Origin of the sequence: Microbacterium arborescens (genome assembly GCF_030369635.1) — a bacterium.
Taxonomy (GTDB): Bacteria; Actinomycetota; Actinomycetes; order Actinomycetales; family Microbacteriaceae; genus Microbacterium.
In genome coordinates this window covers 1,654,189-2,111,966 of record NZ_CP128474.1, presented here as the reverse complement: position 1 = coordinate 2,111,966, position 457,778 = coordinate 1,654,189, and the positions used below count along the sequence as shown (strand labels likewise).

General features: G+C 69.5%; 409 protein-coding genes, 8 tRNA genes, 3 rRNA genes, 1 pseudogene and 2 riboswitches (2 of these 423 only partly in view). Of the genes and pseudogenes, 230 read left to right on the top strand and 191 right to left on the bottom strand.

The features are described 5' to 3' along the window. Both QUC20_RS09990 and QUC20_RS09985 read left to right on the top strand, forming a co-directional pair. A protein-coding gene (locus tag QUC20_RS09990) for a DUF1349 domain-containing protein (protein ID WP_289329764.1) crosses the window boundary here: on the top strand, window positions 1–321 show its 3' portion. Its footprint begins 306 nt before the window's first position; only the last 321 of its 627 coding nucleotides appear in the window; the start codon falls outside the window, past its left edge; the stop codon is at window positions 319–321. Between the two features lie 81 nt (window positions 322–402). After that, window positions 403–1,317 (top strand): SDR family NAD(P)-dependent oxidoreductase, encoded by a 915-nt coding sequence (locus tag QUC20_RS09985; RefSeq protein WP_289329763.1) that lies wholly within the window; start codon window positions 403–405, stop codon window positions 1,315–1,317. Here QUC20_RS09985 and QUC20_RS09980 read toward each other — a convergent pair. From QUC20_RS09980 to QUC20_RS09970, 3 genes are all read right to left on the bottom strand, one after another. Continuing rightward, window positions 1,314–1,904 (bottom strand): hypothetical protein, encoded by a 591-nt coding sequence (locus QUC20_RS09980; protein WP_289329762.1) that lies wholly within the window; start codon window positions 1,902–1,904, stop codon window positions 1,314–1,316. The two genes, QUC20_RS09985 and QUC20_RS09980, sit on opposite strands and share 4 nt — an antisense overlap. Before the next feature lie 3 nt (window positions 1,905–1,907). After that, window positions 1,908–3,056, bottom strand: a complete 1,149-nt coding sequence (locus QUC20_RS09975; RefSeq protein WP_289329761.1) for a zinc-dependent alcohol dehydrogenase — start codon at window positions 3,054–3,056, stop codon at window positions 1,908–1,910. Window positions 3,057–3,217: 161 nt separating this feature from the next. Further along, window positions 3,218–4,090 carry a manganese catalase gene (locus QUC20_RS09970; RefSeq protein WP_289329760.1) on the bottom strand — a complete coding sequence of 291 codons (873 nt, stop codon included), beginning with the start codon at window positions 4,088–4,090 and terminating at the stop codon, window positions 3,218–3,220. Window positions 4,091–4,296: 206 nt separating this feature from the next. On the opposite strand from QUC20_RS09970, the gene QUC20_RS09965 reads away from it, so the two are divergent. From QUC20_RS09965 to QUC20_RS09955, 3 genes are all read left to right on the top strand, one after another. Further along, window positions 4,297–5,058, top strand: coding sequence for an MBL fold metallo-hydrolase (locus QUC20_RS09965; RefSeq protein WP_289329759.1), 762 nt, complete (start codon window positions 4,297–4,299; stop codon window positions 5,056–5,058). An 89-nt stretch (window positions 5,059–5,147) separates the two neighbouring features. Beyond that, a complete protein-coding gene (locus QUC20_RS09960) occupies window positions 5,148–5,987 on the top strand; it encodes an SDR family oxidoreductase (protein ID WP_289329758.1) in 840 nt (279 codons plus the stop codon). A gap of 125 nt (window positions 5,988–6,112) precedes the next feature. Then, entirely contained in the window at window positions 6,113–7,297 is a 1,185-nt protein-coding gene (locus QUC20_RS09955; protein WP_289329757.1) for a glycosyltransferase, read from the top strand. Window positions 7,298–7,355: 58 nt separating this feature from the next. On the opposite strand, the gene QUC20_RS09950 is transcribed toward QUC20_RS09955, so the two are convergent. Further along, on the bottom strand, window positions 7,356–8,213 hold the full coding sequence (locus QUC20_RS09950) for a LuxR C-terminal-related transcriptional regulator (protein WP_120265106.1): 858 nt from the start codon (window positions 8,211–8,213) through the stop codon (window positions 7,356–7,358). 122 nt (window positions 8,214–8,335) lie between these two features. Here QUC20_RS09950 and QUC20_RS09945 point away from each other — a divergent pair, with 122 nt between their 5' ends. After that, the gene (locus QUC20_RS09945) at window positions 8,336–8,686 is read left to right on the top strand and encodes a DUF485 domain-containing protein (RefSeq protein WP_289329756.1); all 351 of its coding nucleotides are present in this window, start codon (window positions 8,336–8,338) and stop codon (window positions 8,684–8,686) included. 17 nt (window positions 8,687–8,703) lie between these two features. Continuing rightward, window positions 8,704–10,320 (top strand): monocarboxylic acid transporter, encoded by a 1,617-nt coding sequence (locus QUC20_RS09940; RefSeq protein ID WP_120265193.1) that lies wholly within the window; start codon window positions 8,704–8,706, stop codon window positions 10,318–10,320. Between the two features lie 74 nt (window positions 10,321–10,394). On the opposite strand, the gene QUC20_RS09935 is transcribed toward QUC20_RS09940, so the two are convergent. Further along, on the bottom strand, window positions 10,395–10,916 hold the full coding sequence (locus QUC20_RS09935; RefSeq protein ID WP_120265108.1) for a methylated-DNA--[protein]-cysteine S-methyltransferase: 522 nt from the start codon (window positions 10,914–10,916) through the stop codon (window positions 10,395–10,397). A 166-nt stretch (window positions 10,917–11,082) separates the two neighbouring features. Between QUC20_RS09935 and QUC20_RS09930 the strand changes: the two genes are divergently transcribed. Together QUC20_RS09930 and QUC20_RS09925 are read left to right on the top strand one after the other, a co-directional pair. Then, window positions 11,083–14,811: an AAA family ATPase gene (locus QUC20_RS09930; RefSeq protein ID WP_289329755.1), complete on the top strand. Its 3,729-nt coding sequence runs from the start codon at window positions 11,083–11,085 to the stop codon at window positions 14,809–14,811. Beyond that, a complete protein-coding gene (locus QUC20_RS09925; RefSeq protein ID WP_120265110.1) occupies window positions 14,798–14,992 on the top strand; it encodes a hypothetical protein in 195 nt (64 codons plus the stop codon). Before QUC20_RS09930 ends, QUC20_RS09925 begins: the two co-directional genes overlap by 14 nt. A gap of 5 nt (window positions 14,993–14,997) precedes the next feature. Here the strand turns inward: QUC20_RS09925 and mscL are convergent, their stop codons facing one another. From mscL to QUC20_RS09910, 3 genes are read right to left on the bottom strand one after another with little or no spacing between them, the layout of a single operon-like run. Then, entirely contained in the window at window positions 14,998–15,498 is a 501-nt protein-coding gene (mscL, locus tag QUC20_RS09920; RefSeq protein WP_289329754.1) for a large conductance mechanosensitive channel protein MscL, read from the bottom strand. A gap of 31 nt (window positions 15,499–15,529) precedes the next feature. Then, window positions 15,530–15,820 (bottom strand): FmdB family zinc ribbon protein, encoded by a 291-nt coding sequence (locus tag QUC20_RS09915; protein ID WP_289329753.1) that lies wholly within the window; start codon window positions 15,818–15,820, stop codon window positions 15,530–15,532. A 13-nt stretch (window positions 15,821–15,833) separates the two neighbouring features. Next, entirely contained in the window at window positions 15,834–16,430 is a 597-nt protein-coding gene (locus QUC20_RS09910) for a 5-formyltetrahydrofolate cyclo-ligase (RefSeq protein ID WP_289329752.1), read from the bottom strand. 65 nt (window positions 16,431–16,495) lie between these two features. On the opposite strand from QUC20_RS09910, the gene galU reads away from it, so the two are divergent. The 3 genes from galU (at window position 16,496) to QUC20_RS09895 (ending at window position 19,010) form a co-directional block, all read left to right on the top strand. After that, window positions 16,496–17,374, top strand: a complete 879-nt coding sequence (gene galU, locus QUC20_RS09905) for a UTP--glucose-1-phosphate uridylyltransferase GalU (protein ID WP_289329751.1) — start codon at window positions 16,496–16,498, stop codon at window positions 17,372–17,374. 19 nt (window positions 17,375–17,393) lie between these two features. Further along, window positions 17,394–18,035 (top strand): GNAT family N-acetyltransferase, encoded by a 642-nt coding sequence (locus tag QUC20_RS09900; RefSeq protein WP_120265115.1) that lies wholly within the window; start codon window positions 17,394–17,396, stop codon window positions 18,033–18,035. A 72-nt stretch (window positions 18,036–18,107) separates the two neighbouring features. Beyond that, window positions 18,108–19,010 (top strand): large exoprotein, encoded by a 903-nt coding sequence (locus QUC20_RS09895; RefSeq protein WP_289329750.1) that lies wholly within the window; start codon window positions 18,108–18,110, stop codon window positions 19,008–19,010. Between the two features lie 8 nt (window positions 19,011–19,018). On the opposite strand, the gene QUC20_RS09890 is transcribed toward QUC20_RS09895, so the two are convergent. Next, a complete protein-coding gene (locus QUC20_RS09890) occupies window positions 19,019–20,218 on the bottom strand; it encodes an amidohydrolase family protein (RefSeq protein ID WP_289329749.1) in 1,200 nt (399 codons plus the stop codon). 57 nt (window positions 20,219–20,275) lie between these two features. On the opposite strand from QUC20_RS09890, the gene QUC20_RS09885 reads away from it, so the two are divergent. Further along, window positions 20,276–20,348, top strand: a tRNA-Ala gene (locus tag QUC20_RS09885). 53 nt (window positions 20,349–20,401) lie between these two features. Here the strand turns inward: QUC20_RS09885 and QUC20_RS09880 are convergent. After that, entirely contained in the window at window positions 20,402–21,313 is a 912-nt protein-coding gene (locus QUC20_RS09880) for a LysR family transcriptional regulator (RefSeq protein ID WP_289329748.1), read from the bottom strand. Window positions 21,314–21,551: 238 nt separating this feature from the next. Here QUC20_RS09880 and QUC20_RS09875 point away from each other — a divergent pair, with 238 nt between their 5' ends. Beyond that, window positions 21,552–22,667, top strand: a complete 1,116-nt coding sequence (locus tag QUC20_RS09875; protein WP_289329747.1) for a PrpF domain-containing protein — start codon at window positions 21,552–21,554, stop codon at window positions 22,665–22,667. Window positions 22,668–22,732: 65 nt separating this feature from the next. Then, a complete protein-coding gene (locus QUC20_RS09870; protein WP_289329746.1) occupies window positions 22,733–24,091 on the top strand; it encodes an SLC13 family permease in 1,359 nt (452 codons plus the stop codon). Window positions 24,092–24,145: 54 nt separating this feature from the next. Here QUC20_RS09870 and secA2 read toward each other — a convergent pair whose 3' ends face one another. After that, on the bottom strand, window positions 24,146–26,515 hold the full coding sequence (secA2, locus tag QUC20_RS09865) for an accessory Sec system translocase SecA2 (RefSeq protein ID WP_289329745.1): 2,370 nt from the start codon (window positions 26,513–26,515) through the stop codon (window positions 24,146–24,148). A 158-nt stretch (window positions 26,516–26,673) separates the two neighbouring features. Between secA2 and QUC20_RS09860 the strand changes: the two genes are divergently transcribed. Continuing rightward, window positions 26,674–27,240: an NADPH-dependent FMN reductase gene (locus QUC20_RS09860; RefSeq protein WP_289329744.1), complete on the top strand. Its 567-nt coding sequence runs from the start codon at window positions 26,674–26,676 to the stop codon at window positions 27,238–27,240. Between the two features lie 411 nt (window positions 27,241–27,651). After that, complete coding sequence (gene mgtE / locus QUC20_RS09855; RefSeq protein ID WP_120265123.1) at window positions 27,652–29,010, top strand: magnesium transporter; 1,359 nt, start codon at window positions 27,652–27,654, stop codon at window positions 29,008–29,010. A gap of 536 nt (window positions 29,011–29,546) precedes the next feature. On the opposite strand, the gene QUC20_RS09850 is transcribed toward mgtE, so the two are convergent. Beyond that, complete coding sequence (locus QUC20_RS09850) at window positions 29,547–30,617, bottom strand: Glu/Leu/Phe/Val dehydrogenase family protein (protein WP_289329743.1); 1,071 nt, start codon at window positions 30,615–30,617, stop codon at window positions 29,547–29,549. A 94-nt stretch (window positions 30,618–30,711) separates the two neighbouring features. On the opposite strand from QUC20_RS09850, the gene QUC20_RS09845 reads away from it, so the two are divergent. Beyond that, the gene (locus QUC20_RS09845) at window positions 30,712–31,188 is read left to right on the top strand and encodes a YbaK/EbsC family protein (protein WP_289329742.1); all 477 of its coding nucleotides are present in this window, start codon (window positions 30,712–30,714) and stop codon (window positions 31,186–31,188) included. Window positions 31,189–31,223: 35 nt separating this feature from the next. Here the strand turns inward: QUC20_RS09845 and QUC20_RS09840 are convergent, their stop codons facing one another. Further along, window positions 31,224–31,697: a SixA phosphatase family protein gene (locus QUC20_RS09840; protein ID WP_289329741.1), complete on the bottom strand. Its 474-nt coding sequence runs from the start codon at window positions 31,695–31,697 to the stop codon at window positions 31,224–31,226. Window positions 31,698–31,701: 4 nt separating this feature from the next. Next, a complete protein-coding gene (locus QUC20_RS09835; RefSeq protein WP_289329740.1) occupies window positions 31,702–32,982 on the bottom strand; it encodes a DUF445 domain-containing protein in 1,281 nt (426 codons plus the stop codon). A 59-nt stretch (window positions 32,983–33,041) separates the two neighbouring features. On the opposite strand from QUC20_RS09835, the gene QUC20_RS09830 reads away from it, so the two are divergent. After that, a complete protein-coding gene (locus tag QUC20_RS09830) occupies window positions 33,042–33,314 on the top strand; it encodes a metal-sensitive transcriptional regulator (RefSeq protein WP_120265194.1) in 273 nt (90 codons plus the stop codon). Window positions 33,315–33,437: 123 nt separating this feature from the next. Here QUC20_RS09830 and QUC20_RS09825 read toward each other — a convergent pair whose 3' ends face one another. Then, window positions 33,438–34,607 (bottom strand): acyl-CoA dehydrogenase family protein, encoded by a 1,170-nt coding sequence (locus QUC20_RS09825; RefSeq protein ID WP_289329739.1) that lies wholly within the window; start codon window positions 34,605–34,607, stop codon window positions 33,438–33,440. Window positions 34,608–34,654: 47 nt separating this feature from the next. Here QUC20_RS09825 and QUC20_RS09820 point away from each other — a divergent pair, with 47 nt between their 5' ends. Then, window positions 34,655–35,062 (top strand): pilus assembly protein CpaE, encoded by a 408-nt coding sequence (locus QUC20_RS09820; protein WP_289329738.1) that lies wholly within the window; start codon window positions 34,655–34,657, stop codon window positions 35,060–35,062. Window positions 35,063–35,086: 24 nt separating this feature from the next. On the opposite strand, the gene QUC20_RS09815 is transcribed toward QUC20_RS09820, so the two are convergent. Then, entirely contained in the window at window positions 35,087–36,292 is a 1,206-nt protein-coding gene (locus QUC20_RS09815) for an MFS transporter (protein ID WP_289329737.1), read from the bottom strand. A 383-nt stretch (window positions 36,293–36,675) separates the two neighbouring features. Here QUC20_RS09815 and nrdH point away from each other — a divergent pair, with 383 nt between their 5' ends. From nrdH to QUC20_RS09785, 6 genes are all read left to right on the top strand, one after another. Then, window positions 36,676–36,909, top strand: a complete 234-nt coding sequence (gene nrdH / locus QUC20_RS09810; protein ID WP_023954603.1) for a glutaredoxin-like protein NrdH — start codon at window positions 36,676–36,678, stop codon at window positions 36,907–36,909. Between the two features lie 3 nt (window positions 36,910–36,912). After that, entirely contained in the window at window positions 36,913–37,362 is a 450-nt protein-coding gene (gene nrdI / locus QUC20_RS09805) for a class Ib ribonucleoside-diphosphate reductase assembly flavoprotein NrdI (RefSeq protein ID WP_023954602.1), read from the top strand. Beyond that, window positions 37,332–39,500, top strand: coding sequence for a class 1b ribonucleoside-diphosphate reductase subunit alpha (nrdE, locus tag QUC20_RS09800; RefSeq protein ID WP_289329736.1), 2,169 nt, complete (start codon window positions 37,332–37,334; stop codon window positions 39,498–39,500). The genes nrdI and nrdE overlap by 31 nt, the downstream gene beginning before the upstream one ends. 35 nt (window positions 39,501–39,535) lie before the next feature. Further along, entirely contained in the window at window positions 39,536–40,513 is a 978-nt protein-coding gene (nrdF, locus tag QUC20_RS09795; protein WP_120265132.1) for a class 1b ribonucleoside-diphosphate reductase subunit beta, read from the top strand. A gap of 369 nt (window positions 40,514–40,882) precedes the next feature. Beyond that, complete coding sequence (locus tag QUC20_RS09790; protein WP_289329735.1) at window positions 40,883–42,052, top strand: RtcB family protein; 1,170 nt, start codon at window positions 40,883–40,885, stop codon at window positions 42,050–42,052. Window positions 42,053–42,173: 121 nt separating this feature from the next. Next, window positions 42,174–42,551: a hypothetical protein gene (locus tag QUC20_RS09785; RefSeq protein ID WP_120265134.1), complete on the top strand. Its 378-nt coding sequence runs from the start codon at window positions 42,174–42,176 to the stop codon at window positions 42,549–42,551. Between the two features lie 317 nt (window positions 42,552–42,868). On the opposite strand, the gene QUC20_RS09780 is transcribed toward QUC20_RS09785, so the two are convergent. Continuing rightward, entirely contained in the window at window positions 42,869–44,176 is a 1,308-nt protein-coding gene (locus QUC20_RS09780) for an MFS transporter (RefSeq protein ID WP_434543667.1), read from the bottom strand. Between the two features lie 44 nt (window positions 44,177–44,220). Continuing rightward, window positions 44,221–44,649 carry a MarR family winged helix-turn-helix transcriptional regulator gene (locus QUC20_RS09775; RefSeq protein ID WP_289329733.1) on the bottom strand — a complete coding sequence of 143 codons (429 nt, stop codon included), beginning with the start codon at window positions 44,647–44,649 and terminating at the stop codon, window positions 44,221–44,223. Between the two features lie 384 nt (window positions 44,650–45,033). Between QUC20_RS09775 and QUC20_RS09770 the strand changes: the two genes are divergently transcribed. The 14 genes from QUC20_RS09770 (at window position 45,034) to QUC20_RS09705 (ending at window position 59,744) form a co-directional block, all read left to right on the top strand. After that, window positions 45,034–45,459, top strand: coding sequence for a MarR family winged helix-turn-helix transcriptional regulator (locus tag QUC20_RS09770; RefSeq protein ID WP_112617533.1), 426 nt, complete (start codon window positions 45,034–45,036; stop codon window positions 45,457–45,459). A 22-nt stretch (window positions 45,460–45,481) separates the two neighbouring features. After that, a complete protein-coding gene (locus QUC20_RS09765) occupies window positions 45,482–45,943 on the top strand; it encodes a DUF3817 domain-containing protein (RefSeq protein WP_289329732.1) in 462 nt (153 codons plus the stop codon). Between the two features lie 9 nt (window positions 45,944–45,952). Next, window positions 45,953–46,363, top strand: a complete 411-nt coding sequence (locus QUC20_RS09760) for a DoxX family protein (protein WP_120265137.1) — start codon at window positions 45,953–45,955, stop codon at window positions 46,361–46,363. Window positions 46,364–46,420: 57 nt separating this feature from the next. Continuing rightward, window positions 46,421–47,185: a DUF1684 domain-containing protein gene (locus tag QUC20_RS09755; protein WP_289329731.1), complete on the top strand. Its 765-nt coding sequence runs from the start codon at window positions 46,421–46,423 to the stop codon at window positions 47,183–47,185. Window positions 47,186–47,263: 78 nt separating this feature from the next. Beyond that, window positions 47,264–48,778, top strand: a complete 1,515-nt coding sequence (locus QUC20_RS09750) for an ABC transporter substrate-binding protein (protein WP_289329730.1) — start codon at window positions 47,264–47,266, stop codon at window positions 48,776–48,778. Between the two features lie 35 nt (window positions 48,779–48,813). Further along, on the top strand, window positions 48,814–49,761 hold the full coding sequence (locus QUC20_RS09745) for an ABC transporter permease (protein ID WP_353105704.1): 948 nt from the start codon (window positions 48,814–48,816) through the stop codon (window positions 49,759–49,761). Continuing rightward, a complete protein-coding gene (locus QUC20_RS09740; protein WP_120265140.1) occupies window positions 49,758–50,633 on the top strand; it encodes an ABC transporter permease in 876 nt (291 codons plus the stop codon). Before QUC20_RS09745 ends, QUC20_RS09740 begins: the two co-directional genes overlap by 4 nt. Further along, complete coding sequence (locus QUC20_RS09735; RefSeq protein WP_120265141.1) at window positions 50,630–51,445, top strand: ATP-binding cassette domain-containing protein; 816 nt, start codon at window positions 50,630–50,632, stop codon at window positions 51,443–51,445. Before QUC20_RS09740 ends, QUC20_RS09735 begins: the two co-directional genes overlap by 4 nt. Next, the gene (locus QUC20_RS09730; protein WP_289329729.1) at window positions 51,442–52,221 is read left to right on the top strand and encodes an ABC transporter ATP-binding protein; all 780 of its coding nucleotides are present in this window, start codon (window positions 51,442–51,444) and stop codon (window positions 52,219–52,221) included. Before QUC20_RS09735 ends, QUC20_RS09730 begins: the two co-directional genes overlap by 4 nt. Window positions 52,222–52,722: 501 nt before the next feature. Then, a 16S ribosomal RNA gene (locus QUC20_RS09725) occupies window positions 52,723–54,242 on the top strand. Between the two features lie 374 nt (window positions 54,243–54,616). Beyond that, window positions 54,617–57,723: ribosomal RNA gene (locus tag QUC20_RS09720) — 23S ribosomal RNA — on the top strand. Window positions 57,724–57,822: 99 nt separating this feature from the next. Then, window positions 57,823–57,939, top strand: a 5S ribosomal RNA gene (gene rrf, locus QUC20_RS09715). Together the 16S, 23S and 5S rRNA genes form the textbook arrangement of a ribosomal RNA operon. A gap of 100 nt (window positions 57,940–58,039) precedes the next feature. Further along, window positions 58,040–58,696, top strand: coding sequence for a GntR family transcriptional regulator (locus tag QUC20_RS09710; protein WP_289329728.1), 657 nt, complete (start codon window positions 58,040–58,042; stop codon window positions 58,694–58,696). 25 nt (window positions 58,697–58,721) lie between these two features. Next, entirely contained in the window at window positions 58,722–59,744 is a 1,023-nt protein-coding gene (locus QUC20_RS09705) for a 1-aminocyclopropane-1-carboxylate deaminase (RefSeq protein ID WP_289329727.1), read from the top strand. A gap of 6 nt (window positions 59,745–59,750) precedes the next feature. Here the strand turns inward: QUC20_RS09705 and QUC20_RS09700 are convergent, their stop codons facing one another. Continuing rightward, on the bottom strand, window positions 59,751–60,875 hold the full coding sequence (locus tag QUC20_RS09700; protein WP_289329726.1) for a class I SAM-dependent methyltransferase: 1,125 nt from the start codon (window positions 60,873–60,875) through the stop codon (window positions 59,751–59,753). Window positions 60,876–60,943: 68 nt separating this feature from the next. Between QUC20_RS09700 and QUC20_RS09695 the strand changes: the two genes are divergently transcribed. Continuing rightward, complete coding sequence (locus QUC20_RS09695) at window positions 60,944–61,339, top strand: DoxX family protein (RefSeq protein ID WP_120265334.1); 396 nt, start codon at window positions 60,944–60,946, stop codon at window positions 61,337–61,339. Here QUC20_RS09695 and QUC20_RS09690 read toward each other — a convergent pair. Then, a complete protein-coding gene (locus QUC20_RS09690) occupies window positions 61,318–61,971 on the bottom strand; it encodes a response regulator (RefSeq protein ID WP_120265333.1) in 654 nt (217 codons plus the stop codon). The two genes, QUC20_RS09695 and QUC20_RS09690, sit on opposite strands and share 22 nt — an antisense overlap. Next, window positions 61,968–63,653: a sensor histidine kinase gene (locus tag QUC20_RS09685; protein WP_289329725.1), complete on the bottom strand. Its 1,686-nt coding sequence runs from the start codon at window positions 63,651–63,653 to the stop codon at window positions 61,968–61,970. Before QUC20_RS09685 ends, QUC20_RS09690 begins: the two co-directional genes overlap by 4 nt. Window positions 63,654–63,807: 154 nt before the next feature. Here QUC20_RS09685 and citH point away from each other — a divergent pair, with 154 nt between their 5' ends. Next, window positions 63,808–65,334, top strand: coding sequence for a citrate transporter CitH (citH, locus tag QUC20_RS09680; RefSeq protein ID WP_289329724.1), 1,527 nt, complete (start codon window positions 63,808–63,810; stop codon window positions 65,332–65,334). A 6-nt stretch (window positions 65,335–65,340) separates the two neighbouring features. Here citH and QUC20_RS09675 read toward each other — a convergent pair whose 3' ends face one another. Then, window positions 65,341–66,354 carry a Gfo/Idh/MocA family protein gene (locus QUC20_RS09675; RefSeq protein WP_289329723.1) on the bottom strand — a complete coding sequence of 338 codons (1,014 nt, stop codon included), beginning with the start codon at window positions 66,352–66,354 and terminating at the stop codon, window positions 65,341–65,343. 51 nt (window positions 66,355–66,405) lie between these two features. On the opposite strand from QUC20_RS09675, the gene QUC20_RS09670 reads away from it, so the two are divergent. Beyond that, entirely contained in the window at window positions 66,406–67,737 is a 1,332-nt protein-coding gene (locus QUC20_RS09670; RefSeq protein ID WP_289329722.1) for a M20/M25/M40 family metallo-hydrolase, read from the top strand. Here the strand turns inward: QUC20_RS09670 and QUC20_RS09665 are convergent. Continuing rightward, a complete protein-coding gene (locus QUC20_RS09665) occupies window positions 67,730–68,245 on the bottom strand; it encodes a hypothetical protein (protein ID WP_289329721.1) in 516 nt (171 codons plus the stop codon). The two genes, QUC20_RS09670 and QUC20_RS09665, sit on opposite strands and share 8 nt — an antisense overlap. Before the next feature lie 186 nt (window positions 68,246–68,431). On the opposite strand from QUC20_RS09665, the gene QUC20_RS09660 reads away from it, so the two are divergent. The 5 genes from QUC20_RS09660 (at window position 68,432) to mmsB (ending at window position 74,384) form a co-directional block, all read left to right on the top strand. Continuing rightward, entirely contained in the window at window positions 68,432–69,439 is a 1,008-nt protein-coding gene (locus QUC20_RS09660) for a LacI family DNA-binding transcriptional regulator (RefSeq protein WP_289329720.1), read from the top strand. Between the two features lie 112 nt (window positions 69,440–69,551). Then, window positions 69,552–70,313 carry an L-ribulose-5-phosphate 4-epimerase gene (locus QUC20_RS09655; protein ID WP_289329719.1) on the top strand — a complete coding sequence of 254 codons (762 nt, stop codon included), beginning with the start codon at window positions 69,552–69,554 and terminating at the stop codon, window positions 70,311–70,313. A gap of 63 nt (window positions 70,314–70,376) precedes the next feature. Further along, on the top strand, window positions 70,377–71,504 hold the full coding sequence (chvE, locus tag QUC20_RS09650) for a multiple monosaccharide ABC transporter substrate-binding protein (protein ID WP_289329718.1): 1,128 nt from the start codon (window positions 70,377–70,379) through the stop codon (window positions 71,502–71,504). A gap of 97 nt (window positions 71,505–71,601) precedes the next feature. Continuing rightward, window positions 71,602–73,131, top strand: a complete 1,530-nt coding sequence (gene mmsA / locus QUC20_RS09645) for a multiple monosaccharide ABC transporter ATP-binding protein (RefSeq protein ID WP_112617952.1) — start codon at window positions 71,602–71,604, stop codon at window positions 73,129–73,131. Window positions 73,132–73,154: 23 nt separating this feature from the next. Further along, the gene (gene mmsB / locus QUC20_RS09640; RefSeq protein ID WP_120262371.1) at window positions 73,155–74,384 is read left to right on the top strand and encodes a multiple monosaccharide ABC transporter permease; all 1,230 of its coding nucleotides are present in this window, start codon (window positions 73,155–73,157) and stop codon (window positions 74,382–74,384) included. A gap of 98 nt (window positions 74,385–74,482) precedes the next feature. On the opposite strand, the gene QUC20_RS09635 is transcribed toward mmsB, so the two are convergent. The 13 genes from QUC20_RS09635 to QUC20_RS09575 all read right to left on the bottom strand — a co-directional run bounded on the left by QUC20_RS09635 (window position 74,483) and on the right by QUC20_RS09575 (window position 98,623). Continuing rightward, window positions 74,483–75,424 carry a quinone oxidoreductase family protein gene (locus QUC20_RS09635; RefSeq protein ID WP_289329717.1) on the bottom strand — a complete coding sequence of 314 codons (942 nt, stop codon included), beginning with the start codon at window positions 75,422–75,424 and terminating at the stop codon, window positions 74,483–74,485. A 20-nt stretch (window positions 75,425–75,444) separates the two neighbouring features. Further along, a complete protein-coding gene (hrpA, locus tag QUC20_RS09630) occupies window positions 75,445–79,398 on the bottom strand; it encodes an ATP-dependent RNA helicase HrpA (protein ID WP_289329716.1) in 3,954 nt (1,317 codons plus the stop codon). Between the two features lie 32 nt (window positions 79,399–79,430). Further along, window positions 79,431–80,147: a hypothetical protein gene (locus tag QUC20_RS09625; protein ID WP_120264265.1), complete on the bottom strand. Its 717-nt coding sequence runs from the start codon at window positions 80,145–80,147 to the stop codon at window positions 79,431–79,433. A 62-nt stretch (window positions 80,148–80,209) separates the two neighbouring features. Further along, window positions 80,210–81,673, bottom strand: a complete 1,464-nt coding sequence (locus QUC20_RS09620; RefSeq protein WP_289329715.1) for a protein kinase — start codon at window positions 81,671–81,673, stop codon at window positions 80,210–80,212. Continuing rightward, entirely contained in the window at window positions 81,666–82,520 is an 855-nt protein-coding gene (locus QUC20_RS09615; protein ID WP_289329714.1) for a PP2C family protein-serine/threonine phosphatase, read from the bottom strand. The genes QUC20_RS09620 and QUC20_RS09615 overlap by 8 nt, the downstream gene beginning before the upstream one ends. Further along, window positions 82,520–83,830 (bottom strand): FHA domain-containing protein, encoded by a 1,311-nt coding sequence (locus QUC20_RS09610; protein WP_289329713.1) that lies wholly within the window; start codon window positions 83,828–83,830, stop codon window positions 82,520–82,522. The genes QUC20_RS09615 and QUC20_RS09610 overlap by 1 nt, the downstream gene beginning before the upstream one ends. 51 nt (window positions 83,831–83,881) lie before the next feature. After that, window positions 83,882–86,386 (bottom strand): transglutaminase domain-containing protein, encoded by a 2,505-nt coding sequence (locus QUC20_RS09605; protein WP_289329712.1) that lies wholly within the window; start codon window positions 86,384–86,386, stop codon window positions 83,882–83,884. After that, the gene (locus QUC20_RS09600; protein WP_289329711.1) at window positions 86,383–87,738 is read right to left on the bottom strand and encodes a DUF58 domain-containing protein; all 1,356 of its coding nucleotides are present in this window, start codon (window positions 87,736–87,738) and stop codon (window positions 86,383–86,385) included. The genes QUC20_RS09605 and QUC20_RS09600 overlap by 4 nt, the downstream gene beginning before the upstream one ends. Next, window positions 87,735–88,700: an AAA family ATPase gene (locus tag QUC20_RS09595; protein WP_289329710.1), complete on the bottom strand. Its 966-nt coding sequence runs from the start codon at window positions 88,698–88,700 to the stop codon at window positions 87,735–87,737. The genes QUC20_RS09600 and QUC20_RS09595 overlap by 4 nt, the downstream gene beginning before the upstream one ends. 32 nt (window positions 88,701–88,732) lie before the next feature. Continuing rightward, on the bottom strand, window positions 88,733–94,669 hold the full coding sequence (locus QUC20_RS09590) for an Ig-like domain-containing protein (RefSeq protein ID WP_289329709.1): 5,937 nt from the start codon (window positions 94,667–94,669) through the stop codon (window positions 88,733–88,735). 1 nt (window position 94,670) lies between these two features. Then, entirely contained in the window at window positions 94,671–95,816 is a 1,146-nt protein-coding gene (locus tag QUC20_RS09585; protein WP_289329708.1) for a serine/threonine-protein kinase, read from the bottom strand. A gap of 113 nt (window positions 95,817–95,929) precedes the next feature. Beyond that, window positions 95,930–96,994 carry an FHA domain-containing protein gene (locus QUC20_RS09580; RefSeq protein WP_289329707.1) on the bottom strand — a complete coding sequence of 355 codons (1,065 nt, stop codon included), beginning with the start codon at window positions 96,992–96,994 and terminating at the stop codon, window positions 95,930–95,932. A gap of 33 nt (window positions 96,995–97,027) precedes the next feature. Further along, complete coding sequence (locus QUC20_RS09575; RefSeq protein ID WP_289329706.1) at window positions 97,028–98,623, bottom strand: dolichyl-phosphate-mannose--protein mannosyltransferase; 1,596 nt, start codon at window positions 98,621–98,623, stop codon at window positions 97,028–97,030. 22 nt (window positions 98,624–98,645) lie between these two features. Between QUC20_RS09575 and rsmI the strand changes: the two genes are divergently transcribed. Continuing rightward, window positions 98,646–99,470 carry a 16S rRNA (cytidine(1402)-2'-O)-methyltransferase gene (gene rsmI / locus QUC20_RS09570; protein WP_289329705.1) on the top strand — a complete coding sequence of 275 codons (825 nt, stop codon included), beginning with the start codon at window positions 98,646–98,648 and terminating at the stop codon, window positions 99,468–99,470. 91 nt (window positions 99,471–99,561) lie between these two features. Here the strand turns inward: rsmI and QUC20_RS09565 are convergent, their stop codons facing one another. The 5 genes from QUC20_RS09565 to QUC20_RS09545 form a co-directional block, all read right to left on the bottom strand. Then, the gene (locus QUC20_RS09565) at window positions 99,562–101,895 is read right to left on the bottom strand and encodes a glycosyl hydrolase 53 family protein (protein ID WP_289329704.1); all 2,334 of its coding nucleotides are present in this window, start codon (window positions 101,893–101,895) and stop codon (window positions 99,562–99,564) included. A 105-nt stretch (window positions 101,896–102,000) separates the two neighbouring features. Then, window positions 102,001–102,894 carry a sugar ABC transporter permease gene (locus tag QUC20_RS09560; protein WP_120262386.1) on the bottom strand — a complete coding sequence of 298 codons (894 nt, stop codon included), beginning with the start codon at window positions 102,892–102,894 and terminating at the stop codon, window positions 102,001–102,003. After that, complete coding sequence (locus QUC20_RS09555) at window positions 102,894–104,522, bottom strand: ABC transporter permease subunit (RefSeq protein WP_289329703.1); 1,629 nt, start codon at window positions 104,520–104,522, stop codon at window positions 102,894–102,896. The genes QUC20_RS09560 and QUC20_RS09555 overlap by 1 nt, the downstream gene beginning before the upstream one ends. Window positions 104,523–104,583: 61 nt before the next feature. Next, entirely contained in the window at window positions 104,584–105,816 is a 1,233-nt protein-coding gene (locus tag QUC20_RS09550) for a sugar ABC transporter substrate-binding protein (protein WP_120262388.1), read from the bottom strand. Window positions 105,817–105,963: 147 nt separating this feature from the next. Beyond that, entirely contained in the window at window positions 105,964–107,985 is a 2,022-nt protein-coding gene (locus tag QUC20_RS09545) for a beta-galactosidase (protein WP_289329702.1), read from the bottom strand. Window positions 107,986–108,183: 198 nt separating this feature from the next. Here QUC20_RS09545 and QUC20_RS09540 point away from each other — a divergent pair, with 198 nt between their 5' ends. The 3 genes from QUC20_RS09540 to QUC20_RS09530 are packed head-to-tail and all read left to right on the top strand — an operon-like array spanning window position 108,184 to window position 111,769. After that, window positions 108,184–109,200 carry a LacI family DNA-binding transcriptional regulator gene (locus QUC20_RS09540; protein WP_120262390.1) on the top strand — a complete coding sequence of 339 codons (1,017 nt, stop codon included), beginning with the start codon at window positions 108,184–108,186 and terminating at the stop codon, window positions 109,198–109,200. 59 nt (window positions 109,201–109,259) lie between these two features. Further along, window positions 109,260–110,828, top strand: a complete 1,569-nt coding sequence (metG, locus tag QUC20_RS09535; RefSeq protein WP_289329701.1) for a methionine--tRNA ligase — start codon at window positions 109,260–109,262, stop codon at window positions 110,826–110,828. A gap of 2 nt (window positions 110,829–110,830) precedes the next feature. Beyond that, window positions 110,831–111,769 (top strand): TatD family hydrolase, encoded by a 939-nt coding sequence (locus QUC20_RS09530; RefSeq protein ID WP_289329700.1) that lies wholly within the window; start codon window positions 110,831–110,833, stop codon window positions 111,767–111,769. A 4-nt stretch (window positions 111,770–111,773) separates the two neighbouring features. Here the strand turns inward: QUC20_RS09530 and QUC20_RS09525 are convergent, their stop codons facing one another. Together QUC20_RS09525 and QUC20_RS09520 are read right to left on the bottom strand one after the other, a co-directional pair. Then, on the bottom strand, window positions 111,774–112,751 hold the full coding sequence (locus QUC20_RS09525; RefSeq protein ID WP_289329699.1) for a LacI family DNA-binding transcriptional regulator: 978 nt from the start codon (window positions 112,749–112,751) through the stop codon (window positions 111,774–111,776). Further along, on the bottom strand, window positions 112,748–114,064 hold the full coding sequence (locus QUC20_RS09520; RefSeq protein WP_289329698.1) for a glutamyl-tRNA reductase: 1,317 nt from the start codon (window positions 114,062–114,064) through the stop codon (window positions 112,748–112,750). Before QUC20_RS09520 ends, QUC20_RS09525 begins: the two co-directional genes overlap by 4 nt. Before the next feature lie 164 nt (window positions 114,065–114,228). Here QUC20_RS09520 and hemE point away from each other — a divergent pair, with 164 nt between their 5' ends. The 10 genes from hemE (at window position 114,229) to QUC20_RS09470 (ending at window position 124,530) form a co-directional block, all read left to right on the top strand. Then, window positions 114,229–115,251, top strand: coding sequence for a uroporphyrinogen decarboxylase (hemE, locus tag QUC20_RS09515; protein WP_289331511.1), 1,023 nt, complete (start codon window positions 114,229–114,231; stop codon window positions 115,249–115,251). Further along, the gene (locus tag QUC20_RS09510; RefSeq protein WP_289329697.1) at window positions 115,236–116,654 is read left to right on the top strand and encodes a protoporphyrinogen/coproporphyrinogen oxidase; all 1,419 of its coding nucleotides are present in this window, start codon (window positions 115,236–115,238) and stop codon (window positions 116,652–116,654) included. Before hemE ends, QUC20_RS09510 begins: the two co-directional genes overlap by 16 nt. Beyond that, window positions 116,651–117,340, top strand: a complete 690-nt coding sequence (hemQ, locus tag QUC20_RS09505; protein ID WP_120262395.1) for a hydrogen peroxide-dependent heme synthase — start codon at window positions 116,651–116,653, stop codon at window positions 117,338–117,340. Before QUC20_RS09510 ends, hemQ begins: the two co-directional genes overlap by 4 nt. Then, entirely contained in the window at window positions 117,340–118,554 is a 1,215-nt protein-coding gene (locus QUC20_RS09500; protein WP_289329696.1) for a ferrochelatase, read from the top strand. The genes hemQ and QUC20_RS09500 overlap by 1 nt, the downstream gene beginning before the upstream one ends. Next, window positions 118,551–119,531 (top strand): hydroxymethylbilane synthase, encoded by a 981-nt coding sequence (gene hemC, locus QUC20_RS09495; RefSeq protein WP_289329695.1) that lies wholly within the window; start codon window positions 118,551–118,553, stop codon window positions 119,529–119,531. Before QUC20_RS09500 ends, hemC begins: the two co-directional genes overlap by 4 nt. Continuing rightward, the gene (locus tag QUC20_RS09490; RefSeq protein WP_120262397.1) at window positions 119,528–120,298 is read left to right on the top strand and encodes a uroporphyrinogen-III synthase; all 771 of its coding nucleotides are present in this window, start codon (window positions 119,528–119,530) and stop codon (window positions 120,296–120,298) included. Before hemC ends, QUC20_RS09490 begins: the two co-directional genes overlap by 4 nt. After that, window positions 120,295–121,290, top strand: coding sequence for a porphobilinogen synthase (gene hemB / locus QUC20_RS09485; RefSeq protein WP_289329694.1), 996 nt, complete (start codon window positions 120,295–120,297; stop codon window positions 121,288–121,290). Before QUC20_RS09490 ends, hemB begins: the two co-directional genes overlap by 4 nt. After that, window positions 121,287–122,606 carry a glutamate-1-semialdehyde 2,1-aminomutase gene (gene hemL, locus QUC20_RS09480; RefSeq protein ID WP_120262399.1) on the top strand — a complete coding sequence of 440 codons (1,320 nt, stop codon included), beginning with the start codon at window positions 121,287–121,289 and terminating at the stop codon, window positions 122,604–122,606. The genes hemB and hemL overlap by 4 nt, the downstream gene beginning before the upstream one ends. A gap of 57 nt (window positions 122,607–122,663) precedes the next feature. Continuing rightward, window positions 122,664–123,509, top strand: a complete 846-nt coding sequence (gene rsmA, locus QUC20_RS09475; RefSeq protein ID WP_120262400.1) for a 16S rRNA (adenine(1518)-N(6)/adenine(1519)-N(6))-dimethyltransferase RsmA — start codon at window positions 122,664–122,666, stop codon at window positions 123,507–123,509. Window positions 123,510–123,609: 100 nt separating this feature from the next. After that, window positions 123,610–124,530 (top strand): phosphodiesterase, encoded by a 921-nt coding sequence (locus QUC20_RS09470; RefSeq protein ID WP_289329693.1) that lies wholly within the window; start codon window positions 123,610–123,612, stop codon window positions 124,528–124,530. Here QUC20_RS09470 and QUC20_RS09465 read toward each other — a convergent pair. Further along, window positions 124,475–126,064: a stealth conserved region 3 domain-containing protein gene (locus QUC20_RS09465; protein WP_289331510.1), complete on the bottom strand. Its 1,590-nt coding sequence runs from the start codon at window positions 126,062–126,064 to the stop codon at window positions 124,475–124,477. The two genes, QUC20_RS09470 and QUC20_RS09465, sit on opposite strands and share 56 nt — an antisense overlap. A gap of 132 nt (window positions 126,065–126,196) precedes the next feature. Here QUC20_RS09465 and QUC20_RS09460 point away from each other — a divergent pair, with 132 nt between their 5' ends. The 8 genes from QUC20_RS09460 (at window position 126,197) to QUC20_RS09425 (ending at window position 133,137) form a co-directional block, all read left to right on the top strand. Next, a complete protein-coding gene (locus QUC20_RS09460) occupies window positions 126,197–127,267 on the top strand; it encodes an aldo/keto reductase (RefSeq protein ID WP_434543635.1) in 1,071 nt (356 codons plus the stop codon). Next, on the top strand, window positions 127,264–128,205 hold the full coding sequence (locus tag QUC20_RS09455; protein WP_289329692.1) for a 4-(cytidine 5'-diphospho)-2-C-methyl-D-erythritol kinase: 942 nt from the start codon (window positions 127,264–127,266) through the stop codon (window positions 128,203–128,205). The genes QUC20_RS09460 and QUC20_RS09455 overlap by 4 nt, the downstream gene beginning before the upstream one ends. Then, on the top strand, window positions 128,202–129,527 hold the full coding sequence (locus QUC20_RS09450; RefSeq protein ID WP_289329691.1) for a GNAT family N-acetyltransferase: 1,326 nt from the start codon (window positions 128,202–128,204) through the stop codon (window positions 129,525–129,527). Before QUC20_RS09455 ends, QUC20_RS09450 begins: the two co-directional genes overlap by 4 nt. Window positions 129,528–129,653: 126 nt before the next feature. Beyond that, window positions 129,654–129,944, top strand: coding sequence for a DUF427 domain-containing protein (locus QUC20_RS09445; protein WP_120262405.1), 291 nt, complete (start codon window positions 129,654–129,656; stop codon window positions 129,942–129,944). Between the two features lie 4 nt (window positions 129,945–129,948). Continuing rightward, complete coding sequence (locus QUC20_RS09440; protein WP_120262406.1) at window positions 129,949–130,770, top strand: ABC transporter ATP-binding protein; 822 nt, start codon at window positions 129,949–129,951, stop codon at window positions 130,768–130,770. A gap of 1 nt (window position 130,771) precedes the next feature. Further along, window positions 130,772–131,455, top strand: a complete 684-nt coding sequence (locus QUC20_RS09435; protein WP_289329690.1) for an ABC transporter permease — start codon at window positions 130,772–130,774, stop codon at window positions 131,453–131,455. Continuing rightward, on the top strand, window positions 131,452–132,165 hold the full coding sequence (locus tag QUC20_RS09430; protein ID WP_289329689.1) for an ABC transporter permease: 714 nt from the start codon (window positions 131,452–131,454) through the stop codon (window positions 132,163–132,165). The genes QUC20_RS09435 and QUC20_RS09430 overlap by 4 nt, the downstream gene beginning before the upstream one ends. A gap of 54 nt (window positions 132,166–132,219) precedes the next feature. Continuing rightward, window positions 132,220–133,137: an ABC transporter substrate-binding protein gene (locus QUC20_RS09425; RefSeq protein ID WP_289329688.1), complete on the top strand. Its 918-nt coding sequence runs from the start codon at window positions 132,220–132,222 to the stop codon at window positions 133,135–133,137. Between the two features lie 60 nt (window positions 133,138–133,197). On the opposite strand, the gene QUC20_RS09420 is transcribed toward QUC20_RS09425, so the two are convergent. Then, entirely contained in the window at window positions 133,198–135,015 is a 1,818-nt protein-coding gene (locus QUC20_RS09420; RefSeq protein ID WP_289329687.1) for an ABC-F family ATP-binding cassette domain-containing protein, read from the bottom strand. A gap of 59 nt (window positions 135,016–135,074) precedes the next feature. Beyond that, a complete protein-coding gene (locus QUC20_RS09415; protein WP_289329686.1) occupies window positions 135,075–135,593 on the bottom strand; it encodes a MarR family winged helix-turn-helix transcriptional regulator in 519 nt (172 codons plus the stop codon). Between the two features lie 100 nt (window positions 135,594–135,693). On the opposite strand from QUC20_RS09415, the gene QUC20_RS09410 reads away from it, so the two are divergent. From QUC20_RS09410 to QUC20_RS09380, 7 genes are all read left to right on the top strand, one after another. Beyond that, window positions 135,694–135,765, top strand: a tRNA-Gln gene (locus QUC20_RS09410). Window position 135,766: 1 nt separating this feature from the next. After that, window positions 135,767–137,239, top strand: a complete 1,473-nt coding sequence (glmU, locus tag QUC20_RS09405) for a bifunctional UDP-N-acetylglucosamine diphosphorylase/glucosamine-1-phosphate N-acetyltransferase GlmU (protein ID WP_289329685.1) — start codon at window positions 135,767–135,769, stop codon at window positions 137,237–137,239. Further along, on the top strand, window positions 137,214–138,248 hold the full coding sequence (locus QUC20_RS09400) for a ribose-phosphate diphosphokinase (protein WP_289329684.1): 1,035 nt from the start codon (window positions 137,214–137,216) through the stop codon (window positions 138,246–138,248). The genes glmU and QUC20_RS09400 overlap by 26 nt, the downstream gene beginning before the upstream one ends. Before the next feature lie 246 nt (window positions 138,249–138,494). Then, on the top strand, window positions 138,495–141,203 hold the full coding sequence (locus QUC20_RS09395; protein WP_289329683.1) for an HAD-IC family P-type ATPase: 2,709 nt from the start codon (window positions 138,495–138,497) through the stop codon (window positions 141,201–141,203). A gap of 87 nt (window positions 141,204–141,290) precedes the next feature. Continuing rightward, window positions 141,291–141,776 (top strand): FMN-binding protein, encoded by a 486-nt coding sequence (locus QUC20_RS09390; RefSeq protein ID WP_289329682.1) that lies wholly within the window; start codon window positions 141,291–141,293, stop codon window positions 141,774–141,776. Then, entirely contained in the window at window positions 141,773–142,645 is an 873-nt protein-coding gene (locus QUC20_RS09385; RefSeq protein ID WP_289329681.1) for an FAD:protein FMN transferase, read from the top strand. Before QUC20_RS09390 ends, QUC20_RS09385 begins: the two co-directional genes overlap by 4 nt. Further along, a complete protein-coding gene (locus QUC20_RS09380; protein WP_289329680.1) occupies window positions 142,642–144,189 on the top strand; it encodes an FAD-dependent oxidoreductase in 1,548 nt (515 codons plus the stop codon). Before QUC20_RS09385 ends, QUC20_RS09380 begins: the two co-directional genes overlap by 4 nt. A gap of 284 nt (window positions 144,190–144,473) precedes the next feature. On the opposite strand, the gene QUC20_RS09375 is transcribed toward QUC20_RS09380, so the two are convergent. From QUC20_RS09375 to QUC20_RS09360, 4 genes are all read right to left on the bottom strand, one after another. Next, complete coding sequence (locus QUC20_RS09375; RefSeq protein WP_289329679.1) at window positions 144,474–145,817, bottom strand: HNH endonuclease signature motif containing protein; 1,344 nt, start codon at window positions 145,815–145,817, stop codon at window positions 144,474–144,476. 164 nt (window positions 145,818–145,981) lie between these two features. Further along, on the bottom strand, window positions 145,982–146,419 hold the full coding sequence (locus tag QUC20_RS09370) for a hypothetical protein (RefSeq protein ID WP_289329678.1): 438 nt from the start codon (window positions 146,417–146,419) through the stop codon (window positions 145,982–145,984). Further along, entirely contained in the window at window positions 146,416–148,008 is a 1,593-nt protein-coding gene (locus QUC20_RS09365; RefSeq protein WP_353105703.1) for a sensor histidine kinase, read from the bottom strand. The genes QUC20_RS09370 and QUC20_RS09365 overlap by 4 nt, the downstream gene beginning before the upstream one ends. Beyond that, the gene (locus tag QUC20_RS09360) at window positions 148,005–148,736 is read right to left on the bottom strand and encodes a response regulator transcription factor (RefSeq protein ID WP_289329677.1); all 732 of its coding nucleotides are present in this window, start codon (window positions 148,734–148,736) and stop codon (window positions 148,005–148,007) included. Before QUC20_RS09360 ends, QUC20_RS09365 begins: the two co-directional genes overlap by 4 nt. An 88-nt stretch (window positions 148,737–148,824) precedes the next feature. Between QUC20_RS09360 and QUC20_RS09355 the strand changes: the two genes are divergently transcribed. Further along, window positions 148,825–149,838 carry a magnesium and cobalt transport protein CorA gene (locus QUC20_RS09355; RefSeq protein WP_289329676.1) on the top strand — a complete coding sequence of 338 codons (1,014 nt, stop codon included), beginning with the start codon at window positions 148,825–148,827 and terminating at the stop codon, window positions 149,836–149,838. Window positions 149,839–149,916: 78 nt separating this feature from the next. Here QUC20_RS09355 and gnd read toward each other — a convergent pair whose 3' ends face one another. Both gnd and eda read right to left on the bottom strand, forming a co-directional pair. Beyond that, entirely contained in the window at window positions 149,917–151,509 is a 1,593-nt protein-coding gene (gene gnd / locus QUC20_RS09350; protein ID WP_289329675.1) for an NADP-dependent phosphogluconate dehydrogenase, read from the bottom strand. 67 nt (window positions 151,510–151,576) lie between these two features. After that, on the bottom strand, window positions 151,577–152,239 hold the full coding sequence (gene eda / locus QUC20_RS09345) for a bifunctional 4-hydroxy-2-oxoglutarate aldolase/2-dehydro-3-deoxy-phosphogluconate aldolase (protein ID WP_289329674.1): 663 nt from the start codon (window positions 152,237–152,239) through the stop codon (window positions 151,577–151,579). Window positions 152,240–152,335: 96 nt separating this feature from the next. Between eda and QUC20_RS09340 the strand changes: the two genes are divergently transcribed. Beyond that, the gene (locus QUC20_RS09340; protein WP_289329673.1) at window positions 152,336–153,778 is read left to right on the top strand and encodes a gluconokinase; all 1,443 of its coding nucleotides are present in this window, start codon (window positions 152,336–152,338) and stop codon (window positions 153,776–153,778) included. After that, entirely contained in the window at window positions 153,775–154,743 is a 969-nt protein-coding gene (locus tag QUC20_RS09335; RefSeq protein ID WP_289329672.1) for a phosphoglycerate dehydrogenase, read from the top strand. Before QUC20_RS09340 ends, QUC20_RS09335 begins: the two co-directional genes overlap by 4 nt. Here the strand turns inward: QUC20_RS09335 and QUC20_RS09330 are convergent. Further along, window positions 154,718–155,413, bottom strand: coding sequence for a FadR/GntR family transcriptional regulator (locus tag QUC20_RS09330; protein ID WP_120262424.1), 696 nt, complete (start codon window positions 155,411–155,413; stop codon window positions 154,718–154,720). The genes QUC20_RS09335 and QUC20_RS09330 overlap by 26 nt on opposite strands. A 163-nt stretch (window positions 155,414–155,576) precedes the next feature. Here QUC20_RS09330 and QUC20_RS09325 point away from each other — a divergent pair, with 163 nt between their 5' ends. Genes QUC20_RS09325 through QUC20_RS09315 form a run of 3 tightly spaced genes read left to right on the top strand, consistent with a single transcriptional unit; the run spans window position 155,577 to window position 158,828 of the window. Further along, the gene (locus QUC20_RS09325) at window positions 155,577–156,965 is read left to right on the top strand and encodes a GntP family permease (RefSeq protein WP_120262425.1); all 1,389 of its coding nucleotides are present in this window, start codon (window positions 155,577–155,579) and stop codon (window positions 156,963–156,965) included. 43 nt (window positions 156,966–157,008) lie between these two features. Further along, window positions 157,009–157,776, top strand: coding sequence for an SDR family oxidoreductase (locus QUC20_RS09320; protein WP_289329671.1), 768 nt, complete (start codon window positions 157,009–157,011; stop codon window positions 157,774–157,776). A 14-nt stretch (window positions 157,777–157,790) separates the two neighbouring features. Next, complete coding sequence (locus tag QUC20_RS09315) at window positions 157,791–158,828, top strand: zinc-binding dehydrogenase (RefSeq protein WP_289329670.1); 1,038 nt, start codon at window positions 157,791–157,793, stop codon at window positions 158,826–158,828. Here the strand turns inward: QUC20_RS09315 and QUC20_RS09310 are convergent. Beyond that, window positions 158,813–158,935 carry a hypothetical protein gene (locus tag QUC20_RS09310; RefSeq protein WP_259455154.1) on the bottom strand — a complete coding sequence of 41 codons (123 nt, stop codon included), beginning with the start codon at window positions 158,933–158,935 and terminating at the stop codon, window positions 158,813–158,815. The genes QUC20_RS09315 and QUC20_RS09310 overlap by 16 nt on opposite strands. Before the next feature lie 213 nt (window positions 158,936–159,148). On the opposite strand from QUC20_RS09310, the gene QUC20_RS09305 reads away from it, so the two are divergent. From QUC20_RS09305 to mfd, 3 genes are all read left to right on the top strand, one after another. Continuing rightward, complete coding sequence (locus QUC20_RS09305) at window positions 159,149–159,787, top strand: 50S ribosomal protein L25/general stress protein Ctc (RefSeq protein WP_289329669.1); 639 nt, start codon at window positions 159,149–159,151, stop codon at window positions 159,785–159,787. Between the two features lie 65 nt (window positions 159,788–159,852). Beyond that, entirely contained in the window at window positions 159,853–160,434 is a 582-nt protein-coding gene (pth, locus tag QUC20_RS09300) for an aminoacyl-tRNA hydrolase (protein ID WP_120262429.1), read from the top strand. A 58-nt stretch (window positions 160,435–160,492) separates the two neighbouring features. Then, complete coding sequence (gene mfd, locus QUC20_RS09295; RefSeq protein ID WP_289329668.1) at window positions 160,493–164,089, top strand: transcription-repair coupling factor; 3,597 nt, start codon at window positions 160,493–160,495, stop codon at window positions 164,087–164,089. A 13-nt stretch (window positions 164,090–164,102) separates the two neighbouring features. Here mfd and QUC20_RS09290 read toward each other — a convergent pair whose 3' ends face one another. The 3 genes from QUC20_RS09290 to QUC20_RS09280 all read right to left on the bottom strand — a co-directional run bounded on the left by QUC20_RS09290 (window position 164,103) and on the right by QUC20_RS09280 (window position 169,775). Then, window positions 164,103–165,494, bottom strand: coding sequence for a basic amino acid/polyamine antiporter (locus QUC20_RS09290; RefSeq protein WP_289331507.1), 1,392 nt, complete (start codon window positions 165,492–165,494; stop codon window positions 164,103–164,105). Window positions 165,495–165,615: 121 nt separating this feature from the next. Continuing rightward, window positions 165,616–166,974, bottom strand: coding sequence for an NADP-specific glutamate dehydrogenase (gene gdhA, locus QUC20_RS09285; RefSeq protein WP_289329667.1), 1,359 nt, complete (start codon window positions 166,972–166,974; stop codon window positions 165,616–165,618). A gap of 128 nt (window positions 166,975–167,102) precedes the next feature. Beyond that, on the bottom strand, window positions 167,103–169,775 hold the full coding sequence (locus QUC20_RS09280) for a phosphoenolpyruvate carboxylase (RefSeq protein ID WP_289329666.1): 2,673 nt from the start codon (window positions 169,773–169,775) through the stop codon (window positions 167,103–167,105). A 114-nt stretch (window positions 169,776–169,889) separates the two neighbouring features. Between QUC20_RS09280 and QUC20_RS09275 the strand changes: the two genes are divergently transcribed. From QUC20_RS09275 to QUC20_RS09220, 12 genes and pseudogenes are all read left to right on the top strand, one after another. Next, window positions 169,890–170,549 (top strand): nucleoside triphosphate pyrophosphohydrolase, encoded by a 660-nt coding sequence (locus tag QUC20_RS09275; protein WP_289329665.1) that lies wholly within the window; start codon window positions 169,890–169,892, stop codon window positions 170,547–170,549. A 31-nt stretch (window positions 170,550–170,580) separates the two neighbouring features. Continuing rightward, window positions 170,581–171,837, top strand: coding sequence for a histidine--tRNA ligase (hisS, locus tag QUC20_RS09270; RefSeq protein ID WP_289331506.1), 1,257 nt, complete (start codon window positions 170,581–170,583; stop codon window positions 171,835–171,837). Window positions 171,838–171,898: 61 nt separating this feature from the next. After that, window positions 171,899–172,150 (top strand): hypothetical protein, encoded by a 252-nt coding sequence (locus tag QUC20_RS09265; protein ID WP_147374344.1) that lies wholly within the window; start codon window positions 171,899–171,901, stop codon window positions 172,148–172,150. Next, complete coding sequence (locus tag QUC20_RS09260) at window positions 172,147–172,737, top strand: hypothetical protein (protein WP_289329664.1); 591 nt, start codon at window positions 172,147–172,149, stop codon at window positions 172,735–172,737. Before QUC20_RS09265 ends, QUC20_RS09260 begins: the two co-directional genes overlap by 4 nt. 76 nt (window positions 172,738–172,813) lie before the next feature. Next, window positions 172,814–173,509, top strand: a pseudogene (locus QUC20_RS09255) (SGNH/GDSL hydrolase family protein); the annotation flags it as partial. A gap of 144 nt (window positions 173,510–173,653) precedes the next feature. Next, the gene (locus tag QUC20_RS09250; RefSeq protein WP_289331505.1) at window positions 173,654–174,331 is read left to right on the top strand and encodes an O-methyltransferase; all 678 of its coding nucleotides are present in this window, start codon (window positions 173,654–173,656) and stop codon (window positions 174,329–174,331) included. Window positions 174,332–174,430: 99 nt separating this feature from the next. Then, window positions 174,431–175,711, top strand: a complete 1,281-nt coding sequence (gene eno / locus QUC20_RS09245) for a phosphopyruvate hydratase (RefSeq protein WP_120262435.1) — start codon at window positions 174,431–174,433, stop codon at window positions 175,709–175,711. A 31-nt stretch (window positions 175,712–175,742) separates the two neighbouring features. Continuing rightward, window positions 175,743–176,213, top strand: a complete 471-nt coding sequence (locus QUC20_RS09240) for an FtsB family cell division protein (RefSeq protein ID WP_259455157.1) — start codon at window positions 175,743–175,745, stop codon at window positions 176,211–176,213. 106 nt (window positions 176,214–176,319) lie between these two features. Further along, window positions 176,320–176,790 carry a DUF501 domain-containing protein gene (locus QUC20_RS09235; protein ID WP_120264278.1) on the top strand — a complete coding sequence of 157 codons (471 nt, stop codon included), beginning with the start codon at window positions 176,320–176,322 and terminating at the stop codon, window positions 176,788–176,790. Continuing rightward, window positions 176,763–178,052, top strand: a complete 1,290-nt coding sequence (locus tag QUC20_RS09230; protein ID WP_289329663.1) for a S8 family serine peptidase — start codon at window positions 176,763–176,765, stop codon at window positions 178,050–178,052. The genes QUC20_RS09235 and QUC20_RS09230 overlap by 28 nt, the downstream gene beginning before the upstream one ends. A 43-nt stretch (window positions 178,053–178,095) precedes the next feature. Continuing rightward, window positions 178,096–179,532 (top strand): NAD(P)/FAD-dependent oxidoreductase, encoded by a 1,437-nt coding sequence (locus QUC20_RS09225; protein ID WP_289331504.1) that lies wholly within the window; start codon window positions 178,096–178,098, stop codon window positions 179,530–179,532. Between the two features lie 342 nt (window positions 179,533–179,874). Beyond that, window positions 179,875–179,947: transfer RNA gene (locus QUC20_RS09220), tRNA-Leu, on the top strand. Here the strand turns inward: QUC20_RS09220 and QUC20_RS09215 are convergent. Continuing rightward, window positions 179,907–180,785 (bottom strand): EamA family transporter, encoded by an 879-nt coding sequence (locus QUC20_RS09215; protein ID WP_289331503.1) that lies wholly within the window; start codon window positions 180,783–180,785, stop codon window positions 179,907–179,909. The genes QUC20_RS09220 and QUC20_RS09215 overlap by 41 nt on opposite strands. On the opposite strand from QUC20_RS09215, the gene QUC20_RS09210 reads away from it, so the two are divergent. The 4 genes from QUC20_RS09210 to ilvA all read left to right on the top strand — a co-directional run bounded on the left by QUC20_RS09210 (window position 180,714) and on the right by ilvA (window position 184,451). Continuing rightward, entirely contained in the window at window positions 180,714–181,337 is a 624-nt protein-coding gene (locus QUC20_RS09210) for a MarR family winged helix-turn-helix transcriptional regulator (protein WP_353105730.1), read from the top strand. The two genes, QUC20_RS09215 and QUC20_RS09210, sit on opposite strands and share 72 nt — an antisense overlap. 78 nt (window positions 181,338–181,415) lie before the next feature. Then, a complete protein-coding gene (locus QUC20_RS09205) occupies window positions 181,416–181,982 on the top strand; it encodes a LemA family protein (protein ID WP_120262439.1) in 567 nt (188 codons plus the stop codon). A 64-nt stretch (window positions 181,983–182,046) separates the two neighbouring features. Beyond that, window positions 182,047–183,228, top strand: a complete 1,182-nt coding sequence (locus QUC20_RS09200; protein WP_289329662.1) for an AI-2E family transporter — start codon at window positions 182,047–182,049, stop codon at window positions 183,226–183,228. Continuing rightward, window positions 183,225–184,451 carry a threonine ammonia-lyase gene (ilvA, locus tag QUC20_RS09195; RefSeq protein ID WP_289329661.1) on the top strand — a complete coding sequence of 409 codons (1,227 nt, stop codon included), beginning with the start codon at window positions 183,225–183,227 and terminating at the stop codon, window positions 184,449–184,451. Before QUC20_RS09200 ends, ilvA begins: the two co-directional genes overlap by 4 nt. 25 nt (window positions 184,452–184,476) lie before the next feature. Here the strand turns inward: ilvA and greA are convergent, their stop codons facing one another. Both greA and QUC20_RS09185 read right to left on the bottom strand, forming a co-directional pair. Then, window positions 184,477–184,968 carry a transcription elongation factor GreA gene (gene greA, locus QUC20_RS09190; protein WP_120262442.1) on the bottom strand — a complete coding sequence of 164 codons (492 nt, stop codon included), beginning with the start codon at window positions 184,966–184,968 and terminating at the stop codon, window positions 184,477–184,479. 84 nt (window positions 184,969–185,052) lie between these two features. Then, window positions 185,053–185,448, bottom strand: a complete 396-nt coding sequence (locus tag QUC20_RS09185) for a DUF4307 domain-containing protein (RefSeq protein WP_120262443.1) — start codon at window positions 185,446–185,448, stop codon at window positions 185,053–185,055. 80 nt (window positions 185,449–185,528) lie between these two features. Here QUC20_RS09185 and QUC20_RS09180 point away from each other — a divergent pair, with 80 nt between their 5' ends. After that, entirely contained in the window at window positions 185,529–185,774 is a 246-nt protein-coding gene (locus tag QUC20_RS09180; RefSeq protein ID WP_120262444.1) for a hypothetical protein, read from the top strand. 32 nt (window positions 185,775–185,806) lie between these two features. On the opposite strand, the gene trhA is transcribed toward QUC20_RS09180, so the two are convergent. Next, window positions 185,807–186,499, bottom strand: a complete 693-nt coding sequence (gene trhA, locus QUC20_RS09175) for a PAQR family membrane homeostasis protein TrhA (RefSeq protein ID WP_120264280.1) — start codon at window positions 186,497–186,499, stop codon at window positions 185,807–185,809. A 97-nt stretch (window positions 186,500–186,596) separates the two neighbouring features. Here trhA and QUC20_RS09170 point away from each other — a divergent pair, with 97 nt between their 5' ends. Then, window positions 186,597–187,373, top strand: coding sequence for an isoprenyl transferase (locus QUC20_RS09170; RefSeq protein ID WP_120262445.1), 777 nt, complete (start codon window positions 186,597–186,599; stop codon window positions 187,371–187,373). A 191-nt stretch (window positions 187,374–187,564) separates the two neighbouring features. After that, entirely contained in the window at window positions 187,565–188,920 is a 1,356-nt protein-coding gene (phoH2, locus tag QUC20_RS09165) for an RNA 5'-3' helicase PhoH2 (RefSeq protein WP_434543634.1), read from the top strand. A 45-nt stretch (window positions 188,921–188,965) separates the two neighbouring features. Here phoH2 and QUC20_RS09160 read toward each other — a convergent pair whose 3' ends face one another. From QUC20_RS09160 to xseA, 7 genes are read right to left on the bottom strand one after another with little or no spacing between them, the layout of a single operon-like run. Next, window positions 188,966–189,619 carry a response regulator transcription factor gene (locus tag QUC20_RS09160; RefSeq protein WP_120262446.1) on the bottom strand — a complete coding sequence of 218 codons (654 nt, stop codon included), beginning with the start codon at window positions 189,617–189,619 and terminating at the stop codon, window positions 188,966–188,968. After that, window positions 189,616–190,590, bottom strand: coding sequence for a sensor histidine kinase (locus tag QUC20_RS09155; RefSeq protein WP_289329660.1), 975 nt, complete (start codon window positions 190,588–190,590; stop codon window positions 189,616–189,618). The genes QUC20_RS09160 and QUC20_RS09155 overlap by 4 nt, the downstream gene beginning before the upstream one ends. 10 nt (window positions 190,591–190,600) lie before the next feature. Next, on the bottom strand, window positions 190,601–191,995 hold the full coding sequence (locus QUC20_RS09150) for a class II fumarate hydratase (RefSeq protein WP_289329659.1): 1,395 nt from the start codon (window positions 191,993–191,995) through the stop codon (window positions 190,601–190,603). A gap of 30 nt (window positions 191,996–192,025) precedes the next feature. Continuing rightward, entirely contained in the window at window positions 192,026–192,703 is a 678-nt protein-coding gene (locus QUC20_RS09145; protein WP_120262448.1) for a carbonic anhydrase, read from the bottom strand. After that, window positions 192,700–193,341 (bottom strand): DUF4245 family protein, encoded by a 642-nt coding sequence (locus tag QUC20_RS09140; protein WP_289329658.1) that lies wholly within the window; start codon window positions 193,339–193,341, stop codon window positions 192,700–192,702. The genes QUC20_RS09145 and QUC20_RS09140 overlap by 4 nt, the downstream gene beginning before the upstream one ends. Beyond that, the gene (locus tag QUC20_RS09135) at window positions 193,341–193,574 is read right to left on the bottom strand and encodes an exodeoxyribonuclease VII small subunit (RefSeq protein ID WP_289329657.1); all 234 of its coding nucleotides are present in this window, start codon (window positions 193,572–193,574) and stop codon (window positions 193,341–193,343) included. The genes QUC20_RS09140 and QUC20_RS09135 overlap by 1 nt, the downstream gene beginning before the upstream one ends. Window positions 193,575–193,584: 10 nt before the next feature. Continuing rightward, window positions 193,585–194,895, bottom strand: a complete 1,311-nt coding sequence (xseA, locus tag QUC20_RS09130) for an exodeoxyribonuclease VII large subunit (protein WP_120262450.1) — start codon at window positions 194,893–194,895, stop codon at window positions 193,585–193,587. Window positions 194,896–194,953: 58 nt separating this feature from the next. Here xseA and QUC20_RS09125 point away from each other — a divergent pair, with 58 nt between their 5' ends. Together QUC20_RS09125 and QUC20_RS09120 are read left to right on the top strand one after the other, a co-directional pair. Then, window positions 194,954–196,012: a 4-hydroxy-3-methylbut-2-enyl diphosphate reductase gene (locus QUC20_RS09125; protein WP_289329656.1), complete on the top strand. Its 1,059-nt coding sequence runs from the start codon at window positions 194,954–194,956 to the stop codon at window positions 196,010–196,012. Beyond that, window positions 196,009–196,593: a DUF6264 family protein gene (locus QUC20_RS09120; protein ID WP_289329655.1), complete on the top strand. Its 585-nt coding sequence runs from the start codon at window positions 196,009–196,011 to the stop codon at window positions 196,591–196,593. The genes QUC20_RS09125 and QUC20_RS09120 overlap by 4 nt, the downstream gene beginning before the upstream one ends. A gap of 69 nt (window positions 196,594–196,662) precedes the next feature. Here QUC20_RS09120 and fbaA read toward each other — a convergent pair whose 3' ends face one another. Next, window positions 196,663–197,691 carry a class II fructose-bisphosphate aldolase gene (gene fbaA, locus QUC20_RS09115; protein ID WP_289329654.1) on the bottom strand — a complete coding sequence of 343 codons (1,029 nt, stop codon included), beginning with the start codon at window positions 197,689–197,691 and terminating at the stop codon, window positions 196,663–196,665. Between the two features lie 210 nt (window positions 197,692–197,901). Between fbaA and glpX the strand changes: the two genes are divergently transcribed. After that, complete coding sequence (gene glpX, locus QUC20_RS09110) at window positions 197,902–198,891, top strand: class II fructose-bisphosphatase (protein ID WP_036304839.1); 990 nt, start codon at window positions 197,902–197,904, stop codon at window positions 198,889–198,891. Between the two features lie 131 nt (window positions 198,892–199,022). Then, window positions 199,023–199,205, top strand: coding sequence for a hypothetical protein (locus tag QUC20_RS09105; protein ID WP_023950432.1), 183 nt, complete (start codon window positions 199,023–199,025; stop codon window positions 199,203–199,205). Window positions 199,206–199,228: 23 nt separating this feature from the next. On the opposite strand, the gene QUC20_RS09100 is transcribed toward QUC20_RS09105, so the two are convergent. Then, on the bottom strand, window positions 199,229–200,476 hold the full coding sequence (locus tag QUC20_RS09100) for a DNA recombination protein RmuC (RefSeq protein WP_120262455.1): 1,248 nt from the start codon (window positions 200,474–200,476) through the stop codon (window positions 199,229–199,231). Between the two features lie 96 nt (window positions 200,477–200,572). Here QUC20_RS09100 and QUC20_RS09095 point away from each other — a divergent pair, with 96 nt between their 5' ends. Beyond that, a complete protein-coding gene (locus QUC20_RS09095; RefSeq protein WP_289329653.1) occupies window positions 200,573–201,235 on the top strand; it encodes a DUF6226 family protein in 663 nt (220 codons plus the stop codon). Window positions 201,236–201,535: 300 nt separating this feature from the next. On the opposite strand, the gene QUC20_RS09090 is transcribed toward QUC20_RS09095, so the two are convergent. Next, window positions 201,536–202,963, bottom strand: a complete 1,428-nt coding sequence (locus tag QUC20_RS09090; RefSeq protein ID WP_289329652.1) for an HNH endonuclease signature motif containing protein — start codon at window positions 202,961–202,963, stop codon at window positions 201,536–201,538. 73 nt (window positions 202,964–203,036) lie between these two features. Further along, window positions 203,037–203,633: an exonuclease domain-containing protein gene (locus QUC20_RS09085; protein WP_120262458.1), complete on the bottom strand. Its 597-nt coding sequence runs from the start codon at window positions 203,631–203,633 to the stop codon at window positions 203,037–203,039. 109 nt (window positions 203,634–203,742) lie between these two features. Between QUC20_RS09085 and ychF the strand changes: the two genes are divergently transcribed. The 3 genes from ychF (at window position 203,743) to QUC20_RS09070 (ending at window position 206,513) form a co-directional block, all read left to right on the top strand. Next, complete coding sequence (gene ychF / locus QUC20_RS09080) at window positions 203,743–204,822, top strand: redox-regulated ATPase YchF (protein ID WP_289329651.1); 1,080 nt, start codon at window positions 203,743–203,745, stop codon at window positions 204,820–204,822. A 444-nt stretch (window positions 204,823–205,266) separates the two neighbouring features. After that, window positions 205,267–205,866 (top strand): hypothetical protein, encoded by a 600-nt coding sequence (locus QUC20_RS09075; RefSeq protein ID WP_289329650.1) that lies wholly within the window; start codon window positions 205,267–205,269, stop codon window positions 205,864–205,866. 107 nt (window positions 205,867–205,973) lie between these two features. After that, entirely contained in the window at window positions 205,974–206,513 is a 540-nt protein-coding gene (locus QUC20_RS09070) for a Dps family protein (protein WP_112614998.1), read from the top strand. An 84-nt stretch (window positions 206,514–206,597) separates the two neighbouring features. Here the strand turns inward: QUC20_RS09070 and QUC20_RS09065 are convergent, their stop codons facing one another. Continuing rightward, a complete protein-coding gene (locus QUC20_RS09065) occupies window positions 206,598–207,638 on the bottom strand; it encodes a zinc-binding dehydrogenase (RefSeq protein WP_289329649.1) in 1,041 nt (346 codons plus the stop codon). Window positions 207,639–207,703: 65 nt separating this feature from the next. Continuing rightward, a complete protein-coding gene (locus tag QUC20_RS09060) occupies window positions 207,704–208,066 on the bottom strand; it encodes a hypothetical protein (RefSeq protein ID WP_289329648.1) in 363 nt (120 codons plus the stop codon). Window positions 208,067–208,257: 191 nt separating this feature from the next. Here QUC20_RS09060 and QUC20_RS09055 point away from each other — a divergent pair, with 191 nt between their 5' ends. Then, window positions 208,258–208,518, top strand: a complete 261-nt coding sequence (locus tag QUC20_RS09055) for a hypothetical protein (protein ID WP_289329647.1) — start codon at window positions 208,258–208,260, stop codon at window positions 208,516–208,518. A gap of 28 nt (window positions 208,519–208,546) precedes the next feature. Here QUC20_RS09055 and QUC20_RS09050 read toward each other — a convergent pair whose 3' ends face one another. Continuing rightward, on the bottom strand, window positions 208,547–208,906 hold the full coding sequence (locus tag QUC20_RS09050) for a hypothetical protein (protein ID WP_289329646.1): 360 nt from the start codon (window positions 208,904–208,906) through the stop codon (window positions 208,547–208,549). Window positions 208,907–208,910: 4 nt separating this feature from the next. Beyond that, a complete protein-coding gene (locus tag QUC20_RS09045) occupies window positions 208,911–209,309 on the bottom strand; it encodes a glucose-6-phosphate dehydrogenase (protein WP_120262471.1) in 399 nt (132 codons plus the stop codon). A 167-nt stretch (window positions 209,310–209,476) separates the two neighbouring features. Here QUC20_RS09045 and QUC20_RS09040 point away from each other — a divergent pair, with 167 nt between their 5' ends. Then, the gene (locus tag QUC20_RS09040) at window positions 209,477–210,391 is read left to right on the top strand and encodes an alcohol dehydrogenase catalytic domain-containing protein (protein ID WP_289329645.1); all 915 of its coding nucleotides are present in this window, start codon (window positions 209,477–209,479) and stop codon (window positions 210,389–210,391) included. 48 nt (window positions 210,392–210,439) lie between these two features. Here QUC20_RS09040 and QUC20_RS09035 read toward each other — a convergent pair whose 3' ends face one another. Next, the gene (locus QUC20_RS09035) at window positions 210,440–210,988 is read right to left on the bottom strand and encodes a type 1 glutamine amidotransferase domain-containing protein (protein ID WP_120262473.1); all 549 of its coding nucleotides are present in this window, start codon (window positions 210,986–210,988) and stop codon (window positions 210,440–210,442) included. 89 nt (window positions 210,989–211,077) lie between these two features. Here QUC20_RS09035 and QUC20_RS09030 point away from each other — a divergent pair, with 89 nt between their 5' ends. Next, window positions 211,078–211,203, top strand: coding sequence for a hypothetical protein (locus QUC20_RS09030; RefSeq protein ID WP_258524557.1), 126 nt, complete (start codon window positions 211,078–211,080; stop codon window positions 211,201–211,203). Between the two features lie 86 nt (window positions 211,204–211,289). On the opposite strand, the gene QUC20_RS09025 is transcribed toward QUC20_RS09030, so the two are convergent. The 7 genes from QUC20_RS09025 to QUC20_RS08995 form a co-directional block, all read right to left on the bottom strand. Beyond that, the gene (locus QUC20_RS09025) at window positions 211,290–212,798 is read right to left on the bottom strand and encodes a DHA2 family efflux MFS transporter permease subunit (protein ID WP_289329644.1); all 1,509 of its coding nucleotides are present in this window, start codon (window positions 212,796–212,798) and stop codon (window positions 211,290–211,292) included. Between the two features lie 144 nt (window positions 212,799–212,942). Next, complete coding sequence (locus QUC20_RS09020) at window positions 212,943–213,899, bottom strand: glycosyltransferase family 2 protein (RefSeq protein WP_289329643.1); 957 nt, start codon at window positions 213,897–213,899, stop codon at window positions 212,943–212,945. Continuing rightward, the gene (locus tag QUC20_RS09015) at window positions 213,896–215,026 is read right to left on the bottom strand and encodes a cysteine desulfurase family protein (RefSeq protein WP_289329642.1); all 1,131 of its coding nucleotides are present in this window, start codon (window positions 215,024–215,026) and stop codon (window positions 213,896–213,898) included. Before QUC20_RS09015 ends, QUC20_RS09020 begins: the two co-directional genes overlap by 4 nt. Then, complete coding sequence (nadC, locus tag QUC20_RS09010; protein ID WP_289331500.1) at window positions 215,026–215,883, bottom strand: carboxylating nicotinate-nucleotide diphosphorylase; 858 nt, start codon at window positions 215,881–215,883, stop codon at window positions 215,026–215,028. Before nadC ends, QUC20_RS09015 begins: the two co-directional genes overlap by 1 nt. After that, window positions 215,883–217,439: an L-aspartate oxidase gene (gene nadB / locus QUC20_RS09005; protein WP_289329641.1), complete on the bottom strand. Its 1,557-nt coding sequence runs from the start codon at window positions 217,437–217,439 to the stop codon at window positions 215,883–215,885. Before nadB ends, nadC begins: the two co-directional genes overlap by 1 nt. Next, the gene (gene nadA, locus QUC20_RS09000) at window positions 217,436–218,749 is read right to left on the bottom strand and encodes a quinolinate synthase NadA (RefSeq protein WP_289329640.1); all 1,314 of its coding nucleotides are present in this window, start codon (window positions 218,747–218,749) and stop codon (window positions 217,436–217,438) included. Before nadA ends, nadB begins: the two co-directional genes overlap by 4 nt. 10 nt (window positions 218,750–218,759) lie before the next feature. Further along, complete coding sequence (locus tag QUC20_RS08995; protein WP_120262479.1) at window positions 218,760–219,455, bottom strand: NUDIX hydrolase; 696 nt, start codon at window positions 219,453–219,455, stop codon at window positions 218,760–218,762. Between the two features lie 108 nt (window positions 219,456–219,563). Between QUC20_RS08995 and QUC20_RS08990 the strand changes: the two genes are divergently transcribed. The 4 genes from QUC20_RS08990 to gcvP all read left to right on the top strand — a co-directional run bounded on the left by QUC20_RS08990 (window position 219,564) and on the right by gcvP (window position 225,412). Beyond that, on the top strand, window positions 219,564–220,736 hold the full coding sequence (locus tag QUC20_RS08990; RefSeq protein ID WP_120262480.1) for a MarP family serine protease: 1,173 nt from the start codon (window positions 219,564–219,566) through the stop codon (window positions 220,734–220,736). 75 nt (window positions 220,737–220,811) lie between these two features. Continuing rightward, a riboswitch (glycine riboswitch) is annotated at window positions 220,812–220,903 on the top strand. A 1-nt stretch (window position 220,904) separates the two neighbouring features. Then, a riboswitch (glycine riboswitch) is annotated at window positions 220,905–220,993 on the top strand. 50 nt (window positions 220,994–221,043) lie between these two features. Then, window positions 221,044–222,156: a glycine cleavage system aminomethyltransferase GcvT gene (gene gcvT, locus QUC20_RS08985; RefSeq protein ID WP_289329639.1), complete on the top strand. Its 1,113-nt coding sequence runs from the start codon at window positions 221,044–221,046 to the stop codon at window positions 222,154–222,156. Continuing rightward, entirely contained in the window at window positions 222,153–222,536 is a 384-nt protein-coding gene (gene gcvH, locus QUC20_RS08980) for a glycine cleavage system protein GcvH (protein WP_289329638.1), read from the top strand. Before gcvT ends, gcvH begins: the two co-directional genes overlap by 4 nt. Beyond that, window positions 222,533–225,412, top strand: a complete 2,880-nt coding sequence (gene gcvP, locus QUC20_RS08975) for an aminomethyl-transferring glycine dehydrogenase (RefSeq protein ID WP_289329637.1) — start codon at window positions 222,533–222,535, stop codon at window positions 225,410–225,412. The genes gcvH and gcvP overlap by 4 nt, the downstream gene beginning before the upstream one ends. A gap of 109 nt (window positions 225,413–225,521) precedes the next feature. On the opposite strand, the gene QUC20_RS08970 is transcribed toward gcvP, so the two are convergent. Genes QUC20_RS08970 through QUC20_RS08955 form a run of 4 tightly spaced genes read right to left on the bottom strand, consistent with a single transcriptional unit; the run spans window position 225,522 to window position 229,389 of the window. Next, complete coding sequence (locus tag QUC20_RS08970; RefSeq protein WP_120262484.1) at window positions 225,522–226,277, bottom strand: CPBP family intramembrane glutamic endopeptidase; 756 nt, start codon at window positions 226,275–226,277, stop codon at window positions 225,522–225,524. Between the two features lie 39 nt (window positions 226,278–226,316). After that, window positions 226,317–226,865 carry an Lrp/AsnC family transcriptional regulator gene (locus tag QUC20_RS08965; protein ID WP_120262485.1) on the bottom strand — a complete coding sequence of 183 codons (549 nt, stop codon included), beginning with the start codon at window positions 226,863–226,865 and terminating at the stop codon, window positions 226,317–226,319. Continuing rightward, on the bottom strand, window positions 226,862–228,226 hold the full coding sequence (locus QUC20_RS08960; protein ID WP_120262486.1) for a M20/M25/M40 family metallo-hydrolase: 1,365 nt from the start codon (window positions 228,224–228,226) through the stop codon (window positions 226,862–226,864). The genes QUC20_RS08965 and QUC20_RS08960 overlap by 4 nt, the downstream gene beginning before the upstream one ends. 2 nt (window positions 228,227–228,228) lie before the next feature. Continuing rightward, window positions 228,229–229,389 carry a M24 family metallopeptidase gene (locus QUC20_RS08955; protein ID WP_147374347.1) on the bottom strand — a complete coding sequence of 387 codons (1,161 nt, stop codon included), beginning with the start codon at window positions 229,387–229,389 and terminating at the stop codon, window positions 228,229–228,231. Window positions 229,390–229,767: 378 nt separating this feature from the next. On the opposite strand from QUC20_RS08955, the gene QUC20_RS08950 reads away from it, so the two are divergent. From QUC20_RS08950 to typA, 10 genes are all read left to right on the top strand, one after another. Then, on the top strand, window positions 229,768–231,378 hold the full coding sequence (locus QUC20_RS08950; RefSeq protein ID WP_120262489.1) for a peptide ABC transporter substrate-binding protein: 1,611 nt from the start codon (window positions 229,768–229,770) through the stop codon (window positions 231,376–231,378). A gap of 117 nt (window positions 231,379–231,495) precedes the next feature. Next, a complete protein-coding gene (locus tag QUC20_RS08945) occupies window positions 231,496–232,425 on the top strand; it encodes an ABC transporter permease (protein WP_120262490.1) in 930 nt (309 codons plus the stop codon). Beyond that, window positions 232,415–233,365: an ABC transporter permease gene (locus QUC20_RS08940; RefSeq protein ID WP_289329636.1), complete on the top strand. Its 951-nt coding sequence runs from the start codon at window positions 232,415–232,417 to the stop codon at window positions 233,363–233,365. The genes QUC20_RS08945 and QUC20_RS08940 overlap by 11 nt, the downstream gene beginning before the upstream one ends. Continuing rightward, a complete protein-coding gene (locus QUC20_RS08935; protein ID WP_120262492.1) occupies window positions 233,362–235,086 on the top strand; it encodes a dipeptide ABC transporter ATP-binding protein in 1,725 nt (574 codons plus the stop codon). Before QUC20_RS08940 ends, QUC20_RS08935 begins: the two co-directional genes overlap by 4 nt. A 10-nt stretch (window positions 235,087–235,096) precedes the next feature. Then, entirely contained in the window at window positions 235,097–235,651 is a 555-nt protein-coding gene (locus tag QUC20_RS08930; protein ID WP_289329635.1) for a PH domain-containing protein, read from the top strand. A gap of 269 nt (window positions 235,652–235,920) precedes the next feature. After that, window positions 235,921–237,645, top strand: a complete 1,725-nt coding sequence (locus tag QUC20_RS08925) for an ABC transporter substrate-binding protein (RefSeq protein WP_120262494.1) — start codon at window positions 235,921–235,923, stop codon at window positions 237,643–237,645. A 112-nt stretch (window positions 237,646–237,757) separates the two neighbouring features. Next, window positions 237,758–239,278, top strand: coding sequence for an ABC transporter permease (locus QUC20_RS08920; protein WP_120262495.1), 1,521 nt, complete (start codon window positions 237,758–237,760; stop codon window positions 239,276–239,278). After that, on the top strand, window positions 239,275–240,318 hold the full coding sequence (locus tag QUC20_RS08915; protein WP_120262496.1) for an ABC transporter permease: 1,044 nt from the start codon (window positions 239,275–239,277) through the stop codon (window positions 240,316–240,318). The genes QUC20_RS08920 and QUC20_RS08915 overlap by 4 nt, the downstream gene beginning before the upstream one ends. Further along, window positions 240,315–241,970, top strand: coding sequence for an ABC transporter ATP-binding protein (locus tag QUC20_RS08910; protein ID WP_289329634.1), 1,656 nt, complete (start codon window positions 240,315–240,317; stop codon window positions 241,968–241,970). Before QUC20_RS08915 ends, QUC20_RS08910 begins: the two co-directional genes overlap by 4 nt. A gap of 108 nt (window positions 241,971–242,078) precedes the next feature. Then, on the top strand, window positions 242,079–243,992 hold the full coding sequence (typA, locus tag QUC20_RS08905) for a translational GTPase TypA (RefSeq protein WP_120262498.1): 1,914 nt from the start codon (window positions 242,079–242,081) through the stop codon (window positions 243,990–243,992). Window positions 243,993–244,073: 81 nt separating this feature from the next. On the opposite strand, the gene QUC20_RS08900 is transcribed toward typA, so the two are convergent. Then, the gene (locus QUC20_RS08900) at window positions 244,074–244,415 is read right to left on the bottom strand and encodes a DUF2200 domain-containing protein (RefSeq protein ID WP_289329633.1); all 342 of its coding nucleotides are present in this window, start codon (window positions 244,413–244,415) and stop codon (window positions 244,074–244,076) included. A gap of 49 nt (window positions 244,416–244,464) precedes the next feature. Here QUC20_RS08900 and QUC20_RS08895 point away from each other — a divergent pair, with 49 nt between their 5' ends. The 6 genes from QUC20_RS08895 (at window position 244,465) to QUC20_RS08870 (ending at window position 248,745) form a co-directional block, all read left to right on the top strand. Beyond that, window positions 244,465–245,190, top strand: a complete 726-nt coding sequence (locus tag QUC20_RS08895; RefSeq protein WP_289329632.1) for an AzlC family ABC transporter permease — start codon at window positions 244,465–244,467, stop codon at window positions 245,188–245,190. Then, window positions 245,187–245,501 carry an AzlD domain-containing protein gene (locus QUC20_RS08890; RefSeq protein WP_120262501.1) on the top strand — a complete coding sequence of 105 codons (315 nt, stop codon included), beginning with the start codon at window positions 245,187–245,189 and terminating at the stop codon, window positions 245,499–245,501. Before QUC20_RS08895 ends, QUC20_RS08890 begins: the two co-directional genes overlap by 4 nt. Window positions 245,502–245,510: 9 nt before the next feature. Continuing rightward, window positions 245,511–245,912 carry a histidinol dehydrogenase gene (locus QUC20_RS08885; RefSeq protein WP_120262502.1) on the top strand — a complete coding sequence of 134 codons (402 nt, stop codon included), beginning with the start codon at window positions 245,511–245,513 and terminating at the stop codon, window positions 245,910–245,912. Window positions 245,913–245,921: 9 nt separating this feature from the next. Continuing rightward, entirely contained in the window at window positions 245,922–246,248 is a 327-nt protein-coding gene (gene fdxA / locus QUC20_RS08880; RefSeq protein WP_094261453.1) for a ferredoxin, read from the top strand. Beyond that, window positions 246,245–247,351 (top strand): succinyldiaminopimelate transaminase, encoded by a 1,107-nt coding sequence (dapC, locus tag QUC20_RS08875; RefSeq protein WP_289329631.1) that lies wholly within the window; start codon window positions 246,245–246,247, stop codon window positions 247,349–247,351. Before fdxA ends, dapC begins: the two co-directional genes overlap by 4 nt. Before the next feature lie 101 nt (window positions 247,352–247,452). Next, a complete protein-coding gene (locus QUC20_RS08870; protein ID WP_289329630.1) occupies window positions 247,453–248,745 on the top strand; it encodes a citrate synthase in 1,293 nt (430 codons plus the stop codon). 813 nt (window positions 248,746–249,558) lie between these two features. On the opposite strand, the gene ppk2 is transcribed toward QUC20_RS08870, so the two are convergent. Beyond that, window positions 249,559–250,359: a polyphosphate kinase 2 gene (gene ppk2 / locus QUC20_RS08865; protein WP_259455161.1), complete on the bottom strand. Its 801-nt coding sequence runs from the start codon at window positions 250,357–250,359 to the stop codon at window positions 249,559–249,561. Between the two features lie 93 nt (window positions 250,360–250,452). Between ppk2 and QUC20_RS08860 the strand changes: the two genes are divergently transcribed. Next, window positions 250,453–252,060: an L-lactate permease gene (locus QUC20_RS08860; RefSeq protein WP_289329629.1), complete on the top strand. Its 1,608-nt coding sequence runs from the start codon at window positions 250,453–250,455 to the stop codon at window positions 252,058–252,060. Window positions 252,061–252,089: 29 nt separating this feature from the next. Here the strand turns inward: QUC20_RS08860 and dapD are convergent, their stop codons facing one another. Further along, the gene (dapD, locus tag QUC20_RS08855; protein ID WP_289329628.1) at window positions 252,090–253,040 is read right to left on the bottom strand and encodes a 2,3,4,5-tetrahydropyridine-2,6-dicarboxylate N-succinyltransferase; all 951 of its coding nucleotides are present in this window, start codon (window positions 253,038–253,040) and stop codon (window positions 252,090–252,092) included. Window positions 253,041–253,084: 44 nt separating this feature from the next. Between dapD and dapE the strand changes: the two genes are divergently transcribed. From dapE to QUC20_RS08840, 3 genes are all read left to right on the top strand, one after another. Next, a complete protein-coding gene (gene dapE, locus QUC20_RS08850) occupies window positions 253,085–254,161 on the top strand; it encodes a succinyl-diaminopimelate desuccinylase (protein WP_289329627.1) in 1,077 nt (358 codons plus the stop codon). Window positions 254,162–254,171: 10 nt separating this feature from the next. Continuing rightward, entirely contained in the window at window positions 254,172–255,377 is a 1,206-nt protein-coding gene (locus QUC20_RS08845; RefSeq protein ID WP_289329626.1) for a hypothetical protein, read from the top strand. 73 nt (window positions 255,378–255,450) lie between these two features. Next, window positions 255,451–255,624 carry a DUF3117 domain-containing protein gene (locus QUC20_RS08840; protein WP_023950528.1) on the top strand — a complete coding sequence of 58 codons (174 nt, stop codon included), beginning with the start codon at window positions 255,451–255,453 and terminating at the stop codon, window positions 255,622–255,624. Between the two features lie 68 nt (window positions 255,625–255,692). On the opposite strand, the gene QUC20_RS08835 is transcribed toward QUC20_RS08840, so the two are convergent. Continuing rightward, the gene (locus tag QUC20_RS08835; protein ID WP_120262508.1) at window positions 255,693–256,328 is read right to left on the bottom strand and encodes an O-methyltransferase; all 636 of its coding nucleotides are present in this window, start codon (window positions 256,326–256,328) and stop codon (window positions 255,693–255,695) included. A 71-nt stretch (window positions 256,329–256,399) separates the two neighbouring features. Here QUC20_RS08835 and QUC20_RS08830 point away from each other — a divergent pair, with 71 nt between their 5' ends. Further along, window positions 256,400–256,795, top strand: coding sequence for a twin-arginine translocase TatA/TatE family subunit (locus QUC20_RS08830; RefSeq protein WP_120262509.1), 396 nt, complete (start codon window positions 256,400–256,402; stop codon window positions 256,793–256,795). Here QUC20_RS08830 and QUC20_RS08825 read toward each other — a convergent pair whose 3' ends face one another. The 3 genes from QUC20_RS08825 to QUC20_RS08815 are packed head-to-tail and all read right to left on the bottom strand — an operon-like array spanning window position 256,796 to window position 259,733. Continuing rightward, a complete protein-coding gene (locus QUC20_RS08825; RefSeq protein WP_289329625.1) occupies window positions 256,796–257,932 on the bottom strand; it encodes an Mrp/NBP35 family ATP-binding protein in 1,137 nt (378 codons plus the stop codon). Continuing rightward, window positions 257,929–258,462, bottom strand: a complete 534-nt coding sequence (locus QUC20_RS08820; RefSeq protein WP_120262511.1) for a DUF1003 domain-containing protein — start codon at window positions 258,460–258,462, stop codon at window positions 257,929–257,931. The genes QUC20_RS08825 and QUC20_RS08820 overlap by 4 nt, the downstream gene beginning before the upstream one ends. Beyond that, window positions 258,462–259,733, bottom strand: coding sequence for a magnesium transporter MgtE N-terminal domain-containing protein (locus QUC20_RS08815; RefSeq protein WP_120262512.1), 1,272 nt, complete (start codon window positions 259,731–259,733; stop codon window positions 258,462–258,464). Before QUC20_RS08815 ends, QUC20_RS08820 begins: the two co-directional genes overlap by 1 nt. Before the next feature lie 51 nt (window positions 259,734–259,784). Between QUC20_RS08815 and QUC20_RS08810 the strand changes: the two genes are divergently transcribed. Continuing rightward, entirely contained in the window at window positions 259,785–260,516 is a 732-nt protein-coding gene (locus tag QUC20_RS08810) for a YflT domain-containing protein (RefSeq protein ID WP_289329624.1), read from the top strand. Next, window positions 260,513–261,199, top strand: coding sequence for an alpha/beta hydrolase family protein (locus QUC20_RS08805; protein ID WP_289329623.1), 687 nt, complete (start codon window positions 260,513–260,515; stop codon window positions 261,197–261,199). The genes QUC20_RS08810 and QUC20_RS08805 overlap by 4 nt, the downstream gene beginning before the upstream one ends. A gap of 16 nt (window positions 261,200–261,215) precedes the next feature. Here QUC20_RS08805 and QUC20_RS08800 read toward each other — a convergent pair whose 3' ends face one another. The 3 genes from QUC20_RS08800 to QUC20_RS08790 form a co-directional block, all read right to left on the bottom strand. Then, on the bottom strand, window positions 261,216–262,937 hold the full coding sequence (locus tag QUC20_RS08800) for a gamma-glutamyltransferase family protein (RefSeq protein ID WP_289331499.1): 1,722 nt from the start codon (window positions 262,935–262,937) through the stop codon (window positions 261,216–261,218). A 62-nt stretch (window positions 262,938–262,999) separates the two neighbouring features. Next, entirely contained in the window at window positions 263,000–264,430 is a 1,431-nt protein-coding gene (locus QUC20_RS08795; RefSeq protein WP_289329622.1) for an aminopeptidase P family protein, read from the bottom strand. Between the two features lie 39 nt (window positions 264,431–264,469). Beyond that, window positions 264,470–265,489, bottom strand: a complete 1,020-nt coding sequence (locus tag QUC20_RS08790; protein ID WP_289329621.1) for an endonuclease/exonuclease/phosphatase family protein — start codon at window positions 265,487–265,489, stop codon at window positions 264,470–264,472. A 58-nt stretch (window positions 265,490–265,547) separates the two neighbouring features. Between QUC20_RS08790 and QUC20_RS08785 the strand changes: the two genes are divergently transcribed. Further along, the gene (locus QUC20_RS08785) at window positions 265,548–266,426 is read left to right on the top strand and encodes a PHP domain-containing protein (protein WP_289329620.1); all 879 of its coding nucleotides are present in this window, start codon (window positions 265,548–265,550) and stop codon (window positions 266,424–266,426) included. A gap of 33 nt (window positions 266,427–266,459) precedes the next feature. Here the strand turns inward: QUC20_RS08785 and QUC20_RS08780 are convergent, their stop codons facing one another. Further along, window positions 266,460–267,908 (bottom strand): DEAD/DEAH box helicase, encoded by a 1,449-nt coding sequence (locus QUC20_RS08780; protein ID WP_120262517.1) that lies wholly within the window; start codon window positions 267,906–267,908, stop codon window positions 266,460–266,462. A 130-nt stretch (window positions 267,909–268,038) separates the two neighbouring features. Between QUC20_RS08780 and QUC20_RS08775 the strand changes: the two genes are divergently transcribed. Next, complete coding sequence (locus QUC20_RS08775; protein ID WP_120262518.1) at window positions 268,039–268,755, top strand: ferritin-like fold-containing protein; 717 nt, start codon at window positions 268,039–268,041, stop codon at window positions 268,753–268,755. Window positions 268,756–268,769: 14 nt separating this feature from the next. On the opposite strand, the gene QUC20_RS08770 is transcribed toward QUC20_RS08775, so the two are convergent. Then, complete coding sequence (locus QUC20_RS08770; RefSeq protein ID WP_289329619.1) at window positions 268,770–269,060, bottom strand: hypothetical protein; 291 nt, start codon at window positions 269,058–269,060, stop codon at window positions 268,770–268,772. A 2-nt stretch (window positions 269,061–269,062) separates the two neighbouring features. Continuing rightward, window positions 269,063–269,287: a DUF3107 domain-containing protein gene (locus QUC20_RS08765; protein ID WP_120262520.1), complete on the bottom strand. Its 225-nt coding sequence runs from the start codon at window positions 269,285–269,287 to the stop codon at window positions 269,063–269,065. 140 nt (window positions 269,288–269,427) lie between these two features. On the opposite strand from QUC20_RS08765, the gene QUC20_RS08760 reads away from it, so the two are divergent. Then, a complete protein-coding gene (locus tag QUC20_RS08760; protein ID WP_289329618.1) occupies window positions 269,428–272,499 on the top strand; it encodes an ATP-dependent helicase in 3,072 nt (1,023 codons plus the stop codon). Then, window positions 272,496–275,780 (top strand): ATP-dependent helicase, encoded by a 3,285-nt coding sequence (locus QUC20_RS08755; protein WP_289329617.1) that lies wholly within the window; start codon window positions 272,496–272,498, stop codon window positions 275,778–275,780. Before QUC20_RS08760 ends, QUC20_RS08755 begins: the two co-directional genes overlap by 4 nt. Before the next feature lie 25 nt (window positions 275,781–275,805). On the opposite strand, the gene QUC20_RS08750 is transcribed toward QUC20_RS08755, so the two are convergent. Beyond that, window positions 275,806–277,017 carry a protein kinase family protein gene (locus QUC20_RS08750; RefSeq protein WP_289329616.1) on the bottom strand — a complete coding sequence of 404 codons (1,212 nt, stop codon included), beginning with the start codon at window positions 277,015–277,017 and terminating at the stop codon, window positions 275,806–275,808. A 143-nt stretch (window positions 277,018–277,160) separates the two neighbouring features. Here QUC20_RS08750 and nudC point away from each other — a divergent pair, with 143 nt between their 5' ends. The 3 genes from nudC (at window position 277,161) to QUC20_RS08735 (ending at window position 280,271) form a co-directional block, all read left to right on the top strand. After that, window positions 277,161–278,063, top strand: a complete 903-nt coding sequence (gene nudC / locus QUC20_RS08745; protein ID WP_289329615.1) for an NAD(+) diphosphatase — start codon at window positions 277,161–277,163, stop codon at window positions 278,061–278,063. Next, window positions 278,060–279,814: an ATP-dependent helicase gene (locus tag QUC20_RS08740; RefSeq protein ID WP_289329614.1), complete on the top strand. Its 1,755-nt coding sequence runs from the start codon at window positions 278,060–278,062 to the stop codon at window positions 279,812–279,814. Before nudC ends, QUC20_RS08740 begins: the two co-directional genes overlap by 4 nt. A 121-nt stretch (window positions 279,815–279,935) precedes the next feature. Further along, the gene (locus QUC20_RS08735) at window positions 279,936–280,271 is read left to right on the top strand and encodes a hypothetical protein (RefSeq protein ID WP_289329613.1); all 336 of its coding nucleotides are present in this window, start codon (window positions 279,936–279,938) and stop codon (window positions 280,269–280,271) included. A 325-nt stretch (window positions 280,272–280,596) separates the two neighbouring features. On the opposite strand, the gene QUC20_RS08730 is transcribed toward QUC20_RS08735, so the two are convergent. Beyond that, window positions 280,597–282,012 carry a zinc-dependent metalloprotease gene (locus tag QUC20_RS08730; protein WP_289329612.1) on the bottom strand — a complete coding sequence of 472 codons (1,416 nt, stop codon included), beginning with the start codon at window positions 282,010–282,012 and terminating at the stop codon, window positions 280,597–280,599. A gap of 125 nt (window positions 282,013–282,137) precedes the next feature. Between QUC20_RS08730 and QUC20_RS08725 the strand changes: the two genes are divergently transcribed. Both QUC20_RS08725 and QUC20_RS08720 read left to right on the top strand, forming a co-directional pair. Beyond that, on the top strand, window positions 282,138–283,259 hold the full coding sequence (locus QUC20_RS08725) for a YlbL family protein (RefSeq protein ID WP_289329611.1): 1,122 nt from the start codon (window positions 282,138–282,140) through the stop codon (window positions 283,257–283,259). Between the two features lie 41 nt (window positions 283,260–283,300). Further along, window positions 283,301–286,207 carry a UPF0182 family membrane protein gene (locus tag QUC20_RS08720; protein WP_289329610.1) on the top strand — a complete coding sequence of 969 codons (2,907 nt, stop codon included), beginning with the start codon at window positions 283,301–283,303 and terminating at the stop codon, window positions 286,205–286,207. Window positions 286,208–286,377: 170 nt separating this feature from the next. Here QUC20_RS08720 and QUC20_RS08715 read toward each other — a convergent pair whose 3' ends face one another. From QUC20_RS08715 to mvk, 6 genes are read right to left on the bottom strand one after another with little or no spacing between them, the layout of a single operon-like run. Beyond that, complete coding sequence (locus tag QUC20_RS08715) at window positions 286,378–287,532, bottom strand: hydroxymethylglutaryl-CoA synthase (RefSeq protein ID WP_120262530.1); 1,155 nt, start codon at window positions 287,530–287,532, stop codon at window positions 286,378–286,380. Continuing rightward, window positions 287,529–288,575: a hydroxymethylglutaryl-CoA reductase gene (locus QUC20_RS08710; protein ID WP_289329609.1), complete on the bottom strand. Its 1,047-nt coding sequence runs from the start codon at window positions 288,573–288,575 to the stop codon at window positions 287,529–287,531. Before QUC20_RS08710 ends, QUC20_RS08715 begins: the two co-directional genes overlap by 4 nt. Next, window positions 288,572–289,651, bottom strand: coding sequence for a type 2 isopentenyl-diphosphate Delta-isomerase (fni, locus tag QUC20_RS08705; RefSeq protein ID WP_289329608.1), 1,080 nt, complete (start codon window positions 289,649–289,651; stop codon window positions 288,572–288,574). The genes QUC20_RS08710 and fni overlap by 4 nt, the downstream gene beginning before the upstream one ends. After that, window positions 289,641–290,783 (bottom strand): phosphomevalonate kinase, encoded by a 1,143-nt coding sequence (locus tag QUC20_RS08700; RefSeq protein ID WP_289329607.1) that lies wholly within the window; start codon window positions 290,781–290,783, stop codon window positions 289,641–289,643. Before QUC20_RS08700 ends, fni begins: the two co-directional genes overlap by 11 nt. Then, a complete protein-coding gene (gene mvaD, locus QUC20_RS08695) occupies window positions 290,780–291,748 on the bottom strand; it encodes a diphosphomevalonate decarboxylase (protein ID WP_289329606.1) in 969 nt (322 codons plus the stop codon). Before mvaD ends, QUC20_RS08700 begins: the two co-directional genes overlap by 4 nt. After that, a complete protein-coding gene (mvk, locus tag QUC20_RS08690) occupies window positions 291,745–292,749 on the bottom strand; it encodes a mevalonate kinase (protein ID WP_289329605.1) in 1,005 nt (334 codons plus the stop codon). The genes mvaD and mvk overlap by 4 nt, the downstream gene beginning before the upstream one ends. A gap of 144 nt (window positions 292,750–292,893) precedes the next feature. Here mvk and pyrR point away from each other — a divergent pair, with 144 nt between their 5' ends. The 27 genes from pyrR (at window position 292,894) to pyk (ending at window position 323,594) form a co-directional block, all read left to right on the top strand. Then, on the top strand, window positions 292,894–293,424 hold the full coding sequence (gene pyrR, locus QUC20_RS08685) for a bifunctional pyr operon transcriptional regulator/uracil phosphoribosyltransferase PyrR (RefSeq protein WP_120264288.1): 531 nt from the start codon (window positions 292,894–292,896) through the stop codon (window positions 293,422–293,424). Then, a complete protein-coding gene (locus tag QUC20_RS08680; protein ID WP_120262536.1) occupies window positions 293,421–294,386 on the top strand; it encodes an aspartate carbamoyltransferase catalytic subunit in 966 nt (321 codons plus the stop codon). The genes pyrR and QUC20_RS08680 overlap by 4 nt, the downstream gene beginning before the upstream one ends. Further along, window positions 294,383–295,693: a dihydroorotase gene (locus QUC20_RS08675; protein WP_120262537.1), complete on the top strand. Its 1,311-nt coding sequence runs from the start codon at window positions 294,383–294,385 to the stop codon at window positions 295,691–295,693. The genes QUC20_RS08680 and QUC20_RS08675 overlap by 4 nt, the downstream gene beginning before the upstream one ends. Continuing rightward, on the top strand, window positions 295,690–296,214 hold the full coding sequence (locus QUC20_RS08670; RefSeq protein WP_289329604.1) for a PH-like domain-containing protein: 525 nt from the start codon (window positions 295,690–295,692) through the stop codon (window positions 296,212–296,214). The genes QUC20_RS08675 and QUC20_RS08670 overlap by 4 nt, the downstream gene beginning before the upstream one ends. Then, window positions 296,211–297,359 (top strand): glutamine-hydrolyzing carbamoyl-phosphate synthase small subunit, encoded by a 1,149-nt coding sequence (gene carA, locus QUC20_RS08665; RefSeq protein WP_434543633.1) that lies wholly within the window; start codon window positions 296,211–296,213, stop codon window positions 297,357–297,359. The genes QUC20_RS08670 and carA overlap by 4 nt, the downstream gene beginning before the upstream one ends. Next, window positions 297,359–300,646, top strand: a complete 3,288-nt coding sequence (gene carB / locus QUC20_RS08660) for a carbamoyl-phosphate synthase large subunit (protein ID WP_289329603.1) — start codon at window positions 297,359–297,361, stop codon at window positions 300,644–300,646. The genes carA and carB overlap by 1 nt, the downstream gene beginning before the upstream one ends. Beyond that, complete coding sequence (gene pyrF, locus QUC20_RS08655) at window positions 300,643–301,512, top strand: orotidine-5'-phosphate decarboxylase (RefSeq protein WP_289329602.1); 870 nt, start codon at window positions 300,643–300,645, stop codon at window positions 301,510–301,512. Before carB ends, pyrF begins: the two co-directional genes overlap by 4 nt. Then, a complete protein-coding gene (gene gmk, locus QUC20_RS08650; RefSeq protein WP_259455162.1) occupies window positions 301,505–302,401 on the top strand; it encodes a guanylate kinase in 897 nt (298 codons plus the stop codon). The genes pyrF and gmk overlap by 8 nt, the downstream gene beginning before the upstream one ends. A gap of 79 nt (window positions 302,402–302,480) precedes the next feature. After that, complete coding sequence (gene rpoZ, locus QUC20_RS08645) at window positions 302,481–302,735, top strand: DNA-directed RNA polymerase subunit omega (RefSeq protein ID WP_023950606.1); 255 nt, start codon at window positions 302,481–302,483, stop codon at window positions 302,733–302,735. Between the two features lie 110 nt (window positions 302,736–302,845). After that, window positions 302,846–304,039: a methionine adenosyltransferase gene (gene metK / locus QUC20_RS08640; protein WP_289329601.1), complete on the top strand. Its 1,194-nt coding sequence runs from the start codon at window positions 302,846–302,848 to the stop codon at window positions 304,037–304,039. Beyond that, window positions 304,036–306,000: a primosomal protein N' family DNA-binding protein gene (locus QUC20_RS08635; protein WP_289329600.1), complete on the top strand. Its 1,965-nt coding sequence runs from the start codon at window positions 304,036–304,038 to the stop codon at window positions 305,998–306,000. The genes metK and QUC20_RS08635 overlap by 4 nt, the downstream gene beginning before the upstream one ends. A gap of 8 nt (window positions 306,001–306,008) precedes the next feature. After that, on the top strand, window positions 306,009–306,926 hold the full coding sequence (gene fmt / locus QUC20_RS08630) for a methionyl-tRNA formyltransferase (protein ID WP_120262544.1): 918 nt from the start codon (window positions 306,009–306,011) through the stop codon (window positions 306,924–306,926). Continuing rightward, window positions 306,923–308,275, top strand: coding sequence for an RsmB/NOP family class I SAM-dependent RNA methyltransferase (locus tag QUC20_RS08625; protein WP_289329599.1), 1,353 nt, complete (start codon window positions 306,923–306,925; stop codon window positions 308,273–308,275). Before fmt ends, QUC20_RS08625 begins: the two co-directional genes overlap by 4 nt. 77 nt (window positions 308,276–308,352) lie before the next feature. Further along, a complete protein-coding gene (rpe, locus tag QUC20_RS08620; protein WP_289331497.1) occupies window positions 308,353–308,970 on the top strand; it encodes a ribulose-phosphate 3-epimerase in 618 nt (205 codons plus the stop codon). Window positions 308,971–309,022: 52 nt separating this feature from the next. Beyond that, a complete protein-coding gene (locus QUC20_RS08615; RefSeq protein WP_289329598.1) occupies window positions 309,023–309,286 on the top strand; it encodes a phosphoribosyl-ATP diphosphatase in 264 nt (87 codons plus the stop codon). 40 nt (window positions 309,287–309,326) lie between these two features. Next, window positions 309,327–310,169 carry an ATP phosphoribosyltransferase gene (gene hisG, locus QUC20_RS08610; RefSeq protein WP_289329597.1) on the top strand — a complete coding sequence of 281 codons (843 nt, stop codon included), beginning with the start codon at window positions 309,327–309,329 and terminating at the stop codon, window positions 310,167–310,169. Window position 310,170: 1 nt separating this feature from the next. After that, complete coding sequence (gene hisF / locus QUC20_RS08605; protein ID WP_289329596.1) at window positions 310,171–310,935, top strand: imidazole glycerol phosphate synthase subunit HisF; 765 nt, start codon at window positions 310,171–310,173, stop codon at window positions 310,933–310,935. Beyond that, entirely contained in the window at window positions 310,932–311,288 is a 357-nt protein-coding gene (gene hisI, locus QUC20_RS08600) for a phosphoribosyl-AMP cyclohydrolase (protein ID WP_120262550.1), read from the top strand. Before hisF ends, hisI begins: the two co-directional genes overlap by 4 nt. After that, complete coding sequence (locus QUC20_RS08595; RefSeq protein WP_289329595.1) at window positions 311,285–311,890, top strand: Trp biosynthesis-associated membrane protein; 606 nt, start codon at window positions 311,285–311,287, stop codon at window positions 311,888–311,890. Before hisI ends, QUC20_RS08595 begins: the two co-directional genes overlap by 4 nt. Window positions 311,891–311,937: 47 nt before the next feature. Then, a complete protein-coding gene (locus QUC20_RS08590) occupies window positions 311,938–312,165 on the top strand; it encodes a DUF6704 family protein (RefSeq protein WP_023950623.1) in 228 nt (75 codons plus the stop codon). Window position 312,166: 1 nt separating this feature from the next. After that, window positions 312,167–312,943, top strand: coding sequence for an indole-3-glycerol phosphate synthase TrpC (gene trpC, locus QUC20_RS08585; RefSeq protein ID WP_120262552.1), 777 nt, complete (start codon window positions 312,167–312,169; stop codon window positions 312,941–312,943). Further along, window positions 312,940–314,199, top strand: coding sequence for a tryptophan synthase subunit beta (trpB, locus tag QUC20_RS08580; RefSeq protein WP_120262553.1), 1,260 nt, complete (start codon window positions 312,940–312,942; stop codon window positions 314,197–314,199). The genes trpC and trpB overlap by 4 nt, the downstream gene beginning before the upstream one ends. Continuing rightward, on the top strand, window positions 314,196–314,990 hold the full coding sequence (gene trpA, locus QUC20_RS08575; protein WP_289329594.1) for a tryptophan synthase subunit alpha: 795 nt from the start codon (window positions 314,196–314,198) through the stop codon (window positions 314,988–314,990). The genes trpB and trpA overlap by 4 nt, the downstream gene beginning before the upstream one ends. Window positions 314,991–315,033: 43 nt before the next feature. After that, window positions 315,034–316,008 carry a prolipoprotein diacylglyceryl transferase gene (gene lgt, locus QUC20_RS08570; RefSeq protein WP_289329593.1) on the top strand — a complete coding sequence of 325 codons (975 nt, stop codon included), beginning with the start codon at window positions 315,034–315,036 and terminating at the stop codon, window positions 316,006–316,008. Between the two features lie 53 nt (window positions 316,009–316,061). Next, complete coding sequence (gltB, locus tag QUC20_RS08565) at window positions 316,062–320,642, top strand: glutamate synthase large subunit (RefSeq protein ID WP_289329592.1); 4,581 nt, start codon at window positions 316,062–316,064, stop codon at window positions 320,640–320,642. Next, window positions 320,635–322,101: a glutamate synthase subunit beta gene (locus tag QUC20_RS08560; protein ID WP_120262557.1), complete on the top strand. Its 1,467-nt coding sequence runs from the start codon at window positions 320,635–320,637 to the stop codon at window positions 322,099–322,101. The genes gltB and QUC20_RS08560 overlap by 8 nt, the downstream gene beginning before the upstream one ends. Before the next feature lie 44 nt (window positions 322,102–322,145). Beyond that, on the top strand, window positions 322,146–323,594 hold the full coding sequence (pyk, locus tag QUC20_RS08555; RefSeq protein WP_289329591.1) for a pyruvate kinase: 1,449 nt from the start codon (window positions 322,146–322,148) through the stop codon (window positions 323,592–323,594). A gap of 58 nt (window positions 323,595–323,652) precedes the next feature. On the opposite strand, the gene QUC20_RS08550 is transcribed toward pyk, so the two are convergent. Then, window positions 323,653–323,733, bottom strand: a tRNA-Leu gene (locus QUC20_RS08550). Between the two features lie 80 nt (window positions 323,734–323,813). On the opposite strand from QUC20_RS08550, the gene QUC20_RS08545 reads away from it, so the two are divergent. Then, window positions 323,814–324,431: an ANTAR domain-containing response regulator gene (locus QUC20_RS08545; RefSeq protein ID WP_023950638.1), complete on the top strand. Its 618-nt coding sequence runs from the start codon at window positions 323,814–323,816 to the stop codon at window positions 324,429–324,431. Window positions 324,432–324,501: 70 nt separating this feature from the next. Here the strand turns inward: QUC20_RS08545 and QUC20_RS08540 are convergent, their stop codons facing one another. Continuing rightward, window positions 324,502–324,933, bottom strand: coding sequence for a hotdog fold thioesterase (locus QUC20_RS08540; protein WP_120262559.1), 432 nt, complete (start codon window positions 324,931–324,933; stop codon window positions 324,502–324,504). 57 nt (window positions 324,934–324,990) lie between these two features. On the opposite strand from QUC20_RS08540, the gene polA reads away from it, so the two are divergent. The 6 genes from polA (at window position 324,991) to QUC20_RS08510 (ending at window position 332,986) form a co-directional block, all read left to right on the top strand. Further along, entirely contained in the window at window positions 324,991–327,630 is a 2,640-nt protein-coding gene (polA, locus tag QUC20_RS08535; RefSeq protein WP_289329590.1) for a DNA polymerase I, read from the top strand. A 36-nt stretch (window positions 327,631–327,666) separates the two neighbouring features. After that, window positions 327,667–329,343 carry a DUF885 domain-containing protein gene (locus tag QUC20_RS08530; RefSeq protein WP_289329589.1) on the top strand — a complete coding sequence of 559 codons (1,677 nt, stop codon included), beginning with the start codon at window positions 327,667–327,669 and terminating at the stop codon, window positions 329,341–329,343. 94 nt (window positions 329,344–329,437) lie between these two features. After that, the gene (locus QUC20_RS08525) at window positions 329,438–330,478 is read left to right on the top strand and encodes an LLM class flavin-dependent oxidoreductase (protein ID WP_289329588.1); all 1,041 of its coding nucleotides are present in this window, start codon (window positions 329,438–329,440) and stop codon (window positions 330,476–330,478) included. A 43-nt stretch (window positions 330,479–330,521) separates the two neighbouring features. Next, on the top strand, window positions 330,522–331,877 hold the full coding sequence (locus tag QUC20_RS08520; protein WP_289329587.1) for an MFS transporter: 1,356 nt from the start codon (window positions 330,522–330,524) through the stop codon (window positions 331,875–331,877). Then, on the top strand, window positions 331,867–332,637 hold the full coding sequence (locus tag QUC20_RS08515) for an SGNH/GDSL hydrolase family protein (RefSeq protein WP_183045261.1): 771 nt from the start codon (window positions 331,867–331,869) through the stop codon (window positions 332,635–332,637). Before QUC20_RS08520 ends, QUC20_RS08515 begins: the two co-directional genes overlap by 11 nt. An 88-nt stretch (window positions 332,638–332,725) precedes the next feature. Next, window positions 332,726–332,986 carry a DUF6458 family protein gene (locus QUC20_RS08510; protein ID WP_289329586.1) on the top strand — a complete coding sequence of 87 codons (261 nt, stop codon included), beginning with the start codon at window positions 332,726–332,728 and terminating at the stop codon, window positions 332,984–332,986. Window positions 332,987–333,014: 28 nt separating this feature from the next. Here QUC20_RS08510 and QUC20_RS08505 read toward each other — a convergent pair whose 3' ends face one another. Continuing rightward, window positions 333,015–334,343 (bottom strand): MFS transporter, encoded by a 1,329-nt coding sequence (locus QUC20_RS08505; RefSeq protein ID WP_289329585.1) that lies wholly within the window; start codon window positions 334,341–334,343, stop codon window positions 333,015–333,017. Window positions 334,344–334,488: 145 nt separating this feature from the next. On the opposite strand from QUC20_RS08505, the gene QUC20_RS08500 reads away from it, so the two are divergent. Continuing rightward, entirely contained in the window at window positions 334,489–336,390 is a 1,902-nt protein-coding gene (locus tag QUC20_RS08500; RefSeq protein ID WP_289329584.1) for an alpha-amylase family protein, read from the top strand. Window positions 336,391–336,402: 12 nt separating this feature from the next. Here the strand turns inward: QUC20_RS08500 and QUC20_RS08495 are convergent, their stop codons facing one another. The 3 genes from QUC20_RS08495 to QUC20_RS08485 form a co-directional block, all read right to left on the bottom strand. Continuing rightward, a complete protein-coding gene (locus tag QUC20_RS08495) occupies window positions 336,403–336,867 on the bottom strand; it encodes a hypothetical protein (protein WP_120262568.1) in 465 nt (154 codons plus the stop codon). A gap of 91 nt (window positions 336,868–336,958) precedes the next feature. Next, the gene (locus tag QUC20_RS08490; RefSeq protein WP_289329583.1) at window positions 336,959–337,264 is read right to left on the bottom strand and encodes a hypothetical protein; all 306 of its coding nucleotides are present in this window, start codon (window positions 337,262–337,264) and stop codon (window positions 336,959–336,961) included. 149 nt (window positions 337,265–337,413) lie between these two features. Next, a complete protein-coding gene (locus tag QUC20_RS08485; RefSeq protein ID WP_289329582.1) occupies window positions 337,414–338,259 on the bottom strand; it encodes a phosphatase PAP2 family protein in 846 nt (281 codons plus the stop codon). Window positions 338,260–338,366: 107 nt separating this feature from the next. On the opposite strand from QUC20_RS08485, the gene QUC20_RS08480 reads away from it, so the two are divergent. Beyond that, window positions 338,367–339,284 (top strand): AEC family transporter, encoded by a 918-nt coding sequence (locus QUC20_RS08480; RefSeq protein WP_289329581.1) that lies wholly within the window; start codon window positions 338,367–338,369, stop codon window positions 339,282–339,284. A 113-nt stretch (window positions 339,285–339,397) separates the two neighbouring features. Continuing rightward, entirely contained in the window at window positions 339,398–339,949 is a 552-nt protein-coding gene (locus QUC20_RS08475) for an HdeD family acid-resistance protein (RefSeq protein WP_120262572.1), read from the top strand. Window positions 339,950–339,966: 17 nt separating this feature from the next. On the opposite strand, the gene QUC20_RS08470 is transcribed toward QUC20_RS08475, so the two are convergent. Together QUC20_RS08470 and QUC20_RS08465 are read right to left on the bottom strand one after the other, a co-directional pair. Next, window positions 339,967–341,949: a S9 family peptidase gene (locus QUC20_RS08470; RefSeq protein ID WP_289329580.1), complete on the bottom strand. Its 1,983-nt coding sequence runs from the start codon at window positions 341,947–341,949 to the stop codon at window positions 339,967–339,969. Window positions 341,950–341,951: 2 nt separating this feature from the next. Further along, on the bottom strand, window positions 341,952–342,716 hold the full coding sequence (locus tag QUC20_RS08465) for an SDR family oxidoreductase (RefSeq protein ID WP_120262573.1): 765 nt from the start codon (window positions 342,714–342,716) through the stop codon (window positions 341,952–341,954). Between the two features lie 123 nt (window positions 342,717–342,839). Between QUC20_RS08465 and QUC20_RS08460 the strand changes: the two genes are divergently transcribed. From QUC20_RS08460 to QUC20_RS08445, 4 genes are all read left to right on the top strand, one after another. Then, window positions 342,840–343,325: an NfeD family protein gene (locus QUC20_RS08460; protein ID WP_289329579.1), complete on the top strand. Its 486-nt coding sequence runs from the start codon at window positions 342,840–342,842 to the stop codon at window positions 343,323–343,325. Next, window positions 343,318–344,265 carry an SPFH domain-containing protein gene (locus tag QUC20_RS08455; RefSeq protein WP_120262575.1) on the top strand — a complete coding sequence of 316 codons (948 nt, stop codon included), beginning with the start codon at window positions 343,318–343,320 and terminating at the stop codon, window positions 344,263–344,265. Before QUC20_RS08460 ends, QUC20_RS08455 begins: the two co-directional genes overlap by 8 nt. Then, complete coding sequence (locus tag QUC20_RS08450) at window positions 344,262–345,032, top strand: glycerophosphodiester phosphodiesterase family protein (protein WP_289329578.1); 771 nt, start codon at window positions 344,262–344,264, stop codon at window positions 345,030–345,032. Before QUC20_RS08455 ends, QUC20_RS08450 begins: the two co-directional genes overlap by 4 nt. A gap of 110 nt (window positions 345,033–345,142) precedes the next feature. Then, on the top strand, window positions 345,143–345,505 hold the full coding sequence (locus tag QUC20_RS08445; protein ID WP_120262577.1) for an RNA polymerase-binding protein RbpA: 363 nt from the start codon (window positions 345,143–345,145) through the stop codon (window positions 345,503–345,505). Between the two features lie 51 nt (window positions 345,506–345,556). On the opposite strand, the gene lnt is transcribed toward QUC20_RS08445, so the two are convergent. The 9 genes from lnt to QUC20_RS08400 all read right to left on the bottom strand — a co-directional run bounded on the left by lnt (window position 345,557) and on the right by QUC20_RS08400 (window position 355,405). After that, window positions 345,557–347,116: an apolipoprotein N-acyltransferase gene (gene lnt, locus QUC20_RS08440; protein ID WP_289329577.1), complete on the bottom strand. Its 1,560-nt coding sequence runs from the start codon at window positions 347,114–347,116 to the stop codon at window positions 345,557–345,559. A gap of 10 nt (window positions 347,117–347,126) precedes the next feature. Further along, the gene (locus QUC20_RS08435) at window positions 347,127–349,601 is read right to left on the bottom strand and encodes a DEAD/DEAH box helicase (protein ID WP_289329576.1); all 2,475 of its coding nucleotides are present in this window, start codon (window positions 349,599–349,601) and stop codon (window positions 347,127–347,129) included. Further along, the gene (gene tatC / locus QUC20_RS08430) at window positions 349,598–350,377 is read right to left on the bottom strand and encodes a twin-arginine translocase subunit TatC (RefSeq protein ID WP_120264292.1); all 780 of its coding nucleotides are present in this window, start codon (window positions 350,375–350,377) and stop codon (window positions 349,598–349,600) included. The genes QUC20_RS08435 and tatC overlap by 4 nt, the downstream gene beginning before the upstream one ends. A 66-nt stretch (window positions 350,378–350,443) precedes the next feature. Beyond that, a complete protein-coding gene (locus QUC20_RS08425) occupies window positions 350,444–350,692 on the bottom strand; it encodes a twin-arginine translocase TatA/TatE family subunit (RefSeq protein ID WP_120262579.1) in 249 nt (82 codons plus the stop codon). A 60-nt stretch (window positions 350,693–350,752) separates the two neighbouring features. Beyond that, a complete protein-coding gene (locus tag QUC20_RS08420) occupies window positions 350,753–351,712 on the bottom strand; it encodes a helix-turn-helix transcriptional regulator (protein WP_289329575.1) in 960 nt (319 codons plus the stop codon). Then, window positions 351,709–352,710 (bottom strand): helix-turn-helix transcriptional regulator, encoded by a 1,002-nt coding sequence (locus QUC20_RS08415; protein WP_120262581.1) that lies wholly within the window; start codon window positions 352,708–352,710, stop codon window positions 351,709–351,711. The genes QUC20_RS08420 and QUC20_RS08415 overlap by 4 nt, the downstream gene beginning before the upstream one ends. Window positions 352,711–352,745: 35 nt before the next feature. Continuing rightward, a complete protein-coding gene (locus tag QUC20_RS08410; protein ID WP_289329574.1) occupies window positions 352,746–353,708 on the bottom strand; it encodes an FKBP-type peptidyl-prolyl cis-trans isomerase in 963 nt (320 codons plus the stop codon). A 9-nt stretch (window positions 353,709–353,717) separates the two neighbouring features. Beyond that, window positions 353,718–354,728: a tRNA (adenine-N1)-methyltransferase gene (locus tag QUC20_RS08405; protein WP_289329573.1), complete on the bottom strand. Its 1,011-nt coding sequence runs from the start codon at window positions 354,726–354,728 to the stop codon at window positions 353,718–353,720. After that, entirely contained in the window at window positions 354,725–355,405 is a 681-nt protein-coding gene (locus tag QUC20_RS08400) for an HAD family hydrolase (RefSeq protein WP_289329572.1), read from the bottom strand. The genes QUC20_RS08405 and QUC20_RS08400 overlap by 4 nt, the downstream gene beginning before the upstream one ends. Window positions 355,406–355,527: 122 nt before the next feature. Here QUC20_RS08400 and QUC20_RS08395 point away from each other — a divergent pair, with 122 nt between their 5' ends. Beyond that, the gene (locus QUC20_RS08395; protein ID WP_120262584.1) at window positions 355,528–356,394 is read left to right on the top strand and encodes a PAC2 family protein; all 867 of its coding nucleotides are present in this window, start codon (window positions 355,528–355,530) and stop codon (window positions 356,392–356,394) included. 30 nt (window positions 356,395–356,424) lie between these two features. Here QUC20_RS08395 and QUC20_RS08390 read toward each other — a convergent pair whose 3' ends face one another. The 4 genes from QUC20_RS08390 to QUC20_RS08375 form a co-directional block, all read right to left on the bottom strand. Next, entirely contained in the window at window positions 356,425–357,258 is an 834-nt protein-coding gene (locus QUC20_RS08390; RefSeq protein ID WP_120262585.1) for an undecaprenyl-diphosphate phosphatase, read from the bottom strand. Window positions 357,259–357,268: 10 nt separating this feature from the next. Continuing rightward, complete coding sequence (locus QUC20_RS08385) at window positions 357,269–358,567, bottom strand: M20/M25/M40 family metallo-hydrolase (protein ID WP_120264294.1); 1,299 nt, start codon at window positions 358,565–358,567, stop codon at window positions 357,269–357,271. A 72-nt stretch (window positions 358,568–358,639) separates the two neighbouring features. After that, a tRNA-Leu gene (locus QUC20_RS08380) sits at window positions 358,640–358,724 on the bottom strand. A 97-nt stretch (window positions 358,725–358,821) separates the two neighbouring features. Further along, entirely contained in the window at window positions 358,822–360,666 is a 1,845-nt protein-coding gene (locus QUC20_RS08375; protein ID WP_120262586.1) for a DEAD/DEAH box helicase, read from the bottom strand. A 78-nt stretch (window positions 360,667–360,744) separates the two neighbouring features. On the opposite strand from QUC20_RS08375, the gene QUC20_RS08370 reads away from it, so the two are divergent. After that, window positions 360,745–361,590, top strand: coding sequence for an SGNH/GDSL hydrolase family protein (locus tag QUC20_RS08370; protein WP_120262587.1), 846 nt, complete (start codon window positions 360,745–360,747; stop codon window positions 361,588–361,590). On the opposite strand, the gene QUC20_RS08365 is transcribed toward QUC20_RS08370, so the two are convergent. Beyond that, window positions 361,591–362,382: a TrmH family RNA methyltransferase gene (locus QUC20_RS08365; protein WP_289329571.1), complete on the bottom strand. Its 792-nt coding sequence runs from the start codon at window positions 362,380–362,382 to the stop codon at window positions 361,591–361,593. It lies immediately after the preceding gene. 55 nt (window positions 362,383–362,437) lie between these two features. Between QUC20_RS08365 and QUC20_RS08360 the strand changes: the two genes are divergently transcribed. The 3 genes from QUC20_RS08360 to QUC20_RS08350 all read left to right on the top strand — a co-directional run bounded on the left by QUC20_RS08360 (window position 362,438) and on the right by QUC20_RS08350 (window position 364,477). Next, window positions 362,438–363,286 carry a Sir2 family NAD-dependent protein deacetylase gene (locus QUC20_RS08360; protein WP_120262589.1) on the top strand — a complete coding sequence of 283 codons (849 nt, stop codon included), beginning with the start codon at window positions 362,438–362,440 and terminating at the stop codon, window positions 363,284–363,286. Between the two features lie 37 nt (window positions 363,287–363,323). After that, window positions 363,324–363,926: a histidine phosphatase family protein gene (locus tag QUC20_RS08355; protein ID WP_120264295.1), complete on the top strand. Its 603-nt coding sequence runs from the start codon at window positions 363,324–363,326 to the stop codon at window positions 363,924–363,926. A gap of 80 nt (window positions 363,927–364,006) precedes the next feature. Continuing rightward, window positions 364,007–364,477, top strand: a complete 471-nt coding sequence (locus tag QUC20_RS08350; protein ID WP_289329570.1) for an Lrp/AsnC family transcriptional regulator — start codon at window positions 364,007–364,009, stop codon at window positions 364,475–364,477. Here QUC20_RS08350 and QUC20_RS08345 read toward each other — a convergent pair. Beyond that, window positions 364,443–365,450, bottom strand: coding sequence for a DMT family transporter (locus tag QUC20_RS08345; protein ID WP_289329569.1), 1,008 nt, complete (start codon window positions 365,448–365,450; stop codon window positions 364,443–364,445). The genes QUC20_RS08350 and QUC20_RS08345 overlap by 35 nt on opposite strands. 74 nt (window positions 365,451–365,524) lie before the next feature. Here QUC20_RS08345 and QUC20_RS08340 point away from each other — a divergent pair, with 74 nt between their 5' ends. Then, the gene (locus QUC20_RS08340) at window positions 365,525–366,085 is read left to right on the top strand and encodes a CGNR zinc finger domain-containing protein (protein ID WP_289329568.1); all 561 of its coding nucleotides are present in this window, start codon (window positions 365,525–365,527) and stop codon (window positions 366,083–366,085) included. On the opposite strand, the gene QUC20_RS08335 is transcribed toward QUC20_RS08340, so the two are convergent. Continuing rightward, the gene (locus tag QUC20_RS08335; protein WP_289329567.1) at window positions 366,045–366,944 is read right to left on the bottom strand and encodes an alpha/beta fold hydrolase; all 900 of its coding nucleotides are present in this window, start codon (window positions 366,942–366,944) and stop codon (window positions 366,045–366,047) included. The genes QUC20_RS08340 and QUC20_RS08335 overlap by 41 nt on opposite strands. A gap of 90 nt (window positions 366,945–367,034) precedes the next feature. Here QUC20_RS08335 and QUC20_RS08330 point away from each other — a divergent pair, with 90 nt between their 5' ends. Beyond that, the gene (locus tag QUC20_RS08330) at window positions 367,035–367,757 is read left to right on the top strand and encodes a 3'-5' exonuclease (protein WP_434543666.1); all 723 of its coding nucleotides are present in this window, start codon (window positions 367,035–367,037) and stop codon (window positions 367,755–367,757) included. Between the two features lie 60 nt (window positions 367,758–367,817). On the opposite strand, the gene leuA is transcribed toward QUC20_RS08330, so the two are convergent. Continuing rightward, window positions 367,818–369,578 carry a 2-isopropylmalate synthase gene (leuA, locus tag QUC20_RS08325; RefSeq protein WP_289331495.1) on the bottom strand — a complete coding sequence of 587 codons (1,761 nt, stop codon included), beginning with the start codon at window positions 369,576–369,578 and terminating at the stop codon, window positions 367,818–367,820. A 206-nt stretch (window positions 369,579–369,784) separates the two neighbouring features. Between leuA and QUC20_RS08320 the strand changes: the two genes are divergently transcribed. Next, window positions 369,785–370,387, top strand: coding sequence for a hypothetical protein (locus QUC20_RS08320; RefSeq protein WP_289329566.1), 603 nt, complete (start codon window positions 369,785–369,787; stop codon window positions 370,385–370,387). On the opposite strand, the gene era is transcribed toward QUC20_RS08320, so the two are convergent. The 11 genes from era to lepA form a co-directional block, all read right to left on the bottom strand. Next, a complete protein-coding gene (gene era / locus QUC20_RS08315; RefSeq protein ID WP_120262597.1) occupies window positions 370,384–371,283 on the bottom strand; it encodes a GTPase Era in 900 nt (299 codons plus the stop codon). The two genes, QUC20_RS08320 and era, sit on opposite strands and share 4 nt — an antisense overlap. Then, complete coding sequence (locus QUC20_RS08310) at window positions 371,280–372,608, bottom strand: hemolysin family protein (RefSeq protein WP_120262598.1); 1,329 nt, start codon at window positions 372,606–372,608, stop codon at window positions 371,280–371,282. The genes era and QUC20_RS08310 overlap by 4 nt, the downstream gene beginning before the upstream one ends. Beyond that, entirely contained in the window at window positions 372,605–373,069 is a 465-nt protein-coding gene (gene ybeY, locus QUC20_RS08305) for an rRNA maturation RNase YbeY (protein WP_120262599.1), read from the bottom strand. Before ybeY ends, QUC20_RS08310 begins: the two co-directional genes overlap by 4 nt. Beyond that, on the bottom strand, window positions 373,066–374,103 hold the full coding sequence (locus tag QUC20_RS08300; protein ID WP_120264296.1) for a PhoH family protein: 1,038 nt from the start codon (window positions 374,101–374,103) through the stop codon (window positions 373,066–373,068). The genes ybeY and QUC20_RS08300 overlap by 4 nt, the downstream gene beginning before the upstream one ends. 46 nt (window positions 374,104–374,149) lie before the next feature. Then, window positions 374,150–374,497 (bottom strand): HIT domain-containing protein, encoded by a 348-nt coding sequence (locus QUC20_RS08295; RefSeq protein WP_120262600.1) that lies wholly within the window; start codon window positions 374,495–374,497, stop codon window positions 374,150–374,152. Window positions 374,498–374,541: 44 nt separating this feature from the next. Continuing rightward, window positions 374,542–375,270 (bottom strand): 16S rRNA (uracil(1498)-N(3))-methyltransferase, encoded by a 729-nt coding sequence (locus tag QUC20_RS08290; protein ID WP_289329565.1) that lies wholly within the window; start codon window positions 375,268–375,270, stop codon window positions 374,542–374,544. 4 nt (window positions 375,271–375,274) lie between these two features. Next, the gene (dnaJ, locus tag QUC20_RS08285; protein WP_289329564.1) at window positions 375,275–376,393 is read right to left on the bottom strand and encodes a molecular chaperone DnaJ; all 1,119 of its coding nucleotides are present in this window, start codon (window positions 376,391–376,393) and stop codon (window positions 375,275–375,277) included. Between the two features lie 39 nt (window positions 376,394–376,432). Further along, window positions 376,433–377,470 (bottom strand): heat-inducible transcriptional repressor HrcA, encoded by a 1,038-nt coding sequence (gene hrcA / locus QUC20_RS08280; protein WP_289329563.1) that lies wholly within the window; start codon window positions 377,468–377,470, stop codon window positions 376,433–376,435. Window positions 377,471–377,550: 80 nt separating this feature from the next. Continuing rightward, the gene (gene hemW, locus QUC20_RS08275; RefSeq protein WP_120262604.1) at window positions 377,551–378,768 is read right to left on the bottom strand and encodes a radical SAM family heme chaperone HemW; all 1,218 of its coding nucleotides are present in this window, start codon (window positions 378,766–378,768) and stop codon (window positions 377,551–377,553) included. Then, window positions 378,768–379,427 carry a DUF1990 domain-containing protein gene (locus QUC20_RS08270; RefSeq protein WP_120262605.1) on the bottom strand — a complete coding sequence of 220 codons (660 nt, stop codon included), beginning with the start codon at window positions 379,425–379,427 and terminating at the stop codon, window positions 378,768–378,770. Before QUC20_RS08270 ends, hemW begins: the two co-directional genes overlap by 1 nt. A 26-nt stretch (window positions 379,428–379,453) precedes the next feature. Continuing rightward, a complete protein-coding gene (gene lepA / locus QUC20_RS08265) occupies window positions 379,454–381,304 on the bottom strand; it encodes a translation elongation factor 4 (RefSeq protein ID WP_120262606.1) in 1,851 nt (616 codons plus the stop codon). Between the two features lie 270 nt (window positions 381,305–381,574). Between lepA and QUC20_RS08260 the strand changes: the two genes are divergently transcribed. The 3 genes from QUC20_RS08260 (at window position 381,575) to rpsT (ending at window position 387,698) form a co-directional block, all read left to right on the top strand. Then, window positions 381,575–386,467 carry an ExeM/NucH family extracellular endonuclease gene (locus tag QUC20_RS08260; RefSeq protein WP_289329562.1) on the top strand — a complete coding sequence of 1,631 codons (4,893 nt, stop codon included), beginning with the start codon at window positions 381,575–381,577 and terminating at the stop codon, window positions 386,465–386,467. A 116-nt stretch (window positions 386,468–386,583) separates the two neighbouring features. Then, entirely contained in the window at window positions 386,584–387,321 is a 738-nt protein-coding gene (locus tag QUC20_RS08255; RefSeq protein WP_289329561.1) for an alpha/beta fold hydrolase, read from the top strand. Between the two features lie 116 nt (window positions 387,322–387,437). Next, entirely contained in the window at window positions 387,438–387,698 is a 261-nt protein-coding gene (rpsT, locus tag QUC20_RS08250; RefSeq protein WP_112614742.1) for a 30S ribosomal protein S20, read from the top strand. Window positions 387,699–387,759: 61 nt separating this feature from the next. Here the strand turns inward: rpsT and holA are convergent, their stop codons facing one another. Both holA and QUC20_RS08240 read right to left on the bottom strand, forming a co-directional pair. Then, a complete protein-coding gene (gene holA / locus QUC20_RS08245; protein ID WP_120262608.1) occupies window positions 387,760–388,800 on the bottom strand; it encodes a DNA polymerase III subunit delta in 1,041 nt (346 codons plus the stop codon). A gap of 42 nt (window positions 388,801–388,842) precedes the next feature. Then, a complete protein-coding gene (locus QUC20_RS08240; protein ID WP_289329560.1) occupies window positions 388,843–389,958 on the bottom strand; it encodes a zinc-binding alcohol dehydrogenase family protein in 1,116 nt (371 codons plus the stop codon). 88 nt (window positions 389,959–390,046) lie between these two features. Between QUC20_RS08240 and QUC20_RS08235 the strand changes: the two genes are divergently transcribed. Then, window positions 390,047–390,646: a TetR/AcrR family transcriptional regulator gene (locus tag QUC20_RS08235; protein ID WP_289329559.1), complete on the top strand. Its 600-nt coding sequence runs from the start codon at window positions 390,047–390,049 to the stop codon at window positions 390,644–390,646. Between the two features lie 11 nt (window positions 390,647–390,657). Here the strand turns inward: QUC20_RS08235 and QUC20_RS08230 are convergent, their stop codons facing one another. The 8 genes from QUC20_RS08230 to QUC20_RS08195 all read right to left on the bottom strand — a co-directional run bounded on the left by QUC20_RS08230 (window position 390,658) and on the right by QUC20_RS08195 (window position 401,819). Further along, entirely contained in the window at window positions 390,658–392,988 is a 2,331-nt protein-coding gene (locus tag QUC20_RS08230) for a ComEC/Rec2 family competence protein (protein ID WP_259455166.1), read from the bottom strand. Next, on the bottom strand, window positions 392,985–393,599 hold the full coding sequence (locus QUC20_RS08225) for a ComEA family DNA-binding protein (RefSeq protein ID WP_289329558.1): 615 nt from the start codon (window positions 393,597–393,599) through the stop codon (window positions 392,985–392,987). The genes QUC20_RS08230 and QUC20_RS08225 overlap by 4 nt, the downstream gene beginning before the upstream one ends. A gap of 68 nt (window positions 393,600–393,667) precedes the next feature. Continuing rightward, window positions 393,668–395,227: a glutamate/gamma-aminobutyrate antiporter GadC gene (gadC, locus tag QUC20_RS08220; RefSeq protein WP_289329557.1), complete on the bottom strand. Its 1,560-nt coding sequence runs from the start codon at window positions 395,225–395,227 to the stop codon at window positions 393,668–393,670. 11 nt (window positions 395,228–395,238) lie between these two features. After that, window positions 395,239–396,612, bottom strand: a complete 1,374-nt coding sequence (gene gad / locus QUC20_RS08215; RefSeq protein ID WP_289329556.1) for a glutamate decarboxylase — start codon at window positions 396,610–396,612, stop codon at window positions 395,239–395,241. 205 nt (window positions 396,613–396,817) lie between these two features. Beyond that, window positions 396,818–397,333 (bottom strand): DUF4395 domain-containing protein, encoded by a 516-nt coding sequence (locus QUC20_RS08210; RefSeq protein WP_289329555.1) that lies wholly within the window; start codon window positions 397,331–397,333, stop codon window positions 396,818–396,820. A gap of 1 nt (window position 397,334) precedes the next feature. Further along, window positions 397,335–397,763 carry a TlpA family protein disulfide reductase gene (locus QUC20_RS08205; RefSeq protein WP_289329554.1) on the bottom strand — a complete coding sequence of 143 codons (429 nt, stop codon included), beginning with the start codon at window positions 397,761–397,763 and terminating at the stop codon, window positions 397,335–397,337. A gap of 71 nt (window positions 397,764–397,834) precedes the next feature. Then, window positions 397,835–400,417 (bottom strand): leucine--tRNA ligase, encoded by a 2,583-nt coding sequence (leuS, locus tag QUC20_RS08200; RefSeq protein ID WP_289329553.1) that lies wholly within the window; start codon window positions 400,415–400,417, stop codon window positions 397,835–397,837. Between the two features lie 52 nt (window positions 400,418–400,469). Beyond that, complete coding sequence (locus QUC20_RS08195) at window positions 400,470–401,819, bottom strand: anthranilate synthase component I family protein (RefSeq protein WP_353105729.1); 1,350 nt, start codon at window positions 401,817–401,819, stop codon at window positions 400,470–400,472. A gap of 51 nt (window positions 401,820–401,870) precedes the next feature. Here QUC20_RS08195 and QUC20_RS08190 point away from each other — a divergent pair, with 51 nt between their 5' ends. Genes QUC20_RS08190 through QUC20_RS08175 form a run of 4 tightly spaced genes read left to right on the top strand, consistent with a single transcriptional unit; the run spans window position 401,871 to window position 405,272 of the window. After that, a complete protein-coding gene (locus QUC20_RS08190; RefSeq protein ID WP_289329551.1) occupies window positions 401,871–402,551 on the top strand; it encodes a DedA family protein in 681 nt (226 codons plus the stop codon). Window positions 402,552–402,555: 4 nt separating this feature from the next. Then, window positions 402,556–403,590, top strand: a complete 1,035-nt coding sequence (locus QUC20_RS08185; RefSeq protein ID WP_120262614.1) for an App1 family protein phosphatidate phosphatase — start codon at window positions 402,556–402,558, stop codon at window positions 403,588–403,590. 55 nt (window positions 403,591–403,645) lie between these two features. Beyond that, a complete protein-coding gene (locus QUC20_RS08180) occupies window positions 403,646–404,353 on the top strand; it encodes an SOS response-associated peptidase (protein ID WP_289329550.1) in 708 nt (235 codons plus the stop codon). Between the two features lie 37 nt (window positions 404,354–404,390). Then, window positions 404,391–405,272, top strand: coding sequence for a 3-methyladenine DNA glycosylase (locus QUC20_RS08175; RefSeq protein ID WP_434543632.1), 882 nt, complete (start codon window positions 404,391–404,393; stop codon window positions 405,270–405,272). 397 nt (window positions 405,273–405,669) lie between these two features. Here the strand turns inward: QUC20_RS08175 and QUC20_RS08170 are convergent. The 10 genes from QUC20_RS08170 to rplU all read right to left on the bottom strand — a co-directional run bounded on the left by QUC20_RS08170 (window position 405,670) and on the right by rplU (window position 412,585). Next, a tRNA-Ala gene (locus tag QUC20_RS08170) sits at window positions 405,670–405,742 on the bottom strand. A gap of 27 nt (window positions 405,743–405,769) precedes the next feature. After that, window positions 405,770–406,159: a ribosome silencing factor gene (rsfS, locus tag QUC20_RS08165; protein WP_120262616.1), complete on the bottom strand. Its 390-nt coding sequence runs from the start codon at window positions 406,157–406,159 to the stop codon at window positions 405,770–405,772. Further along, window positions 406,156–407,424: a hypothetical protein gene (locus QUC20_RS08160; protein ID WP_289329549.1), complete on the bottom strand. Its 1,269-nt coding sequence runs from the start codon at window positions 407,422–407,424 to the stop codon at window positions 406,156–406,158. Before QUC20_RS08160 ends, rsfS begins: the two co-directional genes overlap by 4 nt. Continuing rightward, window positions 407,421–408,017 (bottom strand): nicotinate-nucleotide adenylyltransferase, encoded by a 597-nt coding sequence (gene nadD / locus QUC20_RS08155; RefSeq protein ID WP_120262618.1) that lies wholly within the window; start codon window positions 408,015–408,017, stop codon window positions 407,421–407,423. Before nadD ends, QUC20_RS08160 begins: the two co-directional genes overlap by 4 nt. A 10-nt stretch (window positions 408,018–408,027) precedes the next feature. Then, window positions 408,028–408,255 carry a hypothetical protein gene (locus QUC20_RS08150; protein ID WP_120262619.1) on the bottom strand — a complete coding sequence of 76 codons (228 nt, stop codon included), beginning with the start codon at window positions 408,253–408,255 and terminating at the stop codon, window positions 408,028–408,030. Window positions 408,256–408,302: 47 nt separating this feature from the next. Next, window positions 408,303–409,565, bottom strand: a complete 1,263-nt coding sequence (locus QUC20_RS08145) for a glutamate-5-semialdehyde dehydrogenase (RefSeq protein ID WP_289329548.1) — start codon at window positions 409,563–409,565, stop codon at window positions 408,303–408,305. 30 nt (window positions 409,566–409,595) lie between these two features. Then, window positions 409,596–410,420 carry a glutamate 5-kinase gene (proB, locus tag QUC20_RS08140; RefSeq protein WP_120262621.1) on the bottom strand — a complete coding sequence of 275 codons (825 nt, stop codon included), beginning with the start codon at window positions 410,418–410,420 and terminating at the stop codon, window positions 409,596–409,598. Continuing rightward, entirely contained in the window at window positions 410,417–411,928 is a 1,512-nt protein-coding gene (obgE, locus tag QUC20_RS08135) for a GTPase ObgE (RefSeq protein WP_120262622.1), read from the bottom strand. The genes proB and obgE overlap by 4 nt, the downstream gene beginning before the upstream one ends. 73 nt (window positions 411,929–412,001) lie before the next feature. Next, a complete protein-coding gene (gene rpmA / locus QUC20_RS08130; protein WP_005053492.1) occupies window positions 412,002–412,259 on the bottom strand; it encodes a 50S ribosomal protein L27 in 258 nt (85 codons plus the stop codon). 17 nt (window positions 412,260–412,276) lie between these two features. Continuing rightward, window positions 412,277–412,585: a 50S ribosomal protein L21 gene (gene rplU, locus QUC20_RS08125; protein WP_023950787.1), complete on the bottom strand. Its 309-nt coding sequence runs from the start codon at window positions 412,583–412,585 to the stop codon at window positions 412,277–412,279. 232 nt (window positions 412,586–412,817) lie between these two features. On the opposite strand from rplU, the gene QUC20_RS08120 reads away from it, so the two are divergent. Next, window positions 412,818–413,090 (top strand): DUF4031 domain-containing protein, encoded by a 273-nt coding sequence (locus QUC20_RS08120; RefSeq protein WP_120262623.1) that lies wholly within the window; start codon window positions 412,818–412,820, stop codon window positions 413,088–413,090. A gap of 33 nt (window positions 413,091–413,123) precedes the next feature. Here the strand turns inward: QUC20_RS08120 and QUC20_RS08115 are convergent, their stop codons facing one another. After that, window positions 413,124–415,517 (bottom strand): Rne/Rng family ribonuclease, encoded by a 2,394-nt coding sequence (locus QUC20_RS08115; RefSeq protein WP_289331493.1) that lies wholly within the window; start codon window positions 415,515–415,517, stop codon window positions 413,124–413,126. Window positions 415,518–415,795: 278 nt separating this feature from the next. Here QUC20_RS08115 and QUC20_RS08110 point away from each other — a divergent pair, with 278 nt between their 5' ends. Further along, complete coding sequence (locus QUC20_RS08110) at window positions 415,796–416,395, top strand: vitamin K epoxide reductase family protein (protein ID WP_289329547.1); 600 nt, start codon at window positions 415,796–415,798, stop codon at window positions 416,393–416,395. Window positions 416,396–416,458: 63 nt separating this feature from the next. Here QUC20_RS08110 and ndk read toward each other — a convergent pair whose 3' ends face one another. Genes ndk through ileS form a run of 4 tightly spaced genes read right to left on the bottom strand, consistent with a single transcriptional unit; the run spans window position 416,459 to window position 421,992 of the window. Then, window positions 416,459–416,875, bottom strand: a complete 417-nt coding sequence (gene ndk, locus QUC20_RS08105; RefSeq protein ID WP_289329546.1) for a nucleoside-diphosphate kinase — start codon at window positions 416,873–416,875, stop codon at window positions 416,459–416,461. 1 nt (window position 416,876) lies between these two features. Further along, window positions 416,877–417,278 (bottom strand): DUF4233 domain-containing protein, encoded by a 402-nt coding sequence (locus QUC20_RS08100; RefSeq protein ID WP_120262627.1) that lies wholly within the window; start codon window positions 417,276–417,278, stop codon window positions 416,877–416,879. Then, on the bottom strand, window positions 417,266–418,618 hold the full coding sequence (locus QUC20_RS08095; RefSeq protein ID WP_120262628.1) for a bifunctional folylpolyglutamate synthase/dihydrofolate synthase: 1,353 nt from the start codon (window positions 418,616–418,618) through the stop codon (window positions 417,266–417,268). Before QUC20_RS08095 ends, QUC20_RS08100 begins: the two co-directional genes overlap by 13 nt. Then, on the bottom strand, window positions 418,615–421,992 hold the full coding sequence (gene ileS / locus QUC20_RS08090; protein WP_289329545.1) for an isoleucine--tRNA ligase: 3,378 nt from the start codon (window positions 421,990–421,992) through the stop codon (window positions 418,615–418,617). The genes QUC20_RS08095 and ileS overlap by 4 nt, the downstream gene beginning before the upstream one ends. A 212-nt stretch (window positions 421,993–422,204) precedes the next feature. Between ileS and QUC20_RS08085 the strand changes: the two genes are divergently transcribed. Further along, window positions 422,205–422,888 (top strand): hypothetical protein, encoded by a 684-nt coding sequence (locus tag QUC20_RS08085; RefSeq protein ID WP_120264303.1) that lies wholly within the window; start codon window positions 422,205–422,207, stop codon window positions 422,886–422,888. Window positions 422,889–422,920: 32 nt separating this feature from the next. Then, window positions 422,921–423,391: a GNAT family N-acetyltransferase gene (locus QUC20_RS08080; protein ID WP_289329544.1), complete on the top strand. Its 471-nt coding sequence runs from the start codon at window positions 422,921–422,923 to the stop codon at window positions 423,389–423,391. Between the two features lie 10 nt (window positions 423,392–423,401). Here the strand turns inward: QUC20_RS08080 and QUC20_RS08075 are convergent, their stop codons facing one another. Next, window positions 423,402–423,818, bottom strand: coding sequence for an OsmC family protein (locus QUC20_RS08075; protein ID WP_289329543.1), 417 nt, complete (start codon window positions 423,816–423,818; stop codon window positions 423,402–423,404). Between the two features lie 45 nt (window positions 423,819–423,863). Here QUC20_RS08075 and QUC20_RS08070 point away from each other — a divergent pair, with 45 nt between their 5' ends. The 5 genes from QUC20_RS08070 (at window position 423,864) to QUC20_RS08050 (ending at window position 429,066) form a co-directional block, all read left to right on the top strand. Continuing rightward, window positions 423,864–424,625, top strand: a complete 762-nt coding sequence (locus QUC20_RS08070; RefSeq protein ID WP_289329542.1) for an ATP-binding cassette domain-containing protein — start codon at window positions 423,864–423,866, stop codon at window positions 424,623–424,625. Next, complete coding sequence (locus QUC20_RS08065; protein WP_259455169.1) at window positions 424,622–425,293, top strand: methionine ABC transporter permease; 672 nt, start codon at window positions 424,622–424,624, stop codon at window positions 425,291–425,293. The genes QUC20_RS08070 and QUC20_RS08065 overlap by 4 nt, the downstream gene beginning before the upstream one ends. A gap of 32 nt (window positions 425,294–425,325) precedes the next feature. After that, window positions 425,326–426,147, top strand: a complete 822-nt coding sequence (locus tag QUC20_RS08060; RefSeq protein ID WP_289329541.1) for a MetQ/NlpA family ABC transporter substrate-binding protein — start codon at window positions 425,326–425,328, stop codon at window positions 426,145–426,147. A gap of 104 nt (window positions 426,148–426,251) precedes the next feature. Further along, the gene (valS, locus tag QUC20_RS08055; RefSeq protein WP_289331456.1) at window positions 426,252–428,831 is read left to right on the top strand and encodes a valine--tRNA ligase; all 2,580 of its coding nucleotides are present in this window, start codon (window positions 426,252–426,254) and stop codon (window positions 428,829–428,831) included. A gap of 1 nt (window position 428,832) precedes the next feature. Beyond that, on the top strand, window positions 428,833–429,066 hold the full coding sequence (locus QUC20_RS08050) for a hypothetical protein (RefSeq protein ID WP_120262635.1): 234 nt from the start codon (window positions 428,833–428,835) through the stop codon (window positions 429,064–429,066). Between the two features lie 22 nt (window positions 429,067–429,088). Here QUC20_RS08050 and QUC20_RS08045 read toward each other — a convergent pair whose 3' ends face one another. Both QUC20_RS08045 and QUC20_RS08040 read right to left on the bottom strand, forming a co-directional pair. Further along, the gene (locus QUC20_RS08045; protein WP_289331455.1) at window positions 429,089–430,402 is read right to left on the bottom strand and encodes an MFS transporter; all 1,314 of its coding nucleotides are present in this window, start codon (window positions 430,400–430,402) and stop codon (window positions 429,089–429,091) included. 2 nt (window positions 430,403–430,404) lie between these two features. Continuing rightward, the gene (locus QUC20_RS08040) at window positions 430,405–431,028 is read right to left on the bottom strand and encodes a winged helix-turn-helix domain-containing protein (RefSeq protein WP_289331454.1); all 624 of its coding nucleotides are present in this window, start codon (window positions 431,026–431,028) and stop codon (window positions 430,405–430,407) included. A gap of 69 nt (window positions 431,029–431,097) precedes the next feature. On the opposite strand from QUC20_RS08040, the gene QUC20_RS08035 reads away from it, so the two are divergent. Beyond that, window positions 431,098–433,140 carry a M3 family metallopeptidase gene (locus QUC20_RS08035; protein ID WP_289331453.1) on the top strand — a complete coding sequence of 681 codons (2,043 nt, stop codon included), beginning with the start codon at window positions 431,098–431,100 and terminating at the stop codon, window positions 433,138–433,140. A gap of 10 nt (window positions 433,141–433,150) precedes the next feature. On the opposite strand, the gene QUC20_RS08030 is transcribed toward QUC20_RS08035, so the two are convergent. From QUC20_RS08030 to QUC20_RS08005, 6 genes are all read right to left on the bottom strand, one after another. Beyond that, window positions 433,151–433,747 carry a dihydrofolate reductase family protein gene (locus QUC20_RS08030; RefSeq protein ID WP_289331452.1) on the bottom strand — a complete coding sequence of 199 codons (597 nt, stop codon included), beginning with the start codon at window positions 433,745–433,747 and terminating at the stop codon, window positions 433,151–433,153. A 59-nt stretch (window positions 433,748–433,806) separates the two neighbouring features. Next, window positions 433,807–435,075 (bottom strand): ATP-dependent Clp protease ATP-binding subunit ClpX, encoded by a 1,269-nt coding sequence (gene clpX, locus QUC20_RS08025; RefSeq protein ID WP_120262640.1) that lies wholly within the window; start codon window positions 435,073–435,075, stop codon window positions 433,807–433,809. Window positions 435,076–435,244: 169 nt separating this feature from the next. After that, window positions 435,245–435,910, bottom strand: coding sequence for an ATP-dependent Clp protease proteolytic subunit (locus QUC20_RS08020; protein WP_023950830.1), 666 nt, complete (start codon window positions 435,908–435,910; stop codon window positions 435,245–435,247). A gap of 23 nt (window positions 435,911–435,933) precedes the next feature. Next, window positions 435,934–436,518 carry an ATP-dependent Clp protease proteolytic subunit gene (locus tag QUC20_RS08015; protein WP_023950833.1) on the bottom strand — a complete coding sequence of 195 codons (585 nt, stop codon included), beginning with the start codon at window positions 436,516–436,518 and terminating at the stop codon, window positions 435,934–435,936. A gap of 160 nt (window positions 436,519–436,678) precedes the next feature. Continuing rightward, window positions 436,679–438,223, bottom strand: a complete 1,545-nt coding sequence (tig, locus tag QUC20_RS08010; protein WP_289331451.1) for a trigger factor — start codon at window positions 438,221–438,223, stop codon at window positions 436,679–436,681. A gap of 71 nt (window positions 438,224–438,294) precedes the next feature. Then, window positions 438,295–438,368, bottom strand: a tRNA-Pro gene (locus tag QUC20_RS08005). Window positions 438,369–438,503: 135 nt separating this feature from the next. Here QUC20_RS08005 and QUC20_RS08000 point away from each other — a divergent pair. After that, window positions 438,504–438,577, top strand: a tRNA-Gly gene (locus tag QUC20_RS08000). A gap of 35 nt (window positions 438,578–438,612) precedes the next feature. On the opposite strand, the gene QUC20_RS07995 is transcribed toward QUC20_RS08000, so the two are convergent. After that, the gene (locus QUC20_RS07995) at window positions 438,613–439,149 is read right to left on the bottom strand and encodes a gamma carbonic anhydrase family protein (protein ID WP_289331450.1); all 537 of its coding nucleotides are present in this window, start codon (window positions 439,147–439,149) and stop codon (window positions 438,613–438,615) included. 109 nt (window positions 439,150–439,258) lie between these two features. Between QUC20_RS07995 and QUC20_RS07990 the strand changes: the two genes are divergently transcribed. Beyond that, window positions 439,259–439,744: a Dps family protein gene (locus tag QUC20_RS07990; RefSeq protein WP_120262643.1), complete on the top strand. Its 486-nt coding sequence runs from the start codon at window positions 439,259–439,261 to the stop codon at window positions 439,742–439,744. Window positions 439,745–439,863: 119 nt separating this feature from the next. Here the strand turns inward: QUC20_RS07990 and QUC20_RS07985 are convergent, their stop codons facing one another. The 4 genes from QUC20_RS07985 to QUC20_RS07970 are packed head-to-tail and all read right to left on the bottom strand — an operon-like array spanning window position 439,864 to window position 443,573. After that, window positions 439,864–441,366, bottom strand: a complete 1,503-nt coding sequence (locus QUC20_RS07985; RefSeq protein WP_289331449.1) for an amidohydrolase — start codon at window positions 441,364–441,366, stop codon at window positions 439,864–439,866. Beyond that, entirely contained in the window at window positions 441,363–442,016 is a 654-nt protein-coding gene (locus QUC20_RS07980) for an FMN-binding negative transcriptional regulator (protein ID WP_120262645.1), read from the bottom strand. The genes QUC20_RS07985 and QUC20_RS07980 overlap by 4 nt, the downstream gene beginning before the upstream one ends. Window positions 442,017–442,020: 4 nt before the next feature. Beyond that, entirely contained in the window at window positions 442,021–443,028 is a 1,008-nt protein-coding gene (locus QUC20_RS07975; RefSeq protein WP_120262646.1) for an Fpg/Nei family DNA glycosylase, read from the bottom strand. After that, on the bottom strand, window positions 443,028–443,573 hold the full coding sequence (locus tag QUC20_RS07970; RefSeq protein ID WP_289331448.1) for a ribose-5-phosphate isomerase: 546 nt from the start codon (window positions 443,571–443,573) through the stop codon (window positions 443,028–443,030). The genes QUC20_RS07975 and QUC20_RS07970 overlap by 1 nt, the downstream gene beginning before the upstream one ends. Before the next feature lie 112 nt (window positions 443,574–443,685). Here QUC20_RS07970 and pepN point away from each other — a divergent pair, with 112 nt between their 5' ends. The 7 genes from pepN to QUC20_RS07935 all read left to right on the top strand — a co-directional run bounded on the left by pepN (window position 443,686) and on the right by QUC20_RS07935 (window position 451,634). Then, the gene (pepN, locus tag QUC20_RS07965; protein WP_289331447.1) at window positions 443,686–446,232 is read left to right on the top strand and encodes an aminopeptidase N; all 2,547 of its coding nucleotides are present in this window, start codon (window positions 443,686–443,688) and stop codon (window positions 446,230–446,232) included. A 109-nt stretch (window positions 446,233–446,341) separates the two neighbouring features. Next, complete coding sequence (locus tag QUC20_RS07960; protein ID WP_289331446.1) at window positions 446,342–447,256, top strand: ABC transporter ATP-binding protein; 915 nt, start codon at window positions 446,342–446,344, stop codon at window positions 447,254–447,256. Next, window positions 447,253–448,062 (top strand): ABC transporter permease, encoded by an 810-nt coding sequence (locus tag QUC20_RS07955; RefSeq protein WP_120262650.1) that lies wholly within the window; start codon window positions 447,253–447,255, stop codon window positions 448,060–448,062. The genes QUC20_RS07960 and QUC20_RS07955 overlap by 4 nt, the downstream gene beginning before the upstream one ends. A gap of 10 nt (window positions 448,063–448,072) precedes the next feature. Further along, the gene (locus tag QUC20_RS07950) at window positions 448,073–449,332 is read left to right on the top strand and encodes a sensor histidine kinase (protein ID WP_259455170.1); all 1,260 of its coding nucleotides are present in this window, start codon (window positions 448,073–448,075) and stop codon (window positions 449,330–449,332) included. Next, on the top strand, window positions 449,322–449,996 hold the full coding sequence (locus QUC20_RS07945) for a response regulator transcription factor (RefSeq protein ID WP_183045262.1): 675 nt from the start codon (window positions 449,322–449,324) through the stop codon (window positions 449,994–449,996). Before QUC20_RS07950 ends, QUC20_RS07945 begins: the two co-directional genes overlap by 11 nt. A gap of 46 nt (window positions 449,997–450,042) precedes the next feature. Next, window positions 450,043–451,167, top strand: coding sequence for a mechanosensitive ion channel family protein (locus QUC20_RS07940; RefSeq protein WP_434543661.1), 1,125 nt, complete (start codon window positions 450,043–450,045; stop codon window positions 451,165–451,167). Then, window positions 451,164–451,634 (top strand): globin, encoded by a 471-nt coding sequence (locus QUC20_RS07935; RefSeq protein WP_289331445.1) that lies wholly within the window; start codon window positions 451,164–451,166, stop codon window positions 451,632–451,634. Before QUC20_RS07940 ends, QUC20_RS07935 begins: the two co-directional genes overlap by 4 nt. A gap of 1 nt (window position 451,635) precedes the next feature. On the opposite strand, the gene QUC20_RS07930 is transcribed toward QUC20_RS07935, so the two are convergent. Next, window positions 451,636–452,310, bottom strand: a complete 675-nt coding sequence (locus QUC20_RS07930; RefSeq protein WP_289331444.1) for a DUF8185 domain-containing protein — start codon at window positions 452,308–452,310, stop codon at window positions 451,636–451,638. A 20-nt stretch (window positions 452,311–452,330) separates the two neighbouring features. On the opposite strand from QUC20_RS07930, the gene QUC20_RS07925 reads away from it, so the two are divergent. Then, window positions 452,331–453,278 carry an acyl-CoA thioesterase gene (locus QUC20_RS07925; protein WP_183045263.1) on the top strand — a complete coding sequence of 316 codons (948 nt, stop codon included), beginning with the start codon at window positions 452,331–452,333 and terminating at the stop codon, window positions 453,276–453,278. On the opposite strand, the gene QUC20_RS07920 is transcribed toward QUC20_RS07925, so the two are convergent. The 5 genes from QUC20_RS07920 to msrA form a co-directional block, all read right to left on the bottom strand. Beyond that, entirely contained in the window at window positions 453,256–453,783 is a 528-nt protein-coding gene (locus QUC20_RS07920) for an acyl-CoA thioesterase (protein WP_289331443.1), read from the bottom strand. The two genes, QUC20_RS07925 and QUC20_RS07920, sit on opposite strands and share 23 nt — an antisense overlap. Further along, window positions 453,776–455,455 (bottom strand): energy-dependent translational throttle protein EttA, encoded by a 1,680-nt coding sequence (gene ettA, locus QUC20_RS07915; RefSeq protein WP_120262655.1) that lies wholly within the window; start codon window positions 455,453–455,455, stop codon window positions 453,776–453,778. The genes QUC20_RS07920 and ettA overlap by 8 nt, the downstream gene beginning before the upstream one ends. Before the next feature lie 56 nt (window positions 455,456–455,511). Continuing rightward, on the bottom strand, window positions 455,512–456,006 hold the full coding sequence (locus QUC20_RS07910; RefSeq protein WP_289331442.1) for a DUF6993 domain-containing protein: 495 nt from the start codon (window positions 456,004–456,006) through the stop codon (window positions 455,512–455,514). 37 nt (window positions 456,007–456,043) lie between these two features. Continuing rightward, a complete protein-coding gene (locus tag QUC20_RS07905; protein WP_289331441.1) occupies window positions 456,044–456,538 on the bottom strand; it encodes a single-stranded DNA-binding protein in 495 nt (164 codons plus the stop codon). Between the two features lie 154 nt (window positions 456,539–456,692). Further along, on the bottom strand, window positions 456,693–457,220 hold the full coding sequence (msrA, locus tag QUC20_RS07900) for a peptide-methionine (S)-S-oxide reductase MsrA (RefSeq protein WP_120262657.1): 528 nt from the start codon (window positions 457,218–457,220) through the stop codon (window positions 456,693–456,695). Between the two features lie 114 nt (window positions 457,221–457,334). Here msrA and QUC20_RS07895 point away from each other — a divergent pair, with 114 nt between their 5' ends. Continuing rightward, window positions 457,335–457,595, top strand: coding sequence for a hypothetical protein (locus tag QUC20_RS07895; RefSeq protein WP_120262658.1), 261 nt, complete (start codon window positions 457,335–457,337; stop codon window positions 457,593–457,595). A gap of 27 nt (window positions 457,596–457,622) precedes the next feature. Here QUC20_RS07895 and yczR read toward each other — a convergent pair whose 3' ends face one another. After that, a protein-coding gene (gene yczR / locus QUC20_RS07890) for a MocR-like transcription factor YczR (RefSeq protein ID WP_120262659.1) crosses the window boundary here: on the bottom strand, window positions 457,623–457,778 show its 3' portion. 1,254 nt of this gene lie beyond the right edge of the window; the window shows 156 of its 1,410 coding nt (coding positions 1,255–1,410); its start codon lies beyond the right edge, outside the window; the stop codon is at window positions 457,623–457,625.

Here is a 457,778-nt window from a genome sequence, read left to right as displayed (position 1 = left end):
TTCGAGGCCGCGCCCGCGGGCACGCCCATGGTGGTCTCCGTCGTCACCCGCGACGTCTCCGACGACGCCAACGCGTTCGACGTCGACGGCGACGCGGTGTGGCTGCGCCTCGCGCGCGTCGGACGCGTGTTCGCCTTCCACGCGTCGACCGACGGGGAGACGTGGTCGATGGTGCGAGCCTTCGCGCTGCCCCACGCAGGCGGCGACGAGGTCCGTGTCGGCTTCGAAGCGCAGAGCCCCACGGGCGATGGCTGCGACGTGCGGTTCTCCGACATCCTGTTCACCGAGCGCACGCTGGCCGATCTGCGCGACGGGTCCTGAGAGCCGCCGCGCGAATAGCGGGTGCGGCGGTCGAGCGCAACGGGGTACGGCATCCGTGCCGCGCGGATCGATCCTGCATCGATGAGCGCGACCACTTCGCACCCCCACCTCGCCGGCCGGACGATCGTCGTGGTCGGCGCGTCCAGCGGGATCGGTCGCGCCGTCGCGCTGCGGGCGGCCGCGGCCGGGGCGAGCATCGTCGTCTTCTCGCGCCGCGCGGACGCGCTGGATGACCTCGCCCGACGCATCCGGGAGCGCGGCGGTCGGGCGCACGCCGTGCCCGGCGATGTCGGCAGCACCGATGATCTCGAGCGCCTCGCCGGCGAGGCGGAGCAGATGTTCGGGCCGATCGATGTCTGGGTCGGCAATGCCGGGGTCGCCACGATCGGGCCGTTCTGGGAGGCACCCCTCGACGAGCACCTCCGCATCGTCGACACCAACCTCGCCGGGGTGATGCGCGGGATGCATGTCGCACTCCGCCGGTTCGTCGCGCGAGGAAGCGGCGTCATCGTCAATACCGCGTCGGTCGAGAGCGTCGTCCCGCTGGCGTCCCAGGCGTCGTATGCCGCGACGAAGGCCGGCGTTCTCTCGCTCACCCGCGCAGTGCGCCAGGAGTTGCGGCTCGCGGGGGTCGACGGCGTCGCGGTGACGGCGGTGCTGCCCTGGGCCGTCCGCACACCGTTCTGGCGCCATGCGGGCAACCACGCCGGCCGAGCGCTGCGACTGCCGCTGATGGATGAGCCCGAGGTCGTCGCAGACGCGATCCTGCGGGCCGCGGTCGTTCCGCGCGAGCGGGTCGCGGTCGGCTGGAAGGCGCGGGCGGCCCTCGCGGGGTACCGCATCGCACCGGGCCTGACGACGCGATCGGCCGCCGACCTCGTCCAGGCCTGCCTGCGACATGGTGCCGAGGCGGCACCGAGCTCGGGCGCGGTCCACCGGAGCCTCGACGATCCCGCGACCGCTGCCGAGACGCCGCGGTCGCCTCGATCGCCCTAGCCGCGCCCGAATGCGCGGCGTGCGCCACGGATGACGATCCATCCCGCGAGCACCCACGGACCCGCGACGAGGATGGGGTCGAGCCATGTGTGACGCTGGTCGATGCGTCCGCGCCCGAACCGCGACCGGAGCGGATGCCGTCGCGTTTCGCTCAGGACCCCGGTCTCGGTGATCGGGTTGTCGGGCCGCGTCGTCGCGAACGATCGCACGTGAGCGCCGACGGCCTCGACCCGGTCGCCCGCCACGAGCAGCAGCCAGTGCGCGGCGCGGCCCTCGCTGAAGCGGGCATACGCCAGCCGGCGGATGCGTCCCGACAGGCCGTGGAGCGGCTGCGCCGTGCCGTACACGGGCGTGAGGAAGGCGTGCTCGATCGAGCGCTCCCGGCCGGGGTCCGCCGCCTGCCGTGGCGGCATCCCGCGGTCGGCGGCAGCCGGGTCGATCCTCTCGACGGTGCCCGACGGGCGATCCGCGGGGTCGAGGTCGACGCCCCAGCCCGGAATGCGCGCGCGCAGCGCCGCGCGGTCGGGTGCCGGTCGGGGCACGCTCGCGGTGTACGGGGTCGGGATCTCAGCGGAGTTCGTGCTCATGGGTCAGCCTTCCGAGGGGACGACGACGGTCTTCACGCAGTCATCGAGCTTGGACGAGAACATGTGGTATCCCTCGGCGATGTGCTCGAGAGGGATGCGGTGCGTGATCATGTCGCTCGGTGAGATGTAGCCCGCGCGGTTGTGCTCGAACAGCCGCGGCCACTGCCGTTTGACCGGTGCCTGGTTCATGCGCAGCGTCAGTCCCTTGTTGAGGGCGTCGCCGAACTTCACCGCGCTGAACAGCGGACCGTACGCGCCGATCACCGACACCGATCCGCCTTTGCGTGTTCCGTCGATCGCCCAGTTCAGAGCGACAGGCGAGCCGCCCTGGAGCTTGAGCTTGGCCGAGGTGACGTGCTGGGTGACGTTGCCGTCCGCCTCCGCGCCGACGGCATCGATGACGACATCGGCACCGAGGTAGTCGGTCATGCGCTTCATCTCCACGACGACGTCGCGGTGCTCCGAGATGTTCACCGTCTCGGCATGGGCGAAATCGCGAGCTTTCGCCAGACGGTAGTCGAGGTGATCGAACGAGATCACCCGTCCCGCCCCCATGAGCCAGGCCGATTGCGCCGCGGCGAGGCCCACGGGCCCGGCTCCGAGCACCATGACGGTGTCGCCTTCGACGATGCTGCCCAGCTGGGCTCCGAAGTAGCCCGTCGCGTAGGCGTCGGTGAGCATGAGAGCATCCTCGTCCGACATCCAGTCGGGGATGACGGTCGGACCCACGTCGGCGAAGGGGACGCGCACGAGCTCGGCTTGACCGCCGTCGTAGCCGCCCGCCGTGTGCGAGTATCCGTAGATGCCGCCGACGGCGGTCGCGTTCGCGTTGACGTTGTGGCAATTCGAGAACAGCCCGCGTGCGCAGAAGTAGCACGAGCCGCAGAAGATGTTGAAGGGCACCATCACGCGGTCGCCGACGGCGAGGTTCGTCACAGCACCACCGAGCTGCTCGACGACGCCGATGAACTCGTGGCCGAACGTGTGGCCGATCCGGGTGTCGGGCATCATGCCGTGGTAAAGGTGCAGATCCGAGCCGCAGATGGCGGCGAGCGTCACCCGCACGATCGCGTCGTGGGGGTGTTCGATCCGCGGATCGGGTTTGTCTTCGACGCGCACCTTGTATGGTCCGCGATAGGTCATCGCCTTCATCGATCGCCTTTCTGCCGGGGGTTCGTGCTGTCTTCGTGCCGTGTCGTCGTGCCGCGCGCCGATGCAAGGGATCGTCGCCGACACCCCGGCCGGAACGGCATCCGGTCGGGGTGTCGGGCGAGATCCCTTGCATCCGGGCACGGCCGGGTCGCCCGGGGTCGTCAGAGCTTGTCGCGGATGACGCCCTCGGCCTTGTCGATGATGTTCGGCTTCGCGTCGGTGCCGTAGAAGCGGGGATCCGGCTGCGTGGGCGGCGGCATCGGAACCGAGGTGTCGGGCCCGTCGAGGTAGGTGAACTCACCCTTGCCGTCGGGGGTCGGGCCCGACGCCCACGAACCCTCGGCGGCCGCGGCGCCGTCCGAGAAGTTGATGTACTGGTACGCGTGCTCGCGCGCCTCGTTCGAGAGCGGGAAGTTCGACGGCACGGGGATGTCCTCCACTCCCTCTTCGCGCAGCTCCTGGGCCGCCCGGATCCACTGGTTCTGGTGCATCGTGTCGCGCGCAAGGAGGAACGAGAGCATGTCCCGGACACCCTTGTCATCGGTCATGTGGTAGATCCGCGCGACCTGCAGCCGCCCCTGCATCTCGGCGTTCGCGTTGGCCGTGAAGTCGGCGAGCAGGTTGCCGCTCGCCGTCACGTAGGAGCCCTGCCACGGGTTGCCGTTCGAGTCGACGGGGCGCACACCCGCACCGGCGACGATCGCGGCCTGCACGTCCATGCCGCCGATCACGGCCCCGAGCACGGGGTCGGATTTCGCTGCGGCCTCGGACTGCTCGGCCGGAGCCTTCTCGAGCAGCTGCGCGATCATGATCGCGAGCATCTCGACGTGACCGAACTCCTCGGCGCCGATGCCGTAGAGCAGATCGCGGTACTTGCCGGGAACGTGTGCGTTCCACGCCTGGAACCCGTACTGCATCGCGACGGTGATCTCGCCGTACTGGCCGCCGAGCACTTCCTGCATGCGCCGCGCGAAGATCGCGTCGGGCTTCTCCGGGCGCGCCTCGAACTGCAGTTCCTGTCGATGAAAGAACATCTCGCCTCCTGGGGATCGGCCGAGCGCGGACTGCGCCGGCGCGGCGAACGTAGGTCCGCGCCAGACGGGATGCCACGGGCCTTGACTCGTCTCGAGTCGGGTGCGACCATCGCGCCCGCGTGGCGGGTGGCTGCCGACCGGCCTGTCAACCCCCGAGCGCTCGCCGGTGGGGATCCGCATCATCGATCGCGACCGAAGGAGGAGCGATGTCCGTACTCCGACCGCGTGTGTCCGAGGTCGCGGAGGGCGTGTTCCAGCTCGCGCGCGGCGGGGTCAACGCCTACCTCATCGCCTCGCACGATGGCCTCGTCCTCGTCGACGCCGGACTCCCGCGCACTTGGCCGCTGCTCGAACAGGCGCTCGCTGCCGTCGGCGCGCGTATCGCCGACATCGACACCGTGCTGTTGACCCATGGACACTTCGACCACGTCGGGATGTGCGAGCGGCTGCGCGAGGAGCACCATCTCGTGGCGAACGTGCATCCGGGCGACGAGGAGCTGACGCGGCATCCGTATCGCTACGCGCACGAGTCCGCGCGGTGGCCCTACCCCGTGCGCTACCCCGGAGCTCTGCCGGTGCTCGCCCGCATGATCGCGGGAGGCGCGCTGGAAGTCTCGGGTGTTCCCGCCAACCCGACCATCGTCGCGGGCCATTCGATTCCCCTGGCGGGCGGCATCCTCCCGATCGCGACGCCCGGTCACACCGACGGACATTGCGCGTTCCTCCTCGAGGCCCACGGCATCCTGCTGACCGGCGACGCCCTCGTCACCCTCGATCCGTACACGGGGCGGACCGGCCCGCGCGTCGTCGCCCGCGCCGCGACCGCCCACAGCAGCGAGGCCCTTCGCTCGCTGGATCTGCTCGCCGACACGGCGGCCCGACTCGTGCTGCCCGGCCACGGCCCGGTCTGGGATGACGGCGGGGTCGCCGCCGCCGTGGCGACCGCCCGCTCCCGCGGCGTCGACTGAGATGACGGATGAGGCCACCGCGTGTCAAGCCCCGTGAATCCGAGGCGCAGTCGGGGTCGGGTAGACGCAACGTTCGACGACAGAGAGGGATGACCATGGAACCCCAGCAGCAGAGCGTCCCGGGGACCGACCAGCAGATGGTGCCGAAGCCCGACTACGGCGAAGAGACCTACCGCGGGTCGGGAAAGCTCACCGGCAAGCGCGCTCTGATCACCGGCGGCGACAGCGGCATCGGCAAGGCGGTGGCGCTCGCCTACGCCCGTGAGGGGGCGGATGTCGCCATCAGCTACCTCGACGAGCACGAGGATGCCGAAGAGGCCAAGCGCTTCGTCGAGCAGGCGGGCCGACGCGCCGTGCTCATCCCGGGTGACATCTCCGACCCCGCGCACTGCCGCGAGGTCGTCCGCCGCACCGTCGAGGAGCTCGGCGGGATCGACATCCTCGTCAGCAACGCCGCTTTCCAGATGAACCGCGAGACCGTCGAGGAGATCCCCGACGACGAGTGGGACTTCACGTGGGCGACGAACGTCGATGCATACTTCCACCTCGTCAAGGCGGCGCTGCCGCACATGGGGCCGGGGTCGGCGATCATCGGCTCGAGCTCGGTGCAGTCCGACCAGCCTTCGCCCAACCTCCTGCCGTACGCGGCGACGAAGGCGGCCATCGCGAGCATCACGGCCTCGCTCGCGCAGATGCTGGGCGAGCGAGGCATCCGGGCCAACAGCGTCGCACCCGGTCCGATCTGGACCCCGCTGATCCCGGCGACCCTGCCCGCCGATGCGGTCGAGACCTTCGGCGAGCAGACGCCGCTCGGGCGGGCCGGTCAGCCCGCGGAGTTGGCATCGGCATACGTGTTGCTCGCATCGGATGAAGCGTCGTACATCTCCGGTGCCCGCCTTGCGGTCACGGGAGGCAAGCCCATCCTCTGACCCGGGCTCTCGGGACCGACGGCGACGCCGTTCGTTCACGCAACGCTCGTCCGTGGTTCATTCATCACGGGCGGGCGTTGCCGCACGATGGATCGCACCCGCCGCGTCGATCCCGAAGGTCATCCATGAGCGTTCCGCTTCGCGTCCTCACCCTCACCGAGGGATTCTTCGCGGGCGGGGCGCGCATCCTGCACAGCGAGGTCGTCGGCGGTCTCCACGCTCGGGGTGAGCAGCACCACAGCATCCTGGCGATCGCGTCGCGGGCACGGCGCGACTCCACCGTGCAGCACATGGCCGCCGATCCCCGTTATCGCGCGTTACGCGCCGCCGGCATCGCCATCACGTCGCTGGGCAAGACCGCGGGCGCGGCCCCGCACGCACCGCACGCGTTCTCGTCACGGCAGCTTCGCGCGGCCTCACGCGCGATCGCCGCGGCCGACGTGGTCCTCACGCTCAAGGAGCAGCCGCTCGGACTGCTGCTCGCGCTCGACGATGCGATGATGCTGCCCGCCCGCCCCGTCGTGACGTGCCTGCACCGCTCCGATCCCGAGCACTCCGGCGACGCGGTGGCGTGGCTCGCCGATGGCGTCCGTCGCCGCATCGTCACCGCCGCGGTGTCGTGCGCCCGGTCGACGGATGCCGCTTACGCGCCCGTCCTCGGCGATTCCCGGCGCCACGTCGTCGACAACGGCATCGACCTGTCGCGGTTCCGGCCGTCGATCACCCGCGGAGACGACCCGCTGCGCCGCGAGCTCGGCATTCCCGATGACGCGGTCGTGATCGCCTACGCGGCTCGGTTCGACGCGATGAAGGACCCCGAGCTGTTCCTGCGGTCGGTGGCCGCACACCGCCGGGCGGTGCCGGATGCGCACTATGTCATGTGCGGCGCGGGCATGACGCGCGACAACCCTCGGCTGCTCGAGATGCTCGCCACGGTGGGCGACGACCACGTGCACGCCCTCGGCATCCGCGACGACATGCCCGCGATCTACCGCGCCGCCGACGTCGTCGCGCTCACGAGCGCTTTCGGTGAGGCGGCTCCGTTGTGCCTGCTCGAGGGCGCCGCAAGCGGTGCCGTTCCCGTGACGACGGATGTCGGTGACGCGGCCCGCCTCGTCGCGGGGATCGGCATCGTCACCCCGCGTGACCCCGACGCGGTCGCCGCGGCGTGGCGTCGCGCCGTCGACGAGCGCCGCGTGTTCACCGGGGCCGCGCTCGCGGCCCGCGGCCGGTTGGGTCGCGATCGGATGATCGCCGAGTACGCCGCGGTCATCGCCGAGCACCGCGGACGCCTGCGCATCGCGGCCTGATCCTGCGCATCGCGGCCCGGTCCCGACGAAGTCAGCGGGTCTCGGAGGGCCGCCCGGGTCAGGGGAGCAGGCCGAGGCGCCGAGCGCGCGCGACGGCGGCGTGACGCGTCGATGAATCGAGCTTGGCCATCGCGGCTTGGAGGTACGACTTCACGGTGCCCTCCTTCAGACTCAGTGCGGCTCCGATCTCGGCGTTCGTCGAGCCGAGGGCGCAGCATGCCAGGACGTCCAGCTCGCGCGGTGACAGCTGCACGTCGGCATCCTTCGCCGCGTTCGCCCCATCACCGGCGACCGTCGTCAGGCGGCGTTCGACCGCGGCCAGACGCGCCCGCAGATCGGCGTCGTCGACGGTCGCGGCGATGCTGCGCAGTTCGGCGAAGCTCTCGCGCAGGTCTTCGCGGGCGGCGGCCGACAGGCCCGCCGCGGCCTCGGGCGCCGGCGCGAGGGCGAGCCGCCGCTGCACCTCGTCGCGGATGCGCAGCTCGGTGCTGATCGCATCGGCTGCCCGGAAGGCGGGCCGCGCGACGAGGTCGCCGACGGGCGCCTGCGACCACGAGCCGCAGTACAGCACTCCGCGCGCTCGCCCGTCGGTCACGATCGGCACGGCGAAGAGCGTCGAGATGCCTTCGCCGAGGATCGCCCGGTCGTAGTCGTGGGTGATGGTGCGTGCCGTGCGGTAGTCGAGGGCGAGGCGCGGGCGCTTCTCGACCATCGCGGCGCCGCCGAGTCCGCGGCCGATTCTCACCACGAGGTCGTCGATCGAATGCGATCGGGCCCCGGCGATGGCGGTGACGTGCACCGAGCCCTGACTCTCGAGGCCGCCGAAGACGACGGGGAAACGTGTGCTGCGCGCGAGGTCGTCCACCGCTCGGGAGACCAGGTGAGCGTCGTTCTCGGGTGCCGCCAGTGCTGTCACGCACTACCTACTTCCGGGGGTGACGGCCTCGTTGCCGCCTTTCGTAGCGTCGACCCTACCACCGCGGTCGCTCGACGACGACGGCCGCCGGAGAGCTGCTCACCATGAGGCAAGGAGGCCACATGAACGCATCGCCCACCCACTCGCCGCCGCCCGGCGCAGTGGATTACGTCGCCGTCGAACACTCGGCGCCGTTCCAGGAACTCAAGCGCAAACACCGCAGCTTCGTGTGGCCGCTGACCATCGTCTTCCTCGTCTGGTACTTCGTGTACGTGCTGCTGTCGTCGTTCGCGACCGACTTCATGGCGCAGCGCGTCTGGGGTGACATCACGGTGGGTCTGCTGTTCGGGCTCGGTCAGTTCGTGACGACCTTCGCGATCACCATGGGCTACGTCTGGTACGCCAACCACAAGCTCGACCCGATCTCGGCCTCGATCCGCCGCGACCTCGAGCGACAGGAGGCGGGTTCGTGAACGGATTCTGGGAAGCGGTGAACGGCCTCGGAGCGGCCGTCGTCGCGGCGGGGGAGACCGTCGACAACAACCCGGTGCTGAACATCTCGATCTTCGGCGCCTTCGTCGCCGTGACGCTGTTCATCGTCATCCGGGCCAGCCGGAACAACAAGACGGCGGCTGACTACTACGCCGCCGGCCGCTCGTTCACCGGGCCGCAGAACGGCTTCGCGATCGCGGGTGACTACCTGTCGGCGGCATCCTTCCTGGGCATCTGCGGCGCCATCGCGATCAACGGCTACGACGGCTTCCTCTACTCGATCGGATTCCTCGTGGCCTGGCTGGTCGCGCTGCTGCTCGTCGCCGAGCTCATGCGCAACACCGGCAAGTTCACGATGGCCGACGTGCTGTCGTTCCGGCTGAAGCAGACGCCGGTGCGCATGGCCGCCGCCATCACGACGCTCGCGGTGTGCTTCTTCTATCTGCTCGCGCAGATGGCCGGAGCCGGCGGCCTCGTCTCGCTGCTGCTGGGCATCACCGAGCAGGTCGGGCAGTCGATCGTGGTCGCCGTCGTCGGCGTGCTGATGATCGTCTACGTGCTGATCGGCGGCATGAAGGGCACGACCTGGGTACAGATCGTCAAGGCGTTCCTCCTCATCGGCGGGGCGCTCGTCATGACGATCTGGGTGCTGGCGATCAACGGATTCAACCTCAACACCCTTCTCGAGAGCGCCGTCGCCGCGTCGCCGAAGGGCGAGGCCATCCTCGGACCCGGTCTGCAGTACGGCGCGAACCCGTGGGACTTCATCTCGCTCGCGGTGGCGCTCGTGCTGGGAACGGCCGGGCTGCCGCACGTGCTGATGCGCTTCTACACGGTGCCCACCGCGAAGGAAGCCCGTCGCTCGGTGGTGTGGGCGATCTGGCTCATCGGCCTGTTCTACATCCTGACCCTCGTGCTGGGGTACGGTGCAGGCGCACTCGTCGGCCCCGAGCGCATCGCCGCGGCACCCGGCGGTGTCAACTCCGCGGCCCCGTTGCTGGCCCTCGAGCTGGGCGGGCCGCTGCTGCTGGGCTTCATCTCGGCGGTGGCGTTCGCGACGATCCTCGCGGTCGTCGCGGGACTCACCATCACGGCTGCGGCCTCGTTCGCGCACGACATCTACGCGAACGTGGTGAAGAAGGGGAACGTGCCGCCCGACGGTGAAGTGAAGGTCGCCCGTCGCACGGTGATCGTGATCGGCATCCTCGCGATCGTCGGCGGCATCGGGGTGCAGGGGCAGAACGTCGCCTTCCTGGTCGCGCTGGCATTCGCCGTCGCGGCCTCGGCGAACCTGCCGACGATCATCTACTCGCTCTTCTGGCGCAAGTTCACCACACGCGGCGCGGTGTGGAGCATGTACGGCGGCCTGGCGGCAGCCATCATCCTCATCGTCCTGTCGCCGGTGTTCTGGGGTACCGAGACCAGCGTGTTCAAGAACGTCGGCACGGCGATCTGGCCGCTGAACAACCCCGGCATCGTGTCGATCCCGCTCGGCTTCTTCCTCGGCTGGCTCGGCTCGGTCACCGAGCGTCGGCAGGAGGACCCGGTCAAGGCCGCAGAGATGGACGTGCGCTCGCTCACCGGCCACGGCGCCGAGAAGGCGGTCGATCACTAGACCGCCGGCGAGCACCGATCGAAACGACGGCCCCGGGTGCGCTTCGCCCGGGGCCGTCGCCGTTCCGGCGCGGCCTACACGCGGCCGGAGCCTGCACCGCTCTCGAGGTCGAGCAGAAACCGCTTGCGTTCGGGGTGACCGCCGTACTCGCCGATCGACCCGTCGCTCCGGACGATGCGGTGGGCCGGCACGATCACCGAGATCGGGGTTCGCGCGCACGCCGACCCGACCGCGCGGTGCGCGCGCGGCGAACCGGCGGCGATCGCGATCTCGCCGTATGTCGCGACCTCGCCGTACCGAACCTCGCAGACGGCACGCAGCGCCTCGCCGGCGAAGCCGGAGGGGGCGAGGAGCCAGTCGATGGGGGTCTCGAATCGGCGCAGTCGCCCCGCGAAGTAGGCGTCGAGCTCGACGGTGGCATCGGCGGCCGCGCCGGGATCGTGCTCCGGCGGCGCGCCGAGAGCGAGAGTCAGATCGGCGAGGACGACGTCGGCGGGGCGGTCGAGGATGTCGAGGCTGGCCAGTCCGCTCTCGGTCATCACAAGAAGGGCGTCGCCGATCGGCGTGGGGTGCACCGCGAAGGCTGCGTCGGTCATGGCTCCATCATCTCGGGAGGTCACGTACCCGGCGTGCGCGGCGACCGGGCGGGGGACAGAGCCGCCGTTGCAGGCGCGGGGGAGGAACCCGCCGATCGTCCGGCGTGTCGGCAATAGCGCGAAACTCGGTGGCGCCTGAGTGTCGGATGCCACGGCGCCGCTTAGGGTGTGTGCTGTGTGGCGAGGAGATCGAGGAGCCGTCCGTCCGGACGCAGCCGACGAGGTTCGGGTCGAATCGGTGACCCCGGCGCAGCTCGACGTCGCCGAGGAGAACGTCGCGGTCGCCCACGTGGCCGACCCGGAGCGCGAGCGAATCCGCGTGCAGGCCGCCCGGCTCGGCGGCCGGTCGACGCTGCTGCACTACATCGCTTCCGACGATGTCGGCATCGACATCACCAAGGCCCACCCCGGCAGCCTGCCGCAGTTCATCACGGGACGATCGACGCTGCTGTCGAACCTCTTCCGCGACGAGGTCGCGCTGCGAACCGCGCGGCTCGCCGCCGGGCGCATCACCGCGAAGGACGTCGAGCTCCGCACCACCCGCGGCCTCGACACCGTCCACCTCGGCGTCGGCTTCGCCTCCTGGCGTGCGGGGGGCCTCACCTACAACGCGCCCGTCCTCCTGCGGCCCCTCGCGATCCGCCGCCATCACGGCGACTTCGACCTCAAGCTCCACGGCTCCTTCGCGGTCAATCCCGAGCTCGTCGAGATCGCTCGCTCGCATTTCGGCATCGACCTCGACCGGCGAGGGCTCGCCGCGCTGGCTTACGACGGCGGCGTCTTCAAGCCGCAGCCGGTCATCGACCACCTGCGTGCTCTGACCGCCCACGTCGACACGTTCACGGTGCAGCCGCGCCTGATCGTGTCGACCTTCGCCGACGTCGCCGCCCGCGCGGAGCGCGACGCCGCAGACCTCGACGTGCCGGTGCTCAACGCGCTCGCGGGGCACGAGGACGACCGGGCGCTCGTCGCGACGCGGTATCCGGTGCCCGACGCGGTCGCCTCCGACGACCGGCCGCCGGCATCCGACCGGCTCCTGCTCGACGCCGACGCAGAGCAGGAGGGCGTCCTCGACCGGATCGTCGCCGGCCAGTCGCTCGTGGTCCACACGCTGCCAGGTACCGGTGGAACGCAGACGATCATCAACGCCGTCGGTGAGCTGGTCCGCCGAGGCAAGCGCGTCCTCGTCGTCAGCGCCCGCCGCTCGACCCTCGAAGGGGTGCGCCATCGCCTCGCCGGCATCGGGTTGCCGGGCCTCGCGGTCTCGCCGCGCGGCGTCCACCGCGACCTCATCCGCGCCATCGCGCGGAACGAGAAGGCACAGCACCCGAAGATGGGCGAGATCGACGACGCGCTGGTGCGCCTGCGGACGGTGCTTCGCGACTATCGCGTCTCGCTGACGCAACGGCATCCGATGCTCGGCGTCTCGCCGCTCGAGGTGCTGCAGAAACTGACGACGATCGCGGCCGAGACGCCGCAGCCGTCGGCCGCCACGCGCTTCGACGCCGCGACCCTGCAGCGCCTCTCGACGCGTCGCGCCGAGGCGGCGGCATCGCTCGCGACCGCGGCGCGGCTGGGGGAGTTCCGGTTCGGTCCCGACGACTCGCCGTGGTACGGCGTCGCGTTCGAGACGACCGAGCAGGCGCGCGCGGCCCACGCTCTGGCGGGTCGCCTGCACCGCAGCGAGATCCCCGAGATCCTCGAGCGCGGCTACGAGCTCATCGGGCAGACGCGGATGCGGCCGTTCACGACGCTCGCCGAGCTCGGCGCCTACATCCGTCTGCTCCAGGGCATCCGCGCCTCGCTCGACCGCTTCAGCCTGACCGTCTTCGAGCGTCCGCTGGGCGACCTCATCGAGGCGCATTCGACCCGCCGCGACACCCCCGAGATGAACGGCGCCACGCGGCGCCGACTGCGTCGCCTGTCGAAGGAGTACGTGCGTCCCGGCATGCACGTGACCGACATGCACGACGCCCTCGTGCGGGTGCAGAAGCAGCGCGAGCAGTGGCAGCGTCTGGCCGAGGTGGGCGTCGTGCCCGAGATCCCCGCGGGCCTCGATGCCGTCGCGACCTCGTGGCAGCGCGTCGACGCCGACCTCGGCGAGCTCTCGCGGGTGCTCGGCTCCGGGCACGACCTGCTCGCGACGCCGATCCCCGATCTCGTGCGGATTCTCGCCGGCTTGGCTGCCGACTCCGACGTGTTCGACAACCTCGTCGAGCGCGCGACTCTCCGCGGCGAGCTGGCGGCCCTCGGCCTCGAGGGGCTGCTGACCGAGCTCTCGGTGCGTCACGTGCCCGAAGACCGAGTCGCGTCGGAGTTCGAGTTCGCCTGGTGGCAGTCCGCCCTCGAGGCGATGCTCCGCAGCGACCGTGCGCTGCTCGGCGCGAACACCAGCGTCGTCGACCGGCTCGAACGCGACTTCCGCCTCGTCGACGAGGCCCACGCCGCCTCGGCCGGCCAGCAGCTGGCCGCCGAGCTCGCGACCCGATGGAAGATCGCGATCGTCGACGAGGCCGATGAGACCGCCGCGCTCAAGGCAGCGCTGCGCGAGGGCACCGCCTCGGCGGCCGAGTTGCTCGCCGTCGCGCCGAAACTGCTCCGAACGCTCGCGCCGGTGTGGATCGCCTCGCCGTACGAGGTGGCGGCGTTGCCCGCCCGGCCCGCGTTCGATGTCGTGATCCTCGCGGATGCCGGCGCCTTGAGCGTCGCCGAGTCTGCTGCTGCTCTCCGCCGCGGGCGCCAGGTCGTCGCGTTCGGCGACCCCGTGACGCAGCGACCGACACCGTTCGAGATCGCCGCCGACCGCGACCCGTCCGACGAGCCGATCGTCGACCCCGAGGAGCCGAGCGTCTTCGAACGCCTCGCCGAGATCGTCCCGGTCGAGACTCTGACCCGCAGCTACCGCGCGGGCGGCGAAGATCTGGCGGAGCTCGTCAACGAGGCCTTCTACGGCGGCGAGATCGTCTCGTTCCCGTGGGCCGGCTCGTATCTCGGTCGCGGCAGTCTGAGCGTCGATTACGTCGAAGGCGGCGTCGGTGCACCCGACCCGGATTCCGGTGCCGTCGAGAGCCCCGACGCCGAGGTGGCCCGTGTCGTGACGCTCGTCGTCGAGCATGCCGTCAACCGGCCCAACGAATCGCTCATGGTCGTCACCGCGTCGACGAAGCATGCGCTGCGCATCCGCGCCGCCGTCGAGGCGGCTTTCGCCGGTCGATCGGATGTCGCGGAGTTCGTCGGTCGCGAGACGGCCGAGCCGTTCGCCGTCCTCGGGCTCGAGGAGTCGGTGGCCGAGAGTCGCGACCGCGTGGTGTTCTCACTCGGGTACGGCCTCACTCGCCACGGCCGCGTCCTGAGCGACTTCGGTGTGCTCTCGGAGCCGGACGGCGAACGCCTGCTGACCGTCGGCATGACGCGTGCCCGCCGCTCGATGGTGATCGTGTCGTCGATCCGGCCCTCGGCCTTCGACGACGGCCGCCTCGAGAACGGCGCTGCCACACTCATGTCGATCCTCGGCGGTATCGCGGCCCGCGCGAGGGAAGCACGCCTCGAAGACCTCGCCGATCCGCTGACCCTGGCTCTCGCGCAGAACCTCCGGCGTCTCGGCGTGGCGGTCGACGTCGCGTACCGAGGGCTGCTGCCGCTGGTGGCCCAGCGTGACGGCAAGGCGGTCGTGGTCGAGGGTGATCCCGAGACCATCGGCCAGTCGCTCCGCGAGTCGCTGCGGTTGCGGCCGCAGATCCTGCGCCGCCTGGGATGGCATTACATCCGCGTGCACTCGTTCGACCTCTACAGCGACCCCGCCGGCGTGGCCGCGCGCGTTGCGGCGATCCTGGGCGTCGAGCCCGAGGCGCCCACCGCAGATGCGAGCACCGAGCCGCTCGATGTCATCGAGTGACCGGCAGCGGGTCGAGCGGGTCGGTCGCCGGCGAGCGCGACTGACCGCGGCCCCGGGGACGACCGCCGAGCCGACGTCGGCCGATGAGACGACGGATGCCCCGGCCGGCTCCGAGGGCGCGGCCGGGGCATCCGGTCCGAACGATGTGCGGATGCGGAACGAGGTTCCGCCGCACTATTGAATCCGTCAGGCGGGCGGGGCCGCCGGGGGAGTGCTCTGCGAGCGGCGCAGGGGCGCATCGGCAGCCGGTGCAGATGCGGCGGCGGGCGCGGGCGCGGGCGAGGCGGCGTTGCTCTGCTCGAGCAGGTCGCGGATCTGGATGAGCAGCTCCTGCTCGGTCGGGAGCTTCGCGGTCTCTTCGACGACGCCGGCTTTCGCTGCCTGCCGTTCCTTCCACTTGTTCATCGGTACGACGAACACGAAGTACACGACGATCGCCACCGCGAAGAAGCTGATGATCGCAGTGAGGAGCGTGCCGACGGGGAAGATGACGGTGCCGTGCAGACCCTCGACGGGGAAGCCGGCATTGCCGTTCTCATCGGCCTGCCACACGAGGGCGATGATGGGGTTGATGATACTCGCGACGATCGCATTGACGACGGCGGTGAACGCACCGCCGATGACCACGGCGACAGCCAGGTCGATGACGTTGCCGCGCATGATGAAATCGCGGAAGCCCTTGATCATGGCTCTCCTCTTTCTCCGGACGCGCCGGGTGTCAGGAACCCGCCGCGGCGGGAGAGGACTTCGCCTCGGACTTCGATGATGCCGAAGTCGACGAGTCGCCGCTACCGGTTGACGTGCTCGACTCCGAGCCCGATCCTGACCCGCTCGCGCGGGAGTCGGTGCGGTAGAAGCCGCCTCCGTTGAAGGTCACGCCGATCGTTCCGTACTGCTTGCGGAGCTCGCCCGAGCACTCGGGGCAGACCGTGAGCGCGGGGTCGGCGAAGGACTGGACCGCGTCGAAGCGGTGCCCGCATGACTTGCAGGCATAGGCGTAGGTGGGCATGGTTCCTCGGTGTTCAGCGTGCCTCGGGTGCGAGGACGACGGTTCGGGTGGGAGTGACGACGCCGGTGACCGGCTGATCGTGTAGATCGCGCGGCACCTCATCGACGAGTTCGGAGTCGAAGAGCACGGCGTATACCGGCGGGCGGTTCTCCATCGAACCGAGAGTCTTGTCGAAGTAGCCGCGGCCCCAGCCGAGCCGCATGCCCGCGGCGTCGACGGCCGCGGCGGGGATGACGAGCAGGTCGACGTCTCCGACGGCGATGGGGCTGAGGACCTCGCCGATGGGCTCCGGGACGCCGAAGAGCCCGTCTGCGACGGCCGCGCCCGGCTCGGCGACGACCCAGTCGAGCAGGCCGTCGTTGCGACTGACCGGCAGGAGCACCTTCACGCCGGCAGCGACGGCTTCGTCGATGAAGGCCCGCGTGCCCGGTTCGGTCGGCGACGAGAGGTAGCACGAGATCGAGCGGGCACCGGTCGTGGCGACCAGTTCGCGCAGCTGTTCGCGGATGCCGTCGGCGGCACTCTCGCGTGCGGCATCCGACATCCCGTACCGGCGTTCACGGAGGTCCGCCCGCAGCGCGCGCTTGGCGTTGTCGATCGCGTCGGACATGCCCCGATTGTAAAGGGTGTGCGCGTTACGGCTCGTCGGCCGTACGCGATAGATATGGTTGATCCATGTCTCAGCAGCGCATCAAGGCGGTCATCCCCGCCGCAGGCCTCGGCACCCGTTTCCTTCCCGCCACGAAGGCGATGCCCAAGGAGATGCTGCCTGTCGTCGACAAGCCGGCCATCCAGTACGTCGTCGAAGAGGCGACGCAGGCCGGCATCGATGACGTCCTGATCATCATCGGACGCAACAAGAACAACCTCTCGAACCACTTCGACTCCGTTCCCGAGCTCGAGCACAACCTCACCCGCAAGGGCGACGAGGTGAAGCTGCGCAAGGTGCAGGAGTCGTCCGACCTCGCCGACATCCACTTCGTCCGCCAGGGCGAGCCGAAGGGCCTCGGACACGCGGTGCTGCGTTCGCGCGCGCACGTCGGCGACTCGACATTCGCCGTGATGCTCGGCGACGACCTCATCGACGAGCGCGACCCCCTGCTGCCCAAGATGCTCGCCGAACAGGAGCGCTCGGGACTGACGGTCATCGCGCTCATGGAGGTCGACCCCGACCAGATCCACCTCTACGGCGCCGCAGCCGTCGAGCCGACTGACGATCCGGATGTCGTGAAGGTCACCGGACTCGTCGAGAAGCCGAAGAAGGAGGACGCACCCTCCAACTACGCGATCATCGGCCGCTACGTCCTCAAGCCCAATGTGTACGAGATCCTCGAGCGCACGGAGCCGGGCAAGGGCGGCGAGATCCAGTTGACCGACGCGCTGCAGGAGCTCGCGACGACCGAGGGCGTGCTGGGCGTCGTCTTCCGCGGACGCCGCTACGACACGGGCGACCGTCTCGACTACATCAAGGCGATCGTCCAGCTCGCCTCCGACCGCGACGACCTCGGCCCCGAGCTGCGGCCGTGGCTGAAGGACTTCGTCGGGACCCTCTGACACGAGAACGGGAACGCGCGTGGATGCCAGCGCACCCCGCCACCACGGACCGGTGGCTATTCGGCTGATCAGGCCGCGCGATGCCCGCACGTTGCAATCGGAGCTTCTGGCGAACCGGTCGTGGCTGCAACGGTGGGAGGCGACGAGTCCGGACGGGCCGGTGTCGTTCGACATGCGGCTCGGCATCCGGCGTCTGCTCCAGCAGTACCGCGACGGGGCCGGCGTGCCCTTCGTCATGGAGCACGAGGGGCAGATCGCGGGCCAGCTGAACGTCTGGGGCATCGCGCGCGGCTCGTTGTCGTCGGCGACGATCGGCTACTGGGTGAGCGAGCGGTTCGCGGGTAAGGGCATCACTCCGACCGCCGTCGCCCTGGCGACGGACCTGTGCTTCGAGGAGCTGCGGCTGCACCGGATGGAGATCTGCATCCGACCCGAGAATCGAGCGAGCCTGCGGGTGGTCGAGAAGCTCGGATTCCGCTACGAGGGACTGCGACGTCGCTACATCCACATCGACGGCGACTGGCGCGATCACTTCTCGTTCGCGCTCGTCGCGGACGAGGTGCCGCGAGGCGTTCTCGGGCGCTGGCTCGAGGGTGCCGTTCCCCCCGATGCGGCGGCCATCCCGCTCTCCGACCGCCGCGCAGCGGGGCTCGAACCTTAAAGTTGAACAAGAACTTCAGACACGCCTGTGTCTGGAGTGTCAGCGGGCGGGATGCCACGTACGGTTGTCCCCATGGGTGGGCAGGTTCTCGGCGGTGGCGTGATCGTCCTCGTCGCGGTCGCGTTGTGGATGGTCTATCTGCTGCCGTCCTGGCACAGTCGCTACCGTTATGACGCTGCCGAACGCAACGCCGTGCGCCTCAATCAGGCCCTGCGTGTGCTCGCCGAAACCGCGGAGACGCCCGAAGAAGTGCGGGTCGAGCTCTCGACGCGCACGGCACTGGCTCAGCAGAAGCTCGCGCGTCAGGTGCAGCACGAAAAGGAACAGCTGCGGCTCGAGAGTGAGCGCCGTCAGCTCATCGAGGCGCGTCGCGAGGTTCGCGCCGCGCGCACCGCGCGCATCGCTTCGGCCGAACACCGTGCACGCATCCGTCGTCGTGTCCGCCTGGCAATGACGATCGTCGCCCTCGTCGCTGTCGGGGCGACCGGCGCCGGCGGGTGGCTTCTGGCGACGTCCGGTTCCGCGGTCGTGCTGATCGCGGGTCTCACAACACTGCTGGCCGCATCCGTCGTGCTCAGCCGCATGGCCGCGGTGGCCCGTCGTGCCGCCCGCTCGGCGGTCTCCGCTCCTGCCGCGGTCGCACGTGTCGAGACCGCAGCCGCGGTCGTTCCCGAGTTCGAGTTCGCCGATGCGCGCGCCACCTGGACCCCGCGTGAGCTGCCGCGCCCGCTCACCGCTTCTGCCGGTTCGCGAGCCGCCGCCGTGCTCGATGAGGTCGATGCGCGCGAAGCGCTGCGTCAGGCGGCCGTGGGCGAGGCGATCCAGCGCGAGGCCGCGCGTCGCGCGCCGGCATCCCTTGCCGCCAGCCGAGCCGCGAAGGCACCCACACCTGCCTTCGTGCCTACTGGACAGGTCGACGACGCGCAGATCGAGGATCACGTCCGCCGGCTCCTCGCTCAGCGCGCAGCCGGCTGACACCGGCCTCAGCGCCGGAACAGTACGCGGCCGTTGCCGATGACGAGTTCGCGGTCGGGCGTGCGAACGAGGGCGTCCATCGGGTTCTCGGCATCGACGAGCACGATGTCAGCGCGTGAGCCCGCCTCCAGTCGGCCCGCCGGCAGCCCGGCGAACGGCGCGGAGCCGCCCGTCGCGATGTCGACCACACGGCGCAGGTCGTCGTCGCGGACGAGGCTCGAGGCGCGGGCGTACTGCCAGGCGATGCCGAGCAGATCACCGGTGCCGTAGGGGCTCCACAGGTCGCGGATGCCGTCGGTGCCGAAGCCGAAGCGCACTCCCGCAGCATCCAGTTCATGAAGCGGCAGCTGGGGAAGGCGAAGGGGTGCCACCGTCGTCATCGTGATGTCGAGCGCGGACATCGCTTGGAGAAGGTCGCGGCGTTGCGTCGCGCCGACCTGCGCGAGCGCGAACCCGTGCGCGAGATTGACCCGGCCCGCGAGGCCGAACCGCTCGGTGCGCTCGATGATCAGCTCGATCTGGAAGGCGCCGAGCTCGGCGGGGTCGTGCAGATGCAGGTCGATCCCGACGCCGCGTTCGGCGGCGATGCGGAAGAGCGCGTCGAGCTGGCCGACGGGGTCGCGATCGATCGTCGCGGGGTCGAGTCCGCCGATGAACTCCGCACCCGCTGCGGCCGCTTCATCGAGCAGATCGATGACGCCCGGGCGACGCAGGACGCCATCCTGCGGGAAGGCCACGATCTGAACCTGGAGGGCTCCGTCGTACGCGGCGACCGCTTCGCGCACCGCATCGATTCCGCGTTGGGCGACGCCCAGGTCGACATCGACGTGCGTGCGGATGGCGGTGGTGCCGTGGCGGACGAACTGTTCCAGCACATGCGCCGTTGTCGACACGCTCGGGATGCCGAGTTCGTCACGACGCGCGCGCTCGTGCCGGATGCGGCCGTCGGTGCCGCCCTCGCCGCCGTACGACTGCCAGGGCAAGCCCCACCACGACTTGTCGACGTGGGCGTGCGCGTTGACGAGGCCGGGCAGCGCGAGCATGCCGCGCCCGTCGATCTCGAGGCCGGTGTGGCCCGCGCCTGCCGACGGCGCCTGCGGCGCTGCCGGCTCGACGGCGGTGATCACGCCATCGGCGATGCGGATGTCGACGGCGGAGGCGTCGAAGACACGGACGTTGCGAATGACGGATGCCGCGGGGTGGTGCATCCCTCCATTGTGCGCGCACGGGTGCACCCTGACAGCGTGATAGTGTGGGGGAGTTCCGGGCCTGTGGCGCAGTTGGTAGCGCGCTTCGTTCGCAATGAAGAGGTCAGGGGTTCGAATCCCCTCAGGTCCACCGAAACGAGAACCGGCATCCATCAGGATGCCGGTTTCTGCATATACCGGTGGTCAGCCTGCAACCAGCTGCTCGCGAGCGACATCGACGAGGATCTGGTGCATCGCGCGCTCACCGGGAGGGCGCACACGGTCGCTGCGGTGTGCGATGACGATACGGCGCGACGGAGCCTCCTGGCCGAGGCTGACGATGCGGACGTCGGGTCGCGCTGACGTGACGGCCGTGCGCGGCGCGAGCGCGACGCCGAGCCCGACGCTCACCATCGCGAGGGCCTCCTGGTAGTCGTTGGCCTCGAACGCGATCGTCGGGCTGAAGCCTGCGGCCCGGCAGCTGCGCTCCAGCACCTCGGCGACGGGGTGATCGCGCTTGCGCACGATCCATTCCTCGTGCCGGAGCATCGACATCGTCACGTGGCGGGTGCGCCCGAGGCGGTGATCCTGCGACACCACCAGCACCGTCGGATCTTCGAACAGGGGAGTGATCGACAGATCGGGCTCGTCGATGCGATTCCACTCGTAGTCCCACAGCAGTGACAGTCCGATCGTGTTCTCCTGCAGGGCGGCAACGAGCTCGTCGAAGCGGGCGCTGTGCACGTCGAGACGCACACCGGGATAGTCGCGGCGGAACCGACTGATGGCGACGGGCATGAGGGTGGTTCCGATCGTCGGGAATGTGCCGACCGCGATCCGACCGCGGCGCAGGCCGGCCAGCTCGCCCAGCTCGGACTCCGCTGCCCGGAGCCGACGCAGGATGTAGCGGGCATGCCCGGCGAGGAGGGCACCGGCCTCGGTGGCCACGACGCCGCGCGGCTGGCGCCGGACGAGCGGCTGTCCGACCTCTTGCTCGAGGCGCTGAAGCTGTTGCGACAGCGCCGAGGGGGAGTAACCGAGTGTCTTCGCTGCGGCGGTGAGCGAGCCGTGATCGAGGATCGTCACCAGCACGGCCAGTCTTCGCACATCGAGCATCGGTGCCTCGCTTTCAGCCCCTACCGTACAGTCGACAAGCTGGATACTGAAAGCGCATGAAGCGGAACTTCACGCGACTGGCTCATCTGAGTGACATATCTGGCCTCCGGATGCGGCTGAGTGCGCGCAATCAGGCCCAAGCGAGACTGAAGCGCACCTTCACAGGGGTTAAGCATCCGGCGGTTTTCCTGAACGATGGCCGCAGCAAGCATGGATGCCGACACCTCAGGAGGCGGCCATGTTGGAGATCCCGGCGACACTCATGCGGGGCGGGACCAGCAAGTGCTGGGTCTTCAGCCGCAACGAGCTGGAGCGTGTCGGCGCACCCGTCGACGACATTCTGCTGCGCCTGTACGGCAGTCCCGACGAGCGGCAGATCGATGGCCTCGGCGGCGGCACCTCGACGACCAGCAAGGCCGTCATCCTGTCGCCGAGCCAGCGCGACGACGCCGACATCGACTACTCGTTCGCACAGGTCGGCCTCGCCGACGGGCGGGTCGACTGGTCGAGCAACTGCGGCAACTGCTCTGCTGCGATCGCGCCGTACGTGCTCCACGCGGGGTGGCTCGCCCCGCAGGGCGAGCGGACGGCGGTCCGCATCTTCAACACGAACACCGGTCAGCTGATCGTGGCCGAGGTTCCCACGCCCGGCGGCGTGTTCGACGAGTCGGGCGACGCGCACATCGTCGGCGTTCCCTACGCGGGCCTCGAGGTCGTGCTCTGGTTCGTCGATCCCGCCGGCCGCACGACGGGTCGCCTGCTGCCGACCGGCCTCGCCATCGAGCACATCGACGGCGTTCCGGTGACACTGATCGACGGGGGAGCGCCCGTCGTCATCGCCGAGGCGTCGGCGCTGGGCCTGACCGGCCTCGAAACACCCGCCGAGATCGATGCGCGACCCGAGCTGCTGGCCCGTGTCGACGGCATCCGTCGTGAAGGCGCCGTCCGCATGGGACTCGCGGCCGCCGCGGCTGCGGCGCTCAAGGCAGTGCCGAAGGTCGCCCTGGTGTCGTCCCGCAGCGCGGGCGATCACGACTTCGGGGTCACGATGATGTCGATGGGCAAGGCGCACCCGGCGATCGCGATCACCGGCAGCGTCGCGCTGACGCTGGCGGCGGCTACCCCGGGCACGGTCGTATCGCGGATGGCCGAACGACCCGGCACCCGCGACGTCACCTCAATGCGCACGCCGTCGGGTGTGGTGAGCACCCGCATCGGCCGTCACGGCGCACTGCCCGCAGTCGGAATCACCCGCTCGGCGCGGCGGCTGGCGGATGCCTCCGTCCCTCTGCCGCTGGAGCAACTGCCCGATCATGCGTCGGGACTGGTCGAGGAAGCCCTCCTCGTCCGATGATCAGATAGGCGGCCGATCTCGCTGAGGCGGATCCGGTCGCCGCCAACCCCCGTTGGGAGACAACGATGTCACCAGAACTCATCTCGATACTCGCGTTGTTCGCGATGGTCATCATCGCCACCGTGCGGCCGATCAACATCGGCATCCTCGGATTCATCGGCACCTTCCTCGTCGGAACGCTCGTGCTCGGCCTCGACGAGAAGCAGATGCTCGCCGGCTTCCCCGCCGACCTCTTCCTCACGATCGTGGGCGTCACATACCTGTTCGCCGTCGCGAAGCTCAACGGAACCGTCGACCTGATCGTCGACCGCGGCGTGCGCCTCGTGCGGGGGCGGACGGCGCTGGTGCCGTGGGTGCTCTTCGGGGTCGCTGCGATCCTCACGGCCATGGGCACGTTCCCGCCGGCTGCCGTCGCCCTCGTCGCGCCCGTCGCCCTCAGTTTCGCCGCCAAGCACGGCTTGGACCCGCTGCCGGTGGGAATGACCGTCGTCTACGGAGCACTGGCGGGTTCGCTCTCGCCGATCTCGGTGCTCGGCCTGCTCGTCAGCGGCATGGTCGGCGACACCCCGGGCTTCTCGCCGATGGTGCTGTTCGTGACGGCGTTCGTCTACTCGACCCTCATCGCGATCCTGACCCAGCTGTTCTTCTCCTGGAAGAACCGCCTTCGCGGCGGAGCGTACTCCGGGGGCGGCGACGCGAGCGGCGCGGGCGATGGTGGCGCGGTGCCCGGGCCGCGCGTGCCCGCAACGGGGAACATCTCCGTCGGCGGCGCCGAGCAGGGTTCGGTCCTCACGCTCACGCAGACGCTCCAAACGCCACGGCTCCGCACGACTCCGGCTCAGGTGCTGACCCTGCTCGCCCTGCTGGGGCTGGCCGTCGGGGCGATGGTGTTCCACCTCGACATCGGCATCCTCGCGCTCGTCGCCGGCACCGTGATCGCATTCATCGAGAAGAAGCACCTCACGGCCGCTGTCGAGGGCATCAGCTGGTCGACCATCCTGCTCGTCGCGGGCATGATCACCTACATCAGCATCGTCGAGGAAGCGGGGGCGATCGAATGGGTCGCGAACGGGATCGGCAGCCTCGGTTCGCCCCTCATCGGCGTGCTCGTGCTCTGCGTCATGGCCGGTGTCGTCTCGGCGTTCGCCTCGTCGACGGCGGTCATCGCGATCTCGATCCCGATGCTCCTGCCGCTCATTCAGGACAGCCCCGTCGCCGGCGGGATGGCGATCTCTGCGGTCGCGATCGCCGCGAAGGTCGTCGACGTCTCACCGTTCTCGACCAATGGCGCGCTCGTCCTCGCGAACGCCCAGAACGTCGACCCTCCTGCGTTCTACCAGCGGATTCTGCGCTACTCCGGGGTCATCGTGCTGATCGGGCCCTTCCTCGCCTGGGCTACCCTCGTCGTGCCGTTCTCGCTTTGACAGGGGCTGCCTCGCGCCCGAATCGACGTACGCGGCGCGGCGCGCCTCGCGCGGTCAGACGTACTCGACCCCGCGAGGGCGCCTCCCGTGCACGACGCTGTTCAGGTACGAAACGATGCGGTCAGCCTCTGAGCCGAACGGGTTGTCGGAGACCATGTACGTCCACGTGGATGCGGGCCTGGAGAGCCTCAGGTCTGAGAGAGTCTGGGCATTCGAGGGGGCCGCGTGGAGGATCGAGCGGACCGAGTCCCGAAACTCATCGATGACCCGTGGCAGGTTGCGGGCCGCGATCAACGCGAACTCGTCCAAGGGGTTCTGCCTGGCGAGAACGCGGAGGTGGATGCCCTCTCGTGTCTCGGCGAGACTGGCCAGGTGCTCTGACCATGCGTCGTCCACGAGGAGCAGCGCCACCTCGCGTGCGAGGACGCGACGATCACGCGCAGCCCATTGCTCGGCAAGCTTCGCTGAGCCCTCGGTCACGCGTGCGAGAAATTGCTCCAGCCCTGCATCGGATAGGAGACTCTCGCGCAAACCAAGCACCGTCTCCCGTTGCTGGTCGACGATGGAGTCATAGCGGCGCGTGTTTCGATGTAACTGGAGCACCTTCCCGTCCGCGACGCGCTGGGCGTGCTCGTAGAGGCGGTGAAAGCGAACATCATCGATCTGGCCGTCGGGACCGATGCTCCGTGGAACCGGGTTGATGCGGATGTTGTTCTTGACGATTGCGTCGTCGAGGCTCGCGTAGAGAACCGTGCGTCCTGGCTCGCCTTGCCTGCCTGACCGGCCGCGGAGCTGCCGATCGAGCCGAGGCGAGTCATGGCGAGCAAGGCCAATGACGAGAAGCCCACCGGCCTGGGCCGAGGTTGGTGGCACCTCGATGTCCACGCCGCGACCCGCCATTTGCGTGGAGACGGTCACCGCCCCGGGCTGGCCTGCCTGGGCGATGATGGTCGCCTCCGCCGCATCGTTCTTCGCGTTCAGCACGTGGACACCCACCCCATGGGTGCGAAGCAGGTCCGCAAAACCCTCCGAAGCCTCGACGCTCTGCGTACCGATGAGCACCGGCTGGCCTCGGTGGTGAGCGTGCAGCACCCGCTCGGCAGCCGCCGAGTCCCGCTCGGGCTCTGAGCGGTACAAGCGATCGGGCTCGTCGATTCGGGCGGGAATGCGGTGCGGAGGGATCACGACCGTAGAGAATCCGAAGTCCTCGCCCAGTCGTTCTGCAGCCTCGAGCGCAGAACCGCTCATGCCGGTGACCGTCGCGTACCCCTTCACGACGGTCTCGATGAGGATTTGGTCACGAATCTGCGCCTGCCCTGTAACAGGCAGACCTTCTTTGCGTTCGAGGGCCGCCTGCAGCCCGTCGGGCCATCGCCGACGCTCCGCGACCCGGCCGCGTGGCTCGCTGATCAGCTTGAGGCGGCCGCCCGAAACGATGTAATGAACGTCCCGATGGAGGAGCGTTTGCGCGTGCAAGGCGACATGGGCGGCAGTGAGCAGCTCGGTCTGGTCGCCGGCGTAGAGATCCTCTACGCCGTAAGCCTCCTCCACGATCGCCAAACCCGCATCGGTGAACGCGGCGCTGCGCCCGTCGCCGGTGACCTCGTAGTGCACATCGTTTTGCATCTGGCGCAGAACGTCGGCGAGCTTGGTGTCAGGCTCATCCATCGCGCTGTCTGCCGCCAGCACGAGCGGGACGGTGGCGTCGTCGATGAGGACGGCGTCGATCTCGTCGATCAACGCCACGTCAGCGACGGACAGGAGCCGATCGGAGTCCGATGTGCGCTGGCGGTCGCGCAACACATCGAAACCGACCTGATGTGCCGTCGTGTAGACGACGTCTGAGAGGTACCCGCGCTGGCGTTCGTCCGCACTCATCGTGTCGTCCACCGAAGCGACGTCGAAACCGAGACGTGCGAAGAACGCGCGCCCCGTCGACGCGTCGCGCGACGCGAGGTAGCTGTTCGCCGACAGCACGTGGACACGCCTCCCGTCGGCCGCCCAGGCGGCGGAGGCGAGGAAGCCGACCAGCGTCTTCCCCTCGCCAGTCGCCATGTCCACGACTCGCCCGCTCAAGAGGCTGGACACCGCGGCGATCTGCTCGCGATGGGCCACCAGCCCCAGCTCTCGGCGGGCAGACTCCGCGATCAGCGCGAGCAGTTCCTCTCCCGCGTCGACATCCCGTCGCTCCCGAGCCGGCTGCGTTTCAGCGAGTGCCGAGCCGAAATCGGCATCCGACAACTTCTCGAGGGCTTGGCGGCGCAACTCGACACGGTCTGCGATTTTCAGCGCCGGGGAGATGTCGAGCGATCCAGGGGACCCGATCAGGCGTCGGGCGGGACCGACGAGCCGTGTCCATAACGATCCGAGACGAGGTGCGGTGTCAGGGGAGGGTGCGAGAGGCGGGCTCGATGTGTTCTTCATCGGTCAACCCCCGGACTCCGTGAGTGCGAACACGCGTCATCCCGACCCTACGACTTCGTGGGGCATCTTCGAAAGCACTCAGCCGATCCTGGCCGCATCGCGCCGTTGCGACGCGTAGACTGCATGCAACTGAATCGATCCCCCGGGAGGTTTCGTCCATGACCACCTACAACGTCGGCGTCATCGTCGGCAGCATCTCGTCGACCTCGATCAACCGTCGTCTGGCGAAGGCGCTCACCAAGCTCGCCCCGCAGGCCGACCTCGAGCTCACCGAGATCCCGATCGCACCGCTGCCGTTCTACTCGGCCGACAACGACGCGTCGATCCCGGCCGAAGCGGCTGAGTTCAAGGCTGCGGTCGAGAAGGCCGACGGCGTCATCATCGTCACCCCCGAGTACAACCGGTCGGTGCCTGGCGTCCTGAAGAACGCTCTCGACACCGCGAGCCGTCCGTGGGGCGACAACAGCTTCGCCGGTAAGCCGTCCGCCGTCATCGGCATCTCGATCGGTGCGGTGGGCACGGCCGTCGCGCAGCAGCACCTGCGGTCGATCCTGTCGTTCCTCGCGTCGCCCGAGCTCTCGCAGCCCGAGGGCTACCTGCAGCTCACCGAGGGGCTCATCGACGACGACGGCACCGTGACCAACGAGTCGACGTCCGAGTTCCTGCTCTCGTGGCTGAAGGCCGTGCACGCGCACGTCGCGAAGAACCTCGCCGCCGTCAGCTGATCAGCAGACCCCTCTCGACCGGGCGCCCGACCACACGGTCGGGCGCCCGGTCGTCGTGATGCCGGCGGCGTGCGGCGGTTCCTCCCAGGTCGAAGGGCATACGATGGTCGGCGGGGCATCGGCCCGCGGCACCCGATCGCCGCGGTCCGCCCCTGATCGCCGGCAGATCCTCTTCTGCCGATTGTCGACCTGCGAGAAAAAGGAAGCGAGGTGAGGTGCTCAATGAGCGGTGATAGTTGCCATCGCGAGATCGACAGCGCCATGCCCGCTGCCCGCCCGCACGTCGACCCGATCGACTCCTGAGCGGACGAGCCGCGGTGCGTCGCACCAGCAGGCTTCGCGATGTGGTCCGTGCCGTCGTCGTCGTGACGATGCCGCGGATGCGCGCGCGTCCACATGAGGAGGGCTCCCATGACTCCGGAGCAGATCAACGAACTGACCATCGTCGTCGACGGCATCGCCGCACCCCTGTCGCGGGGTGACCTGCCGTCTGCTGCGGCTGCTCTCGCCGCTGTCGAGCCCGAGCGTCTCGCCGAGGTGCTCGAGCGACTCGACGGTCGTCGCCGCGCCGTCGCCTACCGGCTGCTGCCGAAAGACCACGCTCTGCAGGTGTTCGAAGCGCTCTCGCCGAACATGCAGGGGGAGCTGATCGGCGACCTGCGCGACGCTGAGGTGGCGCACATCTTCGGCGACCTCGACCCCGACGACCGCGCCTGGCTCGTCGACGAGCTGCCGGCCTCGCTCGCGTCTCGGCTGATGCGCGGGCTTCCCGCTCACGAGCGCGAGATGACCGCGGCGGTCCTCGGCTACCGCCGCGGATCCATCGGGCGCCGGATGAGCCCGGAGTTCGTGTCGGTTCCGATCGGCAGCACGGTCGCGGGCGCGCTCGAGCGGGTGCGGGCCCGCCTGCACGACGCCGAGACGGTGTACACGCTTCCCGTGGTCGATGCGGGACGTCGCGTCGCGGGCGTCGTCAGCCTGCGCGATCTGCTCGCCGCCGAACCGTCCGACGCCGTGCGCGACATCATGCAGGCCGCGCAGACCGCCGGGGTGGACGATGACGCTGAGACCGCCGCCCGCCGCTGCACCGAGCGCGGCCTGCTCGCGCTGCCGATCGTCGACAGCGAGGAGCGACTCGTCGGCATCCTGACCGTCGACGACGCCGCCCGCATCCTCGAACATGAGGAGAGCGAGGATGCCGCGCGCCAGGGCGGTGCCGAGCCGCTTCGCCGGCCCTACCTGTCGACCCCCATCGCTCAGATCGTGCGCTCGCGCGTCGTCTGGCTGCTCGTGCTCGCCGTCGGCGCGACGCTTACCGTGCAGGTGCTGTCGGCGTTCGAGGCGACGCTCGCCCAGATCACGGTGCTCGCGCTGTTCGTGCCCCTGCTCATCGGAACCGGTGGGAACACCGGCAACCAGGCGGCGACCACGGTCACGCGCGCGCTCGCGCTCGGCGACGTGCGACCCCGCGACGTCGTCCGCGTGCTGAGTCGTGAGGTGCGGGTGGGGTTCTTCCTCGGCAGCATCCTGGGGCTCGTCGGATTCGGGGTGACCTCGCTCGTGTACGAGCCGCGCATCGGTCTCGTCATCGGGGCGACTCTGATCGCGGTGTGCACGATGGCGGCGACGGTCGGCGGAGTCATGCCGCTGCTCGCGAGGGCGATCCGTGTCGATCCCGCGGTGTTCTCGAACCCGTTCATCACGACGTTCGTCGACGCCAGCGGCCTGATCCTGTACTTCCTCATCGCCCGAGCCATCCTGCAGATCTGAGCCTGGTGCCGGGGTGTTGTGGTGCCGGGATGCAAGGTATTGGGCGCGGCGCGCCGGGGCGGATGCTGTTCCGGCGGGGTGTCGGCGACAATCCCTTGCATCCCGGTCTGGGTGTCGGGAGCGCCAGGCTTTCGTTTAGACCGGGCCTCGGGTGTGCGGCATCCGCCCTGTCCCACCCCGGTGCTACCCCGGCCTCTCCCGCTTCGGTTCCGGGATACAAGGGATTGGGCGCGGCGCGGCGGCGTGGATGTCGTTGGTGCGGGGTGTCGGCGACGATCCCTTGCATCCCCGTCCTGGGGTGTCGGGGAATGCCCGACTCCCTCTCGACGGGGCCTCGGGTGTGCGGCATCCGGCCCCCCGTTCCACCCCTGTCCTACCCGGCACCCACCGCCCCGGCCGGCTTCGGTTCGGGGATGCAAGGGATCGGGCGCGGCGCGCCGGGGTGGATGCCGTTCCGGCGGGGTGTCGTCGACGATCCCTTGCATCCCGGACCCAGACCCAGACGCACCCCGGCACCCCGCCGACCCCGGCCGGGGTCAGACCAGGGCGTCGCGGGCGGCCCCGGCGGCGAGGCGCTCGGCGGCGAGGGACTCCGCGGCGGCGAGCGGCGTGACGTCGCGCGCGGCGGCTTCGTCGAAGATGCGCCGCAGCACGTCGCCGATGCCCTCGACACGCGTGGCGATCTCGCTGCGATCGCGCTGCTTCGCGGCGAGGTCGAGGTAGATGACCCCGCCCGCGTTCACGACGAAGTCGGGGGCGTACAGGATGCCGCGCGCGGCCAGACGGTCGGCGCCGGAGCGATGTGCCAGCGGGTTGTTCGCGGGTCCGCATACTGCTCGTGCGTCGAGCGCGTCGATCACCTCGTCGGTGAGGACGCCTCCGATGCCCGCGGGCACGAAGACGTCGGCCGAGGCGAGGTGGGCCTCCGCCGGTTCGATCCACGTGGCACCGAGGCTCGTCGCGAGCTCGCGCTTCGCGGGGTTCACATCGGTCACGGTGAGCTCTGCGCCTTCGGCGGCGAGCTGCACGGCGAGGCGGCTGCCCACCTGCCCGAGCCCCGCGATCGTGATGCGGCGGCCGGCGACATCGCGAGCTCCGGTCACGCGCTCGAGGGTCGCGAGCAGCGACGCGTGCACGCCGATGCTCGTCGGACCCGCGGGTTCGCCCGAGCCACCCACGCGGTCGGGGAGGCCGACGACGTGCGCGGTGCGTTCGCTGACGGTGAGCATGTCGTCGGTGGTCGACCCCACGTCTTCGGCCGTGCGGTACAGGCCGCACAGCGACTCGACGGCGTCACCGAGATCGAGGAACGCCGCACGCCGCCGCTCGGCATCCAGCACCGTTCCCGGGGGCAAGCCGATGACGGCCTTCCCGCCGCCGGCATCCAGCCCCGCCGCCGCGTTCTTCAACGTCATCGCCGCAGACAGGCGGAGGGCGTCGCCGAGTGCGTCGCTCCAGTGCGGGTACGTCCACACCCGGGCGCCGCCGAGAGCGGGGCCGAGGACGGAGGAGTGCAACGCGGCGGCGATGAAGAGGCCGCTCCGCCGTCCGGTCATCACCTCCACGCGCTCGTGCGTGAAATCGGGCAGGGGCAGGGCGTGGGTCATCGCGATCCTCTTTCGGCGGAGCCTTGTGGGCTCATGCTCTCCGTGCCGCGGCGTTGCGGCATCCAGCCCATTGTGCCTCTTCTAGAGTGTCAGCGTGACCACCGATCTGCCTTCGCGAAGCCGTATCGTTCACGAGTCCCTGCGTGCCGCCGGCATCGCCGGCGACATCGTCGTGCTGCCGGATGCCGCTTCCACGGCCGCCCTGGCCGCGGCGGCGCTCGGCGTGGAGGTGGGGGCGATCGCCAACAGCCTGGTCTTCTGGTCGGACGGTGAGCCGCTGCTGGTCATGACCAGCGGCGCGCACCGCGTCGACACGGCGGCTCTGGCCGAGCGCACCGGACGCACCGAGATCAAACGAGCCAGCGTCGATCAGGTCCGCAGTGCGACGGGGCAGGCGATCGGCGGCGTCGCACCGACGGGACATCCCGCGCCCCTCACGACGTTCATCGACGAAGATCTCGAGCAGTACGACGAGATCTGGGCGGCCGGCGGCACACCGCACACGGTCTTCCCGCTGACGTTCGACGAGCTCGTCCGACTGACGGGCGGAACGGTCGTGGCCGTCGCCTGACCCGGATCAGCCCGCGGGTCTGCGCACCCCGGCGCTCAGCTCTTCGGGCTGTCGAAGCTCCACGCGTCCGGATCGGTCGCGGTCGCGACGTCCCAGTCATCGGTCCGCCACGTGAAGGTGGCGACCGCGCACGTCGGCATCCCGCCGATGCCCCCGTTCGACAGTCGCTCGGCGAGCACCGTCATCCCCGGGTCGTGCGCGACGACGAGCACGGACTGCACCCCGCTGCCGCTCGCCGCGTCGAGGAGCACGCGCGCCGAAGCGCCATAGAGCTCGTCGCGCAGGTCCGGTTCGAGTCCGAGCGCGGCGCCGAATGCCGCGGCCGTCGTCCGAGCGCGGAGCGCTGTGGAGGCGAGGATGCGCTCGACGGCGACGTCCGTGGACGCCAGGCGCTCAGCCATCACGGGAGCGTCGCGCATGCCGCGGTCGTTCAGCGGACGGGCGTGATCGTCGAGTGCGGCCGTGCCCCAATCGCTTTTGGCATGTCGCACGAGGATGAGCGTCGTCATGGATTCATCCTCCCGCGCCGAAGACCGCGTGGGCGATCGTGTAGATGACGAGTCCGGCGAGCGATCCGACGATCGTGCCGTTGAGCCGGATGTACTGCAGGTCGCGGCCGACCATGAGCTCGATCTTCTCGGTCGTCTCCTGCGCGTCCCAGCGTTCGACCGTCTCGGTGATGACCGACGCGATGTCGGCGCGGTGGCGGGCCACGAGCGTCGCGGCGGCGTCGATGACGCGTGCATCGATGCGTTGCTGCAAAGCGGGCTCGGTCGCGAGGCGTTCGCCGACCTCGGTGAGCGCCGCCGCGATACGCCGGCGGAGGGGACTCCCGGCATCGCCGAGCGATCGGACGAGCCCGGCCTTCGCGGTGCCCCAGGCCTCGGCGGCGAGAGCGCGAACGCGGGGACTGTCGAACACCGCCGCCTTGGCCGACTCCAGCCGCGCCGCCGTCTCGGTCTCGCCCTGCAGATCCCCGGCGAGACGACCGAGGTAGCCGTCGATGGCCTTGCGTGCCGGGTGGTCGGGATCGCTCCGCACGGCCGCGACGAACGTCAGCGCTTCGCGATAGACGGTGTCGTCGACGAGACGGGTCGCCACCGATGGCACCCACGACGGCAGTCGGCGGGAGACCAGTCCGGTGAACACCGAGCGGTTGGCGATGAGCCAGGTCTCGATGTTGTCGATCGCCAGGTCGACCGCTCCGTGGTGCGCGCCCGCGCCGACGACGCGTTCGAGCCACCCGCCGATCGACGGACCCCATGACGGGGCGAGCAGATGCTCGCGCGCCAGGTCTTCGAGCAGATCCTGCACCTCGTCGTCGCTCAGCGCGGTGAGGATGCCCGATGCCGCCGCCGACGCCTCGGCCGAGACGCGCTCGGCGTTCTCGGGCCGGCGCAGCCACGCGCCGAGCCGCGTCGCGATGCCCATCGACTCGAGCTTGCCGCGGATCACGCCGGCCTCGAGGAAGTTCGTCTCGACGAACTCGCCGAGGGTGCGGCCGATCTCGTCCTTGCGCTTCGGGATGATCGCGGTGTGCGGGATGGGCAGACCGAGCGGATGCCGGAACAGCGCGGTGACGGCGAACCAGTCGGCCAGCGCACCCACCATGCCGCCTTCCGCGGCCGCTCGGACGTACCCGAATGCGGGCACCGTCTGCTGCAACGGGAACGAGACCGCGAAGACGATCGCCATGAACACCAGCGCGCCGAGAGCGACGGCCTTCATCCGCCGCAACCCCTGGCGACGAGCCTGGTCGGCGGGGGAGAGCAGGGAGGTCGGCGTGCGTGCCATCCGGTCATCCTCCCACGGTGGTTCGCCGGCCGGGGCCGGTCACGGCGTATCCTGACCGCGTGATCGACGACATCCAGAAGCGCGCCCTGCGCCGCACGAGCATCCTCGAAGGCCAGGTCCGCGGGCTCGCCCGGATGATCGAGAACGAGGACTACTGCATGGACATCATCGCCCAGTCGCGGGCCATCCAGAAGGCTCTCGCATCGCTCGACAAGCTCCTCATCGAGAATCACCTCCGCACGCACGTGACGCACATGTTCGAGAGCGGCGGCGCCGAGCGCGAGCAGGCCGTCGCCGAGTTGCTCAAGGCGTACGACCTCGAGACGCGCTGACGGCATCCCGCCCGTCTTCTTCAGCTCCGCTGTCCTTGTCGAGTCGCCAGGGAATGCGGCTGCAGCGACCCCAGGACCCGCGGTTTGTGGCGAGTCGACTGGCCGACGGCGAGCCGGGGCGGGTCAGGGGGAGACGGGGCCGAGCCAGGCCGCGGCGACCGTGCTGTGAGCCGACTCGGGGTCGGAGGGGTGGAACATCCCCGCGATGACGTCGCGGTAGAGGCGGCCGAGCTCGGACCGCGAGAAGTACGACGATCCGCCCGCCACGAGCATCGCCTCGTCGACGACCGTCTTCGCCGCGCCGACGGCGCGGTGCTTCAGGCCGCTCAGCTTCGCGAACCACAGTCCGCCGTGGTCGGCCTGCGCATCGATGTCGCGCGCGATCGCCTCGAGCTGCGGCAGCATCCCGTCGTACGTCAGCGCCATCTCGGCGATGCGCCAGCGGATGTCGGGATCCTGGCTGTACGCCAGTCCCGTCTTCTTCGACGTGCGCGACTGAGCGGCGATGACGGCGAGGTCGAGGGCACGTCGGGCGATGCCGGTGTACACCGATGCCAGCAGCAGCTCGAAGACCGAGAAGATGCCGAAGACGAGCGGGTCGGGGCTGGGGCCGGGGGAGAGGCGACGCACGATGCGTTCGGCCGGGGCGACGGCCCCGTGCAGCTCGGTGGTGCGCGACTGCGTTCCGCGCATGCCCACGGTGTCCCAGTCGTCGCGTGTGCGCACGGCATCGCTGCGGTCGACGAAGGCGAACACCAGCTGCGGGGCGTCGGGGCTCGTCGTGTCGAGTCCGTGCAGCCCGAGGTGATCCCACACCGGCGCGAGCGAGGTGAAGATCTTGGTGCCGGTGAAGGCGTACCCGCCGTCGGGCTGCGGTTCGGCGGCGGTGTCGCTGCCGAACAGGACGAGGTCGTTGCCCGCCTCGCTGATCCCGAACGCGAAGACCTCGCCCGCCGCTGCCCCCTCCTGCACGAAACGCAACGCGTCGTCGCCCCGGTCGAAGAGCACCTTCGCGACGCCGGTCCACACGAGGTGCATGTTGATCGCGAGGGCCGTCGCGGGCGCCGCTCCCGCGAGCCGCTGCTGCAGGACGGATGCCTGGGCGAGCGAGAGCCCCGCACCGCCGAGCTTCTCGGGCACCAGGATGCCGAGGTAGCCGGCCTCCCGCAGTTCCGCGAGGTCATCGTCGGGGAAGACGTTCTCGACATCGACGACGGCGGCACGCCCGCGGATGCGCTCGAGGAGATCGTCGGAGAGGTAGCGGGCCGGGTCGAAGTCGCTCACGGCATCCATTCTGCTCCCGCCGCTCCTCGCCCGGTCGCCTGGTGCAGGATGGGGACATGATCTCGACCGACGCCGCACTCGCCCTGCGCGAGGCCGGGCTCGTCTGGCATCCGGCATCCGGCGACCGATTCCAGTTGAACGAGCCGGAGTTCGAGGCCGACATCTTCACCGTCAGCGAGATGACGATCGAACCGCGCCGCTATCCGAGCGGCACGATCCTCGCGTTCAACGGCACGACGGAATGGGCGCTCGACTCCGTCGCGCTCGACGAGGCGCTGTGGCTTCCGCGTGAGGATCAGCTGCGCGAGATGCTCCGCGGCGGATTCCGCAGCCTGCGCCGACTGGCCGACACGCACCGCGTCGAGATCGAGTTCGCCGGCGAGGAGCTGGCGTTCGAGCACCCGCAGCCCGAAGACGCCTACGCGGCGGCCGTGCTCGCGATGCTGCGGCGCGTCAACGACTGAGCGACCGGCGCGGCGCGTGCCGCCTCAGGTGATGGTGTGGACCGGCGCGGTGTCGGGAATGGGCGATGCGTCGCGTCCCCGCAGATCGGGGAACCACCGCACGCAGCTCGCCGCGACGATGAGACCGGCTGCCGCAAATAGCGTGGCGGCGACGTAGGCGCCCTGGGGACCGACGCCGTCGATGAGGAAGCCCGCGATGGCCGACCCTGCGGCAGCTCCGATGAGCTGTCCGGTGCCGATCCAGCCGTATGCCTCGGCCGTCTCGCTGAACTTCACGCTCGCCGAGGTGATGGCGAACATGACCGCGAGTGCCGGAGCGATGCCGATGCCGGCGACCAGCAGCGACCCGCCGAGCCACCATGCGTTGAGCGAGAAGATCGTCGCCGCTAGCCCCACGGTGACGATGAGGAAGCGGCGGGCCATGGCCCAGCGGCCGATCGGGATGTGGCCGAACGACAGGCCGCCGGCCAGGCTCCCGACGGCGAAGACCGCGAGCACGAGACCGGACTCGAGTCCGCCGTGACCGAATGAGGCGACGACGCCCGCTTCGACGGCCGAGCACGCGCCGATGAGGAGGAAGCCGGTCGCCGTCGCGAGCAGGACGGGGGGCTTGAGGAGCACGCGGCCGAGGCTGCGGCGGCTGCGCGGGATGCGCACGCGGCCGAGCTCGGGCGAGGAGATGAACCACGCGCCGCCGCCGATGAGGATGACGACCACGAGCAGGAGGCCCGGAACGGTGCCGGCCTGCAGCGCCACGAAGGTGATGAGCACCGGCGCGATGATCCAGATGATCTCCTGCAGCGAGGCGTCGAGCGAGAACAACGGCGTCAGCTGACGCGAGGTCACCATCTTGGGATAGATAGTGCGCACGGCCGATTGCACGGGCGGGGTCGACAACCCCGCGATGAGACCGAGCGCCATGTAGATCCACAGGGGCACGTCGAGCACCGCGAGCAGCCCGATCGCGGCCACGCACACGACGAGCGTCAGTGTGAGCACGCGCCGCATGCCCCAGACGCCCATCCATCGGCTCGTCACCGGGCCGGCGATCGCCTGTCCGACTGAGGTGGCCGCCAGGACCAGACCGGCGGACCCGTAGGAGCCGGTCACGTGCTCGATGTGGAGAAGGATGGCGAGGCTCGTCATCCCGCTCGGAAAGCGCGCGGTCAACTGTGCGGCGATGATGCGCGCGACACCTGGTGTGCGCAGCAGTTCTCCGTATCCCGCCACCCCTCAACGGTAGCGATTCCCGGGGCGTCTCGGCGACGCCCGGGCGGGTGCCGTCGCGACACGCCCGCGACACGCCGACGCGACGAGATCCGTCGGAATCGGATGTCGATGGGCCCGTCTACCGTCCGACCTGTGGACAGACTCGGTCGCCACGCGTCGGAAGCGCGTAATCACGCGTCGAACCGGGCCTCGATCGAGTCGCGGATCTGTGGATGAAACGGTGGACAAGATGTGTTGTACCTGGGGAGAGCGGTGCAAAACTACAGACTTGTAACTACTACCCCTTGTGGTGCCCCCCGATGTCGGCACCCATATGTAGTATTGAGGCTCCGGCAGGTTCTCAGCCGGAGATGCGTAAGAAGCGAAGGGAAACCACACTCGACATGGCGATCACGGTCTACACCAAGCCCTCCTGCGTGCAGTGCAACGCGACGTACCGTGCGCTGGACTCGAAGGGCATCGAATACGACGTCCTCGACCTCTCCGAGGACCCGGCGGCACTCGAGCGCGTCAAGTCGCTCGGCTACCTGCAGGCCCCCGTCGTCATCACCGACGAGGACCACTGGTCGGGCTTCCGTCCCGACAAGATCGACGAGCTGGCCGCTCGCTTCGCCTGAGCCATGAGCACGGCGGTCGCGACGCGGGCGCCTCTGCTCGTGTACTTCTCGAGCGTCTCCGGCAACACCGCGCGATTCATCGACAAACTCGGACTGCCGGCGCTCCGCATCCCCCTTCACTCCTCACCGACGCCCCTCGTCATGACCGAGCCTTTCGTGCTCGTCACTCCCACCTACGGCGGGGGACAGGGGCGCGGTGAGGAGAAGGGTGCGGTGCCCAAGCAGGTCGTCCGATTCTTGAACGACGTGCGGAACCGCACCCTGCTGCGTGGAGTCATCTCCACCGGCAACACGAATTTCGGCGAGTCGTACTGCCTCGCCGGCGACATCATCAGCCGCAAGTGCTCCGTGCCGCACTTGGACAAGGTGGAACTGTTCGGCACGCCCGAAGACGTCGAGCGCGTGAGCGCAGGATTGGAACGATGGTGGAATCAGCACTGGAAACAGCCTTGACCGATAACGGCTTCAAGGTCGACACACGCTTCGACGGGCTCGACTACCACGCCCTCAACGCGATGCTCAACCTCTACGGCGCGGACGGCAAGATCCAGTTCGACGCCGACAAGCGCGCGGCGCGGGAGTACTTCCTCCAGCACGTCAACCAGAACACGGTCTTCTTCCACTCCCTCAAGGAGCGCCTCGACTACCTCGTCGAGAAGGAGTACTACGAGCCCAAGGTCATCGAGAAGTACTCGCTCGAGTTCATCCAGAAGCTCAACGACTTCGCGTACGGCAAGAAGTTCCGCTTCGAGACCTTCCTCGGCGCGTTCAAGTACTACACGAGCTACACGCTGAAGACCTTCGACGGCAAGCGTTACCTTGAGCGCTTCGAGGACCGCGTCGTCATGACCGCCCTCGGCCTCGCCGACGGCGACGAGAACCTCGCGATGCAGCTCGTCGACGAGATCATCTCGGGTCGATTCCAGCCCGCCACCCCGACGTTCCTGAACACGGGCAAGGCCCAGCGCGGCGAGCTCGTGTCGTGCTTCCTGCTCCGCATCGAAGACAACATGGAGTCGATCGCCCGCGGCATCAACTCCGCCCTGCAGCTCTCGAAGCGCGGCGGCGGTGTGGCGCTGCTGCTGTCGAACATCCGCGAGGCCGGTGCTCCGATCAAGCAGATCGAGAACCAGTCGTCGGGCATCATCCCCGTCATGAAGCTGCTCGAAGACAGCTTCAGCTACGCCAACCAGCTCGGCGCGCGCCAGGGTGCCGGCGCCGTGTACCTGTCGGCCCACCACCCCGACATCCTCAAGTTCCTCGACACCAAGCGTGAGAACGCCGACGAGAAGATCCGCATCAAGACGCTGTCGCTGGGTGTCGTCATCCCCGACATCACCTTCGAGCTCGCCAAGAACGGCGAGGACATGTACCTGTTCTCGCCCTACGACGTCGAGAAGGTCTACGGCGTGCCGTTCGGCGACATCTCGGTCACCGAGAAGTACCGCGAGATGGTCGACGACGCGCGCATCAAGAAGACGAAGATCAATGCGCGCGAGTTCTTCCAGACCCTCGCCGAGATCCAGTTCGAGTCGGGCTACCCGTACATCATGTTCGAGGACACGGTGAACAAGGCCAACCCGATCAAGGGCCGGATCAACATGTCGAACCTGTGCTCGGAGATCCTCCAGGTCAACACCCCGACGACGTACAACGAAGACCTCTCGTACGCCCAGATCGGTAAGGACATCTCCTGCAACCTCGGGTCGATGAACATCGCCCTCGCGATGGACGGCAAGGACCTCGCCCAGACGGTCGAGACCAGCATCCGCGCCCTCACGGCGGTCAGCGACCAGAGCCACATCGCCTCGGTCCGCTCGATCGAGGACGGCAACGACCGTTCGCACGCGATCGGCCTCGGGCAGATGAACCTGCACGGCTACCTGGCGCGTGAGCACGTGTTCTACGGGTCGGAAGAAGGCCTCGACTTCACGAACATCTACTTCTACACCGTGCTGTTCCACGCCCTGCGGGCATCGAACAAGATCGCGATCGAGCGCGGCACGTACTTCGAGGGCTTCCCCGACTCGACCTACGCGTCGGGCGAGTTCTTCGACAAGTACGTCGAGCAGGAGTGGGCGCCGCAGACCGACAAGGTGAAGGGTCTGTTCGAGGGCATCCACATCCCGACGCAGGATGACTGGCGCGAGCTGAAGGCATCGATCCAGCAGCACGGCATCTACAACCAGAACCTGCAGGCGGTGCCCCCGACCGGCTCGATCTCGTACATCAACAACTCGACGTCGTCGATCCACCCGATCGCGTCGAAGATCGAGATCCGCAAGGAAGGCAAGCTCGGCCGCGTCTACTACCCGGCGCCGTTCATGACGAACGACAACCTCGAGTACTACGAAGACGCGTACGAGATCGGCTACGAGAAGGTCATCGACACGTACGCCGCCGCTACCCAGCACGTCGACCAGGGCCTGTCGCTGACGCTGTTCTTCAAGGACACCGCGACCACGCGCGACATCAACCGGGCCCAGATCTACGCCTGGCGCAAGGGCATCAAGACGATCTACTACATCCGCCTGCGGCAGATGGCGCTCGAGGGCACCGACATGTCCGAGTGCGTCAGCTGCATGCTGTGACGGATGCCGGAACCCGAACCAGGAACTGAAGCGATATGACTCCCGAACCGCTCAAGCTCGTCGACCACGTGCAGGCGATCAACTGGAACCGCATCCAGGACGACAAGGACCTCGAGGTCTGGAACCGTCTGGTGAACAACTTCTGGCTGCCCGAGAAGGTGCCGCTGTCGAACGACATCCAGTCGTGGAACACGCTGACGCCCGACGAGCAGACCCTCACGATGCGCGTGTTCACGGGGCTGACGCTCCTCGACACGATCCAGGGCACCGTCGGCGCCGTCTCGCTCATCCCCGATGCGATCACCCCGCACGAGGAGGCCGTCTACACGAACATCGCGTTCATGGAGTCGGTGCACGCGAAGAGCTACTCGTCGATCTTCTCGACGCTCGCCTCGACGCCCGAGATCGACGACGCGTTCCGTTGGTCGGTCGAGAACCCGAACCTTCAGAAGAAGGCCTCGATCGTCATGGACTACTACCGTGGCGACGAGCCGCTCAAGCGCAAGGTCGCCTCGACCCTGCTCGAGTCGTTCCTCTTCTACTCGGGGTTCTACCTGCCGCTGCACTGGTCGGCGAAGGCCAAGCTGACCAACACCGCCGACATCATCCGCCTCATCATCCGTGACGAGGCCGTGCATGGCTACTACATCGGCTACAAGTTCCAGAAGGGCTACGAGCAGCTCTCGCAGCCCGAGCGCGACGAGATCAAGGACTACACGTTCTCGCTGCTCTACGAGCTCTACGACAACGAGGTGCAGTACACGCAAGACCTCTACGACGCCGTCGGTCTGACCGAGGACGTCAAGAAGTTCCTGCACTACAACGCCAACAAGGCGCTGATGAACCTCGGCTTCGAGGCGATGTTCCCTGCGACGGTCACCAATGTGAACCCGGCGATCCTGTCGGCCCTGTCGCCGAACGCCGACGAGAACCACGACTTCTTCTCGGGGTCGGGCTCGTCGTACGTCATCGGCAAGGCCGAGGCCACCGAAGACGAGGACTGGGACTTCTGAGTCACCGCATGAACCTGCGGATCTAGCGCGACGACAAGGCCCCTGGCCGGCCGCCCCTCAAGGCGGTCAGCCGGGGGCCTTTTCTGGCGGGGTTTCGGCGTCGCCGTTGACGCCCCACCGCCGTGCCGCGTATTGTTATGAGGCTGCGCCACGAGGCACGGCATCACCGGAGGAACGACATGACCACGCGCAACGAGCGCCTGATCGCAGCGGACCTGGACCAGTTCCAGCTCCGCAATGAGTCGTACCCTCCGGTGCGAGACGTCTGACACCGCCACTGTCAGAACGCCCCGCACCGCACAGGTCCGGGGCGTTCGTGTGTTCCTCTCCATGCGCCCGTTCCGGACCGTCGTCACAAGGAAAGGAACCATGGAGAAGCTCTCGAACAGGCTCTTGTCGTGGGCAAGCATCATCGACGAGAAGACTCTCGATCAGGCTCGCACCGCGTCGGGCATGCCGTTCATCCACCCGCATCTGGCGCTCATGCCCGATGCGCACCTCGGCAAGGGGGCGACCGTCGGGTCGGTCATCCCGACGGTCGGCGCGATCATGCCGGCTGCCGTCGGCGTCGACATCGGATGCGGCATGATCGCCGTCCGCACGCAGTTCACGAAGTCGCAGCTGCTCGGCCGCGACCTCGGCGCGCTCCGCGAGCAGATCGAGCGGGCGATCCCGCTGTCGGCCGGTCGCGACAACCGCAAGATCGTCGCGACAGCCGAGCCGCGCATCGCCGAGCTGGAGGAGCTCGCCGAGAAGAACGAGTTCGACCCGGCTCGCTATGCCGGACATTGGCGTAACCAGCTCGGGTCGCTCGGGTCGGGCAACCACTTCATCGAGGTCTCGGTCGACGAGACCGACGCGGTCTGGATGTTCCTGCACTCCGGTTCGCGGGGAGTGGGCAACAAGATTGCGACGCACCACATCGGAGTCGCGCAGCGGCTCGCCAAGCAATGGTGGATCGACCTGCCCGACCCCGACCTGGCGTACCTCGTCGAGGGCACGGAGGAGTTCCGCCGCTACATCCGCGAGCTCCGGTGGGCGCAGCACTTCGCGCTCCTCAACCGCGAGGAGATGATGGACCGCGTCGCTCGTCAGCTGTCCGAGACAATGGGCGGCGAGGTCGAGGAGCTCGAGCGCATCAACTGCCACCACAACTTCACCGAGAGCGAGAAGCACTTCGGCAAGCAGGTGTGGGTGTCGCGCAAGGGCGCGATCCAGGCGGATGCCGGCCGGCCCGGCCTCATCCCGGGATCGATGGGCACGGCGTCGTACGTCGTCTCCGGGCTCGGGAACCCGCTGTCGCTCAACTCGTCGCCGCACGGCGCGGGTCGGGAGTACTCACGGTCGGCCGCGCGCCGGACCTTCACGCACGACCAGCTGCGTGCGGCGATGGCGGGCATCGAGTTCCGCGACACGGATGCCTTCATCGACGAGATCCCGCAGGCGTACAAGCCGATCGACCGGGTGATGGACGACGCCGCCGACCTCGTCGAGGTGCGGCACACGCTGCGTCAGCTGGTCAACGTGAAGGGCGATTGAACCGTACTGTCGGCGGTGGAGATCCGCACGTCGGAGGGTGGCGGCTCTCAGGAGCCCGCCCTCCGACGTGCTGACGCCGCGGGAGCACTCCGGCGCGCGGACCGTGGCCTACGCTGACGACATGGATTCCGAGACTCGAGACCGTCCCGGGTACCCCGTGCGCTCGAAGGCTCTCCTCGAGCAGTGGCTGGCCGACTACCTCGCGACGGGGCCACGGACGTCGTCGTCGTTCAAAGTCGCGGTGCAGGACGAGAGCCTCGGCAAGGACACCGGTCTGGTGATCATGGTTCCGTTCGGGACGCCGGCAGAGGTCTACATGCAACCTGCGGGACCCGACCGAGCTGAGTGGGTCATCACGCTCACCGGGCGGGACGAAGACCTGACGGTCAGCGCACAGCAGCTGGCCGGCTTCGCAGCCGAATTGCGCGTCGCGAGCGACCTGTGCGCGTACCTGCAGTTCCGGTCGATCGAGTGGGACCGGATGTCCGGCATGGGGTGAGCCCTTCGTCGCCGCCTCGATGACCGCGCGTCTTCTACGAGATGACCGCACGAACCGCTGCGACAGCCTCGGCCGGTGACCCGTCGAACTCCGGTCCGTGTCCGGGCAGCACCCACTCCGCGGCGAGATCGGCTATGCGGTCCAGCGAGGCGACTGCTTCGGCAGGATGTCGCCGTCGGAGATCTCCTCGAGGGCGGTCAGCCACTGCGGCCGCATCCCTTTTCGCATTCCGTATGCGGCGAATTCCGCGGAGCAAACCTGCACGTCGGAGGGCGGCTCCCCGGAAAACCGCCCTCCGACGTTCAGACGCCCTCCGGTCAGGCGTCGCCCTGGCCGATGTCGGCAGCCTCGGCGACAGCTGTCTCGTGCGGGCGGCCGAGGTGGCCGAGCGTCCGGCCGGCAGCGGCGAGGATCGCGATCGCGACGACGAGCGCGGCGACGCCGAGCCAGTACGGCGCGCTCGGGGTCAGCGCGGCGGCGAGCGGCCCGGCGACGGCGGGTGCGATCGCGCCGCCGATGAACCGGACGCCGGAGTAGGTGCCGCTCGCGACGTTCCGGGGCAGGTCGGTCGCCTCCATGACGGCCTCGGTGAGTGCGGTGTTGAGCACGCCGAGGAAGAGCCCCGCGACGATGACGGTGACGATCAGCACGGTGGCGCTGTCGATGCCGATCGCGAGCACGGCCTCGGCGACGGCCAGCAGTCCCAGCATCGTGAACAGCACGGGCCGAAGGCCCAGCCGGCGGGTCAGCACCGGAGCTGCAAGCACCGACGTCAGTGCGACGGCGAGTCCCCAGCCGAAGAAGACGAGCCCGAGCTCGTGGGCGCCGAACGTCATTCCGACATTCGCCGCCGCCTCTTCGATCGGGTACGGGCTGTACGCCAGCAGCACGAAGAACGCGACGTTGTAGAAGAACGCCGTCAGCGACAGTGTCAGCAGCGCCGGGTTGCGCAACGCGCGGAACGACGCGAGGAACGACACTTTCGCGGGCGCGGCGGCACCGGCCGCAGGCGCGGGGGAGCGGAACACGACGAGGATCGCCAGCAGCGCGACGGCCATGAGCGCCGCGGTGCCGAAGAACGGGCCACGCCACGACAGCTCGCCGAGCGCGCCGCCCAGGAGCGGTCCGACGGCGAGGCCGATGCCGAGGGATGCCTCGTAGAGCACGATCGCCTGACGGCTCCCGCCGCTCGCCGCCCCGACGATCGCGGCCAGCGCCGTCGCGATGAAGAGCGCGTTGCCGATTCCCCAGCCAGCGCGGAAGCCGATGATCTCGACCACTCCGCCCGACAACCCTGCCGCGGCGGCGAACACGACGATGAGGGCGAGACCGAGCAGCAGCGTCTTCTTGACCCCGAGCCTCGACGACACCCAGCTGGCGAACAGCATGACGATTCCGGTGATGAAGAGGTAGCTGGTGAACAGCAGCATCGTCTCGGAAGGGGTGGCGTCGAGCTCCCGGCTGATCGCCGGGAGGATCGGGTCGACCAGGCCGATGCCCATGAACGACACGGTGCAGGCGAAGGCGATCGCCCAAACGGCGACGGGCTGTCGCCAGATCGACGCCTTCGCGGTCTCGGCCGTCGCCTTCGTCTGCTCGCCGGTCGTCGACCGTTCTGTGTTCATCGCGCTCGTCACGCGCACCTTCCTCTCGTCGGGGTCTGTCGGGGTCATCGCAGTTCCGGTTCCTCGAGCAGTGCCGCGAGAAGCTCGGCGGCGCGCGCGAGGGTCGACCGGTCGGCGGCGCTCAGTCGCGCCCAGGCGGGACCCGTGACATCGAGCGCCTGCGAGCGGAACGCCTCGAACTGTCGCCGCCCTTCCGCCGTGATCGACACGAGCGAGGCCCGGCCGTCCTCGGGATCGGGCGCGCGCTGCACGAGCCCGTCCTGCTCCATGCGGCGAACGAGCGTCGTCATGGTGGGCTGGCTGACGCGCTGCCACTCGGCCAGGTCGCTCACCCGCGTGGGGCCGAGCTCGTCGAGGGCTGCGAGCGCACGCCATGTTCCCGCGGCGGCGGCCGTCTCGACGCGACGGGCCACGGCGCGGTTGAACCTGCTCGAGGCCGACATCAGCCGGACGGGGGAGTCGGAGAACTGCATAGCGTTACTATACAACCTGCATAGGTGAGCTATGTAAATGTCGCCACCTCGACCGGACAAGACGACCGGACATGACGAAGCCCCCGGCATCCTCCTCGCGAGAGAGGATGCCGGGGGCTTCGCGTGGCGTCAGCGGCCGCCGTTGATCAGTCCGAGCCATTGACCGAACGGCTTCTCGCCGCGGATGTCGGTGTGCTGCTCGTTCTGCTCTTCGTCCGTGATCATGGTGACCTCCCCGCTTCTTCCGTGGAACTCATCATGAACATCCGATCGCACAGATGCGCGGTCCTTGACGAACCGCGTTCGGGGCGTTAGGCGCACGACACAGCTTTTCTCGGTCGCCATCACCGCACGACACAGCCCGCGCCTCCTACAATCGTGACCGTGTCGGAAACTCCTGCCCTCACGCGCGAGCCGCGCTTCAGCCCGGTCATCGCGCTCATCGCCGTCTCGGCGTCGTGGGAAGGCCGGCTCTCCGCAGCCCTGCGCGACCTCGGCCTCTCCACCCGCAAGTTCGGCCTGCTCGGACACATCGGCTCCGAGCCCGGGATCTCATTCTCCGAGCTCGCCCGCCGCTCTCACATCACGGTGCAGTCCGCGCACACCGCCGTGCGCACGCTCGTCGACGAAGGGCTGGTCGCCGACGCGACGGCGCACGCCGGCTCGGCATCCGATCTGCGCATCACGGCGAAGGGCATCGCCGTCATGGAGCAGGCCCACCAGCGGCTGCTCGAGCTCGACGCCACGCTGAGCGACAACATGCCGGGCCTGGCCTCGTCGATGGACGGCATCCGCGCAGGAATCGTCTAAGTCCGCTGGATAGGGTTCGAGGGTGTTCCGAACCCCGCTGACCGCATTCCGCTCGCTCGCGATCGCCGAGGCCTTCTCCTGGACGCTGCTGATCCTGGGTCTCGTCCTGCGTTCGGCCTTCGACCTCCCGATCGCCGTGACGATCGGCGGTGGCATCCACGGATTCGTGTTCCTCTGCTACGGCGCGACCGCGGTCCTGGTCGCCTGGAACAACCGCTGGTCCATCGTGCCGACGGTCTGCGCCGTCGCTGCGGCGGTGGTTCCCTATGCGACGGTTCCGACGGAGATCGTGCTGCGCCGCCGCGGGCTCCTCGACGGCGAATGGCGCACAGAGGCGTCCGATGACCCGCGCGACCAGCGCGTGCTGGACCGGTTCTTGCGGTGGTTCGTGCGGCGCCCGGCGGTGCTCGCCGTCATCCTCGCCGTCGGCATCATCGCCGCGTACATCGTGCTGCTGGTGATCGGACCTCCCGGACGGGCGTAGCGTGATCGGATGCCGCGCATCGTTGCCCGCTTCGCCCTCGCCGCCCTGTTGATCGTTGCCGGGTCCGCTCATCTGACCGTGCTCCGGCGGGGATACCGCATCGCGGTGCCCGACTGGGCGACGCGGCTGCTGCGAACCGATAAGGACATGATCGTCGTCGCCAGCGGCGCGGTGGAGATCATGCTCGGCGCGGGGCTCGTCGCTCTGCCGCGCGAGCGACGACGGGTCGCCGCCGCGATCGCCGCCTTCTTCGTCGCCGTGCTCCCGGGCAACATCCACCAGTGGCGTATCGGAGCGTCGGCTCCCGGCCTCGACACCGATGCCCGCCGCTTCGGTCGCCTGTTCCTCCAGCCCGTGCTCGTCGCGTGGGCTCTGTGGGTGGGCGGCCCCGGAGCAGACGCGCCCGGGTCGCCGCGCTGAGACCGCAACAGACCGACACGGAATTTCTCGTGGAGGGCGCGCGTTTGGTTGCCTGTCATGGTGAGCACATCCGCATCCGCAGCAGCATCCGTCTCGTCGGCCGAGTCCGACTACCGAGCCTGGGCGGCTTTCCGTCGTGAGTCCGTCGCGGCTCCGCAGGGATCGCTCGCTCTCGTGCTCACGCACTGGTCGGCTCCGGGCGAGCCCGCCGTCGACGACGAGGCCGCCCGCGCGGGCCATCCGGTCGATGCGCTGCTCACGCGCCTCCAGCGCACCGACATCGAGACCGGCCTTCCGCAGGAGGGCTACCGCATCTGGCGTCAGGACTCGCCCGCCAACGAGGCGTTCGAAGACATCGAGCGCTGGGACTACGACCCGGCCTGGGTCATCGAGGGCCGCTTCGAGCTGGTCGACGAAGACCGCGTCGTGCCGTTCGAGCACATCAAGGACGGTGGCGCGACGCGCGGCCTCCCGGTCTCGGGCGATCTCGTCTTCGAGATCGGCGGCGCCGAGTACCGACTCGCCGCGTTCGACACCAACTATGGCGGCCCGAAGCTGCACCTCGTCTTCGGTGACCAGACCAACGGCGCTGAGTCCTATGGAGCCGGCCGGTTCCTCTTCCTCGACCACCCCGGCGCGACGGGCGACCTCGCTCCCGGGGACAGCATTCCGGTGACGGTCGACTTCAACCGGGCTGTCGTGCCGCCGTGCGGGTTCTCGAACCAGATGAACTGCCCCCTCCCGCCGCTTCAGAACCGCCTGCCCTTCCCGGTTCGCGCCGGCGAGAAGAAGGTCCGGTTCGCCGGCGACTTCTCCCTCTGAGTTCCCCCTGCACCATCCCGATACGGCGGAGCGCCCGCACCTCGCTCCGCCGCCCCTCCACACAGCAAAGGAACACCCGTGACTTCACGCGGCTTCTCCCGGATCGTCGCCGCCACCGCGGCAGCGACGGCCGGTCTTCTCGTCCTGGCCGGATGCTCCGGATCAGCTGACCCCGCCGGTTCCGCCGGCGCCGCCGACCCGAGCGCTGAGATCGTCGTCGGATCGCAGAACGAGCCGACCAACCTCGACCAGATCTTCGGTGGATCGTCGGGGGTGACCGAGGTCTTCACGGGCAACGTCTACGAGGGTCTGTTCCGCATCACCGACGACGCGCAGGTCGAGCCGCTGCTGGCGGCCGAGACCACGGTGTCGCCCGACGGCCTCGTCTACACCTTCACCCTCGAGGACGCCACGTTCCACTCGGGCAAGGAACTGACCGCCGATGACGTGAAGTACAGCCTCGAGCGCTTCGTGGGCGACGAGTCGATCGCGGCGCGCAAGCGCCAGCTGAGCGTGATCGACACCGTCACCGCGGTCGACGACAAGACCGTCGAAGTGACCCTCTCGCAGCCGTCGATCAGCTTCACCTACAACCTCGGGTACGTCTGGATCGTCAACGAGGATGCCGGTGACCTCACGGCCACCGCCGACGGAACCGGACCCTACGAACTCGGCGATTACCGCAAGGGCGACTCGATCACCCTCGACGTCAACGACGCCTACTGGGGCGACGCGCCGGCCAACGGCGGCGTGGTGTACCAGTACTACGCCGATCCGACGGCGCTGAACAACGCGCTGACGACCGGGGCGGTCGACCTGGTGACGAGCCAGTCGAACCCCGACAGCATCGCGGAGTTCGAGGCTGCCGGCTTCCAGATCATCGAGGGCACCTCGACGACGAAGGAGCTGCTGGCGTTCAACGACCGCATCGCTCCGTTCGATGACGCGCGCGTGCGCAAGGCGATCTACTCGGCGATCGACCGCGAGAAGCTGCTCGACGCCATCTGGGACGGCCGCGGCGAACTCATCGGCTCGATGGTTCCGCCCTCCGAGCCCTGGTTCATCGACCTCGCTGACAACAACCCGTACGACCCGGCATTGTCGGAGAAACTCCTCGCGGAGGCCGGCCAGGCGGGCGGCTTCACCTTCACGGTCGACACCCCCGACTCGGGCGTCCACTCGACGGTCGCGGAGTTCCTGAAGTCGGAGCTGGCGAAGGTCGGCATCACGCTGAACATCAACATCATCACCGATGACGAGTGGTACCAGAAGGTCTACACCGAGAAGAACTTCGAGGCGACGCTGCAGGGCCACGTCAATGACCGTGACATCAACTTCTACGGGAACCCCGACTTCTACTGGGGCTACGACAACGCCGACGTGCAGACCTGGCTCGCCGATTCTGAGGCCGCGGCCTCGGTCGATGAGCAGACCGAGCTGATCAAGAAGGCGAACCAGCAGATCTCGGACGACGCCGCGAGCGTCTGGCTCTACCTCAACCCGCAGCTGCGCATCGCGGCCGAGGGAGCGGCGGGTGTGCCCAAGAATGGACTGAACTCGCTGTTCTACGTCTCCGACATCACGAAGGCCTGATCTCCATCACCCGGTATCTGATCCGACGGACAGGATTGCTGCTGCTGGCGTTCGCGCTGGCGGTGGTGATCCTGTTCGTCGTGCTGCGTGTGCTGGGAAACCCGGTGTTCGCCCTGATCTCGGTCGGGGCGACGGATGCCGAGATCGCGGCCGCTGCGGCGCGACTCGGCGTCGACCGGCCGATTCCGGAGCAGTTCCTGGCATATCTCGGTCAGCTCGCGAGCTTCGACCTGGGGCGGTCGTTCACCAACAACCTGCCGGTCGGCGACGAGATCCTGCGGCGGCTGAACGTCACCCTGCCCCTGACGCTCATCGCCTTCACGCTGTCGGTGGTCATCGCGGTTCCCGTCGGCTTCATCGCGGCCTGGAAGGCGCGCACCTGGTACGGAACCGCCTTCTCGGCCGTGTCGCAATTGGGCGGAGCAGTCCCGGTCTTCTGGGTCGGCATCCTGCTCGTCGCGGTCTTCGCGCTGAACTGGCGGCTGTTGCCGGCCGGTGGCTTCCCGCGCCGCGACTGGGAAGACCCCGGTGCCGCGCTCGTATCGCTGACACTCCCGGTGCTGACCATCGCGCTCGTGGCGGGCAGCGACCTGGCACGCTACGTCCGAAGCGCGACGCTCGACGTGCTCGGCCAGCAGTACCTGCGCGCGGCGCGCGCGACGGGACAGAGTTTCGCCACCGCGATCTGGCGCCACGGCGTGCGCAACGGGGTCGTTCCGCTGATCTCGATCCTGGCGATCCAGTTGTCGACGACGTTCGTCGGCGCCGTCATCATCGAGCGGGTCTTCGCCCTCCCCGGTCTCGGCGACATGCTGCTCGTCGGCATCAAGGAGCAGGACTTCCCGAGCGTGCAGGGGGTGCTGCTGTTCTCGACCGCCCTGGTGCTGCTGCTCGGGTTCGCGGCCGACATTGCGCAGCGCCTCATCGACCCGCGGCTGCGCGACACGATCTCGGGCAATCGCAGAGCGAGGGCTGCGGCGTGACGGCGACGACCCTTCCCGATACGGGTACCGTCGCGGTTCCCGAGCGCAGACGCCCTCGACGCCGGCGCTCGGTGAACCTGGCCGTCGGCGGCATCCTGTTCGGTGCCATCGCCGTGATCGGCCTGATCTCGTTGTTCTGGACCCCGTTCACCTTCGACGACACCAGCGGCGGCCGGCTGCAGCCGCCGTCCGCCGAGCACTGGGCCGGAACCGACCGGCTGGGGCGCGATCTTTTCACGCAGCTCATGATCGGGGCGCGGCTCGCCCTGACCGTCGGCTTCGGGTCGGTGCTGATCGCGGCGATCATCGGCATCGCTTTGGGGCTCACCGCGGCAGTCGCCCGCCGATGGGTGGACGACGCCCTGACGAGCCTGCTCGACATCGCGATCGCGTTCCCGACCCTGTTGCTGGCGATGCTGATCGTCGCCTGGCGCGGCGCGTCGGTCGAGTCGGCGATCCTCGCGATCGGCCTGGCGGGCTCCGCGGTGATCGCACGGCTCACCCGCATCGCGGCGACGCGCGTTCTCGCGATGGACTACGTCACGGCGGCGCGGACATCGGGAACGGGAAGGGCCGGAATCGTGTTCCGGCACGTGCTGCGCAACGTCTGGCCCACCCTCATCGTGCCGCTCGCCCTGCAGTTCGGCGGAGCGGTCGGCGCCGAGGCGTCGTTGTCGTACCTCGGGCTCGGCTCGCCGCCGCCCAACGCCTCGTGGGGTCGGATGCTCGAGGAGGCCCAGAGCACGGTGCTCGTCTCGCCCACGGCGGCGATCCTTCCGGGGGTTCTGCTGGTCGCCTTCATCATCGGCGCGAACCTGCTGGCCGACGGCCTCCGCGACATCGCCGACCCGACGACGAGGAGCATCGGATGACCGCCGCGCTGACCGCATCGGGCCTCGGCATCCGGATCGGCGATGATCGCACGCTCGTGCACGGCGTCGACGTGGCGCTCGAGCCCGGTGAGCGCCTCGGCATCATCGGCGAGTCCGGCTCGGGCAAGTCGCTGACCGCGCTCGCGATGCTCGGCTTGCTCGCCTATCCGCTCACCTCGTTCGGTTCGGCGACGATCGCGAGCGCCGACGGCACCGTCGAGGTCGTCGGAACCCCGTCGCGCCGGCTCGACCGCGTCCGCGGTCGCACCATCTCTGCCGTCTTCCAAGAGCCGCTCGCCTCGCTCGATCCGCTCATGCGGGTGGGCAAGCAGCTGGCGTGGCCTCTGGCGAAGCACCGCGGCCTGTCGGGCGACGAGCTCCGGCGCGGAGTGCTCGACGCCCTCGCGGATGTACAGCTGCCCGATCCGGAGCGCATCGCGCGGTCGTTCATCCACGAGATCTCGGGTGGTCAGCGGCAGCGGGTCGCGATCGCGCTGGCGCTGGCGGCGGGACCGAACATCCTCATCGCGGACGAGCCGACGACTGCGCTCGACGTGACGGTCCAGGCCGGCATCCTCGACCTGCTCCAGCGCGAGGTCACCGAGCGGGGGATGACCCTGATCTTCATCAGTCACGACCTGCCGGTCGTCTCACGGATCGCCGATCGCGTGCTCGTGATGCGCCACGGGCGTCAGGTCGAGCTCGGTGAGACTGCGCAGTTGCTGCGGTCTCCCCAGCACGAGTACACCGCGCAGCTGGTCGCCGCCTCGCGCGCACTCGACGATTTCCTGCCGGCGAAGGAGGACCGATGACCGCCGAGGGCAACGCGATGCTCGCGCTCGAGAACGTCGACTTCGCCTACGGGCGTCGAGACGCGGTCCTCCATGACGTTTCGCTGTCACTCGCTCCCGGCCAGACGGTCGGTCTCGTGGGGGAGTCGGGTGCAGGCAAGACCTCCGTGCTGCGGGTGCTGTTGGGTCTGGCCTCGCCGACGGCGGGGCGCGCGCTGTTCGAGGGAGCTCCGATCCGGCCGGGCGACCGGGCCCAGATGCGCTCGCTGCGCCGGGCGGTGCAGCCGGTGTACCAGGACCCGTTCTCGTCTCTCGATCCTCGGATGACGGTGGGGCAGTCGATCGCCGAGCCGCTGCGCTCGCTGGGCATCACGCGAGATCGGCGTCGGATCGACGCGCGGGTCGCCGAGCTGCTCGCGGCCGTGGACCTCGACGATGACGCCGCCGGCCGCTACCCCGACGCGTTCTCCGGTGGACAGCGCCAGCGGATCGCGATCGCCCGCGCGCTCGCGCCGCGACCACGGTTGCTCCTCGCCGATGAGCCGGTGAGTGCTCTCGACACGTCGGTGCGCATGCACGTCATCGAACTGTTCCAGCGCCTCGCGGCAGAGCAGGGCATCGGCATGCTGCTGGTCTCGCACGACCTCACGATCGTGTCGGCGCTGTGCGAGCGGATGACGGTTCTCCGGGCCGGTCGCGTCGTCGAAGAGGGCCCGACATCGCGACTGCTCACCGCACCGGCCGACCGCTACACCGCGCAGCTCGTCGACGCCGTGCCGCGTCTACCCCCGGAATGACGCGGATCCGCGGCCGCGACACGCCCGGGATGTCGCGCCGCTTTGCCACGATGCCGGGAGCCGCGTAACTTATTACTTGTTCGCCCCACAGGGAAGAGCGAGAGGGCCGGAAGGTCCCGCCTCCCTCAAGCGGAGAACAACCCGAGACAGACGCTTCCGAGCGTCGCAGGTCGATGACCTGCCACAGGGTCCCCATCACACCTCCACACCACACTCGGTCTCCGGGTCTGGTTCTGGAACAGGCCGTGGTGGGGTATGGTTGTGAAGTTGCCCTCTGGGCTGGCTGTGAGGTCAGTTGGGGGAGCGTCCGATCCTTGAGAACTCAACAGCGTGCACTTGTCAAATGCCAAATAACCTCGACTCCACTTCGGTGGGGTGAGATTCCTTTGGATCAAAGACCTTCCTTCGGGGAGGCAACGGATAGTCAGCAATGATTTATCTCTTTGGTCAGCATCAAACTCGCTGCTCTGGTCTTTTTCCGACTGGTCGCAGCAAATTTTCTTTACGGAGAGTTTGATCCTGGCTCAGGATGAACGCTGGCGGCGTGCTTAACACATGCAAGTCGAACGGTGAAGCAGAGCTTGCTCTGTGGATCAGTGGCGAACGGGTGAGTAACACGTGAGCAATCTGCCCCTGACTCTGGGATAAGCGCTGGAAACGGCGTCTAATACCGGATACGAGCTGCGACCGCATGGTCAGTAGCTGGAAAGAATTTCGGTCAGGGATGAGCTCGCGGCCTATCAGCTTGTTGGTGAGGTAATGGCTCACCAAGGCGTCGACGGGTAGCCGGCCTGAGAGGGTGACCGGCCACACTGGGACTGAGACACGGCCCAGACTCCTACGGGAGGCAGCAGTGGGGAATATTGCACAATGGGCGAAAGCCTGATGCAGCAACGCCGCGTGAGGGATGACGGCCTTCGGGTTGTAAACCTCTTTTAGCAGGGAAGAAGCGAAAGTGACGGTACCTGCAGAAAAAGCGCCGGCTAACTACGTGCCAGCAGCCGCGGTAATACGTAGGGCGCAAGCGTTATCCGGAATTATTGGGCGTAAAGAGCTCGTAGGCGGTCTGTCGCGTCTGCTGTGAAAACCCGAGGCTCAACCTCGGGCCTGCAGTGGGTACGGGCAGACTAGAGTGCGGTAGGGGAGATTGGAATTCCTGGTGTAGCGGTGGAATGCGCAGATATCAGGAGGAACACCGATGGCGAAGGCAGATCTCTGGGCCGTAACTGACGCTGAGGAGCGAAAGGGTGGGGAGCAAACAGGCTTAGATACCCTGGTAGTCCACCCCGTAAACGTTGGGAACTAGTTGTGGGGTCCATTCCACGGATTCCGTGACGCAGCTAACGCATTAAGTTCCCCGCCTGGGGAGTACGGCCGCAAGGCTAAAACTCAAAGGAATTGACGGGGACCCGCACAAGCGGCGGAGCATGCGGATTAATTCGATGCAACGCGAAGAACCTTACCAAGGCTTGACATATAGAGGAAACGTCTGGAAACAGTCGCCCCGCAAGGTCTCTATACAGGTGGTGCATGGTTGTCGTCAGCTCGTGTCGTGAGATGTTGGGTTAAGTCCCGCAACGAGCGCAACCCTCGTTCTATGTTGCCAGCACGTAATGGTGGGAACTCATGGGATACTGCCGGGGTCAACTCGGAGGAAGGTGGGGATGACGTCAAATCATCATGCCCCTTATGTCTTGGGCTTCACGCATGCTACAATGGCCGGTACAAAGGGCTGCAATACCGTGAGGTGGAGCGAATCCCAAAAAGCCGGTCCCAGTTCGGATTGAGGTCTGCAACTCGACCTCATGAAGTCGGAGTCGCTAGTAATCGCAGATCAGCAACGCTGCGGTGAATACGTTCCCGGGTCTTGTACACACCGCCCGTCAAGTCATGAAAGTCGGTAACACCTGAAGCCGGTGGCCCAACCCTTGTGGAGGGAGCCGTCGAAGGTGGGATCGGTAATTAGGACTAAGTCGTAACAAGGTAGCCGTACCGGAAGGTGCGGCTGGATCACCTCCTTTCTAAGGAGCATCTGACTCTTCGGAGTCCAGAACCCAGTTCGAAGGCACATGTTCTTCGCTGGGAGCTCATGGGTGGAACATTTGACATGGTGCGAAGGATGAGGTTCTTCTCTAGTACGCCGCTTGCGGTGGGAACGGGGAGGGTTTCGGGTGTCGCACCTGCACGCTGTTGGGTCCTGAGGGACCGGATGAGAGTCCGCAACCTCTGGGCCTTTTCTTCATGCTGCTTGGGTGGCATGTGGGGAGGGTACCGCCCGTACTTTGAGAACTACACAGTGGACGCGAGCATCTTCGATGCGACACCTTCGGGTGTTGTGTCGTGAAGATGATCTTAAAGATCATTAGTCAATTTTTTGACGATTCAACTCATGTGATTTCAAGTCTTTAAGAGCAAACGGTGGATGCCTTGGCATCTGGAGCCGAAGAAGGACGTAGCAATCTGCGATAAGCCTCGGGGAGTGGATAAGCACACTGTGATCCGAGGGTGTCCGAATGGGGAAACCCCGCTGGGCGGCGTGCCGACCTAGTGACTCCCGCCTGAATATATAGGGCGGGTAGAGGGAACGTGGGGAAGTGAAACATCTCAGTACCCACAGGAAGAGAAAGCAACAGCGATTCCGTTAGTAGTGGCGAGCGAAACCGGATCAGGCTAAACCTTGCGTGTGTGATAGCCGGCAGGCGTTGCACGTTGGGGGTTGTGGGACTTTTCTGATCATTCTGCCGAGTGGTCGACGTTACAAGAAGGTATAGACGAACAGGTTTGAATGCCTGGTCATAGAGGGTGCGAACCCCGTAGTCGAAATGCTTCTCTTGGCGTGAAGAGTATCCCAAGTAGCACGGGGCCCGAGAAATCCCGTGTGAATCTGTCAGGACCACCTGATAAGCCTAAATACTCCCAGATGACCGATAGCGGACAAGTACCGTGAGGGAAAGGTGAAAAGTACCCCGGGAGGGGAGTGAAATAGTACCTGAAACCGTTTGCTTACAAACCGTTGGAGCCTCCTTAGTAGGGGTGACAGCGTGCCTTTTGAAGAATGAGCCTGCGAGTTAGCGATACGTGGCGAGGTTAACCCGTGTGGGGTAGCCGTAGCGAAAGCGAGTCTGAATAGGGCGATTCAGTCGCGTGTCCTAGACCCGAAGCGAAGTGATCTATCCATGGCCAGGTTGAAGCGACGGTAAGACGTCGTGGAGGACCGAACCCACTTAGGTTGAAAACTGAGGGGATGAGCTGTGGATAGGGGTGAAAGGCCAATCAAACTTCGTGATAGCTGGTTCTCTCCGAAATGCATTTAGGTGCAGCGTTGCGTGTTTCTTGCCGGAGGTAGAGCTACTGGATGGCCGATGGGCCCTACAAGGTTACTGACGTCAGCCAAACTCCGAATGCCGGTAAGTGAGAGCGCAGCAGTGAGACTGTGGGGGATAAGCTTCATAGTCGAGAGGGAAACAACCCAGACCACCAACTAAGGTCCCAAAGCGCGTGCTAAGTGGGAAAGGATGTGGAGTTGCTGTGACAACCAGGAGGTTGGCTTAGAAGCAGCCACCCTTGAAAGAGTGCGTAATAGCTCACTGGTCAAGTGATTCCGCGCCGACAATGTAACGGGGCTCAAGCACGCCACCGAAGTTGTGGCATTGACATTATTGGTAGGCCTTCGTGGTCCAGCCGTGTTGATGGGTAGGAGAGCGTCGTGTGGCCAGCGAAGCGGCGGTGTGAACCAGCCGTGGAGGCTACACGAGTGAGAATGCAGGCATGAGTAGCGAAAGACGTGTGAGAAACACGTCCTCCGAAAGACCAAGGGTTCCAGGGTCAAGCTAATCTTCCCTGGGTAAGTCGGGACCTAAGGCGAGGCCGACAGGCGTAGTCGATGGACAACGGGTTGATATTCCCGTACCGGCGAAGAACCGCCCAAGCTAATCCAGTGGTGCTAAGAGTCCTAACCCGGGCTTAGTTGATCCCTTCGGGGTGAGACGGTCCGGTCTAACGCTCGACCCCATGCTGGTGCGGCTAGCGTATTAACAGGTGTGACGCAGGAAGGTAGCCCAACCCGGGCGATGGTTGTCCCGGGGCAAGTGCGTAGGCCGAGTCATAGGCAAATCCGTGACTCATACAGGCTGAGACACGATGCGGATAAAAAGTGGGTGATCCTATGCTGCCGAGAAAAGCATCGACGCGAGGTTCTAGCTGCCCGTACCCCAAACCGACTCAGGTGGTCAGGTAGAGAATACCAAGGAGATCGAGAGAATCGTGGTTAAGGAACTCGGCAAAATGCCCCCGTAACTTCGGGAGAAGGGGGGCCTTCCACTTATTAGGATTTACTCCGAAAGGGTGTGGAGGCCGCAGAGACTAGTGGGTAGCGACTGTTTACTAAAAACACAGGTCCGTGCCAAGTCGCAAGACGATGTATACGGACTGACGCCTGCCCGGTGCTGGAAGGTTAAGAGGACCGGTTAGCCGCAAGGCGAAGCTGAGAATTTAAGCCCCAGTAAACGGCGGTGGTAACTATAACCATCCTAAGGTAGCGAAATTCCTTGTCGGGTAAGTTCCGACCTGCACGAATGGCGTAACGACTTCCCAACTGTCTCAACCGCGAACTCGGCGAAATTGCACTACGAGTAAAGATGCTCGTTACGCGCAGCAGGACGGAAAGACCCCGTGACCTTTACTACAGCTTGGTATTGGTGTTCGGTGTGGCTTGTGTAGGATAGGTGGGAGACTTTGAAGCGGTGACGCCAGTTACCGTGGAGTCATTGTTGAAATACCACTCTGGTCACTCTGGATATCTAACTTCGAACCGTAATCCGGTTCAGGGACAGTGCCTGGTGGGTAGTTTAACTGGGGCGGTTGCCTCCCAAAAAGTAACGGAGGCGCCCAAAGGTTCCCTCAACCTGGTTGGCAATCAGGTGGCGAGTGTAAGTGCACAAGGGAGCTTGACTGTGAGACTGACAGGTCGAGCAGGGACGAAAGTCGGGACTAGTGATCCGGCAGTGGCTTGTGGAAGCGCTGTCGCTCAACGGATAAAAGGTACCTCGGGGATAACAGGCTGATCTTGCCCAAGAGTCCATATCGACGGCATGGTTTGGCACCTCGATGTCGGCTCGTCGCATCCTGGGGCTGGAGTAGGTCCCAAGGGTTGGGCTGTTCGCCCATTAAAGCGGTACGCGAGCTGGGTTTAGAACGTCGTGAGACAGTTCGGTCCCTATCCGCTGCGCGCGTAGGAAATTTGAGAGGATCTGACCCTAGTACGAGAGGACCGGGTTGGACGAACCTCTGGTGTGCCAGTTGTTCCGCCAGGAGCACCGCTGGTTAGCTACGTTCGGGATGGATAACCGCTGAAAGCATCTAAGCGGGAAGCCGGCCTCAAGATGAGATTTCCATGCCTTCGGGCGAGAGGCTCCCAGCTAGACTACTGGGTTGATAGGCCGGATGTGGAAGCGTGGTAACACGTGAAGCTGACCGGTACTAATAAGCCGATGACTTGATAACACACCGTTTTTGGTGCTTGCGTCCACTGAGTGGTTCTCGATGTACGGTCGAGAACCGCATAACGATCAATCGTTGTGCAGACTGAAACATCAATAGTGTTTCGGCGGCCATAGCGTGAGGGAAACGCCCGGTTACATTCCGAACCCGGAAGCTAAGCCTCACAGCGCCGATGGTACTGCAGGGGGGACCCTGTGGGAGAGTAGGACACCGCCGGACTTCTTTCGTAAGAGGGCCACCCAATGCTGGGTGGCCCTTTTTCGTGCGCTCAGTGCGGCTGGACTTGACTGTTCGTCGCCCGTGGTGTGCAATATATTGCATGTCGCTAGCTCCCGTCGCCCGTCCCGCTTCGCTGCGCGACCACGCGTACACGGCGCTGCGTGACGCGATCGTCAGTGGCCGGCTCGAACCCGGCGCCCGGCTTCGCGACAGTGAGCTCGAAGAGTGGCTCGGTGTGAGCCGCACCCCCATCCGGGAGGCGATCGCCCGGCTCGAAGTCGCGGGGCTGGTCCGGACGCGACGTGCGAAGGCGACCGAGGTCGCGCCGCTGGACGAGCGCGAGGCCCTGTCGGCGCAGCGGATCGCCGCAGCGTTGCATGAGCTCGCTGTCCGCGAGGCCGTGCCCCAGCTGACGGCATCGAATATCGATGCGATGCGTGCCGCGAACGCCCGGTTCGCCGAGGCACTGCGGGCGAGCGACGTGGAGGGCGCCGTCACTGCGGACGACGAGTTCCATCGGGTGGCTGTCGATGCGAGCGCCAACCCGCTGCTCGGCACTCTGCTCGAACAGGTAACGCCCTTGCTGCGGCGGCTCGAACGCGCACGCTTCTCTAGTCTTGCGGGGCGCGACTCCGTCTCTGCGCATGCGCGCATCGTCGAGCTGTGCACTGCGGGCGATGTCGATGCCGCCGCGTCCGCGACACGTGAGAACTGGCTGACCCTCGAGCGCCTGTTGACCCATCCCGATCCCGCCTGAGCTCCACCCGACTGCAGGAGTACCGATGTCTCTCGCCGATTTTCCCCGCCACTCGCTGACCTTCGGTCCGAGCCCGATCCATCCGCTGGATCGTCTGTCCGCCCATCTCGGGGGTGCGCGCATCTGGGCCAAGCGTGAGGACGTGTCGAGCGGTCTCGCCTATGGCGGCAACAAGACCCGCAAGCTCGAGTACATCGTGCCCGACGCCCTCGCGCAGGGCGCCGACACGCTCGTGTCCATCGGCGGCATCCAGTCGAACCACACGCGTCAGGTTGCGGCGGTCGCCGCCCGCCTCGGCTTGCGAGCCGTCGTCGTCCAGGAGAACTGGGTCGACTGGCCGGATGCGGTCAACGACCGCGTCGGCAACATCCTGCTCTCGCGGCTGATGGGCGCGGATGTCCGGCTCTCACCCGCGGGCTTCGACATCGGGTTCCGCGATTCGTGGAAGGAAGCGATCGCCGACGTCGAGGCGGCGGGGGGCAAGCCCTACGCGATTCCCGCAGGGGCCAGCGACCACCGCCTCGGCGGGCTCGGGTTCGCGAACTGGGCTCACGAGGTGCGTCAGCAGGAGGAGCAGCTCGGGGTGTTCTTCGACACCATCGTCGTCTGCACCGTGACCGGCTCGACCCACGCCGGCATGGTGGCGGGCTTCGCCGACCTCGCGGCGAACTTCGGCGACCGTCCGCGTCGCGTCCTGGGCATCGACGCGTCGGCGACGATCGAGAAGACCCGCGACCAGGTGGAGCGCATCGCACGCCGCACGGCGGAACTCATCGGCGTCGGCCGCGAGCTGCGTGATGACGAGATCCAGGTGCTCGAGGGATGGGCAGGCGAGAAGTACGGCATCCCTGTCGCGTCCACGGACGAGGCCATCTTCCTCACGGGACGTCTCGAGGGCGTCATCCTCGACCCGGTCTACGAGGGGAAGTCGATGGCGGGTCTGATCGACCTCGTCTCATCGCGCGAGATCCCGGCAGCGTCGAACGTGCTCTACGCACACCTGGGCGGGCAGCAGGCGATCAACGCATACAGCGGCCGCTACCACTGAGTGCCGTCAGCGGCGCGTCGAGACCGTCACCGTGAACTTCGGGTCACGGGCGATCTGGCGCGTGGGGCCCACGATGCGTTCGAGCTCGGAGCGGTAGCGGAGGACCGAATTCCACACGCACCAGAGCTCGCCGCCGGGGCGGAGTACACGGGCGGCGTCGTGGAAGAGGCGCGGCGCGACTCGGTCGCTGACGGATGCGCCGGAGTGGAAGGGCGGGTTCAGCGCGATGAGGGATGCGCTCGCGTCGGCGCGGCGAGACAGCAAGTCATCGCGAGCGACCTCGACACGGTCGGACACCCCGTTGGCGCGCATGGTGGCATCTGCGGAGGCGACGGAGGCGGCCGACTGATCCGACGCGTAGACGCGGGCGGCGGGATGGCGCGTCGCCCAGGTCGCCGCGACGATGCCCGTGCCGCACGCGAAGTCGATCCACGGGTCTTCGGCGGTGCCACCCGCAGTGGGCGCCGGGAGGTTCTCGAGCAGCAGCCGGGTACCGATGTCGACGCGGGCACCGGCGAAGACGCCTCCGAAGGCCCGAATCTCCAGGCCGTCGATGCGCGCCGCGCGAGCCTCGGGCAGTGAGTCAGCGAGGGGTCCCCGCGCGATCAGCACCCGTGACTTCCCCCGCGCGTGCGTGACGTCCACCCGCTCGAAAGCTCCACGAAGCACGTCGTTCATGGCGAGTGACATGTGCTTGATACGGCCACCGGCGTAGACGACGACATCGGGTGAGGCGGCGGCGGCGATCGTGGCGGCGATGTCTGCCAGGGCATCGAGCGATCGCGGCAGGCGCAGCAGCACGGTCCGCGCGCCGGCGACGAGCGCGGTGTCGAGGGGGAGTGAGGCGAATCGGGCGTCGGGCATGAGACGCTCCGCGTTCGCGGCGAGGGCGGCCTCGCCGCTCAACGGGTCCTGGTGGACGCGGATGCCGGTAGCGCCCTCATCGGCCGCTCCGAGCGTGAGCGCGCCGTAACCGTCACCGATGACGGTGAGCTCGCCGGGACCCGTCGTGGCGCGAGCCGACGCGGACTCGTCGAGGATCAGCCGGTCGGCGGAATCGGCGGCGACGAGACCGGGCGCCTCGACGTCGGGCCAGCGGCGGAGAAGTGAGAGATCGAGCGCGCCGGACACCCGGGTAAGCCTAGTGGGGCGGATCGCAAGGGTTCGACGGTCGGGCGGGAGGAGCGCACACTGGAGGCATGAGAACCCTGCTTCGCCGGCTGCTCGCCGGTGCCATGATCTTCGCCGGACTGAGCCATCTGTTCTGGGCGAGGCGAGACTTCCAAGCGCAGGTGCCCGATGTCGTCGTCGAGAAGCTGCCGATCGATCGGGACGGCGTCGTCGTCGCGTCCGGAGCCGTCGAGGCGCTGTTCGGTCTCGCGCTCCTCGCGCTCCCGCGCGAGCGTTCGCGCATCGGAGCACTGCTCGCGGGGTTCTTCATCGCGGTCTTCCCCGGCAATGTCGATCAGTGGCGCAAGGGACGGAGTGCCTTCGGACTCGACACGGATCGTCGTCGCTTCGTGCGGCTGTTCTTCCAGCCGGTGCTCGTGGCGTGGGCGTGGTGGTCGACCCGTCAGCCGCGCGACGCGGCGTAGCGATGCTCCGGCCGCCCCGTCGAGCCGTAACGCAATCTGACGTCGACGACGCCGCGGCCCGCCATCGTCGCGAGATGGCGCTGCGCCGTCGCTCGTGAGATGCCGCACTCGGCCGCGATCTCGCCGGCCGAGGCCTCTCGGTCGCCGAGGGTGGCGAGGATCATCTGCTCGGTCGCCGAGCGGGTCGTCGTCGCGGGGCCGCCGTGAACGATGGAGAGTGCGCGATCGATGTCGTCCTGCTCCAGCTCGACGGCGTCGAGGACGTTGCGAAAGCGTGCGTACCGCTCCAGACGCTCGCGGAGAGCGCGGGCATCGAAGGGTTTGATCAGGTAGCCGATGGCGCCCGCACGCAGGGCGCGCCGCACCGTCTCGGCGTCGGATGCGGCCGACAAGACGATGGCATCGGCGTCGATGGAGCGCACGAGCTCGACTCCTTCGCCGTCGGGCAGGTAGTTGTCGACGAGGACGAGATCGGGACGGTGCTCCGCGATCGCCGAGCGCGCCGCCGCGACCGACCGCAGCGGCTCGAGGGCGCGGAACCCGGGCACCGAGTCGACGGCGTCGCGGTGCAGGTCCGCCACGCGGAAGTCGTCGTCGACGACGAGGACACGCAGCGGGGCAGTCGTGGTCATGAGCCGTCCTCCTCGGGGCGGGGTGCGGTGGTATCGGTCGTGTCGGCAGTGGTGTCTCTGGCGTCGGGGGCGGAGGCGCGGAGCACGCCCGGCAGTCGCGCCGCGAAAACGGCTCCGGATGCCGCAGGCGCCTGGCCGCCGGGGTCGATCAGCCACACGTCGCCACCGAGACGGCGCGCCAGCTCGCGCGAGAGCGGCAAGCCGATCCCGCGTCCCCGGACCCGGTCGTCCTCGGGCTCCGCGGCCGGCGCGAAGACATCTCGGCCCGTCGGCACGCCGGGCCCCGAATCGGCCACGGTCGTGACGAGCGCGTCGCCGTCGCCGAAGAAAGTGACCTCGACCCAGCGGGGCTCGGCGCCACGGGCGGCGGCGGTGACGGCATTGTCGATGAGGTTGCCGATGACCGCGGCGGCGTCCTCGACGCGAGCGAGCTCGCCCAGGATGAGCGTGTCTTCGCCGACGGCGACGCTGACACCGCGCGCGGCTGCCTCGCTCGCCTTCGCCGCGAGGAGGGCCTGCAGGAAGAGATCGTCGATCCGCGCGATGTGTGCGACGGCGGTGGCCACGCTGCCCCGCTCGAGGAGCTCGTCGAGGAATGCCCGTGCGTCAGCGACCCGCTCGGCGTCGATCAGGCCCGCGGCGACGTGCAGGCGATTCGAGAACTCGTGCCGCTGCACCCGCAGAGCCCCCGTCACGGTCCGCACCGAAGAGAGCTGCTCATCGAGCTCGGCGACATCCGTGTGATCCCGGACGATCACCACGTCACCGAGCTCGCGGCCACCGTGTCGCACCGGATGCACGTCGACGGTCAGCACGCGGTGCCCGACCGCCACGCGGTGCAGTGGCACTCCTTCTCTGATCGCGGATACGACGGTGTCCGGCAGCGCAAGCGCGGAGAGCGGCCGTCCCACAGAGCCGTCGAGACCGAGCAGTCGCTCAGCAGCCTCCGAGGCGACCCGCACGACGCCGGTCTCATCGAGGGCGAGTACCCCGTCACCGATGCCGTCGAGCACCGCGCTCTGCTGCTGCACAAGGGCCGTCAGCTCTTCGGGCTGCAACCCGAGGGTCGTCTTCTCCCAGCGGCGCCGCAGCACCGAGCCCGCGGCTACGCCGACGCCGAGCGCGAGCATCGCGGCGACGCCGATGGCGAGCAGCACCGAGGGCAAGTCGTCGAGCACGCTTCCCTCTTCGAAGCCGACGCTGACCTCGCCGACCGGCCCGCCGCCGCCGGGCGGCAGGACGGGCACCTTCGCCCGTGCCGAGCGTCCGAGGGTCCCGACCTCCCAGTCGACGACCTCCGCACCGCCGAGAACCCGATCGAAGGGGGTGGACACGGTCTCACCGAGTCGCTGTGCGTTCGGATGGGCGAGGCGGATGCCGTGGTCGTCGGTGATCACGACGAAGAGCGCGTCGGTCCGCTCTGCGACGGCGAGGGCTGTGCTCTGCAGCGCTCCGTCGACGAGGTCGGCGGCAGCCGGGGTGCCGGGGTCGTCGGACCACCGGGCGACGGCGGCCCGCACCTCCGGGGCCGCGGCCACGGAGCGGGCGATGTTGAGGGCGTTCTCCTCGGCGGCGCTTCGCACCTGTGTCACCGCGATCACGGCGAACGCCCCGGTGCACAGGAGCAGCACCGTCGCGACGACGGCCAGCTGCACGAGGAAGAGTCGCGTCGTGAACCGCATCCGACCTCCTGTGCTCTCGCGCGCAGAATGCGCAGAACACACGCTACGCGCTCAAGTCACCCGAATGCTCTCAAGCGCGCGGTTCGCCTGCAGCGCGGCCTAGATTCGACCGATCGCACCGCTGGTCCGTGCAGCCGCCGACGAAGGAGTCGACATGACCATCCCCGCCATCCTCGCCGCCGCCGCGGACGAAAAGGCCTACGACCTCGCGTTCCTGCCGCCCGAGGGCGTGCTCGTCGCGCTCGGGTTCACGATGGTGCTCACCTTCATGGCACTCATCATGACCCGCAGGCTCACGCCGATGGTGGCCCTCATCCTCGTGCCGACCGCCTTCGGCCTCTTCGCGGGCGCGGGGCTGGGGCTCGGCGACATGATCATCGACGCCATCACGAGCATGGCGCCGACGGCCGCCCTGCTCATGTTCGCGATCATGTACTTCGGCATCATGATCGACGTGGGGCTCTTCGACCCGCTCATCCGGGTGATCACCCGCGTGCTGAAAGACGACCCCGCGAAGGTCGTGCTCGGCACCGCCGTGCTCGCGGCCGTCGTGTCGCTCGACGGCGACGGCTCGACAACCTTCATCATCACGACCTCGGCGATGCTGCCGATCTACCTGCGGCTGGGCATGAGCCCCGTCGTGCTCACCTGCGTCGCGGGTCTGATGAACGGGACGATGAACATCGTGCCGTGGGGTGGGCCGACCGTGCGGGCGGCGTCGGCGCTCGGGCTGCAGCCGACCGACGTCTTCGTGCCGATGCTGCCCTCCCTGGCGGCCGGCATCGTCGTCTCGCTGACCTTCGCCTGGTTCCTCGGTCTCTCGGAGCGACACCGGCTCGCCGGCAGCATCGACACCTCGCGCCTCGGCGGGGGAGACGGCGTGCTCGGCGGGCCGAAGCTCTTCCGCGGCGCCGACCCTCGTCCGGGCGCCCTCGCCACACTGCGCACCGGCAACGTCGTGACCGTGCGTGGGCGCAAGCCCGTTCCGGCGGCGCGGTGGGTCGAGGAGCGCGACACCGCCATGGCCGACACGATGCTCGATCCGAATCGTGCGACGCTGCGTCCGCGCCTGGTGTGGGTCAACCTCGCGCTCACGCTCGTGGTGATGGTTCTGCTGGTGCTCGACCTGTTCCCGCTCGCGTACGTCTTCATGGTGGGCGCCGCTCTCGCCCTCGTGATCAACTTCCCCAAGCTCAAGCAGCAGGCCGATGAGATCGTCGCCCACGCACCCTCGATCGTCGGTGTGGTCTCGATGGTGCTGGCCGCCGGCGTGCTCGTGGGTGTGCTCAACGGCACCGGGATGGTGGCGGCGATGGCCTCGTGGGTCACCGAGGTCATCCCGACGCAGCTCGGACCTCACCTGGCCGTGATCACGGGAGTCCTGTCGATCCCGTTCACGTTCTTCATGTCGAACGACGCGTTCTACTTCGGCATCCTCCCGATCCTCGCCGAGAGCGCCGCGACCTACGGGATCGAGCCGGTCGAGATGGCGCGTGCATCGATCACCGGGCAGCCGGTGCACCTGCAGAGCCCGCTCGTGCCCGCCATCCTGCTGCTCGTGTCGCTGGCCAATGTCAACCTCGGCGACCACCACAAGAAGGTGCTGTGGCGCGCCGCGATCGTGTCGCTCGTGATGCTCGCCGTCGCGGTGCTCGTGGGCGTCGTGCCCTTCGCCGCCTGAGGACGCTCAGCCTTCCTGCGGGTAGCGCACACCGATCTGATCGCGGATGTCGTCGAGCACGCCCATGATCGCGACGGTCTCGGCGATCGGCAGGATATCGCCGTCGATGCGTCCTGCGGCGATGAGCGCTTCGGCCTCGAGCGCCTGGAACTGCATGCCGCGCCCCTCGATCTCGGACCGGTACTCCTCGAGCACCGTGCCGTCGTGGGACACGACGCGGAAGTCGGTGGCGGCGTACCAGACGCCCGAGACCTCGATGCGTGCCTCCGAGCCGACGATGTGAGCGGTGTTGGGGCCGGCGCCGCGCGACGACGACACGGTCGTCGAGATCGCGCCCGAGGGGTGGGTCATGACGGTGGCGACCTCGGCGTCGGCGCCCGTATCCATCAGCCGGGCGAGTGCGCGGACCTGAGTCGGAAGCCCGAGCAGGTCGCAGACGAACGACACGGGGTAGATGCCGAGATCGAGCAGCGCGCCGCCGCCGAGCGAGAGGTCGTTGAGGCGATGAGAGGGGTCGTCCGAGATCCGCTGCGTGTGATCGGCGAACACCGTGCGGATCTCGCCGAGCGTGCCGGCAGCCACGATCTCGCGCAGACGGACCATGTGCGGAAGGTAGCGGGTCCACATCGCCTCCATGACGAGGACGCCCGCGTCGGCGGCCAGATCACGCAGCGCGACGGCCTCGTCGCGGTTGAGCGTGAAGGGCTTCTCGACCAGCACGTGCTTGCCGTGCTGGATCGCGAGCGCGGCAGCATCGCGGTGGCCGGGATGGGGGGTGGCGATGTAGATGATGTCGACGTCGGGATCCGCCGCGAGCTGCTCGTACGAGCCGTGCGCATGGGGGATGCCGTATTCGTCGGCGAAGCGGCTCGCGGACTCCGGTGTGCGCGAGCCGACGGCGGTGACCTCGCGGCCGGCCGTGCGGAGGTCGCGGGTGAATGCGTGGGCGATGCCGCCGGTGGCCAGGATGCCCCATCGCAGGCCGGCGTGCGATGTGCCGGACGTCGTCTCGTTCGTCATGAGGCGAGCCTAGCCAGCGGGGCGGCGACCCGCGCGGCGTAGGCTCGCACCGTGGACACCGCCGCCGTCGAACGCTTCCGCGAGCTCCTGCGGATCCCGACCGTCTCGCACGCCGTGCCGGCAGCATCGGACGCCGATCAGCTGAGCCGCTTCCGCGAGACTCTCCGTCGCCTCTATCCCCGCGTGCACGCCGAGCTCGAGCTCGAGCTGGTGGGGGAGCACGCGATGCTCTACCGGTGGCCCGGGCGAGCGCCCGACGCCTCGCTCGTGCTCATGGCGCACTACGACGTGGTTCCCGTCGTGCCCGACGAATGGACCCACCCGCCGTTCGACGCCGTGCTGACCGGCGACGGCGCGGAGGCGACGATCCACGCGCGCGGCGCGATCGACGACAAGGGCTCGCTCGTGGCGATCTTCGAGGCCGTCGAGGCCCTCGTCGACGAGGGGTGGCGGCCGGCGCGCGATGTCTACCTCGCCTTCGGCCACGACGAAGAGGTGGCCGGCCTCGGCGCGCCCGCGATCGTCGAGGTGCTGCGCGACCGCGGCATCCGGCCCGCGCTCGTCGTCGATGAGGGCGGCGCGGTCGTGTCGGGCGCCGTCCCCGGTGTCGAGGTCGAGACCGCGATGATCGGCGTCGCCGAGCGAGGCGTCATGACCCTCGATCTGACGGCCCGCGAGGCGGGAGGTCACGCGTCGACGCCGCCGCGGCTCCCCGCCACCGCGAGACTCGCGCGGGCGATCGACCGGCTGCACCGTCATCCGGCTCCGATGCGACTCGTGCCACCGGTACGCGCGATGTTCCGCACCCTCGCACCGTTCGCCCGCGAGCCTTTCCGCTTCGTCTTCGCGAACCTCGCCGTCACCGGGGCCCTGCTCGCCCGAGCCCTGCCCCGGTTCGGCGCCGAGACCAACGCCCTCGTTCGGACGACCGCGGTGGTGACCGAACTCAGCGGCGCGGACGGCGAGAACGTGCTCGCGACGACCGCCCGCGCAGCCGTCAACATCCGCCTGCTCACGGGCGACACCGTCGCCGCGGCGACCGAGCGTGCACGACGAGCCATCGCCGACCCCCACATCGAGATCGAGGTGCGCCACGGCTCGGACCCGTCGCCCGTGTCTCCTTGGCGGGGTGAGGGGTGGCGGCGCGTCGCGACAGCGGTCGGGTCCGCCCTCGGCACGGATGTCGTCGCGACTCCGTATCTGCAGCTCGGGGCGAGTGACAGCCGGTGGTTCACCGCGATCTGCGAGAACGTCTACCGCTTCGCGCCCTTCCGCCTCACGGCATCCGAGCGTGAGGCCCTCCACGCTCACGACGAGCGCATCCGGGTCGACGTCTGGTTGCGGGGGATCGGCTTCTACCGCGACCTGCTGCGCCTCAGCTGACCTGGCTGCGCCGCGGTGGCACGTCGGAGACGCCCGTGAGGAACGCGACGATGTCGTCGGCGCTCGCCGAGATCTCCGGGCCGCGCCCGAACGTCCACCCGGCGTCGGTCGCACGGACGGTGTGCCCGGCGATCGCTGCCCGTCGCGCGAACGGAGCGTTCGTCGAGGCCGCGAGCGCGACCGTCCCGGCGACGTCGAACGGCAGCGGCGGCCGCTCGCCCGGCAGCCGGAGGTACGCGCGCGCGACGGCCGTGAGATCGCGGCCGGAGCGCCGTCGCCCGCGGCCGACGGCGTCGGCGAGATCGATGAGGGAAGCGCGGCCGTCGTCGTCGCCCGTCAGCCCGGCCTCATCGATGAACTGCCGGCGACGGTCGTCGGGTTGCGCGTCGAGCACGGCGGCCGCGAGCGTGAGGATGGCTGCGATCTGGACCCGGCGGTCGGCGGGCGCCGCGGCAGCGGCATCCGGTGACCGGTGGCTCAGAGGCAGGAATCGCGCCAGGTCGGACATGCGGTCAGCATACGGCGGCGAGGGAGCGCCGGGGCGGTGCGTCGGTCGTGTGACGCGGAAGCCTGCTGTCACACGACCTTTGCATGCCGGTGTGACTGTCACATTCCCTCGACCGCGTGTTTTCGAAACTCGCGGTGCATAATGGGCTCGAGCCGATGTGACCGTGCGCATCGGGCCGGAGGAAGCATGAGCGAGGACGCTGCAGGCCGTCGCCCGAGCATTCGCGATGTCGCGCGCCTGGCCGGTGTGTCGCACCAGACGGTGTCGCGCGTCCTCAACAATCACCCGAGCATCCGCGCCGAGACCAAGGAACGCGTGCTCGCCGTGATGGCGGAGCTCGACTACAGCCCCAACCGCGCCGCTCGTGCCCTGGTGACGAGCCGGTCGCACACCATCGGCGTGCTGACGTCATCGGCGACGCAGTACGGGCCGGCGTCCTCCATCGCGGCGATCGAAGCCGCCGCCCGCGAGCGCGGCTACTGGGTCTCGACCGCCAACGTCGATGCGCGCGAACCGAGCTCGATCCAGGCCGGGCTCGCCCACCTGGTGGCTCAGGCGGTCGAGGGGCTCGTTGTCATCGCGCCGCAGGTGCGCGTGTTCCGCGCCCTCGCCGCGCAGCCGATCGGCATCCCCTACGTCACGCTGCAATCGACGGAGGTGGATCCGGGGCACGCGCTGTCGGTCGACCAGATCGCCGGCGCTCGTCTGGCCACGCGGCATCTGATCGAGCTCGGCCACCGGTCGATCTACCACATCGCCGGTCCGCAGGACTGGATCGAGGCCGAAGCCCGCATGCGCGGATTCCTCGAGGAGATGAGCGACTCCGACATCCCCACGACCGCTCCGGTGCTGGGGGACTGGACCGCGGAGTTCGGCTACTACGCCGGCCGCGAGCTGCTGCGAGTGCGCGACTTCACGGCCATCTTCTCGTCGAACGACCAGATGGCGCTCGGGCTTCTGCACGCGATCCGCGACGAGGGGCTGGACTGCCCCCGCGACATCAGCATCATCGGGTTCGACGACATCCCCGAGGCGGCGCACTTCTGGCCGCCCCTGTCGACGGTGCGTCAGGATTTCGCAGAGCTCGGCCGCCGCTGCGTGGACCTGCTGCTCGGCCACGGCTCGGGCGAGGTGGACCCGGCCGTGCTCGTTCCCGCGCTGGTCGTGCGTTCCTCGACCGGTCCGCGGCGCTGAGTCGTCGTTATCGATCCGAGACACGCCGGGAGTTGACACCCCGGTTCCGACCCTGGCTATAGTGTCGCAATGTGAACGGTCACATCGACTGTCACACGATCGAGGCCCGCCGATGGTGGCCGGGCGAAGGAGCACTCGAGTGGCACGCAACGCAGCGATCAGCAGCGAGTACGTCGACGGCGTGAAGGTCGAAGTCGCGGTAGCGCGGGTTCGGGCCGAGGTGGCGTCGTTGCACGCGGAGCTGGTGCGTTACGGGCTGGTCGTGTGGACCGGCGGGAACGTGTCGGGGCGGGTTCCGGGGGCTGATCTGTTCGTGATCAAGCCGTCGGGGGTGTCGTATGACGAGTTGGCTCCGGAGAACATGATCGTGTGTGATCTGGATGGCCGTGTGGTGCCGGGTACGCCGGGTGCTGATCGGTCGCCGTCGAGCGATACGGCGGCGCATGCGTATGTGTATCGGAACATGCCCGAGGTGGGTGGTGTGGTGCACACGCATTCGACGTATGCGGTGGCGTGGGCGGCGCGGGGTGAGGAGATCCCGTGTGTGATCACGGCGATGGCTGATGAGTTCGGGGGGCCGATCCCGGTGGGGCCGTTCGCGATCATCGGTGATGACTCGATCGGTCGGGGGATCGTGGACACGTTGCGGGGGCATCGTTCTCGGGCGGTGTTGATGCAGAACCATGGGCCGTTCACGATCGGGTCGAGTGCGAAGGATGCGGTCAAGGCTGCGGTGATGGTGGAGGACGTGGCTCGCACGGTCCATATCGCCCGGCAGGCGGGTGAGGTGATCCCGATCCCGCAGGACGCGATCGATGCGTTGTACGACCGGTATCAGAACGTTTACGGACAGACCACCGACGACCGCCGGTAGCCCCGCACCGGGGCGCGGTCACCATTTCCCGCAAGACAGTGAAGTCACTGGAAAGGACACACAGTGAACAAGAAGTTCCTGTACGCAGCAGCGACGCTCGCCGTCGGCGCCCTGGCGCTCTCGGCATGCTCCAGCACCGGCGGCGGCGCCGGCGGCGGTGAGGGCGGCGGCGACGGCGGCCTCATCGGCGTCGCGATGCCCACGAAGAGCTCGGAGCGCTGGATCCAGGACGGCAACGCCGTCAAGAAGGCTCTGGAGGACCAGGGATACCAGGTCGACCTCCAGTACGCCGAGGACGACATCCCGACCCAGGTCTCGCAGATCGAGAACATGATCACCAAGGGTGCCGAGGCGCTCATCGTGGCTTCGATCGACGGCACGACGCTGACCGAGGCGCTGCAGAACGCCGCCGACGCCGAGATCCCCGTCATCGCCTACGACCGACTGATCAAGGGCACCGAGAACGTCGACTACTACGCGACGTTCGACAACGCGCTCGTCGGCCGCCAGCAGGCGTGGACGGTCCTGAACGGACTCGGGCTGACCGACCTCGAGGGCAAGCCGCTCGACGGCGCGCCGGCCGGTCCCTTCAACATCGAGCTGTTCGCCGGCTCGCTCGACGACAACAACGCGTTCTTCTTCTGGGACGGCGCGATGGAGGTCCTCGAGCCGCTGATCGACGACGGCACCCTCGTGGTCAAGTCGGGTCAGACCGACATCGAGCAGGCCGCAACGCTGCGCTGGGACGGCGAGACCGCCCAGAGCCGCATGGAGGACATCCTGACGGCCAACTACTCCGACGGCACGCAGGTCGATGCCGTCCTCTCGCCCTACGACGGCATCTCGCGAGGCATCATCTCCGCGCTCGAGGGCGCGGGCTACTCGCTCGGCGCCGAGTGGCCGATCATCTCGGGCCAGGACGCCGAGGTCGACTCGGTCAAGGCGATCCTCGCCGGTGAGCAGTACGCCACCATCTTCAAGGACACCCGCGAGCTCGCGAAGGTTGCCGCGAACATGGCTGCCGCTGCCCTGAAGGGCGAGGAGCCCGAGGTCAACGACACCGAGACGTACGACAACGACGTCAAGGTCGTGCCCTCCTTCCTGCTGGCACCGGTTCCCGTCGTGAAGGACAACGTGGAGTCGTCGCTCGTCGACACCGGTTACTGGACCGCCGAAGAGCTCGGTCTCTGAGCCGCGGCATCCGCCCATCCTCGGAACGGCGGCGGGAGCGAACCGCTCCCGCCGCCGCACCCGAGAAATCATCCACCCCCACAAGGAAGTCGGAGACGTGAGCGAAACCATCCTCGAGATGCGCGGGATCACCAAGACCTTCCCCGGCGTCAAGGCGCTCTCGAATGTCAATCTCGCCGTCCAGCGCGGCGAGATCCATGCGATCTGCGGTGAGAACGGCGCGGGGAAGTCGACCCTCATGAAGGTGCTGTCCGGGGTCTACCCGCACGGCACCTACGACGGCGAGATCGTCTACGCGGGCGACACCGTCGAGTTCAAGAATCTGCGCGACAGCGAGGCGCGCGGCATCGTCATCATCCACCAGGAACTGGCGCTCAGCCCGTACCTGTCGATCGCCGAGAACATCTTCCTGAACAACGAGCGGAAGGGCGCCGGCGGCCTCATCGACTGGAACAAGACCAACTTCGCCGCGGCCGAGCTGCTGCGTCGCGTCGGGCTCAAGGAGAACCCGACGACGAAGGTCAACCAGATCGGCGTCGGCAAGCAGCAGCTCGTCGAGATCGCCAAGGCCCTCTCGAAGGAGGTCAAGCTCCTCATCCTCGACGAGCCGACCGCCGCGCTCAACGACGAGGACTCCGACCACCTGCTCGATCTGATCCTGAGCCTGCGCGAGCAGGGCATCACGTCGATCATCATCAGCCACAAGCTGAACGAGATCAAGAAGGTCGCCGACACCGTCACGGTCATCCGCGACGGCAAGACGATCGAGACGATCTCGAAGAACGACGTCACCGAGGACCGCATCATCAAGGACATGGTGGGCCGCGACCTCGAGCACCGTTATCCCGATCACGAGCCGCAGATCGGTGACGAGCTGCTGCGGGTCGAGAACTGGACCGCGCACCACCCTCAGGACCCCACCCGCGTCGTCGTCGACGACGTTTCGGTGACGGTCCGCGCGGGCGAGATCGTCGGCATCGCCGGGCTCATGGGCGCCGGGCGTACCGAGTTCGCGATGAGCCTGTTCGGTCACAGCTACGGCACCCGCATCTCGGGCAAGGTCTTCATGCGCGGCAAGGAGATCCGCACGCGCACCGTCTCCGAAGCCATCGCCAACGGGCTCGCGTACGCGACCGAGGACCGGAAGACGTATGGCCTGAACCTCATCGAGGACATCAAGCGCAATATCTCGATGGCGTCGCTGAAGAAGCTCGAGAAGGCCGGTCTGGTCGACGACAACGAGGAGTTCTCGGTCGCTAACCAGTACCGCAAGAGCATGAACATCAAGGCGCCGACCGTGCTCGCCAAGACCGGAAAGCTCTCGGGCGGCAACCAGCAGAAGGTCGTGCTGTCGAAGTGGATCTACTCCGACCCCGAGGTGCTCATCCTCGACGAGCCCACGCGTGGCATCGACGTCGGGGCGAAGTACGAGATCTACACGATCATCAACAAGCTCGCCGCAGCGGGGAAGGGGATCATCGTGATCTCGTCCGAGCTGCCCGAACTGCTCGGCATCTCCGACCGCGTGTACGCCCTCTCCGAGGGACGGATCACCGGTGAGCTGCCCATCGCCGACGCGACCCCCGAGTCGGTCCTCAAACTCATGACCATGGAGAAGCCCCGCTGAGCGGGGCCGCAGGAGATCCTCGAATGTCTCAGAACAACGCCCCTGAAACCGCCGCCGGCGGCGGGCTCAACCCGACCGAGAACCGCTTCACGCGCTGGCTCGGACACATCCTCGCCGACCTCGGCAAGAACGGCATCTTCATCGCGCTGATCGCGGTGGTCGCCCTCTTCGCCATCCTCACCAACGGCATCCTGCTGCGTCCGCAGAACCTGTCGAACCTGGTCGTGCAGAACGGCTACATCCTCGTGCTGGCGATCGGCATGGTGATGATCATCATCGCCGGCCACATCGACCTCTCCGTCGGATCGGTCGCCGCCTTCATCGGCGCCGTGTCGGGCGTGTTCGCGGTCAAGATGGGGATGCCGTGGTGGCTCGCCATCGTCCTCTCCCTGCTGATCGGCGCGCTGGTGGGAGCCTGGCAGGGTTTCTGGGTCGCCTACGTGGGCATACCCGCGTTCATCGTGACGCTCGCGGGCATGCTCATCTTCCGCGGCCTCGCCCTCGTCGTGCTCGGCAACGCGAACATCGGCTCGTTCCCCACCGAGTACCGTGCCCTCGGCAACGGCTTCTTGGCGGGCATCTTCGGTGAATCCGATCCAGACCTCTTCACGCTTCTGATCGGCGCGCTGGGTATCGTCGCCCTGGTCGTGCAGCAGTGGCGCACCCGCGCCGGACGCCAGAAGTACTCGCAAGACGTCGAGCCGCTCGTCTGGTTCATCGCGAAGCTCGCCCTGATCGCCGTCGTGATCGGCTGGTTCACGTGGGCGCTGGCCTCCTACAAGGGCATTCCGGTGACCCTGATCGTGCTGGCGGTGCTGGTGCTGGTCTACGGCATCGTCATGAACCGCACCGTGTTCGGTCGTCACATCTACGCGATCGGCGGAAACCGCCACGCGGCCGAGCTCTCGGGCATCAAGACCCGTCGCGCCGACTTCTGGCTCTTCGTCAACATGGGGGTGCTCGCGGCCCTCGCCGGTCTCATCTTCACCGCGCGACTCAACCTCGCAGGTCCCAAGGCCGGTGACGGCTTCGAACTCGAGGCGATCTCGGCGGCGTTCATCGGCGGGGCGGCCGTGCAGGGTGGTGTCGGCACCATCGGCGGCGCGATCATCGGTGGTCTGATCATCGGTGTGCTCAACAACGGCATGTCGATCATGGGCATCGGCATCGAGTGGCAGCAGGCCGTGAAGGGTCTCGTGCTGCTGCTCGCCGTCGCCTTCGACGTCTACAACAAGCGGCGCTCGGGCAACTGACGACGCCCCGAGGCTGAGCGACCAAGCGGCGCTCGCGTCGGCATCCCGATGGGATCGCCGGTGCGGGCGCCGCTTCGCCGTGGTCGGGTGGCGGCCGGTCAGGGCAGGAGCGTGATCTTGCCGGGGGTGTGGGCAGCGACCAGCCGGTGCGCCTCCGCTGCCTCGGCGAGGGGCAGCTCGGGTCCGAGCTCGACGCGGAAGGCGCCGGCGGCGAGCAGCGCCGCGACCACGGGGATCGCCTCGGCACGCCAGGCAACCTGCTGTTCGGTGAGCGGCTCGGGGCTTCCGCCCGAGAACGCGCGGATGCCGAGGCCCGCGGCATCGGCTCCCCGCACGATCGTGGCGATGCGGGAACGGTCGGCGACCAGGTCGAGCGAGACCTCCAGCGCTTCGTCGGTGCCCGCGCAGTCGAGCGCCACCGTCACGCCTTGCGGTGCAGCGGCCCGGACACGGTCGGCGAGTCCGTCGCCGTACCCGACGGGTGTGGCGCCGAGCTCGCGCACGCGATCGGCCCGGGCCTCGCTCGCGGTGGCGATGACGGATGCACCTCGAAGCCGGGCGAACTGGATGGCCGCTTGACCGACCGATCCACTGCCGGCGTGCAGCAGCAGGGTGTCGGCCGGGCCGACGTCGAGCGATCGGAGCGACTGATACGCCGTCGCGACCGGGATGCCCAGGGCCGCGCCGACCGCAGGGGAGACGCCGGCGGGGAGAGGCGTGAGCTTGTCGGGCGTGACGACGATCTCGGTCGCATAGACACCGCTCGCCCCGAACACGACGACCTCGTCGCCGACACGGAAGCCGTCGACATCCGCGCCGACCTCGGTGACCACGCCTGCGCCATCGTTGCCGATGCGCCGGGGCTTCGAGATGGTGGCGGAGGGCCGCAGACCCGCGCGCAGCTTGTGATCGATCGGGTTGACCCCGGCCGCGGTCACGCGCACGCGCACCTGACCCGGGCCCGGTGCGGGGACCTCGATCTCGCTGAGGGTGAGGACCTCGGGTCCGCCGAATTCGGAGTACGTCACTGCGTGGGCCATGGGGCCACGCTACCGACAGATCAGCCCTTGCCGGCGAGCATCTTGGTGATGCGCTGGATCGACACGGGCTCGGCCGTGCCGAGACGCTGCGCGAAGAGGCTGACCCGGTACTCCTCCAGAAGCCACCGCGCGTGCCGCAGGTTCGGGGGAGCATCGTGGGCAGGGGGGATCGTGCCGCCGGCTTCGGTGTAGAGCGTCGCGGCGCGCTCGAACTCGGTGAGACGCTGCCGATCGCGGCCGGGGTTGTCGCTCAGCGAGGTCACCCGCTCGAGCGCGCCCTGGAGGTATCGGGGCAGATGCGCGAGCCGCGCGGTACCGGTCTGCGAGAGGAATCCGGGGAAGACCAGGCCGGCCAGCTGCTGCTTCACATCGCCGAGGGCGGCGAGCAGCACCATCGAGTTCTCTTTGCGGATCGCCCGCTCGACGTCGCGCTGAAGGGTCAGGATGCGTGCGCTCAGCGAGACGGTCTGGAACAGCTCGTCGACGACAGCCGCCGAGAACGCATCCCGCACCGCCTGGAACTGCGCCGGCGTGCGGACGGATGCCGCCGTGCGGTCGATGACCGCGTCCGCGACGGCGACGCGCGCGTCCTCGATGAGCGCCTTCGCCGACGGGTAGGGAGAGGCCGCGAGCGCGAGCTTCTCGGACGCGGTGAGGTGGTCGAGCACGTACGTCGCCGGAGACGGGACCGACAGCAGCACGAGCCGCCGGACGCCTGCGCGGGTCAGGCGCTCCGCTCGATCGGGGGTCGCCTCGATTCGCAGGGTGACGGCCGTTCCCTCATCGACGAGGGCGGGGTAGCCCCGCACGACGCCGCCGGCGACCCTCGTGTCGACGAGCTCGGGGAGGTCGCCGAACGTCCAGTCGGTCAGGCCGCTCTGCTCGGCGATTCCGGCTCGCTGGTCACTGCCGGATGCGGCGCCGAGCGCGGCGGCCGGCGCCGCTGCGGCGGGTTGCGAGCCGGGGCGCGGGGCGGCCTTCGCGAGCGAGCGAGCCACCGACGCCCGGCTGCGGTTCGCGAGCCGCTGCTGCAGCTCGGCCAGGTCGCGAGACGAGCCGAGCGGACGCCCGCGCTCGTCGACGGCGCGGAACGACATCGACAGGTGCGCGGGCACGCGCTCGAGATCGAAGTCGGCCGACGTGACCGGCTGATTCGCGACGCGTTGGATGCGGGCGGCGAGCGCTTCGCGCAGGGTGCGTGCGGGCAGCCCGTCTCGCGACTCGGGTCCGTCTGCGGCCAGCTCTTCGGCGAAGCGCGACGCCCAGTCGGCCGCGGGTACGACGTGCCGCCGGATGGCCTTGGGCAGCGCGCGAAGAAGCCCGGCGATCAGCTCGTCGCGCAGACCCGGCACCTGCCAGTCGAACCCGTCGGGTCGGAGCGAGGCGAGGAGTGCGAGCGGGACGACCACGCTGACGCCGTCGTCCGAGGCGCCGGGCTCGAAGCGGTAGGCGAGTGAAAGCACCTGATCGCCCTGGCGCCAGCGCGCCGGGAAGGCGCGCTCGTCACTACCGGATGCATCACCGGCGAGGTCGCTCTCGGTCATGTCGAGCAGGCGCGGCGTGCGGGCCGTGGCGTCGCGCCACCAGGCTTCGAACGAGCGGACGTCGAACACGTCGCGGGGGATGCGGGCGTCGTAGAACGCGAACACCGCTTCGTCGCCGACCAGGATGTCGCGACGCCGTTCGCGTTCCTCGATCTTCTCGAGGCGTCGCCTCAGCTCGAGGTTGCGCCGCTCGAAGGCGGTGAGCCGCTTGTCGAGGTGCGTGGAGTTCCAGTCGCCCTCGACGAGCGCGTGCCGCAGGAACAGCTCGCGGGCGAGCTCGCGGTCACGCCCGGCCAGCTGCACGCGCCGGCGGGGGACGATCTCGACGCCGAAGAGGGTGACCTTCTCGGCGGCGACCGCGGCGCCGGCATCCTTCGACCAGTGCGGGTCGCTCATCGACCGGTGCGCCAGGTCTCCGGCGAGCTCCTCGGCCCACGCCGGGTCGATCGCCGCCACCGTGCGGGCGTACAGACGCGAGGTCTCGACGAGCTCGGCGGCCATCACGGCGTCCGGCGACGCTTTACGCAGACCCGAGCCGGGGAAGATCGCGAACTTCGCGCCCCGAGCGCCGCGGTACTCGGCGCGGGGGCGCTGCGGCTTGCTCCCACCGCCCCGACCACCCGTGGCACGCGCGTTCGAGGTGCTCCGGGTGTCGAGGACGCCGATCTGCGACAGGAGGCCCGCCAGGATTGCACGGTGCACGCGGTCGGGATGCGCGGCCCCCGCGACGACGGGGCGTTCGTCGCTCTCGCGACGGCGACGGTCGCGGTCTCCGCGAGCCAGCGTGCTGAGCTGACGGTGGACGTCGAACCACTCGCGCACCCGGACGTAGTTCAGGTACTCGGCGCGGCACGCGCGGCGGAACGCGCTGGAGCCGAGTTCGCGCTGTTGGTCCTGCAGGTGGTTCCACAGGTTCAGCAGCGTCAGGAAGTCGCTCGTCGGATCGGTGAAGCGGGCGTGCAGCCGGTCGGCTTCCTCGCGCCGTTCCTCCGGGCGCTCACGTACGTCCTGGATCGACATGCCGGCCACGATCGCAAGCACGTCGCGGGTCACGTCGAGTGCGCGAGCCTCGACGAGCATGCGGGCGAATCGCGGGTCGATCGGCAGGCGCGAGATCTCACGGCCGGTCTCCGTCAGGCGCCAGGCGCCCTTGTCGTCGCGGCGCACCGCGCGCAGTTCCACGAGCAGGTCGAACGCGGCCTTCACGCCACGCGAGTCCGGCGGGGTGAGGAACGGGAAGTCGGCGATGTCGCCGAACCCGAGCGCGAGCATCTGCAGCACCACCGATGCGAGCGAGGTGCGCAGGATCTCCGGCTCGGTGAACTCGGGGCGCGAGGTGAAGTCGTCCTCGGCGTAGAGCCGAACGGCGATACCGGGGGAGGTTCGGCCCGCACGGCCGGCTCGTTGCTGGGCGGATGCCTGCGACACGGCCTCAATGGGCAGGCGCTGGATCTTCGAGCGATTGCTGTAGCGCGAGATCCGTGCCGTCCCGGCGTCGATGACGTACCGGATGCCGGGCACGGTGAGACTCGTCTCGGCGACGTTGGTGGCGAGGATCACGCGGCGCCGCACACCGGCGACCCGTGAGGGCTCGAAGACGCGGTGCTGCTCGGCAGCCGAGAGGCGACCATACAGGGGCAGCACTTCGGTCGGACGCGCGTCTCTCGCGTAGGCGGAGCGCACGGCATCCATCGCGTCGCGGATCTCCGCCTCACCGGGGAGGAAGACGAGGACGTCGCCGTCGGGCTCACGGTCGAGCTCGCGCAGCGCCGCGACCAGGCCGTCGACATCATCCGTAGCGGACTCGTCATCGCCGGCGTCGTCATGGGGGCGGTAGCGCACCTCGACGGGATAGGTGCGACCCGAGACCTCGATGATGGGCGCGGGCGCGCCCTGAGCGTCGGCGAAATGCGCGGCGAAGCTCTCGGGGTCGATCGTCGCCGAGGTCACGATGACCTTCAGGTCGGGCCGACGGGGGAGGATGCGGCGCAGATACCCGAGCAGGAAGTCGATGTTCAACGATCGCTCGTGCGCCTCGTCGATGATGATCGTGTCGTACCGGCGCAGCATCCGGTCGCGGTGGATCTCGTTGAGGAGGATGCCGTCGGTGACCAGCGCCACCCGGGTGTCGGCGGATACCTGGTCGGTGAACCGCACCTTGTAGCCGACAGCCCCGCCGAGCGGGACTTCCATCTCGGCGGCGATGCGCTCCGCGACCGTCCGTGCGGCGATCCGACGCGGCTGCGTGTGCGCGATGCTCGTGCGTCCGAGTTCGAGGCAGATCTTCGGCAGCTGGGTCGTCTTACCCGAGCCGGTGGCCCCCGCGACGATGACGACCTGGTGGTCGCGGATGGCGCGCGCGATCTCGTCCCGGGCCGCGCTGACGGGCAGCTCGGGTGGGAACGTGATCACAGGGGCGGGCGAAGACACAGCCCTCCATCGTACGGCGCCACGGCGCGGGTTCAGGCCTGTTCGCTGCGGACCTCGTCGAGGAGCGGCAGATCGGCGGCGGTCACGAGGCGGGAGAGTACGGCATGCTCGACGAGTCGCGCACGGCGGTTGGTGGCGAGCTTGCCCACGCCGCCGCGGAGACCGCGGACACCCTCGCGGTCGAGCTTGTCGCACACGTTGTCGAGCTTGCGGTTGAACGTCGTCAGCGGCCAGCCCAGCCGCTCGGCGGCCGCCGCCGACGTGGGCACCTGACTCGAGCCGACCATGCCGCCTCGCAGGATCGGCTCGCACATCGCCACGAGCAGCAGGCGCTGGCTGGAGGTCAACGCCACCGCACCGACCGTCGTCGTGCCGACGTGCTCGTCGGTGGTGCGGGGGAAGCTGTCGCGCACGGTGAATCGTGACCCGTCGGTGTGCACCGTCAGCTCGTACGTGTAGGCGCCCGCGGTGAACATCACCACCAGGGCGGGGAAGACCAGGGGAACCCGAGCCCCCGGGCCGAGGACGGCCTGATAGGCGCCGTCGGGGGTGGCGAGACTGACGGAGATCGACTGACCGGTGTTCGACAGCCACCACAGGCCGTGTTCGGCATCGATGGCGAGCAGCCGACGGTGCAGATACGGGTTCGTGTCGATGATGAGGTCGGCGTCGCGCCCGATCGCGTAGGTGGTCCCCGCGACGGGCCGGAACCACTCGCCGCAGAACTCGATCGCGACGCTCTCGGTGATCTCGCCCGAGGCCGGGCCCACCTCCTCGCGCTCGTGCTCGTCGGTCTCGTGCTCGATGGCTGTCATGCTCCTCCTCCGATGATCATCACGATGGCCGTCGCGGCGGCCCCGAGGACGATCGCCCCGACGCCGATGACCGCGATGACTGCGCCCCTGCCGCGCCGTCGCGGCGCGACCGTCGTCATGGGCTGTCTGACCGGCGCATCGACGCGGACGCGCGAGACCTCGGCGAGTGCAGGCGTGTCGCGCACCCGATAGCGCTCGCCGTCGACGTCGGGACCGATCGCCTGCCGTGCCGTGTCGACCCGCCCCCGTACCAGGTCGTCACGTCGCTGCCGCCGCACGAAGGCGGTCGGCTCGACGTCGGGGCCGATCGCGGGACGCTCCGACGGTGTCGGGGCCTCGTCCGCGACGGGAAGCGACCGTGCCGCCAGACGGGTGTGGTCGTCGTCGGGTGCGCTGTGGCGGGTCGAGAGGACGGTGTGGTCGTCGTCGGGTGCGCTGTGGCGGGTCGAGAGGACGGTGTGGTCGTCGTCGGGTGCGCTGTGGCGGGTCGAGAGGACGGTGTGGTCGTCGTCGGGTGCGCTGTGGCGGGTCGAGAGGACGGTGTGGTCGTCGTCGGGTGCGGTGTGGCGGGTCGAGAGGACGGTGTGGTCGTCGTCGGGTGCGGTGTGGCGGGTCGACAGGACCGTGCGCTCGTCCTCGTCCGGCGCCGGAACTTCCGCCGTCGCGGCGGCATCCGGTTCCCGGACGTCGAGGTGCGTGATGGGGAGGTGCCGATCGGCCTCGATGCGCTGGAGGGCGAGGCCGAACTCCGCGGCTGACGGCCCATCGCCCGCCGCGGTGGCCTCGAGGGTGGCGAGCACGAGCGTCTCCAACTCCGCGGGCACGGCATCCGCACCGGCGAGAGCCGACGTCGTCTCGGCGATCGGGCGTCCCGTCAGCAGCTCGGTCGCCGCTACGGCCAGGCCGTGGACATCCGCCGCTCGTGCCGCAGTTGTCGCACCGGACACGTCGCGGCGAAGCAGGGCGTCGGTGTCGAAGCCGATCATCGCCGGCCAGCCGTAGTCGGTCGTCAGGACGTTCTCGATGCCGACTCGGCCGTGGGCGATGCCGCTGCGGTGGGCGGTCTCGACGGCGCCGCACAAGCGGACCAGCAGCCGCAGTGCCTCGGGCACGCTCATCGGCGAACGGGACGCCGTTTCGGCGAGGTCGGCGCGTGAGCAGTACTCCATCACGAGAAACGGACGGCCCTCGTCCGTCGTCCCGGCGGAGTGGACCGTCGTCACGCTGGGGTGCGTCGAGAGGGCGACCAGTCGCGCTGCTGCGGCGGTGAACACCTCGCGCTCCCGGTGGTCCAGCGGATCGCGGAACACCTTGACCGCGATCGGATCACGGCCGGCGGCATCCCGGTACAGGTGCACCTCGGCCCGATCGCCGGACGCCAGCATCCGCTCGGGACGACGGCCGTCGATCTCACGCGGAGTCGGCAACGGATGCCGCGACCTGCGGCGCAGCTCAGCCATGATCCGTTCGGCGACGTCGCGAGCGCGCTGTGGCGACCTCGACCGTCGCGGTGACGGACTCGCTGTTCATGATGCCCCCGGTGGTGTCTTCGAGCCGAGGACTGATGCCGCCGGCGATGACGTCGAGCACGATCGTGCTGATGTTGTCGCGGCCTCCGTGAGCGAGCGCCTGGGCGACGAGCGATTCGGCCGTCTGCGCGGGCGAGCCGCCCATCATCAGGCCCGCGCGGAGCGCCTCGTCGGAGAGTTCGCCGGTCAGTCCGTCGGAGCAGACGACGATGCGCTCTCCGGTGACGATCGGGATGAGCCAGAAATCGGCGCGGCTGCGCTCGCCGCCGATGGCGCGGGTGATGACGTTGCGACCTTCGTAGGTGGCCATCTGATCGCGCGTCAGCTGGCCGGCATCGACCAGCTCCTGGGCGACGGAGTGGTCGATCGTCAGCTGTTCCAGGCGCTCGGCGAGCAGACGGTACACGCGTGAGTCGCCGACGTTGACGATGAGCCAGCGCCGCACGCCGCCCTGCTGGACCGCAACCACCCCCGACAGGGTGGAACCTGCGCCGCGGGAGGTGCCGGCGGCGACGACGGCGACAGCAGAATGAGCTCGCTCGACGGCGTCGGCGACCTCCTCGGGACGCAGGTCGTCGCGGCCCACGAGCGGCCGGAAGACCTCGATGACGGCGGCCGACGCGCGGTCTCCCGCGTCGTGTCCACCCATCCCGTCGGCCACGACGAAGACCGGGTACTCGGCCAGCAGCGCGTCCTCGTTCACCGACCGGCGGCGCCCGGTGTCGGTGCGACTGCCGCTGGTGACGTGGACGTCGATCGGAGGTGTGGCGGTGGTCATCAGGCCTCGGTGAGCTCGAGCTCGGCGTCGCCGAGGTGGAAGACACCCGAGACCGGCGTGGCCCCGGACGCCTCGACGTCGTCGGGGCCGACGAAGACGCCGTTGGTGGAGGCCAGATCGGTGATCGTCCACCCGGTGCCGGTGTGACGCAGCAGCGCGTGGGTCTTCGAGACAGTGCGGGTGACGTCGTCGACTGCGACGATCTGGGCGTCGGGGGCTTCGTCGGGCGCGAGCGGGTTGCGGCCGAGGACGACAGCGGTGGCCGACAGGACGACCGTCGATCCGTTCGGCAGCCGGAGCGCCGTCTGCGGACCCCGACGAGCCGCGAGGACGGTGTGGTCGTCGAGATCCGCCTCCTCGGCGGCCGGGGCCGCATCGGCGGCGATCGGGGTCGCGGCGACGGGCGCCGCGGGCTGGGCCGACGGCGCCGCCACCGCGGCGCTGGCCGGGGCGGACCACGCCTGCGGAGCCGCGGGAGCCGCCGACGCGGCCGCGCCGGTCTCGGCGGGCGGGGGCGGCGGTGCCCAGGGGCTCGCGCTGATCGGCTCGGAAAGCGGGGGCGCGGCCGGCGCGGCTCCGGCGGCGGGAGCTCCGGGCGCAGGCTGAGACGGAGCGAACAGCGGGGGCGCGGGCACAGCAGCCGGCGCCGGTGTCGCGAGCGACGCCGCGACAGGCGAGGTCGGGACCCCGGTGCCGCTGGGCGGGGGAGAGCGGAACGGGGCAGGCTCCGTCGGCGCCTCGCGGCCGAGCCACCGCGCCGAGCCCCACCCGACGACGCTCGCCCACACGGGGAACAGCAGCGCGCCCAGCACGACGTAGCCGGTGCTCAGGCCGAATCCGCGACACAGGGCGCGCAGCATCCGGATGTGGATCACCAGGGCGAACGCGAGGAATGCGAGCCAGATGAGCGCGGGGACGATCGCCGCCGCAGCGAGCGCACCCGCCGCGCTGCCGGCGTCGCCGCCGAAGCCCGCGTTCAGGGCGATCCCGGCGAAGAGGCCGGCGACGACGCCCGTGATGATCGTCACCAGGACGGCGCCTCCCGCCAGCACCGCAGCCCACCAGCCGCGCATGCCGGCCAGGACGAAGAGCTCCCAGATGTTCAGCACGGGCACCCAGGCCCGCCACGGGTCGATCCCCGTCTTGCGGAACACGGCGGTCAGCGCGAACGCCGTCCACACGTAGATGCCGATGCCGAGCACCACTTGGACGACTCCGAGCGCCGCGAAGGCGCCCGTGGGACCGCCGTTCGCGCCGCCGAGCGCGAAGACCGCCGTTGCAACGTCGATCGTGAAGCCGTGTGCCCTCACCTGTTCTCCTGCCCTCGAGCGCGGTGCGTCCCGCGCGTGCCGCGTGCCACCTTATCGATCCCGTCGGTCGCGCGGCAGTCGTTGCGCCCGGGCGACACGACGCTCGCGTCGTACCAGGGAGCGCAACGACACCCGCGCGCGGAGCCGTGCCCAGAATCCGAGCCCGTGGTCGAGCCGGGAACGTTCGGATTCGACGATGCGCCAGAAGCGGTCGGCATCGTCCTGATCGGGCGGCGCGACGTCGAACACCGAGCGGTCGGCGAGCGTGGCCAGTTCGGCTGCGCCGGCTGACCCGCCGTAGGCGGTGACGAGCTCGTGGCGGGTCCGCGATCCCGGCCCGGGGAGACCGTGGTCGACGGCCGCGTCGACGAACTCCTGCCAGCCGCCGGTGAATCGCTCGACGGGGTCGGCACTGGCACGGCGTCCCCGCCGGCGCGCGAGCTTCACCAGCACGATGAGCGCGAACGGTCCGAAAAGGAGCAGGAGGACGAGCAGCGAGATCCCGCCGATGCGGAGCGTCGTCCACAGCGCCGAGAGGTCCTGCGACGTCGCGGTGTCATCGCCGGGGCTCCGACCGCCGTCGCTCGGATTGGCGTCGGCGGGCTGCACCGCCTCCGCCTGCTCCTGCCGCACGTCGGTGGGGATCTTCGGGTCCTGCCGCTGCTGGGTGTCAGGGGAGGGGAAGACGGCGTGCTGGGGCGTGACGTCGACGGGCACCCACTCCGGTCCGGCACCGCGCACCTCGAGCCATGCCGAGATGTCTCCGGCCGTGCAGACGCCGTCGTCGCAGGTCGACAGGGTGTCGTCGGCCGACTCCAGGCGCATGCCCACGACGATCCGCGCGTCGAAGCCGAGCCGGTCTGCGATCATCATCGCGGCCACGGCGAACTGCTCGTCGTCGCCGACGGCGGCCACGAGCGCGGCGTCATCGTCTCCGCCGACCTCATCCTCACGGGCGAGCAGATCGGTGAAGAGCTGATCGATGCGGTCGGTGGAGTGCCCGGCGCGGCTCGGCTGGAACGCGTAATCGCCCAGGTCGGCGGTCCACGACGGGGGCGCCGCCGCGTCGATCGTGAGGGCGTGGCTGAGGAACCCCCGCGCGCGCAGCAGCTCGACGAGCTGCTCGAGACCGGCGCCGCCCGAACCGTTCGCGTTTTCGTCCACCCACCGCACGAGGCTCTCGGGCACGATGTCTTCCCCGAGCGTCGGAGCCGACCGGGCGGGCTCGAGCGACCCGAGCGCCGGGACGGCCTCGGGGTAGGCAGCGCCCTGCCGGTACTCGGCGCCGGTCCGCAGCCGCGGCTCAGCCAGCTGCACGCCCGCGGAGGTTTCCGCGTTGTAGTAGAAGCCGTCGGCGAGAGTCGCGGCATCCGCGCCGTCGAAGTCGATCGAGGTGACCGATCCCACCGTCGGCATCCAGACGCCGTCCCAGCCCTCGACGGCGATGCGCGCCGAACCGGTCACCGACCCGGCATTCGCGGGGAGAGCCGACGGGACGCGGGTGAAGGACGATCGCGCATCACCGGATGCGGCGGTCGGGTCGACGACCCGGGCGACCCGACCGTCGTAGAACGGCAGAGTCGCCAGCCGCACCCGGTCGACGCCGTCGGGGGCCGCGACGCGGAACATCGGCTGATCGAACCGGTCGTCGCCGAACCACGTGCGGTACTGCCCGAGCGGGCTGAGCTCGGCGGCGAGCTCGAGGCGGGGATCGACATCGGCCCGGAGGACCTCGCGCGGCGATCCCGCGAGCGCCCAGGGGGCGACGAACGTCGCGCCGACCAGGCCGATCGCGACCATCCCCGCAGCGGTCGCGGCGCGCCCGGCCAGTCCGCGGAGAGGGCGGCTTCCGCTGCGCACGCCCGTCGCGGCCGTGGCGGTCGCGATCGCGCGTCGGCGATCCGCCGTCGTCCGCCACACGATCGCGACGAGCGCCGCGACCAGGGCCGCCATTCCCACGAGCGCTTCGCGGCTGAGCGTCAGCGGACCGAGGGCGGGGGCGGGCATCGGGGCCGTGGAGCCGAACGTGATACCGAAGACCGTGGGGATGAGCGCAGCGATGACCGCGAGCGGCCACCAGCGACCGCCCCGCCACGCGATAGACAGCGCCAGCACCGTGGCCGCGAGGAAGACCAGGAGCGCCGGCGCGAGGGTCGCCTGATAGCTGCCGAGGGGCAGTTCGAGGGTCAGGAGGTCTTTCCACCCGGTGACCGGGGCCGTCACGACGCCACGAAGCCCCTGCAGCGCCTGCGGCACGGAACCCAGTGATCCGGGAGCGGCGAGGGGCAGACCGAGCACGAGGTACGCGCCGATCGTGACGAGCGCGACCCACCAGCCGTTCAGGCGCCACCGCAGGCCGGCCACGGCGATGGCCGTCGCCGCGATCGTGGCGACGATGACGAGGACGACGAACGCCGGGCCCCGGTAGATCGGCCAGGCGGCGAGGGCGCCCACGGCGACCACGAGCAGCAGCACCGCGGCCTGTACGACGAGAAAACGCCACGGCGTGCGTGCGGCGCGTCGAGCGCGCAGGTCGCGGCGCGCGGGTGTGCTCATGACTGGGCCGCCCGCGACAGCAGCTGGCGGAGGTCGTCGAGCAGGCCGATCGAGAGCACCGACATGGCCCCGAGCGACCTGAACCCGGGTTCGGCCTCGAGCGAGCAGGTGACCGCGATGACCCCGACGTCGGCGGGGAAGGCGAGCGCGGCGGACTGCAGCTGCGCGGCGGTGAGCGTCGAGCCGCAGACGAGGAACGCGATCGAGACGTCGGGGTGGCTCTCCGCGGCGAGCGACGCCGCGTCGCGCAGCGGGCTGACGTGCTCGATGCGGTCGAGTCCGGCGAGGTCGTCGAGCAGCGTGCGGGTCGTGATGGTGGTGAGCTCGCGGATGGTGCGGATGCGGCGGCGAGCGAACTCCGGCACCTCGCCCCCGACCACGACGTCGACGTCGCGGCCGTCGCGGATGCCGCGGATACCGAGCGAGGCGGCGGCGCTGACGGCGAGCTCGAACTCGTCGTCGGAGGCGTACTCGTCGTCGCCGACCGCGAGAGCGATGACCATGCGGCTGCGCCGCGTCTCCTCGTACTGGCGCACCATGAGGGTGCCGGTCTTCGCGGTCGACTTCCAGTGGATCTGGCGCTGCGAGTCGCCGGCGACGTAGGGGCGGATCGCATGGAACGAGAAGTCGGCGTCGACGACGGTGCGCGACGCGCTTCCCTCGAGATCGCGGATGTAGCCGGTCGTCGTGCTGCGCAGGGTCGTGGTGACGGGGTGTATGTACAGCGTGTGCACGTCATCCCACGTGCCCTCGCGCTTGAGGATGCCCAAGGGGTCGCCTCGCACGGTGCGCGCGGGGCCGACGGTGATGATGCCGCGCCGGTGCGTGGGCACCACGACCTGCTCGGTGTGGGTGTGCCCATGGCGCAGCAACGGCACGTGCACGTCGACGATGCCGTCGCCCACGGGGACGTCGATACGGCCCGGAAGGGCGGGCGCGGTGCCGACATTGGTCACGACGAGGGTCCCCTCGACCTGCGTGCCGGCGACGACCCGGTCGTGCTCGAGCCGTAGGTCGACCTGGTAGGCGCGCGCGCTGAAGAGGAACGGCACCGACAGGGCCAGCAGCACGAGGGCGACCACGCCGGCCGCGGCGAGCTCCATGAGGCCGAGCGGCAGTCCGATGCCGAGTCCGAGGACCGCGGTGATCACCATGAGCCACCCGGCCACCGTGACCGTTTCGGAGATCCACCGCGCCGTCGCCCGTGCCGCGCGACGCAGACGCCGCCACGACTGCAGGCCGCGCACCGCGAGCACGGTGGTGCGGCCGGTCGTGCCGAAACGCGTGCGCGCGAAACCCGTGCCCTCCGAGAAGGAGGTTCGGGTCAGGCGGGACTCGGTGTCGAAGCTCACACGGTCTCTCTCTGGCTGGGCGGCACCGTGTCGAGGAGCACCTGTCCGATGACCGCCCCCGCCGTCACGCCGTCGAACTCCGCCTCGGGGTCGAGGATGAGACGGTGGGCGAGCACCGGCTCGGCCAGCGCCTTCACATCGTCGGGCGTGACGTAGCTGCGACCATGCGCGATGGCCCACGTCTTCGCTGCCTTCGTCAGCGCGATCGCGCCGCGGACGCTCACGCCGAGGCGGACCTCGGTGGCCAGGCGCGTCGCCTCGATCAGGCGCGCGATGTAGTCGAGGACGAGCGCGTCGAGGTAGACGCCGCGAGCGATGTCGGCCATGCTCACGACGCCCTGGGGCGTGATGACGGGGGAGACCTCGCGGCGGGACTCGGCCGCGCCCTCGAGGATGCGCACGGTCGCGGCGTGATCGGGGTATCCCAGCGTCGTCTTCATCAGGAAGCGGTCGAGCTGCGCCTCGGGCAGCCGGTAGGTGCCCGCCTGCTCGACGGGGTTCTGGGTCGCGACGACGAGGAAGGGCACGCCGACGCGCCGGCTCACACCGTCGACGGTGACCTGGCCCTCCTCCATGACCTCCAGCAACGCCGACTGGGTCTTCGGCGAGGCGCGGTTGATCTCGTCGGCGAGCACGATGTTGGCGAAGATCGGTCCCTGGTGGAACTCGAACTCGCCGCGGCTCTGGTCGTAGACCGTGATGCCGGTGACGTCGCCGGGCAGCAGATCGGGAGTGAACTGGATGCGGCTGCTCGTACCCTGCACTGTCTGACCCATGGCGCGCGCGAGCGATGTCTTGCCGGTGCCCGGGTAGTCCTCCAGCAGCAGGTGGCCCTCGGAGACCATCGCGGTGAACGCGAGCTCGATGACGTGGCGCTTGCCGAGGACGACCTTCTCGACGTTGTCGACGAGCGTCGCGAACGTCTCCTGGAACCAGGAGGTCTGCTCCGGTGTGATGCTCATGGGGTCCTCTCGCTTCGCCTTCTCGGCGGGGGTCAGGGGGTCGTGTTCGTTTCGGCGGGGGCGCTCGGCTCCGCCGGAGGCGGGGTGACCTGCTCGCAGTTCTGGCGCACGGTGATGGGTTCGAGCGGCGACAGCTTGCCCGTCCAGGTCACGGTGTAGTCCACGTGCGTGATCGCTTCCGCGGCACCGCCGATCTGCGACGTGACCTCGTACGTGAGGTTCGGCCAGCGCGGGTCCCAGCTGGGAGCAGACGTGTCGGTGCTTCGGCATGACGGCAGATTCTGGATCGCGACCGAGACAGGCGTGGACGCGCTCCCGGAAGCGGGCGAGATGGCGATCGGGTCCGAGCAGTTGCTGTCGAAACCGAGGAAGCTGTCGCACCACCGCGCCGTCCACTGATCGTCGGGACGGTTGTACTCGGGTGCGAACGAGTCGCGCCGGTTGCCGTTGACGTAGTAGACGAGTCGGGCATCGTCGAAGGGCTTGGCGCCGGGGTCGCTGTGCGTGCCCTGGAGGGCGTAGGTGTAGCCGCTCTGCGCGTTCCCGCTCGCCGTCGACGACACCCGGAAGGTCATCCCCGTCGGCGCCTCGACGTTGCCGACCGGCCGAGCGGAGATCTCCGCTCGGGTGACGCCAAAGCCCTGCTTGCCGTTGAACGTGTGCTCGGCGCACGCCCACACCGTCTTGCGCTTGAACGCCTGCGCCTCGAACTGCTGGCTCGTCGCCGAACCAGACGGCACGCACGCGTCGGCCGATACGTCGCTGAACCCGATGAGGGTCTGCGTCCCGTCGCCGTTCGGGGCCACCGATGCCGTCACGCGCATCGAGTTCGACGTGTTGGTCTCGGTCAGGGTCAGCCCCGGAGCGCCGACGCCGTGCGCGGTGACCGCGCGCGACTGTCCTTCGCTCGAGCCCGCCGCGATCGGCGGCAGGTCGAAGGTCGTCAGCGGGGTCGCGGTGAGCGTGGTCGCGGAGTTCGAGCCGACGTCGTAGTTCGTGAATGTCGCGGTGCCGCCGACGACCGGACGCGTGTCCGATCCCTGCCGGCCGCCGGTCAGACGCACACTGCCGGTCGTGGCATCCAGCCCCGTCACCGTGATCGTCGCGCGGCCGCCGTCGCGGCCGTTGGGTGTCGGCTCGAACGACGATCCCGCGGGCTGTGCCGGCGGGCGGTAGGCCCAGGCCTGCGCGCGAACGGTCGAGCGCGATTCGCCGACGGAGCTGTAGGCGCGGGCCTCGTACGTGATCTTCTCGCCGACCGGGGCGGAGATCGGTGAGCACGACCCGGATGCCGGGCAGGTGGCGACCTCGCGACCGTCGGCGGTGATCCGATAGCCCTGGACCGCGGGGTACGAACCGCCGTCGGAGGTGACACGCAGGCTGACGGAGTCACCGGTGTACGCGGTCCACTCCATCCGCGAGGGATTGGCCGGAAGACCCTGCAGATCGAGGATGACCTGCCCGTTGCGTGCGCCGCTGGACTGGCGGCCCTGTGCGTCTTCGACGGTGAAGCTTCCGGTGCACTCGGCGGCGCCGGGAGCATCGGAGCTCCACGTCGCACGCACCGCGGTGTCGCTCGCGCGCGAGAACGACACGCCGGTGCAGTTCCCGGGACCGCTGGCGCCGACGAGCCGCAGCGGCGTTCCGGGCAGCGGGTTGACCTCTCCGGCGCCGCCGATCACCTCGATCGTGCACGAGGTCGCGCCGCCCGACTGCGAGCAGGTCTGCACGGCGGAGCCGCCCTTGGGCAGCGTCGAGGGTGCCGGGCCGACCGTCAGGAGCAGGTTGGCGGGAGCGGTGTCGGAATGGCTCGGAAGCGAGATCGAGACCGGTTCCTGGCGGCCCGGGCGGGCGGCATCCGCTGCCGTCACGGTCGCCGTGGTGCCCTCGACCGTGACGGTGAACTGGTCGCCTCCGTACGAACCGGCGTAGCGCACCGACTCCCAATCGGCGCGGCCGGCCCATTGGACCATCTGCGCCAGGTCGTAGGTCTGGGTCGCTCCCGGGCTCACCGTGAGCGACGCGCTCCGCAGGCTCGGCTGCGGGATCTCCGCCTCGACGATCACCCGCAGCGTCAGGAAGGTCGCGATGTCCTGCGTGCTCAGTCGCGCGGGCACGATGCAGCTGTCGGTCCACGGCGCACCCGCGCCGGCGGTGTAGCGGATCGTGGTGCCCGACACCACGCTGCAGACGGCCTCGCCTCGAGCGCCTCCCGCACGGATGCCGTCGTCGATGACGAGGGTCGCGCCGCGGGGGACGCGTACCGCGTCGGAGAGGTCGATCTCGACGCTCTCCTTCTCGCGCACCTGCAGGGGCGGGAAGCCCTCGCGCAGGGCGAGGCGCACGTCGGCCTCGCCGGGCACGCGCAGGAACCCGTACGAGGTCACGTCGGTGCCGTCGAAGGCCGTGCCCGTGACCTCGAAGGGGATCAGGCGCGACCGCTCCGGCAACTCGCCCGAGATCTTCCAGCCGTCGACGTCGAGGTCGGTGGGCTCGCCCCACAACGACAGGCGGAGGCCGGAGACGTCGCCGGTGTTCCACGACACCTGACCGTCGAGCACGTCGATGCCCCGCGGGAAGTCCTCGCGGTTCTCGAGCGTGAGCACGGTGTCGCGTACGACCGGGTAGTCGGGCACCGGCTCGCGGACGGTCTTGACGACGATGAGTCCGATCGCGGTGTCGCCCCGCTCGTTGCGGACGGTGTACGTGTACGAGAAGGTGCCGAGCACCTCACCGGCGCGAAGTGTCACGGCGCCGTTCTCGACCGTCCCGATGAGCTCTCGCAGCGTGTCGTACTCGCTCGAGCCCTCCTGGGCGTTGGGTGCGACGTCGATCAGCTCGAGCTTGCTTCCCGCGGGGTCGATGTCGTTGTCGGTGGGGCGGACGACCGCCGTGCTCTCGGCGCCGACCTGTACCTGCAGGTAGTCGCTGTAGGTGACCGGACTCGGATCGGTCTGCGTGTCGATGACGCCCACGCGCACGTCCGCCGTACCGGTCGCGCCGCTGGGGTCGCGGACGGCGTATCGGAACCTGACCTGTCCGCTGAACCCGTCGGGACTGGTGTAGACGATCGCCGAGCCATCGGCCGAGATGGTCGCCGACCCCTGCTCGGGCTGAGCGACGACGCGGTCGAGCACGACCGGGTCGCCGTCGGGGTCGACCGCGTAGGCGTCGAGTGGGATGCTCACCGACTGGCCGCTCAGCACCCGTCCCACGAGCGTGCGGGGGAGGGGCGCCTGGTTCGACTCGTCACCCACGACGGTGACGGTCACGCGCGCCGTGTCCCTGACCTCGGGGAAGCCCAGACGGAAGATCGTGTACGTCAGGGCGTATGTGCCCGCCTGTTCGGGGGCGAGGTAGCGGAGCAGGCGGCTGGTGGCGAAGGCGAGGCCGCCTCCGGTCTCGTTCACGATCGATGACGGGTCGATCGCGATGAGCGCACCTGAGGGGGCGGTGTCGTTGTCGAGCACGGGGATGTCGATCTGCGTGCCCGCTCGTACCGTCACCGCGTCGTCGACGGCGATCGGGGGCTCGGCGGTCGCCGACGGCAGCAGGACGACCGTCAGCTCGCCCTGAGCCGTCGCGGCCGCACTGCCGGTGCCGTCAGACACGGTGTACCGCACTACACCCAGGCGCCCGGGCTCGCCCGAGTCGGTCGTGCCGCTCACCCGCAGCAGGCTCTGGCCGACGAGGTCGACACCGAGCGAGGCGAACGGATCGCTCTCGGGACGGATGTCGCTCAGGAGCAGCACCGAGCCGGCCGGGTTCGACACCGCCGATGCGACATCGATCGTCGCGTCCTCGTTGGGCCGCACGAAGGCGGTGAGGGGCGGCGTCGTGATGCCCGCCGACTCGGGGGCGAGCATCGTCACGCGCACGGTGGCCGTCGCCTCCGTCAGCGAGTCGCGGACGGTGTACTGCACGAGGAACGACCCGGGCGCCGACGCGGTGACGACCATGCTGAGGGCGGCGGGATTCGCCGCCGCCGTGGTCTGGGCCTCGTCGAGCGGAACGACGCCGCTGAGGGTGACCGGGCCGGCCGCGCCGGTGACGTAGGGCGCGACCGACACATCGAGCGGTTCCCCGACGACGCCGGTCACCGCGAATGATTCGGCGGTGAGCTCGGGCGTCGGCGTCACGGTGATCGTGAGCGGTTGCGTCACCGTCGCCCCGCGCGCGTCGGAGACCGTCACCGTGATCGTCACGGCCAGTCCTTCGGTCGCGTTCGGGTCGGGGTGCTGGTAGGTCAGCGTCCCCTCGGGTGACGTCGTCACGGTTCCTACCCCGGTGTCGTTGGTCGCCCCGGCGAGGAAGACCGGGTCGCCCTCCGGGTCGACCCAGCCCTCGAGGAGCTCCGCAGAGACCGTGGCGCCGGGCGCGACCGTGAGCGAGGGCCACGAGGCGAGGCATCCCTCGACACCGCACCACACCGGCGCGGTGTTCTGGTCGTCGGGGACGACCGTGAGAGTCACCGTCGCAACGTCCGAGAGCAGACCGTCGGCGGCCGTGCCGTCGGTCACGCGGTAGCGCAGGGTCGCCGTGCCTGCGGCATCCGGAGAAACCGCGACGGTCAGCTGCTGCTGGGCACCCGTGATGGACGCCGTCCCGAACGCGGGATCGAGGTTCTCGAGCGAGGCCGGGTCGATGCTCAGCACGTCCTCGTTCGGATCGTGGTCGTTCAGCAGTACGGGCAGGAGCGTTACCGAACCGGCGCGGACGCCGAACGCGTCGTCGACCGCCACGGGCGGCTTCGGATCCACGACGCGCTCGGAGGTCGCATCATCCTGCTGCTCGACCTCGATCTGACGGTCGAGGTCCCACTGCTGCGACGACGCCACGAGCGCGCCGTCGGGAACGTTCCACACCCAGCCCGAACGACGGTCGTTCAGCGCGAGCCTCGTTCCGTTCCCGATGAAGGCCGGATCGACGTTGTCGCCGATGTCGGCGCCGCGGTAGTCCAGGTCGGTCACGACGTCGGGCTCCGTGCTCGACCACAGAGATCCGGCCGACTCGCCGTCGCCGAGCCATGCGGCGTAGACGGTCGAATCGAGCACGGCGGGCTTCGCGGCGGTGCCGGCACCGGGGCGATCCAGCGCCCGCGATGCTGTCGCGCCGGAAATGTCGACGGCCACGACGCCGTCGGAATCGGCGATGTACGCGCGGTCGCCGCCGGGAGCGGCATCCTGGAGCCGCGCTCCGGCGGCGAGGTCGGTCGTCACCGGTTCGTCGCGTCCGCGCAGCCAGACGTCGCCGGTCGCTTCGTCGAGGAGCACCCAGCGGGTTCCGACGACACTCAGCTGCACCGTCTCGAGATCAGCCGGTGCGTCGTCCTCGCCGAGGATGCTGCCCGTGCGCGAGTCTGCCCGGACCACCCGGTCTTCGGCGGCCGAGTAGGCGTACACGACGCCGGTGGCGTCGACCGCGACGGCCGTGGCCACGAACCGCGGCCTCTCCTCACCCTCGGGTACCTCGGCGTCGGCGTACGGGTCGATCGGGATTCCCTCACCGCCGCCCGACAGGCTCGAGCCGAACACCGCGCCCGCCTCGGTGCGATAGGCGATCGCGTCACCGGTCACGGCGATGTCAGCGGTGCCCGGAGGGGTGGGGGTGAAGGCGTCCTCGGCGTCGTCCGTGAGGTCGGCGGGCCGTCCCATGTCGACGTCGGAGAACTGCGACGAACCGTCGCTGTAGACGAACAGGCGGTCGGTGGTCTGCGCGAGCGCGCTGCCGTTGTCGACCTGCTTGACGGTGTCGATCTCGCCGAGCTCGAGGTTGACACGGGCGTAGCCGCTGCCGGTCCCGTTCTGGAGCGCCCACACGGTGGGGTCGTCGGGCGGCGTCTGCTGCGCGTCGTAGCCGGGCCAGACGACCGCGAGTGTCGCCGTGACCGCGAGCACCGCCGTCACGGCGCCTGCGGCGATCCAGGTCGTGCGCCGCACGCGGGGGCGCGTGTTCTCACGCCGCGCCATCTCAGAACCCTCCGCCGACGATGAGGAGTGTCGTCACGGCGCCTGCGCCGGCGACCAGCAGGCCGCCGCCGGCGATCAGAGCGACCCGTGCAGCGGTTCCGAGACGGCGCGTCGGCTCGGCTCCCGCGAGGATCGTGCCTTCGTCGGGACGGCGATCGACGACGCGGGCGGCTCGCGCCGGTCGACGCGACTCGTATGCCACCGATGGCCGCACCGGCCCGCGCGCGCGGTCGTCGGCGAAATCGACGCTGGCGCCCGCCGCTGCCCACTCGTCGACGGCGACTTCCATCGGGGTGTGCGGGAGCCCGAGCTCGTGCTGGACGAGCTGCAGGTCATGGGCGAGCTCGGCGGCCGTCGCATGCCGTGCACCCGGGTCCCGGCTCATCGCCCGCGCGAGCACCTGCTCGAGGCGATCGGGCACGTCGGCGCGACCGATGGGCGTGTACGACGCTTTCCGGATGCGCGATTTCAGCTGGTCGCGGCTGTTCTGACCGCTGCCGGCGCGCTCGAACGGGCTGCGACCGGCCAGGAGCGAGTACAGCGTCGCGCCGAGCCCCCACACCTCGGCCGCGACCGAGCCGGAAACGCGCTCGTCGATGATCTCCGGCGCGCTCCAGGGCACCGACATCGCGAACACCTCGTCGCCGTCCGAGCGACCCGAGATGGCCGCGGCGATGCCGAAGTCCGAGAGCACCGGGGTGCCGAAGGTCGTGATGAGGATGTTGGAGGGCTTGATGTCCCGGTGGAGCAGCCCGGATCGGTGGGCCGTCTCGAGCGCCGATCCGATCTTGACGCCGAGCTGCAGCACCTCTGCCACCGGGATCACTTCGCGGCGGTACCGGTTGGTGAGGGACGTGGGGCAGTACTCCATCACGATGTAAGGCCGCCCGTCAGAGGAGATCGACGCTTCGTAGATCGTCAGGATGGAGGGGTGCGAGCTGAGGCGCGCCATGACATCCGCCTCGGCGTTGAACATCCGCAGCAGGCTCTCGTCGACGATGTCCTCCAGCAGCACCTTCACGGCGACGGGGCGACGGGGGAGGTTCTGCTCGAAGAGGAAGACGTCGGCGAAGCCGCCGGTACCCAGCGGACGGACGTAGGTGAATCCCGCAAGACCGGGCGGCGCGGAGGGCAGTCTCGACGCCACGAGTCATGCACCCCCTGTCAACGGGGGCGCGACGACGGCGTCCCCCGGAATCCGAATCCGGTGAGATTTTTCTAACACACCACGGTCGGGCCGGGAAATCGCTTGACGCGTGTTCACGAAGGCGACTCGAATGACGCGAGTACGCCGTCGCCCAGATCGAGCACGGCACCCGGCGAGACACGCGAGGTGGCGCCGCTGCGCAGCAGTCCTACGTCTCCGGATGCATCGCGCACGATGGTGCCGTTCGTCGAGCCGAGGTCGCGGACGACGAGCACGTCGTCCTCGAGCCTGACCTCCACATGCGTGCCGGAGACCTCCTTGCGCGGCGAGGGCACCGCGATGATCCGCGCTCCGGGATGCTGCGCGGCCCGCGGCGCCCGCCCGAGCACGATGGGGTGATCGAGCGGATACTCCCCGCCCGGCTCGAGGCGGAGGACGTATCGGCGCGACGCGGGCGCCTCGGCGACCGGGGCGGCCCCGCGACGCGACCCGAGGACGGTGCTGTCGTCCATCTCGGGTTGCGGGGGCGTCGGCACGGGCGCAGGCACAGGCGCCGGCGATGCCGCCGGGCCTGCCACGGGCTGGGAACTGCGGCGCGGGCCGAAGGACGGTGTCAGCGTCCGCCGGTCCACGGCGACCGTCTCGAGAGGGGCGGCGTCCTCCGGCGCCTCGATGGCGGGGGAGGCCACCGTCGCCACCTCGACGGCGGGCGAGGCGACCGCGGCGGGGGCTGCCGCGCCCCACTCCAGGGCGTCCGTGCGCACGACGCCCCGGCCGATCGGGAGCACCGAGGGACCGGGTGCGGCGCCGAGGCCGAGCGAGATGCCGGCGACGTGCTGAGCGGACCCCTCGACCCACGTGCCGACCCCGGTGCCCGCGTAGCTGCTGCGCTGCGGGCCGTGCAGATCGATCGTGGCGCCGCCTCGGACGGCGACGGAGACCGCACTCGATCCAGCATCGACGAGCTCGACCAGAGCGAGGTCGGGGAGCGACCCGATGCCGACCGCCGCGATCACGGAGAGCACGTCTTCGAACGCGGCATCCCGCGCCGTCATCGCCTCCCACACGGCGGCGGCGAGCGCTTCACCGGCGCCCGGGCCGAGAAGCAGGGCGAACCGGTCGGTGACCATCGCGAAGCCCGCACCATGGGCGTCGTCGGGCGTCGGGTAGCGGAACACGCGCCTAGCCTACGGGGCGGCGTCGGGCGTGCGTCAGACCCAGCCGGGGAGCCAGTTGTGCAGCCGATAGAACTCGTAGGGAACCGAGATCGCCGACCACAACGGGAACCAGAACGCAGCGAGGACCAGGACGACCCCGAGGAACACCAGCACGATGCGCTCGACGCCGCGCGTGGTTCCCCGGTCGCGCCGCGCCGAGCGCACAGCGGATCGGATGACGAACACGAGCGCGAGCAGCAGGAACGGCTGGATGAGCACGGTGTAGAACTGGAAGATCGTGCGCTCGGGAAAGAGCAGCCACGGCGAGTACGTCGCGATCACACCGGTCAGCACGATGCCGTAGGCGCCGTCGCGGGTGCGGAAGAACAGGTAGACGAGGTACAGCACGCTCGCCACGCCCGCCCACCAGATGATCGGGTTCGGCATGCTGTAGAGGATCTCCCAGCAGCCGTTCGCATCGGTGCACGATCCCGTGCCGCCGGGAGTGCTGCCCGCGTACATCGACGTCGGTCGGAGCAGCAGCGGCCATTGCGCTGCGGGGCTCGCGTAGGCGTGAGGAGTCGACATCGCGGCCGTCGAGCCGTACATCGACTCGTGATAGCGCCAGAGGCTCTGCAGCGGCAGCGGCACCCATGACCAGAAGCCGGTCGCCGGGTTCGCGTCCGCCGCATGCCGGTCGTACCCGCCGTCGGTGACGAACCAGCCGGTCCACGACGCGAGGTAGACCGCGAGCGCCACCGGAACGAGCAGCACGAACGACACCGCTCCCTGACGGGCGGTCGCGTCGGCCGGCCAGTACAGGATGCCGGCGCTGCGGCGCGCCAGGGCATCGCTCACCACCAGGTAGATGCCGATCGCCGCCAGCACCCACACCCCCGACCACTTCACCGCGGTCGCAGCGCCGGCGGCCGCGCCCGCGGCGATCACCCACGGACGGTTCCAGAGCACCGGACCCCAGGCGGGTGCGCCGATGTCGTCCCACCGCGCCGCGATGCGCTCGGCGAGCACGACCCGGGAGCGGTTGCGATCCAGCACGACGAACCAGAACGCCAGCAGCGTGAACAGCGTCAGGAAGATGTCGAGCAGGGCGACGCGACTCATCACGATGCCGAGGCCGTCGATCGCGAGCAGACCGGACGCGAGCGAGGCGAAGACGATCGAGCCGGTGAGGCTGCGCGCGAGGAGGTACAGCACGAGCACGCACGCCGTGCCCGCGAGCGCCGTGCCGAGACGCCAGGCGAAAGTCGAGTCGGCGCCGAACAGCGCCATGGGAAGCCCGATGAGGTACTTGCCGAGCGGAGGATGCACGACGAAGCTGCCCGTCGTGGTGAAGATGTCGGTCTCGCCGGCGAGGAAGCGTTCGTCGGCGCCGTCGGGCCAGGTCGCGGCGTAGCCGAGCACCCATTGGCTCCAGGCGTCCTTGACGTAGTAGGTCTCGTCGAAGACCACGGCGTGGGGGTGCCCGAGGTTCCACATCCGCAGGACGGCGGCGATCAGCGTGATGACGAGGGGGGCGATCCAGGCCGCCCGTCGGGCGAAGAGCGGGTCGCCGAAGAAGCGCTCGTGCCACCGGTCGAGAAGGGTCGGCCGACGAGTCTCGGGGAGCAGCGGCTCAGCGGTCGTCGTCACGCCGCCAGCCTATGCTGGGGCGGTGATCATCCTCGCCGCGACGCCCATCGGCAACCTCGGCGACGCCACGACGCGGCTGGTCACGGCCCTCGAGCGGGCGACGACGATCGCCGCCGAGGACACCCGCACCACGCAGCGGCTGCTTCAAGCGCTCGGCGTCACGAATCGCCCGCGCCTGATCGCGCTGCACGATCACAACGAGAAGCAGCGGGCCGCCGAGCTTGTCGAGCGTGCGCGCACCGAGGACGTCCTCGTCCTCAGTGACGCCGGGATGCCGACGGTCAGCGACCCCGGGTTCGGACTCGTGGCGGCGGCCGCCGCAGCCGGAGTGACCGTGACCGTCCTCCCCGGACCGAGCGCGGTGCTCGCCGCGCTCGCCGTCTCGGGGCTTCCGACCGATCGGTTCGCGTTCGAGGGGTTCCCGCCGCGCAAGCCGGGGGAGCGGCGCCGGCTGTTCGATCAATTGGCGGGCGAGCAGCGCACGCTCGTCTTCTTCGAAGCGCCGTCGCGGATCGCCGAGGTGCTCCGTGCGATGGCCGACGCGTTCGGAGGGGAACGGCGGGCGGCTGTCTGCCGCGAGCTCACGAAGCTGCACGAAGAGGTCGCCCGGGGAACCCTCGACGAGCTCGCCGCGTGGGCGGCCGAGGGCGTCCGCGGTGAGATCGTGATCGTGATCGAGGGCGCCGGGGTGCGCGAGATCGATCCCGCCGATGCGCTCGCTCAGGTGCAGCGGCTCGTGGCCGACGGCATCCGGCTCAAAGACGCGGCCGCCGAGGTGGCCGGCGCGACCGGTCTGTCGTCACGCGATCTGTACCAGGCTGCGCTCGCGGCGCGCACGCGCCCCTGACGCGAGAACGCCGTCCCCGCGAGAACGCACCGCCTCCGCGAGAACGTACCGGTGAGGGCACGCTCTCGCGCGGACGGTGCGTTCTCGGCGATCAGCCTTCGCGCCGGCGGCGGGCGGCGAGAGGGACGCCGACGAGCAGCAGCAGCGTGGCGATGGCGAGCGCCGCGAGAGGGAGTGCGCCGCCGGTCGCGGCGAGCGGGCCGGCATCCGCGGATGCGGGGGAGGCTGCCGGTGCGGGCATCACTGGTGCGGATGCCACGGGAGCGGGCGCCACGGTGACGAGCGCATCGATCGCTGCTCGAAGCGTCGTCGTCGCCGCGTCGGCGTCCGTCTGCGACGTCGACGGTGCCGCCAGGATCGAAAGCGCGGACTCCAGCGCGGCGTCGACCGATGCCAGGGATGTCGCCGTGTAGAGCGATCGGTCGAGCGATCCAGCGCGGACGGTCGCTGCCGTCAGGGCCGAGAAGTCCGCCGCCGGTGCGGCCCGGACGAGCGAGACGTCATCGAGCGTTCCCCAGGCCCCAGCAGGCAGATCGCCCGTGATCCGGACGGTGAGGGTGCCGCCCGCGGATGCGAACACGGCCTCGGTGGTCGGGGTGGACCACACGCGCCAGCCGGTGAGAGCGAAGTCGGCCTCTGTCGCCGTCGCGCGAGCGGCGGTGCGGGCGTCAGCGAGGCTCAGCCGCAGGCGCCCGTCGGTGCCGGCTGCCCCGCCCTGCGCCGCGGCGGATGCGGTGTACCACCCCGCCTCGGGAACGACGACCTCCTGCTCGAGGGTGAACGAATACGCGGCGTCGGCCCAGAAGTGCGCCGAATATGTGCCCGAGCGCGGGTCGTCCGTCGCGCGCACCGTGAGACCGCGTCCCTCCGAGCGCCACATCGAGACATCGGGGTCTTCGAAGCCGCCGTTCAGAATCAGGTTGCGGGCCATGACCGAGACCGTCGCGGTCGTGGCGTGGCCTGCGGACGTGATGCCCGAGAACGTGTAGACGCCGACGCCGTCGACGGCATCCGTTCCGGGGGTCCAGACGACGTTCTGCTGCTCACTGGTCCCGTCGGTGTACGACACGGTGACGGTGTCAGGAAGGGTGACCGGGTCGCCGTCCGCGACGGTGAGGGCTACACGCTGCACGTCGCTGACCGTCCGAGGGGCGATCGCGCCGGTGCGCACGTACGAGAACACGTTCAGCGACGCGAGCGGGTTGCCGTCGTGGTCGAACAGGGCCTGGTTGTCCCACGCGGATCCGCCGAACCACTGGCCCGCATCGTGCGGCTCGTAGCCGCCGGCGTAGCTCGACGCCCAGCCCGACCCGTCGCGCTCCCAGAGCACGCGGTTGGACTCGAGCTCCTCGGGCGGACCCACCGGAAGCCACGCCGGCTCCCAGTAGAAGACGCCCAGGCCCGCGTCGCCCACATTCGCCACGGCCTGGACGACGTCGCGGACGGCGGTGGCCTGGCCCTGCACGCTCACGGGGTAGCGCGTCGCGTCCTCGGGCGTCTTCACGACGTTCGGGTGCCCGTCGCCGTCATCGAGCGTGTACGCCCACGACGTCTCGGCCACGAGCACCTTCTTGTCGTACGTCTCGGCGATCTGCGACAGCACCGCGGTCAGGTTCTCGGGCGTGCCGTGCCAGAAGGGGTAGTACGACGACGCGAACACGTCGTAGTCGACATCCCGCACCTCGAGCTCGCGGGCGACGCCCGCGTAGAAACCGGGGCGTTCGGGGTTGGTGAAGTGCAGCACGACGAGCGCCTCCGGCATGACGTCGCGGATCGCGGCCGACCCGGCGCTGAAGATCCGCGCCATGTCGTTCCACCCGGAGACGCCGGCGATGCCGCCGTTGGTCTCGTTCCCGACCTGCACCATCCGCACGTCGACGCCGGCGTCGCGGAATCGTGTGAGCGCGTCGCGCGTGAACGTGCCGGTCGCGGCGGCCTTCTCGTCGACGGTCATCCCCGCCCACGCCTTCGGCGCCTGCTGCTTGGCGGGGTCGGCCCAGAAGTCGGAGTAGTGGAAGTCGACCAGGACGCCCAGCCCCGCGGCCGTCGCCCGCTCTCCGATCTCGATCGCCCGGGCGACATCGACGTCGCCGCCGCCGTAACCGTTGCCGTCGGCGTCGAAGGGGTCGTTCCAGACGCGGATGCGGATGTCGCTGACCCCGGCATCCCGCAGGATCGCGAACAGGTCGCCGGGTTCGCCGTCGGCGTCGCGGAAGACGACGTCGGAATCTTCGAGCGACAGCATCGACGACACGTCGACGCCTCCGATGAAGTCGGCCGGCAGGTTCTCGACCCGCGGCACGGTGATCGTGCTGGGGACCGGGCCGGCCGGGTCGTCGGCCGCCGTCGCGGGGAGCGCGAGCGCCCCGAGCGACAGGACCGCCGCCGTGACGGCCGCGGTCAGCCGTGGGATGGTTCGGTGCATGAGCCTCTCCTTCGAGGTCGGCGCGCGGGCGCGCGAAAGCGTACGGTCCCGGCGAGGACGTGCCGGGGACGGTGTGGTTTCGGCGAGAGGGTGCGTTCTCGCGCGTCAGCCCTTCACGGAGCCGGCCGTGAGTCCGCCGATGATGTACCGCTGCAGGCCGAGGAACAGCGCCAGCACGGGAATCGACGCGAGCACGGCGCCGGCTGCGAACAGGCCCCAGTTGCTGGCGAGCTGGTTCGAGACCCACTGGAACATCCCGACGGCGAGCGTCCAGTTGTCCTGCGACACCAGCACGATCTTCGAGATGATGTAGTCGCCGAACGACGCGATGAACGCCAGCAGCGCCACGACCGCGAGGATCGGGGTCACGAGCGGCATGATGATCCGCCAGAACACCTGGGCGTGCGTCGCGCCGTCGATCTTCGCCGACTCGTCGAGCTCCATCGGGATCGTGTTGAAGAAGCCGTACATGAGGAACGTGTTCACACCCAGCGCACCGCCGAGGTAGACGCAGATGAGGGCGATCTTCGAGTTCAGGCCGAGGGCGGGGAACACCTCGCCGAGAGCGAGCAGCATCAGGAAGATCGCGACGAACGCGAGCGCCTGCGGGAACATCTGGATGATGAGGAGCGACGTCAGGCCCGCGCGGCGACCGCGGAAGCGGAACCGCGAGAACGCGTAGGCCGCTGCGGCTCCCATCAGCACGGCGCCCACCGCGGACGCGCCGCTCACGATCAGCGTGTTGCCGTACCAGGTCCAGTACGACGTGCCGCCGAGCGAAGCGAAGTTCGCGACATCGAAGACCCCGAACAGCTGGTTGCTCGCGGCGAGGCTGCCGCGCGGGTTGAGCGCGGCCGAGACGACGTAGAGCAGCGGGAACATCGCGTAGAAGAGGATGACGAGCGCGACGAGGTACTTCCAGCCCACCTCGAGCAGCCAGCGGCGACGCCGGGCCCCGACGCGGCTGGGCGTGGTGGCGACGGTGGTGGTTGCAGACATCACTGGTACTCCTCCAGCTTGCGGGTCTGGCGGAACGCCAGGGCGGAGATCACGCCGATCACGACGAACACGAGGATCGACAGGGCACTGGCCAGGCCGTAGTCGGCAGCGCCGCCCGAGACTCCCGAGATGCGCCAGATCGCGGAGATCAGGATGTCGGTGGAGCCGAGCGCGTACGGCGCACCGGGGATCGCCGGCCCGCCGCTGTTGAACATGTAGATGACGGTGAAGTTGTTGAAGCTGAACGCGAATGACGAGATCAGCAGGGGAGCCGTCGACACCAGCACGAGCGGCAGGACGATCGCGCGGAACTGCCGGAACCTCCCGGCGCCGTCGATCGATGCGGCCTCGAGGCTGTCGGACGGCAGCGCCTGCAGGGCGCCCGTGCACACCAGGAAGTAGTACGGGTACGTCAGCCAGACGTTGACGAAGAGCACGGCGATGCGAGCCAGCCAGGGGTCGCCGAGCCAGTCGATGTTGGCGCCCCCGAAGAAGAACTCGTTGATGACTCCGAACTCGGCGTTGAACATGCCGCGGAACAACAGGGCCGACATGAACGCCGGGAAGGCGTAGGGGAGGATGAACAGGGTCCGGAGGACCTTGCGGCCCTTCACCCGAGGATCGTTGAAGATGAGCGCCACGACGAGGCCCATCGCGAACGGGATGATCACCGACAGCGCCGCCCAGACGAATGTCCAGAGCGTGACGAGGGCGAGCGGCTCGAGGAGCCCGGGGTCGGTGGCGAGGCGCAGGAAGTTGTCGAACCCGACGTTCACGACCCAGCCGGTCGGGAGGGCCGCTCCGTCAGGGGAGACGAATCGTCCGTCGGCGGTCGCGGTGTACACGGCGCCGGATGCCGTGTCGGTGATGGTCTGCGCGTCGGCATCCCAGGTCAGCGTCGACAGGTACACCGCACCGGTGGAGCCGTCGCGCGTTCGGATCGAGCCGTCGTTGGGGTCGTCGGAGACGGGTACCCGAAGCTCGACGATCTGCTCCTGAAGGGCGGGGTCGCCGAGGAAGGTGCCGCGCGGCACGACGTTCCAGCCGGGGACATCGGTGGGAGCGCCTGCGCCCGACGTCTCGCCCACGACCTCGAGCGGCCGGTCGATGGCGCCGGCCTTGATCTCACCGTCGTCGACGATCGCGAAGCCGTACTCGCCACCCTGCTCGACGACCGAGAGCGGGTACGACGGCGAGGTGTCGATGCGGCGCTCGCCCTGGGCGAGGGCGGCAGCCACCGCCTGCTCCTGCGAGCCCACGTGGCCGGCACCGTAGTTGGTGAAGGCGATGTACGCGGTGTAGCCGAAGATGAAGACCTGGAAGACGAGCAGGAACGCCAAGCCCGGCAGCAGGTACTTCAGCGGCAGTGCGCGCTTGGTGAAGTAGACGACGTCGGCGGCGAGGAGCAGGACGGCCGCGGCGGTCGCGATGAGCCACGACTCGGCTTGGACGGCGGCGAACACCCCCATCAGGCCGAAGGCATTGACGATCGCCATCAGCACAAGCTTCACGATGAAGCCCCAGCCGATGCCCGACCAGCGTCGGCCGTGCGGTTCGGGCTGCTGCGACCGATCGGGGGAGCGAGGCGGCGGTGCGCTCTCGCTCACGGTTCCCTGGGGGACCGACATGTGCATCTCCTTCACGAGAGAGGTCCGGGGGCGGAGCTGAATGCTCCGCCCCCGGAGGGGATCAGCCGATCGTGGCCTGGACGTCGGTCACCATGGTGTTCCAGGTGCTGACGGGGTCGCCGCCCTTGATGATCTGCACCTGTGCCGCGTTCCAGAGGTCCCAGACCGAGCCCATCTCGGGGATCGAGGGCTGGGGCACGCCATTAGCGGCGGAGGCCAGGAAGCCGGCCACGACGGGGTCGGACGAGACCTCCGCGGCGAGCGTCTTCCAGGCGGGCAGACGCGGGTCGGCCTCGTAGAGCGCGCGCTGCGCGTCGTCGGTCGCGAGGTAGGTGGTCAGGAACTCCTGGGCCAGCAGCTTGTTCGTGCTCTCCGAGCTGATGTAGAAGCCCTGGACTCCGACGAACGGTGCAGCGGTCTCGCCACCGGCCGACGGGATGGGGTTGACCTTGACGTTCACGCCGTTGGCGGTGAGCGTCTCGATGGCCCACGGTCCCTGCACCGTGTACGCGGCGGTGCCGGCGGCGAAGAGCTCGTTGTTGGTGTCGTAGTCGATCGTGGTCGAGATCTCGCCCGAGCCGGCCTCGCCGTGCGCGCCGAGCCAGGTGGCGAACGCCTCGCCGCCCTCGCCGCCCATGCCGACCTCGGTCGTGTACGAGCCGGTGGCGTCCTGCACGAACACGGGAGCGCCGAACGACGTCTGGAACCCGTACATCGTGTAGGCGTCGCCCTTCTGGCCCGCGGTGTTGATGACGAACGGACGCTCCGCGCCGGCTGCCTGGGCGCGGGCGATCATGTCGTCGAAGGACGACGGCGCCTCTTCGCCGACGAGGTCGGTGTTCTGCACCAGCGCGATCGTCTCGAGCGCGTAGGGGAAGCCGTAGAGCTGGCCGTCGTAGGTGAACGCGTCGACGGCGACCTTCTCGATCTGGTCGGCCTTGTCGCCAAGGTCGATCGTGTCGACGACACCGGCCGAGACGAACGAGCCGAGGAAGTCGTGGGCGCCGACGGTGATGTCGGGGCCCTCGCCGGTCGGGACCTGGTTGATGAAGTCGTTGCGGATGTCTTCGAAGTTCTTCTGGACCAGCTCGATCTTGGTGCCGGTCTCCTCTTCGAACGCCTTCGCAGCCGCCTCGATGGCGGGTGCGCGGTTGGCGTCGGTCCAGACGACGAGCGAGCCGCCGGAACCTTCGTCGGCGTTGCCGCTCTCGCTGGGGGTGCTGCCGCCGGAGCAACCGGCGAGCAGGACGGTGGTCGCCGCGATGGCGACGATGCCGGTCCCGATCTTGCGCATGGATCTTCCTTCCGATGTGGTCGATCGGAAGGGCCTCTCGCGAGGTCGCTCCGTCACGACCGGTGTGGATGCCGTCGCCGGATGGCGTCGGCTTCTTCTCTCAGTGCCTGCCGCGAGACGTCGTCTGTCTCTCGGTCTCGGGGACGGTCATCGACCGCTCCCGTGTGCTGTGCGCGGAGCACGGATGACGGCGACGTCGCCCGCGCTCACCTCCAGCGTGCCCCGGGTGGCGTGTCCTGTCATCAGGTCGACGCCGTCCAGGGCGAGCTCTGCGTCCGTCTCCGCGTGGTTGATCGCGATGACGTAGTCGTCGGTCTCGCCCGCGCGGCGGATGATCTCGAGTCCGGCGGGTGCGTCGAGCGGGACGATGCCCGCGTCGGCGTAGACCTCGGCCATGATGGCGGCGAGGCCGGCGGCATCCGGTCGCGTGCTGACGTACCAGCCCGTGCCGGCGCCGTGCCGCTTGCGCGTCACGGCCGGCATCCCCGCGCCCGGTCCGTCGACGTAGGTCGCTCGGGCCTCGGCGTCGGAGACCACGAGGTGCTCATGCCAGACGTCTGCCGTGTGCGACGCGCCGCCGAACTCGATCGTCGTGGTGGTCCCGGCGCGCAGGGGCAGGTGCTCCTCGACGCGGATGCCGAGAGACGGCTCGAGCGGAGCGGCGAAGCCTCCCGGGTGCACCGCGTCGTTCTCATCGACGACGGCTGAGAAGAACGAGACCACGAGCGTGCCGCCGGCTTCGACGTACCGGTTGAGGTTGTCGGCGTCGGCCTGGCGCAGGAGGTACTGCGCGGGCGCGATGACGAGCTTGTAGCCGGAGAGATCGTGCCCGGGCAGGGCGAAGTCGACCGTGATGTTGTCGCGCCACAGTCGCTCGTAGAACGCCCGAATGCGCTCGTCGTGCGAGACGTCCTCGGAGGGACGCCATTCCAGGTCCTGCGCCCAGAACGACTCGAAGTCCCACAGGATCGCGACGTCGGCGTGCACGCGCGAACCGCGCACCTCGGAGAGGCGGTTCAGCCTGGCGCCCAGGTCGACGACCTCGCGGAACACACGCGACTCGGAGCCGGCGTGCGGCAGCATCGCCGAGTGGAACTTCTCGGCCCCCGAGCGGCCGGCCCGCCACTGGAAGAAGAGGATGCCATCCGCACCGCGGCCGAGGTGGGCGAGCGAGTTGCGCGCCATCTCGCCCGGCCGCTTGGCGATGTTCCGCGGCTGCCAGTTGACCGCCGAGGTCGAGTGCTCCATGAGGATCCAGGGCTTGCCGCCCCCGACCGAGCGGGAGAGGTCCGCGGCGATGGCCAGACCGATCTCGCCTTCGACGTCCGCGGCCCAGAGGTAGTGGTCGTCCGAGACGATGTCGACCTCGCGCGCCCAGGCCCACAGGTCGCAGCCGTGGTGCTGGTTGGCCATGAAGTTCGTCGTGACCGGGAGAGACGAGAAGCGCCGGATGGCGTCGCGCTCGGCGATGAAGCACGCGCGCAGCTGCGCGTCGGTGAAGCGGGCGAAGTCGAGGCGCTGCGCCGGGTTCACGACCGACGGCGCGGCGGCCGGGACGCCCACGTGGTCCCAGACGCCGTAGTGCTGGCCCCAGAACGCGGTGCCCCACGCAGCGTTGAGGGCGTCGAGCGACCCGTACTTCTCCTGCAGCCAGGTGCGCCACGCGCGCTGCGCATGCTCGGAGTAGTCCTCGCCGACGGGTACGCCGTACTCGTTGTGCACGTGCCACATCACGACCGCCGGGTGGTCGGCGTAGCGCTCGGCGAGCGTCGAGGCGATGCGCACCGCGGCCTCGCGGTACGCGGGAGCGGAGTGCGAGGCCATGCCGCGCGAGCCGAAGCCCATGACCACGCCGTCGCGGTTGACGGCGCGGGCGTCGGGGTGGGCGGCGAAGAACCAGGCCGGCGGCGACGCCGTCGGGGTGCCGAGGTCGACGGCGATGCCGTTCTCGTGGAGCAGGCCGATGATCTCGTCGAGCCACTCGAAGTCGAACACGCCCTCGCTCGTCTCGATGAGCGCCCACGAGAAGATGCCGACGCTGACGAGGTTCACGCCCGCCTCGCGCATGAGGCGGACGTCTTCACGCCAGATCTCGCGGGGCCACTGCTCCGGGTTGTAGTCGCCGCCGTAGGCGATCCCGTCGATGGCCGGCCAAACGCTCGCAGGCATGAAACGCGTCCTCGTGTCTCTCGAATGCGCCGGTCGTACTGTGACCGGTCACAGGGTGTGCGATAACTGTAAGCGAGCCCGCCATCCCGGACACGCGTCGTTATCGAACTGTGACCGGTCCCAGCTCTTGTGCCAGACGCGGCGTCTCATCGCGAGGCGTGCCGGCCCCGGCGTGCCTCGCGGAGTAGGCTCGCCGACGTGAACGGCTCCATCGGCGCGTCGCGCAAACCGACCATCCGCGACGTCGCGGCGGCGGCCGGCGTCTCGCACGGCACCGTGTCGCGCGTCATCAACGGCGGACACTGGGTCTCGCCCGAGGCGCGGGAAGCCGTCGACCGTGCGATCCGCGAGACCGGATACACCGCCAACCACGCCGCGCGCAGCCTGGCGACGGGACGCTCGAACTCGCTCGCCTTCCTGCTGACCGAGCCGCAGCACCTGCTCTTCGCCGACCCGACCTTCGCCCTGCTCCTGCGGGGTGCGACCGAGGCCCTCGCGCAACGGTCGATGACCCTGGTTCTGATGATCGCCGACACCGCGGCGGAGCGGGCCAACGTCGAGCGGTACGTGCGCGCGGGGCACGTCGACGGCGTGCTGCTCATCTCGTCCCACGAGTCGAACCCGCTGCTCGCCTCGCTGATCTCCGCGGGGGTGCCCACGGTGTGCACCGGTGTCCCCCTCGGCGATCGGGCGCACGTCCCCACCGTCTCGGTCGACGAGCAGGAGTCCGCGCGCACCATGACGCGTCACCTTCTCTCGCGCGGTCACCGTCGCATCGCGGTGATCACCGGTCCCGACGACACCCCGGGCGGCCGGTACCGCCTGCAGGGCTTCCGCGACGAGATGGGTGACCTGTTCGACCCCGAACTCGTCGAGCAGGACGTCTATTCGAGTGACGCAGGCGCGGCGGCGATGACACGGCTGCTCGAGCGGGCGCCCGACATCGATGCCGTCTTCGCGGCATCCGACGTCATGGCCGTCGGTGCGATCGCCGCCATCCGTCGCACCGGGCGTCGCGTGCCCGACGACATCGCCGTCGCCGGCTTCGACGATTCGGGACTCGCGGCGACGCACGACCCGCCGCTGACGACGATGCGGCAGCCGTGGAACGAGATCAGCTCGGCCATGGTCGACATGGTGCTGCAGGTGATCGCCGGGGCGGAGCCGGAACCCCTCGTGCTGCCGACATCCCTCATCGTGCGCGAGACGGCCTGACGCCCCGCCGCGTCGACACACGGCACCGGCGGTCCGCCCACTCGAACTAGAATCTCGGGGTGAGCAACGGCCGCAGTTTCTACATCACCACGCCGATCTACTACCCGAGCGACCTGCCCCACATCGGGCACGGCTACACGACGGTGGCGGTGGACACGCTCGCGCGCTGGCACCGCCAAGCCGGCGACGACACGTGGATGCTGACGGGCACCGACGAGCACGGTCAGAAGATGCTCCGTGCCGCTGCGGCGAACAACGTCACTCCCCAGGAGTGGGTCGACAAGCTCGTCGAAGAGTCGTGGTTCCCGCTCCTGCGCACGCTCGACGTCGCCAACGACGACTTCATCCGCACGACGCAGGAGCGTCACGAGGAGCGCGTGAAGGTCTTCGTCCAGACGCTCTTCGACCGCGGGTACATCTACGCCGGCGAGTACGCCGCGCTGTACTGCGTGGGATGCGAGGAGTTCAAGCCCGAGGCCGAGATCGCCGACGGTACCGGCGCCTTCGAAGGGCTCAAGGTCTGCGCCATCCACTCGAAGCCGCTCGAGCTGCTGCAGGAGAAGAACTACTTCTTCAAGCTCAGCGAGTTCCAGGACCGCCTGTTGGAGCTGTACAAGAACGAGCCCGACTTCGTGCGTCCGGAGTCGGCGCGCAACGAGGTCGTCTCGTTCGTGAAGTCGGGGCTGAAGGACCTCTCGATCTCGCGGTCGGCCTTCGACTGGGGCATCACGGTGCCGTGGGACCCGTCGCACGTGATCTACGTGTGGGTCGATGCGCTGCTGAACTACGCCACCGCGATCGGTTACGGCACCGACCCGGACGAGTTCGCGCGCCGCTGGCCCGCCTACCACGTGGTGGGCAAGGACATCCTGCGGTTCCACGCGGTGATCTGGCCCGCGATGCTGATGGCCGCGGGCCTCGACGTGCCGCGCGGCGTGTTCGCGCACGGCTGGCTGCTCGTCGGCGGCGAGAAGATGTCGAAGTCGAAGCTCACCGGCATCGCGCCGACCGAGATCACCGACGTGTTCGGGTCGGACGCGTACCGGTTCTACTTCCTGTCGGCGATCGCGTTCGGTCAGGACGGTTCGTTCTCGTGGGAGGACCTGTCCGCGCGATATCAGGCCGAGCTCGCCAACGGATTCGGCAACCTCGCGTCGCGCACGATCGCGATGATCGAGCGTTACTACGAGGCGATCGTGCCCGCGCCGGCCGAGTACACCGAGGGCGATCTCGCGATCCAACGGGTCGTTGCGGACGCCGCCACCGCCGCGGATGCCGCGATGGAACGGTTCCGGCCCGACGAGGCGATCGGTGCCATCTGGACGATCGTCGACGCGCTGAACGGCTACATCACCGAGAACGAGCCGTGGGCTCTCGCGAAGGACGACGCCAAGCGGGCACGACTGGGCACGGTGCTGTACACCGCGGCCGAGGGGCTGCGCGCGCTCGCGGTGCTGCTGTCGCCGGTGATGCCCGAGTCGACGCGCAAGCTGTGGGAGGCGCTCGGTATCGACGCCCGCATCGAGGACCAGCCGCTGCGCGAGGCGGGCACGTGGGGTGTGCTGCGCGCCGGCACGACGGTCAACGGCCTCGCCCCGCTGTTCCCGCGCGTCGAGCAGCCTGCGTAAGCATGGTCGACTCGCCAGAAAGCGCCGATTCGGCGACCCCGACATCGTCACTTCGGGGCGAGTCGACGGTTGACGTCTCGCAGTATGTGCGGCAGCGTTCGCAGGCCGCCCGGGATGTGCGCTGGCCGGAGGCGCCGGAGCCGCTCGCGGTGCCGGTCTACGACAATCACACCCACCTCGAGATCGAGGACGGCGACGAGCCCCGCTCGCTCGGGGAGCAGCTCGAACTCGCGGCATCCGTCGGCGTGATCGGCGTCGTCCAGGCCGGCGGAGACATCGACTCGTCGCGGTGGTCGGCGTGGGCGGCGGCGTCGCACCCGCGCGTCCTCGCCGCCGTCGCCATCCACCCGAACGAGGCGCCGCTGTACGCCGCGGCCGGGCGACTCGACGAGGCGATCGGCGTCATCGACGAGCTCGCCGCGCAGCCCCGCGTGCGGGCGATCGGCGAGACGGGCCTCGACTTCTTCCGTACCGAGGAGGACGGGCTGCCGGCGCAGTTCGAGAGTTTCGAGGCGCACATCGCGCTGGCGAAGAAGCACGGCGTCGCGATGCAGATCCACGACCGCGACGCTCATGACGCCGTCCTCGAGACGCTGCAGCGGGTGGGGGCTCCCGAGCGCACCGTGTTCCACTGCTTTTCCGGCGACGCCGAGATGGCGCGCGTCGCGACGGACCGCGGCTACTGGCTCAGCTTCGCCGGGAACGTGACGTTCAAGAACGCCCAGAACCTGCGCGACGCCCTCGCGGTCACGCCGCGCGAGCGCATCCTCGTCGAGACCGACGCTCCCTTCCTCACGCCGGCCCCGCATCGCGGGCGCCCGAACGCGCCCTACCTGATCCCGATGACGCTGCGGTTCATGGCCGCGGAGCTCGGAATCGATGTCGACGAGCTGTCGGCCCAGATCGCCGCGAACACCCTCGAGGTCTACGGCGAGTTCTGACGCCTCAGCGCGTCGAGGAGCCGCGGACGATCTCCCAGGGAAGATCGACGACATCGGGTGACGCGGCATCGCGGATGCCGCTGAGGGCCTGGAACATCGCGGCGGGAGCGAGCTCCGGGTGCACGCAGACGTGCGTGACGCCCAGCCGGGTGTTCACGGCGCAGTCGCTCGTGCACAGTGCGACGAACTGGATGTCGCGCGGAATGACGAAGTCCATCTCCTCGAGCTGCAGGTAGATCGCCGGGCCTTCCTCGGCGAACGAGAAGATGGCGTCGGCGCCCGCGTCGCGCAGCTCGCCGACCCGGCGGGGGAGCGCGCCGTGCTCGGCGTCGAGGTATGCGACGAGAGGCTCCCGACCGCGAACGGTGCTCCATGCGCGATACGCCGTCTCGCCGATCTCGTCGCGGGGTGAGCCCGCATCCTCGACGAGGAACCCGATGCGCCGGGCTCCGCCGGCTTCGAGCAGGGCGAGGGCGGAGCGCACGGCCTCGTCGTACCCGGTGCGCACGGTGATCGACAGCTCGGTGTCGACATAGAGGTCGTTCGTGGCGACGGGGATGCCGCGAGCGATGGCCTCGCGCAGCAGCAGGTCATCGGCGGCCACCTCGGCGAAGTAGACGACGTCGATCTGCGCGCCGCGGAGCAGATCGGGCCGCGCAGCGGGAAGCATCGTGACGGTGAATCCCTGATCGGCCGCAGCGCTGACGAGCGCGCCGATATGCCTGCTGCGGTGCAGCGCACCGCGCTTCGACAGGTCGAGCTCGGCATCCTGCGGAACGACGAAGCCGACCGACATCGTGCGGCCGCTCCGCAGCGCGGCGGCGTACTTGTTGGGCTGATAGCCGAGCTCGGCGGCGATCGCCTTGATGCGCTCGCGGGTCTCGGGGCGCAGGCTTCCGCGATCGTTGAGGGCCTGGCTGATGGCGGCCGTCGAGACACCCGCGCGCAGCGCGATGTCTTTCAGGGTCACCTGCCGGGTCATGACCGACCGACCCCCGCTTCGACTCCGCCCGGGGCGCGCTCGCTCGGAACGGAGCCGGCGGATGCGGGGGCGTCGGCCGCGGTGGGGAAGACCGTGGCGACGGCATCCGCCCAGGCGGCACCCGAGCCGGACGAGGCCAGGGTGTGTCCCTGGGCGATGAGGCGGTGCAGCAGCACGCCGGAGAAGTGCCGCAGCGCCGCCTCGACCTGCGGCGACTCGCCGCGCAGCCGGGAGCGTTCGAGCTCGTCGTCGAGGATGCCGGTGATGTACCCCCGCATCGCGACGACGGAGGGCGCGACCTCGTGCACGCGTCGGGCCGCGGCGTGCCGTGCGGCGGCGCCGGCGACGATCTCGCGTGCCTCGTCGAGCGTGGCGAACTCGTCGATCGGTGCGTGCAGGCGGATCGTCTCGAGGTCGAGCAGTTCGATGTCGGGGACGTCGCGCAGGGCGGGGTCGACGTTGCGGGGCAGGCCCAGGTCGATGATCAGCTGCGTGCGATCGGCGCCGCTGCGCCGGGCGGCGTGCTCGTCCGCGGTCAGAGCGTAGGTGTCCGTGGTCGTGGTGCAGGTGACGATGACGTCGGCGGCCGCCGCTTCGTCGGCGTAGTGCTCGGCGTCGATGGCGACGAGGTGCTCGCGCTGCGCGAACCGGCTGCGTCCCGAGCGCGAGTGCACACGCACGTCGACGGCACCCTTGTCGCGCAGGGCCGCGAGGGATGCCGCGGCGTACCGTCCCGTGCCCACCAGCAGCACCCGCACCGTCGACCAATCGGCCACGCGAGAGGAGGCGAGCTCGAGCGCGAGGCGAACGAGAGAGCGACCCGATTCGCCGATGCGCGTGCTGTTCTTCACGGCGCGCGAGGTCTCCGTCGCGCGCTGGAAGAGGTGCTCGAGGGGAGCCGTCGTCAGTCCGCCCCGTCGCGCGTCGTCGAGCGCGCGGCGCACCTGGCCCGCGATCTCGTCCTCGCCGACGGCGACCGAATCGAGGCCCGATGCGACGGAGAACAGGTGGTGGGCGACCTTGTTGCCGTGAGCGAAGTCGACGGTCTCGCGGACGGTCCGGTAGGGCAGATCGCTCAGCTTCGCGATCTCTTCCATGGCCGCGTCCATGGCCGGGATCGTCGAGGGGAAGTCGGCGTCATCGCGCAGGTCGAAGTAGGCCTCGAAGCGGTTGCAGGTCGCAAGGACCACGGCGCCCTGGATGGCTTCGTGGGCATCTGTCAACCGGGTGCCGACTTCGTCTCCGATGACGGAGAGTCGCTCGAGTGAAGCGAGCGGCGTGGAGCGCTGATGCGCGGTGAGAGCGACGAGCACGTGCGGAAGAACCCCCTGGAATCGTGACTAGTATATCGATTAACTCATTCGAGGAGATCATCATTCCGGCATCCGCCCACCCTCTCGTCATGCACGCCACCGGCTCGAGCCGGCTCGTGCGCACCCTGCTCGGCGAACGCGTCGAGAAGACCCCCGTCTGGTTCATGCGCCAGGCCGGCCGGTCGCTCCCCGAGTACCGCGCACTGCGGTCGCAGGGATCGATGCTCGACGCGTGCCTGACACCCGAGCTGGCGAGCGAGATCACGCTGCAACCGGTGCGCCGTCACGGCGTCGACGCCGCCATCTTCTTCAGCGACATCATCATTCCGCTGGCGATCCTCGGCATCGAGGTCGAGATCGTGGCCGGGCGCGGACCGGTCTTCGCGCACCCGCTGCGGACCGCGGCCGACATCGCTCGTGCGGTCGAGATCGACCCCCGTCTCGTCCGCGAGCGCGGCGAGGCCATCGCGCGCGCCGTCGAGCTGACCACGGGGATGCTGGCCGAGGAGTCGGAGTCGCGCGGCGAGCCGCTGCCGCTCATCGGCTTCGCCGGAGCCCCGTTCACCCTCGCCGCCTACCTCGTCGAGGGAGGGCCGTCGAAGGATCACTTGGCTGCCCGTCGCCTGATCCATGAAGATCCGGCCGCGTGGCGCGCCCTCACGGAGTGGCTTGCCCGGGTGACCGGCGAGTTCCTCGCATTGCAGGTCGAGTCCGGCGCCAGCGCGGCTCAACTGTTCGACTCGTGGGCGGGGGGTCTTCCCCCCGAGGACTATCGAGCCGCAGCGCTGCCGGCATCGGCTGCCTCGCTCGAGGCGGTGCGCGCCCTTCCGGTCCCGGCGGGTGCCGGCATCGATCACATCCCGCTCGTCCACTTCGGTGTCGGCACGGGGGAGATCCTGCGCGACATGGCGTCGATCGGCATCGACGCCCTCGGCGTCGACTACCGCGTGCCACTGGATGAAGCGGCCCGTCGGGTGGGCGGCGACCTCACGCTGCAGGGCAACCTCGATCCCGCGCTGCTGTTCGCCCCCGCAGAGGTGCGCGATGCCGCGATCGTCCGCATCCTCGAGGCCGGGCGCGCAGCGCGCGCCCACGTGTTCAACCTCGGCCACGGGGTGCCGATGGAAGCCGACCCCGACGCCATCAGCTCGGTCGTGCGCACCGTCCACGGGTGGCGATCGGCGTGACCGTCGAGACCGACGTCATCGTCGTCGGGGCCGGTATCGCCGGACTCGTCGTCGCGCTCGAGGCCGTCACCGCGGGTGCGCGGGTCATGGTCGTCGAGTCCGATGACCAGATCGGCGGGATGCTGCGCCGCGGACGCATCGCCGGCATCGACGTCGACCTGGGCGCGGAGTCGTTCGCCAAGCGCACCGACGCGGTGCCGCGACTCATCGCCGACTACGCGCTGCCGCTCGAGGTCGTCGCGCCACGGTCGGGTCCGGCCCATCTGGTCTCGCAGCACGGCGTCGGACTGCCCGGCCCCCGCTGGAGTCGACTGCCGCTGCCGCGACGAACGGTCATCGGCATCCCTGCCGACCCTCTCGCCCCCGACGTCGTCGCGATCATCGGCGCCCGCGCGGCCGAGCGGGCCGCGGCCGAGATGCTCGACGCGCCGATCGACCCGACCGCGTCGCTCGCGGATGTCGTCGAGGAGCGCCTCGGCGCGGGGCTCGTCCGCGACCTGGTCGATCCGCTGTGCCGCAGCATCTACTCGCAGCCGGCCGCGGCGGTTCCGCTGCCGCGGCTCCACCCGAAGATGTGGGCGGCGTTCGAGCGCACCGGCTCGTTGCTCGCCGCAGCGGCGGAGGTCGCCCCGAACGCTCCCGGTGGCACCGCGGTCGGCGGGATCTCGGGCGGCATGTGGCGGCTCGCCGATGCGGTCGCGGCTCTCGCCGTCGAGCGCGGCGCGGTGATCCGCACCGGTGCGGCCGTGGCGCACCTCGTCGCCGAACGCGTGTCCGGCGCGACGGTGACGCTCGCCGACGGCGCGACCATCCGCGCCGGCGTGGTCGTGATCGCGACCGGCCCGCGTGGCGCGGCGACCCTGCTCGGGCAGGACAGCGGCGCGATCGACGCGGCGGCGACCGCGCCGATCCAGCCAGCCGTCCGCCTGCTCACCGCGGCCGTCACCGCGCCCGACCTCGCAGCAGAACCCGTCGGATCGGGCGTCATCGTCGCGCCCGACGCGCGCACCGCCGCCAAGGCACTCACCCACATCGACGCGAAATGGGCCTGGGCCCGAGAAGCACTGCCGGAGGGGACCCACCTCGTCCGCCTGTCGGCGCGAGCCGACGACACCGCGGGTCTCGACTCCGCTGGGGCCGTGGCACGCGAGATCTCGCACCTCACCGGTGCGCGCGTCGACCGGGCCGACATCGGTGAGGTCATCACGACCCGATGGCGCGACGCCGTGGTCCCGGCCGAGTCCGACGCGTGGACCGCGACGGTGGTGGATGCCGCGGCGCGCGGCATCCACGTCACCGGAGCCGTCGCCGCCGGAACGGGTCTCGCATCCGTCATCCCGCATGCCCGCGCTCTCGCGCACGAACTTCTCGCCGATTCCTCCGTTCGAAAGGACTTCCGATGACCGAACAGGTTCCACTCGGTTACACGCTCTTCGCGATCCTCGCCGGCCCCCGCCCGCGCCCGCAGGCTCCCACCGATGCCGACCTCGCCGAGCTCGAGCGCGTCGTGGGCGGACTGCCCGGCGCCGGTGTGACGGTGCGCGGTCTGTACGACGTCACCGGCATGCGGGCAGGCGCCGACCTGATGGTCTGGCTGCACACCGCTCCCGGCTCCGACGACGACCCGGCGGCGCTGCAGCGCGCGCTGCGCGAGCTGCGCCGCACAGCGGCGCTGGCCGCCTTCGACCTCGAATGGAGCGCGATGGGCGTGCACCGCGAGGCGGAGTTCAACAAGCGTCACGTCCCCGGCTATCTCCGCGGCGAGCACGCCCGCGAGTGGCTGTGCCTCTACCCGTTCGTGCGCAGCTACGAGTGGTACCTGCTTCCCGAGGAAGAGCGCTCGGCGATGCTCGCCCAGCACGGCCGCCGCGGCGCGAAGTTCTCGGACGTCATCGCGAACACGGTCTCGACCTTCGCCCTCAGCGACTACGAGTGGCTGCTGCCCCTCGAGAGCGACGAGCTGATCAGCCTCGTCGACCTCATGCGCGATCTGCGCGCCACCGATGCGCGGCGACACGTCCGCGAAGAGGTCCCCTTCTACACCGGCCGACGCGTCGAGGTGTCCGAACTGGCGGAGGTGCTGTCCTGATGAGCGCGAACGAGTTCCGACCCAAGCCGCCGCGCGCGCAGAGCGCGCCGCCGTGCGCCCCGGGCTGCGCGGTCCCCGCGGCGGGCCCCGCCTCATGCGGGGGAGCGCCGCACGTGAGCGAGCCCACGTCGTACGACGCGCTGCTGCTGCTCGGTTTCGGTGGGCCGGAGGGGCAGGACGACGTCCTGCCGTTCCTCCGCAACGTCACCGCGGGGCGCGGTATCCCGGATGAGCGCCTCGAAGAGGTCGCCCACCACTACCGTCACTTCGGCGGAGTCTCGCCCATCAACCAGCACAACCGCGAGCTGAAGGCCGCGCTCGAGGCGGAGATCGCCGCGCGCGGGCTCGGGCTTCCGGTCTACTGGGGCAACCGCAACTGGATGCCGTACGTCGACGACGCGCTGCGCGAGCTGCACGCCGACGGACACCGGCGCGTCATCGCGATCGCGACCAGCGCCTACAGCTCGTACTCGTCGTGCCGCCAGTATCGCGAAGACCTGGCCGACGCGATGGAGGCGACGAGCCTGGCGGGCGAGATCGAGATCGACAAGGTGCGGCAGTTCTTCGACCACCCCGGGTTCGTCGCCCCGTTCGTCGACGGGATCCGCGAGGGTCTGGCGAAGGTGCGCGAGCGCGGCATCGCCGACGCCGACATCGAGATCCTCTTCTCGACGCACTCGATCCCCAACTCCGACGCCGACCGTTCCGGCCCGCCCGAGCGCGGCTTCGGCCCCGGAGGCGCATATGTCGCGCAGCACACCGCGGTGGCCGAGGCGATCGTGGCCGAGCTCGGCACGACGAGCCCCTGGCAGCTGGTGTTCCAGAGCCGCTCCGGCCCGCCGTCCGTGCCGTGGCTCGAGCCCGACATCAACGACGCGATCGCGGAGCTTCCCGCCGCCGGCCGCAAGGCCGTGCTCATCGTGCCGCTCGGATTCGTCAGCGACCACATGGAAGTGCTGTGGGACCTCGACACCGAGGCGATGGAGACGGCCGAGGAGCACGGTCTGTTCGCCGTTCGCACCGCCTCGCCGAGCACGCACCCGGCCTACGTCGCGGGTCTGGTCGACCTCGTGGAAGAGCGACTGAACGGAACGCCGGTCGAGGAGCGCCCTGCGGTGACGTCGTTGGGCCCGTGGTACGACGTGTGCCGGCCGGGATGCTGCGAGAACAAGCGGCTGGGCTTCCAGCCTGCGCTCGCGGGGGTGGCGCCGTGACAGCCGCCGCACCCGACGTCGACAGGTCGACCGAGCCGGTCCTGCGCCTGGGAACACGCGCGAGCCTGCTCGCGACGACCCAGTCGCGGCATGTCGCCGACGCGATCACGGCGGCGACCGGAATCGCCGTCGAACTCGTCGAGATCACGACGGACGGCGACGTCCTGACCGGCTCGCTCGCCCAGATGGGCGGAACCGGGGTCTTCGCCACGGCGCTGCGTGAGGCGCTCCTCCGCGGCGACTGCGACCTCGTCGTGCACTCGATGAAGGATCTGCCCACCGCGCCGTATCCGGGGCTGACGATCGGCGCCGTCCCGCCGCGGGCGCCGCAGCGGGACGTCCTGTGCGGCCCCATCGCCGAGGCGACCCTCGATGGGCTGCCCGAGGGCGCGGTCGTCGGCACCGGTTCGCCCCGACGCGTCGCCCAGGTGCTGCGTCGCCGGCCCGACCTGCGGGTCCGCGACATCCGCGGCAACATCGACACGCGTCTGCGCAAGATGCGCGACGGCGAGTACGACGCGATCGTCCTCGCCGAGGCGGGGCTGCGGCGGATCGAGCGCGACGCGGCCATCGGCGAGGTCTTCCCCCTCGACCGCTGGCCGACCTCGGCCGGGCAGGGGGCCCTGGCGGTCGAGATCCGCACCGCCGATGTCGACGGACCCATCGGGCGTTCCGTCGCCCGGGTCGACGACGTCGAATCGTCGTCGCGGGCCCTTCTCGAGCGTGCGGTCCTGCGCCGCCTGGAGGCCGGATGCGCCGCCCCGGTCGGCATCTCCGTCACCGGGCTGGCGGCCGAATCCGTCTTCGTCGCCGAGGTCTACGCCCCCGATGGCGAGCGCACGGTGCGCGCGCAGCGTGCTCTGCACGCCGACCTGACCTCGGACGACGCGCGCGAGTCGGTGGCCGCCGACGTCGTGGCCGAACTGCTGGACGGCGGTGCTGCGGACATCGCCGATCTGCCGGGGACGAGCCGATGACCGGCGGTCTGCGCGGACGGCGCATCCTGATCCCTCGCGGCGGAGCGTGGGGTGACCGCGTGCGCGACGAGGTCGAGCGACGCGGCGCGACGGGTGTGATCGCCCCGCTCATCGAGTCGCGGCCCCCGCGCGACCTCGCAGCCCGTGACGCCGCGTTCGCCCGCTTGGCGGCGGGCGAGTACGCCTGGGTGTTCATCACAAGCGCCGCCACCGTCGAGCAGCTGGTCGCGCAGCGCGTGAGCATTCCGATCGGCACCCGCATCGCCGCGGTCGGGCGACCGACCGCGCGCGCCGTCGCCGACGCGGGCTTCGAGGTCGAGTTCGTTCCCGTCGGCACTTCGTCTGCGACGAACATGATCGCGCAGTGGTGCGCCGGTCGCTCACCGCGATCGACGGGACGCTGCCTCGTGCTCCGCTCCGACCTCGCGATGGCTGTCATCAGCGACGAGCTCGAGCTCCAGGGCTACGAGGTCGACGTCTGCATCGCGTACCGGACGGTGGGGGTCGACCTGACCCCCGAGATCGCCGACGAGGTGCGCACCGGAGCGATCGACACCGTGCTCCTGACGTCGCTCAGCGTCGGCCGCGAGCTCCGCCGCCAGGTCGGCATCCCCGGACCCGAGGTGTTCATCGCCTCGATCGGCCCGGGAACCACGCGTGACGCCGAGAAGCTCGGCTACACCGTGCACCACACCGCACACTCGCAGAGCGTCGACGCCCTCATCGCAGAGCTCGACGCGCGACCCGCACCAGAGGATTCCCCATGAGCACCTTCCCCGAGCGTCGCCTGCGCCGCACGCGTCGCACTCCCGCGATGCGCCGGCTCTCGACCGAGCACCACCTCGTCGCCGCGCAGCTCGTGCTGCCCGTCTTCGTGAAGGAGGGCATCGACGAGGCGCTGCCGATCGCGAGCATGCCCGGCGTCATGCAGCATCCGCTCGAGGCGATCGCCGGCGTCGTGACGGATGCCGCGGACGCGGGCGTCGGCGGCATCATGCTGTTCGGCGTGCCCGCCGTCCGCGACGCCGAGGGATCGGGCGCGGTCGCCGAGGACGGCATCCTCAACCGCGCCATCCGGGTCGCGCGCGATGCCGCGCAGGGGCGCATCACGGTGCAGGCGGACCTCTGCCTCGACGAGTTCACCGACCACGGCCACTGCGGTCTGCTCGCCGCCGACGGCTCGGTCGACAACGACGCCACCCTCGAGGTCTACGCGCAGATGGCGCTGGCTCAGGCCCGGGCGGGCGCGGAAGTGCTCGGGCTCTCGGGGATGATGGACGGTCAGGTCGCGGTCATCCGTGGCGCGCTCGACGCGGCCGGGCACACCGACGTCGCACTCCTGGCCTATTCGGCGAAGTACGCCTCGGCGTACTACGGGCCGTTCCGCGACGCCGTCGAGTCGACCCTGCAGGGCGACCGCCGCACGTACCAGCTCGACCCCGCCAACGGCCGCGAGGGCGTCGCCGAGGCCATGCAGGACATCGCCGAGGGCGCCGACTACGTCATGGTCAAGCCCGCAGGCCCCTACCTCGACGTGCTGGCGCGCGTCGCCGACGCCGCCACCGTGCCCGTGTGGGCTTACCAGGTGTCGGGGGAGTACGCGATGATCGAGCTCGCCGCGCGTGCCGGCGCGATCGATCGCGAGCGCACGATCGCGGAATCCCTCGTGGGCATCCGCCGGGCCGGCGCCGATGTCATCCTCACCTACTGGGCCCGTGAGGTGGCCGACTGGATCCGCGCCGGAAAGGACTTCGCATGAGCCGCAACGACGAACTGTTCGATCGGGCCCGAGCCGTCATCCCCGGTGGTGTGAACTCGCCGGTCCGCGCCTTCGGCTCGGTCGGCGGCACACCGCGCTTCTACGTCTCGGCGAGCGGACCATACGTCACCGACGCGGACGGGCGCGACTACGTCGACCTCGTCGCGAGCTGGGGACCCGCTCTGGTGGGCCACGCGCATCCCGGGGTCATCGATGCCGTCGTCGACGCCGCTCGTCGCGGACTGTCGTTCGGCGCCTCGACCCCCGCCGAGACGGAGCTGGCCGAGGAGATCCGCCGCCGCGTGCCGATCGCCGAGAAGATCCGCCTCGTCTCCACCGGCACGGAGGCGACGATGACCGCTATCCGGCTCGCCCGCGGTGCCACCGGGCGTGATCTGCTGGTGAAGTTCTCGGGGCACTACCACGGGCATTCCGACGGACTGCTCGCGCAGGCGGGCTCGGGACTCGCGACCCTCGCGCTCCCGGGCTCGGCCGGGGTCCCGGCGCCGATCGCCGCGCAGACGCTGGTGGTGCCCTACAACGACGAGGCGGCCCTCGAGGCGGTCTTCGCCGAGCACGGTGCGAACATCGCCGCGGTGATCACCGAGGCCGCGGGCGCGAACATGGGTGTCGTCCCACCCGCCCCGGGCTTCACGACGTTCCTCCGCGAGCTGACGAACCGCCACGGCGCGCTGCTCATCAGCGACGAGGTGCTCACCGGATTCCGCTCCGGCCCGTCGGGCTACTGGGGCGTCCTGCGCCAGGCGGGGGAGGACATCGCGCCCGACCTGCTGACCTTCGGCAAGGTGGTCGGCGGGGGCCTCCCCGTGGCCGCTCTCGCCGGTCGTGCCGAGATCATGGACCTGCTCGCACCCCTGGGCCCGGTGTACCAGGCCGGCACGCTCTCGGGTAACCCTGTCGCGGTCGCCGCGGGTCTCGCCACCCTCCGCCTCGCCGACGCCGGGGTGTACGACCGCATCTCACGCGCGGCTGACACCGTCTCGGTGGCGGCATCCGCGGCGCTCGACGCCGCGGGCGTGCCGCACGTCGTCCAGCGTGCCGGAACGCTCTTCAGCGTCTTCTTCGGTGCCGCCGTCGTCGCCGGCGTACCCGACTACGAGACGGCGACGCGTCAGGATGCCGGCGCCTACGCCGCCTTCTTCCACGCGATGCTCGACGCGGGGGTGTCGCTTCCGCCCTCGGCCTTCGAGGCGTGGTTCCTCACCGCGGCACACGACGACGTCGCTCTCGGGCGCATCCTCGAGGCGCTGCCGGGCGCCGCACGAGCAGCTGCCGCCGCGTCCGCAGACAGCTGACCCGGGCGCCGCGTCGTCCGCGGGGCGACGCGGCGCCGCCCAACTAGGCTGGTCCTCATGCCTGTGACCCTCCTCGGTGCCGCCGAGATCCGCGCCCTCGCGGCCGAACTCGACGTGACTCCCACGAAGAAGCTCGGGCAGAACTTCGTCGTCGACGCCAACACGGTACGCAAGATCGTCCACGCGGCACGCGTTCAGCCCGACGAACGCGTCGTCGAGATCGGGCCGGGCCTGGGGTCGCTGACCCTGGCGATCCTCGAAACCGGTGCCCGCGTCACGGCGGTCGAGATCGATCACCGCCTCGCCGCGCACCTCCCGGTCACCGCCGCCAGACACGGTGTCGCCGACGACGCGCTCACGGTCGTCGACGCCGATGCCATGCGGGTGACCGAGCTGCCAGGCGAGCCGACCGTGCTGGTCGCGAACCTGCCGTACAACGTCAGTGTGCCCGTGCTGCTGCACTTCCTCGAGACCTTCCCCTACCTCCAGCGCGGCGTCGTCATGGTGCAGGCCGAGGTCGCAGAACGCCTCGCCGCCGCGCCCGGCTCGAAGATCTACGGCTCGCCGAGCGCGAAGGCCGCGTGGTACGGGTCATGGCGTCTGGCCGGCACGGTCTCGCGGCAGGTGTTCTGGCCCGTCCCGAACGTCGACAGCCTGCTGGTCGCCTTCGAACGCGACACCGACGCGCGCGGCGACGAAGCCCTCCGCCGGCGCACGTTCCAGATCATCGACGCGGCTTTCGGCCAGCGACGCAAGATGCTCCGCCAGGCCGTCTCGCCGCTGTTCGGCGGTACCGCGGCATCGGCGTCTGCGGCGCTCGAGGCCGCCGGGATCGACCCGACGCTGCGCGGCGAACAGCTCACGATCGACGATTTCGTGCGGTTGGCGGCATCCGTTCACTGAATGATCATCAGCGCGTCATCGGGTTCTCCCGAAACATGCCGGTAACATTCGGGGCGAGCCGCGAGCGTCGCGGCGAGCATCACCCGACCCGGAAGAGACGATGCGAAGCGCCGAGTACCCGGCACCCGAGAGGGTGCTGCTGCACCTGAGCGACACCCACCTGCGAGCCGCCGGCTCGCAACTCTTCGACCGCGTCGACGCGGCTGCGCACCTGCGCCGCGCTCTCGACGCGATCGAGACGGCAGCCCTCCGTCCTGACGGGATCGTCTTCACCGGCGACCTCGTCGACCTCGGCGAGCGCGGCGCTTACGCCGAACTGCGCGACCTGGTCGAGCCGTTCGCCGAGCGTCTCGGCACCCGGGTGTTCTGGGTGATGGGCAATCACGACGACCGTGCGGGGTTCCGCGAGACCCTGTGGCGCGAGTCCGGCACCACCGAGACCGCCGATCGGGTCGACGAGATCGACGGGCTCCGGCTCATCACCCTCGACACGAGTGTTCCCGGCGCACACCACGGCGAGGTGCGCCCCGCGCAGCTCGCGTGGCTGCGGGAGGTGCTGTCGACGCCCGCCCCGCTCGGCTCGATCCTCGCGATGCACCATCCGCCGGTGCCGAGCGTGCTGCCGCTGGCCGCGAGCGTCGAGCTGCGCGACCAGCGTTCGCTCGCCCCGGTCCTCGCCGGGTCGGACGTGCGCGCCATCATCGCCGGACACCTGCACTACTCGACGTTCGCGACCTTCGCCGGCATCCCCGTCTCGGTGGCCTCATCGACCTGCTACGCCCAGGACCTCACGGTTCCGGTGGGCGGCACCCGGCCGCAGGACGGCGCCCAGTCGTTCAACTTCGTGCACGTCTACGACGACACGGTCGTCCACTCGGTCGTGCCGATCGACGCGCCGACGACGCTGGAGTACACCGACGCGGGTGAAGCTCAGCGGCGCCTGGCCGAGGCCGGGATCGCTCCCGTCAGCGCTTCACGCCGGAGCGCGCCGCCGACGCGTCCCGTACCTGTCCTTCGCTGACGGCCGGGATCTCCCACGGCGCGCGGATGGGGAACATCCGCTCGAGCACATCGCGCAGTGAGCTCACGCGGATCTCTTCGGGGACCTCGGTCTCGCCGCCGTCGTTCAGGCAGAACATGTCGATGTCGCGACGCTTCGCGAGACGTTCCATGCCTGCGAGCGAGCGCGCGAGCGTCGTCTGGACGTACCGGGTGCGTGGCACCGAGGTGGGAAGCGCGCGGCCGGTGAACATCGCGTAGTAGTGGTAGAGCGAGTTGGTCACCGAGATGTCCGTCGCGGCACGGAAGCGGGATGCGGCGGTGCGCCGGAAGTCCTCGGGGAAGGTCTGCTCGAGCTCGCTCATGACGCTCCGGCGCAGCGGTGCGGCGCAGTGCTCGAGGTCGCGCACGATGACGCGCCCGAACCGCTCCTGCAGGAGGGCGCGATTGACGCGCAACCCGTTGTCGTGGCCCGAGCGTTCGAGGCGCGGGTCGCCCGAGCCGATGCGCACGTCGCACTCGACGAACGATGAGATGCCCCCGGGCGAGAAGAACAGCTCGGGGTGCACCGGGCGGCCGAAGAACATGTCGTCGTTCGAGTACAGGAAATGCTCGGCGAGGCCGTCGATGCGGTGCAGCTGTGCTTCGACGGCGTGCGAGTTGTGGGTCGGGAGCGTCGAGGGGTCGGCGAAGAACTCCTCGCTCCGCACGATGGTCACCTTGGGGTGCTCGGCGAGCCACGCCGGTGCGGGGGAGTCGGTGGCGATGAAGATGCGGCGGACCCAGGGGGCGTACATGTGGACGCTTCGCAGCGCGTATCGCAGCTCGTCGACGTGGCGGTACCGAGCCGGACCGTCGTCGCCTTCTCCGACGACGTACTCGGAGAGCTGCGCCGCACGCTGCCGTTGGAACTCGCTGGCCGATCCGTCGACCCAGGAGAACACCATGTCGATGTCGTGCGTGACTTCTCGGGGGTGAGGGTCGAGCATTCCCACGACGGTCTGCCATTGCCGGCCGTATCGCGTCGCCGTGACGATCTCGACGTCCTGCGCGGGGGTGATGCGACGCATCAGGGCATTGGCCTGAGGTGCCTCGACGGAGGTCTCCCCGAAGCGCCAGAACTCCACCCGTACGCCGTACTCGTGGTCGTATCGACGTCCTCCCGTGGCGCTCACGCGCGGACGGTAGGCGCGGACGGCGTGCGGCGCCGCGGCGGGGATGGTCGCATCTGCGGCGAAGACCGGCGCCGCGCCCTTCGCCTTGAGGTAGAGCGGCTCGTTCCGACCGAGCGCGCGCAGTGCCGTCGCGGTGCGCTCCGCGTCTGCGAGGTCGACCGCGAGGGCGGGGGTATGGAGATCGTGACGGATCAGCAGCGCGCGGATGCCGGCCGTGTCGAGCGCGTCGGCGAGCAGCAGCAGATCAGCGGTGCGGGCGGCATCGGGCGTCGTGGCGTCGTGGACGAGACGCAGAATGCCCTCGTCGAGGACGACGTCGTCGCGTCGCGCGGGCAGATCGATCCAGGGGTTCTCGCGGCGGGGCAGAGCGGAAAGGGCCAGGGTTTCCTCCTCGGGGGAATGGTGTGTTCGTAGGCAGACTAGACATTCTCCGTTACATCGGTGTTTCCGCGCACCTCGGAGAGCCTGCACAGATCGAGACGCGGCCGGCTGCGCTGTCGATAGGCTCGGATCGTGACCGCCTCGCCCCGCTTCCCCGCTTCGCGCGGCGGAGACCTGCACCGTCCCTACAACGCCGCCCCCGACCGCTACGAGAGCAGCGAATATCGCCAGGTCGGCTCGTCGGGGCTGTTCCTGCCGCCGATCTCGCTGGGCCTCTGGTGGAACTTCGGAGACAACATCCCCTTCGACCGTCAGCGCGAGGTGCTGCGGCACGCGTTCGATCGCGGGATCACCCACTTCGACCTCGCGAACAACTACGGACCGCCCTACGGTTCGGCCGAGACGAACTTCGGGCGCATGATGCGCGAGGATTTCGCTCCCTACCGCGATGAGCTGATCATCTCGTCCAAGGCGGGATACGACATGTGGGACGGTCCCTACGGCAACCACGGGTCGCGGAAGTACCTCATCGCGAGCGCCGAGCAGTCGCTGAAGCGGATGAGCATCGACTACGTCGACATCTTCTACTCGCACCGTGAGGACGACACGACCCCGATCGAAGAGACGGTGGGAGCGCTCGACGCGCTCGTGCGGCAGGGCAAGACGCTCTACGTCGGCATCTCGTCGTACTCGGCCGAGAACTCCGCCCGTGCCGCCGCGGTGGCCCGCGAGCTCGGCACGCCGCTGGTGATCCACCAGCCGTCGTACTCCATTCTCAACCGCTGGATCGAAGACGGGCTCACCGATCAGCTGCGCCGCGACGGGATGGGAGCCATCGGCTTCATGCCCCTCCAGCAGGGCCTGCTGACGGGCCGGTACCTCGGCGACGGCACGTCGGAGCGTTCGATGCAGCGCTTCTCGCTGCCTGACGACGGGCGGCTTTCGCCCTCGGCGCTCGCCGGCCTGCGGGAGCTGGGCGACCTCGCCCGCGAGCGCGGGCAGACCCTCGCGCAGCTCGCCATCCGCTGGACTCTGCGCGACCCCGTGGTCGCCTCCGCCCTCATCGGCGCATCGCGCACGGCTCAGCTCGACGAGAATCTCGCTGCCCTCGACGGGCCCGACCTCACCGACGACGAGCTCCGGCGGATCGACGACATCGCTGCTCGCATCGGCTCGATCTGGGACGGGCCGGACGGCTCATGAGCCTCAGCGCCGTCCCCGACCGCGTGCGTGTGCGGGCTCCCGGCAAGATCAACCTGTTCCTCGACGTCGGAGCCGTGCAGGACGACGGTTACCATGACGTCGCCTCGGTGTATCAGGCCGTCTCGCTGTACGAGGATCTGGTGGCGACGCCTGCGGACGACTTCACCGTGACCGTCGTGGACGAAGCCGGCGAACCCGTGCCCGGCGTTCCCCTGGACGATCGAAACCTCGCCCTGCGCGCGGCGCGGATGGTGGCGCGAGAGGTCGGCTATCTGGGTGGCGTGCATCTGGACATCTGCAAGTCCGTACCGGTCGCCGGCGGCATGGGCGGGGGGTCGGCGGATGCCGCGGCGGCCCTCGTGGCTTGCGACGCGTTGTGGGGCGCCGGGCTCACGTCTCCGGCGCTGCAGGAGCTGGCTGCGCGCCTGGGGGCCGATGTCCCGTTCTCGCTCATGGGTGGCAGCGCGGTGGGCACGGGGCGCGGCGATCGCTTGAGCCCGGCGCTCGGGCGAGCCCGCTTCGACTGGGTCGTGGTCGCCGACGGCGGCGGCCTCTCGACCCCGGAGGTGTACGCAGCGCTCGACCGGCTGCGAGCCGACCGGCGGCCCGACATCGCCCCGCGCCCCGAGCCGCCCGAGGTCGACCCGGTCGTCCTCCAGGCGCTGCGCTCGGGGTCTCCCGACCTCCTCGCGAGCGCTCTGCGCAACGATCTGCAGGAAGCGGCGTGCGCGCTGCGGCCGGACCTGTGCGACCTGCTCGATGGCGCCGTGGAACTCGGCGCGTTGGCGGGGATCGTGTCGGGGTCCGGCCCGACTCTCGCCTTTCTCGCCGCCGATGCCACGGCTGCGCGCGCTCTCGAGCAGAACCTGTCCGCGATGGGCCACCGTGCCCGTCATGTCTCCGGCCCGGTGACGGGCGCGAAAGTGGTGACCCGATGACCGAGACCCCGAACCCCCTGATGCATCGCGACGTCGACGAGGCGTCCCGCCGTGCTCTTGCCCAGCGCGGACTGACCTATCGAACGGTGCCGGCCGCCGAGCCGGCGTTCGACGGCTGGATCCAGGCCGTCGCGCGCGGCTTCCAGGACGGCGAGCGCTCGGCCGAGCAGATCGCCGGCGCGCGCGGCAGGAACAGTGATCGGCGGCTGACCGCTGTGTTCGACGAGAGCGGACCGATGCCGGAGGTGGCGGTCGGTACGGTCGCGTCGTGGGCGTCCGAACTCACCGTGCCGGGTGGGACGATCCCCGCCGGTGCGATCAGCGCCGTCACCGTCGCGCAGACGCACCGGCGTCGCGGCATCGCACGAGCGCTCCTCGAGGGCGAGGTCCGCACGGTCGCCGCAGCGGGGCTCCCCGTCGCGATGCTCACGGTGACCGAGTCGACGCTGTACGGCCGCTACGGCTTCGCTTCGGCGGCATCCGCCGCGATCCTCGACATCGACACGCGCCGCGTGCGCTGGAGCGGACCGACGCCGGAGGGGCGCCTCGACTTCGTCGAGCGCACCGTCGCGCGCGACGTGGTCGCGACGCTCCACGAGCGCACACGCCGCCGCACCCCCGGCGACATCGCCCTGCCGCCGGGGCACGGCGACCGCTTCACCGGCACCGACCCCGATGCGAAGGACGGCGGCGACATCCGGTGCGTGCAGTACCGCGACGCGGCGGGAGAGGTACGCGGCATCCTCACCTACACGCTCGCGCCTCACGAGCGCGACATCGTCAAGGGCACGGCGAAGGTGACGATCCTGATCGCCGAGACCGACGACGCCTATGCCGCGCTGTGGCGGTTCCTCCTCGAACTCGATCTCGTGGCGCATGTCCATGCTGAGCTGTGCTCGGTGGACGAGCCGGTCCTGTGGATGATCGGCGATCGGCGTGCTGCGTCGGTCACGGTCTTCGACCACCAGTACCTGCGCATCGTGGACGTGCCCGCGGCTCTCCGGGCACGCACGTACGGCGCCGCGGGACGCGTGGTGCTGCGGGTGAGCGATCCGCTCGAGATCGCGGCGGGGGACTACCTGCTGACGGTCGATGACCACGGCGCCGCCACGGTGTCCGCGGCGACGGATGCCGACGACGCCGGAGGCACCGCCGGGGCCGAGACGCTCGAACTGTCGGTCGTCGAGCTCGCGGCCGTGTATCTCGGTGGCGTGTCGCCCGAGACGCTCGGGCGGGCCGGGCGGGTGCGAGGCACCGACCTCGCCGCCGCCTCGCGGATGTTCGCGTCGACGCTCGTTCCCCGCGTCGGCCTCTGGTACTGAACGTCCGCGGAGAGCCCTCTCGCGAGTCGGGATGCGTCTTTTTAGTCCATTTCACGACATGACGCAACACGGCCCGGGTGTCGCTTCCGAACGCTAGCGTGAGAGACCACAACGGAGGGCGGCGCCATGCGTGCACGACTGGGCGACACGATCGTCGCTGAAGCCGACGAGAGCGATCTCGTGCGGATCGAGGGAAACTGGTACTTCCCGCCTCGGAGCATCGCTCCGGGCGTCCTGACCGAAAGCGACACGGCCTACACCTGCGCCTGGAAGGGCGACGCCCAGTACTTCGACGTCGCCGGGTCGGCCGACAAGGCATGGTCGTACCCGACGCCGTATCCCACCGCGATCGAGCGCGTCGGCACCGACTTCTCGGGCTACGTCGCGTTCGACCGCTCGGTCGTGATCGAGAGCTGAACGCGTGATCGAGTTCCGCGACGTCGTCAAAGAGTTCCCCGACGGCACCCGCGCGGTGCAGGACTTCTCTCTCGTCATCCCGTCTCATCAGACGACCGTCTTCGTGGGGTCTTCCGGATGCGGCAAGACGACTCTTCTGCGCATGATCAACCGGATGGTCGAGCCGACCTCCGGCGCCATCGAGATCGACGGCGAGAGCGTCGCGACCGGCTCCCCGGTGCAGCTGCGCCGCCGCATCGGCTACGTCATGCAGAACTCCGGCCTGCTGCCGCACTTCACCGTCGCCGACAACATCGCCACCGTGCCCGTCCTCACCGGCACGAGCCGGCGCGACGCGCGGCGCCGGGCGCTCGAGCTCATGGAGACGGTCGGACTCGACACGCGCATGGCGGATCGTTACCCGAGCCAGCTGTCGGGCGGCCAGCAGCAGCGAGTGGGCGTGGCCCGGGGCCTCGCCAACGACCCGAACATCCTCCTGATGGACGAGCCCTTCGGCGCCGTCGACCCCATCGTGCGAGACGAGCTGCAGCAGGAGCTGCTGCGTCTGCAGCGCGAGCTCGGCAAGACCGTCGTCTTCGTCACCCACGACATCGACGAGGCGTTCCTCCTCGGCGACCAGGTCGTGATCCTCGCCGCCGGCGCGCACAAGCTGCAGGTCGGCTCTCCCAGCGAGATCATTCGCGACCCTGCCGACGAGTTCGTCGCCAGCTTCATCGGAGTCGAGCGGGGCAAGCGTGCTCTGCATGTCGAGCGGACGGCGAACGGAGCGGTGCTCGTCGATTCCGAGGGGCGCACGCAGGGCGCCCTGGTCGAAGGTGACGTCTGACGTGTCGTGGATCTGGTCGAACCTCGACCTCATCTTCTCGCTCGCCCTCGACCACATCCGGCAGAGCGTCATCGCCATCGTGCTGGGGCTGGTGCTCTCCGTGCCGCTCGGGTGGGTGGCGTGGCGGTACCGTCTGCTGCGCGGGTGGGTGATCACCCTGACCGGCCTGCTGTACACCATCCCCTCACTCGCGTTGCTCGTCCTGCTGCCGAGCGCGCTCGGGTACGGCATCCGTACCGAGACGAACCTCATCGTCGGGCTGACGATCTACGCGATCGCGATCCAGACCCGCTCGGTGGCCGATGGCTTCGACTCGGTGGATCCGGGCGTCCGGCAGGCAGCCACGGCGATGGGATACGGCGGGTTCCGGCGATTCTGGGCCGTCGATCTGCCCCTGTCCGGCCCCGTGCTGCTCGCGGGCCTGCGGGTGATGGCCGTCTCGACCGTGTCGCTTGCCACGGTCGGCATCCTCGTCGGCGTCACGAACCTCGGCTATCTGTTCACCAACGGCATCCAGCGGCGCCTCCTCGAAGAGGTGTTCGCGGGCATCGTCGCCGTCGCGATCATCGCCCTCGTCATCGATGCGCTGCTCGTGGTGATCGGCCGCGTCGTCATGCCGTGGGCCCACGCGGGCTCGGTGCGCCGAGACCGTCGCGCGCGGCGCCGACGGGAGGCCACCGCATGAACGTCTTCGTCGACGCCATCGCCTGGGTCCTCGACCCCGCCCAGTACACCGGCAGCAACTCGGTGCCGTTCCTGATCGGCCAGCAGCTGTTCTACACCTTCGTCTCGGTGCTGATCGCCGCGGTCATCGCGGTGCCGATCGGCTGGGCCATCGGGCACACCGGCAAGGGGCGCGAGTTCGCGGTGGCCGTGTCGGGAGCAGCCCGCGCGATCCCGTCGTTCGGACTGCTGATCCTGCTGATCCTGCTGCTCGGGGTGACCCAGAAGACCGAGGCCGCGTTCATCACCTTCGTCGTGCTGGCCATCCCGCCGCTGCTCGCGGGCGCCTATAGCGGGCTGCAGGCGATCGATCGCCGGACGATCGACGCGGCACGGGCCGTCGGCATGACGGAGTGGCAGATCCTCTGGCGCGTCGAGGTGCCGCTCGGCCTGTCGCTGCTCATCGGCGGACTGCGCTCGGCGGTGCTCCAGGTGGTGGCGACGGTGACGATCGCGGGTTACACCGACCTCGGCGGCCTCGGCTTCCGCATCATCCAGGGCATCGACCTCCGTGCCATCGACCAGGTGCTCGGCGCAGCCCTCGTGCTCGCGGTGCTCGCCCTCCTGCTCGACGCCGTCTTCGCCCTCCTCCAACGCCTCAGCGTGCCGCGGGGCATCCGCGCCGCCGACGCCCCGCAGCGCACCCGCCGGCCCGTCGCCGCGACCGCCTGACCGACCATCCCGACCCACAGCACCCCACCGTCGCACCACCAGAAAGAGGAACCCATGTCTCGCTTCACCACCCGCCGCCTGTTGACGGCCGGTGTCGGCGTGCTCGCCGCCACCACCCTGTTCGCCGGATGCGCCAGCTCCGACCCGCTCGCGGACGGCGGCGGAGAGTCGGCGGCCCCCGCCGACGGCACCATCGTCATCGGATCGCAGGACTATTACTCCAACGAGATCATCGCCGAGATCTACGCTCAGGCTCTCGAGGGCGCCGGTAAGACCGTCGACCGGCAGTTCACGACCGGCCAGCGCGAGGCGTACCTGCCCGAGCTCGAGAGCGGCTCGCTGACGCTGTTCCCCGAGTACACCGGCAACCTGCTGCAGTACTTCGATGAGGACACCACGGCTCGCACCTCCGACGACGTCTACGCCGCCCTCACCGACGCTCTGCCCGAGAACCTCACGGTGCTCGACCAGGCGACCGCAAGCGACCAGGACTCGTACACGGTGACCGCGGCATTCGCCGAGCAGTGGAACCTGACCACGATCGCCGATCTCGCCAACGTGACCGAGCCGCTCACGCTCGGCGGTCCCGCCGAGCTCGAGCAGCGTCCCTACGGCCCGACGGGCCTGGCTGACACCTACGGCATCCAGGTCGGCTTCCAGGCCACCGGTGAGACCACCGTCGACGACCTCGTCGCCGGCACCGTGAACGTCGCCAACGTCTTCACGGCCGACCCCCGCATCCAGACCGACGACCTCGTCGTGCTCGAAGACCCCGAGGGTCTCTTCCTCGCCTCCAACGTCGTCCCGGTCGTGAACAAGGACCTCGCGGGCGAGGTCGAGGACACCATCAACGCCGTCAGCGCGAAGCTCACCCCCGAGGCCCTGGTCGCGCTCAACGTCCAGAGCACGGTCGACAAGCTCGAGCCGGCTGCGATCGCCAAGAAGTTCCTCGAGGACAACGGTCTCGTCTGATCCCTCACGATCGAGCCCCCGGTGCCGAGAGCGCCGGGGGCTTCGTCGTGCGGACGGCGGTCAGCCGTCGATGGCCTCGCCGAGCTCGAGCCAGCGTTCCTCGAGCGTCGTCGTCTCGGCGACGAGCTCGTCGCGCCGGCGCTGCAGGCCCATGATCCGTTCGAAGTCGTCGTGTGCCTCCGCGAGCTGCGCGTCGACGGCTGCGATCTCGCCCTGGATCTTCTCGAGCCGGCGGTCGATGGCCGAGACCTCCTTCTCGGCAGCTCGACGCTCTGCGCCGCTGAGCGTCGGAGTCGACGGGCTCACTGGTCCGCTGCTCGATGCCGGGACGGATGCCGCGGAGCTCGCCCCCGTGCGCTCGGGCTGTTCGCGTCGCAGCCGCAGGTACTCGTCGACACCGCCGGGGAGATGTCGCAGCCGGCCACCGAGGATCGCGTACTGCTGGTCGGTCACGCGCTCGAGGAAGTACCGGTCGTGAGAGACGACGATGAGGGTTCCGGCCCACGAGTCCAGGAGGTCTTCGATGGCCGCGAGCATGTCGGTGTCGAGGTCGTTCGTCGGCTCGTCGAGGATCAGCACGTTCGGCTGGTCGAGCAGGATGAGCAGCAGCTGAAGCCGCCGCTTCTGTCCGCCCGAGAGGTCTTTGACGGGCGTCGACAGCTGCGCTGAGCTGAACCCCATCCGCTCGAGCAGCTGTCCCGGCGTCAGATCCTGGGCTTTCGAGCCCGACCCGACGGTGTAGCTGGTCCGCAGGTTCGAGATGACGACGCGGACAGGCTGGTCGAGGTGCTCGTCCAGCTCGCCCATGCGCTGCGAGAGGGTCGCGACCTTCACTGTCTTGCCGTGCTTCACACGCCCCGTCGTCGGTTCGACCGTGCCGGAGATCAGCCCGAGGAGCGTCGACTTGCCGGCGCCGTTCACGCCGAGGATGCCGGTCCGCTCGCCCGGCGCGACACGCCATTCGACCTTCTCCAGTACGACGCGGTCGCCGTAACTGACGCCCGCGTCGAGGACGTCGACGACATCCTTGCCCAGTCGCGAGACCGCGAGCGACTGCAGGGCGACCCGGTCACGGATCTCGGGGACGTCGGCGATCAGTTCGTTCGCAGCGTCGATGCGGAACTTGGGCTTCGAGGTGCGGGCGGGGGCGCCGCGGCGCAGCCACGCGAGTTCTTTGCGGGCCAGGTTCTGCCGCCGGGCCTCGATGGTCGCGGCTTGCCGGTCGCGCTCGACGCGCTGCAGGATGTACGCGGCGTACCCGCCGTCGAACGGCTCGACGATGCGGTCGTGGACCTCCCACGTCGCGGTGCAGATCTCGTCGAGGAACCACCGGTCGTGCGTCACGACGAGGAGTGCACCCGATCCGGCCGACCAGCGCCGCTTGAGGTGCTCCGCGAGCCACGAGATTCCCTCGACGTCGAGGTGGTTCGTCGGCTCGTCGAGGAAGATGACGTCGTGGTCGCCCGCGAGGAGCGCCGCCAGCGAGACGCGGCGGCGCTGACCGCCCGAGAGCCCGCGGATCGGACCTTCCCAGTCGAGGTCGCCGAGCAGGCCCGCGATGACGTCGCGCACCCGCGCGTCGCCCGCCCACTCGTGGTCGGCCTGGTCGCCGACCACGGCGTCACGCACCCGCAGGTCGTCGTCGAGGTCGTCGGCCTGCGCCAGCACGCCGACCCGGATGCCGCCGCGGACGGTCACCCGGCCGGAGTCGGGCTCGATCAGCCCCGCGAGCATGCGCAGCAGGCTCGACTTGCCGTCGCCGTTCCGGCCGACGATACCGATGCGGTCGCCCTCGTCGACACCGAGGGAGACCCCGTCGAACACCACTTTGGTCGGATACTCGAGGCGAAGGCCCTCGGCTCCCAGAAGATGCGCCATATTGCTTCCAGGCTAGGCCACCCCCACGGGGCGGATGCTGTCAGCCGAGCCCGGCAGGATCAGGCGGACGGTGCCGGGGGAGACCCGTCGAACCCCAGCGAGAGCTTGCGCAGCAGCGAGGCCAGTCGATCCCGGTCGCTCTTGGACAGACCGGCCAGGAGGACCGCCTCCGCGTCGACGAGGCGCGTGATGGCGGCATCCACACGGATCCGTCCGTCATCGGTCAGGGTCACGAGGACGCTGCGACCGTCGCCGGGATCGGACTCACGGCGCACGAGCCGGCGCGCGACGAGCCGATCGATGCGATTGGTCATCGTGCCGCTCGAGACCAACGTCTGCTGGAGCAGCTGCTTGGGGCTCAACTGGTACGGCTCGCCGGCGCGACGCAGCGCCGAGAGCACGTCCCACTCCCACGGCTCGAGATCGCTGCGGCGGAAAGCCTCGCGGCGCGCGCGGTCGAGGTGGCGCGACAGTCGGTCGACTCGGGAGAGCACTTCGAGCGGCGAGAAATCCAGGTCGGGACGTTGCAGCGACCACGCCCCGACGATGCGGTCCACCTCGTCGGTCTCGTGTGCCATGGCCCCATTATCCCGAACCGGGGCGCTCGACACCGGCGTTCGCGGCGGCGCGGCCCCGCGCGCTCTGGCAGACTTGTCGGGCCGCACCTCGGTGCGGCGGTCCGCCGTGGTGTAATGGCAGCACGACAGCCTTTGGAGCTGTGAGGTCTAGGTTCGAGTCCTGGCGGCGGAGCATGAGCGACACCCAACTCGACCCCCGTCTCGCTGTCGTGATCCTCGCCGCGGGGCAGGGGACGCGGATGAAGTCGTCGCTGCCGAAGGTGCTGCATCGCATCGGCGGACGACCGCTCGTCGGCCACGTGCTCGACACCGCGCGCGACCTCGCCCCCGCCCATGTGCTCGTCGTCGTCCGTCACGAACGTGATCGCGTCGCCGAAGCGGTGCTCGGCGTCTCGCCCGAGGTGGTCGTCGTCGACCAGGACGAGATCCCCGGAACGGGCCGGGCCGTCGAGGTCGCGCTCGATCAGCTGCCGGAGTTCACGGGCGACGTGCTGGTGCTGAGTGCCGATGTTCCTCTCCTCGACGACGCCACGCTCGGCGAACTGCTGCGCACGCACCGCTCGTCGGGTGCGGCGGCCACGATGCTGAGCGCTCGCCTGACCGATCCCACGGGCTACGGCCGCGTCGTCCGTGACACCGCGGGCGGTGTCGACCGCATCGTCGAGCACAAGGACGCAACCGACGCAGAGCGTGCCGTCGACGAGGTCAACGCCGGCGTCTACGCCTTCCAGGCGGGCCCTCTGCGCGAGCGGCTGGGCCGGATCAGCACGGCCAACGTCCAGGCCGAGAAGTACCTCACCGACGTCGTGGGGATGCTGCGCGCCGACGCCCTCGCCGTCGCGGCGCAGCCCGTGGCCGACCCGACCCTGATCGTCGGCGTCAACGACCGTGTGCAGCTCGCCGAGGCCGGACGCCTGCTGAACGCGCGCACGGTGCGTCGCTGGCAGCTCGAGGGGGTGACGGTTCAGGACCCCGCGACCACGTGGATCGACGTCACCGCCACGCTCGCCCCCGACGTGACCGTGCTTCCGAACACCCACATCCTCCGCGCGACGGTGGTCGCGGAAGGGGCCACGATCGGCCCCGACACGTCGTTGACCGACTGCGAGGTCGGCGCGGGCGCCTCGGTGACGCGGAGCGATGCGACCCTCGCCGTCATCGGCGCCGGTGCGACCGTGGGGCCGTTCTCGTACATCCGGCCCGGCACGCAGCTGGGGGAGCGCGGCAAGATCGGCACCTTCGTCGAGACGAAGAACGCCGTCATCGGTGCAGGCAGCAAGGTGCCGCACCTGTCGTACGTCGGTGACGCCGAGATCGGCCGCGGCGTGAATCTGGGCGCGGGCGCCATCACCGCGAACTACGACGACCTCGCCAAGCACCGCACCGTCATCGGCGACGAGGTCCACGCCGGCTCGCACAACGTCTTCGTCGCGCCGGTTAAGATCGGTGAGGGCGCCAAGACGGGCGCCGGAGCGGTCATCCGCAAGGACGTCCCGGCCGGTGCTCTCGCGCTCAGCGTCGCCCCCCAGCGCAATGTCACAGGGTGGGTCGAGAAGAACAGACCCGGTACTGCAGCCGCCGCAGCAGCGGCACGCGTGCGGTCTTCACAGGAAGCGGACGATGGCTCGCAAGAAGAACACGGTTGACCTCGACGTCTCGCGGGGTATCGCCCCGGGACTGGTCGCCAAGACCAAGAAGCGTCTCGTCGTGGCATCCGGTGGCTCGCACCCCGCGCTGTCTGCCGATGTGGCGACGCAGCTCGGCACCGAGCTCGTGCCCACCGAGCACCGCACCTTCGCGTCGGGTGAGATCCTCACGCGCTTCGAGGTCTCGATCCGCGGGTGCGACTTCTTCCTCGTGCAGTCGTTCGGCCCGCCGGTCAACGAGTGGCTCATGGAGACGCTGATCATGCTGGACGCCGCCAAGCGCGCATCCGCGAAGCGCATCACCGTCGTCGCGCCGTATTACCCGTATTCGCGCCAGGACAAGAAGGGCCGCGGTCGCGAGCCGATCAGTGCACGCCTCGTCGCAGACCTGTTCAAGACGGCCGGTGCCGACCGTGTGATGAGCGTCGACCTGCACGCCGCGCAGATCCAAGGATTCTTCGACGGTCCCGTCGACCACCTCTTCGCCAAGCCGGTGCTGCTGGAGCACTTCGAGCGCACGCTCAGCCCAGAGGACCGGGCGAAGCTGACGGTGGTCTCGCCCGACACCGGCCGTGTCCGGGTCGCCGACACCTGGTCGGACAGCCTGGGTGCGCCGCTGGCGATCATCCACAAGCGTCGCGACCCGAATGTGGCCAACCAGGTCACCGTCAACGAGATCGTCGGTGACGTGCGCGGACGTGTCTGCCTGCTTGTCGACGACATGATTGACACCGGCGGCACCATCGTCAAGGCCGCGCAGGCGCTGAAGAGCAATGGCGCCGAGCGCGTCATCGTCGCGGCCACGCACGCGATCTTCAGCCACCCGGCGGTCGACCGTCTGCAAGACGCCGCGATCGACGAAGTGGTCGTCACCGACACGATCCCGCTCGGCGACGACAAGCGCTTCCCCGGCCTCACCATCCTTCCGATCGCACCGCTCTTGGCGCGCGCGATCAAGGAGGTCTTCGAGGACGGCTCCGTCACCAGCATGTTCGACGGCGCCGCCTGACCCGGGACGCATCCGCTCGGCTGCCGCGCCCCGCTGTTGCCGCCGGGGCTGCGTGCGGTCGTTCGTCGACGCCCCGTGCCGTGCCGTCCACAGGCTGATCGCGTCCACGGGCAGTGGGAGCAGCGGCCACGCCTGATCGAGCCTGTCGGCGGCACAGCAGCAGCGCCCCGGCAGGGTCCCGACGCACCGCGTCTTCCACGGCGACAGCCACTGTGGCGGGAGGCTCGACGCCGTAGGATCGGCGGCATGGCTGCCCCCACCTCCGAGGCGGACCTCGAGTCGCCTCGCTCCTACGCTCGCCCCGTCGACGAGGTCGCATCGGCGCTCGGAACCAGCGCCGAGGGGCTGAGTTCGGACGACGCGGCGAGGCGCCTCGCCGCGATGGGGCCGAACGTCCTGCCCGAGGCGAAGCGCACTCCCGCATGGCTGCGGTTCCTCTCGCATTTCAACGACACCCTGATCTACATCCTGCTGGCCGCTGCCGCGATCAAGGCGGTGATGGCCGACTGGCTCGACGTCTGGGTCATCCTCGCCGTCGCCATCATCAACGCCGTGATCGGCTTCGCGCAGGAGGGGCGGGCCGAGAAGGCCCTGGCGGGCATCCGAGGGATGCTGTCGTCCGACGCGAGCGTGCGTCGCGACGGCTCGTGGCGGCGGTTGCCCGCCGCGGATCTCGTGCCCGGTGACGTCGCACGCCTGTCTGCCGGCGACAAGGTTCCGGCAGACCTCCGCCTCGTCCAGGCGAGTCAGCTGCGCATCGACGAGGCGGCGCTGACCGGTGAGTCGGTGCCGTCATCCAAGCAGACCGACCCCGTCGACGCGGATGCCGGCGTCGGCGACCGCGCTTCGATGGCCTTTTCGGGCACGATCGTCTCGGCGGGGCAGGGGCGGGGGATCGTCACGGGAACCGGCGCCCGCACCGAGATCGGCAAGATCCAGGAACTGGTCGGCGGCGCGGGCAGCTTGACGACGCCGCTCACGAAACAGCTGGACGCGTTCGGGCGGGTCCTGACGCTCGTCATCCTCGGGATGGCCGCCCTGATGATGCTCATCGGCCGGTTCGTGCACGGGATGCCGTTCGGTGAGCTCGTCTCGGCGACGATCGGCTTCGCCGTCGCGGCGATTCCGGAGGGGCTTCCGGCGCTTGTGACGATCACGCTGGCGATCGGTGTCCAGCAGATGGCGCGGCGTCGCGCGATCACGCGCAAGCTCCCGGCCGTCGAGACGCTGGGATCGGTGACGACGGTGTGCTCCGACAAGACGGGCACGCTCACCAAGAACGAGATGACGGTGCGGCGGATCGTCACCCCGGTCGCCCGCTACGACGTTTCCGGGCTCGGATACGCGCCGGAGGGCGAGATCGAGCGGGCGGACGGTGGTGGACGCGCCGGCGGCGATCTTTCGGCCGTCCTCGCTGTAGCCGACCTCTGCAATGACGCCGACGTCGTGTCGGATGACGACGGCTGGAAGCTCGTCGGAGAACCGACCGAAGGGGCGCTGCGTGTCGTCGCGATGAAGGGCGGACACGACGGCGAGGCCGACGGCGTCCGACGCGTCGACGTCCTGCCGTTCGACTCGGAGAACAAGTTCATGGCGACCCTGAACGAGGGTGCAGACGGGTCGCGCGCGCTGCTCGTCAAGGGCGCCCCCGACCGGCTGCTCGAGCGTTCGACGCGCCAGCGCGGGGCCGCCGGATCGGAGCATCTCGACCGCGACTTCTGGGAGGCCGCGATCGCCGAGCTGAGTGGCGAAGGCTTGCGGGTCCTGGCGGCCGCGCGCAAGCCGTCGAGCCTCGACGAGATCACGCTCGACGACGTCGACGAGTTGGAGTTCCTGGGTCTGTGGGGGATTCTCGACCCGCCGCGACCGGAGGCCATCGAGGCGATCGCCGACTGCCACCACGCCGGCATCCGCGTGAAGATGATCACGGGTGACCACGCGGGAACCGCCGTCGCGATCAGCCGCGAGATGGGACTGGTGTCGGATGACGCACCGCGCGTCCTCACCGGCGGTGAGCTGGAGTCGCTCAGCCAGGAGAAGCTGAAGGATGTCGTCCGCGACGTCGACGTCTACGCCCGGACGAGCCCCGAGCACAAGATCCGCATCGTTCGCGCCCTGCAGTCGCACGGTGAGGTCGTGGCGATGACGGGCGACGGCGTCAACGACGCTCCCGCCCTCACCCGTGCCGACGTCGGGGTCGCGATGGGCATCAAGGGCACGGAGGCGACGAAGGAAGCGGCCGAGATCGTCCTCGCCGACGACAACTTCGCCACGATCCGTTCGGCTATCCGCGAGGGGCGTCGGATCTATGACAACCTGCGGAAGTCGATCGTGTTCCTGCTGCCCACGAACGGTGCGCAGTCGCTCGTGATCCTCGTCGCCGTCGTCTTCGGATTGGCGCTGCCCCTGTCTCCGGTGCAGGTGCTGTGGGTCAACATGGTCACCGCGGTGACCCTCTCGCTCGCGCTCGCGTACGAGCCGGCGGAGCCGGGAATCATGTCGCGACCGCCACGATCGAGCGGGGGGTCGATCATCTCACTGCGCGAGCTCATGTTCGTCCTGGTGGTGTCGGTGCTGATCGGCGGCGCGACGCTCGCGGCGTTCGCGATCGTCCGTGCCACGGGCGCCGATCTCGACGTCGCCCGAACGGTGTCGGTGTCCGTCCTCGCCCTGGGGCAGCTGGCGTTCCTGCTCAACTGTCGCTTCCTGACCAGGTCGAGTGTGAACCGCGATGTCCTGCGGGGCAACCGGGTGATCTGGTGGTCGGCTGCCGCGCTCATCGGGTTGCAGCTCGTATACACGTACGTGCCGTTCATGAACACGCTGTTCGACTCCCGTCCCTTGTCTGTGCAGGCATGGCTGCTGCCGCTCGGTTTCGCCGTCGCGATCTTCTTCGCGGTGGAGGGCCTGAAGGCGCTCTGGCGCGAGCCTGCACGACTCGATGCAAACGCATAGGAATAACAGAGGGGACCCATGGCGGCAGGCCGCTAGCGTGAGATCAGCCCGCCTCCCCCCGGAGGGGCACGACACAGGAGGACCCCCATGATCCGAGCCACTGCCGTACCCCGTTCGCTCCGTGTGACCGCCGCCGCGGCATCCGTCGCCGGCCTCGCCCTTCTCGCCGGGTGCGCGGGTCAGGCCGATGCCGAACAGCCCGGTTCGGGTGGAGCGGCCTCGTCCGACGCGACGCCCGCGGCGGGCTCGACCGGTTCGGCGGGCTCGACCGGCGGAACCTACACCGACGGCACGTACACCGCCGAGGGCACCTACCAGACCCCGGAGGGCCCCGAGACGATCACCGTGCAGCTGACGATCGCGTCCGACGCCGTGACCGCGGTGGAGGTCACAGGTGAGCCGACCCGCCGTGAGAGCAAGCAGTACCAGTCGCAGTTCATCGGCGGCATCTCGGATGCCGTCGTCGGCAAGAGCCTCGACGAGGTGAAGGTCGACCGGGTCGCGGGCTCGTCCCTCACAAGCGGTGGCTTCAACGCGGCGGTCGAGGAGATCCGCACCTACGCGGCAGCATGATGGCCGCGGCTGCCGGCTCCGGACGGTGGGAGTTCGACGCCATCGGGACCGTGTGGTGCATCGAGAGCGAAGCGCCCCTGGGCGATGCCGAGCGCGCGGCGGTCATGTCGGTGGTCGATGCGTTCGACCGTGACTGGTCGCGGTTCCGCGACGACTCGACCGTGAGCCGACTGGCCGCGGGCGGGTCGGTGGTCGCGCCGCCCGACGCGGTGGACATGCTCGCGCTCTACGGCGCGTTGGCCGATGCCACGGACGGTGCGGTGAACCCCCTCGTCGGTGACGTGCTCGCGCGGCGCGGCTACGACGCGTCGTACTCGATGCGCGACGGCGGTGCCTCCGCCGCGGTGGCGCAGTGGCGCGATGTCGTCGAGCTCTCCGATGACCGACTCACGCTTCATCGCCCGGCGACGGTCGATGTGGGCGCGGTGGGCAAAGGCCGCCTCGTCGATCTCGTGCTGGCGGAGCTGCGACAGCGGACGGCCGGCTGGCTCGTCGTCGACGCGAGCGGCGACCTGGCGGTCGACGGGGTGCGTCAGCGCGTCGCCCTCGAGCACCCCTACGACGCTTCTCGGGCGGTGGGGGTGTGGGCTCTGGATGCCGGGGCGCTGTGCGCGTCGGCGACCAACCGCCGTGCGTGGGGCGACGGTCTGCACCACGTGCTCGACGCCCGCACGGGTGAGCCGGTGCGGGAGTATGCGGCGACGTGGGCGGTCGCCGCCGACGCGATGACGGCGGATGCCGTCGCCACAGCCCTCTTCTTCGACGGCGGTCCGCGATTCGCGGAGCGCAGCAGAGCGTCGTGGGTGCGGATGCGCACCGACGGGGCCGTCGAATGGTCACCTCACTGCGAAGCGGAGTTGTTCGTATGACATCCCTGACGGCCCTTCGGAACCGAGCTGTCGGTGCACTCGGCCGCGTGTCGATGTACCGGTTCGTGCTCGTCGCGCTCTCGGTGCTCGCGGTCATCGCGTTCGTGTTGACACTGGCGGGGCAGATCGCGGGCGATCCGCTCGCGCTGCCGGTCTCGCTCGTTGTGCTGGCCGCCGCGATCATCGTCGTGGATGCCGTGGCGCAGCGCCTGCTCGGCCGTACATGGCGCATCGAGTCGGCGGTCATCACCGCTCTGATCCTGTTCTTCGTTCTGCGACCGACGCTCGAGCCGGCGGGACTGGCCGGGCTCGCGATCGCCGGAGCGGTCGCCTCGGCATCGAAGTACCTGCTCGCGTGGCGCGGTCGTCACATCTTCAACCCGGCCGCCGCCGGTGCGACGGTGCTCACCGTGCTGAGTATCCCGTTCCCCGACCTGGGAGCGTCGGCCTGGTGGGTCGGCACGCCCGTTCTGGCGGTGCCGGTCGTCGTGCTCGGCGGCCTGGTGGTGGTGCGGACCGAGAAGGTGCGGGTCGTGGCCGTCTTCCTCGTCGTCGCGGTCGCTGTCGCGTTCGTGCGCACGATCGTGCAGTATGCGCAGGTCTCGCTCCCGGTCGATGCGACGGTCATCGGGCAGGTGCTGTGGTCGTCGCCGTTCCTCTTCCTCGGCGCGTTCATGCTGTCGGAGCCGTTGACGCTCCCGCCCCGTCGGCGGCAGCAGTACGCGGTCGCCGCGCTCGTGGGGGCTCTTGCCGGGTGGCCCATCCTGATCGGCGACGTGAGTCTCGGGCAGGAGCGCGCGCTGCTGATCGGCAACCTGCTCGCCTTCTTCTTCGCCTACCGCGCCGCGGTGCGGTTGACCTTCGTGGAGCGCAGGGCGCTGACGCCGTCGGTTCGCGAGCTCACGTTCCGGGCTCATCGCGGCTTCCGATTCCGCCCGGGACAGTACCTCGAGCTCGAGGTCCCGCACCGCCGACCAGATGCGCGGGGCACACGGCGAGAGTTCTCGATCGTCTCGGCGCCTGCGGAGCTGCCGGAGGTTCGGATCGCGATCCGTGAGGGTTCTCAGTCGAGCTACAAGAAGGCCCTCGCGGTCGTGGAGCCCGGCCGGGATCTTCCTGTCACGGGTGTCTGGGGCGACTTCGTGCTGCCGGCGCGGACGGACGCGAAGGTCGTGCTGGTGGCTGCGGGGATCGGCGTGACGCCCTTCGTGTCGCAGCTGCGTGAGATGCGCCTGGCTGGAGAGCGTCGCGACGTCGTCATGATCTACGTCGCATCGGATGCCGAGGAGCTGGCATTCCGCGACGACATCATTGCTGCGGGCATCCCGGTGATGGTGGTGACGCGTGATGAGCCTCGGAACCTTCCGGATCATTGGCGCTGGACCGGGGGAGAGCGGCTGAGCGCCGCCTCGCTGGCCGGTCTCGTCCCGGATCTCGGCGATCGGCATGCCTTCATCTCCGGCCCACCTCGGCTCATCGCCGAACTGGCTCCCGCGCTGTCGAAGGCCCGATCGCTCACGACCGACGCCTTCGCCGGATACTGAGACGGTCCCTCGCTGCGGGTCGTCGACTGACGGCCGAGGCGCGGCGTCGACGTGCGGTGGTGAGGTGCTGTGTCAGTGCCGACGCTCGGGTTGGCACGGGCAGTTCTCGTTGCGTAACACTCCGGCTTCCCGTGCGAAAGCGGCTCGGGCTGATAGGCGTTGCGTGATCGATTTCATCCCGCGCATCTCGTCTTCATGCGTGCGGGCGTGCGGGCGTGCGGGCGAGCGCGCGGGCGAGCGAGCGAGCGAGCACCAGCCCACGCCGAGCGCGGGGCGGGCGGGGATCAGAAGGGTGGCGGTTCGCCCGGTGGCGGGTCGGCCGTGTCGGTCGTGTCGGTGGTGAAGCAGACGGCGGGCACGGGTATGTCTTCGCGGTAGACCCGTCCGAGGGGTGAGGTCCATTCCAGGACCCCGCCGCCGAGCTGCCGCACTTCCCACCGGGTGAATTGCTTCATCGAGTGGTGTCTCTGGCAGAGGTGGGCGAGGTTGAGGAGGTGGGTGTGGCCACCGAGGGCGTAATCGACGGTGTGGTCGAGCTCACACCTGATCGCGGCCCTGCGGCATCCGGGGAACCGGCAGTGCTGGTCACGAGCGGTGAGGAGCTTCTTCATCGCCAGGGTGGGTCGGTAGGTGTCGATCTCGACCGGGGTGCGGGTGACCGGGTCGATGAAGAGCCGGTCCCACTCGGAGACCTGTCCCGCGAGCTCACGCGCCGTGTCGGCGTCGATCGGTCCGGCACCGACCGCGTCGGCGGGGTGCTCGTCACGGCCCACCAGGGTCTCCGCCGTGACGGTGACCTGCACGCGTGCGCGGATCGCGCCGAGCCCGCCGGTCCGGTCGGCCCCGTAGGTCGGGTCGACCACGGGCGTGCCGCCGAGGACGAGGTCGCTGAGGATGTCAGCACGCAGCTGATCCATCGTCCGGGCGTCAGGTGCAGCATCGGCCTCCACCGCATCACCGCGACCACCCACGTCCCGGGCATCCTTGACGGCTTGTCCCATCTGGGTGAGCCGGTCGAGCATCCCCACCGCGATCACGGTCGGTACGGTCGCGATGACATCGGACATTCCGTCCGCCCCGTGCAGGACCCTTACGCACCGCCCCGCGGCGGCGTCTCGGTGCCGGTCGGTGAATGTGCGGTCGTGGAGCCGTTCTGCCAGGGCTCGCAGGGCGGGTGTGACCCGGGTGGCGATGTCCTGCTCGCAGACGGCGATCGCGGCGGCCTCGAACTCTTCCCCCACCTCGCCGGGCAGCCCGGTTGCCGCTTTCACGACCACGTCGACGTGGTCGCGGGTGATTCGCCGTTGCTCCCATGCCGCGAACACGGCCGGGTAGTCATCGACGATCGTCAACGCGTGGTCGATGTCGGCCTGCAGTCGCCGGTCGCTGCGCCGCGCCAACCCCGCCGCTTCTGCCGCGACCGACCGCAGCTCCATGTCCGACGCCATCCCGCGCACCCCGTCACGGCGCGCCTCGCGAAGCGCCGACCGACCCAGCTCGGCGAGAGCCCGCACCGACGCGACATCCGCGTGATGCACCAGCGCCAACGTCTCGGTGTACGCCGCGATCGCTCGGGCGTGCGGCGAGACGACGCCCCCACCCGGCCCACCACCTGCGTTGGCTGACATGTTCCCATTGTGACAGCCAGATCCGACATACACATCGAACAAAGATGCGAAGAATGAAACTCGCCCAGGCCACCGTGTGGGGAGGAACCGCCGGGCCAGCTCATCGGCACAGCCCTGAGAACGAGCGCCCTCTCGAGTTGAGACCGCGTCTCCCGCCCCCGACGCTACGGGCGGTGGGCAGCCCGCCGCTGCGCGATAATGCGAACGACGTCATCGCTGAAGTTGCACACGGACCGCACCTCAGCCTCGAGACCATCCGTCGGCGTCACATCCGCCCCCGCAGGTCGCCCCGCGGCCACCCCCGAGCGCAGGCGCGCCTCCAGGTGCCGCTTCGCGACGCCTCGATCGACATCGGCGGGCACCTCGAACACCAGAACGTCGAAGTCGCGCTCGGCGTACCTGTCCACCGTGGCGCGCACGCGCCCGAGCTGCGGATCGTCGTTCTCGAGGTGCAGGTGCGCACGCAGCGCCGGCTCGTACGCGGTGGCCCCGACGTACGCGATGTCGCCCGTCTCGATGTCGAGCCACACGTACACCCACGAGCCGGACGGTTGAACGCGACCGTGCCGGATCGCCACGACCCGCGTTTCGGTATGCGTCATCGCGACCCCTCGCCATCGGGATCACCGGCAGGAGCGGCGCCCGCCCCCGCCTCACCGTCCGCGCCTGCCCCCGCGCCCGTCCCAGGATCAGACGGTCGCGCGGTCAGCCGGAGCTCGAACGTGGTCGAGCCGGGCTCGCTCTGCACCGTGAGTGATCCGCCGTGTGCCGCCACGATGGCGCGGGCGATCGAGAGGCCGAGGCCTGTGCCGCCGGTTTGGCGTGCCCGCGAGCTGTCGCCGCGCGAGAAACGCTCGAAGATGTGATCGGCGACGGCGGGGTCGATGCCGGGGCCGTCGTCGTGCACCGAGAGGACCGCCGTACCGTCGGTGACGCGCACTGCCGTGGTGACGGTGGTGCCGGCTGGGGTGTGGACGCGCGCATTGGCGAGGAGATTCGCGACGACCTGCGTGATGCGGGTGGCGTCCGCCGCGACGACGACCGGTTCATCGCCGACATCCAGGCGCCACTCGTGATCCTGGCCTGCCGCTCGGGCGTCGGCCACCGCGTCGATGGCGAGGGCCGTGAGGTCGACCGTTCCGTAGACGAGCTCCTGTCCTTCGTCGAGCCGAGCGAGAAGGAGCAGATCCTCGACGAGGCTCGTCATGCGCAGCGACTGCGCCTGGATGCGTTCGAGCGCGGCGGTCGTGGTCTCTTCGACGCCCGGCACACCTTGACGCATCGCGCGGAGCGAGAGCTCGGAGTATCCACGGATCGAGGCGAGGGGCGTGCGAAGCTCATGACTCGCGTCGGCGACGAACGATCGCATGCGCTCTTCGTTGCGCTGGCGGGCGACGAGGGACGCATCGACATGATCGAGGAGGGTGTTCAGTGCTGCTCCGACGCGGCCGATCTCATCGTGGTCGTCGGTCTCCTCCTCGGGTACGCGCTCGCTGATGGAGACGGCTCCCTGCGCAAGGGGGAGCGACGCGACCCGGGTCGCGGTGTCAGCGACGACGCGCAACGGCCGGAGCGAGCGCTGAATGACAACCGCGATCGCCGCGCTGAGGAGGAGAAGGCCACCGACGGTCACGATCGTGATCGTGGTGACGACGGTTGCGACAGTCCCGTCGACCTGAGCGAGCGGAAGAGCGCCCAGCCCGGTGATGTCGCCGGCTGTGAATGACACGACGCGGAACGCGCCGAGGTCGCCGATCTCGATCGTCGCCGGAAGGGCGCTGAGGTCCGTCGAAGCGAGATCGTTCAGCTCCGCGGCGGTGAGGTCGCGCACTCCCTCGTCGCCGTCGAAGGTCGCACCGGTGATCGGACCGCGCGGGTCCTGCACCAGCAGTGTGTATCCGTAAGGGAGACCCGTCGTGCCGGCGATCGTCTCCTCTGCGGAACGCACACGCACGACGTACCCGCTGCTGTCGAAGAGTTTGAGTCCGCGCGTGAGCGATTCGGCGTTGGTGGTGACGGTTGAGACCAGCACCGTGCCGATCGTCGTGGCGAGACCGACCGCGCTCGAGATCAGCGTCAGCGCGACGACGCCGACCACGGTCAGCATCAACCGGGTCTGCAGCGTCCACCGCTTGCGCGGCCGACGGTCCGTACGCTCGCGCACCGCGTTGCGGTCGGGGGCGGAGGTCACTGCGGCGCTTTGATCATGTAGCCCACGCCTCGGACGGTGTGGATGAGCGGCTCGCGACCGGCATCGATCTTCTTGCGCAGGTACGAGATGTACAACTCGACCACGGAGGAACGGCCGCCGAAGTCGTAGTTCCACACGCGGTCGAGGATCTGCGCCTTCGAGACGACGCGGCGCTGGTTGCGCATGAGGTAGCGCAGCAGCTCGAACTCGGTCGCGGTGAGCTCGATGCTGGTCCCGGCCCGCTCGATCTCGTGCGAATCCTCGTTGAGGGTGAGGTCGCCGACGCGGAGCACCGGGTCGACACCGCCCGCGGTCGCCGTGCCCGCGCGCCGCATGAGGCCGCGCAGCCGTGCCACGACCTCTTCGAGGCTGAACGGCTTGGTGACGTAGTCGTCGCCGCCTGCCGTCAGCCCGGCGACCCGGTCGCCCACGGAGTCTTTCGCGGTGAGGAACAGCACGGGAACGTCGTCACCGGACTGGCGGAGCCGTTGCAGCACCGACATCCCGTCGAGGTCGGGCATCATGATGTCGAGCACCATCGCGTCGGGCTCGAACTCGCGTGCGAGCGAGAGCGCTTCGAATCCGGATGCCGCGGAGCGGACCTCCCAGCCTTCCATCTTGAGCGCCATCGAGAGCAGGTCGGTGAGCATCTGTTCGTCGTCGACGACGAGGACGCGCAGCGGGGAGCCGTCGGGACGCTGCAGTGTGGCGGGTGCTGGGGTGGTCATGATGCCATTGTCAGGCGTTCTCTATGGAGAAGCTATGGACGATGCTATGTCTGCGCTGTGAGCATGCGCGGTGGCATACGGTGACGTCATGACGAACGTTGAGACGGCGGTTTATGTCGACGGCTCCGTCGTGCGCGACGATCTCCCGCCCGATGAGGCGGCCGCACTCGCGCGCGAGCGCGCGGGCTTCGCCTGGATCGCGCTGATCGACGTCGACGACGCCGAGATCCAGACCCGCGCGGCCGAGCTGGGGATGTCCCCCATGGCGGTGAAAGAGGCACTGCGGCCGCACCAGCGGTCGATCTTCGAACGGTACGGCGATCATGCGTTCGTCGTCCTGCAGCCCGCGCATTACGACGACGCCTCCGAGACGGTCCGCTGCGACGAGATCGACGTCTTCCTCGCGCGCCATCTCATCGTGACGGTCACGCGGTCGGATCGGATCGACCTCGACGAGCTCCGCGGCCGGCTCCAATCGCACCCGCAGCTCCTGCGCCGCGGACCGGGATCGGTCATGTGGGTGCTCGCCGAACGCGTGACGACCGGATATCGCGCGGTGCTCGACGGCGTCGAGAACGACATCGACGAGATCGAGGACCAGCTCTTCGGCGACGGCCCGGACGTCTCGCGGCGCATCTTCGACCTGCAGCGAGAGGTGATCGACCTGGCCCATGCCACGTCGCCGCTGCCCGACGTGCTGACCCGACTGGGCACGACGCTCACCGACGCGGCGGCGGGGGCGGAGCCAGCGGGATGGGATGACGTTCGCGGGCGCGCCCAGTACGTCGCGGAGCGCGTGCAGTCGATGCGGCACACGCTCGACGATGCCCTGACGATCCACGCGACGCTCGTCAACCAGCGTCTCGACGAGAAGATGGCAGACCTCACCGTCGTCCAGGTACGTCAGAACGAGCAGGTCAAGAAGATCTCATCGTGGGCGGCCATCGGGTTCGCCCCCACTTTCGTCGCGAGCGTCTACGGCATGAACTTCACGTTCATGCCCGAGCTCGCGCAGCCGTGGGGCTACCCGATGGCGCTCGGGCTGATGGTGCTTCTGAGCGCCGGCCTCTACGGGATCTTCAAGCACAACGACTGGCTCTGATCCCGGTCGCGCGCGTTCCGACGACGAAGGCCCCGGCGGAGCGATGCTCGCCGGGGCCCGATCATCGGTGCGATGAGGTCAGTGCGTGTCTTCGGCCTCGACCTCGGAGCGATCGCCCGACCACAGGGTGTGGAAGGTGCCGTCCTTGTCGATGCGCTTGTAGGTGTGCGCACCGAAGAAGTCGCGCTGGCCCTGGATGAGAGCGGCCGGCAGGCGCTCCGCACGCAGGCCGTCGTAGTACGACAGCGACGAGCTGAAGGCGGGGGCCGGGATGCCGGCGCCGGCCGCGGCCTGCACGACGTGGCGCCAGGCCTCCTGGGCGCGGCCGAGGGCCTCGACGAAGTACGGCGCGGTCAGCAGGACGGGGAGCTCGTCACCGGTCGCGTATGCGTCGGCGATGCGGTTGAGGAACTGCGCGCGGATGATGCAGCCGCCGCGCCAGATCTTCGACACGGCGCCGAGGTCGATGTTCCAGCCGTACTGGGCCGCTCCAGCCCGGATCTCGTCGAAGCCCTGCGAGTACGCGACGATCTTCGAGGCGTAGAGCGCCAGGCGCACCTGCTCGATGAAGGCGTCCGCGTCGTCGACCGTGAAGGAGGCGTCGTCGGGGCCGGGCAGCGAGCCCGAGACGTCGCGCTGCTCACGGTGGCTCGACAGCGACCGCGCGAAGACGGCCTCCGCGATTCCCGAGACGGGAACGCCCAGATCGAGCGCGGTCTGCACGGTCCACGCTCCGGTGCCCTTGGCGCCCGCCTGGTCGACGATCACGTCGACGAGCGGCCGACCCGTCGCGGCATCCGTCTGACGCAGCACCTCGGCGGTGATCTCGATGAGGTACGACTCGAGCTCGCCGCGGTTCCACTCGGCGAAGATGTCGGCGATCTCGGCGGGCGACTTGCCCGTGCCTCGGCGGATGAGATCGTAGGCCTCGGCGATGAGCTGCATGTCGGCGTACTCGATGCCGTTGTGCACCATCTTCACGAAGTGGCCCGCGCCGTCGTGGCCGACGTGCGTCACGCAGGGCTCGCCCTCGGCGACGGCGGCGATCGACTTCAGGATCGGGCCGAGGGTCACCCACGACTCGTCGGGGCCGCCGGGCATGAGAGAGGGACCGAGCAGAGCGCCCTCCTCGCCGCCGGAGACGCCCATGCCGACGAAGTTGAAGCCGGCCTCGCGGACGGCCTTCTCGCGACGGATGGTGTCGGTGAACAGCGAGTTGCCGCCGTCGACGATGATGTCGCCCGGCTCGAACACCCGCATGAGCTCGTCGATCACGGCGTCGGTGGGCCGACCGGCCTTGACCATGATGATCGCGGTGCGGGGCTTCTGCAGGTTCGCTGCGAACTCCTCGTACGAGAACGCGGGGATGAAGCCCGCCTCGGGGTGGGTCTCGACGAGCTCGTCGGTCTTCGAGCGCGACCGGTTGAACACGGCGACCGTGTTGCCTTCGCGGCTCGCGAGGTTGCGGGCGAGGTTCGAGCCCATGACCGCCAGCCCGACGACACCGATGTTCGCGGAGCCGGAGCCCGCCTCGGCGGGAGCGCTGCTCTCGTCGGGGGTCGGTCGGTCGACTTCCTCGGGACGCGGGGCGCCCTCGTGGACCGTGGCCGCTTCGTGCGGCGCCTGATCCTGATCGGTCGAGGGTCCTGTCGGTGAGGGGGTCGACGCCATGCGTAGCTCCAGGTTCGCGTGCGGGTGGAATGGCCAGACTGCGAGAGAGCCCGGCTCTCTCGCCACTTTATCCGTTCGGCAGGCCGGCCGGAGCGGCTTGCGAGAAGGCCGCGACACGTGTGACGGCGTCGGATGTCGCTCGGATGATGGTGGCGGCATCGCGAGCTTCGACGGCCGACCGCGGCAGCATCCACGAGCCGCCGACGGCGGTGACCTGCGGGTGCGCGAGGTAGGCGTCGAGGTTCGTCGCGTCGATTCCGCCGGTCGGCACGAATCGCAGATCTCCGAAGGGGCCTGCGAGCGCGCGGAGTGCGGGCAGACCGCCCGATGTCTCGGCGGGGAAGAACTTCACGGTGCTGATGCCGGCGGCGAGCGCCGCCATGATCTCGCTCGCGCTCACGGCCCCCGGAACGAGCGGCACCCCGAGCGCGGCGGCTCGGTCGGCGACGGCCGGGTGGAACCCGGGCGAGACGAGGAAGCGGGCTCCCGCGGCGACCGCCACGTCGACCTGCGCGGGCGAGACGATCGTGCCCGCTCCGACGATCATGTCGCCCCGTTCGGCGATGGCTTTGATGGCCGCCGGCGCTGCGGGGGTGCGGAAGGTGATCTCGGCCACGGGCAGCCCGCCCTCGGCGAGGGCATCGGCGATGAAGACGCCCTGGTCGACGGAATCGGCGACGACGACCGGAACGAGGCGGTGGCGGGCGATCTGATCGAGAACAGCGACCATGATGTTTCTCCTCGGGGTGTCCATCGTCGGCCGAATGATCATATCATTGGGACTCGGCGACGCTGCCGCCCGCCGGACACCCGAAGATGGGCCCCTATGAAGATCCTCGCTCTCGAAGCCAGCACCACCTCGGCGAAGACCATGCTCTTCGACACGGACACCGGTGCCGTCGCCGTCCGCAGTCGCCGGTTCGAAGTCGACGGACCCGATTCCGCGGTCCGCGACGGGGACGCGATCTACATCCAGCTCATGGCCCTCGGCCGCGAAGCCGCGGCGGGGCAACGGATCGACCTCATCGTGCTCAGCGGCACGTGGCACGGCCTGACGCTGCGCTCCGGCGACCTCTCCGCAGTCACGCCGGTGATGGAGTGGCCGTACACCGGAGCGCAGGATCTCAGCGCCGCCCTGCGTGCCGACGACGATTTCACGTGGTGGTTCTACGAGCGCACCGGCTGCATGGTGAACGCCATCTACCCCGTGTTCAAGCTCCAGCACCTCCGGTCGCAGGGGCTCGACATCGACGGTCTCGTCGCCCTCGACCAGGCCAGCCTCATCTTCGCCCGGATGACGGGTGAGGTCTGGACGAACGACTCGCTGGCCTCCGGCAGCGGCCTGCTCTCGGCCACGGACGCGACGTGGGACCGCGAGGTCATCGACCGGTTCGACCTCGGTCGGGTACGACTGCCCGAGCTGCACGCGACGACCGCCACGGCGCCACTGTCGGCCGAGGCTGCGGTTCTCCTCGGGCTCGCCGCAGGCACCCCGGTGCTGACGCCCGGCCCGGACGGCGGCTTGAATCAGATCGGCGACCTCGCGACCGAGCCCGGCGAGATGACCTTCTCGATGGGGACGAGTGGTGCTCTCCGCGTCGCGTCGCGCCATCCGGCGTTCTCTCCCACCCTCAGCACCTGGTCGTACCGTTCGCCGCTCGGGGCTCTGAGCGGCGCCGCGACCTCAGGATGCGGCAACTGCGTCGACTGGGCGCGTGATCGACTCTTCGGGGCGTCGACGGATTACCTCGACATCGAGCCGTCGCTGTCGACCGACCGCGTCGACCTCCCGGTCTTCCTGCCCTTCCTGTTCGGCGAGCGGAGCCCGGGCTGGCAGGATCAGCGCCGCGGCGGATTCGTCGACCTCGCGCCGGCGCACTCGCGGGTGGACATGTACCAGTCGGTCCTCGAGGGCATCGTCTACTCGCTCTACCACTGCTACAAGGAGCTCACCGCGCTCGGCGGCACGCCGCGTCGGATCATCCTCTCCGGTGGAGTCCTGTCGTCGCCGTTCTGGACGCAGCTGACCGCCGACGTCTTCGGGGTCGAGATGGAGGTGTCGGCGCAGCAGCACACCTCGATCGTCGGTGCGGTGCGCATGGGCATGCTCGCAAGCGGGCTCGACCTGCGGCATCCTGCCTTCGACGACGTCGAGGTCCGCACGATCACTCCCCGCGAGCAGCACCGCGATCGCTACGACGAGGGGTTCGCCCGCTATCTCGATCAGTACCAGCGCACCGTGCCCGGCTCGCAGGGGGCGGCACGATGAAGGTGCTGGTGACGCCGACCTCGCTGTGCCGTGACCCGCACGGCGCATCGCTGGGCCGTCTCCGTGAGGTGGTCGACGAGGTGATCCTCAACCCGCACGGGCGGCCGCTGACTCCGGCCGAGCTCGTGCCGCTCGTCGCCGACGTCGACGGCATCATCGCCGGGCTCGACGACTACGACGAGACCGTCTTCGCGGCCGCGCCCCGCTTGCGCGTGCTCGCCCGCTACGGCGTCGGGGTGGACCGGGTCGACTTGGACGCCGCGGCCTCGCGAGGTGTCGTCGTGACGCGGACCCCGGGTGCGAACGCGATCGCGGTCGCCGAGCTCGCGGTCGGTCTCATTCTGGCCGCCGCGCGGCGCATCTCGAGACTCGACGAAGCCGTGCGCGCGGGGGAGTGGCCGCGCCTCGAAGGCAAGGAGCTCACGGGCGCGACCGCCGGGGTCGTCGGTTTCGGCGCGATCGGCCGGCTCGTCGCCGAACGCGCCCGGGCCCTCGGGATGAGGGTGATCGTGTTCGACCCGATGCTTCCCGATGAGGCGTTCGCGCAGGCCGGGGTCGAGCGGGTCGACATCGACGAGCTGTGCAGGCGCAGCGACGTGGTCAGCCTCCATGTGCCGCTGCTGCCCGAGACCCGGCATCTGCTCGACGAGCGGAGGCTGGCGCTGCTGCCCGCCGGCGCGATCGTCGTCAACACCGCTCGGGGCGGACTTCTCGACGAGAATGCGGCACGCCGCGCGCTCGACGACGGTCGTCTCCACGGCGTCGCGATCGACGTCTACGAGACGGAGCCGCCCTCCAGCTCGCCACTCGTGGGGCACCCGGGCGTGGTGGCGACGCCGCACGCGGGAGGACACACGAGCGGTGCGGTGCAACGGATGACGGATCAGTCGATCGATGCGCTTCTGACGGCGCTTCGCGGCGGTCGGCCCGACGGGCTGGTCACACCAGCGCCCGCACCTCGCTGAGGACGGCGTCGACGTAGCCGCGGGTGTGGCGTTCCGCGCCGTCGGCGTCGCCGCGCGCGATCGCCGCGGCTGTCTGCACGTGGTTGTTGAGAGCCTCTTCGTACGGGACGGCAGGAGTGAGTCCCACGTCTGATCGCCCCGCGATCACCGCGGCGATCGCCGCCTTGTTCGCGGCGAGCATGAGGTTGCCGCTCATGTCGAGGATGAGGTCGTGGAACTGGATGTCGACCTCGAGGTACTCGGGCGATGCGCCCTCGCCGCTCCGACCCAGCTCCTCCAGCCGCGCAGCGAGGCGCAGGAGTTCGGACCGCTGCACGTCGGTGCCGCGCTGGGCGGCCAGTCGTGCGGCGATCGGCTCGACCGCGGAGCGCAGCTCGTTGACCACGACGATCTGGTGATCGCGTCGGGGCGAGGCGAGCTGCCAGCCGATGAGGCGGGTGTCGAGCGCGCTCCATTCGTTCGTCGGCGTCACGGTGAGACCGACCCGGCGGCGCGAGGAGAGCATTCCCATCGCTTCGAGCACGCGAACCGCTTCGCGGATGACCGTGCGAGAGACACCGAACTCGGCCTCGAGGTCGGCCAGGGTGCACACCGATCCGGGCGCGAGCTCGCCCGATGCGATGCGGAGGCCGAGCGCGTCGAGCACGGACCCGTGGGATGCCTGCGCCATGACGCCTCCGAAAAATACGATCAGTGGTTGTAAAAGATACGATCATTGTGCGAGGATCGCTCTGCTCCGCTGCCGTGGCACGGGGCAGCTCGAATACTAACGCGGGACGATCCGCGGGGTTCAGCCCCGGGGCGTCCGCTTCCCGACATCAACGGAGATACCGATGGAAGACTGGACCCAGACGCTGGGTGCCGGACCGCTGCTGCTCATCGCAGTCGGCGCGATCGCCCTGATCCTGTTCCTGATCATCGTCTGCAAGGTGCACGCCTTCCTGACGCTGATCATCGTCTCGCTGCTCACCGCGTTCGTCGCGCAGGTGCCGGTCTCGGCGATCGCGAAGACGCTCACCGACGGCTTCGGCGGGACACTCGCCGGGGTCGCCCTGCTCGTCGCCCTCGGCGCCATGCTCGGGCGGCTCATCGAGCACTCCGGCGGCGCGAAATCGCTCGCCGACAAGTTCGTCGAGGTCTTCGGTGAGAAGCGCGCTCCGTTCGCGCTCGGCATCGCCTCGCTCATCCTCGGCTTCCCGATGTTCTTCGACGCGGGGCTCGTCATGATGCTCCCGATCATTTTCGCGATCGCGCGTCGCGTCTCGAAGGCGAACGTCCTGCTGTTCGGCATCCCCGCCGCCGCGGCGTTCTCGGTCATGCACGTCTTCCTGCCGCCGCACCCCGGACCGGTCACCGCGACCGAGGCCTACGGTGCGAACCTCGGTCTCGTCCTGCTTCTCGGCCTCGTCATCGTCTTCCCCGTCTGGTACGTCTCGGGCTACCTCTGGGGCAAGTTCATCGCCGCTCGGATCCCGCTGCCCGTGCCCGCGCTGTTCGGAGAGAGGGACGACGATCAGCCCGCGAACCCGCCGCGTCCGCTCACCGTGATCCTGCTCCTGCTGCTTCCGATGCTCCTGATCTTCATGAACACCGGACTGACCACGCTCGCGACCGAGGGCATCGTCTCGACCGACGACCTCTGGGTCCAGGTCCTGGTGCTCCTCGGCAACTCCTTCGTGGCTCTGCTCATCACGGTGATCGTGGCCACCTTCGTCCTGGGCACGCGTCGCGGCGAGAACGGCACCGCGCTCGAGAAGGTCGTCGACTCGGCCCTCGGCCCCGTCGCCTCGGTCATCCTCATCACGGGTGCCGGCGGAATGTTCGGCGGAGTCCTTCGTGCCTCCGGAATCGGTGACGCGCTCGCCGACACGCTGTCCGACCTGGGCCTGCCGATCATCGTCGCGGCCTACGTCATCGCGGTCATCATCCGTCTCGCGCAGGGCTCCGCCACCGTCGCGCTCGTCACTGCCGCGGGCCTCGCCGCGCCGGCTGTCGTCGCAGGCGACTTCAACCCGCTCCAGGTGGCCGCGATCGTGCTGGCCACCGCGGCCGGCTCGGTGTTCGCCGGGCACGTCAACGACTCGGGCTTCTGGCTCGTCGGTCGCCTCATGGGCATGGACGTGAAGACCACCCTGAAGACGTGGACCGTGCAGCAGGCCATCGAATCCGTGACCGCGTTCGTCCTGGTGCTCGGTCTGTTCGGGCTCGCGTCGCTCATCTGACTTCGCCGACGACTGCTTCCCTTCCGGACGACAAGGAGTTCCGATGTCCTCTCTGTTCGATGTGACCGGGCGCGTCGCCCTCGTGACGGGCTCGTCGCGAGGGCTGGGGCGTTCCCTCGCGCTCGCCCTGGCCCGTGAAGGCGCCCGAGTCGTCGTGCACGGGCGTGACGCCGAGGCGGTCGAGCGCACGCGGCGCGAAGCCGCCGAGGCGGGATCGCCCGCACCGGTGTCAGCGGTCTTCGATGTCACGGATGCCGCGGCCGTCGAGGCGGGCGTCGCGGCGATCGTCGCCGAGGTCGGGGTGCCCGACATCCTCGTGAACAACGCCGGGATCCAGCGGCGCGCTCCGTTCGCGGAGTTCGCTGTGTCCGACTGGGACGAGATCGTCGCCGCCAACCTCAGCGGCGTGTTCTACGTCGCGCGTTTCGTGGCGCCGGGGATGGTCGAGCGCGGGTCGGGCAAGATCGTCAACATCGCCTCGGTGCAGTCGGCGCTGGCGCGACAGACGATCGCACCGTACTCCGCGACCAAGGGGGCGGTCGCGCAGCTCACGAAGGGGATGGCGGCCGACCTCGCCCGTCACAACGTGCAGGTCAACGCGCTGTCGCCCGGCTACTTCGCGACCGAGATGAATCGCGCGCTCGTCGACGACGCCGACTTCAGCGCGTGGCTCACGCAGCGCACGCCGGCACAGCGCTGGGGCGACTTCAGCGAGCTCGACGGAGCCCTGCTCTTCCTCTGCTCGAACGCTTCGAGCTTCGTGTCGGGACAGAACATCTTCGTCGACGGCGGCATGACCGCCGTCGTCTGACCGGAAGGACCACCATGCGCGCAGCACACATCCACGGCAAGCAGCACATCGAGATCTCCGATGTCGCCGAGCCCGTCCCCGGCCCGGGGGAGGTGCGTATCCGTGTCGACTACATCGGAATCTGCGGGTCGGACCTCCACTATTACTACGAGGGCGCCAACGGCGCGTTCGTCGTGCGGGAGCCGCTCATCCCGGGTCACGAGCTCAGCGGCCGGATCGACCTCGACCCCTCGGGTGAGTGGGAGTCCGGCACGCCGGTGGCACTTCACCCCGCCACCTTCGGCCGAAAGGTCGAGGCGATCGCGGACGATCCCCACCTCTGGCCGGGCGGCGCCTACCTCGGCAGCGCCTCGACGACGCCGCACACGCAGGGCGCGCTCGCCGAGCTGATCGTCGCCGATCGCGCCATGGTGCGACCGCTGCCGACGTCCCTGCCGATCCGTCGCGCCGTGCTGGCGGAACCGCTCGCGGTGGCTCTGCACGGGCTCGGCAAAGCGGGCGATGTCGCGGGGGCGCGTGTGCTCGTGACCGGAGCCGGTCCGATCGGACTGCTTGCGGTGGCCGCAGCGATCGCCGCCGGCGCGGGGGAGGTGCACGCCACCGACGTGCTAGCCGGGCCCCTCGAGCGGGCACGACGACTCGGTGCGACGACGACGTTCGACGTGACGAGCGAGCAGCCGCCGGCCGACGCCTACGACGTCGTGCTGGAGTGCTCGGGAGTCGCGGCGTCGGTGTCCGCGGCGCTGCGCGCGGTGCGCCCGGCCGGGCGCGTCGTGCAGGTGGGCATGGTTCCCAACGAACCGCGACCGGTCAACTTGGCGCCGTTCATCTCCAAGGAAGTGGTCTACGTCGGCACATTCCGATTCAAGGATGAGATCGACGAGGCCGTCCGGCTGCTCGATGAGCGCCCCGAGATCGAACAGGTGATCACCCACGTCGTGGACGCCGACGACATCGTCGAGGCGTTCGCGACGGCGAAGGACTCGGAGGCATCCGGGAAGGTCGTCGTCGCGGTCTGGCCCGCGGGGCAGACGGGTCAGCCCTTGCGGTAGCCCTGCCGGCCCATCGAGAACAGCGCGAGGCTGACGGAGACGATCGAGCCGAGCGTCATCGCACCGATGACCCACAGAAGCACGTGTGAGAACCAGCCGTAATCCATTTTTCCTCCGGGCGTAGGCGACGTCTCATCCACCCTACCCAGCGCTGGTAGAGTGGGGGTGTACTTCGGCGAGGGATGCCGCGTGCCCGCTGTGCGGGAACCGGGATCCGTGATCGACGAGGGTGTGTGCAGGACGTTTCCTCTCCACGCGCTCGCGTTCGCGTCGAACCCGCATACCGCTGAGCCGGCCCTCGGGCCCACAAGGAGAAACGCATGTCCACCGAGACCGACACCAAGGTCGTTGCAGAGACGCGCACCAACTTCGGCAAGGGCTTCGCCCGCCGTCTGCGTGCCGCTGGCCAGATCCCCGCCGTCATCTACGGCCACGGCACCGACCCCGTGCACGTCGCCCTGCCGGGCCACCAGATGCTGCTGCTGGTCCGCCGCGCCAACGCGGTGATCGAGCTGACGATCGACGGCAAGGAGCAGCTGGTCCTCGTCAAGGACGTCCAGCGCGACCCCGTGCGCCAGATCATCGAGCACATCGACCTCCTCGTCGTGAACAAGGGCGAGAAGGTCCAGGTCGACGTTCCTGTCGTCGTCACGGGCGAGCCCTTCTCGGGCACCATCGCGACGCAGGATGCGTCGTCGATCACGCTCGAGGTCGAGGCGACTCACATCCCGCAGAGCGTCGAGGTGGACGTCGAGGGCCTCGAGGACGGCGCGCGCATCACCGCTGCCGACCTGAACCTGCCCCGCGGCGCCGCGCTGATCACCGACCCCGAGACGCTCGTCGTCGCCGTGTCGGTTCCTGCTTCGACGAACGCCGCCGCCGACGCGATCGAGGCCGCCGATGAGGCGACCGCGACCGAGCAGTCGGACGAGGCCGAGGGCGACGCGAAGTCCGAGTAAGACTCATCCGTGCGGAGCCCGTTCTCACCTCGTGAGGACGGGCTCCGTCGTTCGAAAGGCGCGCCATGGCGGACACCTGGCTCATCATCGGTCTCGGCAACCCGGGGCCGCGTTACGAGGCGACCCGGCACAACATCGGTCAGATGGTCATCGACGAACTCGCGAGCCGGCGGGGCGAGACGCTGCGCGCGCACAAGGCCAACGCTTGGGCTGCGGAGTCGTGGCTCCGTCCCGGCGCGGCCAAGATGGTGCTGGCCAAGCCGAAGACGTTCATGAACGTCTCGGGTGGCCCCGCGGCGGCCCTGGCGTCGTTCTACGGCGTCGATCCGGATCACGTCGTCGTCGTCCACGACGAGCTCGACATCCCCTTCGACACCATCAAGCTCAAGACCGGCGGGGGGCACGGCGGGCACAACGGCGTGCGTGATATCGCCAAGGCCCTCGGCACCCCCGAGTTCGCGCGTGTCCGCGTCGGGATCGGCCGGCCCCCGGGTGTCCAGGATCCGGCCGACTGGGTCCTCGACCCGTTCTCCGCTACCGAGCGCAAGACGCTCGGCATCCTCGTGTCGGATGCGGCCGACGCGGTCGAGACGGTCGTCGGCGACGGCCTGCTCGCCGCTCAGCAGCGCTTCCACGCACCGCGCTGACCGCGCTGTCGGAGGACGGCGAGGCGCCCGTGTCGGCGGCCGGCGGTAGGCTTCTGTGGTGACAGTTCCCGGGATCGTGCGCGCCCTTTCGCAGGCTGACTCCTTCCGGGAGGCGGTGACATCAGGCGCCTTCGGCAGCGTCGACTACTCGCTCGCCGACGGCCTCGACGCCCCGCTCCTCGCGGCGCTGCTCGAACAGCGCCGTCGCGACGGACGTCCCGCCGTCGTCCTCGCCGTCACGCCCACGGGCCGCCGGGCCGAGACGCTCGGTGCGGCGTTGCAGTGCCTCGTGCCCGAGGCCGAGATCGTCCACTTCCCCGCGTGGGAGACCCTGCCGCACGAGCGTCTGAGCCCGAGCCCCGAGACCGTCGGCCGCCGCCTGGCCGTGCTCCGCCGCGCGGCCGCGCACGACGGCCGCACCCCGCTGATCATCACGGCATCCGTGCGCGCGGCGCTGCAACCGCTCGCCGCTGGCCTGACCGACGCCGAGCCGGTGACGCTGTCCGTCGGCACGCGCGGAAGCGACCTCGAACAGGTCGTCCGCCGGCTCGTCGAACTTGCCTATCATCGGGTCGACATGGTCTCGCGACGCGGCGAGTTCGCGGTGCGCGGCGGCATCCTCGACGTCTTCCCGGCCGAAGCCGATCACCCGCTGCGCATCGACTTCTTCGGCGACGAGATCGATCAGATCCGCGCCTTCTCGATCGCCGATCAACGCTCGCTTCCGGGCGAGGTCGAGAAGGCCGAGCTGCTTCCGGCGCGCGAACTGCTGCTGACACCCGCCGTGCGGGAGCGGGCAGCGGCGATGGCGCCGACCTTCCCGAGTCTGACGGGCATGCTCGAGAAGATGTCGCAGGGCATCCCCGTCGAGGGCATGGAGTCTCTCCTGCCCGCGCTGGCGGAAGGCGTCGTGCCGATCGTCGACTATCTGCCCCGCGATTCCGCGATCGCTCTCGTCGATCCCGAGCGATCGCGTACCCGCGCACGCACCCTCGGCGAGACCAATCGCGAGTTCCTCGAGGCCGCGTGGAGCGCGGCGACGGCCGGGGCCGACAGCCCCGTCGACCTCGGCTCGGGCGACTTCCTCACCCTTCCCGCACTGCGTGAGGCGATGCGTGAGCGCTCCGGTGTGTGGTGGACGCTCAGCGCGTTCGATTCGGGCGCCGCGGATGCCGCTGACGAAGGGCTGACCGACACCGGCGACGACCTGCGCATCGTCGGCAGCGCGGTGCCGTCGTTCCAGGGCAACGTCGACGGCGCCACCGCCCACATCGGCGACCTGTTGGCGCGCGGCTGGCGCGTCGTGGTGTGCGCCTCCGGTCCCGGTCTCGTCGATCGCGCCCGCGACGTGCTGGCGGAGCGGGGTATCGCAGCGCGCACGAGCGATGGGGTCGCCGAACTCGACGAGGAGGCCGTCGCGGTCTGCGTCGTGGCCTCGCTCGAGCGCGGTTTCGAGTCGGACGAGGCGAAGCTCGCCGTCCTGACCGAGAGCGAGTTCTACGGTCGCACGATCGGCAGCGACGGCCGCGTCGTGAAGAAGCTCGCGACGCGGCGACGCAACGTCGTCGACCCGCTCCAGCTCAAGCCCGGCGATGTCGTCGTCCATTCCACCCACGGCATCGGCAAGTTCGTCGAGCTCGTGCAGCGTGAGGTGTCGAGCGGCGGGCGCAACCCGGTCAAGACGCAGCGCGAGTACCTCGTGCTCGAGTACGCGCCCGCGAAGCGCGGCTACCCCGGCGACAAGCTCTTCGTGCCCACCGACCAGCTCGATCAGCTCTCACGCTACGTCGGCGGCGAGGCACCGGTGCTCTCGAAGATGGGCGGCAGCGACTGGGCCGCGGCGAAGGGCAAGGCGCGCAAGGCCGTCCGCGACATCGCCGTCGAGCTCGTCAAGCTCTACTCGGCGCGCATGGCGTCGAAGGGTCACGCGTTCGGACCCGACACGCCCTGGCAGCGCGAGCTCGAAGAGGCTTTCCCGTTCGCAGAGACGCCGGATCAGCTGCAGACGATCGACGAGATCAAGGCCGACATGGAGAAGCCGATCCCGATGGACCGTCTGCTCTCGGGCGATGTCGGGTTCGGCAAGACCGAGGTCGCCGTCCGCGCCGCGTTCAAGGCGATCCAGGAGGGCAAGCAGGTCGCGATGCTCGTCCCGACCACGCTCCTCGCGAAGCAGCATCTCGAGACGTTCACCGAGCGGTTCGCGGGCTTCCCCGTCAAGGTGCGGCCGCTGTCGAGGTTCCAGACGCCCAAGCAGGCACGAGAGACGGTCGAGGGACTCGCCGACGGCACCGTCGACATGGTCATCGGCACGCACCGCATCCTGACGGAGAAGGTCGCCTTCAAAGACCTCGGCCTGCTCATCATCGACGAGGAGCAGCGGTTCGGCGTCGAGCACAAGGACTCGCTGAAGAAGCTGAAGACGGGCGTCGACATCCTCGCGATGAGCGCGACGCCGATTCCGCGCACACTCGAGATGGCCGTCACCGGCATCCGCGAGATGTCGACCCTCGCGACACCGCCGGAGGAGCGGCATCCGATCCTCACCTATGTCGGCCCTCGCAGCGACAAGCAGATCGCCGCCGCCATCCGACGCGAGCTCCTGCGCGAAGGCCAGGTGTTCTTCGTGCACAACCGCGTGCAGTCGATTCAGCGCGTCGCGGCGCAGCTCGGCGAGCTCGTGCCGGAGGCGCGTATCGCGGTCGCGCACGGCCAGATGGGCGAGCACCAGCTCGAACAAGTCGTCGACGATTTCTGGGAGCGTCGCGCCGACGTCCTCGTCTCGACGACGATCGTCGAGACCGGGCTCGACATCTCCAACGCCAACACGATCATCATCGACCGCGCCGACAAGTACGGTCTGAGTCAGCTGCACCAGCTGCGCGGCCGCGTCGGACGCGGGCGCGAGCGGGCGTACGCGTACTTCCTGTACGACGAGAACAAGCCGCTGAGCGAGACCGCCGCGGATCGTCTCGAGACGATCGCCGTCAACAACGACCTCGGCTCGGGTATGCAGGTGGCGTTGAAGGACCTCGAGCTCCGCGGCGCCGGAAACCTCCTGGGGGCCGAGCAGGCGGGGCACATCGCCGGGGTCGGATTCGACCTCTACCTGCGCATGATCGGCGAGGCCGTCTCGGCCTTCCGCGGCGAGGAGGTCGACGGCCCGGCAGAGCTGCGGCTCGAGCTGCCCGTGGCGGCGCGCATCCCCGAGGACTACATCGACAGCGAGCGGCTGCGACTGGAGGCCTACCAGAAGCTGTCGGCGGCGGCAGCCGTCAGCGCCAAGGACGACGCGATCGATCTCGTCGTCGAGGAGCTCACCGACCGGTACGGCCGTCCGCCCGCGGAAGTGGAGGGCCTGCTGGCGGTCGCCCGTCTGCGCCGACGGGCTGCCCAATCGGGCCTCACCGACGTCGTCGCGATGGGGCCCAATCTGCGGGTCGCGCCGGCGCGCCTGCCCGAATCGATGCGCATCCGGCTGCAGCGCCTGTACCCCAAGGCCAAGCTGCTCGCCGGCGGCGAGGCCCTCGTGGTTCCGCTGCCGACCGCGGGTGGCGCTGCGCTCAGCGACGCCGACCTGATCGCGTGGACGGGGCAGCTGCTCGAGCAGCTTTTCCCCGTCGCTGCGCCGGCCGCATCGTCCGCGACATCCTGACCGTCGGGCCGGGTCAGATGCTGATCCGGCCCGTCGCGAGCAGCACGACGGCAGCCACAGCACCGGCGACCGCGGCCGCGAAAACGACCCATTCGGCCCGCGTGAACACGCGTGCCCCCGCGCGTCGGCGGGCGGCAGCGAACAACGCGGTCCCGGGCACGATGATCAGCAGAGACAGCAACAGGTAGTGCGCGCCGGCCGCGATCAGAAGGAAGATCGTGTAACCCGTCGCGATGACGGCGACGAGCAGGTCGCGCACGCGCGCCCGCTCGCCCGGGCGGTACGTCTCGCCCGTGAGCGTGAGCTTCAGTGCGTAGCCCGCGGAGAGGACGAACGGGATCAGCACGAGCACGCTCGTCAGGTCGAGTGCCACCGAGAAGGCGTTCTCGGCGAACAGGACGACCACCAGCAGCACCTGCACCAGCGTCGTCGACAGCATGAGCGCACCGACCGGGGTGTCCTCGGCGTTGGTGCGCGAGAGGAACGCCGGCAGATCGCCGGACCGCGAGGCCTCCAGGAGGACCTCGGCCGCCATGAGCGTCCACGAGAGATAGGCGCCGAGCACAGCGACGATGAGCGAGGCGCCGATGAACACCGCCCCCGCCGGTCCCACGATCGTCTCCAGGACTCCGCCCAGAGACGGCTCCGCGAGCGCCGCGATCTGCTCACGCGGCAGCACCCCGAACGAGACGATCGTCACTGAGGCGAAGACCGCGAGCACGCTGAGGAAGCCGAGGAGCGTGGCGCGTCCGACGTCGCGCCGCGAGCGGGCGTGGCGAGAGTTGACGCTGGCCCCTTCGAGGCCGATGAAGACGAAGACGGTGACGAGCATCGTGGCGCGGATCTGGTCCCACAGGGGGGCTCCCGCCGGTCCCGCCCAGTTCGCGGCGAACACCGCGGGATCGAAGACTGTCGCGCAGAGGACGACGAACACGACGATCGGGAGCGTCTTGGCGATGCTGACGACGCGGTTCACGGCGGCAGCGGAGCGGACGCCCCGGCGGATCAGGATGAAGAAGAGCCAGAGCCCGGCCGACGACACCGCCACGGCGGCGATCGTGTCGCCCGCGCCGAGGGCGGGGAAGACCGCGCCCAGGGTCGAGGTGATGAACACCCAGTAGAAGACGTTGCCCGCGCACGCACTGGCCCAGTATCCGAAGGCCGAGAAGTATCCGAGATAACGGCCGAAGCCTGCTCGTGCGTAGCTGTAGACGCCTGCGTCGAGATCCGGCCTGCGATTGGCGAGCAGCTGGAACGCGAAGGCGAGCGCGAGCATGCCCCCGCCCGCGACCGCCCATGCGACGAGCGTCCCGGCGACTCCGGTCTCGGCCGCGAACCCGGCGGGGAGCGAGAACACCCCCGCTCCCACCATCGAGCCGATGACGAAGGTCGACAGGGTGAGCATCGACACGGTTGCCGGGCGCGCTCCGGTACGCGTGAGCGCGGGGTCCGTGGGGGAGGAGGGATCGGCAGGCACGGGGTGAAAGCCTAACCCCGCTCGCACGCCGCGCGGGCCCCCGGCGGCGTCAGATGACTCCCTGAGCGAGCATCGCACGTGCGACGCGCTCGAAACCGGCGGCGTTCGCCCCGACGACGTAATCGCCCGGGTGGCCGTACCGCTCGGCAGCGGCGAACGCGGCGTCGTGAACGTTCTTCATGATCTCGCGCAGCTTGTTCTCGCTGTCGGCGAAGCCCCAGCGCTGACGTGATGCGTTCTGGCTCATCTCGAGGGCTGATGTCGCCACGCCGCCCGCGTTCGCCGCCTTACCGGGACCGAACAGCACGCCGGCCGCACGGAACGCATCGACCGCTTCGGGCGTCGAGGGCATGTTGGCGCCCTCGACCACGACACGGACGCCCCCGTCGATGAGCGAGCGCGCATCGTGGCCGTCGAGCTCGTTCTGGGTCGCGGAGGGGATCGCGACATCGACCGCGGTGCCCCACGGGCGGCCCCCGTCGACGAAGGTCGCGCCGGGGCGGTGATCCAGATACGCCGAGATGCGCCGGCGGTCGATCTCCTTGACCTGCTTGAGCACGGCGAGGTCGATCCCGTCCTCGTCGACGATCGTGCCCGAGGAGTCGGACGCCGTGATCGGGGTTGCGCCGAGCTGGTACGCCTTCTCGATCGCATAGGTCGCGACGTTGCCCGAGCCCGAGACGGCGACGCGCTTGCCGTCGAGGGAGTCGCCCTCGACGGCAAGCATCTCCTGCGCGAAGAAGACGGCGCCGTAGCCGGTCGCCTCCGTGCGGACCTCCGCGCCGCCCCACTGCACGCCCTTGCCGGTGAACATGCCCGACTCGTGGCGGTTGGTGATCTTGCGGTACTGACCGAAGAGGTAGCCGATCTCGCGCGCACCGACGCCGATGTCGCCGGCGGGGACGTCCGTGTGTTCGCCGAGGTGCCGGTAGAGCTCGTTCATGAAGGACTGACAGAAGCGCATGATCTCGGCATCCGATCGGCCGTGCGGGTCGAAGTCGCTCCCGCCCTTGGCGCCGCCGATGCCCTGACCGGTGAGGGCGTTCTTGAAGATCTGCTCGAAGCCGAGGAACTTCACGATCGACAGGTTCACGGTCGGGTGGAAGCGCAGTCCGCCCTTGTACGGTCCGAGCACCGAGGAGAACTGCACGCGATAGCCGCGATTGACACGAACGGTGCCGGCGTCGTCGAGCCACGGCACGCGGAACATGATCTGCCGCTCGGGTTCGACCAGTCGCTCGAGGATGCCGTCGCGCGCGAGCTCGGGCTGGGCGTCCACGACCGGCGCGATCGCCTCGAGCACCTCGTGAACGGCCTGCTGGAACTCGGGCTCGTGCGGATTGCGCTGGAGGACGGTGTCGAACACCGGCTGAACGGAGGAGGGCAGGGGAGCGTGGTCTTCGGTCATGGTGGAGCTTTCTGGCCGAGCGGGCGGGACCCGAACCACGCTAGCGGGCGCGCCGGGGCCGCCTCGGCCATGTGACGATCGGACGATGCGGCGGTGCGGGGCGGCGATCGCGATCACCGCCGGCGTGGTCACCCGGTGTTCTGGAGACCCGCTGCGACGCCGTTGACGGTGAGCAGCAGCAGCCGCTGCCATTCGGGCGGGGTGGGGGCGTCGTGCTCCGTCGACCGCAGCACGCGCAGAGCACGCAGCTGGAGCAGCGAGAGGGCGTCGACGTACGGGCTGCGCATCTTCACGGCACGCTGGAGCACGGGCTTGTTGGCGAGTAGACCGTCGCCACCGGCGATGCGTACGACCCAGTCGCGGGTGAGCAGCATCTCGTCGACGACGAGCTGAGCGAGGTCGTCGCGGTCGGCGAGCGCGAGGTGGCGACGCGCCATGCGGGGGTCGGCCTTCGCGAGACTCATCGCCACGTTGTCGATGACCGTGCGCAGGAGCGGCCACTGCTCGTATGCCTCGCGCAGCAGCGCTTCGTCGCCGACGGCCTCGAGCGCGGTTCCGAGCCCGAACCAGCCGGCCAGGTTGATACGCGCTTGCGTCCAGGCGAACACCCACGGGATCGCGCGCAGGTCCTCGAGCGACTCGACCGACAGACCGCGACGCGCCGGGCGCGAGCCCAGGGCGAGCAGTCCGATCTCCTCCATCGGCGTCACAGCGGCGAACCAGGGTGCGAACCCGGGCGCCTTCACGAGCGAGAAGAAGCGTTCGCGCGAGGCGGTGTCCATTGTCGCCGCCACATCGGCGTAGCGTTCGGCGGCACGGCTGTTGCGCTCTTCGATGGAGGGTGCCGAGGCGAGCAGGATTGCGGCCGCGACCTGATCGATGTGCCGGAGGGCGATGTCGGGGTCGCCGTAGCGGGCGAAGATGACTTCACCCTGCTCGGTGAGCTTGAACCGGCCGTCGACCGAGTGCGGCGGCTGCGCGAGGATCGCGGAGTTGGCGGGCCCGCCGCCGCGGCCGAGCGCGCCGCCGCGCCCGTGGAACAGGGTCAGCTCGATGTGCTGCTCCTGTGCCCACGCGGCGATGCGTGCCTGTGCCTCGTAGAGGGCGAGGTTGGCCGCCACCGGTCCGACGTCCTTCGACGAGTCGGAGTAGCCGAGCATGACCTCGAGGCGACGGCCCGTCGCCTCGAGGCGCGCGGCGAATGCCGGGTGATCGACGATCTCCGCCAGGATGCCGGGGGCCGCCTGCAGGTCGGCGAACGTCTCGAACAGCGGGATGACATCGAGTACCGGCGGGGTCCCGTCGGGGCCGACGGCGTGCCGGGCGAGCGCGTGGACGTTCGCGAGATCGTCTGCGGACTGCGTGAACGACACGATGTAGCGTCCGGCGGCTCGCGGCCCGAACCGCTTCTGCACCTGCGAGATGGTGCGGAACACCTCGAGCACCTCGACCGCGAGGTCGCTCAGCTCGCCGCCCGCTTCACACTCGGCGAGCACCTTCGCGTGAACGGCGGAGTGCTGGCGGACCTCGAGCTCGGCGAGGTGGAAGCCGAAGGTCTCGACGGCCCAGATGAGCTGCTGGAGCGCGCCGAAGGCCTGGCGCTTGGCACCTGCCTGGTCGAGCGAGCTCTGCACCACGCGCAGATCTGCGAGGAACTCCTCCGGGTCGCTGTAGGCGAGATCCGCGTCGCGAGCCCGCGTGGCCCGGATGCGGCGCGCGAGCAGCATCATGACCCGCTTGTGGTGCTCGCCCGGTGCGCGCTTGACGGCGTCGGCGGCGCCGTCGTCGTCGGATGCGGCGAGTCGGTCCCAGAGTGCGCGCAGCGCGCTGCTCGGCGGCGTGGTCTCGCCCGACATCGTCAGCCCGCGGCCGACGCGCTCGGTGCTCCGTTCGAGTCCGAGCAGCACGTGTTCGGCCGCGATGCCCGCAGCCTTCTTCGTGACCGATGCTGTGACGAAGGGATTGCCGTCACGGTCGCCGCCGACCCAGGTGCCCAGGCGCACGAACGGCGACACCACGGGGGGACGGCTTCCCGCGACGTCGCCCTGAAGTGCGTCGTCGAGGCGGCGGTAGACCAGCGGGATGGTGGTGTAGAGGGTGTCGTCGAACACAGCCATGACCGCGCGCACCTCGTCGGTCGGCGTCGGCTTCTCGGCACGAAGCGGCGAGGTTCGCCAGAGCGTGTCGATCTCCTCGAGCATGCGCCGGCGGGCGCGGCGGTGTTCGGCGCCGCCCGCGGCGGAGTTCTCGAGCGTCTCGAGGAGGCTGACGAGGCGCCGGATGCTCTGCGACACCGCGCGGCGACGCGCCTCGGTCGGGTGAGCGGTGAAGACGGGGTGGAAGCGCAGTTCTCGCAGGCGGCGGGCTGCCTCGTCTTCGCCGACCTCGGACGACAGCTGCGCGTACGCGGCGGGGATCGAGTCGCCCGCGCTGTCCTGGTCGGAGACGCCGGCGCGCTCGCGCAGCAGACGCACGCGCTGGTGTTCCTCGGCGAGGTTCACCAGGTGGAAGTACACGGTGAACGCCCGCGCGACCTCGTCTGCGCGGGAGACGCTGAACGACTCGGCGATCGCAGCTGCTCGCTCGAACGCCTCGGGGGAGTCGTCGGTGTAGGCCTGGATCGTCGCGCCCCGCAGCCGCTCTACGTCGTCGAAGAGCCCCGGGGAGCCGCTCTCGCGCAGCACCTGCCCGAGCATCGAACCGAGCATCCGCACGTCGGAGCGCATCGCCTCGGGAATCTCCTGCTCGGCCTCGTATCGGCCGACGAGATCGATCGCTTCGGTTCGGGTCAGCTCGCGCATGCCTCCAAATTACTGGCACCGGGGAGGTGCGATTGACACGGAGGTCACACACGGGCCGCCCGACCCCGTTGTGTTACGGCGGACTAGCCTGGGACTCCCGTCCGAAGGAGTCCGATGTCCGATCCGTTGCGCGATGCGGCCGACACGATGCGCGCTGTGCGCGACCGATGCGTGTGGACGGCGCAAATCTCCCACCGCGACCTCGTGCCCTATCTGATCGAGGAGTCGGCGGAGGTCGTGGATGCCGTCGAGGCCGGCACCGCGGACGATCTGCGCGAGGAGCTCGGCGACCTCCTGTGGCAGGTGCTGTTCCACTCCGAGATCGCATCACGCTCGGCATCCGACCCCTTCGACATCGACGACGTCGCGCGCGGCCTCACGGAGAAGATGGTGCGTCGGCATCCTCATGTCTTCGGCGACGAGACGGCCGAGACGCCCGAGCAGGTGCTGGTGCTCTGGAACGCGGCGAAGGCGGCCGAGAAGCGCACGCGCAGGAGCGTCCTCGACGGAGTGTCCGTCCACATGCCGACACTCGCTCTGGCCCAGAAGATGCTCGGCAAGTCGGCGTCCATCCTGTCGGCGGCACCGCTGCTCCGCGCGGAACCACCCGCCGACGAGGCCGAACTCGGCGACGCGCTCCTCGCACTCGTCTCGCACGCCCGCGCCCAGGGCTGGGACGCCGAGCGGGCTCTGCGCGAACGACTGCGCGCGCTCGATGGCGAGATCCGCGACGCGGAGGGCGCCGGTCGCGGCTCCGCCGACCTGGAAGAATAGGCCGGTGCCCACCGTGAATCCGCCGCGCGGCATGCGCGACTTCCTCCCCGCCGACAAAGCCCGCCGCGAGCGCGTCCTCGCCGTCGTCCGTCAGCGCTACCGCGCCCACGGCTTCGACGAGATCGAAACGCCCGTCATGGAGGAGTACGGCCGCCTGCACGCCGGCATCGGCGGCGACAACGAGAAGCTCGCCTACAACGTCCTGGCGCGAGGGCTCGACGCCGACGGCATCCGCGCCGCAGCCGACGACCCCGCGTCGCTGACCGACCTCGGTCTCCGCTACGACCTCACCGTGCCGCTCGCCCGGTTCTACGCTTCGCACCGCGCCGAACTTCCCACGGTGTTCCGCGCGATTCAGATCGCGCCGGTATGGCGCGCCGAGCGGCCGCAGAAGGGTCGCTACCGGCAGTTCGTGCAGTGCGACATCGACATCATCGGAGACGCGAGCCCGCGTGCGGAGGCCGAGCTGATGACGGCGAGCCTCGACGCGCTCGAGGCTCTCGGACTGGCCGGAGCAACGATACGCATCAACGATCGGCGGGTGCTCGACGCGATGCTCGCCACGTTCGGGTTCGCCGAGTCCGAGCGTCCCGGCGTGCTCATCACGATCGACAAGCTCGACAAGCTCGGTGCCGACGGCGTCGTGGCGGAGTTGCGTGAGCGAGGTGCGACCCCGGCAGCCGCAGACGCCTTCGAGGCGTTCCTCCGTCGCCCGCAGACGGATGCCGCGGGGTATGACGCCGACGGCATCCGAGCGCGCCTTCCGGAGGGCGTGGGCGACGACGTGATCGCGCACCTCGTGGGCATCGGAGACGCCGTGCGCGCGGCGCGCGGTGGAACGGACGACGTTCCGCTCGTCTTCGATCCGTTCCTCGTGCGCGGCATGGGCTACTACACGGGCACGATCTTCGAGCTCGCGCACCCATCGGTGTCGTACTCGCTCGGCGGGGGCGGTCGCTACGACGGCATGATCGGCCGCTTCCTGGGGGCGGAGGTGCCCGCCGTGGGCTTCTCGCTCGGGTTCGAGCGTCTCGTCGATCTGCTGGGCGCGGGCGCGGGCGACGACCGAGACGGTCTCGTGCTCGTCCACGATCGCGATGTTCCGCTGCCCGAGCTGCTCGCCGCGAAGGCGCACCTCGTCGCCGGCGGTGCGCGGGTGCGTCTCGAACAGCGCCCGAAGAACCTCAAGGCGCTTCTGGAGCGCGCCGCGGCCGACGGCTACGCCGGTTTCGTCACGATGCGCACAGGAGAGGACATCCGCTCGGCGGATCCGCGACCCATCGACTGATCATCGCTCTGCTGTCAACTTTGTGTTGACGACAGGCCGCGTGTCAATCTAGGGTTGACGCATGGACAAGCCAAACCCGCGTCATCACGTCACCCGGATCCGGTGGGTGGCAGCCGTATCCGCCGTCGCCGGAGCCGTGCTCTCTCTCGCCGCCATCGGGTTCGACTGGTCGGGGTTCTGGGGCGGGTTCGCGCTCGGCGCGGGCATCGCCGCCATCGTCCTCGCTGCATACCTCTGGGGTCTGGTCACGGGCATGAGCCGCGCCGGTCACACGCCGACGTGGCTCCCCGCCCGGACGAACGGATCGGTGTGACCACGCATCGATCCACGGGTGACGACGCCCTCACGACCGGCGGCGCACCCGTCGCCCTCGAGATCATCGGCGACGCCATCGGTCGCGTCGTCCTCGACGCCGCCCAGGTCGAGGAAGCGGCCGGCATCGACGTCGAGGGCCACGTGAGAGTCATCGCCGCCAGCGCCGCAGCGGAGCGCGCGGCGCGCTCGCTTCTGCACCGATCAGTCGTCGCCGCCCGCGCCGCGGGCGCGAGCTGGTCTCGCATCGGCGCGGAGCTGGGGATGTCCCGCCAGGCCGCGCAGCAACGCTTCGGAGCGGAGCCGCCGGCGGTGGAGGAATCGACGGAGGAACGGTGGCTCGGACCTGTCACCGCGTTCGACGAGTTGCCCGAACTCGAGGCGGCGGGTCGGCAGGGCTGGCGGACCGTCGGGGCGGGGATGCTCGCGCACCGGATGCGCCGGACCGAGACCCAGTGGGAGCATCGCCGCATCCTGTGGCGGGTCTCGTTGGAGCGCGAGCTCCAGGACGGTTGGGAGGTCGGTTGCCGGGCGTTCCCGTGGATCTACCTCGTGCGCGATCTCGGTCTCGCACCTGAGCCGGACTGACCGCACGCCGACGCCGTTGGGCTGTTCGTCGGATCGTCTTCTGCGGCCGTTCACCCGATGGTGTTGTGCTGGCGTCATGACCACACCAGCGGCGCGCATCGGGGCCGCCGTCGGCGGCGCGGTCATCTCGGCCGGGGCGGTCGTGCTCGCTTCGCGCCTCGTGCTGACCCGACAGGCCGCACTCGCCCGCGAACGCATCGGCAAACCGCTCGGTGAGCTCGCGCTCGACGCCGATCGCCTCTGGCGGCGCTCCTATGCGGGTGAGCCGGTGCGTCTCGTCATGCTCGGCGACTCGCTCGCGGCGGGGCTCGGGGCCGAGCGCCGCAAGGACACGCTCGGCGGGCGGCTCGCACGCGGTCTCGCGAAGCGGACGCATCGCCCGGTGCGGCTGCGGACCGGCGCCGTCGTCGGAGCGGAGTCGTCGACGCTCGGCGACCAGATCGCCGCGCTCGGAGACGACGCGTCTGCGGACGTCGCGGTCATCGTCGTCGGCGGCAACGATGTCACGCATCGGATTCCTCCCGGCGAGGCCGCACGCAGTCTCGCCGACGCGGTCGATGCGCTGCGAGCGCGCGGATGCGCCGTCGTGGTCGGGACCTGTCCGGACCTCGGCGCCCTGCGCCCCGTCCCGCAGCCGTTGCGGAGCTTCGCCTCGCGGGCATCGCGAGCGCTCGCGGAGGCGCAGGGGAGGGCCGCGGGTGCCGCAGGTGCGCGTGTCGTCTCGCTCCGCCGCGCCGTGGGCCCGGTGTTCGTCGACAACCCCGACGAGATGTTCGCGCTCGATCGGTTCCACCCGAGCGCACTGGGTTACCGGCGCACCGCCGATGCTCTGCTTCCGGCCGTGTCTGCGGCGTTCGCTGAGACGAGAGCGGCGCGGATGCTGGCGCGCACCGACGTCGTGCGGTTGGCTGAAGGCATGACGACCGACCCCACTCCCGACAGCTGGAGGCGCACCGACGCGTATCTCACGGCGACTCTCGTGACACCGGATCCCGCACTCGAGGCCGCCCTCGCCGACCAGCGTGCGGCGGGGCTGCCCGCGATCGAGGTCTCTCCGCTCAGCGCCAAGCTGCTTCAGCTGCTGATCAGGATCGGGGGCGTCCGCCGGGTTCTCGAGATCGGTACGCTCGGCGGCTTCTCGACCATCGCGATGGCGCGCGCGCTCCCCGACGACGGACGGCTGCTCAGCATCGAGGCCGAGGCGCGCAACGCGGACGTCGCCCGCGCCAGCATCGCGCGGGCCGGCGTCGACGACCGCGTCGAGGTGCGGGTCGGTCGTGGCGCCGACGTCCTCCCGGATGTCGATGAGGAGTTCGACCTCGTCTTCATCGACGCCGACAAGGAATCGAACACGATCTACCTCGACCACGCGGCGAGGCTGACCCGACCCGGCGCGATCGTCGTGGTCGACAACGTCGTGCGCGCGGGGCGGGTGAGCGATCCCGCGACGGAGGACGAGCAGGTGGCAGGCACGCGCCGCGCACTCGAGATGCTCGCGCGTGACCGGCGCTTCGACGCGACCGCGCTGCAGACGCTCGACCTCAAGGGCTGGGACGGGCTCGCTCTCGCCCTGCGGGTGGATCCCGCGTCATAGTCCCGGCAGACCCGGTGGCGGCGGCCACGGTCATCACTAGACTCAAGAGTGGACCGACGACGCTCCACGACTCACCCTCCACAAGCAAGGAGTACCCCTGTGGCACTGATCGAGGCTGTAGGCGCACGCGAGATTCTGGATTCGCGTGGCAACCCGACCGTTGAAGTGGAGGTGCTCCTCGACGACGGCATCGTCCAGCGCGCGGCCGTCCCCTCCGGCGCGTCCACCGGCGCGTTCGAAGCGTACGAGCTCCGCGACGGCGACAAGAGCCGTTACGGCGGCAAGGGCGTGCTCAAGGCCGTCACCGCGGTCATCGACGAGCTCGGCCCGGCCATCGAAGGCGTCGATGCGAGCGAGCAGCGCATCATCGACGAGATCCTCATCGAGACCGATGGCACCGAGAACAAGTCGCGCACGGGCGCGAACGCCATCCTCGGCGTCTCGCTCGCCGTCGCCAAGGCCGCGGCCGACTCGGCCGACCTGCCGCTGTTCCGCTACCTCGGCGGACCGAACGCGCACGTCCTGCCCGTTCCGCTGTTCAACGTCATCAACGGCGGCGAGCACGCGGACAACGGCATCGACATGCAGGAGTTCTTCCTCGCGCCGATCGGCGCCGAGAGCTTCAGCGAGTCGCTGCGCTGGGGCACCGAGGTCTACCACGTCCTCAAGGGCGAGCTGAAGGCCGCGGGCTACGCGACCGGACTGGGCGACGAGGGCGGCTTCGCCCCCGACCTGCCGAGCAACCGCGAGGGGCTCGAGTTCCTCGTCAAGGCGATCGAGAAGGCCGGCTTCAAGCCCGGCTCCGAGATCGCCCTCGGTCTCGATGTCGCGGCGACGGAGTTCTTCACGGACGGCGTCTACCGCCTCGACAACAAGGACTGGAACGCCGAGCAGCTGACCGAGTACTACGTGCAGCTCGTCAACGACTTCCCGATCGTCACGATCGAGGACGCGCTGGCCGAGGACGACTGGGACAACTGGACCGCCCTCACCGAGAAGCTGGGCGACAAGGTCCAGCTCGTCGGCGACGACCTGTTCGTCACCAACCCGGCACGCCTGGCCGACGGCATCCGCCGCAAGGCCGCGAACTCGCTGCTGGTGAAGGTCAACCAGATCGGCACGCTGTCCGAGACGCTCGACGCGATCGCGGTCGCACACCGCGCCGGATACACGACGATGCTCTCGCACCGCTCGGGTGAGACCGAGGACACGACCATCGCCGACCTGGCCGTGGCTGTCAACGCCGGCCAGATCAAGAGCGGCGCGCCCGCGCGCTCGGAGCGCGTGGCGAAGTACAATCAGCTTCTGCGCATCGAGGAGGAGCTGGGTGACGCCGCGGAGTTCATCGGCCGTGCTGCGTTCCCGCGATTCCAGGGCTGACCTGCGCTGAAACGTGACGAGAGGGGGAGCCGTGGTCAAGACGACGGCTCCCTCTTCTCGTGCCCGGCGGCGGGTCGACGTCCGGGAGTGGATGGGGGGCATCCGCGTGTCGGGCTTCGCCTTCATCATGCTCGGCCTCGTCGTGCTGGCCGCATGCGTGCTGGTGCCTTCCGTGAGCACCTATCTCGACCAGCGCGCGCAGATCGCGGCACTCGAAGAGTCCGTCCGTGTCGGCCAGGACGAGGTCGATGCCCTCGCTGCCGAACGCGAGCAGTGGCGCGACCCGGCTTTCATCATGACCCAGGCGCGTGAGCGCCTGTACTACGTCCGTCCCGGTGAGGTCGTCTACCTCATCGACGACGACCTCCCCGCCTCCGCGGTGCCCGACGACCCGGCTGCTGTTTCGAGCGACGTGGAGCGCACGCGCACCGACTGGATGTCGCAGTTCGTGCGATCCGTCGTGACGAGCGGATCGGCGCGCACGGCCGCGACCGGTCCCTGACCGCCGCGCCCCCCCCGGGCCCCAGGAGTCGGCCAGCAGCGGACGGTAGCCTGTCTGGGTGACTGCTACGGCCCTGACACCCGCGACCGACGCCGACCTCGAGGTCATGCGCGAGCAGCTGGGGCGTCCGATGCGGGGAGTCGTGGGTATCGCGGCGCGCTGCGTGTGCGGCAACCCGACGGTCGTCTCGACGGAACCGCGGCTGCCCGACGGCACGCCTTTCCCGACCTTCTATTACCTCACGCATCCGGGTGCCACCGCCGCCATGTCGGCGCTCGAGGCGACCCATGTCATGCGTGACCTGTCCGACCTCCTGGCTGAGGACGCCGAGGTAGCAGAGGCGTATCGGCGCGCCCACGAGAGCTACCTCGCCGACCGGGCAGCCTACGGAGAGGTCGAGGAGATCGCGGGCATCTCGGCCGGAGGCATGCCCACGCGTGTGAAGTGCCTGCACGCCGTCGCGGCGCACGCACTCGCGGCCGGACCCGGGGTCAACCCCATCGGCGATCTCGCGCTCGAGCGATCGACCTGGTCGCCCGAGCGATGCACATGCGCCACCCCGCGGGTGGCCGCGTGACGCGGCGCGTCGGGCGGCTCCTGCGCGCGGCCGTCGTCGGCGTGCTCGTCGTCAGCGCGACGACGGCCGGTGCAGTGGTGCCCCCGCCCGATCCCGCGCGCCAGGCGGAGTACTGGCTCGATGACTACGGGGTCCGCACGGCGTGGCAGACCACGCGCGGGGCCGGTACGACGATCGCGGTGATCGACACGGGCATCGGTCGCGGTCCGGCCGAGTTCGAGGGCGCGGTCAGCGCGGGCGCAGACTTCTCGGGCTCAGGAAGCGCCGACGGACGTACGCCCGTCGGCGGCGATGACCGCGATCACGGCAGCTGGGTCGCCTCGCTCGCGGCATCCCGCGGCACCGGACCCGACACCGGCATGATCGGCGTCGCGCCAGAGGCGAGGCTGCTTTCGCTGTCCATCGGCTTCGGCGGCACGTCCGACATCCCGTTCGCGACGCAGGTCGCCGACGCGATGACGTGGGCCGTCGATCAGGGCGCCGACGTCATCAACCTGTCGTTCACGACGAATCTCCTCGAGTGGGACCCGTCGTGGGACACGGCCTTCCAGTACGCCTACGACCATGACGTGGTGGTCGTCGTCGCCGCCGGGAACCGGGGGACGGGAACCGATCGCGTCGGCGCGCCGGCCACGATCCCCGGTGTCCTCACCGTCGGCGGCGTCGATCGTGGGGGAGTCGCGAGCCAGGAGGCGTCGACGCAGGGCATCACGATCGGCATCTCGGCGCCGAGCGAGGGACTGCTCGGCGTCTCGGCCGACGGCCGCATCGTGGTGTGGGACGGCACCAGCGGCGCGGCCCCGATCGTCGCGGGCGTGGCCGCGCTGGTGCGCTCGGCACATCCCGGGCTCGACGCGAACAACGTCATCAACCGCATCATCAAGACCGCGCGCGCGGTCCCCGGCGTCTCGGCGAAGCCCGATCCGCTTTACGGCTACGGACTGCTGGATGCCGCGGCTGCGGTGAGTGCGGCCGTTCCGGCGGTGTCGGAGAACCCGATGGGCGATCTTGCGGAATGGGTGCGCATCTACCGCCGGGCGGAGCAGGCGCCCGCGCCTCAGCCCACGACCTCGCCCGTCGCGCTGCCGGAGCTGCCGGCCGCGGACCCTCCGTCCGAGGCCGGGTCGCCGCTTCTGCCGAGCATGAACACGCTCCTGTACGGGACCGTCCCGCTCTTGGGTGTGACCATGGCCGCTATACTGGTGGCGCTCGGCGTCACTGCTGCTGTCCGGCGCATCCGATCGGCCCGCGCGTCGCGCTAGCCGAGCCCCCGATCAAGGAGTTCTTCCGAACGTGTCCACATCTGTGCCCCAGATCCTCGTCGTCGGTGGCGGCTACGCCGGCTTCTACACCGCGTGGAAGCTCGAGAAGCACCTCCGCAAGGGTGAGGCCGAGGTCACCATCGTCGACCCGCTGCCCTACATGACCTACCAGCCGTTCCTCCCCGAGGTCGCGGCCGGTGAGATCGAAGGCCGCCACGTCGTCGTCGGTCTTCGCCGTCACCTCAAGCGGACGAACGTCGTCAACGCGAAGGTCACGAAGATCGACCACGCCAACAAGGTCGCGACGATCACGCCCGAGCAGGGCGAGCCGTGGGAGCACCGCTACGACCAGATCGTCGTGACCGCCGGTGCCGTCTCGCGCACCTTCCCGATCCCGGGCATCGCCGACAACGCGATCGGTCTGAAGACGGTCGAAGAGGCGATGGCGATCCGCGACCGCATCCTCACCAACTTCGACCGTGCGGCGAACCTGCCTGCCGGCCCCGAGCGCGACCGTCTGCTGACCGTCGTCGTCGTCGGTGGCGGCTTCGCGGGCATCGAGGTGTTCGCAGAGCTGCGCGCGATGGCGTCGTCGCTCCTGAAGAGCTACCCGCAGCTGCGCTTCGAGGACACGCACTTCCACCTCATCGAGGCCATGGGACGCATCATGCCCGAGGTCTCGCTCGAGACGAGCCAGTGGGTGCTGAAGGACCTCGCGAAGAAGGGTGCCAACGTGCACCTCGACACGCAGGTGCAGGGCGCCGAGGGCGGCAACGTTGCACTGTCGACGGGTGAGGTCATCCCCACCGACGTCATCATCTGGACCGCCGGCGTCATGGCGAACCCGACGGTCGTTCGCGGCAGCGACCTGCCCGTCGAGGAGCGCGGCCGCATCCGCACCCGCGCCGATCTGCGTGTCGGCACGCCCGAGGAGATCGTCGAGGGCGCCTGGGCTGCCGGTGACATCTCGGCCGTTCCCGACCTGACCGGCGGCGGCGTGGGCGGCTACTGCGTGCCCAACGCGCAGCACGCCGTGCGTCAGGCCAAGCTGCTGGCGAAGAACCTCGTCGCCGTGCTCCGGGGCGAGACGCCGCGCGAGTACTTCCACAAGAACCTCGGTGCGGTCGCCGGCCTCGGCCTCGGCAACGGTGTCTTCCAGTCCGGCAAGATCGCGATCAAGGGCTTCTTCGCCTGGGTCGCGCACCGCGGCTACCACGGTCTCGCGATGCCGTCGTGGGAGCGCAAGTGGCGCGTCGTCGGCGACTGGTGGATGAACTTCTGGCTCGGCCGCGACAACGTCGCTCTGCAGGGCACGCTCACGCCGCGTGCTGCGTTCGAGGAGTTCGCCGCGCGTCCGCGTCCCGCGCAGCCCGCCGCGGAGAACCCGCAGCCGCCGATCGACCCGAAGAGCGTCGCGAAGGACGAGGGCGCCGCAGCGGTCGCCCCCGCCGAGAAGGACAACAAGGTCAACGCGAGCTGAGGCTCGTGCACCCCGAGGCCCCCGCACCGCTCGGTGACGGGGGCCTCGTCGTTCCCCGGTCTCGCGTGGGTGTTGCTGCGGGTTGGGTTGGCAGGTCGCGCCCCTTCACGGGTCGCGCGTGGGCGGTTACTGCCAGGTGAGTGGGTCGCGTGGGGGCTGCTGCGGGTTGGGTTGGCAGGTTGTGCCGCTTCACGGGTCGCGCGTGGGCGGGTACTGCCAGGTGAGTGGGTCGCGTGGGTGCTGCTGCGGGTTGGGTTGGCAGGTTGTGCCCCTTCACGGGTCGCGCGTGGGCGGTTACTGCCAATCAAGCCGCCCGGTGGAAGCCCGGTAACGTGGGACCGGGCCCCCGTAGCCCAATGGCAGAGGCAGGCGACTTAAAATCGCTTCAGTGTGGGTTCGAGTCCCACCGGGGGTACGTTCGACGCTCTCGTCCGCGGCTGCGCCACCGCAGCGGTCACCGACGCGAGCACTGTCACCAGCCCGACGGCTTGAAGAGCGCTCAGCGTCTCACCGGCGACGACCAGGCCCAGCACCACGGCCACGACGGGGCTCAGCAGCCCGACGAAGGCGGGCAGGCGCGTCGGGAGCGACCGCACGCCGCGGAACCAGAGCACATACGCGAGCGCTGTGCCGACGAGCGTCAGGTATGCGTACGCGCCGAGTTGCGGCGCCGTGGGAAGCGCGTCGGGCGGCGGCTCGACGACTGCCGTGAGCGCGGCGAGAAGGATGCCGCCGGCGAGGAGCTGCCACGCCGTCACCGCAAGCGGGGGCTGACCGGCGCCCCACCGCTTGGTCAGCACCGTTCCGACGGCCATCGACACGGCGCCGCTGAGGGCGGCGGCGACGCCGACGGGGTCGAGCGCGGCGTCGCCGGGCGCGACGATGAGTCCGACCCCGATGACCCCGGCCGTTCCGGCGATGATCGTGACGACGGTGAGCCGCTCGGACAGGATCCGCCAACCGAGCACGGCGACGATGAGGGGCTGGATGCCGCCGACCACCGCGGCGACCCCGCCCGGGAGTCGATCGGCGGCGATGAAGAGGCAGCCGAAGAACACCGTGAAGTTCAGAGCGCCCAGGACCCACGAGCGCCACCACCACGATCCGGTCGGGAGTCGCCGTGCCACGAGGAGCAGGATGAATCCTGCCGGCAGCGCGCGCACCGTCGCGATCAGCAGCGGATGCCCGGGCGGGAGGAACGTCGTGGTGGTGAGGTAGGTGGTGCCCCAGACGACGGGCGCGAGGGCGGTCATGACGAGGAGCGCGGTCCGATTGCTAAGCACTTAGGCATAATAGCTCAGCGCTTAGCGACTAGGATCGCGGGCATGGACCATGTCGACCGGATCTTGGAGCAGTGGGCGAGAGAGAAGCCCGGGCTCGACGTCACCCCGATGGCTGTGATCGGACGGCTCGGACGGGCAGCGGCATCCGTTGATGCCCGCCTCGCCGCGACCTTCGCGAGCCACGGCATCGACGCGGCCACCTTCGACGTCCTCGCCACACTCACCCGACAGGGGGAGCCCTACGAGCTGACGCCGGCCGGGCTCGCGGCCGATGCGATGATCACCTCGAGCGCCGTCGCCCAGCGACTCAACCGCCTCGAGGCGCTGGGGTACGTCAGCCGCCACCCCGATCCGGCTGACGGGCGGGGAAAGATCGTGCGGCTGACCGAGGAGGGCCGGCGTATCGTCGACCGCGTGCTCCCGGACCACCTCGACACCGAGCGGGCGGTGCTCGATCCGCTCTCATCCCGGGAACAGGCTCAGCTGGCCGAGATGCTCTCCCGGCTCGTCGGGGGTGGGTAAGACCTGCGAGTTCGCGGGCGCGGCCGGTGGCGCCGGACGCGTGCTGGTTAGACTGGACCCGGAGAGAGGGGACATGCAATGGAGTGGCTGATCCCGGTCATCGTCGTCGTCGCGTTGCTCGCTGTCGTCGGCATCTACCTGTGGGCGACGTACAACTCGCTCGTAGCGCTCAACGTCCGCGTCGACGAGGCGTGGAGCGACATCACGGTGCAGCTGAAGCGTCGGGCCGACCTTCTTCCCAACCTCATCGACACGGTTCGCGGATATGCCGCACACGAGAAGGCGGTCTTCGAGAACGTCACCCGCGCCCGCGCCGAGATCCTCTCTGCGAGCGGTCCCGCAGAAGCGGGTGTGGCCGAGGGACACGTCCAGCAGGCACTGAAGTCGCTCTTCGCCGTGGCGGAGGCATATCCCCAACTGCAGGCGAGCCAGAACTTCCTGCAGCTGCAGCAGGCGCTCGTCGACACCGAAGACAAGATCCAGGCGTCGCGCCGCTTCTACAACGGCGGCGTGCGTGAACTGAACACGAAGATCAAGGTGTTCCCCAACAACCTGTTCGCTCGCAGCCTCGGGTTCACCGAGCGCGAGTTCTTCGAGGTCGAGAACGGCGCGGCGATCGCCGAGCCGCCGCGCGTGCAGTTCTGAGCACCCGCTCTGAGACCGCCGCCGACGGTCGGGCGGATACGCGTCGGAGTCCTAGACTGACGGGATGAGCGACGACAAGGTCGGGCGATCGTTCTTCGACGCCCTGCGCACCCGGACCGTTGCCACCGAGACGTCGCCGAGCATTCCGCGCGGCCTGCGCCTGGCCACGGCATACTCGTGGCGGCTGCTCGTGGTCGCGGCGGCGGCGGGCGTGGCGATCTGGATCATCATCCAGCTGAAACTCCTGGTCATCCCGCTGCTCATCGCGATCCTGCTGGCTGCGCTGCTCTGGCCGGGCCTCCTCTGGATGCTCGAGCACCGCGTGCCGCGCTGGGCGGCGATCGTGCTGAGCGTGCTCGCGACGATCGCCGTCATCTCGGGCCTGCTCTGGCTCGCCATCTGGCAGATCAGCCGGCAGTGGCCGTCGGTCCAGGGGCGGACGGTCGACGCCGTCGGCCAGCTGCGGCAGTACCTCATCGACGGCCCGCTCCACCTCACATCAGCGCAGATCGATGACCTGCTCCAGCAGGGCTGGGGGTTCGTCGAGCAGCAGGCCTCGCTGCTGTGGTCCGGGGCTCTGGCGATCGGATCGACCGTGGGTCATGTCGCGACGGGCGCTCTGCTCGTCCTCTTCATCCTGCTGTGCATCCTCGCCGACGGGGGCCGCATCTGGCGCTGGGTGGTGCGTCTGTTCCCGCGTCAGGCCCGGCCCGCGGTCGACGGCGCGGGCCGGACGGGCTGGCGCACCGTCGTGACCTATGCCCGAACCCAGCTCCTCGTCGCGACGATCGACGCGACCGGCATCGGCCTGGGTGCGCTGTTCCTGGGGGTGCCCCTCGCCGCCCCCATCGCGGTGCTGGTCTTCCTCGGTGCGTTCATCCCCTTCGTCGGAGCCGTCGTCACCGGTGCTCTCGCGGTCTTCCTGGCACTCGTCTACAACGGCCCCTGGATCGCCCTGTGGATGCTCGTGATCGTGCTCGGCGTGCAGCAGCTCGAGGGGCACATCCTGCAGCCACTGCTCATGGGCTCTGCCGTCAAGGTCCACCCGCTCGCCGTCGTCATCGTCGTCGCCGGCGGAGCAATGATCGCAGGCATCCCCGGTGCGTTGTTCGCGGTACCCCTTGCCGCCTTCGTCAACGTCGTCGTGCTCTACATATCGCGACGATCGTGGGAGACAGGGGTCGCGCCGCGGCCCGATGAGATGATCTGGAGCACCGTGCCCCGAGACCGGAGGAAGAACGCATGACCGGACCCACTCCGGCCGATCTCGACGCAGCCGCGGCGGTGCTCGACGGCGTCGTCACCCGCACCCCCATGGAGTATTCCGAGCACCTCTCGGATCTTCTCGGCGTGCCGGTGTATCTGAAGCTCGAGAACCTGCAGCGCACCGGGTCGTTCAAGATCCGCGGCGCGACCTACCGCCTCTCGCGCCTCACCGAGGAGGAGCGCGCCCGCGGCGTCGTCGCGGCCTCGGCGGGCAACCACGCCCAGGGCGTCGCGCTCGCGGCGCAGAAGCTCGGCATCCGGGCGACGATCTTCATGCCGTTGGGTGTGCCCGTGCCCAAACTCCTGGCCACCCGCGGGTACGGCGCCGACGTCGTGCTCGAAGGCGCGACCGTCGAGACGCCGCTGAGGCTCGCGGCGGAGTTCGCCGAACGCACCGGTGCGGTGCTCATCCACCCGTTCGACCACCCCGATGTCATCACGGGCCAAGGAACCCTGGGTCTCGAGCTCGTCGATCAGGTGCCCGACATCGAGACGCTCCTCATCCCGATCGGGGGAGGCGGGCTCATCGCCGGTGTCGCTGCAGCCGTGAAGGGGCGCGCTGCGGCCGAGGGGCGGCGCGTGCGCGTGATCGGCGTGCAGGCGGAGAACGCCGCCGCCTACCCGTCATCGCTCGCCGCGGGGATGCCGCTGGCCGTCGAGACGACCCCGACGATCGCCGACGGCATCGCGGTCGCGCGCCCGGGCGACGAGACGTTCGCCGTCATCCGCGAGCTCGTCGATGAGGTCGTCACCGTCTCGGACGACGACATCGCCCGGGCGCTCCTGGTGCTTCTCGAGCGTGCCAAGCAGGTCGTCGAGCCGGCGGGTGCTGTCGGTGTCGCCGCCATCCTCGCCGGCAAGGTCACGGCATCGGGACCGACGGTCGCCGTCCTCTCGGGCGGGAACATCGACCCGTTGCTGCTCCAGCGCGTCGTGGCGCACGGGCTCGCGGCATCCGGTCGCTACATGACGCTGCAGATCCCCCTGCCCGACCGCCCCGGTCAGCTGGCGAGAGTCTCGGAGCTGCTGTCGGTGGCGGGTGCCAACGTGATCGAGGTGCTGCACACGCGCCATGGGCAGGGACTGCAGATCAGCGAGGTCATCCTTCAGCTGAGCGTCGAGACGCGAGGCGAGGAGCACCGCGCTCAGGTCATCGCGGTCCTCGAGGATGCCGGCTTCGCGCCGACGGTCGTCTCCGATTGACGAGCGCCGGCGCGAAGCGCGCGGGTCACTGTCCCGAGTAGGTCTCGACCTTGACGATCTCGACCGAGATCTCGCGGCCGTTCGGGGCGGTGTACGAGGTCTTCTCGCCCTCCTTGAGGCCGAGGATCGCCTCGCCGAGGGGTGAGGCCTCGCTGTAGACGTCGAGCTCGGAACCAGCCGCGATCTCGCGGCTGCCGAGCAGGAAGACCTCTTCGCCGCCCGCGACGAGCGCCGTGACGACGGTGCCCGAGAGCACCGTGCCGTCGGACTCGGGAGCCTCGCCGACGGTGGCGTCCTTGAGCAGCTGCTGGAGGGTGCGGATGCGCGCCTCCTGCTTTCCCTGCTCGTCCTTCGCGGCGTGGTAGCCGCCGTTCTCCTTCAGGTCGCCTTCCTCGCGCGCGGCCTCGATGCGCTTGGCGATCTCCTCGCGCCCCGTCGTCGAGAGGTGTTCGAGCTCCGCGACGAGACGGTCGTAGGCGTCCTGCGTGAGGAAGGTGACGGGAGCGTCGTTCGACATGTGATCTCCTTGCACTGGCGCGGCACACAGCCGCCTATGGCGAACGCCCCGGCATCCGACCGGGGCGCACAAGAAAGACCTAGACTACGGGATCCAGCAAGAGGTCACCAAACCATTCGTCGCGAGGGCGACGGTCGGAATCGTCTCGGTGAACGCCCGAGAGACGCCGTCTGCAGCCGGGTACTCCACGACGCGCCATCCGACCACGCCGTGCTCGGTGTCCTGCGCCTCGAGGGCGCAGGCGAGCGGTTTGTCTCGAGCCCCGCTGACCTGGAACGAGACGACGACGGAGTGTTCGTCGATCACCTGGAATCCGGTCGCGTCGGTGTCGACGGAGTTGATCGCCCCGGTCACGGTAGTCCACGCCACGAGTCCGAGAACACCCGCGCCCAGCACGCTCGCGACGGCGATCAGGATGCGGCGCGAGCGCTTGTCGCGCGTCCGACCGTATCGCTGGTCGAGCTTGAGCTGCGTGGTCATCGTGGCGGTCTCCGAGGCGGTTCTGACGGGATTAGGCTGGTGTTTCCAGGCTAAGCGCTTCTCGCGCAGATCGAGGAACCATGAACTCCCAACTGTGGCTCATATCGGCGGCGACACCGATTCCCGAGATCACGGTCGACCCCACGTCGGTCACCCCCGGACCGTGGGGCTTCGGAGCGATCGTGATCCTGACGATCGCCGTCGTGCTCCTGTTGCTCGACATGCTGCGGCGTGTGCGTCGCGGGCGCTACCGAGCCGAGGTGCGCGAGCAGCTCGATGAGGAGGACGCCGCCGCACGCGGCGAGCGGGACGCCGACACGCGCTGACCGCCCGCCGGGCTGACCGCCCGCCGGGCGCGTCAGCCGGCGTGGTACGCGGGCTCGAGCGCGATGAGCAGGCACGCCGTCCAGTGGCAGAGGAACGCCAGGACCGTGCACACGTGGAAGATCTCGTGGAACCCGAAGTGCCCGGGCCACGGGTTCGGCTTCTTGATCGCGTAGACCACGGCTCCACCGCTGTAGAGCAACCCGCCGACGATCACGAGCACCATCATGGCGGCGTTGGCCTCGAAGAGCGGGACGATGTACATCACCGCACCCCAGCCCAACGCGAGGTAGAGCGCGACGTAGAGCCAGCGCGGCGCGTGTATCCAGAACACGCGGAAGAAGATCCCTGCGATCGCACCACCCCACACCAACGACAGCAGCAGCACCGTCTGGTCGGTCGGGAGGGCCAGCACGGCCAGCGGCGTGTAGGTGCCGGCGATCAGCAGAAGGATGTTCGCATGGTCGATGCGTTTGAGGATCGCCTTGGTGCGCGGCTTCCAGTCGAAGCGGTGATAGAGCGCGGAGTTTCCGAACAGCAGCAGCGAGGTCGTCATGAACACGGCGCTCGCCCACTTCGCCGGCGCTCCGTGCGCGAGCACGATCAGGACGATGCCGGCGGCAATCGCCACGGGGAAGGTCGCCGCGTGGATCCAGCCGCGCCAGGTCGGGCGGAGCTCGATCTGCGCGCTCGCGGCGGCGGCGTCCAACAGAGGCAGCTGGGGCATCTCGACGCCCTCATCGGGTGCGGGTCCGGTCACAATGACGAGCGTACGCGCCGCCGTATGCCAGCGTTCACATGAGGTCGGGGAGTAGCGTAGGGGAGTGGCTGCGAACCGCGGACGAGGACCCCTCTATCGACTGTATGCGTCCCGGCTGCGCCGGCACCTGACACCGGAGACGGTTCCACATCACGTCGCGATGATGATCGACGGCAATCGGCGCTGGGCGCGCCAGGCGGGATATCCGACTCCCGCCGAGGGGCACCGTGCCGGCGCGGCGAAGATGCACGAGTTCCTCCGCTGGTGCGACGAGCTCGGCATCCGCGTCGTGTCGCTGTACCTGCTGTCGCACGACAATCTCGCCAAGCGCGACTCGCGCGAGCTCGCCGACCTGCTTGAGATCATCGCAGAGCTCGCCGAGACGCTCTCGAACGAGCCGGGTTGGCGCGTCCAGCACGTCGGCCGGGCCGCTCAGCTCCCGGATGACCTCGCGCGGGTCCTCGCGAAGGCGGAGGCGCACACGCGGGACAACACCGGGCTCCACGTCAACCTGGCAGTCGGCTACGGCGGGCGCGGCGAGATCGTGGATGCCGTGCGGAGCATCATCACGAGCCACCACGAGCGGGGTGGGTCGATGGAAGAGCTCGCGGAGAGCCTGACCCCGGAGCAGATCGGCGAGCACCTCTACACCGGCGGACAGGCCGATCCCGACCTCGTCATCCGGACCTCGGGCGAGCAGCGGTTGAGCGACTTCCTGCTCTGGCAGTCCGCGCACAGCGAGTTCTACTTCGTCGAGGCGCTCGGACCCGACCTGCGCGAAGTGGACTTCCTGCGCGCGATCCGCGACTTCGCGACGCGCGATCGTCGTTTCGGCGGCTGACGCCGACGCCCGCAACGCAGAGTTCACCGTCTCGAAACGTTCGTGGGCGTGTCGGTTTCTCCCGCTGCCGGTCACCCGCCGTACTGTCGTCGCAACGGGCACGGCGCCCGTTCGAGTCGGCCTTCTCACGACTCGTGACCCACGGTCGACTCGTCTTAATCGGGTGAGACACCCGAGGCGGGGAGTGGGTTGTGGCCGCACGAGCAACAGAGCAGCAGCGTCGCGTCATCCACCACGGAGGTGACGACCTCGATCAGGAGCTGCGCACCTACGTTCTGGACACATCGGTGCTGCTGAGTGATCCGCGAGCGTTGTTCCGCTTCGCCGAGCACTCGGTCGTCGTCCCCGTCGTGGTCGTCACCGAACTCGAAGCCAAGCGGCACGATCCCGAGATCGGCTACTTCGCGCGCCAGGCGCTGCGACACCTCGACGACCTGCGGGTCGAGCACGGTCGGCTCGACTTCCCGGTTCCCGTTGGTGACGGCGGCACGCTGCGCGTCGAGCTGACGAACACCGATCCCTCGGTGCTGCCGGCCGGGATGCGCCTCGGCGACAACGACACGCGCATCCTCGCCGTCGCGATGCACCTCGCCCACGAAGGCCAGCCCGTCACGGTGGTGTCGAAGGACCTTCCGATGCGTGTCAAAGCTGCCTCGCTCGGCATCAGTGCCGAGGAGTATCTGGCCGAGCAGGCCGTGGACTCGGGATGGACCGGCATCGCGGGCATCGATCTCTCGGGCGACGAGATGAGCGACCTGTACGAGAGCGAGGTCGCCACGAGCGACCAGGTGCGCGGGGTGCCCGTGAACACCGGGCTCGTGATCCACTCGGAGCGGGGGTCGGCCCTCGGGCGGGTGACCGGTCCCGGGTCGTTCCGGCTCGTGCGCGGTGATCGCGACGTCTTCGGGCTGCACGGACGCTCCGCCGAGCAGCGGATCGCGATCGACCTGCTCCTCGATCCGGATGTCGGCATCGTGTCGCTGGGAGGCCGGGCCGGAACCGGCAAGTCGGCACTCGCGCTGTGCGCGGCGCTGGAGTCGGTGCTCGAACGGCAGCAGCAGCGCAAGATCATCGTGTTCCGTCCGCTCTTCGCCGTCGGTGGCCAGGAGCTCGGGTACCTCCCCGGCGATGCCCAGGAGAAGATGAACCCCTGGGGTCAAGCCATCTTCGACACGCTGGGTTCGGTCGTCTCCGGCAACGTCGTGGAGGAGATCATCGCCCGCGGGCTGCTCGAGGTGCTGCCGCTGACCCACATCCGCGGACGTTCGCTGCACGACGCGTTCGTCATCGTCGACGAGGCGCAGTCGCTCGAGCGCAACGTCCTGCTGACGGTGCTCAGCCGGATCGGGCAGAACTCGCGTGTCGTGCTCACACACGACGTCGGCCAGCGCGACAACCTCCGGGTCGGGCGTCACGACGGCATCGCATCGGTGATCGAGACGCTCAAGGGCCATGACCTGTTCGGACACGTGACGCTCACGCGCTCGGAGCGTTCGGCTATCGCGGCGCTCGTCACCGACCTGTTGGAAGCCGGCGAGCTCAGCTGAGGAACGGGACGCGCCGGCTCCGTTCCGCAGAGTGCGGAGCCGGCCTCAGTCCCAGCGGTACCCCTCGCCCCGGACCGTGACGATGCGGGATGCGCCGACCTTGCCCCGCAGATAGCGCACGTACACGTCGACGACGTTGGAGCCGGGGTCGAAGTCGAGCTCCCACACCCGGCTCAGCAACGTCTCACGGCTGAGGACCTCGCCGGCGTGGCGGAGGAATTGCTCCGCGAGGGCGAACTCGCGTGCCGACAGGTCGATGTCGCGGCCGTCGACCGTGGCGCGCCGGGTCAGCATGTCGAGGCTCACTCCGTCGCGCGTGATGACGGTGGCCGGCCCCGGAGTCTCGCGCAGGCGCGACCGCACCCGGGCGAGGAGCTCAGCCACGACGAACGGCTTGGGCACGTAGTCGCTCGCGCCGGCATCCAGGCCCTCGACGGTGTCGTTCGTGCCGCTGCGCGCCGTCAGCATGATCACGGGGACGGCCGAACCCGACGCGCGGATGCGGCGCAGGACGTCGAAGCCGTCGATGCCCGGCAGCCCGACGTCGAGGATGACCAGGTCGATCTCCTCGGTGTCGAGCAGCTCGAGCGCCGTCTCACCGTCCTCGGCGACGACGGGCTCGAGGTTCTCGGTGCGCAAGGCGCGCTCGAGGAGGGCGATGATGTGGGGTTCGTCATCGACGAGCAGGATGCGGGTCATCCGATCTCCTTGCGCTGGAGCACGACTTCCCCGGCCCGCACCGGCGCCGGCAGGCGCAGGGTCGAGCGGAGCGGGATCGTGATGGTGAAGGTGGCGCCGCCGCCGGGTGTCTCGGTGACGGTGCAGGAGCCGCCGTGGCCTTTGGCGATGGCGTCGACGATCGCGAGGCCCAGTCCGGACCCGCCCGCCGAACGACGCCGACCGCCCCGGTCGAAGCGGCGGAAGATGCGGTGTCGGGCAGCCGGTGGGATGCCGGGGCCGTGGTCGCGGACCCAGAGGTGGAAGGCCCCCGCGTAGACACCGCTGCCGAGCTCGATCGCGGTGCCGGCGGGGGTGTGTTTGGCGGCGTTGTCGGCGAGCTGCAGCCAGGCCTGCAGCAGACGGTCCGCGTCGCCGTGGATGATGCCGCGCTGTGTCGACTCCACCGCCCATTCGTGTCCCGGGATCACGGTGACCAGGTCGACGACCCTCTGGGTGAGGCTCTCGATGTCGACCTCGTCCATCGTGAAGCGTTCGCCCTCCACGGAGGCGAGAAGATCGATGTCGCCGATGAGTCGCGTCATCCGGTCGAGCTCGCCGATCGCGATCTCACGCACGGCGTCGACGTCGGCCGGGTCGCTCGCGTCGACGAGCTCGAGGTGCCCGCGCACGATCGCGATCGGCGTTTTCAGTTCGTGGCGGACGTCGTCGAGCAGCCGACGCTGGGATTCGACCGCGGCGTCGAAGGCATCCTGCGCAGCCGCCTCGCGGGGCGGTGTCGCCAACAGGGGCCACCCGACGAGCCCCACGGTGAGAAGGGTCGCGAGCCCGACGAGGGCGAAGGCCAGCACCGCCGCCCACGGGAGGCGCGCCCCGACGAGGAGGAAGACCAGCAGCGAGCCGATCGCGGCGACGACGAAGCCGGCGCACACGATCACCAGGACGATCCCCAGGATGCGTGCGCGCCGGGCTTCCGACCGCGACGGGTTCACCCTCCGATTATCAACCAGGGTGAGTCATCGAGAGCAGGTCGAGCTTGTCGTCGAGCTGCGCTTCGGTCAGCTCGCCCCGCTCGACGTAGCCCAGGTCGATCACCGCTTCGCGGACGGTGATGCCCTTCGCGACGGAGTGCTTGGCGATCTTCGCGGCGGCCTCGTACCCGATGAGCTTGTTGAGCGGGGTGACGATCGACGGCGACATCCCGGCGAACGCCGCTGCGCGCTCGACGTTCGCCTGCAGGCCGGCCACCGTCTTGTCGGCGAGCACACGCACGGCGTTCGAGAGCAGGCGGATCGACTCGAGCAGGGCGGTTCCCATGACGGGGATCGCGACGTTGAGCTCGAACGAGCCCGAAGCGCCGGCCCAGGCGACCGTCGCGTCGTTGCCGATGACCCGCGCCGACACCATCAGCACGGCCTCGGGGACGACGGGGTTGACCTTGCCGGGCATGATCGAGGAGCCGGGCTGGAGGTCGGGGATGTGCAGCTCGCCGAGGCCGGTGTTCGGGCCCGAGCCCATCCAGCGGATGTCGTTGTTGATCTTCGTCAGCGACACGGCGATGGTGCGAAGGGCCCCCGACGCCTCGACGAGACCGTCACGGTTGGCCTGAGCCTCGAAGTGGTCCTTCGCCTCGGTGATCGGCAGCTCGGTCTCGGCCGCGAGCAGCTCGATGACCTTCTGCGGGAAGCCGAGAGGCGTGTTGATCCCCGTCCCGACGGCGGTGCCGCCGAGGGGCACTTCGCCGACGCGGGGCAGCACGGCTTGGAGGCGCTCGATGCCGAGACGCATCTGGCGTGCGTATCCGCCGAATTCCTGCCCGAGGGTGACCGGCGTCGCGTCCATGAGGTGTGTCCGACCGGACTTCACGACATCCTTCCACTCCTCCGCCTTGGTCTCGAAGGCGACCGCCAGGTGATCGAGCGAGGGGATGAGGTCGTCGATGAGCGCCTGGGTCACGGCGATGTGCACCGACGTCGGGAAGACGTCGTTGGACGACTGCGAGGCGTTGACGTGATCGTTCGGGTGCACCGTGCTGCCGAGCGCACGAGTCGCGAGGGTGGCGAGCACCTCGTTCATGTTCATGTTCGACGACGTACCCGAGCCGGTCTGGTACGTGTCGACGGGGAAGTGGGCGTCGTGGCGGCCGGTGACGACCTCATCGGCGGCGGCGGCGATCGCGTCGGCGATGGCGGGGTCGAGCGTCCCGAGCTCTTTGTTGGCGAGCGCGGCGGCCTTCTTGATCCGCGCGAGCGCGGCGATCTGGCTCGACTCGAGTCCGGAGCCCGAAATCGGGAAGTTCTCGACCGCGCGCTGGGTCTGCGCGGCGTAGAGGGCGTCCTTGGGGACGCGGACCTCTCCCATGGTGTCGTGCTCGATGCGGTACTCGATGTCGGTCACGTCGTTGTTCCTCTCTCGGTGGGGATGTCGTCAGGATGCGGCGTCGTCGTGGACGTCGCCGAGGATGATGGAGGGTTCTGCGGCGCCCTCGCCGAGCCGGTAGTTCGCGCCGACGATCGCCAGCCGGCCCTCGGCGACGGCGGTGCTGATGAGCTCGGATGCGTGCAGCAGCTGCCCGACCGTGTCGCGCAGGTGCTCGCGTCCGACGACCTCGGCGTCGACGTTCTCGGGGGTGATGCCGGAGTCGGCCCCGGCCCGCAGCACGCGGCGGACGGCGGGCACGATGGGAGAGATCTGCCGCCAGATGAGCGGCGGCAGCGGGGGAGCGTCCACCCCGGTGCTCTCGATCGCGGCGCGCACGGCGCCGCACGCGTCGTGCGCGAGGACGACGATGAGCGGGACGTTCAGGACCGCGACCGCGTACTCGAGGCTGCCGACGACGGAGTCGGAGATCACCTGGCCGGCGTTTCGGATCACGAAAAGGTCGCCGAGGCCTTCATCGAAGATGATCTCCGCGGCCAGGCGCGAGTCGGAGCAGCCGAACAGCGCGGCGCGCGGGGTCTGCGAGCCGGCGATCTCGTGGCGGCGCTCGACGTCCTGACGGGGGTGGCGCGGGGTGCCTTCGACGAAACGGATGTTGCCCGCCCGCATCTCATCCCAGGCTTCCTGGGGAGTGGGGGATGCCGGAGCGGCCGCGGTCGACGTCATGGTGTCTCCTCCTGCAGTTCGACGATCTGTGTCGCGAGGCCGCGCGCGGCGGTGCGCACGGTCTCGGCGTCGATGGCCCCGCCGCCGTAGACGAGGATCGTGTCGGCTCCCGCCTGGGTCGTCAGGGCGTAGGAGATGTTCCCGGCTCGAGCGGGGTCGGGGATCTCGAAGACTTCCCACGCCACCCCGTCGATGGTCTCGGTCGACGTGGTTCGTGAGCCGCTGATCTGACGTGATGCCCAACCGGCGTCGGCGTCGAATGCCTGCTGCACGTTGACGTATCCGCTCGCGGGGGCGTAGACGATCTCCCAGGTCTGGACGTCGTCTCCGGCGAGCTCGGCCTTGTTCACGCGCCACGTCTCGGGAACCGTCGGCGCGACGAGCTGCCGGCCGATGCCCGAGCCGACGTCGCTCGCGACCGCCGCGACGTCGATGCCGGGTTGCTCGGGTACCGAGCCGCGAGGCACGGCGAAGACGATGACGGCCACCACGGCGACCGTGACGATGAGGGCGGCCAGCAGGTTGCGGACGTTCTGGCTCGATCGGTAGACCTGCGACGACGCCGCCTTGCGCGCCGCGGTCTCGTCGGGGGTCTCGGGGCGCCCGAGCTCGGCGACGACGCGGGGGCCCTTGGCCATCACGCGTCGTCCGCGCGCGTCGCGCGCGCTTCGTCGAGCCGGCGCTTGGCACCCAGCAGCCATTCCTCGCATTGTGCGGCGAGCTGTTCGCCCCGCGTCCAGAGGGCGAGCGACTGCTCGAGAGTCGGCGCCCCCTGCTCGAGCTCGGCAACCACACGGACGAGCTCGTCGCGCGCCTGTTCGAAGCTGAGGGTCTCGACGTCGGCGGAGAGCCCTTCGGCCGGCGGAGTCATGTCAGCCATTCTAGGACGGGTCCGTCGGTGCGCCCGCCGCGTCCGCGGGCGCGGCGCCGTCGTCGATGGCGCCCTCGGATCGCGCCGCGAAGGCGCCGCGACCGACGGTGACGGTCACGCGCGAGCCCGCCGGCGCCTGGGCCGCCTCACGGACGATGACGCCGGCGTCGAGATGTGCGATCGCGTAGCCGCGATCGAGCGTCGCGCCCGGCGACAGCGCGCGGAGAGTCGCGCGGAGCCGAGCGACCTCGTGCCCCGCGCTGTCCATGCGACGCGTCACGATGTCGCGTCCGCGGGCCGTGAGGATGTGCAGCTCGTGAGCGCGGGTCGTCATGAGCGACTCGGGGTTGCGCAGCACGGGCCGCGATCGAAGCTGTTCGAGCTGCGCGAGATCGTGCGCGACCCGCTGCGTCAATCGGGTCCGGGCGCGGCTGCGCAGCTGCTCCACGAGCGCGCGCTGTTCCACGACGTCGGGCACGACGCGCTTGGCGGCATCGGTCGGCGTCGACGCGCGCAGGTCGGCGACGTCGTCGAGCAGTGGGTGGTCGTTCTCGTGGCCGATGGCCGAGACGACGGGTGTCGTGGCCGCCGCCACGGCGCGGAGCAGCCGCTCGTCGCTGAAGCCCAGGAGAGTCTGCGGGTCGCCTCCGCCGCGGGCGATGATGATGACGTCGACCTCGGGGTCGGCGTCGAGGGTGCGCAGCGCCGCGATCGTCTCGGGCACGCATCGATCGCCCTGCACGGCCGCGTGCACCGTGCGGAAGGCGACGTGGGGCCACCGCAACTCGGCGTTGCGGTGCACGTCGCGCTCGGCGTCGCTGCGCTCGCCCGTGATCAGACCGATGGTGTGGGGGAGGAAGGGCAGAGCCTTCTTGCGGGACGGATCGAAGAGCCCCTCCGCTCGCAGCTGGGAGCGGAGCCGCTCGAGCTGGACGAGCTGGTCGCCGAGTCCCGTCGGGCGCATGGCCGAGACCGTGAAGGAGAAGTCGCCCGACTTCACGAAGTAGTCGCTCTTCACACAGGCGACGACGCGGTCACCGACCTGCGGGTTCGAGCCGAGGCGCTGCAGGGTGCTCGACCAGAGGCGGAACGACAGCGCGGCATCCGCTTCGGCATCCTTCAGACGGCCGAACACATGCCCGCCTCGCAGGTTCCACGAGGTGATCTCGCCCTCGACCCACACCGCGTTCCACCGCTGCACGAAGTCGCGGATGGTCTCGTTGAGTCGCGAGATCGACGTCGGCGTCTGCGGCGAGGAGTCGCGGGGGTGGACGGCATCCGGCGGCGGCGCCTGATCGGACGCGGTCTCGAACGACGGCATAGGGCTCCTCACGGCCGGTTCCGAGCGGCCGGCAGGATGCGCCTCGTAGAATCGAGGAGTGAGCACTCCCGCCGTCCGGCTGCCCGTTCCCCGCGTGCCGGGGCGTCACGGCCGTCTCCAGGATATCCCTGTGGGCGCCGCCAAGCGGGTGCTGCTGGCAGCGCCGCGCGGATACTGCGCCGGGGTCGACCGTGCCGTCGTCGCCGTCGAGAAGGCGCTCGAGCGTTTCGGCGCTCCCGTCTACGTGCGCAAGCAGATCGTGCACAACATCCACGTCGTTCGTGAGCTGGAGGAACGGGGCGCCGTGTTCGTCGACGAGGTCGACGTCGTTCCCGAGGGCGCGCACGTCGTCTTCAGCGCGCACGGCGTGTCGCCCGCGGTCGTGTCCGCAGCGTCGGACCGGGGCCTGCAGGCGATCGACGCGACGTGCCCGCTCGTGACGAAGGTCCACCGCGAGGCCGTGCGGTTCGCGCGCGATGATCGCGAGATCCTGCTCATCGGACACGAAGGACACGAAGAGGTCGAGGGCACCGCAGGCGAGGCGCCCGAGCACATCACGGTCGTCACGTCTCCCGAGCACGCCGACACCGTCGTGGTCCGCGATCCTTCGCGGGTGGTGTGGCTGTCGCAGACGACGCTCTCGGTCGACGAGACGATGGAGACCGTGCGTCGCCTGCGCGCCCGGTTCCCGGAGCTCCAGGATCCGCCGTCGGACGACATCTGCTACGCGACCCAGAACCGTCAGGTCGCGATCAAGAAGATCGCCGCCGAGACCGACCTCGTCATCGTCGTGGGGTCGGCGAACTCGTCCAACAGCGTGCGGCTCGTCGAGGTCGCGCTCGAGTACGGCGCGCGCGCTGCTCACCGCATCGACTACGCCGACGAGATCCGCCAGGAGTGGCTCGAGGGCGTACGCACCGTCGGGGTCACGAGCGGCGCGTCGGTGCCCGAGGTGCTCGTGCAGCAGGTGCTCGCGAGCCTGGCAGACGCGGGCTATGCCGACGTCGACGAGATCCGCACGGCGGAGGAGGACCTCATGTTCTCGCTGCCGAAGGAACTGCGCACCGACGCCGCGGGCAAACAAGATGCCCGCGCGCGCGGCGGACGGGGTCGATGATGGACGACCAGGAACGCCCTCGCCCGCAGTACGGCGAATACGCCACCCCCGAGGAGCAGCGCGCCCGGATCGCGGCACTCGGCGGAGAGGCGCCGCACCCCGATGTCGTCGAGACGGCGCAGGTGCCGGCGGGCTCAGCGGCATCCCATCACCACGACTCCGCGCCACAGCGGCTCGCGTCCCCGCGCCCGACCACGTCGGCTGCGCGTCCGTCGCGACTCGCCGACCGCGTCATCACGGTCGCTCTCCTCGCCTACGGGCTGGTCACGGTGCTGGGCGCGATCCCGCAGCTCGTCGACTTCGCCGGATTCGCGCAGACGTGGATGGATATGGCGGGTATCGACGCGACGCTCGCCGACCCCGCCGGTGGACGCGCCTGGGGCGTCACCGCCGCCGTGGTCTACGGCGCCGGATGGCTGCTGACCGCGGTGCTGTCGTGGTGGTCGTTGTCGCTGCGCCGTCTGTCGTGGTGGATCCCGCTGGTCGGCGCCATCGTCACCTTCGTGATCGTGAGCCTGCTGCTGGCGGCGCCGCTGCTGTCGGACCCCGGTGTTCTCGACGGGCTGACCACGATCCGCTGATCCGGGCCAGGACGAACGACGACGCCCCGCGGACTGATCCGCGGGGCGTCGTCGTTCGCGTGCTGGTGGTCAGCTCTGGGACTTGCCGAACGAGCCGAGCTGCTTGGTCGCCTCGACGACGCGAGCAGCCATCGCGGATTCGGCCTTCTTGCCCCACGCGCGCGGGTCGTAAGCCTTCTTGTTGCCGACCTCGCCGTCGACCTTCAGGACGCCGTCGTAGTTCTGGAACATGAATCCGGCGACCGAACGCGTGAAGGCGTACTGGGTGTCGGTGTCGATGTTCATCTTCACGACGCCGTTCGCGACGGCGAGGGCGATCTCTTCGTCGGTCGAGCCGCTGCCGCCGTGGAAGACGAGGTCGAGCGGCTTCTCGCCCGTGCCGAACTTCGAGGCGATGCCGGCCTGGATCTCGCCGAGCAGCTCGGGCTTGAGCTTGACGTTGCCCGGCTTGTAGACGCCGTGGACGTTGCCGAATGTGAGCGCGGCGATCCAGCGGCCCTGGTCGCCGAGACCGAGGGCGTCGACGACCTGCGACACGTCACCGGTCGTGGTGTAGAGGGCGTCGTTGGAGCCTTCGTGCTGGACACCGTCTTCTTCGCCGCCGACGACGCCGATCTCGACCTCGAGGATGGCGCGGATCGCCTTGATCCGGGGCAGCAGCTCCTTCGCGATCTCGATGTTCTCTGCGAGCGGCACGGCCGAGCCGTCCCACATGTGCGACTGGAAGATCGGCTGGCCGCCGTCGGCGACCGCCTCTTCCGATGCCGAGATGAGCGGCAGCAGGAAGTCATCGAGCGCGGGCTTCGGGCAGTGGTCGGTGTGGAGCGCGACCGTGATGGGGTAGTTCTTGGCGACCTCGTGCGCGAACTTCGCGAAGGCGAGCGCGCCGGTCGCGCGACCCTTGACGGTGTGTCCGGCGAAGTAGTCGGCGCCACCGGTCGTGACCTGGATGATGCCGTCGGAACCGGCCTCGGTCAGGCCCTGGAGGACGGCGTTGATGGACTGCGAGCTGGCAGCGTTGATGGCGGGGTAGGCGAAACCACCGGCCTTCGCGCGATCCAGCATCTCTGCGTACTGTTCGGGGGTGGCGATGGGCATGAGAGCTCCTCAAATCGGCGGTGTTACCGAGCCCACTTTATCGAAGGCCGCTGCCGCCGTCCGCGGGGCGGCCGGAGAAACGACGCCGCTTGTTGCCACGGGTTCGCGGCGCGGCCGGATGTACGGAATCGTTAAGAATCCCTATTCCTTCGTGGGCGCGCGGCCGAAAGCGGCGGATCCTCGCGCCTGCCCGCACCTATGCTGTGGCCCATGGTGAGTTTGACCGCCGACATGAGTCCGCTGCATCCCGACCGTAACCTCGCGCTCGAACTCGTGCGCGCGACCGAGGCGGCGGCGATCCGTTCGGTGCCGTTCATCGGTCGCGGGCAGAAGGAACTCGCCGACGGGGCGGCGGTCGACGCGATGCGGGCGTTCCTCACGACGGTGAACTTCGACGGGGTGATCGTCATCGGCGAGGGCGAGAAGGATGCCGCTCCGATGCTGTTCAACGGCGAGAAGGTCGGCACCGGTCGCGGCCCGCAGGCCGATATCGCCGTCGACCCGATCGACGGCACCACATTGACCGCCGAGGGGCGTAACAACGCCCTCTCCGTGATCGCGGTGGCGGACCGGGGGGCGATGCTCGATGCTTCGTCGGTGTTCTACATGGACAAGCTCGTCACGGGGCCGGCGGGCGTCGGTGTCGTCGACATCCGGCTGCCGATCGCCGAGAACATCCGACGGCTCGCGAAGGCGCTCGGCAAGCCGGTCGACGAACTGGTGGTGTCGGTCCTGAACCGGCCTCGCCACGCGCAGCTGATCCAGGAGATCCGGGATGCCGGCGCGGGGACGCGACTGATGAGCGACGGCGACGTCGCCGGCGGGATCAACGCCGCACGGCATAACGCCCGGACGGACATGTGCGTGGGCATCGGCGGCAGCCCGGAGGGCATCGTCACGGCGTGCGCCATCAAGGCTCTCGGCGGCCACATCCAGGGCCGGCTGTGGGCGCGCGACGACGATGAGAAGCAGCGCGGCATCGACGCGGGCCTCAGCCTCGACGGTCACGTGTACGAGGCGGATGATCTCGTGCGCGGTAAGAACACGATCTTCGTCGCGACCGGCGTGACCAACGGCGAGCTCGTCGGGGGTGTTCGACGGGAAGGCGACTACGTCTACACCGAGAGCGTCGTGCTGCGTGGCGCCTCGGGAACGTTGCGCCGGATCACCTCGGAGCACCTCACGTCGAAGTGGCTCTGAGTTCGGCCGGGTAACTATCGCGACACGACTGCGTGTCAACCACTGATGCTCCCAGGAAGCCTCTGTCAGAATGGGCACCGGTATCAACGGCGATGACCACCCTCACGTCAGCACCCGGGAGAACCATGTCGATGACAGCAAACAACCCGCCGACCGGTCAGGTCGCGGTGACGATCGACCCCGCGCGACGTCCGGACGTGCTGCTGCGCCGGCGCCACCCCGAGGGACACCAGATGAGCGCGTGGTGGATGATCGGCGCTTTCGTCGCGGTGTCGGTCGCCGTCGTCGGCCTCGTCAACATGTTCCCCGCCTGACCGGGCGACTCTTCCGGTCGTCCTCACAGCCGCTCACGCAGTTCACCGACGTCTGCGCTGAGCAGCTCGGGAGCCGTCGTCATCCGCGTCGATGTCTCGATCGGCGCGGGCGGGTTCGCCGCTTCGAGCCGCGTCTCGTCGATGCCCGGGAACTTCCGTGCCGTCACGAGCACCCGGCTCTCGAGCGTTCCCACGAACTTGTTGTAGGACTCGACCGTTCGCTCGATCGCGCGCCGCAGGTCGTTCGCGTGCGATGCGAGGCCGCCGAGCCGCTGATACAGCTCGTTGCCGAGGTCGAACAGGCGCCGGGCCTCGTCGGAGACGTCCTGCTGCGTCCAGGTGTAGGCCACGGTCTTCAGCACCGCCCACAGGTTGACCGGTGAGGCGAGCGCGACGCGACGGCTGAACGCGTAGTCGAGCAGCGCGGGATCTTCGTCGAGAGCCGCAGCGAGGAGTGACTCGCTCGGGATGAAACACACCACGAACTCGGGACTCGAGCTGAGACCCTGCCAGTAGGCCTTCTTCGCCAGCGCATCGACGTGAGCGCGGACCGCTTTGACGTGCGCGGCCAGCAACGCCTTGCGGCGCCGGGCGTCGTCACCCTGCGCCGTGACGGGGATGGCGCTGGCTTCGAGATAGGAGTCGAGGGGCACCTTCGCGTCGACCGCGAGCGCCTTGTCGCCCGGGAGACGCACGATCAGATCGGGCCGACCCGCCCCGCTGTCGGACGAGATGCTGGACTGCAGCTCGAAGTCGACGTAGCGCGTGAGCCCCGCCGACTCGACGATGCGTCGGAGCTGCGTTTCGCCCCAAACACCGCGGGCGGCGCTCGAGCGGAGGGCGCCGGCGAGCGACTCGGTCGTGGATCGCAGAGCCTCGTCGGTCTCGCGCCCGAGTCGCAGCTGCTCGGCGACGGATCCGAACTGCTCGCTGCGTTCGCGCTCGAGGAGTTCGACCTTGGCCTGCATCGCCTGCAGCGACTCCTGTACGGGGGCGAGTGCGCGCAGCACCGCTTGCTCTCGGCGTTCGCGTTCGTCGCGTGCTGCCTGGTCGAGTCGCGCTTGGGTTCCCATCTCGCGCTGCAGTTCGCGTTGGCGCTCGAGCTGATCGGCGTGCGCGTCGCGTTCGGCCTCCGCTACCGCGGCACGCGCTTCGAGACGGGCGCGGTCGGCTGCCCCGTCACGCGAGGCGCGCGCGGAGCCCGCGAACCATCCGCCCGCGGCGGCGATGACAGCGACGACGATGAGAAGGAAGACGAGAGGGGCGTCCATGTGTCCAGGATGCCGGGTGGTTCCGACATCGCCTGGAGGCGGCGCGCGGCGCGGCGCTCTCGGGTCTCGTGGGGGCGGGTGCGGGAGGATGCGGGAATGAGCGATTACGTGCGGCCCGAGATCGATGCGCCGGTCTTCCGCGACGCGGAGGGAAGAATCATCGAGTACGGCAACCGCTGGCCGGGATCGCCGCCCGAAGACACGTACTCGGTCGATACGCATCCGGAGCGCTTCGCGCCCTTGCATTCTGTCGCCGACGCACTCATCACGCACCTGCGCGACGAGTACGACGTCGTGGTGGATGAGGGTGTCGCAGTCGCCGGAGACCTGAACAGGCCGAGCTTCTCGGACGTCGTACGAGCGGTGCGCCTCCGCCCGTCCGATCCGCGGTGTGCGACCCTGACCGTCGTCTTCGACGTGTACCCGGGCATCTCGGTGCACTCGGGGCTGCTGCACGACGCGCGTTACCCGCACTGCGGCTGCGATGCGTGCGACGAGGAGTGGCGGTCTGTCGCGACGGATCTCGAGCAGCACATGTTCGCCGTGGTGAGCGGGAACTTCCGCGAGGCCATCGTGCCCGGTGCCGAGCTTCCGGTGCGGCACGCCTTCACATACCCCGAGGGCGGCCGGTCCAGCCAATCGCGCGTAGACGAATTCCCGGCGGATCGGCTGTCGAGGGCCAGCGCGGTGCTCGGCGACCTACCGGACGGGTGGGCCCCGTGGCCGCGCGCGCAGGGGGCGTCGGTCGGTGGTGCGTAGTTCCTCCCCAGAGGAGCACTGTGATCACGGGAGCCATGACGCGAGTTCACCTTCGTGCTGTCGCATTCCTCGACGCCGGTGCGCGTTGCGCGCAGCTCACGAGTGTCGCGCTGAGATCGCAGGGGTCGCGTAGCTCATAAGGGGAAGCCCATCGGAATGCGCGTCATCGGGAGGCGGGGGAATCACCCGCAGAGCCCGCGGTCGTGCGTACGCCGAATCGGCGGCCCGCGCCAGCGAACCGGCGGCGACTCGCGCACGGCGAACCGGTGGCGACTGGCGCACGCCGAACCGGCGGACTCGTCAGAACGGTGGAGTCTCGGGGCCGGGTGGGTCTGTCGCGGTGAAGGTGACGAGTGGTGGGGGTGCGTCTTGGCGGTAGACCCGTCCGGTGGGTGAGGTCCAGACGAGTCTCCCGCCGGTGAGTTGTCGTACGTGCCATCGGGTGTGGTGTTTGACGTCGTGGTGTCGTTTGCAGAGGTTCGCGAGGTTGCACACGTGCGTCGGCCCTCCGTGGGAGGCGGCGATGGTGTGGTCGAGTTCGCAGCGGATGGCGGGTTGCCGGCATCCGGGGAACCGGCAGTGCCGGTCACGTGCCCGCAGGAGCCGGATCATCGCGTTCGTGGGCCGGTAGGTGTCGCATTCGAGCACTGTCCCGGTGACCGGGTGGGTGAGCAGCCGGGCCCAGGAGGTGGTGTTGCCGGCGAGTTCGCGTGCGGTGGCCGCGTCGATGGGGGAGCGTCCCGCGAGATCGGCTGGCCCTTCGTCGTGGCCCATCAGGGTGAGGGCGGAGACGCTGACCTGGACGTGTGCGCGGATCGCGCCGAGGGTCCCGTCGCCGTCTCCTGCGTCGGTGGGGTCGAGGGAGGGTGTCCCGGCGAGGAGGAGGTCGCTGAAGACGTCTGCGCGGACCTGGTCGATGGTGCGGGCGTCGTCGACGAACGACGACCCGACGTGGATGGCTGTGTCAGCATCGGTTTCGGTGCCTTTTGCGTCGGCTCGGGCGGCGGGGATGTCGGGAGCAGCGCCGTTTGCGTCGGCTCGGGCGGCGGGGGCGTCGGGCTGCGCGCGGGCGGTGATGATCTCTCGCGCTTGCAGGGTGAGGCGGTCGACGATTCCGTCGGCGATGACGGTCGGCAGCGTCGCGATGAGGTCCGACATCCCGTCTGGGCCGGGCTGGACTCGCACGCACCGCCCCGCGACGGCTTCCTGATGCCGTTCGGTGAACGAGCGCGGGTGCAGGCGTTCGGCCACCATCCGCAGTGCGTCGCGCACCCGGTTGGGGGTCTCGCCTTCGCACTTCTCGATCGCGACGCGTTCGAACCCCGCGCGATCTGCCGCCGGGACGATGCAACCCACCTCCTGGATCACCCGGACGTGAGCGCGGACGATGCGGCCTGCCTCCCACGCCGCCATCGTGAGCGGGTAGTTGTCCACCAAGTCGCGGGCCTCGTCGATCCGGCGTTGCAGCGTCCGGTCGGTCGCGACGAACACCCCGGCCAGCTCGGCGGCGATTCCGCGCAACGCCATCTCCCGCGCCTTCACGCGCTCGGACGCGCCAGAAGCCTGCCGCTCGGCTAGCGCGCCGGCGGCGGCGAGCACCCGAACCTCACGGATCTGCGCCAGCCGCGCATCATCCGCCGCACCCTCGGCATCCGCCACGAGCTGCGCGAGAGCGTCGACGTCTGCGTCGCTGCCTATCCCGCGGCCGAGCGGGCCATTCGAATGCATGTTCGAATACTGTCATGGACCTCCGACATCAGGAGGCCGCTGTCCACATCCCGGAGGGGCTCAACCGATCCCGTCAGGCCGGGCTCAGGAGCGAAGCGCCGATGGGCGCGTGCTCGGGCACGCGCACGCCCAGGAGCATCGCGAGCTCGACCAGGTCGTGCGCACCGGCCCGGCGAGCCGCGTCGATCGTGATGTGAGCGCAGGCGAGCGCATCCGCCAAGGCGTCGTGGTGTGCGAAGTCGAGGAACCCGACCGCCGCGGCCACCAGGGGCAACCGGTAGGAATCGAGCTGGTAGGTCTTGCGCGAGAGCTGCACGCTGCACACCGAGCGGAGCGCGGGCAGTGCGGCATCCGTGGCCTCGCAAGCGCGGCGCAAGACGGCCATGTCGAATCCGGCGTTGTGTGCCACGAGCACGTCGTCGCCGATGAAGTCGAGCAGGCGCGGAAGCTGCGCGACCCAGCCGGGGGCGCTCTCGACAGCGTCGGCGGTGATGCCGTGGATCGAGACGTTGATGTCGAAGAAGCGGTCGTGACCCGAGGGCGGGCGGATCAGCCAACCGTCGGACGCGACGACTTCGCCGTCGCGGACGCGGACGAGCCCGACCGAACATGCCGACGCGCTGGAGGAGTTCGCCGTCTCGAAGTCGATCGCGGTGAAGTCCAGGGGCACGTCACAAGCGTCACCCGCGACCCGAGAGCCGACGGTGAGGCGCGCCGCCGTCCCGGGCGATTCGGACCGGTCGGGGGTGATGTCGGCGGGCCACGTAGACTGGATGCCCGTGGCTCTCACCATCGGAATCGTAGGACTGCCCAACGTCGGCAAGTCGACCCTCTTCAACGCCCTGACCAAGAACCAGGTTCTCGCAGCGAACTACCCGTTCGCGACGATCGAGCCGAACGTCGGCGTGGTGAACCTCCCCGACCCGCGCCTGAAGGTGCTGGCCGAGATCTTCCACTCCGAGCGCATCCTCCCCGCCGCGGTATCTTTCGTCGACATCGCCGGCATCGTGCGCGGTGCGTCGGAGGGAGAGGGCCTGGGCAACCAGTTTCTCGCGAACATCCGCGAGGCCGACGCGATCGCCCAGGTGGTGCGCGGCTTCGCCGACGACGACGTCGTGCACGTCGAAGGCGCGGTGAACCCGCAGAACGACATGGAGACGATCAACGCCGAGCTGCAGCTCGCGGATCTCCAGACGCTCGAGAAGGCGATCACGCGCTACGAGAAGGAGGTTCGCGGCAAGAAGCTCGATCCCTCCGTGCTCGAGGCCGCCAAGGCGGCGCAGGATGCGCTGCAGCGTGGCGAGCTGCTGTCGGGAGCCGCCTCCAAGATCGACCTGGCGCCCATCAAGGAGCTCGGTCTGCTGACGGCCAAGCCGTTCATCTTCGTCTTCAACGTCGACGAGGCGGTTCTCACGGATGACGCGCGCAAGGCGGAACTCGCCGCGCTCGTCGCGCCTGCACAGGCGGTGTTCCTCGACGCGAAGATCGAGTCGGAGCTCATCGACCTCGACCCCGAGGAAGCCGCCGAGCTGCTCGCCTCGACCGGTCAGGACGAGTCGGGCCTCGACCAGCTCGCTCGCATCGGGTTCGACACGCTGGGCCTGCAGACCTACCTCACCGCGGGTCCGAAGGAAGCACGCGCCTGGACGATCGGCAAGGGCTGGAAGGCTCCGCAGGCCGCCGGCGTGATCCACACCGACTTCGAGAAGGGCTTCATCAAGGCCGAGGTCATCTCGTTCGAGGACCTCGTCGCGACAGGCTCCGTGGCCGAGGCCCGCGCCAAGGGCAAGGCGCGCCTCGAGGGCAAGGACTACGTCATGCAGGACGGCGACGTCGTGGAGTTCCGCTTCAACGTGTAGTCCTGCTCGCTCCACTTCTGCCAACCTGGCGAGGTGGAGCGCCGTGAGGCACGACGTGCAGCTCGGTGGGCAAGGGTACTGCCAGCGATCATCATTCTGCTCGCCACGTGGCTGCTCCGCTTCACCGGGTGAAACCTCGTCATCCCATGCCCCTTCGGAGCTATAAGTACGACGCGTATCGATCAAACGGTTGATTTTCGCTCGTGGGTGCGTCCTATGCCTTGTTTCATGGCGCACGGTTTCCCTGAGTCTCTTTGCCGCGAGAAATCGCGAAACACCGGGACCGATCACGAGATGTATCGACGAGAACTCTCAGTCCCTGCCGTCAGTCCCGTTCGCAGCCTCCTTTCTGTCTGCTCGTACAGTCGACAACGAATCTCATCCATCGTTGTCTCGCGTCGGGGCCACCGACCGCTCCGCGGAATGCGCTGAAGAAGGAATGCCATGACTACTGACTGGCCGATGTTCTGGGTGCAGGTCGTTGTCGGCCTGGGCACGCTCGCTCTCGCGTGGGTGTCGAGTTCGGCAGCGCGACGCGCCGTCGAGTCCTCGCGGGTCGCCAACGCGCTCAGTGAGAAGGCGTCGAAGGATGCGGCCGCCGCGCATCGCCGCGACGCCGAGAAAATCGAACGAGAGCAGGCCAGTAAGATCTGGGTGTCGATGATCGTGATCACGGATTCATCGAGGGCAGGCGCCCCCATCCACGGTGTCCTGCTCATTCGTAACAGCTCGGACCGTCCCGTCAGCGATGTCCGTATTCTCAGCCGCGGCTGGAGCAGTGCGAAGAAGCAGTGGTTTGCGAAGGAAGAGTGTCATATACCGGTTGTATACCCGGGAGATACGACTGTCGCGAGCCGAAACAGCAAGACGGACTGGGATGTGCCCGAGCACTATTTCCCCCACTTCGGCGCCGACTACAACCATGCCGGTGGCCCCCGAGACGACCCGTACTACGTCCAATCGGTGGCGTTCACCGATGCCGACGGTCGTCGGTGGCACCTAACCAGCGGGCACCGCCTGCAAAGGGCCGAATCGGCGACGTAAGGGGGGCGCACGCCCCGTACCAGCCTCCGGGCGATCCATCAACCGGTGGGCGCCGCCGCGCCGTCCTGCCTAGCGTGGACGTCATCTCGACTCGAGGAGGCAACACCATGGCCACGAACACCACCACCACGCGTAACAAGCGCCGCGCTTCCGGTGCCGGTCTGACGAACGAGCAGAACGCCGAGAGCGGTTTCCGCGCTTCGCAGAAGCTCAGCGAGAACACCCAGAAGGTGCTCGTCGACCTCATCGAGCTGTCGCTCCAGGGCAAGCAGGCGCACTGGAACGTCGTCGGACGCAACTTCCGCGACACCCACCTTCAGCTCGACGAGATCATCGACGCCGCGCGCGAGTTCGCCGACACGGTCGCCGAGCGCATGCGTGCCTTGCACGCCCTCCCGGACGGCCGCAGCGACACGGTCGCCGAGACGACGACGCTGCCGGAGTTCCCGCAGGGCGAGATCGACACCGCCGAGGTCATCGATCTGATCACCGAGCGCCTCGAGGCGACGATCGGGACGTGCCGCGACGTTCACGACGAGGTCGACGAAGAGGACCCGACGACCGCCGACATCCTGCACTCGATCCTCGAGCGTCTCGAGCAGCTCGCCTGGATGGTCAGCGCCGAGAACCGCAAGCCCCAGGGCTGAGCGAAAGCCCCGGCCGGGCAGAACCGGCGACGAAGACCCCGCCCGCGACCACCAGGTCCGGGTGGGGTCTCCGCGTGCCGTGCGTCAGATCAGCTGCGGGTCGATCATCGTCATGCCCGCCGCCGGCGAGCTGTCCATGTCCGGAAGCAATCGCGCACCTTCCTCCAGCCCGACGACCCGCTGCACGAGGTCCTGCGGGCGCAGACTGCCGTCGCCGATCAGTGCCATCATCCCGGGGTAGTCCACCGCCGCCATGCCGTGGCTGCCGAGCAGATCGAGCTCCCAGGCGATGACGCGGGCCAGGGGAGCGGCGCTGCGGCCGGATGCCGAGGGCAGCAGCCCGATCTGCACATGACGTCCCCGGCGGCGAAGGCTGAGGATCGCATCGGATGCGGTCTGCTCGCTCCCCACGGCGTCGACGGAGACGTGGCTGCCGCCACCGGTCAGCTCGTGTACGAGTGCGGGGATGTCGCGACCGTCTGCGGCGAGAACATGCTCCGCGCCGAGTTCCGCCGCCGTCTCTACGGCGGCGGGAGAGCGGTCGACCGCGACGACGCGCGCACCGAGCGCTCGCGCGATCATCACCGCGCTCAGGCCCACCCCGCCCGCGCCGACGATCGTGATCCACTCGCCGCCACTCAACGCGGCCCGCGAGATCAGCGCCCGGTAGGCGGTGGCGAAGCGGCATCCGAGCGCTGCTGCGGCCTCGAACGAGACACCATCGGGGATGCCGACGAGGTTGATGTCTGCAGCGGGCACGACCACGCGCTCGGCGAACGACCCGGCGTAGGTGAAGCCCGGCTGCCGCTGGTTCGGGCAGACCTGGGCATCGCCGCCCGCGCACCATTCGCAGCGACCGCATCCGATGACGAACGGCGTAGTGACGCGGTCACCGATCTGCCAGCCCTCGACATCCGTCCCGATGTCGGAGATGACACCCGAGAACTCGTGCCCGGGAGTGTGGGGCAGGGTGATCTCCTCGTGGCCCGCCCAGGCGTGCCAGTCGCTTCGACAGAGCCCTGTAGCTCGCACCGACACCACGACGCCGTCGGCAGGCACGACGGGATCCGCCACCTCGCGGACCGCCACGGGCCCGCGGATGCTGTCCATGCCCATCGCTCGCACGATCGGCCACGCTACGCCATCGGGGCTATTCGCGCAGGAGGCCACGAGGAGTGTGACCCGAGAAGTCAGGCGTCGCGGAAACCCTCGAGGTCGGGGTCCCACTGCGCGGGAGGTTCGTCGTCGACGGCGTAGAGGTGGGGCCCTTCGGCGCGTCGCTGCGGGTAGCTCTCGTGCGTGCGGAGGTGTTCGGCACCCTCGGAGAAGTCGGGCTCGTCGGCATCCCAGTCGACCGGGGCGGAGAGCACGTCGTTGCCGACGCCGATCACGAGTTCTGCCTCATCGACGCGTCCGTCGTTCTCGAGCACGATCGGAATCCGCACGGCTTCCGCGCGACCGTAGTTGGCCACCGCGGCGGTGAGCTCGACGAGCGCCTCCGCGACGTCGTCCGTCGTGATCACCGTGTCGCCTGCGTACGTGATTCGTCTCATGCCTCCACTGTGTCTCGTGCACGCGACAGGCACCTCGCACTTGCGTCCGCGAGAGGCATCGGATAGGGCGGAGCGACGTGGGATCATCGCACGCGGTTCGCGGCTGGTCAACGCGCCTGACTCGGCCGCCGCCCCTGCCTAGCGTTGACCGCGAGCGTCGGAATCGGCGCGCCGCGAGCGAGGGAGACGCCATGAGCCAGCAGGACCCGACCGCCGAGCAGGAGCCGCTGTCCGAGCCGGAAGCGGTGCGCAAGGACATGCGGTACAGCCCGGCGAGCGACACCGAGACGCGCGAGAAGCAGGACGAGGCGCCCACGAGTCCCGACGCCGACGTCGATGACGACCTCGTGCGTGCGCGTCCGGGCACCGGGGGCCCCGACGACGTCGGGGACGTCGACGTGCCCGCCGAAGAACTCAATCTGCCGTGGCGAGACGACGAGGCGGGCGCCTGACGACACCGAGACGCGGGTCAGGGGGGGATCAGTTCCACCCGACGGCGTTGAACCATTCCGCGCGGGCAGTGGCCTCGGCGGCATCCGTTGTTCCACGGAACGCGTCGTGCCGGTCGAGGCGGCCGTCGCACACCTCGACGAACGCCGTGCATACGGGGCAAAGCCCCCGTCCGAAAGGGAACCCGCCCGACACGGGTCGTGCCGGTTCGGCGGGCGCGCCGCTGCCGCTGCATCTCGGAGGGTCGGCCTGCGCGTCGGACCACATCTGCGACGTGCCCAGGCGGTTGTGCAGTCCGGCATGACCGCGCGGACGCGTGCACAGCGCCGACCCGCGGCGCGAGCGGCACCACAGGGCGGTCGGATAGTCCGCCGGGGCCGGGTCGCTCACCCGATCAGATCCGGATGCCGCAGATGCCGCACTCGCCGGCGGCCGACACCTCGACGAAGCAGTCCGGGCACATCGCGCGGACGACGTCCGAGGGAGCGGGCGCCTTCGGCGTGCGCGCCGTGGCGGCACGAGGTGCGGCGCGCCGAGCGGGGGCCGGACGCGTGACAGCGGCGACGGGCTGCTTGCGCTCGGGCACGTGTGCCTCGCAGTAGAACCGGACGAAGCCGCCGTGGTTGGTCGGGTGGCGGTGCTTGACCGCCCACAGGTGGTCGCGGTCGTGAGCTCCGGCATCAGCAGGGCATGCGGCGCAACGCGCAGGATCACCCGGCATGACGTCGGCGACGCGGTAAGGCGTCTCGTAGGTGAGGCGATCGCGCCAGTCGGCCGAGTCGACGATTCTCATGGTGGTCCTCTCCGGCACTCGCGCGCCGGATTCCAGCGTACCCGCGGCCCCGGGGAGGCGGTCCGCCCACCATCGGGTGAACATTCGCCGAACGAGGTGCGCCGCCGTGCTCAGGGCCGGTACGCCTTTGCGACAGTGAGGGAGTCACCACCGGCGAGAGGGCCCGAATGGCAATGGCGACCCCGGCACCGCTGGACGTGCTTCTTCGACCCGCCGCGTTGGCGCGCGCATGGATGGGCCCCGGCCGTGATCAGGAGACGATCGCCGTGCCCGGCGTCGCGCTGGGTCGCGGCGACGTGTTGGTGCGCATCGACCTCGTCGCCATCACCGAGGACGACCTCGCCATCACAGACGGAGATGAGCCGTGCCCGGTGCCGACCGTGCTCGGCAGCGAGTTCGTCGGCCGCGTCGCTGCTCTCGGCGGCATCGTCGCCGCCGCGGACGGCGTCCCACTCGAGCTCGGCGAACGCGTCGTGAGCGCGGCCGGACGGCACGAGCGCATCGGCGCGCACCGCGAGCTCGTGGGCGGCTTCGCGACGCACGTCCACCTCGCGGCGGGCACGCCGATCGTCCGGGTGGGCGAGGTGCTCCCGGCCTGCATCCTCGCCCCGGTGCCCGGTGCCGTCTCGCGCGCGGCCGCGGTCGTTCGGCAGATCGAGGCGACAGGCGATCCCGAGGAACTCGTCGTGACGATCGCGGGCACCGGCGCCGACCCTCTCGTGCTGGCCGCGATGATCGCGGAGGCAGGCGGGCGGCCGCAGCTGGCTTCGCCCGATCCGCGCGTGCGCGCCGGCGCCGGGCGTTTCGGGGCGGTGCTCTCACCGCGGCGCATCCTCGAGACCGACGTGAGCGCACGGTTCTCGATGCCCGATGACGGCTCACGAGAGCATGTCGTCCGAGCCGGCGCGCTGACAGCGTCCGATCTGGAAGCGGCCGTCGCATTCATGCGCGCGCCCAGCACCCGGCGCTACCCGTTCGCCGACCTCGTGTCGGCGCCGTTGCCCCTCGACCGCCTCGACGACGCGATCGAACTCGCGCGCAGCGGTCGCCACCTGCGCGTGGCGATCGCCCCCGGAGCATGAGCTCACGGGGGCGATCGGATGCCGCGTCGGCGGCCGGGGCGGGACGGCTCAGGCGGTCTGACCCGAGTGCTTGCCCTCGCTGATCTCCTCGACCACCTTCGCGTTGAAGGCGGGCAGGTCGTCGGGAGTGCGGCTCGAGACGAGTCCCTGATCGACGACGACCTCCTCGTCGACCCACGTCGCGCCCGCGTTCACGAGATCGGTGCGCAGACTCGGGAAGCTCGTCAGCGTGCGCCCGCGCAGGACATCGGCCTCGGTGAGGATCCATGCTGCGTGGCAGATGGCGCCGACAGGCTTGTGCTGCTCGAAGAACGAGCGCGCGAAGTCGACAGCGTTCGCGTCGAGCCGAAGGTTGTCGGCGTTGACGACTCCGCCCGGCAGGACGAGGGCGTCGTATTCGTCGGCTTCGGCGTCGGAGGTGACTGCGTCGACCTTCTGGGTGTGGCCGTTCTTGCCGGTGATCTCGCCCGACTCGGGAGCGATGAGGACGACCGTCGCGCCGGCGTCGGAGACAGCCTGCCACGGCGAGGTCAGCTCACTGTCTTCGAAGCCGTCGGTTGCCAGGAATGCGATCTTCTTGCCATCGAGAGTGCTCATGGGCCCGACGCTACGCGTGGCCGTCGGGCGCTGCGACGCGCTTGACAGGCTCGGCGACCCATGGTCCGCTGCGGGGTTACGATGGCGATATGTCCACAGCATCCACGCCCCAGCCTCAGACACTGCAGCCGGTTCCCGATGAGAAGAACCTGCTGGTCACCGCGAACGACGACGCAGGCTCCTGCTGCGGCGGGGGATGCTGCTCGACCTCCTGAACGTCGCCGCGAGGCGTACGACGAAGCCGCCGGTGCATGATGCACGCGGCGGCTTCGTCGTGTCAGGCTTGCGGAGCCGATGACGCTCAGTGCGCGGCGGGCGCGCCCTCGGGGCTGTCGGCCGGCTTGCGGATGAGGAATGCCCCGATGATCAGGGGCGACGCGATGATCGCGGCCACGAGGAACGCGGCGCGCGCACCCGCCGCGCCTGCGGCGGTGGTTCCGGGTTCGATCGCTCCGGCCTCTGCGGCGGCCATCACGGTGATGAGCAGGGCGATGCCCGCGGCGCCTGCGACCTGCTGCACGGTGGAGACGATCGCGCTTCCGTACGAGTAGAACCGCGGCTGGAGCGAACCGAGCGAGGCGGTGAAGAGCGGAGTGAACGACATCGCCAGCCCCAGTGAGAGCAGGGTCTGCAGCGACAGCAGCAGCCAGACCGAGGTGTTCTCGGTGAGGGTGGTGAAGGTCCACAGGATGCCGGTGACGATCACGGCGCCGGGAACGAGGAGCACCCGCGTGCCCCATCGGTCGTAGATTCGGCCGATGAACGGCCCGGCGATGCCCATCGCGAGCGAGCCCGGCAGGACGACGAGCCCGGACTCGAGCGCGGAGAGGCCGAGGACGTTCTGCATGTACAGCGGCAGCAGGGTGATGGCACCGAAGAACGCCATCGACATGACCGCCAGCTGAGCGACCGACAGCGAGAAGTTGGCGGAGCGGAACACCCGGAGGTCGAGCAGCGCCTCGTCGGAGCGCTGCAGTGCGAGCTGACGCCAGACGAAGGCACCCAGCGAGAGGACTCCGACCGTGAGCGCGATGATCAGCGGCAGATTGGACGCCGGAGCGGCAGCCGCGGCATCCCCGCCGCCGTGGCCGCCTGCCCCGATCTGGCTGAGCCCGAACACGAGGCCGCCGAAGCCGAACGCCGACAGCACGACGGAGAGGACATCGAGGGGAGCGCGGCGCGTTTCGCCGAGGTTGTGGATCCACCGGACACCGATCGCCAACGAGATGAGGGCGATCGGGAGGACGACAGCGAAGATCCAGCGCCAGCTGAGCGTGTCGAGGAGGAACCCGGAGAGAGTCGGCCCGATCGCCGGCGCGAGCGACATGACGATGCTGACGCGGCCCATCATGCGGCCCCGGGCGTGCGGCGGGACGACCGTCATCAGGGTCGTCATGAGCAGCGGCATCATGATCGCCGTGCCCGAAGCCTGCACGACGCGAGCGACGAGGAGGAACTCGAAACCGGGCGCGAGGACGGCGATGAGCGTTCCGGTCGAGAAGAGGCTCATCGCGGCCGTGAACACCGCGCGCGTCGTCAGACGCTGCAGCAGGAAGCCTGTGATCGGGATGACGACGGCCATCGTGAGCATGAACGCGGTCGTGAGCCACTGCGCCGCCACGGCGGTGATCTGGAAGTCTGCGATGAGATGGGGGATCGCGACGCCCATCGTCGTCTCGTTGAGGATGGCGACGAATGCGGCGACGAGCAGGAGCCAGATCACACGGTTCGCCTCGGCCGTGACGACCGTAGGCGGGGCGGGCGGTGCAGTCGATGTGGATGCGGTGGTGGACGACGGCGCGACGGCCATGGGCAACTCCTCGGTCGGATGATCGGTCGTCACCCGAGGGCGGACACCGCAGGGCCAACGCCCCGACGGAACGATTATTCCCGGGAGCACCGACACAGCGCCAGCATGCGTGCCCGGGCGGTCAGCGTTCCGGCGCGTCGGGGATCACCAGAGCCGGGCGATGCCCCACAGCTCCGTCGTCGCGGGGTCCGTCGCGCGGTGCTCCGGCGCTCGCTCCTGGAAGTCGCGGACGAGCTCGCCGACGCGGCGTCGGTACTCGGTGTCGGGGTGGGTCGCGGCGATGCGAACGAGGGGAGGGACGTCCATGTCGAGCACGAGGCGGACACGCGCTGCCGCGGCGGCGCGGGCGTCGGCCGCATCGAGCACCGCGAGCCCCGAACGCAGCGCATCGAGATAGTCGACGAGGACGGGCAGCTGCGCACGGTGCTGGGTGATCGATGACCCGTCTGCGCGTTCGCGCCAGTGCACGACGACGTCGGGGATCACGTCGAAGGCTCGAGCGCGCGTGTACATCTGCTGCGCGACCAGCTGGTCTTCGTACAGGCGGTTCTCGGGGAAGCGCAGGTGATGACGACGCCAGAACTCGATACGGCTCGCTTTCGACCACGCGACGATGTTCCCCGAGGCCTCGGGATGATCGGCGAGAGTCACCCCGGTCCGCGCAGGCTGCGTGGCTGCCGCGACCCACGGCTGCACGGGCCCCGGGACATAACCCTCGTCGGTCGGTCGCAGCCGCACGTAGGCTCCGGCGACGAAGTCGGAACCCGATGCGTCGAGTGTGCTCACCCATCGCTCGAGCGCGTTCGGGGTGAGGACGTCGTCGGCGTCGAGGAAAGCCACGACGGGCGTGTCGACGCGATCGAGGCCCGCATTCCTCGCGGCGCCGAGCCCCCGGGGACGGTCGTGCGAGACGACGTGGAACCGCCCGTCGGATGCGGCCGCATCGGCGAAGACGCGCCCCGTCGCGTCACGTGATCCGTCGTCGATGAGGATCGCGGTCCAGTCGACGAGCGTCTGAGCGCGGAGCGAGGCCAGGGCGTCTTCGGCGTACGGGGCGACGTCGCGGCCGGGAACGATGACGGTGACGACGGGCGAGCTCACGAGCCCGATCGTACTGCTGAGACGGCGTCGGCCACGGCACGGGCGAGCTCCGACGCATCGGGCGGGGCCGCTCGATCGAAGCTGAACCTCACCGCGGTGCGCGCATCGTCGGCATCCCGGCCCATCGCGATCAAGACGTGCGAGGGCTCGTCGCTTCCGGCGGCGCAGGCCGATCCGCTGCTCGTCACGATCCCGCGCCGTTCCAGCTCGAGCAGCACGGCCTCGCCGGAGGTCGCGGTGAAGGTGAACGATGCGAGGCCCGGCAGCCTGAGGTCAGGGTCGCCGGTCACGCGCGCACCGGGCACGGTGTCGAGGACGCGGCTCGTGAACGCCTCACGTGCGGCGGCGGCGCGCGCGGCGGCCGCGGGGCGCTCACGTTCGGCGAGTTCCAGCGCCACCGCGAGCCCGACGGCGCCCGCGACGTTCTGGGTACCGGAGCGACGCCCGCGCTCCTGGCCGCCGCCGTGCAGGACGGGTTCGAGCGGAATCCTCCCGCGCACGGCCAGCAGGCCGATGCCCTGGGGTGCGCCGATCTTGTGCCCCGCGATGGAGAGTGCCGACGCCCCGGTGCCGGCGAGCGGCAGCCACCCGGCGGCCTGCACGGCGTCGACGTGCACCGGCACCGCTCCCGCGGCGCGCGCGATCGCGGCGACGTCCTGCACGGTTCCGACCTCGTTGTTGGCGTAGCCGACGCTCACGACGGCGGTGTCATCGCGCAACGCACCGGCGACGGCGTCGGGGGAGACGCGTCCGCTGGAGTCCACCGGGAGGACGTCGATCGCGTACCCGTGCATGCGCTGGAGGTAGTGGCAGACGGCGAGCACGGAATCGTGCTCCACCGCGGTCGTGACGATGTGGCCGGGACTGCGCCCGCGGGCTCCGAGCGCGATACCCGCGATCGCGAGGTTGTTCGCCTCGGTGCCGCCGGACGTGAAGACGACGTCTCCCGCGCGCACGCCCAGCACGGCGGCGGCTCGGCGCCGGGCGTCGTCGAGTGCCCGTGCGACATCCTCGCCGACCGTGTGGACGCTGGACGGGTTGCCGAATCGGCCGGTGAGGAACGGGGCCATCGCCTCGAGCACCTCTCGGCGCACCGGCCCGCCCGCGGCGTGATCGAGGTAGAGCATCAGGGCACGTCGACGACGAGATCGAGCCCGAGGTCGAGAGCCGGTGCGGAATGCGTGAGGGCTCCCACCGAGATCACGTCGACACCCGTCTCGGCGATCGCGCGCACGGTCTCGAGCGAGACGCCGCCCGATGCCTCGACCGTCGCGCGCTCGCCGATCATCTCGACACCGCGGCGGAGATCGTCGAGCGAGAAGTTGTCGAGCATGATCGTGTCGACACCCGCCGCGAGCACCGATTCGATCTGATCGACGCGATCGACCTCCACCTCGACGTGGGTTGTGTGGGGCAGGTGCGCCATCGCTCGCCGCAGCGCTTCGGTCAACGACGTTCCGTCTGCCGTGATCACGCCCAGATGGTTGTCCTTGAGCATGACGGCATCCGACAGCGAGAACCGGTGGTTGTGGCCGCCGCCGTCTCGAACGGCCTGCCGCTCGAGAATGCGCAGACCGGGGGTCGTCTTGCGGGTGTCGACGATGCGCGCCCGGGTGCCCGCGACCGCGTCGACGTACCGGCGGGTGAGGGTGGCGATCCCCGACATCCGCTGGGCGAAGTTCAGCCCGACGCGTTCTGCGGTCAGTACAGCGCGCGCCGGCCCCCGCACCATCGCCAGGGTCTCGCCCGGGGCGATTCGCGACCCGTCCGCGACCGCGATGTCGACCTCGCAGTCGGCATCCGTGAGGGCGAACGCCGCCGCGAACACGCCGGACCCGCTGAAGACGCCGTCGACGCGCGAGACGAGCGCCGCCGTCGCACGAGCGGACTCGGGCACGAACGTACTGCTGGTGAGATCGCCCCAGGGGGCGTCCTCGTCGAGGGCGGGGCCGACGACGGCGACGATCTGGCGGGGAGTGAGCATCATGCGACCTTCTCGGAGAAGACGGCGGACGGGTCGTCGCGCCGGTGGTGCGCGCCGACCGACCCGGGGCGTTCGAGCGCGGCGGCCACGACGGAACGCGCGACGAGCAGCAGGTTGGCGTCCTCGTGCTCGCGCCGGGAGAGCGGCGTTGCCCGCGAACCCGACCACGCGTCGATCGTGCGCAGCGCGATACCGAGCCCGTCGGCGTCGCGGTCGAGCCCGACGTGCCGCCACATCAGCGACTGCAGGGCTTCGCGAGTGAACGAATCGCCCTGCGGCATCGTGTGCGGTCCGGCGGGCGACAGCGGCGACGACTCGGGGCGAGCGCCGGCCTCGGGGACGGCCGGTGCCATCCGCGGCGATACCGCCCGAGGCGAGCCGCTCGCGATGGCCGCTGCGGCGCGGATGCCGAACACGACGGCTTCGAGCAGTGAGTTCGATGCCAGACGGTTGGCCCCGTGCACGCCCGTGCGTGCGACCTCGCCGACGGCGAACAGCCCGTCGAGGTCGGTCCGGCCATCGAGATCGGTGGCCACGCCGCCCATCATGTAGTGCGCGGCGGGCGTGACGGGCACGGGATGCCGAGACCAGTCCCATCCCCGGGCGCGGACGGCCTCGTCGATCGTGGGGAAGCGGTGAGCGAGGAACGCAGCGGACGCCGTGGGCGTCGCGCGGAGCCCGGTCGCGTCGAGCAGCACCGGCCGACCGTCCTGACGCGCCATCGCCGTCGCGATCGCGCGGGCCACGACGTCTCGGGGAGCGAGCTCGGCGTCGGGGTGCGCATCCACGCAGAAGCGGTGCCCGCTCTCATCGACGAGCACTGCGCCCTCTCCGCGCACCGCCTCCGACACCAGCGTCCCGTCGATCAGCGCTGTGGGGTGGAACTGGACGAACTCCAGGTCGGCGACGGTCGCACCGGCGCGGAGGGCGAGGGCGAGGCCGTCTCCGGTCGCCACCGCGGGGTTGGTCGTGTGCGCGTAGAGCTGTCCGGCCCCACCGGTGGCGAGGACCACCGCGTCGGCCGCCAGGGTCTCGGTGAGCCCGCCCGAGAGCACGCGGACGCCCCGCACGGCGCCGTCCGCGACCACGACCTCGGTGACGAGAGTGTCGGTGCGGATCGTCACCGGCGAACGGTCGAGAGCCCGGTTCAGCGCCCGTTGGATCGCAGGCCCCGTCGCGTCTCCGCCGGCGTGCAGGATGCGGGGGACCCGGTGCGCGCCCTCGAGGCCGAGCCGTAGCGCGCCGCTCTCGTCGCGGTCGAACGCGACCCCGATCGCCTCGAGCGCCGCGACGGCCCCCGGCCCCGACGATGCCAGCGTGTTCACCGCGGCGCGCTCGCCGAGGCCCGCACCGGCGCGAAGGGTGTCATCGACGTGGGCGAGCACCGAGTCGCCGGCGGCGGTCACCGCGGCGATGCCCCCTTGCGCGTAGGCGGTGTTGCCCTCGCCGAGCGCGCCCTTCGTGACGAGGACGACCTCGCAGCCCGCATCGGCGGCCCGCAGGGCGCACACGCCGCCGGCGAGGCCGGAGCCCACGACGACCACCCGCCGGGTCATGGCCGTGCCGCCAGCATCCGTTCGAGGGCGGCCCGCGCGGGAACCGCCACATCGTCGGAGACCCGGATGCGGTTGGGCGTGCGTCCCTCGCGGAGCTCGTCGAGGACCCATGCCAGGTAGCCCGGGTGGATGCGGTACATCGTCGAACACGGACACACCACGGGGTCGAGGCAGAAGATGCGGTGCTGCGGGTACTGCGCGGCGAGCCGCTGGACGAGGTTGATCTCGGTGCCCACTGCGAACACCGTGGGTTCGGTCGCGCCGTCGATCGCGCGGCGGATGTACTCGGTCGAACCCGCCTCGTCCGCGGCGTCCACGACCGGCATCGGGCACTCCGGGTGCACGATCACGCGCACTCCCGCGTGCTCCGCACGGGCCCGCTCGATCTGGGCGACGGTGAAGCGACGGTGCACGGAGCAGAACCCGTGCCAGAGGATGACCCGCGCGTCGCGCAGGGACGCCTCGTCGTTGCCGCCGAGCGGGCGGCGGGGGTTCCACATCGGCATGCGTTCGAGGGGCACGCCCATCGCTTTGGCGGTGTTGCGGCCGAGGTGCTGATCGGGGAAGAAGAGCACCCGCCGCCCCCGCGCGAACGCCCAGTCGAGCACCGTGCGGGCGTTCGAGGAGGTGCACACGATTCCGCCGTGCCGGCCGACGAAGCCCTTGATGGCGGCGGAGGAGTTCATGTAGGTGACGGGGATGACCGGGAGCAGCCCCTCGCCGTCGGGCGTGTCGAGGTCGCCGTAGATGTCCGCGAGCTGCTCCCAGCATTCCTCGACCTCGTCGATCGACGCCATGTCGGCCATCGAGCACCCGGCGGCGAGGTTCGGCAGGATGACGGACTGGTCGGGCTGGGAGAGTAGGTCGGCGGTCTCGGCCATGAAGTGGACACCGCAGAAGACGATCGCTTCGGCCTCGGGATGCGCTCGCGCCGCCTCGGCGAGCTGGAACGAATCGCCCACGTAGTCCGCGTGCCGGACGACCTCTTCGCGCTGGTAGAAGTGCCCCAGGACGACGACGCGGTCGCCGAGGGCGGCCTTGGCCTCGGCGATGCGGGCGTGCAGCTCGGTCTCGTCGGCGGTCCGGTAGTACTCGGGCAGCTCGCCCTGGCGCGGCGACCCCGTCGGGATGACGTCGCCCATCGACGATCCCGGACCGTAGCCGGGCCGCGTGTCGAAGGTCCACGGCCCCGCGGCGAGGTCGGTGTTGCAGGTCTCGTCGGTCGACGCGCCGGCGACGATCGCCTGGATCCCGTGGTCGACGCTCGGGTCGATCGGTCGCGGCGCCAGCGTGAGCGGAGAAGTGGTCATGCGCGTTCCTTCATCGGGGGAGCGGCCCGCGGTCGGCGAGCTCGACGTCGTGGTTGTAGCGGTAGAGGCGGGCGGGCCGGTGGCTGCCCGTGCGGAACTCCCGCGTCGGGATGAGGGTGCCCGACCCCTCGACCTGACGGCGGAAGTTGGCCGGGTCGAGGCGCTTGCCGCCGATCGCCTCGTACACCTCGCGGAGCTCCGCGAGGGTGAACAGCTCGGGCAGGAGGCCGTGCGCGATCCGGCTGTAGCCGACCTTGTTGCGCAACCGCCACAGTGCGTACTCGACGATGCTCCCGTGGTCGAACGCCAGCTCGGGCAGGTCTGCGGTGTCGAACCACGCGACGTTCTCGTCCTCGGGCAGCGGGGTCGCGGCGATGTCCTCGCGCACGAGGGCCCAGTAGACGATCGACACGACACGCGAGGGCGAGCGCCCGACGTCGCCGAACACATAGAGCTGCTCGAGGTAGCTCGGCGCGAGCGCGGTGGTCTCGGCGAGGGTGCGGGATGCCGCAGCTTCGAGGTTCTCCGACACGTCGAGCCAGCCGCCCGGCAGGGCCCACTGACCTGCGTGCGGGTCGCGCGTGCGACGCACCAGCGGGAGCACGACGGAGGGGAGATCGCCACCCCCGTGGCGGAGGCTGAAGATCACGGTCGACACCGCGACCCGGATCTCGTCGTGCGTTGTCCCGCCGGTGGTTCGTGTCATCGTGACCCTAACTGCTCGAGCCGATCTTATAGTCATGGAGACACGAACCGCAAAACGGAGGACTCACAGCGGAGCACCGTACGCTGAGAGCCTTCCCGAGGAGGTCCTGTGCTGCTGGTCGACGTCATCGTCGTGATCCTCCTCGTCGGCTTCTTCGCCATCGGCGTCACCCGGGGCCTCGTCGCGATCGCGGGGTCGCTCGCCGGGCTGGTCATCGGCTCGCTCCTGGCCGTGTGGGCCGTGCCGCTCATCGCGCCCGGCGTCGCCGACTGGGAGTACCGCTCGCTCGTGCTCGCCGTGTGCGCCATCGCGATCATCGCGCTGTGCACCGCGCTCGGCACCGCTGTCGGAGCTGCCCTGCGCCGCGGCGTCGACCGGGCCAAGCTGCGCATCCTCGACCGCATCCTCGGCGCCGGCGGGGCAACGATCGCCGGCGGCCTCGTGCTGCTCCTCGGCGCCGGCGCGGTGACCGCGAGCGGGATGCCCGTCGTCTCGACCGCTGTCGCGTCGTCGCGGGTGCTCTCGTTCATCGACGGCCTGACCCCCGACCCGGTCGACACCGCGCTCGCCGAGGTCCGCGGGTTCGTCGTCGACGAGGGCATCCCGCGTATCGGCGAGCTTCTCCGCCCCGAAGTCGCGCCGACCGCACCTGCCGTCGCGCTCGACGATCCCGAACTGCAGCGCGCCGCGGCATCCGTCGCTCGCATCAGCGGAACGGCGTATGCCTGCGGCGTCTCGATGACCGGCTCCGGCTTCGTCGCCGCAGACGACCTCATCGTCACCAATGCCCATGTCGTGGCAGGTGTCGACACGCCCGTCGTCGAGCTTCCCGGTCGCGATGCGCGCGAGGGACGCGTGGTCTACTTCGACCCGATCGACGATCTCGCCGTCATCGCCGTCGGTGGTCTGGGCGCCGCACCCCTGCCGGTCGTCCCGCCGGTCGCGGCCGGTGCCGCCGTCGCGGTGCAGGGCTATCCGCTCGGCGGCCCGTTCACGAGCGGCGCCGCATTCGTGCTCTCGGTGGGCTCGGCGCCCGTCCCCGACATCTACGACCAGTCGAGCACGCCGCGTGAGATCTACGCGCTCGATGCCGACGTCCGCCCGGGCAACTCCGGCGGACCGCTGCTGACCGACGCCGGCGAGGTCGCCGGCGTCGTGTTCGCGCGCGGGGCGGACGACGAGAGGCGAGGGTACGCGATGACGACGACGGAGCTGCTGCCCGTGCTCGCCGGAGTCTCCGCGGATGCTCCGGCAGTGCAGGCCGGGAGTTGCACGCGCTGAGCGGCACACCCGGTCGGCGCCTGCGCGGTCTCGCGCGGTGACGCTATGCTGATCGCGCAACTGAAGACAGGCCGCATGACGCACGCGGGAGAGCCCCGGAGCAATCCGGGCACCGAAGGAGCAAGCCTCCCCGCCAATCTCTCAGGTCCGCGTACCGCGCGCGTCCGGCCGCTCTGGAAAGCGATCCCCTCGGGGGTCCGCCGACGGTGAAAGCCGGGTCCGCCCGGTGAAACTCTCAGGCCCAAGACAGAGGGGGAGTTCCGGATGCCGCAGCCGTGGCAGCCGCCCGCCCGCAACGGGAGAACTCATGTCAGATCCCCGCTCCACCGTCCTGCACCATCGCCACGCCGCCCTCGGCGCGTCCTTCACCGACTTCGGCGGCTGGCTCATGCCCGTGCGCTACACGTCCGACCTGGCCGAGCACCATGCCGTGCGCACCGCCGCGGGTCTGTTCGACATCTCGCACATGGCGGAATTCGAGGTGACCGGGTCCGTCGCCGGCGAATGCCTCGACGCCGCCCTCGCCGGCAGCCTCTCGACGATGACGGTCGGAAAGGCCAAGTACTCGCTCGTCCTCGCGGAGGACGGCGGGATCATCGACGACGTCATCGTCTACCGGCTCGACGACGACCGTTTCCTGATCATCGCCAACGCCGGCAACCGCGAGCCCGTGTGGGCTGCGCTGCAGGAACGGGCCGAAGGCTGGGACGTCGAGGTGCGAGACGTCACCGACGCGTACGCGCTCCTGGCCGTCCAGGGCCCCGCCGCACTCGCGGTGCTCGAGGCTACACCGGGCCTGTCGACGGCCGACGTCGCGCTCGCGGACACGCGGTACTACGCCTGGACCGCCGGCGAGTTCGCGGGCGAGCCGCTGCTCCTCGCACGCACCGGGTACACGGGCGAAGACGGATTCGAGCTGATGATCCCGGCTGTAGCCGCCGAAGCCCTCTGGGATGCCGTGCTCGCCGCGGGAGAGCCGTTCGGCCTCGTGCCGGCCGGGCTGGCCGCGCGCGACACTCTGCGGCTCGAGGCCGGGATGCCCCTCTACGGACACGAGCTCTCGCTCGACGTCGCCCCGGCCCAGGCGGGACTCGACCGCGTGGTCGGCGCCGACAAGGGCGCGTTCGTCGGCCGTGAGGGTCTGACGAAACGCGCATCGGCATCCGCGCCCGTTCTCGTCGGTCTCGTGTCGGAGGGACGCCGCGCCGGTCGCGCCGGGTACGCCGTGCTCGGCCCCGACGGCGAGCGCGTCGGCGAGGTCACGAGCGGCGCGTTGAGCCCGACGCTCGGGCACCCGATCGCCATGGCCTACGTCGCGCCCGAACATGCCGCGCCCGGCACCGAGCTCGCGCTCGACGTCCGCGGCACCCGCATCCCCGCCACCGTCACCCCGCTGCCGTTCTACCGGAGGAAGAAATGACCGATCTCGACGCCCTGAAGTACACCGCCGAGCACGAGTGGGTCGACCTCTCGGGCACGACCGCGACCGTCGGCATCACCGACTACGCCGCCGAGAAGCTGGGCGACGTCGTGTTCGTCGACCTCCCCGCCGTGGGAACCCGTGTGACCGCCGACGCCGTGTGCGGCGAGATCGAGTCGACGAAGTCGGTCGGCGAGCTCTACGCACCGCTGAGCGGGACCGTCGTCGAGATCAACGAGGCCGTCGTGGACGACCCGTCGCTCGTCAACGCCGGGCCGTTCGCTGAGGGGTGGCTCGTGCGTATCGAGATCGATCCCGCGGACGCCGGTGCATTGCTCGACCGCGCCGCCTACGTCGAGCTCACCGGCGGAGACCGATGACCTCCGCTTTCGCCGCCCGCCACATCGGCACCGACGGCGCTGCTCAGCAGCGGATGCTGGATGTCCTCGGCTATCCGGACGTCGATGCCCTGCTCACCCGGGCCGTGCCCGCGGCCATCCAGGTCGACGCGGTACCCGACAGCGTCATCCCCGCGGCAGCCGCTGAGCACGAGGCTCTCGCGGAGCTGCGTGAACTTGCGTCGCGCAATCGCGCCGCACGGCCGATGATCGGCCTGGGGTACTACGACACCTTCACGCCGGCCGTCATCCAGCGCAACGTCCTCGAGAACCCGTCCTGGTACACCGCCTACACGCCGTACCAGCCGGAGATCTCGCAGGGCCGCCTCGAGGCGCTCATCAACTTCCAGACGATGGTGACAGACCTCACCGGACTGGCCACGGCGAACGCCTCGATGCTCGACGAGGCCACGGCCGTCGTAGAGGGCATGCTGGTGGCCCGTCGGGCGTCGAAGTCGCGCGGCGACGTCTTTCTCGTCGATGCCGATGCGCTGCCGCAGACCAAGGCGCTGCTCGGCCATCGCGCCGAGGCGCTGGGCATCGAGCTGCGCGAGGTCGACTTCGCCGGCGCCCCCGCCGCGGTCGCGTCGGACGAGCCGGTGTTCGGGGCGTTCGTGCAGTACCCCGGGGCGTCCGGTCGCGTATGGGATCCGAGCGCGGTCATCGGCGAGGTGCAGGCCGCGGGCGGTCTCGTCGTCGTCGCCGCCGATCTGCTCGCGTTGACGTTGCTGCGCTCGCCCGGCTCGCTCGGAGCCGATGTCGCCGTCGGGACGACCCAGCGGTTCGGCGTCCCGATGGGCTTCGGGGGCCCGCACGCCGGCTACATGGCGGTGCGTGCCGGTCTCGAACGCCAGTTGCCGGGGCGCCTCGTGGGAGTCTCCGTCGACGCGGTGGGAGACCCGGCCTACCGCCTGTCGCTGCAGACCCGCGAGCAGCACATCCGCCGCGAGAAGGCGACCTCGAACATCTGCACCGCGCAGGTGCTGTTGGCGGTCATGGCGTCGATGTACGCCGTCTATCACGGGCCCGAGGGACTCCGGCGCATCGCCGAGTCCGTCGCCGGGCACACGGCCCTCCTCGCCGAATGGTTGGCCGACGCCGGTGTCGACGTCGAGCACGACTCCTTCTTCGACACGCTGACGGTGCAGGCGCCCGGCCGGGCTGCCGAGGTCGTCGCGGCGGCCCGGGAACTCGGCTACCAGCTGTGGCACCGTGACGACGACACCGTCGGCGTCTCGGTCGACGAGACGACGACCGTCAGCGACCTGCACGCCGTCGTGCGCGCCTTCGGCGGCCCTGAGCAGCGCGCGTTCGCGTTCGTCGCCGGGTCGATGTGGCGGGAGCGGCACGCTCCGGCCTCGCTCCGGCGCGAGGACGAATACCTCACGCATCCGGTCTTCACGAGCCACCATTCCGAGACGGCGATGATGCGGTACCTCAAGCGTCTCGCCGACCGCGACTATGCGCTCGACCGCGGCATGATCCCGCTCGGGTCGTGCACGATGAAGCTGAACGCCGCCACCGAGATGGCCGCCGTCACCTGGCCGGAGTTCGCGCGCGTGCATCCGTTCGCGCCCGCCGACGACGTCCGCGGATACCTCGAGCTCGTCGACCAGCTCGAAGCGTGGCTCGCCGAGGTCACCGGCTACGACGCCGTCTCGCTGCAGCCGAACGCCGGTTCGCAGGGCGAGCTCGCCGGGCTGCTGGCGATCCGCGGATACCACCGTTCGCGGGGTGACGACGACCGTACGGTCTGCCTCATCCCGTCGTCGGCGCACGGCACGAACGCCGCATCCGCCGTGCTGGCGGGCATGCGCGTGGTGGTCGTCGCCTGCGACGAGGCGGGAAACGTCGACCTCGACGATCTCCGCGCCAAGATCGACGAGCATGCCGCGGCGCTGTCGGCGCTGATGATCACCTACCCGTCGACGCACGGTGTGTACGAGCACGAGGTACTCGCGATCACCGAGGCCGTGCACGCGGCAGGCGGTCAGGTGTACGTCGACGGCGCGAACCTCAATGCCCTTCTCGGCTTCGCCCGCTTCGGCGATCTCGGCGGAGACGTGTCGCACCTGAACCTCCACAAGACGTTCGCCATCCCGCACGGCGGTGGCGGACCGGGTGTGGGTCCGGTCGCGGCGAAGGCGCACCTCGCAGCGTTCCTGCCCTCGCATCCGTTCGCGCAGCGCGCGGAGCACGCGGGCGGCTTCGTCTTCGATGGCGGCCCCGTCTCGGCGGCGCCCTACGGCTCGGCATCCATCCTTCCCATCTCGTGGGCGTATGTCCGGATGCTGGGTGCGCGCGGTCTGCGCGAGGCGACCGGAGCGGCGGTGCTCGCGGCGAACTACGTCGCGGCACGGCTGCGCGACCACTACCCGGTGCTGTACGCGGGCGAAGGGGGTCTCGTCGCACACGAGTGCATCCTCGATCTCCGTCCGCTGCGCGAGCGGACCGGCATCACCGTCGACGACGTCGCCAAGCGACTGATCGACTACGGATTCCACGCCCCGACCATGTCGTTCCCGGTGGCGGGGACGCTGATGGTCGAGCCGACCGAGTCGGAGGACATCGCCGAGATCGACCGCTTCGTCGAGGCGATGATCGCCATCCGCGCCGAAGCCGAGCGCGTGGCCTCGGGGGAGTGGCCCGCCGACGACAACCCGCTCGTCGGCGCCCCGCACACGGCGGAGGCGGCGGTCGCGTCGGAGTGGTCGCATGCGTACTCGCGCGAGGAGGCGGTCTACCCCGTCCGTTCGCTCGTGCGGGGCAAGTACTGGCCGCCGGTGCGACGCATCGACCAGGCCTACGGCGATCGCAACCTCGTGTGCGCCTGCCCGCCCCCGGAGGCGTTCGCCTGACGCCGGGCCGCTTCGCGAGAGCGCACCGTTTCGCCGAGCACGTACCCTCCGAGGTGCGTGCTCGGCGGGACGGTGCGTTCTCGTCGGGCTCGGGGTCAGGGTGCGGGGCTCAGAAGAGACCGGGCCACCACGATGCGGCCAGCGGATAGCCGATGAAGGCGACGAGGTCGATCACGACGTGGGCGACCACGAGCGGCATCACCCGGCCCCAGCGGTGGTACACCCATCCGAAGACCACGCCCATCGCGATGTTGCCGAAGATCGGACCGATGCCCTGGTACGCGTGGTACAGGCCGCGCAGCGCCGCCGTCGACAGGATGATCGCCCACGTGCTCCAGCCGAGCCGCCGCAGCCGGTCGAACAGATACCCGATGAAGATGACCTCTTCCGTGAGGCCCGCGCGCAACGCGGCGAGGGCGAGGAGGAGGACGGCCGTCCACCCGCCGTCGAGCGGAGCCGCGCCGACCTGGACGGTGATGCCGAGCGCGCGCCCGAGGGCGTAGAGGCCGAGGCCGGGAACGCCGATGAGGGCGACGAGCAGGATGCCGGCGCCGGCATCCCTCCCGAACATCCGGAAGTCCAGGCCGATGCGGCGCAGCGCCGACCGGCCCGGCTCCCAGAGGAAGTAGATCGCCAGCGCCACCGGGGCCAGGTTGAACAGATTCGAGAAGACCTGCGAGACCACTGACCAGGCATCCGCCGTCGCGGCGCCCGGGTTGAGCGAGGTCGACTGGTCGCCCAGGCTCACCTCGCTCGTCACGGCCTGCAGGAACGACAGCACCGAGAAGAAGGCCGAACGGCCCACGGAGACCGCCAGGACGAGGGCGATCTCCCACCAGAGCCGACTCCGCGACACGTGCGTCATTGTTCCTCCCCGGTCGATGTTAGGCCCGGGGGTGGGGCGTCACGGGCGGCGCCGTTTGCGCGCGGGAGTCTCGGTCGCCAGCACGTGCTGCAGCGGTTCGGGATCGGCGAGACGGCCGATGGCGAGCATGGTCTCGACGCGGTCGATCCCCGGGATGGGCCAGACCTCTTCGACGAGCAGCCGCTGCAAGTCGGCATGGTCCCGCACGCGGAACCGCGCCATGAGGTCGTACCCGGCGGCCAGCACGATGACCTCGGTCATCGCGTCGATCGCCTTCAGCGCGCTCAGGACCGTGGCGGCGTCTGCGTCGCCTGTCAGGCGCAGCGGCATCACCACGAGCATCGGGTAGCCCAGTGCCGCCCAGTCGAGTTCGATCGTGTGTCGCCGGATGACGTGACCTCGCTCCATGCGGGCGATCCGCTCGGCGACGGCCGGGGCCGACATTCCCACCTCCGCCGCGATGCTGCGCATCGACGCCCGTGCGTCCTCGTGAAGGCGATGGAGGATGCGCCGGTCGATGTCGTCGATCTCGAGCACGTCGCGTTCGGGCTCGAGCAGAGAGCGCAGTCGCGCTGGGTCGGTCGTCATGCCCCTCCCCGGGCGGTGTCGGCGAAGCCGCTTCGTTCGAGCTCTCGGAAGACGTCGAGCGTGAACTGCACGTGATCGAGAAAATCCTCGACGTAGCCGTGCTCATCGTAGCCGTGCATGTTTCCGGCGGGTCGCAGGGTGCCGGTGGGGGAGATGATCGGCGCGCCGAGGTGCTCGAGGAACAGTGCCCCGGGTCCTGCCCCGGTCATCACGTCGTAGACGACCGCCTCCGCGCCGAACGCGCGTCCGGCGGCGCGCACGACGGCTTCGCCGAAGGCCGATTGCACGGGCGAGTAGGCGGGCGCGAGCGCGCGGATCACGGAGACCGCGACATCCGGATGCCGTTCCGCGAGGTGCGTCCGCACGGCGGCCACCACGCGCTCGGGCCGCATCCCCGGGACGAGCCCGAAGCGCACGCGAGCCGTCGCCGACGCCGGGATGCTCTGACGCACTCCGTCATCGAGGTCGAAGCCCGAGAGGCTCATCGAGGGTTCGAACACGAAACGCGTCGAGAGCTGCGAGTCTGTGCCGGGAAGGTACGGCGAGACTCCGTCGCGCGCGATCGACGGTCCGGGCAGTGTGATGTCCGCGGTGCGGCGACGTGCCCGCTCGTCGGGGACGAGGGCGTCGTCGCGCACGCCGGCGACGGCGATCCGGCCGTCTTCGGTGCGCATCGACGAGATGGCCGCCATCAGCTCGAGCGGTGCGGACCGCAGGATCGACGAGTACGAGGGATGCTGTGCCGAGGCGAGGATGTCGAGAGAGAGCTCGATCTCGAGCGAGCCGCGGCACCCGAAGCCGACGGCGGGGCGGCCGTCCTCCTCGCGCAGGTAGCTCTCCCACAGGCACGCATCTGCTCGGAGCTCTGCCGCGTGCGCGGCGAGTACCTCTCCGAGGCCCGGGCTGCCGATCTCTTCGCACGGGTCGGCGAGATAGATGACCCCGAAGGGTGTGCGTCCGTCGTGCTCGTCGATCCAGAGGCGCAGCGAGGCAAGACGCCCGGCGACGTCTGCTTTGTCGTCGCACGCGCCGCGCGCGTACATCGCGCCGTCTCGGATCTCGGCGGCGTAGGGCGGAGACGACCAGCGCGACGGGTCGCCCTCGGGCTGCACGTCGTAGTGGTTGTACAGCAGCAGCGATGCGTCACTGGCTCCGGCGCGGAAGCCGACGACGACGGGGCCGTAGTCGGGGATCTCGTAGCGCACGACGCGGTCCATCAGCGGAGCGAGTCGTTCCTCGATCCAGTCCGCCGCCGCCGCGATGGCATCCAGGCGACCGGCGACCGTGGGGAACCGGCACACCTCCTGCCAGCTCGCGACGATGGTGTCGGCGGCCTCGTCGATCCGCGGGTCGCGACCCATCGTCACTTGCCTCGGGGCAACGACACCGGAACGAGGTCGTAGGGGTAGTCCGAGATGAGCTCGTAGCCGTCCTCGGTCACGAGCACGATGTCCTCCAGGCGAACGCCGCCGAAGCCCTGCCGATAGCAGCCCGGCTCGATGGCGATGACGTCGCCGGCGACGAGGACCGCATCGTTCTGGTTGAGGCTCGGCGGCTCGTGGACCTCGAGCCCCACGCCGTGCCCGAGCGAATGGAAGTAGCCCTCGTCGAGCACCTCGCCGGGCTTCTTGGTCAGTTGGGTGGGCTGGCCCGCGGCTTCGATCGGCTCGCACGAGATGCGGTGGAGCTCGGCCACCGGCAGACCGGGGCGGATCGCGGCCAGCGTCGCGTCGAACGACTTCTTGACGATGTCGTAGTAGAACGCGAGCTCGTCGTCGATGTCGCCCTTGACGAACGTGCGGGTCATGTCGGAGTTGCCGCCCGAGGCGATGTCGCGCGGGCAGATGTCGACGGTCACGGGCTCGCCCTCGAAGATCTGTCCTGACCCCGCGTGGTGACCGATGCAGGTCTGCGCGCCGTGGGCGACGATCATGCCGGCGTCTTCGCACCCGTTGCGCAGGAAGACCGAGCGGATGCGGTCCTTGAGGTCCTCGCACGTGAGCGGCACACCGTCGAGCATGAGCCCGCCGTCTGCTGCGACCGTCGAGCGGTGCATCGCGTCGGCGACGAGCGAGACACCCGCTTCCGCGGCCACCTGCGCACGGCGGATGCCGGCGAGCTCGTGCGGAGTCTTCACGCGCCGACGCTGGACGAAGAGGTCGCGGTCGACACGCACGTCGATGCCGTTGGCGCGCAGGTGGTCGGCGACCTCGAGCGGGAAGGTGGGCGGCACGGCGGCGCCGGTCACGCCCAGACGGCGGCAGGCGGCGACCAGGGTGGAGAGCTCGGCGAGGTCGGGGTCTTGGCCGGCCGCACGGAACTCGTCGAAGCCGAGCTCATCGAGCGGGAAGACCGTCATGCCCGGGACGTCGCGCATGCGTGCCGCTTCGAGCGACTTGATCGCCACGTGCGGCGCTCCCGCGATCTCGATGTAGAGGAACGGGTCGTGCACGTCGTGGGGGATGACGTGGCGCATGTCGGCTGCCAGCGTGCTCGCGTAGATGAGGATGGCGTCGTCCACCACAGCGGCTCTCCTTGGATCGGGTGTCCCGCCGAGTGCGAGACCGAGATGTCCCGACTTTACATCAGAGCTGTTACCGAACAGATTCACCTTGCTATCGAAGGTACGCAATTCCTCTCGCCATACTTAGTAAGCCCCTTCCTGGGCTGTGTCGGAGCGGTCTCGGTGCCCCGGATGACGCACCGCGCAGGCATCGACACGCAGCCGACGCAGGATGACAACCCCGCCGCCGCGATTGTTGCCGACATGTAACGGTTTGGGCCTGGATGCGGTCACAGGGGCGGCTCGCGCTTATCGTCGGGGGTATATCCCGTGCTCCGGACACCGGTGTGTCTTCACCACCGTCCACCGTGAGTGCGTACCCGTCACCCAGGAGGAAACATGTCGAGACGACGTTGGGGAGTCGGCGCGATCGCGCTGGTGTCCGCCGTCACGCTCACGCTGGCCGGTTGCTCGGCCGGCGGCGACAGCAACACGGGCGGGGGCTCCAACGCCTCCGCGATCATCACCACGAACGGCACCGAGCCGCAGAACCCGCTGCTGACCTTCGGCACCACCGAGACCGGCGGTGGCCGCATCCTCACCTCGATGTACGCGGGTCTGGTCAGCTACAAGGCGGACGGCACGATCGAGAACGAGGTCGCTTCCTCGATCGAAAGCGACGACAACGTGGTGTGGACCATCACCGTCGCCGACGGCTGGAAGTTCAGCAACGGTGAGGAGATCACCGCGAAGACCTTCGTCGACACCTGGACCGCCGGCGCGCAGGACGAGAACGGCGCGTACTGGTTCTACACGATCGAGGGTGCGTCCGACGACGGCAGCACCGCCCCGACGGGCCTCGCGGTCGTCGATGACATGACCTTCACGGTCACGCTCAAGGCTCCCGACGCCGACTTCCCGCTGCGTCTCGGCTACACGGCTTACATGCCGCTGCCGTCCGTCGCTTTCGAAGACCTCGAGGCGTTCGGCGAGAACCCGGTCGGCAACGGCCCGTACATGCTCGACGGCGAGGGCGCCTGGCGCCACAACGAGGGCATCAACCTCGTTCCGAACCCCGACTACAAGGGTGTGCGCGAGGTCAAGAACGACGGTCTGAACATCGTCTTCTACACCTCTCTCGAGTCGGCTTACGCCGACGCGCAGGGCGGCAACCTCGACGTGCTCGACACCGTTCCCGACACCGCGTTCGCGACCTACGAGACGGACTTCCCGGAGCGTTCGGTCAACCAGCCCGCCGCGATCTTCCAGGGCTTCAACATCCCCTTCTACCTGCCGAACTTCGGCAACGACGAAGAGGGTCAGCTCCGTCGCGCCGCCATCTCGATGGCGATCAACCGGGAAGAGATCACCGACACGATCTTCCAGGGCACGCGCACGCCGGCCACCGACTTCACGTCGCCGGTCGTCGAGGGCTGGAGCGACGACCTGCCGGGCTCCGAGGTTCTCGAGTACAACCCCGAAGAGGCGAAGGCGAAGTGGGCCGAGGCCGAGGCGATCAGCCCGTACGCCGGACCGTTCACCATCACGTACAACTCCGATGGCGGCCACCAGGCTTGGGTGGATGCTGTCGCGAACAGCATCGCCAACACGCTCGGTATCGAGGCGGTTGGTTCACCGCAGCCGACGTTCGCCGCTGCGCTCGACCTGCGCACGTCCGGCACCCTCACCGGCGCCACCCGCGCCGGATGGCAGGCCGACTACCCGTCGCAGGGTAACTTCCTGTCGGCGCAGTACAGCACCGGCGCGAGCTCGAACTACGAGGGCTACACCAACCCCGAGTTCGACCAGCTGCTGACGCAGGCCGCATCGGCTCCGTCCATCGAGGACGCGGCCGGCCTGTACGAGCAGGCTCAGGAGATCCTGATGCGCGATCTGCCCAGCGTTCCGCTGTGGTACCAGAACGCCGTCGGTGTCTGGGGCGAGGGCGTCGACAACGTCGTCTTCGGCTGGGACTCGGTGCCGCTGTACAACCAGGTCACCAAGGGCTGAGTTCGGCTCCAGGCGATCATCGAGTACGGTGTCCGGGGCGCATTCGCGTCCCGGACACCGTGCTGACCGGGGCCTATTCGCCCTCACTACCCGAACCCATTTAGGAACTATTCGTCGATGCTCTGGTTCATCGGTCGACGGCTGCTGCAGCTGATCCCCGTCTTCTTCGGGGCGACCCTTCTCATCTACGCCCTCGTCTTCCTCTTGCCGGGAGACCCGATCGCCGCCCTGTACGGCGAGCGTCAACCGTCTCCCGCCGTCATCGAGGCGGTGAGGGCGCAGTACAACCTCGACAAGCCGTTCATCGTGCAGTACTTCCTGTACATCGGGGCGCTGCTGCAGGGCGACTGGGGCACGACGTTCTCGGGCCGTCCCGTCATCGACGTGATGGCTCAGGCGTTCCCGATCACGCTGCGACTGGCGGTCCTCGCCCTCGCGATCGAAGCGGTCTTCGGCATCGTCGTCGGTCTCATCGCGGGCCTGCGCAAGGGCAAGCTCTTCGACGCCACCGCCCTGGTCGTCAGCCTGCTCCTCATCTCTGTGCCGACCTTCGTCATCGGCTTCGTTTTGCAGTACGTCCTCGGCATCCAACTCGGGTGGTTCCGCACCACCGTCAGTGCGGGTGCGCCCTGGAACGAGCTCCTCCTGCCGGCGATCGTGCTCGCGACGGTCTCGTTCGCCTACATCGTCCGGCTCACCCGCTCATCGGTCGCCGAGAATCTCTCCGCCGACTTCGTCCGCACGGCGACGGCGAAAGGCCTCAGCCGCCCGCGCGTCGTCACGGTGCACGTGCTCCGCAACTCGCTCGTTCCGGTCGTGACCTACCTCGGCGTCGATCTCGGATCGCTCATGGTCGGGGCGATCGTCACCGAGAGCATCTTCAACATCAACGGCGTCGGCGGCACGATCTATCGCGCCATCACGATCGGGGAGGGGCCCACCGTCGTGTCCTTCGTCGCCATCATGGTCATCATCATCATGCTGGCGAACCTGCTCGTCGACCTCCTGTACGCCTGGCTCGACCCGAGGATCCGCTATGCCAAGTAATCTCCGCCGGAATCAGGAACACTTCGTCGCTCCCGAAGAGGAGACGCCGCTCCAGGCGATCGACGCGGTCTCGACCGACGACAAGCCGCGCACCGTCTGGAGCGACGCGTGGCAGTCGATGCGCCGCCGACCCATGTTCTGGGTCTCGGCCGTCCTCATCGTGCTGATCCTCTTCGTCGCGATGTTCCCCGGGCTCTTCTCGCCTGTGTCGCCGACCGCGAATTGTCAGCTGGCCGACAGCAACGCCGGGCCGCGCGCCGGACACATCTTCGGGTTCACCCGTCAGGGCTGCGATGTCTACGCCCGCGTGATCTACGGAACGCAGTCGTCGGTCATGGTCGGCTTCATCGCGACGCTGATGGTCACGATCTTCGGCTCCGTCGTCGGCGCCCTCGCCGGGTACTACGGCGGCATCCTCGACGCGATCCTCTCGCGCGTGGCCGACATCTTCTTCGCCATCCCCACGGTCCTCGGTGCCATCGTCTTCATGTCGGTCGTCCCCGACCGGACGCCGCTCGTCGTCGCCCTCGTCATCGCCGTGTTCGCGTGGCCTCAGATCGCCCGCATCATGCGCGGTGCGGTCCTGACGGCGAAGCAGGCGGACTACGTCGTGGCGTCCATCGCCCTCGGCGTCTCGCGGTGGCGCGTCCTGCTGCGTCACGTCCTGCCCAACGCGATCGCTCCGGTGATCGCCGTGGCCACCGTCTCGCTCGGCACGTTCATCGTCGCCGAGGCGACCCTGTCGTTCCTCGGCATCGGCCTGCCCGGCACGGTGATGAGCTGGGGCAACGACATCAACTCCGCGCGTCAGTCGCTCACCACGAGCCCGATGGTGCTGATCTACCCCGCTGCCGCGCTGTCGGTGACGGTCCTGTCCTTCCTCATGCTGGGCGACGTCGTGCGCGACGCCCTCGACCCGAAGGAGCGTGCCCGCCGATGAGCGACACCACGTCCTCGGATGCCACGCCGCTGCTGGACATCCGCAACCTCCACGTCGGGTTCCAGACGAAGGCCGGGCTCGTTCCCGCCGTCCGTGGCGTCGACCTGACGATCTATCCGCGCCAGTCGGTGGCGATCGTGGGCGAGTCTGGTTCCGGCAAGTCCACCACCGCGCAGGCGATCATCCGTCTGCTCCCCGGAACCGGACGCATCACCGACGGTCAGATCATGTTCGAGGGCCGCGATCTCGCGGCGCTGACGAACCGTGAGCTGCAGGCCGTGCGCGGAGCCCAGATCGGTTACGTCCCGCAGGACCCGATGTCGAACCTCAACCCCGTGCTGACCGTGGGCTTCCAGGTTCGCGAGGCCGTCCGGTCGAACCGCAGCGCAACGGGACGGGCAGCCGTCCGCGACCGCGCGGTCGAGGTGCTCACCGAAGCCGGTCTTCCGGATGCCGAGGATCGGATGCGGCAGTACCCGCACCAGTTCTCCGGCGGAATGCGCCAGCGTGCGCTCATCGGGATCGGCTTGTCGGCCCGCCCGAAGCTTCTCATCGCCGACGAGCCGACGTCGGCTCTCGACGTGACGGTCCAGCGCCAGATCCTCGATCACCTGGGCTCCCTCACGTCCGACTTCGGCACCTCGGTGCTGTTCATCACCCACGACCTCGGACTCGCCGCCGAGCGTGCCGAGCACCTCGTCGTGATGTACCGCGGCCGCGTGGTCGAGTCGGGGCCGTCGCAGGAGATCCTCGCCGACCCCAAGCACCCGTACACCAAGCGGCTCGTGTCGGCCGCGCCGAGCCTCGCCTCACGCCGCATCCAAGCCGTGCGTCACCACGAGGACGTCGACGTGTTCGGCGCCGGGGAGGAGTTCCTCGCCCGGGCAGAGGAGCGCGAAGCCGAGGCGGAGTCGGTCGCCGCTCGCAGCGACTTCATCGACATCCGCAACGCGCGACGCGTCTACAAGGTGCGGACCGGCGGGCTCTCCTCGAAGGAGATCGTCGCGGTCGATGACGTCAGCATCCAGGTGGCCAAGGGGACGACGACCGCGATCGTCGGCGAGTCGGGGTCGGGCAAGTCGACTCTGGCGAAGCTGTTCCTGCAGCTGGAGCGACTGACCTCGGGCGAGATCCACTTCGACGGCAAGAAGCTCGGTGGGCTCAACCGCGCCGAAGAGCTCGCCTTCCGCCGTCGTGTCCAGCCGGTCTTCCAAGACCCGTATGGAACTCTCGACCCGCAGTACAGTGTCGGCGACACGATCGCCGAGCCCATGCGCGTGCACAAGTTCGGCAGCCAGAAGGAACGGTCGGCACGCGTACGCGAACTGCTCGACCAGGTGTCGCTTCCGACGGCGGCGAAGGACCGGTATCCGAGCGAGCTCTCGGGCGGTCAGCGCCAGCGAGTCGCGATCGCTCGCGCCCTGGCGCTGAAGCCGGACGTGCTCGTGCTCGACGAGGCCGTGTCGGCGCTCGACGTGCTCGTGCAGGGACAGATCCTGAACCTGCTCACCGAGTTGCAGACCGAACTCGACCTGACGTACCTCTTCATCACGCACGATCTCGCGGTCGTGCGTCTCGTGGCCGACAACGTCTCGGTCATGCGCCGGGGCCGGCTCGTGGAGTCGGCGACCACCGACGAGGTGTTCGATCACTCGACGGAGGACTACACGCGCGAACTGCTCGCGGCCATCCCCGGTGCGGGATTCCAGTTCGGCGTCTGAGCAGCCCGGTATGAGCAAGACCTACCGTCCGGCGTCGGCGACCATCGCGGTCGTCGGCGCCGGTCTGCTCGGTGCCTTCCTCCTCGGGGACGCCTTCGTGCGGGGCGGCGTAGTGCAGGGGCTGCTGCTCGCGCCGTGGGTCCTTCTCGCGGTGTGGCTGATCTATACGCTGCTCTACGCTCCGTACGTGGCGACCGACGAGCGGGCGATCGTGATCGCGAACCCGCTCCGTGTGACACGGGTGCCGTGGCCGGCGGTGAGCGACATCCGGCTGCGCTGGCAGGTCACCGTAGACACCGTCGACGGGCGGTCCATCGCGGCCTTCGGCGGGCCGTCGCCGAGCAGACCGGCGCGCGTCGGACGCGGCGCCTGGTCGAGCGTGCGCGAAGAAGCAGCGAAGATGCCGACCGCGGTGAGAGAGATCGAAGAGATCCGCGCCGCGTGGGATGAGAACGCCTCGGAGGCACCCGCAGAGCCCATCACCCGCTCCTGGAACCGTGCCGTGCTGATCCCGCTCGCGGTGATCGTCGTGTGGGCGGCGATCGCGCTCGTTTTCGGCGGCTGATCACCGCTCGCGCGGCCGGAGTCGGGTCACCCTCCTGCGCGGATGCAGCGCGGGTGCACAAGTGCTCAGCCCCGCCGCTTCGCAATGAGCAAGGCGTACGCCGTCGGCGGCATGCGTAGGACACATTTTGCTAACGAACTCGTTTCGCGCAACACGTTGGAAACGAACGCACGCAAGGGTAGTTCTCATCTGAGCTCGGCGACCAGGTCACCGAGCGGGGAACGGAAAGGTCTTCCGTCGCCCGGATCATCAAGAGAACAGGAGTGGGAATGCGTTTTACGCGTATCTCCATGGCGGCCGCGAGCGCCGCAGCCCTGGCGCTCGTCGTCGCCGGCTGCGCGCCGGCGGACGGCGGCGACCAGGAGGCGAACTCGACGAGCCAGTCGATCGCCGTTTCGGTCGGTCCGAACGACTTCATCAGCTACAACGGCTTCACGCCGGAGACGTACTCGACGTACAACTCCGCGATCGTGGACCGGCTCCTCGCGGGCTTCAGCTACTTCGACGAGGTCGGGGCCATTCAGCCCAACGCCGACCTGGGCTCGTATGAGCTGATCTCCGAAGACCCGATGGTCGTCGAGTACACCATCGCCGATGACGCGAAGTGGTCGGATGGCACGCCCATCACGGTCGCCGACGCCGTTCTCGCGTGGGGCGTGCAGAACCCGAACCTCGCCGGCGCCGAGGGCCCCCTCTTCAACTCCGTTTCGCAGGACCTGGGCGACACCGTTCCCGCGGGCCCGCAGGGTGACGCCGACGCGAAGTCGTTCACCGTCGAGTTCGCCGCGCCCGACCCCGACTGGCAGATCCAGACCTGGCTGCTCAGCCCCGCGCACGTCGTCGCCGAGCAGGGCGGCCTGTCGACCGAGGAGCTCGTCGAGGCGATCCGCGGCGGCGACGCGGCTGCTCTCGCCGACGCGGCCGACTTCTGGAACACCGGATGGAACACCGCGCCCGGCACTCTGCCGGACGAGGCGCTCATCCCCAGCTCCGGTCCGTACGTGCTCTCGTCGTGGGAGGCCGGACAGTCGGTGACCCTCAAGCGCAATGAGAACTACTACGGCGAGCCCGCGGCCAATGACGAGCTCGTCATCCGCTTCGTCGAGCAGGACGCAATGGTCCAGGCGCTGCAGAACGGTGACCTCGACGTCATCGCCCCGCAGCCCTCGGTCGACACCGTCTCGCAGATCGAGGAGCTCGGCGACGCCGCTCAGCTGCTGACCGGCCAGACCCTGACGTGGGAGCACCTCGACTTCAACTTCAAGGGCAACGCGTCGCTCGCGAACAGCCTCGAGCTGCGCCAGGCGTTCGCGATGTGCGTTCCGCGCCAGCAGATCGTCGACAACCTCATCAAGCCCGTGAGCGCCGACGCCGAGGTCATGAACGCCCGCGAGGTGTTCCCGTTCCAGGAGAACTACGACGAGGTCGTCTCGGCTGCCTACGACGGCCGCTACGACGAGCCGAACCTCGAAGAGGCCAAGGCCCTCGTCGACGCCGCCGGTGCTGCCGGCACGGTCGTCCGTATCGGCTACTCGGCGCCCAACCCGCGTCGCGCTGACGAGGTCGCCCTCATCAAGTCGTCCTGCGACCAGGCCGGCTTCGACATCCAGGACGTCGGCAACGCCGACTTCTTCCAGCCCGGCGGAACCCAGGAGCGCGGCGACTACGACGTGGCACTGTTCGCCTGGGCCGGCTCCGGCCAGATCACCTCGGGCCAGAACATCTACGCCACCGACAAGCCGCAGAACTACGGCGGCTACTCGAGCCCGGTCGTCGACCAGGCGTGGCAGACGCTGGTGACGAGCCTCGACGAGTCGGTGCACCTCGAGCAGACGAAGATCATCGAGAAGCAGCTGTGGGACGACCTGTTCGGCATCCCGCTGTTCGCTCACCCCGGTGTCGACGCTGCGGCCGCCGACATCCAGAACGCTCAGCACTCCGTGGGCCAGACCGGCATCATGTGGAACGCCGAGAAGTGGTCGCGCGCAGAATAAACGTATTCTGTCTCTGACACGTCCAGAGTGTGGGCCGTCGCTGCGGTGACGGCCCACACTCCCGTGAGGGGCACATAGGTGCCCCGCGTACGACCAAGGGACCTCGACTTCCGTGCTGAAATTCATCATCCGCCGTCTGGCGGCCGCGGTGGGCATCATGCTCGCCGCATCCCTCCTGATGTACGTCCTCACGATCAACTCCGGCGACCCGCTCGCCGACCTCCGCGAGAGCAACGCGGACAACCGCGAGCAGTTGATCGCCCGGCGTATCGAATACATGAACCTCGATCAGCCCTGGTTCGCCCGGTATCTCACCTGGCTGCTCGGGGCGAGCAAATGCCTCATCGGGCAATGCGATCTCGGCCTCACCCGACAGGGCGTCGAAGTGTCGACACTCGTCGGGCAGGCGGCGGCCTCGACGCTGAGGCTCGTTCTCCTGGCCACCGTGCTGGCCCTCATCATCGGCATCGCGATCGGTATCGTGACGGCTATCCGGCAGTACTCGGGCCTCGACTACGCCGTGACCTTCGCCACCTTCCTCTTCTTCTCGCTGCCGGTGTTCTGGGCCGCGGTGCTCTTCAAGGAGTACCTCGCGATCGGGTACAACGACTGGATCCGCGATCCGCAGCTGTCACCCGTCCAGATCATCGTGATATCCGTCTTGATCGGCTTCGTGGTGCAGGTCTTCGGCGGTGGCTCGTTCAAGCGTCGCGCGGTCACCTTCGCCTTCACCACGGTCTTCATCGGCGTCGCGCTGTCGCTGATGCTCGCGACCAATGCGTTCCGTGAGCCGCGCCTGACCATCATCGGCGTGGCCGTCCTGACCGTCCTGCTCGCGCTGAGCGCGACGGTGGCGTCGGTCGGTCTGCACAACCGGCGGGTCCTGGTCGTGGGCCTGTCCAGCGCCGGGCTCGTGGTGGTGATGCATCTGGCACTGACGAACGTGTTCATCTACTACATGAACTGGGGCGTCCTCGCCGCCGGCGCACTTCTGGCCATCGTCGTGCCGTTCGTCATCGGACGCTTCTTCGGCGGGCGTTTCCGCGGCCCGGCGACCGTCGTCGCGTTCGTGACGATCTTCGGCGGAGCCCTGCTCACCGTCGTCGACTCGTTGTTCCGCGTCTGGCCGTCATTCCTGCAGCGCAAGCCGCGGCCCATCTCGACGATCGGCGCTCAGACGCCGAACTTCGACGGGACGTTCTGGCAGACGTTCCTCGACATCGGCACGCAGATGCTGCTGCCGACGCTGCTTCTGACGGTGATCTCGCTCGCCTCGTACAGCCGCTACACGCGGACGTCGATGCTCGAGGTCGGAAACCAGGACTTCATCCGCACGGCGCGGGCCAAGGGCGTGCCCGAGCGACTGGTGATCTTCCGCCACGCGTTCCGCAACGCTCTGATCCCGATCGCGACGATCGCCGCGTTCGACTTCGCGGGCCTCATCGGCGGCGCGGTCATCACCGAGCGCGTCTTCGGCTGGAAGGGCATGGGTGACCTCTTCTCCACCGGTCTCGCCCAGGTCGACCCGAACCCGGTCATGGCCTTCTTCCTCGTGACCGGCCTGGCCGCGATCGTCTTCAACATGCTGGCGGACATCTTCTATGCCGTCATCGACCCGAGGATCCGAGTATGACGAACCCGAACGACAACGTCCCGACCACGACGTCGGTGCTCTCGGTCGCCGAGGCGGAGGACGCAGCTCTCGCCAAGAGCACCGCGGCGCCTCGCTCGCAGGCCCGGATCGTGTGGGGGCGCTTCCTGCGCCACCGCGCGGCGACGATCTCCGCGGTCGTGCTGATCTTCCTGACCCTGCTGAGCTTCACCTCCGTCGGCTTCGCCGGCATCCCGGGGTGGTGGCCCTATGACTACCGCGCCGCGGGCGACGTCGTCAACGGCGGCCTCCCGACGTTGAGTCTCATCCCGGAATGGCTCGGGGGCGACGGCATCCACATCGGCGAGCACCCGTTCGGTCAGGAGAACACCGGTAAGGACTTCTTCGCCTTGACCATGATGGGCACGCAGCGCTCGATCCTGCTCGGGCTCGTTCTCGGCATCTCGTCGACGGTCATCGGCACCGTGATCGGGGCCGTCGCGGGGTACTACCGCGGCTGGGTCGACTCCGTGCTGATGCGCATCACCGACCTGTTCATCGTCATCCCGCTGCTCGCCCTCGCGGCCGTCGTCGGTCAGATCGCGGGCAACCTCGGCAAGAACCCGATCCTGCTCGCGTTCCTGCTCTCGTTGCTGACCTGGACCGGGCTCGCCCGTCTCGTGCGCGGTGAAGTGCTGTCGCTCCGCGAGCGCGACTTCGTCCTCGCAGCCCGCGCCTCGGGTGCCGGGGGAGCGCGCATCATCTTCCGTCACCTCATCCCGAACGTCATCGGGGTCATCGCCGTCAATGCCACGTTCGCGATCGCGGGAGCAATTCTTCTGGAGAGCTCGTTGTCGTTCCTCAACTTCGGCGTGCAGCCCCCGGAGACCTCTCTCGGTCTGTTGATCAGCCAGTACCAGGGCAGCTTCACGAGCCGTCCGTGGCTGTTCTGGTGGCCCGGAATGATGATCCTGGCGATCGCCCTGTCGATCAACTTCCTGGGTGACGGCATCCGTGACGCGTACGACCCGCGGCAGTCGCGCAGCGTGCGCCGCGAGATCAAGAGGAGGAACCGCGCATGAGCGTCACCGCCACGCGAACCGCACTGAAGTTCACCGACCTCTCGGTCACGTTCCTGACGGGCTCCGGAGACGTCGATGCTGTCAAAGGCATCTCGCTCGACGTAGCGCCGGGCGAAGTCGTCGCCGTCGTCGGCGAGTCGGGCTCGGGCAAGTCGGTCACCTCGCTCGCCGCGATGGGTCTCCTCGCCGAGAACGCGATCGTGCGCGGCTCGGTCACCGTCGGCGAGACCGAGGTGATCGGCATGCCGAACGAACAGATGCGCAAGCTCCGGGCGAGCGAGATCGCCATGGTGTTCCAAGAGCCCATGACGGCACTCAACCCGGTGCTGACGATCGAGCGTCAGCTGACCGAGATCTTCGAGCTGCACGACGTCGCCTACGGCGAAGACGCGCGCGATCGGTCCATCGAGCTGCTGCGGATCGTCGGCATCCCGGAGCCTGAGCGGCGGATCAAACAGTATCCGCATCAGTTCTCGGGCGGGCAGCGTCAGCGCATCGTCATCGCGATGGCGATCGCCCTGAACCCGAAGGTCATCATCGCCGACGAGCCGACGACTGCCCTCGACGTCACGGTGCAGGCCGAGATCCTCGACCTGCTGCGGCGACTCAAGGACGAAACCGACGCCGGCATCCTCCTCATCACGCACAACATGGGTGTCGTGGCCGACATCGCGGACCGCGTCGCGGTGATGTATCGGGGCGACCTCGTCGAGGTCGGCGCGGTCGAGGATGTCCTCACGCGGGCGCAGCATCCGTACACGAAGAAGCTTCTCGCGGCGGTCCCGCGCCTCGACCCCGAGCTGACCTCGAGGGCCGCGATGAGCGCGTCGCGCGACGTCGTGCTCGAGGCCAAGGGGCTCGTCCTCGAGTACGCCGGTCGGGGCAAGACCTTCCGTGCGGTCGAGGATGTGTCGTTCGACCTCGCCGCCGGCGAAGTCCTCGGGATCGTCGGCGAGTCGGGATCGGGCAAGTCGACGATCGCGCGCGCCGTGCTGGGCCTCATGCCCATCGCCGACGGCACTCTGCGCCTCGGCGGCCAGGACCTCGCCAAGCTCCGCGGGCGCAACGCGAAGAACGTGCGGCGCGAGATCGGGGTGGTGTTCCAGGACCCGGCGGCCTCGCTCGACCCGCGTTTCCCGATCGGCGACTGCATCATCGAGCCGATGGCGATTCATCGCGTCGGTACCAAGGCCGAGCGGCTCGACCGCGCGCGCGAGCTGCTCGACGCCGTCCGGCTGCCGCGCGATGTCCTCGAGCGTTACCCGCACGAGCTGTCGGGCGGTCAGCGGCAGCGCGTGTCGATCGCGAGAGCCCTCACGCTGCGCCCGAAGCTGTTCGTCGCCGACGAGCCGACCTCGGCTCTCGACGTCTCGGTGCAGGCCGCGGTGCTCGACATGCTGAAGGAGCTGCAGGAGACCTACTCGTTCGCCTGCATCCTCGTCAGCCATGACCTCGCGGTCGTCGACCAGCTCTCGGATCAGATCCTCGTGCTCAAGTCGGGCCGGACCGTCGAGCAGGGTCCGACCTCGCAGGTGCTGCTGCAGCCCCGCGAGTCGTACACGCGCGAGCTGCTCGCCGCATCTCCTGTGCCCGATCCGGTCGAACAGCGTCGGCGCAGAGAAGAGCGTCGCGCGGCTCTCGACGCCTCCTGAGGCCCGACCCCGGCCTCTCCGCAGGCGCCCCGCGAACTCGCAGGGCGCCTGCGTTAAACTGTCCCGTCGGCATCCCGGCGTTTTCCCTTCATCCTGAGGACCCCCTTCATGGCGCATGCCCTTCGTCCTGACCTCCGCAACGTCGCGATCGTCGCGCACGTCGACCACGGCAAGACGACGCTCGTCGATGCCATGCTCCGCCAGACCGGCTCGTTCGGAGAACACGCGCACGTCGAGGAACGTGCGATGGACTCCAACGATCTCGAGCGTGAGAAGGGCATCACGATCCTCGCCAAGAACACGGCGATCACCTACAACGGCGTGCACACCGACGTGCCGGTCACGATCAACGTGATCGACACCCCCGGCCACGCCGACTTCGGTGGCGAGGTCGAGCGCGGCCTGTCGATGGTCGACGGTGTGGTGCTGCTCGTCGACGCGTCGGAAGGTCCGCTCCCGCAGACCCGCTTCGTGCTGCGCAAGGCGCTCGAGGCCAAGCTCCCCGTCATCCTGCTGGTCAACAAGACCGACCGCCCCGACGCCCGCATCGCGGAGGTCGAGGAAGAAGCGCACGACCTGCTGCTCGGCCTCGCCGGCGACCTCGCGGACGACGTCCCCGATCTCGACGTCGACGCGCTGCTCGACGTCCCGGTCGTCTACGCCTCGGGTCGCGCGGGCGCCGCGTCGCGCAACCGTCCCGGCAACGGCGAACTGCCTGACAACGACGACCTCGAGCCGCTCTTCGAGGCCATCCTCGAGCACGTTCCGGCTCCGTCCTACGACGACGAGGCGCCGCTGCAGGCGTGGGTCACCAACCTCGACTCGAGCCCGTTCCTCGGCCGCCTCGCCCTGCTGCGCGTCTTCAACGGCACGCTGAAGAAGGGGCAGACCGTCGCATGGGTGCGCGCGGACGGCACGACGAGCAACGCCCGCGTCACCGAGCTGCTGAAGACCCGCGCCCTCGAGCGCTTCCCGGCCGACGACGCCGGCCCCGGTGACATCGTCGCCATCGCGGGCTTCCCCGACATCACGATCGGCGAGACCATCGCCGATCCCGAAGACGTGCGGCCGCTCAAGGCGATCACGGTCGACGACCCGGCGATCTCGATGACGATCGGCACCAACACCTCGCCCCTCATGGGCAAGGTCAAGGGCCACAAGCTCACGGCGCGCATGGTCAAGGACCGGCTCGACCGCGAACTGATCGGCAACGTCTCGCTGAAGGTCGTCGACATCGGACGTCCCGACGCGTGGGAGGTTCAGGGCCGCGGCGAGCTCGCTCTGGCGATCCTCGTCGAGAACATGCGCCGCGAGGGCTTCGAGCTCACCGTCGGCAAGCCCCAGGTCGTCACCAAGCGCGGCGAGGACGGCAAGCTCAAGGAGCCGTTCGAGCACCTGACCATCGATGCCCCCGAAGAGCACCTCGGTGCGATCACGCAGCTCATGGCGGCGCGCAAGGGGCGGATGGACGGCATGAGCAACCACGGCACCGGCTGGGTGCGCATGGAGTTCGTCGTCCCCTCCCGCGGTCTGATCGGCTTCCGCAGCGAGTTCCTCACGATCACGCGCGGCACCGGCATCGCCAACGCCATCTCGCACGGCTACGACGACTGGGCCGGCTCGATCACGACCCGTCAGAACGGCTCGATCGTCGCCGACCGCTCGGGCGTCGTGACGCCCTTCGCGATGATCGCCCTCCAGGAGCGCATGAGCTTCTTCGTGCAGCCCACCGAAGAGGTCTACGAGGGCATGGTCATCGGCGAGAACTCCCGCGCCGACGACATGGACGTCAACATCACCAAGGAGAAGAAGCTCACGAACATGCGTTCGTCGACCTCCGACTCCTTCGAGTCGATGACCCCGCCGCGCGTGCTCACCCTCGAGGAGTCGCTCGAGTTCGCCCGCGACGACGAATGCGTCGAGGTCACACCCGAGAAGGTGCGCATCCGCAAGGTCGTCCTCGCGGCGACCGACCGCGCCCGGGCCACCGCGCGCCTCAAGCGTCAGGATGCCAACGCCTGATCACGGCTCAGCCGCATCGCCCGCGACCCCGGAGCGCCGACCACGGCCTCCGGGGTCGCGGCGTCGGTGCCCGGGCGGCGCTCAGCCCCGCAGAATGCGCGACATCTGCTTGCCGCGCGCGACCTCGTCGACCAACTTGTCGAGGTAGCGGATCTTCCGCATCAGCGGGTCGTCGATCTCTTCGACCCGGATGCCGCAGATGACGCCGGTGATCTTCGTGGCCTCCGGGTTCAGGTGCGCCGCGGCGAAGAAATCCTCGAACGTCGTCCCGGCGGTCAAATGGGCCTCGAGCTCTGATTGCGAGAAGCCCGTGAGCCAGCGCGTCACCTCATCGACGTCGGCGCGCGTCCGGCCTTTCCGCTCCGCCTTGGCCACGTAGTGGACGTAGACCGACGCGACACTCATCGTGAACACGCGACTCATTCCGTCAGGGTATCCGGCGTCGGCGGGACGGGTCGATAGCATCGGAGCGATGGAGCAGGATGCCGCGACGCGGCGCGCGTGGCGCGATGGGATCGGGGTGGCGGTCGCGACGAGCGCTTACGGCGTGTCGTTCGGTGCGCTGGGCGTCGCCGCGGGGCTCGACGTCTGGCAGACCTGCGTGCTCAGTCTCCTGATGTTCACGGGCGGGTCGCAGTTCGCGTTCGTCGGCGTCATCGCCACCGGCGGCTGGGCCGCCCTGCCCGCAGCCATCGCCTCCGCTGCACTTCTCGGCGTCCGCAACGTGGCCTACGGTCTGCGCATGGCGCCGGTGGTCGGCGGCGGTATCGCGCGGCGGCTGAGCGCGTTCCCCTTCACGATCGACGAGTCGACGGCCGTCGCGCTCGCCCAATCAGGCCCTCGCGCGCGGCGCATCGGCTTCTGGGTGACCGGGGTGGGCATCTATGTCGGGTGGAACCTCTTCACGCTCCTCGGGGCTCTGCTCGGCGACATCCTCGGCGATCCGCGTGCCTACGGTCTCGACGCGGCCGCCGCCGCAGCCTTCCTCGCACTGCTGTGGCCACGGCTGCGCCGGATGGAGGCGATCGTGGTCGGGATCGCCGCGGGTGTCGTCGCAGGTGTCGCCACGCCCCTCACGATGCCCGGCATCCCCGTGCTCATCGCCGGTGCCGTCGCGATCATGGTCGCTGCGGTGCTGCCGGGCAGACGTTCACCGGACACGGATTCCGAGAAGACGAAGGCGGGGGAGGCGCGATGACCCCCTGGACCGGCATCCTCGTCGCGTCGATCATCTGCGTGGCGTTGAAAGCCCTGGGCTACCTGCTTCCGCCGCGATGGTTCGACGGCGAACGCGCGCAGCGCATCATCGATCAGCTGACGATCGCCCTCCTGTCGGCTCTCGTCGTCGTGCAGACCCTCGGTGCCGGCACCGCGATCGTCGTGGACGCGCGGGTACCCGCCGTCGTGGCCGCCGCGATGCTTCTCGCTCTGCGAGCGCCGTTCCTCGCGGTGGTGGCGGTGGCCGCCCTCGTGGCGGCGGCGCTTCGAGCGTGGGGGTGGGCCGCCTAGACTGGCTCGGTGACTCAGACCTGGTCCCGCATGGCGGGATGGCTCGTCGCCGCTGTCGCGGGGGCCGTCTACGGTGTCGCCGGGACCATCACCCAGGCGTACGTCTGGGGCGTGCTTCCCATCGGGCTGATCGTCGCGACCGCCGGCATCACCGCTCTGGTCGCCGGCCTGCGCCTGCTCACGAGCGATCGCTGGGCGGCATTGGCCTGCGGTCTCGGTGCCCTCGTCGCCACCGTCGTCTTCTCCGGCCGCGGACCGGGCGGATCGGTCGTGGTGCCGGCTCCGCCGGAAGGCCAGCTGAGCACGGGCCTGATCTGGACGTTCGCGCTGCCGATCATGATCGCCGTCGTCGTCGGGTGGCCTTCGTTCGCGGGCGCGCGCAGGGCCGCCGCCTCCGATCGCACGAACTAGACTCGTCGTGTGACTTATGTGATCGCCCTCCCGTGCGTGGACGTGAAGGACCGCGCCTGCATCGACGAGTGCCCCGTGGACTGCATCTACGAGGGCGAGCGCTCGCTCTACATCCACCCGGACGAGTGTGTCGACTGCGGCGCATGCGAACCGGTGTGTCCCGTCGAGGCGATCTACTACGAAGACGACCTGCCCGCCGAGTGGCAGGACTACTACACCGCGAACGTCGAGTTCTTCGATGATCTCGGATCTCCGGGTGGCGCCGCGAAGGTCGGCGTCATCGCGAAGGACCACCCCCTCGTGGCCGCATTGCCGCCGCAGGGGGAGGGGCATTGAGCGTCCGCGACCTCGCCGACTACCCCTGGGATGCCGTCGCGCCGTACGCCGAACAGGCCCGACGCCACCCCGACGGCATCGTCGACCTCTCGATCGGCTCGCCCGTCGACCCGACGCCCGAGATCGTGGCGCAGGCTCTGCGCGCAGCCACCGACGCCCATGCCTACCCGCAGACCGTCGGGACGCCGGCGCTGCGCGAGGCGATCGTGCAGTGGTACGAGCGCCGCCGCGGCGTTGCCGGACTGGCCCCGGCCAACGTGCTCCCCACCATCGGGTCGAAGGAGCTCGTGGCACTGCTGCCGCTGCTGCTCGGCCTCGGCGCGGGGGATGTCGTCGTGCACCCGCGCGCCGCGTATCCGACGTACGAGGTGGGAGCGCGCCTCGTTGGTGCCACGCCCGTCGCCGCCGACGACCCCGCCGACTTCCCGGAGGGCACCCGGCTGGTGTGGGTGAACTCGCCCGGCAACCCCGACGGGCGCGTGCTCGATGCCGCGGAGCTGCGCGGGATCGTGGCTCGCGCGCGCGAGCTCGGTGCCGTCGTGGTCTCGGACGAGTGCTACGCCGAGCTCGGTTGGGACGGCCCGTGGGCGCACGACACCGTGCCCAGCATCCTCGATCCGCGCGTCTGCGACGGCGACGTCGGGGGAGTTCTTTCGGTCTACTCGCTCAGCAAGCAGTCGAATCTCGCGGGCTACCGCGCGGCGTTCCTCGCCGGCGATGCGACGATCGTCGCGAGCCTCCTGACCGCACGGAAACACCTGGGCCTCATGCTGCCCCTGCCCGTTCAGCATGCGATGGTCGCAGCCCTTCACGACGATGAGCACGTCGCTCATCAGAAGGAGCTGTACCGGCGCCGGCGAGACGTGCTGCGTCCGGCGCTGGAACGAGCGGGGTTCCGCATCGATCACAGTGACGCCGGGCTCTACCTCTGGGCCACGCTCGGCGAGGACGCGTGGTCGACACTCGGGTGGCTCGCTGAGCGCGGCATCCTGGCCGGTCCCGGGCACTTCTACGGGACGCACTTTCCGCACCACGTGCGCTTCTCGCTCACCGCGTCGCAGGAGCGGATCGAATCCGCCGCTGCGCGCCTGGCGGTTTCGTAGGTTTTCTCCTACCGATCCGCTGATCCTTTGACGCCGTACGGAGTAGGCCCGTGCGCCCGATAGGCTGTAATGACCGCACCGGACGATCGCAAGGAGGCTTCGTGAACGACACGGGCACCCCGCAGAAGGCCACCGTCACCATCGGTGACCGCACCGCCGAATTGCCGGTGCTGCACGGAACCGACGGAGTTCCGAGCGTCGACTTCTCGACGTTCACAAAGCAGACGGGCCACACGAGCCTCGACTACGGTTTCGTCAACACCGCCGCGACACGCTCGGCGATCACCTACATCGACGGCGATCAGGGCATCCTGCGCTACCGCGGCTACCCGATCGAGCAGATCGCCAAGCACTCGACCTACCTCGAGGTGGCGTGGCTGCTGCTGTACGGCGACCTTCCGACGGCCGACGAGCTCGCCGACTTCGACGACCGCATCCGTCGCCACACGCTGCTGCACGAAGACCTGAAGCGCTTCTTCTCGTCGCTCCCGCACACGGCGCACCCGATGTCGGTGCTCTCCGCCGCTACGGCGGCACTGTCGACGTACTACGAGGACCAGTCCGACCCGAACAACCCGGAGCACGTCGAGCTCAACACGGTTCGGCTCCTGGCGAAGCTGCCGGTCATCGCCGCATACGCCCACAAGAAGAGCGTCGGCCAGGCCTTCCTGTATCCCGACAACTCGCTGAGCTTCGTCGACAACTTCCTGCGCCTGAACTTCGGTGTGATGGCCGAGGACTACGAGGTCAACCCCGTCGTCTCGCGGGCGCTCGAGCGTCTGCTCATCCTGCATGAGGACCACGAGCAGAACGCGTCGACCTCGACGGTGCGCTTGGTCGGTTCGACCGGCGCGAACCAGTTCTCGTCGATCTCCGCGGGGATCAATGCTCTCTACGGCCCGCTGCACGGCGGCGCGAACGAGGCCGTGCTCGACATGCTCGCCCGCATCCGTGATTCGGGCGAGAGCGTCGAGCGGTTCGTAGCCCGCGTGAAGAACAAGGAAGACGGGGTCAAGCTCATGGGCTTCGGTCACCGCGTCTACAAGAACTACGACCCGCGCGCGAAGCTCGTCAAGGAGTCGGCCGACGAGGTGCTCAACGAGCTCGGCGTCGTCGATCCGCTGCTCGACCTCGCGAAGGAGCTCGAGGAGATCGCCCTGAGCGACGACTACTTCCGCGAGCGCCGTCTGTACCCGAACGTCGACTTCTACACGGGCGTCATCTACAAGGCGATGGGTTTCCCGACCCGCATGTTCACCCCGCTGTTCGCGATCGGCCGTCTGCCCGGCTGGCTCGCTCACTGGCGAGAGATGCAGAACGACCCGCAGACCAAGATCGGGCGTCCGCAGCAGCTGTACGTCGGCTCGGCGGAACGGGACTACCCCACCTCCTGATCGGTCGGCCGACCTCGGCTGATCGGCTCGCCGGTCTCGCGCCCCGCTTCGAGCACCCCGGCGCACCTGAGAGCTCATCTGCCTCGCCGACTCGCAGACAGGCGCCTCACTCCCCGCGGAGCTCTGGGCCGACGGGCCGCGTACCGTTGGGGTTCTGCGTTCCGCGCCCGCTGTCGCGCCCTGTCGGGTTTGAGGCGCGGGGCCCGTGGTCTCGTGCCCGCGGGGGGTCTTGTCTCCGCGTCCGCGTGCCGTTGACAGGCTTGATGCCGTCGCTGAGCGCGCCGGACGGCCTTGTCGTCACTTCAGCCTGCCGGCGGGATTCAGCCTGCCGGCGGGACCCAGCCTGTTGGTGGGGCTTCCGGCCACCGCCGCATCGCCGGAACAGCACGCCTCGGGCCCGGCGGGACGCCTGCCCCCCGCGCCGGCTCCTGATCGCCCGGCGCCGGCCACTGATATCCGGGCCGCGCTCGGCGGGACCGGTCGCGCCCCTCCGGTGCTGCCGCGCGGCTCGATCCCCTCCTGTCCCGTCCCGCCCGTGGACAGGTTGATCGTCCGGATGCCAGCCCCGCAGCGACGGCCAGCGAGCGTCATCCTGTCGGCGGCACGGACTATCGCGCCCGTCGGCCGAACGGTCACCCGAGTGTGCCTCAGCACCGAGGCTGCTGAGGTGCGATGCCGCACGTCGGCCGTCTGTGACGATGCCGTCCCGTTGACAGGCTGGCCAGCCGCAATCGCGCTCGGCGGGGGCGAGGGACGCGGGTGAGCCTGCCGACGGCACGGCTCCTCCCGCTCGAGGGCCGCGCGCCTATCGTGTCAGTGCTCGAGCAGGGTCGCCGCGTAATCGGGGACGTAGCCGTCGAGCTGTTGCGGGGGCCGCTCGTAACCGCCGGACGGCGGACGCGGCGGGATCTCGATCTCGGGCCTCTCGACGACCTCGTAGGGAATCTGCGCGAGAAGGTGGTGGATCATGTTGATCCGTCCGCGCCGTTTGTCTTCGTTGTCGACCTCGTGCCACCGCGCCTCGGGGATGTCGGTGTGGACGAACATCGTGTCCTTCGCGCGCGAGTAGTCTTCCCACTTCGTGATCGATAGCACGTCGTTGGGGGAGAGCTTCCAGCGCCGCATCGGATCCTCGTTGCGCGAGCGGAACCGCTTCTCCTGCTCGACGTCCGACACGCTGAACCAGTACTTCAGCAGCAGGATGCCGTCTTCGACGAGCATCCGCTCGAAGATCGGCGCCTGGTGCAGGAACCGGTGATACTCCTCGTTCGTGCAGTAGCCCATGACGCGCTCGACCCCGGCGCGGTTGTACCACGACCGGTCCATGAGGACGATCTCGCCCGCGGCGGGCAGATGCGCGACGTAGCGCTGGAAGTACCACTGCGTCCGTTCGCGCTCGGTGGGCGCGGGGAGGGCGACGATGCGCGCGACCCGAGGGTTGAGATATTCGGTGACACGTTTGATCGTCGAGCCCTTGCCCGCGGCATCGCGTCCCTCGAAGATCACGACGATGCGCGCGCCGGTGGCCTGTACCCAGGCCTGCATGTCGACGAGCTGCGCCTGGAGTCGTCGAAGCTCGGTTTCGTAGACCTTCTTGGGCAATCGATCCGACATCGGGCTACCTCCTGACGCGAGCATACGCCCCCCTCGCGCGCGCCTCCGGCCCGGTCTAGGGTGGGCCGCGACGGACGAGCAGGGGAGCGACGTATGTGGTTGCAGACGACGGATCCGCTCGGCTCACTCGCCCTGTCGGCACTGGTCGCCGCGATCCCGATCGTCGTGTTCCTCGTCGCGCTCGTGGGTCTCCGCCTCAGCGGCATCCTCGCCGGTGTCATCGCCCTGGTCGCGCAGCTGCTCGTCGCCGTACTCGGATTCGGGATGCCGCTCACCGCCGTCGGAGGCGCGGGCCTGCTGGGCCTGCTCACCGCGATCTGGCCGATCGCGTACATCATCGTCATGGCGGTCTGGCTCTACAAGCTCGCCGTCGCCAGCGGGCGATTCGACGTCATCCGATCCTCGATCGGCGGGATCTCGACGGACCAGCGCATCCAGGTGCTGCTCATCAGCTTCTCGTTCGGCGCCTTCCTCGAAGGCGCGGCCGGCTTCGGCGTGCCGATCGCTATCTGCGCCGCTCTCCTGGTGCAGCTCGGGTTCCGCCCGCTGCGTGCGGCGATGATCTCGCTGGTCGCGAACGCGGCCGCCGGTGCCTACGGCGCCATCGGCATCCCCGTCATCGTCGGCGCCCAGGTCAGCGGTCTCGAGGTGCAGGAGCTCTCCCGCGCGATGGTGCTCATCCTCCAGCCGCTCACGCTCCTCATCCCATTCCTGCTCGTGATCATCCTCGACGGCCTCCGAGGGTTGCGAGAGACCTGGCCCGCTACCGTGCTGGTGACGATCGTCTTCAGCGGCGTGCAGGCGGGCGTGCTCTGGTTCCTCGGGCCCGAGCTGGCGGACCTCGGCGCGGGACTCGCAGCGATGGTCGCTCTCTTCCTCCTCGGACGGGTGTGGCAACCTCGTCGCGTCCATCGCGAAGCCGACGCGCCCGAGCCCGAGCCCCACCACGCGGGCCTGCGCGAGGTGGTGGCGGCGTGGAGCCCGTTCTACATCCTGACCGCCGTCATCCTGGTGTGGAGCCTGCCGGTGTTCAAGAACCTCTTCGCCGCGGGCGGCCCCTTGTCGGCCCTCGTCGTGTCGGTTCCGATGCCCGGGCTCACCGGCAGCGTGCAGACCCCTGCCGGCGACGTCGTCACAGCGGCATGGAGTTTCACGCCGCTCAACGCGACCGGGACAGCCATTCTGCTGGCGGTGATCGTGTCGTTCCTCACGACGCCGCGTCTGCGCGCGAGCGACCTCCTCTGGACGCTGGCAGAGACGGTGCGGGGACTGTGGCGCGCACTGCTGCTCATCGCGATCATCCTCGCCCTCGCGAACATCGCCAACTACTCCGGAGGCTCGGCCTCGATGGGGACGGCGCTGGCCGCGGTCGGGCCCCTCTTCCCGCTGCTCGCACCCATCATCGGCTGGATCGGGGTGTTCCTGACGGGTTCGGTCGTCAACAACAACACCCTGTTCGCACCGCTCCAGGTGGCCACGGCCGAGCAGATCGCGGTCGACCCGGCGCTGCTGGTCGCGGCGAACACCGCGGGCGGTACCGCGGCGAAGGTCATCTCACCGCAGTCGATCGCGATCGCCGCCGGCGCCGTCGGTCTTGCCGGGCGCGAATCCGAGATCCTCCGCGCGTCGCTCTGGTACAGCCTCGGAATGCTCGCCGTCGTCTGCCTGTGGGGCGGGCTGCTGTCCGTGCTGCTGGTCTGAGCCGCGGCGCGTGCCGGGCAGTCGGGCGATCAGGCGTGCAGGACCTCGTTGAGGGTGACGCCGACACCGGCTCGGCGCACGGCTTCGACGGCGCCCGTGAGCGAGTTGCGGCGGAAGAGGATGCCGTCCCGGCCGGAGAGGTCGGCACCCTTGACGCTCGGGCGCTCACCCGACGCCGTGACCGGCTCGTCGGCGAGCACGATCTTCGAACCCGCGGTGACGTAGAGCCCGGCCTCGACGACGCAGTCGTCGCCGAGCGAGATCCCGATGCCGGCGTTCGCGCCGAGAAGTGTGCGGCGTCCGATCGACACGCGGTGGCTGCCGCCCCCGGAGAGCGTGCCCATGATCGACGCGCCGCCGCCGATGTCGCTGCCGTCGCCGACGACCACGCCCTGCGAGATGCGCCCTTCGACCATCGAGGCGCCGAGGGTGCCGGCGTTGAAGTTGACGAACCCCTCGTGCATCACGGTGGTTCCCGGAGCCAGGTGGGCGCCGAGGCGCACGCGAGATGCATCGGCGATACGCACCCCGGGAGGGGTGACGTAATCCAGCAGACGCGGGAACTTGTCGAGGCTGTGCACCTGGATGCCGTCGCGCTGCAGCAGCGGACGGCGGCGCGTCGCCTCGTCGGGGTGCATCGGTCCGGCGGTGGTCCACGCGACGATGGGCAGGTGCCCGAAGATGCCGTCGAGGTTGACCGTGTTCGGCGCGGCGAGGCGGTGCGAGATGACGTGCAGACGCAGGTAGGCGTCGGGGGTCGAGGCGGGCGCCGCATCGAGGTCGACGGAGACGGTGACAGCCTCGACCGTCACGCCGCGGCGCTCGTCGTCTGCGGCCAGCGGGGCCCAGGTGACCATGGCGGCTGCGGATTCGGCGGCCGCGGGCGTGCCGAGCGCGGGTTCCGGGAACCAGGTGTCGAGTGTCGTGCCGTCGCTGCTCGAGGTCGCGAGTCCTACGCCCCATGCCCACCGTTCGCTCATGCCCCCAGATTATCGGTGCGGCGGTCGCCGATAGAATCGGCGGCATGCCTGAGCTCGATCTGACCGTCTCCAGCGCCGATCTGACCCGGGCCGTCTGCGACATCCCGAGCGTGTCGGATGACGAGACCACCCTCGCCGACGCGATCTTCGCAGCGGTGTCGCCCTTGGAGCACCTCGAGGTCTTCCGCGACGGCGACACGATCGTGGCTCGGACGCAGCTCGGCCGCGCGCAGCGCGTCGTCATCGCGGGCCACATCGACACGGTGCCGATCAACGACAACCTCCCCGTGCGCGAGATCGTCGACGAGGGGGAGCCGTTCCTGTGGGGGAGAGGGACCGTCGACATGAAGGCAGGCGTCGCGGTGCAGCTGAAGCTCGCCGCCGAACTCGTCGAGCCGCGCGTCGACATCACGTGGATGTGGTACGACCACGAGGAGGTCGCGGCTGAGCTGAACGGCCTGACACGCCTGGCGGCGAACCGGCCCGACGTGTTCGCCGGCGACTTCGCCATCCTCGGAGAGCCCTCCAACGGCCAGGTCGAGGGGGGATGCAACGGCAACCTGCGGGCCGTCGTACGGACGCGCGGCGTGCGTTCCCACAGTGCCCGGGCGTGGATCGGCGACAATGCGATCCACCACGCGGCACCCATCCTGCAACGTCTGGCCGACCACACCCCGGAGGACGTCGAGGTCGAAGGTCTCGTCTACCGCGAGGGGTTGAACGCCGTGCGGATCTCGGGCGGCATCGCCGGCAACGTCATCCCCGACCTGTGCGAGGTCGAGGTCAATTACCGTTTCGCGCCGAGCCGCACCCCTGACCAGGCGGTGGAGATCATCCGCGACTTCTTCGCCGGATTCGACGTCGAGGTGGTCGACCTCGCGGGAGGGGCACGGCCCGGGCTCGACGCGCCCCTCGCGCAAGAGTTCGTCGCGGCCGTGGGTGCGGAGCCCCGTCCCAAGTACGGCTGGACCGATGTCGCGCGCTTCTCGGCGCTCGGGGTGCCGGCGGTCAACTACGGCCCCGGCGATCCCTCGCTCGCGCACCACGACCAGGAGCGGGTGCCGCTCGCGCAGATCGATGCCGTCGAGCGCGGCCTGCGCACCTGGCTCACCCGGCGGTGACGCCTCGAGCATGAGATCGCTGCGCCGCGCCGCGATCGCGCTGCCCGCCGCTGCCGCGATCGCGTTGGTCTATCTCGCCTCGCGGGCCGTGACCACCGCCTTCCTCCTCGGGGCGGCCGAGCTGAGCGGTCCACAATCGCGGTTCGGAGCGGATGCGACGCTCGGCACGCTGACGATGGGCTGGGACGCCCAGTGGTACTGGCTCATCGCGTTCAGCGGGTATCCCACTGAACTGCCGCTCGACGCCGCGGGTAACGTCGCCCAGAACGCGTGGGCGTTCATGCCGGTGTACCCGCTGGTCACGGGCACCGTGGGCTGGATCGTCGGCGGGTTCCCGGTCGCCGCGCCGCTGGTGTCGGCGGTGGCGGGGTATCTCGCGTGCCTCGTCCTGTTCGCCCTGTTGCGGCGACGGATCGGCCGGTCGGCGGCCATGTGGGCGGTCGCCTTCTTCAGCTTCGCGGGACCCATGGCGGCCCTCTTCCAGCTCGGCTACGCCGAGTCGCTCTTCCAGCTCTGGCTATTGCTCGCCCTGCTCGCCGTCGAGCGCCGCCGGTGGTGGCTGCTGTATCTCTGGATCCCGCTCATGGCCTTCACGAGGCCGGGCGTGCTCGCCTTCTCGCTCATGCTCGCCCTGTACGGTATCTGGCGTTGGTCGCGGCGTGCCGGCGATGAGCTGCCGCCGCGCGAGGTCGTCCACATCGTGGCGAACGGGCTGCTGGCCGCCGTGTACGGCTTCGCATGGCCCGTCATCACCGGCGTCGTGACAGGAGAGGCAGGGGCGTACCTGCAGACCGAGCTCGCGTGGCGACGATCGTGGGTCGGAGATCACGGCGGCTTCATGCCCTTCGACGGCACGGTACAGGCAGCCGTCCTGTGGGCGGGCATATGGGGCGTCCCCGCCTGGGCGTGCCTGGCCGGGCTCACGACGATCGTCGTCCTCGCGACTGCGCTCATCGTCGCCGACCGCCGAGTGAAGCGGCTGGGTGTGCCGATCCGCCTCTGGTCCGGCGCGTACCTGCTCTATCTGCTTGCGGTGTTCTTCCCGCAGTCGAGCACCTTCCGTCTGCTCGTACCCCTGTCTCCGCTCTGGGGAGCCGTCGCCGTGCCGCGCGCACGCTGGTGGCGGATCGGGGTGCTGCTCCTCGGGATCGCGGCGCAATGGTGGTGGATCTACACGATGTATGCGCTCGGGAGCACCTTCGCTCAGATTCCCTGAGGCGCGTGTCCGCGCCCTGCCTGCGCTGCACGATAAACTCTTCAGGTAGTCCTCATGACGAAAGGGAGCCGCGATGGCAGCCATGAAGCCGCGAACCGGAGACGGACCGATGGAGGCCGTGAAGGAGGGGCGCCTGATCATCGTGCGTGTCCCCCTCGAAGGCGGAGGGCGTCTGGTCGTCTCGGTCAATGATGAAGAGGCCAAGGAACTCCACAGCGTGCTGAGCGGAGTCGTCGGCGCCGCCTGACGACGATGCCACGCGAAACGGCCGGTCCCCCTGGGGCCGGCCGTTTCGCGTGAGCGCAGAGAGTGCGGTCAGGGGGCGGACACCGTCGTGAGCTGCAGCAGTCCTTCGCCCACGATCGAGAGGGCGCCGAGGACGGCGGGCGAGGACTGGGTCTCGTGGATGAGAGAGCGGTAGGCGCGGGTGATCTCGTCGCGTCGCACGGGGTCGGCGACGGAGCCACCGGCCAGCACACGCGGGACGAGGACCATTCCGCCCGGGCGCACGAGCCGGAGCCCGTGCTCGACGTACTCGATGACGCCGTCTGCATCCGCGTCGACGAGGACGATGTCGTACGACGCCTCGTTCATGCGGGGGAGCACGTCGGCGGCGCGGCCGGTGATGAAGCGTGCGCGAGCGGGGGGGACTCTCGCCTCGGTGAACGACTGCCGGGCGACGGCGAGGTGCTCCGGCTCGATGTCGATCGTGGTCAGAGTCGCGCGCGGCGACCCGTGCAGCAGCCACAGCGCCGACACGCCGCCGCCCGTGCCGATCTCCACGATGTTCAGCGCGCCCGTCGCCGCGGCGAGGACAGCGCACTGCGCACCCACCGGAGGGCTGATCGGGGCGGCGCCGATCTCGAGGGCGTGTGCGCGCGCGCGAGCGATGTGCTCCGGCTCCACCGTCGCCTCCATCGCGAACCTGCGGATCGCTTCCTGATCACCCATGCATTCCTCCTGGTTCCAGCGTAGGTGTGCAGATGGCTCCGGCCGCTGAGGCGCACGGGTAATCTGGGGTCATGTTCTTCGGCCTAGACGGGGACAAGCTCATCCTCATCGGGGTCGCCGCTGTCCTGCTCCTCGGACCCGAGCGCCTTCCGCAGCTCGCGGAGATGCTCGCGCGGTTCACGGTGCGGGCCCGCGACTGGGTCAACGGCGCGAAGGACCGCGTCAAGGACGAGATGGGCGAAGACTTCTCCGACGTCGAGTGGCGCAAGCTCGACCCGCGCCAGTACGACCCGCGGCGCATCATCCGCGATGCCCTGCTCGAAGACGCGCCCGTGCCCACGGTGCGGGCCGCCGCAGCCGGAGCCGCCATCAGCACCGCGACCGCCGTGGGGATGGATGCCGCAGGCGAGGCGGCGAAGCGCTTCGAACGGGGCGCCGCGGTGCCCTTCGACGACGAAGCGACCTGATCAGCCGACCCGCAGGGGCAAGGGACGACCGCTCAGCTCGCGTCCTCCGCGCGCGATGCTCGCCGCGATGCTCGTGATGGCGGCCGCGGACGGGTCGTCGGGATGCGCGACGACGACCGGCACTCCGCCGTCGGCATCGCTGCGCAGGGCCGGACTGAGAGGTACGGAGCCGAGCAGCGGCACCGGCTGGTCCGCCGACAGCGCCTCAGCCACACGGGTGCCGCCGCCACTGCCGAAGAGGTCGAGCGATGTGCCGTCGGGCAGCGTCATGGCCGACATGTTCTCGATCACCCCGATCACGCGTTGGCCGGTCTGCCGGGCCACCAAGCCGCTGCGGACGGCGACGTCGGCTGCTGCCGACTGCGGGGTCGTGACGACCACGACCTCGGCGTGGGGGAGCAGCTGCCCGACGCTGATCGCCACGTCGCCGGTGCCGGGAGGCATGTCGATGAGGAGCACGTCGATGTCGCCGAAGTACACGTCGGTGAGGAACTGCGAGACGGTGCGGTGCAGCATCGGGCCGCGCCACGCGACCGCGCCGGGGGCCTTCTGATCGCGCGGCAGGAACATGCCGATCGAGATCGTCCGGACGTCGTGGGCGATGGGCGGGACCATGAGTCCGTCGATACGCGTCGGCTGCGGCGGCAGACCGTCGGTGTCGACGAGACCGAGCAGCGCGGGGATGGAGAAGCCGTGCACGTCGGCGTCGATGAGCCCGACGGCGAGACCTCGCTGGGTGAGGGCGACGGCGAGGTTCGCGGTGAGCGTCGACTTGCCGACGCCGCCCTTGCCGCTCGTGATCGCGATGACGCGCGTGAGCGAATCGGGGCCGAAGGGGTTCTCGCGGGCCGTCCTGCCGCCGCGCAGACGCTCCGTCAGGGCCGCACGCTCAGCCGGCGTCATGACACCCACGTCGACCGACACCGTGTCGATGCCGGCTGCGGACAGGGCGGCCTCGCGCACATCGCGCTCGATGCGGTCCGCGGCGGGACACCCGACGATCGTCAGGGCGATGCCGACACGGGCATGCCCGCCCTCGACGGCGATGTCGCGCACCATGTCGAGCTCGCCCAGGGGCTTGCGCAGTTCGGGGTCGCGCACGGCGGCGACGGCCGCGCGGACGGCGTCCGCGCTCATCGTGCGTCCGGTCGCTCGTCGGACTCGAGGCGGTCCAGTGCCGTCCGGAGCTCGGCACGCAGAGTCTCCTTCGTGACGAGCCCGTCGGTGAGGTCGGAGATCGCCATGCGCAGAGCGACGACCTCGCGAGCGAGGTACTCGGTGTCGGCGAGGTTGCGCTCGGCGCGCTGGCGGTCCTGTTCGATCTGGACGCGGTCGCGGTCGTCCTGACGGTTCTGCGCGAGCAGGATCAGTGGCGCTGCGTATGAGGCCTGCAACGAGAGCATCAGGGTCAGCGCCGTGAAGCCGTTCGCCGCCGAGTCGAATCGAAGCTCGACGGGCATGAGCGTGTTCCAGGCGAGCCACGCGGCGCAGAAGAGCGATAGCCCGACGAGGAAGCCCGGTGTTCCCATGGCTCGGGCGATCCACTCCGTGAAGCGTCCGAAGCGGTCTCGCGACGGCTGCGACGTGCGCTGGCCCAGGACGCCGGTCACACCGCTGCGACGCCCGCGGGGCGCTTCGAGCGACGGGGTCTTCGACGAGCGGGGCATCAGCGGCGCCCCCGCATCGCTGCGGCATCCTGCGGCTCGACGTCCTGCGACCGCCAGTCGTCGGGGAGCAGGTGATCGAGCACATCGTCGACGCTCACGACGCCGACGAGCCGGCGGGCTTGGTCGACGACCGGCACCGAGACGAGGTTGTAGCTGGCGAGCATGCGCGCAACCTCGGCCGCCGACGACGACGCGGCGACCGGGTCGACCGTGTCGTCGATGATGGCGCCGAGCCTCTCGTGCGGGGGGTAGCGCAGCATCCGCTGGAAGTGCACGGTCCCGAGGAGGCGACCCGTCGGCGTCTCGTAGGGCGGAAGCGTCACGAAGACGGATGCCGCGAGGGCGGGGTGGAGCTCGTGTCGGCGGATGAGGGCCAGTGCCTCGGCAACCGTCGCCTCGGCGGACAGGACGATCGGATCGCTCGTCATGAGACCGCCCGCCGTGTCGGGGCCGTACTCCAGCAGGGCACGGACGTCCTCCGCCTCTTCGGGCTCCATGAGGTCGAGGAGTTGCTCGATACGGCCTTCCGGCAGCTGACCGAGGAGGTCTGCGGCGTCGTCGGGCTCCATGGCGTCGAGGATGTCGGCGGCGCGCTCGTCGCCGAGCCGTTCGAGGATGTGCACCTGCTCGTCTTCGGGCATCTCCTCGAGGGCGTCGGCGAGCCGCTCGTCGGGGAGCTCCTCGGCGACCTCGAGCAGTCGTTCCTCCGGAAGGTCGAGCAGCGTGTTGGCGAGGTCGGCTGGTTTGAGCTCCGAGTAGGTCGCGACCAGCTGCTCGGCCGACTGCGCGGCGCCCGACGACTGGTCCTCGCGGACGTCGCCCCAGGAGGCGAAGGTCGTCGGACCTTTGGCGAACGGCGACGCGCTCGTCTTCGGGCGACGCAGGAAGAGCTGCCCGATGTCCCAATCGCCGAGCCGGTTCCGCTCGATCGCGACGTCCTCGATGACCGCACCGCCGGATCCGTCACGGAGGTAGACCTTGCGGCCGAGGAGCTCGGCCATGACCCGCACCTCGCCGCCGCGCTGCTGGAACCGCCGGACGTTGATGAGGCCGGTCGTGATCACCTGTCCGGTCGCGATCGAGGTCACGCGTCCGATGGAGAGGAAGACATGGCGCCTGCCCGGGATCTCGACGACGAGGCCGATGACGCGCGGAGGGTCCGATTTGCGGAAGATGACGACGACATCGCGGACCTTGCCCAGACGGTCGCCTGCGGGATCGAACACGACGCACCCGACCAGGCGCGCGACGAAAACCCTCTGCGTACTCACCGCTCCAGCGTAGTCGGCGACCGCAAAGGTGGCCCGTGACACAATGACGGAATGAGCATGATGGGCGGGACGCCCGCGATCACGGGTGAGAAGGTCGCCGAGTACGCCTCGTACGAGGCCGCGCAGAAGGCGGTGTCGACCCTCATCTCGGCCGACATCCCGGCGCGTGAGATCGCGATCGTCGGCTATGGCCTGCGGTCGGTCGAGACCGTGACGGGCCGCCTCGGCTACGCCACCGCGGCGCGCACCGGGGCGATCAACGGCATCCTCCTCGGGTTGATCTTCTCGCTCATCTTCGTCTTCGGAACACCGGATGCCGCCATCCAGCTCTTCCTCGGGGTGATGCTCGTGGGCGTCGCCATCGGCATGATGATGAGCCTCGTGATGTTCGCCCTCGTCCGTCGGCGGCGCGACTTCGCCTCGGTGACTCAGGTCGTCGCCGACCACTACGAGGTCACGGTCCAGGCGAACAGCATCCATCGCGCCCGGGGCGCGCTCAACGTCTCCGCGGCGCGCCCTGCGACGCCCGCCGTGCCGGTGCCGGACGGTCCGCCCCGCTACGGTGAGCGCATCGACCCCGCGCCGGCCCCGTCGGGCGACCGGCCCGCTCCCGGGCCGGCGGTGCCGGAGGGCAGCCCAGCAGCGCCGCCGTCGGGCTCGCCCGCATCCGCGCCGTCCGATGCGCCGCTGCCGCCCGCCGTGGGCCCGGTGCCCGGCGGCGAGGCCCCCGGACCCTCGACTCCGGGCACGCCCGAACCCCCGTCGACCGAACCGCAGCGATGATCGACGCGGTTCCGGTCGACGTCGCGGCCGGGACCATCGACCTATCACTCCGGCACGACGGCGCTGCACGAGCGGGCGCGGTCCGTCCCCGCGCGGTGATGATCCTCGCGCACGGCGCCGGTGCCGGGCCGGATCACCCGTTCCTGTACGGCTTCGCCCGCGCGGGCGCGGCGGCCGGGCTCGAGGTCGTCCGCTTCCCGTTCCCCTACGTCGTGGCGGGTCGCCGGCTTCCCGGTGCTGCAGGCGACGCCATCGCGTCGTGGACGGCTGTCCACCGGGCGGTCGCCGACGCCCGCCCCGGTGTGCCGATCGTTGCTGTAGGCAAGTCGTACGGCGGCCGGATGGCGTCGATGGCAGCCTCCGTCGGAGCGATCGATCCGGCGATGCTGATCTACCTCGGCTATCCCCTCCACGCGCCCGGCAGACCCGACCGCCCCCGCGCGGAGCACCTTCCCGCTATCGCGGCGCCGCAGCTGTTCGTGTCGGGTACCCGCGACCCGTTCGTCGAGCCGCTCGCCGATCTCGAGGCGGTCGTGGCGACGTGCGCCGACGCCGAGCTGGTCTGGATCGAGGGCGCCCGTCACTCATTCGAGATCGCGGGGCGCAAACGCGACGCAGCCGAGGTCGGTGCGAGCACGGCGGAGCTGGTCATGCCGCGCGCCCTGCGCCGCCTGAAGGTCTGACGGCGGACGTTCGGGGTCACCGGCCCGCCGCGTAGCCCTGCATCCCGCGCGGGTTCGCCGCGGCCCAGAGCAGCCCGCGCGCACGGTCGATGCCGACGGCGGAGAGACGCCCGAGGGCCCACGGTCCGACCTGCGTGACATCGTGTCCGCGCGCTCGGAGTCCCGCGGCCACCTTTTCACCGAGGCGGTCCTCCATCACGACTCCGGCGGGAGTCCAGGTGCGGGGCCAGAACGAGTCGATCATCGACGTGGTGTGCAGAGTCGGCGCGTCGATCGCCGATTGCGCGTCCCACCCGCCGACGATCATGCGCAGCAGCATCGGCAGCTGCCATTGGTCCTGCTGATCGCCCCCGGGCGTTCCCATCGCGATGTCCGTCCGGTCGCCGGTCATCACCAGCGTCGGGGAGAGGGTCGTGCGGGGGCGGGCACCGGGCCGCAGCGCGGCGGGCGACGTCTCGTCCAGCCAGGTCATCTGCAGACGCGTGCCGAGGGCGAACCCGAGCTCCGGAATGGTGGGAGACGACTGCAGCCAGCCGCCCGACGGCGTCACCGAGATGATGTTGCCCCATCGGTCGACGACGTCGATGTGGCAGGTGTCGCCGCGCGTCTCACCGGCGCGGCCGACGGTCGGCTCGCCCGTGCCGGCGACGCTCGTGCCGTCGGGGCGCACGAGCGGCGGGCGGTGCGGCGCCCGGCCCGGCAGGGTGCCCGGGCGCCACTCACGGGATGCCTCCGGCAGCAGCTGAGCGCGACGATCGGCCAGGAACGCGGGATCGAGGATGCCGGCGATCGCGCTGTCGTCACCGAAATGGGCATCACGGTCGGCGAGGGCGAGCTTCAGCGCCTCGATGATCGTGTGGGCGCCCTCCGGCGTCGCCGGGTCGAGGCGGTCGTCGGGGAAGGGATCGAGCAGGGCGATGGCCTCCAGCAGCGCCGGTCCCTGCGTCCAGCCGCCCGCCTTGACGATCGTCCGCCCGCGGAAGACCGCGGTGAGGGGCTCCTCGTATCCTGCCGAGAAGGAGGCGAAATCGGCCTCGGCGATCACTCCGGCGTGCTGGCCGCCCGTCGAATGGCGATGCGGCCGGGCGACGAACGCGGCCGTTGCCTGGGCGACGAGTCCCGTCTTCCACTCGGAGCGTGCCGCCTCGATGCGCTCGCCACGGTCCGCCGCGTTCCGCCCCGCATCGGCGAGACGCTCGAAGACCGTCGCCAGAGCCGGGTTGCGGACGAGGTCGCCGGCCCGGGGTGCGACGCCGCCGGGCAACCACAGATCGGCAGAAGAGGGCCATTCGTCGCGGAAGAGCTGCGCGACGCGCTCGATCGTCGCCGCGGCCGAAGCGAGGATCGGATGGCCGTCACGGGCATATCCGATCGCGTAGGCCAGGATGTCGGAGAGCTCCCACGTGCCATAGTCGCGCAGCAGCATCAGCCACGCGTCGACCGCGCCGGGGACCGCGGCCGCGAGCGCGCCGGCGCCGGGAACGGTGTCGAGGCCCTCTGCCCGGAAGTGTTCGATGGTCGCGCGCTGCGGAGCGGGGCCTTGTCCCATCAGCACCCGGGGCGACGCATCGTCGGCGGCGTGGAATAGCCCGACGAGGTCGCCGCCGGGGCCGTTGAGGTGGGGCTCCACGACCTGCAGGACGAAGCCGCCCGCGACCGCCGCGTCGAAGGCGTTGCCGCCGCGCTCGAGGACCGCCTGGGCGGTGGCGGTCGCGAGCCAGTGCGTCGCGGCCGCCATCCCGAAGCTCCCGGTCAGCAGCGGGCGGGTCGTCTGAGCCGGCGGTGCCGAGAAGCGCGCGGTCACGAGGCGGAGCGTGCGATCCAGGCCTCGACCTCGTCCGCGGTGCGCGGGATGTCGGCCGAGAGGTTGACCGGGCCGCTCTCGGTCATGAGGATGTCGTCCTCGATGCGCACGCCGATGCCGCGATACTCCTCGGGCACCGTGAGGTCGTCGATCTGGAAGTACAGGCCCGGCTCGATCGTGAAGACCATCCCCGCTTCGAGGACGCCGTCGTAGTACATCTCGCGGCGTGCCTGGGCGCAGTCGTGGACGTCGATGCCGAGGTGATGGCTCGTGCCGTGCACCATGTATCGGCGATGCTGGCCGCCACGGTCGGCGTCGAGAGCCTCGTCCGCCGTCACGGGGAGCAGACCCCACTCGGCGACGCGGGCGGCGATCACACCCATCGCCGCCTCGTGGATCGAGCGGAACGTCACGCCCGGGCGTGCGGCGGCGAAGGCGGTGTCGGCGGCCTCGCGCACGGTCTCGTAGATGCGCCGCTGGATGTCGGTGAACCGGCCGGAGACGGGGATCGTGCGCGTGATGTCGGCGGTGTACAGGCTGTCGACCTCGACGCCGGCATCGATGAGGATCAGGTCGCCGGGCACCACCGGGCCGTCGTTGCGTGTCCAGTGCAGGTAGCAGGCGTGCGGTCCCGATGCGGCGATCGTGTCGTAGCCCTCGCCGTTGCCGTCGGCGCGTGCGCGCAGGTGGAAGACGCCTTCGACGACGCGTTCGCCTCGCGGGGTCGCGATGATGCGCGGGAGGTCGGCGACGATGTCGTCGAAGCCGCGGGCGGTCGCGGCGACCGCGAGCCGCATCTGATCGACTTCGTACTCATCCTTCGTGAGGCGGAGCTCCGACACCATCCGCGTGAGGTCCGCGTCGGCGTCGAGGACGAGATCATCCGCGCGCAGCTCGACGTCGGCCAGGTGCGCGGTCGCGATGCCGAGATCTGCGGCGACGTCGTCGAGCGCGGGGCGGGGCCCGATCCAGAACTCGCCGACGGCCGCATCGGCGTAGAACTCGGCGGTGGTCCGGTCGGCGCGGTCGCGGAGGTAGAGCGTGACGTCGTGCCCGGCTTCGGTGGGCTCGAAGACGAGCACCGAGTCGGGCACGGCGTCGCTGCCCCATCCCGTCAGATGCGAGAACGCGGAATGCGCGCGGAACGGGTAGTCGGTGTCGTTCGAGCGCTGCTTGAGCGAACCCGCCGGAATGACCAGGCGCCGACCCCGGAACTCGCGTGAGAGCCGCTCGCGGCGAGCCGCGGCGAAGCGCGCCACCTCACGCGCGGTCGTCGGCGTCTCGATGCGCGCGGCCCACCCCTGCGAGATGGTGTCGAGGAAGCCCTGCGGGAACGGCTGACGCCGGTTGGTGTTCTCGGCGGGGGCGTCGGAGGCAGCCGCCGCGTTAGCGGGCGTTTCGGTTCCGGTGGTCTCGCTCGTGCTCATGGATCCAGTCTCGCACCCGCCACCGTCGGCCGGGACGGATCAGCGCCGCGTGTACTGCACGACGAGAGGGCGGTGATCGCTGCCGGAGTCGTCGAGCGACGAGATGACCACGGAGCCCTCGGGCTGCCATGACGGGGTCGCCATGATGTGATCGATCGGTGCGCCCAGGGGAGCGGGGACGTCCGTCGGCCAGGTGCCGATGCCGCCGTTGCCGGTGGACCGGGCGGCGTCGTGGCAGCGCCCGAAGTCGGCGTCGTCGATGCCGAGACGCGCCATGTGGTCGAGCGTCGCGTTGAAGTCGCCGGCCATGATCACGTCATCCGTGGCGCACTGGTCGGCGAGCCATTGCAGGTCATTGCGCCAGCTCGCCATCTCGTCGGGTCTCGGTGCCACCGCGTGCACGGCGACGACGACCGGGCCGTCGCCGTCCACGGGCATGGCGACGGCACTCGGGACGATCGTGGTGTTCGTCGTGCCCGCGGCTTCCGACTCGATGACCGAGTAGTCGCCGAGCTCGGGCGAGATCAGCAGTGCCGTCGAATTCGCGTCCCAGCTGTCGGGACCGTCGTAGCTGTCGACGTGGGCCCACATCGGGCGACCGCGCTCGCGCATCGCCACCGCCACCGCACGCCCGGTGTCCATCGTCGTCTCCGGCAGCGCGAGGATGTCCGCCTGCATGGCGACCGCCGTCTCGGCGATGGTCTCGGCATCGGTCGCCTGGCCGGCGGTGTTCCAGGTCATGACGCGGATGCTGTCGTCGGTCTTCGGCGGCAGGGTCTCGGCCCCCAGCCCGCGCACGGCGAGCGTTCCGGCGCCGCCGGCGGCGGCCACAAGAGACACGAGCGCGACCCACAGGCAGAACGCGCGGATGCGGCGTCCGAGCGAGAGGAGCAGGAAGACGAGGGCGATCGCGACGAACCCGCCGATCAGCAGCGGGCGCAGCGCAACGAGCTGCGCGAACGGGAACTCGCGCTCCAGCCGCAGGAGCTCCGGCCAGGTGATCACGACGGCCGCGGCCGCGAACAGGGCCACCACGAGGGCTCCGAACACGCGCTTCACCCCTCGACTCTAAGAGAGCGAGCCTGGACGATCGCCGGGCACGGCTACGCTGTGGAGGATGGGAACGGCAGAGCGCGCACCGGGGTTCCACGGCCCCAGCGACCTGCATCTGCACTCCGTGCGCTCGGACGGCACGGAGTCGCCCGCGGGAGTCGTGCAGGCGGCGCACCGAGCCGGACTGCGGACGGTCGCTCTGACGGACCACGACACGACCGCGGGCTGGGCGGAAGCCGCGGAGGCGACGGCCTCTCTGGGCATGACGCTGATCCCGGGCATGGAGCTCAGCGCGCGTCACGAATGGCGGACCGTGCATCTGCTCGCCTACCTCTTCGACCCCGACCATCCCCGACTGCGAGCCGAGATGGAACGCATCCGCGAAGACAGGGTCGGGCGCGCCGAACGGATCGTGCGCAGCATCGCGCGCTCCCACGACCTGACGTGGGACGACGTGCTCGCCCAGACGGGGGCCGGCGCGACGGTAGGACGACCGCACATCGCCGACGCCCTCGTCGCACGGGGCCTCGCCGCCGATCGTGCCGCCGCGTTCGCCGGCATCCTGCATCCCAGTCAAGGGCACTTCACCCCGCACTACGCGCCCGACCCGATCACCGCCGTCGAGCTGGTCGTGGCCGCCGGGGGAGTGCCGATCCTCGCGCATCCGTCGCCGAGCGGACGCGAGCGCATGATGCCGGCCGGCGTGTTGCGAGAACTCGTAGCCCACGGCCTCGCCGGCTTCGAGATCGAGCACCGCGAGAACACCGTGGACGGAAAGCGCGCCCTCCGCGCCATCGCCGCCGACCTCGATCTCATCGTGACCGGGTCGAGCGATTACCACGGTCTCGGCAAGCCGAACCAGCCCGGCGAGAACACCACCGACGACGAGATGGTCGAGCGGATCATCGCCCGTGGCAGCGGAACGGCGCCCGTCTACGCATAGACGAGCGCCGTTCGTGCGCGATCAGACCCGTGCTCAGCCCGCGGCAGGAGCCGTCGCTCCCGCCGATCCCGAGCCGCCACGGCGACGGCGGCGACGCCGAGGCGAGGTCTTGCCGTCGCGGTGCTCGGAACCACCGCCGTCGTGCGTGCCCGTGCCGGCATCCGTGGCGACGGGTGTCGCGCTCTCGGACGCCGCGGCACCCTCGCCCGTGCCGCGTGAGCGGCGACGCCGCGGACGCTTCGACTCGCCCTCGGCCGATTCCGCCGGGACCGTCTTCACGCTCTGCGTCGTGGGCAGCTTGCGCAGCCGACCCTTCGTGCCGGCGGGGATGTTGAGGTCTTCGAAGAGGTGCGGGCTCGACGAGTACGTCTCGACGGGCTCGGGCTGACCGAACTCGAGCGCGCGGTTGATGAGCGCCCACTTGTGCAGGTCTTCCCAGTCGACGAAGGTCACCGCGATGCCGGTCTTGCCGGCACGGCCGGTGCGGCCCGCGCGGTGCAGGTAGGTCTTCTCGTCGTCGGGGATGGTGTGGTTGATCACGTGAGTGACGTCGTTCACGTCGATGCCGCGGGCGGCGACGTCGGTGGCGATCAGGACGTCCTTCTTGCCGGCTTTGAACGCGGCCATCGAGCGCTCGCGCGCCTCCTGGCTCATGTCGCCGTGGACGGCGGCGGCGTTGAAGCCGCGGTCGCCGAGCTCGTCGACGAGCTTCTGGGCGGCACGCTTGGTGCGCGTGAAGATGACGGCCTTCTCGCGTCCCTCGGACTGCAGGATGCGGGCGATGACCTCGTCCTTGTCGAGCGAGTGCGCGCGGTAGACGAGGTGCTTGATGTTGGCCTGCGTCAGACCCTCGTCGGGGTCGTTGGCGCGCATGTGGATCGGGTTCGACATGAAGCGCCGCGCCAGAGCGACGATCGGTCCCGGCATGGTCGCGGAGAAGAGCTGCGTGTGACGGACCGCGGGAACCTTCGAGAAGATCTTCTCGATGTCGGGCAGGAAGCCGAGGTCGAGCATCTTGTCGGCCTCGTCGAGCACGACCTCGGTCGCGTTGGAGAGGTCGAGGAGTCGCTGGCCCGCGAGGTCGATCAGACGGCCCGGCGTGCCGACGACGATCTGGGCTCCGGCCTTGAGCTGGTCGATCTGCCCCTCGTAGGCCTTGCCGCCGTAGATCGCGACGACGCTCGTGGGGCGGTTGCGGGTGAGCATGTCCATGTCTTCGAAGACCTGGACGGCGAGTTCGCGCGTCGGGACGACGATCAGTGCCTTCACACCCGGCGCCGGGTCGAGTCCCAGACGCTGGACGACGGGGATGCCGAAGCCGAACGTCTTACCGGTTCCCGTCTTGGCCTGGCCGATGATGTCCTGGCCGGGAAGACCCAGCGGGATCGTCTGCTCCTGGATGGGGAAGGCATCGACGATGCCCTTCTCGGCGAGAGCGTCGACGATGTCCTGGTCGACGCCGAGATCAGCGAATGTGGTCATGGATGACGTGCCTGTCTGGCGGTGAGAAGCCGCCGGTGATGTGGGTCCACGCCCTTCACTCAGCCACAGGCGCGGGGCCCCGGTCCGATGCCGGGGCGCATCCAGCCTACCGCGACCCTAGGCTGGAGCCGTGGTGAGCTGGTTCTTCAAGCGCAAGCGTCCCGTCGGCCGCACCCTGCGGCTGCGATCCCGAGGCGACTACGGGGATGTCCGCCGCGTCGACTTCGAGGAGCTCGCTCCCGACGTCGAGACGTTCCTCGGCCAGGCCGCCTATCTGCAGCTCGGCTACTTCGAGACGCTGAGCGACCTCATCGCCTCGACTCCCGAGCTCTCTCAGAAGGAGTCCCTGTCGCTGGCGGCGGGCACAGCGCTGCTGAAGCACCGCGAGCTCGTCGGAGTCATCCGCGACCGCGGCGCCGATCCGCTTGAGCTCATGCTGCCCTTCCGGGAGCCTCTCGATGCGTTCCGCCGCGCGACCCACGGGGCACGGCCGCTCGAGACGATGCTGTCGGTGCACCTCACGGCCGGGATGCTGGACGACTTCTACCTCGCCCTATCGGCGAGCTACGGCGAGACCGGACGCCAGGTCGCCGTCATCCTGCGAGCCCACGACGATCGCAGCGCGCTGGTGCGGATCATCACGGACGCGATCGCCGCCGACGAGCAGTGGCGCGGGCTGCTGTCGCTCTGGGGGCGGCGTCTCGTCGGAGACACGCTGCTGATCGCGCGCGCGGCGCTGCGATCGACCTCGCTCCAGCCCGCCGATGAGAAGCGGGTCGAGCCCACGTACGCGGATGTCATCGCGGCGCATTCGCGCCGCATGGCTGCGATGGGGCTCGAAGCCTGACGGGCTCCGGACGGTCAGCCGATACGCAGACGGCTCCGCTCCGCCGCGTCGGTTCGAGCTCGCGATCGTGTCATCAGCACGAGAACGAGGGGCACGACGACGGCGGGCGCCAGAATCGACACCACCCAGATGACGGGGTTGTCGAACGAGATGCCCGCCCAGGTCAGCGTCGCCCAGGCGATACCGCCGATGACGGCCCCCAGGACGGGGGCAGCCGCGGCACCCCGCGCCTCGCGCCCACGCACCACGAATTCGGCTGCGAGCCCGATCGCAGCGCCGATGATGAGCGCCAGGACGATCTGCACGGTCAGGCCACGAAGCCCACGCGTCGGGTCTGGTCGGTGCCGACCTCGACGAAGGCGATGCCGGCCGTCGGGACGATGTAGGAGCTGCCCTTGGCGTCGCTCAGCTCGACGAACGGAGCGCCGGAGGTGAGGGCTTCGGAGACGGTCGCGCGAACCGCTTCCGCGGACTCGTTGGATTCGAGGCTGAGCTCGCGGCCGGTGTTCGCGATGCCGATACGGATCTCCACGGATACATCCTCCTCCGCGTCCGTGCCTCGGACGCTCTTCGACTCTACGACACCGTCCGGGCCGGGATGCCGGTACGGTCACGCCCTGGGCGAACGCTGTCGGCGTCGCGGTGTCGGCGGGGGCGGTTAGCGTGGATGGCATGGCTCACGTCTCGGTCGGCATCACGCCCGATGCCGCTCAGGCGCAGGTGCTGGCGCTCCCCGCCGAGACGAGCGCCGTCGTGGTGGGCGCCCCCGGAACGGGCAAGACACGGACCATCGTCGAACGGGTGCGCCGTCTGGTCGCCGACGGACTCGACCCCGACACCCTCGTCGTCCTCACGGCCACGCGTCAGACCGCGACCGACCTGCGCGACGATCTCGGCGTCGCGGTCGGCGTCGCCACGGCAGGCCCGCTGGCACGCTCGGTGCCCGCGTTCGCGTTCCAGATCGTGCGCGCAGACGCGGTGAGACGGGGCGTCGACCCGCCGCGTCTGCTGACCGGCGGCGACGAAGACGCGATCATCCGTGACCTCCTCGACGGTGACGCCGACGACGAGATCGCCGGGCGACCCCGGTGGCCGGCCGAGCTGCCTGCGCACGTTCGCGACTCGCGCGGTTTCCGAGCGGAACTCCGCGCGTTCATCGCGGAGTGCACCGCTGCGGGCATCGATCACCGCGTTCTCGCCGCGCGCGCGGTTCGAGAGGGCAGACCGGCGTGGCAAGCGGCGGCGTCGTTCATGTCGGAGTACTTCGCGGTGCGCGACGCCATGCGCGGCGCACATCGCGACGCCGCAGGGCTCATCCGGGAAGCGGTCACGATCGTCTCGCGGCACGGGGTCCCGCGGTTGCGGGTCGTGCTCGTCGACGACGCGCAGGAACTGACCGCCGGCGGCGTCGACCTCCTCGAGGCATGTCGCGCGCGCGGCATCGCGGTGGTCGCCTTCGGTGACCCGGATGTCGGGTCGGGCGCGTTCCGCGGCGCGACTCCGGAGAACTTCGCTCGACTCGCGGCCGGGGGCGATGTCCTCGTGCTCGACACGGTGCACCGGGCGGGGGGCCGCCACGCGGCGCTCGTCTCGACGGTCACCGCCCGCATCGGTGCGGTGGGCTTGGTCGCGCATCGTCGGGCGCCGGATCAGGAGGGCACGATGGCGGGCGTTCGCGCCCTGGCGCTGCGGTCCCGCTCCGAGGAGTTCGACGCCGTGGCGCGACTGCTTCGCGAACGGCATGTGCACCACGGCGTCCCGTGGGAGGAATGCGCCGTCATCGCCCACGACAGCCGTCAGGTGACGGCGCTCGAGGCCGAGCTCGCCGCCCGCGATGTGCCGACGGCGACCTCGGGCACGGGTACCTCGCTCGGCGAGTCGCCCGTCGTGCGCGACCTGCTGCGGCTCGTCGACCTGGCGGCACGGCCGGGGGAGACATGGCAGCGCGACGAGGTCATCGCCGCGCTCTCCGGTGCGGGGCTCGATGCCGTGGACCAGCGCCGGCTGCGTTCGGCGCTGCGCCAGGCGTTCCCACCGGATGAGAGCGAGCCCGTCTCCGCCTGGGAGTTGCTGCGGTCGGCGATGCTCCATCCCGCGGAGCTCGCCCTCCTCGACCTGCGTGAGGCTCGGCGCGCCGCGCGGGTCGCCGAGACGCTGCGTGGCGTCGCCGACCTCATCGCCGACGACGCCACCGCACACGAGCTGCTCTGGGCGGCCTGGGAGGGGTCGGGCCGCGAACGGGGTCTGCGCGAGGCCGCGCGGGGCCACGGACCGTTGGCCGCACAGGCCGATCGCGACCTCGACGCCGTCGTGGCGCTGTTCCAAGCGGCCAAGCGGCATGGCGAGCGCGAGGACGGCACGACGCCCGTGGCGTTCCTCCGCGGCATCCTCGACGCCGACGTCGGCGACGACCGCTTCGTGCCGCCGCCGATGAGCGGCGCCGTCCGCGTGTTGACGCCGGCGGCGGCCCTCGGCACCGAGTTCGACACCGTCGTCGTCGCGGGTGTGCAGGACGGGATCTGGCCGAACCTGCGGGTGCGCGGCGGCCTGCTCGACACGTGGCGGCTGCCGTTCCACGATCCCGCGGTCGCGGACGCACTCGATCGTCGTCGGGGCGTGCTCCACGACGAGCTCCGGCTGTTCGCCCGAGCGGTGTCGCGGGCGCGAGAACTCGTCATCGTCACGGCGGTCGACGACGACGACACCGGGCCCAGCCCGTTCTTCGAGCTTCTTCCGGAGGCCGAGGGCGCCCCGCCCGAAGCCGCCCATCCGCTGACGCTCCGAGGTCTCGTCGCGCGGCACCGCCGCACGCTCACCGATTCCGGCTCGACCGAGGGTGATCGCCGCAAAGCGGCCGGGCAGCTGGCGCTCCTGGCCGATGCGGGCATCGCGGGCGCCGATCCCGGCGACTGGTTCGGGGTGCGGCCTCTGACCACGACGGCACCGCTGCGCGATCGCGAGGTCGAGACCATCCGCGTGTCGCCCTCGCGTCTGGAGACACTCGAAGAGTGCCAGCTCAACTGGGTCATCGCCGACCTCGGCGGCGATACGTCCAGCGCCACCGCGGGAATCGGCACGATCGTGCACAGCGCCCTCGAGATCGCGTCTCCCGACGAGGAATCCCTGTGGCAGGCGGTCGCGTCGCGCTGGAGCGAGCTCGAGTTCGAGTCCGCCTGGCGCGAGCGTGCGGAGCGTGCCCGTGCGCGCGATCTGGTGCGTCGTCTCGCCCGGTACCTGCGCGACTTCGACCGTGACGGCGGGCGCCTGTTGGGAGCCGAGCCGCGTTTCGAGGTCGAGCTCGCCCATGACGACGCCGAGGGACGCATCGTCCTGAGCGGTGCGGTCGACCGGGTCGAGCTCCGTGCAGACGGGAGTGTCGTCATCGTTGATCTGAAGACCGGTAAGCGCGAGCCGCAGACCGACCGTGCCGTGACCCAGCACGCACAGCTCGCCGCCTATCAACTGGCGCACGAGCACGGCGCGATCCCCGCGGCAGCCGGGCTGCCACCGGGCGGAGCGATGCTGCTCGTGCTGCGTCCGACCGCAGCGACGAAGGACTACGCGGCGCCGCGCCAACCGCCTTTCGGCGACGAAGAGCGTGCCGCCTTCCTCGGACGGGTACGCGGAGCCGCGCGCGTGATGGGGGGAGACAGCTTCGAGGCTCCCTTCGAAGAGCACTGCCGAGACGATCATTCCTATGGGCTCTGCCGGATCCACACGATCGCGGCGGTGAGCGCGACATGATGGTCTCTCCCGCGGCCTTGGCGGCCGCCCTGGGCCAGTTCCCGCCGACACCCGAGCAGAGCGCGGTGATCGCCGCGCGGCTCGCGCCTGCCCTCGTCGTCGCCGGAGCGGGCAGCGGCAAGACCGAGACGATGGCGGGCCGCGTCGTCTGGCTCGTCGCGAACGGGCATGTCGCGCGATCGGGCATTCTCGGTCTGACCTTTACGCGCAAGGCAGCGGGCGAGCTGAGCGAACGCATCCGACGGCGCCTCGACCGTCTTGCCGAGTTCGAAGACGCCGGCCTCGTGCCACACCTCGACGCGCTCCACCGTCGCGGCGCGCTCGACGTCTTCGTCGAACTCGAACGGACGGGCGATCCGGGCGGCGCCCGGCGTCACGCCGCCCAGCGACGCCTCGTCGACGACACGGGGGCCGCGACGCTCGGGCCCGAGACGGACTCGCTGCTCGAGCGCCCGACCGTGTCGACCTACAACAGCTTCGCCGACGGCATCGTCCGTGAGAACGCGGTGCGCATCGGGCGCGACCCCGAGGCGGCGGTCCTCAGCGAGTCGGCTGCATGGCTGCTGATGCGTCGCGTCGTCCTCGATTCCGACGACGAGCGCCTCGAGACGCGCGACAACGCCCTGCGCAGCATCATCGACGGGGCGCTGCGGATCGCACGCGACGGGGTCGACAACCTGGTGGACTTCGACGAGCTCGCGCGTTTCGGACTCGCCTTCCAAGATGTGCTGGAGCGCCCCTCGACACGCAGCGGCACCACGGTCTACGCCGACGTCGCACGGGCCGCCGAGCAGGTCGCGGGCCTGCCTCTGCTCGCCGATCTCGCGGTCGAGTACCAGCGGCGCAAGCTGCGTTCCGGCGTCATCGACTTCTCCGACCAGGTGGCGGGGGCGTTGACGATCGTGCGCACTCACCCGGCGGTGGCGGCGGACCTCCGCTCGCGATATCCCGTCGTCCTGCTCGATGAGTATCAAGACACCTCAGTCGTGCAGACCGAGTTGCTGAGTGCCGTGTTCGCCGGGACGTCGGTGATGGCCGTCGGCGATCCCCACCAGTCCATCTACGGCTGGCGAGGTGCGAGCGCGGGCAATCTGGGCGACTTCGCCGCCGCGTTCGCGCCCGAGGGCGGGTCGGGCCGGTTCTCCCTAGCGACCAGCTGGCGCAACAGCGAGCGGATCCTGGATGCCGCCAACGCGGTGCTCGCACCGCTCGCGGAGCGGTCCCCGGTACCCGTCGACCGGCTCCGCCCCCGCCCGAACGCACCCGACGGCGGGGTCGAGATCGCGTTCGAAACCGACCTCGACGCCGAGACCGAGCGGGTAGCCGCCTGGTTCGAGGAGGTTCGGGCGCAACGGCACGGACGCGGGCTGCCCACGAGCGCGGCGATCCTCCTGCGCAGCAAGAAGCACATGGTGCGCTTCGCCGATGCCCTCGCGCGACGCGGCATCCCGCACCGGATCCTCGGGCTGGGCGGACTGCTCAGCACGCCCGAGGTCGTCGACGTCGTCTCCGCGCTGCGGGTGATCAGCGATCCCACCGCGGGGTCGGCGCTGCTGCGGCTCCTCGGCGGACCTCGATGGTCGATCGGTCTTCGAGATCTGCGCTCGCTCGCCGAGCTCGGGCGGCGGCTCGCGCGCTCGGACGTCGCACTGCAGCCGCTCACACGCGAGAGCGCGACGGACGAGAACGCGTCGCTCATCGATGCGCTCGACTTCTTCGTGCGCGTCGGACCCGATCATGGATGGCTCGCCGACTTCAGCCCCCTCGGCCGCGATCGCCTCCGCGAGGCTGCCGCGACGTTCGCCGGTCTGCGGCGGGCCTCGTCGATGCCCATTCCCGAGCTCGTGCGGCTGATCGAGGCGGAGCTGCGTCTCGACATCGAGTTGGCGGCGAACGAGAGCCGGGGGCCCGCTCGTATCGCATCGGATCAGCTGCGAGCCTTCGTCGACGAGCTGCAGGGGTTCCTCGCGACCGACGAGTCAGGATCGCTCCCGAGCCTGCTCGCGTGGCTCGACCACGCCGAGCGGCAGGACGAGTTCGCGCCGCGGACCGAGCCGCCCGAAGACGACGTGGTGCAGATCCTGACGATCCACGGCTCGAAAGGCTTGGAGTGGGATGCGGTGGCCGTCGGCCGGGTCGTGGCCGACGAACTGCCCGCCCGCCCACGCGACAAGCAGGGCTGGCTCGGTTTCGGAGTGCTCCCTTATGCGTTCCGAGGTGATGCTCGCTGGCTGCCCCCGTTGGGATGGGAAGCACACGCCGCACCGACGCAGCAGGATCTGAAAGCCGCACTCACCCGGTTCGCCGAAGACAACGCCGATCGTCAACGCGAGGAGGAGCGCCGTCTCGCGTACGTCGCGGTGACGCGCGCGCGTGACGCGCTTCTGCTGAGCGGTTCGCACTGGTCGGGCACCCGCAACCCCCGCGGTCCGAGCCCCTTCCTGCGCGAGATCGCGGGCGCGCTCGGCGCAGACCGGCCCGACGCTGAACCGGGGGAGAACCCTTACAACGACCGTCGCCAGACCATGCGCTGGCCGCTCGACCCGTTGGGGGCGCGCCGCTCACGAGTCGAGTCGGCCGCCGAACTCGCACGTGCCGCGCGAGCGAGCGACACGCGCGACGCACCCGAACGTGACCTGGCCCTCCTTCTGGCGGAGCGCGAGGAGCGCGCCGCGGGCACCCGACGCGTCGCGCCCACCCGCATCCCCGCGTCACGCTTCAAGGACTTCGCCGCCGACTACGACTCCGCGGTGGAGTCGACCCTGCGCCCGCTTCCGGAGCGGCCGTACCGGGAGACCCGGCTGGGAACGCGATTCCATGCATGGGTCGAGCAGCGCTCCGGGATCACCGCGCGCGGCCCGCAACCAGACGCGCCCCTGTGGGATGTCGACGACCCGGTCGACGGCATCGGCGGTGGCGCGGCGGACGGCGACCTGAGCCGGCTGCAGGAGGTCTTCCTGCGGTCCGAGTGGGCCGATCTGCAGCCGATCGAGGTCGAGACCGAGATCGATTTCGCCGATGACCGGATGCTCGGCGACGGCCGCCCGCACGTCATCATCTGCAAGCTCGACGCGGTCTACCGCCGTGCCGACCGAGGCGGCCGCATCGAGATCGTCGACTGGAAGACCGGGCGCCCGCCGCGGACAACGGCCGAGCGAGCCGAGCGGATGTTGCAGCTCGAGCTGTACCGCCGGGCGTACTCGATCCGGCACGGCATCCCCGAGTCGGAGATCGACGTCGCGCTGTTCTACGTGGCCGACGACCTCGTCCTGCGGGGCTGAAGCGCGCCGGACGACCGTCTCGCGTTCAGTCGGCCGACGAGGACCAGCGCCGCAGCGCGTTGCGTGCCGCTTCCGCGTGCTCGGGATCGTCGGCATCGTCAGCCGACGATCCCGCCGGAGTCCCCGAGGGAACGGCTGAAGCAACGGTGGGAACGGCACCGGTGTCGCCGCGACGGTCGCTGGATGCGCCCTCGGGCGTCCAGTCCGACAGATCGATCGGGATCGTCTCGATGTCTGCTTGCTCGGCGGTGTCCTGGTCGGCGAGGTAGGCCGCCAGCAGCGCCGGATCGTACGTGTCGGTCTGCATCGAGGTGTCTCCGGCGCTCACCGCAGCGGGGGTGCGTCCGAGCAGTTCCAGGGCGTCGTCGACGGTGCTGTAGTCCTCGGGAAGGAGCGGCTCGTCTCGGACGCCGTCGTCGAGGGCGGTGAGCAGGGCCACTGCGTCCTCCACCACGCGCTGCGCGCCGGTCTCGTGTCCGTGGGCCAGCCAGCGGGCGAACTCGAGCTCCGCGTACAGGCGCGAGCGCGCGGCCAGTGCTGCATCGGGCGTGTGGTGGGCGGCCTCGGCGTACGCGGCGAGCACGTCGTCGCGTGCATCCGGCGCCGAAGCGAGCCAGCGGAGGTCTTCAGCGGGGTCGCCGACCCCGAGGCCGTGCCATGCCAGCAGGCCGGTCACCGTGGGGCCGGCGGCGGTGTCGCTCAGGACGAAACGGCCGGGGTCGACACCGCCGAGTGTCACGGTGGCCTCGAAACGCCACAGCCGATCTTCGCCGAGGGCTGTGCTCCACCGTCGGAGCAGCCCGAAGGGAAGCGATCCGGTGGCCTCCGCACGGTCGAGCAGTCGTTCGGCATCCTGGCGCACCTCGGCGCTCGTACGGGTGCGCAGGCCGGCGTCTCGCGCGACGGCATGCGGAAGCGCGTGGACGCGGGCGATCGCCGAGCCGAGCGACCAGGCCGCTCCGCGCCCGGGAGGAATGTGGCCGGCCTCGACCCGATACCCGGGGACGTACTCCTGGACGACGGCGGTGAAGCCCCCCATCCGGGCGGTGCCGAGCACCGTGGGCGCTTCGAACGGCAGCAAGCCGCGGACCCCCGGCGTCAGCGCGCGGAGCGCACGGGTGTCGGCGACGAGCTCGAGGTCGGCATCGACGTCGACCGGGACGCGCACGACCACCCGTCGGCCGTCCTCGAGGGTCACCAGAGCGCTGTCGTAACGGCCGTCCGCTCGCTCGGTCAACTCCGCGGCGCCCACCACGGCGGCGCCGGGAAGAGCCGAACTGACGGACGCGGCTAGAGTGAAGGGAGAGCGAGCCATGCCATCAGGGTAGGTCGGGCGGCCGCGCAGGCCGACGCGCCACGCCCGCGAGAGAGGTCCCCGAGATGCGAATGCAGCCGCCGGCGCTGGCCCGGTCCGTCTTCGAACCGTCACCGGAAGAGCGGTCCGACGAGACGCTCATCGATCGTCTTCGTACCGACTCGACGACCCGGGTCCTGCGCGTGCGGGGCGATCGCGCCCGGATGCGCGGAGAGCGACTGGTCTGGGACTCGCCCGCGGATGCCGTGGACATCGCCGACGCGACCGAGTGGGCCTTCCTCGGACGCGCCGCAGACGGCTCGGCACGACTGATCGCCGCCGAAGGCAAGCCCGTCGACAGCGATGACGAGGACGATTGGGCGTCGCTCCGGCTGTCGGGGGGCGACCTCGTCGACGAGGACGCCGGGGCGTTCGTGACCGCGGTCGCGCTCGGACGCTGGTTCGCCGACTTCCGCTTCTGCCCGCGATGCGGTTCACCGGCGCGGTTGCGCTCTGCCGGGTGGTCGCGGGTGTGCACTGGATGCGGACGCGAGCAGTTCCCGCGTACCGATCCGGCCGTCATCGTGGCCGTGAGCGACGCCCGCAACGAGCGGCTCCTCCTCGGGCAGAACGCCGCCTGGGCGGTGGACAACAGGTTCTCGACGTTCGCGGGGTTCGTCGAAGCCGGCGAGTCGCTCGAGACCGCGATCCGCCGCGAGGTCGCCGAGGAAGCCGGCGTCGTCGTCGATGACCTCGTCTATCGCGGGTCGCAGGCGTGGCCGTACCCGCGGTCGCTGATGCTCGGGTTCCGCGCCGTGGCTATCGACGCGTCGCGTGCCCACCCCGACGGCGAGGAGATCGTCGCCGTCCGTTGGTTCGATCGCCAGGAGATCCGCGCATCGCTCGACGGCGCCGGGCCGGTGATGTTGCCGGGCTCAGCCTCGATCGCGCGCCGCCTGATCGTCGACTGGTGCGGGGACGAGGCGTGAGCGACCCGCTCTCCGGACTCGACGAGCAGCAGCGCGAGGCGGCGTCGGCGCTGCGCGGTCCCGTCTGCGTTCTGGCGGGCGCGGGATCGGGCAAGACCCGTGTGATCACGCATCGCATCGCACACGGGGTCGAGACCGGTGCGTACTCGCCGAGTCGCGTCATGGCGGTGACCTTCACGGCGAAAGCAGCGGGGGAGATGCGGGGCCGGCTGCGCGCCCTGGGCGTCGGCGGCGTGGCCGCGCGGACCTTCCACTCGGCGGCTCTGGCGCAGCTGAACTACTTCTGGCCCCAGCTCGCCGGCGATGCGGCGCCGACGATCCTCGGAAGCAAGGTGCGGCTGCTCGCCCAGGCGGCTGATGCGATCGGTCTGGACCCTGATCCCGCGGTTCTCCGCGACGTGGCCACCCGGATCGAGTGGCGGAAGATCACCATGCGCTCCATCGATCGGTACGCGCTCGACCGCCCCGAGCCGGTCGGCTCGCTCTCCCTCGACGCTGTGGTCGCGTTGCAGCGGTCGTACGAGCAGCTGAAGGACGAGCGGCGCCAGCTCGACTTCGAGGACGTGCTCCTCGCGTGTGCGGGGATGCTCGAGGCCGAGCCGCGCGTCGTCGCGGAGGTTCGCGAGCAGTACCGGCACTTCACCGTCGACGAGTTCCAGGACGTCTCGCCGGTGCAGCACCGACTGCTCGAACTCTGGCTCGGCGAGCGCCGCGACCTGTGCGTCGTCGGCGACGCGAGCCAGACGATCTACTCCTTCGCCGGTGCCGACCCGTCGTACCTGCTGGACTTCGGGGTGCGGCATCCCGACGCCCGGATCCTGCGCCTCGAGCGGAACTATCGATCCGAGGCGGGCGTCGTCGCGGTGGCGAACTCGCTCATGCGTGGTCGCCCCGGAGCCCTCGAGCTCACGGCCCAGCGCGCGACGCCGGATCATCCGCGACCCACGATCCGGGCGTTCGCCGATGACACCGCCGAGGCCGACGGGGTGGCTGCAGCGGTGGCCGAGCAGCTCTCGCGGGGAATCGATCCTCGAGATATCGCCGTCCTGTACCGGGTCAACGCCCAGTCGGCACCGCTTCTGGCGGCGCTGGCGCGGCGCGGCATCGCCGCCGCGGTGCTCGGCGGCAAGCGCTTCTTCGACATCCCCGAGGTCCGCCAGGCCGTGATGGCGCTCCGAGGCGCCTCGGTGGCACCCTCGTCGGGTGACCTCGTCGCAGACGTGCGGTCGATCCTGCGCTCGCTCGGTCTGACGGATGAGCCGCCGCCCGCCGGTGGTCCGCTCCGTGATGCGTGGGAGGCGCGCGCCGCGCTGCTCCGGCTCGCGGAAGAGGCGCCCACCGGAACCACGATGCGGGCGTTCACCGACGAGCTTCAGGTGCGGGCGAGGGACCAGCACGAGATCGCCACGCGCACCGTGACGCTGTCGACGCTCCACGCCGCGAAGGGCTTGGAGTGGGACCATGTGCACCTCGTGGGCCTTGCGGAGGGGTTGCTGCCGATCGCGTACGCCACCACGTTCGAGCAGATCGACGAGGAGCGCCGCTTGACCTACGTCGGTGTCACGCGGGCCGCGCGCACGCTGACGATTTCGTGGGCGCGGACATCGGGGCGCTATGAACGCCAGGTGTCGCGCTTCGTCCGGGAGATCGGCACCAGCACGCTCGATGAGGTTCGTGGTACTGCCACGTCGGCTCGTCGGACGACGCCCGCACGGTCATCGAGCGGCTCCGGCCCGTCACGGGCGCACTGACCAGCTGCACCGACGCCGCGCACGCCGCCGTGATGAGCGCGGGATCGGTGGGCGGGCACGGGCGGGCCAGCAGTTGCGCGGCGATGGTGGGCCACGCGGGGTCGCAGTCGCGTCGGTGCGCGTGGAGACAGGCGAGGCAGCCGGTGCGGCCAGGGAAGACGAGCGGACCCGCCGTGGCGCGATCGCCGGCGAGTTCCAGCGCGAGATGGGGTACGTCGTCCGAGACCAGAGCGGAGGCGCGGCGCGGTTCGACGAGTCGGGAGGCGACCAGGATGACGACTCGCCCCGGCACCCCGAGGGGGATGCCGGTCTCCACCGTCCCGACGCTGGCTCCCGCGGCCGCGAGCGCCTCCGCGACGACGACCCGGTCCTCAGAACCGACGCCGTCGGCGAAGGACACCGCGAGTGCCGGAACACGACGCGGCGCCGCGAGGGATGGAGCCACGATCTCGCGTAGGCGTGCCACCTCGTCGACGGAAGCTCCTGCGTCGCGGGCGATCACCTCGAACAGGCCGTCCGGGATGCCGTCGACCAGGGCGTGGAGCACGCGTTCGTGCCACGGCTCGACGGGGTCGATGACCGCAGCGCCGGGCTCGTCGCCGAGCTGCACGACGGTGGGCGAGCGCCAGAGCGGTACGGCTGATGCGTCGAGACGGAGCATGTCCCCGATTCTCGACGCCCCCGCCGCCGACTCGCCGGTGTCTCCACAGGCGCCTGCCGCGCCGACCACAGCGCCCCCCCTGGGGAGGAGCGGCGCCCGGAGGCGGGTCGTGGGTCGCTCGTCAGACGGGTGTGGGACCTTCGGGGCCGTCGTCGCGTCGGCCGCGCGCATCGCCGGGCTCCTCGCCGGTCGTGCCGCCCGCGTCGTCTCCGGCCGCGGCAGAGGCGAGCAGCGCGTCGAGTGCGTCGTCCATCTCGTCACGCTCGGGAGCCTCGCCTCGCGCCCGCGCCTGCAGGCGTCCGATGAGCGCAGCAGGATCGTCCACATCGGCAGGGGTGGGCATGAGGTCCGGGTAGTCCCAGAGGCTGTCGCGGGCGTCGGCGCCGACGGCATCCGTGATCGCACGCCACATCGCCGCGGCCTCGCGGAGGCGACGCGGACGCAACTCGAGTCCCACGAGCGACGCCATCGCCTGTTCGGCGGGGCCACCGACGGCCCGGCGCCGGCGCACCGCCTCGGCGATCCGGTCGGCCGCCGGAAGCCGGGTCGTCGCGTCGGCGGAGACGACGTCGACCCAGCCCTCGATCGTCGCGAGCAGGTGCTCGAGCCGGGTGAGCGCGGCCGCCTGTGCTTCGGAGCGCTGGGGGAGCAGCACCCCGCTCTCGAGGGCCTGCCGCAGCTCTTCGGGCTGGGAGGGGTCGAAGCGCGACGCCAACTCCTCGAGGGCATCGGTGTCGACGTGGATGCCGCGGGCGAAGTCCGTGACCTGGGAGATGACGTGCAGCCGCAGCCAGCGGGCATGACGGAACAGCCGCGCGTGCGCGAGCTCGCGGGTCGCGAGCGACAGGGCCAGCTGCTCGTCGTCGATGCCGAGGTCGCGACCGAAGTCAGCGAAATTCTGGGGGAGGATCGCCGCTTCGCCATCGGGCATGACGGGGATGCCGACGTCACCGCCCGAGACGACCTCGAGCGAGAGCTTGCCGACCACCGCGCCCAGCTGCGCGGCGAACAGCGAGCCGCCCACCGTGCGCATCAGGCGGCCGGCGCCGGCGATCATGCTCTGCATCTCTTCCGGAGCCTGCGACTCGAGTGCGGCGGTCAGCGCATCGGCGACGGAGGTGGCGACCGGCTCGGCGAGCTCCTGCCACACCGGAAGCGTCGCCTCGACCCAGGCGCCGCGCGTCAGCGCCCGGGGCGGGGTGGGCAGGTCGGAGATCGTCGTGGCCTCGCTCAGCCACAGCGTCGCCAGGGCGAAGGCCTCGGAGAAGTCCTGGCGATCGCCGGCGCTGATGCCGTGACCGTCTTTGTTGGCGAGGTGGAGGGCCTGCGTGCGGGTCGCGCTCCAGTCGACCCCGCCGTCGCCGCCGGCAGCGAAGGCGCCCTGCAGATGATGCATCATCTGCTGCAGCATCGCGGGGTCGACGCCCATCGCCGACAGGCGTTCGAGCTGCTCGGGCCCCAGGGAGCCGCCCTGGCCGAGCAGGTTGCGGAGCATCTCCTGGAACTCGTCCTCGGGAGAGCGGTCGTCATCAGCCATGTCAGGCGCCTTTCAGCAGGGCGGTCAGCTCGCGTTCTACGCTAGCCGCACGACCTCGTCGCACGGCGCGAACGGACCCCGTTCGCTTTCGCCGGTCGCGAACGACCGGGACCAGAAAGCAGCACGTGTCACTTTTCGACGAGAACGCCTCCGCCCCCGCGCCCCGACGACGTATGAGCCGGGCCTCGCTCGCGGGTCTCTGGGCGGTGTCCTTCTCCCTCGTCGCACTGCTGGTCCTGACGATCGTGCCGACCTCGTTCGTGATCCAGCGTCCCGGCCCCGTCTACGACACCCTCGGGTCGGTCTCCTCCGGTGACGGGGAACGGCGGCCGCTCATCAGCGTCGAGGGCGCCGAGACGTTCCCGACGTCGGGCACGCTCGACCTGCTGACGGTCGAGGTGCTGGGAAATCGCGAACGCACGCCGTCGTGGCTGGAGCTCGCCGCCGCCTGGTTCGATCCCGCGCGCGCGGTCGTCCCGATCGACGAGATTTTCCCCGAGGGCGTCACGACCGAGCAGCGCAACGACGAGAACGCCGCCCTCATGGTCGACTCGCAGAAGGAGGCGACCGCCGCGGCGCTGAGCGAACTCGGCTACGACGTCACCTCGCTCGTGCGTGTGTATCGACTCGCCGACGACTCACCCGCGACGGGCCTCCTCGAGCCCGATGACGTTATCCGCTCCGTCGACGGTGAGCCCGTCGCCACCACCGCGGCACTGCGCGCCGCCGTCAACGCCGCCGGTGGACGTCCGCTCAGCCTCGACGTGGACCGCGCGGGGGAGCAGCGCACCGTCGAGGTCACCCCGACGCAGATGACGACGGACGGCGAGACCCGGTGGGTCATCGGTGTCACGATCGCGCAGGACTTCGACTTCCCGATCGACGTCACCCTCCAGCTCGACAACGTGGGCGGCCCGAGCGCGGGGATGATGTTCGCCCTGGGCATCATCGACACCCTGACGCCGGGCGAGCTCACCGGTGGCGAACGGTTCGCGGGGACCGGCACGATCGATGCCGAAGGCAACGTCGGCCCGATCGGCGGCATCCGTCAGAAGCTCTACGGCGCCAAGGACGCCGGCGCGGACTGGTTCCTCGCGCCCCAGCGCAACTGCAACGAGGTCGTCGGCCACATCCCCAACGGACTCCGGGTGTTCTCGGTCGCGGATCTCGACGACGCCCTCTCGGTCGTCGAGGCCGTCAGCGAGGGCGGCGACCTCGACGCCCTCCCGACCTGCACCGCCGACTGAGCCTCGGCTTCCCCCCAGCGGGCGGCGCCTAGGATGGAGAGGTGACCACGACCTCAGCGCCGAACCCGGCCACACCCAGCAGATCCCGCCGCGCCGTCGGCATCACCCTCGCCGTCATCGCGGCCGTGGTGGTGGCCTTCTTCATCTTCGCGAGCCTCTACGCCGATTGGCTGTGGTTCCGGCAACTCGGCTTCGACGGTGTACTGGTGACCCAGTGGACCGCTCGCGCGATCATGTTCGTCGTCGGATTCGTCGCGATGGCGGTACCCGTCTGGCTCTCGATCCAGCTCGCGTACCGGTTGCGGCCGGTGTACGCGCGTCTGAGCTCGCAGCTCGACCGCTATCAGGAGGTCGTCGAGCCGCTGCGCCGTCTGGGCATGTGGGGTATCCCGACCTTCTTCGGGTTCTTCGCCGGCTTCGCAGCATCCGCGCAATGGGAGACCGTGGCGCTCTGGCTCAACGGGGGCACCACCGGCACCACCGACCCGCAGTTCGGGCTCGACACCGGCTTCTACCTCTTCACGCTGCCGTTCCTCTCGGCGGCCGTGGGGTTCGTCTCGGCGATCGTCATCGTGTGCCTGCTGGTGACCGCCCTCGTGTCGTACCTGTACGGCTCCGTCCGGGTCGGACAGCGCGAGCTGCGGATCTCGAAGTCGGCGCGCATCCAGCTCGCCGTCATCGCCGGCATCTACCTGCTGGTCCAGGGCGTGAGCATCTGGATCGACCGGTACCGCACCCTGGTCACGCCGAACGACCGCATCACGGGCGCCGCGTACGTGGACGTCAACGCCGTCATCCCCGGGCAGACGATCCTCGCGATCGCCGCTGCGATCGTGGCGGTGCTCTTCTTCGTCACCGCGATCATCGGCCGCTGGCGCTTCCCGCTCATCGGCACGGGGCTCCTGGTCGTGACCTCCCTCGTGGTCGGCGTCGCCTACCCGTGGTTCGTCAACAACGTGCAGGTGCGCCCGAACCAGCTGACGCTCGAGTCGCAGTACTACGAGCGCAACATCGAGGGCACGAAGGCCGCGTACGGCATCGCCGGACTCGAGAAGACCGACTTCCAGGCCGTCACCGACGTCGAGCCGGGTCAGCTGCGCGCCGATGCAGACACGACCGCGTCGATCCGCATCATGGACCCCGCCATCATCGGACCGACGGTGCGCCAGATCGAGCAGTACCGCTCGTACTACCAGTTCGCCGAGCCTCTCGACGTCGACCGCTACGAGATCGACGGACAGTCGCAGGACACCGTCGTCTCGGTTCGCGAGCTCAACGTCAACCAGCTCGGTGACGCGGCCTCGTGGTACAACACGACCCTCGTCTACACCCACGGCTACGGCATGGTGGCCGCCAAGGGCAACGAGCGCACGGCCGACGGCAACCCGGTCTTCGTCGAGCGCGGCATCCCGGCATCCGGAGAGCTGACGGCCGGCCAGGCGTACGAGCCGCGCGTGTACTTCGGCGAGTTCTCGCCCACGTACTCGATCGTCGGCGCCCCCGAGGGCTCGTCGCCCATCGAGCTCGACTACCCGCGCGGTCAGGAGGGCGAGAGCCAGACGAAGACGACGTTCGAGGGCGACGGCGGTCCCTCGATCGGCGACGTCTTCCACCGTCTGATCTACTCGCTGAAGTTCCAGTCGACGGACATCCTGTTCTCGGACGCCATCAACGACGACTCGCAGATCCTCTACGACCGCGACCCCGCGACGCGCGTGCAGAAGGTGGCGCCGTACCTCGAGCTCGACAACGACCCGTACCCCTCGGTCGTCGACGGGCGCATCGTGTGGATCGTCGACGGCTACACGTTGAGTGCCAACTACCCGTACTCGTCGATCGTCAGCCTCAGCGACGCGATCTCGGATTCGTCGAACCCGCAGCCCCGCGTCGCACTCGACAACATCAACTACATCCGCAACTCGGTGAAGGCGACGGTCGACGCGTACTCGGGCGAGGTGACGCTGTACGCGTGGGACGAGACCGACCCGCTGCTGCAGGCCTGGCAGAAGGTCTACCCCAACACGCTCAAGCCGATCAGCGAAATGAGCGGCGATCTCATGAGCCATGTCCGGTACCCCACCGACCTGTTCAAGGTGCAGCGCGCGATGCTCGGCACCTACCACGTCGACACGGCGCAGTCGTTCTACTCGCGCGACAACGCGTGGAAGACGCCGAACGACCCGCAGCAGGACACGCAGCTGCAGCCGCCGTACTACCTGACGATGAAGATGCCCGGCCAGGACGCGCCGTCGTACTCGATGTTCTCGTCCTTCATCCCCGGTGGTCAGGACACCCGTAACGTTCTGATGGGCTACCTCTCGGTCGACTCCGACGCCGGTTCCGAAGCGGGTGTCGTCAGCGGTGAGTACGGCAAGCTGCGGATGCTCGAGGTCAATGCCGAGACGCCCGTCCCCGGCCCCGGCCAGGTGCAGAACACGTTCAACGCCGACCCCGTCGTGTCGTCGTTCTCGAACATCCTGCGTCAGGGACAGTCCGAGGTCATCAACGGCAACCTCCTGACGCTGCCCGTCGGCGGCGGCCTGCTCTACGTGCAGCCTGTGTTCGTGCAGTCGAGCGGGGCGACAAAGCTCCCGACGCTGCAGAAGGTGCTCGTCGGTTTCGGCGATCAGGTCGCTTTCGAGGACACCCTGCAAGCGGCCCTCGACAAGCTGTTCGGCGGTGACTCGGGCGCGAGCACGGGAGACACGGATGTCGTGCCCGAGCCGAGCCCCGGCGACGAGGCGACTCCGGGCACCGGTGACGGCGGGACCGCGCCGACGACACCCGCCGCGGACTACCAGGCGGCCCTGAACCAGGCGCGCGATGCTCTCGCCGAGCGAAACACGGCCATGCAGAACGCTGACTGGGCGGCGTACGGCGCAGCGGATGCCAAGCTCACGGAGGCGATCTCGCGCCTGCTCGAGCTCGGTGAGCAGGGCCAGAACTGACCCACCCGCAACGCAGAGAGGGCCCCGACTGCTGTCGGGGCCCTCTCTGCGTGAGCCCCGCCCTGCGCCCTACCCCGGGCCGAGTGGCCAGGATGCACGAACGCACGGTGCCAGGGGGCTGGAACCGTGCGTTCGCGCGCTCTCGCGGAGCGTGCGGTGAGAGGGGAGGGTCAGTCGCGGGTGTAGCGGCGGGCCCGGGCCGAGAGGCCGGCGAAGTGGAACGGACCGGGGGACTCGGGGGCGATCGTCACGTCGACGGTGCTGTCGCGGTGCGCCGCATCGTGGAGGTCGCGGTAGGTCGGGACGTCGACCGGGGTGCGTGCGGCGAGGATGGCCTCGGTCTCCGCTCCGCGCGTCGCGTCGCGGTAACCCGGCTGCACGACGAGCGTGAAGAACTCGCTCACCGACCCCGAACCGTAGCTGAACAGGCCGATGCGCGATCCCGTGAGGTCGTTCTCGCCTTCGAGGAGCGCGGCCAGGGCGATGTAGAGCGATGCGGTGTACGAGTTGCCGATCCGGCGGTTGTAGCCTGTCGTGGCCGTCACCAGCTCCGGGTCGAGCTCGACGCCCAAGTGCTGCCCAAGAGCGCGGTGCGCTTTGACCGCCATCTTGGTGAACGGCTGGTGGTGGCAGAACCAGTCGATCTGGTCGATGTCGACTCCGCCGCGCGAGCGGTAGTCATCCCACGCGCCGGCGACGCCGTCGAGGTAGGCGCTGACCGAGAGCTTTCCGTCGACGACGGCGGTCACGCTGTCGTTCGGCCGCCAGAAGTCGTCGACCTCGGCGGTGTAGACGCCCGCAGCGGTCTCGAGGACCGCGATGGCCGGGTCGGCGGAGACGAGGAAGGCGACCGCCCCGGCACCCTGCGTGGGCTCGGCCGCGGTGTCGAGCTCGTAACGGGCGACGTCGCTCGCGATGACGAGCACACGCTCGTCGGGGTTGCGTGCGATGAGACCCGCAGCCGCCTGAAGAGCGGCCGTCGCGGAGTAGCAGGCCTGCTTCAGCTCGACGACGCGCACCGACCGGGGCAGACCGAGCAGCTCGTGCACGTGCACGCCGGCTGCGCGCGACTGGTCGATGCCGGTCTCGGTCGCGAAGAACAGCGTACGGATGCCATCGACGCCGTGGCGGTCGATGATGCGCTGCGCGGCGGCGGCCCCCATCGTGACGATGTCTTCGTCGAGGCCCGGGATGCTCATCTGCTCCTGACCGAGCCCGATGCGGAACTTCGCGGGATCGATGTCGGCGCGTGCCGCGAGGTCGTCGAGCTCGACGACGTGCGAGGCGGTGGCGACGGCGAGGTCGTGGATGCCGATGGTGGTCACTTCGTGGAATCCTTCCGGCGCTCGAGGAGCAGGTGCGACTGCATGAGCTCCCCAGGGTTGGTCTGGGCGGCGAGCAGGGAGAGCTCACCGCAGAGGACGGTGGCGGCGATCAGACCGGCGAGGCGCCGGGCGTTCTCGCCGGCGGGGCGCTCGTCGCGGCAGCCGAGGCGGGCGAGGGCGTCGTCGACGGCCGGCAGGTCCTTGCCGTTGCCGACGGTGCCGACGATGAGGTGGGGGAGAGTGCACGAGAAGTACAGGTCGCCGTCTCCGCGCACCTCGGCCCACGTGAACCCCTGGGAGCCCTCGACGATGTTGGCGGCATCCTGACCCGTGGCCAGGTAGAACGCCAGGAGCATGTTGGCGTAGTGGGCGTTGGCCGAACGCAGCGCGCCCGCGATGGTCGATCCGACGAGGTTCTTCTGCACGTTGAGGTCGACGATGCGCTGCGCGGTCGAACGCAGTTGCTTGTCGACCAGTTCGGCCGGGATGAGGATCTCGGCGATGACGTTGCGCCCGCGTCCGAGGATGCCGTTGACGGCGGTGGCCTTCTTGTCGGTGCAGTAGTTGCCCGAGATCGAGCCGTACGAGAGCTCGGGGTGCCACGAGAGAACCCGCTCCATCAGGGTCTCCGCGGCGAAGGTCACCATGTTGTGGCCCGAGGCGTCGCCCGTTGTCAGCGCGAAGCGCACGTACAGGAGGTTGCCGACGATCTCGGTGTCGAGATCGATGAGCTTCGCATGCCGGCTGCGCTCGGAGACGGCCGCGGCGAGCTCGTCGAAGCGTGCGACGATCGCGCGGGAGGCGGTGACGGCGGCGGCAGCGGTCTCGGCGACGAAGAGCGACGAGCGCGTCATCCGTTCGTCCACCACCGTCACCCGGATGCCGTCGTCGACGAGCCGGGAGATGCGCGCCCCCCGTCCGACCGAGGGCCACAGCGGCGATTCGTAGGTCGCGAGGGGCACCTCCTGCTCGGTCTCGACGTCACCGGTCAGCCGGAGCGGCCCCACCCAGCGGAGGGGGATCGGGGTGAACTCGGTGCTCATCGCGGGTCCTTCCCGCCGGCGCGGTGCGCCAGGCTGTCGATGTCGATGCCCCGGGCGCGGGCGTACTCCGCCGCGCGTCCGTGGATGATCAGGTCGGTTCGGCGGAGGTCGTCCGGACGGGTCGCCCCCACCAGCGAATGCAACGCCGTGAGGTGGTCTGACCATTCCCGGATGCGAGAAATCAGCGCTTCCGCGCCCCCGTCGAGCACGACGGACAGGAACGACCCGGACGCGCCGACCGCTCGGGCGCCGAGCGCGAGACCGCGGGCGACGTCGAGGGGGGTCCGGACCCCTCCCGAAGCGAGCAGCACGGGAGCGTCGGCCGGTGCCTCCAGCAGGCATTCGACGGCCGACTGCCCCCACCCGGCGAGGTAGGCGTAGTCGCGGCCCGAGCGGCGGTCGTTCTCGATGCGCATGAAGTCGGTCCCGCCGACCCCCGAGACGTCGGCGAAGCGCACGCCCATGCCACCGAGCCGGGAGAGCGTCTCGGCGCTCAGGCCGAATCCGACCTCCTTCACCACGACGGGGACGTCGACGGCGGCGACGATGGCTTCGAGGGATGCCGGCCAGCTCGAGAACGAGCGGCTGCCCTCGGGCATGACGGTCTCCTGCATCGCATTGACATGCACCTGGAGGGCGTTGGCCGCCAGGGCGTCGACGGCACGCTGCGCGTCCTCGGGCGAGCGCTCGATACCGACGTTGGCCATGACGAAGCCATCGGGGTTCTCGTCGCGAATGACGCGGAAGGTCCCCATCAGCTCGGGATTGTCGAGCGCGATGCTCAGCGAACCGGAGGCGATCGCGACGCCCGTCTCGCGCGCGGCGATCGCGAGGTCGCGGTTGATCGCGCCGGTCGAAGCGCTGCCTCCGGTCATGGCGTTGACGTAGAACGGCAGTGCCCAGCGCGTCCCGGCGACCTCGACGCCGAGGTCGACGCGGTCGGCATCGACACCCGCGAGGGCGTGGTGGACGAAACGCACGTCGTCCCAGCCATTGGGTCGGGGCGACTCCTTCTGCTGTGCGGCGGCCAGACGGACGTGGTCGTCCTTGCGCTCGGAGGCCTGTTCAGCCGGCATGGTGCTCTCCTTCCGGCGGGTGCACGCCGATCGTGAGGTGTCGGATGTCGTTGGTCTCCCAGACCCGCAGCATCCCGGCGACGTCGGAGTCGGCGGGCGCGAGGACGATGCCGCAGTCGCCGCCACCGGCGCCGGAAGGCTTACCGGCGGCGCCGATCGCCTCGGCCGCATCGCACAGGACGCGCAGCCGGTCGGTCTCGATGGTCACGCCCGTCCGCGCCCCGAGCGCCTGCAGGAGACGTCGGTTGCGGCGCAGCGCGTCGAGAGCGAGCTCGTCGTCGGATCCCGCGCGGCCGGCGTCATCGGGGCGGACGGCGAGTGCGCGCCACAGGTCGCCGACGCATGCGCGTGAGGCCTCGAGGAACCCGGTGTGCGCGTCGCCGGCGACGTTCGTGCCGCGCGAGACGCCGCTCACCAGGCGCTCGGTGGAGGCAGGGTGCCCAGTCCACCCGACGATCAGGTCGAGGCCGGACGGGGGAGTGAGGCGGATGATCTCCGCGCCGTCCCAGGCTTCCGATCCGAGCACCGCTGCGACGCCGCGCTCGCGTCGTGCCGCGCGCAGCCGCTCTCGATCGGGCGAGCGGTACCCGATCCACCCGCCGTAGGTGCTCGCGGCGACGTCGCCTCCCGAAGCGTTCGGGGCGACGGCGATGGTGGCGAGCATCGCAAGCTCGTAGCGCCCGCGGGTGCCGAGGTCGAAGCCGTAGAACCGGTCGATCGCGGCGATCGTCGCGACGGTCACGGCGGCTGACGACCCGAGCCCGAACTTGCGGCCGCTGGGATCGTCGAGGCCGCTCTCGATGAACAGGTCGAAGAAACGCGGACGCAGGCCCCGTTCGGCGCGCAGCCGCTCGGATGCCTCGATCGCAGCGATGACGTAGTCGTACGGATGGTGCTCGCGGTCGAGGGTCAGCCCGTCCTGGCCGCGGGTCCAGCGCACCGGCATCCTGCTGTACTCGGGCGAGTGGATGCTGCCCTCGTCGACGCTCTCGGTGAGTGACACCGTCAAGTAGCGGTCGACGGCGATGAGTACGGCGGGCTCGCCGGGGGAGACGACAGCGTACTCACCCGCGATGAAGAGCTTGCCGGGCGCGTGCACGACGATCGCGCCGGTCGGGTCGGCAGGCGTCATTCGCCTGCTCGCGTCACCAGAGCGGCGGCGGGGCCCGGGCGGGCGACGGCGAGCTCGGCGAGCCCGTCGAGCGACGCGGTCACAGCGCTGACCGCGTCAGGCCGGGTCAGCACGACGACGTTCGGACCGGCGTCCGCGGTCGCCCAGGCTTCGACACCGGCTTCGCGCAGGGCTGCGACACGGTCGAAGATCTCGACGCTGACGGGGCTGAGGTAGCGGATCGGCGGGTCGCACGACTGGATCAGCGCGTGCATCCGCAGGGCGTTCACCTCGGTGATGCGTCCAAGCCGCTCGACGTCACCCGCGCGGCACGCCTCCGCCGCGGCCTCGAGACTCTCTGCCGTCGAGGAGACCCACGCCGGGTAGAACGGTGACGTGAGCACCGTGCGGCGCATGGCCTCGCGGCTGGAGACCGGCTTCTCTCGCTTCTCGACCATGGCGACGACCATCGCGAGGTCGGGCGCGTCGACGGGCTCCGCGAAAGAGGTCTCGTCGCTGTCGCCCGCATGCCAGATCGCGAAACCGGGTATGACCGACCGTGATGCGGACCCCGAGCCGCGCCGGGCGAGGCGACTGAGGGCGCGGGTGTCGAGATCGAGCCCGTACGCGCGGGCGGCAGCCACGGCCAGAGCCGCGAAGCCCGAGGCCGACGATGCGAGCCCCGCGGCTGACGGGACCGTGTTGACGGTGTCGACCCGAGCCGCGACCGAGCTGCCCGCGAGCTCCCGCACGATGTCGAGGAATCGCGAGACGCGCTCGGCGGGCCCGTCGACCCGCTCGTCGCCGTTGAACACGAGGACGTCACCGGTCGCGGTCTCGTCGAGGCTCACGGTCGTGGTGGTGGGGAAGATGTCGAGCGTCATCGAGAGGCTCCCCGTGGCGGGGAGGTTCAACACGCTGTCGCGTTTGCCCCAGTACTTCACGAGCGCGATGTTCGGATGCGCGATGGCTGTCGCGGTGCTCATGCGGCTCCTTCGACGGTGGTGGTCCAGACCGCGGCGGCGCCGGCGCGGGTGAGTCGTTCGCCGAGCTCGGCTGCGGCGGCGGTGTCGCGGGCGAGCGCGAGGACACAGCCGCCGCGACCGCCGCCGGTCAGTTTGGCTCCGAGCGCGTCGCCTGCCATCGCCGCGTGCACGAGGTGGTCGAGGGCCGGATCGCCGACCCCGAGCCCGTTGAGGAGCACGTGGGCGCGGCTCATCGCGCCGCCGATCGCCTCGCGATCACCGGTCGAGACGTCGCCGCGCAGCGCGGTGGCGAGCTCGCCAAGTTCGTCGAGGGTCGATTCCACGCCTGCCGGATCGCTCTCGCGGCGTTCGGCGACGGCGGCGACGGCCTCGCGCGTCCGGCCGCGGACCCCGGTGTCGGCGATCACGAAGACGAGATCAGCGCCCACGGAGACGGGCTCGATGCGGCCCCGGTCGAACCACACCGCCTTGCGAGCGCGCACCGTGCGGGCGTCGAGTCCGCTCGGCGCGCCGTGGGCGGCGCGCTCGGCGGTCTGGATCAGCTCGTGCATCATCTCGTCATCGGCCGCGAGGCCGCACGCGCCCAGCACCGCTTCGATGACCGCCGCCGACACGGCGGCGCTCGATCCCAGCCCGCGTTCGGCAGGGATGCTGCTGTTGATGGAGATGTCGAGGGCGGCGTCCGGCCTGCCGGCGGCGGCGAGCGCCGCCCGCATGGCCGTCAGCGTCACGTTCAGCCGGTCCGGGGCGTGCGCGATGGGCCCGTGATACAGGGTGCTGGCGAGATGACCGCGACCGTCCGTCGGATGCGCGTGCGCCTCGACACCGAGAGCGCGGACGGGGATAGCGATCGCCGGGCGACCGTAGACGACGGCATGCTCGCCCAGGAGGATAGCCTTCGCACCGGCGCGGCCCGTTGCTCCGGGCTCCGCGGCCGAGCCGTGCGTTGCCACGTGCAGACGGGCGTCCGGTGCGATGGGGACGTCGGTCGGTGCAGTCATGGAATTTCGTCGAGCGTAACAGTCCGCCCCGGGGCGGGACCCGAGTGTGCGCCGATGCGACCGGACGCGGTCGCGACCGCTATCATGGGCGCCGCACCCAGCAACCTTTAACACCGTCCTGTGAGGCGGAGAAGGGAGCGGCGGATGAGCACGCGCACCGTGCTGCATGAAGCCGACATCGCCCGGGCCCTGACGAGGATCTCCCACGAGATCCTCGAATCCAACAGGGGCCCCGCCGACCTCGTCATCCTCGGCATCCCGCGGCGGGGAGTTCCCCTCGCCGCACGCATCGGCTCTCTCCTCGCGGAGATCTCCGGGACGGTCGTCCCGGTCGGAGCACTCGATGTGACGATGTATCGCGACGATCTGCACCGCAATCCGACACGAGCTCCGCAGCCGACGGCGATCCCCGCCGGCGGCGTCGACGGCAAGGTGGTCGTCCTCGTCGACGACGTGCTGTTCTCGGGGAGGTCGATCCGGGCGGCCCTCGACGCATTGCAGGACGTCGGCCGCCCCGCGGCGGTGCGACTGGCAGCTCTGGTCGACCGCGGCCACCGTGAGCTGCCGATCCGGCCCGACTTCGTCGGCAAGAACCTGCCCAGCGCCCGCGATGAGCGGGTGAACGTGCGCCTGCGCGAGATCGACGGCGTCGAAGAGGTGACGATCGGATCATGAGGCACCTGCTCGACACCAAGACCCTCGACCGGCTCGACGCGCTTCGTATCCTCGACGTCGCCGAGGACATGTCCGCCACGCAGCAGCGCGAGGTGCGCAAGCTCCCCACGCTCCGGGGCAAGACGGTCGTGAACCTGTTCTTCGAGGACTCCACCCGCACTCGGATCTCGTTCGAGGCGGCGGCGAAACGCCTCTCGGCCGACGTCATCAACTTCTCGGCCAAGGGTTCGTCGGTCTCCAAGGGCGAGTCGCTGCAGGACACCGCGCAGACGCTGCAGGCCATGGGCGCCGACGCCGTCGTGATCCGCCACGGCGCGTCCGGTGCGCCGCAGACCCTGGCTACCAGCGGCTGGATCAGCGCGGGAGTCGTCAACGCCGGCGACGGCACGCACGCTCATCCGACGCAGGCCCTGCTCGACGCGTTCACGATCCGCAAACGATTCTTCGGCGACGACAGCCGCGGTCGCGACCTCGCGGGTCTGCGGGTCACGATCGTCGGCGACATCCTCCATTCGCGCGTCGCGCGGTCGAACGTCTGGCTCCTGACGACGCTGGGCGCCGAGGTGTCGCTCGTCGCGCCGCCCACGCTCGTCCCGCAGGACGTCTCGGCATGGCCCGTGCGTGTGGCCTACGACCTCGACGAGGCCCTTGCCGAGAGGCCCGACGCGCTCATGATGCTGCGCATCCAGCTCGAGCGCATGAACGCGGCGTATTTCCCGACTGAACGGGAGTATTCGCGCATGTGGGGGCTGGATGCCGCGCGACTGGCGGCCCTTCCGGCCGATAGCATTGTCCTGCACCCCGGCCCGATGAACCGGGGGATGGAGATCTCCGCCGCCGCCGCCGATTCGCCGCGCTCGACCGTGCTCGAGCAGGTCGCGAACGGCGTCTCGGTGCGGATGGCCGTGCTCTACCTGCTGCTGGCGGGCGAGCGCACCGAAGCTGAGGAGGACGGACGATGAGCGAGAGCTTCCTCATCCGCGGAGCGCGCCGCGCCGGGGGCGACGCCGTCGACATGGTGATCGCCGACGGGATGATCACCGAGGTCGGCTCGGGTCTCAGCGCCGACGGGGCGACCGTGGTCGACGCCGACGGGCTCGTGGCGCTCCCCGGGCTGGTCGACCTGCACACGCATCTGCGCGAGCCGGGCTACGAGGCCTCCGAGACCATCCTCACCGGCTCGCGGGCCGCCGCGGCGGGGGGTTTCACGACCGTCTTCGCCATGCCGAACACCTCGCCCGTCGCCGACACCGCCGGCGTCGTCGAGCAGGAGCTCGCCCTCGGTGAGGCCGCCGGGTATGTCCATGTGCAGCCCATCGGGGCCGTGACGATCGGGCAGAAGGGCGAGCGACTGGCCGAGCTCGGGGCGATGGCCGCCTCGCGCGCACGAGTCCGTGTCTTCAGCGACGACGGGTTCTGCGTCTTCGACCCCCTCATCATGCGTCGCGCCCTGGAGTACGTGAAGTCGTTCGACGGCGTCGTGGCGCAGCATGCGCAGGACCCGCGGCTGACCGAGGGCGCCCAGATGAACGAGGGCACCGTGTCGGCCGAGCTCGGCCTGACCGGGTGGCCGGCGGTCGCCGAGGAGTCGATCATCGCGCGCGACGTGCTGCTGGCCGAGCACGTCGGGTCGCGTCTGCACGTCTGCCACCTGTCGACGGCCGGCTCCGTCGACATCATCCGGTGGGCCAAGAAGCGCGGCGTCAACGTGACCGCCGAGGTCACACCCCATCACCTGCTGCTGTCCGAGGAACTCGTTCGCGGTTACGACGCCCGCTTCAAGGTCAACCCGCCCCTCCGGCGTGACGAAGACGTGCAGGCGGTGCGCGAGGGGCTCGCCGACGGCACGATCGACATCGTCGCGACCGACCACGCACCGCACCCCGCCGAGGCGAAGAGCTGCGAATGGGCCGCGGCCGCCAACGGCATGGTGGGCCTCGAGTCCGCACTGCGCGTCGTGCAGCAGGCGGTCGTCGACACCGGGATGCTCGGGTGGGACGACGTCGCCCGCGTGCTCTCGGCGGCCCCTGCCCGGATCGGTCGCCTGACCGACGCGGGCACGCCGCTGGAGGCGGGCCGCCCCGCGTCGTTCACGCTCTACGATCCGCGCCCGGTGCGCACGTTCACGGATGCCGACCTCCGCGGACGCAGCGTCAACTCGCCCTATCTCGACCGCGAGCTGCCCGGCGAGGTGCGCTGGACGTTCTTCCGCGGCACGGCGACGGTCGCCGACGGCGGTCTGCTCGACCGGCCGGGAGCGCGCGCGTGAGCCGCGAGGGCGCCCTGCTCGTCATGGTCGCTGTCGCCCTGGTGCTGCTCGCACTCGGGGTCTGGGCCTGGCGACGACGAACGAGGCGCGACAGCGGCCTCACGGCACCGTTCGGCGAACTGCCCGCGGGAGCCGTGCAGACGGCGGCGATCTCGGGACTCTACGTCGCGACGACCCGCCACGACGAGCCGCTCGAGCGCCTCGCCATCCGCGGGCTCGGATTCCGCTCCCGTGTCGACGTCATCGTCGCCGCGGGCGGTGCGGATGCCGGCGTGGCCATCGACCTGACCGGTCAGCCGCGCCTGTTCATCCCCGCCGCGCGCGTCGTCTCCGTCGATCAGGCCACCGTCGCGATCGACCGCGTCGTCGAGAAGCAAGGCCTGACGCGCCTGAGCTGGCTGATCGACGACGAGACGACCGTCGACAGCTACTTCCGACCCCAGACCGCATCGGCCCGTGCGCTGGCCGATGCCATCCAGACCATCGTGACCCCCACCCAGACCCCAGGAGGCGACGCGTGACACTGTTCACCCGCGACCCCGCCGTGCTCGTGCTCGAGGACGGATCCCGCCACATCGGCCGCGCCTACGGCGCGCGCGGCACCACTCTCGGAGAGGTCGTCTTCGCCACCGGCATGACCGGCTACCAGGAGACCCTCACCGACCCGTCCTACGCCGGTCAGATCGTGCTGCAGACCGCCCCCCACATCGGGAACACCGGCATGAACGGCGAGGACGTCGAGTCGCGCCGCATCTGGGTCGCCGGATACATCGTCCGCGACCCCTCGCGCGTCGTGTCGAACTGGCGCTCGGAGAACTCTCTCGACGAGTCGCTCGAGCGCGACGGCATCGTCGGCATCAGCGGCATCGACACGCGCGCCGTCACCCGCGTCCTGCGCTCGGCGGGATCGATGCGCGGCGGCGTTTTCAGCGGTGATGCCGCCGACATCGATCCCGACGAGCAGCTGCGCATCGTCCGGGAGGCGCCCGAGATGACCGGTCGCAACCTCTCGGCTGAGGTATCGGTGCCCGCCGCCGAGGTGACGCCGGCAACGGGGGAGCGGCTCGGAAACCTCGCGGTGCTCGACCTCGGGGTCAAGCAGGCGACGGTGAACAATCTCGCCGCCCGCGGGTTCGACGTCCACGTGCTGCCTCAGGACGTGACCCTCGAGCAGCTGCGCGCGATCGACCCCATCGCGGTGTTCTACTCCAACGGCCCCGGCGACCCGGCCGCGAGCGACCGCCACGTCGAGCTGCTGCGGGGCGTGCTCGCCGACAAGCTGCCGTTCTTCGGCATCTGCTTCGGCAACCAGCTCCTCGGCCGCGCCCTCGGCTTCGGCACGTACAAGCTGCCCTTCGGCCACCGCGGCATCAATCAGCCCGTGCTCGACAAGCAGACCGGACGCGTCGAGATCACCGCGCACAACCACGGCTTCGCCGTCGATGCGCCCATCGAGGGCGTCGTCGACAGCCCGGCCGGCTTCGGCCGCGTCGAGGTCAGCCACGTCGGCCTCAACGACAACGTCGTGGAGGGCCTGCGCGCCCTCGACCTGCCGGCCTTCTCGGTGCAGTACCACCCGGAGGCCGCCGCCGGACCGCACGATGCCAACTACCTCTTCGACCGCTTCCGCGACCTCGTGATCGCGACCCAGGAGAACAAGAACTGATGCCCAAGCGCGACGATATCCAGAGCGTCCTCGTCATCGGGTCGGGCCCGATCGTCATCGGCCAGGCCTGCGAATTCGACTACTCCGGCACCCAGGCGTGCCGCGTGCTCCGCGAGGAGGGCGTCCGCGTCATCCTCGTCAACTCGAACCCGGCGACGATCATGACCGATCCCGACTTCGCCGACGCCACCTACATCGAGCCGATCACGTGGCAGGTCATCGAGACGATCATCGCGAAGGAACGCCCCGACGCGATCCTGCCGACGCTGGGCGGCCAGACCGCGCTCAACGCCGCGATCGACCTGCACAAGCACGGCATCCTCGAGAAGTACGACATCGAGCTGATCGGTGCGAACTTCGAGGCGATCAACAAGGGCGAGGATCGCCAGATCTTCAAGCAGCTCGTCATCGACTCGGGAGCGGATGTCGCCGACAGCCGCATCTGCCACACGATGGACGAGGTGCTCGCCGGGGCCGCCGAGCTCGGCTACCCGCTCGTCGTGCGCCCGTCCTTCACGATGGGCGGACTCGGCTCCGGCTTCGCGTACGACGAGAAGGACCTTCGCCGCATCGCCGGGGCGGGCCTGCGCGACTCGCCGACGACCGAGGTCCTGCTCGAGGAGTCGATCCTCGGTTGGAAGGAGTACGAGCTCGAGCTCATGCGCGACTCGGCCGACAACACCGTGGTCGTGTGCTCCATCGAGAACGTCGATCCGGTCGGCGTCCACACCGGCGACTCGATCACCGTCGCCCCGGCGCTGACCCTCACCGATCGCGAGTACCAGAAGATGCGCGACATCGGCATCGACATCATCCGCGCCGTCGGCGTCGACACCGGTGGCTGCAACATCCAGTTCGCTGTCGATCCGCAGACCGGTCGCATCATCGTCATCGAGATGAACCCGCGCGTGTCGCGTTCGTCGGCGCTGGCGTCGAAGGCGACCGGATTCCCCATCGCGAAGATCGCTGCGAAGCTGGCGATCGGCTACCGCCTCGACGAGATCCCGAACGACATCACCAAGGTCACCCCGGCGAGCTTCGAGCCGACCCTCGACTACGTGGTCGTGAAGGTGCCGCGCTTCAACTTCGAGAAGTTCCCGGCCGCCGACACCACGCTCACGACCACCATGAAGTCGGTCGGCGAAGCGATGGCCATCGGACGGAACTACGCCACGGCGCTCCAGAAGGCCCTGCGATCGCTCGAGAAGCGAGGCTCGAGCTTCCACTGGGGCGACGAGGAGCGGTCGGTGGACGAGCTGCTCGAGATCGCCAAGACCCCGACCGACGGCCGTATCGTCGTGCTGCAGCAGGCGATGCGCAAGGGTGCATCGATCGAGCAGGCCTTCGAAGCCACCGCGATCGACCCGTGGTTCCTCGACCAGATCGCGCTCATCAACGAGGTCGCCGCGTTCGTCGCCGGCGCCGGCGAGCTCGACGAGCACGTCATCCGCACGGCCAAGGACCACGGGTTCAGCGATGCCCAGATCGCGCAGCTCCGCGGCACCACCGAAGAAGAGGTGCGCGGCATCCGCTACGCCCTCGGCCTGCGCCCGGTCTTCAAGACGGTCGACACCTGTGCCGGCGAGTTCCCCGCGCTCACGCCGTACCACTACTCGTCGTATGACACCGAGACCGAGGTCACACCGTCCGATCGCACCAAGGTCGTCATCATCGGCTCGGGCCCGAACCGCATCGGTCAGGGCGTCGAGTTCGACTACTCGTGCGTGCATGCGAGCTTCGCGCTGGCGGATGCCGGGTACGAGACGATCATGGTCAACTGCAACCCCGAGACGGTCTCGACCGACTACGACACGAGCGATCGGCTCTACTTCGAGCCGCTGACCCTCGAGGACGTCCTCGAGGTGCTGCACGCCGAGTCGCAGTCGGGCACGATCCTCGGGGTCATCTGCCAGCTCGGCGGACAGACGCCGCTCGGGCTCGCGAAGGGCATCGAGGCCGCCGGGTACGGCATCCTCGGCACCCAGCCCGAGGCGATCGATCTCGCCGAGGAGCGCGAGCTCTTCTCGCGTCTGCTCGACGAAGCAGGGCTCGTCGCCCCTCGCAACGGCACCGCGATCGACGTCGACGGGGCTGTCGAGGTCGCCGAGTCGATCGGTTACCCCGTGCTCGTGCGCCCGAGCTTCGTCCTGGGCGGACGCGGCATGGAGATCGTCTACGACACCGAGAGCCTGCGCGACTACTTCGTTCGGGTGGCCGACCAGGCGATCATCGGCCCGGGCCTCCCGCTGCTGGTCGATCGCTTCCTCGATGATGCGGTCGAGCTCGACGTCGACGCGCTGTTCGACGGTGACGAGCTCTACATCGGCGGCGTCATGGAGCACCTCGAGGAGGCCGGCATCCACTCCGGCGACTCGAGCTGCACGCTGCCGCCGATGTCGCTCGGACGCACCGAGATCGATCGGGTGCGCGATGCGACTCTCGCGATCGCACGGGGCGTGGGCGTGCGCGGTCTGCTCAACGTGCAGTTCGCCGTGTCGGCGGGTGTGCTCTACGTCATCGAGGCCAACCCTCGCGCGAGCCGCACGGTGCCGTTCGTGTCGAAGGCGCTGGGCATCCCGCTCGCCAAGGCCGCGTCGCGGATCATGGCCGGCTCGTCCATCGCCGAGCTCAAGGCCGAGGGTCTGCTTCCCGCCGAAGACGGCTCGCGCGTCCCGCTCGATGCGCCGGTCGCGGTGAAGGAGGCCGTCCTGCCCTTCAAGCGGTTCCGCACCGCCGACGGACGCACCGTCGACTCGGTCCTCGGGCCCGAGATGCGGTCCACGGGTGAGGTGATGGGCATCGACCGCGACTTCCCGACCGCTTTCGCCAAGAGCCAGGCGGCCGCCTACGGCGGGATGCCGACTTCGGGGACGGTGTTCCTCTCCGTGGCCGACGACGACAAGCGGGCTGTCATCCTCCCCGCCCACCGGCTGCAGGAGCTCGGGTTCCGGCTGGTCGCGACGGAGGGCACCGCGGAGATCCTGGCCCGCAACGGCATCCGCGTCGAGGTCGTGGGCAAGTACTCCGAGACGCAGGCCTCGGGTGAGCGCAACGTCGTCGACCTGATCAACGCCGGTGAGATCGACATGGTCGTGAACACGCCGTCGGGCGGTGTCGCTCGCGCCGACGGTTACGAGATCCGAGCCGCTGCCGTCGCCGGCGACCGCGCCCTGTTCACCACGATGGCCGTCCTCGGTGCCGCCGTCAGCGCGCTGCCCGTCCTCCGCGAGGGCTTCCAGGTGAAGAGCCTGCAGGACTACGCCCTCGAACGGGCAGGGCGCCGGTGACCGCATTCGGGGAGCGTCTGTCCGGCGCGCTCGAGACATACGGGCCGCTCTGCGTCGGCATCGACCCGCACGCGGCACTGCTCGCGGACTGGGGCCTTCCGGCCTCAGCCGCGGGCGTGCGCGAGTTCGGCATGCGCGTGGTCGATGCCGCGCGCGGCCGTGTCGGGGTCGTCAAACCGCAGGTCGCGTTCTTCGAGCGATACGGATCGGCCGGCTTCGCCGCCCTCGAAGAGGTGCAGGCTGCAGCACGTGACGCGGGGCTCATCGTGATCGCGGATGCGAAGCGCGGAGACATCGGCAGCACGATGGACGGCTACGCCGCGGCGTGGCTCGAGCCGGGCGCGCCGCTGGAGGCGGATGCCGTGACGGTGAGTCCGTACCTCGGTCCCGGCTCTCTCCGCGGCGCGATCGCCGGCGCCGCGCGTGCCGGCAAGGGCGTCTTCGTTCTCGCTGCGACCAGCAATCCCGAGGCATACGGCCTGCAGTCCGCGGAGGTCACCGCGGTGGACGCGCGACGCGGTCAGACGGTCGCGGACTGGGTCGCGTCCGGCGTCGGCTGGGCCAACCGGTCGGCCGCCGACGCGGGAACGCTCGGTCACGTCGGACTGGTCGTCGGGGCGACCGTCGACCGCGGCGAGCTCGGTCTCGCCGACGAGTCACTGCGCGGCGCACCGATCCTCGCGCCCGGCTTCGGTGCGCAGGGGGTGGCGCTCGGCGACCTGCGGTCGGTGTTCGGCGCGCACGCGGGCCAGGTGATCGCGAGCGCGAGCCGCAGTGTTCTCACGGCCGGTCCCGATGGCATCGTGGGCGCCATCGACGCGCACCGCCGCGAGCTGGCGGAGGCAGAGGAGGAAACCCGTGGCTGATCGTCCCCACCCGCCCGAGGTCGACCGTGCGGCAGCCTCGCGTCGCGCCGTCGCCGCGCGCCGTGAGCGGGCAGCGCTGAAGAAGGACGTCGCGATGCGCGTCATCTCGCCTCAGGAGCTGCTGCGGCGTGCCCTCGCCGATCCCGAGTCGGCCGCTGGCGCGATGCGGGTCACGGACTTCCTCACCGCGATCCCGGCGATCGGTGAGAACAAGCGCGACCGCATCCTCGCGGACCTCGACATCTCACCCGTCAAACGCCTCGGCGGTCTCGGCTCGCGCCAGCGGCTCGCGTTGCAGCGGTTCCTCGATGCCCGCCTCCCCGAACCCCAGCCGCGCACCGGGCGTTCCCGGCTGCTCGTGCTGGCCGGGCCGACCGCCGTCGGCAAGGGGACGGTCGCCGCCCACATCCGCGACAACCACCCGGAGATCCTGCTGTCGGTGTCGGCGACCACCCGGGCGCCGCGACCGGGCGAGGTCGACGGCGAGCACTACTACTTCGTCGACGACGCCGAGTTCGACCGCCTCGTCGCCGAGGGGGAGCTTCTCGAATGGGCGACGGTGCACAACCGTCATCGGTACGGCACCCCCAAGGCACCCATCGAGGCGGCACTGGCCGAGGGGCGCACGGTGCTCCTCGAGATCGACCTGCAGGGAGCCCGTCAGGTCCGCGCCGCCGCGCCCGACGCGACCCTGGTCTTCCTGCTGCCCCCGAGCTGGGACGAGCTGGTCGATCGGCTCGTCGGCCGCGGCACCGAGGATGCGGAGGAACGCGCCCGCCGTCTGCGCACAGCGCGCGTGGAACTCGCCTCGCAGAACGAGTTCGACTACCGCGTCGTCAACGACACCGTCGCCCGCGCGGCCGACGAGGTCGCCGCGCTGGCGAACTGATCGCGTAGACTGGGGGGATGCCTGCGCCTGCGGCGCGGCAGCAGACTCTCCACCGACATCGATCCCGGAAGGATCCGCCATGGCCGGAAGCAACGAAGGCATCATCGACCCGCCCATCGACGCCCTGCTCGACAAGGTCGACTCGAAGTACCAGCTGGTCATCTACGCGTCCAAGCGCGCGCGTCAGATCAACGACTACTACTCCGACCTGCACGAGGGCAACCTGTTCGACAACGTCGGACCGCTCGTCGACTCGTCCGTCGAGGACAAGCCGCTGACCATCGCGATGCACGAGATCCACGAAGACAAGCTCCGCCTGCGTTCGCTCGACTGACCCGGCGGTAGACCCGTCACATTTCTGCCCGCGGCAGCCGGATGTCGGCTGCCGCGGGCAGAATCGTCTTCGTCCCGATCCCGCCCCGTTCCGTCTCTCAGGGAGCCCCGATGAGCCAGCTGCGCCTGTTCACGTCCGAGTCCGTCACCGAGGGGCACCCCGACAAGATCTGCGACCAGATCTCCGACAGCATCCTCGACGCGCTGCTGACCGTCGACCCCGCCTCGCGCGTCGCGGTCGAGACTCTCGTGACGACGGGGCTCGTCCACGTCGCGGGTGAGGTGCGCACCGACGGCTACGCCGACATCCCCGGCATCGTGCGCGGAGTGGTGAACCGCATCGGCTACACCTCGAGCGAGACGGGCTTCGACGGCGACTCGTGCGGTGTGACCGTGTCGATCGGCGAGCAGTCGTCCGACATCGCCGCGGGGGTCGACAACGCCCTCGAGCACCGGGAGCAGGGCTCGATCGATCCGACCGACGCCCTCGGCGCGGGCGATCAGGGCATCATGTTCGGCTACGCGACCAACGAGACGCCCCAGCTCATGCCGATGGCGATCTGGACGGCGCACCGCATCGCCGAACGCCTGACGTCGGCTCGTCGCACCGGCGCGCTGCCGTTCCTCCGGCCCGACGGCAAGACGCAGGTGACGCTCGGCTACGACGGCGCTGTGCCGCGCACGGTCGAGACCGTGGTGCTCTCCACCCAGCATCAGCCCGACATCTCCTTGCCCGCACTGCGGGCGGCCGTCCAAGCCGAAGTCATCGAGCCCGTCCTCGCCGAGACCGGCCTCGACATCTCCGACGTCGAGTACGTCATCAACCCGGCCGGTCCCTTCGTGGTCGGCGGTCCGAAGGGCGACGCGGGGCTGACGGGTCGCAAGATCATCATCGACACCTACGGAGGTGCCGCTCGACACGGCGGCGGAGCGTTCAGCGGCAAGGACCCGTCCAAGGTCGACCGCTCAGCGGCCTACGCGATGCGCTGGGTGGCGAAGAACGCGGTCGCGGCAGGACTCGCCGACCGGCTCGAGGTGCAGGTGGCGTATGCCATCGGGCGCGCCGCCCCCGTCGGGCTCTACGTCGAGTCATTCGGCACGGGACACGTCGCAGACGACGTTATCTCCGCGGCGATCCGCGACGTCTTCGACCTCCGGCCGCAGGCGATCATCGACCGTCTCGATCTCCTCCGGCCGATCTACGCCCAGACCGCCGCCTACGGCCACTTCGGCCGTGAGCTGCCCGAGTTCACCTGGGAGCGCACCGATCGCGTCGAGGAGTTGCGCGCCGCCGCGGGGCTGTGAGCGACGCGCCGCGGCGGGTCGCTCGGGTTCTCATCGACTCGCCTCTGCCCCAGCTCGACCGTCTGTTCGACTACCTCGTCCCCGACACCCTCCGCGAGGCTGCGCTGCCCGGTGTGCGGGTGAAAGTGCCGCTCCGCACGGTCGGGCGCACCGTCGAGGGCTACCTCGTGGAACTCGGTGACGAGACCGACGGCGATCGCCCCCTGTCCGAGCTCGAAGACGTCGTGTCGCCCGTCGAGGTGCTCCCGGAACGGCTCTACGCGCATGCGCGTCGGGTCGCCGACCGGGCGGCGGGATCGGCGAGCGATGTCCTGCGGCTGGTCATTCCGAAGCGCATGGTGCGGGCGGAGAAGGCGTGGGCGGCATCGGGCGCCCCCGAGACCCCCGTCGTGCGCGACGACGCCCTCGCGTGGGCGAGGGAGACCGCCGCCGCCTACCCCGAGCTCGAGGGCGCGGTCGCCGACGGCGAGCGTGTGGCCGTCGACGCGCCGCCGCGTCCGGCGGACGACGTGCCCGCATGGGCGGAGCTGCTCGCTGCGCTGGCGGTCCTCACGCTCGCACGGGGGAGGAGCGCGATCGTCGTGGTCCCCGATCACCGCGACGAGGCCCACGTGCTGGCCGTCCTCGCCCGCCGGGTGGACGATGCGGCCGTCATCCGCGACGACGCGCGGCGTTCGGGACCGGAACGCTATGCCGGATACCTGCGCCTGTTGGCCCCGGTGCCCTGCATCGTGGTGGGCAACCGATCGAGCGTGTACGCGCCGGCGCACGATGTCGGTGCGGTCCTCCTGTGGGACGACGGCGATCCGCTGCTCGCGGAGCCGCTGAGCCCAGGGGTGCACGCGCGCGACGCCGCGCTGGTGCGTCAGGAGCTGCAGGCGTGCGCCCTGGTCTTCGCGGGGCTGACGCGAACGACCGACGTCGAGCGGCTCGTCGCTCTCGGCTGGGTGCGCGACATCCCGGCGCGGCGCCGCGAGAGTCCGCGGGTGGTGCTCTCGGCCACCCGCGAGGGGGAGTCGCGGGGAACGCGGGTGCCGTCGGCGGCCTTCGCCGCGGCGCGGGAGGCGCTGGTGCACGGTCCGGTCCTGGTCCAGGTCGCTCGCCCGGGGTACGCTCCCGTCCTCGTGTGCGCCGACTGCCGCACGCCGGCACGCTGTGCGCATTGCGCGGGGCCGCTGCGCGCCCGCCGCCCGGGAGCCGTGCCCGAGTGCGCCTGGTGCGGGCGTGCAGCGCCGGCCTGGGCATGTGCGTCGTGCTCGTCGCAGCGCCTGCGCATGGCTTCCTCTGGCAGCGAGCGCACGGCCGACGAGCTCGGTCGCGCTTTCCCGAACACCCGCGTCATCGTGTCCGACGGCGACCATCAGGTCACCCACGTCGACGCGAAGCCGGCGCTCGTGATCGCGACACGCGGCGCCGAACCCTTCGCAGTCGGCGGATACCGCGGTGTGATCCTGCTCGACGGTGATCGGATGCTGATGACCGAGCAGCTCCGGATCGCCGAGGCGTGCCTGCGCTGGTGGTCGGATGCGGCGGCTCTGGCCGCGCCGGGCGCCCCCGTGCATCTCGTGGGTGTCGCCGGCCCGGCAGCCCGCGCACTCGCCACCTGGACGCAGCCGGCCTACGCCCGGGCGGAGCTCGCGGAGCGCGCGCCGCTCCAGATGCCGCCGACGGTCCGCGTGGCGGCCGTCGAGGGAACGCCAGCCGCGGTTTCGGAGGCGATCATGCAGCTCCGCGCGGACGTTCCCGCCTTGACCGACACATCGATCCTCGGTCCCGTACCCCGCGACGACGCCGTCCGTGCGCTCGTGCGTTTCGAGTATGCGCTCGGGCGCCCGGTGGCCGAGTCCCTCCGGGCGTCGGTCGTCGCGGCAGCGCTGCGCGGACGGCGACGGCGCGGGGCGCCGCCAGGACCGCGCAATACACTCAGAGTACGTCTCGACGTGCCCGATCTCGATCTGTGAGGAGCGCCATGCGCATCGTCTTCGCCGGCACACCGGAACCCGCCCTGCCATCGCTCCGGCGACTCGCCGCTTCGCCGCACGAGATCGTCGGGGTCGTCACGCGGCGCGACGCGCCGCTCGGCCGCAAGCGGGTGCTCACGCCATCGCCGGTGGCGGCCCTCGCCGCCGAGCTGGGGCTCCCGGTCCTGAAGACCGACCGCCTCGATTCCGACGCGACGCAGACGATCACCTCGTGGGGAGCCGACCTCGGCGTGATCGTCGCCTACGGGGGACTGGTGCGCGAGCCGCTGCTGTCCACGCCGCGGCATGGCTGGATCAACCTCCACTTCTCGTTGCTGCCCGACTGGCGGGGCGCCGCACCGGTGCAGCACGCGCTCATCGCGGGTGATCGGGTGAGCGGGGTGAGCGTGTTCCAGCTCGTTCCCGAGCTCGACGCGGGTGACGTCTTCGCGCAGAGCCGCCACGCGGTCGGCCGCGGCGCGACCGCCGGCGACCTGCTCTCGGAGCTCGCCGGCCTTGGCGCGGACACCCTGTCGGACGTCGTCGACGGGATCGCCGACGGCACGGCCCGAGCCCTGCCGCAGACAGGTGAGCCGACGTTCGCGCCCAAGCTGACCCTCGCAGACGGAGTCCTCGACTTCGAGCTCCCCGCTGAGACCGTGCTCGACCGCTTCCGGGGGACGACCCCCGAGCCCGGCGCGCACACCACGGTGGCCGGGCAGCGGCTTAAGGTGCTCGCGGCCCGCCGGGGGACGGAGGCAGCCCTCGCTCCCCGCGAGATCCGTCTCGTCGGCAAGGAGGTCCTCGTGGGAACCGCCGACGGCACAGTCGCGCTCCTCACCGTGCAGCCCGCCGGTCGCGGCGCGATGCCGGCGCCGGACTGGTGGCGGGGGCAGCGCGCCGAGAGCATCGAGGCGGGCTCGTGAATCCGGCACGCCGCCTCGCCTTCGACGTCCTCCGAGCGGTCGCCGACTCGGATGCGTACGCCAATCTGCTGCTTCCGCAGGAACTCCGCCGTGCGGGTCTCACACCAGCGGATGCGGGACTGGCCACCGAACTGACATACGGCACGCTGCGCCGTCAGGGTACGTACGACGCGATCATCGAACAGGCGTCGGGACGCGCGATCGACACGATCGATCCACCGGTGCGCGACGCGCTGCGCCTCGGTGTCCACCAGCTCCTGTCGACGCGGGTGGCCTCGCACGCGGCGGTGAACGAGAGCGTCGAGCTCGTGCGGCGCGCGGGCGCGTCCAACGCCGCCGGCTTCGCCAACGCGGTGCTCCGGCGCATCGCCCGGGACAACCCGGGGGATTGGCTGCAGCGGGTCGATGCCGGCGCGCGCTCGGATGACGAGCGGCTCGGCCTGCGCTACTCCCATCCCGTATGGGTCATCCGGGCGTTCCGTCGGGCGCTCGCGGCAGAGGGGCGCGCGGACGAGCTCGAAGACCTGCTGGCGGCCGACAACGTCTCGCCGAGCGTCACGATGACCGCGCTCCCGGGCCTGGCCGACATCCCCGCCGATCGCGCTCGGACCCCCTACTCACCGCTCGGATTCCGACTCGACGGCGGCGACCCCGAGCCGCTGGTGCGTGGCGCGGAGGGCCGCATCCGTGTCCAGGACGAGGGATCGCAGCTCGCCGCGCTGGCATTGACACGTGCGCGTCCCGTCCGCGCGGGTGAGCGCTGGTTGGACCTGTGCGCAGCGCCGGGCGGCAAGACGGCCGTCCTGGCTGCGGAGGCGCTCGCGGGCGGGGCCGCCCTCGAGGCCAACGAGATCTCACCGGCGCGCGCACGGCTCGTGCGCTCCTCCGTCGCCGGGGTGCCGCTCGAGGTTCCGGTGTCGGAGGACGACGGCCGCGAACGAGCGGGACGGGGTCGGTATGACCGCATCCTCGTCGACGCGCCCTGCACGGGGCTCGGCGCGCTTCGCCGCCGTCCCGAGGCCCGCTGGCGCAAGAGCCCGTCCGATGTGCCCGACCTCAGCGCTCTGCAGCGCGAACTGCTCGGCGCGGCCGTCGCCTCACTCGCCCCGGGCGGGATCGTCGCCTATGTGACGTGCTCGCCTCACCTCGCCGAGACCTCGGTCGTCGTCGCCGACGTGCGCGCGTCTCACTCGGACCTCCGCGAGCTCGACGCCCGGGAGGTCCTCCGGTCGGTCAGCCGCCGCGACATCGACCTGCCCGAGCCGCAGGACGGGTCGGGGCGCGCGCAGCTGTGGCCGCATCGCCACGGGACCGATGCGATGTCGATCACACTCCTGCAGAAGCCGTGACCGGCGATAATGGGGGCGTGAGCGACGCCGACGCCCTGCGCATCAACCCCAGTATCCTGGCCGCCGACTTCGTGAACATGGAGGCGGAGCTCGGCCGCATCCGCTCGGCGGACTTCGTGCACGTGGATGTCATGGACAACCACTTCGTTCCGAATCTGACCTTCGGCCCGCAGATGGTCGAGCGGATCCAGGCGACGAGTCCCGTTCCCCTCGACGTGCACCTGATGATCTCCGACGTCGACCGCTGGGCGCCCGGCTATGCCGAGCTGGGGGCCGCGAGTGTGACCTTCCACCTCGAGGCGGCGACCGACCCCGTCGCCCTGGCGCGACGCCTGCGGGCGATCGGGTCGCGCGCCGGTGTCGCCGTCAAGCCCGCCACGCCCGTCGAGGGGCTCTTCGAGGTCCTCGACGAGTTCGATCAGGTCCTCGTCATGACCGTCGAGCCGGGTTTCGGTGGCCAGAGCTTCATGGCCGACCAGATGCCCAAGCTCCGCCGTCTCGCCGACGAGGCGCGTCGTCGCGGCTCCTCCGTCTGGCTGCAGGTCGACGGCGGCATCTCGGAGTCGACGATCGCGCAGGCCGCCGAGGCCGGGGCAGACACGTTCGTGGCCGGATCCGCGGTGTTCGGCGCGGCCGATCCGGATGCCGCCATCGCGAGCCTGCGCGACCGGGCGCAGCGCGCGCATCGACACTGATCCATCCGTCGCCGCGGTCGGAGTCGCCGTCACGGGCCGGTACCCTGGCTAGGTGAAGACGTTCGACGCCCTGTTCGCAGAGCTCACCTCTATCGCCGAGATCCGGCCCGAGGGTTCGGGCACGGTCGCGCAGCTCGACCGCGGTGTGCACGCCATCGGCAAGAAGATCGTCGAGGAGGCCGCTGAGGTCTGGATGGCGGCGGAGTATCAGTCCGACGTCGAGACTGCCGAGGAGATCTCGCAGCTGCTGTATCACCTGCAGGTGCTCATGATCAGCAAAGGTCTGAGCCCCGAAGACGTCTACCGACATCTCTGAGCGACGCCCCGCCCTCCCGCTCCGAGACAGAAAGACCCCCATGCTGCGCATCGCCGTTCCCAACAAGGGATCGCTCGCCGAGACCGCCGCCGAAATGCTGGCCGAAGCCGGCTACACCGGTCGTCGCGACTCGAAAGACCTGCACGTCATCGACCCCGTCAACGAGGTCGAGTTCTTCTACCTGCGTCCCAAGGACATCGCCACCTATGTCGGCTCGGGCGCGCTCGACGTCGGCATCACCGGTCGCGACCTCCTGCTGGACGCCCGCATGCCCGGCGCGCGCGAGATCGAGCGGCTCGGCTTCGCCGGCTCGACCTTCCGCTTCGCCGCGCCCACCGGCACGTTCTCCGACGTCACCGAGCTCGCGGGTAAGCGCATCGCCACCTCGTACCCCGGGCTCGTCGACGCGTTCCTCGACGAGCGCGGCATCGCCGTCGATCTCGTGCCCCTCGACGGCGCGGTGGAGTCCGCGGTCCGTCTGGGCGTCGCCGACGCCGTCGCCGATGTGGTGGAGACGGGCACGACCCTCCGCCAGGCGGGGCTCGAGGTCTTCGGGCCCGAGATCCTGCGGTCCGAGGCGGTCCTCATCGCCGGTCCGCACGACGCCGACGGCACGGAGCGCCTGCTGCGGCGTCTGCGTGGCGTCCTGGTGGCGCGACGCTACGTGATGGTGGACTACGACCTCCCGGCCGCCCTGGTCGACGAGGCCGTCGCCGTCGCGGGCGGCATCGAGTCGCCCACGATCTCGCCGTTGCGCGACCCCGAGTGGGTGGCCGTCCGGGTGATGGTGCCGCGCGCGAGCGTGAACACGACGATGGATGACCTCTACGCCATCGGTGCGCGTGCGATCCTCGTCACCGCGATCCACAACGCGAGGCTCTGACATGACGCTGGCACGCCGCGTCATCCCGTGCCTCGACGTCGCTGCGGGACGCGTGGTCAAGGGTGTGAACTTCGAGAACCTGCGAGACATGGGCGATCCGGTCGAGCTCGCCCGGCTGTACTTCGAGCAGGGCGCCGACGAGCTGACGTTCCTCGACGTCACCGCGACCGTCGACGGTCGGGCCACGACCTACGACGTCGTGCGTCGCACCGCAGAGCAGGTCTTCATCCCCCTCACCGTCGGCGGCGGCGTTCGATCGGTCGACGACGTCGCGCGCCTGCTGTCGGTGGGGGCCGACAAGGTCGGCGTCAATTCGGCGGCGATCGCGCGCCCCGAGCTCATCGGCGAGATCGCCGACCGTTTCGGGGCTCAGGTGCTCGTGCTCTCCCTCGATGTGAAGCGCGCACCGGGCACCGCATCGGGCTTCGTCGTGACGACGCACGGCGGGCGCACGGCGACATCGATCGACGCGCTCGCCTGGGCGCGCGAAGCGATCGAACGTGGCGCGGGCGAGCTGCTCGTGAACTCGATCGATGCCGACGGCACGAAGGACGGATTCGATCTCGAGCTCATCGAGCTGATGCGTGAGGCCTCGTCCGTGCCTGTCATCGCCTCGGGCGGCGCCGGCGCGACCGAGCACTTCGCCCCCGCGATCGAGGCGGGCGCGGATGCCGTGCTCGCCGCATCCGTGTTCCATTCGGGCCAGCTCACGATCGGCGACGTGAAGGACGCTCTCACGGCGCAGGGGATCGAGGTGCGGCCATGACCGAGAGTATCGAAAGCCGCATCGAGCGCGTGTCGTTCGACGCGAACGGCCTCGTCGCTGCGATCGTCCAGCAGCACGACACGCGCGAGGTGCTCATGCTGGCCTGGATGGATGCGGAGGCGCTGCGCCGCACGCTCACCAGCGGCCGTGTGACGTACTGGTCGCGCTCGCGCCGGGAGTACTGGCGCAAGGGCGACACGTCCGGCCACATCCAGCTCGTCCGCGGGGCACGGCTCGATTGCGACGGTGACGCCGTCCTCCTGCTGGTCGAGCAGGTGGGCGCGGCCTGCCACACCGGCACGCGCACATGCTTCGACACGGACGACCTCGACCCCGTCGTGGCGGTCTCATGACTCGGCGCTCCCGGACGTTCGCGGTTCTCGCCGCTGTTGTCGGCGGCGGCCTCGCGGTCATCGGAGCGACGCAGCCGTGGCTGGAGGCGACGTTGCGTGACGGCGCTCAAGCGGTCCTCCCGGTGCCGGGCACCGAGGCGCTCCCGCTGGTCACTCCACTGGGCCTGGCAGCGCTCGCCCTCGGGCTCGCGCTCTCGATCGTGGGCACGGTGCTGCGCTACGTCTTCGGCGTCGTCGGGGTGCTGATCGGCGCCGCGCTCCTCGCCGAATCGCTCCGTATCGCCCTGACGGCGCCGCCCGAGGCCGTGGTCGGCGTCGTCGCCGACGCGACCGGACTCGCGGGCGTCGAAGCGGTGGGCACGCTGGTCTCGACGATAACGGTCACCGCGTGGCCGTGGATCACGGCGGTCGGCGCCGCCGCGGTGTGCGCGGGCGGGGTGCTGACCCTCGTGACGGCTCGCTCGTGGCGCAGCACCGCGCGCCGTTACCGCACCGATGCGGCCGCCGAGGTCCGCCGCCCCGGTGGTTCGCGTCCGCACGATTCCCACGATCCGATCGATTCGTGGGACGACCTCAGCCGCGGGTCCGATCCGACCGCTTGAGCCCCGGTAGACTGACCTCAGCCCGAGAAATCCCGCGAAGGAGAACAATGAGCAACATCGGCGACCCCGGCCACGGACACTCCCCGGCGGCGTGGACCGCTGTGGTGATCATGCTCCTGGCGTTCGCGCTGGGCACCCTGTTCTTCTGGCTCGACATGCCGGTGCTCGTCTGGGCGTCCGCCGGTCTGCTCGTGGTCGGGCTCATCGTCGGCTGGGCCATGGCGAAGGCCGGGTACGGCGCGTACGGCGACAAGTACACCCCGAAAGCGCACTGACGTGCTGGCCGGTCTCACGGCCGGCGCCGTCGAGGATGCCGAGGCCCGTGCGGCCGAGCGGCCCCTCGCCGTCGTCGAGCGCGACGCGCTCGCTCAGAGCCCGGCACGCGACGCCCTTGCGGCGCTCGCCCCGGCCGAGCGGGTCAGAATCATCGCCGAGGTCAAGCGTGCGAGCCCGTCTCGCGGCGATCTCGCCGCGATCCCCGATCCCGCTCTTCAGGCGGCTCGGTATGAGGAGGGCGGCGCTTCCGTCATCTCCGTGCTGACCGAGGGGCGGCGATTCAAGGGCAGCCTGGCCGACCTCGAGGCGGTTCGCGCCGAGGTGTCGATCCCCGTGCTGCGCAAGGACTTCATCGCCAACCCGTACCAGGTGTTCGAGGCCCGTGCGGCCGGCGCAGACCTGGTGCTCCTGATCGTCGCCGCGCTCGAGCAGCCGCTGTTGGCCGAGCTGCACGAGCTGGTGCTCGAGCTCGGAATGACGCCCCTGGTCGAGACCCACTCGCTCGACGAGGTGCACCGCGCCGCCGACATCGGAGCGCGGCTGGTCGGTGTCAACGCCCGCAACCTCTCGACCTTCGAGCTCGACCGCGACCTGTTCGGCCGATTGGTGGAGCATCTGCCCGCGGATGCTGTCAAGATCGCCGAGTCCGCCGTGCTCACACCGCACGACGTGGCCCACTACCGTCGAGCGGGCGCCGACGCCGTCCTGATCGGCGAGGCGCTCGTGACGAACGATCCCGTTACCACCCTGCACGCATTCCTGGAGGCCGGCGCGTGAGCCTGCGAGAACAGCACGGTCCCTTCTTCGGCGAGTTCGGCGGGCGGTTCATGCCCGAATCGCTGATCGCCGCGATCGACGAGCTGACCGCGGTCTACGAGTCGGCGATGGCCGACCCCGAGTTCGCGGCCGAGCTGACGCGCACGCTCGCGACCTACGCGGGGAGGCCGTCGGCGCTGACCGAGGTGCCGCGCTTCGCCGAGCACGCCGGCGGCGCGCGCGTCTTCCTCAAGCGTGAGGACCTCAACCACACGGGCTCGCACAAGATCAACAACGTGATCGGTCAGGCCATGCTGACCAAACGCCTGGGCAAGACCCGGGTGATCGCCGAGACCGGAGCCGGCCAGCACGGCGTGGCCACGGCGACGGCCGCGGCATTGTTCGGCTTCGACTGCACGATCTACATGGGCGAGGTCGACACCGAGCGTCAAGCCCTCAACGTCGCACGCATGCGCCTGCTCGGCGCCGAGGTCGTGCCGGTGACGACCGGGTCGCGCACGCTCAAGGACGCGATCAACGAGGCCTACCGCGACTGGGTGGCCTCGGTCGAGACGACCAACTACATCTTCGGTACCGCAGCCGGGCCGCATCCGTTCCCCGCCATGGTGCGCGACTTCCAGAAGATCATCTCGGAAGAGGCTCGCGAGCAGCTGCTCGCCGAGACCGGACGGCTCCCGGATGCCGTCGTGGCATGCGTCGGTGGCGGATCCAACGCGATCGGCATGTTCGACGCGTTCCTCGACGATGAGGGCGTCGCGCTCTACGGCGTCGAGGCCGCGGGCGAAGGAGTCGACACGGAGCGCCACGCCGCGTCCATCGGGCGGGGCCGCCCGGGCGTCCTCCACGGCGCGAAGACCTTCGTGCTGCAGGACGAGGACGGCCAGACCGTCGAGTCGCACTCGATCTCGGCGGGACTGGACTATCCGGGTGTCGGGCCCGAGCACGCGTGGCTCGCGTCGATCGGTCGTGCGTCGTACATCCCCGCCACCGACACCGAGGCGATGGAGGCACTGAGACTGCTGAGCCGCACCGAGGGCATCATCCCCGCGATCGAGTCGGCCCACGCCCTGGCCGGTGCGCTTCGGATCGGACGCGAGCTCGGCCCCGACGCGATCATCGCGGTCAACCTCTCGGGGCGCGGTGACAAAGACATGGACACCGCGGCCCGTTGGTTCGAGCTCTACGACGAAGGCGCGGAGCCGGTCGTCGAACCCGACCACGACGAAGCCGCCTCGGGAGAAGGGGTGGAGCTGTGAGCTCCCGCGTCGCCGCCGCGATCGATGCCGCACACGCCGAGGGGCGCGGCGCGTTCGTCGGCTACCTGCCGCTCGGCTTCCCCGATCTCGAGACGAGTGTCGAGGCCGCCGTGGCGCTGGCCGAGGCCGGAGCCGATGTCCTCGAGCTCGGCCCCCCGTACTCCGACCCCGTGATGGACGGCGTTGTGATCCAGGAGGCGACGCAGGTCGCTCTGGCAGCGGGCTTCCGCCTGCGTGACACGTTCACAGCCGTCCGTGCGATCGCGGAGCGGGTCGACGTCCCGATCCTCGTCATGACCTACTGGAACCCCGTGCTCCAGTACGGCGTCGACCGCTTCGCCGACGAGCTCGCCGCGGCAGGCGGGGCCGGCCTGATCACGCCGGACATCACCCCGGATGCCGCGCCCGAGTGGATCGCCGCTTCGGAGCGCACGGGGCTCGATCGCGTGTTCCTCGCGGCGCCCACCTCCACCGACGAGCGACTGCGGATGATCGTCGAGGCCTCGACGGGCTTCGTGTACACGGTCTCGACGATGGGGATCACGGGCGAGCGCGCCGAGCTCGACGCCGCAGCCCGCACCCTGGTCGGGCGCCTGCGCGAACTCGGCGATGTGCACGCGTGCGTCGGCATCGGCATCTCCACCCCCGATCAGGTCGCGGGAGTCGTCGACTACGCCGACGGAGCGATCGTCGGAACAGCCCTCGTACGCGCGTTGCGCGACGGGGGAGTCGCCGGGCTCGCCGACACCGCGCGTGCTCTTGCGGCGGGCACCGCCCGCGAGCGCGTCTAGACTTTTCCGGTCGCACGACCGCCGATTTCCGAGGGACGATCCGATGATCCATGCCGCACACACGCTCGTCGCGAGCATCCCGAGCCCGTCGGTGAGCTACATCGACCTCGGTCCGCTGCGCATCCACTTCTACGCCCTGTGCATCATCGCGGGCATCATCGTCGCGACCCTGATGACCAATCACCGCCTCACGCGGCGTGGCGCGGAACCGTGGGTCGTCATCGACATCGCGCTCCTGGCCGTGCCGCTGGCGCTGGTGGGAGCGCGCGCGTTCCACGTGCTCACGCACCCGGGGTTCTACTTCGGCCCCGACAAGAACCCCTGGGCCGTGCTGTTCATCTGGGAGGGCGGCATCGCCATCTTCGGTGCGCTGATCGGCGGCGCCGTGGGCGCGTACCTCGGCTGCAAGTGGACCGGCATCCGCTTCTGGAGCTTCGCCGACGCGCTGGCGCCGGGCATCCTCCTCGCCCAGGCCATGGGCCGGTTCGGCAACTGGTTCAACCAGGAGCTGTTCGGGCTGCCCACCGACCTGCCATGGGGGCTCGAGATCGATCGCGACAACCCGGCCTTCCCGGCAGGGCTCGCACCCGACACCCTCTTCCACCCGACCTTCCTCTACGAAGTGATCTGGAACGGGCTCGGCGTGCTCGTGCTGCTGTGGGTCGGCCGCAAGGCGTGGGCGCAGTGGGGCAAGCTGTTCGGTCTCTACCTCGTCTGGTACGGCGCGGGGCGCATCGTGTGGGAGTCCATCCGGATCGATCCGAGTGAGATCATCCTCGGCATCCGCACGAACGTCTGGGCCGCGATCTTCGCCGTCCTGGTCGGAATCGCGATCATCGTGGTGCAGACGCGACGGCACCCGGGCGACGAGCCGTCGCCTTATCAGCCCGGTCGCGAGTGGGTGGCTCCGAGCGCGCTACAATCGCAGAGCACTGAAGACTTCGTGGATCTGAGCGCACCCCCGACGCCCGAAGCTCACGCAGACAGCGCCACAAGCGCAGTCACCTCGAAGCAGTAGTTCCCCAGGGCCGACGTCGTCCCGGTTTCAGCACCAATGTGAGGACGGTCAGTATGGCCTCGAGCCCTCGACCCCAAAAGTCCGGATTCGGTTCTTTCCCTCCCCAGCAGGGCATGTACAACCCGGCCTTCGAGAAGGATGCCTGTGGTCTGGCGATGGTCGCCACGCTTCGCGGCGAGGCCGGGCACGACATCGTCGAGCTCGCGCTGACGGCGCTGCGGAATCTGGAGCACCGCGGGGCCATCGGTTCGGACGCCGGAACCGGTGACGGCGCCGGCATCCTGACGCAGATGCCCGACGCGTTCCTGCGCGCCGTCGTCGACTTCGACCTGCCGCCCGCGGGGGAGTACGCCGCGGGTATGGCCTTCCTGCCACGTGAGGCCGACGAGCGGCACGCCCTGAAAGCCGCGATCGAAGCGCTCGCGGCGTCCGAGGGGCTGATCGTCCTGGGCTGGCGCGAGGTCCCGACCGAGGACGAGAACCTCGGCAAGCTGGCGTTCGCGGCGCGGCCGGCGTTCGAGCAGCTGTTCGTCTCGCGCCCGGCGGTCGGCGACGCGCCCGCCCTGTCAGGCATCGAGCTCGACCGCCGCGTCTACCGGCTGCGCAAGCGCGCCCGCCACGAGCACGACGCGTACTTCGTGTCACTCTCGAGCCGCACGCTCGGCTACAAGGGGATGGTCACCACCCTGCAGCTCGAGCCGTTCTACCCCGACCTGCAGGACGAGCGCTTCGCGTCCGAACTCGCAGTCGTGCACTCGCGGTACTCGACCAACACCTTCCCCTCCTGGCCGCTCGCCCAACCCCTGCGCATGCTCGCGCACAACGGTGAGATCAACACGGTCAAGGGCAACCGCAACTGGATGCGGGCGCGCCAGTCGCAGCTCGAGTCCGAGCTGCTCGGCGACGTTCAGCCGCTCCTGCCGATCTGCACCGACGGTGCCAGCGACTCGGCCTCGTTCGACGAGGTGCTCGAGCTGCTCACTCTCACCGGCCGCAGCCTGCCCCACGCCGTCATGATGATGGTGCCCGAGGCCTACGAGAAGCAGACCGACATCGACCCGGATCTGCGCGCGTTCTACGACTACCACTCCATCCAGATGGAGCCCTGGGACGGTCCGGCGGCGCTCATCTTCACCGATGGCACGCTCGTCGGTGCGACGCTCGACCGCAACGGGCTGCGTCCCGGGCGCTGGACCGAGACCACCGACGGACTCGTCGTGATCGGCAGCGAGACCGGCGTGCTCGACTTCGCCCCCGAGCGGATCAAGCGTCGCGGACGTCTGCAGCCCGGTCGCATGTTCGTGGTCGACACGGCCGCGGGTCGCATCGTCGAGGACGAGGAGATCAAGCGCGAGCTGGCGACCCTGCACCCGTGGCAGGAGTGGCTCGATGCGGGCCGCGTGCGGCTCAAGGACCTGCCCGAACGCGAGCACATCGTGCATCCGATCGCTTCGATCACGCGTCGTCAGCGCACGTTCGGGTACACCGAGGAAGAGGTGCGCATCCTCCTCACCCCGATGGGACAGGTGGGTGCGGAGCCCCTCGGCGCGATGGGCAGCGACACGCCCGTCGCCGTGCTGAGCGAACGGCCCCGGTTGCTGTTCGACTACTTCACGCAGCAGTTCGCGCAAGTGACGAACCCGCCCCTCGACTCGATCCGCGAAGAGGTCGTCACCTCGCTCTCGCTCGGGCTCGGTCCCGAAGCCAACCTGCTCTCGTGGGGGCCGGAGCACACCCGCACGGTGACGCTCGACTTCCCCGTCATCGACAACGACGAGCTCGCGAAGATCCAGCACATCGACACCGCCCTCAAGGGCCGGTCGTCGGTGACGATCCGCGGCCTGTACCGCGTCGAGGCCGGTCACAAGGGGATGCAGAAGCGCCTCGCGCAGATGTGCGCCGAGGCCGACCAGGCCATCGAGGACGGCGCGGAGTTCCTCGTGCTCAGCGATCGCGACTCGAACAAGGACCTCGCGCCGATCCCGTCGCTGCTCATGCTCGCTGCAGTCCACCACCACCTCATCCGTCAGCAGACGCGCATGCGGGTCGGTCTGGTGGTCGAGGCCGGCGACGTCCGCGAGGTGCACCACGTCGCGACTCTCCTCGGCTACGGCGCCTCCGCGGTCAACCCGTACCTCGCGATGGAGACGGTCGAGTACCTCGTCCGGGCCGGCTACATCACCGGCGTCTCGCCGGAGAAGGCCGTGAAGAACCTGATCTATGCGCTCGGCAAGGGTGTGCTGAAGATCATGTCGAAGATGGGCATCTCGACGGTGTCGTCGTATGCCGGCGCCCAGGTGTTCGAGGCAGTCGGCCTGTCGGGCGAGTTCGTCTCGAAGTACTTCACGGGCACCGAGACCAAGCTCGGCGGTGTCGGCCTCGAGGTCATCGCCGCGGAGAACGCCGCGCGGCACGCGTACGCCTATCCCGAGGATGCCGCAGTCCGCGCTCACGAGCGGCTGTGGACCGGCGGCGAGTACCAGTGGCGCCGCGACGGCGCCCCTCACCTGTTCAATCCCGACACGGTCTTCCGGTTGCAGCACGCGACCCGCACGCGGCGCTACGACATCTTCCGCGAGTACACCAAGCTCGTCGACGACCAGGCGTCGGAGCTGAAGACGCTGCGCGGCATGTTCAAGCTGCGGACGGGCGTCCGCCCGCCGGTGCCCATCGACGAGGTCGAGTCGGTGGCCTCGATCGTCAAGCGCTTCTCGACGGGTGCCATGAGCTACGGCTCGATCTCGAAGGAGGCGCACGAGACCCTCGCGATCGCGATGAACCGCCTCGGCGCGAAGTCGAACACCGGCGAGGGTGGCGAGGACGTCGAGCGGCTGCTCGACCCCGAGCGACGCAGCGCGATCAAGCAGGTCGCCTCCGGGCGATTCGGCGTGACGAGCATGTACCTCACGCACGCCGACGACATCCAGATCAAGCTCGCCCAGGGCGCGAAGCCCGGCGAGGGTGGTCAGCTTCCGCCCGGCAAGGTCTACCCGTGGATCGCTCGCACGCGCGGCGGCACCCCCGGCGTCGGCCTCATCTCGCCGCCGCCGCACCACGACATCTATTCGATCGAAGACCTCAAGCAGCTGATCTTCGACCTGAAGCGCGCCAACCCGACCGCGCGTGTCCATGTGAAGCTCGTGAGCCAGTCCGGCATCGGCGCGGTCGCAGCGGGAACTGCGAAGGCGCTTGCCGACGTCATCCTCGTCTCGGGCCACGACGGCGGCACCGGTGCGAGCCCGCTGAACTCGCTCAAGCACGCCGGCACCCCGTGGGAGCTCGGCCTCGCCGAGACCCAGCAGACGCTCATGCTCAACGACATGCGCGACCGCGTCGTCGTCCAGGCGGACGGGCAGCTCAAGACCGGTCGCGACGTGGTCATCGCCGCGCTGCTCGGCGCCGAGGAGTTCGGCTTCGCGACGTCGGCACTCGTGGTGGAGGGCTGCATCATGATGCGGGTCTGCCACCTCGACACGTGCCCGGTCGGCGTCGCGACTCAGAACCCCGTCCTGCGCGAGCGCTTCACGGGCAAGCCCGAGTTCGTCGTGAACTTCATGGAGTTCATCGCGCAGGAGGTGCGCGAGTACCTCGCCGAGCTCGGTTTCCGTTCGCTCGACGAGGCCGTCGGACGCACCGACGTCCTCGACGTCGACGGCGCGATCGAGCACTGGAAGGCGAGCGGACTCGATCTCGGGCCGATCCTCACCGGGCCCGCGTTCGCCGACGATGCGCCGCGGCGTCATCAGCGTGACCAGGACCACGAACTCGACGAGCACTTCGACGTCCAGCTGATCGAGCGGGCGCAGGATGTCGTCGCCCACGGCGGACACATCGAGATCGACCTGCCGATCCGCAACACCGAGCGTGCCGTGGGCACGATGCTGGGCAACCGGGTGACGCTCGCGCACGGCGAGAACGGCCTGCCGGCCGACTCGATCGTCGTGAACCTCACGGGTTCGGCCGGTCAGTCGTTCGGGGCCTTCCTCCCCGCCGGCATCACGCTGCGCCTCGAGGGCGACTCGAACGACTACGTCGGCAAGGGGCTCTCCGGAGGCCAGATCGTCGTGCGGCCCCCACGCGACGCCGCATTCGACGCCTCCGAGAACGTCATCGCCGGCAATGTCATCGGTTACGGCGCGACGCAGGGCACGATGTTCCTGCGCGGTGTCGTGGGGGAGCGGTTCCTGGTGCGCAACTCCGGCGCGACCGCGGTGGTCGAGGGCGTGGGCGACCACGCACTGGAGTACATGACGGGCGGCCTCGCCGTGATCCTGGGAGCGACCGGGCGCAACCTGGGTGCCGGGATGTCGGGCGGCAACGCCTACGTCTACCGTCTCGAGACCGCGAACGTGAACCGCGAGGCGATGGCCAGCGGTGAGCTCGTGCTCGAGGAGATGGGGTCCGGCGACGCCGAGATCCTCCGCGACCTGCTTGAGCGCCACGTCGCCGAGACGGGGTCCGACCTGGCGGCCCGCCTGCTCGAGGACTTCGAGACCGAGGTCGCTCATTTCGTCCGTGTGGTGCCGCGCGACTACGCCGCGGTGCTCGAAACCCGACAGACGGCGGCCGCCGAGGGGCTCGACCCCGACGGCGACGAGGTCTGGAGCCGCATCCTGGAGGTGACCCGTGGCTGACCCCAAGGGCTTCCTGAAGATCACGGAGCGCGAGCTCCCCAAGCGCCGGCCCGTCCCGGTCCGCATCATGGACTGGCGCGAGGTCTACGAACCCGGTGACACCGCGGTCCTCCGCCGTCAGGCGGGCCGCTGCATGGACTGCGGCGTTCCGTTCTGCCATCAGGGATGCCCGCTGGGCAACCTGATCCCGGAGTGGAACGACCTCATGTGGCGGGGCGAGGGGCGCTCGGCCATCGAGCGTCTGCACGCCACCAACAACTTCCCCGAGTTCACCGGTCGGCTCTGCCCCGCGCCGTGCGAGAGCTCGTGCGTGCTCGGCATCAACCAGCCGCCGGTCACCATCAAGCAGATCGAGGTCTCGACGATCGACGAGGCCTTCGCCAACGGCTGGGTCGAGGCCGAGCCTCCGGGGCGACTCACCGGCAAGACGGTCGCTGTCGTCGGTTCCGGGCCCGCCGGGCTCGCCGCTGCGCAGCAGCTGACGCGCGCGGGACACACGGTCGCGGTCTACGAGCGTGATGACCGCATCGGCGGCCTGCTGCGGTACGGCATCCCTGATTTCAAGATGGAGAAGCGTCACATCGAGGCGCGGCTGCGTCAGATGCAGGACGAGGGGACGCGGTTCCGCGCCGGTGTCGAGATCGGCAAGGACATCACGTGGGATGCGCTGCGCGCCCGCTACGACGCCGTCGTGGTGGCGACCGGGTCGACGCTGCCGCGCGACCTCGCCATCCCCGGCCGCGATCTCGCAGGCGTCCACTTCGCGATGGAGTACCTCGTGGAGTCGAACAAGGCCGTCGCGGGCGACCAGGTCGCCAACCAGATCCACGCCGAGGGAAAGCACGTCGTGGTCATCGGCGGCGGTGACACCGGCGCCGACTGCATCGGCACCGCGCACCGGCAGGGCGCGCTGAGCGTCACCAACCTCGCGATCGGCAAGCAGCCGCCCTCCGAGCGCCCCGACTCGCAGCCCTGGCCGATGATGCCGACGATCTTCGAGGTCGCCTCGGCGCACGAGGAAGGCGGTGAGCGCAGCTACCTCGCCTCGACCGTCGAGTTCCTCGCGAACGACGCCGGCGAGGTTCGCGCCCTCCGAGTCGCCGAGACCGAGTTCATCGACGGGCGCCGGGTTCCCAAGAGCGGCACCGAGCGCGAGATCCCCGCAGACCTCGTGCTGATCGCGATGGGTTTCACCGGCCCGGAGCGCAGCGAGCTCGAGGCGCAGCTCGGTACCGTGTTCACTGATCGCGGCAATGTCGAACGTGCCGACGACTACCAGACGACCGCGCCGGGCGTGTTCGTGGCGGGCGATGCCGGCCGCGGGCAGTCGCTCATCGTGTGGGCGATCGCGGAAGGCCGCGCCGCGGCCGCCGCCGTCGACCGCTACCTGATGGGCGACACCGACCTGCCGGCGCCGGTGCGTCCGACCGACGTCGCGATCGGGCTCCAGCGGGCATAGGCTGGACCCAACCCCCCTCCCGACCAGATACCACCGGAGATTCAGTGAGACGCGCCAAGATCGTCGCCACCCTGGGACCGGCCACAGCCAGCTACGAGATGGTGCGAGCCATCATCGACGCCGGCGTGGACGTGACCCGATTCAACCTCAGCCACGGAGACTATTCGGAGCACGAGGTCCGCTGGGCCAACGTGCGCAAGGCCGCCGACGACGCGGGCCGCCCCGTCGCGATCCTGGTCGACCTTCAGGGCCCGAAGATCCGTCTGGGCAAGTTCGAGAACGGACCTCACCAGCTCGCGGTCGGCGACATCTTCAAGATCACGACCGACGACATCCTCGGCACGAAGGAGATCGTCTCGACGACCTTCAAGGGCCTGCCCGGTGACGTCAACCCCGGCGACTTCCTCCTCATCGACGACGGTAAGGTCCGCGTCGAGGTCGTCTCGGTCGAGGGTCCCGTAGTCACGACCAAGGTGATCGTCGCCGGTCCGGTCTCGAACAACAAGGGCATCAACCTGCCCGGCGTCGCCGTGAGCGTGCCCGCACTGTCGGACAAGGATGAGGCTGACCTGCGCTGGGGGCTGCAGCAGGGGGCGGACATCATCGCGCTGTCGTTCGTGCGGGATGCGTCCGATGTCACCCGCGTGCACGAGATCATGGCGGAGGAGGGCCGCAAGGTCCCCGTCATCGCGAAGATCGAGAAGCCGCAGGCCGTCGAGAACCTCGAAGGGATCATCGACGCGTTCGACGGCATCATGGTCGCGCGAGGCGACCTCGGCGTCGAGCTCCCGCTTGAGGCCGTTCCGATCGTGCAGAAGAAGGCCGTGGCGCTCTGCCGCCGCATGGCCAAGCCGGTGATCGTCGCGACCCAGATGCTGGAGTCGATGATCGAGAACCCCGTACCGACGCGCGCGGAGACCAGCGACGTCGCCAACGCCGTCCTCGACGGTGCCGACGCCGTCATGCTCTCGGGCGAGACCAGCGTGGGCAAGTACCCCGTCGTCGTGGTCGAGACGATGGCCCGCATCGTCGACTCGACCGAGACGCACGGACTCGAGCGCATCGCGCCGCTGACGGCGAAGCCGCGCACGCAGGGCGGCGCCATCACGCTCGCCGCCATGGAGGTCGCGCAGTTCATCGACGCGAAGTTCCTCTGCATGTTCACCGAGTCCGGTGACACGGCGCGCCGGATGTCGCGTCTGCGGCCCGAGATCCCGATGATCGCGTTCACGCCGGATCCCGCGATCCGACGTCGCATGGCGCTCACCTGGGGCATCCGTTCCAGCCTGGTCGAAGAGGTCGCTCACACCGACCTGATGTTCCACCAGGTCGACGACTACTTCCTCTCGAACGGCCTCGCCGAGGTGGGGGACAAGGTCGTCGTGATCTCCGGATCCCCTCCCGGAATCCAGGGATCGACCAACGACATCCGCATCCACAAGATCGGCGACGCCGTCAACGGTCGCGCACCGATCTACCAGGCGATCCAGTAACCGCCCCAGTGAATGCCGAAGGGCGGGCACCTTTTACGAGGTGCCCGCCCTTTCGTCGTGCCGGTGGTGGGAGTCGAACCCACACGTCCGAAGACAACCGAGTTTGAGTCGGTCGCGTCTGCCATTCCGCCACACCGGCGCACGCATATCGACAATACCGCCTCGTCGAGCGTCGCCTGACGGAAGCACGGCCGGAACGCCATACCGTAGGATCAAAAGGTGACAGAGCAAGAAGAGGCCCCCACGTCGGCCGCTCCCGCACCACGCCGTGTCGTCGTGGCCGAAGACGAGTCGCTCATCCGGCTCGACATCGTCGAGATCCTCCGCGACAACGGATACGACGTCGTCGGCGAGGCGGGCGATGGCGAGACCGCGGTGCAGCTCGCGACCGAGCTCCGCCCCGACCTGGTGATCATGGACGTGAAGATGCCCGTCCTCGACGGCATCTCCGCGGCTGAGCGTCTCGGTAAGGCGCACATCGCGCCCGTCGTGCTGCTGACCGCGTTCAGCCAGAAGGAGCTCGTCGAGCGCGCGACGGAGGCCGGCGCGCTCGCGTACGTCGTGAAGCCCTTCACCCCGAACGATCTGCTGCCCGCCATCGAGATCGCGCTGGCCCGCTATGAGCAGATCATCACCCTCGAGGCCGAGGTCGCCGACATGGTCGAGCGCTTCGAGACCCGCAAGCTCGTCGACCGTGCCAAGGGGCTGCTCAACGAGAAGATGGGCCTGAGCGAGCCGGAGGCATTCCGCTGGATCCAGAAGGCATCGATGGACCGCCGTCTGACCATGCAGGATGTCGCGAAGGCGATCATCGAGCAGCTCGCTCCCAAGAAGTAGTCCGGCGCCGCGCCGTCAGAGGCCCCCTCCCGATCGGGAGGGGGCCTCGTCGTTGCCGCGTCGGGCGGAATCAGGATGCCGCCGGAGCGTCCTTGATCATGTTCGTGATGCGGATGGTCGAGCACCGACGGCCTTGCTCGTCGGACACGACGATCTCGTGCACCGTCATCGAGCGGCCGAGGTGCAGGGGAGTGCACACACCGGTGACGGTGCCGCTCGTCGCCGAGCGCGTGTGGGTGGCGTTGATGTCGACGCCCACGGCGAGACGCCCCGGCCCGGCGTGCATGTTGGCCGCCATGGATCCGAGCGACTCGCCGAGCACGACGTACGCACCGCCGTGCAGGAGACCGACGGGCTGGGTGTTGCCTTCGACGGGCATCGTGGCGACGCAGCGCTCGGTGGTGAACTCGATGAAATCGATTCCCATGCGCTCCGCGAGCGCTCCCTTGCCGCGGCCCTGCGCCCAGGCGAGGCCGGTGTCGATGTCGGTCTTCTCAGGCATGCTCCACCCTCGGTCGCAGCGGGTCGTGGTGTCCGCCGTCGTCGTTAGGCTGGACGGGTGACGGACTCCGCAAAGCCTACTCTTCTCGTCGTCGACGGCCACTCGCTGGCCTACCGTGCCTTCTTCGCGCTGCCGGTCGACAACTTCACGACGAAGGACGGCCAGCACACCAACGGCATCTACGGGTTCCTGTCGATGTTCGTCAACCTGATCAAGGCCGAGAAGCCCACGCACCTGGCGGTCGCCTTCGACACCTCGCGCCAGTCTTTCCGCACCCGCGAGTACACCGAGTACAAGGCCAATCGTGCGGAGTCGCCGGCTGAGTTCAAGGGGCAGATCCCGCTGCTGCAGGAGTGCCTCGCCGCGATGAACGTCACCGTGCTGACGAAGGAGGACTACGAGGCCGACGACATCCTCGCGACCCTCGCGACGCAGGGTGCCGCCGAGGGCTTCGACGTTCTCGTCTGCTCGGGCGACCGCGACACGATCCAGCTCGTCACCGACGACGTCACCTTGCTCTACCCCAGCGTGCAGGGCGTCTCTCAACTCAAGCGCTACACCCCCGAGACGGTCGTCGAGAAGTACGGTCTCCCGCCCCAGAACTACCCCGACATCGCCGCGCTCGTCGGTGAGACGAGCGACAACCTCCCCGGGGTCCCGAAGGTGGGGGAGAAGACCGCGGTGAAGTGGCTGACGCAGTGGGGATCGCTCGACGCACTGCTCGAGAACGCCAACAAGATCGGCGGCGTCGTGGGCGGCAACCTGCGCGAGCACCTCGATGACGTTCGACGCAATCGTGCGCTCAACCGCCTCCTTCGAGATGTCGAGCTCGGTGTGACACCTGCCGACCTCGCCGTCGGTCCGATCGATGCTGAAGCGGTTCGCGACATCTTCGCCCGCCTCGAGTTCCGCACGCTGCTTCCCCGGGTGTTCGAGGCGGCCGGCGCCGACCCCGCGATGGCTGCCGAGACCACCGCTCCGGCGGTGCCGGCTCCGGCTGCCGCCGAGGTGTCTGCGGCTGATCTCGCCGCTTGGGCCGCCGCTCGGACGGGCGAGGTCGGGGTGACCGTCGTGGTCGCGGGCGGCTTCCCGCAGCGGATCGGCCTGGCGGGTCCCGACGAAGCGGTCGAGGCGACCTGGAACGACGACGTCGCCGACGCCCTGCGTCCGTGGCTCGAGTCCGACGCGCCGAAGGTGCTCTCCGACGCGAAGCTCCAGGTCAAGGCACTCCGCCGTGGCGGTGTTCGCCTGGGCGGCCTCGTGTTCGACCCGATCCTGGCCGGGTGGCTTCTGCGCCCGAGCTTTCCCGACAAGACCCTCGCCGACCTCGTCCACCGGTACCTCGACGAGAAGCTGCCCGAGGCCGACCCGACCCAACTCGTGCCTGAGACCGAAGGGGCGACACCGGGCCAGCTCTCGTGGTTCGCGCTCCGCGTCGCGGAGGCGGTGCGCGCGGAGATGCCCGCCTCCGTCCTCGGGGTGCTGACCGACATCGAGCTCCCCACCCTCGACACCCTCGCCGACATGGAACTCGCGGGCGTCGCGGTGTCGCACGAGAAGCTCTCCACGTTCTCCGCCGAACTCGCCGCGCGAGCCGACGACATCGCGCAGCGCGCGTACGCCACGATCGACCGCGAGGTGAACCTCGGCTCGCCCAAGCAGCTGCAAGAGGTGCTGTTCGAGCAGCTCCAGCTGCCGAAGACCCGCAAGACCAAGACCGGGTACTCCACCGACGCCGCGGTGCTGGCCGACCTGCAGGAGTCGAACCCTCACCCCTTCCTCGAACTGCTCCTGCAGCACCGTGAAGCGACGAAGCTGCGGCAGATCATCGAGTCGCTCGACACCGCGATCGCCGCGGACGACCGCATCCACACGACGTACGTGCAGACCGGAAGCCAGACCGGCCGGCTCTCGAGCACCGATCCCAACTTGCAGAACATCCCGATCCGCAACGAGGAGAGCCGACGCATCCGCGCTGCCTTCGAGGTCGGCGAGGGGTACGAGACCCTGCTGACGGCCGACTACTCGCAGATCGAGATGCGCATCATGGCGCATCTGTCCGAAGACCCGGGCCTCATCGAGGCGTTCGTGTCGGGCGAAGACCTCCACCGTTTCGTGGGTGCGCGGGTCTTCGGCGTCGAGCCCGCCGACGTCACACCGGCGATGCGCACGAAGGTCAAGGCCATGTCATACGGTCTCGTCTACGGACTCTCCGCATTCGGCCTGTCGAAGCAGCTCCGCATCGAGCAGTCCGAGGCCAAGCAGCTGATGCTCGAGTACTTCGCCCGATTCGGAGCGGTGCGCGATTATCTGCGTTCGAGCGTCGAGCAGGCTCGTATCGACGGGTACACCGAGACGATCTTCGGCCGCCGCCGGCCGTTCCCCGACCTCGCGAGCCCCAACCGCGTGCTCCGCGAGAACGCCGAGCGCGCAGCGCTCAACGCTCCGATCCAGGGCAGCGCGGCCGACATCATGAAGATCGCGTTGTTCCGCATCGCCCGTGAGTTCCGAGCCGAAGGCCTCCGCTCTCGTGTCCTGCTGCAGATCCATGACGAGCTCGTGGTCGAAGTGGCTTCGGGGGAGTGGGATGCCGCCGAGCGCATCGTCCGCGATCGCATGGGCGACGCTGCGGCGCTCACCGTTCCGCTGGATGTGCAGATCGGTCGCGGCGGCGACTGGGATGTCGCTGGTCACTGACCCGGCCGCGTGGGGGCGCCGCAGTAGGCTCGGAGGATGACCGAAGCACAGCGCACCCCCACGCAGATCGACCGGATCGCCGACGCGTGGGTCGACACCCTGGCCGAGCTCTCACCCGGGCTCGCGACGTACATCGGCCGTTTCGAGCACAATGCGCGACTCGACGACTACTCGCCCACGGGAACCGCGCGGGCGCTCGAGGCCGCGCGCAGCACCCTCGCAGCGCTCGAGGGGGCCGAGCCCGAGGACGACGTGGATGTCGTCACGAAAGCCGACCTCGCAGGCGATCTGCGGCTGCAGATCGATCTGGTCGAGGCCGGCGCACACCTGCGCGACGTCAACGTGATCGCGTCCCCGGCGCAGGAGATCCGCAACACGTTCGACCTCATGCCCACGGAAACCGTCGACGACTGGAGCGTCATCGCCGCACGCTTGGCCGCGGTGCCCGCTGCCGTCGACGGATACATCGAGACCCTCCGGGAGGGCATCGCCCGCGGGATCGTGCCGGCGCGTCGTCAGGTCACCGAGGTCGCGACCCAGATCGGCCGTTACACCGCCGACACCGGATTCTTCGCGACCTTCGCCGCCGACGCAGCCCCCGCGGAGGGCGGGCTGCCGGCATCGCTGGCCCGCGACCTCGCCGACAACGCCAACGCCGCACGCGTCGCCTATGACGCGCTGGCTGCGTTCTTCACCGGAGAGCTGCTGCCGGAGGCGGGTGAGACCGATGCGGTGGGACGCGAGCTCTACACGTTGCACTCGCGCCGCTTCCTCGGTGCGACGATCGACCTCGACGAGACCTACGAATGGGGTCTCCAGGAGCTCGCGCGTATGGTCGCCGAGCAGGAGTCCATTGCGAACGAGATCCTCCCGGGCGCAACGGTGGAGGAGGCCGTCGCTCATCTCGAGAAGGACGAGTCTCGCAAGCTCCACGGCGCCGAGGCGCTGCAGAAGTGGATGCAGGAGACGAGCGATCGCGCCGTCGAGGAGTTGGGGCGAACCCACTTCGACATCCCCGAGCCCATCCGCACGCTCGAGTGCATGATCGCCCCGACCAACGAGGGCGGGATCTACTACACCGGTCCGACCGATGACTTCTCGCGGCCGGGGCGGATGTGGTGGTCCGTGCCCGAGGGTGTCGACTCGTTCGACACCTGGCGAGAACTCACCACCGTCTACCACGAGGGCGTTCCGGGGCACCACCTGCAGATCGCTCAGGCGGTGTACAACCGGTCCGAGCTCAACTCCTGGCGCCGCCTCCTGGCCGGGTCCAGCGGGCACGCGGAGGGATGGGCCTTGTACGCGGAGCGCCTGATGGAGCAGCTCGGCTACCTGGACGACCCGGCGGACCGCTTGGGCATGCTCGACGGTCAGCGCATGCGTGCCGCTCGCGTCGTGCTCGACATCGGCGTGCACCTGGGCAAGGTCCGCCCCGACGGCGAAGGCGTCTGGGATGCGGACTATGCGCTGGAGTTCATGAAGCGCAACGTCAACATGCCCGAGGAGTTCATCCGCTTCGAGGTCAACCGCTACCTCGGTTGGCCGGGCCAGGCGCCGTCGTACAAGGTCGGTCAGCGCATCTGGGAGCAGATCCGCGACGACTACGCCGACCGTGCCGGAGAGCAGTTCGACGTCAAAGCGTTCCACATGACGGCGCTGCGGCTCGGCGGCGTCGGGCTCGACACCCTGCGGATGGCTCTCGCGCAGGACTGAGAGGCATCGCAGACGTCTGAAAGCGCAGACGACGACGGGGTGGGAATAGATCTCCCGCCCCGTCGTTGTATGCGCATGAATGAAAGGTTGCCCCATGACCGCGACATCCGTCCAGTTCGCCCTCGACACGTTCGGCGACGTCACCCGCGGAGCCGATGGCAAACTGCTCTCCGACGCGCAGACCATCCGCAACGTCGTCGACCAGGCCGTGCTCGCCGACGAGGTCGGCCTGAGCTTCTTCGGCGTGGGGGAGCACCACCGGCGTGAGTTCGCCGTTTCGAGCCCGGAGATCGTGCTCGCGGCGGCAGCGGCACGCACGAAGGACATCCGCCTCGGAACCGCGGTCACCGTGCTCTCCAGCGATGACCCCGTCCGCGTCTACGAGCGTTTCGCCACCCTCGACGCGGTCTCGAACGGACGCGCCGAGATCATCCTGGGACGAGGGTCGTTCACCGAGTCGTTCCCCTTGTTCGGTTTCGATCTCGCCGATTACGAGATCCTCTTCGAGGAACGGCTCGACCTCTTCGGCCAGCTGCGCGCCGAGCAGCCGGTGACGTGGCAGGGCAGAACGCGCCCCGCGCTGACGGCCGCAGACGTCTTCCCCAAGACCGAGAACGGACTGCGCGCCTGGGTCGGCGTCGGCGGCTCGCCCGAGTCGGTGCTGCGCACCGCGCACAACGGATACGGTCTGATGCTCGCGATCATCGGCGGCGGCGCGGATCGGTTCCGGCCGTACGTCGATCTGTTCCACCGCACGCGCGATGCGATGGGCGCTGGCCGGCTGCCCGTCGGAGTGCATTCGCCCGGTCACGTGGCCGACACCGACGAGCAGGCTTGGGAGGAGCTCTTCCCCGCGATGAAGGTCAACCGCGACGCGATCGGCGCCGAGCGCGGCTGGCCACCGTACTCGCGTCTTCAGTTCCAGCACGATCTCGGCCCCGACGGAGCCGTTTACGCCGGGTCGCCCGAGACGGTGGCCCGCAAGCTCGCGCAGACGATCCGTACGCTCGAGCTTGATCGCTTCGATCTGAAGTTCTCGCACGGGACCCTCGCCCACGAGAGCATGATGCGCTCGATCGAGCTGTACGGCACGAAGGTCGCGCCGCTCGTGCGCGAGATGCTCGCCGACGACTGACCAGGTGGCGCCCGGGGGCGTCGCGGATCAATAGCATGGTCGAATGACCGATACCGCGACGCCCTCGGTGGCGCGCCGCCTCGATGATCTCCCCTTCGGCCGCCGGCATCTCAGGATCCTGACCGGTTCCGGGCTCGGCTGGGCTCTCGACGCGATGGACGTCGGCCTGATCTCGTTCATCATCACGGCGCTCATCGCGCAGTGGTCACTCGACACATCGCAGGCGTCGTGGATCGCATCCGCCGGCTTCGCCGGGATGGCGATCGGGGCAAGCCTCGGCGGGCTGCTCGCCGACCGTTTCGGCCGGAGATCGGTGTTCGCGGTGACCCTGCTCGTCTACGGGGTCGCGACCGGAGCGAGCGCGCTGGTCGGCGGGCTCGCGATGCTGCTCGTGCTCCGCTTCGTCGTCGGGCTCGGACTCGGCGCCGAGCTGCCGGTCGCGAGCACGTATGTCAGCGAGTTCGCTCCCGCGCGAATCCGTGGTCGGGTCATCGTCATCCTCGAGGCCTTCTGGGCGGTCGGCTGGACGGCGGCGGCACTCATCGGCTACTTCGTCATCCCGCAGGACGAGGACGGGTGGCGGTGGGCGTTCGCCGTCGGTGCGATTCCCGCGGTCTACGCCCTGATCGTTCGCTGGGGGCTTCCCGAGTCAGCACGCTGGCTCGAGCGCCGCGGCCGGCATGCCGAGGCCGAGGCCGTCGTCCGAAGCTTCGAGAAGAACCACGGGCCCGCGTCCTCCGACCCGCGCACCGCGGCGGGGACAGAGGCGATCGGGGGCCCGCCGGCAGCGGTGTCGACGACGGGACGTCTTCGAGCCCTCTGGTCTCCCGAGTTCCGCGCCCGCACGGCGAGCCTGTGGCTGGTCTGGTTCTGCGTCAACTTCTCGTACTACGGCGCGTTCATCTGGATTCCCACCATCCTCTACACGCAGGGGTACGACCTCGTCCGCTCGTTCGGGTTCACGCTGATCATCACCCTTGCCCAGCTGCCGGGTTATGCCGTGTCGGCATGGCTGATCGAGGTGTGGGGCAGGCGCCTCACGCTGTCGGTCTTCTTGATCGGCTCCGCAGCATCCGCCGTCGTGTTCGGCACTGCCGGCACCGAGGCCGTCATCATCGTTGCGGGCATGGCGCTGTCGTTCTTCAACCTCGGCGCCTGGGGCGCCCTGTACGCCGTCACCCCCGAGATGTACCCGACGTCGCTGCGCGGCACCGGAGCGGGGTGGGCCGCCGGCGTGGGCCGCATCGCCTCGATCCTCGCGCCGCTGTCCGTGCCGCCGCTGCTGCTCTGGGGCGGAGCCCCGGTGCTCTTCGTGGTGTTCGCCGTGTTCTTCGTCCTCGCCGCCGCCGGCGCGTGGGGCCTCGCCGACCGCAGAGGGGTGTCGCTCGATGACCGCTGATCCAGAGGTGCGCTACGTCGCGATCGGTGACTCGTTCACCGAGGGCGTGGGAGACGAGCTCCCCGACGGCGCCGTCCGCGGCTGGGCGGATCTCGTCGCCGCGGGTTGGGCCGATGCCACCGGGCGGTCGGTGCAGTACGCGAACCTCGCGATCCGGGGCAAACTCGTCCGGCCGATCGTGGACGAGCAGCTCGAAGCAGCACTCGCCCTGCGTCCGACGCACCTTTCGTTCAACGGCGGGGGCAACGACATGCTGCGCCCGCGCACGTCGATCGCGCATATCGTCGATGCGTTCGTGCAGGTGCTCCGGCGCTGCGACGACGAGGGCGTGCGCCTCATCCTGCTGTCAGGGGCGAACCCGTCGGCCCAGCTGCCGCTGGGCGGACTGATCAATCGCCGCGGAGATGCCCTCTCCGCTGCCGTGGTCGACCGGATCTCGGACCGCGACGACGTCATCCGCGCCCTGAACTGGCACGATCGCGCCCTGACCCACCCGTCGTACTGGTCGGCCGACCGCCTCCACATGAACGCGCGCGGCCACCACCGCGTCGCGGCTCGCGTGCTCGGCTCGCTGGGGCTCGACGCGCCGGGGGAGTGGTGGTCGCTCCCCGTCGACGCGCCGCCCCCGACGCTCGCCCGTGGCGAGTACTTCCGCGAGCATCTTGCGCCCTGGGTCCGGCGCAGGCTGACGGGTCGCTCGTCGGGCGACCACCGTCAGCCGAAGTTCGGCTCATGGGTCGAGGTCGCGCCGCGTTCTTGACACGGGCGGAGAAGCCGTGTCAAGACGATGCGCGGCGCGACGAATCCGCGCCACGATCGTCGGGTCCGCACACCCGAAGGGAACTGACATGAGCATTGGTGCCGGAATCGCACTGTTCGTCATCGGCGCGATCCTCGCGTTCGCCGTCAACGTCGAGGTCGAGTGGGTGAACCTCGACCTCATCGGCTACATCCTGATGGGCGCGGGAGCCCTCGTCTTCCTCATCGGGCTCGTTCTGATGGTGCGCCGTCGTCAGACGGAGACCGTCAGCCGCTCCGCCGTCGACCCGGCGAGCGGTCAGCGCGTCACCCGCAACACCACGAGCACCTCGGGCGACCCGACGCTCTGACGAAGATCCTGCGTCGGCCGCGTCGGCCTCATCCCCGGCGCGGCCGTCTCGGTGCATCCATGCCGATGTGGATGCGCGTCCGCTTGCGCTCGATCGCGATGAACGTGCCGCCGATCAGCCACAGCGGGACCTGCGTGAGGAAGGCGATCCGGAACGCTTCGAGCGAGTAGGTAGCGGGAGTGCCCGCCCCCTGCAGATCGAGCGCGACACCGATGGAGAACACCGCGATCAGGGCGGCGAGGAATCCGCCGGCGTTGGTCAGCCCCGTGGCAGTGCTCAGCCGATGCGAGGGATTGTGGGTCCGGGCGTGATCGAAGGCGATCATCGACGCCGGGCCGCCGGTGGCCAGAGCCACGGCGAGCGCGACCAGGAGCCAAGCCGGTGCGGTTCCCGGCCAGAGGATGACCGCCGTCCACGCGATGAGCTGCACGGCGACGGCCGGGAGGACCAGGGCTCGTGATCTCAGGTTCGGGATGCGGCGCGAGAGCTCGCCCATGATCGGCCCGAGCGCCATCCCGGCGAACACGTACAGGGTCGTGATGAGTGTCGCTTCGCCCTGAGTGCGACCCTCGCCCGCAGTGAGGAACGGGATGCCCCACAGCAGGATGAACGCCGTGCCGGCGAACGGCGTCGTGAAATGCGACCAGAACGCCAGCCGGGTGCCGGGGTGGGCCCAAGCCGCCCGGATGCCGACGCCTGTGTCGACGCTCGAAGTGACGACCCTGATGGCACCGGTGTCGGTGTCGACGCTGACGTCGCGGTCGACCTCCGGCGGGTGGTTGCGAACGAGGAGGAAGACGAGGACCGCGAACAGGACACCGAGACCGGCGACGCTGCCGAATGTCACCGACCAACTGGTGGCGTGCAGGAGGGCGGAGAGCGGGATCACGGCGACGAGCTGCCCGGCCTGACCGAGGATGCCGGTCATCTGCACCATCAGAGGTCCGCGCTGCGCAGGGAACCACGTCGCGACCAGACGCAGCACCGCGGGGAAGATGGCGGCGTCACCGGCGCCCAGCAGCATGCGGGCGATGATCGCGACACCGACGCTGGGGGAGAGCGCCATCGTCAGCTGCCCGACAGCCATGAGCACCATCCCGATGGTCATGATGGGCCGCGAGCCGTAACGGTCGAGGAGGACGCCGATGGGAATCTGCATTCCGCCGTACACGGCCAGCTGAACGACCGCGAACATCGACAGGGTCGCGGCATCCGCGTGGAAGCGCTCGGCGGCGTCGACGCCGACGGCTGCGAGAGACGTGCGGTTCGTGATCGACAGGACGTACGCCGCGACGCCGGTTCCCCAGACCAGCCACGCCCGCACCCCGGGCCCGGCCATGCGCGCCGAGACGGTCATCTGCCGATCCGTCCGAGCGGGCGGGGCGTCGGAAAGATCACCCTCCTACGCTACTCCGGCCCCTGCGTCCACTCGTGCGAGCCCCGGTGTCCGCCGCGGTCATGGTCTGAGAGGATGCGGACATGAGTGCTCCGGTGGACCCGCGATGAGTGCGCTCTCGTCGCTCGAGAACGACGCAGCGATCGTCGTCGAGCACGTCGCGCGCCGCGAGCAGCCCGTCGATGGCGAAACCGTCGCTCGGCTGCGGACCGAGTTCCCGCGTCTGCATTCCCTCTTCCGTGCGCTCTACGGTGACCGGCCGGGTTCGCTCGAGGCGCTCGTGCACCTGATCGACGTGGTGCTCGATGGTCGTGCCGACCGCCCCGCGCAGCTGAGGCGGCTCGATCGTGACCGCGCGGCCGACCCCACGTGGTTCGAGTCCGAGAAGATGATCGGTGGTGTCTGCTACGTCGACCGGTTCGCCGGCGACCTCGACGGCGTACGCGGCATGATCCCGTACTTCCGCGAGCTCGGCCTGACCTATCTGCACCTCATGCCCTTGTTCGACAGCCCCGAGGGCGACAACGACGGGGGCTACGCGGTCTCGGACTACCGCACCGTGAAGCCGGCGCTGGGCACGATGGCAGATCTTCGCGCGCTCGCGGACGACCTCCGGGAGGCGGGAATATCCCTCGTCCTCGACTTCATCTTCAATCACACCTCGAATGAGCACGTCTGGGCGCAGCGGGCCCTCGCAGGCGACCCCGTGTACGAGGACTTCTACCTGATCTTCCCCGACCGCGAGCTCCCCGATGCGTACGAGCGGACCACGCGCGAGATCTTCCCGGACGACCACCCGGGCTCGTTCGTGCCGCTCCCGGACGGTCGGTGGATCTGGGCGACGTTCTACCGGTTCCAGTGGGACCTCAACTACGCCAACCCCGATGTCTTCACGGCCATGGCGGGGGAGATGCTGTTCCTCGCGAACCAGGGCGTCGAGGTCCTCCGGATGGATGCCGTGGCCTTCATCTGGAAACGCCTCGGCACAGCATGCGAGTCGCTGCCGGAGGCGCACCTGCTGCTGCAGGCGTTCAATGCTGTGCTGCGGATCGCGGCTCCCGCGGTGCTGTTCAAATCCGAGGCGATCGTGCATCCCGACGAGGTGCAGGACTACATCTCGCCCGATGAGTGCCAACTGTCGTACAACCCGCTGCAGATGGCGCTGACCTGGGAGGCGCTGGCGACGCGCGACGCCCGGCTGCTCCAGCTGGCGCTCGACGAGCGCCATGCCCTGCCCGCGGGAACGGCGTGGGTCAACTACGTCCGCAGCCACGACGACGTCGGCTGGACCTTCGCGGACGAGGATGCCGCGCGCCTCGGCATCGACGGTGGACCGCATCGCCGCTTCCTCAACGACTTCTACATCGGTCGCTTCGACGGCTCGTTCTCACGCGGCTTCCCTTTTCAGGAGAACCCACGGACGGGCGATGCCCGAATCGCGGGCACGACGGCTTCGCTGGCGGGCGTCGCCGCGGGAGACGACGGCGGCGAGGACCGGGTCGTGCTCGCGCACGCGTTGGCGATGTCGACCGGTGGCATCCCGCTGCTCTATCTCGGGGACGAGGTCGCGCAGCTCAACGACGACGCGTTCCAGGAAGACCCCGCTCGTCGGGGCGACAGTCGATGGGCGCACCGGCCGACGCGTCCGGAAGATCGGTACGCACGCCGCCTGGACGAGTCGACGGTGTCGGGGCGCGTGTTCACGCGACTCCGCCGGCTGATCGAGGTGCGCCGCGCGAGCCCGGAGTTCGCGGGCAACGATCTGGTGCCGTTCCACACCCCGCACGTCGCGGTGGTGGGGTTCACGCGACCGTCATCGGACGGTGACGGGGGAGCGGTCCTCGTTCTCGCCAACGTGGGCGATTCGCCCGTCGACATCCCGTCGGCTACGTTCAGCGGGCTCGACGAATCCGCGTACGACGTGGTCCGAGATCGCGCGCTCACCCTCGGTGGCGGACTCGTCCTGCCTGCGCATGCGTTCGTCTGGCTGCGCGTGCGTCGACGCTGACGGCGCCGAGCGTCACAGGACGTCTTCGAGGATCAGATCGCGAAGCGTGCTGCGCCGCAGGTCACGCGCCGTGACGACCGTGCCGTCGCCGAGATTGCTCCGGCCACCGAGGTGCTCGGCGATGCGGCGTGCCGCGAGGGCGCGGTCGTGTTCGTCGTCCAGCACGACGCCGATGGCGGTGAGGTCGCGGCCCAATGAGTTGCTCGAGTGGACGCTCGCACGGTCGATGAGCTCGCTCGCGAAGGCACGACCCTCGGTCAGCCTTCCCGCGGCGTGCACGACGGCGACGAGGACACGGGGCGACACTCGGGCCAGCTCTGTCTCGAGGAGCGCATCGAGGTCGGCGATGCACCCCGGGAGCTCGTCGGAAGCGTCGGGGAGCGATACCCCGATCGTGAGGGCGTCAGGCCGGTGTTCGGCGGTCGCGACCTGCGTCAGTGCGTCGATGATGTCGGTGTCCAAGCCGGCGATGTGCATGGCCGTCTCCCTTCGTCACGCTCCACAGGAGCGAGGCTGACCGATTACTGTACCAGCTGGACGGTAAAGTCTCACCTCGGCGGGACGGGTGTCACTCGGGGGTCACGACGATGCGACCCGGGCCGAGCGGAACCAGGGGAGCGCGATAGCTGAGGCCCGTGTCGCCAGGGTGCAGTACGACGTGCGCTGCACCGAACCGCCACAGGCGGTTGAAGAGGAAGACGGTGATCTCGACGGCCTCGTCGTCGGGCACGAGCCAGGTCCCGACGCCCCATTGCGCTGGCTGGCCGATTCCGTTCATCACGATGGTCGGCCGCACGCCGGGAATGAGATGGAGCGCGGGACGGCGCAGCACCACAGTGACGCGTCGTCCGGGCCTCGTGACGGCTTCGCTCATGAGCGCATCGCGGAGAGCGGATCGGGGCGCGATGAGGTGGCGGGATGCATGGGGTCATTCAACCAAGCGGCACCGTGCGAGCAAAACGTCCGCGGTGCGCGACAAGAGAGGGTTGATTCCAACGAACTGACATAATGTGCATTATCGGACTATACGTAGGACGCTCGTGACGCCGCGCGCGCTCGTGCCGACGGCAGCCCACCGCTGACCGCGAGCGCGCCCAGAACCGTCGCGCTGATCGTCGCCGCCGTCAAGATGGCCGTCGCGAGTGTGCGCCCGGAACCCGATGCGTAAGACGCGCACAGTGCGACGGCGGTGATCGCCGCACCGACGGTCAGTACGGGCGCGAGCACGCGCAGGCGACGTTGTGCCGCCGTCAGCACCGGCGCCGTGTGGCCCCGACGCACCGCCGTGACGAGCAACGCGGCGACCGTGCACCAGAAGCCCACGACGAGGCTGGCCGTGACGACATCGCTGGGCCGATGCCAACCGGCGGCGATGACGCCCATGCCGGCGACGGTCGCCCAGACGACGAGCACCGGTGCGAGAACCAACTTCATCTGCGACGGCGCGGCGAACAACGCCGCGCACGCCGCCGCGATGGCGATCGTCGCATGGCCCGACGGCAGCGAATTGCCATACGCGCCCCAGCCGCTCGCCAGATCGGGCCGGGCGATCACCTCGTTCTTGAGAACCTGCGTCACGACGCTGGCACCGACGAACAGGACGGATGCCGCGACGGCTTCGGCATATCGCCGCCGGACGACCGCCGCGACGATGCTGACGATCATCGTCAGCGCCGCGACGATGAGGATGTAGTTCGCGCTGACGTGCTGGGCCGCGCGCAGCACGGGGTTGGTCGAGGCCGTCGTGGCGACCATGGCCGCCTGATCCGCGTGCTGACCGGTCGCCGTGAAGACGCACACCAGGATGGTCACCGCTATGGCCGCCAGCTGAACGCCCGCCAGCTGCAGGTAGCGCACGTTGCGGTTCATACCGTCACCTCGCTCTCGTCGTCGGTCCACCGTACGAAGCCGATCCTGTGAGCGGGGTCAACACGCGGCGAACCGGGGCGAAGCCCCCACTCCCCTAGGCTCGAAGGGTGCAGGTCGTGACCGGGTTCGTCGTCGTCGGGGTCGCGATCGTTGTGGGCTACGTCATCGGCCGGATCGATCTGCTCGGGCCTCATGGCCGCCCTGTGCTCGCGCGACTGATCTTCTTCGTCCTGTCGCCCTTCCTGATGTTCGTCGTGCTCTCGCAGGCCGACGTCTCGACGCTCTTCTCGGCACTGCTGCCCGTATCCGCGATCGCCGCGGTGTCGATGTTCGTGGTCTATGCGCTGATCGCTCGGCTCGTCTGGCGCCGTTCGATCGGTGAGACGCTCATCGGAACGCTCTCGGCCGGCCAGGTGAACTCGAACAACATCGGCATCCCGCTGTCGCTCTATCTGCTGGGGTCGGCCGCCTTGCCGGCGCCCGTGATCCTCATGCAGCTGATCGTGTTCACGCCCATCACCATGGCCATCCTCGAGGCCGTGACGACCGGTCAGCGCAAGCCGCTGCCGATTCTCAAACGAACCTTCGGCAACCCGATCGTCATCGCCTCGGTCGCGGGTGTCATCGTGTCGGTCTCCGGCCTGGAACTGCCCCCGATCGTGCTCGATCCGCTGCAGCTGATCGCCGACGCATGCGTTCCCGTCCTCCTCATCGCCTACGGAATGTCGCTCCACGGTCAGCGCGTGCTGTCCGCTTCCGGTCGGCGGCGTGACATCCTCCTGGCGTCGGGGCTCAAACTCATTGCGATGCCCCTCGTCGCCTGGGCGGTCGCGGCCTTCGCGTTCGGCCTCTCCCCCGCCGACACGCTCGCCGTCACGGTCCTCGCTGCGCTCCCGACCGCTCAGAACGTCTTCAACTTCGCCCAGCGCTACGACATCGGCGAGACCATCTCGCGCGACACCGTGTTCCTCACCACACTGGGCTGCGTGCCCGTTCTGCTCGCAGCGACGCTGTTGCTCGGCTGACTTCCCCCGCGGCTGATCGGCGGCTCCGCATCTGCGGCCCTGACGGGACTCCCCCGGGTCCACTAACGTGTGGCGTGTCGGGGGCGCGCGGCTCCCGCGAAGGAGGTCCTGTCATGACAAGCACGGAGAACACCGCCGCGAGATTCGTCAGGTCACTGCGAACCTCGTTCATCGTCGGCGGCATCCTGACTCTGATCGTCGGCCTGCTGATCCTCATCTGGCCGGGCCGCACGGCTCAGGTGCTGACCGGCATCATCGCCGCCTACGCGATCATCACGGGCATCGTCTACGCCGCGCTCGGGATCTTCTCGCGGACGAAGGGCGGCTGGGCCCGCGTGGGACACATCGCACTCGGCATCCTCTTCGTCGTCGTCGGAATCGTGGCGTTCGCGAACCTCCCGGCATTCACGGTGTCGTTCGCCGTCTTCCTCGGCGTGCTGGTGGGCATCACGTGGATCGTCGAAGGCGCGGTGTCGCTGTCGGTCGTCGGCGAGTCGACGTCGCGCGGGTGGACGATCGCCTTCGCGATCCTCTCGATCATCGCCGGCGTCATGCTGCTGTTCACGCCGCTGTGGGGCGTGATCGTGCTGTGGTGGCTGCTGGGGATCTCGGCCGTGGCGCTCGGCATCGTCAACATCATCCGAGGGCTCTCGTTCCGTCCCTGACGGTCGCGTGTGGGGCGTCACACCGGCAGGTGGCGCCCCCACCAATCGAGGATGGCCTCGAACCGTTCCACGCGGTGACGCGGCCGGCCCGAACGGGTCAGCTCATGGTTCTCGCCGGGGAAGATCAGCAGCTCGGCCGCCGTGCCCTGGCGGCGCAACGCGGAGTAGTACCGGGTCGCCTGTTCGAGCGGGCACCGGAAATCGAGCTCGGAGTGAACGACGAGGGTGGGCGTGGTCACCTGGTCGACGACCGCCATCGGGCTCTGCGCCCGGATCGCGGTCGGATCGGTGCCGACGTACTCATCGCCGAAGAACGACCCGATGTCGCTCGTGCCCGAGAACGTCGTGGGGTCGAGGAAGCCGCGCTCGACGATCGCGGCGGCGAACCGGTGGTCATGCGCGATCGTCCACGCGGTGAGATACCCGCCGTACGATCCGCCCATGATACCGACACGGTCTCCATCGAGGCGCTCGTCCGCCGCCACCGCTCCGTCGAGGAAGGCGAGAACGTCGACGAAGTCGTCGGTTCCCATCCGGCCCCGGATGCTGCGGCCGTGGGCCCGCCCGTACCCGGCGCTGCCGCGGGGGTTGCAGTAGACGACGGCGTAGCCCGCGTCGACGAGGACCTGCGTCTCATCGAACAGGTGCACACCGTAGGCGGCGTACGGGCCGCCGTGGATCTGCAGCAAGACGGGGAACGGGCCGTCGCCCGGAGGCGTCGCGACCCAGCCGTGCACCGGGTAGCCGTCGGGCGCCGTCACCTCGAGCTCGCGGGGAAGGACGAACCCGGCCCGGCTGGCGGCGTCGCCGAACGAGGTGAGTAGTCGCGCGTCCACGCCTGGGGCGTCGAGGAAGAGGATCTCACCGGCCGACCGGTTGGTCGCCACCGCGCAGACGATGCGCTCGCCCGCCGCGTCGGCGCCGTGACCCACGACCTCCAGACCACGGCGGAGACGCGCGATAGCGCCGTCGCGCGATACGCGCAGCAGGTGCACTTCACCGCGGGTCCGGTTCTGCACCAGGAAGTCGTCACCGACCGCGGTGATGTGCGACCCCACCTCGCCGAGGTCGATCGTGTCGGGGTCGGTCAGTCGGCGGGGCTGGTCGCCGTCGAGGACCCACAGCGCCACGCCGGGGGCGACGAAGTCGGTCCCGGTGGGACCCGGATCGGACGCCAGGAAAGCGATGCTCCCATCGGCCGCGACGGCGATGTCGGCGATCGACAGCGTCGCCGAGAGGACGACGCGCTCCCCCGTCCCGTCCACTCGGACCGCGACGAGCGGCGAACGCAGGTCGCGACGATCGTGCTCGATCTCGTCGGTCGTCGTGAGGATCTCCGTCCCGTCCGCGGTGAACACGACTCCGTCGTGCGAACGTGAGCCGGAGGTGAGCTGGCGCGCCGCCTCGGGCACACGCCGTGCACGGGTCGACGACGAGGTCTGCGGTTCGGGGGCGGTCTCGTAGGACGGCTCGGAGCCGAGGTCGGGTGCCGCCACCACGAAGACGTGAGCGGGTCGGTCGGCGATGTATCCGACGCCGTTCGCGTGCCATCGGATGCCGGTGATGCGGCGAGGGGACTCCGCCTCCGGCACGAGACCTTCGATGGTGCCGTATCGGCCCGACTCGGGCACTCGCGCGGTGTAGGCAAGCACGTCGCCCGCCGGGGCCCAGGCGAAGGAGCCGACTCCGAGGGGTGCGTCGGTGACCTGCACGGGCTCCGAACCGGATGCCTCGATCACATGGATCTGGGCCTTGCCGTCGGCGTCGCCGCGCAGGAACGCGACATGGCCGCCGTCCGGCGACAGCCGCGGCGACGTGTCCGCGACACCCCGGGTGAGACGTCGCGGCTCGCCCGAGGGCAACTCGATGCGCCAGAGCTGCCCCACGTTCCGATCCGCGGATATGTCGGGTCGCGATGTCGCGAACACGGCGAACGAGCCGTCGGACGCGACCGTCGGACGCCCGACGGAGATCAGCGTCTCGATGTCCGTGGGGCCCACGATCACTCGCCGCCGAAGGACGAGATGTCTCCCACGAGACGGGTGTTGTCCGCCGGGATCGGCTCGACGGCCGCGAGTGCGATCTCGGCGGCGAACTCCGACACGTTGTAGAGCTTGCCGGCCGACTTCCGACGCGTCTCGATAGCGCCCGGGTTGGCACGTTCGAGCAGGGTCGCGGTGATGGTGCCCTCGATCATGTCGCCCGACACGACGACGAATCCGATCCCGCGCTCGGCGAGCTCGCCCACCCGCTCACGCAGGGCGTCCTCGCCCGCGCGCTTCGACAACGCGACGGCCTCGTACTCGGGCATCGTCGGGGTCGTGCGGATGAAGTGGGCCTGGTGGCTGGTCACGAAGACCACGCGCGATCCGTCCTCGAGGAGCGGCAGCGCCGCGTCGAGGGTGCCGAGCTGCGCGTCGCGGTTGAGGGTGAGCGCATAGTCCTCGGCCATGCCGCCTTCCATCCCGCCGGACGCGTTCAGCACGAGCAGATCGAGGTGGCCGAACGTCTCACGGACGGCGGCGAACATCTCGTCGACCGAGGCGCGGTCGGTCAGGTCGGCGCCGACGACGAGCACCTCGACGCCCAGCTCGCGCAGCTCGGCGGCGAGCTTCTCGGCACGAGGCGCCTTATTGCGGAAGTTGATGACGACGTTCGCCCCCGCCTGCGCGAGGAAGCGCGCCGTATCCGCGCCGACACCGCGCGACGATCCGGTCACCAGTGCCGTGCGACCGGAGAGGGTTCCGGCGGGAAGGGGCTGAGTCATGTGGCGCTCCTGCGGGGAAGAAAGGCTGTCGGCACGGCGGTTCACCGGCACCGCACGAGCCTATCAACCGGCCCGGATCGGACCCCTGACTGATAGGTTCGGATGAGGGACGAAGGAGCGTCGATGTTGCCTGATCTCACGCAGTATCTGTGGATAGCGTGGCTCGTGCTGGCCCTGATCTTCGTCATCGTCGAGTTGCTCACACTCGAGTTCACGTTCCTCATGCTCGCCGGTGGAACCTTGATCGGCGGTCTGGGAACGAACCTCCTGTCCGCCCCGTGGTGGCTTCAGGTCGCCGCGGCCGCTGCGGTGTCGGCGTTGCTGCTGTTCACCATCCGGCCGCTCCTCCTGCGGGCCCTGCGCCGGAGCAGTCAGCACATACCGACCAACGTCGACGCGCTCGCGGGCCTGGGCGCCCGCGTCCTCGTCCCCTTCGTCGACGGAGCAGGGTCGGTCAAGCTCGACAACGGCGAGACGTGGACCGCCCGCCTCGTCGACGATCGCGCAGACGTCCCCGTCGGTTCCCGCCTCGTCGTCCGTGCCGTCCGCGGTGCAACGGTCGAGGTCACTTCCCCCGCCCCTGATACGAAGGAGAACGCCCGTGGTTGATGTCGGCGCTTTCGTCGGGCAGATCTTCGTGATCGTGCTCCTCGTCGTCCTGGCGATCTTCGTGATCGTCGTGCTCTTCCGCTCGATCCGGATCATCCCGCAGGCCTACGCGGGCGTCGTCGAGCGCCTGGGGCGCTATCAGCGCACGCTCGCGCCCGGACTGAATCTGCTCGTGCCCTTCATCGATCGGGTCCTCCCCCTGGTCGACATGCGCGAGCAGGTGGTGTCGTTCCCGCCGCAGCCGGTCATCACCGAGGACAACCTCGTGGTCTCTATCGATACCGTCGTCTACTTCCAGGTCACCGACGCGCGTGCCGCCACGTACGAGATCAACAACTATCTCGGAGCCGTCGAGCAGCTGACGACCACGACGCTCCGAAACGTCGTCGGAGGCCTGAACCTCGAAGAAGCCCTCACGAGCCGTGACAACATCAACGGCCAGCTGCGCATCGTCCTCGACGAGGCGACCGGCAAGTGGGGCATCCGGGTCTCGCGTGTCGAGCTGAAGGCGATCGATCCGCCCACCTCGATCCAGGACTCCATGGAGAAGCAGATGCGCGCCGAGCGCGACCGCCGCGCCGCGATCCTCACCGCGGAGGGCTCGAAGCAGTCGCAGATCCTCGAGGCGGAGGGTCGCCGCCAGGCGGAGATCCTGAAAGCCGAGGGCGACAAGCAGGCTCAGATCCTGCGCGCCGAGGGCGAGTCGGCCGCGATCCAGTCCGTGTTCCAGGCGATCCACGACGGCAATCCCGACGACAAGCTGCTGGCTTACCAGTACCTCCAGACCCTCCCGAAGATCAGCGACAGCGCGTCGAGCAAGCTCTGGATCATCCCGAGCGAGTTCACCGAGGCGCTCAAGAGCATGAGCGCGGGGTTCGCGGGCCGTCGCGACGACCGGCCGGTGCCGCCCGCCGACCGTTCCGCTCCGCCCGCGCCGTGACGCATCCGTACTTCAGGGCGGAGCGACCGAGGGTGCTCGCGCACCGCGGTTTCGTGCCCCCTGACTCCGAGGGCGTCGTCGAGAACACCTTCGCCGCTTTCGCGGCAGCGCACGCACTCGGAGTCCGATACGTCGAGTCGGACTGCCACCTGAGCGCTGACGGCACCGTGATCCTCTTCCATGACGCCGACCTGTCGCGGGTCACCGGCGACCCGCGCCCGATCGCGGATGTCGGCGATCGCGAGCTGGAGGAGATCATGGCCGACCGCGGAGGGCTCGTGACTCTGGCGCAGGCGCTCGAGGCGTTCCCGTCCCTGTCGTTCAATCTCGACGTGAAGGTCGACGCCGCAGCCGAGAATGTCGGACAGCTCGTGGCCCCTCATGCGGAGCGAGTCCTGCTCACGAGCTTCTCCGATCGCACGCGCGTGCGCGCCCTCCGCGCCGCGCGTGCCGCGGGAGGAAGCCCGGCGACATCGGCGGGGACCATCCGGATCGCGGCGCTCGTCGCCGCCGTCGCTTCAGGTGTGCCATGGTTGATGGGTCGTGCGTTGCGCGGCATCGACGCGGTACAGGTCCCCGAGCGCCGGGGTCCGGTCCGCATCGTCTCCCCCCGAATGATCCGCGCGGTCCATCGTGCCGGCGTCGAAATACATGTCTGGACGGTCAACGACGCAGACAGCATGAGACGCCTGCTCGCTGCCGGCGTCGACGGCATCGTCACGGATCGGTCCGACCGCGCGCTGACCATCGCGGCGGGGGAACGCTGAATACCCCGACACGCTGAACATCGGCTGTGAAACCCCGATGACGAACCGTTGTTCGGATGATGCACACAGCTGCGCACGTTACAACTGATAGCCGACGAGAGGACCACACAATGGCAGACCGCAGCTTGCGCGGCATCCGACTCGGCGCCTCGAGCCTACAGAGCGAAGAGGGCGTCGTCTTCCACGACCGGGTCAACCACACGTACGTGTGTTCGCGCTGTGAGCACGAGACCGTCATGACGTTCGCCGCCGACGCAGAAGCGCCGGAGACCTGGGAGTGCCGCGCATGCGGCGCCGAGGCTCTCTTGCGCGTGGGCGACGGGCTCGTCGAGGTCGATCACTCGGGCGACAAGGCCGCCCGCACTCACTGGGACATGCTGCTCGAACGCCGCACGATCCCCGAGCTCGAAGAGCTGCTCGAGGAGCGTCTCGCGATGCTCCGTGAGCGCCGCGGCTCTCGTTTGAGCGCCTGAGCCTCCAGCTCCGCGCGACATGCCGTCGGTCCCTCGGGGCCGACGGCATTCTCATTCTCGCGGAGCGGAGCCCGACCGGCGGCGCGTGATGGCGACGGTCGCACCGCACGCCACGAGAGCCAGGAGGCTCCCCCAGCCGAGGATGAGCTGCACCGCTCCCCCGACCACGACGGCCGGCGTGAGGCCGGTGCGCAGCGGCACCTCGGTGAGCATCGCGCCTGCTTCGGCCGCCGGCAGTCCGTCGAGCTCGCTCCCGTCGGGCGCGATCACCTGACTCGTTCCGACGGTGGAGATGTTCACGACCGCGCGCCCGGTCTCGATTGCCCGCATCCGCGCGAACGCGAGCTGCTGCAGGTTCTCGTCGGTGTCGCGGAAGTCGGCATTGTTGGTCTGGAAGACGTAGAGCTGCGCGCCATCGCGCGCGCCCGTCCAGATGACGTCGTCGTACAGCACGTCGAAACAGATGGCGAGCCCGACACCCACACCCGACACGTCCATGAACGGTGCATTGGTCCCCGGCGTGTACTCGCGCTGGATGAGCCCGATCAGATCGGGCACGATCAGTTCGAAGAACCACCGATCGGGCACGTACTCCCCCATCGGGACGGGCCGCGACTTGTCGTGGATGGCGACGGGGTTCTCGGCGCCGGCCTCCCAGAGCATGGACGTGTTGTAGACGTCGTCGCCGCGCTGCGTCGCCGCGTTGACGAGCAACGGCGCGTCGACCCGCTCCGACAGACGGTCGAGGGTGTCGGCGACCGAGGCATTGGAGAGGGGGTCGGCGTCGATTCCGCCTTCCGGCCAGACCAACAGGTCCATCGGCTGGTCGATGATGGGCTGGGTCGCGGCGAGTTGCGAGCGCAGGACGTCGTAAGGCTCGCGCGAGTCGAAGTAGCCGGTCGGACCGTCGCCCTGCACGGAGCCGACCCGATAGGTCCCGGCATCCGCCGTCGGGAAGGCAGGCACAGCGACGAGCGCGACCGTGACGATGGCCGCGGGCAGAGCCGTGCGGACGTCGCGCAGGCGACCGAGGCGCAGCCACTCCACGACTGCCGCCGTCACGAAGACCATGAGGAAGGTAAGGCCTGCGACACCCGTCCAAGAGGCGATGTGCGCGAGCGGGCTCTCGGACTGGCTCATCCCGATCCGGCCCCAGGGGAACCCGGTGTAGGGCCAGGAGCCCATGAAGAGCTCGCGGGCGGTCCACAGCCCCGCGACGAGGGCCGGAAGTGCCACAGGCCGTCCTGCCCCGCCGGGAAGCAGCCGCGGTAGCCAGCGGTAGGCGAGAGCGATGGGGATCGATCCGACGGCGAAGAAGACGGTCTCGATGCCGGCGAGGCCGAACCACGGCAGCGGCCCGAGATACCGGGTGATCCACGAGATATGGATGAAGTAGAACGACGCCCCGAACACGGCGCCGACGGCGAGAGCCCCCCAGACCGAACGCCCGATGAGACCCACGAGCGCGAATGCGACGCCGACGAACGCCAGCGGCCACCACCCGATGTCGGGGAACGCGGCATCCAGCACGGCGCCGCCGACGACGGCGCCGATGAGTGCCAGCCACAGCGGTATCAGGGGCCGCTCGGCGGCCGGAGACGAGTCGGGCACGTGATCGAGCCTAAACGCCGGAATATGCCACGATGCCGCGGCGGACCGCTTCCAACGCCGCTCGCGCCGTCCGCGCCACCTCGGCCTCCGCGACGAGCGAGAGCTGATCGAGGAGATCGATGGTCTGCTTCGTCCAGCGCACGAAGTCGCCTGCCGCCATGTCGGCCTCCACCAGCACGCGATCGAGCATGACGCCGCGCGCCCAGGAGTGCATGGCCTTCGCCAGCCCGGTCGCCACCGGCTCCGTGCCGGGCAGACGGTGATCCTTCTCAAGGTCGTCGAGCACCGCCCACAGCTCCTGCGTTTCGGCCAGCGCCGTGCGGAAAGCTCCGCGCGGCAGGCCGTATTCACCTGGCCCGTCGCCTTCGCGACGCGGTTCGTAGACGAGGCTGCATGCCAGCGCCGCGAGACCTGCGGGGTCGAGGTTGCGCCAGATCCCTCGGCGGAGCGACTCGGCCACGAGGAGGTCGCGTTCACCGTAGATCCGTCGCATCGTCGCACCGGCCGCCGTCAGCGTCGTCGTGCCGTCGGCGTCGACAGCGACGTAATCGAGTGCGGTGAGGACATCGACCACCCGATCGAACACGCGCGCGACGGTGCCGGTGCGGGTGTCGATCTGCTGCCGCAGTTTCTGGACGTCGCGCCGCAACCGCCAATAGCGCTCGGCCCACCGAGCGTGGTGCTCACGGTCCGGGCAGTCGTGGCAGGGATGGCGCTGCATTCGCTTCCGGAGCCCGGCCAGTTCATCCTGCCGGCGTTGCCGGATCCGCGCCGGGGCTGTGCGGTCGTTGCGGTTGAGCTTCTCGAGGTCGCTCAGCTCGCGCCGGATGCCGGAGTACTCGGCGAAGTCGCCGCGGTCGCACGTCATCGAACGGGCGTACCGGTCGAGGGTCTGTTCCTTCTCTTTGACCTGGCGTGCGAGGCCCACGACGGAGCGGTCGGCCTGGAACTGGGCGAAGGACGACTCGAGGATCTCGCGGGCCTCGTCGCGTCCGAACCGGTCGATGAGGTTCACGGCCATGTTGTAGGTCGGCCGGAAGCTCGAGTTCAGCGGGTAAGTGCGCCGAGACGCCAGTGAGGCGACCGCCTGCGGATCGAGCCCCTCGCTCCACTGGATGACCGCATGGCCCTCGACGTCGATGCCCCGGCGCCCCGCGCGTCCGGTCAGCTGGGTGTACTCGCCCGAGGTGATCGCCACCCGAGCCTCGCCGTTAAACTTCTCGAGCTTCTCCAGCACGACCGTGCGGGCGGGCATGTTGATCCCCAACGCGAGCGTCTCGGTCGCGAACACCGCCTTCACGAGCTTTCGTTGGAACAGCTCCTCGACGACCTCCTTGAACGCGGGCAGCAGTCCCGCGTGGTGAGCGGCAACCCCGCGCTCGAGGTTGTCGCGCCACTCCCAGAAGCCGAGTACCGCGAGGTCTTCTTGCGCCAGCACCCGCGTGCGTCGATCGACGATCGCGCGAATCTCGTCGCGCTCTTCGGGGGTCGTGAGGCGCAGACCCGCGCGGCGAACCTGCTGGACGGCCCCGTCGCAACCCGCTCGGCTGAAGATGAAGAAGATGGCGGGAAGCAGGTTGGCCCGGCCGAGCAGCTCGACCACCGCGGGACGGTCGATGCGCTCGAGGCGCTGCACGGCTGCTGGGCGCGCGGGCGCTGTGCCGCCGCGGTGCTTGCGATGCGCCTCGCGGCCCCCTCCCCCGCGGTATCCGTGCGCGCGGCGGTTGTTCTCATAACGCTGGCTCTGGGGCGACCTCAGACGTGTGAGCTCTTGGTTGACCTGAGCCGTCGCGACACCGGAGCGGTCGTCGAACAGCGGCAGGAGATCCCCGCGCACCAGGACGTGCTGCTCGAGAGGGACCGGGCGGATCTCGGAGACCACCACCGCGGTGTCACCCCGGACCGTGTCGAGCCAGTCGCCGAATTCCTCGGCGTTCGAGACCGTCGCCGAGAGCGCCACCATCCGCACGGACGGGTGGAGGTGGATGATGACCTCCTCCCACACCGCGCCTCGGAAGCGATCGGCGAGGTAATGCACCTCGTCCATGACCACGTACCGCAGTCCGCGCAGAGCCGGCGAGTCGGCGTACAGCATGTTGCGGAGCACTTCCGTGGTCATGACCACGATGCGAGCGCTGCCGTTGATGTTGGTGTCGCCGGTCAGGAGGCCGACCTCGTCCTCGCCGTAGACGTCGACGAGCTCGCGGAACTTCTGATTCGACAGCGCCTTCATGGGCGTCGTGTAGAACGCCTTGGTGTCGGGTTCGAGCATCGCGAGGTGCATGGCGAACTCGCCCACGATCGTCTTGCCGGCGCCCGTCGGAGCAGCGACGAGGACGCTCCTGCCTTCCTCGAGTGCATGGCACCCGGCGACCTGGAACGGGTCGAGGTCGAATCGTTGCATGTCGGCGAACGCCGCCGTGAGCGGATGCGCCCGGGCGGACTGCGCCGCGAGGAATCGCTCTGCGGGACTCGCGTCGCTCACGAGAGTGGATCGGTCGTCGGGGCCGGACCGGGAACGGTGAGCTCAGGGGCACGACGCGAGCGCCGAAGATCGAGCAGGAGCGACAACGCGGCGGCCGCGAAGTAGAGCACCGTCAGGATCGACGCCAGCATGAGCATGCTGACGATGTCCGCGGCAGGCGTCGCGAGCCCCGAGAAGACGACGGCGATCAGGATCGCGACGCGCCATCCCTTGAGGATCGCCTTGCCGCTCATGATCCCGGCGAAATTCAGCGCCACGAGGAAGACGGGGATGATGAATGCGACTCCGACCACCAGCAGCAGCTTGAAGACGAAGTCGTAGTAGTACTTGCCCTCGTAGAAGTTCGCGGACGATTCCGGCGAGAACGTCGCCATGATCTCGACGATGTGCGGCATCACGAGCCAGCCGGTGTAGACGCCCGCGAAGAACAGCGGTACTGCGGCCGACACGAAGCCGACTGTGTAACGGACCTCTTTGCGCGTCAGGCCGGGCATCAGGAAGGCCCAGATCTGCCACAGCCAGACCGGGGCGGAGAGGATGATGCCGACCGAGAAGGAGATGCGCAGCCGCATGTCGAACGGGCCGGTGATCGTCGAGTACATCAGCTTGACGGCCTCGGTGTCGCCACGCTGCTCCGCAACCATCCGGATCGGCTCGGTCATCGCCCAGATGATCCAGTCGGTGAGGAAGAAGGACACCACCATCGACGCCACAAGGGCGATCGCCGAGATGATCAGACGTCGTCGCAGCTCGATCAGATGCTGTCCGAGAGACATGCGCTTGTCGCGCCGGGGCGCGCCCTCCGCCCCTGAGCGCGTGCGCTCAGCCGTCACCACGCGGGGCTACGGTGTGGGAGCCGCGGGACCGCTCTTCGGGTCCGCGGGCTTCTCGACGGGTGCGACGTCAGCCGTCGTCGAGGTGGCGGTGCCGGCGGTGGCATCGTCTTCCTTCATGGCCTTCATCTCGCCCTTGAAGATACGGGCGGACTGTCCCATGCTCTTGGCCAGCGCCGGAAGCTTCGCGGCACCGAAAAGCAGCAGAATGACGATGAGTAGGATCCACAGGTGCGGACCTGCGAACAGATTGCTCATTGAGTCTCCTCATCGATGGTTTCGCACAGTCTAACCCCCGCACTGATGCGAAAGCCCGCTTCAGCGGTACTGATCGAGAGCCGCCTGAGCCCAGTCGTGAGCTGCCCGCCGGGCCTCCGGCGGCGCGACGATCTCGACGTCGCCGCCGCTCCGGGCGACGAGTCGTTTCAGCGAGCGGGGGTCGGCGACGCGGATGAACGCCCTCCGGAATCCGCCTTCCTCGTGCACCTGCGCGTTGGCGAGGAACTCGCCGACGGCCGAGGCTGCGTGCGCCGGGTAACGGATCTCGGCGACGACCTCGTCGTCTCCCGGCTCGAAGAGTTCGGGCACCGGCTCCGAAGAGTGCAGCGCCGTGATCGAGGTGACTGCGGGCTCGGTGACGCGGTCGAGGTGGAAGGTGCGCATGGCGCGGCGCATGTGGCACCAGCCCTGCAGATACCACTGCCCCGCCGAGATGGTCACCTTCACCGGATCCACCGTGCGCGTCGTCGGATGCGCATCCGGGGCGGTGTAGGTGAACGTCACGGCGACACCCTCGCGGAGTGCGCGCGCCACCGTCTCACGGACGTCGTCGACGGGAGCGGGCGCGACGATGACATCCGCGGGCGTCTGCCCTGCACCGCGCGAGAGCTTCGAGAGGAGCCCCTGCACGACACCGCTGTCGCCGACCCCCGGAACGGCGGCGGCGAGCTGCAGCCCGGCGAGCAGGGCTGCGGCCTCGCGAGCGGTGAGGCGGGGAGACCGCTCCAAGCCGACCGCGTTGGTGATGACGATGCGGTCCTCGCGGTCGAGCAGGTCCCAGTCGATGTCGAACAGATCGTTCGCCATCTGCCAGAAACCGCCCTCGCCGGGGAGCCCGATGACGGTCAGCTTCTCGACCATCGCACGCATCTGCCGCGGTTCGACGTCGAAGTCGCGGGCAGCCTGCGCCACCGTCACCTCGCCTTGCGCGATCAGATAGGGGACGAGCTGGAGGATCAGCGCGGCACGGTCGGTCGCCACGACCGGCTGGCCGCTCACGCCGACTCCGCCGATCGGTCGCGGGCGGCGCGCAGACGCCGCATGACGGCATCCTGCAGCGCGCGCGGCTCGAGAACCATCACCTCAGGTCCGTACGAAGCGAGCTCGTCCGCGAACACCTCGAGGTCGACGAAAGGGATCTCGACCTGTCGCCCATTCGTGGCTTCGGCACGGGCCCGGCGACGCAGACGCAGTTCCGCCTCGGTTCCCGGCACCGCCGTGACGGTCGCGTTCTGACGGAGCGCGACGTCGCGAAGGCCTGATAGCGCCCGTTCGCCGGCGCCGACGCGAAGGCTCTCGTCGAATCCCTGCCGCGTCACGACGACGTCGCTGAGAACGCGGGAGAGCAGGAACGTGCGCTCGGCCTCCACGCCGGTGTCCCACCCGAACAGGTGCCAACGGGCCTCGAACTCCACCAGCGCGAATGGGCGCACCCGGCGCCGCCGGGGGCGATCGGAGCCGGGACGGAGGTAGTCGAACTCGACCTCCCGGGCCTGCTCGATAGCCCGCTGAAGGGGCAGGAACGACGCGTCGTGCAGGTCGAGCCTCGGGGCGAACCCGATGATGGGCTCGTCCACGTCGATGCCGAGCGAGCGGATCTTGCGCAGGCCCGAACGCGCGCCGGCAGACAGGGTGTGCTCACCCCACACTCCCCCGGCCAGCGTCAGCACGGCCAGTTCTGCCGGGGTGAAGGTGATGTCGGCGGGCAGCTCGTACTCCGTCGGTGGGATGCGGTAGCGCGCCTCACGGAGGTCGTCGGGGTCGGCGTAGTCGCCGATCGTCTCGATCGGCACACCGAGGCCGCGGAGGTTCTCCTTGTCGCGTTCGAACATCTTCTCGAGCGCCTCGCGTCGTGAACCGGATTCGACCTGCTCGCGGTATCCCGACACTGAACCCAGGATCGTGTCCTTCGTCACGCCCTGTTCGGTCGCCATGAGGGCGACGACCAGGTTGACCAGGCGCTCCTCGGGAGGGACGCGTGCTGGGGTGACGGACATGCCTTCGATTCTAGGCGTGCGCGCCCGCGGCAGATTCAGGACGCGGGGTCGAGGCCGAGGATGTCGACGACGAAGACGAGGGTGGAGTTCGCGGGGATCGCGCCCTGCGCGGTCTCGCCGTATCCCTGGTCCGGTGGAATGACCACGAGGACCTGCGAGCCGACGGTCTGGCCACGCAACGCTTCCGCGAATCCGGGGATCGTCTGGTCGAGCTCCATGGGCTGAGCCCCGCGATCCCACGTGCTGTCGAAGACCTTCTTGTCGGCCCACGTCACGCCGGTGTAGTGCACACGGACCGGTACATCACCGGTGACCTCTTCGCCATCACCCTTCTTCAGCACCTCGACCGCGAGATCGGTGGGCGGGTCGTTGTCGGGGATGAGGACCCCGGGGCGTCCGTCGGGGGCGACGACGACCGAGGGCATTCCTGCGCGGTCGTTGAACTGCTCCGCACCGTCGGCCGCGGCGAGGTAGACCTTCTGGAGGTCGAGCACGACGACGGTCGTCGCATCCTCGGCCATGCCGAAGCGGGCGCGCGTGTCTGCCGTCACCTCGTCGGGCCCGAGAGCCATCACGACACGAGACCCCTCGGTCGCGCAGTGCAGCGCGTCGACGAGCCCGGGGAACGTCGCCTCCCAGCTGTCGAGCGGGTAGACCTCCGACAGCTGGCCGGTGTACCCGGATGCCGCGATCGGGGCGCCGGACGAGCCGTCGATGACCGTGAGGTCGAAGACGACGTCCTGGGCATCGCTCGTGATGGCGCGGCCCTCGCCGGTGATGGTGTCACGTGCCGACAGGCCGTCGACGTGCACGGGAGCCGACAGCTCGACCGTGGGCTTGGTACCGACCGGCGTGTCGGTGATCTCGACCAGATCGAGGGCCGACGACGCGGACACGTCGCGCGTGCACGACGCCGAGCCCGAGGACGGCGTGGCACAGGCCGTGAGGGACAGCACGGTCAGAGAGAGGGCGCCGGCGGCGGCGATGATCCTACGCACCGCAGCAGTCTACGCGGACTCGCCGTCGTGCCCGTCCGACGCGGAGGCGGCGCCGCGGGCCGCGCGTTGGGCCTCACGGACGCGCTTGCGCAGGTTCTTGTCGGTGATCTCGCGGTCGCCCACGGCCCCGGGCGTCCACATCTCGACGTCGGCATCGGCATAGGACGGCTTCTTCAACGCGCGCTTGCGCACATCCGGCGGGATCGCTCCCGGCGCCAGCCGGCGGGCGGTGAGGAGGAAGCCCGTGTGCGCCACCATCCGGTGGTCGGGACGCACGGCCAGTCCCTCGACGTGCCAGCCGCGGATCATCGTCTCGGAGGCGTCGGGGTCGGTGAACAGCCCGGTGCCGCGCACGTACTCGGCCACGCGGCTGAGCTGGGTGGCGGTGGCGACGTAGCAGAGCACCACGCCGCCGGGGGCGAGCGCGTCGGCGACGGCGTCGATGCATTCCCAGGGGGCGAGCATGTCGAGGACCACGCGATCGACGGTCCCCGGCGCGACGGCGTCGGGAAGACTCTCGACCAGATCGCCGACGACGACGGACCAGTTCGCGGGGGCACTGCCCATGAACGTCGTGACGTTCGCCTCGGCGACCTCGGCGAACTCGGCGCGACGCTCGAAGGACACGAGCCGGCCCGTCTCGCCGATGGCTCGCAGCAGCCAGAGCGACAGCGCGCCCGAGCCGACGCCCGCTTCGACGACGGTCGCCCCCGGGAAGATGTCGGCGGCGGCCAGAATCTGCGCGGCATCCTTCGGATAGACGATCGCAGCCCCGCGCGGCATCGACATCACGAAGTCGCGCAGCAGCGGCCGCAGCGCGAGGTACTCGTGGCCCCCGCTGTTGGCCGCCACCGACCCGTCGGGCTGACCGACGAGCACCTCATGGCGCAGGACCCCGTGGTGGGTATGCAGCTCGCCTCCCTCGCGAAGCGTGATCGTGTGCATCCGTCCCTTGGGGCCGGTCAGCTGCACGCGGTCACCGTAGCGGAAGGGGCCGCGGGGCTGCAGGTCGTCGATCATGCGGAGGCTCCGAGTCGGTGGAGGGAGAAGAGATCGGCCAGGTCGGCCACCGAGCGTCCCGCGAGGGAGTCCCAGAGTGCATGAGCGCCGAGCCCGTGCAGCGGCACCATCAACGGCACCCCGAGTGCGACCGCGCCGGAGGCGACCGCCGAGCGCAGGCCGTTCGGAGAGTCCTCGATGGCGACGGTGTCGGCCACGTCGACGCCGAGCGCCTCGCATGCTTGGAGGTAGGGGTCCGGATAGGGCTTGGGGCGGGTCGCTTCGTCGCCGGCGACGACGGTGTCGAACGCGTCGAAGGGAATCGACGACACGACCGTGTCGGCCATGCTGCGCATGGACATCGTCACGAGCGCCGTCTTGATCCCCGCTTCGCGCAGACCGGAGAGCAGTTCGCGCGCGCCCGGGCGGAACGGCGTGCCGCCGAGGCGGAGCTGCCCCGAGACGGTTTCGGTCAGGTGGTCGATGATCTCGTGCGTCTGCATCCGAACGCCGGCGTTCTGCAGGATGCGGGCGGAATCCTCGAGTCCGAGTCCGACGAGACCGAGTGCCTGCTCGTGCGTCCACACGCCGCCGAAGCTCTCGACCAGCGGTCCCTCCGCGGCCATCCAGTACGGTTCGGTGTCGACGAGCGTGCCGTCCATGTCCCAGAGGACCGCGGCGGGGGAACGAGAAGTCATCCGCACCATGTTACCGATGCGGGGCTGAGAGGCCGCGTGGCCCGACCCGCACGCACCGGCCTCGGCGTATCGTGGAGCAGACCCGCTCGCGCAGAGCGAGCCGGCACGGAACGGAGGACGGGTTGAACAGTCTGGGACGCCGCGTCCTCGTGGTCGCGTTCGACGGATGGAACGACGCCGGCGAGGCGGCCACGGCCGCCGCCACGCAGCTGCGCGAATCCCGTCCCTACGACGCGGTCTACTCGGTCGATCCCGAGCTCTACTTCGACTACATGTACACGCGGCCGCACATCCAGGCCGACGCCGACGGCCGCAGATCCCTCACCTGGCCCGATGCGACGATCTGGCGCCCCCGCGCGACCGCGCGCGGCACCCGGCTGTGGATCCTCAGCGGCGCCGAGCCGGCGCGTGCCTGGAAATCGTTCGCCGCCGAGCTGGTGGACGCCGCGCTGCGTGAAGACATCACCGGTGTGGTGGCGCTCGGATCGATGATGAGCGACGTTCCGCACACTCGCCCCATCACCGTCTTCAGTGGAAGCGACAACGACGAGCTGCGGACGGCGCTGGGCCTCGAACGCTCGACCTACGAAGGCCCGGTCGGCATCCTTTCGGTCATCGCCGCAGCCGCGGAGGAGGCCGGAATACCCACGGCCGCGCTGTGGGCGAGCGTGCCGCACTACGTCGCGGGCCACTCGCCGTCGCCGAAAGCCACTCTGGCGCTCCTCGACAAGCTCGAGGGCATCACGGGCGCCAAGATCGCCCGTGGCTCGCTGCCGGGCGATGCACTCGCCTGGGAGGCGACGATCGACGCCGCTGCCGCGGACGATGAAGAGATGACGGAGTACATCCGGCAACTCGAGCAGACGCGCGATACCTGGGACTCCCCCGAGGCGTCGGGCGACGCGATCGCGCAGGAGTTCGAGAAGTACCTCCGGCACCGCGGCGACGGCGGTGACGGCCGCGGCCTCGGTCGCGGCCCGCATCGCTGAGAGGCGAGCCGCGTCCGGCGCTCGGCCGGTTCAGTATGCCTGGAGCACACCCAGCGAGAGCAGGACGATCAGCACAGCGCCCAGGCCGACGCGGTAGAGCACGAACGGCAGGAAGCTGCCGCGCTTGAGGTACTGCATGAGGAAGGCGATCACGGCGAGACCCACGCCGAAGGCGACGACGGTGGCGACGGCGGTGTCGACGAGCGAGAACACCGAGGCGCCGGGCTCGCGAATCGCCTGCAGCAGCTCATAGAGACCACTGCCGAAGACGGCCGGCACAGCCAGAAGGAACGCGACCTCGGCAGCGGCCGGGCGTGTGTACCCGAGCGCGAGCCCCATGGTGGTGGTGGCTCCCGAGCGCGACACTCCGGGAATGAGGGCGAGTGCCTGCGCAAAACCGAGCGCGAGACCGTGCCCGTAGGTCAGGTCGTTCTCGGTGCGGACACGACGCCCGAGGGCGTCGGCGGCGCCGAGGATGAGGCCGAAGACGATGAGGACGATGGCCACGAGCCAGAGGTTGCGGAAAGTGTCGCGGATGACGTCCTGGAAGAGGAAGCCGAGCACGCCGATCGGGAGCGTGCCGATGATGACGATCCACCCGAGTCGCACATCCGCGTCGTTCCGCGGGACCGAGCCGGTGAACGATCGGAACCACCGACCGATGATGCGGGTGATCTTCTTCCAGAAGTAGACCAGCACGGCCAGCTCGGTGCCGATCTGGGTGATCGCGGTGAAGGTGGCGCCGGGGTCCTGGGCCGATGGCAGGAACTCCCCCACGATGCGCAGGTGAGCGCTCGAGGAGATCGGCAGGAACTCGGTCAGACCCTGGACGATACCGAGGATGATGGCCTCGAGGAGCTGCATGAGCGGCCTTTCAATACGTGCGGATGAGATCGGTGAGCACGCGCTGTCCGAAGACGAGTGCGTCGATCGGGACGCGTTCGTCGACTCCGTGGAACATACCCGTGAAGTCCATATCGGCCGGGAGGCGCAGCGGCGCGAACCCGAATCCCGCGATCCCCAGCTCCGAGAGGGCCTTGTTGTCGGTGCCGCCGCCCATGAGGTAGGGCAGCACCGGAACGCCGGGGTCGTGGCGTCCGAGTGCGCCGACCATGGCATCGACGAGCGATCCCTCGAAGGGAACCTCGAGCCCGATGTCACGGTGCACGATCTCGATGCGGATGTCGTCGCCGACGATCCGCTGGATCTGTGCCAGCACGGCGTCCTCCTGCCCGGGGAGCGTACGCACGTCGATCGCGGCCGACGCGGCATCGGGGATGACGTTGTGCTTGTAGCCCGCGGTCAGGCCCGTCGGATTCGTCGTGGTGCGGAATGTCGACGCGAGGAAGGCGGAGGTCGGACCCGTCGCAGCTGCGACGGCATCGGGATCCGAGGAATCGCGCCCGCTGATGCCGGCGAGGTCGGAGACGAGGCGTCGCGTGGTGTCGGTGAGCTCGATCGGCCAGGCGGCGCGGCCGAGGGCCGCGACGGCCTCGGCGAGCCGGGTGATCGCGTTCTCCGGGTGCAGGCGACTGCCGTGGCCCGCCCGCCCGGTCGCGTGAAGTCGTAGCCAGACGAGGGCCTTCTCGCCGACCTGCAGGAGATAGGCCCGGTGCCCGTCGACGCCGATCGAGTACCCGCCCACCTCACTGATGGCCTCGGTCGCGCCGGCGAACCACTCCGGGCGGTCGCGCACGACCAGCTGGGAGCCTTCGACCCCGCCGTTCTCCTCGTCGGCGAAGAACGTCACGACGAGGTCGCGCTCGGGCTGCTCGCCCGCCCGCAGCAGCTCGGCCACGGACGTGAGGATCATGGCGTCCATGTCCTTCATGTCGACGGCGCCTCGGCCCCACAGCATCCCGTCGCGAACGACTCCCCCGAACGGGTCGACGCTCCAGTCGTCGGCGACCGCCGGCACGACATCGAGGTGGCCGTGCAGGACGAGAGCCGGCTTGGAAGGGTCGCGTCCCGGGATGCGCACCGAGACGTTCGTCCGCCGCGGAATCGGCTCGTAGTACTCGGGCCGGAGACCGAGCGCCTCGAGGTAGGCCCCCACGTACTCCGCCGCCTCGCGTTCGCCGCGTGAGCGGCCCTCACCGTAGTTGGTGGTGTCGAATCGGATCAGGTCTCGCGCGACGCGGGCGACCTCGGGCAGATCGTCGTACTCGGACATGCTCTCCACGGTAGTCGCGAACGCTTCCTGGAAATGACGAAGGGCTCCGTTTCCGGAGCCCTTCTCTCACTGTGCGCGAGGGGGGACTTGAACCCCCACGCCCTATACGGGCACTAGCACCTCAAGCTAGCGCGTCTACCTATTCCGCCACCCGCGCAGTGTTTTTCAGTTGTTCCCAACCGAGGAACAACACTAACACGTCCGTCCCGGGGTGAAGAATCGTCGGCACGCCGGGCGTGGCGCACCCCTCGGAGTCACGACCTCACGCGCGAACGCAGCACCGCGATGCGGGCCTGGAGCTGGGCCACCGTCGCGTGCGAGACGGCCGGGCCGCCGCATACGCGCCGCAGCTCCGCATGGATCTGTCCGTGCGGCTCACCGCTCTGCCGTGCGTACAGGCCCACGAGGCTGTTGAGCAGTTGGCGCTGCTCCTTCAGGGAACGGTGCAGCGGCTCCGGCAGGGTGGACTCGGCAGTGGGGGCTTCGTCGCCGGGGGTGCCGGCGGTCGCCTTCTCGCGGGCCTCCCGGCTGTGCCGATGCTTCGTCTGGCGGGACTGCCGTTGCATCAGAAGCTCGTGGACGTGTTCGGGCTCGAGAAGACCGGGGATACCGAGGAACTCCTCCTCCTCGGGGGTCCCAGGCACCGCGAGCTGCCCGAACTCCGCCCCGTCGAACAGGACGCGGTCGAAATGGGCGACCGAGCCGAGCGCTTGATAGCTGAACTCCTGGGTCAGCTCCTCGGATGCCTTGTCTTCGCTCTCGGCCTCGGCGAGCAACGTGTCTTCGAGACCGTCATCGTCACCTGCTTCACGATCCAGCGCGTGGTCGCGCTGACGCTCCATCTCCGCAGCGAGGTTGAGGAGCACGGGCACGTTCGGGAGGAAGACGCTCGCGGTCTCGCCGCGACGACGCGCCCGCACGAAGCGGCCGATCGCCTGGGCGAAGAAGAGCGGTGTCGACGACGACGTGGCGTACACCCCGACGGCGAGCCGGGGCACGTCGACGCCCTCCGAAACCATGCGCACCGCGACCATCCACCGGGAGGTCGACTGCGCGAAGACCTCGATGTTGCCCGACGCGGCCTTGTCGTCGGAGAGGACGACGGTCGGGGCCTCGCCGGTGATCTGCTGCAGGATGTCGGCATAGGCGCGCGCCGCGGTCTGGTCGGTGGCGATGACGAGCCCGCCAGCATCCGGTACGTCCTGGCGCACCTCCGTCAGGCGACGATCAGCTGACCGCAGCACGGCCGGGATCCAGTCGCCCTCGGGGTTCAGCGCGGTGCGCCACGCCTGCGACGTGATGTCCTTCGTGTTGTCCTGGCCGAGGTGGGCCTCGAACTCGTCGCCCGTCTTGGTCCGCCACTTCATGTGACCGGCGTAGACGAGGAACAGCACGGGCCTCACGACGCCGTCGGCGAGGGCTCGACCGTACCCGTAGTTGAAGTCCGTCTTGGAGAGACGAATACCCTTCTCGTTCGGGTGGTACTCCACGAACGGGATGGGAGCGGTGTCGCTCCGGAACGGTGTTCCCGAGAGCAGCAGGCGTCGCGTCGCCCTCCCGTAGGCCTCACGCAGCGCATCGCCCCAGCTCAGCGCGTCGCCGCCGTGGTGCACCTCGTCGAGGATCACCAGAGTCCGGGCGTCCATCGTCAGCCGTTGGTGGACGGATGCCTTGACGGCGACCTGCGCGTAGGTCACCGCGACGCCGTGGTACTGCCGCGACGGCATCCCGTGACGGTTGCTGAAACGCGGATCGAGGCGGATGCCGACGCGGCCGGCGGCATCCGCCCACTGCGTCTTGAGGTGCTCGGTGGGGGCGACCACGACGATGCGGTCGACGACGTCGCGGCGGAGCAGCTCCGACGCCAGGCGGAGCGCGAACGTCGTCTTACCGGCGCCGGGGGTCGCCGCGGCGAGGAAGTCGCGCGGTCCGCGCCCGACACCCTCCGGTCCGTCGGCGCCGAAGTACTGGTCCAGCGCCTCCGCCTGCCAGGCGCGCAGACGCTGAGCCGTACCCCACGGCGCACGCTGCGGGAACGAGGGTGACAGGTGCTCGGCGGCGAAGCTTCCGAAGTGCTCCTGGGGGTCCTCTGTCACGATGGACCACCTTAAACGACCCCACCCACACGATCGCCCGGCACGAGATACCGTGGCAGGTACGGAGCTTCAGGAGGGGTCATGAGGAAGAACGAGCCGTCCGAGGACGCGCGCCGCACGCCTTACGTGCCGAACGAGACCGCCCACCCATGGCGCCGCATGGTCGCGATCGGCGATTCGTTCACCGAGGGCATCGGAGATCCCGAGCCGGGGAGCCCGGGCGGGCACCGGGGCTGGGCCGACCGCGTGGCGGAGGTGCTCAGCTCGCAGGTCTCCGACTTCGCCTATGCGAACCTCGCGGTGCGCGGCAAACTGATCGGTCAGATCGTGGCCGACCAGATCGAGCCCGCCCTCGCGCTCAAGCCCGACCTGATCACGTTCTCGGCAGGCGGCAACGACGTCATCCGGCCCGGCTCCGATCCCGACGCGGTCGCGCAGCAGTTCGAGGATGCCGTCGTGCGCCTGTCGTCGACCGGCGCGACACTCGTGCTCTTCACCGGCATCGACACCGAGTTCACACCGGTCTTCCGCGGGATCCGCGGCCGCGTGGCGATCTACAACGAGAACATCAGGGCGATCGCCGATCGCTACGACGCCATCGTCGCCGACCAGTGGGCTCTGAAGGAGGTGCAGGACATGCGCTTCTTCGACGACGACCGGCTGCACTACAACTCCCTCGGGCACCACGAGGTCGCACGCATGGTGCTGCGGGCGCTCAATGTGCCGAACGATCTCCAGCCCATGCAGCCCGACACGACGCCGGTCCTCACATGGCGGGCGGCTCGCGCCAACGACCTCGTCTGGGCTCGGGAGTACCTCATGCCCTGGGTGCTGCGACGACTCCGGCATCAGTCGTCGGGCGACCACATCACGGCCAAGCGGCCCGAGCCGTTGCCCGTGCTCCGGCGCGCCGACGACCCCGAGTGATCAGCGCAACGCCCAGAGCGACACCGCGGCGGCCGCCGCGACGTTGAGGGAGTCCACTCCCCCGGCCATCGGAATCGTGACGACGGTGTCGGCGACAGCGAGGGCACGTCTGCTCAGCCCGTCGCCCTCGGTTCCCATCAGGAGCGCGACCCGATCGGGCCGCGCCGCGGCGAACTCGTCGAGCGGCACGGCCCCCTCGGCGAGAGCGAGGGCGGCGAGGTGCAGGCCGGCGTCGCGGAGCATCGGTGCCGCTTCGGACCATGCCGGAAGGCGCGTCCACGGCACCTGGAAGACCGTGCCCATGCTGACTCTAACGCTGCGACGGTAGAGCGGGTCGGCGCAGCGCTCGCTCACGAGCACGGCGTCGGCGCCGAGCCCGGCGGCGGCACGGAAGGCGGCGCCCACGTTCGTGTGATCGACGATGTCTTCGAGGACGAGCACGAGCCGGGCGTCGGCGACGACCTCGCTCACGGGAGCGGGACGCGGCCGGTGCATCGCGGCGAGGGCACCGCGGTGCACGGCGTAACCGGTCACCTGCTCGGCGACCTCGTCGGAGACGACGAAGACCGGCGCGTCGCCTGCGAGGTCGACCACATCGGGAAGCCATTTCTCCTGCACGAGGAACGAACGCGCGTGGTGTCCCGCGGCATGGGCCCGGGCGATCACTTTCGCGGATTCGGCGATGTACAGCCCGCCCGCGGGCTCGAGGACTCGCCGCAATGCGACGTCGGTCAGGTCGCGGTAGTCCGCGAGGCGGGGATCGGTGGCGTCGTCGATGCGGATCACGGGCACTCGTCCAGCCTCGCACGTCACCCGGGGGTCGCGCGGACGCTCGTAGAGTAGGACCGTGACGATTCCCGATCTCGACACGCCCGCGGGCGACGAGATCCAGAGCGCCCTCGACGTGCTCGCCGGCCGTCGAATCGCGGTGCTCACGGGCGCCGGCGTGTCGACCGACTCGGGCATCCCCGACTACCGGGGCGCGGGCGCGCCGGTGCGGACGCCGATGACGGCCCAGCAGTTCCTCGCGAGCGCGGACGCGCGTCGGCGTTACTGGGTGGGCAGCCATCTCGGCTGGCAGGCCTTCGCCGCCGCCCGTCCCAACGACGGTCACGCGGCGCTGGCCGACCTCGAGCGCGCCGGAATCGTGACGGGCGTGGTCACGCAGAATGTCGACGGACTGCATCTGCGGGCCGGGAGCAGCCGGGTCGTCGAACTCCACGGCACGATGCGGCGGGTGTTCTGTCTGCACTGCGGGCAGGTGTTCGACCGCCGCGACCTCGCAGAACGCGTCGAGCGCGAAAACCCCTGGATCACGGTGCCCGAGAACGTCGAGCTCGGCCCCGACGGCGATGTCCTGCCCGCGACGAGCGACGGCTTCATCGTGCCCACCTGCACGGTCTGCGACGGCATGCTCAAACCCGATGTGGTCTTCTTCGGCGAGTTCGTGCCCCGCGAGAAGTTCGCGGAGGCCGAACAGCTGGTGCGCACGAGCGAGGCGCTCATCGTGGCGGGATCCTCGCTCGTCGTGAACTCCGGGGTTCGCCTCGTCGAACGCGCGCGCCGGCGCAAGCTTCCCGTGGTGATCGTCAATCGTGGCGTGACGCGGTCGGACGCGAAGGCCACGGTGAAGATCGACGGCGGCACGAGTCACGTCCTCCGCGTCTTCGCCGATGCGCTCGCGTCAGAGCACTGAGGTCGAGGTCTCGCGGCGCCCCGCGTAGGGTCGAGTGGTGACCATCCTGACCCTCGTGCGCCACGGCGAGACCGACTGGAACCGCGAACGCCGGATCCAGGGCTCCACAGACATCCCGCTCAACGACCTCGGCCGCGAGCAGGCTCGCGCAGTCGCGGCGGCCCTCCGCACGTCGATCGAGGGTGACGTCGTCGTCGCCTCGAGCGACCTCTCCCGCGCAGCGGAGACCGCGCGCATCATCGCGGACGGCCTCGGCGCCGCCGCACCCCGCACCTACCCCGAGTTGCGAGAACGCAGCTACGGCGATGCCGAGGGAGTCGGCGTCGAGGAGTTCCACGCCCGCTGGGGCGAGTGGGCTGTCGCCGACGTGCCCAACGCCGAGCCATGGCCGGTGGTCCGCGAACGCGCTCTGCGCGGGCTCGAACGTGCGGTCCGTGATGCGCGCGCCACCACGGCGCCGACATCCGTGCCGCTGATCGTCGTGGCGCACGGTGCGCTCATCCGCGAGGTCATCCGTCACGCGACCGGCGAGGAGTTCCCCTTGCAGGGGGTGCGGCTGGCCAACGGCTCGGCCCACACCTTCGTCATGGAACGCGAGCGTCTGCGCCTCATCGACTCCCCCGCGCTCGCGACGACCTGATCGCGACGGCCTGATCGCGGCGGCTCCGTCGGGAGGCGCCGCTCATGGAAGGTACCTCGAGCGGTGTATCGTCCAGCATCATGACCATGCACGACCGTGTCGACCTCGCTCTGCTCGATGCCCTCGCCGACGACCCCCGTGCGACGGTCGTCGCCCTCGCCGAGCGCTTGCGGATGTCACGCAACACGGTCCAGGCGCGCATGGCGCGGCTGGAGCAGTCCGGCGTCTTCCTCTCGTATGAGCGGTCGATCTCGATGCGTGTCCTCGGCTTCCCGATCGAGGCGCTGATCAGCGTCGTCCTGCGTCAGCCCGACCTGCCTCGCATCGCTCAGGAGCTCGCGACCATCCCCGAGGTGCTGCAGGCTCAAGGGCTGAGCGGCCAGGTCGACCTGATGGTCCGGGTGGTCGCCCGAGACACCCAGCACCTGTTCGCTGTCGACGCCCGCATCCTCGCCATCGACGGGGTCGAGCGCACGGAGACCTCGCTCGTCATGGACGACGTCATCCCCCACCGCGTCAAGCCGCTGCTCGCGCAGGGACGCGCGGGCTGACGGCCGTCGTCGTCCGGTCGGCGTCGAGCCGCACGAGGACGACGCCCACGAGGATGAGCGCGCCGCCGATGAACTGCACCGGCGCGGGGGCCTCCGCCAGGAGCAGCCATGCGAAGCCCAGGGCGAACAGCACCTCGGACAAGCCGATGAACGACGCCAGACGTGATCCCGTCCGCGGAACCGCTGAGACGCCCAGCGCGTAGGCGGTCCCGGTGGCTGCGCCGACCCACAGCAGCACGACGACGGGCGGCAGCTGCATCCCGACCACGTCGGCGAGGACCGTGCTCGTGGTGAAGGGCAGGATGCCGGTGAGCAAGAGGCTGCCGATGATCGCGGTCGCGACGACCATTCCGCCGGCGGCGAGGACGAGGGGCGGCAGCGTGTCGCCGGTGCGCTCGGCCATGACGAAGTAGACGCAGGTGCACAGTGCGGCGCCGAGGGCGAGGAGCGTGCCCCAGAAGTCGAAGCGAGCCCCGGCGATATCGACGACCAGCACGAGACCAGCCATCGCGACGACGGAGCCGGCGATGACCGTGGGAGACGGCCGGCGGCGGGTTGTGAGCCAGACCCAGATGACCAGGAGCACGGGTGCCAGGTACTGGATGAGGAGGGCGACGGCGACCGGCATCCGCTGCATCGCCGAGAAGTAGAAGAGCTGGCAGCCGACGACGGGCATCGCGCCGAAGGCGATCAGAGCGAGGCCGTGTCGGCGCAGGAAGCCTCGCTCGCGCGCGACCGCTCGGATGAGGAACGGCGAGAGGATGAGGGCTGCGACACCGATCCGGATGAAGAGCGCCGCCCCGAGCGACCAGCCGCCTTCCAGCAACGGCTTGACCAGAGGTCCGCTCGACGAGAAGGCCAGTGCGGAGGCGACAGCCATGGCCATTCCCGCCGTCCGGCGGCCGGGGGCGCTCGCGGGCGCTGTCTCCGGCGAGCCTGCGATGATGGGCAGGGGCGCGGTGGGGTTCGTCATCGACAGCCTCGGTGGTCAGGGGTGAACGTTATCTACACTCGTGACAGTAATGCTCGCGATCGTCAGGAGTCAACGTGGTCTTCATCCATGACACGGAATTGTCGCTGCGCGCGACGGCTGCGCTGGTCAACACGCTGCCGCTCACGGGCGCGGACGCCGCCGACACGCTCGCCGATCGCGGCGATCTGGATGCCTTCCTCACCGAGTTCGCCTTCACGGGAGCGATCGTGCGTGACGACGCCGAGCTGCAGGCCATGCGCGCTATCCGGGCGCGACTCCGGGAGCTGTGGGAACTCGACCGCGACTCGGCTGTCGCTCACGTCAACGCCATGCTGCGCGACGGGCGTGCTCAGCCCCAGCTGGTGATCCACGACGGGTACGACTGGCACATTCACGCGACCCCTGATGACGCGCCGCTCGCGACCCGCGTGCTCGTCGAGGCCGGGATGGCCTTCGTCGACGTCATCCGCGCCGACGCCTACGACCGTGTGCGGATCTGTGCCGCCGACGACTGCGCCGCGGTCTACGTCGACTTCTCCAAGAACGGCTCGAAGCGCTACTGCGACACCGGCAATTGCGGCAACCGGATGAACGTCAACGCATACCGTCGTCGGAAAGCCCGAGGAACCGCCTGATCGAGGCCGCCGCTTCGCGCGGCTTCTCGTAATGGATGAGGTGCCCCACCCCATCGATCTCGACGAGCTCGGCGGCGGGGAAGAGCTCGCGCAACCGGCGCTCGGCCTCGATCGGGGTGATGTCATCCTGGACAGCGGCGATGAGCAGCGTCGGCTGCGAGATGCGCGGCGCCGAAGCGCGCACGTCGTTCGAGACCGAGGTCACGAACGCATCGCGAAGCACATCACGGTCGGCGAAGCTCGAGAAGTAGGTGTCGTGCTGATCGTGGACGAATCGCCGAAGCGCCCGGTCGCGGGTCTTGACCATCGCGAGGCTCATGACCCGGACGATCATCCGATTGCGCAGGAGCGCCTCGCCGAGGCGGCCGGGCAGACGCGCTCCGACGGCGTAGTACCCGACGGCGAGGCGCGTGAAGATGCCGCGCGGTCCCTCGAGCGCCGGGGCCCCGATCGGGTTGATGAGGATCAACCGCGGTGTCGGGAGCCCGCCCGCCACCGCGGCGGCGGCGACGATCGAGCCGAAGGAATGACCGACGACGACGGCACCGGGAGCGACGGCGGCTGAGAAGGCGGTGAGCCAATCGGCGTAGGTGTCGAGGTCGTGCGCGCGTCCGGGGATCGGCGGTGTCTCGCCGAAGCCGGGCAGATCCGGCATGACGACGCGGACGTCGCCGAGGTGCGCGACGACGGGCTCGAGGCCATGGTGTTCGCCACGGAACCCGTGGACGGCCAGAAGCGTCTGCGCGGCGTCGTCGCGTCCGTACACCCAGTAGACGGTCGTCCCCCCGAGCACATCGGCCTCGTGACGCCGCACCGGGATGCGTGCGAGGAGCGGTTCGTACGGCGAGACGTTCGGCACCCGTCGAGTCTACGGAGGCGGCGCGTCGGATCCTGAGTGTCGGACCTGAGCCGTAGCCTCGAATCCGTGGAGCCGGACCGACCCCTCGCCGTGACGACGCCCGAACTCGATCTCTGGCCCTTCGGCGCACCGGAATGGTCGCGGGTGCTCGGGGTTTTCGATCTCGAGACCACGGGTGTCGACGTGACGACCGACCGCATCGTCACGGCGCACGTGGGCGTGCTCGATGCCGACGGAGTCCCGGTGCGCGCCGACAGCTGGCTGGCCGACCCGGGAATCGACATCCCCGAGGGCGCTGCGGCGATCCACGGCATCACGACCGAGCACGCGCGCCGGGCGGGGCGTCCTGCGCAAGAGGTCGTCGCAGAGGTCGCCGCCGCCTTGCGTGGGCTCTTCGACGCCGGCATCCCCGTCGTGGCGTACAACGCCCCGTTCGATTTCTCCATGCTGAAGTACGAGGCGCTGCGGCACGGCGTCACTCCGATCGTCGCGCCCTCCCCCGTCATCGACCCGCTCGTCATCGATAAGCGATACGACCGCTACCGCAAGGGCAAGCGCACCCTGTCGGTCGTCGCCGACCACTATGCCGTCACCCTCACCGGCGCGCACGAGGCCTCCGCAGACGCGATCGCGGCGGGGCGGGTCGCGCAGATCCTGGCTGAGCGGTTCGCCGACGGGCTGCCGTCGACCGCCGCGGAGCTCCACACCCGTCAGATCGGTTGGGCTCGGGCGCAGGCCGAAAGCCTGACCGAGTACTTCGTCAGCCTCGGCCGGATCGACGCCGAGGTCGACGGATCGTGGCCCATCCGCTGACGCTCGCGGGTGAGAACTACCCCGATTGACGAGGCCGCCCTCACCCGCGAGCGATGTCCCTCAGACCGCGGTCAACTCCGACGAGCGCTCGCGGGTGCGGATCGCGCGGTTGACGCATGAGACGACGGCCTTGAGGCTCGCCGTCGAGATGTCACCGTCGATGCCGACTCCCCAGAGGCGCTGGTCATCGACCTGGAGTTCGACGTAGGCCGCCGCCTGAGCGTCGCCGCCCGAGCTCAGGGTGTGCTCGACGTAGTCGTAGAGGGAGATGTCGAACCCGCGATCGCGCAGAACCTCGAGGAATGCGGCGATGGGCCCGTTCCCGACGCCGGACACGTCGGTCTGCTCGTCGCCGTCGCGCAGGGTGACGTCGAGGCGCACATCGCCCGACATGTCGCTCTGCGTGCGCGTGCCGAGAAGCTCGAACCGGCCCCACTTGTCGTCGTCGGCCGGGGCGGGCAGGTACTCGTCGGTGAAGATCGACCAGATCTGGTCGCTCGTGACCTCGCCGCCTTCGGCATCCGTCTTCTCCTGCACGACTCCCGAGAACTCGATCTGCAGCTTGCGCGGCAGATCCAGGGCATGGTCGGTCTTGAGCAGGTAGGCGACGCCACCCTTACCCGACTGCGAGTTGACGCGGATCACGGCCTCGTACGAACGTCCGAGATCCTTGGGGTCGACGGGCAGATAGGGCACCGCCCACTCGATCTCGTCGATCGAGACGCCGTCGGCCGCCGCTCGGACCGCCATCGCCTCGAAGCCCTTCTTGATGGCGTCCTGATGGGACCCGCTGAAGGCGGTGAATACGAGGTCGCCGGCCCAGGGGCTCCGTTCGGGAACGGGCAGCTGGTTGCAGTACTCGACCGTGCGCTTGATGCCGTCGACGTCGCTGAAGTCGATCTGCGGGTCGATGCCCTGTGTGAACAGGTTGATGCCGAGAGCCACGAGATCGACGTTTCCGGTGCGCTCACCGTTGCCGAACAAGCAGCCCTCGATGCGATCGGCGCCGGCCATGTAGCCCAGTTCCGCGGCAGCGATCGCTGTGCCACGGTCGTTGTGGGGATGCAACGACAGCACGACGTTCTCGCGATGAGCGAGGTGTCGGCTCATCCACTCGATCGAGTCGGCGTACACGTTCGGCGTGGCCATCTCGACGGTCGCGGGAAGGTTGATGATGACCTTGCGGTCGGGCGTCGGCTCGAAGATCTCGATGACCTGGTTGCAGACGTCCACGGCGAACTCGAGCTCGGTGCCGGTATAGCTCTCAGGCGAGTACTCGTAGTAGACGGCCGTCTCGGGGACCGTCTGCTCGTACTGCCGGCACAGGCGCGCGCCCTCGAGCGCGATGTCGATGATGCCCTGGCGGTCGGTGCGGAAGACGACCTCGCGCTGCAGGATGCTCGTCGAGTTGTACAGGTGCACGATGGCCTGCTTCGCACCGGCGATCGCCTCGTACGTGCGCTTGATGAGGTGTTCGCGCGCCTGGGTGAGCACCTGGATCGTCACATCGTCGGGGATCAGGCCGTCTTCGATCAGCTGACGAACGAAGTCGAAGTCGGTCTGGCTCGCGCTCGGGAACCCGACCTCGATCTCCTTGTAGCCCATCTTCACGAGCAGCTCGAACATCACGCGCTTGCGCTCGGGGCTCATCGGATCGATGAGAGCCTGGTTGCCGTCGCGCAGGTCGACCGCGCACCAGCGGGGCGCCGTCTCGATGCGCTTCGCTGGCCAGGTTCGGTCTGGCAGATCGACGCGGATCTGCTCGTGGAACGGCCGATACTTGTGAATCGGCATGCCCGAGGGCTTCTGGTTGTTCTCCATGGTCGTCTCGCTCTTCCTCATCCGGTGTGGCGGGCCAACGCGAAGCTCCGCGACGAGAGAGGCCCTAGAACGAGGACTCGTCGCGGCGACTAAGGAGAAGCAGTCGGCCGAAGCGCATGCGCCCAGGTTACACCCCGCTCATCCGTCCGCCGCACACAGGCGTGCCGCCGCTGAGACGATGGCGTCGTGCGCGACACTGTCGGGATATGAGTACTCCGCGCGCGGGCCTGTTCGCCCTCATCATGTGTGCGATAGCCCTGACCGCGGGCTGCGCCTCGACACCTGCGGCCGCGCCGACCTCGCTCGACCCCGCTCCGCCCGCCGGCGACGTCGTGGCCCAGGGGACCGTCCTCGACGGCGGCTCGGGCGCTCAGCTGTGTCTCGGCGCCGTCGCGGAGTCGGCCCCGCCGCAGTGCTCCGGCATTCCCCTCACGGGGTGGGACTGGGGATCTCTGACCGACGCGACCACGATGTCCGGCTCGACCTGGGGTACCTATGCCGTCCAGGGGCGTTACGACGGATCGTCGTTCGCCGTCACTGCGCCGGCGGTGCCGCTCGCGCTCTACGATCCGATGCCGCTTCCCGACCCCACCGGCGGGGTCCCCGGCAGGGCGGACGACGCCGAGCTCCACGACGTCGAACAGCGGGTGCACGACACCCTCGGCGACACGGTGCTCGCATCCGGCGCGTACGACGGTCGCCTCTGGGTCACGGTCGTGTGGGACGACGGAACGCTCCAGAAAGCGGCGGACGCCGAATTCGGTGAGGATGTCGTCGTCATCCAGTCGGCGATGCGCGAGGTCGGCTAGAAGCCGAGGCGCCCGAGCTGCTTGGGATCGCGCTGCCATTCCTTCGCGACACGCACCCGCAGCGAGAGGAACACCCGGGTCCCGAGAAGCGGCTCGATCTGAGCGCGGGCACGAGCACCGACATCCGCGAGCCGGGAGCCTTTGCGGCCGATGATGATGGCCTTCTGGCTGTCGCGCTCGACGACGATGTTTGCGTAGACGTCCGTGAGGTCGGAGCCGTCGCGAGGAGCGACGTCCTCCACCGTGACGGCGATCGAGTGGGGCAGCTCATCGCGCACGCCTTCGAGGGCGGCTTCGCGGATGATCTCGGCGATCCGGTCCTCGGTCGACTCGTCCGTGACGACATCGTCGGGGTACAGCGCCGGCCCCTCGGGCATGAGGGCGAGCAGCTCGTCGGACAGCACGTCGAGCTGCTCGGCCGTGACTGCGGAGAGGGGGATCACCGCAGCCCAATCCTCGCGGAGGCTGTCGACCTCCATGAGACGCTCCATGATCTCGTCACGGCCGGCGAGATCGGTCTTCGTCACGATCGCGACCTTCTTGGCGCGCGGGTAGCCGTCGAGCGATGCGGCGATGCGGCGGTCGCCGGGGCCGACCTTGTCGACGGCGGGAACCAGGAAGCCGATGACGTCGACGTCGCCCAGGACCTGCTCGACGAGGTCGTTCAGCCGCTGGCCGAGCAGCGTCCGCGGCTTGTGGATGCCGGGTGTGTCGACGATGACGAGCTGGCCGCCGGGCCGATTCAGGATGCCGCGGATCGCGCGCCGCGTCGTCTGCGGCTTGTCGCTGGTGATCGCGACCTTCTCCCCCACGAGGGCGTTCGTCAGAGTGGACTTGCCGACGTTGGGGCGACCGACGAAGGTCACGAACCCCGACCGGGTCTCTGCTGCGGTCATCTGCTGTCTTCTCCTCTTCGTGCCACGCGGACCTCGCCGGTACGCGGGTGTGCCATGTCGTCCGTCTCGTCGGCCGGGGCGCGTTCGACGAAGACGGTCGCGAGACCCCGCCCGCGTCCGCGTGAGACCCCACCGGTGATCGTGATCCCGTCGACCGTCACCGTCGCGCCGGGCATCGGGACCCGTCCGAGCGTCTTGCCGAGCAGACCGCCGATCGAGTCGACGTCGTCGTCGTCCAGCTCGATGCCGAACAGCTCGCCGACCTCATCGAGGCCCAACCGTGCACTCACGCGGTATCGGCCGGGCTCGAGCTCGACGACCTCGGCGGCGCCCCGGTCGTACTCGTCGGCGATCTCGCCCACGAGTTCCTCGATGAGGTCTTCGAGGGTGATGAGCCCGGCGACCCCGCCGTACTCGTCGACGACGAGGCACACGTGGACGGCATCCCGCTTCATCTGCTGCAGCAGCGACTCAGCTCGCATCGACTCGGGCACGAACACGGCCGGCCGCGCCACTCGTCCCACGGGGACGTCGCGCCAGCCCGACGCCTCCCCGTACGAGAATTGCACGAGGTCCTTCAGGTAGACCACACCGACGATGTCGTCGCGCTCGTCGTCGGTGACCGGCACCCGTGACACACCCCGCTCGAGGAAGAGCGCGAGCGCCTCGTGCGTCGTCGCGGTCTGCGGCACCGTGACCATATCGGTCCGCGGCACCATCACCGACCGCACGAGCGTATCGGTGAAATCGAAGACGGAGTGGATGAGGTCACGGTCATCGGCCTCGATCAGGTCTTGCGAGACCGCCTCGTCGACCATGCTCAAGAGCTGTTCCTCCGAGGCGAACGACGTGCCGCGGGAGACTCCGGGGGTCACGCGGTTGCCGACGATGACCAGGAGGTGAGCGAGCGGGCCGAGCACGATCCGAGCACCGCGCACGATCGGGGCGCAGGCGATGAGCAGGCCGCGGGCGTGCTGGCGCCCGACCGCCCGCGGGCTCGCGCCGACCAGGACGAACGACACCGCCGTCATCAGAAGGGCGGCGACGAGGATCGCCCACCACAGGTTCTCGAGCGCCAACGTCAATGCAGCCGTGACGAACACCGCAGCCGTCGACTCCGCGAGGATGCGGATGAAGACGACGGCGTTCGCGTGCGCCGTCGTATCGTCCGCGATGCGACGCAAGGCCTGCTGCCGTCGGCTCGTCTCGGCCCAATCGGCGAGGTCGGCGCGCGATGTCACTCCGAGCGCGGCGTCGAGTGCGGCCATCAGGCCCCCGAGCGCGACGAGGAACACCGCGCCGAGGACGAGGAGGAAGACGGTCACGCGCGGCGGCGCTCGCTTGCGTGGAAGGCCGAGATCAGCTCGCGCTGGAGCCCGAACATCTCGCGCTCCTCGTCCGGCTCGGCGTGATCGAATCCGAGCAGGTGCAGCAGCCCGTGCGTCGTGAGGAGGATGAGTTCGTCGAGCGTCGTGTGCCGCGCCGCCTGGGCCTGGGCCTCGGCGACCTGTGGGCACAGCACGATGTCACCCAGGAGACCCGGAGGCGTCGGCGCGTCCTCGGTGCCCGGGCGGAGCTCGTCCATCGGGAAGCTGAGCACGTCGGTGGGCCCGGGCTCGTCCATCCACTGCACGTGCAGCGACTCCATGGCGCCCTCGTCGACGAGGAGGATGGCGAGGTCGGCATCCGGGCTCACGTTCAGCTGGGCGAGGTTGTGCTCGGTCAGCCGCAGGAGCACGGTCTCGTCGACGGACACGCCGGATTCGTTGGTGATCTCGATGGTCATGAACGTCCTCGTTTCGGGAGCCGGTCGCGCGGACCGACGGGCCGTGTCGCGGTGCGCCGCTCGGCCCGGTTGGCGAACTCGCTCGCCTCGTCGCGCTCGCGACGGGCAGCGAGGCGCTGCTCGTCGTACTCGCTGTAGGCATCGACGATGCGGCCGACCAGCGTGTGGCGCACGACGTCGTCGCTCGTGAGGGTGGCGAAGTGGATGTCGTCGATGTTCTTCAGCACGCGCGTCACCGTTCGCAGCCCCGACGTTCCCTGGGGAAGGTCGACCTGCGTGATGTCGCCGGTGACGACCATGCGCGTGCCGAAGCCCAGACGCGTGAGGAACATCTTCATCTGCTCGGGCGTGGTGTTCTGAGCTTCGTCGAGCACGACGAACGAGTCGTTCAGCGTGCGCCCGCGCATGTAGGCGAGCGGTGCGACCTCGATCGTGCCCGTGGCCATGAGCTTGGGAACGAGCTCGGGGTCGAGCATCTCGTTGAGGGCGTCGTAGAGCGGCCGAAGGTACGGGTCGATCTTGTCGGTGAGGGTCCCGGGGAGGAAGCCGAGGCGCTCGCCCGCTTCGACGGCGGGTCGAGTGAGGATGATGCGGTTGACCTCTTTGCGCTGCAGCGCCTGCACGGCCTTCGCCATCGCGAGGTACGTCTTGCCGGTTCCGGCAGGACCGATGCCGAAGACGATCGTGCTCTCATCGATCGCGTCGACGTATGCCTTCTGCCCCAGCGTCTTCGGTCGGATGACCTTGCCGCGCGACGAGAGGATCGCCTCGCCCAGCACCTCGGAAGGACGAAGGCCCTCGTCGCCGTTGCGGCGTTGCAGGATGCGGCTCGAGGTCGTGACGTCGCTCGGGTCGAGCCCCTGCCCGGCGCGCGCCATCGCGATCAGCTCGTCGACGAGCGTCTTGGCCGCCGCAACGGCATCCGTCGTTCCCGTGAGTGTGATCTCGTTGCCGCGCACGAGCACGTCCACGTCGGGGTGCTCGCGCTCGACGACGCGGAGGAGTCTGTCTTGGGGGCCCAGCAGCTGGACCATGGCGACACCGTCGGCGAGGATCGTCGCGACGGCGGGTTCGGAAGCATCAGCCACCGAGGCTCCCTTCGGAGAGGTCGCCGGCGAGGACGTGGGCGTGAACGTGGAACACGGTCTGTCCCGCGCCCGGGCCGGTGTTGAAGATCAGGCGGAAGTCGCCGTCGGCGTGCTCGGCGGCGACGGCGTTGGCGAGCCCGATGAGCTCGCTGAGGAGGGCGGGGTCGCCCGCGGCGAGCTCGACCACCGTGCGGTAGCGCTCGGTCTTGGGGATCACCAGGAGGTGGACGGGCGCCTGCGGCGCGATGTCGCGGATGGCGAACACGTTTTCGGTCTCGGCGATGATCTCCGAGGGGATCTCGCCGCGGAGGATGCGCGTGAAGACGGACGGTTCGCTCATGGCTTCAGTCTATCGACGGGGTTCGGCGCCGGGACGGGCCGGTGTCACCAGCGCCCGATGGCGACGTTCACCACGCCGAGCGCAGCGGGGCCGGCGGTCGACGTCCGCAGCACCGTGTCGCCCAGACGTACGGTGATCGCACCGGCGGCGGTCAGCGCGTCGAGTTCTTCCGGGGCGATTCCGCCCTCCGGCCCGACGACGAGCGAGACGTCGCCCTCCCCCGCGTCGACATCGCTGAGCCGTCGCGTCGCCGTCGGCTCGAGCACGAGCACGCGTTCACGGGCGCACCGCTGTGCGACCTCAGCCGTCGACAGGGGCGCCTCCACGGCGGGCAGCCACGCGCGATGCGCCTGCTTCGCCGCCTCTCGTGCGATGGTCGCCCAGCGCTGGACCCCGCGTTCCACCTTCGGGCCGCTCCAGCGCGAAACACTTCGGGTGGCCTGCCACGGGACGATCGCGTCGATGCCGAGCTCGGTGCAGGCCTGCACCGCGAGCTCGTCCCGATCGCCCTTCGCGAGCGCCTGGATCAACGTGACGCGTCGAGCGGGCTCGGGGTACTCGTCGCGGACGCGCACCTCGATGCGGACGAGCTTCGGGTCGGCCGCTGTGACGGTGCCTTCGAGCCACGCACCCGCACCATCGCCCACCGTCACCGTCTCGCCGACCCGCACGCGACGGACACCGGCCGCGTGATGCGCTTCGGCGCCGGTGAGCTCGACCGATTCGCCCGGTCGGGCGGTGAGGGGCAGGTCGACGAGGAAGTGCAGCGCCATGCGGTCAGCTGTTCCGGAACCGGTCGCGGAGCTTGGCGAACATCCCCTGGTGGAACTGCGCGAGCTGTGGCGCCGGAGACTTCGTGCGCTTCTTCAGCTCTTCGATCAGCGCTCGTTCCTTGGCGTCGAGTCGCGTCGGGGTCACGACGTGGACGCCGACACGCAGGTCGCCGCGGTTCGAGCCACGGAGAGGCGTGATGCCGCGCCCCTTGATAGTGAGGACGTCACCGGACTGCACTCCGGGACGCAGCTCGAGCTCGACGGGTCCGTCGAGGGACTCGATCGTCGTGCTGGTGCCCAGCACGGCATCCGGCATCGACACTTCGAGCGTCGCGAGTAGATCGTCGCCCTCGCGGCTGAAGACGTCGTGGGGGTTGACCGTGACCTCGAGGTACAGGTCGCCGTTCGGTCCACCGGCGGGACCGACCTCGCCCGAGCCGGGGAGCTGGAGGCGCAGTCCGGTCTCGACGCCGGCGGGGATGTCGAGCGAGACCGTTCGGCGGGCCCGGACGCGTCCCTGACCCTGGCAGGTCGTGCACGGATACGGGATGGTCGTGCCGTAGCCCTGGCAAACGTTGCAGGGCTGCGACGTCACGACGTTGCCCAGCAGACTCCGGACGGTGCGCTGGACGTTTCCCGCGCCATGGCAGACATCGCATGTGACGGGCTGGGTTCCCGGCTGGCAGCAGGAGCCCTGGCAGGTGTCGCAGAGCACCGCGGTGTCGACCTCGATGTCTCGGTGCACACCGAAGACGACGTCACCGAGCTCGAGGGTCACCCGAACGAGGGCATCCTGCCCGCGCTCACGTCGAGAGCGCGGGCGCCCGGCACGGCCACCGCCGCCGCCACCCCCGAAGAAGGTCTCGAAGATGTCGCTGAAGCCCCCGAAGCCGGCAGCGCCACCGAAACCGCCGGCGGAGTCGCCGCCCACGTCGTAGCGCTGACGCTGTTCCGGGTCGCTGAGGACGTCGTAGGCGTGCGTGACGAGCTTGAATCGCTCGGACGCGTCCTCCCCCGGGTTCACGTCGGGGTGCAGCTCTCGTGCGAGGCGTCGGTACGCCTTCTTGATCTCGTCGGGCGACGCGTCGCGCGCGACGCCCAGGACCTCGTAGTGGTCAGCCACGGATCGCCTTTCCGCCCCTGCGGGCGTGGATGGGTCGGGTCAGCGCGACTTCTCGTCTTCGTCGAGGAGCCGGCTGAGGTAGTGCGCGACGGCGCGGACCGTCGCGAGGTTCGTCGGGTAGTCCATGCGGGTCGGTCCCATGAGACCGACCCGGGCACGTGACCCCGGGACGTCGTAGTCGCTCGTCACGACCGAGGCCTCGGACAGTCCGTACGCCTCGTTCTCGCGGCCGATGCGCGCCGCGACGCCGCGGTCGTCGGCGACCATCTCGCCCATGAGCCGGAGCAGCGTCACCTGCTCCTCGATCGCTTCGAGCAATGGGTAGATGCTGCCGCGGAAGTCGGCTTCGCGCCGAGCGAGCGTCGCTGTGCCCGCCATCACCAGGCGGTCCTGGCGGAAGGTCTCGAGTTCCTCCACGAGGATGCGCGAGACCTCCCGCACGGCCTCGCCGATCGGATCGGCGACGGCATCTCCCTCTGCGAGGGCCGTGACGGCAGTGACCGCGTCGCGGACCGCCACGCCCGTCACGGCAGCGCGCAGCGTCGCCTTGGCGACCTCGAACTGCGCTCCGTCGAGAAGCGTCCGCACGACTCCGACCCGTTGCGAGACCCGGCCGGTGTCGGTCACGACGATGACGACGAGGCGTCCACCGCCCAAGTCCACCAGCTCGAGGTGCGACACCTGGGCGCGCGCGAACGACGGGTACTGCACCATAGCGACCTGACCGGTCAGCTGGGTGAGGGCGCGGACCGTGCGCACCAGCAGGTCGTCGAGGTCGGTGGGCCCGTCGAGGAAGGTCGTGATCGCTGAGCGCTGTGCAGCGCTCAGCGGGCGGAGGCCCGCGAGATGATCGACGAAGACGCGGTAGCCCTTGTCGGTCGGAACGCGTCCCGACGAGGTGTGGGGGGCGGCGATGAGCTCCTCGTCCTCGAGGAGCGCCATGTCGTTGCGGATCGTGGCAGCCGACACGCCGAACGCGTGCCGTTCGACGATCGACTTGCTACCCACGGGCTCGCGGGTGTCGACATAGTCCTGCACGATCGCCCGCAGCACCTGCAGTCCGCGCTCTGAGACCATGTCCGTCACCTCCTGCTTGGCACTCGAAGTCTGTGAGTGCCAATTCTATCGCGTGGACGACCGCGATCGCCTCCCGGCGGTCACTCCGTCAGTGCGCGAACGACGGCGTCGGCCATGAGACGTCCGCGCCGGGTGAGCACGATGCGCCCGCGCACCGCGTCGGCGCCCTCGATCAGGCCGTCGGCGATGAGCGAGGCCACGGCTCGCCGGCCGGGGTCGCCCAACTCGTCGATCCCGAGCCCTTCGACGATGCGAGAGCGCAGGAGCACGGACTCCAGCCGCAGCGCGTCCGCATCGGGGCGCTCCCGGCCCGCCGCGGGCGAGTGTCCCGCTGCCAGTCGCTGGGCGTACGCGGCGGGATGCTTGACGTTCCACCACCGGAGACCGGCGACGTGGCTGTGGGCGCCGGGCCCGTAGCCCCACCAATCGGTCCCCCGCCAGTAGGCGAGGTTGTGGCGCGAGCGTTGATCCGTCGACCTCGCCCAGTTCGACACCTCGTACCAGGAGAAGCCCGCGTCGGCCAGGCTTTCGTCGGCCAGCTCGTACATGTCGGCCTGCAGATCATCGTCGGGCGCGGCGACCTCGCCGCGTCGGATCTGCCGCTCGAGGCGCGTGCCCTCCTCGATGATCAGGGCGTAGGCGGACACGTGATCGGGCTCGAGCGAGACGGCGGTGTCGACGGAGCGTCGCCAATCGTCGAGGCTCTCCCCCGGCGCGCCGTAGATCAGGTCGACCGAGACGTCGAGCCCGGCCCCGCGGGCAGCGGCGACGGCGGTCGACACGTTGGCGGGATCATGCGTGCGATCGAGCGCAGCCAGCACGTGCGGCACGGCGGACTGCATGCCGATCGACAGACGGGTGACACCGGCGGCCGCCAGTTCGTCGGCGACTCGTGGACTCATCGTGTCGGGGTTCGCCTCGACGGTGACCTCCGCACCCGCGGCGATGCCGAACGTCTCACGCACGCCGCTCAGCATCCGCGCGAGATCTCCCGCCGGAAGCAGCGTGGGGGTGCCGCCGCCGAAGAACACCGTCTGTGCCGCACGACGGGGGCCTCGCTCGTCGATCAGGGCAGCCGACAAGGCGATCTCGCGCAGCACCTCGTCGGCGTACGCGTCCTGACGAGCACCGCGCAGTTCCGTGGCTGTGTAGGTGTTGAAATCGCAGTAGCCGCATCGCACGCGGCAGAACGGGACGTGCACGTACACCCCGAACGGAACGTCGGGGGCGATGACGAGGTCGTCGGGCAGGGTGCCGCCGACCGGCACCGGATCACCGATCGGCAGTGCCGCCCCCATCAGGCGCCGGGCGTCGCGTACAGCGGCGAGATCGCGCGAAGGTATCCCTGGAACAGCAGCCGGCGGCGGCGGCGGACGAGGCCCTTGAGCATGCGGTAGGCCAGCGCCGTCGGCCTGTCGAACGCGCGCACCACGAACCACACCTCGTCGTTGTCGCGCCACTCGAGGAGGAAAGACTCCTCCCCGCTGACCACGGAACCGCCGACCGTACCGAGAGCGAACGCGACGCGTCGGGGCTCCTCGTCGACGAAGATCACGCGGAGTTCGGCATCCGCGTTCAGACCCGACACTCGCCCATGGACCCGCAGCGTCGTGCCGGCACCCACGTAGGGAGTGCCGTCCGCCGCGAAGCGCTGCTCGTGGTCCATGCTGCTGGGCGCGACGGCGTTGCCCTGGTCGTCGAACGCGACGCCGGTGTACATCGGACCTGAGGCCGGCCGGACATCGGCCACCCGCAGCCCCGCGCCTCGGAGCGCCGCCCACGACATCAGGAGGTCGGCGGCGGTGTCGAACCGAGACTGCCCGCTGCCGATGCGCCAGGCATCCTCGGCGGGGATGCTCTGCTCCGGCGGATACGCCATCAGGTCGTGCGCGCGCGTCGCACCGACCGCCGCGTAGTCGACGGTCTCGTCTCGGAAGGTCCCGCGTCGCTGATGCATGGGTCTCCTCGTTGCTCCCGGTGGGGCTACTTCTTGTCCTTGCCTTCGACGTCGCCCGACAGCGCGGCGATGAACGCCTCCTGCGGCACCTCGACACGACCCACCATCTTCATGCGCTTCTTGCCCTCTTTCTGCTTCTCGAGGAGCTTGCGCTTGCGGGTGATGTCACCGCCGTAGCACTTGGCGAGGACGTCCTTGCGGATGGCGCGGATGTTCTCGCGGGCGATGATGCGCGCGCCGATGGCGGCCTGGATCGGCACCTCGAACTGCTGGCGCGGGATGAGCTTGCGCAGGCGCTCGGTCATCATCGTGCCGTAGGCGTACGCCTTCTCGCGATGGACGATCGAGCTGAAAGCGTCGACCTTCTCGCCCTGCAGCAGGATGTCGACTTTCACCAGGTCGGCGGTCTGCGATCCGGCGGGCTCGTAGTCGAGGCTCGCGTAGCCCTGCGTGCGCGACTTGAGGTGATCGAAGAAGTCGAACACGATCTCGCCGAGCGGCATGTTGTAGCGCAGCTCGACGCGGTCTTCGCTCAGATAGTCCATGCCCAGCAGCGTGCCGCGACGCGACTGGCACAGCTCCATGACGGTGCCGACGTAGTCCTTCGGCGCGAGGATGCCGACCTTGACGACCGGCTCCGACACCTCGGCGACGCGCCCGTCGGGGTACTCGCTGGGGTTGGTCACCACGACGGTCTCGCCGGTGTCGGTCGCGACCTCGTAGGTCACCGACGGCGCGGTGGTGATGAGGTCGAGGCCGAACTCGCGTGACAGGCGCTCGGTGATGATCTCGAGGTGGAGAAGCCCGAGGAAGCCGCATCGGAAGCCGAAACCGAGGGCGACGGAGGTCTCGGGCTCGTACTGCAGCGACGCGTCCGACAGCTTCAGCTTGTCGAGCGCCTCGCGGAGGTCGCCGTAGTCGCTGCCGTCGATCGGGTAGATGCCCGAGAACACCATCGGCTTCGGGTCGGTGTACCCCGGCAGGGCCTCCGTCGCGGGCTTCCGATGATTGGTGATCGTGTCACCGACCTTGGACTGGCGGACGTCCTTCACGCCGGTGATGAGGTAGCCGACCTCGCCGACGCCGAGTCCCTTGGTGGGAATCGGCTCGGGGCTCGACACGCCGATCTCGAGCAGCTCGTGCGTCGCGCGCGTCGACATCATCTGGATGCGCTCGCGGGGCTCGAGCTTGCCATCGACCATGCGGACGTAGGTGACCACACCGCGGTAGGCGTCGTAGACCGAGTCGAAGATCATGGCGCGCGCCGGAGCGTCGGGGTCTCCGACGGGGGCCGGGATGCGGTCGACGATGCGATCCAGCAACTCCTCGACGCCCATGCCGGTCTTGCCGCTCACGCGAAGGACGTCTTCCGGGTCGCCGCCGATCAGGTTCGCGAGCTCGGCCGCGTACTTCTCGGGGTCGGCAGCGGGAAGGTCGATCTTGTTCAGCACCGGAATGATCTGCAGATCGTTCTCGAGCGCGAGGTACAGGTTCGCAAGGGTCTGAGCCTCGATGCCCTGCGCCGCGTCGACGAGCAGGATCGCACCCTCGCACGCCGCGAGCGATCGGCTGACCTCGTAGGTGAAGTCGACGTGACCCGGCGTGTCGATCATGTTGAGCGCGAACGTGCCCGAGTCCTTCGACCACGGCATCCGCACCGCCTGGCTCTTGATCGTGATGCCGCGCTCACGCTCGATGTCCATACGGTCGAGGTACTGAGCGCGCATGTCGCGGTCGGCGACAACGCCGGTGATCTGCAGCATCCGATCGGCCAGCGTGGACTTGCCGTGGTCGATGTGGGCGATGATGCAGAAGTTGCGGATGAGCTCGGGCGGCGTTGCGGCAGGCGCGAGCGGCTGGAGTGCGCGCGGAGACATGTCCCGGGAAGTCTACCCGGGGTGGCGAGACGACACTGCCGCAGAAGCTCGCGCGCGTGATGCTACGAGGACCGGCGACGGACACGCCAGTAACTGGTCTGGTGAAAAACAATTAACCATTCCGCTACTTGCCGAACACATCAGTGGCGTCGAATGCTCAATGCGGCGGCCGGCAATTGCGCGAAATCCCCGTGCCCGGTCCGCCCCCGGGAGAGCACCGTGATCACAGCAGACCCTGTCGCGCCCGCGCGACGACCCTGGCAGAGATGGGTGGCCTCCAGCGCCGCCGTCGCGATCGTGGCGGGAGGTGTGGGATGGGCCGCGATGCCGGCGAGTGCCGCCGTCAGCGCCGACGCGCCCGTCGTGATCAACGAGATCTACGGCGGTGGCGGCAACAGCGGCGCCCCGCTGAATCGTGACTTCATCGAGCTGCGCAACACCTCGGATGCGGCCGTCTCGCTCGACGGCTGGAGCGTTCAGTACGCCTCCGCTACGGGCTCCAGCTGGCAGGTCACCACGCTGGCGGGCGCGACGATCGAGCCCGGCGGACATCTGCTGATCGGCCAGGCGCTCGGCGGCGATGCCCAGCTCCCGGGCTTCACCGCCGACATCGAGGGCTCCATCCCGATGAGCGGCACCCAGGGCAAGGTCGCGCTCGTGAGGTCGACGACCGCGCTCAGCGGCGGATCGGGCCTCGCCCACAACGACACAGTCGTCGACTACGTCGGCTGGGGCAACGCGACGGACTTCGCCGGCTCGGCTGCGGCACCCGCGACGTCCAACGCGACGAGCGTCGCGCGGAGCATGGACGGTAGCAATTCGGCCGACAATGCCGCGGACTTCACCGCGGGTGCGCCGACACCGCAAGGGCGCGTCGCAGGCCAGCCGGAAGAGCCCGGCGAGCCGGAGCAGCCGGCCGAGCCCGCGGTGGTCTCGATCGCCGAGATCCAGGGCTCCGGCGACGCCACTCCCCTTGCCGGCACGACCGTCACGACCGAGGGCGTCGTCACCGCGCACTACGCGACCGGCGGCTACAACGGTTACGTCATTCAGACCGCCGGTAGCGGCGGCGCCTACGACCCCGACCGCACGTCTTCGGATGCCGTTTTCGTCTACACCCGCACAGCGGCGGTGGCACGCGAGGTCGCACTCGGCGACAACGTGCGGGTGACGGGTGTCGCGAGCGAGTTCAACGGGCTCACCCAGCTCTCCGTCGCGGCCGGTGCGGCTGAGCGGCTGGACGCGGCCGCAGTAGCTCCCGCGCCGGTGACTCTCGCGGAATGGCCGCGTGACGTCGCTGCGCGCGAGGCGCTCGAGTCGATGCTCGTCGAGGTCGACGAGCAGTTCACCATCAGCAACACCTACTCGACCGGCCAGTACGGCGAGGTGGGTCTGGCGACCGATGGCACGCCGCTGCGCCAGCCGACGGATGCCGCGCGACCCGGATCTGCCGAGGCCGCGGCGGTCGCTGCCGACAACCTCGCACGTGGAGTCGTGCTCGACGACGGTGGCTCCATCAACTTCGCGGCGCGAGACCGCGATACGGGTGCGCTGGTGAACGGCGATCTGATCCCCGCGTACCTGTCGCTCGACGAGCCGCCCGTGGTCGGCGGCAGCGCGACCCTGAGCGGCGCGTACGTGCTGGACTACCGCAACGACACCTGGAAGCTGAATCCGACGCAGTTCCGCGTCGGCGACGCGACCGGCGCGGGCGACCAGGTCCTTTTCACCGTCGATCGCCCGGCCTCCCCGGCAGCGGTCGGCGGCGATCTCAGCGTGGCGTCGTTCAACGTCCTGAACTACTTCACGACATTGGGGGTCGACGACAGCGATTGTGACGCTTACACAGATCGCACCGGCGACGGCGTCAACGTGCAGGGCGGCTGCGATCAGCGCGGAGCGTGGGACGCCGATGACCTCGAGCGTCAGCAGGCGAAGATCGTCGCGGCGATCAACACCCTCGACGCCTCTGTCGTGGGTCTGATGGAGATCGAGGACTCCGCAGCGCTCGGCGAGACCGTCGACGAAGCGACGGCTTCGCTGGTCGCGGCGCTGAACGCTGCTTCGGAGCCCGGCAAGTGGGCCTATGTTCCGTCGTCGGCCGAGCTCCCGCCGGCATCCCTGCGTGACGTGATCACCAACGCGATCATCTACCAGCCGGCGCTCGTCGAACGTGTCGGCGATGCGCGCGCTCTCGGCACGCTCTCGGCGGACGGACAGGCATTCGGCAACGCACGCGAGCCGATCGCGCAGACGTTCGCGCCGGCCGGCGGGGGCGAGGAGTTCCTCCTCGTCGTGAACCACTTCAAGTCGAAGGGCTCGGCCGGACCGTGGCCGGGCGATGGCGAGGACCCGAACGGACAGGGCAAGTCCAACGAGTCGCGCGTGCGTCAGGCGACCGCGCTCAGCGAGTGGGTCCCGACCATCCAGGGCGACACCGACGCCGTCATCCTCGTGGGCGACTTCAACTCGTACACCCGCGAAGACCCCATCGAGGTGCTGCGAGGCGCAGGTTACGAATCGGCCGAGGTCGCTCTCGGCATCGAGAAGTCGAGCTATTCCTTTTCGGGCCTCGCGGGTTCACTCGACCATGTTCTGATGAACGACGCGGCACGCCAGCGCGCGACCGGCGCCGACATCTGGAACATCAACTCGGGTGAGCCCGTCTCGTTCGAGTACAGCCGTTACAACAATCACGGCGCCCTGTTCTATGACGACGGCCCCTACCGCTCGTCCGACCACGACCCGGTCAAGGTCGGTCTTTCGGCGGGAGCCGCTGCCCCTGTCGAGCCGATCGATCTGACGCTGCTCGGGATCAACGACTTCCACGGCCGCATCACCGGCGTCACGCCGCCCAAGCCCGCGGTCGGCGAGACCAAGGCGCAGCCGGAGATCCCCGGAACCGTCGGCTTCGCCGGGACGATCGAGGAGCTGCGAGCCGCGGCTCCCGACGCCGTGCTCCTGTCGGCCGGTGACAACATCGGGGCCTCGCTCCCGGCGTCGTCGCTGGCGCAGGACGAGCCGACGATCGACGTGCTGAACGCTCTCGACCTGCGGGCGAGCGCCGTGGGCAACCACGAGTTCGACCGCGGCTTCGCCGACCTGCGCGACCGCGTCATCCCGCGTGCCGACTTCACCCACCTCGGGGCGAACGTCTACGCCAGTGGCACGACCGACCCGCAGTTCGACGAGTACGCGCTCATCGAATCGCAGGGCCTCACGATCGGCGTCATCGGCGTCGTGACCGAGGAGACCGCGGCGCTGGTGAGCGGCGCGGGCATCGCCGGGCTCGAGTTCGGCGACCCGGTCGAGGCGGTCAACCGCGTCGCGGCCGACCTCACCGAAGGCTCGGGTGATCAGGCCGACGTCATCGTCGCGCTCTACCACGAGGGTGCGGCCGACAGCGCGTCGGACGCGAGCCTCGACGAGGCCGTGGCCGACAGTGCGGTCTTCGCTCGCATCGTCAACGAGACCTCCCCCGAGGTCGATGCCATCTACACCGGTCACACGCACAAGCTGTACGCGTGGTCGGCGCCGGTCCCGGGAACGGATCGGACGCGTCCGATCGTGCAGACCGGCTCGTACGGGGAGTTCGTCGGCAAGGTCGTCCTCTCGGTCGATCCGGCGAGCGGCGAGGTCGTCGCTCACACGCAGGAGAACGTGGGACAGACGAAGACTCCCGCCGCCGACCTGATCGCGACCTACCCGCGGGTGGCCGAGGTCGACGAGATCGTCCGGAAGGCGCTCGCGGACTTCGCCGAGATCGGCAACACGCCGGTCGCGACGATCTCCGCCGACATCACCAGCGCGTACTCGGGCGGCTCGTATGTCGATGGCGCCTACGCCGGCGGCAAGCGCGACGATCGGGCGTCGGAGTCCTCGCTCGGCAACCTCGTCGCCGAGTCGATCCGCTCGAACCTCGCGAACCTGCCGAACGGCGCGCAGATCGGAGTGACGAACTCAGGCGGCCTCCGGGCCGACCTGTTCGACACGCAGGCCGAGTTCGGCGCCAACGCGGTCGCGGGGGTACCGGACGGCACGGTCACTTGGGGTCAGGCGTATGCGGTGCTTCCCTTCAACAACACGATGGCCTTGGTGACGCTCACCGGCGCCGACTTCGTGCGTGTGCTCGAGCAGCAGTGGCAGCGTGACAAGGACGGCAACGTGCCGTCGCGCCCCTACCTGCAGCTGGGCCTGTCGGACAACGTGTCGTACACCTACGACGACACGCGTCCGGAGGGTAGTCGGATCACGTCGGTCACGGTCGACGGGCAGCCGCTCGACCTCGACGCGGAGTACCGCATCGGCACGCTCTCGTTCCTCGCGTCCGGCTCGGGAGACAACTTCCGCGCGTTCGCTGCGGGCACCGACTACGTCGACACCGGCTTCCTCGACCACGAGGCCTGGATCGACTACCTCGGCGAGCAGCAGCCGGTCGCGCCGTCGTTCGCGAAGCACGCCGTCCGCGTCCAGGGAGTCCCCGAGACCGCGGCTGCGGGCTCGATGCTCGAGCTCACCGTGTCGAACCTCGACATGACGAGCCTCGGCGCGCCTCAGAATGGCGCGGTGGATGTCTCGCTCGACGGCTCGGTCATCGCGTCGGCACCCGTGGCGGGCGGGAGCGCGGTCGTGGCGGTACCGCTGCCGGCGGGCCTCCCCGACGGCGCTGCGGAGCTGGTCCTGACGACGGATGCCACGGAGACGACCGTCACCGTCCCCGTTCGGATCGGCGAGCCGAGCACCGAGCCGGGGACCGACCCCGGCACCGGGACCTGGGCGCAGGTCGACCTGTCCACGACCCGAGTCGAGCAGGGCGGATTCATCGATGTGCGGGTGTCGGGTCTCGAGCCCGGGCAGCAGATCGGTGCGACGCTGTTCAGCGAACCGATCGAGGTTCGCGGCATCCCGGCCGCCGACGACTCCGGTGTGACCTCGTTCCGGGTGGCGATCCCTGCGGACTTCGCCGTGGGAGCCCACACGCTGCGGATCTCGACATCCGGCGAGCAGCCGCTCGACTTCGCGATCACCGTCGTGCGTGCGGGGCAGCTCGCGGTGACCGGCGCCGAGACGCCGCTCGGCGTGCTCCTCGCCGGTGCGATGCTCCTCGTGGCGGGTGGCGTGCTCGCGGTCACGCGTCGACGCAGCGCGATGCCGATGCGATGAGCGTGCGGCGACGCTGACGCGGAGTGAGGGCGGCCGGGATGACCGGTCGCCCTCACTCGTCCATGAGCTTGCTGAGCAGCTCCCCCGTGCATGCTTGCGATCCCTAGGGTGGAGACATGACCGCACAGGTGGTGCTTGTGCACGGGATCAGAACGTCGGCGACGATGTGGCGCGCCCAGGTCGCCCATCTTCGAGAGCGCGGCATCCCCGTCACCGCGCTCGACCTGCCCGGGCATGGTACCCGGATGGCCGAGACCTTCACGTTGGACGGCGCGTTCGCGACGATCGACGATGCGGTTCGGGATGCCGCCGAGCGCGGTCCGGTCCTGCTGGTCGGTCACTCGATGGGCGGGCTGCTCAGCACCGCCTACGTCGGGCGAGAGGAACGTCCCCCGGTGTCGGCGTTCATCGCCGCATCCTGCACCGCGATCCCCCGTGGATTCGGCCTCGCGGTGTACCGAGCCCTGGCCCTCGGGTTCGATCGCCTGCCGGGCCGTGGCCAGCGGATCACCGACTGGGTCCTCGACCGCACGCTCCCCGTCGAGACCCGGCCGGACTTCGGCGCCGGCGGCTACGCCTACGACGCGCAGGACGTCGCGCTGGCCAGCCTGTCGGTGCTCGACCTGCTCGCGGCGATCCGACGGATCGATGTGCCGACCTGGTTCGTGAACGGTCAGTACGACCAACTGCGCGTCAATGAACGGCTGTTCGCGAAGCTCGCGCCGGATGCCGAGCTGATCGTCGTCCCCCGCACCAGTCATCTCGTCACGGCGATGCGTCCTCGCGTGTTCAACGCCGTCCTCGATCTCGCGCTCGCCACCCTCGCCGATACCGGTTCACGCGACGCGACCTGATAGACTCTCAAGTCGGCTTGCCGTGTGGGTTCCTCCCTCACACGACCGCCGTGCGGCATCCCTCTACTGTCGTCCGGCACATCCACCGAAAACTCCGAACGAAAGATACGTCGAACGTGGCGAACATCAAGTCGCAGATCAAGCGCAACAAGACCAACGAGAAGGCGCGCGAGCGCAACAAGGCCGTCAAGAGCGCGCTGAAGACCGAGGTGCGTCGCACCCGCGAGGCCATCGCCGCCGGCGACAAGGCCGCTGCCGAGAAGGCGCTCGCGAAGGCTACGAAGAAGCTCGACAAGGCCGTGAGCAAGGGCGTCATCCACGAGAACCAGGCTGCGAACCGCAAGTCTGCTATCGCGAAGCAGGTCGCCGCTCTCTGAGCCGTCACTGTCGAAGGCCCGTCCCCGCATGGGGCGGGCCTTTCGCTTTGCCGCCGCGCGTTCAGGACCCGTAGGGTGCCCGCGTCGCGATGACGGTCACGAGCCGCTCGACAGCGAAGACCGGGTCGCGCGAGGCACCCTTCACCTCTGCGTCCGCGCGGGCGGCCGCCTGGATCGCGGTTGCGAGGGCCGACTCCGTCCAACCGACGAGGTCGCGCTTGGCTCGATCGACCTGCCAGTCCTTCATGCCGAGGCGGGCGGCCAGTGCGCCCGATGGTTCCCGCGAGCCGGCGACGCGCGCCATGGTGCGCAGCTTCGACGCGATGGCGGCGACGAGGGGAACCGGATCGGCACCGCTGGCGAGAGCATGACGCAGCGTGATGAGCGCTTCGCCGTAACGACCTGCGATCGCGGTGTCGGCGACGGCGAAAGCGGTCGTCTCCACCCGGCCGCCGTAGTACCGCTCGACGACTTGGTCGCCGATGTCGCCGGGCACATCGGAGATCAGCTGCTGACACGCGGCAGCGAGCTCGGTCAGGTCGTCGGCGAACGCCGACACGAGGGTCCGCAGGGCCGACGGCGCGATGCGCTTGCCGGCTGCCTTGAACTCCCCCGCGGCGAAGTCGAAACGGTCGGAGTCGCGCTTGATCGCCGGCACCGAGATCTCGACACCGCCTCCCGTACCCGAGCGGATGGCTTCGAGCAGCTTCTTGCCGCGGACACTCGCGCCCGTGTGCCGCAGCACGATCGTGGCGCCTTCCTGCGGGTTCTCGAGGTAGGCGAGGGCCTCGGCGAGGAAGGCGTCGGAGCACTTCTCGACACCGGCGACGCGCACCAGCCTCGGCTCGCCGAACAGCGACGGCGACGCCATGCCGAGAAGGGTGCCCGCGGCGTAGTCGTCGGCGCGGATGTCGGAGACCTCGAGACTCGGGTCTTCGGCCTTCAAGTAGTCGCGGAGACCCGCGATCGCGCGCTCGGCACACACCTCTTCAGGACCCGCGACGAGCACGATCGGAGCCGGTTCGGGGGCACGCCACGAGAGCTGCCTGATGGCCGACTTCGCAGCGCTGCGGGCGGCAGGACGGCGGGGGCTCGGCGGCATGCTCCCAGCCTAATCGCGACCACAGACCCCGTGCGGTGGCCGTTACAGGCGGACCACGAGCTTCCGTGCGGAAACACCGTCGTGGAGCAGGTTCAGCGCGTGTTGAATGCTCTCCAGGCCCTCACCGACGATCTCCGGGTCGGGCGCACAGATGTGTCTGCCCGCCGCGAGAGCCGCGGGCAGGTAGTCCCGCCAGAGCATCGGACCCACGTCGTTGCTCATGAGTGAACTGCCCCAGACGAATCGGGCCGTGACGCCGTGTGCGCGGGCTCGGACCTGGGTCGCGAGTTGCGACAGCCCGATCCTCGCCATGGTGCGCAGGAACGCCACGCTGGGACCGCCTCGCCGCGGGAGTGTCGTGAAGGCGACCGGCGGGCTCAGCAGAGCGACGCGTCGAGCTCCGCCGGCTGCCGCAATCCTCACCGCCGCATCGCCGGAGCCCGTCCCGATCGCGACGACGCCGACGAGCGGGCTCCGACCGATTCCGGCCACGACGTCGGCGACCGCCCCGGGCTCGTTGCGATCGACGACGAGGTGGGCACCGAGCTCACGCACCCGGGCCTCGCTGTGCGCTGACGCGATGGCGATGACGCGATAGCCCGCCGCAACCGCCAGCTGGATTGCGTTGCTCCCCACGCTCGTCGAGCCGCCCCACACGACCACGGTCTCCCCCGTCGGCCGCGCTTGTGCCGTCGGGGAGCGGAGTGCGAGCTGGTCGTCCTGGAAGAGCGCGGTGGCGGCGGTCGATACGGCGAGGGGCAGCACCACGGCTCGCTCGAACGGAAGGCCGTCGGGCAACGGGGTCGCCAGGTCTTCTCTGACGACGACGTAGAGCTGGAAGGCGCCCTCGGCTTCGTGGCGCCGGCCGCGCTCCATCCCGACGGCGTACGCAGCCACACGGTCTCCCACGGCGAAACGCGTCACCCCCGGCCCGACAGCGGCCACCTCACCGGCGACATCTTCGCCGAGCACCGCGGGATACCCGAGCCAGCGATACATCAGGTTCCCGGTCCACTGCTTGACGTCGTCGAGCGGGTTGACCGCGATCGCGCGGCTGCGGATGAGGATCTCCCCCGCTCCCGGCTCATGCATCGCGGCGGGTTCGACGACGAGATCCGCTCGTGGGGACGGGAGCCAAGCGGCGGTGTTCGGGGGCATGCGGGCTCCGATTCGGAAAGTGATGACACGCAATGTCATAGGTCGCGCACCCATGATGACACATCATGTCGTCAGGTAGGCTCGCGGTATGCCACGCTGGGCCCCCGATGCCGCGCTGCGCCTGGAGCAGGCAGCGGTCGAGCTGTTCCGCGCGCAGGGATATGCGCGAACGACGGTTCCGGAGATCGCGGAACGGGCGGGCCTGACGACCCGGACGTTCTTCCGGCACTTCCCCGATAAGCGCGACGTGCTCTTCCTCCGGGAACGGGAGTTCCCGGATGTCGTGGTCGAGCTGCTCGCATCGGCGCCCGCCGGGCTCGATCCGATGGCGCTCGCCATGCACGGTCTGCTCGCGGTGACGCCGGAGTTGGAAGCCTGGCGGGAGGGGATCCGTGAGCGTCGGATCATCATCGCGTCGGATCCGCACCTCATCGAACGAGAGCGATCGAAGTCTGCGGCGTTGGCGGGCGCGATCCGCGAGGGGCTGCTGCGGCGCGGGGCGGAGGAGGTCGATGCGGCCCTGACGTCCATGATCGTTGCGGGGTTGTTCGATACGGCGCTCGATCTCTGGACCGCCGCGGATGACGCGGCATCGCTCGCCTCGATCATCCTCGACCTGCACGCCAGGATGATCTCTTTCGCGAACGCGGGCGGCGGTGCGGCCCACGGCTCGCCGGGCGTCGACTGACATCGCCTCGATCAGGACCTCGCTGCGACGCGCTCGCGCCACACGCGGATGCCGTCGTCGGTCACGGTGAGCGCGGCTGCCCCGGTCTCGTCGGTGCGGACGATCTCGTGGCCGAGCGAGCGCAGAAGCGCCAGGGTCTCGTCACGCGGATGGCCGTAGGAGTTCTCCCCCACCCCGATGAGGGCGACACGCGCGTCGAGACGGCGATACAGCGATGCCGATTGGTCGGCGCTGCCGTGGTGCGACACCTTCACGACGTCGTAGGTCGCGCGCAGCGCGGCTCCGAGGGTGAGCTGGGGTCTTTCGGACAGATCGCCGAGCAGCAGCGTGGCGGGAATGCCGCCACCACGAACATCGATCACGACGCTGGTGTCGTTGCCGGGGGCGAACGCGTCGCTTCCGGGGCGTGGCCACAGGACCTGCCATTCAGCGTCACTCAAGAGGCCGGCCATACCCGCGGAAGCCTCGACGATGTTGCCACCCGCACCGGAGAGACGCGTGAGGAGCGCCTGCTCCTTCGGATCGGCCACCGGGCCGTGCAACACCGTCCCGACGCGTCCCACGATCGCGTCGGCGCCTCCGACATGGTCGAGATCGAAATGCGTCAGGATCAGCAGATCGACCCGCTCGACGCCGAAGCGGTCGAGGCATGCCGCCAAGGCAGCGGGATCGGGGCCGGTGTCGACCAGCGCGACGGTGTCGCCTGATCGGAGGAGCACGGCATCGCCCTGTCCCACGTCGCATTGGGCGACCGCCCAGTCGTCGGGTGTCCGCGCGCGCTCGAGCGGCCCGGTCACGAGGGCGGATCCCGCGGCTGCGCCGGCGACGAGGGCGACGAGCCCAGCCGAGACCCCGCGAGTCCGGCGGGGCGTGCGGGGAAGAACGGAGAGCAAAAGGGCTGCGCAGAGCACCGTGGCGAGCGCCACCCCCGGGGTATCGGGGAGCCAGTCGATGGAGTTGCCGGGCATGACGTCGACCGCCTCGGCGGTGGCGGCGATCCATGCGCAGGGAAGCCAGGCGATGACGGCGAGGCCGCTCGCCAGCCACGGCATCCCGACGCTCAGGCACGCCGCGAGACCGGCGATCGTCGCCAGCGGCGCCGCCGGTGCTGTCAGCGCGTTGGCGAGCACGGCGTACACGGGCAGCCTGGGGTCGATCATCACCAGGATCGGAGTGCATGCGAGTTGCGCCGCGGCGGGCACCGCGATAGCGAGGGCGAGAGGGCGCGGCATGGCGCGGTGGAGTGAATCGCTGACCGGACCGGCGAACAGGACGAGTGCTGCGGTGGCGGTCGCCGACAGCGCGAACCCGATGCTGCCCGCGAGCCAGGGATCGGCGATCAGACAGAGCACGATCGCGAGGCAGAGAACGGAGGCCCCCGCGCCCGCGCGCCCGAGCAGCGCTGCGAGCATCGCGATGGCGGCCATGGCAGCCGCCCGCACCACGCTCGGCTCGGGTGAGACCAGGATCACGAACCCGGACAGCGCGGCGAGCCCGATCGCGACGCGCCAGGGGCGCCGCAGCCCCAGCATCCCGGCGCCGACGAACGCGATGCCGACCACCAGAGCGCAGTTCGCCCCGGAGACGGCGGTCAGGTGGGAGAGCGACGCGGTCTTCATCTGCGCGTCGAGTTCCGCGGTGACAGCGGCGGTGTCGCCGACAGCGAGGCCGGGTACGAGCCCGGCTCCAGGCTGCGGCAGCGATGCGGCTTGCTCGATCAGCGCCTCGCGAAGCGTCGCGGCTAGAGCGAGCGGGCCGTGCGGCGTGGAGAACACGCTCGGGGGCGCGGTCGAGGTGACGACGAGGACCGCCCGCTCCCCCGCCCGGGCGGGCGAAGCCGAGCCGGTCAGCGACACGGCCGAGCCGAGGTCGAGCCCGGCGGGACGTGCCGGCGTGCGCACGATGATCGGGACCCTGACCGCGACGTCCGCATCGCCAGCATGCACTCGGCTCGTGATGGCGTCGAAGCGCCAGCCCGTCGGGGAGGCCTCGATCTTGCCCGTCACGTCTGCTTCGATGACGACCATGCGACCGCCGCTGAGCGGAAGGGCGAGCGCCTGATCGCGATCGGGCACGTTCATCGCGACCACGGACACCGACCCGGCCGAGAACGCCACCGCGACAGCGGCGATCGCGATCCACGTCGGTCGTGGCCGAGCGTCGCGACGGCGTCTGCGGGCCAGGACCGGCAGCCCGGGTAGCAGCACGCACGCGGTGGCCCACAGTACGCCGGCCAGTGCGACCGCGAGGTCGGGACGATTCGTCGCGATGAGCGCGGCGGCCCAGACGCCGAGCGCTACGGGCAGCATCCGAAGGTCACGGCGGCGGACGCGCCCGCTCACACCCGCACCCGATCGCGCAGCGCCTCGAGCATCTTCTCGCCGATGCCGGAGACCGCCAGCAGGTCATCGACACTCGTGAAGCGCCCGTTCTCGGTACGCCAGGCGATGATCCGTTCCGCGAGAGCCGGGCCCACCCGCGGAAGGGTGTCGAGCGCCGCGGCATCCGCCGTGTTCAGATCGACGACGCCGTCGGGGGCCGTTACGCCTGCGCCGCCCCCGCCCGCGGCATCCGGCGGCGGCTCCTGGCCGGGCTCGGGGACGAACAGCTGCTCGCCGTCGGTCACGGCGCGGGCGAGATTGACGCCTGCCGGATCGGCCGCTGAGCTGAACCCGCCCGCCGCCGCCACCGCGTCGACGACCCGTGCGCCGGCGTCGAGTCGGTAGAGTCCGGGCGTCACGACCGCGCCGTGGACGTGAACGTACACGGCGTCGTCGCCGACGTCGTCAGTGACGGCGGTCGGGGTGACGACGGGCGTCACCAGCGCGACCGGTGCAGCGAGTGAGCGTACGACGCCGATTCCGACGGTGACCGCCGCGGCCGCGAGGATCAGCACGATCAGCGCGCCGACTCCCAGGCGGCGCCGGGCCGGAGCAGGATCGTGAGCAGTCACGCCGTCAGGCTAGGCGCGCTGCCCCCGACCATACGGTGTCCGGCTGCTGCCTCGGGACGCCGCAGACCTCACCCCGTCTGTGGAGGGCTCGACGAGGGATCCGGGCGCCGCCGACTGCTCGGCGCTGTTCCGCCACCAGCAGCGGCGGGTGCGTCCGCCTCATGGGTGACGGGAACGCTCTTGTCCTCCGCGGTGCGCATGTCCCACGACGGCTTGCGCACGGCGTAGAAGATGAGCGGCGGAGCCCCGAGGACGATGATCACCAGCCCGACGATCCAGGGATACAGCGCCGGCGAGAAGGCGCTGAACCCCGACGGCGGGATGAACGAGAACACGAACGCGGCGAGGCTCGCGAGGAACCCGACGCCGGCGACCAGCCCCATGGCCGGTACCCGGTACGTGCGCTTCACGCCCGGCTGCGTCCGTCGGAGCACGAGCGCAGCGGCGAACATCATCATGTACATGATCAGGTAGAGCGCCGCGGCCATGTCGATCAGTGCCACGAATGCCGCGCTCACGTTGGGAACAACGATGAAGATCGCCGCCAGGATCGTGACGATCGTGCCCTGAAGCATGAGGATGCCCGACTGCACGCCGGCCTCGTTCTTCTTCTGCAGCAGCGGCGGGAGGAGCCCGGTCTCCGCTGCCGCGAGCACGCCCTTGGACGGACCCGCGATCCAGGTGATCACCGAGGCGAGAGCGCCCGCCGCGATGAGCGCCGACATCGTGGCCGTCGCCCACTGCCCCACGCCCCAGTGCTGGAAGTACTCCTGGAACGCGAGCATGATCCCGTTCGTCAGTCCGAGCTCCTCCTGCGGCACCGCAACCGAGATGGCAAGGGTCGGCAGGATGAACACCAGCAGGATCAGGATCGACGAGATGAGGATCGACCGCGGGAATCCGCGGCCCGGGTCCTTCATCTGGTTCACGTGCACCGCGTTGACCTCCATGCCCGCATAGGCGAGGAAATTCGACACGATCAGCACGATCGATGCGATGCCGGTGAACGGCGGGATCACCGCGTCGGGCGTGAGCGGCACCTGGCTCTTCTCGCCGGTGAAGACCCAGATCGCTCCGAAGACGATCAGGATGGCTGCTGGGAGCAGCGTACCGAGGATGCCGCCCCAGGAGCCCAGCTTCGCGAAGAGGTTTCCGCCGCGGAGCGTCACCAGCGTCGAGCCCCAGTACAGCACGAGGATCACCACAGCCGTGAAGAAGCCCGAGCTCGACAGTGACGGATCGAGGAAGACGAACGCGAGCGCGGCGGCGATGAACGCCAGCTGCGTGGGGTACCACACGACGTTCTGGATCCATTGGAGCCAGACGGCGGTGAAGCCCCAGCGGTTGCCCATCGCTTCACGGATCCAGACGTAGATGCCGCCTTTCCAGCCCGTTGCGAGCTCTGCCGCGACCAGTGCTGTCGGAATCAGGAAGAAGATTGCCGGGAGGATGTACAGGGTCACGCTGCCGAGGCCGAAGACCGCCATCGCCGGCAGCGAGCGGAGACTCGCGACGACGACGAGCGTCAGCAGCGCGAGTTGGCCGACACCGAGGTAGGTCGTGACGCTCGACCGAGGTGCCAGGGGATGGTTCGGCGTCGTACGGGGGGATGGCTGAGACGTGGACATGACGACGCGCCTCAGTGGTGGAACGCCGAATTCGCGGCGGCCGTGGGCATGGGCGACTGCAGGCCGTCGAGGTACGCCACCTCGCGCTGGATGTCGGCCAGCAGCGACTGGGCGAGATCCATGCTCAGCCCATTGCGCACGACGATGCGCTGCACCGTGATGTCGGTGAGATCGTCCGGCATCGGATAGGCCGGCACCAGCCAGCCGCGCATCCGCAACCGGTCCTGCAGGTCGTACAGCGTCCAGTTGTCGGTGTGTCCTTTCTTCAGACGCCACGCGAACACCGGGATGTCGCTGCCGTCGTTCCACAGCTCGAACGCATCGAGCGCGCCGATCCCGGCGGCGAGATACTTCGCGACGTCCTGCGACTCCTGTTGAACGGCACGGTATCCCTCGAAGCCGAGCCGGAGGAACAGGTAGTACTGGAGCAGCACCTGAGCGCCCGGCCGCGAGAAGTTCAGCGCGAACGTCGGCATCTCACCTCCGAGATAGCTCACCTGGAAGACGAGGTCTTCGGGCAGCCACCGCGCTTCGCGCCATACGACCCAGCCGAGGCCCGGATACACCAGGCCGTACTTGTGGCCCGAGGTGCTGATCGAGTGCACCCGCTCGAGACGGAAGTCCCACACCAGGTCGGGCTGCAGGAAGGGGGCGATCATCCCACCCGATGCGCCGTCGACGTGAATGGGGATGTCGAGACCGGTGCGTTCCTGGATCGCGTCGAGCGCCGCCGCGATCTGCGCGACGGGCTCGTACATCCCGGTGTACGTCACGCCCATGATCGCCACCACGCCGATCGTGTTCTCGTCGACGTATTTCTCCAGGTCGTGGCCGTCGAGGGTCTTGTGCTCCTCCGTGATCGGAACGAACCGGGGCTCGACGTCGAAGTAGTTGCAGAACTTCTCCCAGCACACCTGCACGGCGCTCGACATGACGAGGTTCGGAGTGGACGCGTCCTTGCCCTGCGCCCGGCGGAGCTGCTGCCAGCGGCGCTTGAATGCGAGCCCGCCGAGCATGCATGCCTCGGAGGAACCGATGGTCGAGGTGCCGATGCTGTGCCCGGCATCCGGCGAGTTCCACAGATTGGCGAGCATCCGCCAGCAATTGTCCTCGATGGCCGCGGTCTGCGGGTACTCGTCCTTGTCGATCATGTTCTTGTCGAAAGACGAGGTGTAGACGTCCTTCGCCTCGTCATCCATCCACGTGCTCACGAACGTGGCCAGGTTCAAACGTGCATTTCCGTCGAGGATCGTTTCATCCTCGACGATCTGCTTCGCGGTCGCGGGAAGCGATTCGTTTTGGGGAATCACGTGCCGCGGCGCACCCTTCGCCTCCGTGGGCCTGGTGAACAGAGGGGCTGCCGGGCTGATCGTCTCGTCGTTCATTTCGTCTCCTCATTGCACGCCGAATAGAGGCGGCGAGGGGTCGACCGTGTCCCCGCGGTCGAAGCCGCCCCTGTGAATGCCACCCAAGCTAGGACGGGCCTCCAGGCGTCACAAGGGGGGTCGACGACACCGCGAATCGACCCCGAACCTGGAGCTCGGAAACCGGATCAGACACAGAAAACGGAGGAGGTACGGTCAGATCGGGCTACGCCCGCGCGCGCCCGACAAGACCCGCCCGCTGCAGCAGCAGATACATCTCGCAGCCCAGGCAGAAGCCGAACGCGGCATTCAGGAATGCGGCTGCGAACGCGAGCGCAGCGGCGATCGGCAACGCCCACGGAACGCCTGCGAGATGCAGGAGCAGTCCCGCCGCCGTCACCGTGAGGCCCACGCCCTGCGCGAAACGCGGCGGACGCGCGTCCTCGAACTCTCGCGGGGGTGACAGGCGTGGCCGGACGACGCGGCGGAAGAGCACAGCCCAGGGCGCGGTCCGCGGTGACACGACGCCCCACAGGAACAGCAGTGCCGCGAGGAGCACGAGCAGGAAGCCCGCGTCGACGACCCGATCGGCGAGTGGCGCTGCGGCCAGGCGCCATTCTGCGCCGGCCGGCGCCGTCGCGATTCCGAGCAGCGATGCGAGGAAGGCTGCAAGCAGCAGGATGGCCGTGATGGATGCCGCGAAGCGTGGCGCACGGACGTCGAGACGTTCGATCGCGGTCATCTCACACCTCCTGCAGCAGACGGGTGAGCTCGGTCTCGAGCGCGGACCGATCCGGGACTCCGCCCGTGCGCTGACGCACCCTCCCGGCGCTGTCGAGCACGAGCACCGTGGGTGTCTGCATGACATCGAACCGGCGAGTGAGGTCGCGACGATGCGTGAGGTCCACCTCCACGTGTCGGACGCCGTCGTGGTCCCCCGCGAGCGACGTCAGCACGCGCCGCGCCGCTGGGCACCGAGAGCACAGCTCGGTGCTGAACTGCAGCAAGGTCGCGGACCGGCCGAAGGCCGGCGTGCCGACCATCGCGGGAGTCAGGAGCTCACCGTCCGCGACGTCGTGCGTACGACCGCGCGAGCGCCGGAAGATCACGCCGATCGCCGCGACCAAAGCGACGAGCACGATGGTCACGACGACGGCGGGAATCGGCTGCACGATCGCCACGGTAGCCCGCGGGCGATCGCGGCGGGGAAGTGTGTCACCCTGTGACGACTCCCCCGCCGTCGTCAGCGAGCGGTCGTGAAGCTGACCACCTTGGGTGCGCGCACGACGGCGCGTGCGATCTCACGGCCGTTCAGCGCACGGATGATCTTCTCGTCGCCCCGGGCGAGCGCCTCGAGCTCATCGGAAGAGACCTTCGCCGAGACGCTGAGCGTGCCGCGGACCTTGCCGTCGATCTGGACGACCGCGGTGACGGACTCCTCGACGAGGAGGGTCGGGTCGGGCTGGCGCCACACGGCGAGGCCGACGAACGGCTCGTGGCCGAGCGTCGCCCACATCTCCTCGGCGGTGTGCGGCGCGAACAGGTCGAGGATGACCGCGATCGCCTCTGCCGCCTCGCGGACGGCCGGGTCGGACGCTCCGGCACCGCTGTCGATGACCTTGCGGGTGGCGTTCACGAGCTCCATGAGCCGCGCGACGACGACGTTGAACTTCGTCTGCTCGACCAGCCCCGGTGCATCGGCCCACAGGCGGTGAGTGACGCGGCGGAGCGCAGCATCCCCTTCCGCCCAGACGACGTCGATCTCGCTGTCGACGTCGGCGGCGACGCGCAGGGCACGGGCGAGGAACTTCGCCGCTCCCGTCGTCGAGACATCGGCCCAGTCCTTGTCGTCCTCGACGGGGCCGGCGAAGGCGAGTGCCACGCGCAGGACGTCGGCGCCGTGCTGCTCGAGCTCCTCCTGGAAGAGCACGAGGTTGCCCTTGCTCTTCGACATCTTCGCACCGTCGAGGATGACCATTCCCTGGTTGATGAGGCTGGAGAACGGCTCGGTGAACTCCACCTGGCCCATGTCGAACAGCGCCTTGGTGATGAAGCGCGCGTAGAGCAGATGCAGGATGGCGTGCTCGACGCCGCCGATGTAGAAGTCGACCGGGCCCCACTTGTCGGCCTCGCGCGGCGCGAAGGCCTGTCCGGCGTCGTTCGGCGACAGGAACCGCAGGAAGTACCACGAGCTGTCGACGAACGTGTCCATCGTGTCGGGGTCGCGGTGTGCCGGCTCGCCCGTCTCGGGATCGGTCGTGGCGACCCAGTCGGTCGCGGCGCCGAGGGGCGACGCGCCCTTCGGGGTGAGGTCCAGTCCCTCGACGGAGGGCAGACGCACCGGCAGCTCCTCCGCGGGGACGGGAACGATTCGACCGTCATCCGTGTGGATCATGGGAATCGGGGTTCCCCAGAACCGCTGACGTGAGATCAGCCAGTCACGGAGGCGATACGTCTTGGCCGCGCGCCCGGTGCCGCTCGCGGTCAGCTGCTCGATGGCGCGCGCGATGGCGTTGCGCTTGCTCAGCCCGTCCAGTGCGCCCGAGTTGATCATGCGCCCGTCGCCCGTGAGGGCGACACCGGTGCGGGCCGGGTCGATGTCGTCGATCGCGGGCGCCGAATCGAGCGGCACGCCCTCGTCGTCGAGCTCGATGACCGGCATCGCACCGGTCACCGGGGCGGTCGTGTCGACGACGACCCGCACGGGCAGGTCGAAGGCGCGCGCGAAGTCGAGATCGCGCTGATCGTGGGCGGGAACCGCCATGACCGCGCCGTGGCCATAGTCGGCCAGGACGTAGTCGGCCGCCCAGATCGGCAGTCGCTCACCGTTGATGGGGTTGATGGCGAAACGGTCGAGGAACACACCGGTCTTCGGCCGGTCGGCGGTCTGCCGGTCGATCTCGCTCGTCTTCTGCACGGTCTGCAGATACTCGCGGAAGCGCTGCTGCACCTCATCCGACGAACCCTCCGCCAATTCGGCAGCGAGGTCGGAGTCGGGTGCGACGACCATGAAGGTCGCACCGTGGAGCGTATCGGGGCGCGTCGAGAACACCGTGACCTTCTCGTCACGACCCTCGATCTCGAAGTCGATGTCGGCGCCGACCGATCGGCCGATCCAGTTGCGCTGCATCTGGATGACCTTCTGCGGCCAGAAGCCCTCGAGCTGGTTCAGGTCGTCGAGCAGTCGATCGGCGTACTCGGTGATCTTGAAGTACCACTGCGTGAGCTTCTTCTTCACGACCTCGGCACCGCAGCGCTCGCAGTGCCCGTCGACGACCTGCTCGTTGGCGAGCACCGTCTGGTCGTTGGGGCACCAGTTGACCGGGCTCTCCTTGCGGTAGGCCAGTCCCTTCTCGTACAGCTTCTGGAACAGCCACTGGTTCCAGGTGTAGTACTCGGGGTCGCTCGTGTGGAGCACGCGGCTCCAGTCGAACGAGACGCCGTACTCGTGCAGGCTCTGCTTCTGCTGCGCGATGTTGTCGTAGGTCCAGGCGCGCGGGTCGGCGCCGCGCTTGATCGCGGCGTTCTCCGCGGGCAGCCCGAAGCTGTCCCATCCGATCGGGTGCAGCACGTTGTAGCCGCGGTGGCGCCAGAAGCGGGCCACGATGTCGGAGTAGAGGTAATTCTCGGCGTGCCCCATGTGGAGGTCGCCCGAGGGGTACGGGAACATCGCCAGGACGTACTTGCGGGGACGCTTGTCGTCGTCGCCGCCCGCGCGGAAGGGATCGGCGTCTGCCCACGCGCGCTGCCACTTCGCCTGCACGGCGTGGGCGTCGTAAGCGGCGGAATCGGGCGTGTTGGCGCGATCAGTGGAGCTGTCGGTCACGGGTGAACCAATCTGGGAATGCGAGAAAGGGCGCGAGAGCACCGCTTCCAGGCTACCGGACCCGCTCCCGCCACCGGGGCGGCAGCTCCGCACCGAGCGCGGCCAAGGGCGCCCGCGCTTTCAGCGCGACCTCGTCGACCTCGGCTTGCGGCTCGGATCCCCAGGTGATGCCGCCGCCGGCCCCGACGTAGGCGTGCTCACCGGCGACCACGATCGATCGGATGATCATGGCGAGATCCGCGTCGCCGTCCGTGCCGACCCAGCCGAAGCATCCCGCGTACGTACCTCGAGGCGCGTCCTCGAGTTCGCTCAGAATCGTCATCGCCGAGAGCTTCGGTGCACCGGTCATGCTCCCGGCGGGGAAGGTGGCGGCGAGAACCTGAGACAGGCGCGTACCCGGCTGGATCGCGCCCGACACGCTGCTGACGAGCTGATGGACGGTCGGGTAGGTCTCCACCTCGAGCAGACGCTCGACGACGACTGATCCAGGCGCGCTGACCCGCTGCAGGTCATTGCGCATGAGGTCCACGATCATGACGTTCTCGGCGCGCTCCTTCGGACTCGAAACGAGGTCGCGCACGAGCCGCGCATCGGATGCCGCGTCGCCGCCGCGCGGTCGTGTGCCCTTGATCGGGCTGGTGAGCACGGCGCCACCGGCAAGTGCGAGGAACCGTTCCGGGCTCGCGCTGATCAGAGCCCGCTCTCCCGAGCGGATCAGTCCGCCGTGGTGCGAGGATGACGCCGCCCGCAGCCTCAGGAACACGGCGAGCGGGTCGATCGGGCGATCGTCGCGGACCGAGAAGCGCGTCGTCAGGCAGAGCTGGTACGCGTCACCCCGCCGAATCGCGAGCCGGCATTCCTCGACGAGCGCGGCATACCTTTCAGGATCCACACGGGCCGCGGCGACGAGGCCCCGCTTCTGCGTTCCCGGCGCATCCACGGCATGCGCGACCGACCCAGCGCCGGAGCGGGCTGCGACCGTGGCGCGCCAACCATTGACCTCTGCCGCGAAGTCCTCGATGCTGTCGTCGGGCGCCGAGACCCACACGTGTCGTCGTGCGTGGTCCAAAGCCACGAATCGGTCGACCCGCAGCCAGAGCGCCTCGGGTTCACCGGCATCCGGCGTCGCAGGGGATCCCGCGCGCGATGCCGCAGCGTCGTACCCGACCCACCCGACCCACCCTCCGACGAAAGGTCCGATGTCCCGAGCGCCGCTCCGGCGCGACCGCTGCGATCCGTCGACCACCGGGTCCGGGGCGTCGGCGGGTGCACCCGATCCGATCCAGCTCCAGCCCTCATGCGCGTCGACGCCGGCGTCGAGCCAGAAGACGTGGTCGCCCGGCACCGCGCGCACGAGCTCGGCGGGATCGGTCCAGCCGTCGAGGCAGCGGAAGCTGGTCATCTCGGGCACCGTCACAGGTTATGTCTTAGCCGGCGCCCCTAGGCTCGGAGCGTGAACGAGATCCTCGACTGGATTCTGAACACCGTGCAGAGCATCGACCCGGTGTTGCGCACGGTGGTCGCGGGCATCGCGATCATGCTCGAGACCAGCGCGCTCATCGGGCTCGTGGTGCCGGGAGACACGGTCGTCATCGTCGCCGCGACCGCCGTCGGGAGCGTCGGCGAGGGCTTCGTGCTCGGCGCCGCCGTCGTCACCGGCTCACTCGCGGGCGAGTCGATCGGTTTCGCGCTCGGGCGCTGGCTCGGCCCCCGCATCCGCTTCTCGCGCCTCGGCCGCCGTATCGGCGAGGACAACTGGGTGCGTTCGGAGCTCTACCTCCGTCGCCGTGGCGGTCCCGCTATCTTCCTCTCGCGCTTCCTGCCCGTGCTGCATTCGCTGGTTCCCTTGACGGTCGGCATGAGCGGGTTCTCGTATCGCCGTTTCATCGCATGGACGGCGCCCGCCTGCGTCATCTGGACATCGCTGTACGTCGGAGTGGTCGCGGCCGCGGCGAAGACCTATCGCGAGATCTCCGACAACATCCAGTACGCCGGTTACCTGTTCGTCGGCGTCATCGTGGTCTTCCTCCTGCTCGCCTACCTCATCAAGCGCCTCATCTCCCGGCGCGAGGCACGTCATCTGCGGCTCGAGGAGGAGAAGACCCGACTCGCCGACGGGGACGTGAAAGACTGAAGCGATGGCTTCCTCACCCGCACCACGGAAGAAGATCCTGTGGTTGGCGCGCCTCGAGCGCCGATTCCACTCGTGGCGCGAACGTCGCGCCCGCGCGCGCGGTCAACGACCGACCGTCGCGGCGTATCCCGGCTACGGCGGCGACGGGTGGGTCCGCGTCCTCGGGCGAGTGCTGATCGCGCCCCAGAAGCGCCCCGCGAAGGGCGGCGAATACGCATCGGTCCGCGGCTGGCGCAGCTTCGCGTCGGTCCCCGTGGCCTTCGCGCAGGTGCAGGTCACGATCGCGGGCACGACCCACGAGGTCATCGCCGATCGTGGCGGGGTCGTCGACGTCGAGCTCCCCGGGGCGCTCGAGCCCGGCTGGCAGACGATCTCGATGACCGTCGAGGGTAGCGAGGTCATCGAGACACGGGTCTTCGTGATCTCCGACGACATCGACTTCGGGATCGTCTCCGACATCGACGACACCGTCATGGTCACCGCCCTGCCGCGTCCCTTCGTCGCCGCCTGGAACTCGTTCGTGCTCGATGAGCATGCCCGCCAGCCGGTCCCGGGCATGGCGGTCATGCTCGAGCGCCTGACGCGAGATCGTCCCGGCAGCCCGGTGATCTACCTCTCCACCGGCGCCTGGAACGTCGCACCGACGCTCATCCGCTTCCTGCGGCGCCACGTGTTCCCGTCCGGCCCGATGCTCCTCACCGACTGGGGACCGACCCACGACCGTTGGTTCCGCAGCGGACGCGATCACAAGGCCGAGAACCTCCGGCGCCTCGCGAAGGAGTTCCCGCACGTCCGCTGGCTCCTCGTGGGCGACGACGGCCAGCACGACGACGCGCTCTACACCGCGTTCGCCAGCGAGTACCCCGATCGCGTGCGCGCGGTCGCCATCCGCCGCCTCTCCCCCGCCGAGGCGGTTCTGGCGGGCGGCCGAACCGCGGTGAACGACCACTCCGCCGCGCAGGTGCCGTGGGTCACCGGGTCGGATGGAGCCGCGCTCCTCGACCGGCTCGCCGACGTCGGCGTCATCGCGCGCGACTGAACCGTGACCGGGTGCGGCGCACTCCGATGTTCCACCTGACCCGTACGCTGAAGAGATGTGCGGTCGTTTCGTCGTAGCCCGCGTCGGTTCCGAGCTCGCGAGCGTTCTGCGCGCCGAGGTCGTTCCCGACGACCTCCCCGGACCCTCGTTCAACATCGCACCCACCGCTCAAGCGACTATCGTCCTCGATTCCGCCAAGACCGAGCCGCCCACGCGTCGGCTGGCGTCGGCGCGATGGGGCCTCGTTCCCGGCTGGGCCAAAGATCCTTCGGTCGGATCGCGGGCATTCAACGCCCGATCCGAAGAAGCGGCCGAGAAGCCGACCTTTCGCGACGCGCTCGTTTCACGTCGCGCGGTCGTGCCCGCATCGGGCTACTACGAGTGGCAGGGCGAGCCCGGCGCGAAGACACCTCACTTCGTTCGGCCCGAAGGCGGCGAGCCGCTCTTCTTCGCCGGGCTCTACGAGTGGTGGAAGGACCCGGCACGCCCCGCCGACGACCCCGCGCGCTGGCTGCTGAGCTTCACGATCCTCACATGCGCGGCTGTCGACGGCCTGGCACAGATCCACGACCGGATGCCGCTGATGATCGACGCCGAGTACGCCGACGTCTGGCTCGATCCCACCACCGAGTACCCGGCCGACCTGCTCGACGCAGTGGTCGACGCGGCACCGTCCGTCGTCGACACGCTGACGTGGTTCCCTGTCGGGGCGGCAGTGGGCAACGTGCGCAACGACGAGCCGTCCCTGATCGAGCCTGCCTGACGCGCCGTCGCCACGCACCGGTGTCTATCCTCGAAAGGTGACACTCCGCCTCTCCGAACCCGTGACGCTCGCACCCGAGGTGTGGCGTGAACGGTCCGAGGTGCACGCGGAGCGCGCTGACGAACTCACGGCCGACCACCGCCGTCGTGCTTCCCGCGCCGAGAAGCACCCGGTAGAGGACTTCCTCTTCACCTACTACTCCTACAAACCGGCCGTCCTCCGGCGTTGGCACCCGGGCCCGGGCGTCGTCCTCGAAGGTGCTGCCGACGCACGCGGAGGGTGGCGCTGGTACGAGACAGTCCACGATGACCACGTGCGGGTCGCCGACGAGCAGTTCCGCCACGAACGTGGCTCGCTCTACCGCGGCGTCACCGGCCTCCTGCGAGCGACTCTCGACCGCCCCGCGGCGTTCGGCTGCTTCGGCCTGCACGAGTGGGCGATGGTCTACCGCGCCGATGCGACGCGCCACGAGATCCCCCTCCGGCTGGGGGCGGCGGGCACCGATGCCGTCGTCGAGGCGCATGACCTGCGGTGCACACACTTCGATGCGTTCCGCTTCTTCACCGCCGAGGCCGCACCGCGTAACCGCGAGCCGCTCGATCGCGAGGGCGCCGTCGCGCGGGAACAGCCGGGGTGCCTGCACGCAGGCATGGACGTCTACAAATGGATGCTGAAGCTCGGTCCCCTCGTGCCGGGGCGCCTTCTCCTGGACGCATTCGTTCTCGCTCGCGACATTCGTGAGCTCGATATGCGGGCTTCGCCCTATGATCTGCGTGATTGGGGCTACTCCCCCGTCGCGATCGAGACGCCCGAAGGAAAAGCCGAGTACGTTCGTCAGCAACGGCTCTTGAGCACCCGTGGGCAAGCGCTGCGCCGGGCTGTGCTCGATGTGCTGACCCCGGCCGCTGCGCGCGACTGAATCGTTGGGACGACCTCTCCGGTCAGGGGCCGAGTTGCGATCCGCGCGTGCAGATCGATCCGCCGCCCCACCATTCGAGATGTGACCGCGTCGTCGGGCCGTGTTGTTCCCCGATCCGAGGATGCAGTTGAACGTGTTCCCGGCCCGCGGAATCTCGTACCAGGACGCGGCTCGGGCCGATACGGCGGTGGATCCCTCGCCGCTCGTTCCAAGGAAACGGAAAGGATCATCGTCGACTCGAATTCGCGTGCATGCCTCGCATTACCTGCAGGGGCGCATCCGGTGAATTCGATGACCGATACAGGTCGCCTGGCGTCCGCATAAGGGACCTGTCGTGCACGACAAGAGGCGAGACGAAAAAGCCCCGCCGATGGCGGGGCCTTTCATCTTTGTTCGGTGGACCTGAGGGGACTCGAACCCCTGACCCCCTGCATGCCATGCAGGTGCGCTACCAGCTGCGCCACAGGCCCGTGGTTCCCGCTCTCGCGGCAACTCATTTAGCTTACAACATCTCCGGGTGTGCTCGTGACCACGGCCGCCTCGATGGGGATGACCGGGCAGTCCTTCCAGAGGCGCTCGAGGCCGTAGTACACCCGCTCCTCCTCGTGGAAGACGTGCACGACGAGGTCGCCGAAGTCGAGCAGCACCCAGCGCGACTCGGTGCGTCCCTCGCGGCGCAGACGCTTGTGACCGGCTTCGAGCATGCCCTCCTCGACCGCGTCGGCGATCGCGGCGACGTTGCGCTCGCTGTTGCCGCTGACGAGAAGGAAGGCGTCGACGAGCGGAAGGGGCTGCGACACGTCGAGGGCGACGAGGTCTTCGCCGCCCTTGGACTCTGCGGCCGCCGCCGCGACGGCGACCATGTCGATGACTGCTTGTGAACTCATCCGAAGACTCCTGTGAAAAGCGAGACGAGCAGAACGCCCGCCAGGGCGAGGGCGAGCGCCCCCGCGGTGATGGCGAGGGCGACCGTCCAACGGCTGCCCTTCTCCGGTGCCGGCGGACGGATGACGTCCTCGGCACTCTTGATGGTCGAGATGGCCGCGCTCGCGGCGATGGGCGTGGGTGACGATGACGCCGGAAGCTCGCCGTCCACGAGGACCGCGTCGACTTCCTTTCCGTCGGCCACTCCGGGAACGACTCCCGTCGAACCGAAGTTCTCGGGAAGCGAGAAGGTGCCCGTGATGAGGACCTCGCCCGTAGCGGTCACCGGTGCCACCAGCGGGCCCGCGTCGGGGTTCTCGGCCAGGATGAGAGCGTTCGGCGTCGTGAAGGCGCCCGTTGCCGCGGCGCTGCGCGAGAGCAACTGATCGAACGAGGCGGGTACCTCGGTCGCCGTAGCCTCACCCGCGAGCAGATCGGCACCGAGGTCGTTCGACACGACGTGACGCTCGGACTCCTCGTCGTCGCCATGCTCGGCTTCCGCGACTCCGGCATCCTGGTTCTCGGTCTTGGCCTCGGCCTCAGCGGCCGGTTCCCAGGCCCCATCGACAGCTTCGGGAGCGACGGTGTCGTGCTCGGCGTCGTGCTCGACGACTTCCGACTCATCCGCCTCGGGAGCAGCGACCTCGGACTCGCCCGCCTCGTCGGCGTGATCGGCGGCGTCCTCCTCGGGAGTTTCCTCCCCCGGGGCTTCCTCTTCCGGGACTTCCTCTTCCGGGGCGTCGGACGCGGCGTCGGCGTCCGCCCGCTCGATGTCGGCCGCAGCGGCGTCCTCGATCGACGCGCCGTCCTCGACGTGGTCAACGTCCTCGTTCGCCTGTTCGCCGGTCGAATCCGGCGATTCGGGGACGTCGGCGTCAGCGTGATCGGTGTCAGCGTGATCGCCGGAGACCGTCGGGTGCTCTCCGGTAGCCGTCACGACGGGGATGGATGCGGTGCGGATCTTCTCCTGCAAGCGGGCCTGACGACGGGTGAGCGCCGGCGATCCGAGGTCGACCGACGCCTGCGGCACAGGTGCCGGCGGCACCTCCACGGGCTCCGCGGCGCGCGGCAGCGGAGCCGGAGCCGGCGTCGGCGCCTCTCCGACCGCGGACGCGTCGTCGGTGGCGTCGGGGTCGACGATGATCGGGTTGGACGCCGTGTTGCGCAGCTCACGCAGTTGCCGGCGCGTCAGCTGCGGAGTCGATGGCTGTTGCTCGTTGTCGCTCATGCCTTGCTCCGATAGAGATGATGCTTCGCAATGTATTGGACGACCCCGTCCGGGACGAGGTACCACACCGGATGTCCGCGTCCGACGCGTGCCCGGCAGTCGGTCGACGAGATCGCCAGCGCGGGGATCTCGAGCAGGCTCACGTCATCACTGGGTAGTCCGGCACTCGAAAGCGTGTGGCCGGGACGCGAAACCGCGACGAAATGGGCGAGCTCCCACAATTCATCATGGTTCCTCCAGCTGAGAATCTGCGCGATGGCGTCGGCTCCGGTGATGAAGAAGAAGTTCGCGTCGGGCCGCTGCGCTTTCAGGTCACGCAACGTGTCGATCGTGTACGTCGGGCCGTCTCGATCGATGTCGACGCGACTCACCGTGAACATCGGATTCGATGCGGTCGCGATGACCGTCATCAGGTACCGGTGCTCCCCCGGCGACACGAAGGACTTCTGCCAGGGGGTTCCCGTCGGGACGAAGATGACCTCGTCGAGGTCGAAAGACTGGGCGACCTCGCTCGCAGCCACGAGGTGTCCATGATGAATCGGGTCGAACGTGCCGCCCATCACGCCGATACGCGGCGCACGCGTTCCCGTCATCGGTTCGGCCTCAGTGGTGGCCGTTCTCCGTCTGCGTCAGTTGGTTGCCGTGCGCTGCTGCGTAGGCCTCGGCCTTGCCGGCGTGACGGTTGGCGACGTTGCGGTACGACAACGTCACGAGCCCCAGTGCCAAGAAGATGACCAGGGCGATGACGCCGAAGATCATCGTCTCCGCCTGCACGTTGCCGTGGTGCTCCGTCTGCTCGGCGGCGAATGCGGTGATCGTGGCGAGTGTCATCAGGGCTCCGTTCGTTTCGCGCGGCGGCGCAAGTCAAGTTTAGGTGGTCAGGCGCGCGTCTGCCCGGCGCCGCGCGCGAGCCACTTCGTGCTGGTCAGTTCGGGGAGTCCCATCGGACCCCGGGCGTGCAGCTTCTGGGTCGATATCCCGACCTCCGCGCCGAATCCGAACTCACCGCCGTCGGTGAAGCGCGTCGAGGCGTTCGCCATGACGACCGCCGCATCGACCTCGGCGAGGAAGCGCTCGGCGTTCGCCTCATCGGCGGTCACGATCGCCTCGGTGTGCATCGTCGAGTAGCGGCGGATGTGCTCGAGCGCGTCATCGAGGTCGTCGACCACCCGCATCGAGAGATCGAGGCTCATGTGCTCGGTCGCCCAATCGTCTTCGGTCGCGGGCACGGCCCGTGGCACGAGGCGACGCACGTCGTCGTCTCCGTGAATCCTGACGCCGGCTCCGGTGAGCGCTTCGGATACGGGCGGGATGAGACGCTCGGCCGCTGAACGCACCACGAGCACGGTCTCGACCGCGTTGCATACGCTCGGTCGTTGCGCCTTGGCATTCACGACGATGTCGCGGGCCCAGTCGAGCGGCGCCGATTCGTCGAGGACGATGTGGACGACCCCTGCGCCGGTCTCGATCACCGGAACCGTCGATTCCGTCACGACGGTCTCGATCAGCTGCGCGCTGCCCCGGGGGACGAGGACGTCGACGAGTCCGCGAGAGCGCATGAGGAGTCGCCCGCCCTCACGCCCGAAGTCGTCGACGGTCTGGATGCCGTCGGAATCGACCCCGGCGCGGTGAAGCGCGTTCCGCATCGACTCGATCAGGGCCGCGTTCGTCGACTGCGCGGCTGACCCGCCGCGAAGCACGACGGCATTTCCCGACCGCAGCGCGAGCGCGGTGATGTCGACGGTGACGTTGGGGCGCGCCTCGTAGATCGAGGCGACGACGCCGAACGGCACGGAGACCTTCTGCAGTCGGACACCGCCGGGCAGCTCTCGCTCGTCGAGCACACGGCCCACGGGGTCGGGAAGGCGCGCGACATCCCGAACGGCATCCGCGAGCGCGGCGACGCGCGCATCGTCGAGCACGAGCCGGTCGCGCAAGCCCGCGGAGATGCCGGCCGCGTCGCCGCGCGCGAGGTCGTCACGGTTCGCCGCAACGATCACTGCGGTGTCCGAGATCAGCGCGTCGGCGATCGCGTCGAGCAGCGCGGCCTTCGCAGCATCATCGAGGAGGCCGATCGAGCGGCTCGCCCGCTTCGCGGCGCGCAAGCGCTCAGAGACGTCGGTAGCGACGGCGGTGATCATCACGCCAGTCTAGCGACGGGCGCCTCAGCATCAGGCGACGCCGATGGCACCGGTGCCTGACGGAAGCGCCGGGGCGGGGTCGGCCTCGAACCACGTGCCGACATCGGCACCCGCGAGCGCCTCGCTGGCGAGATCGATGCTGGTGACGAGGGCCGCGACGCCGCCCTCGGCTGCCAGCCGGGCGGCGGAAGCCTTGGTAGCGGCTCCCCCGGTCCCGACGCTGTTGACGACGGTGGCCCCGAACTCGTAGCCGCTGAGATCGTCGTCGAAGGCGACCCGCTCGATGGGGCGCGCGCCGGGCTCGCTCGGCGGGCGTGTGTACAGGCAGGCGATGTCGCTCAAGAGCACCAGGGCGTCGGCACCGATGAGGCGTGAAACGAGGGCAGCGAGCCGGTCGTTGTCGCCGAAGCGGATCTCGTGCGTCGCGACCGTGTCGTTCTCGTTCACGATCGGCAAGATGCGCAGACCGAGCAGCCGTTCCATGGCGCGGCGCGCGTTCGAGCGATGTGTCGGATCGTCGAAGTCACCGGCGGTCAGCAGCACCTGACCCGCGACGATTCCGAACTGCCGCAACGCGTCCTGGTAGCGGTAGACGAGCACGTTCTGCCCTACGGCGGCCGCCGCCTGCTGGGTCGCGAGGTCTGTCGGACGCTCTGCGAGACGCAAGTAGGGCATGCCGGTGGCGATAGCACCCGATGAGACGAGGACGACCTCGGTGCCACGCGCGTGCGCCTGAGCGAGCGCGTCGACGAGAGAGTCGATCTTCCCGGCGTTGTCGCCGCTGATCGAGGATGATCCCACTTTCACGACCACCCGTCGGGCGCCGTTGAGCTCGGCGCGCGAAAGCAGGCTCACGCCTCGTCCTCTGAGGCACCTCGCGTCTTCTCCGCACGACGCTCGGCCTCGAGCTCGGCACGGGCCTCGGCCTTCGCGTCCATTCGCTCGTGGTAGCGCTCGCGACGCTGGTTCGACGTGCGACGCGGGTTGAGATCGAGTCGCGGGTCGGTTCCGCGCGGCGCCGACATCAGTTCCGCGGCGGATGACAGCGACGGATGCCAGTCGAAGACGATCCCGTCGCCTTCGCCGATGACCACCGTGGATCCCGGGGTCGCGCCGAGACGGAACAGTTCGTTCTCGATGCCCAGCTTGTCGAGACGGTCGGCGAGGAAGCCCACAGCCTCTTCGTTCTGGAAGTCGGTCTGTTGGACCCACCGAACGGGCTTCGCGCCGAGGATGCGGTACACATCGCCGTACGTCCCGCCTTCGACGCGCACGGTGAAGTCGCGTTCGGCTCCCTGGGGACGGATGACGATGCGCTCTGCGGGTACCTCGGCTGCCGCCGAGGCCCGGTGCTCGGCGACGAGCTCCGCCATGGCGAACGACAGCTCGCGCAGACCCTGCCGACTCACGGTCGAGATCTCGAACACCCGGTAACCGCGCGCCTCGAGATCGGGACGGACGAGGTCGGCGAGATCGCGCGCCTCGGGCACGTCGGTCTTGTTGAGCGCGATCAGCTGGGGTCGGTCGAGCAGCGGAACCTGACCCTCCGGCACGGGGTACGCCCCGAGTTCGGCCAGGATCACGTCGAGGTCTGAGATCGGATCGCGTCCGGGCTCCAACGTCGCGCAGTCGAGCACATGCACCAGCGCCGAGCACCGTTCGACGTGACGGAGGAACTCGAGACCGAGTCCGCGGCCCTCACTCGCGCCCTCGATCAGGCCGGGGACGTCGGCGATGGTGTAGCGGATATCGCCGGCCTGCACGACCCCGAGGTTCGGGTGCAGGGTCGTGAACGGGTAGTCGGCGATCTTCGGGCGTGCGGCCGACATCGCCGCGATGAGACTCGACTTGCCCGCTGAGGGGAATCCGACGAGCGCGATGTCGGCGACCGTCTTCAGCTCGAGCTGAACGTCGCCCTCCCACCCGGGGGTTCCGAGCAGCGCGAAGCCCGGTGCCTTGCGCTTAGGGGACGCCAGCGCAGCGTTGCCGAGGCCGCCCTGGCCGCCCGGCGCGGCGATGAAGCGCATACCGGGCGTGACCATGTCGACGAGGGTCTCGCCCTCGGGAGTCTTGACGACGGTGCCGACGGGCACCGGGAGCTCGAGGTGCTCCCCGGCCGCGCCCGAACGGTTGTCGCCCATGCCGAATCCGCCGTTGCCGCCTGAGCGGTGAGGCGAGTGGTGATACGACAGCAGGGTCGTCACCTGGGGGTCGGCGACGAGCACGACGTCTCCGCCGTCACCGCCGTTTCCCCCGTCGGGGCCGGCGAGCGGCTTGAACTTCTCACGGCGCACCGACACGCAGCCGTTCCCGCCCTTGCCTGCACGCAGATGCAGCGTGACCCGGTCGACGAACGTCACCATGCGGTGCCTCCTGGAAAACAGGGCGAGGGGCGAGCCGAAGCCCGCCCCTCGCCGCGAAGTGGTCTGGTCCGAATTACTCGGCGGCCGCCACGATGTTGACGACCTTGCGGCCACCCTTCGTACCGAACTCGACGGCGCCGGCCGCGAGCGCGAACAGGGTGTCGTCGCCGCCACGGCCGACGTTGGCGCCGGGGTGGAAGTGGGTGCCGCGCTGGCGGACGAGGATCTCGCCGGCGCTGACGGCCTGGCCGCCGAAGCGCTTCACGCCGAGGCGCTGTGCGTTGGAGTCACGACCGTTACGGGTGGAGCTTGCGCCCTTTTTGTGTGCCATCTCTGCGTCTCCCTGGCTTACTTGATGCCGGTGATCTTGACGCGCGTGAGGTCCTGACGGTGGCCCTGGCGCTTCTTGTAGCCGGTCTTGTTCTTGAACTTCTGGATCACGATCTTCGGGCCGCGCTCTTCACCGAGAACCTCGGCGGTGACCGTGACCTTCGCGAGCTTGTCAGCGTCGGTGGTCACGGCGTCGCCGTCGACGAGGAGAACAGCGGGAAGCTCGAGCTTGTCACCGATCTGAGCCGCCTGACGGTCGAGGACGACGATCGTGCCGACCTCGACCTTTTCCTGACGGCCGCCGGCGCGCACAACTGCGTAAACCACTTCACACCTGTTTCTTCTGTGGAGCGCACGGCTCCGATTGTCTTTGCGAGACTGGAAAGTCTTGGTGCGCGTGCCCCAGATGATCCTGTGGCTGAGCCGCTATCGTGACGGGACGTCGACGGACTCGCTGCACCAAGGGTCCACTTTACCGGATACCGGCAGATCCGGCAAAAGGACCGCCGGGTGTGTCGCGGCGCGGGGCCCGGCGGCATCCGCTTCGTAGGATCAGAGCATGGCGATTCTGATCGACGATCCGCGGTGGCCGGCGCACGGCCGCCTCTGGTCTCACCTCGTCAGCGACTCGGACATCGACGAGCTTCACGCCTTCGCACAGCGCCACGATCTCCCGGCTCGAGCATTCGACCTCGACCATTACGACGTGCCCGATTCGGCGTTCGACCGTCTCGTAGCCGGCGGCGCACAGCATGTGTCGGGCCACGAGCTCGTGCGGCGGCTCATCGCGTCCGGGCTTCGCGTGACAGCGCGCGAACGCCGCGGGATCTGAATCGGTCCCGCGGCGTTCACGTCGATGACGGCGTCAGTCCTCGGTGGTCGGCGACGCCGAGACGGGGGTGCCGCTGAGGGCGGCCGTCGTGACTCGACGCCGTCCACGCCCTTGGCCCGGGGCCTTGGGCTCGGGGAGCGCGTTGAGCACCGAGTCGAGCAGCAGGTCCTTCTCGGTGCGCGGCGCCTTGGGCTCGGACTTCTTGCGACGCGGCTTCTTCGGTCGCTCGACGGGCGCGGCCTCGGGCTCCACCGCCACTGCGACGAGCTCGGCGTCCTCCTCCGCGGCGGTGGGCTGAATCGTCGAAGCGGCGATCTGCGCGAGAGCGGACTTCGCACCCTCGGTGATCACGTGCGTGCCTCCGGTGGCCGGAGCCGGCGCCGTAGCACCGCCACCGCCCCGACCGTTGCGGCGTGCCGACCCGTTGCCGTTGCCGTTGCCGTTCTGCGAGCCCGCGCCGCGGTGCTTGACGACCGGGTCGTGGTGGACGATAACGCCGCGTCCCGCGCACACGTCGCAGGCTTCGCTGAAGGTCTCCAGGAGGCCGAGTCCGAGCTTCTTGCGGGTCATCTGCACGAGGCCGAGGGAGGTGACCTCCGCCACCTGGTGCTTCGTGCGGTCACGGCTGAGGCACTCGATGAGGCGCCGCAGCACGAGGTCACGGTTCGACTCGAGCACCATGTCGATGAAGTCCACGACGATGATGCCGCCGATGTCGCGCAGGCGCAGCTGCCGGACGATCTCCTCGGCTGCCTCCAGGTTGTTCTTGGTGACGGTCTCCTCGAGGTTGCCGCCCGATCCGACGAACTTGCCGGTGTTCACGTCGACCACGGTCATGGCTTCGGTGCGGTCGATCACGAGCGAACCGCCCGACGGCAGCCAGACCTTGCGGTCGAGAGCCTTCTCGATCTGCTCCGTCACACGGAACGCGTCGAATGGGTCCTGCTCGTCCTCGTACTTCTCGACGCGCTCGAGAAGGTCAGGAGCGACTCCCGTCAGGTACGACGTGATGGTCGCGTACGCCTCGTCACCCTGGATGAGCATCCGCGAGAAGTCCTCGTTGAAGACGTCTCGCACGATCTTCACGAGCAGATCGGGCTCGGAGTGCAGCAGTGCGGGTGCCTGGATCTTCTCGAGCTGCGAGCTGATGTGCTCCCACTGCGAGGTGAGTCGCTGCACGTCCCGCGTGAGCTGGTCCTCCGTCGCGCCCTCAGCGGCAGTGCGCACGATCACGCCCGACGACTCGGGGAGGACCTCCTTCAGGATGCGCTTGAGCCGCGCCCGCTCGGTGTCGGGGAGCTTTCGCGAGATGCCGTTCATGGCGCCGCCGGGGACGTACACGAGGTAGCGGCCGGGCAGCGAGATCTGGCTGGTGAGCCGGGCGCCCTTGTGTCCCACGGGGTCCTTCGTCACCTGCACGAGGACGCGATCACCGGACTTGAGTGCGAGCTCGATGCGGCGCGGCTGATTGCCCGTCTCGACGGCATCCCAGTCGACCTCGCCGGAGTACAGCACGGCGTTTCGACCACGACCGATGTCGACGAAGGCGGCTTCCATGCTCGGAAGCACGTTCTGCACCCGCCCCAGGTAGACGTTGCCGATCAGCGACGCGTCCTGGTTGCGGGCGACGTAGTGCTCGACCAGAACGTTGTCCTCGAGCACGGCGATCTGGATACGACCGTTCTTCGAGCGGACGACCATGACGCGGTCTACCGCCTCGCGGCGTGCGAGGAACTCGGCCTCGGTGACCACGGTGCGACGACGGCCTGCTTCACGGCCGTCGCGCCGGCGCTGCTTCTTCGCCTCGAGCCGGGTCGAGCCCTTGATCCGCTGCGGCTCCGTGATGAGCTCGACCGCACGCTGCCGCGGAGCCGGGTCGTTGCCGTCGTCGCCGTTGGATCCGCCGCGGCGACGGCCGCGACGACGAGAGCTGCCCGGCCCCGACGAAGATGCGGTTTCGTCATCGTCGCCGTCGTCCGGCAGCGCGGGGAGCGGCGGGAGCTCGGGCGCGTAGAAGTGCAGCGCGGTCGAGACCGCCGACACGAACTCCGCGGGAAGGAGGCCGAGCGACACCGCGGTCGGCGGGCCCGCGTCGCCGGGGGCGGGCTCGTCGCCGGGCTCAGGCTCCGCAGCGGGCGCAGGAGATTCGTAAACCGTCTGATCCTCAGCCGGTGCGGGCTCCGCGGCCGGTGCAGACTCGCCGGCCGCGGCGGGCTCATCCGGTACCGCGGGAGCGTCGGTCGCCTCGGCGCCGTCGCTCTCGCCCGCAGCAGGCTCGGCTGCGGCGTCCTCTGCGGCCCGCCCACTGTCGATGTGTTCCTCGGTGGCGTCGATCGACGCCACTGCGTCAGCCAGTTCGGCTGCGGCGGCGTCTACCGCGCTTGCGGACTCAGCGGGGGTCGGATTGTCGTTGCGATCGTCGGCCATCACTGGCGTACTCCTCTTCGGGCGGCACCGCGCGCCACCCGGCACATCTCTGGCGGCGTCGCTCCCGGAAGGACGAGCCGCGAACTCACTCGGTGTGCAGCCGGCTCTCGGCACGGCCTGCGTGGGCAGCCATTGCCCGAAGTCTCTCGTGAAGCACTGTCGCAGCGCGGCTGCGTGCGTGCATCGACATCCATTATCGCACTACGCGCGTCGCTTCGTGGGACGCGGGCTCCGAGCCTCACGGCCGGGTCATCGAGTGCGATGGGATAATCGCCGTCATGTCCGCTCCTCGCAGCCACGCCCGCCCCGTCGCTCTCGCCGTCTGGCTGATGATCGCGGGCGTCATCGGCTGGATCGCCGCGTTCGCTCTGACCACCGAGCGCCTGCATCTTCTCGAGGACGCGACGGCGACGGCATCCTGCGATTTCAACCTGGTGGTCCAGTGCGGCGCCAACCTGACCTCCCCGCAGGGCTCGGTCTTCGGTTTCCCCAATCCTCTGCTCGGGCTGACCGGCTGGGTCGCGCCCGTCGTCGTCGGCGCGGCCATCCTCGCCGGAGCCCGCTTCTCACGGTGGTTCTGGCTGCTCTTCTGGGCAGGGATGGCGTTCGCCTTCGGGTTCGTGATCTGGCTCATCTCGCAGAGCATCTTCGTGCTCGGCACCCTCTGCCCGTGGTGCATGGTCACCTGGTTCGTGACGATCCCGAGCTTCTACGCGGTGACCCTGCATGTCCTGCGGTCGGGCGTCGTGCCGCTCCCGCGACGGGGGCGCGCCGTGGCGGCGAGTCTTTCCGGCTGGGTCCCGTTGCTGGCCGTGCTCAGCTATGTCGCGATCGCCGTCGTCGCGCAGATCCGCCTCGACTGGATCGGTTTCCTCTGAAACCACGACGCCCGCGAGCCGACGTCATGACGTCGAGTCGCGGGCGGAATGTCGCGGGGAAGGTCAGCCGAACCAGATCTGCAGCTCACGGGCGGCGGACTCGGGGCTGTCAGAGCCGTGGACCAGGTTCTGCTGGACCGCGAGCCCCCAGTCGCGGCCGAAGTCGCCGCGGATCGTTCCCGGGGCGGCGGTCGTGGGATCGGTGGTCCCGGCGAGCGAGCGGAAGCCTTCGATGACGCGGTTTCCTGCCAGGCGGATCGCGACGGAGGGCCCGCTCTGCATGAACTCGAGCAGCGGCTCGTAGAACGGCTTGCCGGCGTGCTCGGCGTAGTGCTTCTCGAGCAGCTCGCGATCAGCCTCGACGAGACGGATGTCGACGAGCGCGTAGCCTTTCGCCTCGATACGGGCCAGGATCGCGCCGGTGAGGCCGCGGGCCACACCGTCGGGCTTGACGAGGACGAGGGTCTCTTCGGTGGGCATGTCAGTCTCCGTTCGATTCGTCGGCTGCGCGGGCGGCGTTCCGCCGGTCGAGAGCAGCCCCCTTGATCGTCGCATATGCGTACATGCCCCCGAAAACCAGCGCCACGATTCCCAGCGCGGGCACGAGGAACACGCCGAGAGCCAGGATGACCTGGAGCGCCCAGCCCAGCACGATGCCCCACCGGTGCCGGAGCACCCCGGACGTGAGGATCATCACGACGGCGAGCACAGCTCCAGCGACGACCCCCCACCAGTCCGGGATGCCGTCGGGGAGAACGCCCAGTCCGTAGACCGTGAGCCCGCCGAGGAAGACGACGATCGACTCGAAGCCGAGCACGACCGACCCGAGGGACTCGGCGGCCCCGCGACGACGGCGCTCGCGCGCCCGGCTCACGCCTGCCATCCCGACTTCCAGTCCTCCGCGCCGGCGAGGGCGATCGCCTCTCCGGCGAGCACGACGGAACCCGCGATGACGACCGCGCGACGCTCCGCGGCCGCAGCCCACTCGCGTGCGGCCTCGGCCGCCTCGACCAGGTCCCGGTGCTCGGTCACACCGAGTCCGCGATCCTCCGCCAGGTCGGCGACGAGGGTCGGCTCCGAAGCGCGCTCCGAGTCCGGTGCGGTCGCGAACACGTGCGTCGCGACCGGCGCGAGGGCGTCGACGATCCCGGAGGCGTCTTTGTCGCCCAGCACACCCAGCACGACGCCCCACTCATCGAAGTCGAACGATTCGCGCAGCGCCGCGGCGAGGGCGGCGGCCCCGTGCGGGTTGTGGGCACTGTCGACGAGGACGGTGGGGCTGATGCCGAGGAGTTGCAGCCGACCGGGAGACGTCACCGCGCCGAGGCCATCCGCCACCACCTCCGCGTGCAGCGCCTGGTCCTCGGCCCCGATGAGGGCCTCCACTGCGGCGACGGCCAGAGCGGCGTTCTCCGCCTGGTGCGAGCCGTACAGCGGCAGGTAGAGCTCCGGGTACTCCCCCGCCCGGCCACGGACGCTGATCTGCTGCCCGCCCACGGCGAGACTGTGCCCCGACAGGCCGAAGTCATCTCCGGCGAACCCGACGGTCGCGGCGACCTCCGCCGCGCGCGCGCGGATCTGCGCAGCAGCCTCGGGGGTCTGCACCGCCGAGACGACTGCCGCGCCGGGCTTGATGATCCCTGCCTTCACCGCAGCGATCTCGGCGATCGTCTCCCCGAGGCGATCGGCATGGTCGAGAGCGATGGGCCCGATGACCGCGACGTCGCCGTCGGCGGTGTTGGTGGAGTCCCACGACCCGCCCATACCCACCTCGATGACGGCGACATCGACCGGCGCGTCGGAGAACGCGACGAATGCAAGCACGGTGAGCAGTTCGAAGAACGTCAGCGGTGCGTCGCCTGCGGCATCCAGCTCCGAATCCACCAGATCGACGAACGGCGAGATCTCCTCCCATGCGTCGGCGACGGCTGCGTCGGCGATCGGCTCGCCGTCGATGAGGATCCGCTCGGTGAACCGTTCGAGATGCGGGCTGGTGAAGAGCCCGGTGCGCAAGCCGTGTGCTCGAACGAGGCTCTCGATCATGCGGCTGGTGGACGTCTTGCCGTTCGTGCCCGTCACATGGACGACGCGATAGGTGCGCTGCGGATCATCGAGCAGCTCGAGGACGCGCCGCGTACGTTCGACGCGCGGCTGCACCCACTGCTCCCCCTGACGCTGCAGCAGCGCTGCATAGACGGCGTCCGCCCGGGCCTGATCGGTCATGCGTTCTCTCCTGTCAGACGGGTGACGCTCACGGTGAGGCCGGCCTGGTTCGCGTAGGTCTTGGCGGCGACGACGGCCTCGAAGTCGGCGCTGCCCTCGGCGGCGAGCTCCGCGGATGTCGCGAGGGTCTGCGACCGGGACCGCACCGCCCATTCGCGAGCCAGTGTCTCGCCCGCGACATCAGCGGCCTCGAACGCCGATGCGACCGCGGCGGCGTCATCGTCGGAGTCGAAGGTGAGTCCGAGTCGGATGCGGTCGCTGACCTCGAAACCGGCGGCCTTGCGCGTGTCCTGCACGGCCCGGATGACGTCGCGGGCCAGCCCCTCGGCTTCGAGCTGCGGCGTGGTCGTGGTGTCGAGCAGAACGAATCCGCCGCCGGACAACAGTGCGATCGCCGTTCCCTCGGCCACACCGCCCGCCTCGAGCGTCAGCTCGTACTCCCCGGGTTCCAGAGCGATCCCGTCGACCGTCACGACACCGTCCTGCTCGCTCCACAGGCCCGCGCGCGCGCCGGCGATCACGTGCTGCACCTGCTTGCCCAGTCGCGGCCCGGCCGCGCGCGCATTGACCGAGAGTCGCTGGCTGATGCCATACGAGGCCGCGAGGTCGTCCGAAAGCTCGGCCACAGCGACATCCTTCACGTTGAGCTCGTCGCGGAGGATGTCCGAGAACTGCTCCAGCGCCTCCGCGTCGGTGATGGCCACCGTGAGCTGAGGAAGGGGCAACCGCACCCGCTTCCCCTCCTTCTTCCGCAGTGCGTTGGCGACCGACGACACCTCGCGGACGGCATCCATCGCCGAGCGGATGTCGGCAGCCGGGGCGAACTCCCCTGCGTCGGGCCAGTCCTCGAGGTGGACGCTCCGGCCGCCGGTGAGGCCCTGCCAGACGCGCTCGCTCACGAGGGGCAGAAGCGGCGCCGCGACCCGGGTCAGCGTCTCGAGCACCGTGTAGAGGGTGTCGAACGCCTCGGTCGACGCATCGTCGCCCGGCACGACGCCCACCCAGAAGCGATCGCGGGAGCGGCGGATGTACCAGTTCGTGAGCGCTTCGGCGAAGTCGCGCAGCTTGGCCGCGGCCATCGTGGAGTCGAGCGCCTCGAGGTCGGCGGCGACATCGCGCACCAGGTCGCCGGTCAGCGCCAGGATGTAGCGGTCGAGCACGTTCGTGGAGTCGGTCCGACGCCGCGCCTCGTACCCGGCCCCGCCCTCACCGCCGGCCGCGTTGGCGTAGGTGGCGAAGAAGTACCAGGTGTTCCACAGCGGAAGCAGGAACTCCCGCACGCCCGCCCGGATGCCCTCTTCGGTGACCACGAGGTTGCCGCCGCGGAGCACCGACGAGCCCATCAGGAACCACCGCATCGCGTCGGAACCGTCGCGGTCGAAGACCTCGGACACGTCCGGGTAGTTCCGCAGCGACTTCGACATCTTCTGACCGTCGCTCCCGAGCACGATGCCGTGGCATGCGACGCCCGAGAACGCGGGTCGGTCGAACAGTGCGCCGGAGAGGACGTGCATGACGTAGAACCAGCCGCGGGTCTGCCCGATGTACTCCACGATGAAGTCGGCCGGCGCGTGCTCGTCGAACCACTCCCGGTTCTCGAAGGGGTAGTGCACCTGTGCGTACGGCATCGACCCGGAGTCGAACCACACGTCGAAGACATCCTCGATGCGGCGCATCGTCGAGCGGCCGGTCGGGTCGTCGGGGTTCGGACGCGTGAGGTCATCGATGAACGGCCGGTGCAGGTCGACCTCGCCCGCCTCGTTGCGCGGCAGGCGACCGAAGTCGCGTTCGATGTCGGCGAGCGAGCCGTACACGTCGGTTCGCGGGTACTCGGGGTCGTCGCTCTTCCAGACCGGGATCGGCGAGCCCCAGAAGCGGTTTCGGCTGATCGACCAGTCGCGCGCGCCCTCGAGCCACTTACCGAACTGCCCGTGCTTGACGTTCTCGGGTGCCCACGTGATCTGCTCGTTGAGTTCGAGCAGGCGGTCCTTGATCGCCGTGACGCGCACGAACCAGCTCGACACCGCCTTGTAGATCAGCGGATTGCGGCAGCGCCAGCAATGCGGGTACGAGTGCTCGTAGCTCGCTTCGCGAAGCAGACGTCCCTCGGCCTTCAGCAGGCGGATCAGCGGTCGGTTGGCGTCCATCCACAGCTCGCCCGCGACATCCGCGACCTGGGGCAGGAACCGTCCGCCGTCGTCGAGGCTCATGATCAGCGGGATGCCGGCAGCGGCCGTGACGCGCTGGTCGTCCTCACCGTAGGCCGGAGCCTGGTGGACGATTCCCGTGCCGTCGGTCGTCGTGACGTAATCATCGACCAGCACGCGCCACGCCGACCCCGTTCCCCAGGTCTCGGCATCGGCGTAGTAGTCGAAGAGCCGGTCATACTGCACGTCGGCGAGCTCGCGGCCGACGACGGTCCGCTCGACCGCGGCGCGCGCCTCGTCGACGTCGCCGTAGCCGAGGTCCTTGGCATATCCGCCCAGCAGATCCTCGGCGAGCAGGTAGCGATGGGCGTCGGCCTCGGCGCGGTCCTCGTGGACGTCGGCAGCGCCGGCCGGGCCGCCGGGCAGCACGACGTAGCGGATGTCCGGGCCGACGGCGAGGGCGAAGTTGGTCGGAAGCGTCCATGGCGTCGTCGTCCAGGCGAGGGCACGGACGCCGGTGAGTCCGAGCGTCTCGGCCTTCGCGCCGACGAAGGGGAAGGTCACGGTGACGGAGGGGTCCTGTCGCATCTTGTAGACGTCGTCGTCCATGCGCAGTTCGTGATTCGACAGCGGAGTCTCGTCGCGCCAGCAGTAGGGCAGCACCCGGTAGCCCTCGTAGGCGAGGTCTTTGTCCCACAGCTCCTTGAACGCCCAGAGCACCGACTCCATGAAGCCCGTGTCGAGCGTCTTGTATCCGCGCTCGAAGTCGACCCAGCGCGCCTGCCGGGTGACGTAGTCCTCCCACTCGCGTGTGTACTCGAGCACCGACGAGCGCGCCTTCTCGTTGAAGGCGGCGATGCCCATCGCCTCGATCTCGCTCTTCTCGGTGATCCCGAGCTGCTTCATCGCCTCGAGTTCCGCGGGCAGCCCATGGGTGTCCCACCCGAAGACGCGGTCGACCTTCTTGCCGCGCATCGTCTGGAACCGGGGGAAGACGTCCTTCGCGTACCCGGTGAGCAGGTGCCCGTAGTGCGGCAGGCCGTTGGCGAAGGGCGGGCCATCATAGAAGACCCACTCGGGTGCGCCCTCGCGTTGCGTGATCGAGGTGCGGAAGGTGTCGTCGCGTTGCCAGAACGCGAGCACCTCGCGCTCGAGGTCGGGAAAGCGGGGGCTCGGCACGACGCTGTCGGCGGCGGGGCCGAAAGCAGAGGACTTCGGATAGGTCATGGCTTCTCTCGCAGGGTCGGACTTCCTGCGAGGACGATCGTGCGACCGCGGTACCACCCCGCTTGCCCCGGAGGGCCACTCTCCCAGCGGCTGTGACGGGCCTGCCCCGCTCGGTTCTACTGAGCGGATGACCGCCGTTCTTCCGAGAGCTCCCCGGTGATGGCCGGATCGGTGCTGATGACCCCATCATACCGTCGGCATACGCTGATCGTATGGCCCGTCCGCGTACCCGTCCCGCACCCCCTCGCGTGAGCGACCCCGATCTGCCGCGTCATCTCGAGCCCGCCACCCTGTCGCGGCACGGCGATCTCGTCGAGGTCTCCGTCTCGGTCGGTGGCGGCTCGGTGGACGGCGCCCACGCGCGACTGAGCGAGAGCGTCGTCGAGCCCGGTGCTCCTGAGCGGCTCGATCTCACCGGCGCGGTCCTCAGCGACGTCGTCATCCGCGATCTCGCGACCCCCGAGCTGCGCGTCGGCGACGGCACCTGGCGCACCGTGACCCTCATCGGAGGGAGGATCGGCACACTCGACGCGCAGCGGGCTCGCTTCGACGGCGTGATCCTGCGCGGCATCCGGATCGACTACCTCTCGGTTCCGGCCTCGACGCTGCGCGACGTGGAGATCATCGATTGCCGCATCGGCACGCTCGACGCTCCCGGCGCGCTCCTGGAACGAGTGCGATTCGCGAACACCACGGTCGACGAGTTCGACACCCGGGCGCTCTCCAGCACCGACCTCGATCTCCGCGGTCTCGAGGCGCTCGCGTTCACCGACATCCGGGCGCTTGCCGGCGCCACCGCATCCCGGCGCCAGATCGAGGTGCACGCCGCCGCGTTCGGCGTTGCTCTCGGGTGGGACGTCCGCGACGACGACTCCGCCGGGGACTCGCACCCGTGATCGCTCGAACGGAGCGCCTGGTGCTTCGTCCGATGACCGAGGACGACCTGGGCCCCCTTCGCGAGATCCTCACGGACCCTGTCGCGATGACCGCCTACGAGGGGCCGTTCGACGACCACGAGAGCGCGCAGTGGCTCGCACGCAACCTCCAGAGATACGACGAGGACGGATTCGGCCTGTGGGCCGTCGATCTTCCCGGCGCCGGGATGATCGGGCAGTGCGGCATCACACGCCAGTACGTGGGCGACGAGCAGGTGCTCGAGGTCGGGTACCTGTTCCAGCGGGCGCACTGGCATCGCGGGTACGCGACCGAGGCAGCCACGGCGGCGCGCGACTGGGGATTCCGCGAACTCGGCGCACCGGCGATCTGGGCCAAGGTGCGCGACACCAACATCGCATCCATGAACGTCGCCATCCGGCTCGGGATGACGGTGCGCCGCCGGTTCATGGTGCACTACCGCGGCGTCGACATGCCGCATCTCGGCTTCGCCGTCGACCGCTGACGGCGGCTCATCAGCTCACCGCCCAGGCCTCGCCTCGCACTTCGGCCAGCGGCGAGGCCCCGAGGAGCCGCGACACGGGGCACCGGTCGTGCGCCGCAGCGGCCAGTTGCGAAGCTCCGCTCTCGTCCAGGCCCTCGCCCGACACGAAAGCCGTGGCGACGAACTCGTAGCCCGGGCGCTTCTCGGCATCGCGCAGGGCGACCTCGACCCGCACCTTCGTGCGGTGGCGGCCGGCGACGATCGCCTGAGCCGTGGCGTTCAGACATGTCGACCACGCCAATGCCAGCAACTGCTCCGGATTGCTCGCGTGGGTGTCGTGGCCCGGCTGCAACGGGTTGGAGACGGCGACCTCAACGCCGTCCGGCACGCGGCTCACCCCCGTTCCGCCGTCGTCGTTGAGCGCGGAGGTGCGGTAGCGGATGACCATTCGTCGACTATAGTTGAACGTCGTCCAACTATCAGAGGATGCCGCGTGCCACCGACCGACGATCCGATCACCCTCAGCGGGGTCGGCGTCACGTACTCGGGCGGAGCTCGTGCGCTCGTCGACATCGATCTCGCTGTCACGTCCGGCGAGATCTTCGGAGTCATCGGTGAGAGCGGCGCGGGCAAGAGCACCCTCCTGTCGCTCCTCACGGCCGAGGTCGGGGCGACGGCGGGCACGGTGCGGGTCCTCGGTCACGACCCCGCGGAACTCAGCCGAGCGGCGCTGCGCGGCCTGCGTCGGCGCATCGGGGTCGTGTTCCAGGGGGTGCACCTGCTCGCGAACCGCACCGTTCGCCAGAACGTCGCGCTGGCGCTCGACCTGCGCGGCCCCCGTGGGCGCGTACCGGCGAGCGAGCGACGCGGTGCGGTCGACGACATGCTCGGCTTCGTGGGTCTCGCCGGCCGCGAGGACGCCTATCCCTCGCAGCTCAGCGGTGGCCAGCGCCAACGGGTCGGCATCGCCCGAGCCCTCGTCGCTCGCCCCGACATCCTTCTGTGCGACGAGCCGACCTCATCGCTCGACGCCACGACCACGGACGGCGTGCTGACGCTTCTTCGCGAGGCTCGTGACCGATTCGGCACGACTGTCGTCGTGGTGACCCACGATCTCACCGTCGTCCGGCGGATCTGCGACCGCGTAGCTCTCTTCGAGGACGGGCGCCTGCGGGAGATCCTGTCGGTGGAGCCGGACGCGGGGTTCGCCGAGGAGACCTACCTCGATCGGGCGCGGCGGGAGCTGGGCGCGTGACCGGCCTCGGCGAATCGCTCGGGCGCCGGGGTGAGGATCTGCTGGAGGCGCTCGGGGAGACCGGCTACATGCTCGTCGTCTCGCTCGCAGCTGCTGTGGTGCTCGGGCTCCCGCTCGGCATGCTCGTGTACCTGACGCGCCGGGGCGGCACTGCACCGAACCGTGTCGTGTGGTGGGTCGGGAACCTCTTCATCAATATCGTGCGGTCCTTCCCGTTCCTGCTGCTCGTGGTGTTCCTCATCCCGGTGACCCGGCTCGTCTACGGGACCACGTTCGGCACCCCGGCGGCCACGTTCTCCCTCTGCTTCGTCGCGGTCGCGATCTACGCACGACTGGTGGAGCAGATCCTGCGGGAGATCAACCCCGGCATTCCTCGTGTCGCCCGCACGATGGGGGCGACACTCCCCCAGACGATCGTGCGCTTCCTCCTGCCGGAGGCCATTCCCGGCCTCGTCTACGCGCTCACCTCGGCCACGATCAGCCTGCTGTCGTACTCCACTGTGCTCGGAGTGGTCGGCGGTGGCGGCATCGGCGACTTCGCGCTCCGCTATGGCTACCAGGAGTACGACTACCCACTGATGTACTTCACGATCGCGGTCATCCTCGCCGTCGTGCTGATCGTCCAATCGATCGGTCACCGGCTGTCCGTCCGCCTCGACCACCGTTGACCCTCATCCATCCGCTCTCACGAGGAGAACCCATGCCCCTTCGCACCCTTCGCACCCGCATCGCCACGGCGGCTGTCGCCACCCTGGCGGCTGCCGGGCTCCTGGCCGGCTGCGCCGGTTCGCCCGGCGACGCGGATTCCGCGGTCACGACACTGCGCGTGGGCGCGGTGACCGCCCCGGCCACCGACATCGTCGAGGCTGCCGGAGCGGCGATCGCCGACGGGTACGAGATCGAGCTCGTTCCGGTGTCGGACTACGTCACGATCAACAACATGCTCGCGGCCGGCGACATCGACGCCAACTTCTCGCAGCACGAGCCGTACATGACGGAGTTCAACGAGAAGAACGGCGCGTCGCTCGAGGCCGTTCAGCCCGTCTACAACTTCGTCATCGCGTTCTACTCCAAGACACTGCGCGACATCGACGAGCTCACCGACGGTGCCACGGTCGCCATCCCGAACGACTCGTCCAACACCGCACGGGCGCTCAAGCTGCTGGCCGACGCCGACATCATCGGCCTCGCCCCCGGCGTCGACCCGTACGCCGCCACGCTCGACGACGTGGCGGAGAATCCGAAGAACCTCCAGTTCCTGTCGCTGGAGATCAACCAGCTGAACACGGCGTACGACGAGGCGGACCTGGTGTTCCAGTGGCCCTCGCACATCGCCGCGCTCGGCCTCACGCCGCAGGACGACGGTCTGCTCACCGAGCTCGACGACCGCTTCGCACTTCAGCTCGTCGTCCCCTCGGCGGAGGCGGACTCTCCGGCGACTCGGGCGTTGATCGACGCGTTCACGAGCGATGAGGTGCGCAAGGTGATCGAGGGCAACGCCACGATCGAGGCCGCCTTCTGACGCCGGGGGTGGGGCACCAGCGCGGCGCCCCACCCCCGGTAGACTCGGAGGACGCACACTCAGGCACGCTCACACAGTGCCGCACATATCGTCGAGGAGTTCCCATGACAGCGCACATTCCCGAGAAGCCCGCTCTGGAAGGCCTCGAGCAGAAGTGGGACGCCGCGTGGGCCGAGCAGGGCACCTACCTCTTCGACCGCGCCCGCGCCGCTGAGACGGGCCGTGGCGGTGTCTTCTCCGTCGACACGCCGCCCCCCACGGCATCCGGATCGTTGCACATCGGTCACGTCTTCTCGTTCACCCACACCGACCTCAAGGTGCGGTTCGAGCGCATGCGCGGCAAGAGCGTGTTCTACCCGATGGGCTGGGACGACAACGGCCTCCCGACCGAGCGCCGCGTTCAGAACTACTACGGCGTGCGCTGCGACCCGACCCTCCCCTACGACGAGTCGTTCGTACCGCCGTTCGAAGGCGGCGACAACAAGTCGAGCCGTGCCGCCGATCAGGTGCCCATCAGCCGGCGAAACTTCATCGAACTCTGCGAGAAGCTGACGATCGAGGACGAGAAGCAGTTCGAGTCGCTCTTCCGGCAGCTCGGGCTCTCGGTCGACTGGACCCAGACGTATCGGACGATCTCCGACGACACGATCCGCATCAGCCAGCTCGCGTTCCTGCGAAACCTCGACCGCGGCGAGGCCTACCAGGCCCTCGCCCCCACGCTCTGGGACATCGACTTCCGCTCTGCCATCGCGCAGGCCGAGCTCGAGGATCGGGAGCAGCAGGCGTCGTACCACCGTGTCGCGTTCCACAAGACCGACGGCAGCGGCGACATCCACATCGAGACGACGCGACCCGAGCTGCTGCCGGCTTGCGTCGCACTCGTGGCCAACCCGGATGACGAGCGCTACCAGCCCTATTTCGGCAAGACGGTCCGCACGCCCCTCTTCGACGTCGAGGTGCCGGTTCTGGCGCACCACCTCGCGCAACCCGACAAGGGCTCGGGAATCGCGATGATCTGCACGTTCGGTGACGTGACCGACATCATCTGGTGGCGTGAGCTGGATCTGCCCAACCGCACGATCCTGGGACACGACGGCCGCATCATCGCCGACGCTCCCGAGGTCATCGTCACCGACTCCGCACGCGCGGCCTACGCGGAACTCGCGGGCAAGACCGTCTTCAGCGCGAAGAAGCGCATCGTCGAGCTGCTGCAGGAGTCCGGCGAGCTGCTCGAGGTGTCCAAGCCCTTCAGTCACCCGGTGAAGTTCTTCGAGAAGGGCGACCGTCCACTCGAGATCGTCTCGACGCGCCAGTGGTACCTGCGAAATGGTGCGCGCGATGAAGAGCTGCGTTCCCGCCTGATCTCGCTCGGCCAGGAGATGTCGTGGCACCCCGACTTCATGCGGGTGCGTTACGAGAACTGGACCAACGGCCTCACCGGCGACTGGCTCGTCTCGCGTCAGCGTTTCTTCGGTGTGCCGATCCCGATCTGGTACGCCCTCGACGAGAACGGCGAACGCGATTACGACGGCGTCATCACCCCCGACCCATCGCAGCTCCCGATCGACCCGACCACCGATGTCCCTGCGGGCTACACCGCAGACCAGCGAGGCGTGCCGGGCGGTTTCGACGCGGAGCGCGACATCTTCGACACCTGGGCGACGTCGTCGCTGACGCCGCAGCTGGCCGGCGGATGGCAGCGCGACGAACAGCTGTGGCAGCTCGTGGCCCCCTTCGACCTGCGTCCCCAGGGACAGGACATCATCCGCACGTGGCTGTTCTCCACGATGCTCCGCAGCGCACTCGAGGACGGCCGCGCGCCGTGGTCGGATGCCGCGATCTCCGGCTTCATCGTCGACCCCGACCGCAAGAAGATGTCGAAGTCGAAGGGCAACGTGGTCACCCCCGCCGACATCCTCGCGCAGCACGGCACGGACGCGGTGCGTTACTGGGCCGCTTCGAGTCGCCTCGGCTCCGACGCCGCGTTCGACCCCCAGAACCCGACGCAGGTCAAGATCGGGCGCCGACTCGCGATCAAGGTGCTCAACGCCGCGAAGTTCGTGCTCTCGTTCCCGGTCCCCGAGGGGGCCGCAGTGACTCACGACCTCGACGCCGCCATGCTGGCCACGCTCGACCGGGTGATCGTCGACGCCACTCGCGCGTTCGAGGCTTACGACCACGCTCGCGCACTGGAGATCACCGAGGCGTTCTTCTGGACCTTCTGCGACGACTACCTCGAGCTCGTTAAGGAGCGCGCCTACGACCGTTCCGACGAGGGACAAGCGTCGGCGGCACTGGCGTTGCGTCTCGCCCTCTCGTCGCTTCTGCGTCTGCTCGCGCCCGTCCTCGCCTTCGCGGCGGAGGAAGCATGGTCGTGGTTCGAGGAGGGCTCCGTGCACACGGCCTCGTGGCCCGAGGCCAGCGGCATCGATGGCGACCCGGCCGTCCTCACCACCGCCAGCGCCGCGCTCATCGGCATCCGACGGGCGAAGACGGAGGCCAAGGCCTCGCAGAAGACCCCCGTCTCCGTTCTCTCGCTCCGCGCGGATGCCGCGACGATCGAGCGCCTGCGTCGCGCCGAGGGCGACCTGAAGGCGGTCGGACGCATCGCCGAGCTCGATCTCCTCGAGGGCGACGGCGACCTGGTCGTGGAGCGCGTCGAGCTCGCGCCGCAGGAGGTCTGACGTGCGCTTGGGAACGCGGTGGACGAGCGGCGACGAACCGCCGGCCTCGCTGCCCGCCGCATTCCGTGATCAGATCCACGCGGTCGATCGCGTGCTCGACGTCGATCCCCGCCCGAAGTGGACTCTGACCTGGCTCGAGGGACGCCCCGTGGCCGAGCTCGAGACCGGTGTCGTGGTCTCACTCGACGCCGCGGGCGAGCCCGTGGTGGGTCAGATCGACGACGACACGTTCTGATGCCGCAGGTTTCTCCCGTCGCTCACTCCGAGACGGCGGGAGAGACCTGTGCGGACGCGGATCGGATGAGGCGCGTGCAGATCGTCGTCGCGACGAGACACACGATCCCCGCCGTGATGAAGGGCAGTCGCAGGTCGAGAGACGCGACCAGACCGCCCAGAACCGTGGCCACCGGGAAGAGGCCCCACGTGAGTGTCCGGATGATGCCGAGAGTGCGTCCGAACAGGTCCGGCGGGATGATCTGCTGTCGCAGCGCACCCCAGGGTACGTTCCACAACGACACCGCGAAGGCCATTCCCGCGTAAGCCACGATCGCCACCACGAGGTTCGGGGCGAAACCCACCCCCACCATGCACACCGCGGCGGCCAGGTTCGCGCCCCACATCACATTGCCACGCCCGCACCGGCTCACCAGGCGCGCCGCGAGGAGCGAGCCCGCGAGTGCGCCTACGCCGACGCCCGCCGTGACGAAACCGATGGCGATCTCGGGGAGGCCGTGAACGTCGAGGAAGTACAGCAAGGTGGGCGCCTGCGCGAAGGCGAACGCGCATCCGACGACCGAGGTGAACACGACCAGGGCGCGCAGGAAGCGATGGCGCCAGAGGTACCGTAACGCGTCGCGCGCGGGAACCGGTGCGGCGGGCGCTGCGGGCAGGGGCTCCGGAACAGCGCCGGCGACGACCTCGCCCCGGTCGCCGCCGACGACGGACGACGAGCGCGACCGCGCCGCGGCCACCGGGAGCAGGAGCGCAAGGGCGATCGGGACGATGTACCCCGCGGCGCCGAGCCACAGTGGCAGTCCGAGAGACACGGCGAAGAGGACCCCGGCGACCGGCTGTGCCAGAAAGCTGTCGATCGTGATCTGCGCGGCTTGAATCCGACCGTTCGCACGATCGAGCTGGTCGCGGGCGACGACACTCGGGATGACCGCGTTGGTCGCGTTGTCGAAGAGCGTCTCACCGAACCCGAAGACGAGGGTGCCCACCAGGAGCCAGGTGACATCGAGACCGCCGGCGACCGTCAGCACCGCGAGTCCGACCGCAGCGAGGCCGCGCACCGTGTTGGCGAGAGCCATGACGCGACGACGATCGAAACGATCCACGATCATGCCTGCCGGGACGCCGAAGACCAGCCAGGGGACGAATGCTGCTGCGCCGAGCAGGGAGATCAGCAAGGGGTCGCGCGTGAGGGTCGTCGCGATGAGCGGGACGGCGGTGCGTCCGAGACCGTCAGCGAGATTGCTGAACGCGGCGGCCGTCCACAGCCGCGAGAAGTCGCGCCCGAGCGGGCGGGCCGACGGCGGCGTGAGGGTCGAGGAGGCGGTGATGACGCTCATGATCAGTCGCTCTCGGTGGTGATCGGGAATGCTTCGGCGCGCAGCGACACGATCCGGCGGTCCGGGGACGGGGTCGGTTCGGCGCCCGGGGCGATGCGGTACTCGTCGACGACGTCGTCGATGACGCGCTGGATCCGGGCATTGACCTCGCCGAGCTGCTCGACCGTCAGCGAGACGGTGGCCGAGGTGATCAACGCCTTCTCGGCCCACGGATCGAGCTCGTCTCGCAGAGTGGTTCCGACGAAACGCATGAGCTGGTCGTGGCGGCGATCGAGGAACTCCCCCATCACGACCTGGGTCGCCGCGCGTCCCGCGGGGGTGCGCATCGTGTCGGGCCCGGGAAATGAGACACCTCCGCTGGGACGCTCCCACCAGCGCTCTCGCGCGGTGCCGCGCTCGGGAATCTCGCGGATGAGGTCGTGCTTCGCAAGCGCGCGCAGGTGGTAGCTGGTCGAACCCGACGACTCCCCCGTCATCGCGGCCAAGGAGCTGGCCGTCTGAGGGCCCTGCTGACTGAGGATGTCGTACAGACGCACGCGCACGGGGTGAGCGAGCGCCCGAAGCGCTCCGGAATCGAGGGTGCGGATGTCGCGGCGGCCCGGCGCCTCGTCCTGCTTGTCGGTCATGGATCCAAAGGTATCTTTGCAAGTAGTTCTTTGCAACAGGTTCTTTGCGAATCGTCGTAGGCTGGGGGGATGCTGGCATCCTCGAACCCGCTTCTGGCCTCACCGACGCTCCCCTGGGGGCTCCCGGACTACCGCGACATCTCCGTCTCCGATTACCTCCCCGCGTTCGCAGAGGCGTTCGATCAGCAGCGCTCCGAGATCGACGCCATCGCCGGCAGCGCCGAGCCGCCGACGTTCGAGAACACCGTGGCGGCCTGGGAGAAGAGCGGCGAGTTCCTCGGCCACGTCGCCCGCACCTTCTACACCGTCAGCTCCGCCGACGCGACGCCGGCGGTGCAGGAGGTCGACGAACGGCTCGCGCCGATGATGTCCGCGCACTCTGACGCGATCCTGCTCGATTCACGGCTGTACTCCCGGATCGAACGCTTGTACGGTGCGCGTGCCGACCTGGGGCTGACAGACGAACAGCGTTACCTGCTGGAGCGGAGGTTCGTGCAGATGACCCACGCCGGCGCGGGGCTCGACGCGCCGGCCAAGCAGCGACTGACCGAGCTCAACCGCCGGCTCTCCGTACTCACCACGACCTTCGAGAAGAATCTTCTCGCCGACACCAACGATCTCGCCGTCGTCTTCGAGACGCATGAAGAGCTCGATGGGCTGAGCGACGGCGAGCTCTCCGCCGCCGCACGCGCCGCCGACGATCGAGGTCTTCCCGGCGCCTTCGTCATCACGCTGACGCTCTTCACAGGGCACCCCGCACTTGCGTCCCTGACGAATCCCCGATCCCGCCAGCGCATCCTCGCCGCATCGCGGTCGCGTGGCTCGAGAAGCGGACCCCACGACAACCGCCCCGTGCTGCTCGAGATCGTGAGGCTTCGCGCCGAACGCGCCGAGTTGCTCGGCTTCCCCTCGCACGCGGCGTACGTCACCTCCGATCAGACGGCCGGCAGCCCGGAGGCCGTTTCATCGCTTCTCCGCAAGCTCGCGGCGCCCGCCGCACAGAATGCACAGCGTGAGAAGCACGCGCTCGCGGAGATCCTCGACGCGGAAACGGTTGGGGCCGCCGACTGGGCCTATGCGACGGAGCGCGTGCGTGCCAGCACCCTCGACATCGACACGACGGCGCTCCGCCCCTGGTTCGAGGCCGAGCGAGTGATGCGCGAGGGGGTCTTCTTCGCGGCCACGCGGCTCTACGGCATCACCTTCCGCGAGCGCGATGACCTGCCCGCTTATCACGACGGCGTCCGTGTCTTCGAGGTCACGAACGAGGACGGTTCGCACCTCGGCCTGTTCATCCTCGACCTGTACACCCGCGACACCAAGCGTGGCGGGGCTTGGATGAACTCGATCGCGTCGCAGTCCGAACTGCGCGGTACGACACCGATCGTCGTCAACAACCTCAACGTGCCCCAGCCCGCTCCGGGGACCCCCACGCTGCTGACGCTTGATGCGGTCACGACTCTCTTCCACGAGTTCGGACACGCGCTGCATGGGCTGTTCGCCGCGGTGACGTACCCGACGTTCGCCGGGACCAACGTCTTCCGTGACTTCGTCGAGTTTCCCAGCCAGGTCAACGAGATGTGGATCTACCACCCCGAGGTGCTCGCCAACTACGCACGGCATGTCGAGACCGGCGAACCGCTCGCGTCGGAGATCGTTGCGCGCCTCCAGGCCTCAGGCACCTTCAACCAGGGATTCGCCACCAGCGAGTACCTCGCGGCCGCATGGCTGGACCTCGCATGGCACTCGCTCAGTGCCGACGAGGCAGCCGCGGTCACCGACGTCGCCGCCTTCGAAGCCGCGGCGCTGGCCGACATCGGACTCGACGACCCGGCGGTGCCGACACGCTACTCGTCGACCTACTTCGCCCACATATTCTCGGGCGGCTACAGCGCGGGGTACTACTCCTACATCTGGAGCGAGGTCCTCGATGCCGACACCGTCGAGTGGTTCGAAGAGAACGGCGGACTGACCCGTGCCAATGGCGACCGCTTCCGCGAGCGGCTGCTCGGCGTCGGAGGCTCGAAGGACCCGCTCGAGGCATACCGTGACTTCCGGGGGCGTGACGCCCGCATCGAGCCGCTCCTCGCGCGCCGCGGCCTCAGCGCCTGAATCGCATCATTCACGCGGGATCCACCGGTGGGAGCGGGGCATTGCCTCCACCGGTGGGCCTGACGTCGTAGACCAGGCGCGCGAACGCCCCCACCTGCTCGACCGATCGCAACGCGAGCCGGTTCGATTCGACGCGGCGCGGAAGCAGGGGCGATCCGCGACCGAGCGTCACGGGTGCGAACGACACCGCGATCTGATCGAGCGCGTTCGCATCGAGGAACTGCCCCGCCAGGTCTCCCCCGCCGACGACCCAGATGTCGTGTTCACCGGCAGCCGCTCGGATGCGCGGGAGGACATCCGCGACCGGTCCGGAGACGAAGGTGATGTCCGCGCCAGCAGGGCGGGGCAGATCGCGCGAGGTGAAGACGAACGTCGGCCGATCGCCGTGGAACTCCTGCCACCGGTCGGGATGTGCGAGCAGATCGGACTCGGCGAGAAGCCATTCGTATGTCGTCGACCCTTCGACCAGCACGCCGGCATCGGCGGGAACCAGTCTCGCGTCGGGCTCGTCGCCCCCATCGACCGCGAAGAGCCAGGAAAGCGAGTGGCCGGCGTCGGCGATGAAACCGTCGAGCGAGCTCGCCGTATCGAAGAGGATGCGTTGCATGACGCGATGCTATGCCGTACGTCCGACACCACCGCGGCGGTGCGTGACCGCCGGTGATGTCAGGCGCTCTTGCGCTTCTGACGAAGGACGAGCGTCGGGGCGGCGCCTTCGTCGACGGCAGCCCGGGTGACGATGACCTTGTCGACGTCATCGGCCGAGGGGATCTCGAACATGATCGGCCCGAGGACGTCTTCGAGGATGGCGCGCAGGCCGCGGGCACCCGTCTTGCGGGCGACGGCGAGGTCGGCGATCGCACGCAGTGCGTCGTCTTCGAACTCGAGCTCGACGCCGTCGAGCTCGAACATCCGCTGATATTGCTTCACGAAGGCGTTCTTCGGACCGGTGAGGATCTCGATGAGCGCTTTCTGGTCCAATGGCGCGACCGACGTGACGACGGGAAGACGGCCGATGAACTCGGGGATGAGGCCGAATTTGTGCAGGTCTTCGGGCTCGACCTCGCGGAAGAGGTCGAGCTGCTTGTCCTTCTCCTGCAGGGGCGCGCCGAAGCCGACGCCGTGCTTGCCGACCCTCGAGGAGATGATCTCTTCGAGCCCGGCGAAGGCGCCCGCCACGATGAAGAGGACGTTCGTCGTGTCGATCTGGATGAACTCCTGGTGCGGGTGCTTGCGTCCGCCTTGGGGCGGAACCGACGCGACGGTGCCCTCGAGGATCTTGAGGAGGGCCTGCTGCACGCCCTCACCCGAAACGTCGCGGGTGATCGAGGGGTTCTCGGCCTTTCGCGCGATCTTGTCGACCTCATCGATGTAGATGATGCCGGTCTCGGCGCGCTTGACGTCGAAGTCGGCCGCTTGCAGCAGCTTGAGGAGGATGTTCTCGACGTCTTCGCCGACATAACCGGCCTCGGTCAAGGCGGTCGCATCGGCGACCGCGAAGGGAACGTTGAGGCGCTTCGCGAGAGTCTGAGCGAGATAGGTTTTGCCGCAGCCCGTGGGGCCCAGCAGGAGAATGTTGCTCTTGGCGATCTCGACGTCGTCCGCGCGCTGTTCGGCCGGCTGGAGTGTCGAGTGTGCGCGCACGCGCTTGTAGTGGTTGTAGACGGCCACGGAGAGGGCGCGTTTTGCCGGGTCTTGGCCGACGACGTACTCCTCGAGGAAGGAGAAGATCTCGCGCGGCTTCGGAAGATCGAACTCGGCGACAGATTCGTCGCCCGACTCGGCCATGCGCTCTTCGATGATCTCGTTGCACAACTCGACGCACTCGTCGCAGATGTAGACGCCGGGTCCTGCGATCAACTGCTGGACCTGCTTCTGACTCTTTCCGCAGAACGAGCACTTGAACAGGTCGGCACTCTCACCGATGCGAGCCATGTACCCCTCCTGGATGCCGGAATCCATCGCTCCCCTGAGAGCGTGGTGCTCCGAGCCTAACCTCTCCCGCGGACATCACCGCGGATTTGCGCGGCGTTCGATTCGAACGGCCGCAATGACACGTATGGCCCCGGCTCGATGCCGGGGCCATACGACGTGAGCTCGCGTGTCAGGACGTGATCGCCGCGGGGGTGCGCTTGCGCGACGTCAGCACCTGGTCGACGATGCCGTACTCCATCGCCTCGTGCGCCGAGAGGATCTTGTCGCGGTCGATGTCCTTGTTGACCTGCTCCTGCGTACGGTTCGTGTGGCGTGCCATCGTCTCCTCGAGCCAGGTCCGCATTCGAAGGATCTCGGCGGCCTGGATCTCGATGTCGGATGCCTGCCCGTGGCCGGCCTCGCCGACAGCGGGCTGGTGGATCAGGATCCGGGCGTTCGGAAGCGCCAGACGCTTGCCGGGCGCACCGGCCGCGAGCAGCACCGACGCCGCCGAGGCGGCCTGACCGAGCACGACCGTCTGGATCTGGGGCGACACGTACTGCATGGTGTCGTAGATCGCGGTCATGGCCGTGAACGATCCGCCGGGCGAGTTGATGTACATGATGATGTCGCGGTCGGGGTCCTGCGACTCGAGCACGAGCAGCTGGGCCATGACGTCATCCGCCGACGCGTCGTCGACCTGTACGCCGAGGAAGATGACGCGGTCCTCGAACAGCTTGTTGTAGGGGTCCTGGCGCTTGTAGCCGTAGGCGGTGCGCTCCTCGAACTGCGGCAGGATGTACCGGCTCGAGGGCATCGCAGCGCCGTGGGGAAGGCCGAAGGCGGGTGTGTTCATCGTTGTCTTTCTCCTTCGGTCGATCAGTTCTCGGTGCCGCCGCCACCGACGACGTCGGTGGCCGACTCGCGGATGTGGTCGACGAAGCCGTACTCGAGGGCCTCCTGCGCGGTGAACCACCGGTCGCGGTCACCGTCGGCGTTGATCTGCTCGACCGACTTGCCTGTCTGCGCCGCGGTGATCTCGGCGAGTCGGCGCTTCATGTCGAGGATCAACTGCGCCTGCGTCTGGATGTCGCTGGCTGTTCCGCCGAAGCCGCCGTGCGGCTGGTGAAGCAGCACCCGGGCGTTGGGGGTGATGTAGCGCTTGCCCTTGGTGCCCGCGGTCAGCAGCAGCTGTCCCATCGAGGCGGCCATGCCGATGCCGACCGTGACGATGTCGTTCGGCACGAACTGCATCGTGTCGTAGATCGCCATGCCAGCGGTGATGGATCCGCCGGGCGAGTTGATGTAGAGGTAGATGTCCTTCTCGGAGTCCTCGGCGGCGAGCAGGAGGATCTTCGCGCAGATCTCGTTCGCGTTCTCGTCGCGCACCTCCGACCCGAGCCAGATGATGCGGTCCTTGAGCAGTCTGTCGAAGACGCTTGTTGCGATGAGGGGGTCAGCCATGTGTGCTCCTGATCCGAAGTTTCGTGACGTGTCGAATCTACCGACGCCGCCACGTGCCCCCGACCGTGTTCGCCGTGGGCATAGCCGTGTCATCGCAAAAGGGGCGGATGCCGCAGCATCCGCCCCTTTTGCCGGTCAGACGACCGCCGGGATCAGAGGATCACTCGGCGGCAGCCTCGTCGTCGGCCTTCTTCTTGGCCGGGGCCTTCTTCGCCGGCGCCTTCTTGGCCGGGGCCTTCTTGGTGGGAGCCTTCTCGTCCGCTGCCGGAGCCTCGTCCGCGGCATCCGCCTTCTTCTTGGCGGGAGCCTTCTTGGCCGGAGCCTTCTTGGCGGGCTTCTCCTCCGCCTCGGCGGCGTCGGCATCGGCCGCGGCGTCAGCGATCTCCTGCGCCTCCTCGACGACCTCGTCGGCGGCCGTCTCTTCGCCTTCGACCGTGATGAAGCCGGTCAGGTCGACCGGCTTGCCGTCGGTGTCGACGACCGTGACCTTGCCCAGCGCGACCGCGAGGGCCTTGTTGCGTGCCACCTCGCCGACCATCACGGGAAGCTGGCCGTTCTGCTGGAGCGCGTTGACGAAGTCCTGGGGCGCCATGCCGTACTGCGCGGACGCCTGGATGAGGTACTGCGTCAGCTCGTCCTGCGAGACCTGCACCTCGTGGGCCTCGGCGATCTTGTCGAGCACCATCTGCGTGCGGAACTGCTTCTCGCTCGCCTCGGTCACCTCGGCACGGTGCGCATCGTCTTCCAGGCGACCTTCGCCCTCGAGGTGAGCGTGCACCTCGTCCTCGACGAGTCCGGCCGGCACGGGGATCTCGATCTTCTCGAGCAGCGCGTCGACGAGCTTCTCGCGCGCAGCGGCGCCCTGCGTGAACAGGCTCTGCTGCGAGACGCGCTCGGAGAGGCTTTCGCGCAGCTCGGCGATGGTGTCGAACTCGCTCGCCATCTGGGCGAAGTCGTCGTCGGCCTCGGGGAGCTCGCGCTCCTTGACGGCCTTGACGGTGACGGCCACCTCGGCCTCTTCGCCGGCGTGGTCGCCGCCGACGAGCTTCGAACGGAACGTGGTGTCCTCACCGGCGGTGAGCGACTCGATGGCCTCGTCGATGCCCTCGAGCAGTTCACCCGAGCCGACCTCGTACGACACGCCCTCGGCCCGGTCGATCTCGGTGCCGTCGATGGTCGCGACGAGGTCCAGCTCGACGAAGTCGCCCTTCGCGGCCGGGCGGTCGACCGTGACGAGCGTGCCGAAGCGGCCGCGCAGGCGGTCGAGCTCCTCATCGATGGCGGCGTCGTCGGTGGCGACGGGCTCGACCTCGATGGTGATGTCCTCGTAGGCGGGCAGCTCGAACTCGGGACGGACGTCGACCTCGACCTCGACCTTCAGGTCGCCCGAGAAGTCCTTGTCGCTCGGCCAGTCGACGACCTCGGCCGACGGACGGCCGAGAACACGGAGCTCGTTGGCGGCGACCGCTTCGCGGTAGAAGCCGTCGAGGCCCTCGCTGACCGCGTGCTCGATGACCGCACCGCGGCCGACACGCTGGTCGATGATGGGAGCGGGCACCTTGCCCTTGCGGAAGCCGGGGATCTGCACGTCCTGAGCGATGTGCTCGTACGCGTGGGTGATGCTCGGCTTCAGCTCGTCCGGGCTGACCGTGATGTGGAGCTTCACCCGCGTGGGGCTGAGCGTCTCGACGGTGCTGGTGACCATGCCTGTCGTTCTCCTTTATCCGGCCGCGCACATGCGCGTCCGTTCGGTGGTCTGGGTTCGTGGGGCCGTTGTCGGGGCGACAGGATTTGAACCTGCGGCCTCCCGCTCCCAAAGCGGGCGCTCTACCAAGCTGAGCTACGCCCCGGGCGCGCAGCACACGTGCGTCGGAAAACGGCCGTGGTCAGTCTAGCCGACGGAGTCCGCTAGACTGATCGGGTTGCCGCGTGCGGGGCATTGCCCTCAGTATGGTGGTGATCCTCATTCGATTTCGGTCGAATGCGGGGCTGTAGCTTAGTGGTAAAGCCTCTGTCTTCCAAACAGATGATGCGAGTTCGATTCTCGTCAGCCCCTCCATCACTCCTCCTCGTCGGCGTACGAGGAGGAGTTCCTCATTCGGCCGCGATTGCGGAGTGATCGTCGCGAAGCCGCACATATGTCGCAGCGTTCCGGCCCAGCCCGCTCCGCTCGTCCTGCGTGAGGGCTCTCCGGACTCTCGCGGGAACGCCGGCGACGAGCGAGCCGGGCGGGATGACCGTGCCCTCGAGCACGACGGCTCCCCCGGCGACCAGCGATCCGGTTCCGATCACCGCACCGCTGAGTATCGTGCTGTTCATCCCGATGAGGCAGCCGTCCTCCACGGTGCAGCCGTGGACGACCGCGTTATGACCGATCGAGACGTCGTCTCCGATGCGCGCGGGCGACGAAGCGTCGACGTGGATCACGACCCCGTCCTGCACGTTGCTCCGGTCGCCGATCTCGATGCGCGAGCGGTCGCCGCGGATCACGGCGTTGTACCAGACGCTCGACTGCTCGCCGATGACCACATCGCCCACGAGCCGCGCGCCATCCGCGACGAACACCGTCGGATGAAGGCGGGGTCGCCTTTCTCCCAGCGGCAACAGAGATGCGGTGGAGGCGACGCTCATGGCCACACGTTACCCCTGGTGAGCCCAGCCTTCTCTTGCTTGCGGAATGTTCCGGCGTGAGTAGCGTTTGGACAGATGCAGGCCACGACCTGCCAGAAGGAGCGCAGACATGACCGACACCAACATCACCACTCCCGCCCTCACCGCAGACCCCGAGGTCGCCGCGGCAGCCGCGCAGTTCCTCACCCCGGTCGTGCACAAGATGCAGGCACTCGTCGTCAACGGCAAGCAGGCGCACTGGAACGTCCGCGGCTCGAACTTCATCGCGATCCACGAGCTTCTCGACTCGGTCGTCGCTCACGCTCAGGACTACGCCGACACCGCGGCAGAGCGCATCGTCGCCTTGGGCCTCCCGATCGACTCGCGCGTCTCGACCATGGCCGAGAAGACCACGACGGCCGTGCCCGCCGGGTTCGCGCAGTGGCAGGACGAGATCAAGGCGATCGTCTCCGACATCGACGCGACCCTCGTCGACCTTCAGGCCGCTATCGACGGTCTCGACGAGGTCGACCTGACCAGCCAGGACGTCGCCATCGAGATCAAGCGCGGCGTTGACAAGGACCGTTGGTTCCTCCTGGCGCATCTCGCCGAGTAATCCACGGCGCCGACGCAACGGCGCGGAGACCGGGTACCGGGCGATCAAGCGAGAGCCCGGTACGCCGGTCGCCGCGCCGTTGCGTCGTTCATGGGTGACGTCCCCGGCCGCTCCGCCCCTCAGGCGAGGTGGGTGAGGCGGCCCGCGAGCAGCGTCGCGGCGACGGCGGTCGACCGCAGTGCCCCCGGCGTCTCGGCCGCGAGAGGATCGCGGTCGACGATGATGAGGTCGGCGACGTCGCCGGGTGCGATCGCCGACCCGGTCTGCGAGCCGCCGGCGGTCGACGCCGCGAGGGCTGCTGCCGCCGACACCCGCTGGTGCGGGCGCCAAGGCTCTCGATCATCGCGCGTTCGGAACACCGCATCCGACATCGTCGTCCAGGGATCGAGACGCGCGACGGGAGCATCCGAGCCGAAGAGCAGGTTCGCCCCCGCGTCGACCAGCTCGCACATGGGGTAGCCGATCGCGGTCTGCCCCGCCCAGAACTCGTCCGCCATGTCACGATCGTCGACCGCGTGCGACGGCTGAACACTCGCGCCGACGCCGAGGCGCGCAAACCGGGGGATGTCAGCGTGCGCGACGAGCTGAGCGTGCTCGATCGTGCCCGTGGCTCCGGTCATCGCGAACGCGTCCAGCGCGTGCGAGTTCGCGACGTCGCCGATCGCGTGGACCGCGCTGGCGATCCCCGCGCCCGTCGCGAGCCGCATCAGCTCGACGAGCTCACCCGGCGGCACGGTCATGACTCCGAAGTCGGTCGCGGCACCCGGGTAATGGTGCGAGCATGCCGCCGTCCTCGTTCCCAACGACCCGTCGGTGATCACCTTGAACGGCCCCATCCGCACGAGCCCGCGTGGATCGATGGCATCGCCGGTCTCGAGTCCCTCGGAGATCGCCCGTTCGAGCAGGCTGGCGTAGACCCCGAACGAGACGCGCACGGCATCGTATCCGCGGCTGAGCCGGCGAGCCCAGGCCTCGGCGTTCCATGCCATGTCGAGGTCGACGATGCCGACGATCCCCCGCGCCGCCGCGGCCGACATCGCCTCCATGACCGCGGTGTCCGCGAGCGACGGATCGCACGCGTTCAGTCGGCGTGAGATCTCGAAGGCGGGCTCCTCGCGCAGCACGCCGTCGGTCGTCGACATCCCCTCGCGCCGGAGAGCAGCACTGTTGAGCCAGACGCTGTGGACGTCGGCGTTGATGAGATAGGTCGGCTCGTCGCCGGTCATCGCGTCGAGCAGTTCGAGGGAAGGGCGATCCGGCCACAGGGCGTCACGGAAGCCCGAGCCGATACGGCGGCCGTCGTGGTCGGCGGCCGCTCTTCCCATGACAGCCGCCGCCTCGGCGGCGCTCGCGATGCCCTCGAGATCGACCCGCCGGGCCGCGAGCGCCCACTGCACAGTGTGGACATGGTGGTCCCAGAGGCCGGGGAGCAGCCGACCGCCGCCCCCGTCGATCACCGCGCCGCGCCGGGGCAGTGCTCCGGCGGGCGCGATGTCGGCGATGGTTCCGCCGGAGAGGTGCACGTCGACGGGGTCCGCCCCGAACGGATCGGTGCGGCCCGGCCCGGTCAAACGGACGTCGGCGATGACGGCGACGCCATCGCCGCGTGCGGGACCGGTCACGACCGAACCTCGCGGGCCGCGCGCATCGTCGCGTGCGCGCGTCTCATCTCGTCCGCGAGGCGAGGATCGGCGTACGGGGTGGCACCCGCGTCAAGTTTGTCGATGATCGTGTCGACCACGGCATCCGGTCGGTTCTGGCTCAGCTTGCGCTTCGCCTCGACGCGCGTCGGAGACAGACGAAACCCCACCGTGCCACGTTCGAGACGGCGCACGAAGCCCTCGTCATTCGGCGGAGCCCACAGTCCCCGGGGGTCTGCGAGCCCCGACTCGAACCGGTCGACCAGGCGCTCGAGCACGCGCAGGTTCTCGTCCGGCGTCAAGATCTCCGGCACTCCGGAGAGGTGTACCGACACGAAGTTCCATGTGGGAACCGCGGCCACGTCGCCGTACCACTGGGGGGACACGTAACCGTGCGGCCCCTGGAAGACGACGAGCAGTTCGCCCTGCCCGAGGCCGTGAAGCAGATCATCGGGACGTCCGACGTGCCCGACGATGGTGAGGTCGTCGCGTTCCTCATCGAGAAGCACCGCGTAGTGGGACGCGACCAGGCCGTCGGCTCCCGTGCTGACGATCGTGACCCAGGGATTCTCCGCGATGACGCGACGGATCTCGACGACGTCCGTCATCGCGAAGCTCGGGTTCTGCCTCATGCGTTCACCTCTGACAGTTCGGGCACCAATACAGCTTGCGCGATGCCATCTCCTCGAGAACGATCGCGGTGCCGCAGACACGGCAGGGCAGACCCGCACGGTGATAGACCCAGTGCCGATCGTCGCGGTGAGCCATGGCCCGGCGCCACGCCTCCGGGTCGAGATCGTCCATCGTCATCATCTGGCCCGTCTCGACACCGATCGCGAGCAGCCGGGCCCAGTCGCGCCACAGGTGCCTGACGGTCTCCTCAGGGACGTCACGACCCGGGGTGTGCGGGTTCAGGCGTGCACGGAAGAGCATCTCGGCACGGTAGACGTTCCCGATGCCGCTGACCACGCTCTGGTCCATGAGGAGCAGTCCGATGGGTGTCGGCTTGCGACGGACCGTCGCGGTGAACCGCTCCTCGCCGTCCTCGACATCGTCGACCAGAGGATCGGGGCCGAGCTTGGCGATCGTCGCCTGGACCTCCTCGGGCGTCTGCAGCTGGCAGGCGGTCGGCCCGCGCAGGTCCGCGCAGGTCTCTTCGGTGAGCAGACGCAACCGCACCTGTCCGACGACCGGAGGCGGCCAGTCGTCGTCTCCGGTCGCGCCCTCACCGCCGAGCCCCGTGGTCTGCTCGCTCATGCGCACCCGGCCTCGGGCCAGGCGGGGCGCGCCGATCGAGCTGAGCGAGTTCTCTCCGGCGCTGTCGTAAACCGGCGCGAGCACGGTGCCGCGCTGGTTGGTGTGTCCCATGCGACCGTTGGCCGACGCGATGGTCGGATCGACGACGATCTGGCCGGCGAAGTCCCACGCGCCGTACATCCCGAGGTGCACACGCAGCCAGACGTCGTCCTCGAAGGCGAGGAACATCTGTTTTCCCACCGCGCGCGCCTCGAGCGCCTCGCGGCCATCGAGCACTGCGGCACCCTCGACGAACCGCCCCTGCGGGCTCGAAGCAGCCACGACGTGCCCCACGATGTTGCGCTCGAACTGGCGGGCGATCCGGTGGACGGAGTGGCCCTCGGGCATCAGCCTGCTTCCGGATCGAACGAGTCGGAGGCGGGAAGCGGCGACGTGGCGCCGTCCGCGCCCGCCCGCGGATCGGGGAGCAGGCTGCCGTCGGCCTCGTAAGCGGCGAGCTGCGCGATGCGGCGTGCATGGCGCTCCTCTCCGCTGAACGGTGTGGCGATGAAACGGTCGATGAAGGTCACCGCTTCGTCGAACGTGTGCTGGCGGGCGCCGATGGCGATCACGTTGGCGTCGTTGTGCTCGCGCGCGAGCTCGGCGGTCGGGATGTTCCACACGAGTGCTGCGCGCACCCCGTGCACCTTGTTCGCCGCCATCTGCTCGCCGTTGCCCGACCCGCCGAAGACCACTCCGAGGGCCTCGACCCCGGCCTGCTGGTCCCGCACCACGGCTTTCGCCGCTCGGATGCAGAACGCCGGGTAGTCGTCGAGCGGGTCGTACTCGATCGGGCCGTGGTCGACGACGTCGTGACCGGCCTCGGCGAGATGGTGCTGGAGCTGAGTGGAGAACTCGAGACCGGCGTGGTCGGTCGCGATATGGATGCGCATGGCACCATCCTATGAATGTGCGAGCCCCGAAAGCGTAGGCTGGCACGGTTGCCGTCGGCGCCAGCAGCGCGCGGCCCTGAATCCTCACCCCGACCCTGGGAGCAGAACGCACGTGCCTGGAGAGAACCTCACCCGCATCGAGGCGCAGGAGCGCCGCGCGATCGTCGACACGCAGAGCTACGACATCGCCCTCGATCTGACCGTCGGCGCGGAGACCTTCCGGTCGCGCACCGTCATCCGCTTCGCCGCCACCGAAGGCGCGTCCACCTTCGTGGATCTCATCGCGCGCGAGGTCCGGGAGATCACCCTCAACGGTCGCGCGGTCGACCTCGCGTCCTTCCGCGACTCGCGCATCGCGCTCGACGACCTCGCCGCACAGAACGAGCTCATCGTCGACGCGGACTGCCTCTACACCAACACCGGTGAGGGCCTGCACCGCTTCGTCGACCCCGTCGACGGCGAGGTGTACCTGTACTCGCAGTTCGAGGTCCCCGACTCGCGTCGCGTGTTCGCCGTGTTCGAGCAGCCCGACCTGAAGGCGGAGTTCCGCTTCACGATCACCGCTCCCGCGGAATGGAAGGTCGTCTCCAACTCCCCCACGCCCGAGCCGGTGCCCGGCGACGGCGGAACGGCGACCTGGGCGTTCGAGCCCACCCCCCGTATCTCGTCGTACATCACGGCGCTCGTCGCAGGTCCGTACGAGCAGGTCTTCTCCGAACTGACCAGCGCAGACGGACGGGTGATCCCGCTCGGCGTCTATGCGCGCAAGAGCCTGTGGCAGTACCTCGACGCCGACTACGTGTTCGAGAAGACCCGTCAGGGCTTCGCCTACTTCGAGGAGAAGTTCGGCGTCCCCTACCCGTTCGCGAAGTACGACCAGCTCTTCGTGCCCGAGTTCAACGCCGGAGCCATGGAGAACGCCGGCGCCGTCACGTTCACTGAGACGTACGTCTTCCGCTCCAAGGTCACCGACGCCGTCAAGGAACGTCGCGTCGTGACGATCCTGCACGAGCTCGCGCACATGTGGTTCGGCGACCTGGTCACCATGAAGTGGTGGAACGACCTGTGGCTCAACGAGTCGTTCGCGGAGTGGGCGTCCACCATCGCCACGGCCGAGGCCACCGAATGGACCGAGGCCTGGACGACCTTCAATGCGATGGAGAAGACCTGGGCCTATCGTCAGGACCAGCTTCCCTCGACGCATCCCGTCGTCGCCCGCATCAACGACCTCGAGGACGTTCAGGTCAACTTCGACGGCATCACGTATGCCAAGGGTGGATCCGTCCTCAAGCAGCTGGCGGCCTGGGTAGGCGTGGAAGCGTTCTTCTCCGGGGTGTCGGCATACTTCCAGAAGCACGCGTGGGGAAACACCGAGCTGTCGGACCTTCTCGTCGAACTCGAGGCCACGAGCGGCCGCGAGCTCGAGTCCTGGTCGAAGAAGTGGCTCGAGACGGCGGGCGTGAACACGCTCGAGCCCGAGATCGCCACGGATTCCGACGGCATCATCACCCGCTTCGCCATCGTCCAGACGGCACCCGCGGACTATCCCACGATCCGTCCGCACCGCCTCGGGGTCGGGTTCTACTCGCTCACGGACGGCGCCCTCGTCCGCACCCACCACGTCGAGCTCGATGTCGACGGCGACCTGACCGAAGTCCCCGAGCTCCAGGGCCGCGCGCAGCCCGACCTGGTCCTGTTGAACGACCAAGACCTCGCCTACGCCAAGATCCGTCTCGACGAGCGCTCGCTCCGCACGGCCGTCGAGCACCTCGCGAAGATCAGCGACCCACTCGCGCGGTCGCTGGTGTGGGGGGCCGCGTGGGATCAGACCCGTGATGCGGAGGCCTCGGCAACCGACTACATCGACCTCGTGCTGCGCAACATCGGTACCGAGACCGAGTCCACCACCGTGCGGACCACCCTCGGCCAGCTGCAGCTCGCGGCGAACTCGTACATCGACCCGCAGAACCGGGATGCCGCCCGGGCCCGAGTCGCCGACGGGCTGTGGGCCCTCGCGCAGCAGGCCGAGGCCGGAAGTGACAGCCAGCTCCAGTTCGTGACCGCATTCGCGTCATCGGCGTCGACCCCCGGCCACGCCGATGTCGTCCGCGCGCTGCGATCGGGCGACACCGTCCTCCCGGGACTGGAGATCGACGCCGACCTGTCGTGGGCGCTCCTCGTCTCGCTCGCGGCGTCGGGCGCCGTCTCGGCCGCCGACATCGATGCCGCGCTCGCCGCCGACAACACCGCCAAGGGCGGAGAGTTCGCCGCGCAGGCTCGGGCAGCTCTCCCCTCAGTCGAGGCGAAGAAGGCGGCGTGGGCGTCGCTCATCGAGAACGACGATCTGCCCAACACCGTGGTCCGCTCCGCCGCCGCCGGATTCACCCACCCGGCGGGTGTGGCCCATCTCGCAGGGTTCGTCGACGAGTACTTCGCGATGCTGTCGCCCGTCTGGGAGTCGCGCACCTACCAGATCGCGCAGTATCTGATCGTGGGCCTGTACCCCGCGGCGCTCGCCAACACCGAGCTGCGCGACGCGACCCGCGCCTGGCTCTCGCAGAACCCCGAGGCTCCCGCCGCTCTGCGTCGACTCGTGGCCGAGAACCTCGCCGGCGTCGAGCGCGCGCTCGCCGTGCAGGAGCGCGACGCGCAGGGCTGAGGTCATCCGCAATGCCGATGGGCGTCGTACTCCGGTACGACGCCCATCGGCATGTGACGGCACTGGCGACGGACGACAGGCCGCGACGGCCCTCGATAGCGTGGGGCGCATGATCGTTGCAGATGGCCTCACGAAGAGGTACGGAGACAAGACCGCCGTCGATGGGGTGAGCTTCACCGTGCAGTCCGGCAAGGTGACCGGCTTCCTCGGCCCGAACGGTGCCGGCAAGTCCACCACGATGCGGATGATCGTCGGGCTCGACCGGCCGACGTCAGGCCGGGTCACGATCGACGGCCGCGACTACCGCTCGCTGCGCTCCCCGCTCACAGAGGTCGGCATCCTGCTCGACGCCAAGGCCGTGCACACCGGCCGAAGCGCGCGCAACCACCTGCGCGCCATGGCCGCGACTCACGGCATTCCCCGCTCGCGCGTGGACGAGGTGATCGAGATCACCGGCCTCGGTTCGGTGGCGGGCAAGCGCGCCGGCAAGTTCTCCCTGGGTATGGGCCAGCGTCTGGGCATCGCCGCGGCGCTGCTCGGAGATCCGCAGACGCTGATCCTCGACGAGCCCGTCAACGGCCTCGATCCCGAGGGCGTGCGCTGGGTGCGCCAGTTCGTCCGCGGGCAGGCAGCTCAGGGGCGCACCGTCCTGCTGTCGAGCCACCTGATGAGCGAGATGGCGCTCACCGCCGATCACGTCATCGTGCTCGGACGCGGACGTGTCCTGGCCGACGCCGGCATCGACGAGCTCGTCCGCTCGTGGACGAGCAACACCGTCGTCGTTCGGACGCCCCGCGCCGACGAGCTCACCCGGCTCATCGCGGGCCCCGATGTCGCCGTCACGACGGGTGAGCCCGGTCTGCTGCAGGTCGCAGGACTCAGCGCCGCTGCGATCGGCGACGCCGCCGCAGCGCACGGCATCCCGCTTCATGAGCTGACACCGCGCGCCGGCTCGCTCGAAGACGCCTATCTCGCTCTGACCGAGGGATCGGTCGAGTACCAGACCAAGGGAGCCGTGCGATGACCACCACCGCTGTGCACACCGCGGCGCCCGCGCGCCCCACGCAGCCCGACGCTCGTCTGTCCTTCGGCCGCCTCGTCCGCAGCGAGGCCATCAAGCTGCTGACGCTGCGCTCCACCTGGTGGTCGCTGGCCGTCACCGCGGTCCTGGCGATCGGGATCTCGCTCCTCATGGCATGGGCCTCCCAGGAGTTCAGCGGCGACTTCAATCCGGTGGGTGCGATCGTCGCACCGATGCAGTTCACGATGCTCGTCGCCGGCATACTCGGCGCCATGGCCATCACCGGCGAGTACTCCACCGGAATGATCCGCTCGACACTGACCGCTGAACCGCGCCGCGGGGCCGTGCTCGTGGCGAAGGGCGTCGTCGTCGCTCTCCTCCTCGCCGCGACGACCGTCGTCACCACGATCGTGTCGGTCGTCGCCTCTGCGCCGATCTTCGGCGAGCGAGCCATCGACTGGTCGGATGCCGAGACATCCGTGATCCCGCTCGCTCTGGGCGTCCTCGCGATGGCGACCTTCGCGCTGCTGGGTCTCGGCTGGGGATTCATCATCCGCAGCGGTGCCGGCGCGATCGCCGCGACGGTGGGCATCCTCTTCGTCCTGCCCATCGTGCTGAGCATGTTCTCCTTCGCGGGCGAGTCCTGGGCGTGGATCGTCGATCTCACCCAGTACCTGCCCTCGAGCGCGGCCCAGACCGTCACGACACCCGGCAGCGATGAGTTCGTGACGGGCCTCATCACCCTCCTCGCCTGGCCGGCTGCGACGCTGCTCGGCGGGTGGGCGATTCTCCGCTCGACCGACGCGTAGGGTACGAGGAGTGTCTCCCGGAAGCCGCAGCCCGTCATCGCATGATGACGAGCTGCGGCTTCCGCGTCCCCCGGGGGTGCTGCGGCAGTTCTGGGCACGGCATCCCGTCTTCGCCGACATCCTCACCGCGCTGATCTGCCTCGCGTTCTCGCTCGTCCCCGCGACGAGTTACGAGGATCGCATCGACGAAGCGGTCGGTCTCGGCCAGCGGTGGCCCGCGACCGGACCGTTCGTCATGGTGATCATCGTGCTGGGCTGCGCGTCACTCCTGGTGCGCAGACGCTACCCGACGGTCGTGTTCGTGGGAGCGGTCATCGTCTCGTTGGCCTACCTCCTCGCGCCTCTGCCGACGGGCGGCCCGATGCTCGGGATCGCGGCCTATACCCTCGCCGTCCACCGGAGCGTCCGTGCCTGCCTCATCGGTGTCGGTGCGGCCCTCGGCGTGATGGCCTCGGTGGTCGCGGTACTCGCGTTCACCGGGGGCATCAGCCCCGCGATCGCCTGGAACTCCCTGGTCAGCGAGGCGCTCGCTGCGCTGATCGGCTCGCTCATCGGCGCCAACGTCGGCAACCGTCACCGCTACGTCGCGGCGCTGATCGACCGGTCGCGCCAGCTCGTCGTCGAGCGCGACCAGCAGACCCGGCTCGCCGCGGCCGCCGAGCGCGATCGCATCGCACGCGAACTCCACGACATCGTCGCCCATTCGCTCACCGTGATGGTCGCCCTCGCCGAGGGGGTCGCTGCGTCCAACGACATCGATCGGGCTCGTCCCGGCGCCACCGCGATCGCGTCCACGGGCCGTGAAGCGCTGCGTGACATGCGTGCCACGCTCGGCATCCTGCGGGAGGACGACATCGCGCCGCTCGCTCCCCTGGCCCGCGACACGACCGTCGCGACGGTCGATTCCGCGCGTGCCGCCGGCTTCGACGCGACGCTGACCGTCTCGGGCGACAGGCCGCAGCTCAGCAGCGCGGTGCAGCTGGCCATCTCGCGGATCGTCCAGGAAGGCGTCACCAACGCCATGCGCCACGCGCGCCATGCGGAACGCATCGACGTGCGAGTCGCGTACCGTCCGGACGCTGTAGAGGTCGACATCGTCGACGACGGCGAGCCGGTGGTACCCACACTGTCGCCGTCGGGATACGGGCTGCGCGGACTCCGCGAGCGCGTCATCCTTGCGGGTGGGTCTGTGACCGCGGGGGCGGGTCCCGGCCGAGGATGGCGCGTGCACGCCCGCATCCCGCTCGAACAGGAGAACCATGACCGTTGACCAGGCCTCCCCCATCCGCGTGCTGATCGTCGACGACCAACAGCTCATCCGCCTGGGGTTCCGCATGGTGCTCGACGCTGCCGAGGGCATCGAGGTCGTCGGCGAGGCGGATGACGGCGCGGCGGCGCTCCGCTCCGTCGCCTCGTCGTCTCCCGATGTCGTGCTCATGGACGTGCGTATGCCCGGCGTCGACGGCATCGAGGCCACCGCACGCATCCGAGCGGAGTATCCGGGCGTCGCGGTGCTGGTGCTGACGACCTTCGACCTCGACGAGTACGCGTTCGGCGCGCTCCGCGCCGGCGCCGGAGGCTTCCTGCTGAAGGATGCGCGACGGGACGAGCTCGTCGCCGCGGTGCGTGCGGTCGCCGCGGGCGAAGCGACCCTGGCTCCGCGGATCACGCGGCGGATGATCGAGCTGGTCACCGCGACAGGACTCCCGGCGCCCCAGCCGGTCGCCCCGAGCTCGCTCACCGCCCGCGAGGCGGACGTCCTGGCCGCGATGGCGCGAGGGCTGACGAATCTCGAGATCGCGGCCGAGCTGTTCCTCAGCGAGTCGACGGTGAAGACCCATGTCGGTCGTATCCTGACCAAGCTCCCCGCACGAGACCGCGTGCACGCCGTGCTCATCGCCCATGGGCTCGCCGATCCCGGCGTCGACTCCTGACCATGCTCTCGGGAGAGTCAAGGGACGCATCGTTAGGATCGGAGCGATGACCACCGTGACCACTCCGCTGCCCATGGCCTGGGAGTTCCCCGCTGAGGATTTCTGGAAGTTCCTGTCCGAAGCGGGCTGGAACATCGTCGCCGTCGCCGGAATCGTGCTGGGCGCGTTCGCGCTGTCGTGGGTGATGCGCCGACTCATCGGGCGCATCGTCGACCGCATCGTACGCGGCGCGAAGACGCGCGCCGAGGCCGAAGACACGCGCGCGATCGACATGTCGCCGCTGGCTCAGGTGCGCATCGTGCAGCGCACGCGGACGCTCGGCTCGATCCTGACCAACATCGTCAACGTCACCATCGTCATCGTCGCGCTGCTCATGGTCGTCGGGGTCCTCAGCCCCGGCATTCTCGGTTCGTTCACGCTGTTGTCGGCTGCCATCGGCGCGGGCCTGGGTTTCGGCGCCCAGAACATCGTCAAAGACGTGCTGAACGGCATGTTCATCGTCGCCGAGGACCAGATCGGCATCGGCGATGTCGTCGACCTCGGACTCGCGACCGGCATCGTCGAGTACGTCAGCGTGCGTGTCACGCATGTTCGCGACGTCAACGGCACGCTGTGGTTCGTTCGTAACGGCGAAATCACCCGCATCGGCAACATGTCGCAGGGCTGGTCGCGGGTGATCATCGATCTCGCGGTGCCTGCCGACACTGATGTCGAGGTCGTCGAGAAGACGGTGATCGACGCGGCGAAGGACCTCGCACGCGAGCCGAAGTGGCGGAGCCGGATCATCGAGAAGCCCGAGCTCTGGGGGCTGGAGTCAATCACCGGCGACGCTCTTGTGATCCGCGTGGTCGTGAAGACGCGTCCCAACGCGAAGGACGACGTCGCGCGAGCGTTGCGCGTACGGCTGAAGCATGCGGTGGATGAGCTCGGGGTCAAGCTGCCGCAGCTCAACTCCACCGTCCTCACCGGCTTCGAGGGTGCCCAGAGCATCCGGGGGGCGAATCCGCCGCGGACCAAGCCCCACCCCGTGACCCCGCCGCCGGTGAAGGGGCGCCCGCAGTGGCGGCCGAAGCGCAACAAGGGCGGCGGCGCGGGATCGGATGCCGCTGCCTCGCCCGAGTCGCACCCCGGCGACGGCGATTCATCCGATCAGCAGAAGGGCAACCCGTGAGCGACCAGGTCAGCTTCTACGACGAGGTCGGCGGACACGGCACGTTCGTGCGCCTCGTCGATGTCTTCTATCGGGAGGTGGCCGCCGACGACGTCTTGCGGCCGATGTACCCCGAGGCAGACCTTGCTCCCGCGGCCCACCGGCTGACGACTTTCCTCGAGCAGTACTGGGGCGGTCCGAGCACCTACGGCGAGGAGCGCGGTCACCCCCGGCTGCGTATGCGTCATCGCCCGTTCCACGTCGATCCCGACGCGCGAGACCGGTGGCTGCGCCACATGCGAACGGCGCTCGACGAGCTCGCGCTACCGCCGTTGCACGAGGCGACGCTCTGGGACTACCTCGAACGCGCAGCGTATGCGATGGTCAACACGTTCGAGCCTGCCGGGATCGCTTCGCAGCGCCCGGACGGCCGGGCGACGATCGATCTGAATCCCGCACCCGCCGACGACACGTCGACGCCCAGCTGACTCACCGTCCGGGGCCGGTCGCCCGCACGGGGGTCAGCCCCATCGCGACGGGGCCGCGGGTGAGCACGTGCCCGCGCGCGAAGGACACGCGCGTCCAGACGTCGGTGCGACGGATCGTCGGCTTCTCGGCGCCCGCGATGAACCCCAGTCCGACAGCCGCGAAGGCCACACCCAGGGGCAGACCCGCCAGATCGCCGTCCGGCGCACCCCACACCGACGAGCGGACGAGGTGGACGACGTCGTCACCGGCCCCCGTGGGCAGCTGACGCGCGACGGCGGCGATACCCCACTGAGCGCGGAGCGAAACGCGGGCGGAGTCGAGCGTCCCGTCTTCCCGCCAACCGGTGCGCGGCGGCGAAACACCGGACCACACGGCCGTGACCGCGCTGTCCGGGAGCCGGACGGCGCGATCGTCGTCGGCGTCGGGGGCGAGGGCAGCGGCGTCGACCGTGAGGTCGCACTCGAGCTCGGGATCGACCCGCGCCGTCCGCAGAGCGAGGACGAACGGGGTGGGGTCGGTGAGCGAACGCGGAGACAGCGGAGCACACGAGAGCGCGAGGACGCCGGCGCCGGCCTGCAGCCTGACGACGCCGTCGCCGTGCCGGGCGGCGCGGCCGGCGAACGTCAGGACGTCGCGCGCGACCTCGGAATGCGGGAAGAAGAGGCGCTCGGACATCCGTCCTAGACTACCGAGCGATGTCCGCACACAGCTCAGCTCCCGCACCCGACCACTCCGCCGAAGAGACGGATCCCGTCGCCGCCATGCTCAGCGTGCTCGACCTCTCGTCGAGCGAGGCGCGGACGACAGAGGACATCTTCACCGGCAGATCGCAGGTCATGCCGCAGGGACGCGTCTTCGGAGGGCAGGTGCTCGCCCAGGCGACGATGGCTGCGATGCGCACCGTGCCGGACGAACGTGTGCCCCATTCGATGCACGGGTACTTCCTGCGCCCGGGCGACTCGGCGCGCAACATCACCTTCTCCGTGGACCGCATCCACGACGGGCGCTCGTTCTCGACACGGCGAACGCAGGCGTTCCAGAACGGGATGCCGATCTTCTCGATGATCGCGTCGTTCGAGGACGAGGACCCCGGCGTCGAGCACGCGGAACCGATGCCCGACGGAATGCCGCAGCCCGAAGACCTCCCCGCACTCGAAGAGCAGTTGAGCGGCATGCACCCGCTGAGCCGGCGGATCTTCTCTGCGAGCCCCATCGAGCTGCGCCACGTCACCGCTCCGATCTACCTGGACCCGGACCCCACGAAGACGCCCCGGCAGGCGGTCTGGGCCCGCACCCGCTCAGCCCTGCCCGACGATCCCACCGTGCACCGCGCGGCGCTCGCGTTCCTCAGCGACCTCACCATCCAGGAGCCGGTGCTGCGCGCACACGGGCTCGCGTGGGCGACGCCGGGCCTGAAGGTCGCGAGCCTCGACCACGCGATGTGGTGGCACCGCTCGGCGCGCGTGGACGACTGGCTCCTCTACGTCCAGGAGTCGCCCAGCGCGCGTGGCGGGCGAGGCCTGTCGACGGGACGCATCTACGACCGCGCGGGAACACTCATCGCGAGCGTCGCGCAGGAGATCATGGTGCGGGTCCCCGGCACGGAGATCTCGGGGACGATCAGCGACGGTGAGCGTAGGTGATGGGCTCTCCGACGATAGGGGCCCACGCCGTTCGCATCTGATCGGTCAGGCGTACGGGCCGGCCCGTCTCGGTCGACACCATCACCACCACCGCGGTGGACCGGGCGTAGCACGTCTGCACCTCATCGTCACGGGGACTGTAGACCTCGTAGCAGACGTCGATGCTCGACCCCCCGATGCGACCGATCCAGAGTTGGACGTCGAGTGGGCGCTGACCGTAGGGAACGGGCGCGAGGTACTCGATCTCCTGCCGCGCGATCAGCGTCATGGTCTCAGCTGACAGGCTCAGGGCATCGAGGATCGCGGTCGATGGCCCCGAGAGACCGACTTCCGGCTTCCAGAACGCACGCAGGCGCGCCTCTTCGAGGAGCTTGAGCATCGAGGTGTTGTTGACGTGTCCGAGCGCGTCGAGGTCTCCCCAGCGCAGATGGATCGGGATACGGACGCGCGTGGCCCCGGCGGTCGTCACCACCGAGGCCACCGAGTGCGACTCGTGATCAGTCACGCGTGAGCTTGCGGTAGGTCGACTTCGCGGGGTTCGCCGCATCCGCACCGAGCCGCTCGATCTTGTTCGCCTCGTACGCCTCGAAGTTGCCCTCGAACCAGTACCACTGCGCCGGGTTCTCCTCGGTGCCCTCGTACGCGAGGATGTGCGTCGCGATGCGGTCGAGGAACCACCGGTCGTGGGTGATGACGACGGCACAGCCGGGGAACTCGAGAAGGGCGTTCTCGAGCGAGCTGAGCGTTTCGACATCGAGGTCGTTGGTCGGCTCGTCGAGGAGCAGCAGGTTTCCGCCCTCCTTCAGGGTCAGCGCGAGGTTCAGACGGTTGCGCTCACCACCGGAGAGCACCCCCGCCTTCTTCTGCTGGTCGGGTCCCTTGAAACCGAACTTCGACACGTACGCGCGCGAGGGGATCTCGGTCTTGCCCACCGTGATGATGTCCAACCCGTCCGAGACGACCTCCCACAGCGTCTTCTCGGGGTCGATGTTGCCGCGCGACTGGTCGACGTAGCTGATCTTGACGGTCTCGCCGATCTTCAGCTCACCACCGTCCAGCGGCTCCAGGCCCACGATCGTCTTGAAGAGCGTGGTCTTTCCGACACCGTTGGGTCCGATGACACCGACGATCCCGTTCGGCGGAAGGTTGAAGCTGAGTCCGTCGATGAGCACGCGGTCACCGAACGCCTTGTGCAGCTTCTTCGCGTCGATCACGACGCTGCCCAGGCGCGGGCCGGCGGGGATCTGGATCTCCTCGAAGTCGAGTTTGCGCGTGCGCTCGGCCTCGGCGGCCATCTCCTCGTAGCGAGCCAGTCGCGCCTTCGACTTGGTCTGACGGCCCTTCGCCGAGCTGCGGACCCACTCGAGCTCTTCCTTCAGACGTTTCGCGAGCTTGGCGTCCTTCTTACCCTGGACGTCGAGGCGCTCGGCCTTCTTCTGGAGGTAGGTCGAGTAATTGCCCTCGTAGCTGAGGAGCCGGCCACGGTCGACCTCGGCGATCCACTCCGCGACGTTGTCGAGGAAGTACCGGTCGTGCGTGATGGCGATGACGGCGCCCTTGTAGGCCTGCAGGTGCTGCTCGAGCCAGAGCACGCTCTCGGCGTCGAGGTGGTTGGTCGGCTCGTCGAGCAGAAGCAGGTCGGGCTTCTGGAGGAGCAGTCGCGCGAGTGCGACGCGGCGGCGTTCTCCACCCGAGAGCGGAGCCACCGATGCGTCGGCCGGCGGAGTGCGCAGCGCTTCCATTGCCTGGTTCAGTTGCGAATCGAGGTCCCAGCCGTCGGCGGCGTCGATCTCCTCCTGCAGGGTGCCCATCTCGGCGAGCAGCGCGTCGAAGTCGGCGTCGGGGTCGGCCATGAGCGCGGAGATCTCATTGAACCGGTCGAGCTTGGCCTTGATGGCGACGCCCGACTCGATGTTCTCGAGCACGGTCTTCGTGTCGTCGAGCTCGGGCTCCTGCATGAGGATGCCCACGGTGAAGCCGGGCGTGAGCTTCGCCTCGCCGTTCGACGGCTGGTCGAGACCCGCCATGATCTTCAGGATCGTGGACTTACCGGCGCCGTTCGGGCCGACCATACCGATCTTTGCGCCGGGGAGGAATGCCATCGTGACGTCGTCGAGGATGAGCTTCTCGCCGACCGCCTTGCGGGCGCGGACCATGGAGTAGATGTATTCGGCCATAACGTCTCGAGTCTAGTCGGCGGGGCCGTCGGGTTCCGCCGCGCGGGCCCCGCGGTTCACCAGTCGATGGGGCGCGTGTTCCCGATCAGGCAGCCACCGCTCGGAAGCTCCGGGACCACCATGGCCGTGGGCGCGGGGGTCGAGGGGCCGACTTGTCCGACGAGACACTCTCCCGCCCACAGGACGGAGAACTGCAGACTGTCGACCGGGTCGTCGACAGAGGTCCGGTCGGCCGTCACCTGCATCGTGGATTTGTCGAAGCCCGCCGCCACGAGCGCGTCGACATAAGCGCGACCCGCGACGCTGTCGGGCGAGGCCGCCACCTGATTCATGACCTCGGTGAAGAGCGGGAGGTTGTCGCTCGCCGTGCTCTCGGGCGAGAGGGGCGCGGGCTCCTCCGACGTGGTCGACTGAGGGGTGGGAGCAGCCGATGTGGCGGGAGGCGCCGGCTCGGGGACGAACATCGAGCACCCCGATAGCGACACGACGACGACGAGAGCGCCGGCCGCCCCCACCAACGAGCGGGCGAGGGGCGAACGAAGCAGACGCATGCCTGGATTCTAGACGGAGCTCCGTCACCCGACCCTGTCAGAAGGGCGTCTGGCCGCCGCCGTCCGTCTCCGGAACGAGCGCGACGGCCCAGTCACCGTCGACGCTGGAGGGACCCGGCGGGACGGCCGGGCCCGTGTCCACGGCGCCGGAGCGGTCGGGGGCGTCTGCATCCGGGCGCGGGGTGCGCTGGAATGTGGCCGTACCCCATTTGAGGTCATGTCCGATCGCATCGGCGTCGATCTCGATCTCGATGCCGCGCTTGTCGCCGGCCTCCCACTCTTTCAGCCGCAGTCGTCCGTCGACGATGACCCGCTGCCCTTTCCGAAGGGACGCGAAGGCGTTCTCGCCGAGCGCACGGAACACACTGATCCGGTACCAGTTCGTCGTCCCGTCGACCCATTCGCCGGACTGCGCGTCGCGATAGCGCTGGCTGCTCGCAAGCCGGAAGCTCGTGACCGGGATGCCGCTGCCCGTGCGGCGCTGCTCGGGCTCGGTGGCGATGTTTCCGATGACGGTGATGCGGTCTGACATGTCTGCTCCTCAGCGGGGCACGGAAGGGGAACGCTCCGGCACCCGCGTGCCCGCCGAGTGCCGGAGCGCTCCTAGCTTGTGCTCCGCACGGTCGACGACGAGGGCGGTTCCGCACATCGGTGCAGAACCGCCCTCGTTACCCGCTGGGGAGGAGTCAGCTCCGGGCGTACTCCGCGAAACGGGCGCGCACCTTGTTGACCTTCGGCACCGCCACCGCGAGGCAGTATCCCTGTCCGGGGTTCTTCGCGAAGAAGTCCTGGTGGTAGTCCTCCGCGGGGTAGAAATCATCGGCGGGCTCCATCGTCGTCACCACGCCGCCGCCCCACATCTCGTCGGCGCGGTCGCGGGCGGCGGCGAACAGTTCGCGCTGCGCGTCATCCAGCGGGAACATCGCCGAACGATACTGGGTGCCGACGTCGGCTCCCTGCCGGTTGAGCTGTCGGGGGTCGTGCATCGTGAAGAAGGCGTCGAGGATCACGTCTGCGGGGATCACATCCGGGTCGAACGTCACCGATACAGCCTCGGCGTGGCCGGTCGTGCCCGTGCAGACCGCCTCGTAGCTGGGGTGCGGGACGTTGCCGCCGATGTAACCCGACACGACCTCGGAAACACCGTCGAGCGCGCGGTACGCGGCGTCGAGGCACCAGAAGCAGCCCCCGGCGAGGATGAAGGTGGTGGTCATGGAAAGCTCCGTTCTCCCGCTCACGCGAGGTCTCACCCTAGCCAACCATCACGCCCGCGCCGGTGTTCCCGCCGATGTCGGAGGCACTGCGTAGCCTCCGAGGAGGAGGCACACATGTCGACGATGCCGGCTCAGATCGATCAGACCCTGACAGTGACGGGGCGCCCGAGTGACAGGCTCGTGGCGCTCGGCACCGACCGCTGGCGGGTCGTCGCGGGCGACGGCCACGTGCGGGGGCTCGTCCGCCGCGTCCAGACGCCGCGCGGCGAGCGATTCCTCGCCCTCCGATTCCACGCGCCGTCCCGTTCCTTCCGATCGATCGGCGAGTTCTGGCGCATCGCAGAGGCGGCCGACACCCTCCGACTCTCACGATGACCCCTCGCGACCCGCGCCGAGCGCGCTTCACACGAGGGCGTCGAGGGGCGGCGGTCCCGCCGTCCGGGCGCCGCTCGTCACACGCGCCCACACTGAGGCCAAGACATCGACGGCTCGCTCGAGCTCGGCCGGCGATGCCGTGAACGGCATGCGCAGTCGGTTCTCGTGTCCCCCGTCGACGGC

What these genes read in the sequence shown, in the direction of transcription:
- QUC20_RS09985 (WP_289329763.1), top strand. Translation starts at nt 403, where the DNA reads ATGAGCGCGACCACTTCGCACCCCCACCTCGCCGGCCGGACGATCGTC.
- QUC20_RS09980 (WP_289329762.1), bottom strand. Translation starts at nt 1,904, where the DNA reads ATGAGCACGAACTCCGCTGAGATCCCGACCCCGTACACCGCGAGCGTG.
- QUC20_RS09975 (WP_289329761.1), bottom strand. Translation starts at nt 3,056, where the DNA reads ATGAAGGCGATGACCTATCGCGGACCATACAAGGTGCGCGTCGAAGAC.
- QUC20_RS09970 (WP_289329760.1), bottom strand. Translation starts at nt 4,090, where the DNA reads ATGTTCTTTCATCGACAGGAACTGCAGTTCGAGGCGCGCCCGGAGAAG.
- QUC20_RS09965 (WP_289329759.1), top strand. Translation starts at nt 4,297, where the DNA reads ATGTCCGTACTCCGACCGCGTGTGTCCGAGGTCGCGGAGGGCGTGTTC.
- QUC20_RS09960 (WP_289329758.1), top strand. Translation starts at nt 5,148, where the DNA reads ATGACCATGGAACCCCAGCAGCAGAGCGTCCCGGGGACCGACCAGCAG.
- QUC20_RS09955 (WP_289329757.1), top strand. Translation starts at nt 6,113, where the DNA reads ATGAGCGTTCCGCTTCGCGTCCTCACCCTCACCGAGGGATTCTTCGCG.
- QUC20_RS09945 (WP_289329756.1), top strand. Translation starts at nt 8,336, where the DNA reads ATGAACGCATCGCCCACCCACTCGCCGCCGCCCGGCGCAGTGGATTAC.
- QUC20_RS09935 (WP_120265108.1), bottom strand. Translation starts at nt 10,916, where the DNA reads ATGACCGACGCAGCCTTCGCGGTGCACCCCACGCCGATCGGCGACGCC.
- QUC20_RS09925 (WP_120265110.1), top strand. Translation starts at nt 14,798, where the DNA reads ATGTCATCGAGTGACCGGCAGCGGGTCGAGCGGGTCGGTCGCCGGCGA.
- mscL (WP_289329754.1), bottom strand. Translation starts at nt 15,498, where the DNA reads ATGATCAAGGGCTTCCGCGATTTCATCATGCGCGGCAACGTCATCGAC.
- QUC20_RS09915 (WP_289329753.1), bottom strand. Translation starts at nt 15,820, where the DNA reads ATGCCCACCTACGCCTATGCCTGCAAGTCATGCGGGCACCGCTTCGAC.
- QUC20_RS09910 (WP_289329752.1), bottom strand. Translation starts at nt 16,430, where the DNA reads ATGTCCGACGCGATCGACAACGCCAAGCGCGCGCTGCGGGCGGACCTC.
- galU (WP_289329751.1), top strand. Translation starts at nt 16,496, where the DNA reads ATGTCTCAGCAGCGCATCAAGGCGGTCATCCCCGCCGCAGGCCTCGGC.
- QUC20_RS09895 (WP_289329750.1), top strand. Translation starts at nt 18,108, where the DNA reads ATGGGTGGGCAGGTTCTCGGCGGTGGCGTGATCGTCCTCGTCGCGGTC.
- QUC20_RS09890 (WP_289329749.1), bottom strand. Translation starts at nt 20,218, where the DNA reads ATGCACCACCCCGCGGCATCCGTCATTCGCAACGTCCGTGTCTTCGAC.
- QUC20_RS09880 (WP_289329748.1), bottom strand. Translation starts at nt 21,313, where the DNA reads ATGCTCGATGTGCGAAGACTGGCCGTGCTGGTGACGATCCTCGATCAC.
- QUC20_RS09875 (WP_289329747.1), top strand. Translation starts at nt 21,552, where the DNA reads ATGTTGGAGATCCCGGCGACACTCATGCGGGGCGGGACCAGCAAGTGC.
- QUC20_RS09870 (WP_289329746.1), top strand. Translation starts at nt 22,733, where the DNA reads ATGTCACCAGAACTCATCTCGATACTCGCGTTGTTCGCGATGGTCATC.
- secA2 (WP_289329745.1), bottom strand. Translation starts at nt 26,515, where the DNA reads ATGAAGAACACATCGAGCCCGCCTCTCGCACCCTCCCCTGACACCGCA.
- QUC20_RS09860 (WP_289329744.1), top strand. Translation starts at nt 26,674, where the DNA reads ATGACCACCTACAACGTCGGCGTCATCGTCGGCAGCATCTCGTCGACC.
- mgtE (WP_120265123.1), top strand. Translation starts at nt 27,652, where the DNA reads ATGACTCCGGAGCAGATCAACGAACTGACCATCGTCGTCGACGGCATC.
- QUC20_RS09850 (WP_289329743.1), bottom strand. Translation starts at nt 30,617, where the DNA reads ATGACCCACGCCCTGCCCCTGCCCGATTTCACGCACGAGCGCGTGGAG.
- QUC20_RS09840 (WP_289329741.1), bottom strand. Translation starts at nt 31,697, where the DNA reads ATGACGACGCTCATCCTCGTGCGACATGCCAAAAGCGATTGGGGCACG.
- QUC20_RS09835 (WP_289329740.1), bottom strand. Translation starts at nt 32,982, where the DNA reads ATGGCACGCACGCCGACCTCCCTGCTCTCCCCCGCCGACCAGGCTCGT.
- QUC20_RS09825 (WP_289329739.1), bottom strand. Translation starts at nt 34,607, where the DNA reads ATGGATGCCGTGAGCGACTTCGACCCGGCCCGCTACCTCTCCGACGAT.
- QUC20_RS09820 (WP_289329738.1), top strand. Translation starts at nt 34,655, where the DNA reads ATGATCTCGACCGACGCCGCACTCGCCCTGCGCGAGGCCGGGCTCGTC.
- nrdH (WP_023954603.1), top strand. Translation starts at nt 36,676, where the DNA reads ATGGCGATCACGGTCTACACCAAGCCCTCCTGCGTGCAGTGCAACGCG.
- nrdI (WP_023954602.1), top strand. Translation starts at nt 36,913, where the DNA reads ATGAGCACGGCGGTCGCGACGCGGGCGCCTCTGCTCGTGTACTTCTCG.
- nrdE (WP_289329736.1), top strand. Translation starts at nt 37,332, where the DNA reads ATGGTGGAATCAGCACTGGAAACAGCCTTGACCGATAACGGCTTCAAG.
- nrdF (WP_120265132.1), top strand. Translation starts at nt 39,536, where the DNA reads ATGACTCCCGAACCGCTCAAGCTCGTCGACCACGTGCAGGCGATCAAC.
- QUC20_RS09790 (WP_289329735.1), top strand. Translation starts at nt 40,883, where the DNA reads ATGGAGAAGCTCTCGAACAGGCTCTTGTCGTGGGCAAGCATCATCGAC.
- QUC20_RS09785 (WP_120265134.1), top strand. Translation starts at nt 42,174, where the DNA reads ATGGATTCCGAGACTCGAGACCGTCCCGGGTACCCCGTGCGCTCGAAG.
- QUC20_RS09780 (WP_434543667.1), bottom strand. Translation starts at nt 44,176, where the DNA reads ATGAACACAGAACGGTCGACGACCGGCGAGCAGACGAAGGCGACGGCC.
- QUC20_RS09775 (WP_289329733.1), bottom strand. Translation starts at nt 44,649, where the DNA reads ATGCAGTTCTCCGACTCCCCCGTCCGGCTGATGTCGGCCTCGAGCAGG.
- QUC20_RS09760 (WP_120265137.1), top strand. Translation starts at nt 45,953, where the DNA reads ATGCCGCGCATCGTTGCCCGCTTCGCCCTCGCCGCCCTGTTGATCGTT.
- QUC20_RS09755 (WP_289329731.1), top strand. Translation starts at nt 46,421, where the DNA reads ATGGTGAGCACATCCGCATCCGCAGCAGCATCCGTCTCGTCGGCCGAG.
- QUC20_RS09735 (WP_120265141.1), top strand. Translation starts at nt 50,630, where the DNA reads ATGACCGCCGCGCTGACCGCATCGGGCCTCGGCATCCGGATCGGCGAT.
- QUC20_RS09730 (WP_289329729.1), top strand. Translation starts at nt 51,442, where the DNA reads ATGACCGCCGAGGGCAACGCGATGCTCGCGCTCGAGAACGTCGACTTC.
- QUC20_RS09710 (WP_289329728.1), top strand. Translation starts at nt 58,040, where the DNA reads ATGTCGCTAGCTCCCGTCGCCCGTCCCGCTTCGCTGCGCGACCACGCG.
- QUC20_RS09705 (WP_289329727.1), top strand. Translation starts at nt 58,722, where the DNA reads ATGTCTCTCGCCGATTTTCCCCGCCACTCGCTGACCTTCGGTCCGAGC.
- QUC20_RS09695 (WP_120265334.1), top strand. Translation starts at nt 60,944, where the DNA reads ATGAGAACCCTGCTTCGCCGGCTGCTCGCCGGTGCCATGATCTTCGCC.
- QUC20_RS09690 (WP_120265333.1), bottom strand. Translation starts at nt 61,971, where the DNA reads ATGACCACGACTGCCCCGCTGCGTGTCCTCGTCGTCGACGACGACTTC.
- QUC20_RS09685 (WP_289329725.1), bottom strand. Translation starts at nt 63,653, where the DNA reads ATGCGGTTCACGACGCGACTCTTCCTCGTGCAGCTGGCCGTCGTCGCG.
- citH (WP_289329724.1), top strand. Translation starts at nt 63,808, where the DNA reads ATGACCATCCCCGCCATCCTCGCCGCCGCCGCGGACGAAAAGGCCTAC.
- QUC20_RS09675 (WP_289329723.1), bottom strand. Translation starts at nt 66,354, where the DNA reads ATGACGAACGAGACGACGTCCGGCACATCGCACGCCGGCCTGCGATGG.
- QUC20_RS09665 (WP_289329721.1), bottom strand. Translation starts at nt 68,245, where the DNA reads ATGTCCGACCTGGCGCGATTCCTGCCTCTGAGCCACCGGTCACCGGAT.
- QUC20_RS09660 (WP_289329720.1), top strand. Translation starts at nt 68,432, where the DNA reads ATGAGCGAGGACGCTGCAGGCCGTCGCCCGAGCATTCGCGATGTCGCG.
- QUC20_RS09655 (WP_289329719.1), top strand. Translation starts at nt 69,552, where the DNA reads ATGGTGGCCGGGCGAAGGAGCACTCGAGTGGCACGCAACGCAGCGATC.
- mmsB (WP_120262371.1), top strand. Translation starts at nt 73,155, where the DNA reads ATGTCTCAGAACAACGCCCCTGAAACCGCCGCCGGCGGCGGGCTCAAC.
- QUC20_RS09635 (WP_289329717.1), bottom strand. Translation starts at nt 75,424, where the DNA reads ATGGCCCACGCAGTGACGTACTCCGAATTCGGCGGACCCGAGGTCCTC.
- QUC20_RS09620 (WP_289329715.1), bottom strand. Translation starts at nt 81,673, where the DNA reads ATGGCTGAGCTGCGCCGCAGGTCGCGGCATCCGTTGCCGACTCCGCGT.
- QUC20_RS09615 (WP_289329714.1), bottom strand. Translation starts at nt 82,520, where the DNA reads ATGACCACCGCCACACCTCCGATCGACGTCCACGTCACCAGCGGCAGT.
- QUC20_RS09605 (WP_289329712.1), bottom strand. Translation starts at nt 86,386, where the DNA reads ATGAGCACACCCGCGCGCCGCGACCTGCGCGCTCGACGCGCCGCACGC.
- QUC20_RS09595 (WP_289329710.1), bottom strand. Translation starts at nt 88,700, where the DNA reads ATGAGCATCACACCGGAGCAGACCTCCTGGTTCCAGGAGACGTTCGCG.
- QUC20_RS09590 (WP_289329709.1), bottom strand. Translation starts at nt 94,669, where the DNA reads ATGGCGCGGCGTGAGAACACGCGCCCCCGCGTGCGGCGCACGACCTGG.
- QUC20_RS09565 (WP_289329704.1), bottom strand. Translation starts at nt 101,895, where the DNA reads ATGCACCGAACCATCCCACGGCTGACCGCGGCCGTCACGGCGGCGGTC.
- QUC20_RS09560 (WP_120262386.1), bottom strand. Translation starts at nt 102,894, where the DNA reads ATGTCTGCAACCACCACCGTCGCCACCACGCCCAGCCGCGTCGGGGCC.
- QUC20_RS09555 (WP_289329703.1), bottom strand. Translation starts at nt 104,522, where the DNA reads ATGTCGGTCCCCCAGGGAACCGTGAGCGAGAGCGCACCGCCGCCTCGC.
- QUC20_RS09550 (WP_120262388.1), bottom strand. Translation starts at nt 105,816, where the DNA reads ATGCGCAAGATCGGGACCGGCATCGTCGCCATCGCGGCGACCACCGTC.
- QUC20_RS09545 (WP_289329702.1), bottom strand. Translation starts at nt 107,985, where the DNA reads ATGCCTGCGAGCGTTTGGCCGGCCATCGACGGGATCGCCTACGGCGGC.
- QUC20_RS09530 (WP_289329700.1), top strand. Translation starts at nt 110,831, where the DNA reads ATGGTCGACTCGCCAGAAAGCGCCGATTCGGCGACCCCGACATCGTCA.
- QUC20_RS09525 (WP_289329699.1), bottom strand. Translation starts at nt 112,751, where the DNA reads ATGACCCGGCAGGTGACCCTGAAAGACATCGCGCTGCGCGCGGGTGTC.
- hemE (WP_289331511.1), top strand. Translation starts at nt 114,229, where the DNA reads ATGCGCCAGGCCGGCCGGTCGCTCCCCGAGTACCGCGCACTGCGGTCG.
- hemQ (WP_120262395.1), top strand. Translation starts at nt 116,651, where the DNA reads ATGACCGAACAGGTTCCACTCGGTTACACGCTCTTCGCGATCCTCGCC.
- QUC20_RS09500 (WP_289329696.1), top strand. Translation starts at nt 117,340, where the DNA reads ATGAGCGCGAACGAGTTCCGACCCAAGCCGCCGCGCGCGCAGAGCGCG.
- QUC20_RS09490 (WP_120262397.1), top strand. Translation starts at nt 119,528, where the DNA reads ATGACCGGCGGTCTGCGCGGACGGCGCATCCTGATCCCTCGCGGCGGA.
- hemB (WP_289329694.1), top strand. Translation starts at nt 120,295, where the DNA reads ATGAGCACCTTCCCCGAGCGTCGCCTGCGCCGCACGCGTCGCACTCCC.
- hemL (WP_120262399.1), top strand. Translation starts at nt 121,287, where the DNA reads ATGAGCCGCAACGACGAACTGTTCGATCGGGCCCGAGCCGTCATCCCC.
- rsmA (WP_120262400.1), top strand. Translation starts at nt 122,664, where the DNA reads ATGCCTGTGACCCTCCTCGGTGCCGCCGAGATCCGCGCCCTCGCGGCC.
- QUC20_RS09470 (WP_289329693.1), top strand. Translation starts at nt 123,610, where the DNA reads ATGCGAAGCGCCGAGTACCCGGCACCCGAGAGGGTGCTGCTGCACCTG.
- QUC20_RS09455 (WP_289329692.1), top strand. Translation starts at nt 127,264, where the DNA reads ATGAGCCTCAGCGCCGTCCCCGACCGCGTGCGTGTGCGGGCTCCCGGC.
- QUC20_RS09450 (WP_289329691.1), top strand. Translation starts at nt 128,202, where the DNA reads ATGACCGAGACCCCGAACCCCCTGATGCATCGCGACGTCGACGAGGCG.
- QUC20_RS09445 (WP_120262405.1), top strand. Translation starts at nt 129,654, where the DNA reads ATGCGTGCACGACTGGGCGACACGATCGTCGCTGAAGCCGACGAGAGC.
- QUC20_RS09430 (WP_289329689.1), top strand. Translation starts at nt 131,452, where the DNA reads ATGAACGTCTTCGTCGACGCCATCGCCTGGGTCCTCGACCCCGCCCAG.
- QUC20_RS09425 (WP_289329688.1), top strand. Translation starts at nt 132,220, where the DNA reads ATGTCTCGCTTCACCACCCGCCGCCTGTTGACGGCCGGTGTCGGCGTG.
- QUC20_RS09420 (WP_289329687.1), bottom strand. Translation starts at nt 135,015, where the DNA reads ATGGCGCATCTTCTGGGAGCCGAGGGCCTTCGCCTCGAGTATCCGACC.
- QUC20_RS09415 (WP_289329686.1), bottom strand. Translation starts at nt 135,593, where the DNA reads ATGGCACACGAGACCGACGAGGTGGACCGCATCGTCGGGGCGTGGTCG.
- glmU (WP_289329685.1), top strand. Translation starts at nt 135,767, where the DNA reads ATGAGCGACACCCAACTCGACCCCCGTCTCGCTGTCGTGATCCTCGCC.
- QUC20_RS09400 (WP_289329684.1), top strand. Translation starts at nt 137,214, where the DNA reads ATGGCTCGCAAGAAGAACACGGTTGACCTCGACGTCTCGCGGGGTATC.
- QUC20_RS09395 (WP_289329683.1), top strand. Translation starts at nt 138,495, where the DNA reads ATGGCTGCCCCCACCTCCGAGGCGGACCTCGAGTCGCCTCGCTCCTAC.
- QUC20_RS09390 (WP_289329682.1), top strand. Translation starts at nt 141,291, where the DNA reads ATGATCCGAGCCACTGCCGTACCCCGTTCGCTCCGTGTGACCGCCGCC.
- QUC20_RS09385 (WP_289329681.1), top strand. Translation starts at nt 141,773, where the DNA reads ATGATGGCCGCGGCTGCCGGCTCCGGACGGTGGGAGTTCGACGCCATC.
- QUC20_RS09380 (WP_289329680.1), top strand. Translation starts at nt 142,642, where the DNA reads ATGACATCCCTGACGGCCCTTCGGAACCGAGCTGTCGGTGCACTCGGC.
- QUC20_RS09375 (WP_289329679.1), bottom strand. Translation starts at nt 145,817, where the DNA reads ATGTCAGCCAACGCAGGTGGTGGGCCGGGTGGGGGCGTCGTCTCGCCG.
- QUC20_RS09370 (WP_289329678.1), bottom strand. Translation starts at nt 146,419, where the DNA reads ATGACGCATACCGAAACGCGGGTCGTGGCGATCCGGCACGGTCGCGTT.
- QUC20_RS09360 (WP_289329677.1), bottom strand. Translation starts at nt 148,736, where the DNA reads ATGACCACCCCAGCACCCGCCACACTGCAGCGTCCCGACGGCTCCCCG.
- QUC20_RS09355 (WP_289329676.1), top strand. Translation starts at nt 148,825, where the DNA reads ATGACGAACGTTGAGACGGCGGTTTATGTCGACGGCTCCGTCGTGCGC.
- gnd (WP_289329675.1), bottom strand. Translation starts at nt 151,509, where the DNA reads ATGGCGTCGACCCCCTCACCGACAGGACCCTCGACCGATCAGGATCAG.
- eda (WP_289329674.1), bottom strand. Translation starts at nt 152,239, where the DNA reads ATGGTCGCTGTTCTCGATCAGATCGCCCGCCACCGCCTCGTTCCGGTC.
- QUC20_RS09340 (WP_289329673.1), top strand. Translation starts at nt 152,336, where the DNA reads ATGAAGATCCTCGCTCTCGAAGCCAGCACCACCTCGGCGAAGACCATG.
- QUC20_RS09335 (WP_289329672.1), top strand. Translation starts at nt 153,775, where the DNA reads ATGAAGGTGCTGGTGACGCCGACCTCGCTGTGCCGTGACCCGCACGGC.
- QUC20_RS09330 (WP_120262424.1), bottom strand. Translation starts at nt 155,413, where the DNA reads ATGGCGCAGGCATCCCACGGGTCCGTGCTCGACGCGCTCGGCCTCCGC.
- QUC20_RS09325 (WP_120262425.1), top strand. Translation starts at nt 155,577, where the DNA reads ATGGAAGACTGGACCCAGACGCTGGGTGCCGGACCGCTGCTGCTCATC.
- QUC20_RS09320 (WP_289329671.1), top strand. Translation starts at nt 157,009, where the DNA reads ATGTCCTCTCTGTTCGATGTGACCGGGCGCGTCGCCCTCGTGACGGGC.
- QUC20_RS09315 (WP_289329670.1), top strand. Translation starts at nt 157,791, where the DNA reads ATGCGCGCAGCACACATCCACGGCAAGCAGCACATCGAGATCTCCGAT.
- QUC20_RS09310 (WP_259455154.1), bottom strand. Translation starts at nt 158,935, where the DNA reads ATGGATTACGGCTGGTTCTCACACGTGCTTCTGTGGGTCATCGGTGCG.
- QUC20_RS09305 (WP_289329669.1), top strand. Translation starts at nt 159,149, where the DNA reads ATGTCCACCGAGACCGACACCAAGGTCGTTGCAGAGACGCGCACCAAC.
- pth (WP_120262429.1), top strand. Translation starts at nt 159,853, where the DNA reads ATGGCGGACACCTGGCTCATCATCGGTCTCGGCAACCCGGGGCCGCGT.
- QUC20_RS09290 (WP_289331507.1), bottom strand. Translation starts at nt 165,494, where the DNA reads ATGCTCACCCTGTCGACCTTCGTCATCGGCTCGATGGTGGGAGCGGGG.
- gdhA (WP_289329667.1), bottom strand. Translation starts at nt 166,974, where the DNA reads ATGACCGAAGACCACGCTCCCCTGCCCTCCTCCGTTCAGCCGGTGTTC.
- QUC20_RS09280 (WP_289329666.1), bottom strand. Translation starts at nt 169,775, where the DNA reads ATGCGCGAGCTGACCCGAACCGAAGCGATCGATCTCGTCGGCCGATAC.
- QUC20_RS09275 (WP_289329665.1), top strand. Translation starts at nt 169,890, where the DNA reads ATGTCCGATCCGTTGCGCGATGCGGCCGACACGATGCGCGCTGTGCGC.
- hisS (WP_289331506.1), top strand. Translation starts at nt 170,581, where the DNA reads ATGCGCGACTTCCTCCCCGCCGACAAAGCCCGCCGCGAGCGCGTCCTC.
- QUC20_RS09265 (WP_147374344.1), top strand. Translation starts at nt 171,899, where the DNA reads ATGGACAAGCCAAACCCGCGTCATCACGTCACCCGGATCCGGTGGGTG.
- QUC20_RS09250 (WP_289331505.1), top strand. Translation starts at nt 173,654, where the DNA reads ATGACGACCGACCCCACTCCCGACAGCTGGAGGCGCACCGACGCGTAT.
- QUC20_RS09235 (WP_120264278.1), top strand. Translation starts at nt 176,320, where the DNA reads ATGCGCGAGCAGCTGGGGCGTCCGATGCGGGGAGTCGTGGGTATCGCG.
- QUC20_RS09230 (WP_289329663.1), top strand. Translation starts at nt 176,763, where the DNA reads ATGCGCCACCCCGCGGGTGGCCGCGTGACGCGGCGCGTCGGGCGGCTC.
- QUC20_RS09210 (WP_353105730.1), top strand. Translation starts at nt 180,714, where the DNA reads ATGCCCGGGCGGGAGGAACGTCGTGGTGGTGAGGTAGGTGGTGCCCCA.
- QUC20_RS09215 (WP_289331503.1), bottom strand. Translation starts at nt 180,785, where the DNA reads ATGACCGCCCTCGCGCCCGTCGTCTGGGGCACCACCTACCTCACCACC.
- QUC20_RS09205 (WP_120262439.1), top strand. Translation starts at nt 181,416, where the DNA reads ATGGAGTGGCTGATCCCGGTCATCGTCGTCGTCGCGTTGCTCGCTGTC.
- QUC20_RS09200 (WP_289329662.1), top strand. Translation starts at nt 182,047, where the DNA reads ATGAGCGACGACAAGGTCGGGCGATCGTTCTTCGACGCCCTGCGCACC.
- ilvA (WP_289329661.1), top strand. Translation starts at nt 183,225, where the DNA reads ATGACCGGACCCACTCCGGCCGATCTCGACGCAGCCGCGGCGGTGCTC.
- greA (WP_120262442.1), bottom strand. Translation starts at nt 184,968, where the DNA reads ATGTCGAACGACGCTCCCGTCACCTTCCTCACGCAGGACGCCTACGAC.
- QUC20_RS09185 (WP_120262443.1), bottom strand. Translation starts at nt 185,448, where the DNA reads ATGACCACGCAGCTCAAGCTCGACCAGCGATACGGTCGGACGCGCGAC.
- QUC20_RS09180 (WP_120262444.1), top strand. Translation starts at nt 185,529, where the DNA reads ATGAACTCCCAACTGTGGCTCATATCGGCGGCGACACCGATTCCCGAG.
- trhA (WP_120264280.1), bottom strand. Translation starts at nt 186,499, where the DNA reads ATGCCCCAGCTGCCTCTGTTGGACGCCGCCGCCGCGAGCGCGCAGATC.
- QUC20_RS09160 (WP_120262446.1), bottom strand. Translation starts at nt 189,619, where the DNA reads ATGACCCGCATCCTGCTCGTCGATGACGAACCCCACATCATCGCCCTC.
- QUC20_RS09145 (WP_120262448.1), bottom strand. Translation starts at nt 192,703, where the DNA reads ATGACGTCGACCGCGGCCGCTCCGGCATCCCCCACTCCCCAGGAAGCC.
- QUC20_RS09140 (WP_289329658.1), bottom strand. Translation starts at nt 193,341, where the DNA reads ATGGCCAAGGGCCCCCGCGTCGTCGCCGAGCTCGGGCGCCCCGAGACC.
- QUC20_RS09135 (WP_289329657.1), bottom strand. Translation starts at nt 193,574, where the DNA reads ATGACTCCGCCGGCCGAAGGGCTCTCCGCCGACGTCGAGACCCTCAGC.
- xseA (WP_120262450.1), bottom strand. Translation starts at nt 194,895, where the DNA reads ATGCCGTCGTTCGAGACCGCGTCCGATCAGGCGCCGCCGCCGGATGCC.
- QUC20_RS09120 (WP_289329655.1), top strand. Translation starts at nt 196,009, where the DNA reads ATGATGGACGACCAGGAACGCCCTCGCCCGCAGTACGGCGAATACGCC.
- fbaA (WP_289329654.1), bottom strand. Translation starts at nt 197,691, where the DNA reads ATGCCCATCGCCACCCCCGAACAGTACGCAGAGATGCTGGATCGCGCG.
- glpX (WP_036304839.1), top strand. Translation starts at nt 197,902, where the DNA reads ATGGTGAGTTTGACCGCCGACATGAGTCCGCTGCATCCCGACCGTAAC.
- QUC20_RS09105 (WP_023950432.1), top strand. Translation starts at nt 199,023, where the DNA reads ATGACAGCAAACAACCCGCCGACCGGTCAGGTCGCGGTGACGATCGAC.
- QUC20_RS09100 (WP_120262455.1), bottom strand. Translation starts at nt 200,476, where the DNA reads ATGGACGCCCCTCTCGTCTTCCTTCTCATCGTCGTCGCTGTCATCGCC.
- QUC20_RS09095 (WP_289329653.1), top strand. Translation starts at nt 200,573, where the DNA reads ATGAGCGATTACGTGCGGCCCGAGATCGATGCGCCGGTCTTCCGCGAC.
- QUC20_RS09090 (WP_289329652.1), bottom strand. Translation starts at nt 202,963, where the DNA reads ATGCATTCGAATGGCCCGCTCGGCCGCGGGATAGGCAGCGACGCAGAC.
- QUC20_RS09075 (WP_289329650.1), top strand. Translation starts at nt 205,267, where the DNA reads ATGACTACTGACTGGCCGATGTTCTGGGTGCAGGTCGTTGTCGGCCTG.
- QUC20_RS09070 (WP_112614998.1), top strand. Translation starts at nt 205,974, where the DNA reads ATGGCCACGAACACCACCACCACGCGTAACAAGCGCCGCGCTTCCGGT.
- QUC20_RS09060 (WP_289329648.1), bottom strand. Translation starts at nt 208,066, where the DNA reads ATGAGACGAATCACGTACGCAGGCGACACGGTGATCACGACGGACGAC.
- QUC20_RS09055 (WP_289329647.1), top strand. Translation starts at nt 208,258, where the DNA reads ATGAGCCAGCAGGACCCGACCGCCGAGCAGGAGCCGCTGTCCGAGCCG.
- QUC20_RS09045 (WP_120262471.1), bottom strand. Translation starts at nt 209,309, where the DNA reads ATGAGAATCGTCGACTCGGCCGACTGGCGCGATCGCCTCACCTACGAG.
- QUC20_RS09040 (WP_289329645.1), top strand. Translation starts at nt 209,477, where the DNA reads ATGGCAATGGCGACCCCGGCACCGCTGGACGTGCTTCTTCGACCCGCC.
- QUC20_RS09035 (WP_120262473.1), bottom strand. Translation starts at nt 210,988, where the DNA reads ATGAGCACTCTCGATGGCAAGAAGATCGCATTCCTGGCAACCGACGGC.
- QUC20_RS09030 (WP_258524557.1), top strand. Translation starts at nt 211,078, where the DNA reads ATGTCCACAGCATCCACGCCCCAGCCTCAGACACTGCAGCCGGTTCCC.
- QUC20_RS09025 (WP_289329644.1), bottom strand. Translation starts at nt 212,798, where the DNA reads ATGGCCGTCGCGCCGTCGTCCACCACCGCATCCACATCGACTGCACCG.
- QUC20_RS09015 (WP_289329642.1), bottom strand. Translation starts at nt 215,026, where the DNA reads ATGCTCTACCTCGATCACGCCGCGGGCGGGCCGGTGCGCCGAGAGGTG.
- nadC (WP_289331500.1), bottom strand. Translation starts at nt 215,883, where the DNA reads ATGCTCACTCCCCGCCAGATCGTCGCCGTCGTCGGCCCCGCCCTCGAC.
- nadB (WP_289329641.1), bottom strand. Translation starts at nt 217,439, where the DNA reads ATGACCCGGCGGGTGGTCGTCGTGGGCTCCGGCCTCGCCGGCGGCGTG.
- nadA (WP_289329640.1), bottom strand. Translation starts at nt 218,749, where the DNA reads ATGACCACTTCTCCGCTCACGCTGGCGCCGCGACCGATCGACCCGAGC.
- QUC20_RS08995 (WP_120262479.1), bottom strand. Translation starts at nt 219,455, where the DNA reads ATGACACGAACCACCGGCGGGACAACGCACGACGAGATCCGGGTCGCG.
- gcvT (WP_289329639.1), top strand. Translation starts at nt 221,044, where the DNA reads ATGTCAGATCCCCGCTCCACCGTCCTGCACCATCGCCACGCCGCCCTC.
- gcvH (WP_289329638.1), top strand. Translation starts at nt 222,153, where the DNA reads ATGACCGATCTCGACGCCCTGAAGTACACCGCCGAGCACGAGTGGGTC.
- gcvP (WP_289329637.1), top strand. Translation starts at nt 222,533, where the DNA reads ATGACCTCCGCTTTCGCCGCCCGCCACATCGGCACCGACGGCGCTGCT.
- QUC20_RS08970 (WP_120262484.1), bottom strand. Translation starts at nt 226,277, where the DNA reads ATGACGCACGTGTCGCGGAGTCGGCTCTGGTGGGAGATCGCCCTCGTC.
- QUC20_RS08965 (WP_120262485.1), bottom strand. Translation starts at nt 226,865, where the DNA reads ATGACGACCGACCCAGCGCGACTGCGCTCTCTGCTCGAGCCCGAACGC.
- QUC20_RS08960 (WP_120262486.1), bottom strand. Translation starts at nt 228,226, where the DNA reads ATGGGTCGCGACCCGCGGATCGACGAGGCCGCCGACACCATCGTCGCG.
- QUC20_RS08950 (WP_120262489.1), top strand. Translation starts at nt 229,768, where the DNA reads ATGTCGAGACGACGTTGGGGAGTCGGCGCGATCGCGCTGGTGTCCGCC.
- QUC20_RS08945 (WP_120262490.1), top strand. Translation starts at nt 231,496, where the DNA reads ATGCTCTGGTTCATCGGTCGACGGCTGCTGCAGCTGATCCCCGTCTTC.
- QUC20_RS08940 (WP_289329636.1), top strand. Translation starts at nt 232,415, where the DNA reads ATGCCAAGTAATCTCCGCCGGAATCAGGAACACTTCGTCGCTCCCGAA.
- QUC20_RS08935 (WP_120262492.1), top strand. Translation starts at nt 233,362, where the DNA reads ATGAGCGACACCACGTCCTCGGATGCCACGCCGCTGCTGGACATCCGC.
- QUC20_RS08930 (WP_289329635.1), top strand. Translation starts at nt 235,097, where the DNA reads ATGAGCAAGACCTACCGTCCGGCGTCGGCGACCATCGCGGTCGTCGGC.
- QUC20_RS08925 (WP_120262494.1), top strand. Translation starts at nt 235,921, where the DNA reads ATGCGTTTTACGCGTATCTCCATGGCGGCCGCGAGCGCCGCAGCCCTG.
- QUC20_RS08915 (WP_120262496.1), top strand. Translation starts at nt 239,275, where the DNA reads ATGACGAACCCGAACGACAACGTCCCGACCACGACGTCGGTGCTCTCG.
- QUC20_RS08910 (WP_289329634.1), top strand. Translation starts at nt 240,315, where the DNA reads ATGAGCGTCACCGCCACGCGAACCGCACTGAAGTTCACCGACCTCTCG.
- typA (WP_120262498.1), top strand. Translation starts at nt 242,079, where the DNA reads ATGGCGCATGCCCTTCGTCCTGACCTCCGCAACGTCGCGATCGTCGCG.
- QUC20_RS08900 (WP_289329633.1), bottom strand. Translation starts at nt 244,415, where the DNA reads ATGAGTCGCGTGTTCACGATGAGTGTCGCGTCGGTCTACGTCCACTAC.
- QUC20_RS08895 (WP_289329632.1), top strand. Translation starts at nt 244,465, where the DNA reads ATGGAGCAGGATGCCGCGACGCGGCGCGCGTGGCGCGATGGGATCGGG.
- QUC20_RS08890 (WP_120262501.1), top strand. Translation starts at nt 245,187, where the DNA reads ATGACCCCCTGGACCGGCATCCTCGTCGCGTCGATCATCTGCGTGGCG.
- ppk2 (WP_259455161.1), bottom strand. Translation starts at nt 250,359, where the DNA reads ATGTCGGATCGATTGCCCAAGAAGGTCTACGAAACCGAGCTTCGACGA.
- QUC20_RS08860 (WP_289329629.1), top strand. Translation starts at nt 250,453, where the DNA reads ATGTGGTTGCAGACGACGGATCCGCTCGGCTCACTCGCCCTGTCGGCA.
- dapD (WP_289329628.1), bottom strand. Translation starts at nt 253,040, where the DNA reads ATGAGCGAACGGTGGGCATGGGGCGTAGGACTCGCGACCTCGAGCAGC.
- dapE (WP_289329627.1), top strand. Translation starts at nt 253,085, where the DNA reads ATGCCTGAGCTCGATCTGACCGTCTCCAGCGCCGATCTGACCCGGGCC.
- QUC20_RS08845 (WP_289329626.1), top strand. Translation starts at nt 254,172, where the DNA reads ATGAGATCGCTGCGCCGCGCCGCGATCGCGCTGCCCGCCGCTGCCGCG.
- QUC20_RS08840 (WP_023950528.1), top strand. Translation starts at nt 255,451, where the DNA reads ATGGCAGCCATGAAGCCGCGAACCGGAGACGGACCGATGGAGGCCGTG.
- QUC20_RS08835 (WP_120262508.1), bottom strand. Translation starts at nt 256,328, where the DNA reads ATGGGTGATCAGGAAGCGATCCGCAGGTTCGCGATGGAGGCGACGGTG.
- QUC20_RS08830 (WP_120262509.1), top strand. Translation starts at nt 256,400, where the DNA reads ATGTTCTTCGGCCTAGACGGGGACAAGCTCATCCTCATCGGGGTCGCC.
- QUC20_RS08825 (WP_289329625.1), bottom strand. Translation starts at nt 257,932, where the DNA reads ATGAGCGCGGACGCCGTCCGCGCGGCCGTCGCCGCCGTGCGCGACCCC.
- QUC20_RS08820 (WP_120262511.1), bottom strand. Translation starts at nt 258,462, where the DNA reads ATGCCCCGCTCGTCGAAGACCCCGTCGCTCGAAGCGCCCCGCGGGCGT.
- QUC20_RS08810 (WP_289329624.1), top strand. Translation starts at nt 259,785, where the DNA reads ATGAGCATGATGGGCGGGACGCCCGCGATCACGGGTGAGAAGGTCGCC.
- QUC20_RS08805 (WP_289329623.1), top strand. Translation starts at nt 260,513, where the DNA reads ATGATCGACGCGGTTCCGGTCGACGTCGCGGCCGGGACCATCGACCTA.
- QUC20_RS08800 (WP_289331499.1), bottom strand. Translation starts at nt 262,937, where the DNA reads ATGGCGGCCGCGACGCACTGGCTCGCGACCGCCACCGCCCAGGCGGTC.
- QUC20_RS08795 (WP_289329622.1), bottom strand. Translation starts at nt 264,430, where the DNA reads ATGAGCACGAGCGAGACCACCGGAACCGAAACGCCCGCTAACGCGGCG.
- QUC20_RS08785 (WP_289329620.1), top strand. Translation starts at nt 265,548, where the DNA reads ATGGGAACGGCAGAGCGCGCACCGGGGTTCCACGGCCCCAGCGACCTG.
- QUC20_RS08780 (WP_120262517.1), bottom strand. Translation starts at nt 267,908, where the DNA reads ATGACCACATTCGCTGATCTCGGCGTCGACCAGGACATCGTCGACGCT.
- QUC20_RS08760 (WP_289329618.1), top strand. Translation starts at nt 269,428, where the DNA reads ATGGCTCACGTCTCGGTCGGCATCACGCCCGATGCCGCTCAGGCGCAG.
- QUC20_RS08755 (WP_289329617.1), top strand. Translation starts at nt 272,496, where the DNA reads ATGATGGTCTCTCCCGCGGCCTTGGCGGCCGCCCTGGGCCAGTTCCCG.
- nudC (WP_289329615.1), top strand. Translation starts at nt 277,161, where the DNA reads ATGCGAATGCAGCCGCCGGCGCTGGCCCGGTCCGTCTTCGAACCGTCA.
- QUC20_RS08730 (WP_289329612.1), bottom strand. Translation starts at nt 282,012, where the DNA reads ATGGCTGATGACGACCGCTCTCCCGAGGACGAGTTCCAGGAGATGCTC.
- QUC20_RS08710 (WP_289329609.1), bottom strand. Translation starts at nt 288,575, where the DNA reads ATGAGCACCGAGTTCACCCCGATCCCCCTCCGCTGGGTGGGGCCGCTC.
- fni (WP_289329608.1), bottom strand. Translation starts at nt 289,651, where the DNA reads ATGCCGGCTGAACAGGCCTCCGAGCGCAAGGACGACCACGTCCGTCTG.
- QUC20_RS08700 (WP_289329607.1), bottom strand. Translation starts at nt 290,783, where the DNA reads ATGACGCCTGCCGACCCGACCGGCGCGATCGTCGTGCACGCGCCCGGC.
- mvaD (WP_289329606.1), bottom strand. Translation starts at nt 291,748, where the DNA reads ATGAGCACCGCGACAGCCATCGCGCATCCGAACATCGCGCTCGTGAAG.
- mvk (WP_289329605.1), bottom strand. Translation starts at nt 292,749, where the DNA reads ATGACTGCACCGACCGACGTCCCCATCGCACCGGACGCCCGTCTGCAC.
- pyrR (WP_120264288.1), top strand. Translation starts at nt 292,894, where the DNA reads ATGAGCACGCGCACCGTGCTGCATGAAGCCGACATCGCCCGGGCCCTG.
- QUC20_RS08680 (WP_120262536.1), top strand. Translation starts at nt 293,421, where the DNA reads ATGAGGCACCTGCTCGACACCAAGACCCTCGACCGGCTCGACGCGCTT.
- QUC20_RS08675 (WP_120262537.1), top strand. Translation starts at nt 294,383, where the DNA reads ATGAGCGAGAGCTTCCTCATCCGCGGAGCGCGCCGCGCCGGGGGCGAC.
- carB (WP_289329603.1), top strand. Translation starts at nt 297,359, where the DNA reads ATGCCCAAGCGCGACGATATCCAGAGCGTCCTCGTCATCGGGTCGGGC.
- rpoZ (WP_023950606.1), top strand. Translation starts at nt 302,481, where the DNA reads ATGGCCGGAAGCAACGAAGGCATCATCGACCCGCCCATCGACGCCCTG.
- metK (WP_289329601.1), top strand. Translation starts at nt 302,846, where the DNA reads ATGAGCCAGCTGCGCCTGTTCACGTCCGAGTCCGTCACCGAGGGGCAC.
- fmt (WP_120262544.1), top strand. Translation starts at nt 306,009, where the DNA reads ATGCGCATCGTCTTCGCCGGCACACCGGAACCCGCCCTGCCATCGCTC.
- rpe (WP_289331497.1), top strand. Translation starts at nt 308,353, where the DNA reads ATGGAGGCGGAGCTCGGCCGCATCCGCTCGGCGGACTTCGTGCACGTG.
- hisG (WP_289329597.1), top strand. Translation starts at nt 309,327, where the DNA reads ATGCTGCGCATCGCCGTTCCCAACAAGGGATCGCTCGCCGAGACCGCC.
- hisF (WP_289329596.1), top strand. Translation starts at nt 310,171, where the DNA reads ATGACGCTGGCACGCCGCGTCATCCCGTGCCTCGACGTCGCTGCGGGA.
- hisI (WP_120262550.1), top strand. Translation starts at nt 310,932, where the DNA reads ATGACCGAGAGTATCGAAAGCCGCATCGAGCGCGTGTCGTTCGACGCG.
- QUC20_RS08595 (WP_289329595.1), top strand. Translation starts at nt 311,285, where the DNA reads ATGACTCGGCGCTCCCGGACGTTCGCGGTTCTCGCCGCTGTTGTCGGC.
- QUC20_RS08590 (WP_023950623.1), top strand. Translation starts at nt 311,938, where the DNA reads ATGAGCAACATCGGCGACCCCGGCCACGGACACTCCCCGGCGGCGTGG.
- lgt (WP_289329593.1), top strand. Translation starts at nt 315,034, where the DNA reads ATGATCCATGCCGCACACACGCTCGTCGCGAGCATCCCGAGCCCGTCG.
- gltB (WP_289329592.1), top strand. Translation starts at nt 316,062, where the DNA reads ATGGCCTCGAGCCCTCGACCCCAAAAGTCCGGATTCGGTTCTTTCCCT.
- QUC20_RS08540 (WP_120262559.1), bottom strand. Translation starts at nt 324,933, where the DNA reads ATGCCTGAGAAGACCGACATCGACACCGGCCTCGCCTGGGCGCAGGGC.
- QUC20_RS08530 (WP_289329589.1), top strand. Translation starts at nt 327,667, where the DNA reads ATGACCGAAGCACAGCGCACCCCCACGCAGATCGACCGGATCGCCGAC.
- QUC20_RS08525 (WP_289329588.1), top strand. Translation starts at nt 329,438, where the DNA reads ATGACCGCGACATCCGTCCAGTTCGCCCTCGACACGTTCGGCGACGTC.
- QUC20_RS08520 (WP_289329587.1), top strand. Translation starts at nt 330,522, where the DNA reads ATGACCGATACCGCGACGCCCTCGGTGGCGCGCCGCCTCGATGATCTC.
- QUC20_RS08515 (WP_183045261.1), top strand. Translation starts at nt 331,867, where the DNA reads ATGACCGCTGATCCAGAGGTGCGCTACGTCGCGATCGGTGACTCGTTC.
- QUC20_RS08510 (WP_289329586.1), top strand. Translation starts at nt 332,726, where the DNA reads ATGAGCATTGGTGCCGGAATCGCACTGTTCGTCATCGGCGCGATCCTC.
- QUC20_RS08505 (WP_289329585.1), bottom strand. Translation starts at nt 334,343, where the DNA reads ATGACCGTCTCGGCGCGCATGGCCGGGCCCGGGGTGCGGGCGTGGCTG.
- QUC20_RS08500 (WP_289329584.1), top strand. Translation starts at nt 334,489, where the DNA reads ATGAGTGCGCTCTCGTCGCTCGAGAACGACGCAGCGATCGTCGTCGAG.
- QUC20_RS08495 (WP_120262568.1), bottom strand. Translation starts at nt 336,867, where the DNA reads ATGCACATCGCCGGCTTGGACACCGACATCATCGACGCACTGACGCAG.
- QUC20_RS08490 (WP_289329583.1), bottom strand. Translation starts at nt 337,264, where the DNA reads ATGAGCGAAGCCGTCACGAGGCCCGGACGACGCGTCACTGTGGTGCTG.
- QUC20_RS08485 (WP_289329582.1), bottom strand. Translation starts at nt 338,259, where the DNA reads ATGAACCGCAACGTGCGCTACCTGCAGCTGGCGGGCGTTCAGCTGGCG.
- QUC20_RS08475 (WP_120262572.1), top strand. Translation starts at nt 339,398, where the DNA reads ATGACAAGCACGGAGAACACCGCCGCGAGATTCGTCAGGTCACTGCGA.
- QUC20_RS08465 (WP_120262573.1), bottom strand. Translation starts at nt 342,716, where the DNA reads ATGACTCAGCCCCTTCCCGCCGGAACCCTCTCCGGTCGCACGGCACTG.
- QUC20_RS08460 (WP_289329579.1), top strand. Translation starts at nt 342,840, where the DNA reads ATGTTGCCTGATCTCACGCAGTATCTGTGGATAGCGTGGCTCGTGCTG.
- QUC20_RS08445 (WP_120262577.1), top strand. Translation starts at nt 345,143, where the DNA reads ATGGCAGACCGCAGCTTGCGCGGCATCCGACTCGGCGCCTCGAGCCTA.
- tatC (WP_120264292.1), bottom strand. Translation starts at nt 350,377, where the DNA reads ATGTCTCTCGGACAGCATCTGATCGAGCTGCGACGACGTCTGATCATC.
- QUC20_RS08425 (WP_120262579.1), bottom strand. Translation starts at nt 350,692, where the DNA reads ATGAGCAATCTGTTCGCAGGTCCGCACCTGTGGATCCTACTCATCGTC.
- QUC20_RS08415 (WP_120262581.1), bottom strand. Translation starts at nt 352,710, where the DNA reads ATGTCCGTCACCCCAGCACGCGTCCCTCCCGAGGAGCGCCTGGTCAAC.
- QUC20_RS08405 (WP_289329573.1), bottom strand. Translation starts at nt 354,728, where the DNA reads ATGATCGACGACCTGCAGCCCCGCGGCCCCTTCCGCTACGGTGACCGC.
- QUC20_RS08400 (WP_289329572.1), bottom strand. Translation starts at nt 355,405, where the DNA reads ATGACTTCTCGTTCCCCCGCCGCGGTCCTCTGGGACATGGACGGCACG.
- QUC20_RS08390 (WP_120262585.1), bottom strand. Translation starts at nt 357,258, where the DNA reads ATGCAGCTCCTCGAGGCCATCATCCTCGGTATCGTCCAGGGTCTGACC.
- QUC20_RS08385 (WP_120264294.1), bottom strand. Translation starts at nt 358,567, where the DNA reads ATGTCCGAGTACGACGATCTGCCCGAGGTCGCCCGCGTCGCGCGAGAC.
- QUC20_RS08370 (WP_120262587.1), top strand. Translation starts at nt 360,745, where the DNA reads ATGAGGAAGAACGAGCCGTCCGAGGACGCGCGCCGCACGCCTTACGTG.
- QUC20_RS08350 (WP_289329570.1), top strand. Translation starts at nt 364,007, where the DNA reads ATGACCATGCACGACCGTGTCGACCTCGCTCTGCTCGATGCCCTCGCC.
- QUC20_RS08345 (WP_289329569.1), bottom strand. Translation starts at nt 365,450, where the DNA reads ATGACGAACCCCACCGCGCCCCTGCCCATCATCGCAGGCTCGCCGGAG.
- leuA (WP_289331495.1), bottom strand. Translation starts at nt 369,578, where the DNA reads ATGGAGAACAACCAGAAGCCCTCGGGCATGCCGATTCACAAGTATCGG.
- QUC20_RS08320 (WP_289329566.1), top strand. Translation starts at nt 369,785, where the DNA reads ATGAGTACTCCGCGCGCGGGCCTGTTCGCCCTCATCATGTGTGCGATA.
- era (WP_120262597.1), bottom strand. Translation starts at nt 371,283, where the DNA reads ATGACCGCAGCAGAGACCCGGTCGGGGTTCGTGACCTTCGTCGGTCGC.
- ybeY (WP_120262599.1), bottom strand. Translation starts at nt 373,069, where the DNA reads ATGACCATCGAGATCACCAACGAATCCGGCGTGTCCGTCGACGAGACC.
- QUC20_RS08300 (WP_120264296.1), bottom strand. Translation starts at nt 374,103, where the DNA reads ATGGTCCAGCTGCTGGGCCCCCAAGACAGACTCCTCCGCGTCGTCGAG.
- QUC20_RS08295 (WP_120262600.1), bottom strand. Translation starts at nt 374,497, where the DNA reads ATGAGCGAACCGTCCGTCTTCACGCGCATCCTCCGCGGCGAGATCCCC.
- QUC20_RS08290 (WP_289329565.1), bottom strand. Translation starts at nt 375,270, where the DNA reads ATGGCGCTGCACTTCCTCGTCGACCTGCCCCTCACCGCCCGACCGGGC.
- hrcA (WP_289329563.1), bottom strand. Translation starts at nt 377,470, where the DNA reads ATGGTCTCAGAGCGCGGACTGCAGGTGCTGCGGGCGATCGTGCAGGAC.
- hemW (WP_120262604.1), bottom strand. Translation starts at nt 378,768, where the DNA reads ATGGGGGCGGCACTGCCGATCGGTGATCCGGTGCCGGTCGGCGGCACC.
- QUC20_RS08270 (WP_120262605.1), bottom strand. Translation starts at nt 379,427, where the DNA reads ATGCATCAGCGACGCGGGACCTTCCGAGACGAGACCGTCGACTACGCG.
- lepA (WP_120262606.1), bottom strand. Translation starts at nt 381,304, where the DNA reads ATGTCTCCGCGCGCACTCCAGCCGCTCGCGCCTGCCGCAACGCCGCCC.
- QUC20_RS08255 (WP_289329561.1), top strand. Translation starts at nt 386,584, where the DNA reads ATGACCGCACAGGTGGTGCTTGTGCACGGGATCAGAACGTCGGCGACG.
- holA (WP_120262608.1), bottom strand. Translation starts at nt 388,800, where the DNA reads ATGCCGCCGAGCCCCCGCCGTCCTGCCGCCCGCAGCGCTGCGAAGTCG.
- QUC20_RS08240 (WP_289329560.1), bottom strand. Translation starts at nt 389,958, where the DNA reads ATGCCCCCGAACACCGCCGCTTGGCTCCCGTCCCCACGAGCGGATCTC.
- QUC20_RS08235 (WP_289329559.1), top strand. Translation starts at nt 390,047, where the DNA reads ATGCCACGCTGGGCCCCCGATGCCGCGCTGCGCCTGGAGCAGGCAGCG.
- gadC (WP_289329557.1), bottom strand. Translation starts at nt 395,227, where the DNA reads ATGTCCACGTCTCAGCCATCCCCCCGTACGACGCCGAACCATCCCCTG.
- gad (WP_289329556.1), bottom strand. Translation starts at nt 396,612, where the DNA reads ATGAACGACGAGACGATCAGCCCGGCAGCCCCTCTGTTCACCAGGCCC.
- QUC20_RS08210 (WP_289329555.1), bottom strand. Translation starts at nt 397,333, where the DNA reads ATGACCGCGATCGAACGTCTCGACGTCCGTGCGCCACGCTTCGCGGCA.
- QUC20_RS08195 (WP_353105729.1), bottom strand. Translation starts at nt 401,819, where the DNA reads ATGACCAGCTTCCGCTGCCTCGACGGCTGGACCGATCCCGCCGAGCTC.
- QUC20_RS08185 (WP_120262614.1), top strand. Translation starts at nt 402,556, where the DNA reads ATGGCTTCCTCACCCGCACCACGGAAGAAGATCCTGTGGTTGGCGCGC.
- QUC20_RS08180 (WP_289329550.1), top strand. Translation starts at nt 403,646, where the DNA reads ATGTGCGGTCGTTTCGTCGTAGCCCGCGTCGGTTCCGAGCTCGCGAGC.
- rsfS (WP_120262616.1), bottom strand. Translation starts at nt 406,159, where the DNA reads ATGAGTTCACAAGCAGTCATCGACATGGTCGCCGTCGCGGCGGCGGCC.
- QUC20_RS08160 (WP_289329549.1), bottom strand. Translation starts at nt 407,424, where the DNA reads ATGAGCGACAACGAGCAACAGCCATCGACTCCGCAGCTGACGCGCCGG.
- nadD (WP_120262618.1), bottom strand. Translation starts at nt 408,017, where the DNA reads ATGACGGGAACGCGTGCGCCGCGTATCGGCGTGATGGGCGGCACGTTC.
- QUC20_RS08150 (WP_120262619.1), bottom strand. Translation starts at nt 408,255, where the DNA reads ATGACACTCGCCACGATCACCGCATTCGCCGCCGAGCAGACGGAGCAC.
- QUC20_RS08145 (WP_289329548.1), bottom strand. Translation starts at nt 409,565, where the DNA reads ATGATCACCGCCGTCGCTACCGACGTCTCTGAGCGCTTGCGCGCCGCG.
- obgE (WP_120262622.1), bottom strand. Translation starts at nt 411,928, where the DNA reads ATGGTGACGTTCGTCGACCGGGTCACGCTGCATCTGCGTGCAGGCAAG.
- rpmA (WP_005053492.1), bottom strand. Translation starts at nt 412,259, where the DNA reads ATGGCACACAAAAAGGGCGCAAGCTCCACCCGTAACGGTCGTGACTCC.
- QUC20_RS08120 (WP_120262623.1), top strand. Translation starts at nt 412,818, where the DNA reads ATGGCGATTCTGATCGACGATCCGCGGTGGCCGGCGCACGGCCGCCTC.
- QUC20_RS08115 (WP_289331493.1), bottom strand. Translation starts at nt 415,517, where the DNA reads ATGGCCGACGATCGCAACGACAATCCGACCCCCGCTGAGTCCGCAAGC.
- QUC20_RS08110 (WP_289329547.1), top strand. Translation starts at nt 415,796, where the DNA reads ATGTCCGCTCCTCGCAGCCACGCCCGCCCCGTCGCTCTCGCCGTCTGG.
- ndk (WP_289329546.1), bottom strand. Translation starts at nt 416,875, where the DNA reads ATGCCCACCGAAGAGACCCTCGTCCTCGTCAAGCCCGACGGTGTGGCC.
- QUC20_RS08100 (WP_120262627.1), bottom strand. Translation starts at nt 417,278, where the DNA reads ATGGCAGGCGTGAGCCGGGCGCGCGAGCGCCGTCGTCGCGGGGCCGCC.
- QUC20_RS08095 (WP_120262628.1), bottom strand. Translation starts at nt 418,618, where the DNA reads ATGACCGATCAGGCCCGGGCGGACGCCGTCTATGCAGCGCTGCTGCAG.
- ileS (WP_289329545.1), bottom strand. Translation starts at nt 421,992, where the DNA reads ATGACCTATCCGAAGTCCTCTGCTTTCGGCCCCGCCGCCGACAGCGTC.
- QUC20_RS08085 (WP_120264303.1), top strand. Translation starts at nt 422,205, where the DNA reads ATGGCCCGTCCGCGTACCCGTCCCGCACCCCCTCGCGTGAGCGACCCC.
- QUC20_RS08080 (WP_289329544.1), top strand. Translation starts at nt 422,921, where the DNA reads ATGACCGAGGACGACCTGGGCCCCCTTCGCGAGATCCTCACGGACCCT.
- QUC20_RS08075 (WP_289329543.1), bottom strand. Translation starts at nt 423,818, where the DNA reads ATGGTCATCCGCTACCGCACCTCCGCGCTCAACGACGACGGCGGAACG.
- QUC20_RS08060 (WP_289329541.1), top strand. Translation starts at nt 425,326, where the DNA reads ATGCCCCTTCGCACCCTTCGCACCCGCATCGCCACGGCGGCTGTCGCC.
- valS (WP_289331456.1), top strand. Translation starts at nt 426,252, where the DNA reads ATGACAGCGCACATTCCCGAGAAGCCCGCTCTGGAAGGCCTCGAGCAG.
- QUC20_RS08045 (WP_289331455.1), bottom strand. Translation starts at nt 430,402, where the DNA reads ATGAGCGTCATCACCGCCTCCTCGACCCTCACGCCGCCGTCGGCCCGC.
- QUC20_RS08040 (WP_289331454.1), bottom strand. Translation starts at nt 431,028, where the DNA reads ATGACCGACAAGCAGGACGAGGCGCCGGGCCGCCGCGACATCCGCACC.
- QUC20_RS08035 (WP_289331453.1), top strand. Translation starts at nt 431,098, where the DNA reads ATGCTGGCATCCTCGAACCCGCTTCTGGCCTCACCGACGCTCCCCTGG.
- QUC20_RS08030 (WP_289331452.1), bottom strand. Translation starts at nt 433,747, where the DNA reads ATGCAACGCATCCTCTTCGATACGGCGAGCTCGCTCGACGGTTTCATC.
- clpX (WP_120262640.1), bottom strand. Translation starts at nt 435,075, where the DNA reads ATGGCTCGCATCGGTGAGAGTGCCGACCTGTTCAAGTGCTCGTTCTGC.
- QUC20_RS08020 (WP_023950830.1), bottom strand. Translation starts at nt 435,910, where the DNA reads ATGAACACACCCGCCTTCGGCCTTCCCCACGGCGCTGCGATGCCCTCG.
- QUC20_RS08015 (WP_023950833.1), bottom strand. Translation starts at nt 436,518, where the DNA reads ATGGCTGACCCCCTCATCGCAACAAGCGTCTTCGACAGACTGCTCAAG.
- tig (WP_289331451.1), bottom strand. Translation starts at nt 438,223, where the DNA reads ATGGTCACCAGCACCGTCGAGACGCTCAGCCCCACGCGGGTGAAGCTC.
- QUC20_RS07995 (WP_289331450.1), bottom strand. Translation starts at nt 439,149, where the DNA reads ATGAGCGTCGCCTCCACCGCATCTCTGTTGCCGCTGGGAGAAAGGCGA.
- QUC20_RS07990 (WP_120262643.1), top strand. Translation starts at nt 439,259, where the DNA reads ATGACCGACACCAACATCACCACTCCCGCCCTCACCGCAGACCCCGAG.
- QUC20_RS07980 (WP_120262645.1), bottom strand. Translation starts at nt 442,016, where the DNA reads ATGAGGCAGAACCCGAGCTTCGCGATGACGGACGTCGTCGAGATCCGT.
- QUC20_RS07975 (WP_120262646.1), bottom strand. Translation starts at nt 443,028, where the DNA reads ATGCCCGAGGGCCACTCCGTCCACCGGATCGCCCGCCAGTTCGAGCGC.
- QUC20_RS07970 (WP_289331448.1), bottom strand. Translation starts at nt 443,573, where the DNA reads ATGCGCATCCATATCGCGACCGACCACGCCGGTCTCGAGTTCTCCACT.
- QUC20_RS07960 (WP_289331446.1), top strand. Translation starts at nt 446,342, where the DNA reads ATGATCGTTGCAGATGGCCTCACGAAGAGGTACGGAGACAAGACCGCC.
- QUC20_RS07955 (WP_120262650.1), top strand. Translation starts at nt 447,253, where the DNA reads ATGACCACCACCGCTGTGCACACCGCGGCGCCCGCGCGCCCCACGCAG.
- QUC20_RS07945 (WP_183045262.1), top strand. Translation starts at nt 449,322, where the DNA reads ATGACCGTTGACCAGGCCTCCCCCATCCGCGTGCTGATCGTCGACGAC.
- QUC20_RS07940 (WP_434543661.1), top strand. Translation starts at nt 450,043, where the DNA reads ATGACCACCGTGACCACTCCGCTGCCCATGGCCTGGGAGTTCCCCGCT.
- QUC20_RS07930 (WP_289331444.1), bottom strand. Translation starts at nt 452,310, where the DNA reads ATGTCCGAGCGCCTCTTCTTCCCGCATTCCGAGGTCGCGCGCGACGTC.
- QUC20_RS07925 (WP_183045263.1), top strand. Translation starts at nt 452,331, where the DNA reads ATGTCCGCACACAGCTCAGCTCCCGCACCCGACCACTCCGCCGAAGAG.
- ettA (WP_120262655.1), bottom strand. Translation starts at nt 455,455, where the DNA reads ATGGCCGAATACATCTACTCCATGGTCCGCGCCCGCAAGGCGGTCGGC.
- QUC20_RS07910 (WP_289331442.1), bottom strand. Translation starts at nt 456,006, where the DNA reads ATGCGTCTGCTTCGTTCGCCCCTCGCCCGCTCGTTGGTGGGGGCGGCC.
- QUC20_RS07905 (WP_289331441.1), bottom strand. Translation starts at nt 456,538, where the DNA reads ATGTCAGACCGCATCACCGTCATCGGAAACATCGCCACCGAGCCCGAG.
- msrA (WP_120262657.1), bottom strand. Translation starts at nt 457,220, where the DNA reads ATGACCACCACCTTCATCCTCGCCGGGGGCTGCTTCTGGTGCCTCGAC.
- QUC20_RS07895 (WP_120262658.1), top strand. Translation starts at nt 457,335, where the DNA reads ATGTCGACGATGCCGGCTCAGATCGATCAGACCCTGACAGTGACGGGG.